Source organism: Paenibacillus tundrae, from assembly GCF_030812775.1.
Classification (GTDB): domain Bacteria; phylum Bacillota; class Bacilli; order Paenibacillales; family Paenibacillaceae; genus Paenibacillus; species Paenibacillus tundrae_A.
Map to the genome: position 1 here is coordinate 1 of NZ_JAUSTI010000004.1, position 413,612 is coordinate 413,612.

Sequence of the window (413,612 nt, forward strand, 5' to 3'; positions counted from 1 at the left end):
CATGGTGCGCTAGGTTATCTTTCCCCTGCTCGTTTTGCGAAGAAATTTACGGACAAATCCGTCGCGTAAGTGTCTACTTTCTTGACATAGGTCCAACCCTTGTCTAACGTAATCGAGTAACGATCAAACCCACTAATTAAGGTCGAGCGCAGTTCAGAGCACAGAGAACCACAGAGAACCGCTCAGATCCGTACAGAACCAATAGAAGCGTCCAGAATCATCCAGAACCGTACAGAGCCGTCCAGTACAAATGATTTCTAGTACGGCTCAGGTACTGTTACCAAGTTGAAGTGAGCTCCAGAGCGCTCAGACTCTTTCATTTGAGGTTTAAATGAGCACTAGTACGTACAAGCATCCTCACACAGTCCAAGCATGCACCAGCCCGTTTGCATCATACCCTTTGCACTTTCCTTACTCTTCGCTACCGTTCTCATCTGCCCAACGCTTCAGCAGTTGATCTGAAGGAAGCAGGAAGGTCAATATCCCGAGTAATGGCAAGAAGCTGCACACCTGCATCACAGGTGATACACCGAACACATCAATCCAGTTGCCCAGTACGAGCGCACCTAGACCACCCATACCGAAGGCAAGACCTGTGATCAGACCAGAGACGGTACCGATTTTACCCGGGATCAGCATCTGTGCGTAGACTACAGTAACCGAGAAACTCGATAACATGATGAAACCGATGATGGTTAACAATATACCCGTCCAGAACAGATTAGCGTAAGGCAGTAACAGCGTTAATGGAGCTGCACACGCCATAGATAGGAAAATAAGATTGCGTTTGCCGAATCGGTCGGCAAGTGGCCCCCCGAAGAAAGTCCCCAGCGCTCCTGCAGCTAGGAATAGGAAAATGTAAATTTGTGCATCAGGTGTAGAAAGGTTGAAGCTTTCTATGAGATTAAAGGTATAGAAGCTACCAATAGCTGCGATATATAGGGAGCGGACAAAAACAAGCAAGATTAGAATTGTAATTGCTGCAGCGATTTTCTTACGTAATGCCGGGTTAGGTACTCGGCGTGCTGCCGCTTGTTTTCGTAGATAACTGCCTGATCTCAGCATCCGTCCATACCAACGTGCAATGTAGATCTGTACGGCAATACCTGCCGCTGCAATACCTGTAAATCCAATAGCACCGAAGAGACCAAACGGAATGAAGATCCAACGAGTGAGCAGTGGAGCCAGAGATTGTCCTGCATTGCCTCCAACTTGAAAGATCGATTGTGCGAGACCACGACGTGCGCCAGCGGCCATATGAGATACTCTAGAGCCCTCGGGATGAAAGGCAGCCGAGCCAAGCCCGACAAAAATAACGGAAATAAGAACGGCCATATAGCTGTCAGCAAAGGCTAACAGGAGCATCCCTGTAAATGTAAAGCCCATACCGATCGGTAGAATAGAAGGTGTTGGCTTCTTATCGGCAAACCATCCAATGACAGGCTGCATAATGGAAGCGGTGAAATTAATGGCGAAGGAAATCCAGCCAATCTGTGTGTAGGTGAGATGCATGGAATCCTTCAGAATCGGGAAGATCGCTGGAATAACCGACTGAATGGAATCGTTGAATAGATGCACCAGACTGATGGCGATTAATATCCGGTATACGGTGCGTTGAGCATCCAATCCGGAGGATGCCTGAGGCCCTGCTGTTGCGTCTTTGGGTAAAGAGGTCTGCATGGACATGTTCATGTTCTCCTTTGGTCGCGGTCACGAGGGATCAGCGCCCTTTGATGTGATTTAAGCATATTGTTACATAATAGGATAGATTTAATAGGTGGGCAAGAGGAACAAAGAAATCGTTTAGGCCGTTTCTACCTTTATTCTCGAAAAGGATGAAGGATTAAAATATGGGGATAGTGAGCTGCTTTATATATAGTAGAAAAGTACCCTTTTATCCTATTTACCTTCAAAAAGGGTTTGGCTTCAGGTAACGTTAAGAAGTCGAGTGTAATGCAGATCCAACGGCACTATTCCAGAAATGCTGGGAGGATGAATCGATATGAAGCAGTTAAGCCCCTATGTTCTTGCCAGGCGAAATGTAGTTATGACTATTATCTATATGGCCGTGGCCACTTTTTTGGCGATATATGTTGCACCTAAATCTTTGACTTTTGCGATCGTACTTTTTGTCACTTATCAAATGTTTAATGTCTTTATGTTACGGCACTATATTCGGAAGATGAAACAACTGAAGGAAGAATGAGCTATCCGAATGTGGAGTAACTATTTGTGCACGCAGACGTGGCGACTGAACAAGATACTGGATATGCCAAGCAGAAAAATCAAAAAAGCCGAGCTCCTCAATCATTGAGGGCTCGGCTTCCAGTGCGTTATCGATTAGCGATTATCAATTGTCTCTGGGTACATATCATGATTCATCATACGGTGGTCGGCCATTTGCTCATATTTTGTTCCCGGTTTACCGTAGTTGGTGTACGGGTCGATGGAAATACCGCCGCGCGGTGTAAATTTACCCCATACCTCAATGTAGCGCGGATCCATGAGCTTGATCAGATCGTTCATGATGATGTTCACGCAATCCTCGTGGAAATCTCCATGATTGCGGAAGCTGAACAGATACAGCTTGAGGGACTTGCTCTCTACCATTTTGATATCAGGAATGTAGCTGATATAGATTGTCGCAAAATCCGGTTGACCCGTGATAGGACACAGGCTAGTGAACTCCGGGCAGTTGAATTTAACAAAATAATCGCGGTACGGATGCTTGTTATCGAAGTTTTCCAGAATTCCTGGGTCGTATTCAAATGTATATTTTACGTTCTGGTTACCCAGTAGCGTGATATCTTGCATTTCATCAGGTTGTCTCATTAGTTTAATACGCTCCTTATTTCCGTCAAAGCACGTAGCCTTGCGGTATATCTAAACAGATAAATCTCGCTGTACAACTCAATTTATATAGGATGATTAAGACGGAGTCCATGATTACATCATGCCGCCCATTTTACCCATACTGCCCATGCTACGCACGCTATCAATTCATAGCACACAGTATACTTCCTAGACGCCGCGTTTGTTCCCCCATACCAATGTATGAAGCTGCGGAAGCACACGAACGTTATTCAGATCATCGGAGGCACTGACTTGGTCAATCAGCCACTCATAACGAGTGAGCAGGGAGGCTGCAAGGTCAGGCGTATCCATCGATGTCACATTCGGATTACCTGTCTGCAAAAATAAATCGGTTCCCGGATAACGTGCATGCACACGCCGGGCATAGTTTAGGTCTGTCTCGTCGAAAATGACGATCTTCAGACTATGACTTCGGTCTGGGGAACCTGCGGCAAGCCTCGCGATCACATCATCCAGCACGTTCCAATCTGTATCCATACCAGAGCTTGGTGGCTTAGGCGAGACGGTGACTTCGTCGATGTCTGCCAGCCATGGCTGCCAGCGGGATCCTTGCGTCTCTACGGCTGTGCGGATGTCATGCTCACGCAATAGCTCAACTAAGCCATCCAGCGAAGCGAGCAGAGCCGGATTACCACCAGAGATGGTGACATGGGAGAAGCGTGATCCGCCAACGAGGCGCAATTCCTCCCACACTTGCTCAGGTGTCATTTTCTGAATCTGATCTTTGCCGGTGCCATCCCAGGTGAAAGCAGAGTCACACCAGGAGCAACGGTAATCACAGCCAGCGGTGCGGACAAACATCGTTTTCTGCCCGATAACCATACCCTCCCCCTGAACGGTAGGGCCGAAAATTTCCATGACAGGAATGCGCGTAGCTTGACTAGGGATGCTACTCATCAATCATCCACTCCCGTCTTGCTTCGGCATAACTGGTTGGTGTCTCATAGAGTCTTACAAACTCCGTACGTCCGCCTTCAGTGAGAGCCGCATATGGCTCTGTCTGAAGCGCGTGTTCCATCTGTTCGAACAGCCATACGACCATATTTTCCGCCGTTGTGTTCATCAGAGGCAGTGTTTCGTTGAGGTACTGATGATCCAGATAACCTTCGATTTGTGTTTTCCATATATCCTTAATATGTCCAAAATCAACCGTCAGCCCGGTTTCACCCGGATAACCGCTGATGCCGAAAATAACTTTATACGTATGACCGTGCAGATTCTTGCACTTGCCTTCATAACAGTGCAGATGATGTGCCGCGTCAAAAGTAAACTCCTTGCTGACCAGTACACGTTTGCGATGATATCTTAACTGTGTAGGCAGAATATCCTCGTCAATCCGTTGCAAACGTTCAACAATACGGAATGTTCCAGGCTCTCTCATCACACATCCACTCCCGTGTGACCAGTTGCTGTACGTTGCTCCAAATACTGATCCAATCCGGCTTTGCGCAATTTACATGCAGGGCATTCTCCGCAGCCATCCCCAATCACACCGTTATAACAAGTGAGTGTTCGCTCGCGTACATATTCAAAGGCACCGAGATCATCTGCCATTTTCCAAGTCTGGGCTTTGTCCAGCCACATCAAAGGCGTGTGAATTACGAACGGATAATCCATCGATAGGTTAAGCGTGACATTCATTGATTTAACAAATGAGTCGCGGCAATCCGGATATCCACTAAAATCGGTTTCACATACACCTGTGACGAGATGACGTGCGCCTTTTTGTTTGGCAAGAATTGCGGCGAAGCTAAGGAACAGCAGGTTACGTCCATCCACAAAAGTGCTGGGCAGTTCGCCTTCATTATGTGTAATTTCTACATCATTACGAGTTAATGCGTTAGGGGCAAGCTGGTTGAGCAGGCTCATATCTAGCACAGTCTGCTGCACACCGAGATCCTTAGCAATAGCAGAGGCGCATTCAATCTCCAGCTTATGGCGCTGTCCGTAATCAAACGTAACCACCTCAACCTCAGCAAATTGCTGTTTGGCCCAGAACAAACAAGTTGTACTGTCCTGACCGCCGCTGAAAACAACGACTGCTTTTTCTTCGTTCAACATAAAAAAACCTCTCCATCTTCTTAAGATCACGCCATGCACTTAGGCATAGGGTGTCGGAAGAACAGAGAAGTCCATGAACTAACATCCATCAAAAAACACACCTTCTTGCAAATCGCTTCAAAAAAAGCGAATTTCCAATCCAGTGTCCTTAGTTTTTTACGTACATGCTGTTTGTGTCATAAACACAAACGTATTGAACTGCTGTACAACAGGTGCATAACACGGTGTCTACATGTTCAATTCAATGTACGCAAGACTGTGCTGACCCAATAGGTCTAAGTCTTGTAGAGGGAGTTCGCGAACCTCTCCCATGCCAGGCGGCATGGATTTTCTTCTTCAAATGTCTGATCCATTATAACACGAAACCGCCTGGTGGCTACCTCACTTCAATAAAGTGGCATAAGTCTCCAGACGGTATGGTCATGAAATGCATTATTTAATTAAAACGTTTCCGAAGGGGATCACTTCTTTCAGAATTCGCTTGAACAGACCTTCATCGTTCACATCCCGTTCCAGTCTGCTATTCTCACGCCCTGCTTGAAATAGAACCGAGCCGTGTCCAGTCATTTTCCAATGATAGTTCATATGCTGGCTCGCCAGATGGTTCCCATATACGGTGAGTTCCAAGTGTGCATTCTCAGGGTAAGCGATAATGCTGCCCGCGTCGACATAGAGCGGAGCGGTGGGGTGCAGCTCCTGTTGGCACACTTGGCCTTGAGTTAACAGTCCGATCTTGCCTTTTCCCGAAAACTTCATTTTGACCGCATCTTGGGTGATGAGCATATTTTTGATTTTCTGAATTTTGGTATGCATGGTGACGCCATCGGAGTAAAAAAAGAGATGTCGGAAGTCGTATAATAGATCACTCTCTTCATCCAGCTCGACCTCTTTCATCGTAAAACCGGGAGGGAGTGCAGCTACAAACTGGCATGGACCAGAGATTTCCGATTTAATCAGTTTCTTTTTGCGGACAATGCCTGAAATGTTCATAAACTTATCATTACGGCTGTTACTAGAGCCGCGAAATGCAACAATCTGCTGTGGATGCAAAATATGAAGCCGGTCGTCCTGAACAAGCGAGAATGTAACGACTTGTCCAGCGCCACCAGCTTCAACGGTATTGAGGTGTATGTGCATGCGGCTGCTCCTATTCTCGTTTTAGATTCGGCCTGAGCGGCGACGCATTCCCAAACGCATAAGGCGAATCAAAATAAAGTAACCCAATATAAGAGCAACGATTGTAATAATCATCGTCTGAATTCGTTTGGCAGTCGTATTTTTGGCATTTTGATCGTCTTGCAATTGGCTGACCATTTCAGTCAGTTTTTGGTTTTGTGCGATTAACTGATCATTCTGGGCTTTGAAGGCTTCGACGTTCGCTTGGGCTTGTCCCAACTGGGCGGAAGTTTCATTGAGCTTGTTTAACGTCTCTTGATAGCTTTGCTGTAGGGCATTCACTTCTCCTGGAAGTTCAGCTACCCGTTCCCATCCGCTATATATATCTGAAAATATATTGGCATTTGCTGCATGTACTGTAGAAGCTAACGAGGCAGTAAACAAAATGCATGTGGTGAATAACACCCGAATTAGAGCATGATGAATCGATTTTGGCATTCATGACACCTTCTTTCGATGTGGTAGATTCGTCAGACGATTTATGTCTTTATTTGTTTCATTTAATGAAAACATGGCTCTTACATTATACGTCAAAAGTAGCGCAATGGGTTCAGGCTATCCACATTTTTTGCAAGTAATATTTAGTTTCGTTCACAAAGTGTCAGGGTAATAGAACGATAAGGAAGCACACGAACAGGACTGACTTATAAATATTACCCCAGTTCCGAGAGCTTACTCTTCACAAAGACGAAAAATATAATGAAATAATATAACCGATTTTGGAAGAAGATCGTATACAAAAGGAGTAGAAAACTATGCATACTACAGAACGTGGAACACCAACCAAAACAATTATGATTACAGTCAATGGCGAGCCTATTGGACGAAAACTAATTATTGATAGTGTGACGTACGCGCCCGTTGCCGAAACAGAATGGAATGAATCAATACCTCGAATTTTAAATAATTCATCGGCAATGTGAGTTAGGTCTTGCCAAGAATAACCCCTTAAAAAGCATGGTGATTTGCCAGGCTTTTTTGTCGTTTAATGTCGTAATTAGACGGATTTAGAAGGGATAAACCATCTATAATTATTTTTGTGTAAATTTTATATGCGAACATATGTTCCGTGACAATATAGTGTCCATTCACCCTGATAACTTAGAAGATAATACATAAAAATCGGGGGGGAGACGACGTAGTGAACTCAGTCTTTGAAGTATGTTATTCGTGGAACAAAGAGGCCATACCGACGGGAGGAGCCGACCCCGTGTATATGATGATTGAATGGCGCAACGGTTCCCCTGCCAAAAGACTCAGGAAGTTAGCACCTAAAATTGTGTCTAGAGACTTGGAATTATTGCTCAAACCGGAATATGGAATTGAGCTTAAGGGTATCTACGGATGCCGCTCCAAAGAGACAGATATCGGTTGGGTGCTACGACTTGGAGATGTCTATAAAGGCGAGAGTAAACAGATCTTACTCGAATTTGCGATGGGACCCCGATTATCAGGCAAAGCTTCTGTATGTTCAGCCTATTGGAGTACACGCAAACTGAAACAGAGCCAGCGAGTTTTGCTCCGAAGAGAACAGTTGTACATTCAATATACGAGTCATTTGGGTATGTTGAGGCAGCCGGAGGATCCGAAGGTCGAAAAGACCATTAAGCTTAGTGAGACAGTACCGTTGATTAAACAAGCTCTACGAGCTTATGAAAGAGGGCGTGTACAAGAAGGAAGTAATCTACTGCGACGACATGCGGATGCCCTGCTGATTGAAGCAGCCCGCAAACAAGATTTGGATTATTATGAAGAGGCCGAAATGGTGGAGAAACTGCGCTATCACTATGGAATTACGTATGCTAATCCTTACCCAGTTCGTGGAAAAGCGATGTTAGTCGAGTAGGGAGAAAGAACCATTCATAACGTAATACCAATAACTGTTTCTACATAGATTTTAAAGGTGAAGTTAAGAAATAAGTCGAATTTACTATGAATGTGATAATGGATATTGCAAAAAAACAGAAATGGTAAATAAGTTCAATCAAGCAATGTCCATCATCATAAAAATGGATGGAGTTGTCACAAATTTATTGAAACAACATCGTGGAGGATCCGGCAAAATGACAGACCGACTGATCCGATTAATGCGCATTATCACGCTTGTGCAGGCCAAACCTGGAATTCTGGCTCGTGAACTAGCTGAGCGGTGTGAGACAACGGAAAGAACGATATACCGTGATATGGAGGCTCTCAGTGCAATGCATATTCCGATTGCGAATATGGGACATGGCCGAGGGTATATGTTTATCAGCCAATTTGCGATGTATCCCCTGAACTGGTCAGATGATGAGGCGGCAGCTTTTATGCATTTGGCTGAGGTTATGGAACATATTCGCCCGTTGTTGAAGCCAGCTTTTGAGAGTGCATATGAGAAGGTCATCGCTTCAAGTCAGAAAAATAAGACGGAGCGGGTGGAATGGTCGGAGCACATTAGTGGGTTGTTTAAAGTTGGGCTACCCGTCTGGCAAAATGAAAATTCCGATATGATGAATAGTACACTGGTCACCCTTCTTGAAGCTAGTATTTCTCAGAACACGATTGAAGCAGAGTACCTCACCGAGGGGAACAAGATCGTCATTCAAATTGATCCGTATAGTCTAGTTCCTCGAGAGTACAGATTTGATCTGCTCGCTTATTGCCATCAATCGGAGAAGCTGAGGAGATTTCAAGTGGGTCGTATACAGAACATACGGATTTTGCCTCGCACATTCCGCAAAGATGACTTCCTATTACAGAACTATTTCCGAACCCCAAGGGATGGTAAAGCGACCGAGTGGATTGCGTTTAAAATCCGATTTTTTCCAAATGCCGTAGAGCATGTGATGCAGCAACAATATTTAGTACGTCCTCTGCTGACGAGCGAGCCTGGGGGCACGCTATTATTCGAAGTCATTTTGAGTGATGACCAAGAGTTATTAACATGGTTAACCCAATATGGTCCCAATGCAGAAATTCTTGAACCCAAAGAATATCGAAACCGAATGAAGGAATGCCTAGATCGCTGGCAGCAAGTTTACAAACAAGCCCCTACCTAGGGTGTGTCTCAAAACTCGTTGAGGTACATCTTTCCCTGCCTTTTCGGCTCTTGCTGCGTCAGTTTCGTTTGTTGTGCCCCGGCACGCCTGCGGAAAACGGTCTGGCTTGGAACGGGAATTCGACAAAATCTGCTTCCTTCGGAGTTTTAAGATTTGCCCTAATAAGCATCCCTTGCGTCGGTCATGCAAGTGTAAATTATTCTTTGCTCTTAAAGAGATGAGCCAAGTTTCCAAAAGGTGACTCGTGATCATCATCCATACTACTGGAATAGACCACCTTGGAAGTGATTCCTTCATCATCTGCGGCGCAATTCGTCTCAAGATTAAAACTCTCGAATTGATGAATGAATACTTTGGCTGTGTTGATCGCATCATCAAGTGCCCTGTGCTGCGTACCATCGAATTCAATTCCGCATAGTTCAAGTGCCTGAGCAAGTCCGAGCTGACGGAACTTACCTTCTTTGCGTACAGTGCGTGACCATTGCTGCTGTAAATCGTTATGATTCGTGATCCATGCTACATCGAGCTGGTGTGTCCGGCAATGAGAAATTAGCTTACTGCGATCATCTGGTCCCCATGAGCACATGTAGTATGGGTCGTTACCCATCCATGCAATGAAGTTTCGTATCGCTTCCGGAAAAAGCGGGGCTGCATCAATGTCTTTCTGAGTAATGCCTGTGAATTGAATGGTATCGGTAGAGAGTACCGATTTGTTAGAAGGACGAACATAGGTATGGAACGTGTCGGAAACGACCAGACCGTTTTCACCTTCTGTGACTTTTACTGCACCGATATCAATAATTTCGGAAGAGTATCGTGCATTGCGACTTACGGTAAATTCCAGATCATAAATGATATATGGCATGGGATGAACTCCTTTGTGAAATGTACATGTTATAACATAGCGGATTAACGAACGGATTGTTATTTCTCTATTTTACAGGTAAGAATCCAACATGTCAGCCACCAGGACACATTTCATAGCTGAGAGAAGATGGGTTTGGAGTGCAGAATACGAAGGCAGATACTCTGTCGTTTTGAGAGCGCATGACCCTTTACATTGGAAAAAGCGAACTTTATAATGGGTAAAGTTAGGGGAAAGTTCCAAGTTTTTGTTATAAGCATGTTCAAGTGGAGAGACCGTTTGAGCATACAAGATCGATGTATAATTAACATTTCCTGACATGGCCCACGCCATTGGGAAATGTTTTTTTTATGACATCAGATTATATATGGGGGTTAGGTTAGGTGGGGAAAAGTAAAAAGGGAAGAGTAGCGCTTATTGTCGCGGCTGTATTTATCGTTGCATGCAGTGCTGCTTATGGGGCGTTCTATATCTGGAATAAGAACTATAAGTTTAACAATAATTATGTCTGGCAGCCATTAGAGGCTGTGCAATCGACGACAGAGCTTGCTGGTTCTTACGATGTTATTGTCGCCGGAACCGATCCGGAAGGCATCACTGCAGCATTATCAGCGGCACGAAACGGAATGACCGTGTTGCTCACGGAAGCGCGTGATCGGAAGATGCTTGGGGGATTAATGACAGAGGGTGGACTGAATACGCTGGATCTGAATTACTCTCCTGATCAGCCACAATGGTTAAGCAGCTTGCGACAAGCTGACTTTTTGAACAAAGGTATTTTTCAGGAATGGTTTGATCAGGTCGAGGGAAGTTCATTTGATACAAATACGGCTGCGAACGTTTTCTATCAAATGATTCGTTCTGAGCCCAACATTGATCTGTTGATGCATGTGAAGCATATGGAACCTGTGACTGAGTCTGCTTCGGATGAGCAGAAGACCATCACGGGAATGAGCATCACGACGGAGGAAGGGACGACTATACGCATTGCTACGCGTGCAATCATTGATGCGACCCAAGATGCAGATATCGCCGCCGCTGCTGGAGCGCCTTACTCCATAGGCCGGCAGGACATTGGGGACGGCAAGTCTAAGATGGTATCCACCCTCGTCTTCAAGCTAAGTGGTGTTACAGATGAGGTTTGGCAGAAGTTCAGGGATAGAGAAGGAACAGGTGTGGATAAAATGAGTGCCTGGGGTTACGGAGATGCGCGTAACTATGAATCTACCGATCCAGAGCGCGTGAAGATTCGTAGCCTGAACATTGGTAGACAGAATGATGATACGATTCTAATCAACACGATGCAGATTTTTGGGGTCGATCCGTTAGATTCAGCCTCCGTGCAGGAGGGATTACGAGTGGGTAGGGAAGAGGCTCCACGAATTGTAGACTATCTGAAAAAAAGTTACCCTGAGTTCGCCAGTCTTCAGTATGAGGGAACTGCGGATGAACTTTATGTCCGGGAATCACGCCATATCTATGGCGAATATCGGTTGACGCTCGCGGATCTTATGGAAAATCGGGATCATTGGGATGCTATCGCCTACGGTTCCTACGATATTGATATCCAGAGCACAAGTGCAGGACTTCCGGGTACCATTATGATGAGTCCGATTCAATATGGCGTGCCCTTCCGAGCATTAGTTCCGTTGAACGTAGATGGTCTGTTGGTTGTTGGCCGATCTGCGAGCTATGATACCATTCCTCACGGAAGCGCGAGAGTTGTGCCATTAGGAATGGCAACAGGGGAAGCTGCTGGAGCAGCGGTCAAGCTGGCCGATCTGCATCAAGAAACGTTCCGCGAGCTGTCTGCTTCACAAGAACGTGCAACCGAACTACGTACCATGCTGGAGAAGCAAGGAATGGATTTATCGATGCAACCATTCGACCAACCCGACTATATGAAGCATAAGGATTACCGAGGCTTATTAGCTGCCGCAAGTATGTACATGACCTCTGGTAACTATAATAATGATGGATGGGACTTGGATGTTGCTATGAATCCCGAGCGCTTCTTGAGCAAATTAAAGCGGATGCAGGCGATGTTCCCGAGCAGTTACCCGGGACAAGCTACTGAAGCTATCGCCAATATAACTAACCCGGCTTCAACGCCGCTATCACTCAATCAGGCTGCATACATGATATGGCTAATGATCGAGCCTGCCTTAGCATCCATATCGCCTGAGCAAGCTATAGCTGAATTGCAGCGGGAGAATCTGATCAGTGATGCTACGCTAGATGGTATTACAGACCAAAACCAGCTCACGAATGGAGATGCATTCATGCTTCTCCGTGATGTGGTCGAATATCATTCAGGTAAGGTATTTGAATGAGATATCAGAACGCCCTGGTTGACAATTTTGGAGTAATGAACTAATGTGATCGAAAATGGTAACAGCGATCAACAAGGACATGATTACGACGGTTGGCTTCAACAGAGAGAGAACCAATGGTGTGAGGTTTTCGTTGCTGCTTCGTAATTCCCGCCTTGCTAGCTGCGGAGGAGAAGGTCGATGACTGCAACTTCCGCCGGATGAGCCCGTTATGCTCTGAAGGATTGCATGACTGCTACTCGTCCTTAGATGCGAGCAGCGTTGGCTTATTCAGTATGCTCAAGTTCAAGAGAACGCTGGCAAGGTAATCAAGCTGAATTCATGCAGTTAAATAAGGGTGGTACCACGACACATTCGTCCCTTGATGGATGTGTCTTTTTGCTGTTTATCCAATGATTATAGTGTACGTCAAATGACAAAAAGAAGAGGTGTATCCACATGCGACAAAGTGAAATTCTAATCCCTACATTACGGGAAGCGCCAGCCGAGGCAGACGCAGCAGGACATCGCTGGTTGCTGCGCTCCGGCATGATTCGCCAATTAGCATCGGGGATCTATAGCTATCTGCCAATGGGGCGACGTGTTCTGTTAAACGTTGAGCGCATCGTTCGCGAAGAGATGGATCGTGCGGGATGTCAGGAAGTATTGTTGCCGATTATGCAGCCTGCCGAGCTCTGGGAAGAGTCCGGAAGATACGACCAGTATGGGCCGGAGCTTATGCGCTTGAAGGATCGTCATGCGCGAGAGTTTGCTCTTGGGCCAACTCATGAAGAAGTGGTGACTGCACTGGTACGTGATGAGGTCAACTCTTACCGGAAGTTGCCATTCACGTTATACCAGATCGGAACGAAATTCAGAGATGAACGCAGACCGAGGTTTGGTTTGTTGCGTGGTCGGGAGTTTGTGATGAAGGACGCATACTCCTTCGCTTCCAATTGGGAAGAGCTAGACCAGACGTACCAGGCGATGAATACGGCGTATGCACGCATTCTGGAGCGCTGTGGCTTGAACTATATGCGCGTTGAAGCGGATGCAGGAACGATTGGGGGACAAGGGGCAACGCATGAGTTTATGGCACTTGCTGATGTGGGTGAGGATACCATTGTCTCCTGTGAGAAGTGTGGCTATGCAGCCAATCTGGAGAAAGCAGAGTACCAAGCTTCCAGTATGAATTCTTCAGGTGAAAAAGGCACAACGAGTCTGGCTAGCTCCGAATTAAATCACGATCTTCAGCCAGATTCTAATTCAGGTGCAACGTGGACTCGAATAGAAACACCGGGCATTCGTACGATAGACGAATTAAGCTCCTTCTTGAACATTGGGTCAGAAGCGATCATCAAAACATTGGTGTATCAGGCGGATGATAAGTTGGTTGCGGTACTTGTTCGTGGGGATCATGAAGTCAACGATATTGCATTGAAGCAGCTATTAGGTGTGGAAGAACTGGATTTAGCTGATGAGGCTGCGCTCGCAGGCCATCCTGAATTGGCAGTAGGTTTCCTCGGTCCCATTGGATTGAACATACCTCTAGTTGTGGATCGGGATGTGGCTGGAATGGAGGCAGCGATTACAGGAAGCAACGAGGTAGATATACATCTCTCAGGAGTGCGTCCAGGTAGAGGCTTCCCTGTGAGCCGTGTCGAATCCGTTCGTTTTGCAACAGAAGGTGATGGGTGCCCTTCATGCGGAGAACTGCTTTCGTTTACGAGGGGAATCGAGGTAGGGCATATTTTCAAATTAGGAACGAAGTATAGTGATGCTATGGGCGCGTCGTTCTTAGATCGTAACGGTCGTCAATGCGCACCTGTCATGGGATGTTATGGTATCGGTGTATCGCGCTTAATGGCGGCGGTAGCTGAACAACATGCAGGTGACGACGGTATACAGTGGCCTGCGTCTATTGCTCCTTACGATGTACATCTCATCACGCTGAGTTGGAAGGATGAACAGCAGCAGAAGCTGACGCTTGAGTTGGAACAACAGCTTATGGACGCCGGATACAGCGTATTATTGGATGATCGAGATGAACGACCTGGCGTCAAATTCAAGGATGCAGAGCTGATTGGATTACCTGTGCAGATCGTCATTGGAAGAGGAGCAGCTGAGGGACAGGTCGAACTGGGATCACATGTGCTTACGATATCTGGGGATTCCAAACGGATCAGTATGGCCGCGCAAGAGGCTGTAGAACTTGTGAAGGAACAGTTATAATCTTGTAGCCACCGTGTGCGTAGATATAGGTCCAGTTATTATGCGGTAAGTTGAAATTCAGTTGTGATGGCACCCATAAGCCGGAAAAAGAGGGCTAGAGTCATAGAAAAGAATTTAAAATTTTGCATATTGTCATCCGTAAACACTATATTTTTGGTTGTTGTATTCTGTATACAACAAATTTGTGTTAAAGGAAGCAACTAGCGAAGTTTTTCTAGGAGTGACTGTGCAAATACGCAACATCTAAATGCAAGAATGAACAATCGAAAATACATGGAAGCCTATGATTATGGTAAATTTGGGGATGTTTACTATAGTTCGCTGTAGTAAATGAAGAAGGAGCTTTTTGCCCAGTGCAACGCTGAAGATGTGTTTTTCGCACGGAGTTTGGAAAATGAAGCAGGTAATTCTTGAGTCTGTCAAAATAAAATACAAGAAAGGGTGTTCCTCAAGCCGGTAGTGGCTAGAGGAACACCCTTTCTTTGTTAAACTATTATTCAATTTACTAGCTTAGGTTACACTCACATGCAACGCTAATCCTGTCTGCACGCTCTTGCTCTGGAATGCAGCTTAAGAAGCGGCTGGCAGTTTCAGTGATTGACCTGGATAAATCCAGTGTGGATTTTTAATTTTGTTGAGCTTTTGCAAAGCTTGCCATGTTGTGCCGTATTGTTTGGAGATGGAGTACAAGGTATCTCCCGATTTAACAACATGCACTTTAGCTGGTGCTGGCTTGCTTGGTGTAGGTTTAGACGGAGCTTCTGGTTTTGGTGTTTCTGGCTTCGGTGTAACCGGAGCGGGTGTTTCTGTTACTGGCGCTTCTGGTTCAGCTGCAGGCAATGCAGCTTCTTTGATCCGACCGTCTGTTTTGATATTCACAGCACCGAGTTGTTGCATGTATTCAATCAATGCTTCATCCAATGCACCGTACATGCCAGTTGTTGGGTATTTCGCGAACATCGTGTATTCGTCACCACCAACAGCTGTAAAGTCATTCGTAGCCAGTGTATACGTAGCTTCTGGGTTCAGCGCTTGATCTCCAACCATCACGGAATGCACGCGGCTTCCTTTGTCTTGGGAAGGATCAATGCTGAATGTGATACCAGATACTTGTGGGAACCCACCACTCGGTTCAGGGTAGGAGCCTACGCCGTTTTCAAGAGCAGCCACAACATCGGAGCCCTTCACATCAATCGTTACAACCTGGTTACCAAAAGGAAGAACGGTAATAACGTCACCTTTGGTTACAACGCCTGCTTCAATGGAAGCACGAATGCCGCCACCATTTGTCAGCGCAATATCTGCACCACTTACGTCACGAATAGCGTCTGCAAGCAAGTCACCAAGGTTTGTTTCCCCTGCACGAACTTGTTCACGCTTACCATCCAGCAGAACGGCTGTGTTAGCTACTTCTTCTTTCAGGATGGGTTCTTGTTCTTTCTGAATGGAGTTCACCAAAGTGGCTACTTTCTCATTGGGTTTAATATCTTTTGCTGCTGTTTCATCAATTAATGTAGCTTGTTTTTTCGTTACTTTACCAGCATCTACCCACAGGTCAATAACCCCTACGTAGTTCGTATATTCCCCTGCACTAGCGATCAGTGTTCCGTGATCGGAAACCAGACCATCTTGCAGTACAGTGTGGCTATGACCATCAATGAATACATCAATGCCGGGCACTTCTTTCACGACTTTGAGACTAGTATCTGTACTGGATGCATCTTGTCCAAGGTGTCCCAATACAACGACAACATCTACTTTGCTGCGAATTTCATTCACAAGCACTTTAGCTTCCGCAGTTGGATCTGTGATATCGAGGCCTTCTACATTTTTTGGATTCGTTTTGTACATCGTTTCCGGAGTTGACAGAGCAATAATACCGACTTTAACGCCATCTACTTCTTGGATGAGGTACGGTTCGAATAGACGAGTGCCGTCTTTCTTCTTCACGTTAGCGCTAATCATAGGGAAGTTCATCATGTCCTCAAGCTCAAGCAGTCGCTTAGAACCGTAATTGAACTCATGGTTACCAGGTACGATTGCTTGGTAGCCCATTTCGTTCATGACTTTGACGATGCTCTCACCGTTAACCAGTGTGGCAAACGTTGTGCCGTGTACAGCATCTCCAGCATCAAGCAGGAGGGTATTCGGGTTTTCGCTACGGTATTTGTCCGCAATTCCAGCTACTTTAGCAAAACCCATCGCAGGTGAGGATTCAACTGCGCGTGCATGTGTATCATTCGTATGTAGAATGGTAATGTGCTTGCCTGTGCCCGGAGTGGTATCCGCAGCCGCAGCCATGCCTACACTGCCAAACAGCAAACAGACCGTTAGCAGAAGTGAAACGTAATTCTTCCAGATTTTCATATGAATCCGAAACCTCCCAAAATAGTAATCTACTTGAGCGTGTATAGCTCATTTGCTATTTTAGCAGACTATGATTCGGAAATCTCGCGATTTACGTAAAAATAGGTAACCTACAAGTGACATCATATTGTATAGATGCAAAAAGAAAATAAATTTTAACAACGAAGGAACGTATGTTCTTAGTTAGAGTAAAAAAAATGCTGCACTTCACGAGGCAGTCCTGTGCGTAAGCAATATTTTTCAAGTGATTCATCGGGTTCTGGAGTTACCCCTGAGGTTAAGAGCTGAATGGCAAAAAGATTCGCCTGTCTTTCCAGCTTGCCAGGTGCAAAATAGGAGTGCTCCTCTAAAAAGAAACGGTTGATGCCTTTATGCAATCGGTCATGCCCCAGTTCGTGAGCGCACACAAAACGTTGCCATTCTGGAGCCAGGTCATTGTGAATCACAATAAATCTGCGTCGCAGCTTACGAAAATACAACCCTTTGGTGGACTTTCCGAGATTGGTGAAACGAATATGTATCCCAAGGGCTCTCGCAATGCTGAAAGGGCAGTTTGTCCGGTGTTTTCGAATCAGCTTTGTTACAATGTCATCCATATCATCTCACCCGCTGCTTCAATTTGGTTCACCCTGTAATAGTTCATTTATTCTCACCTGGATCGGTTGTTTTCTTACGTTTGTTCATCTGTTTAGCTTCCCAGAATAGCCCTGTAAGAACGTCTTTAATGCGCTTCTTGTCCTCGTCATCCAGTGGGATGCCATCAAACATGAGATCATCCTCATCCTCCAGCATTTTCTTAAAGTCTCGACGATCCTTATAGGTTGCCCATTCAGGTGTGACTAGTGCATCCCTTGTGGTATTCATTTCTTCCATATATCCAGCTTGCTTCATCATCTCTGCGTAAGGAACGGAGAGGGCGTCTGCCAATTTTCGAATCGTTGCTGGTTTGGGAACACCGCGCAGCCCATTCTCAATGCGTGAAATCTGCGAGTTACTAATTCCTGCGGAATCTGCTAGCTGATTGATACTATAGCCTTGCAACTCTCGCAGTTGTTTGAGGTAAGATCCAAAAGCATGCTCCACAATTCATGCCACTCCTTCAATTAGTCTATCGTAGTCTACACCTTAATTCGTAGAAGACGACTTGGATGGAACTCGTTCGTTATCTGTACTATATCGTATATATACCATTAGGTAAAGATATTTGAAACAATTATGCCAAAAGGTAAAGAGAATGAGAGAGTGAGTTTTATTATTCGCCCAAAACGACCCAAAATGAGGGTTTACTCCAATCTCCAGAAAGTGGTATCCTCGAATAGAAATACGAACACTATACGAACAAATTGTAAATTAATGATAACTGATGCCTATTAAAATACGATCGTTTTGGTCTATTCACGCTCGAACGAATTCCAAAAGGCAACAAAGGAACATGAGCTATATGCCGCTCTAGTGCAGAAAACAAAATGTTTAGTATATAAGGAGGAGAATAATGATGGAATTATTGTTACCCGAATTGGATCGCCGAAAAACACAGACTGCGGTTGAAGCTGCGCTGGAGAAGTATCGCATATACAAAACCATTGCGTTTGAAGAACGAGAAGTGATGGTGACTGCGAGCTATGCAGAACGCTTCCATGGTGCAACGAATGTAACCGGGGATTCGACGGCTCGGACAGCAATTTATAATGTGGATGTCCAGCGAGCACGCCAAGCCTATTGTGATACCATTGATTTTATTGTCTCTCGCCTAAGTGAGAAAGAGCGTCTGCTTGTGTGCGAACGCTATTTGAAAGATGAAGATGTGTTCGATTATAAAGTGTATAATCACGTGTTCGACCCTCCTGTAAGTAAGGATACGTATACGAAGATTCGAACCCGTGCCTTCTACAAGCTGGCACTTGCTCTATCTGATCGAGGAATAATTAATGTAGAGCCGTTATCGGCAACACGTAAGGAGCGTAAGAAGCTGGGGTAAGGGCAGCGAACTTCATCCTTTAATATCCATGCTTGATTGGATACAATAATGAACAATACAAGGTTTAGTTAAAGTGTGTGTTTAAAAAGGACGGTTGGACTTTTTGAACAACCTTTTAAAGGAGAGAATCTGCATGTCTGAAGAAGGTAGAATGCAGGCAATGTACACCCTGAAGACGATTGCGGAGACGCTGAATACCTCGAACGACCTGAGTATGATGCTGGATACCGTTATAGGTAAGTTATTGGGTCTTACAGGACTGACAACCGGATGGTTATTTCTGATTGGTGAACGCGGAGAATATTCGTTCATAGCAGACTATGATTTGCCACCTGCACTTCAGCGTCAAGAGAAGCAACCGATGCGATGTGGCACGTGTTGGTGTTTGAATCGCTTCTGGGATGGACGACTGGACAATGCTGTTAATGTTCTTAACTGCAAACGACTTGAGGATGCGCGAGAATACCAATGGGGAGATACCTATGATATCACCCATCATGCAACGGTACCTCTGCGATCTGGTGAGAAGATGTTAGGGCTACTCAATGTAGCTGCCCCGAACAAAGAGCACTTTAGTGAAAGTGAACTGGCACTATTACAGGCAGTAGCTTACCAGATCGGCAGTGCGATTGAGCGGATGCGGTTATATCGTGCAGAGCAGAGGCGAGCAGATCTATTTGCCAAGCTAGGCGGATTCAGCAGTGCGTTAGGACTCGCGGTGAATGAATGTAAGCATTTGGATTCACTGGCCGAGACAACGGTTAGCCTGCTAGGGCAACATTATGATTGGCCATTTGCGGCATTGCTAAAACTCAGAGAGGATCGTTTGGTTGTACAGGCTGCACATGTTGTAGGAGCCTTGCAACGTCGATCATTATATGAAGATTTTCCTTCGGATGGGCTGAACGTTGTACAGCGTGCTATTGAACTTCATCGCGTTACGAAATTATCCGCATCAGAGGTTCAAGAGATAGCTACAAGCAGTGCACGGTCGTTACCTGTACCTGTTCTATCTTCAGGTCTTGCCGTGCCCATTCTGAGTATTATTCCGGGAGAAGCAGGCGTATTGGTCGTTGGTTATGCTCAGTCGAGTGTTCTTCCTCAAGCGGATCATGAGGTACTTGAGGCGATTGCGGAACACATTACTGCGTCGTGGGAAAGCTTGAAGCTTGCTGAGCAACGACGTGAGTTGGCTCGATTGGAAGAACGGAATCGCTTGGCACGCGATCTGCATGATTCGGTCAACCAGATTCTATTTTCTTTGTCCCTGACGGCGAAGGGAGCTGAGAGCATGATGTTGGGCTCTGCAGAGCTTGAGCCTATTAGAGAGGCAATGAAGGACGTTCGTTCTCTTTCTCAGGAAGCGCTCAAGGAAATGCGAGCACTGATTATGCAACTACGACCGGCCGGCTTAGAGAAGGGGCTAATGAGTGCATTGCAGGAATATGGTGCAGGACAGGGACTGCAGGTGGTTGTCCATCGTTCTGGTATGGGAAGTCTGCCCCGAAGTGTTGAAGACGGGCTATGGCGAATCGGACAGGAAGCTCTTAATAATATACGTAAGCATGCTGGTGTGAACGCGGCAGAGATCATCCTACATTTGAGTGATCGTGAGGTAACATTAAGCGTAAGCGATCGTGGGAAAGGTGGAGCCAAACGGCGTGGAGCTTTGCCCACTTCTTCTCTCGGATTATCGATTATGAAGGAACGTGCTCAAGCGTTGGGAGGTCGATTGGAAATTGTGAGCTCCGCTCGCAAAGGAACAACGGTAACGGTGATCGTCCCGCTTACGTCTGAAACGGTAGAGAATTAAGGAGGAGAAGAGATGCCGATTAGGATTTTACTTGCGGATGACCATGCGATGGTCAGACGTGGGCTTCATGTTTTTCTATCCACACAGTCCGATATGCTTGTTGTTGGCGAGGCATCTGATGGACAGGAAGCGTTGCAACAAGCGGCAGAGCTGAAGCCGGACATGGTGTTAATGGATCTGCATATGCCTGTACTTGATGGAATAGAAACAGCTAGACAACTTCGAGTGCTTACGCCTAGTATTCGGATCATTGTACTCACATCGTTCTCAGACCAGGATCATGTTGTACCTGCTGTACGTGCTGGGGTCAAAGGATATTTGTTAAAAGATATCGAACCAGAGGATCTGGCGTTGGCGATCCGCAATGTACATGCAGGTCAGGTGGAGCTTCATCCGGCGGCGGCCGGTCAACTCATGCATGTCATGGCTTCTGCTGAACTATCTATGAATGAACAGCAGTTATCGTTGAAGCAGACAGAGCCACAGCCTGTACAAGAGCAACGTCAGGATAAGGGTAAGGAAGCACAAGCATCAGCACCTGAACTTGATACCTTAACCCGTCGTGAACATGAGGTGTTGGGTCTCATCGCACAAGGGTTGAGTAATAAAGAAATTGCAGCTAGGCTGGTCATTACCGAGAAAACAGTAAAAACGCATGTTAGTCATCTATTGGATAAATTAGGGCTATCTGATCGTACCCAAGCCGCGATCTATGCGGTTCGCAAAGGATGGGTGGTCTGAGCATCATCGTAACCATGCCTCAGTCCAAAGTCGTAGAAACTCAGCCGAAAGGTTGAGTTTTTTGGTGCTGGAAGTTAAGCCTTTCTGCTGACGCATCTAAGGGTGAAGAAAGTTATGCTAGTAATACATAAGACGGGAACATGAAATGAAATCAAATGAAATGAAAAAGGAGTGTGACCCAATGAAGTTTATTGTTGTGGCAGGAAGTAATCGTAAAAATGCGACCAGTACACGTCTGGGAGAATATGTGATTCAAGCTATTCATGGTCAAGGACATGAAGCGAGCCTGTTCGATTTATATCAAACACCGGTTCCTTTCTACGCAGCGGACGAGAAACTCGACGATGATCTACATTTGTCTGATCTGAAGTCTCGAGTGCTCGCGGCAGACGCCATTATTTTAGCTACGCCAGAGTACCATGGAAGCATAAGCGGTGTGCTCAAAAATGCACTGGATCATCTAGGTCAATCCTATTTCAGCGGGAAACCAGTGTTGTCCATTAGTTCATCGGGAGGTGCTGTAGGCGTAAGTGCGCTACTACAGTTGCAAGCGATTGTGCGGAATATGCATGGGATTAATGCATCAGAATGGATTTCCATCGGCGGAGCGCAGCGTAGACGATTCGAGGCAACATACGATGGATACGAGGAATATGAGGGCAGTCAGGATATTGAAGAACGGATTCAACGTGTGCTTGGTTCGTTTTTGCATCTAGCAGAAGCCATCACGTCTGCGCGTAAATAACACTTGATAGAGAGGGGGATATCGTATGATTAAAGGAATATTTGAGACCCATCTGAATGTAACAGATTTGGAGAAATCTCATCATTTTTACGAACAGGTCATAGGTCTGGAACATGCATATGGACAGCCCGAGCGAGGAAACTCCTTTTATTGGGTCGGTGGTAGAGGAAACGCAATGCTGGGTCTTTGGCAAAAGGAACCTGCTAATGTTCAGCGGCAACATTTTGCTTTTCATGTGTCCTTAGAGGATATGAAACAAGCTGTCCCTTATCTGGAGGCTAAAGGTATTACGACGCGTAATTTCTTAGATGATGACATTGGTGAATTGTATGTGTTCGGCTGGATGCCCGCCGTGTCGGTGTATTTCACCGATCCAGATGGGCACTCGCTTGAGTTCATATCCATGCTGTCAGACGAAGCAAAGCCTGAGCTGGGCTTGGTACCGTGGAGTACGTGGGAACGCATGCATGGACGCGTGTAGGTACATGCACTCGAGGTCGTCGTCCAAGACGTCGGAAATCTTCAAATGTAGTAAAACGCAAGCCAGTGAAGTAAAAATGGAGCGGGTCAGCAAGGGTGTGCATATCTTCACGATTTGGCTCATTTAATAGAAGTATCCGCAATGTAAGCGGTATATATGGGGAAACACTTATTCGATGAAGGAGGGATGCATTATGGATCGACGTTTGTTAGAAGAGGGTCTAATGATCATCGTTTCGAGTCGGGAGCACACAGGGGATCTGTGGCATGCCCATTATGGGGCAGCAGCGATTGCGGCTTACTTCTGGGTGAGGGAGAACCGCTTAACCTCCCTGGCTGCTGGAAGTGTTACCGCTGAAGCCAAGGCAATGCTCCGCAAACATGGCGTACACTCGGGAGAACCTTCTTTGCGAGGTGAAGTGTTGCCGGTGGAAGAAGCGGAAGCACTTATCACCCAGGCGCTGGATCGTACCATTGGTGAGCTGCACTGGATTGGGCATCAAGCGATCTATGGAGCGCTAAGCTTGAAAGCCATTCGCGAGCTGGAGGGCTGGGGGACTGCCCGTGATGTGCAACAGCTAGTTGAGCTGATGGATTCATTTGAGCGGACTGTGCCCGGACGATCGTGGATCAATACGACAGTCAAAGAAATACGCACGCTACGTGTAGATGAATCTGACGGTTTTCCCCTGATTGAACGTCCGGAGGATCTGTCGCGTCTCATTCTGGATGAGCTTGGGGCATTGGATACCATCTATCAAGCAGAGGCTCATCATGATCTCATCGGACATATGTTAACGTATGGACATGCACTTAATATTTTGCATGAATTAGGCTATCCAAGCTTGTTCCATCAAGGGCTGCCGCCGTTCTTAACGATGGTAAAAGCGTTGCGACTCAGCCGTAACGTTGATCATGAACTAGATAGGCTGACATTACAGTCTCCAGTCGATCGACTGCCCCTGGTACGTGCTGAACGCTCGATTGCATTGCCACATGAACTTGAATACTGGCTAACAGACCGCCGGTCACAAGATTGGAACAGCGGACATGTATTCAAATTTCCATTCAGTTTCTATCATCATGCAAGAAACAGCAATTCGGTTCCAGAGAGCTGGGAAAACTTCCGATATATTATTGCTTAACGAGGCTACGAAAGAAACATTCATTCCATAGTGTGGATTGAGTGATTAGATATAGAATCAATGGACATATGTAAGGAACGAGGAAATAGAATGAGAAGAGCACAGCCTGTGAAGTATAGGGGCATGTGCTCTTTTTTGGTATGTGAATTTAAGCTAATCCTTAGATCTAACGGACTCCTATCCAAATGATGAAAAGAATGATTGTGACTCGCGATAACAACAAGAAGAGGGGCTTCGTCGATGGATTGCGTACTACCCATACTCCCCAAGAACAGGTCAGGGCTGTGCTCATCCAAAAAACAAGGAAAGGCAAGCCTTCGGCTGTAAAAGGGAATGATATTGGCGGTAGAGTGGAAAGACCTGTACCAAGGAATAACCAAGCTGTCATATAGACAGTAAGGAAGGATGCTAATACAAACATAATCGTTTGAGACCAGAAGCGATATAAACCGACTAGACGGAGGGTAATTACAGAAAGCAGATACAGCAGCATCACACTCGTTAAATACATCACCACAGTCCATCCAATAAACGAGTCAGTTACTACGCCAGCCTCCCTATATAGAAGGAACAGGGTCAATATATGCATCACGTAACCTGTCATATAACCACTTATGATCACCCAGAGGTAGAACCAATCTGATCTTTGCATGCATGTCACTCCTTCTGATCCTATACATCTTTCATTTGTAGTATAAACGTTTGCGGGATTATAAAAGTTGAGTCAAATCAACTAATATTAAGCCTTCGCAAGAAACCGACGCTGAGCCGACGTATTCGCTTCCACAATCGGTCTTAATTCAGGCGGTTAACCGTCAGCGTAGACGTTTAAAAGAGGTAAGATGGTATTATCGGATCAGAAGGAAAGCAATCATATCGATATGATCTATGAATCTACTGGCTAAAGGCCAGTTTTTTTAATAGGGGCTAAGCGTTCTGATCAGATGCTGAAGGAAAATCTCATTCTTGGAGCAGGAGGTAGCATGATATGAAAAAAGTATTGTATGTCCCACTCGATGATCGTCCAGCCAACCTGGATGACGTCGTTGTACAAGGTAAAGCAGCCGGTCTCCATATCGTTACACCGAACCGGAAGGACATCCGAAACCGTTTGGATTCGGAGAAAACGGTAGATGGCACCACATTACTTGGTACATCTACACCTCAGTATGGCAAGCCGTCCAATATTCACGATTTTATTCTGGAGCATGCTGCTGAAGTTGAAGGCTTCATTATTTCAAGCGATATGCTGGCTTACGGTGGTCTGATTGGTAGCCGCGAGCTTCGTGAGAACGGAGGCGGTGACTATCCGAACTATGATCAGGAGACAACGCGGTTGTTGGATGTAATTCGCGTTATTAAAGAGAAATACCCATGTAAACCCGTTTACGTAATGGATACAATCATGCGACTTGCGACCACTTCATTTGCAGATGGGCTTGCACTTGATGCCTATAATGAATCGCGAGCATTGATGCAGCAACCTCGTCAGACGTTTACGACCTTTGAGGATATCATTCAGGGGTATAACGTATCTCCTGAATCTACAGAGTATGGTGAAACGACCTATTTTGATAAAGAACAATACTATAATACGAGACAGCATAAATTCAAAACGAATCTGTATATCCTCGATCAACTGGCACGTAAGGGATATATTGATTTTCTCGCGGTTGGTGTGGACGATGCCAATACGCAAGGGGTACAGATTAATGAAATCCGCTATGTGGAGAATCGAATTAATGAATGGCTTGGCGGGGTAGCTGGGCAGAATCCAGACCGTGCGATTATTCTTCCGGATGCGGATGGTTTGGGACACTCGCTATTAGCTCGGATGGCGAATCAATTGATTCGTGATGGTGCAAAAACACGTTATGCGGTTACCTACTTCGGACCACATGGTAATACCATCGTGAACACCTATGAATATATGAATGTACATGAAAATGTAGCCCGCCATATTGATATCGTAGGTGGTGTGCTTGTTGCTGATTCTGCATATCCAGTTCCAGAGGAAGAGACGGATGCTGATCTTGTCCCAGGCGAGAACGTAAGGCAGGATGATGCTGCGCTTCAAGCTGCAACGTTCGATGTTACCTCAGAACTTGATCGGATGACCAGCCATTCTCATAAGAACAAACCAGAGCCTAACTTAGAAATTGTGGCGATTACGTCACTGGAACAGGTAGAGGCTGCTGTTGAACGAATTAACGCCAATAGTGAGCAAGGTGTGCCAACGGTTGTGATTGATTTTGTAGGTAAAGGCCCGGCGAATGTAGATGTAGCTGAAGCGCTATTGAGTAGCTCGCACACTGGTCGCGCTCTAGGGTATAGTGCGTGGAATACACCCGGCAATAAGATCGGAATTGCGGTTGGTATGGGACAATCTCGCTACGCCTTCATTACGAAGGAAACGAATGCTTCTGCTCTACAGGAAGCAATGAACGCTCAAGGTTCACTATTGTTTAAACGTTTCCTGAAGGATTATTACTACAAAGCGGTTGCGATTGCAGATATTCGCACGTATTCCCGAGCTCATGCCCTGTATACCAACGTGGCTACGCTTGCGGATCAGAATATGCTTTTGTTCAATTCCAGTGAGGATTACGAACACCTACAATCGTTGCTGCGAGATTTAATGCAGACATACACAACGACACTTGCCGCTAAACCTGCATTTGCCCAAGGTAATGATGCGGTGGTTCAATTGGAAGATGGAGAAAGCTCCTATGCTGCGTATGAAAATGCAGAGCTGGAGTATACAAATCCCGACTTTATCTGGGGACGTGCGTTTGAAATTACGCTGAACCCCCAAGTTACATTGGTGTCTGTTTAACTTCATATAGTGTCGTCTTTTTTCCACCCAAGATACTCTCTTAATCGCACCGAAGTCATGCCAATCACCATCCGCGTTTGGGATCAACAGGTGTAAGATTATATTATCGGATCAATCGCACAGGGACACACCGAAAGCACATACGCTAGGGCGTGATTGAAAACTCCGAAGGACGCAGATTTTGCCGAATTTTCGTTCCAAGCCAGGAAGTTTTCCGCAGGCGTGCCGGGGCACGTCAAGGGAAAGTGACGCAGCAGGGAGCGAAAAGGGGGTGAAAGATGCACTTCAGCGAGTTTTCAAACACGTCCTAATGTACAGCAGACCGGCCATTGAGCCGGTCTTTCTTATGCGGTGATGTTGTCTAGTTTGGTTCGATCATAGATTGTATTGCAGACGGAATGTTAAAGGGGGAGTTTCATGACTGCTGCATTGTCGCTGCACAGCGGGAGCAGATCATACATTTGCAGCTGAAGGGGGCGAAATAAATGTGTCTATAACAACTGAGGTAAATTCCACAGCAAGTATGGGCAGGATGAGCACGCTCATGAAGCAGACATTAAAGCAGAAACTTGCTGAACTTGTTCCAGCGTGGCAGGGTCAGGTGCGTGATGCACTTGCACCGGGCGAGTTGGTAAATGAACCTTGTGCGGTCATTGCTTTTGCGGAAGAAGTGCCTAAGTCGAGCTGGGCAGGATATCGCCGAATCATCCGTATTGCTCCATATGCGAGACTCACTGAGGGTGGAGCAGAGCAGTTGGAGGTCTGGTCTAGCAGGTTGATGGAAGGATTACATCAGGTTCGATTACAGGATACGGAGGGCAATGCTTTCACCTGTATCTACCTCGGATCTTCCGATTGTGATCGAATCGACTCCGGTGCAGGCTTCATTACACGTAGCCTGCGATTCGGCGTATATGTACCTGAGGTCATTGAACAAGATCTGGTGATCGAAACGCAGGACTATTCGCTGCTTGCACTCCAGAATTGGACACAAGCAGAGCTTGGTTCAAGTTGGTCTGTCTATCGTGATACATGGCCTGGGGGGTACGAATCTCCTTCTGTCTTGTGGCGACTCGCGAGTTACGATATCGCCGAGGCAGGTGCTTCTACACTGGAGATTCGCAAGCAGTTCGTGGGACATGTCATGACTGGAAATTCAGTAACGACACGTAACACTGTAATTCGGCTTGTGGAGCAGCTAGGGATACAAGCAAGAATCGCCATTACTAGTGTAGGAAGCGAAGGCACTACTGAGAGCAGGAGATATGTCACGGTCGATGACGTCTCTGCTGATTTACAGGCAGATGCCTACTTGAATGGACAGATCCGTCTGACCTTACAGGAGCGTATTCGTCGCCCAGGAACAGACGTACCTTTCATTCGTCAGGTGCATCATAGCAGAGGAATAGAATAAGCATGAGTCACAATAAATGTATTAATAATGCGTGTTGAACTTATAACCAAATGAGGTGAGATGGCGTTGACAGGTTCAATAGAACATACCCAACAAGGCGGTGCGAAGTACACGCGAGCCGAGCTAATCAATCATGCAGAAGCCCTCTTTGCCGTTAAGGCTGAGGTGCTGTACGGGGCGCTGAGTGAAGCAGCGGCGCAGACGTTTTCCATTGCGGAAGCACAAGAACGAATTAACCAATTTATGAAAGCGAAGGTGAAGGGCTAATGGCAGGCGGAACATGGGAGAAGATGAATCGTCCGGTACTTCCGGGCTTATATATGAATTTTCAGGCGGCAGCAGCATCGTCCATTCAGGCAGGAAATCGTGGAACTGTTGTGGTGCCGGTGAAGGCAAACTGGGGGCCAGCGGGGACTTTTGTCGAAGTGGGCAGTGAGTCGGCGATTGAACGGATTTTCTCAGCGGGTGCATTGGACAATGGGACAGCTTATACATCCCTGAAACTTGCGCTGCTCGGCGGGCCGAAGAAGCTGCTAGCATATCGGGTCGTGGGGGAAACGGCGAAGGCGGGAAGTCTTACGCTCAAGGATCGTAACGATGAAGATGTACTGCAACTGGATGCGAAGTATGTAGGGGATCGGAGTAACGATTTCTACGTCACGATTCAACCTGGCATTATCGATAATACGAAGCATGAAGTGCGTCTCTTCGAAGGCAATCGCATGTTGTACGCGTTGGTGACGGCAGATATTACAGGTGCCGCTCTCGCAGAACTGATCAATGCGGATGAGAACAACGTATGGGTAACAGCGGGTGCCATTGGAGAAGGTACGGGCGAGGTTGCAACTGTTGCTGGTGCATCATTCAGAGGTGGTGTGAGTGGTAACGACAGTCTGACCAATGCGGATTACATTGCCGTACAAGAGGCGCTCGAAGGTGAACAATTCGATGTATTGGCTCTGGATCAAGCGGCGGATGTTCCTCTACTTGCAAGCTTTGGCGCTTGGGTCAAGCGTGTACGCAATGAGGGTAAACCGGTTATCGCCGTATTTGGCGGTTCCGCAGCAGATGATACATCAGCGAATGCTGCTCAGAAGGCATCGGCTCGTTCGGCTCAGTTGAACCATGAGGGTGTGGTTAACGTGGGTACGGGTGTAAGTTTGGGAGACACCTTCTACAGTTCGGCAGAGACCTCTGCGTATGTTGCAGGTCTGATCGCGGGTCAGCGTTTGAACGAATCCACCACATATGCTCCTACCCCGTTTGATGATGTGACACGTCGCTGGACACGAGCTGAACAGGAGCAGGCTGTGCAGAATGGAGTATTTATTTTCTTCCACGATGGTCGTCAGGTGAAAGCACTGCGTGGTGTGAATACGCTGGTTGCACCCGTGGCCGGGCAGAATAATGCATGGAAAAAAATCCGTTCCATTCGGGTGATGGATGCCATTAACGTAGACCTCCAGCGTTCTGCCGAAGACACGTACATCGGTAAAGTGAATAACACGGAGGAAGGTCGCCAGGCATTGATTGGGGCAATGAAAGCCTATCTGGCACTGCTCGCGCAGAGCAATGTGATTGAGGCGTCAGGATACGATGTGCTTCTCGATCCTGCATATTATGGAACAGCTCCGATTCTGAAGCCGGAAGCAGATCAGGTGTATTTGCAGTGGAATGTGAAGCTGACGGATGTAATGGAGCAATTATTCGGCACTTTTTATGTGCAGTAAGTTTTGTTAAGAGGGCGATTTCTAGTTCGTGTATAGAGTGTGCTGTTTCAAGATAAACGAGTTTAGCCGGCTTTGGAAGTAAGCGAATGAGGCAAAGTTTAATCATATCCATAAATAAAAATATGTGAACGAATGGTTTACGCGAATCGATACGTTCAATGATCCCAAGGAGGAATATTCATGTTAGATGCATCACGAGTTATTCTCGGTACCCATGGTCAGCTGCATATTGATGGTACGTGGCAGACCAATATTAACAAGCTGGAAGCGAGTGTAGAGATTGAGAAGCGTGAGCTGAATCTGGTCGGTAACGACTGGAAGGTGCACAAGAATGGAGCGAAAAAAGGAACAGGTACGATGACAGGGTACAAAGTCACTTCAGATATGATTACACGTGGCTTCACGAAGTTCCAGATTATCTCCAAGCTAGATGATCCAGAGTCCTATGGACATGAGAGTGTGCTGTTGAAAGGCTGCATGGTAGACAAAATCCAACTAGCCAACTGGACAGCCGGCGAAGAAGTGCCGGAGGAAACAGGCTTTACCTTTGAGGGATTTGAGTTGCTTAATCCAATTGTAGCGAACTAAGAAGCGTAGTTAGGAAGATGTAGTAAGACCAAGGAAGACCTAGGAAGACGAAGGCGTAGGCAAGGCGAAAGCAAGGTTATGGAAAGCTAACCCGAAGATAAAGTAATTATAAGAACAAGCAGGCTGAGGGCAACTCGGTCTGCTTCTTATGTTTCAGCGGATTTTTGTAACGCGAGTACATTTTAGGAAGACAAAAGGAGACATGCCTCGATGAGTATGAATGAAAAGCTGTCGGAAGAACAGATTTTGGATCAGCTATTTGAAGCCGCAGAGCGATTGCCAGAGGAAAATGTGCGCATTCAGCGGTTGGATCTGCTACTTACGTTGCGTGGACTGACATCCTCCAAAGTCGATCAGATCCGCGAGCGTTGTACAGTTCGCAAAACGGTCAAGGGTCGCACCGAAGAAAAGGTCGACACGGAGACGTTCAATGCACTGCTTATTTCCGAAGCGACGGTGAAACTGCAAGTGCGCAGCCTGGAATTATCCGGCTGGGGCGATAACCGCATTACCGGACGCATGAAGCTGTCTGGTGGGGAACAAGCGGTTCGCCGCATGCTGCTTGCTGGTGAGCTGGATGCGGTGGGTGACAAGGTACTGGAGCTATCCGGGTTCGGCGTGGAGATTGAAGACCTAAAAAACTAATTCACTCCGGCGGGATGACAACGTTCCTCTATCACATGTGGGTGCGTCATCATCTAAGACCCGGAGAGTTCTGGTCTCTATCCCGAGGCGAACGCTCGTTGTTGCTTGCTTTCTCGGAAGAGGAAATGGATGCAATCACGAAGCAAAACAATCGGTAAGGTAGAGGAATCCATATTGAATGACAGGAGGTGAATTAGATGGCAGAAATGATTGTTGGTCTAAGTAAGTCCAATGCGCAGATGCGGACAACCCTGCGTTATTTGGATCAGATTGAGCGTTCAACCGAACGGCTGGGCAGGGTACGATATCAGAGTCTAATCAAGACAAACAACGAGCTGCGAACGACCGGACGAAGGCTGGAGCATGTGTACAGTACCGCAATTCGATTGAGCAGATTGCGTATCACACCAACGATTGGGCTGAACGATAAGCTAAGTCCTGCCTTGGATCGGGTATTGGCGAAGCTGAACCGAGTTCAGGGACAGATGGTCAAAGCATCGGGAACGGTATCTGTCGAGGTGCGCCAGAAGGTTGAAGTGGCGATGGGTAAGATGAATCCGGCGAGTAATCCTTCACTGTCGCTTAGTATTGGCAGCAATAACAATACAGTTAAGAATGTAGCGAAGGAAGAAGAAAAAGGACTGTTGGAAGGAATCAAAAGTTGGATTGATTTAGGTAATAGTTTGGCTGATTTTGCAGAGGCTCCGAAAAAAGTAGTCGATGCTTTTAAGGAGTATAAAGGTTACTTCACAGGAAAAAAATCTAAAACAGACGCTACTTCAAGCCCCGCCGCTAAATGTGGTTGCTGCTCTGGCGGTAGTCTTGGAAAGACTCGCAAAGGCGGTTCGAAGGGTGGTTCAAAGAGCGGTTCAAGAGGTGGGAACCGATCCAGAACCAATTCTCGAACTGGAAATGTTGGTGGTGGTCAAGCCGAGAAAACCCCACGTAGAGTTTCTGGGGGAGGTTACAGAGGCCGATCTCCGAGAACTACTCCAGCACCCGCTCGAACCCAATCCAAAATTCATCAAGACTTATCAGAAAAGTCCTTCCGCGAATCCTTATCCATGGAGAAGAATAGACGGATGCGAGGTGGAGGGAAATCCGGTTTCAACTCAGGCATCCTGTCAGGTTCACCGATGGGCATGTCCAACCTGTTATCGGGTAACGGCATGTTTAGCAAGATAAGTGGAGGTCTAGCCAAGGGAGCAGGGAAATTGCTGGGACCGATCAGCATGCTGGCAGATGTGGCAAATGTGGCTTCTGCTCCAGCTGGAGAGCGTGGCCGAGCCGTAGGCTCCATGATAGGTGGAACTGCGGGTACCGCTATTGGTAGCGCCATTGGAAGTGTGATTTTACCTGGGATTGGCACGTATGTGGGCGGCGCAATTGGCGGTTGGGCTGGAAGTGCTGCAGGCGAATGGATTGGCGGTAAAGCGAAGGATATTGGCAATTTCATGTCGAGCGCAACCGAGAGCGTGGGCAATGCTGTATCTGGTGCGGTAGATTATGTCGCCGAAAAAACGAAAAGTATTACGAGTGGCATCTCCAATTTCTTCGGGTTTGGCTCGAAGGAAGAAGAGAAGGTTCCTCCTGCCCCTGTGCCTCCGCCCCCTTCAGTACAACCTGCAATAGCTCCGCCTTATATTCCTTCGGCGCTCTTGACCACAGGCCCGTTGGCGTATATGACATCGATGGGGGTTCAACCCACTTCGGTGGCATTTCAAGGTTCGAGCATGATGCAAATGCAGGCAATGAATGCGGGAAATGGATCACAGTCCACAGCGGGAACTAATGGCAAATCATCCCCGATGACCGTGCAGATTTCGGAAGACCAGATGAGTAGTCTATCAAGTTACCTCAAGGATTTCAAAACCGAGACCACGAACCAGATTGCTGTGAATGTTCCTGTAGGTGCGGTGCAAGTTACCGTTCGCGAGAATGCGATTGACTATGATGGACTTGCCCGACAGGTCGGACAGCGTGTGGTGAGTGAGGTAAGACGCGCGATGGAGAACCGTAAAACGATCATGGCCTAGGATGAAAGGAGGTCAGGTATGAGTGTAATTGAAGATCAAGTGAAAGGGATAGAGATGGAGTTTACGTTAAAAGACGGGACGACATCCTTCCAATTTCCCGTGAATCCAGAAGAGTTGAATATCTCTCGTTCCAAAGGGTATGAGACGATTAATATGCTGGAGCATGGCGAGTTTGATTTTGCGCAGGGAGAGAGGGTGAAGGAGATCACCTTCTCTTCTTTTTTTCCCAAAGAATACGATGCATCCTACTGCACATATGCGGATATTCCCGATCCACGTGTAGCGATGAACATACTGAATACATTTCTAGTATCAAAGAAGCCGCTGCGCTTCATTATTACGAATACAGGTGTGAATGTGCCTGTGTATCTTGTGTCTCACAATACGACCTTCCGGGGTGGGGAGAGTGGGGATATTTATTTTGACCTCACCATGCGTACATGGCGGGACTCGAAGGTAGAGAAGACGAGTGCGAAGACAGCAGGCAAGACGAATACTCGCACCGATCTGAAAAAAACAAACAAGACGTACAGCGTTAAATCTGGGGATTCTCTGTCCAAAATAGCCAAGCTGGAGCTTGGGAGCAGTTCCAAATGGAACGAGATCTACAAGCTCAATGCCAAGACCATCGGCAGTGATCCGAACCGGATCAAGCCTGGGCAGAAGCTGGTGATGCCGTGACATACCAAGTCATCATTGATGATCAATACGACGTGACCAAACTGGTGGAGACGATTACGCTGAAGGATTCGCTCGAACAGATTGCTTATCAGGCCAACATCCGTCTGGCGGTGTCTGCATCCTCGGGTCTACCTTCGATATCACCGGGGATGCCGGTGCGGATCAGTGGGGTTCCTTTTGGAGAAAAGGCGAAGGTTCCGTTATTGCATCCTGCTGTCATCTGGGAGGTTGAAAGCTCCAATAGTGGCACGAAGCGATTGTCTCTCACGGTGTACGACCGCATGATCTATTTGGAGAAGTCGGAGGATGAGTTCCTGTTACCGAAGGACCAGACCGCGACGCAGCGGCTCAAAACGTACGCTAAGGAATGGAAAATCCCCTGTGCCACGTTGCCAGATACCAAAACTAAGCTCGGGAAGGCGGTGTATCGGGCGCAGACGATTTTCTCGATGATGTTTGCCGATCTGAAGGAAACTGCCAAGTCAGGAGGAGACATGTATCATCCTCGAATGATGTCTAGCGGGTTGCAACTTTATAAGATTGGCAGTAACACAAAGGTGCATGAGCTGGATCGGCTCATTGATCTGACACAGATGCGGACGCTGGAAGGCGCTGTTACAAAGGTAAAAGTCATGGCGGCTTCAGAGTCAGGGAGTGGCAAAGAGGTTCCCTCCAAAGTGCTCGCAATTGAGCAGGAGGGTGTAGCTGAACTCGGTACGTTGCAAAAGTTGGTCGAGGACGATCAGGTGAAAACAGCGGCTGCCGCCAAGAAACTGGCGAAGAGTCGTCTGGCTGGGATTCAGGAGACGTTTACCGTGACTGCCCCAGATATCAATACCATTCGTGCCGGGGATGCCGTGTTATTGAAAGGACTAAAGCTGATCGTCATGTCGGTGAGCCGCGATCTGGCTGGAGCTGGAACGATGACGTTGGAACTAGCTACGGCGGAGATGGTGAGAAGGAGGGTTTACCTTGAATAACGATGATCCGTATGGACAGTTTGCCGATGTGATGCGTGGTGCGATGAGTAACCATTCTCGCCAAGCCGTCAGTGGAATGGGCGCGGTGCTGGGTACAGTGACGTCATCGGGTGTGAAGCTGGATGATTTCAAGCATGAAGTGCAGGATTATCTTGTTGCCGAGTTTCCCGGAACATTGACGTTGCCAGAGCGTGAGGTTGTTGGCGCAATCTCAGGGATCGGTGATGTGGCGAATGGCGGGACGACAAGCGTAGGACGGTTTCTTTTGCAGGAGAGTGAAGTAGATGAAGCCCATTGGTCGCTGGGAAAAGGCTTGAAACCTGGGGATCGTGTGCTCGCCATGCGTGTGAATAGTGGAAACGACATTGTAGTGCTGTGTAAGGTGGTGAGTGCCAATGCCTAGTTTGTTTCCTGATCGAGGTGTGGTCTGGGGAGATGAGGAGGATCTGTCGGGTGCGGCTTCGGAAGAGGTGACCTTTGGACGGAGCTGGCGATTCGATTATGATGCGGGGGATTTTGTACTGACTCCGAGTGGGAAGTTCGCTGTGACAGATGCTCATGAGGCCTGGGTGCAGTGGTGCATCAAAGCGGTCAAAACACCGCGGTACCGGCATATGATCTATTCTCGGAACTATGGCTCCGAGCTTGAGGAACTGATCGGGCAGGGGGATCGCCGGGGTGTGATGGAAAGTGAGATCGCTCGTATGGTGAGTGAGACGTTGCTGGCAGATCCGCGCACTGAATCGGTAGATCAGTTCACATTCAACTGGAACATGGAGCAATGTGTGTTTTCTTGTCGGGTGGGGAGTGTGCAGGAAGAGATGTTTATTTTGGAAAGTGAGGTGATCTGACGGGATGGCTGAGATGCCGCGTTATTTGGAAGATCAGACGGAGGAACAGATTATGCAGCGTATGCTGGATCGTTTGCCCGCGGATCTGGACAAGTCAGAAGGTTCTTTCTTGTGGGATGCAGAGGCTCCGGTAGCGTTCATGTTATCTGAGGCCGCGCTCTGGGCGCAGGAATTATTACGGCGTGGATTCGCAAGTACCGCTGCGAGCAGTGATCCGAATTTCCGTTCGGAGGAGTTGGATTTACGTGCTGGGGAGCATGGCATTATTCGGCGGGCAGCGGTGGTGGCACAAGGCGTGGTGAGATTCGTGGGTACGCCGGGGAAAGTGGTGCCAGCAGGCACCGTAGTGGCAACACTCGCGGATGAAGTATCGGGCGAAGCCTCGTTAGAATATGAAACGGTTGGGCGCGTGGAGTTAGGTGAGGATGGTTCTGGCATGGTCGGTGTACGAGCGCTCGTTGCGGGAAAAGAAAGCAATGTGCCAGCAGGCACAGTAACCGTGCTGTCTACACCGATGAGCGGCGTGACTTCGGTCACGAACGTAGATGTAATCAAGGGCGGAGCGGATATTGAAGCAGATACCGCTTTGCTAGAACGCTTCTATGCCAAAGTCCGCAATCAGGGAACCAGTGGAAACAAAGCTCAATATGTACAGTGGGCAAGCGAAGTTCCGGGAGTTGGAGCGACGCGAGTTATTCCGCTCTGGCAGGGGCCAGGCAGTGTGGGGCTGTATTTGCTGGATACAGACAAGCGAGCTGCGGGCAGTGATCTAGTGGCGGCCGTGCAGAAGTACGTAGACCCAACACAGGATGGACAAGGTGAAGGTGTTGCACCCGCGGGGCCTGTAGTAACCGTCATGCCGGCAGAGGAAGTGCCGATGAATATTCAGGTGAAGCTGACACTGGCGAGTGATGCCACGCTAGCCGATGTGCGGGAGTTGATCGAACGCGGGGTGACCGCGTATCTGAAGCAGCTTGCTTTTGCCGACCCGCTCGTTCGCTACACACGTATTGCTGCCATCCTGCTCGACATTCCGCCGATCATCGACTATTCGGAGCTTACCGTGAATGGTGTGAGTGATCAGAATATTGAGATGACAGCAAGTCAGGTGGCGGTTCTGGGAACGGTGGACGTGTATGAATAATGTGGGTGTAGAGGTAAGGAGGGCTGGAGAAAGGCTCAATGAGGATAAATTCGCTGGGGCTCTCAGGTTAGAACAGCCGAGTAAGAAGCTATCCTTATATGTGAAAAGAAAGGAGGACGCAGAACATGAGTGTACCTTCTGCTGTAAATGCTGGACTGACGAGTGAAAAGGGGAGAGAGATGTTCTCCTTCTTGCCTCAGTATTATGAGACTTCACGGGTGATGCAAGCCGATATGCAGTCCAAAGGTACCGAGATGGATCTCTTAGTTCAGGCACTAGATGAGACATTGGATCAATTTTTTGTCCGTACTGCAACATGGGGATTAGGCTACTGGGAGCAGGAGCTGGGCATTGAGATAGATCGTCTCAAACCTGTGGAACAACGGCGTGCTGTAGTGGAGTCCAAGCTACGTGGTGCCGGAAAGTTCTCGGGCAGGCTTGTTTCCAACGTGGCTGAGGCGTATGCCGGGGGCAAGGTAGATGTTTCTTTTCAGCCGGAAGCATGGAGCTTTACCGTCAGCTTTGTGGATACGATGGGCATTCCGCCTAATATTGATGATCTCAAACGGGCAATTGATGATTTGAAACCAGCACATATGGCTGTGGAGTACGAGTATCGCTATCTAATCTGGGACGATCTGGACAACAAACAGATCACCTGGGATGAACTAGACGCCGCGTCCCTGACGTGGACTGAACTGGAGGTGTGGGCATAATGCCAAAAGAAACCGATCGACTGAAGTTACCTTTGCCCCTGGGAAATGAGAGTGTAACCCGGGAGAGTATTAATGGAATTTTTGAAAAGATTGATGCAGGTGTGGCGACACGCGAATCTATCCTTATACCTGGGGAATCTGATCTTAATAGCTATACTACAGAAGGAGAATATTATTGCCCAACAAATGCCACAGTAGCAACTTTAGCTAATTCCCCAGTAGGAGTAGCCTTTCATTTGACGATAGAAAAACATGCTGGTGTGGTTCAAACTCTAACAACCTTTGAACCGAGTAACCTACAAGTCTTTCAAAGAAACTACTATGTCGGATGGGGTCCGTGGAGAAAAGTACCTACAAGGGATGATATTGAAGAGCTGAAGGTATACACCGATCAGAAAGTCGGGGAAATCGTTATTGATGATGCATCCTTAACAGATAAGGGTATCGTCCAACTATCCAACGCAGTTGATGGCACTCGTGAAGATTTGGCTGCGACGGAGAAGGCGGTAGGAGATGTTTTTGATAAATTAACTGAACATGATTACGACACTTTGAAGCACATTTCAAGTGCCGAAAGAGCTCTATGGAATAATGCTGTAGGTTATGGAACAACAACTGGTTCAGCAAATTCTTATATTATTAATCTTTCGCCTGCTCCATCAGCTATCGTTGCTGGAATGAGAATAACGTTGAAAGTACATGTAAGCAATAATGGGGTATCGACTTTAAATGTGAATGGAACTGGGCCAAAACTTATAAAAAAATCAAACGGATCTGATTTAACGAGTGGATTTTTTAGAGATGGTGGAGTATACACAATTGTTTATGATGGAATGGCTTTTATCTTGCAGGGTGAAGGGGGGGAGTACGGAACTGCAATTGAAGGTGATGTTCGCGCTGGAAAGACAATTAGTACGGAGAATGGACTAGTAAGTGGTACTCTTCCTAACAGAGGGACAGCATCATTCAGGTCTGATATAAATAACACCGTATCAATTCCAGCGGGTATTTATAATCAGAGTAGTATTGCACCATTTGAAGCAACTCCAGGTAATACTCGTATTTATGGACCCAATAGCTCAGACTCGGTATCAGGTAATGTAACAACGCCAACCCCAACTAGTTTATCGGTAACTATAAAAAGAGCAGGTGTTTATCGAACTGAGCTTCAATTTGGAAGCATATGGTCTACTACAGGACTTACTGTATATGTACAAATCTATTCTAGTAGTGGTTCTACCGGAACTTTGCGTTCAATGGAAGTAAGAGGAACTACTAGTCCTATGTACGTGGAAGATATATATTTTAATGCTGGTTCAAAAGTTGGTGTACGTTTGTGGTTTAGTTCATCAAGTAGTGTATCAATGTCAGTATCATATTTTTCTTTATTAGTACAATCACCTATATTCATTTAACTGAAATTAATATATCGGAAATTTGGTACAACAAGCGATTAAATGCGGGAGTTACCTTATTTCTTCTGAAGCATCTTGTATTTCGAATCAAAGGAGGCGAAACCATGGAACGATGGGATACCCTGTGGAAATGGGGGATAGCACTGATAAGTAGTGCAGGGACGTATTTCTTTGGAGGATGGTCGGGTGTGCTCGGGGTACTGCTCGTATTCGTCATTCTAGACTACCTATCAGGGATCGCGGCGGCGGGGGCGACAGGCAAGTTAGAAAGCAATATTGGGATGTTCGGCATTGCCCGAAAGGTATTCATTTTCGCAATGGTATCGGTGGCTCATCTGGTGGACGGTGTTCTGGGAGACGGACATTTGTTCAGGGATGCGGTCGCCTTTTTTTATATCGCGAATGAGCTGTTGTCTATTATTGAAAATGGTGGCAAGCTGGGCGCGCCCATTCCGCCTGCGATTCGGCAGGCAATTGAAGTGCTCAAGGGTAAGGGAGGAGCCGGGGATCACCCCGGTAACCTCCCTTTTAAGTCTAATGAATCTTTTGCTCAAACGGATGATGATAGTGACACACACAAGAAAAAAGATAAAAAGTAGTTGCATCTTTACAGTATTCATCTATCGCACAAAAATACAAATCTAATAGCAATTCAAATAGTGTGTTGAATGCAAACCTATAGCAAACCGAATAGGACTAGCCTCGAAGCATATTTTAGATTCATTTAGCTAATAAACTAGGAATAGAGTAGTTCCAACAGTTTTATCTATCACTAAAATGATCAACCTTATTCACAAGAAATCCAAAAGTGCGCTGATACACCAAACGAAGAGAGCTCTGTCATTTTAGTGATTAGTACCTAACCGCTAAACGTGTTTTGTTTTATAACACACCACACCAACCCTAACTATTCCAGCAACCACCGAATCTAATCCCAACAACATTCCCTCTAAACTCCTCAAAACTCCAAAACATCAGGACATGCACACAGGCAAACTACCTTGTCCTGACATCTACTATATACAAACGGCAAACTTGCCGCGTAAAGGGTGTGAGAACCATGCAAACGAGAACGCCAGGCAACACGCAGGGCATTGACGTCTCCCGATATCAGGGCACGATTGATTGGGCCAAAGTTAAGGCAAGTGGCATGACATTTGTGTTCATCAAGGCAACGGAGGGACGAACGTATACCGATCCAAATTTTCAGCAAAATGTGGCTGGCGCACTTGCGGCTGGCATGCTGGTGGGAACGTATCATTTTTTCCGCGGAACCTCTACAGAGATCGCCAAAGCCGAAGCAGCGCATTATGCGAACACGTTGCAGAAGGTCGGGGGTGCGAAGGCATTACAATTACCTCCTGTCATGGACTATGAGAATAACCCCGGTAATTTGAGCAGAGCGCAGATGAACACTGTAGCCAAAGCTTTTTTAACCGAATTACAACGTCTTACTGGCGTAAAACCAATTATATATACGGGCAATTCATTTGCTGTTAATTTTGATGCCTCGCTCGGTACGTATGATCTATGGATCGCGCGTTACAGCAACACACGGGTGCCGGATGATCAGCCTGCTTGGAAGCGTTGGACATTCTGGCAGTATACGGATTCGGGTAAGGTGAACGGCATTGCGGGCAACGTCGACATGAACGAGTTTGAAGGGACGGCAGCGCAGCTACGAGCCAGATATGCACCTGCAACGACACCTCCAAATCCACCTAAACCGACAGAACCCACAAATCCGCCGAACCCAACCGAACCACCAAAAGGGGGCGAACCGATGACAACCGAGGAGAAAGCAGCGTTTGATGCGTTGAAGGCACAGGTGGAGAGACTACAGGCACGCCAGCAAATGGAGGTTCCGGTATGGGCCAAAGCGGCTGTAGATGCTGCACTAGCCTATGATCCGAAGAACCCGTTGTTTAGCATCGACAACGGAGCGAGTTACGACTTTTATCGCTTTATCACGGTCATGCACCGTAGAGGTTTGTTTAAAAAATAATACTGACCCCAAATAAATGTACACATTCTACTTGTAAATGTAGCTTTACCAAAGCCAAAGACGCCAATCTCTAATGAGATGGCGTCTTTCTTTGCGGTTACTAACAAATCATTTTACACGGGAACGGAGAGGTTACAAAAACGGAAGAAGCAAAGCGTTAGCCCCAAAGCTGACTGAAAAGAAATCTGGGGGGGCGACCTTCAAGGTTTTCTATATCAGAGTCGCATGCGCAACCAATCTTTAGTTCTGTTTCTCCAACAAAGGCACAAAATACGAATCATAGTACCGCTGAAATGCTTCTTTGGTGCGATCATCTGTCAACGCGCTTTTAGATATAATCATCCCTTGCACATCAGAAACGTATAGATAGTAGTGCTTCTCATCTTCTCGTACAACGACAAACTGATCCCATGCCAAGAAATTTTGATTGTTTTTTGTCTTCCGTGTTATGCCTTGCTCATCTAATAGCATTGTAGTTGGGCCGAGAACGGCACTTAAATTTTGTTTCTTCATAATCCGAACGGTGGAAGAGAGTGTTAATTTTTTATAGATAGTAGGGAAAACGATTACCCATAATAGAATCATACCAATAGTTAAAAGTGAAACAGGGGTTTGAAAAATGAGATTTAAAAATAATAATGAAATCGGAAATCCAGAGAGTAAAATATATTTTACCTTACGATGATGCTTCGATTTTGAGATCACATTTTTCTGTAAGTCGATGAGATCCTCGAAGGATAGGTTGAACTGTAGCTTCACAATGAATCGCCTCCATTCGTATCTTCTAAATTGTAACGTATTTCAGTAAAAATGGAAAAATGAAGCTTTTATCTTGGGATACATAACTCGCATCAATCTAGTAATTCGAACGAAATGATAAGCCGCCATAAAGGATGCTTAGACATTTTTTGTCGATCTATGTTTTTTTTTTGTGCTTTATGTAACTTAAAATAACATAGATCATAAAGTTGATGATCGTTGTATGTAAATCTCTTGTCTAAATGATTAATGTGATGTAAAGTAAGTTACACAAAATGGTTTTTTGCCACAGTTTATGAGCATAATCCTCCCACCATGACAAGACTATAACACTCAAAGTTATTGTAATGTCTCCCTGTTGTATATTCCAACACCCTTGAAAAACACTCCTATGTTAGTTTCTATCTAAATGATCCCTATGCTAATGAGTATACGTGTATACCCAAAACAAGTGACCAACCTTTCACTCTTTTCAATTGACCTTTGTTTAATTGTTCCATTTCTTTCTCTCTCAAAATATCTACTATTCCCCATCATGATTTTCTTAATTTTATTAAAGGTATCATGGGTATGTTAAGACCTTAATAGATACAGATAGTATGTGATACACGCCTCAACGATTTCTTGGATCAGCATTTTGCATGTTGTACGTAACAATCTTGGAAGCATGTTGACTGATCGTGTATCCACTATCCATCCATCGGGATCATTGTTTTGGCACGCCAGCATCACACACATTTTGAGACAGGGAAGGGTGTTGTACGTATGCGAATGAGAAAAAAATGGTTGTCCGGTTTGATGGTTATGGCAATGAGTACGGTTTTGGTTTTATCGGGTTGCTCTACCAAAGAGGGGACGAACACGCCTGCTCCAGCGGAAGGTAACGATCCACCAACGGAGGAAGTAGCAACGCAGGATACGATGATTATGGGACGGGGTGGAGACTCCGTTGCCCTAGATCCAGCCATTGTAACTGATGGTGAATCCCTCAAGATTGGACATCAGGTGTTCGATTCATTGCTTGATTACAAGGAAGGTGGAACAGAGGTCATCCCTGGACTTGCGGAGAGCTGGGAGATTTCGGCGGACGGACTTAAGTACGAGTTCAAGCTGAAGACGGGTGTGAAATTCCATGACGGAACTGACTTTAACGCCGAGGCTGTTGTATTCAACTTCAATCGTTGGAGTGATCCTGCGAGTGAGTATAAATTCGAAGGGGATTCCTTCGATTATTACGATTCCATGTTTGGGCCAGAGGACGGACGCGTGATCAAGGAAGTGAAGGCGATTGACGAGACAACGGTGGAGTTCACATTGAACCAACCACAAGCGCCTTTCCTGCAAAATATCGCGATGACGCCATTCGGCATTGCCAGTCCAACCGCCATTCAGGAGAAAAAGGAAAACTTCAAAACCGATCCTGTAGGCACCGGTCCTTTTGTATTCAAAGAGTGGAAGCGCAACGACTCTATTACACTGGAGAAAAATCCAACCTACTGGAAAGAAGGACTGCCGAAGCTGAACAAAGTTATTGTTCGCTCGATTCCAGATAATACAGCTCGTTTCAATGCCTTGCAGAATGGCGAAATTGACGTGATGGAAGATCTGAATCCGGATGATCTGTCGATCCTGGAGTCGAATGCTGACCTGCAGAAGATTGAACGTCCACCATTCAACGTGGCGTATATTGGCTTTAACTTTAAGAAAAAACCTTTTGACGATGTAAAAGTGAGACAGGCGCTGAACCATGCGGTGAACAAACAAGGCATTATTGATGCGTTCTTTGCTGGACAAGCTCAGCCTGCGGTGAACCCGATGCCACCAACATTATGGGGGTACAACGATAGTATTGAGGATTACCCGTATGACTTGGAGAAGGCAAAAGCATTGCTTGCCGAAGCAGGCTTCCCTGACGGATTGCCAGATCCGGTAACCTTCTATGCGATGCCGGTATCCCGTCCATACATGCCAGATGGTAGAAAAGTTGCCGAGGCGATCCAAGCGGATTTTGAGAAAATTGGCGTGAAGACAAACATTGAATCTCCTGAGTGGGCCACGTATCTAGATGATGCCAAAGCCGGGGAGAAGGACGATATCTATATGCTCGGTTGGACGGGTGATAATGGTGACCCCGATAACTTCTTGTACACGTTGCTCGATAAAGATGCAATCCCAGGTAACAACCGTAGCTTCTATGTCAACGAGGAGCTGCATGTGTTGCTGACGGATGCACAGAAGGAGACCGACCAGGATAAACGGGCAGAGTTGTATGAGCAGGCACAGGTCATTATTAAGGAAGACGCACCATGGATTCCGCTTGTGCATACCACGCCAATTCTGGCGGGTAGTGCGAAGTTGAAAGGTTTTGTTCCTTCGCCACTGGGCAGTGAATCCTATGCAGGAGCCTATTTCGAGGAATAGGTAGAGGTTGTTCAAAAAGTCCGCTCTGAACACGCACTTATATTGAGTAACCTGTAAAAATGGTGATCCGTGTCTGAAATATAGAACGCTGGCGTACACGCAATGCTTAGCAGAACCATCATCCGGACGTAATCATCTCGAAGCATACGTGTCCGCTGGCGTTTTTTTTCTACCTAATTGGCTGTTCAAAAGGCGGGTGAATGAGGATTGAATAGTTACATCGTCAAACGAGTATTAGTACTGCTGCCTGTTCTGTTAGGCATGACGTTAATCGTTTTTTCCATCATCCATGCCATTCCCGGTGACCCGGCGGAAACGATTCTGGGGCAAAAGGCAACAGAGCAATCCAAACAGGCTCTCCGAGACCAACTTGGTTTGGATAAACCGTGGTTTCAGCAATACTTTGCATATCTCGGTGATCTGGTCAAAGGCGACCTAGGAACTTCTATCCGAACCAAGGTTCCGATTGCCCAGGAAATAGGGCCGTATCTAACTGCGACGTTTGAATTAACGATGGCAAGCATGCTGTTTGCCATTATCGTTGGTGTCAATGCGGGGATTGTCAGTGCATGGAAGCATAACTCCTGGTTTGATTACTGCTGCATGGTTATTGCACTGGTTGGGGTTTCGATGCCAATCTTCTGGCTTGGCTTGATGGAGCAATGGCTGTTTGCCAACAAACTTCAGTGGTTGCCATCCATCGGCAGGATGAATCCGCGTGATCCGATTGAGGCGGTAACCGGTCTGTATGTGTTGGATACGATGATTGCTGGGCGCTGGGATCAGCTATGGACGGTGACAAAACACTTACTGTTGCCGAGTATTGCGCTAGGTACGATTCCAATGGCAGTCATTGCACGGATGACCCGTTCCAGTATGCTGGAGGTGATGAGTTCGGATTATATCCGTACTGCAAAAGCCAAAGGTCTGGGTCCATTTTTTGTCGTGTATGGACATGCGCTGAAAAATGCATTCATTCCCGTACTTACCGTAATTGGCATTCAGACGGGATCGCTGCTCGGAGGAGCGGTGCTGACCGAAACCATCTTTGCTTGGCCGGGCGTGGGACGCTATATATATGAAGCAATTAGTTCAAGAGATTATCCGGTGATCCAGAGCGGAATCCTGATCGTTGCTTTTTTCTTCGTGGTGATCAACCTAATTGTGGACTTACTCTACGCCGTATTTGATCCAAGAATCAGTTACAAATAGGAATCCATCATTTGGTTTGATGGATGATTCTTAGATATAAAATATACGAGTTATCTAAATTTCTACATGCAAACGGAGAGGACAGGGAAAACCTGGAGAAGTGGAGCTGCAAGCTTTCTGCAAGAAAGCTACATCGGAAGCATAAACATCGCCTTTATAACCGGATTCCTTCCTTTAGAAAAAAGGATAAAGGGAATCAGGGGATAACAGCGATCGGAAGGTTGCTCTGTCAGCGGAGTGACGTGTAGTAAATGTTTTACATTGAACTCGTATATTTTATATTTCATTCATATCCAAGAAGGGGATGCCGCATGGCCAAATTATCGACGAATACGGGCGCTTCCGTGGATGTTGCAACCAAATCGACTTCAGGCCCATGGCGGGAGGCTTGGAGAACGTTTCGTAAAAATCGGCTAGCGCTTGCCGGGCTGGTTATCATCGTATTTTTCATCCTCATCGCCTTCATAGCACCTTATATTGCACCCTATGATTACAAAGAGCAGGTTCTCGCGGATCGACTGCAAGCTCCATCGGCAGAGCATTGGTTTGGTACGGATGATCTCGGACGGGATGTGTTCTCCCGCGTGTTGCATGGGGCAAGAATATCGTTATGGGTCGGCTTCTTCTCCGTCATCGGTTCGATTATTGCTGGTGCGTTGTTGGGGCTGATTGCAGGGTTTTATGGCAAATGGGTGGATATGCTGATCTCACGTTTGTTTGATATCTTGCTTGCTTTTCCAGGTATTCTACTTGCGATTGCGATTGTCGCTATTCTGGGGCCGTCTTTACAAAATGCCTTGCTCGCCATTGCGATCGTCAATATTCCGACCTATGGTAGACTGGTGCGGTCAAGGGTACTTAGCTTGAGGCAGGAGGAGTTTGTCACGTCAGCACGTACGCTTGGGGCAGGCAATGCACGAATCCTGTTCAGGCATATCTTGCCCAATAGTCTTACACCTCTGATTGTACAAGGCACGCTGGGCATTGGTACGGCGATTATTGAAGCAGCAGCGCTGGGATTCTTAGGTATGGGTGCACAGCCACCTGATCCAGAATGGGGCAAAATGCTGTCGGATTCCCGCCAGTTCATCCAAAAGGCACCTTGGACTCTCATTTTTCCGGGTCTTTCCATTATGCTTACTGTGCTCGGTTTTAACTTGCTTGGGGATGGCTTACGAGACACGCTTGATCCAAAGATGGCGAAAAAGTAGACGTTATATATCAAGTGATCTCTGTCTATTGCCTTATGCAGGGGACGTAATTGCTCGCAGAAAGGGTTCGAATGTTATGTTTTATGTTTTCATCGATGGCAATAGAAATATAGGTTTGTTGTTCCGTAACCATTAGAACGCGGATTAATATTTGATTAGACAGCCGACTACATGGTCGGCTGTCTGTCCGTTAAACTAACGGGCAGCGTATTCTTAATATATGGTGTATTGTAGAGTGTTTTATTGTTAGTTAGGGAGGAAAACCAAAACTTAATAGCCTTATGGAAAAAGGGGTTAGATTTTGTTTTACATAGCGTTATCACTGCATTTCACAGCATTCAGTTCTTCCCATTTTGTATTTTTTTGAACCACATGTCACATGAAAGGCCACTACCTCGTTCTATATGCAAACGACAGAAGAGGTGGATATTATGAAAACATTAACGTGCGTTGTCATTGGCGCTGGGTATGCGGGCATTCATGCAGTAAAAGAAATCCGTAAACGGTTTAAGGATCAGGTAAATAAGCATCCGCTGCGACTGGTTCTGATTGACAAGAACGCTTTCCATCTGCGTAAAGTGTTAATGTTTAGACCTGCCGTTACAAATGAAGACATACGGATTCCGCTAACCAAGTTGTTTCCGGACGAGGTTGAACTCGTGCAGGCCATGATCCTCAATATCAATGCGGTAGAGAAAAAGCTGGTTTATGTGAATGATGTGGGAGCAGAACATGAGATGAATTACGATATGCTCGTTGTAACCGTGGGCAGTGTGATTCGGCAGCCCGATCCCGATCAGGGTGGAATTGCACTCACCTCACTGGAAAGTGCGCAAAAAATTCGGAGCGTATGGCTTTCTAATCTTCAACAAGCCGCTTCTGAATCTAATGCAAGAGAACGTGAGCGATTAATGCACATTGCAATTGTGGGAGCTGGCATAAGTGGAGTAGAGACTGCTGCAGAGCTAGCTTATTATGCCCGTCGGGATGGGGAGCGGCTAGGACTTGACCCGCAAGCCATCCGAATTGAGCTATACAATGCACATGATCGCCTTTTTCTAGACGGCCCTGCCAAAGTAGGCATGAAACTAGAACGACTTCTCCAAGACATTGGTATAAACACGCTGCATAATAAACGGATCATCAAGGAAGAAGGTGGGGTAATATGGTTGTCAGACGGTGAAAAGCGGAGTGTAGGGCTGTGTGTCTGGACGCTTGGACTACTGCCTAATCCGATGATTCACACGATCGGCTTGCCAGTAATATCTGATGGGCATGTGCGTGTTGATGTCAGCTACAGAGTGGCGGATATGCCTGGAGTCTATAGTATTGGTGACTGCGCCAGAATTGTAGACCCGCTTAATGGGCATGTCGATGGCAAGACGTGCAAGGAAGCGATCCCCCAGGCTGCTCGCCTTGCCAAGATTATGCTGGCAGACCTCGAAGGTCGCCAAGCACCGGTTCATGAGAGCTATATGAATTTGTATAGTATCGGACTAGGTCCGGGCAAAGGGTTAACCTGGGTAAACAAATGGGGGATTGATTTTGTCATCACAGGTAAACTAGGTTGGAGAATTAAGGAGTACACATGGGATGCAGCAAGTATGTTGACGACATGATCGGATGAATCGGGGTGGCTGAGATGGAGGAACTATACGGTCGGTATAAAAAGTTATTGCTTACACTGGCTTACCAGATGACGGGTACGTGGACCGATGCGGAAGATGTCGTGCAGGATGTATTTCTTAAAGTATGCGATGTAAATCCGGCTGGTCTAACTGAGGAACCGAAGGCGTATTTGTGTAAAATGGTCGTTAATCGATGCCGCGATCTGTATAAATCGGCTCGCAGGAGACGTGAACGTTATGTAGGAGAGTGGCTCCCTGAACCCATTCCGACTTCAATGGTAGATCCGCTTGATTTTATAATCCGTGATGAATTGCTGTCCTATGCCGTTCTGGTCATGCTAGAGAAGTTGTCTCCGGCAGAACGCGCGGTGTATGTATTGCGTGAGGCTCTTGGTATTGAGTATGGCGGTATAGCCGAGATCATTGGTAGAAGCGAGATCAATTGCCGAAAGATTTTCAGCCGTGCAAAGGGGAAGATGGGGCTGAGTGAAGGGGAACCAGATATTATCAAGACGGATAGAGAAGCGTGGATTCGCCAATTTATAGCCGCGTTTGAGCAGGACGATGCAGAGCGAGTTATTTCCATGTTAGCGAGCGATGTCGTTCTCATATCCGATGGGGGAGGGAAAGCGCTCGCTGCCGTTCGGCCGATTGCAGAACGCGATTCTGTTTTCAAATTTCTGTATGGTATTTTCCATAAATCATTTCAACATGAAGATGGACTACAGATAGAGGTGAGAGAGATCAACGGCCAGACTGGAGTTGTTATCCGTTTGGGAGAGCGTGTCGATACCGTTGCGCTGATTCATATCATAGGACATTCTATTCGCAACATTTATCTTATTCGAAATCCAGATAAACTTCGATTTTTTCATCATATCTGAGGTTCAACTCATACTTCATGCCGTTTCGAAGCATCGTTCGAGGCGGCTTTTGTATTGCCTAACCTATTACGTTAAAATAAGAAGATGCGCTCGATTTCAATCATTTTGTTAAAATAACCGCCATCATGTTGACACCCAATTTTCCCATATGTTATATAAAAGGTAGGGTTTAGCACTCTAACGATCTGAGTGCTAATACAGGATGCTTTTTTTATACACGACTACATATGGAATGATTTTGTTTTGAATATAGATCTTTGAATTTGAGTACGACACAAGAAGCGATGGGAAACAATAACGACCTCAGAAAGCGGAATTTGCTTTAGCAGCAGACTCATTTGATAGCGGATTATAAGAAAATAGTTCCTGATAAGGTGCGACTGTAGTGAAGGGGACGAAATCGATTCGTAGGACACGAAGTGTTCGCCTTTATCCCCGAATTTCACCTATTAATAAGGGAGTCAAAGAAATTTGGGGATAACAGCGATCCGAAGAACGATTCGTAACCGGAACGTCTACATTGCTGAAAGTGGGTCATCTATTTTGTTAACTGCTACTAAATGTGGTTGAAAGATCTGTTGTGAAGAGCGACCGAAGGTTTTGTTGAGCCACATTGCTTGTCATGTACATGCTCAGGTTCTACTATATTGAACTCAATCATTCGATATCCAATTTGAGAGGAGACACCCATTCATGGCTAAGAAAGAATTCCAAGCAGAATCCAAGCGTTTGCTAGATATGATGATCAACTCCATTTATACGCAAAGAGAAATCTTTTTGAGAGAGTTGATCTCCAACTCCAGTGATGCGATTGACAAAATATATTACAAAGCCCTCACCGATGACTCACTTGTATTCAACAAAGAGGACTACTACATTAAACTGACCATCGACAAAGAAAATCGCACGCTTACCCTGACCGATACTGGTATTGGTATGACTCAAGAAGAGCTGGAGAACAACCTCGGAGTTATTGCTAAGAGTGGTTCCCTTGCGTTCAAGAAGGAAAATGAAGCCAAAGATGGACATAACATCATCGGACAATTCGGGGTTGGTTTCTACTCCGCATTTATGGTGGCAGACAAGCTGACTGTGACGAGTAAAACGCTGGGCAGTGATGAAGCATGGAGATGGGAATCCGAAGGTGCGGATGGATATACGATTACACCAGCAGAGAAGGATTCTGTAGGAACCGAGATCGTCCTGACGATCAAGCAAAATACTGAAGAAGATTCATATGACGAGTTCCTGGAAGAGTATCGCCTGAGATCCATCATCAAGAAATACTCTGATTTCATTCGTTACCCAATCAAGATGGATGTGACAGGACAACGTCCGAAGGAAGGTACAGAGAACGAATTCGAGGAATACCAAGAAGAACAAACCGTTAACAGCATGGTGCCAATCTGGCGTAAAAATAAAAGTGAGCTGACCGAAGAAGATTACACGAACTTCTATATGGAGAAGCGCTATGGTTTTGACAAACCGCTGAAGCACCTGCACATTAGCGCGGATGGCGCAGTGGTGTACAATGCAATCTTGTTTATCCCAGAGAATACACCGTTTGATTATTACACCAAAGAGTATGAAAAAGGTCTTGAGCTCTACTCCAACGGGGTATTGATCATGGACAAGTGTGGCGACTTGCTGCCAGATTACTTCGGTTTTGTTAAAGGTATGGTGGATTCCGAGGATCTGTCTCTGAATATCTCTCGTGAGATGCTGCAGCATGACCGTCAGCTCAGCCTAATTGCAAAGAACATTAAGAACAAGATCAAGAGCCAACTGCAAAGCTTGCTCAAGGACGAGCGTGAAAATTACGAGAAGTTCTACCAAGCATTTGGACGTCAGTTGAAATATGGCGTATATAGCGACTATGGTGTGAACAAAGATACGTTGCAGGATCTATTGTTGTTCTCTTCTTCCAAAGAGAAGAAGCTGGTTAGCTTGGATGAGTACGTCTCCAGAATGCCGGAAGATCAGAAGTATATCTACTATGCATCTGGTGAATCAATCGAACGGATCGAGAAGCTGCCACAGATCGAGGGTGTACTCGACAAAGGCTATGAAGTGCTCTACTTCACGGACGATATTGATGAATTCGCAATCAAGATGATTACGAACTATAAGGAAAAAGAATTCAAATCCATCTCCAGCGGTGACCTTGGCATCGAAGACAGTGCGGACAAAGAAGAAACAGAAGCACAGGACAACGATAACAAAGAGTTGTTTGAAGCGATGCAAGCACAGCTCGCAGGCAAAGTAAAAGCGGTTAAAGCTTCGAAACGTCTGAGAAGCCACCCGGTATGTCTGTCCACTGAGGGCGAGCTTACCATTGAGATGGAGAAAATTTTGAAAGCTATGCCTAATAGTGAAAATGTACAAGCGGATAAAGTGCTGGAGATCAACGTGAACCACGATGTCTTCCAATCGTTGAAAGATGCATTTGCACAAGATAAAGAAAAATTGAGCTTGTATACAAGCCTGTTGTATCACCAAGCCTTGCTGATTGAAGGTTTGCCGATTCAAGATCCGGTTGAATTCACAAACGATATCTGCAAAGTGATGGTGTAACACTACATTTTAACGTGTTTAAAGCGAAAGACAGGACATACAATGTCCTGTCTTTTTACTATACCGACAAAACATACGTCATGGGGAAGAGCTTGCCAACCAAACGATGTCCAAAGAACTCCGTGACTCCATTAATCAAGCAGTCTCATACCAATTTCGATGAAAAGTGGAAAATTGCCTATTCTCTTTTTTAAAAACACACTTGACAGGTAGGGATAAGGGGGTTATATTGATTTCAATAATACTTTACTACTAATTAAATGAACAGTGAAATAATTTCTGAGCTCATTGGATCACCAAAGGCTCCAGTACATCATCCCCGTGGGGAAGGTGTGCCGGAGCCTTTTTTTATTGCCTCCACACGAGGAATGAGGCCGAGTTCACAGAAGGGAAGGCTGCTAATGGATAAAGAAACATGGGAGCAACTAACGATCGTAGATGACCTATACCGCAAAATGGTACGTAGATTTGTGAAAGAGCGGGATCGCGTTAGCGTAGAGGGTGTGACGTTACCTGCCATGCTCATTCTACAAAAGATCATTCGCGATGGTGAGCAGCGACTTGGCGATCTGGCAGAACAGATGGATTTTACCTCAGGTGCAATCACTGCACTGAGTGACAAGTTGGAAAGCGCCGGGTATACGGTACGCCGCCGTAAGGAGGATGACCGCCGCACGGTATTGTTGGATATTACCGCCAAAGGGCGGGAGATGGTAGCACGCAACAACAACATTGGGGATCGATGTATTACGCTTCTGTTTCAAGGGTTCACGGTAGAGGAGCTGGAACAGCAGAGCCGTTTCTATGAACGGATATTTGCCAATCTTGAGGGATTCTCCGAAACATTGCTGGGGCTGGCAGAACAGAATGTGGAGGCTCCATTACCTGTGGATCAGGAACAGAAGCCAGTACGAAGCAGCGAAAAAAAATACTTGAGTTATTGAATGAATTGCATAATTCATTAACTTGAATTTTTGTAACTGGAGATAGATTCTTTATTCTACTTAGTACACAAAAGGAGCGAATTACGATGGGACACTCAACAATTTACCCGACAGGGGCAACGGTATTTCAACCAGACAAAGCATGGAGTGGGTATACAATCTTTCAGGCAGGGGATGAAGGTGTTGTTCTGATCGACATGAACGGCAGAGAAGTGCGTCTGTGGCAAGGATTGATCGGTTTTCCGGCCAAATTATTCCCCGGTGGCTACGTGCTTGGAAGCACTGGACGCAGAGATCCCAAGTTTGGTATTCAGGATAATCTCGATCTGGTTCAGGTGGATTGGGACGGTAATATCGTCTGGAGATACGACGGATATGAACATATTGAAGACCCTGGTTATGAGCCGCTCTGGTATGCAAGACAGCATCATGACTATCAGCGAGAAGGTAATCCAGTGGGGTATTATGCACCAGGGTTGGTACCGAAGATCGGTAGTGGTACCACACTCATTCTGTCTCACAAAAACGTCAATAATCCGAACATATCGGATAAGCCGTTGCTAGATGATACGATCCTCGAAGTGGATTGGCAGGGCAATATCATATGGGAATGGGCGGCAAACGAGCATTTCGAGGAACTAGGCTTCGACGAAGCGGCACGCAATGTGTTATTCCGTGATCCCAACTCTCGGTCCTTTGGTCATCTGGGAGGGGGCGTGGGAGACTGGCTGCATATCAACTCTGCTTCGTATGTCGGGCCAAACCGCTTCTATGATGCCGGGGACGAACGTTTCCATCCGGATAATATTATCTGGGATGCACGCGAAGCCAATATTATTGCAATTACAGACAAACGAACAGGTAACATCGTCTGGCAGCTCGGGCCAGATTACTCCCGACCAGAAGTGAAGCATATTGGATGGATTATCGGTCAGCACCATGCCCATATTATCCCGAAAGGGCTGCCTGGTGAAGGTAACCTGCTGGTGTTCGACAACGGCGGATGGGCTGGATATGGTCTGCCGAATCCTGCTTCTCCGATTGGGCTGAAATCAGCGGTGCGTGATCATTCCCGGGTATTGGAGATTGATCCTGTCACGTTGGAGATCATCTGGCAGTATACACCAGCAGAAGCAGGCTTTTCGGTACCAACGGATTCATACAAATTCTATAGTCCATATATCAGCTCGGCTCAGCGGCTTGCGAACGGTAATACACTTATCACGGAAGGGTCGAACGGACGTCTGTTCGAGGTCACGCGTGAGCATGAACTCGTTTGGGAATACATCTCGCCGTATTGGAATGGTCGTAATACCAACATGGTGTATCGTTCTTACCGTGTTCCTTATAGCTGGGTGCCCCAGTTAGACAGACCGGAAGAAACGGCGATTGAGCCGATCAGTGTCGAGAACTATCGTGTCCCAGGAGCTGCTTCAAAAGGGGCTGAATCAGTCGTGAGTGTTACAGCAACACTACCATTCGTCGAAGAAGCCGCCTGCGTAACAACCTCACATGATTTGAAATCCAATAAGGGCGACCATACGAATGGGATAAACATTAATTATACGCAGGGGTGATTACCGTGAAAAGATCATTGATCCATTCATCCATAATACTTTTGGTTACGACTATGCTTATACTTTCCGGTTGTGTATCGGGAGAAGAGGGCGGGGCGCAGACCGGAAATGCCAGTGCCGAAGGGAAAAAAGTAAAAATTAGGATTGCGGATACGGCAAGCAATCCGACGTTTCGTGTTGGTATTGAGAAAGGATTCTTTGCGGAACAGGGCATTGACGCTGAGAGTATGATTTTCGGTACGCCTGCCGAAGGTGTGAACGCCTTGTTCATCAATCAGATCGATATCGCCTATGGTGCGGACTTCCCTGTATTAAACGCTCTTTCCAAAGGTGACTATTCCGTCATCGCTTCGGCTGGGCAAGCAACAGATTATGCCGCTGCGTCTTGGAAATTGTACGTAAGTAACGACATTCAAGCCGCTGCCGATCTAAAAGGGAAGAAAGTGAGTTTTTTGAGAGGCACCTTCATTCCCTATTTATGGGATGAGTATCTGAAGGAGAACGGAGTGGCACTGCAGGATGTAACGCAGGTGGGTCAGGGTTCTTTTGACGAGACATATATCGCACTGAAGCAAGGTGACCTAGACGCTGCCTGGGTTGTTGGCTCAGCATTGACTGACAAATTCGATGCGCTGGACAACGTGCATCAGCTATCGGATATGTCGAAAACCTCAGTGCGACTTGGCATGGGACTTGTTGCGAGCGATGCGTTCATATCGGAGAATCCTGAAATCATTGGCGGGTTCCTGAAGGCACTCAATCAAGCATCAGAGTATGCGCAGGCTCATCCAGAAGAAGTGGCTGACTTGCAGTACAAGTTAACGAAGCAGCCCAAAGAAGCGACGTTGAAGGATATCCCGATCAACCCTTGGGTTGTTGGTTTCACTCAAGCGGCCTTTGATAGCCTTGCCAAGCAAAAGCAATATATGGTCGATAATGGAATCATTCAGCAGGATTTTGATCTTGCAGGTAAATTGAAGTTGGAGCCGTTAAGTGAGGTGCTACCGGATCAGGTCACTTTTGGGAAGTAGATACATTAGTACAGAGGAGGGTCTTGCATGTCAACACCTGCGACGATATCGGCCATTGAGATCGAACAGCTTCGTAAAAGCTATAACGATGTGACGGCTGGAGATGTTCATTACATTATCAAAGATGTGAATTTGGTCATTAGGGGAGGAGAATTCTTTGTCTTGCTGGGGCCAAGTGGATGCGGCAAATCAACGTTGCTTAACATGATAGCAGGTTTTATTTCCAAATCAAGCGGACAATTGAAAGTCAATGCGAGTGAAATTGTGAAACCGGGTAAAGACCGCGCGATGGTGTTTCAACAGGCGGATTCTTCACTGTTTCCATGGTTAACTGTGAGGCAGAATGTGGAGTTTGGTCTGCGTATGGCGCATGTACCTAAGGCTGATCGGAAGGTGATCTCAGATCGGTTTATCGCGATGGTTGGTTTGAATGGTCACGAATCCAAATTCCCAAAGGAACTTTCGGGCGGCATGAAGCAACGTGTTCAGCTTGCGCGGGTGCTTGCCAACGATCCGGCCATCCTGTTAATGGATGAACCATTTGGAGCGCTCGACGCGATGACACGCAGGACGATGCAAAAGGAATTAGTCAATATCTGGCGTGAGACGAACAAAACGGTTATTTTCGTGACCCATGACATTCAGGAAGCGTTGCTGCTTGGTGAGCGAATTGGCATTATGTCAGTGGGGCCGTCCTCCAACATTACGGACATTTATGACGTAAATTTGCCTTACCCGCGCAATATTGCCTCCGAGGAACTAGGAGCCCTGTACGAGCAGATTGGCAGCCATTTTGAGAAATAGGGAGTGGACGTTATGAAATGGTTGGAACGCAAATGGATCACAGTTCCAATATTATGGTTAGTGGTTATCGGTATTTGGCAGATAGGTGCGTTAATCTACGGATCGGATGTTGTTCCAGGGCCATGGGCAACCTTGCTGGGAGCCAAGGAGTTGATTGCTGATGGCACATTGGTGCAGTATATTGGTATCAGCTTTCAGCGCGTGCTCATTGGATGGGTACTTGGCAGCCTGATTGCTATTCCGATTGGTCTGTTGATCGGTCAGGTACATATCATCCGTGTGTTTGCAGAACCGTTCCTGAATTTTATCCGCTTCATTCCACCAATCGCGTTCATTACGTTGTTTCTGGTCTGGTTCGGAATCGGAGAACAGTCGAAGATTGCCCTGATTATGTACGCGACCTTTTTTATTGTAATTCTTAATACATTAACTGGTGTGCTTGCAGTGGAGGAAGATAAAATACGTTCAGCCCGTAGTATGGGAGCAAGCGAGTGGCAGATATTGCTGTACGTAGTTGTGCCAGCAACGACGCCGTACATTTTTACCGGAGTAAGGCTGGCTATGGGGACATCTTACATGGCAATCATCGGAGCGGAAATGATAGCTTCCAATGAAGGTGTCGGTTACTTGATCTGGAATTCCCGCTTATTCTTCCGCACAGACTGGATATTTGTCGGCTTAATCTGCCTGGGGTTCATGGGATTTACTACCGACAGAGTGTTCAACTGGTTTGGGCGCAAGGTGTTAGGTAGGTACGGTATATCCAATGCACCCGCGTGGAAAAGGTAAACTGGGAAAATTGGTATGAAGGAACGCATGAGCGATTCGCAAACGTAACATTTTGCGAGGTCGCTTTTTTCATTTATATGGACTCTTGTATGGACTCTATTTTGAGTGAAATGCCCCAATGTAGATGTTGAGAGGTTGCACGAACGATCATTGGTCAGGGTATAATGAGATAAAGAGGACTGACCATAACAAGTTGATGTGAGAAGATATAACAATGACAGATAGGTTTTGCTTTTCGAAACCGCTGATTATGTGTATAATCACTCAAAATAGAGACAGTCGGCTAGGAGTGATCAAGATGCAATGGAACGATCTGAGAGAACATAGACAATATCCTGAATTGACGAAGCTGGATGGGGCTCGCGCAGCCTATGAACGGGATTATTCGAGACTAATCCACTCACCAACTTTCCGTCGGTTACAAGGCAAATCCCAGGTGTTTGGGGCAGGGACAGGCGACTATTATCGTACACGTTTAACGCATTCACTAGAGGTAGCACAGATTGCAAGAGAGGCAGCGAGAAGTCTGCTTCGCCGTTTTCCCGAGGTGGATTGGGATCAAGCAGATAACGCTGGGCTTATTATCGATTCAGAAGTGGTGGAATGTGCAGCGATTGCACATGATTTTGGCCATCCACCGTTTGGACATAAAGGGGAAGAGGTGTTAGACGGTATTCTGGATGATCTCATCAACACCGAGTTGAAGAAGATCATGAAGAAGAGTCGCAGCGCGAAGACACCTAGACCGGAAGCGGAAGTTCGTGCCGAACTGAAGCGTAAATATGAACATTTTGAGGGCAATGCGCATAACTTCCGTCTCATCATGTATTTGGAGAAACGGGAGGATATCGACGGACTTAATCTGTCTGATGCAGTACTGCTGGGGATTAATAAATACCCTTATCCGGGGACAGAGAGCAAGAAGGGCATGTACCACCACGAGTGGCAGTATATTCGCGAGATTCGTGATCGTTGGAACATCCCGTCGGGCAAGAAGACGCTTGAAGCACAGCTAATGGATCTGTGTGACGATATTGCCTACTCGGCGCATGATCTAGAGGATGGTATCAAAGCAGGCAAAATTGAAGTGCATGAGCATTTCCTGCAAGACCCTCATATCAATCGACTTATCGTCGATAAAATTACGACGCTTGAGGACCTGTTCTGGAACGGTTGGACACGCGAAGCTATTGGGCAAAAGGTAGAAGAGGTACTTGCTTCATTCCTGCGTGTATGGAATGAGAAAATGCCATTCTGTGAGCATGATTACTCACGGACTCGCCGTGAGGTCAAGGCGTACTGGGTAAGTTTGTTTGTAGGTAGTTTAGGCGTAATTGACGACGGGAACTGGAAGAAGGTTACGTTTGTTCGAGAAGGCAAGGAAGATCTCGATATGCTGCGCACGGTGAGTGTGCTGAAAAGCTTCGCTTGGGTGACCATGATTCGTGACCTGCGAGTGCAACGGCTGCAAAAGCGTAGTGAATGGATGATTAAACGCCTATGGGATGCCTTCCTAGATCCAGAGACATCCAAATCGATTATCCCGTCGGACTGGCTGCAACGGTATGAGAAGGATCAGGCGAAGTCGAATCCGATCTGGACGTGGGAGCATATGGTGATTGATTATATTGCTGGTATGACGGATGCTTTTGCTGAGAAAATCTATAACGAACTGTATGGCTTAAAGGTTGGTTCCATTTACGATCTCGACTAGAGATACAGGTTGTTTCATAAAAGTATACAAGGACAGGGAGATGAGACGCTTGGATATTCGGACAAATCCTCCAACCCATCTGGGCGTGCTTGACTTAGTTCCAAGGCTTGGCGGCGTGTCAGCAGAGCAGGCATTACAGCAAGCGGTAACGCTCGCTCAACATGCCGAAGAATGGGGATATTTACGGTACTGGACTTCAGAACATCATGATATGGAAGAACTCGCTTCGGCATCTCCAGAGGTGCTTCTTGCTCATATCGGAGCGAGAACCTCCTCGATTCGGCTAGGATCGGGTGCAGTGCTTCTGCCGCATTACAGCGCACTTAAGGTAGCTGAGTCGTTCCGATTACTTGCATCACTTTATCCTAGGCGGATTGAATTGGGTCTGGGAAGGGCGCCTGGTGGTGGGCCTCATGCCACGATGGCGCTGAGTGGTAACTATCTACAGCATGTATCCCAGCTGCCTGATAAGCTGGAAGCACTCACTGCACTCCTCGAGGATCGGTATACCTATGAGGAACATAAGGTACAAGCACGACCTATTCCAGAGCATCCATTATCAGTATGGATGCTGGGTACGAATGTAAAGAGTGCTGAGTTTGCTGCTCGTTTTGGTATGGGATATGTATTTGGCCAATTCATGAGTGAGGCGGATGGAACGGAGGCTGTGCGGCGATACCGGGAAGGTTTTGTTCCTAGTGCGCATCGAACCGAGCCAGAAGTGATGGTGGCTTTGAGTGTTCTATGTGCGGAAGATGAGGAGCGAGCGCGAAACTGGAGTCGTCAGATGGAAGAGCGGCGCAGAGCGAGCGCGGCAGGTGATCCTTCACAGAGTAACGGTGATGAGAGTACTTCTAATGCAGATGGGGAGCCATCGGATCGGCATATTGCCGGAACCCCCGAGCAGGTGTGGGAGCAGATGGACCAAGTCGGCGCACGGTTGCGTACGAATCAATTGCTAATCGTGACGGCAGGCCCTGATTATGAACGAAGACTTGAATCTTACAAACTTCTCGCCGAATATCAGAGAAGGCTCAATCTCTAAATAGATAGAAAGAGCTGCAGTTCACGAATGTTGGTGTGCTGCAGTTTTTTCTATGATTTTATAGGTAGAAAGGTTTGGGAATTAGGCTTATACTTCATGAAGATGAAAATATGTCACAGATCCTATGCGGCGTTCACAAGATTTTACAAAACAAAGTATCTTAATAACAAAAGAATGTTATAATACTTTACGTCTGTTTTGTCACAGATATAATATAGAAAAGGATATTTTGCAAGATGCCAAAAGAAGGTTGATTAGCAGACAAAAGTCCTAAAAATCCATTATTTTGAACAAGCACTAATAAGCCAAATCCGGCATGAGGGGGAAATCGTATGTTCAGCAGATTCAAGATCAAGAGTATTGGTCTGCGTATCAGCATCGCGTTCTATCTGTTAATCCTCTGTTTAATTCTTCTGAGCGTGACCATCATCACTCGAATGAATTCGATGGAAACCAACACAAACGAAATAACGGGTAACTGGATGCCCTCCATTCAGCAGATTAATCGAATCAATTATACGACAGAGCATATTTTGTCGCTGAGCTACCGTCATTTCGATGCACAAGCAGCAGACAAGGCGGGACTAGCGGAAGAGCGGACTCAGTATATTCGTGAAACGGCTCAGGCTATAAAGATATATGATCAGCAGCAAAAAGCTCCAGAGGAGAAGGAACATTGGGATGCCTTCAAATCCAAGTGGGAAGCCTATCTCAAAATCAATACTCAATCTATCAAGCTCAGCGATGAAGGGCAAGAACAGCTCGCGAAGGAAGTATCGGAGAAGGGTGCAGATTCGTTTGATGCTATGCAGGTTGATCTCGATTACTTGGTGGAATACAACCAAAATCAATCTGACATATCTGCGGCTCAAACTATTCGTTCCGTGCAGGATGGTCGTATGATTATCATTATTGGTGTTCTGATCATGATCGTGATTACAGTGATTACCATTCCGATTATCCGTTCCCAGGTCGTTAAACCGCTGCTTCGCGTGATTAGTGCCGTGAAGTTGATTGCCGAAGGGCAATTGAATGTTCAGGACATACATACGAAACATCAGGATGAAGTCGGCGTTCTGGCTAAGGCGGTCAATGACATGAAAGGTAACCTGACTTCAATGGTGCTGAATGTAAGACGTGTTGCAGAGGCAGTGAACCGTCAGAGCAGTGAACTAGCGATTTCCTCGGAAGAGGTTAAGATCGGTAGTAGTCAAATTGCACTCACCATGGAAGAGTCAGCGAAGGCGGCAGAGAGTCAAGCGGAAACGGCAGTGCAGTCTGCGCGTACGGTTGAGGAATTGAATGAGCACATTCAGCAGCATACAGAACAAGGGAAACAGCTGCGTATCATGTCGGATCTTGTATTAGAACAAGGACTGAATGGACGCAAGGCGATGGAAGAGTCAGTTCAACAAATGAAGCAAATCGCAAGTTCTGTCTCGATCTCAATGGATAAAATGGAACAGTTAGATCGCAAGAATGAGGATATTACGAAGCTCGTACAAGTGATCCATGATATCGCGCGTCAGACGAACCTGCTTGCATTGAATGCCTCGATAGAGGCAGCCCGTGCCGGAGAGAGTGGTAGAGGATTTGCGGTCGTAGCCGCTGAGGTTCGCAAATTATCGGAGGCTGTACAGACGTCGGTAGAAGAGATTACAACGATTACCCAAGATATTCAGCAGGACTCCCAAGGAGTTGTCTCTGAATTGAGGACTGGCGTTCAAGAGACTGAACGTGGACAGGAGCAAGTCCTGCAAACGGGAAGTGTGTTTAAGAATATCAATGAGTCGGTTGAGGGCATGGTTCAGGTGATTGGTACGATGACGGATGGGCTAGAAGGCATGCAGGAAGCAAGTGGACGCATGAATGACTTCAGTCAACAGATCTCGGCTGTATCGGAACAATCTGCGGCGAGTGTTGAGGAAGTATCGGCATCAGCAGAAGAGCAAGTTAGCTCGATGGAAACGATTAGTGGCAGTATTCAGAATCTGAAGGAGTTGTCCGATGATCTGCTTACTTCCATTGAGAAATTAAAAATATAGACCTTCTTCTAGGTAGGAATAAGTGGGATTGTTGAACTCGCATTTATAATAGAAGAAACATGAAGGATGGCTACTGTTTTGAACGAATCCAATTGTAAATTTTCCGCAAAAGGAAGTTATCTGTACACCTTTGCTTGCCACGAGAATGAACGTGAGTTATGTATGCTTGAACTGGAAGTTCTGCTGCGTCACGCTTCAGAAATTCATTCGATCTCTGGGGCATATGTTAGATCGGATATCGACATTCCACCTGGAAGAAGTCCATTTATTCGCGGCAGATTAGAAGTGAGTGCTGAGGCAGACTCCATTAGTGAGCTACTGCCATTTGCTTCAGAGATCCAGCTACTGCCGGAGGAGACGTTCAAGGTCGTTTGTCTGAAAGAAGGAGACGATCGGCCAGACTACGAATCTGCTCGCAAGCTGGAGAGACAAGTCGGGATGTGCATTCAGGGTAAAGCGCAGATGAAGGGACCGAAAGTGACTTTCGGCCTAATCCATGCTGGTGGAAAATGGATCTTGGGGCGGTGGACAGAAGCAGATCGTTCCTGGCAGAATCGCCGCAACAAACCGCAAAATTATTCAACTGGATTCGGTGTAACTCTGGCTAGATCACTTGTAAATATTGCGGTTCCAGAAATTCAGGGTCATCGATTGCTTGATCCATGCTGCGGAATGGGAACAGTTGTTATTGAGGCGATGTCCATGGGGATTGAGACTAGAGGCAATGATCTGAATCCTCTCGCAGTGCAAGGTGCTCGTGTTAATCTTCCGGCTTACGGATATGACGCGGCATGTATAACTTTAGGTGACATGAATGATTTGCAAGGTACTTATGATGCAGCCATTTTGGACATGCCTTATAATCTATGCTCTGTTCTTCCAGATGATGAGCAACGAGCGATGCTCACAAGTCTACGGCGATTGACTGGACGAGCGGTAGTCGTCTCTACCGAATGGGTGGAGAACCACTTATTAACTGCAGGCTGGAAGGTGACACACTACTGCAAGATAAGTAAAGGTACGTTTATACGACATATCTGGTTATGCACATAAGCTCGGGTGCTACTGGAAACTATTACAGTTGCTGATATTAAATTTCTTTAAAGATAATGTAAAATAAAGTAAAATTATAGAAAATGAAAACCTCCAATCCTGGAAAAGTATGTATTCCGGAGTGGAGGTTTTCTGTTATTTGTACAATTATGCATAGAAATGATTGGATGATTTAATACTGATGATCATAATCTACTGGATTACGAGGGAGGGATTTGCCAGCAAGGTAGGCCTCTAAATTTTCTAGGAAAATATCGAGTGCGCGATCCTTGTATGCTTCTGTGCTCCCTGCAATATGCGGTGTAATTAATACATTGTCCATTCCCCACAGAGGATGTTCTGAAGGGAGTGGTTCCTCCTCAAATACATCCAGACCGGCAAAGGCGAGGTGACCGCTATTTAGAGCATCTAGAAGCGCATCGGTTTTCACACTAGGACCTCGTCCCACATTGATGAAGCAGGCACCTGGTTTAAATTGTGCGAAGGCAGCCTCGTTATAGAGATGCTTCGTCTCATCCGTCAGTGGCAGAATGTTAATGACATAGTCACCTTGCCCTAAGGCTTCATGTAAACCGGACATGTCATACATCCGATCAACATTAGGAACATCCTTACCGGAGCGACGCACACCAATGACGTTCATGCCTAACGCTTTGAGAATTCGAGCTGTTTCACTACCGATCTCTCCTACACCAGCAATGACAGCTGTTTTTCCATGTAATTCAGGCAGAGGCTGATCAGGTGCTTTCCACTCACGTTGCTGTTGGTATAGCATCGCTTGTCTCAACCAACGACTGTGAGATAACATCATGCCCAAAATAATTTCTGTAATTGGAATGGAGTGGACTCCATTTGCACTGGTTACTTGAATTTGCTGTTGTTTCAGATCAGAGAATGGCAGGTTATCGACACCGGCAGACCAGACCTGAATCCACTTCAAGGAGCCTTGTTTCTTGAGTACATGTTCTGTAATGAGAGGAGACCAGCCAAGAATGATTTCAGCTTCTTGTAGCTCTGCCTTGTCCATGTCTTTGGCTTTGCCAACGTTCAAGGTATAACCAGGTGCAGCGTCCAAAATTCGTTGTTGCTGTTCCTCAGACAGTGCTGGAAAACATACAATTTTACCCATGATATGTAACCTCCTAAGTTTTATTCACTTGTAACATCAAGTGTAGCAGATTTGAAGTTGATGTGCAGAAAGAGCAAGTGGGTAGGTGGCTACCTCTAAGGCATTCTGGCATCGAATTCGTCAGTGCAACATTTTTTAGTTGGATATATATATTTATTTACCCAACTTGAAACAATAGGTATGACTGTGAAATAATAAAACGAACTTTAGAGGGGTGTATCCGATGAACTATCGTAACCATAATGATTCGCATGTTAATCACCATTCGCAACAAGAAAGGCTGTTTACAGCCATTCGCCTTCCTGATTCCATTCAGGAAACGCTGCAAATGGATGCAAGGCTTGCGCAAAGCAAACTCGATTTTCGCAAGTGGACTCATCACAAAGATTATCATATCACTTTGCAATTTCTGGGAGATACACTTGTAAGTAATATGGGCCATCTTCGGAAGGCGCTTCGTGAAGTCAGTGCAGAAGTTCAATCCTTTTCGTTGCAAATTACCGATTGGGGTACATTCGGACTGGAGCAGACGCCAAAAGTGTTGTGGAGAGGTGTTAGCGGAGAAATGGATCGTTTGAATCTGTTGCAGAAGCGAATTGTAGAAGCGACATCAGAGCTGGGATATAAAGCGGAGTTGAGACCCTACCGACCTCATATTACAATCGCTAGAAAGTTCCTGGGAGTTGTCCCTGGAAATGAAAATAAAGGAATTATTGAGGTGCTTCCAGAACATTCTACTGGAACACTTTCATGGAATGTGGAGGATTTTGTGCTTTATGTGACGAGGCTTGGCCGTAGCCCGATGTATGAGATTGTGGAGACGTTTTCTTTTTCCGGAAAATGATTTATATCCCATATAATCACATTGACATTACGTTGTTCCCTATGTAATATTAGCCATCGTTATTCAAATTCTTTTTTTTGGGTTACTTAGATTAGGGAATTGTTGCGACTAGGAGGAATCTTCGAATGGATATTATAAGCAAGAATCGTTGGGTAGCACCGATGTTATCTGTGCTGCTTGTGTGTATAGTGGGGGTTAATGTAGTCCAGGCGACTGGGAAGTGGAATGAGGATAGTGATAGTAAGCAGATGACTGAGCTCACAGCGTCTGTGAATAATGGGGCAGTTTCTTCAAACGAGGATAGGCGAATGCTGCAAGACGGGACAAGTCTGTCTAAGGATACGTCTGCTTCGAATGCAGACTGGATTAACACGCATCCGGCCAAAAATTGGCTTGTTTCTGCTCAGGAAGAGCAACAGCTAGCAGAGGCTAGAGCCAAAAATAAGGCAAGAGCAGCCGCGGCAGCTCAAGCTAAGAAAGAAGCAGCAGTGAAATTGGCGAAGATTGAGAAAGCCAAAGCAGCAGCTGCGCTTACAACTCCCCCCAAAAAACTTTACTTTACGCGGACCAAACTTCTGAACCAGGCGGACTCGAAGCTCGCTTCCTGGTCATACAGTGTGTCTGATAAAGATGTGCTTCTGCTGCAAAAAATCGTCATGGCAGAGGCGGAAGGTGAACCGTACGAAGGCAAAGTGGCAGTTGCCAATGTTGTCTTAAACCGGCTGCGGTCAGCCAATTTTCCCGACTCCATTTACAAAGTAATTTATCAGAAATCTCAGTTTAGTCCTGTAGCTAACGGACGTTTAAAACGCGTTGTTCCGAATGAGGACAGCATTAAGGCCGTGAATGCAGCATTGAACGGGAAGAAGGAAGTAGCCGATGATACGTATTATTTCTTATCATTGACGCTTGCGGATGATCTGACAGTGGCTCGTTCACAGAAAAAGGTAAAAACAATCGGTCATCATACATTTTACAAGTAAAACAAGCTGGATGTGTTAATTAATCAAAGGTCGGTTCAAAAAGGTGCTAATCGTGCCGATAATTCTGCAAACAGGCAGGCTAGTTAACTATGTGAGCTTCACTGGTGACCAAAAATAGCCGGATTGTCCTGGTTTATTTCGTAGTTTTGAAAGATCATTACTTTTAAATTACCCTTTTATATGGAAAATCATACGATAAAATGATCGAAATAAAAAAGGTTCCTTCCAACTTGTGGAGGGAACCTTTTTTGCATGGTGTAATTCGAGAGAAATAGGCTAGATGAAGTCAAATGAGATCATATAACTCGTCTTATCCTCAGTACGACCCTCGTAGAACGAATCTACAGGGGTATAGAGGGCTTAGAATGGGATTCTAGTACCTGACAGCGGCGTGGCAGTGATTCCTGCTGTAAAACGCTCCTTAGGAGTGTTTGTAAGTTCCGTAGTCGTTGGAAATAATAAGTCATGGACAGCCTGTGCGCAGCATGTAGGATCGTAAGTTGATTTTGACTTGGTGATTTTAGCGCTACTAGGCTGTTCCTCAGCCGATGTCTGAGCAGAATGTTGATCACATAATTCGCCAAATCGTTTCGAAATGACCTCTGCTGAATGAATGACCTGCCCATATCCGGCTTGTACGAAATATTCACAATTTTCTTCCTCTTGCCCCGGAAGGGGAGGAACAAACAGCATAGGCAATCCTTTCGCCAGTGCCTCCGTACATGTCATGCCACCAGGCTTCGTGATTAGCACATCGGATACATCCATCAGCTTGCTGACTTCACGGGTGTACCCATAGATCCGAATGTTTGGATGCTGGAAGCAGGGCATTTCTTTCATTTTGGCTATCATCTTTTCATTGCTCCCGAGACAGAAGAGAAGCTGCACACGGTCTGCCCACGAGGTTAATGCCTTCATATGTTCCTCGTCAAAAGAAAGTCCCCAGCCTCCACCCATTAGTAGAGCTGTAGGCATATCCTTAAGCCCAGACTCCTGTCTTAACGTGGCTTTATCTCCTGCCTCCCAGAAGTCGGGATGCACTGGAATGCCCGTAATTTGAATACGGGACGGTTCGACCCCTCTAATCTCTAGCAATGCTTTTACCTGTGGGGTAGAAACCAGATATTTGTTCACCTCTGGATTGATCCATGTTCCATGGACATCGTAATCGGTAACGACGGTATATAAAGGAACATCAAGTCCTTGGCGCTTAAGCCTAGAAATGACCGCATTCGGAAATGGGTGGGTACAGATGACGGCATCTGGCTTCAATTGAGCTACGACCTGCGCCGTTTGCGTATAGAAAATACGGTGTAGCGCTAATTTCGTAAAACCGTTCAGTGATTTGTTATATTGCGTGCGGTATAACAAACTGACAAGTTTGGGCTGCACAGACAATGTTTTGCGGTATGCAGAGAAAATTAACGGAGCTACCGTTGGATTCAAAAATTTACCGAGCTCAATCACTCGACTATGGATATGTGGACTTACTTTCTTAATTCCGCTTGCCAGTGCATGGGCGGCTTGGGTGTGACCGGTGCCGAAACCTTCGGATAATAAGAGCACTCTTGGTTTTCGCATGAGTTCACCTTTATTCATAAATTTAAATTCAAATCAGTGTAAGTAGATTTTGCCGGAACGTTGCGATACTACAAGAATATACAACGAGGCGGAAAATCATGTTTTTTTATTCGTTAGATAATTACACAAGATGAAGAGTTCTGAGACATATAACTTCCGTTTCATTCGCGTTGATGGAATCATCATACACTATAGACGACGTTCCTCGTAGTTTCCACTGCATTTCGGTTAAAAAATATTAACACAAATTTTTAGTTTTAGGGTTGCAATCATTTTTCAAAGGTGGTATTGTAATTTTTGACCGAATGACCGAAATGTATTTTTGGTCAATTCCTAAAGGACGATCATGGAATAAAGGAGGAGATATGATGGCTCCGATTGACCGGAGACAGCAGGTGATACAAGCGGCAGCGCAATCGTTCGCCATGTTCGGATATAAGGCGACCACGATGGATCAGGTAGCCAAAATTGCGAATGTGGGCAAAGGAACGATTTACACGTTTTTTACGAATAAGGAGCAGTTGTTTGATCAGATTTTGGTGGATGTCATCCAGGAGATGAAGAACATTGCTCATCGTGAAGTTCATCAGGAAAGTGCGTTTTTTGAGAATCTGTTCCGCGTCCTGGACTCATTGTTGGAATTCAGACGGGATCACGATCTGTTGGTGAAACTTGCTCAAGAGCTAAAGGATTTCGGTACACTTCAGGCCAAAGAAGGTCTGGATAAAGTGGAAAAGGTCATTTCGGACTTTCTCACACGTGAGTTAGAGAAGGCTAAGGCATCAGGCGAAATTCGCGACTGCGATCCACAGGTCGTGTCATTTATGATGATTCGATTATACATTGCCCTAACGTCGGATTGGAATAAGCAACATGAGCCACTTAGCAAGGAACAGATCAAAAGCTACTTTCGCCTTTTCTTAATGGAAGGAATTGCTGTTGTTACTTAAATGGTACGACGGTGAGGCTTGTCGGAAGACAGGTTGTTTTTTTTGCTCTAAATTGACCGTTTGAGGAAAATGGTCATACGTTATTTCAGAAATTTACTTTTTCACAACCAATGTTTACATTACAAGGAATTCCTGCTGATTAGCAGAGACAAGGGGAGAAATGACATGAAATCGTTATCCGTGTTTTTCAAGGATGTGGGATCGGCCGTGAGAAACCCGAAGGTATTGATCCCCGTTATCGCCATTATGTTTATTCCGATTCTGTATAGTGGTATCTACCTAGCGGCCTATTGGGATCCATATGGTCATGTGGATCAGATGCCTGTCGCAGTAGTCAACCTCGATAAAGGGGCTGAGCTGGAAGGGAAGTCCTTGCACATTGGGGAAGATCTCGTGGATGAGTTGAAGAAAAATGCAGATTTTAAATGGGAATTTGTCAATAGTGCTCAAGCCCAGCAAGGTATGAAGGACGATAAGTACTACATGCAAATTACGATTCCTGAAAATTTCTCATCAAAGGCTACCACATTGCTGGATGATCAACCTAAACCTGCAGACCTCATCTATGAACCTAATGGTAACTATAGCTTCGTAGGTGCTCAGATTGGTAAGACGGCAATTAAGGATCTGAAGGCGAAAGTATCAGCTAAAGTGACAGAGGCTTATGCGGAGACATTGCTTGATAAGTTCTCAGAGGTATCAGATGGACTTGCTGAAGCTGGAGACGGTGCTGGCGAGCTGAATACCGGTGCAGGCAAGCTGGATGATGGTGCTGTGAAGCTCAAAGATAATTTGGCTAAGCTTGCATCAGGAACGATCGAACTACAAGAAGGGCTCTCACCTTTGACAGACGGTGTCAATGCGCTTCATACCGGAGCTACGAAGTTGGAGACAGGTACTTCAAGCTTGGTTTCTGGCCTACAGCAGCTTCAAACCGCAGCCGGAACACAGCTTCAGAGCGGAGCTGATCAGTTGAAAGAGGGTAGCGACAAGCTGGCAGCTGGTCTGCAAACGTCGCTGGATGGTACAAGTAAGCTGCAAACAGGGCTGCAAGCCTCCGAACAAGGTAGCGCTAAATTGTCAGAGGGTCTGCAAAGTGCAGTTCAAGGTAGTGGTGCTTTAGCTACAGGATTGCAGTCGGCTGTCGACGGAAGTGGACAGGTTGCAGATGGGGCTAAAGGCGTTGCCGATGGATTGAAGCAGCTTGCTGCCGCAAATCCAGAGCTAGCCGAGAGTGCTGATGTGCAGAAGCTGCTCGCAGCAAGTCAGGCAGTTGCCGATGGCAGTGCGCAGCTACATGAGAGTGAGCAGAAGCTCGCACAGGGTGCAGGTCAATTGCATGAAGGTAACCAACAACTGGCTACCGGAGCAGAGCAACTGCATGAAGGTCAGCAGCAACTGCTTGCAGGTGCAGGTCAGCTTGTGGGCGGACAAGAGCAATTGCTCGCAGGTGCGAGCCAACTTTCTGATGGGGGTTCTAAGCTTTCAGATGGGTTAAAACAATTTACAGGTAAGCTCAGCGAGGCTGCAAACGGTGGTGCGCAATTGGCGAGTGGTGTCAAACAACTTGGAACAGGCACAAGCGCTTTGCAAACGGGCGTTGGTAAATTAAGCGGAGGCGTATCCTCCCTAACGGACGGTTCCAAACAACTCGGTGATGGTGCAGGCAAGCTTGCCGATGGATTGTCCGAGTTGAAGGATGGTTCGAATGAGCTGGCAACGAAATTGAATGATGCTGCTCAGAAAACGTCTGAAGTGAAGAAAACCGATGATGTTGTGAATATGTTCGCTGAACCGGTGAACTCATCGGAGAATGAAGCAGAGGTTGTGCCAAACTACGGTACAGGATTGACGCCTTTCTTCTTATCAATCGGATTGTTTGTTGGATCTCTGATCTCAACGATTGTACTGAAAATGCGTGATACATCCGTGCCAGGTGCATCTGGATGGAGTCGATTCGTCAGCCGTACACTGGTCTTTGGTTCGATGAGCGTCTCCCAGTCCGTGATTGTAGCAAGCTTCATGTTGTATGGACTTGGATTAGAGACACACAGTGTACCACTGTTCTACCTGTTCACGATCATTACGGGCCTAACCTTCATGATGATTGTGCAGGCACTTGTAACATGGCTTGATCTGCCAGGACGTTATGTAGTCATCTTGCTGTTGGTCTTCCAACTCGCGGCAAGTGCAGGAACGTTCCCAGTGGAGCTGATTCCATCATGGTTGCAAGCGTTCAGTCCTTGGCTGCCAATGACTCATAGCATTATGGGCTTCAAGGCGGTTGTATCTAGCGGTAACTTTGATGTGATGTGGCATCAAGCTGGAATTTTGGCGATCTATGCTGGAGTCTCCATCCTGCTCACGCTTGCCTTCTTCCTATGGAACGGCAGAAAGCCGAAAAAGGAAGTTGAATTGGTCGAATCGGGTCAAGTTGTGACTGCATAAAGCATAGAGAAGTGCGAATTTATAAAAAATAAAGTTTGTAGTTCAGTATCAAAATTATGCAACATAGTAGTCAAATAGTGCAAAGAGCCTGCTGCCCAAAAATGGGTGGTAGGCTCTTTCTGTATACAAATGCATGCTAGAAGGCTGAAGGAGGCTTACTAGGATTTTACATTTGACTAAATGTGGCTGAAACACACGCCCCATATGGAATGATTTTCTTTTGTCAGCAGATAAAATCAGTTGTACTCTATCATAAAATGTGTATAATTATTCGAAAAAGAGATGAATTTAAACGTCACCACACTAAAGCTGTACTGCAAAACATTTCTTATCAGAGGTATTAAAAAGTTTAAATTGCGCTGATGTTAGGTCGGTGTTAAAATAATAGAACTATATCAAAAAAACGTCGCTTCATAATGAGTGGTCGTGCCAGCGGCTACGTGTTGTTATATTAGACTGTTTACCGAATCGTTCGGTCAGTCCACTTTCAAATAGCGGCTGCCTCAGTCGCAATGCTTTAAACTATGACAGATGATGGCTGTCACCTCTATTCAGCAGGCTGCGTTAATTAGCCCGCTCCTCCCGTTTCATTGTTGCTTGTTGCCTATGTTCTTGATCTTTCCGAAATACTTCATTATAGAAAGGTTGCGTTCCATGAGACAGATCGGATTACCTCCTAAACAAGGTCTTTATGACCCACAGTTCGAAAAAGATGCATGCGGAATGGGTTTTGTTGCCAACATTAAAGGAAAAGCTTCACACGATATCGTTAGCCAGGCACTGACCATGCTCAGTAATATGGAGCACCGTGGAGGACAGGGCAGCGAGCCGAATTCCGGCGACGGAGCCGGGATTTTGATTCAGATCCCACATCGCTATTTTGCACAGGAAGCTGAACGCCTCGGATTTGCATTGCCTGAACCAGGATTCTACGGCGTGGGCATGCTGTTCCTTTCGCAAGATGCTGAAGTTCGTCACGCACATGAGGAGAGTCTCAAGAAGATTATTGAAGAAGAAGGTCAGACATTCTTAGGTTTCCGGGATGTGCCTACTTATGATGAAATGCTTGGTCGTTCTGCATTGGCGGCGAAGCCATATGTACGTCAGGTGTTCATTGGCAGATCTGCCGAAGTAAAGGATGAGCTTGGATTCGAGCGCAAACTTTACGTTATTCGTAGACGCGCTGAGCTTGCTATTCGTTATTCTGCGGATGAGAAAGAGGGCGGATCATTCTATCTGCCAAGCTTGTCTTGTCGCAAAATTGTATATAAAGGCATGCTGACAACGGAACAAGTTGGACAGTTCTATCTGGATTTACAAGAAGAGTCTGTGGAATCAGCAATTGCTCTTGTTCACTCTCGTTTTAGTACGAACACCTTCCCAAGCTGGGAACGTGCCCACCCGTATCGCTTCATGATCCACAACGGTGAGATTAATACGATGCGTGGTAACGTGAACTGGATGCATGCTCGTCAGTCTTTGTTCGAGAGCGAAACTTTTGGTAATGATATCTCCAAAGTAAAGCCGATCATTAATCCGGACGGCTCCGATACAGCGATGTTTGATAACACACTTGAATTCCTCTATCTGAGTGGACGTTCTTTGCCACACGTAGCCATGATGATGGTTCCTGAGCCATGGAGCACAGATGAGGGAATGGATCCTGCCAAAAAGGCATTCTACGAGTATCACAGCACGATGATGGAGCCTTGGGATGGACCGGCAGCAATGGCGTTCACGGACGGCTTGCAGATCGGTGCAACGCTCGACCGTAATGGACTTCGTCCTGCACGTTATTATGTAACGAAGGATGACCGAATCATCCTATCTTCCGAAGTTGGTGTATTAGACATTGAACCGGAAGAAATTCTATACAAAGACCGTTTACGTCCAGGACGTATGCTGTTAGTCGATACAGAGCAAGGACGCATTATTTCCGACGAGGAAGTTAAAGCGCAAATTGCAGCCGAGAATCCGTACCAGGAATGGCTAGATGAGCACTTGATGGATCTGAATGAATTGCCAGAAGCACCGGAGCTACCTGATCCAAAACATGATAATGTGACTCAGCTTCAGCTTGCGTACGGATATACGTTCGAAGAATTACGCAAAGTACTTGAGCCGATGGCATCAACAGGTATGGAAGCAACAGGTTCCATGGGTTATGATGCACCGCTCGCTGTATTCTCGGATCGTCCACAGCGTTTATACAATTACTTTAAACAGATGTTCGCTCAAGTAACCAATCCGCCAATCGATGCGATTCGTGAAGAGATCGTAACGTCTACAGCAACTACGATTGGACCAGAGCGTAACTTGTTGAATCCTGAACCGGAGAGCTGTCGTCAGATTCGTCTGGACACACCGGTATTGTCTAATGAAGACTTTGCCAAAATCCGTCATGTACGTCGCCCAGGCTTCCGTTCTATGACAATTCCAATCTTCTTCGCAGCCAAAGAAGGAGCAGAGGGACTTCGTAAAGCAATGGATCTGCTCTTTGAAGCAGCAGACCGTGTCATCGACAAAGGTCATAACATTCTAATTCTCTCTGACCGCGGTGTGGATGCGGAGAATGCAGCAATTCCTGCATTGCTCGCTGTAGCAGGACTGCATCACCACTTGATCCGTCAAGGTACAAGAACGAAAGTTAGTATTTTGCTTGAATCGGCTGAACCGCGTGAAGTTCATCACTATGCATTGCTGCTTGGGTATGGCGTGAGCGCCGTGAACCCTTATCTGGCATTCGAAACATTGGATGACATGATCCAGCAAGGCTTGCTGCGTGGTATCTCGCATGAGAAAGCTGTGAAGAACTACATTAAAGCTGCGACTAAAGGCGTTATTAAAATTTTGTCCAAAATGGGAATCTCAACCATTCAATCGTATCGTGGAGCGCAGATTTTCGAAGCAGTGGGTCTGCAATCCGATTTCGTTGATCGTTACTTCACATGGACACCTTCCCGTATCGGGGGAATCGGGCTTGAAGAGGTTGCGGCGGAAGCATTGACGCATCATCATCGTGCTTTCACGGAAAAAGACGGTAACGATAAGGTGCTGGATTCCGGCGGTGATTACCAATGGCGCAATGATGGAGAAGAACATTTGTTCAATCCACAGACAATCCATACCCTGCAGCATGCAGTGCGTACTGGCGATTATAAATTGTACAAAAAGTATTCCAAATTGGTTCAAGGTGAGAATGATCAATTGCTGACCATTCGCTCGATGCTGAAACTGAAACCAGTTGGTAACGCAATTCCTTTGGAAGAAGTAGAGTCCGTAGAATCCATTATGAGCCGTTTCAAAACGGGAGCGATGTCCTTCGGATCAATCAGTAAAGAAGCACACGAAGATCTTGCAATTGCTATGAACCGTGTCGGAGGTAAATCGAACACAGGGGAAGGTGGAGAAGATCCAGCTCGCTTCATTAAAGATAGCAACGGTGATTCTCGTCGTAGTGCAATCAAACAGGTGGCATCTGGACGTTTCGGTGTTACTTCGAATTACTTGGTTAATGCTGACGAGATTCAGATCAAGATGGCGCAAGGAGCAAAACCGGGTGAAGGTGGACAATTGCCAGGACGTAAAGTATACCCGTGGGTTGCTGAGGTTCGTGGATCAACACCAGGCGTAGGTTTGATCTCGCCACCACCGCATCACGATATTTATTCCATCGAGGATCTGGCTGAGCTCATCTATGACTTGAAGAATGCCAATCCACGTGCTGAGATTAACGTGAAGCTGGTATCGGAAGTTGGCGTAGGTACCATTGCAGCAGGTGTTGCTAAAGGCCGTGCTGACATTATCCTGGTTAGTGGTTATGACGGTGGTACTGGTGCATCACCACAAGGTTCGATCCGTCATGCGGGTATGCCGTGGGAGCTAGGACTTGCCGAGACACACCAAACGCTGATTCTGAACAATCTGCGTGACCGTGTCGTATTGGAGACAGACGGCAAAATGCTGAATGGTCGTGATTTGGTTGTTGCAGCATTGCTGGGCGCAGAAGAGTATGGTTTCTCTACAGCACCACTCGTTGCTCTGGGTTGTATCATGATGCGTGTCTGCCAAATGGATACTTGTCCTGTTGGTGTAGCGACACAGAATCCAGAACTGCGTAAAAACTATATGGGTGACCCAGAACACGTCGTTAACTTTATGCGTTTTGTTGCAGAAGACGTTCGTGAGATCATGGCTGACCTTGGTTTCCGTACCATTCAGGAAATGGTGGGTCGCACAGATTGCCTGGAGACTGTAGAAGCAGTAGATCATTGGAAGAAAAAAGGTGTAGACCTGTCCGTATTGCTGCATGTGCCTGAGATGCCAGAAGGCTCTGCACGTTATCGTACACAGTATCAGAATCACGGTTTGGAAGAGACGCTGGATATGCAGCAATTGCTTCCGCTCGCAGGACCAGCTATTGAATCCGGTAAACCGGTAGAGGCTGTGCTTCCGATTACGAACGTGAACCGTGCCGTGGGTACGATCCTGGGCAGTGAAGTAACACGTAAATATGGTCTCGCTGGATTGCCAGAAGATACAATTCAATTCAAATTTGTTGGATCTGCTGGACAGAGCTTTGGAGCCTTTGTTCCTAAAGGGATTACCCTTACGGTTGAAGGAGACTCCAATGACTATGTAGGTAAAGGTCTATCCGGTGGTAAAATCGTTGTAATGCCTTCGCCAAAAGCGACATTCGACGCTGAGGATAACATCATCATCGGAAACACGGCTCTATACGGGGCAACAAGTGGCGAAGCTTATATCCGCGGCATCGCGGGCGAGCGGTTTGCTGTTCGTAACTCTGGAGCAAAAGTTGTCGTTGAAGGTGTAGGCGACCATGGTTGCGAGTATATGACAGGTGGACGCGTCGTCGTTCTGGGCGATACAGGTCGTAACTTTGCGGCAGGGATGTCCGGAGGTATTGCCTATATCTATGATCCAGAAGGAACGTTCTTGCAACGTTGTAACCTGGAGATGGTACTGTTGGAGCGTATTGAGGATTCAGCAGAGAGCGCAGAGCTGCAGGGAATGATTGAACGCCATGTTGCGAATACAGGAAGTGCAGCAGGTCAGCGCATCTTGGAGAACTGGCAGCAATCGGTAGATCAGTTCGTGCGTGTCATCCCGAAAGACTTCAAACGTATGACAGAGCAGATCGAGCGTATTCAAGCGACTGGACTGACGGGTGAGGCAGCGTTATTGGCAGCATTTGAAGCTAACATGCGTGAGCTTGCACGTACAGGCGGTTAAGGGTTCGGTGGTTTTCAGTACCGAGAAGATGGGATGAAGCTAGAAATGGAGTAGCGGAGCGTAGGCAAACTACGTGAGCAACTGAATTGTTTCCTAGGGAAACAAGCTTCGTAAGCTTTCGCTTATTTCGGCTGAATTCCATATTCGACGCTGATCATGCCTTTAGGCATGCTACGTAATCAAAATAACCCTTTTTAAACAACATCTAATAGGAGCTTTATGTTTGCCTTTGTGGCATTCATAGAGCTCCTATTTTATTTTCGACAAAATTAGAACCCCGACCAAAAACGCTATCGCCATGAGACGACAACATTGAGGAGGCTTCTCAAGTATAATTAGGCTAGTTTTGGAGCACAGGGAAAGTATTAAGATAGGAGAGGTTCCGGGGAATGAATATGAAAAATCCAAACAAGGGCGATCGCAAGCCGAAAGGTGAACACGTTGAAGCAACCGAGATGGACATCAAAAAAGTTTTACTGCAATGCGGAATCGACCCAGAGCGTTGGAACGATTACATATCCTCCGTCAACAACATACGTCCTTGACTAGAACTAGATATGAATGAAATGGAGGGAACTAAAGACAAGAAAAAACCCAGAAACCGATAAATTGCTTTTTCGGTACTGGGTCTTCTTTTGCAAACTGAATGCTCTAATCCATACTACGTTCCATACGGACAAAGGCAATAAAACGACGTGCCTCTTCTTCGGTCAAGGGTTTACCGTCGATCATCAGGCCGAAGCGTTCCAACACTTCCTTATCCGATAATTCAAGAGAATCAACAAATTCCCGAACGTCCTCATCCATTACCATATCACTCTGCTTCGTACGCCCAATGAGATAATCAATGGATACGCCAAATATGTCTGCAAGCCTTGTTAATACTTCAAAATCCGGTTTGCGTCGGTTCTTCTCATAATGGGAGAGTGCAGCCCGGGTAATATGGATGGAGCTCGCAAGTTCTTCTTGAGTAAGTCCCCGCTGTTCCCTTAATTCAGCAATGCGATTCCCGTAGTTCATAAGCCATTTCCCCCTGAACGCCATGTCAAATATATATCGAAACAATCCTGAGCTATTTTTTGATCAGGGCAGCTTTCCTGCAAAAATGATACGACCGCACCAGATTAATACAACCATTGTCATGTAAAAAGACAGTGAAAATATTGCAATGTAGGTCTGTCTAAGGACATCTCATATTGTCGTAAATCAAAAGAACCATGTCCAAATACTGCTTGACATGATACAATTTGTATCGTAAATTGGACGTATGGAGTTACAAAATGTATCATTTGGAATATTTTAAGTATCTCCTCGTTGCCAGATCTGTATACCTGTGAGAAGGGAGGTCAGGCAACGAATGTGTTGCTAATCCATTCTAAAAGGAATGAAGCCATGAACTCATTGATTCAGGAATGGGCTGATTTAGAGTTAAATGTCCATATGTATATCCAGGAGTTTAAGGGTAAAGCCTTCAACCGCAAACGTCGTCCCGTTCTACTCCTTGGAATGGATACAAGGGAGATCAGCTTCCTGAGTGATTTGGTCTTACCCATATCATCCGAGATGTTGATAGGTTTAGATGTGGAAGATTACCATGTGTGTTTACGACTCCAGGCTGTACCCGAATGGAAACATCCTTTTGGAGGACTCACATTGTATCATTCCAAGTTGCATATTCAGCAAGAACAGAAACTATATATAACAGGACAGTTAAACACTATGCTTCGTGATGTTCAATTTCCGGCGGTATCTCGTGTTCTGTATGAGAAGTTATCGACCCAACCAACGGTGCAGAAAACCTATCATTACATTAATTTTACCATATAAAAAGGAAATATATTCGAAAAGATGCATGTACTTAACGCCATTTTACTATATTTCATAGCGTTATGCATTAGTTCTTTAACACCAAAAGCAATTGCGCAATGAATAAAGGGGCAAGGGGGATCATACTATTTCAGGAAGTTTGGATATGGTTGAAATGCACTGCCACATATTATCTGGTCTTGATGATGGCCCTGTCCATATGGAACAGTCCATCGCAATGGCCGAGAAAGCGGCTGCTGCTGGCATAACCTCCATCATTGCAACTCCGCATCACCTGAACGGGCGCTACAATAACGAACCGATCGTTGTCAATCAGGCAGTAGATCTGCTCCATGCAGAGCTTCGCAAACGCAACATTCGATTGGATATCCATCCCGGACAGGAGATCAGAGTGCATGACACACTGATTGGAGATCTCTATGCAGGTAGATGCTGCACACTCGCCGGGAGTCGCTACATGTTGCTGGAATTGCCTTTTGGCTCCATTCCCTCGCAGTTTCCCGGTATCCTTCATGAACTTCGGGTAGCCGGTATCACACCTATTATTGCTCATCCGGAACGTAATCTAATCTTGCTGAAAAAGCCGAAGCTGCTTGCAGATTATTTGAAGCAAGGCGTGCTGTGTCAACTCACGGCTCAATCCTTCACAGGACTTTTCGGTCGAAAAGTTCAGAAATGGTGTTTTCATTTTTGCAAAGAAAACGGGTTTCATTTCATTTCATCAGATGCTCATGATACACGTCAAAGAACGTTTGCTGTTATTGAAGGTAACAAAATGATTGAGCAATACTTTGGAATGGATGCCGTCAGGCAGATAGCGGAAAATGCTTCCCTCATTCTATATAACTCTGAACCGATTATTACTCGGTTTAATCCCCGCAAGCTCCGCATGCTCCTCTGGTAGCTCGGAGTGGGGTTGAGCCCAGAATCATGCAACATGCTTACATATAGGACACTAACGTATAGGAGGAATGTGAAGGTGGAACTGAAGGGATATTTCCGCATTTTGCAAAAAAAATGGTGGTTGATTGTTGCCATTGCACTGATTGCTGGGGTGGGTGCTGGAGTTAAGAGTATTTTCTTCACACAACCAATCTATGAGGCAAGTTCCAAGCTGATCGTGAACCAAACATCCAATGTTGAAGGTCGAGCTATGATGGATTTCAGTATGATTCAGAGCAACATTAAGCTCATTAACTCCTATAAGGAGATCATTAAATCTTCGGCCATTATGGAGAAAGTAGCAACAACGTATCCTGACTTAAAGGTAACTACCGCTGAGCTAATCAGCAGAACCTCCGTTACAACCGCAAGCGAGTCCCAAGTCATGAACATTACAGTACAAGGGACTACCTACGAAAATGCCGCAAAAACGGTGAATGCAATCTCCAAAGTATTTCAAGAACAAATTCCCCTCATTATGAAAATCGATAACGTAGCCATTCTTAGTGAAGCCAACGTCAATGGCAACGCGGCACCAATTAATATGAAAACCACACTTACAATCATCGTCAGCTTGTTTGCAGGATTGGTTCTTGCGATTGCGCTTGTCTTCCTTATGGATTATCTGGACGATACGTTCAAATTAGAGTCCGAAATTGAAAAGGAACTGGGCATTCCGGTATTAACCGTCATTTCCAAAATGAAAAAAGACGATGTGAAGGGCAGCAAAAACATTGTATCTCAGCAGAAAGTGGGGGATGGAAAATATGTCACGGTTAACCAATGAAAGTAATAATCTGGTGACTTATTTCAATTCCAAGTCTCATATCTCAGAAGGCTACCGCAAATTACGTACCAATATCCAGTTTTCTTCTATTGATAGTCATATCAAAACAATTATGGTTGCGTCGGCACAGTCTGGTGAAGGGAAAACCACCACTATTAGTAATTTAGCTGTGACCTATGCACAAGAAGGCAAGAAAGTTCTGCTCATTGATGCCGATCTGCGAAATCCATCTCTTCATCAAGTATTTTCGGTACCTAACCATATCGGACTCAGCAGTGTCTTATCGAATCAATATGACGTTGATGAGGTTCTGCGCGACAGCTATATCGAGAATCTCCAGCTGTTTACATCCGGCCCGATCCCGCCTAACCCGTCAGAGATGATCGGCTCTAATCGGATGAAGAACCTAATGAATGATTTACAGTCGAAATACGATGTCATCATGTTCGATACACCTCCGGTGCTCGCTGTAACGGACGCACTGATTGTAAGTTCCTTCTGCGACGGTGTGTTGCTGGTGGTGAACTCAGGCAAGGTCAAGAAAGAGCTGGTGAAGAAAACGAAGGCTCATCTTGAGCATGTGAATGCACGAATTCTAGGTGCCATTCTGAACAATATCAAAACGACATCGAACTCGGTCAGCTATTACGGAGAGAAGTAATACGCTTTGATTGAACAGGTAATGTCTACTGCACCTTTATCACTGTAGGCACTCGGTCATGCTGTGGGTTCGGTGAACCTTAGACGTTAATCGTCAGAGGTATGACGTGAGGTTGGGTTCGATGCCCCTTTTTTAACGATTCAACAAACTTTAAAAAAAGAGGATAGGGTGGTATTTATGAAAAAAGTGAGAAAAGCGATCATTCCCGCAGCTGGTCTGGGAACACGTTTCCTGCCTGCCACGAAAGCTATGCCTAAAGAAATGCTCCCTATTGTGGACAAACCAACTATACAGTATATCGTTGAGGAAGCCATTGCCTCTGGTATTGAAGACATCATTATCGTTACAGGTAAGGGGAAACGGGCGATTGAGGATCATTTTGACAATGCATTCGAATTGGAACACAACCTGCTCGAAAAGGGGAAATTAGGCCTGCTTGAGGAGGTACGCAAATCATCCAATGTGGATATTCATTACATAAGGCAAAAAGAGGCCAAGGGGCTTGGTCATGCGGTGTGGTGTGCAAGGAATTTTATCGGTGACGAACCTTTTGCGGTGTTACTGGGAGATGATATTGTTGTCTCGGACGTTCCATGCACCAAACAGCTCATTGATCAATATGACCAGGTTCAGCAATCCGTGGTGGGTGTTCAAACGGTTCAACCTGAACAAACCGAACGTTACGGTATTGTTGATCCATTACGATCGGACGGACGTCTGACTGAGGTACTTCAATTCGTTGAGAAGCCAGCACAAGGGACGGCACCATCCAATCTAGCGATCATGGGAAGATATGTCCTGAATCCAGAGATTTTTGACTTTTTGGAAGAACAAGAGATTGGGCAAGGGGGAGAAATTCAATTAACTGACGCGATTCAACGACTAAATGAGAAACAAGGAGTGTATGCTTACGATTTCGAGGGAATCAGATACGACGTGGGCGAGAAGTTGGGATTCATATTGACGACCATTGACTTCGCGCTCCAAAACCCAGAGCTGAAATTACCGATGTTACATGCTTTACAGTTGATTCTGGAGAAACAGTCTGTTGAGCAAGTCGTCGCTGGGAGGGAGTTTGAATGAGTCCATCTCCCCAAACAAAAGAAGCGGAGATTGTTATAGACAAAGGCCTAGGATACAGTGCAACGACGGCCGCCCATGGACTTGAAGCAGATAAAGTGTATTTGCTTATGAAAAGAATGCTCGACTTTCTCGGCTCTTTCATAGGTTTGATCCTGTTATGTCCGCTGTTTGCTGTAATAGCACTACTTATTAAAATTGAGGCCCCTAAGGGGTCTGTTTTTTTTCGCCAAGTTCGGGTAGGTCTGAACGGTAAGGAATTTCATATGTACAAATTCAGATCTATGGTCGTAAATGCTGAAGATTTGCTAGAGAATCTGATGGATCAAAATGAAGTGGGCGGCAACATGTTCAAAATGAAAAATGATCCTAGAATTACGCGCATCGGCAAATTCATTCGCAAAACCAGTCTCGATGAGCTTCCACAGTTATGGAATGTACTCAAAGGGGAAATGAGTCTGGTAGGTCCAAGACCTTCACTTCCGAGAGAAGTCGAGAATTACACTTCCTACGACCGACAACGTCTCAAAATGATTCCAGGCTGCACGGGACTATGGCAAGTGAGTGGCCGGAACAGTGTTGGTTTTAATGAAATGGTTGAGCTGGATCTGACCTATGCCCGTGAGCGCAATATTTTCGTGGACATCAAAATCATATTAAAAACATTCAGAGTGTTGCTTGGTTCTAAGGATGCATTTTGATATGAGCGTTTAGCTTCAAACGATACTAAGGTTGAAATACGATTCTGGCTCTGAGGTGGCATAGCTAACATGCAAAAAGCAGCATTCTTTGCTTCTTCTAAACTTGGTGCGTTATATCTTGTTTTTGCCTCAGTGTTTATTATTAGCCTCGCTATTTACGTACCAATTGTTGCGGTAATGGCATTGATGGCACTGATCTTGCTAGGTGTATATATGAAGCATCCTAGCTGGGTCTATTTTGTTGTGGTCGGGACGTTCTCATTATCTGTGGACAAAATTTTGAAAATGCAAGTGATGGGCTTTGATTCCTCGTCATTCTACAAGTTATTAATTCTGTTTTTTATCCTGCCTATTTTTCTAAGATACGGTTTCAGGAAGGAAATGATCTATCCTGCTCTAGCAGTTGGTTATCTCTTTGTGCAAAGTTATTTTTTATCGGATATGCCTGACAAGATGAGCCCAATTGATCCCTTTAAGTCCTTTCTGGGATTAGTTGTGCCATTTCTACTATTGATGGTTAACTTCTCCAAGGAAATTAATATGAGGATCATACGGGTTCTTGCCTGGCTCCCGGTGTTTAGCTTGGTCGCTGGCTTCATCATGCAGCAGATGGGAATGCTGTCGATTGTGAGCTTCGAGATTTCGGGTGTGAATCGTCTGCAAGGAGCCAACATAGCAGCACATCTGGGGATGTTATGTTTTATCTCCATCTGTGTATGTCTTATCGAAATTCGAAATAAACACCACATTATTTTGAATTATGCGCTGACGCTATCTCATTTTATTATATTGATTCAGACGGGAACCCGCGGTCCTCTAATCGCACTCATTCCCATTGTGTGCATGTATTTATTCGATCATGTGCGGAAGTTTGCCAAGGGTAAAGTTGGCGCCTTAATTCCAGTTGTTTTATTTATGGCAGCAGTGACCGTGATGGTCTTTGCTCAGTGGGAGAATTATCAGTTAAGGCAGGAGAGCAAGGGACTGTCTGGCAGGGATTCCGCCTGGGCTTTCTTTACGAATAGGGCGAATGAACACCCTGTCTTTGGTCAAGGACTTGGCTCGGCGCTAGTTGCGAACGATGGAAGTATCTTTTCCGGCTTTGTTGTTCCGCATAATGAGTACATTCGATTCTACTATGATGGTGGATTTGTGGGAGCGCTCCTGTTCTTTGGTGCGTTGTTCTTCGTGTATCTGAAAGTGTATCGTCGTTTAAATTCCCTGGTGAAACCGTACTTTTTGGGAATGATTTTAGGTTTCTTGGTGTATTCCTTCTTTGACAATACGTTATCTACGATGCATTTGGTTGCTCCCTTCTGTGTGTATCTGAATTCGTTATATCTGACGAGCAGCAAGCAGAGCCCTGAACCTGAAGAACTACCGAAGTTAGCCCCTCGAAAGGAGATCTTGCAATGAAAGTCTGTTTGGTTAGTTCGACAGGTGGTCATCTGAATCAATTATTGAATCTGGTTCCTGCTGTCGAGGATCATGATTACTTTTTGGTAACGGAGAAGAGCGAGGCGAGCAGCAAGCTGAGTCTCTCCCAGCGAACCTATTTCCTATCGCAACAGGAACGCAAAAATATATGGTTTATATTTATCGTTCTTCGGAACATCATGACGTCACTGTTCATTCTTCTGAAAGAACGGCCTAAAGTTCTGATTACGACAGGAGCCGGAGCGGTATATCCGTTGTGCTTGCTCGGGAAATTGATGGGAGCGAAGCTAGTCTATGTAGAGAGTTATGCCAAAATATATTCGCCAACGTTAACGGGCAGATTGATTTATAAATTTGCTGATGAATTCTATATTCAATGGGAAACGTTGCAGGAGGCTTATCCGAAGGCGAAGTATAGGGGGGCATTATTTTGATCTTTGTCGTGCTTGGGACACAGCGATTCCAATTCAACCGGCTTTTGCAAGCTGTCGACAATCTAATTCAAGAAGGGAAGCTACCTTCAGACGTGCTTGTCCAATCAGGTTACAGTGAATATAAGCCTCGCCATTATCAGCACAAGCCATTTTTTAATCAGGAAGAGATGAATGATCATATTGCCAAAAGTGAATTTGTTCTGTCCCACGCAGGGGTAGGGGTGATCACTAGCGCACTACAGATGAACAAAAAGGTCATCGTCATGCCTAGGCGCAAGGATCAAGGGGAGCATGTGGATAATCATCAGTTGGAGATCGCCAAAGTATTTCAAGACAAAGGATACATTTCGGTTGCTCAAAATGAGGATGAACTGTCCGCTTTAGTATCCAATCTCGATCAGCTCGACTTCAAGCCTTATGTGAAGAGTAACTCGCAGTTGCTATCATCCATCAAAGGCTACATCAATTCCCTATAAGAGAATCTGCTTTTGATTACGAAAGATGCCTGAGGGGCATCTCAGCATCGAACATGGAACTTTTTGATGATTCAAAAGGAGTGGAAGAATGAAACCTAAGGTGCTAGTCATCGGTTCTTCGACGAAGGACATGGGCGGGATTGTGAGTGTCATTGTGAATATTGAGAATTCGCATATCGCCGAGCAATATAATCTGCAACGGATTGAAACCTATATTACGGGTAGCGTTCTGGCACGGTTGCTCATCTTCATGAAGGGGTTCCTTCAATTCCTGGTGAAGCTCGTTACGTTCAAGCCAGATATGATCCATATTCATATGTCGTATAACGGAAGCTTCTACCGTAAAGCATTGTTCATTCTTGTGGGTCGCAAACTGTTCAGGGTGCCGGTGATCGTTCACATTCATGCATCCAGTTTTGATGTGTTCTATAATCGACATCCACTGCAACAGAAGCTATGCAAGTATGTGCTAAATCAGGTGGATAAGCTGATCGTGTTGTCCTATACCTGGCAGGAGTTTTTCTCCAAGATCGTGCCTGCTTCTAAAATTGAGGTGCTTTATAATGGCGTGTTCATTAAAGAACCTCCAATTAGGGAAGAGCGTCCAGTTCCACGTTGCTTGTTCATGGGTCGGCTGGGCAAGAGAAAAGGTGTATATGATCTTCTGTTAGCTATCCAGCAATTAAAGCAACGAGGCGTAGAAGCGGTCTTTACGCTTGCAGGAGATGGAGAAGTGAATGAGGTTAGGGCTCTTGTAGACCGGTATGACATTTCTGATTATGTCGAGGTGCCTGGATGGATCAGGGGAGAAGAGAAGGAACGTTTACTACAACATGCCGATCTATTGGTTCTGCCTTCCTATCATGAGGGGCTTCCTATGGCGGTGCTGGAGGGAATGAATAGCGGACTGCCGATTGTCTCTACCCGAGTCGGTGGAATACCGGAAGTGATTACAGATGAGTTAAACGGTTTCTTAGTGGAACCAGGGGATGTTGAGGCACTGGCTCATGCTCTGGAAAGGATCATTTTGGATAAAGAGCTGCGTTTACAAATGGGTGAAAACAACAAGCAACTGGTTACATCCAAGTTCAATATGACCGATCTCATGCATAACTTATCGTCTATCTATGACAAGGTGCACGTGAACGTGTCCTAGGGGTATGTATATGAAAATCAGCTCCTTTTGGGATATAAGATACGCCCCAGTTTCAAGGGAAAGGTGGTTCTATGAAAGCATTAGTGAGTTGTATTATAACAACGCATAATCGCGCTGAGTTGTTGAAGAAAGCCATGGCAAGTGTGATGGCACAGACCTATCCCCATCTGGAAATTATTATTGTTGATGATGGTTCTAAGGATCATACCGAAGAGGTGTGTAGAGCTTGGGCTAAGCAGGATCAGCGAATCCATTATATTCAAGTTCCATATGCTCAAGGTGCCAATCATGCCCGAAATTTAGGAATACAACGTGCCAATGGCAAATATATTGCATTCCTCGACGATGATGACCAGTGGCTCCCTGATAAGATTCAGGCTCAGACCCAGACGTTGGAGCAGAACAAAGGGCTTTTTTGCTTTTGCAGCAAAGTGCTTGTCTACGTGGATCGGGAAGATAACGTTACGAGGAGAAAGGTCTCCGTCGAATCCCGTGAGCTGGTGTTCTACGAGGACTTACTAACTTACAACTGGATTGGCGAAACGTCCAAAATTATGGTGCAAACACAGTTAGCACGCACAGTTATGTTTGATGAACAATTAACATCTGCTCAGGATTATGATTTCTATCTGCGTATTTTGCAAAGAGGACACCATGCGATCAATGTGAAGGAGCCTCTGGTGCACATTTATATTCACCCAGGTCCGCGCATCTCGACCTCAGCCAAGAAAAAGTACCAAGGGCAACGGAGAGTACTGATTAAGTATTACAAGGACATGAGCCAAGAACAGAAGAAACGCCAGCTTCATCATTATCGCATGATGGAATGGTCGAAGAATCCGAATCGCAACACCGTTTTTCTCAAAAAAACACTGACGCTATATCCCTGGTGGCGAAACTTTACGCTGCTCAAGCGTAATGTGAGAACCATCTTGCTTGGCTTTCGCTTGCGAAGACAGCTACGTAGTGAAACATTGAACAAAGAGTATAAAGGAACAGCCTAAAACAGAGGTGTTATCATGCGAGAACCGATCGTCTACATGTTGCCCAAAATGATTAAGACGAACAAATTCAATGAACTATTGTCACAGTCCATCGAGGATGAGGGATGGGATGTGAAGCACTTTTCCAAAAAAGATCTCAGAAATATACGTAAGAACGATGTATTACATTTTCACTGGCCGAGCTTTTATTACAAAGGAAACAACGCGTTCTCGACATTCATCAAGTCCATATTGTTCATTCTTATGATTGTTTACGTGCGACTAAAGGGTGCGAAGTTGTTCTGGACGGTGCATAATATATGGCCGCATAACAGCGGTAGAACTTGGCATGATTACTGGATGAGGAGGTTTCTGGTGCGGAATTGTACCAAACTCATTGTCATGGGCAAACCGCTCATTCGTAGTGTGTGCGAGACGTTTCATGTGAAAGAGAGCCTCATCGAAGTGATTCCCCATGGACATTATCAAGGAGTGTATGGACGAACAGGGCAGAACATTAGAGAGATGTTCAACATCCCGGCGAATGACTATGTCTTTGCCTTTTTTGGTCAGGTATCACCCTATAAAGGGGTGGATGATCTAATTCAGGCGTTCAAAGATCTAGACTGGCCGGATGCTCATCTGTTGATTGCCGGTAAGAAAGCAGCTGATTATGACCTGGAGGCATCGATAGGTCAATCGGATCGGATTCATACGTACTTCAACTTTATTCAGGATGGGGAATATTCGGATTATTTTGAAGCGATTGATTCGATGATTCTGCCATACAAAAATATTGCGACATCAGGCAGTGCCATACTGGCACTGTCCTATGGCAAGCCTGTCGTGGCTCCACGAATTGGTCTTATGGAAGAGTATCTGCCCGAGAACTGCGCCGTCTTGTATGATCCTGCGGATCATAACGGGCTGGAAGAGGCGATGAAGCAGATCCGGGCGAAGGACGACGAGTTCAGGGAAGGCAAAGGGTTTCAATCCATGCTTGAAAAGCTAGAATGGTCGGGAATTGCGAAGCGCACGATTTCGCTTTATGCCATCTAAATCAATGAGGATGCGGGGACGATCAAATGAAAGCCACTGTAGCCATTTGCACCTACAATAGAGCCTATGATCTAAGTGAATCCGTTCATAGTGCCATTCAGCAGCATGCTGAATTTGAGTATGAAATTATCGTGATTGATAACAATTCAACCGATGATACCGCTAAGCTTGTGCAGGAGATTCAGGCTGGCGAAGGTGGAGAGCAGGTCAAGTATGTGCTGGAGAAGACACCTGGCTTGTCGGCAGCAAGAAATCGAGCGATTCGTGAAGCGCGCGGGCAGTATATTCTCTTCTTAGATGATGATGCGATTGCCTCGCCATTATGGATTCAGCACATCGTCGGTGTATTTGACAGTGATCAAGCTATCGGAGTGGTGGGCGGCAAGATCGAGCCTCTCTGGGAGAGCCGGAAGCCAGATTGGATACCCAGTGAGAATTTATCCCTATACACGATTCTGGATTATGCGGATCATGTGGTGGAGATGCCGAGCCCATCCATTCCGTTTGGTGCCAATGTCGCCTTTCGCACACAGGTGTTTCGAGACATTGCCCCTTTTCGCGAAGACCTAGGCAGAGTAGGGAAGAACCTGTTATCTAATGAAGAGAGTGAGTTAATCGCTAGAATCAGAGTACACCACAAAGTGTTTTATACACCCTTCGGATCAGTACAACACAAGGTATCCAAAGAACGAACGACCAAGAACTGGTTTTTGCGGCGTGTGTTCTGGCAAGGGGTTAGTGATGCAGTTCGTAAAAAAGACAAGGGAGCTGTTCGGACACTGAAACACGCGATTCGCTTGGGTCAAGGTGTGATTCGAGCGCTGCTGTGCATCTATAGCCCAAAGCGTTTTACCCGGCAACTCGCCCAGATCTGTTACCGGAATGGTCTGATTATCGGCATACTCAGATATAACAGTAAGGAATGAGGAATAGTTCATGTCACAACTCGCACTCCCTAAACTCTTAAAAGGCAATGGTCTATTACAAACCATTGTGCATACCAGTGGAACGAACGTCATTATTATGGTCTTCACCACCATTACATCCATCATCACTTCACGTATGTTCGGCGTTGAAGGTAAAGGCGCCTTCTCAGCGATCCTATTCTGGCCGACATTTCTCATTGGTCTGGTCAGCTGGGGGCTGCCAACCTCCATTATCTATAACCTGAAACGTGAGGCTGCGGAGAAAAGCGCTGAGTATTTGCGGCTGAGCTTCATGGTTCAGATTCCGATTAGCTTCATTCTCGGAACGATTGCTTGGATCTTCATGCCTACATGGATGGCTGATTATCCCGCAGACGTTATTGCGATTGCTCGTTGGTTTACCGTGACCAGTATTCCCGTGCTTATTCTCATTAATCTGCTATCTGCGCTATCGCAGAGTCGTGACAGATTCCAGGTGTATAACGGTATTCGATTGTATAACCCTGTGCTGAAAGTGGTTGTCATGGTTTCGTTGTGGTTGCTGGGTGCGATGAGCATTGGCATCGCGTCTTTTGTATCCTTGGCGAGCTCCGTGGTTGTCGTTGCATGGGCAGCGTATACGCTCAGAGGCAGTTTGAAGTTTAAGTGGTTTCGCCAAGCGATCGATTGGAAGGCAGCCAAGAATCTATTTGGTTACGGGGGTCGCGTGTTTGGGGTAGAATTACTTGGCACGCTGTACACACAGTTTGACAAGATTATTATACTGGCTCTACTTACGCCGAGAGATTTTGGACTCTATTCGGTCGTTTTTGCGTTGTCTCGCATCTATAATGCAGTGCAAAATGCGATAAGCAGCGTTGTGTTCCCCAAGGTCACTGGATTACCGCAGGATCAGGTGATTCGTACGGTTGGGCGAGCGTTCCGACTTTCCTTAATTATCATGACCATCGTCGTTCTGCCAACGATGTTTATTGGCAATTGGTTGATGGGCGTTTTGTTCGGAAAAGAGTTTCTAGAGGCGAGTCAGGCGTTTTATATTTTGGCGTTTGAATGCATTATTGGCGGTGGTTCATGGATACTCGCTTCCGCATTTAATGCCTTGGGAAGACCTGGACTGGTGATGATTAGACAACTGATTGCGTTGTCCGTTACGATCGGTCTATTTTTTGTGTTTACACCTTTATGGGGGCTCAATGGCATTGCGTTTGCTCTTCTTATTGGTTCGATCGTGCGGATGCTGGTTACCGTTGCGGCGATGAAGTTTGCATTTAAAGTGAAGTTCAGCAGCATGTTTTTTGACAAAAAGGATTTGGCTTTCTTATATGAACGGTTGAACAAAAAAAGAAGAGTTACCCAAGGAGGAGATGGAGATGCTGGCTAATCCCAACATTCACCCGATGGAAGATTTGAAGAGACATTTAAGGCTGATTCTAGATGTCATCCCACCGCATACAGAGATATATTACTTGGATTATCCGGTACACAGTAATGGTGGAGATTTATTGATTATGAAAGGTACAGAAGCATTCTTTCAAGACAATCAGATTAACGTTCGTGCTAGATATAGTGTCTTAGATTGCCCTTTGTCTCTCAAGGTTCCCCAAAATATAACGATTGTGTTGCACGGTGGAGGTAATTTTGGAGATTTGTATCCGGCTCATCAAAAACTAAGAGAACGAATCATTGCCCAGCATCCGAATCATCGAATCGTGATTTTGCCACAAACGATGTTTTACAAGAGTGATATAGAACTCAAGAAGACTGCCCAGGTATTTAACCGTCATAAGGATGTGCATTTTTTTGTTCGAGATACACTATCTTATGAGATAGCTAGTAAAGAATTTCAACAAACGAACGTATATCTCTCTCCAGATATGGCTCACCAGCTGTGGCCTTTAAAGTCTAAAAGGCAGCCTAATGCAGACATATTATATTTTTTTCGCAAAGATATTGAGAAGACCCAGAATCAGGTTAAATATGAATCTGCTAGTGAAGCCAATGCTGTTTTTAAAGACTGGGAGACATTGTACAACAGAGTGGACAGAAAGATTATTCGCATGATCACATCCCGTTTGAAATCAGGCAGAGGCAGTAATTTTGCGCGTTGGTTGTGGTACAAATACTCCGATCGGATGGTACATACTGCCATAAAGGAATTTAATAAATATAAGACTATCAAAACTTCCCGTCTACATGGGCATATACTGGCATGCCTTTTAGACCAGTCTAACATTTTGCTGGATAATTCGTACGGCAAGAATTCGAATTATTATAATGCCTGGACTCAAAGTAATCCAGTGGGTAGATTGGAATCTGGTGAGACGAATACACACAACAAACAAAATGGAACTTTTAAAGGCAGTGGAACAGTTGCGCTGTCCGATGGTACGGCATTATGAGAAGTATTTTATTATCTGGTGGATCAGGCAAACGACTCTGGCCATTATCCAATGATTCCAGATCGAAGCAATTTCTGAAAGTATTACGTAATCCCGAAGGCAGCCCGGAATCCATGGTACAGCGGGTTTGGCGGCAGCTTGGTCAGTCCGGGCTTGCTTCTGAGGCGCTTGTAGCCACAAGTTTACCCCAAGTTGAGATTCTGACTGCACAGCTTGGCGATGAAGTGAAGCTGATCGTAGAGCCTGAGCGTAGAGATACGTTTCCAGCGATTGCACTTGCGGCCTCGTATCTGTATTCGGTGGAAAGTGTGAGTTTACATGAGACGATTGCTGTATTGCCCGTTGATCCTTTTGTGGAAAAAGAGTTCTTTGATGTGCTGGCCACCTTGCCAGATTTGCTCGAAAAGTCAGGTGCGGATCTTGCACTGATGGGGGTAATACCAACCTACCCTTCAGAGAAGTATGGCTATATTATTCCTGAGAATATGTCTTTTGAGAATAAGGAGTTCAACCGCAATAGCAAGTTCTATGATGATAAGCAAGATCATTACGTTAACGTAGCGAAGTTTCAAGAGAAACCCTGCGAATCCGATGCAGCCGCCATGATTGAACAGGCTGCCTTATGGAATTGCGGGGTTTTTGCGTTCAAGTTAGGTTATCTGATCAATCTGCTGATTGATATGGAGCTGCCTATTCAATACGACGAGATGCTGAAGCAGTATGGACGACTACACAAGATTAGCTTCGATTATCAGGTTGTCGAGCAGGCAAGCCACATTATTGCTGTGCCTTACGATGGCTACTGGAAAGACCTTGGAACATGGAACACACTCACGGAGGAGATGAATGCTCCAATTGTGGGCAAGGGATGGATCACAGCGGATTCAACCAATACCCATCTCATCAACGAATTGAATATTCCCGTGGCCATACTTGGTCTCTCCGACATTGTGGTTGCGGTGAGCCCAGACGGCATCCTAGTCAGCGAGAAGGATGCAAGTCCGCGAATTAAGGAAATTGTGAAGCATGAGGATCAGCGTCCCATGTATGAGGAACGAAGATGGGGCTGTTATCGAGTGCTTGATTATACACGGAATGAGGGCGGTGACGAGGTATTAACCAAACGTATCTGCATTAGCCCGGAGCGCAATCTGAGTTATCAATATCACCGACTGCGCAATGAAGTGTGGACCGTAGTATCTGGAACAGGCGAACTCATTCTGGACGGTGTGAGTCGAATGATTCGCCAGGGGGACACGGTCATTATTGATCGAGGAATGCTGCATTCCGTCAAAGCTTTCTCGGAGCTGGAGATTATCGAGGTTCAGATTGGTAGCCAATTGATCGAGGAAGACATTGTTCGGGTTGCTACACAGTGGCAGGACATCGTGAAAACGTATGTTAAGCATGCCTGAATCAATTTCATGAATCCATTATTAATGAGTTATGAAATTGGTTCATCTAGGGCGTGTCTGAAAACTCCGAAGGACGCAGATTTTGCCGAATTTTCGTTCCAAGCCAGGAAGTTTTCCGCAGGCGTGCCGGGGCACGTCAAGGGAAAGTGACGCAGCAGGGGGCGAAAAGACGGTAAAAGATGCACTTCAGCGAGTTTTCAGACACGTCCTAACAACTATTTAGGAAGATGGGGGATATGGCGATGAATATTACAGTGATTGGTACGGGGTATGTAGGTTTAGTTTCGGGTGTGTGCTTCTCCGAGATTGGAAACAATGTCATTTGTGTAGATAATAATCCAGACAAAGTGGCACTGCTTAGAGAAGGCAACGTGCCCATTTATGAGCCAGGTCTGAAAGAACTAATGAATGCCAACATGAAAGCAGGCAGATTATCATTCACCGAAGAGATCGGTGAAGCGATCAACCGTTCAGACATCATTATAATTGCTGTAGGTACACCTTCCTTGCCGAATGGTGAAGCTAACTTAAGTTATGTTGAACTCGTTGCCAAACAAATTGGTTCTCATATTGATAGTTACAAAATAATTATGACTAAAAGCACGGTTCCTGTCGGAACGAATGATCGAATCCAGGAATGGATTAGCAGTTTGACCCAGCATCCTTTTGACATGGCATCGGTACCTGAATTCTTGCGTGAGGGCACGGCCGTTAAGGATACGTTATATCCAGATCGAATTGTCATTGGAACAGCTAGTGAGCGTGCTGTTGCGACGCTGAAGGAGCTGCATCAGCCTTTGACGGATCAGATCATTACGACGGATATTCGCTCTGCCGAGATGATTAAATATGCATCCAATGCCTTTTTGGCAACCAAAATATCCTTCATAAATGAAATTTCAAATATCTGTGAGAAGGTGGGGGCAGACGTCAGTCGAGTTGCTGAAGGCATGGGTTATGACAAGCGGATCGGTTCTTCCTTCCTGAAAGCAGGCATTGGCTATGGTGGCTCATGCTTCCCTAAAGACACACAAGCGCTGATTCAAATTGCGGGCAATGTCGATTATGACTTTAAGTTGTTAAAATCAGTAGTCGAAGTGAACAAGGATCAGCGTTTCAACGTCATCCGTAAACTAGAGGAGGCATTGGATGTACTGGATGGCAAACCAATTGCGGTGTGGGGTCTCGCCTTCAAACCGGATACGGATGATGTAAGGGATGCGCCAGCGATTGAGATTATTCAGCGTCTGCTAGATCAGGGAGCAACGGTTAAAGCTTACGATCCTATAGCTACAGAGAATTTCCGGAAGGAGGTCGATTCACCAGCAATCACATGGGCTTCAAGTGCAATGGAGGCTGCTCGTGATGCTCATGCACTCTGTGTTTTGACAGAATGGAAGGAATTCATGGAGGTTGATCTGGCTGAACTCGCTGCACATATGGATCAACCCATTCTCATCGATGGAAGAAATATCTATGAAGAAGATCAGATTAAGGATACACCATTTCAATATTACTCCGTTGGACGTCCTGGTTTAACCAATATCGATGGTAGAAAACCCGCAGTTCTGTGACCGGAGGCATGAACATGAAGCTCAAACGGGGAATCCAAATTTCGTTAGCAATTCTGTTTCTCATGATAGCGATTGTGCTCGGTTATGCAGTCTATCTGTATCTTAATGTTAAATCGACTGCAAATGACATCTATGAGCCCCGGGAACCGGTCAAAGAGGTATCTATCGTAGATAACAGGGGAGGCGTCGGATTTCCCATTGATCTGGAGAATGAGGAACCATTCAATGCCCTTATTCTAGGTGTTGATACACGCGCCAATGATCGTGGACGCTCTGACACGATGATTGTGCTCAGCGTGAATCCAGCTCAAAAATCTGTACTCATGCTCAATATTCCTCGCGATACTCGCACGAGTATCGTGGGGCGTGGAACAGAGGACAAAATCAACCATGCCTATGCCTTTGGCGGCGTAAATATGTCTGTGCAGACCGTTGAGCAATTTCTCGGCGTACCGATGCATTATTATTTGAAGGTGGATATGGAAGGGTTTGCGCGGGTTATTGATTTGGTTGGTGGTGTAGATGTGGAAAATCCATTCGCTTTTGAATATGAGGGTCATCAATTCGACAAAGGTACAATTCACTTGGATGGTGCGAGCGCATTGGGTTTCTCGCGTATGCGTTATGACGATCCGAAGGGTGATCTAGGGCGTAATGATCGGCAACGGGAAATTATTAAGCAGGTATTGAAAAGCACGGTTCAAGTCTCCACAGTGTTTCAGTTGGAGTCACTGCTTGGAGAAGTGAGCGAGCATGTCAAAACAGACGTTTCATTTGATGAGATGAAGTCCATGCTCGCCAAATATCGTAACGTTCTGGAGCGTGTCGAATCGGTTGAAATTAAAGGCACTGGTAAAAAAATTGACGGAGTTTATTACTATATGGTGGAACAGTCTGAGAAGGATCGTATACATCAATTGATCAAAGAACACTCCGGGTAAATGGATATGGGGGTGAACCGCATGTTTACGTTTAGGCTACCAAAATTACTATTAATTGTCATTTTAATGTATACCCTGATGATTCCAACCACGACAAATGTAGTTCAGTCTGCGGACAACTATCAATGGAATCAAATCCCTGTCGAGGGTGGCGGATACATTACAGGGGTGGTAGTTCACCCTACCGAGCCCAACTTGGTTTATGCACGAACAGATGTTGGGGGTGTTTACCGGCTGGATTCTGACAATAATCGATGGATTCCTCTAATCGATCATATCGGATCTGATGAAAGTAATCTCTATGGTATAGATGGGATTGCACTTGATCAACAGAATCCTAACATCGTATATGTTTCTGCTGGTAAATATGCAAATAACAGCCCCAGTGACGTTCTGAAATCGACAGATCGAGGCGAAACGTGGGTTCGAACGGGGTTAAGCCTCCGTAATGCATCTAATGGAAACATTCATCGTGCAATGGGAGAGAGTATTGCGGTTAATCCTCTAAACTCGAACTACGTGCATGTCGGCACAAGATACGATGGATTATACGTTTCTGAAAATGGAGGAGAAACGTGGAGCCATGTACGGGAAGTTGCCTATGGAATTAAGGGTCAAGGGATCCGAAGTGTTGTATATGGTGTCAATCCATTAGCAAAGCATGAGCAAGTGGTCTATGCAGGTGTACGAGGTGTAGGGATCTTCTCGAAGATGAAACGAAGTAATGGTGAGATGACCTGGGAGCTCATCCGGAACAGTCCAGATAGCGTAGCACGGATGACCGTTTCCAAAAGTGGGATTTTGTATGCCACTACCGATAACAAAGGGGTCTTTAAATACAACGGCAGACAGTGGACCAATATTACTCCGAGTTCGGACTACTCTTCCTATTATGGGATCAGTATAGATCCTTCGAACGATAACCATATCTTGACTGCTGTAAGAACAGGTGGCAGTAACTTACCATTGTATCGTTCCACGGACGGGGGAAAGACCTGGGTGAGTGTGAACAAAACGTTGAACAATAGACCATCCTGGTGGACACCGAATATGTTCTTTTCCGCAACAGCCAGTATTGTATTTGATCCTCATCAACCCGGAAGAGTGTATGCTTCCGATTGGTCAGGGGTATTTAAAACAGATGATATTACTGCACAAAACACACAATGGGATGCGATTACTGATGGGCATGAAGAACTTGTCGCACTAGCTGGTACAACACCTCCTCAAGGAACTGCTTTCTTTAGCGGTGTCGCAGATCAGACAGGATTTAGACATTCGGATATATATAGTAAACCGATTCGAAAGTTACAACTTGAAGGCATGAAAGAAGTGGTCAGTATGGACTATCACGAAGCAGACCCTGATCAGATGATTTTCTTGGGCAGTAACGATTGGTATGGAACCATTACCCAACTGTTTATTTCATCAGATAATGGTCAGACTGCTACTGCTGTGAATGTACCTGATGGCTCCAAATTGGGGCGTATCGCATACTCAGCCACGAATCCGAATCTGATCATTTATTTGCCGCAAACCGGCAAAGCCGTAAGGAGCACGAATAAGGGAGCAAGCTGGCAGAGTATGACCGGGCTTCCATCCAATGAAAATGATGCAGATACGATATTCACGTATAATGAGAGGCTCGCTGGAGATCGAATCAACGGTAATAAGTTTTATATGTATTCCGCAGGTCATCTGTACCGCACGACCAATGGTGGAGCGAACTGGTACAAAGCAAACTCCAGCCAGTTGCCAAGCAGCGGGAAAATTAAGGTGGAGGCAGCTCCAGGACTCGGGAATGTAGTATGGGTTAGCCTGGGGGATGCAGGTTTGTATGCTTCGAGCAGCTCTGGCACTACATTTACCAAATTGCCTAACGTGCAGTCGTCTGAATTGTTTGCTTTTGGCAAAGGAAAACCAGGTACGCTTAATCCTTCAGTGTTTATCTATGGAACCGTCAATAATGTAAAAGGATTTTACCGTTCCGATAATATGGGACTGACCTGGCAGAACATCTCACCAGCTACCGGAATCGGTCTTGGAAATGAACCCCAAGTGCTGGAAGCGGATCGTCAGACGTATGGGAAGGTCTATGTAGGTACGAACGGTCGAGGCTTATTCACAGGCTCTATCGCCCAGTGATCTGTAGTGAGCTTGGTGAACATTAGAAAGAGAGATGAAAGCGGTGATTACAATATTAGTAGAGGAGGGTTCACGGCGTAGGCGACATCATCATAAGCGGAGAAAATGGGGATACTTGCTTACCGCGCTTATGATCGTGTCATGGATTTTGTTCATCTGGTCAATGTCGGCACAGTCGTATCAGGAGCAGACGATTCAGCCGTGGCTGCGTCAATGGTCTGGAAACATTCAATGGCTGTTAGCATTGCCTGATATCCAGTTCACCTATGGCGAGCATCATTATTCACTCAATGAACGACCTTTAGACTTTGCCGAGTTTGTATTTCGCAAAAGTGCGCATGTATTCGTGTATGCCGTACTGGGTGTACTTGTATACTGTGGAATGCGTTACCTAAGAAAAAGAACGATAGCCAGTGTTGGGATTGCGCTGGTTGTGGTTGCCATCATTGCCGCAGTGGATGAGTACATTCAGCATTTCAATCCTAGCCGAACAGCCTCTATTCGAGATGTTGGAGTAGATCTAATTGGCGGCTTTTGCGGTGTGATGTTATGGATAGCAGGCGTAGCGATCTATCGGAAATTAAGGTCAAGAGGTATCCGTAAGCGCTCTGATCGGTGATGAACGCCATTTCCCAGGAAATCAGATGTTATTGTTGCAGCTTCTACTTGTCCGTCCTCCATCATAGATATGGAAGGAGGACAGGGAGGGACATGGATGCTGCGAAGAAGGCAACGTAATGAGATATTCAAAAAGGTTGGCTTTATCATCATTGTACTATTGTTGTTATGGCTTATCGTAAGAACCATTCCACATCTGTTCCGTGCCAGTGCTCCTGATGAGGCGGCAGCAGTTGTTGCTGAATTTTATCGCTATGAGCAGACAGGTGATTTCGGTAGTTCATGGGAGCTATTTCACCCGCTTATGAAGGAGCGATTCCCCAAGAGCACATATGTGCAATCCAAAGCCCATATTTTTATGCAGCACTTTGGCGTGGAAACCTTTGGTCTGGAGATCGAGAAGCCTGAGCGTGAGTTCGACGTCAATATCATTGACGGCATGCAGGTATTCTCGGAAGCGTACAAAATGAATGTTACAATGAAATATAAGAGCACATTTGGTGTGATCGACATGGTGCAAACCTGTTATGTTGTGCAAGATGGGAAGGAATGGGTGTTGCTCTGGTATTACCCTTCAAGTGGTGGGCATCAGCAACAGGAGAGCAATGAATAAATGATGTTGTTTATTCAATTTGATATATGCCCATAGTTTGAACCAAATTGTATCATAAGTCCTTGAAGAAGCTCTATGAATGCGAGACTTTTGTCGCATTTATAGAGCTTTTTTTGTGTTTTTTCCTTTTTATAACCGATATACTCTTGACAATAGTCCCGGTGTCAAGTAAATTACGAATTAGATACAAAATGTATCAATTCTCAGCATCTAACGACAAATAACAGGGAACTCAGTGCTCCTTGTGAGGGGAATGAATTCAGTGATCGAATCGAGTCGCTTTTATTGTGTCAGTTGTGGGAGGATTGTGTCGGTTGCTACTAACTTAGACCAAGTTAAGGATGAGATTTGCGGAGTCAATCAAGTATTTCGCACGGGATTTTATCGAAGTGAGATGCCACTAGGATGCTGTGGAACATGTCAGGTTCAGACGAAGCGACAGGAGAATGCCCAGTTTACAGGACAATATACTAAAGATTATGATACACTGAATTCATATGAGAAACGGGCATGAATGGTGAGCCCGTCGATGAGGGAGGGAATGGAATGCAGAATGAACCGGTCGTCCGTCTTCAGGGCGTCAGTAAAATTATCTCTTCCCGCTCGTTGGTCAGCGACCTGACTCTGGATATTTCTCCGGGGCAGGTTTTTGGTTTTTTAGGACCAAACGGGGCAGGTAAAACAACGACGATCCGAATGATGGTTGGACTTATGTCGATTAGTAAGGGAGACATCTTGATCTCTGGACATAGTGTGAAAACGGAGTTTGAGAAGGCCATCGCAGAGGTTGGTGCGATTGTAGAGAATCCTGAAATGTACAAATTCCTCACAGGGTATCAGAATCTTGTCCATTTTGCCCGCATGTCACCCGGTATTACGAAGGAGCGCATAGCGGAGACCATTGAGCGGGTTGGCCTTACCGCAAGGATTCACGATAAGGTGAAAACGTACTCGCTTGGCATGCGTCAACGCTTGGGGGTTGCCCAAGCCATATTACATAAACCGAAGTTGCTCGTATTGGATGAACCTACGAACGGATTAGATCCACAAGGGATTCGGGAACTAAGAGATTATTTACGTCAGCTCACGCGAGAAGAAGGAATTACCGTGTTTGTGTCCAGCCACTTATTATCAGAAATGGAGCTCATGTGCGATACGGTAGCCATTATTCAGAACGGCAAGCTGATCGATGTGCGGAATCTGAGACAAGAAGCGGGAGCGGACGCTCAGATCGAAGTTGCCTTCGAGGTCAATAATGCACAGCGTGCTGCTGAGCTCATTCCAGGAGCTACTATTCAAGGCAGTAACATCGTAATTAGCGTATCTCGTGAACAGATTCCAGAATTGAACGCTAGATTAGTGCATGAAGGGCTTCAGGTTTATGGTATCCGTAACGTAACCCATACCCTAGAAGATCAATTTTTGCAAATGACTGGGGGCGGAGGTATTGGCTAGTTTCGGCAATCTATTATTGAATGAAAACATGAAAATATTCCGTCGTGTACGAACCTGGATTATGCTCTCCATTTTGGCTTTAAGTGCGCTATTGCTGCCGGTTTTGTTAAGAGAAGGCATGGGAGCAAGCGATATGCCTGCCTTGGAAGCGGCATACACAACTGTTCAGATCGTATTTTTTCTGAACACGATCTTCTGTGTCGTCATAGCAGCTGAGGCGGTAGCAGGTGAATTTACCTGGGGAACGATCAAGCTGCTGCTGATTCGTCCATGGTCGCGGAGCAAAATTCTATTGTCCAAATATATGACGGTCATCGGGTTCAGCGTTTTGAGTACGCTCGTTGTGATTCTTCTGGCTTGGGGCATATCTTCTGTTCTTTTCACGACGGATCTGGAGACCAGAAGCACAGGACAGGTATTTACATTATGGGGATATATGTACGTGGACTTGTTTATTACACTTGCGATTGCCTTCATGGTGTCCTCTGTCTTTCGTTCAGGTGCACTGGCGATTGGATTATCGCTATTTATTATGTTTACACAAAATATCTTCACATTGATCTTCAATCCAACGCGCTATGAGTGGGCGAAGTATGTTTTATTTAATAACATGGATCTTAGTAGATACATGAACTCAGGTTCGGTCTTTGACATGATCAGCGGAGGCGTTCCAGAGGGCATGACTCTTGGCTTTTCTATTGCCGTGTTGGCTGCATACTATGTTGTCTTCATGGTTATATCGTGGGTTGTATTCAGCAGAAGAGATGTAGCAGGCTAATCGCCTGCTTCTTTTTTTGCGCTCGTTTTGATGAATGTTTCTATTTAACAAGATACTCTTAACCATCAAACTCATCCAGGCTGAGGCAAGAGCTGCATTTCAGGGTACATATGTTACAACAGACATGGCTTGGAAGATGAAAATTTGTCCATGCTGTAGTCAACAGGTTGGTATTACATATTTCGCCGCAGTCGCATTTGGCAGAGCAGCGCATGGAGGGATCACGTTTCTTGGTAAACAATAAGTTTTATCGCATATGCACAGCCATCATCTTGCTGCTGCTCATCGTGTATTTGGGAGATAAAGTAAACTTTATTTTCCGGCCGTTAACCTCATTGATTCACATCATCATTATTCCATTACTGATTGCAGGGTTTTTCTATTATTTGCTGCGTCCACTTGTCGATTATATGGAGCGCCACAAATTGAAGCGAGCCTTGTCAGTTATCATTATTTATGTTGTGATTGCACTGATTCTTGCGGGCTTTAGCGTCTTAGTATGGCCATCTCTGCGAGAGCAACTGTGGAATTTCATTGAGAACACACCGACTTTGATTAATTCACTCACCAGTCAGCTTACAGAATTAGAACAGAACGGTTTCCTTTCCAGGTATCTGCCCGAAGATTCCGATCTGGTCTCACGTTTGTCGGATTTCTTAAGTCAGGGGATAACTCAAGTCAGTGATTATGTCGCTGGATTATTCTCGGTAGTATCGAACCTCGTCATTATTCTCGCGACGTTTCCGATCATGCTGTATTACATGCTCAAAGAAGGAAGTAAGTTTGGCACGAATCTGACGTTGTTACTGCCAAGGCATTACCGCAAGGATGGCGAAGAGACGGTTCATGAGATTGATGATGCACTGAGTAATTATATTGTGGGGCGTGTCATTGTGAATGTGGCACTTGGTATTCTGATGTATATTGGGTTCCTTATTCTAGGCCTGCCTTACGCACTGTTACTGACCATGGTATCCATCATTTTGAACTTTATCCCGTATGTTGGTGCGATTCTGGCCGCTATTCCGGTTGTCATCGTTGGTTTTATTGAATCACCATCCATGGCGATCTGGTCTTTGGTTATTATCGTGATCGCACAGCAAATTCAGGATAATCTTGTTTCCCCATATGTATATGGGAAGAAATTAGATATTCATCCGCTAACGACGGTTATACTGTTGCTTGTAGGTGCGGACTTGGGAAATATTCTGGGAATGATTATCGTGATTCCGTTATACATGATCCTTAAGATTATTGTTCGGAGAATTCATCATCGAATTGTGGAAGAAAAGTCCGAGTCTGTAGAGTGAGAGAGGATTTCATCTAAATAAGCCGTATTTTAGTTGTGAGGGGTTACGAAGCTGCCCTTTACGATTGAGATACGGCTTTTTTGGCTATGTCTCAAAATGAACAAAACTGCTAATTATGCAGGGTGAGTAATGATGTGCAGGTGTCTATGAAGCAGCTCGAGGGCTGGAAATCAGCGCTTCAAGGTCATTCCAATGTTTCTCCAGCAATCATTAATGATAATGTGAAGTGGATTAAAGGATTAAACTAATGTCTGTATTGGTGAAATAGCGAAAAATGGACGGTAGTCGCTTGACAATAGAGTAGCAGCGTACCGAATGTAACATTACCAAAAGAGCACTTGCCAGCAAAGGCAAGTGCTCTTCTTCAAATTATATCAAGTTGCTTCATTCAGCCACTAGGATTCCTTCTCGTTTTCATCAGTATAGTCTGACATAACGAGGGGTTCCTTCGGAACGACAGCAACTTTGTAAAAGCGGTTTTTATCTTTTTCCAAAAGAACAAACGTGAGATTCTCGTATTCGTATTCTTCCTGTTCGTTCATCTCTGGACGATGGCTGTATAACCAACCACCAATGGTATCCCATTCATCCGCATCGAGGTTGGATAAGAACATATCATTCACTTTGGACAAGGATACTTTACCATCCATGATAACATATTGTTCATTGATGATCTGAATGTCTTCAACTTCGTCAGCATCGAATTCATCGCGAATCTCGCCGACGATCTGCTCAAGTACATCCTCAATGGTAACAATCCCCGAAGTCCCACCATACTCATCGACCAATACGGCGATATGTACGCCATCCTTTTGCATTTTCTTCAGCAGGTCTTTGACAGGTGTTGTCTCATGGACAGCCGATACGGGCTGGATGAGGGAGGACAAGTCAACAGGTTCATCATTACCATACAACTCTAGGAAAAATTGCTTGGTGTTAATGATTCCGATGATATCGTCTTTACTCTCATTCACAACAGGAAAACGAGTATATTGTTCTTCGCGAATAATATCTAGATTTTCTTGATTCGATTTATTTAGATAAAGGCAGACCATATCGGTCCGAGGTACCATAATTTCTTTAGCTAACATTTCATCAAAAGCAAAGATCCGGCTTACATATCCGAATTCCGCTTGATTGATCTTACCACTCTCGAAACTTTCGTTGATGATAATCTGTAGCTCTTCCTCCGAGTGTGCGTCTTCATGCTCGGAAGCGGGCTTAATACCGAATAATTTGACGAGCTGATTGGCAGAGCCGTTCAACAACCAGATAAATGGATACATAATACGGTTAAACCAGATGATCGGTGTTGACGTTAGTAGCGCAACCGTTTCGGCTTTGCGAATCGCAATCGTTTTGGGTGCAAGCTCGCCGACTACAACGTGCAAGTATGTAATGGCAATAAAAGCGATAATAAACGATAAGAAAGATGATAGCGACTCAGGCAATTGCAGGCTTTCGAATAAAGGATGTAGCAGCTTCTCTACGGTTGGTTCACCGAGCCAGCCGAGTCCCAGAGATGTAATCGTAATACCGAGCTGACAGGCGGACAAGTATCCATCCAGATTAGCCACTGCTTGTTTCACCGCTAAGGCACGTTTGTTCCCTTCGGCAATCATTTGATCAATCCGGCTAGGACGTACCCGCACCAAGGCGAATTCCACCGCCACAAAGAACGCTGATAATCCTATCAAAAACGCAATCAAAAATAATTTTAACGCATACCCGTCACTGTCCATTACACTATTCTTCTCCTTTGAGTAATAAGTTTTTAACGATTATTATATCTAATTTTACGTAAGAAGACCACCTTTAGCTTATACGTAGAGGAAGCATTTGGAACTGAAAACGCTATGAATGGCGCTGCACCGCCACTTTCACAGATCTTGGATGGATATGTTTAACCTATCACTGTCATAATATACACGTTATTTTCCGTTTCAATTCTAGTGTTAGTGTGCGTATGTAAAGTTTTATCTATGCAAACCGTTACGAATGGGGTCAACATTGGGTATCTATGATTAGTCACTCACTTAAACGTCAATGATGATGGAGTGAATGTGTAACAGGATGATGTTTTTTGTCACTGAGGGGGAAGCTGAATGTTCTGGCTGCTTATCATATTGCTTATTTTTATTTTTCAGGCTGGTACCATTCTATTGCTGGAATTTCGTAATCCGGCGAAGGCTGTAGCCTGGTTATTTATTTTGTTTTGCGTTCCCCTGATCGGTTTTGTTGTCTATTATTTCGTCGCTCAGGATTACAATAAACGTAAAAAGCTCCGTAAAGGAGGCTCACGCATTTTCCGTGAGATTAAGAAAACGATATGGCAGCAAGCTCATATCATTGAGGATGCGCAGCAGATGACAGATCACCGTTTCCGGCATCAACATCGGTTGTTCAATCTGTTGTCTCATTTGTCTGAAAGTCCGATAACAGGCTGTAATCGAAGTCGGGTGCTTACGAATGGAGAAGAAGCATTTGAGGCCATGCTGCAGGCGATGGAAACGGCTAAGCATCATTTACATGTGGAGTTCTATATTTTCCGCGATGATGAGATCAGTACCAAGTTTCAAGATGTGATGATTCGTAAAGCCCAAGAAGGCGTGCAGGTTCGCTTTATCTGCGACGGGCTCGGGAGTCACAAGATGAGCGGGAATTTTATTCGCAAGCTTAAGGAAGCCGGCGTGGAGTTTCACTATTTCCTCCCACCACTCATTGCTACGATTGATCGCCGAGTCAACTACCGTAACCACCGCAAAATTGTAGTGGTGGATGGGCATATTGGTTTTGTTGGCGGTATCAATGTTGGCGATGATTACTTAGGCAAGTACCCAGAAATCGGATTTTGGCGTGATACCCATGTGCAGATTGAAGGGGATGCCGTCTATTTTCTGCAAAATACGTTTCTCAACGACTGGAAGCTTGCTTCCGGTGAGCAGATTACAGAGCCGCAATTAACGGAACTATTCCCCCCTCATATCTGCAGTGGGGATGAGCGCATCCAGATTCTAAGTAGTGGTCCAGATCAAGATTGGGATGCAATTCAGGAGATGTGTTTTGGTGCAATTTCTGTAGCGTGTGACCGCATTTATATTACGACTCCTTACTTTATTCCTGACCCTGCCTTATATGAAGCGCTCAAAACCGCAGCTGTCAGTGGAGTAGATGTAAAGATTATCATTCCATATCAATCGGATTCTCGGCTGGTGCATCTAGCTTCTCTGTCATATGTGGAGGAACTGCTTCGTGCAGGTGTGAAGTTTTATCAATATCGGAAGGGATTTGTACATGCAAAAGTCATGATCGTGGATGATCTGCTTGCAACTGTAGGGACGGCCAACATGGATATGCGTAGCTTCTTTTGTAATTTTGAGTTGACTGCGGTGTTGTTTGAGTCATCGGCTATGGATCATTTGCTTCATGATTTTAAACGTGACTTAGAAAATTGTAGCTCCATTGATGTGAAGGTTTTTCAGCAGCGATCACGGTGGCAAAAAGGGGCAGAAATGCTTTCTCGGATGCTTTCACCGCTTCTTTAGCCGTTTTTAGCCCGATTTCTGAAGATAAATTCACTTTTTGTGAATTTATCTTCTTTTTGCTAACTGTTTTGCTCAAATTTGATCTTTTATGATATAATAGATATATAAATCATGTCTTGGCGAAGGAGGGGAGTCTGCGGGAAAACAGGCTCCCTTTTGCTCTCTTTTGGAAGTGTGAACCGGAATGCAGACCATCTTGAATCCATTTTATATCGCCTTTAGGTGCTTGTGCTCGTATTAGCCAGTGGATGTGTAGAGCTAGCTACATTTCTTGCTCTGCTATATGTAGATCCACTGTGAAGTATTTAAATGATTTATAAAATGGATTCACATACTGATTTAACGGGGGGGATACTATGTCTAATGTAACAGTGAAAGAATTAACATCTAAGGCAGCTGACCGCGGCGTCAAAAGCTCGGTGTTTACATTGAAGCTTCTGCAACGCATTGTAATGATACTTGTCGGTGCTGCACTCATGGCTGTATCACTTGAAGTATTTCTCGTGCCAAATGGCGTTATCGATGGCGGGATTACGGGGATCTCGATTATGGTGTCAGAGCTCACGCATCTGCCACTCGGGATATTCCTGACCTTGCTCAACCTGCCTTTTCTAATTCTAGGTTACAAACAAATTGGTAAAACATTTGCCTTATCTACGCTGCTTGGGATCGTAGTGATGTCCATCGGGACATCGTTATTGCATAAAGTGCCTGCATTAACGCCAGGCGAACCGCTGCTTGGAGCAGTGTTTGGTGGATTGATCCTAGGGGTGGGTGTTGGTCTAGTTATCCGTTCCGGTGGATCTCTTGACGGAACCGAGATCGTTGCTATTTTGCTGAGTGAGAAGTCACCCTTATCCGTAGGACAGATCGTATTGTTCATTAACGTATTTATTTTTGCAGGTGCAGGATTTGTATTTGGATGGCCAAATGCGCTGTACAGCATGATTGCTTATTATATTGCGATGAAGATGATCGACATTGTCAACGAAGGACTGGATCAATCCAAATCGGTCTGGATTATCAGTGAGAAATATCGGGATATCGGATCAGCGCTCACAGACCGTCTTGGTCGTGGTGTAACTTTCCTTGATGGAGAGGGTGGATTCAGTGGGGATGAGAAGAAAATTATTTTTGTGGTCATCACTCGCCTGGAAGAAGCCAAGTTGAAATCAATTGTAGAAGATTGGGATCCACAAGCCTTTGTAGCTATTGGTAATATCCATGATGTGAAGGGCGGACGTTTCAAGAAAAAAGGTATTCATTAGCGAGCTTAGTCGCTTAATCGCTGAATAATTGAATGACAATTTGTGCATGTGCTCGGACGAAATGCACATGTAGGTAGAACAATAGTCGACACCCTTGGTTTGAGGGTGTCGGCTATTTCTTTTTGAGATGCTGGATGATCAGCTCCACTGGCTGAGGCTCGACAGCAGCAATGAGGTCTCCCATGTGTGCAAGCCGTTCTACAATGTTCATGAGATGATAATCTTTGACCGACACGTCGTTACGAACTTCATCCCAGGTGAGAGGTGTCGAGACGGTGCCTCCTGGTTTAGCTCGCGGTGTATAAGGAGCTGCCAGTGTTTTGCCGCCATAATGCTGAAGATAGTCAAAATAAATACGATCCCCGCGGTCTTTTTTGAGTCGTTCTAACGTGAACAGGTTGGGGTGTTTCTGGGTAACATATTTGCCTACAAAATGGCCGATGTCCCTCAGTTCATCAAAGGTGACACCCTGACGGATCGGCACAATAATCTGAACACCAGTGGCGCCAGAGGTTTTGGGTACAGATCGAAGACCAAGGGACGTGAGCGTTTCTCCTACGATCTGGGCAGCCTGCATGATTCGTGGCTCGTCCTCTTGAGAAGGATCAAGATCGATCATCCATTCACAAGGTAAATGACTCCCGACCGCATGTAGGGAAGGATGGAATTCAAGTGATGCCAGATTCCCAAGCCAGAGCAGTTCCGGTAGTTTGTTCATGACTACGTAGTTAATGCCTTCATGATTCGAGGTGTGTACGAATGCTGGAAGCGGCTCGGGGGCATTCTTTTGATAAAAAAATTCACCGTCCACGCCATGAGGATACCGAATGGTAGTAAGGAGTCGATTGCTGGTATAGGTGAGCAGATAAGGAGCAAGTGCTGCTAACTTTTGCAAATAAATGGCTTTTGTCACCCCAGCTTCCGGCCATAAAGGTTTGTTTGGGTTCGTCACCGTGATCTCCATGCCGTCAATCATGATGGTTCCTTTGATCGTGTGTGCCATGGCATATGCCTCCTATCCTTCAAATGTATCGTATTGGCAAATTATGCTGCCATCTTATCTGTGTGAACGTTTAGTTGAATCGATATACATGGAGCTACTACATTCTAATGCTCATCTTCTTGGATAAGCTGACTTGCAGGGCAATCCTCCTGTGTAACTTCGGCAAACGTCTGAATACTTGGATGGCGCAACGTCCGGTGATGAGTAAGTTCCATGTATTGCACTTTGACTCCAATCTGTGGCTCGATCCAGGTCGTCTCTGCACTGCGCTCAGGGATGTTATGAAACGGATTCGTTTGCCGAATTAGAGGCTGTATATCCGCAGTAAGCTTGCGCCAGGTATCCGAGTTTAGCTTACCCGTGCCCACATGACCGATATAAATAAAGTGTGGTCCATCGTATACCCCTACTGCTATGGCATTCACAATACCACTACGAAAAGTAACGCCGCCAATCATTGCATAGAGATCATGCATGATTTTTACTTTCTGCCAGCGTGAATCCTTCGCCCGGATTCCATACGTGCTGGCAAGATCCTTAATCACGATGCCTTCCATCTGATGCTGTCTCATAACGGTCAACAGAGCGGCTGGATCGGACATATTGATGACCTCCTGCACATGAGGGGATGGAGTAAGCACCTGGTGCAGCAATTGCTGGCGCTGGGCAAGAGGCTGGTCTGTGACCCAATTTCCGTCATAGTACAAGATATCAAACACCATGTAAGTGATCGGTATATGCTGAACCGCTTGAGCAATTGCGTCTGGTTTGCTCATACGATCACGGCGCAAAACATGATAAAAAGAAGGTTTGCCGGTATCGGGATCTAGCGCGATAATCTCACCATCCACAATGTAAGACGAGCCAGAGCAAATATTGCGGCTTAAAGCAAGCTCAGGGTATTGTGCCGTTCGTTCATGCTGTCTACGGTTGATCAGTCTGAGCTCTTGTCCGTCCTCATAAGCAAGCATACGAACACCATCCCATTTAATTTGGGCAATCCAATTAGAGCCTGTAGGAAGAGTAAGGCTTGAGATGGGTTCAAAGGGGGTGATCGGAGTGAACATGTGTATAGGCTCCTTTCCAAATAAAAGAGGTTAAACATACACTTAAAGTAATCATGTTTATACTTTTGACGAACGGGCTCGGAGTTTATGTACAAGAATAAGCAGCAGTGGAAGAGCAATTCCACACGTAAGATCCCAGTCGATCCAGTAAGGAATCACGACTTTGAGATAGTAAGTTTCGTTTGGCGCTATCAGGATAGACATACTAAAAATGATCAAAGCGCTCGGTAAGATGAGTGAGCGATAACTGGACAATCGGTATAGGTGGGCAATCCCTAAGATAAATCCGTAAAAAAACAAAATGGCTTTGAAAAAAACAGCGATAATCCATACACATGCGATAAAAGCTTCCATTCGCTGTAGAAAGTTACCTATATTAATTTTCTGTGCAAGCACAAACGAGGCAAACCAATAATGTTGTGTTAGAAAAGAACCCATGACCAACAAACTGATCGTCAACGTTAGTGTCAGCATTAATCCACCAATCATGCCTGTTAGTAGAATATCCTTTTTCATATGAGGCTTTTGATTGGTGTAGGGGAGCAGCATCATAAAAATACATAGTTCGCAATATGGATATGTCAGTACAGCGACAAAGCCTTTCAACGGAGCGAGTATGCCACTGGAGAGAAAAGGTTTGATGTTGCTCAGTTGCATTTGAGGGAGCAGTAAGACAAGCAGAATAATGAGAAATAATACAACAAGAGGAAGGAACACCTCCGCAGTTCTACCTATGCAGGCTATCCCCTGTATCAGTCCCCATGCAAGTGCACCAACAAAGAGCAGATCAATCGCCCATATTGGCGATGAAGGTAAGATCTGAGTGGTCATGAAATCGCCAAGTTCACGGATAAAGGTAGATGCACTGATAAGAAAATAAAATAAATAAAAACAACTGAACAGTGCACCGATCCAAGAACCAAACGTTTGAAGTGCATTTTCAATTAGGTTTCTCCGCGGATTAAGATTATAGGCTGCCAGAAAAATGATTAGTACTCCCATCCCACCCCCAACGCCAAGTAACGCTGATAACCATGCGTCTTCCTGTGCGTAGGAAGTAATCATGGAGGGGAATACGAGAATCTGTTCGCCAATCGTACATAGGAACAATAGAATGGCAAGTTGCCTGACGTTCAACCTTCCCTTCTCAATCATATGTTATCTCCTTCGAGTATCTTCGTTGTCTTGAGCATGTGGATAGGATGCACGAAAAGAACCATATTTATAAGGCAGGCTTGACGTATAACATCATCATGAATAGAAAATCCCGAACATCATGGAAGCCCTCCGAGTAAAGGAATGCATCGTATGTTCGGGATTATAGGTTGTATAGGAGAAATAGATCAAAATGCGAAACTTAATTCTCTACGGTCAGACGAATGTGAATCTGCTGTGGATCGACTGTAAAGTAGACATCGTTTTGTTGGGTTAATGTAGCTCCGGCTTCACGTAACTGTTCTACAGCTTGATTACGTTCCTCTTGGCTGGAATACACAATCGTAAAGTATTGAATACCTGTAGCATGGCTAGGATTAACAGGTGCTCCTGAGCCTGCCCAAATATTAAGCCCGATATGATGATGATATCCGCCTGCAGAGATGAACAGTGCTGACATGTTGACAAAATTACCTACGATATCGAAACCAAGTACACCATGATAGAAGCGGCGAGATTCTTCCAAACTACGTACGTGGAAATGCACATGACCAATGACAGTACCTACCGGAAGACCTTCCCAAGTTTCATTCGCAGATAAGTCAAACAGACCTTGAACATCAACGGGATTGGTTCCCATGATGTAGTTGTTATCTGCGTCACGTTGCCATGTATCGCGAGGGCGATCGGCATAGATTTCAATACCATTAAGATCCGGATCAGAGATATACAGTGCTTCACTAACAAGGTGATCCCCTTGTCCAATCTCAATACCAGATGCAGCTAGGTTGCGCAGAGCTAACCCGAGAGACTTGCGATCAGGCAATAGGATAGCAAAATGATACAAACCAGCGGATGAACGTTCAGGCATCGTCACTGCGTTAGGAATTTCCTCAAGACGCAAGAGTGAGTGTTGTCCATCTACGGTAAACGTTGCGACAGAATCCTTCTGTTCCAGCAGTTTCAAACCTACCACTTGCGTATAAAATTGAATGGAGCGTTCCAGATTGCTGATTCTCAGACTAACTTCGCCTAGATGGGTAGTAGCAGGAATTTGATAAGGTTGAGTCATGTCGTTACCTCCTGAAATGAAATATGATTTTTTGTGTTTAGCCATTAAGAGTTGAAAGAATTCATAGTTATTATGGGTTCATAATGAGGATTGAATGGATTATAAGATTGCAATGGATGTTTGAACGTATATGCAATGAAAGATCAAGCTGACTTTAAAATCGCAAATAAGTTACTTTTCATAAGTTAATATAAAATATAAATCGACTTTCGTCAAATGATAAATATCGATTAATCCGTGTGATTTCATCTCCTACAAAACATAAATCCGGCTGTAGCGCCGGATTTAATGAGTTCTGATTGAGAAGACATGAGTTATGTCTTCGGAGTCGTTTTTCTCTTTTTCGCAGGCGCCGCAGGGGTGTCGTTTTCTCCTCCAGCGGCAGCTTGAATGGCCGTTTTTTTCGGTGCGCGTTTCTTCGGCTTGGCGGTAGATTTACCAGGATCAGTAGGGATCGGTTTAACAGCCTCGATACTTGCCTGCAAGGCAGCCATTAGATCCATCACATTAGCCTCCGGTTTGGCAGGAGCAATCTTGATCTCTTCACCAGCAACCTTGTGATTGATCAGATCGAGCAATTTACCTCGGTAATCATCGGTATATTTACCAGGCTCAAACGGGGTAGACAGTTGGTCAATCAGAAGCTTCGCCATGGTCAGCTCCTTCTCATTGACTTGCTGTACCTCGGGCAGATTAGGAACTTGTGAGACGGGACGGATCTCATCAGGATAGAATATCGTCTCCATGGAGAGACAGTCCTCAAGCACACGAATAGCGGCTAAGCTGCTTTTGGATCGAATCGAAATTTTGGCTATGCCGATTTTGCCTGTATCACGCATGGCGTTCATTAATAGCTGATATGCGTTCCCTCCCGCCTGATCGGGGGATAGATAATATGTCTTTTGAAAATAGATCGGGTCAATTTCGGTTAGATCTACGAAATCGAGGATCGTAATGGTTTTGCTGGTGGAATCGTTGAGAGCTTCCAATTCCTCTTTTTCAAAAAGGACGAACTTGCCCTTCTCATATTCGTACCCCTTGGTAATCTCTTCCCACTGCACTTCAACTTCGCAAGAAGGACATTTGCGAACATAAGCAAGCGGGCTACCACAGACTTTGTGGATGTAACGCATGGAGATGTCTTTGTCTTCGGTAGCCGAGAACATTTTGACAGGCACATGTACAAGTCCAAAACTAATAGCGCCTTTCCAGACGGTATGCATGGATATCGGCTCCTTTCCGTTAATCAATTATAGTGCGTGTTCAAAAAGGTCAGTTTTCAGTACCAAGAAGATGGGATGAAGCTAGAAATGGAGTAGCGGAGCGTAGGCAAACCTAGGTGAGCAACTACATTGTTTCCTACGGAAACAAGCTTCGTAAGCCTCCACTTATTTCGGCTGAATCCCATCTTCGATGCTGAGATGCCGTTAGGCACTTTCGTAATCAAAAGTGAACTTTTTGAACAACCTCTTATAAGGAATAGTATGGGCATTTCTGTGAACGGCTAACCGCTTCATTCCATGGATCATGTGCTGAGTATGCTTCAGCCAGAGTGGGGGATGATAACAGAAACATCCTTGAGATCAATCTATAGCGCAAGCAAGCTGGAGAGTGGTCTTCGTCATAGGATGAACAATTGTAATGATCTAACCTAGGAGGTGTCTCATGAAGAACGGACGTGATGAAGGAGAGGCTCATGCTCACACATTTTCACCTTATCCTCTTGCAGCGTCGGAAGGCTCCGAGGATTTTCACACGCCTGCGACATCTGTCAATTGGGAGGCCGTGACTTCAGAGGAATTACCGCTTGACCGAGAATCGTTCATGCTCGATATTGATCGCATGGTCAATGAGGGGCTGGGTGGAGGTCAGGTAACCGATGACAATGGTTATATTGGAGACAGCACAACCGATACGATGGTTCGTGAATCACACGATGATCCGGAAGGGGAGTATGAATAAGATGATGGATGTTAAGCGTGCCAAAGCGATATATGATTCGGAGGATACAATTGCCGTTACGCTTGAAGGGGATCCTGTTTGGATTGAAAGTGTGGACGAAGCCAATGGAATGGCTACAGTTCAAGTAGGAAGTCGCCCTGGTAATACGCAAACAGTTCGTGTGGATCGACTGGAGGAGTAGCAACTAAGGTCGTAAACGTTCAGTGCATGAAGGATGCCGTAGAAGCGGTTTCGATTGGCAGGTATAGGTCATGATCGTGGAGAAGACAAGCTGATGTTGGTTCATGCCTCCTCCGATCATATTCATGCCTTGATTATTTTGAGCGTGCTGTACGACAAGGTTGGTCACCCGCAGATCCGCATATATAGTTCGAGATGAGACCGGTGCCATGAGGTGCCGGTTTTTCGTTATTATAGTGGGGATATCAAGCGTCATTCCTTTCGCAAGTGTTGCGGGGGAAGAAGGTGACCGATATAATAGTCTTCAAAGTGAACTCAGGCGGCAGGGCCGTCAAAGGTGGGGCGTAAATTGAATCAAGAGCATGAGCAGTGGGTGTATGATTCCCATGGCATTTCAGATACAGAAGCGCTCGCGTCTGCACTTGCTGGACAGGCAATGGCTGGTATGGTGATTGCATTGGATGGTGATCTTGGCGCGGGCAAAACAGCATTTTCACAAAAGTTCGCCTGGCATTTAGGTGTGCAGGGTGTAGTTAACAGCCCTACGTTTACATTGATTAAGGAATATGAGGGGCGATTGCCTTTATATCATATGGATGTATACCGTATTTCATTGGAAGAAGCGGATGAGCTTGGGCTAGATGAATACTTCTATGGAACCGGAGTGAGTCTGGTGGAGTGGTCAAGCATTATCCCAGAGCTACTCCCCGAAGAGCATCTGCATATACAGATTGAAACGACCGGTCCGGAGGATCGCAAGATTACGCTGGATGGATACGGTGAGAAGTATGCCGCCATATGCCGGCAGTTCAGACAGAATGGAGTTTAATAAGATGATGGAAGATTTACAAAAAAAGCCGCGTCAGCGGTTTTTGGCGTTGGATACGTCTACAGCGGTGATGGCTGCCTCAGTGATGGAGGATCACACGCTGCTCGAGGAACGAAATGAACGAGCAGAGCGTAATCACTCGGTGCATGTTGTACCCGTAATGGAGCAGCTCTTGGCTGCGAGTGGAACACAGCCCGGGCAATTAGACGGCATTGCCGTTGGCATTGGGCCTGGATCTTACACAGGCATCCGCATTGCGGTGACGGCGGCCAAAACCCTTGCCTGGGCATGGGACATCCCCGTTGCCGGGGTGTCCAGCCTTCAGGCAATGGCCTGGGGCGGCTGGCATCATGGCCTCGCCGCCAAGGCCGAAGCTGCGGCAGAGGAACCTGCCGCAGCAGGGGCTGGCGGAACGCCATCCGCGGACGAGGGCAGCCAGTCGGCTGCCCCGATCCACTGGATCGTTCCGCTCGTGGATGCGCGGCGCGGTCAAGCGTATACCGCGCTGTTCGCCTCCGCCGGGAGCGATGCGCCCCGGCGGCTTGAGCCTGATGCCATCCGCAAGATGGACGGATGGCTGGAAGCCCTCGCCGCCCGCATCGCGGAGGCGGCGCCGGAAGAGCGGCCCGCTGCCGTCTGGCTCGTCGGCGATGCGGGGCCAGTTGAGGCTGCGGCTGCGCTGCGCTGCCCAGCAGATACGGCGCTCCAGCTCATTCCATATGAGCTGGAAGGCCGTTGGGTCGGGCGGCTTGGCGCCGCCGCGCTGCTTGCAGGTCAGCGCGATGACGTTCATGCGCTGGTGCCAAACTACACCCAGCTGGCTGAGGCGGAAGCCAATTTACTGCGAAAAGGGTGAAGGGGGTACGGCGAGCGGATGGATCATTTGAAAGAAAACGACCAGGATGCAACGCTCCAGTTCAGACTCATGACACTTTCGGATATTCCCGATGTCATGGTGATTGAGCATGAAGCTTTTACGCTGCCCTGGACGGAAGAGGCATTCCGAAATGAATTAACGCACAATCATTTTGCTAAATATATGGTTATGGAAATAGACGGTACGGCGATTGGCTACGCCGGGATGTGGACCATTATGGATGAGGCGCATATCACAAACATTGCAGTAAGACAGGCTTATCGCGGACGCAAGCTTGGCGAGAGATTGTTGGATGAACTGATGAGAACGGCAGCCTATCTGGGCATGGAACGGATGACGCTGGAGGTAAGGGTTTCGAACTTAGTTGCTCAGCGTTTGTATGAGAAAAAAGGGTTTGAATCGGCAGGTATTCGCAAAGGGTATTACTCCGATAACATGGAGGATGCGATGATTATGTGGGCGAATTTGCCCTCCACAGGCCGAGACGGCACAGAGGAAGGAAGCGTAACGGATTCATGAAGGAACTGAGTGAGAATCAACAAACACAAACGACTCCATGCTACATTTTGGCGGTGGAAACGAGCTGTGATGAAACGTCTGTGGCAGTGGTCAAAGATGGACGGGAAGTGCTGTCCAACTTGATCTCCAGTCAGATTGAGACACATAAGGCATTTGGTGGCGTTGTACCTGAGGTGGCTTCACGCAAACATGTAGAAGTAATCACACTAATGCTTGAACAGGCCATTGAGGAATCAGGCATTCGTCCTAGAGATTTAAGTGCCATCGCCGTAACGCAAGGTCCTGGACTCGTGGGTGCTCTGCTTGTTGGTATCGTTGCCGCCAAGACGCTGGCAATGGCGCTGGGTAAACCGCTAATTGGGACTCATCATATTGCAGGACATATCTATGCGAATCGTCTGACACATGAACTGAAATATCCTGCGATGGCGCTTGTGGTATCGGGTGGACATACCGAGCTTGTGCATATGGAATCCGAAGGTAAGTTCAAACTGATTGGTCGCACACGGGATGATGCTGTAGGTGAGGCATATGATAAAGTGGCGCGGGCACTGGGTTGTCCTTATCCTGGGGGTCCACATGTGGACCGGATGGCATCAGAAGCTGAGCAGGTTGTACCCTTGCCAAGAGTGTGGCTGGAAGCTGATTCATATGACTTCAGTCTCAGCGGATTGAAATCAGCTGTACTCAATGTGCTGAATCAGGCCAAAATGCGCGGAGAGACCCTGGAAGCTTCTGCTGTGGCGAGAGGGTTCCAAGAGGCAGTCGTTGAAGTGCTGGTTGAAAAAGCCGTCCGTGCCGTTCGGCAATATGGTTCACAACAACTGTTGTTGTGCGGTGGTGTTGCGGCAAACCGCGGACTGCGCACGGCATTGCAGGAGCGTTGTGAACGGGAAGGGCTTGAATTGTTAATCCCACCGATGGTGTATTGTACAGACAATGCTGCCATGATTGGAGCTGCAGCATACCTGAAATGGCAACGTGGAGAAATTTCCGAATTCGATGCCAAAGCTGATCCAGGGTTATCGCTGGAGGAATGGTCTGTGCAATCCGTATAGAGGTTGTTCAAAAAGTCCGCTTTTGATTATGAAGGATGCCCTGAGGCATCTCAGCGTCCAATATGGGATTCAGCCGAAATAAGTGGAGGCTTACGAAGCTTGTTTCCGTAGGAAACAATGTAGTTGCTCACGTAGTTTCGCCTACGCTCCGCTACTCCATTTCTATCTTCACCCCATCTTCTTGATACTGAAAACCGTCCTTTTTGAACGCACACATATAGGGGAATAGCCTAAGTATGAAGCCAAGATGTCAAATGTAACAGTTGACATTCGGATGTGAAGAATGTATATTAGTTACAAATTTAAACAATGTTTTTTTCTGAACGATAATAGAAAACGCGATGAACAGGAACAGTAAGGAATTTCCCGGTTGTAGAGAGCTGCGGGGTGGTGCAACGCAGTCGACGGAAAACCTGAAACTCACCTGGAAGCGGAACGATGGAACACGGTTACTCTCTTAGAGAAGCCGAAGACCGATTAAGGTCGAAAGTACATGGTTACGGGTTGCCTCCGTGAATGGGCCGTTGTCTTGAATCGCCGGATCGAATGCCGGTAGATGATTGGCAATAACTGAGGGGGCTTCTGACGGCTTCGGGTAATCTATTGTGTGCTTAGGCATACAAGAGTTACGCGAATGAATAGGAGAAGTCAACAAGAGTGGTACCGCGAAGGTGAACAGCCTGTCGTCTCTTGCATATATGCATGAGGTGGCAGGCTTTTTTGATTTCATTTTATCCAATATCAGATAAATGTAATGAACGGGAGCAGTACAAGGATGAGGCGCACAGAGAGCTGCGGGTTGGTGAGACGCAGTGGCTAATTCCTTAGAATCTCGCCCGGGAACAGAGCTATGGAGGCATGGGAAAACGATCTGAGCATCACGATACTTCCTTGACGGTAGTAGATGATCTAAATCCATGTTACACAGCAACGGCTAACCTCCGTTATGGGGTGTTTCTCCGTTTGGTCATGTTGCGGTTGGTTTACTGTCCGCAATATCATAAACGGAGACGACGAGGTGGATGGTGATTCGGTTTAGACCGTAACCATCAAGCAAGAGTGGTACCGCGGAGGGGAGAATAACCCGCCGTCTCTTAATGGAGATGGCGGGTTATTTGTATTTGCTGCCGGCAGCAGGGTGGGCATGGAGATCGGAAGCGCTTATGAGAATTACTACATCTGGTGTGTAAGTCGACGTACACGCTAGAGCCAATGGCATGACATAACCTATTGATGGAGGCTGATGATATATGACAATGAATGATAAACGGCACATTGAGATTTTTGATACAACACTGCGTGATGGTGAACAAGCCCCGGGAGCGAGCTTACAGCCCGAACAAAAAATTGAGCTGGCACATCAACTAGCTTCTCTTGGTATTGACGTCATTGAGCCTGGATTCCCGATCTCCAGCCCAGGGGAGTTCGCGGCGGTTCAGGCGATATCTAGACAATTGCAGAACGTAGAGATCTGTGGATTTGCCCGTGCTGTAAAAGGTGATATTGATGCAGCAGTGCGTGCAACGGCTGATGCTGCACGGCGCAGAATTCACCTGTTTATTTCTTCGTCAGATATTCATATCGAGCATCAACTGCGTCGTCCGCGCAGCGAAGTTGTAGCTACTGCTCGTGAGATGGTGTCATACGCAAGGCAGTTCAGCGATATCGTAGAATTTACAGCGATGGATGCGGCTCGCACCAAAATGGATGACCTGATTGAAATGATTGAAGTGGTCATTGAGGCTGGGGCTTCGATCATTAATCTGCCAGATACGGTTGGTTATGCATTGCCACATGAATACGGTGAAATGTTCCGTCGTGTACGCGAGGGCGCCAGAGGTGGCGATCAAGTTCGTTACAGTGCCCATTGTCATAATGATCTGGGGCTGGCGGTGGCGAATAGCTTGGCTGCTATTGCGAACGGGGCTTCTCAGATTGAAGTGACCATTAACGGTGTAGGTGAGCGGACAGGTAATGCAGCATTGGAAGAGTTGGTTATGGCACTGGAAACGCGGGGTGATGTGCTTGGAGCAACAACGAATATCAAATTGGAGCAATTGTACGAGACATCCCGTCAGATTAGCCGAGCGATGCACTTCCCGATCGCCTATAACAAGCCAGTCGTAGGACGTAATGCATTCCAGCACGAATCCGGTATCCATCAGGATGGCCTGTTGAAGAATCGGAACACATACGAGATTATGGACCCGGAAGCACTCGGTATTCCGCGTAGCATGATTATTCTGGGTAAACACTCCGGACGCCACGCCTTGAAGGATCGGGTTCGTAAATACGGATTTGAGCCGGATGAACAGCAAATGGAACAACTCTACACCGTATTCAAGGAAACGGCCGATCAGCAAAAAGTGGTTAGTGATGACCAGCTACTACAGATGGTCAGCCAGACGATGAATATTCCTGCCCAGGATTATGAGTTGGTCGAATTGCAAGTTACGGCAGGCAGCATGACTGATCGTATGGCTGCTGTACGTATGCGTGCAGGTGGAGTGGAGCAATCTTATTCCGCAGTAGGAAGTGGCCCTGTAGAAGCGGCCATTCATGCGATCGGTCAGAGCATATCTGACGATATCACATTTGTGGATATGGAGATCCATGCCTTGAGCGGAGGAGAAGAAGCGAATGCTGAGGCGGCAGTTACGGTTGAGCGTGCGGGTCGGGAATTCAGAGGAACGGCTATACACAGTGATATCGTGATGGCTGCTGGACTTGCGTATGTAGCTGCATGTAATGCTGCCGGACTAAAAGCAGAATCATCCGAAAGTGGAGAGGTCGCTCACGTATAAATAAGGGGCTCTGATTCAACGGGAACGGTGTGTTGATTAGTTTGTCGAATTGAAGGTGCGAAATAAGAACTCACCACTTCAATTTGTCAAGATGTGATTATAGTTATCCACATATTCAGGATAAATTGTGGGTAACTAAGCTAGAGCCAAACCAGACCCGTTTTCGAAACGATAAGGTTTTAGGGGATAGAATCCAAGGTGTATATCCACAAAGTTGTGGATAATGTGTATAAGTCGGTGGATAAATATGGATTTTTATTGAAAATGCGATTCTACCGCCGTTTAATTAAGCTTGATGGGCTGCTTGGTGTCTTGCTTAATTGTGGATAAATACGTAGGTTATCCAATAAAAAAATATTTTTCAAAATTCGAGTGGATTTGACAAATGGGAAATGATCAGATCACGCTACCCACTCGATCATAATCAACAAAAATGGGGCTGCCTCAAGAAATCTCTCTTCGCTCCAAGCGCTAACGAACCTACCGCATCTTTTAATAAGCGGATTATCTTATTATGCAAGATGTAACGAACCTCAGTACCGCTATTCTTTCATAAAACGGTCTCACAACCTAAATAATGGATTGAATCGATGAAATAACGCCTCTATGATTCGTTAGATATCAGATTCAGGAAATAGAAGAGGATAGCGTGTATCAGGTTCATTAGATCAACATAACGCTAAAAAGGGATGTCCCTCGTCATCATCGTGACTGTGGGAGATCCCCTTTTAATATGTGGTGTGAATATGCATAAATCGTAGGTGATATATCAACGCAATACTACATTATAATGCTTCATTGGAAGCGTGCATCTCTATTCCAAAGCGAGAGCTTCCCATTCTTCATAAGCTGTCGCAACTTGCTGCTTAAGCTCCTCTGATTTGGCTTGCAGCTCCTGTAGCTTCATGTAATCCTGATAAACTTCAGGCAGAGCCATCTGTGCCTCCAGCCCTGTAATCTCATCCTCCAGCTCCGCAATTTTCAACTCTAGCGTTTCTTGTCTGCGTTGTCGATTGCGTTCTTCGCGCTTCGCTTGTTTATCCGCTTCAAAGGATGCTGCGCCTGATTTTTCTGTTGATGAGGGAGCATTGCTCGCTTTAGGCGAGAGTTTGGCAGAAGCTGTCTTGGCTTCAGCCGCTTCACGCGCGATATCTTCCAGCTCCTGTTTTTTCTCTACATAATCATCGTAATTGCCGAGATAATGCTCCGTCCCACCTGGATGCAATTCAACAATTCGCTCCGCCATTTTATTGAGGAAATAACGGTCATGGGAGATGAAGAGCAATGTGCCTTCGTAGTCCATGAGAGCCGCTTCAAGTACCTCTTTGGCGAATAAATCCAGATGGTTTGTCGGCTCATCCAGAATCAGCATATTGGCTTCCTTAAGCATGAGCTTAGAAAGGGAAACACGCGCCTTTTCCCCGCCACTGAGCGAGGAGATTTTTTTGAGCACATCGTCACCACTGAACAAGAAATTTCCCAGAACTGTACGAATACGAGCTTCTTCCATACCAGGATAAGCACTCCACAGTTCTTCCAGCACGGTGTTGGTAGGAGTTAAGCCTGTTTGCTCCTGATCATAATAACCAATCTGCACCTTGGCTCCCCATTGAATATCCCCTGCTGCTGGGCGCAAGCTTCCTGTAAGACATTTGAGCATGGTAGATTTACCAATCCCGTTAGGCCCGATGAGGGCAACGGTCTCCCCGCGTCGCAGGTCGAAGGATACATTGCGAAATAGAGGCGAACCCTCTTCATATGCAACGGACAATTGATCCACTCGAAGAACTTCCTTACCCGACATGACGGCTATTTCAAAAGAAAAGTGAGCTTTCTTCAGATCGCCCATCGGTTTGTCGAGACGTTCCATTTTGTCGAGCGCTTTGCGCCGACTCTGTGCGCGCTTGGTTGTTGAAGCGCGAACGATGTTTTTCTGCACGAATTCTTCCATCTTAGATATTTCATCTTGTTGTTTCTCATATTGCTTCATCTGCGTTTCATACTCAGCAGCTTTGAGTTCCATATATCGACTGTAGTTACCTGTATATTTCCTAGAACGGTGCCGTTCGATTTCGACGATGGTTGTAACAAGTCGGTCAAGGAAGTAACGGTCATGTGATACGACCAGCAACGCGCCTGAATACCCTCGCAGGTAATCCTCCAGCCACGTTAAGGTAGGGATATCGAGATAGTTCGTCGGCTCATCCAGCATGAGAAGGTCAGGTGCTTGTAACAGAATGCGAGCAAGAGCAAGTCGTGTTTTTTGCCCACCGCTCAGCGTAGCAATCGGCGTGTCTGCGGCGAATTCACCAAACCCCATTCCGTGCAGTACGCTTCGAATGCGAGTCTCCATCTCATAGCCGCCATGATCCTTGAACCAATCGGACCGCTTCGCATAACGCTCCAGCAGCTCCGCATATTTTTTCTCGTCCTCCATGAAGGCAGGGTCAGCGATATCCTGTTCCATCTGTCTTAATTCAGCCTCTGCTTGGGTAAGATGGGCGAAGACGTTCATCATCTCTTCCCAGATGGTGCGATCGGACTGCAGTCCACTATTCTGAGCTAGATAACCCAGCGTTGTCTCTTTTGATTTGAAAATTTGCCCGCCATCATAGGACATCTCACCGGCAATAATTTTGAGCAACGTTGATTTGCCTGCGCCGTTTACACCGACGAGGCCAATTCGTTCACGTTCTAATATTTGTAAGTTTACGCCGTCCAAAATTGGATCGACACCATAACGTTTAATAATTCCGGATACTTGTAATAACATAAAATGAAGTTCCTCCATCGGTCCAGTACGTGATTTGATAACAATAAGTGCCTGTTCAAAAAGTACGGTTGTCAGTACCGAGAAGATGGGATGAACTTTTTGAACAACCTCTATAGTCCAGTTTACATGAAATACAGATCAAATGCACCGCTTGAGAGTGGGGGGGCCGTGTAGTCTTTTTGGGCAATCAATGATAAACTGAAAGAAGGCATGTTAATTCATGAGTATTTTGCAGAAAATGATTCATGATAACCATTTCAACGAGATGACATCACGTCATAACATATAAATATTATTTTTAATGCGTGCTTTTTTCACCTTTCACATCAACAGGAGGGTATTCAAAATCATGCAAGATCGGATGGAACACAAGAGCGAGCTTCGTTCTCGGCTGAAGCAAAGTCGGGATCTGCTGGATGAATCACTTCGCCTTCATGCGATGGGGGACATAAGCCTTGTAGTGAAGCAGGAGCTACAGCGATTGAGGCTGGACAAGCCACAGTTAACGATCTTTAGCTATTTGTCCTATCGTAGCGAAGCAACGACTGCGTTTTTGTTTGAAGATGGCTGGACGCATGGGGATGTGATGCTTGCCCCGAAAGTGCTGGCGAATCCCCCTCGGATGGAACTGAGGAGGGTGGCTGGAGAACAGGATATTGAATCAGGTGTATGGGGCATACCCGAACCTAAAGATTCCTGTGAAGTATTTCAGCCGGAGGATTGGCCGTATATCGATCTAGTCATTGTTCCTGGTCTGGGGTTTGATCGTCAGGGCGGCCGGATTGGTTATGGTGGCGGTTATTATGACCGTTTTGCCGAGACACTGGCAGTCCAATGTTCCCAAGCAGGTCAAAGACCACAGTTGGCAGCACTTGTGTTACCAGGGCAATTGCAGGACGAGATTCCGATGGAACAGCTCGATTTGCGACTGGATCTGTTGATGACGACCAAAGGTGTACTACATATCAATAAAGGGTTGTGATGGTATTGAGTTCAGATGTACACAACGGACAGACTTCCGGAGGGGAGTTTACTCATTTTAATGAACAGGGACGGGCTCGAATGGTTGATATTTCGGGCAAGGAGGCTACCGTTCGTAAAGCAGTGGCGGTGTCCAAAGTAACGATGGCTCCAGCTACGCTCGAAGCGATCCGAGAAGGGCGCATCGGCAAAGGCGACGTGTTGGCTGTTGCTCAGATCGCCGGTATTCAAGGGGCTAAGAAAACATCGGACTGGATTCCAATGTGTCATCCTCTTGCACTGACAGGTGTGGACATCCGTTTTCACGACAACGGTGTGGATGAGATACAGATTGAAGCAACGGTAAAGACGGAAGGTAAGACTGGCGTCGAGATGGAGGCACTAACAGCAGCCTCGGCTGCGGCGCTTACGATCTATGACATGTGTAAAGCTTTGCAAAAAGATATGATTATCGGTCCGACGATGCTGCAATCCAAAAGTGGTGGCAAAAACGGGGATTTCAATCGATAAGTGCGTGTTCAAAAGCGGACTTTTTGAACTACCTCTTTAACGGACATTTATTTTCATAAAGGAGAAGGGTGATCTTTATGGTGTGGAGAACAGCAATCCTGACAGCCAGCGACAAAGGGGCCCGCGGGGAACGTGAGGATACGAGTGCACAAGTCATCCGGGAGCTTGTAGAAGAAGAACTGGGTGGGGAGATCGTAGAGTACCGCATCGTTCCTGATGAACCCGATGAGATTATCGCGGCACTAATTGAGATGACAGATTATTTTCATGCAGACCTTGTACTGACCACAGGAGGTACGGAACTTGCGATTCGCGATATTACACCTGAGGCGACAAGACGGGTAATTGAGAGAGAAGTTCCAGGTATGGCTGAGGCCATGCGTTATAGTGTCATGAGCAAAAATCGTTCTGCCATGCTGTTCCGCGGCTTGTGTGGTATTCGTGGACGTACACTGATCGTCAATTTGCCTGGTACGCCTAAAGGGGTACACGAGCATTTGGCAGCCATTATGGATCAGCTCCCGGAGGCACTACTGATGGTTACAGGACAGTTTAAGCAATAGATTGAATGTGATCTCCATAGGTAATCCATTCATAAATATTGAATAATTTATGAATATTATGGGTTATGTAAGTGGTTACATCTGTGGTATGATTGGCGTAAATCGAAAAAATCAGTCGTGGCGTCACTCAAGTTTTTGTGCAAAGGTTCGCAACTGCTGAGGTTGGGATAGGGGGAGTACTGATGTTAGGTCAAATTGGTCCAACAGGTTTTATTTTATTAATTGTTGTGGCGCTGTTGTTGTTTGGTCCAAACAAGCTTCCGGAACTGGGACGTGCAGTTGGCCGTACTTTTCGTGAATTCAAGGACGGTGCACGCGAGATTATCTCGGATGATGACGCGTCCAAGCGCAAGGAGCAGGAGAAGGCCAAACCGCTGGCATCGGAGAGTGCACCTGTAGATAAGCCTGAAGACAAACGCTTGCCGGAGTAATGACGGCCATGAATGAGAATTCCCTTCCTGCCGGAAGGGTTTTGTATTTTAAGCTGGCAATAATGGGGGGCAAGCATGGCGCAGCAGACAGAAGAAATGACAATTGTGGAACATTTGAGCGAGCTGCGCAAGCGGCTGATTTATGTGCTGAGCGTTTTTGTTTTAGGTCTAATTGTAGGCTTTTTTGTAGCAGATCCCGTGTATGAGTACTTAACGAAAGCAGAGTCGGTTAAAGGTTTTGTGCTGCATGCCTTCTCTTTCTGGGATGGTATTGGCATCTACATGAAGATTGCGGGATTGTTTTCACTGGTTGTGACATTGCCATTTACGGTGTTTCAGATCTGGAAATTTGTAAGTCCGGGACTACGACCGATCGAGCGGAAGGCTGCATTGAAATATGTACCGTATGTGTTTCTTTTGTTCCTGATCGGTCTGTCGTTTGCCTATTATGTCGTCTTCCCGATGGCGCTTGCGTTTACAACTTCGATTACGGAGAAAATGGGACTTGTCGAGACATATGGCATGAAGCAATATTTCAGTTTTCTGTTTGGTATTGTGCTGCCTGTTTCTTTGTTGTTCGAGCTTCCACTGCTCATCATGTTCCTGACAGCAATACGGATACTGAATCCTACCCGTCTTCGCAAAATGAGAAGAGTGGCTTATTTCATTTTGATCTTCATCGCCGTAGTGGTTACACCGCCTGACTTTATATCGGATCTTCTGGTGATGATTCCTTTGCTTTTATTGTATGAGTTCAGTGTTTTTCTATCGGCCTTTGTATATCGCAAGCAGCTAGCTGCTGATGAGGCAGAAGCGTCTCGCTATACCCGGGTGAGTGACGATAATAGCATGAACAGTTAGATTTCGAGAGCAACGAGGACTCGATAGTGTTATTAGGGTTATCATACATGAAGTATTCAATGTTCTATTGAGCTTTGCGAGGACAGAAGACCAGAAGAAGGTGCGACTAGAACTTTTCGTTGAACACAAAAGTTTGAGTGTAGCCGTTGGAGGGTAACTCTGTCCTGAAGTGCTCTAATATTCCTATTTATCTGTGTCGTTCACTGATCTAAAGGACAAGCAGGCATATTTTGCCGAGCAATGGATACAATGGAAGAGGGCTGAACACCCCACGGGGATAAGGCTTGTTATTGTCTTGCGTTTGAATTGCGCGGCATGGAGCAGCAGGGATTTTAGTGTATTTCTGAGGGCTCGTTGTAAAGAGAACGTAAATTATCACATGAATTCGTGAAAAGGACTTGAAATCATGCTTCAAGTTGAGTATCATAAAGTTGGTTGTTAGCACTGGGCACGGTCGAGTGCTAATACATAGCTACAACCTACAATGTAACGTTATATAATTTCAAAAGGAGGCTATTTTTCATGATCAGACCTTTAGGTGAACGCGTATTGGTAGAACCATTGGAGCAAGAGCAAACGACTTCTTTCGGGATCGTACTTCCGGACTCTGCTAAAGAGAAACCGCAAGAGGGTAAAGTAATTGCTGTTGGCGCTGGAGTGCTGAAAGACGGCGTACGTGTAGCTCTGGAAGTGAAAGAAGGAGACCGCGTAATCTTCTCCAAATATGCCGGTACAGAAATCAAATTCGAAGGTAAAGAATATTTGATTATGAAAGAGAGCGACATTCACGCGATTCTCGACTAATTCAAATTTTATCGGTTAACCGAACCATATAGCAGTACCATTTTAAACAATATACTAGGGAGGTTTTCTTAACATGGCTAAAGACATTAAATTCAGTGAAGACGCTCGTCGCTCTATGCTTCGTGGTGTAGATGCATTGGCTAATGCAGTAAAAGTAACACTCGGTCCTAAAGGCCGTAACGTGGTACTTGAGAAAAAATTCGGAAGCCCGCTCATCACGAATGACGGTGTAACCATCGCTAAAGAAATCGAACTGGAAGATGCATTTGAGAACATGGGTGCACAACTGGTTAAAGAAGTAGCAACCAAAACAAACGATGTTGCCGGTGACGGTACAACTACAGCAACTGTATTGGCTCAAGCGCTGATCACAGAAGGTCTGAAAAACGTAACTGCAGGCGCTAGCCCAATCGGTATCCGTAAAGGGATCGACAAAGCGGTTAAAGCTGCGGTTGCTGAATTGCAATCCATCTCCAAACCGATCGAAACAAAACAATCCATCGCACAAGTTGCAGCAATCTCTGCTGCTGACGAAGAAGTAGGCGAATTGATCGCTGAAGCTATGGAAAAAGTAGGTAAAGACGGCGTTATCACTGTAGAAGAATCCAAAGGATTCGCTACTGAGCTTGAAGTGGTTGAAGGTATGCAATTCGACCGTGGATACATCTCTCCTTACATGATCACAGATACGGACAAAATGGAAGCTGTTTTGGACAATCCGTACATCTTGATTACAGACAAAAAAATCTCCAGCACGCAAGACATCTTGCCATTGCTTGAGAAAATCGTTCAACAAGGTAAACCACTCGTATTGATCGCTGAAGATATCGAAGGCGAAGCATTGGCGATGTTGGTTGTGAATAAATTGCGTGGTACATTCAATGCTGTAGCGGTTAAAGCTCCAGGATTCGGTGACCGTCGTAAAGCGATGCTGCAAGATATCGCTGCCCTGACTGGTGGCCAATTGATCACGGAAGAACTGGGTCTGGATCTGAAATCCGCTGTTGTGGAACAACTGGGTACAGCTCGTCAAATCCGTGTAACAAAAGAAAACACAATCATCGTTGACGGTGCTGGTAACAAATCCGATATCGATGCACGTGTAAGCCAAATCCGTACGCAATTGGAAGAAACAACTTCCGAGTTCGACAAAGAGAAACTGCAAGAGCGTCTGGCTAAATTGTCTGGCGGCGTAGCAGTAATCAAAGTTGGTGCGGCTACTGAAACTGAATTGAAAGAACGCAAACTGCGTATCGAAGATGCCCTGAACGCAACTCGCGCTGCGGTTGAAGAAGGTATCGTATCCGGTGGTGGTACTGCGCTTCTGAACGTATATCAAGCTGTTGCTGCTGTAGCATTGTCCGGCGATGAGCAAACAGGTGTGAACATCGTCCTGAAAGCTCTGGAAGCACCAATCCGTACAATCGCTGCTAACGCTGGTGAAGAAGGTTCCGTAATCGTGGAACGTCTGAAAAAAGAACAAACAGGCGTAGGCTTCAACGCTGCGACTGGCGAATGGGTTAACATGATCGAAGCAGGTATCGTTGACCCTGCGAAAGTAACGCGTTATGCATTGCAAAACGCTGCTTCCGTAGCAGCAATGTTCCTGACGACTGAAGCGGTTATCGCTGACAAACCAGAACCTGCAAGTGCTGGTGCTGGAATGCCTGACATGGGCGGCATGGGTGGAATGGGCGGCATGATGTAATAAAGGTGTAAAAACCTTATCATGCGCTAACGAACGGAGGCTCCCGAGAGGGAGCCTTTTTTCATTTAAATAAGGTTATAGGAAGTTAGATTTTGTATCATTTATAAGAGATTGAAACCTAATAGACTATTCTTCGTATGTACAATGATACATAAATGAGAATTATAGGAATTAAGGAGGAGCTTATTTGCGGAAAAGTACGAAATGGGTATTGTGGATATTAGGTTTAATGCTCGCTGCGATTTTTATTAATTTTTATATGAATCTATATAGCTTTGGATTTGCTCTAATTGGGGTGCTGTTTATGGCATTCACGGGATGGGGATTTCTAGCTAAGCTAAAGAACGACGTTCGTCAGCACGAGGATCATCATAGAAGAATGCATGAATCTGTGAACGATGATATTGAGAGATACACCAGGTAAACAATGATCCAATATACCTGAAATAGGGTTAAGAGATGCTAAGTAGCACTTACACTGGATAAGTAACAATTATAGACTCCTGCAAGGGAGTTTTTTTAATATAAGATGTAACAAAGGATATAACGTGCTGCCTAGGCTGGGTTAAATACGATGCTCAGAGCATCGTGAGTGATGTCCTTCAGAGGTGAAACGAACGAATATGACATCTCATATTTTGGGTATATACTTAAAAGGAGGGATCATATGAAACGAATCAAAATGGCGTGCGTTGTTTTTATCATATTGCTATTATCTGTGTTATCAGCCTGTGGTGACGATAATATTTTACACGGGAAGAGTGATCACTGGGATGTAGCCCTGCAAAGATCGACAGGGATTTATAGTATTACTTATATCGGTGATGAAACGTATATAAGAGATTTTGTATTTGACCTTACCGGCACGAATATAAATCAACAGGGCAGTTCACTCTCAGAACAAAAGAAACCATTTAAGATGTCGGGAACGATTACGATTACGGAAGACACGAAAGATCCTCTTGAATTCAAAATGAGTTGGAATAATCAAAGCGAGAGTATAACCTTTGAGTAGCTCTCGCTTTGGAAAGTGATACAGTTTGGAGTGGTCACAACTAATGATTGCGTGGGTATGCATGTAAAATAGGACGGCTTCTTGCAAGTGTCAGACTTATTCCACCGTTGTTATATCAAATACAGACGTCCCATCATTTTGAACCTGGAAGCCATATTGGAACCCATCTCGTTTTGTCATGCCATCAAACTCATTTTGATTCACATCACGATCCAACAATCCGATATCCTGAATGACGTCTTGTGCATCGTTATAGGTGTACTCGCTATGGGTGGTTAGAATGAGTGTGGCAATAGCAGTCAGCAGCACGCCGCGTGTTGGTTCATTGACATTGCCAGTACCGTATAATTTGATTTCCTGTATTTGTTCATCTGCATCTAACACACCGACCATGCGAAGCTCATCATTGAATGCATACTCAAACGTGGAAGTCGCCTGATCCGTTGATGACTCATTCATGGTCAGTCGAGTAATTGCCAGACCGTTCAATCGGTATTTGCCTACGGCAGCATTGAACTTGTTTCTAAAATCACCAGCAGTCATCTGGAATCCAGTATTATTGGTTGGGGTGGAATGACCAGTGTTTTCCCCAATAGACTCGCTTCCGGAAGCCTGCTGCTCAGTCTGATCAGAAACAGCTTGGGAAGAGTCTGAAGATAACGCCAACATGCCGTACATCCCGATGGAAGCCATCGCGAAACAGAGTGTCGTAAGGATAATATGCTTGATGGTTACCTTGTTATGTTTTCTCATGGATAAGATCATAGATACAAGAAAAACAAAGAAAGCCAGTAAGCCAGTGATCCATATTACGGTAAACAGAACTTGCAAATTCTCACCTCATAATAGATTAATGATTAATATCATGTTTGTCCCATCACTCATTATAATGTTTCTTCGAGTAACTTTAAACTGAGCACGTATGCTCGCGCATCACATCGTTCACATTACATATCTAGCATCACGCATTGTGCGGCAAAGCATCTCATTTCACATATCCAGCGTCTCGCATCATATATCAATCATCAGTTATTCAACATTACGCATTGCACAGTAAAGCATCTTGCATCACGTATCGGATATCTCTTATCAATCATCATGCGAAAAAAAGCACTACTGGCATACGTCCAGCAGTGCTATTCTTGGTGCTTTCCTCAATTACATCTTTTTGTTATACAGGTTTAACCGTAAAAGTGAAGTGATATGCACGGTTAGCAGGCAATGTATATTCCGCATGAGTTGGCGCACCCCAGCTATCATCTCCGCCTACGCCCATTTGTTTGTAATTGATGCGAGCGACGGTCTGGGTGCTTTGAGGTAATTTGTACACATGGTCATGTGTCTCAAGTTCCTCAGGAGTCCACGGCAATGCATTAATCTCGAACGGTGTTGCTGATTCGAAGCGGACACCGGTTGTGCTATTGCTTGACGTAATTTCAGCATAGCGTACATCGGTTTTGTTGCCGCATTCCTGTGGTCTCAGGTACGGAACGAATTGATCGCGAACCGCTCCGGTGTAATATCCTAATCTTGCACTGGTCAGTCGGTCTGCATAGTTATCATGCGGACCTCTACCATACCAAGCGATCGTATCCAGCTCGTTATTCAGTTGCAGCAGCATGCCGAATTCCGGTAGCTCGGGTAATCCTTCACCTGGAATAAGATGCTGCTGTATTTCCAGCGTGCCATCCGGGAACATCTTGTACGTAATGGACAATGTGCATCCTGGATGTGCTTTCCACGTATAATCGCTTGTCACGATGCAGTTTTGTTCATTCACTTGATGTTCGAAGCGAATTAATTGGCTGGTCGCGTGAGCATCTTTCCAGAAGCCGGAACGCTCTGGCAGACCGTTACCTAGATCGTTGTCTGTCACCGCACGCCAGAAATTAGGCCGGACAGGTGCAAGCAATTGCTCTTGCTTGTTGAGCTGATAGGATGTAAGCGCGCCTGTAGTTTGGTCAAAAACAAACGATACATGTTCACTACTTACGCTCAACTCGTTCTGCCCATCCTCTACGAGTAATGAATTTTTGCCTTGTTCTGCTACCTTGTTGGGTTGCAATCTTGGCGATACAACGAACTGATCCCAAGCGACTTCATGACCTTCGCTTGCCCATTTGGTTGCAACTTTGGTCACGAGAGACACGGTTAATACCGCTTCTTGGAACAGATCTGCCGATGGTGTATAAGGAATCCGAATTTCGCTCGATTCTCCAGGTGCCGCGGCAATGTCAAGGCTACCGTTCTCGACAGGTCTACCGTCGTGTAATAAAGTCCATACAAGATCGTATTCACTCAGATCAGTGAATAGGAAGAGATTACGGATACGTAAGATACCCTCCTGTATATTCACAGCTTCCATACGAACATTCTGGTAACATTTCTTCACTTCTTCAAGCTTCGGTGTAACGGAGCCATCTGCTAGGATCAGTCCGTTTCCGCAGAAATTACCATCATGTGGCGATTCTCCGAAGTCCCCACCATAAGCGAGATATTCAATTCCGTCGGCTGTAGTTGTGAGCAGCGCCTGGTCGATCCAGTCCCAGATAAAGGCTCCCTGCAAAATGTCATAACGGTCAAATACATCCCAGTATAAATGCAGTCCACCACATGAGTTACCCATAGCATGGCTGTATTCACAGATGATATACGGTTTCTTCGGCACCTTCAGCTGGGCATATTCCTCAACTTGTTGAGGTTTGATATACATGGTTGACTCGATGTCACTTGCTGAATCGGAAGGACGATAATGGAACGTTCCCTCGTAATGAACAAGTCTTGTTGGGTCAGACTGCTTCAGATAATCGTACATAGCAATGAAGTTGTCACCACCGAAGGATTCATTGCCCAGTGACCAGATGATGACGGACGGATGGTTTTTGTCCCGTTGGAACATCGAGTTACAGCGATCTAACACATTCTCTCGCCATTCTGGCTTGCTTGCAGGAATGTTGTTCTCATTCAGTTCCTTTTGTCCGTAGTACCATGATCCATGTGTCTCCAGATTCGTCTCGTCAATGACATAGAGGCCGTACTCATCACACAGCTCGTACCAGAGCGATTGGTTAGGATAATGAGAGGTACGCACGGCGTTAATATTGAAAGATTTCATCAGCTCAATGTCACGGATCATGTCCTCAGCGGTAATCGCACGTCCTGTTTTCGGAGAAAATTCATGGCGATTCACGCCTTTGAAAACAATGCGTTGACCATTGATTTTCATCAAACCGTCCTTCAATTCAAACGTACGGAATCCAACGCGGGAACGAACCGCTTCAACTGTTTCACCATGGCCTGCCTGTATGGACAGAACTAATGTATATAGATTGGGGAGTTCTGCACTCCATTTCAGTGGATTGGTTACCTCTGCAGATAAGTGAATGCTTAGTTCGTTGTTATCATTTGCAAAAGAAACAGCCGCTTGTATTGGTTGATCCAGCACCGCTTGCTGCTGTGCATCAAAGAGCTGTGCCTGTACGCTCATTCCATCTGTAACGCTGGTATTATGATTAAACAGTGTCACATCGATCTGTAGCTCAGCATCCCGAGAGGCTTCATCAAGGTTAGTTTGTACGAAGAAGTCAGCAATCTGAACCGGTGAAGGAGAATACAGATATACGTCACGGAAAATACCACTCATTCGCCAGAAATCTTGATCCTCCAGCCAGCTCGCATCACACCAGCGGTATACTTCTACGGCAAGTGTGTTCTCGCCATCATGCAGATACGCACTTATGTCAAATTCGGAAGGCGTGAAGGTATCTTCGCTATAACCGACTAATTCACCGTTAACCCACACATAGAATGCAGATTCAACCCCTGCGAAATGGAGAATAACGGGGCGATCCTTCCAATCAGCAGGCACGGAGAACGTGCGGAGGTAAGAACCAACAGGGTTATAGGTTGTTGGTGCGAATGGTGATTTTAATTCTGGCTCACGCTCTGACCATGGGTAACGGATATTCGTGTATTGTGGATAATCATAGCCTTGAAGCTGCCAGTGCGAAGGAACCGGGATCTCGTCCCACTGGCTATAATCGTAATTCGTCTCGTAAAAGGATGTGATTCGAGCATCTGGTGTTTCTGCAAAAGCAAACTTCCACATTCCATTCAGGGACTGGTACCAAGGAGAAGATGTTGCTTTATTGTTCAATGCTTCCGCAACAGACGGAAATGGCATCATTGAAGCATGTGCATTTAATCGACCGACTTGAAAGGTCTCAGGATTATTGTTCCATTCAGGATAACCATTGGCTGGAGGGGTGTAGTTCAATTTGTTTCTCATCACAGCAACTCCTTCAATAATGTTATAATATTGTCATTATAAAATTGAAAAGGCACTTATGAAATAAAGGATATTGCCCACATCTATCACAATATGAAACTAAATGACAAGGTGGTGAACTGGTGGAGACTCAATATAGGTTTGGGAAAACAGACGAGACCTCTCGTTTGCCGATTTATATGACTACAGTAGGGTATTGGGAGCATCAGAAGGAGACAGATCGTCCGCAGGGTTTTCCTGACTATCAGATCCATCAAGTCATTGAAGGGCAAGGGAAACTGATCATTCAGGATGAGGAGCATCTAGTCGGCCCAGGTGATGTGTTTTTCCTCTATCCTGGTATTCCGCATCGTTATCACCCGATAAGTGAGCACTGGGAGCTGGCGTGGATATCCTTCCAAGGGCGAGAGGCCAGTGAGTTGCTATCTTATGCGGGTATCACCCATTCGCGCGTATGCAGATTGAGATCTAACAAGCTATTACAAGGACTGCAACACATGCTTGTGAGAGAAGAGAGTGTGGAAGATACCGATTATGAGATTGAATGCTCCAAGTGGTTATACGCGCTGCTGCTTGATCTTAAACCCATGCTTATCGCTCCAGCTAATCACAATGATGAATTACAGCGGTTAAAGCCCGTGTTGCAGTATATCGCTGAGCACTTAGATCAATCGTTGTCTCTAGCTGAGCTAGCCGAAGTGGCCGTGGTGTCCCCGCAGTATTTATGTCGTTTGTTCCAGCGGGCATTATCCACCAGACCGTTATTCTATGTGAATCAACAGCGTATTAATCGCAGCAAGCAATTGATGTTTAGCGAGATGCAGCTGCGAATATACGAAATTGCCCATCGGGTGGGGTACGAGAATGCAAGTTACTTTTGCGCCATGTTCAAAAGGCATACCGGCATGAGCCCAGAAAGCTTCCGTAAGCTACATGGATTACACTGATTTCATTCACATCTTATTCATTGGTTCAACTTATATAGAGGGTGCATGTGTAACGGCGTATACTTCGCTTAAATGAAATGCCAGATAAATCTTCATCCAGCCTTCTGAATCATTCAGATCCACACCTAGAATTTCTTCTATTTTACGTAGGCGTAAATAAAGTGTATTGCTATGAATATGCAATCGTTCGGCTGTAGACTGAACGGAACGGTTCTCGGCAATATACGTTTTAAGTGTAAGTTCGAGTTCACCTGATTTCTGCTGCTGTAGCGGTGCTAGAACTTCGTGAATATAGTTTTCGATATCTGACGTCTCTTGATTGAGGAAGAGCTTGTTAATGCCAATATCCTCATAGAGCATCCTGCCTACCTTATTACGTTTCAGCAAAAATGACAGTGCGCGCGCAGCCTCGTCATTGCTCTTGGATACATACTCCAGACCACGGTACACGCCACCGATTCCCATTAAGAGTTGCGGCGTCTTAGAGGTGGCCCATTTCTGTATGGCTACTTCGAGTGTGTTTATGACATGCAGCCGGATTTTAGGATCGGAAGCGGCGGCCAGAATCGTTATTTTATTGTGCGTATTAAATAGAAGATACTCAGTTGTACCTAACTCCTTATCAATAAAGCCAATCAGCTTACGCACCCAGTTTTCCGTTGTTTTCATATCCAGGTGCTCGCTCTGAAGCTGAACTTGAATGACGAATAGGGATTGATGCGCTGGTAAATGAAAGCTGGCGAGCCTGCTCTCTAACTGCTGAGGTTCCCGATACTGAACGAGATCACCGAAATAGTCCTGGTTTTTGCGATAAGTCATCTCTGTCAGCGAGTAGGTATTCATCATATTCAATGTGACAATAGCTCCGCCTTGTTCCAGAATAACATGGTCAAGCTGGCGCAGAGGATGATGCAGCTCAATGAGGAAACAACCGAGCACAAGCGCACCATATACGATTGGATATAGATATACGTCAAGATTTCCGTCTCCAGGCAAAGTTATGGGGTCGAAGTTAGTTTCTATTAAACTATAGATATTGATCTCATGAAGCGTCGCACTCTCCGGTATCGTAGGATACCAATCACTTCTCGCCATATCAATATAATAGGTAGGCAAGTTAAGCATGGAACCTACCTTCTCTATAGTGTGACCTAAGGAACCATGTTCAATGGAAAGTTTGGTAAACTGATTATGAATTTCATTACGGCTGACGAGATAACGGTTCTTCTCCAGTAGCTCAGAGTACATGGTCGCGTTGGAGATGGCGATCGCGGCTTGATCCGCAAATCCTTGCATCACGTTCAGGTCATGCGGGGCAAAACGTCTGTATTGCGTAAATTGATAGACGAGCATAACCCCAATTTTACGTGTGTTCATCGTGACTGGAACGGCAATCATGCTTTTAGCTACACTACCGTCAGGCAATGCACGAACAATAATGCTGGCATTCTTCGGATTAACGTTAGCCATATCCTTGTATGCCTCTTCCGGAGTACTGTATATACGGCCGATGCCTTCCTTATATACCTTTCCAGTAATTCCTTCATCAACCTCCCCTTGATACTGAAACACACTATCTTGAAAACCAACCTTGGCTCTAGGAATCATTTTGCCTGATTCGGGATCAACCATCATAAATAAACCACAGGATAAAGATGGGATTACCTTAAGCGCGTTCTCCATAATTTTCAGCAAGAGATCGTTTAATTCTAGGGAACAGGTAAGCTCTCTCAACCCCGTCATCCATCGTTCATTATGTACACGCTCCTTCATGATCTGCTGTTTAAGCAGCTCTTCTCGGATTAATGATTCCAAACGTTCGCTCTGTAGGAGGGTCAACTGCTTCTGGGTATCGACAGCAACACGGATACTGCAATGGGATAGAAATTCAAACGTATATTTAAAGATTTTCCACTCTAAGCTTAGAGAACCTTCCTCGATATTGTCAGGCATCTCTCCTACAAGCAGCCAGTTAATCCACTGAACATCATACTCATCCTTAAGCCATATGCCGTACCGACAGGTGCCAAAGCTATGTGTCATAAAGGAATGAATCGTCTCATTCATCATGGGCGTTACTCCTTTCGTGTGCTAATACATCACATTAGTCATATTTATTTTGCTCGAGGTTCACCGTTGACTGTGTATATCACTATAAAAGTCTGTATAAAACTGTTGCTATCAACAATGACATTATACAATTGCAGCTTATATAATGTCAGTAACTTTAACGCAATACAATTTCAATGTGTTACAACAGTATAGCTTTAATTTGAATAGGTACATCACGTATCATTCATTACGATGATGCGTAACCAAATCTGAAAACGAGGTGGAGTATTGATGAGTTCAATGATTGCTTTTACAGGTGCATTGCTGATTGATGGACAAGGCGGAGAGCCTGTTTCCGATAGTGTGGTTCTGGTAGAGAACGGTAAGATTAAAGAAGCAGGTGCCAAGGCAACTGTTCAGATTCCAGAAGAAGCTCAGATTGTCGACGTGACCGGAAAAGTCATCATGCCAGGATTGATCGATGCACATGTTCACGTACACGGAGCGAAGAATCTGAACATGGCTGCGGTGGCGCTTGAGCCAAATGAACTTCAGATGGGGAGAGCATTACAGGATCTACCGAAGCTGATTAACGCAGGATTCACAACGGTTCGCGATGTCGGCAGTCATGTGGCTGTGTATATTCGTGACCTGATCAAGGAAGGTGTCGTTAAAGGGCCGCGGATCAAAACGTCTCGTCATATGCTTAGTCAGACGGGTGGACATGCAGATATTCATATGATTCCAACCGAAATGAACATTTTCACGACATGTGACGGTGTGCCAGAAGTTATTAAGGCCGCACGCACGCAGTTCCGTGAGGGTGCAGATTTTATTAAAGTGTGTTCGACAGGTGGGGTGTTATCGGAGAAGGATGATCCACGCTGGTCACAATTCCGACTAGATGAACTGAAGGCAATTGTCTACGAGGCTGAGGCAGTACAGTCTTATGTAGCTTCCCATGCACAAGGTACACAAGGAATTAAAAATGCATTGCTGGCGGGTGTCCGTACAATTGAACACGGAATCTACATCGATGAAGAAGGCATCGGTATGATGCTGGATCAGAAGGCCGTTCTCGTTCCAACACTAGCTATCGTGCATCGGATTATCAACGAGGGGCATAAATACGGTGTACCTGAATTTGGAATTCGCAAAGCAGAGCGTGTATACCAAGAGCATATTGAAAATATGATCATCGCACACAAAGCGGGTGTAACCATCGCAGCGGGTACGGACTTCTGTACGTGTGCACCGGTAGAGCATGGCGGTAATGCACTCGAACTGCGATTGCTTGTCGATGATGTTGGCTTTACACCAATGCAAGCGATTGTTGCTGCAACTCGAGATGCGGCTAGAGCAATGCAGATGGAGGGGGAGATCGGTACCCTTGAAGCAGGCAAGTCTGCAGACTTACTGGTACTGAATGTGAATCCGTTGACAGATATCAGTCTGCTTGAAAATACAGCCCATATTGAGCAGGTCTATTTATCAGGTGAACGCTTGAAATAACAAGCAGACAACATAGAGAATGGGGAGAGGTCACCATGTTTAGTCAACCGATTTATATCGCCACGATATTACTTGTTATTTTAGCTATTGGAGAATTAGTCTCCATCTGGTCCAAAGCACGAATTCCTTCCTTGCTCGTTGTTCTAATCGGTTATCTACTACTGAACTGGGCAGGATTCTTTCCGCAAGGCGTGGTGTCAAGCTCTGCACTGAGCGCGTTCGGGGCGCTGATGGTGGCTCCACTTATTGTGCACATGGGAACCTTGATTCCACTGAAATTGATTCGTTCGCAGTATAAAGCGATATTGATTTCACTGTTCGGATCACTTATAGCTACAGGCCTCATTTTGTTGATTGTAACACCATTTTATGGTTACCCTACAGCTGTTGCCGGGTCAAGCCCGGTGGTCGGTGGAATTATCTCTTATCTAATCACGGCTACCAAGCTACAGGAGATGAATCTCGCTCATCTGATTACGATTCCGGCTGTTATTCTTGGCATTCACTCACTCGTAGGCATGCCGCTCGCAACCAATTTACTTCGGAGGTATGCTCTGAAACTACAGAAGCAGGGCGCTTTTGAGAACAAGACTCCAACGTCAAGTAACGTGAATATTAAGGAAGCGAATGTCAAAACATTTCTTCCACAGCGTTTCCATACCGCGCCAATCTTGCTATTGTTCTTATTCATTATGGGCAGTCTGTCCATCTATCTTGGCAATGTAACCGGGCTAAGCTATAGTATCTGGGCTCTGCTTCTGGGTGTTATAGGTCACCTCGTCGGGTTATTTCCATCACGGATTCTGGATAAAGCTAGTACGTCAGGCATTGCCATGATCGGTCTGATTATTGTGGTTATGACAAGTATGGAGTCGATTACGTTAGATGCAGTGGTCAGCTCTATTATTCCCGTATTGTTCATTATCGCAGTCGGGGTGGTTGGTGTAATGATCGGGGGATTCCTTGGCTCTAAGCTATTCAAATGGGACCCGCTTAAAGGTCTGCCTGTGGCGTTAACAGCCCTATTTGGTTTTCCGGGGGACTACATCATCTGTGAAGAAGTGAGTCGTTCCGTTGGGCGTGATGAGAATGAACGTCAAGCGATTCTGGATGAGATTTTGACACCTATGCTGGTCGGTGGATTTACAACCGTCACTACAGCCTCTGTGTTAATTGCGTCAGTATTAATCAAGACACTGTAAGAGGTTGTTCAAAAAGTCCGCTTTTGATTACGAAGGATGCGCGAGCGGCATCTCAGCGCCCGATATGGGATTCATATGAACTCGCACTATAAGTACATGAGCAGAAGTGGAGTGTTTAGTTCCATTCTTTTTGTAAAATTGATCTTCTCTTCATCCTAATTTCAGATTCTATTAAGGTTCGAAGACTAAGATAAGTCTTGTAAACCCCTTCTCGTGTTAAATAGATGTGTGACTGGCTCCGCCCGGATCGTCCGGCGGGGCATTTTTTTTGTATCTTTGGCTGTGTAGGGTTACGTGATAATGATATGATAGAAGCATACATAAGGATATACAGAGTAGAGGTATGAAGAGGAGGGAAGGGTTCTCATGGATGTGACGCTCCATACGATGTTTCGACCGATCCAGATCAATGGTACGGATGAGCAATCGTATTATGTGGAGAGAATGCCTTCTGCTGATCTCATGGCGTACATTGCTTGCTATTGGGAATCAGGATTTTTCTCGAATAGAGAAGAGAGCATGTTGCCTAAACAGGTGAATGGAGTACCCACTCGGGTATTGCCGGACGGTTGTACGGATATTCTGATAACATACGATGCGGCTCAGTCGAAGCATACGTTATCGTATTGTGGGAACTACACGCAGCCCTTCATGTTTCCCCAGTCAGTGGGTGTAGTTCCATCAGGAGATTATACGTTTGGTGTGCGCTTTTTTCCGGGCGGAGCACGTTCATTTCATGGATTGCCGCTGGATACGTTCACAGATTTGAGAATCGCTCTTGAGGAGTGCTGGCCTACCCAGGTGAATGAACTTCGAGAACGCCTGGCTACAACGAACAGCTTTGATGAGCGAGTGCAAGTCATGGAGAGCACATTGAAAAAGTTGTCGGTGCGTATCTCAGCGTATGAGCAGGATCTGATGAAAAATGTTCTGCACCGCATATTCAGCGATGGCGGTAGCATGAATGTACATGAGCTCGCCATGCGTGAGGTTGTGAGTGAGCGGCAATTACATCGTAAATTTGCAGGCTGGATTGGCGTTAGCCCGAAGCGATTCAGCGAGATCGTTCGTTTTCACCGTGTGCTGGCGAGCATCCACCAGAATCCGGCGTGTGACTGGGCGGCATTGGCGGTTGAACATGGATTCTACGACCAAGCACACTTGATTCGTCACTTTCGTAAGTTCTATGGAGATACGCCGCGGACTGCTGCTAAGGAACATCATTTGATGATGTCCGATTTGTACAATAGATTGGACAAGCCCTCGGTTATACTTAAATCCTAAGATGAATAATAAAGGAGACAACTGATATGAATGGAACTATGCAAATGAGAGATCATCTGCTTCGAGAATTGGAAACAGGCGTGCGTACAGGGGCATCACTTATCCGTCTGATTCGTCCAGAGGATTGGGCATACCGTCCACAGGATAACATGCGTTCTCTAGTGGAGCTAGTGCATCATTTTATTCAAATTACGGCCTCGGATCTTGCCATCATGCAGGAGAAAAGCGAAGCAGAGGTTGGACAAGTTGAAAATAGTCTAGCAGGCATCGAGGATATTGAGAAATTAGAAGCAACGCTGTGGAGTAATCTAGAAGCGTACAAAGCCTATATTGTTTCTCTCAGTGAAGAGGATCTATTGACCCGTTCAACCAAAGCATTTTATATGGAGCACGGACACCTTCAAGCCCAGTGGCAGATTGAGACGCTAACGCATGTATTCCATCACCGTTCCCAGCTCTATAATTATCTCAAGCAGCAGGGGCATGAATTAAACTTCTTCATGTTATACGCGTAAGCTCGGAGAGTTATAATTTTCTGTCAGCAGGGTTTGCGTATGTAATTCAGTCCGTTTCTACGTTGAACATAAAGTACACATCACAGCAGCTCTACCGGATTGTTCGGTAGGGCTCTTTTTCGTTTGAATCAATCATTGAATCTCAAATCTATGAAGTCTAGCAAAAATAGACGTTATAACACTGGAAATTTACCGTTACAATGCTAGATTTCAAACATAGAATACCGTATCAAAGCAAAAAGGAGGTGATTCACATGGCTATCCTTTTACCAATTCAGTATTACAATCTTCCAGCGGGTGTAGGTAAGTCCTACTACGAAAATCTGGCTGGAGGCTCCAACGCTACTGTAACAGTCAACAACAATGGACCATTTCCCGTATCTCTTGTAATTACTCGTGTTAATGAACCAATTGTCACTTATGTTGTTCCTGTAAACAGTAGTCTTACGATTGGAGCAGGTCATGTGTTAGTTTTCGCGTTGCTAGCGAATAATGGAGGCCCGGCTTCCGGAACGATTCAATTCGCTGTAGCTGATTTCTAATGCAGACTTGACTGTAATGCATTGAACAAGCCCTTGTCTGGTAGGTTATCCTTCCGGGCATGGGCTTGGTTTTTTTGATAGACGAATACAGCATTACGACCCTTAAATACGAGGGGAATTGGAAGAATGATAAGAAAGATGGCAAGGGTCAACCAGAGATCAAGGAAATATCTAATGAAGCAACATTGCTTGTATAGAAAAAGAAGTCAAACCGCACATCGATCAATTCGAAAAGCTGGCTAAGCAACTGTAGACATAAACCTCCTGTTTGACATGGCTCCCATTCGATTAATTCATGGTATAGCATGGTACAGAAATTAGTGAATTGGTCATACCAATGGGAGGGTGTAATATCATGAAAGAGACTCATCAGATGGAGCGAAACACGTTTCTGGAAACGGATCGGCTTGAGTTTGCGACTTGGACTGAAGAAGATCGCCCCTTAGCATCCGCGCTCTGGGGTGATCCAGAGGTGACGAAGTGGATGAATAATAAAGGGTTTTTGAATGAGGATGAGGTGGAGGCACGACATACACAAGAGATGAAACGGCAGCAGGAAGAAAATGTGCAATACTGGCCGATGTTTGAGAAAGAGACAGGTGTATTGGTCGGTTGTTGTGGGCTCCAGCCACATTCATCAGATGAGAACGTGTATGCATTGGGTGTTCATCTGACACGGGATCATTGGGGTCAAGGTTATGCGACAGAGGCCGCTCAGGCGGTGATTCAATATGCTTTTGAAGAGTTGGATGCAAAATCCCTAGTGGCAGAACATCATCCAGAGAATGAAGCTTGCAGACAACTGTTGCTGAAGCTCGGCTTCTCTTATGTAAGTGATGAATTGGTTGAGCAAACGGGGAAGATACATCCGTCATATCTCTTGCAGAGGCCGTCCCGGGAACCAAAATAATAATTCGGGGGTCATTCGATAAGATGAGGTAGTGTAGCGCTCACACCATAGTCCTGTCTTGACTAATCCTAATAAGTTACGTCGAATGAAGACCAAATTCATCGTTTTTTTATTTCTTTTTCAGCTTCTATTAAGGTAGCGAAGGTAAGATATTTCTTGTAAACCCCTTCTCGTGTTAGATAGATGTGTGACTGACCCCGCCGGACGCCGGTGGGGTATTTTTTTGTTTGATTTTGAAATAAAACAGATAAACAAACATAAACAAAAATAAATAAAATAAAATTGCGATGGTATGATTGACTTATAAAGATAAACAAAGGTATAATGAATGTGAAAAAAGGAACTTACTAGTACGTGGCGAGCTAAAAAAATGAGGTAACCTAAGGAGAGAATGATCATGAACGTGACCCTTACGAATAAAACGAACGAAACGGATCGACCTGCTGGCTGGAATATCCCCTTTATCCGTGAGATGGCCGAGATTACACAGCATATGTGGAAAAATGGCTGGGATGAACGTAATGGTGGTAACGTTAGCTATTTGCTAGAGGAAGAAGAAGTTGCTCAGTATATCGATATTCATCACGTCATCCGTACAATTAAACCGGCATTTGCTGTGCATGAGTTGGCTGGGAAATATTTTATCGTGACCGCTTCGGGTAAATATTTCAAAAATGTGCTAGCTGACCCAGAGAGTAATCTCGGATTACTGCGTGTCTCGCAGGATGGACAGGAATTGGAGGTATTGTGGGGCTTGAAGTCGGGAGCCAACCCAACCAGTGAGTTGCCTACACACTTCATGAGCCATATCGAACGTCTAAAAATCGACCCCAATCACCGGGTTGTGATGCACAACCATGCGACCAATGTACTGGCGATGACCTTCATACATGAACTGGACGAAGCGAAGTTCACGAAGACATTATGGCAGATGTGTACGGAATGTGTGGTTGTATTCCCGGACGGTGTAGGTATCATTCCATGGATGATCCCGGGATCGAATGAGATTGGACGTGAGACGGCTGAGAAAATGAAAGAGTATCACGCAGTGATCTGGCCACAGCACGGTATTTTTGGTACAGGGACGACGATTGATGAAGCGTTCGGACTTATTGAGACAATTGAGAAGGCTGCTCAAGTGTATATGCTGGTTGCTGGTCATGAGATTAGACAACGAATTACGGATGAGCAGCTTACAACACTCGCTGAAGCCTTTGGCGTGACTCCACGACCTGGCATCATCGGCACTTAATATATGTATTGCTGGTAGAGAAATATATAGATGGATTGGAAGTGACATTTACACAAGAACGGAGAGGACAGAAATAACGTGAAGAAGCGAAGCGTTCGGCTGAAAGCTTTCTGGAAGAAAGCTACATCGGAAGCATACGCTATCCCCGGATTTACCTCTTTAGAAAAGGGAATCAAAAAAGTTACGAGTGGGAAAGGAAATGGTCTTTGGTTTACGAACCGAAGTCCGTTTCTTTTTTTTGGCATTTAAACGTCAATTAAGCTCAAAAAAGTTCAAATTAATCACAAAGAATGGCTTTGTTATTCATTATTGAATTGTAGAATGCATTATCTCACGCTGACGAATTTCGGGTGAAATGACGTATTGTTATTGTGCTCGCGATTTTGCATAATAACAATGCTTCACACATGAAAGACGGAAGGAAGTCATGATCATGATTGGCAAAATGAAGAGGGTCTTAATAGGCAAGCCGATGAAATCGGCGCAACTGGATGGAGAGAAACTGGGGAAATGGAAGGCTCTTGCGATTTTATCTTCGGATGCATTATCGTCTGTGGCCTACGGTACGGAACAGATTTTACTGGTGCTCGTTGCGGCCGGCGTTGCTGCTCTATGGTATTCCGTTCCGATCTCTATCGCTGTGCTTGGGTTACTTGTCATTTTAATATTCTCTTATCGCCAGACGATATTTGCCTATCCTACAGGGGGCGGCGCGTACATTGTAGCGAAGGATAATTTGGGTACAACGCCCAGCTTGATCGCCGGTGGCTCATTGCTGGTCGATTATATCCTCACGGTTGCCGTAAGCTCATCTGCCGGCACAGATGCGATTACGTCGGCGTTTCCTGCTCTACATGATCACAGCATAGCGATTGCACTGTTGATGATTGTTTTTCTGACGATTATGAACCTGAGAGGGGTCACAGAGTCGGCTTCCGTGCTGGCTCTCCCGATATATTTGTTTATTTTCTCTATCGCGATTCTCATCATCTCTGGGGGAATCAAGTTCTTCGCTGGAGGTATGCATGCCGCAGCACCTGAGTTTGGAACGAGTCTATCACATGTAAGTATATTTCTCTTGCTCAAAGCATTCAGCTCAGGCTGTTCCGCACTAACTGGGGTGGAAGCAGTAAGTAACGCGATTCCGAATTTCAAGCAGCCTGCAGAGAAAAATGCGGCTGGAACCTTATTGCTGATGGGGTGTATACTTGGCGCAATGTTCATCGGCATTACCTTGCTCGCCTTTGGTTATGGTGTGAAGCCTGATCCTCAGGCAACGGTCATTTCACAGATTGCTGAAGCGACGTTTGGCAGAGGCACGATGTATTTTATCATTCAAGGTGTGACAGCACTCATTCTATTCCTGGCTGCGAATACAGCATATTCGGCTTTCCCGTTGTTGTCGTTCATGATGGCCAAAGACAAATATATGCCGCACATGTTCATGGTGAGGGGAGATCGATTAGGTTTCTCTAACGGTATTATTTTTCTAAGTGTAATGTCTGCATTGCTCGTTGTAGGCTTCAAAGGGAACACGGAAAGTCTCATTCCTCTCTACGCGGTGGGTGTGTTCATTCCCTTTACGTTATCACAACTCGGCATGATGATTCGCTGGATCAAAGTCAAACCATCGGGTTGGAGAACGAAGTTACTCGTTAATACGGTGGGGATGCTGACGACTTTGTCGATCACCTTAATTTTTATTTTCACCAAGTTCACGCAGACATGGGTTATCTTTATTTTCTTACCACTCGTCGTTTATGGATTCATGCGCATTCATCGTCACTACTGTAACATCGCTGATGAGCTGCGTATTGACATCCAATCGGAGAAGCCGGCTCGAAAAGGGAATACGATCGTCATTCCAGTGGCAGGCATTACACGGGTCGTGATGAATACGATCAGTTATGCCCAGACGATGTCAGATAACGTTGTAGCACTATACATCGGTTTCGATGATGAGGCGATTCATAAGATGGAGAAAAAGTGGGCAGAGTGGAACCCAGGCGTGCGCCTCGTGGTGGTGAAGTCTAGATACCGTAGCATTATGGGGCCTTTGAAAAAATTCATCGATACCGTGGAGTGGAAAACATCAGAGACGGATCATATTACCATTCTCATCCCACAATTCATCACCAAGCATTGGTGGCAAAATGTACTGCACAATCAAACCAGCTTCATGATTCGAACCTACTTGATTAATTATAAGGACGTCATAGTCACAACTGTGCCCTATCATCTTAATCGATAGACGTAACGACAAGAAGTTCATGAGCTTTATGTGCAGTTGAAGTTTAAATCCGTTGTTAGAAGCGCTAAGCTTCTGACCTAACAATAACCGGAGTACCTTTGTAAATTGGGATTTTCCAGTTTTGTGTTAAATCAATGATATTTCAGGAAATGAGAATTTCATTTCACATTTACAAAGGCAGCCGCATGAAACTTCCCGAATGAAGGGAGGACATGCGGTTTTTTTGTCATTTTATCCATTAATCTGGAAGCTGTTTCAATATGATTCGTTTGGTAAATGCACTTGTCCACGATTAACATTACGTTGATTCAGAATGGATTCTGCAATGATGTTGAACTTATAGACTGATTAAGGTGGTTATGACGATTGAGTCATGACCGAATGATCTAACCAAGGGGGAAGAAAATCCGATGAGTGAGCTTGATAACCGGATCGGCTTGCCTGCTGCCAGTCGGCGTATATCGAAGACAAGTGAGCGCCGTACGGCTTCGCTCCGAGTACAACGGATGCGGGAGAATATGCTGGCCTATGGTTTCCTGGCACCATCGCTGCTTTTGTTCGCAGTGTTCCTGTTCTATCCAATGTTTAAATCTGTGTATCTCAGTATGCATTCAACTGATCCTACGGGACAGATTGCTGCCTATGTAGGACTGGACAACTTTAAGGCAGTTTTCCAATCTGGGCTGTTTCTTCAAGGAATGAAAGTGACGTTACTGTTCGTTCTGTTCACGGTGCCAACGGGCATCCTGGCAGCTCTGATTCTCGCTGCGCTAACCCATAACAAATTTAAGGGAATGCGTGTGTTCCAGTTTGTCTTTTCTCTACCCGTTGTATTATCTGTAGGTTCGTCCGCGGTCATCTGGAAGTTTCTGTTCCATCCAACACTAGGTATGCTGAATTATTTGTTAGGAAAAGTCGGCATTGATCCGATTCCTTGGCTAACCAGTCCGGATTGGGCACTAATCTCCATTTCGATCATGACGATCTGGATGAATCTTGGATTCAATTACATTATTGTGTCGAGTGGATTGCAGGGCATCCCGGATGAGATTTATGAGAGTGCGAAAATTGATGGAGCAGGACCGTTGCTTACGTTTCGCAAAATCTCAATGCCGTTGCTGTCACCTACGCTGTTTTTTGTTAGCGTGGTTTCCATCATTGGTGCGTTCCAGTCGTTTGGTCAGATCAACATTCTAACCCGTGGGGGACCGATGGACAGTACAAACGTATTCGTCTACTCGATCTATCAAGAAGCCTTTGTTAATTTCCGCTTCGGAACAGGTAGTGCGCAGGCACTTATTCTGTTCGCGGTCATTATGCTTTTAACCCTAATTCAGTTCAAATGGGTAGAAAGGAAAGTACATTATCAATGAGAACCCCATGGATGAACACCTTATTGTATGTGCTTCTCACGATCTGTGCGGCACTGGTACTGTATCCGGTCATGTATACCTTCTTCATGGCTGTGATGACGCCCGAGGATGCAAGTGCCTATCCGCCGCATATCATTCCGCAGTCGATTGACCTGTCTAACTTCTCCGAAGTATTCGATATCGTGCCTATTGGTACGTTTATCTGGAATACCTTCTTGGTTGCGGGACTGACCATGCTGGGGCAATTGATTACGGCGAGCATGGCTGCATACGCTTTTGCCAAAATGCAGTTTAAAGGGAAAAACGTCATCTTCAGTATGTTTGTCGCGACGATGATGATCCCTTGGGAAGTCACGATGATTCCAAACTATCTAACGGTTCGTAGTTGGGGCTGGCTTGATACGTATCAGGGCTTAACGGTTCCGTTCCTGGCTACGGCGTTTGGTACCTTCCTGCTAAGACAGTTCTTTATGCAACTCCCCAAAGAGCTGTTTGAAGCAGCAAAAATGGATGGCTGTGGACACATTCGATATTTTGTATCGCATGTACTACCGCTGTCTCGCCCGGCGCTTGGAACACTAGCGATCTACTCATTCCTCAGTATGTACAATTCGTATCTGTGGCCGTTGCTCGTAACGAACACCCCAGAGATGAGAACAGTACAGATCGGAATTTCGATGCTGGAGTTCCAGGAATCCACTGCATGGAATCTGGTATTTGCCGGCACGGCGATGGTCATTCTACCATCTTTGTTGCTGCTGGTGTTTGGGTTGAAACAGCTTGTCCGCGGAATGGCGGCTGGCGCATTGAAAGGCTAAGGGCTAGTTATATCAAAGCTTTCATCACTGGTTGTAAAAGATCCACGCACTCCAATGCTACGAGCGAGTAAACCAGGCTCAATCTTAAAATCTTTTTAGGAGAGAATGCGAAAGTAATGGAAGGAACGAAATCGATTCTGGAGAAGCAACGCGTTTGCGTTTATCACCGGATTTTCCCATTGAGAGAATGGGAGAAAAAAATCTGGGGATAACAGCAATCGGAAGAACGATTCGTTACTGGAATGGCCACTTCGCCTAACTCTAATGAACTGATTTTTGAAATGAGCCCTAAAAAAGGAGAGAGATCATGGTAAAGGGATTTCGGTTGAAAAAAAGAGGAACGTTCGCATTAATGTTGGCAGCACTGGTGTTAGTTATCTCCGCATGTGGTACCAAAACAGACACAAGCAGCACGCCAGCGGCTGGTGGACAAGCGGATGCCGCTGCAGCAACCACTGAGCCCGTTCAATTGAATTGGTGGCACTCCATGTCCGGTGCAGGGGAAAAAGCGATCAATCAACTTGCATCAGACTTCAACGCTAGTCACCCTGACATCCAGGTCAAAGCGATCTATCAAGGTAAATACGATGAGAGCTTGAACAAACTGAAAGCCTCAATGGGATCAGATAGCGGCCCTGACATCATCCAGGTATATGAGATCGGCAGTAAATTCATGATTGACTCTGGCATGATTACGCCAGTACAGCAATTTATTGATAAAGATAACTTTGATCTCTCTCAATTGGAGCCAAACATCATTCGTTATTACACCATTGATGGTAAATTGAACGCGATGCCTTTTAATACATCGAACCCAATTCTCTACTACAACAAAGACATGTTCAAAGCAGCGGGCTTGGATCCAGAGAACCCACCGAAGACATATGAAGAGTTCGAACAAGCGGCCAAAGCACTGGGCAAAGACGGTAAACCAGGCGCTTCCATGGCGATCTATGGCTGGTTCATGGAGCAATTCTTCGCTAACCAGAATGCAGATTATGTAAACAATGGTAACGGTCGAGACAGCGCAGCTACTGAATCGCTGTTGAACTCCGAAGCTGGCGTGAAGACATTATCGTGGTGGAAAAAGATGATCGACGAGAAAACCGTATCTAACCTCGGACGTAGCACAGATGATACAACAGCAGCATTCACAGCGGAGCAGATCGGTATGACACTGGATTCTACAGCTGGATTGCGTAAAATCGTAGAAGGATCTGGCGGTAAGTTTGAACTTGGAACAGGATTCTTGCCTCGCCCAGCAGATGCAAAAGATGGCGGAGTTGTAGTTGGTGGTGCAAGCTTATACATCATGAATAACAAATCCGATGCACAACAACAAGCAGCATGGGAATTCATCAAGTATTTGGCGACACCAGAAGTACAAGCGAACTGGAGTGTTGCGACAGGATATTTCCCAATTACGACAGCAGCTTACGACCAGCAAGTATTAAAGGATAATATGGCGAAGTACCCGCAATTCCAGACAGCAGTCGACCAATTGCACGCTTCCGTTGATTCGACAGCAACTTCTGGCGCAGTTATGGGTGTATTCCCAGAAGCAAGACAAATTGTCGAAGGAGCGATCGAGACAGTTCTGAATGGACAAGGTGAACCACAGGAAGCTCTGGATGCTGCTGCGAAGCAAATTACAGATAAGATCGCACAGTATAACAGCACAGTGAAGAAATAATGTTAGATTGATCTCATAACAACAACTCAGATGCGGCGGTCAAACATGATCGTCGCGTTTCTGTGTTCGGACTGAAGGTTTGATGTACGACTTAAGTTGGATGAACTAAAGAAGAACTAATGATGATCAGTGAAAAGATGGTATCGTAACATGTCGAAAAGATAATAGTTATGTACTATATTTGTTAGTTTAGTTGACGTAAATTAGTCGTATATACACAAGTTTATCGGATGTGAAGATGGAAAAGTCACGAATTCAGATAGAAAATTGTCCAGATTGTTGTTTTACTTCAAAAAGAAGCTTATTTTTGTGAAGTATATGTTCTATTTTCTATCATTTTATAAAAATAATATTTACATGTAATTGAGGTTCAGTTATCTTATATTTGAACTAATGTACAAACTGTCTGAACAAATGATTGATAAATTTAAAACATGGGGGTAGGTAAAGGATGTATAGTAAGCAAATGAAAAGCTGGCTCAGGCTATTTCTAGCTATGGTTCTATTAATTACAGGTACTATACCAATCGGTGTATTCAACAGTAAAGTCGCCGCAGCAGATGAGCCTTTGACGATTGAACAGGCACTAGCTCTTGATCCAAATGTTACTACTGCAACAATTGAAGGTTATGTTATAGGAACCTATAGTAACGGCCCAAAAGTAAACTTGATTCCACCCTTTACAGTAGACACCAATTTTGCAATTGCTGATAGTCCGACTGAAACTGACATTAACAAGATGATGCCAGTTCAGGTACCCATTCCTGCTCCTCGCAGTACTTTTGGACTTGTAAGCAATCCTCTCTTATATCAATCCAAAGTAAGAATTAACAATGGCACTTTAACACAATATTTTTCTACTAGAGGTTTACACACCGGTACATCAACCTTCCAACTTATCGATGAAACACCTGAAACAGAAGTAGCCAATGTCACTGCTAATCCATCCTCCGGGGAAGTTCCGACAGGTACACAGATTACTTTGGCAACAACTACAGTTGGTGCTACCATTTACTATAAGCTGAATAATGAAGCTGAGTTTCTCCCCTACACAAACCCCATCATAATAAATGACACTACACACATTGAAGCTTATGCACATAAAGAAGGACTACCAGATAGCGCTATTACTCTGCTGAATTACACGATTGTTGACAACACTCCGATTCCAATCGTTGAGGCCAGAAACAAGCTTGAGAATTCTTCGGTCACTGTTCAAGGTATCGTTACGTACCGAGAAGAATCCGGGGGCATGGCAAATCTCTATATTCAGGATTCCAATGCAGGAATCGTAATACGCGGAACAGATTCTACAGTTGAACTAGGTGATCGGATTGAAGCATATGGCCCACTCACCGTATACAATGGCTTACTTCAGGTAGAAAAAGATAAAACGGGATTCCCTGGCGGTTATATTAAAATCGTGGATAAGGCTCAAGAAATACCAGAACCCATTCTACTTACATCTAAAGACTTTGCACCTACTGCTGGTGGAGGAAAAGGCGCAGGAGGCATATACGAGGGGATGCTTGTCGAAGTGAATGCGGTCACGGTGACAAGAAGCAGCAACTCCACGTTTTTTGCGACAGATGACGATGGTGGAGAGATCACGATTTATGCAAAAAATAGTCCTACTGCACTGGCAGCAGGCAAAACCTATGAAAAAGTGACAGGAGTCATGACATATCACACGAGTTATGGGCTTGAACTGATTCCACGTACCGCAGCGGATGTTGTCGAAAACCTTCTTTCTGTGACAGCGAGTGTGCCTTCAGGGGGGGTTGTCAAAGGCTCGACGGTAACATTATCTTCTCCGATGGCAGGGGCAGAAATCTATTACACAGTAGATGAGAGCGAACCTACGATGTCGTCTACATTGTACAGTGGCCCAATCACAGTGAATGCAGATACCGTTGTTAAAGCAATCGCGGTATCTGATGGAAGAAGCAGTGAAATGTTTAGCTTTACTTATAAAGTTCTTCAGCAATTGGACAACCTTAGAATCCATGATATTCAAGGGGCGTCACATGCCTCCTTATACGACGGATTGGCTGTACAGAATGTTGAAGGTATCGTAACTCATGTAGTCAATGGAAGTTCATTCTACATGCAGGAGATTCCTGATATGGAGGATGATGATGAGAACACTTCAGAGGGGATTTTGATATACAAACTAACACACGGTATGAATGTAGGCAATAAAGTTAAGGTATCTGGGCAGGTGAAAGAGTATGTAACATCATCGACAGAACTGGCAACAACTGAGATTGTAGCTACAACAATTACAGTTGAAAATACAGAACAGGAGCTACCTGAACCAGTTCTTTTGGGAAGTAAAGGACGAAACATTCCTAAGGTGATTGATTCTGATCAGTTTGGCGAGTTCAACCCTGATATAGATGCAATTGACTTTTATGAAAGTTTGGAAGGCATGAGAGTACAGCTTGATGAGGCAACCATTATTGGACCTTATTCAAGTGAACCGGGTCTTGCTGTTGTAGTAGATAATAATCCTAACAATCCGCTGCGCACACCTGCTGGTGGTGTCATCTTGACGGGAGACGGTGCAGAACCTTTTGAAAGTTCGCTTAATCCACAGCGATTATTTATTAATAAAAAACCTCCACACGCAGTTAAAACTGGAGATAAGCTCACTGATTCAGTTAGAGGGGTCATGACGTATTCCAATGGTAATTTTAAGATACTCCCTGAAGGGAACCTGCCAGCCATTACTTCAGGTGGTTTAGAACAAGCTACAACAAAGATTGAGCAGTCGAATGACAAGCTGACCATCGCAACCTTCAACGTTGAGAATTTCAGCCAGAAGGATACAGCAAGAGCTGTGAAGATCGGCGGTATCATCGTTAACAATCTGAAGAATCCAGATATTATCGGCATCATGGAGGTACAGGATAATGATGGTGCTACGGACAGTGGCACAACGGCTGCGGATGCAAGCTTCCAGACCTTAATTAACGCCATTGCCGCAAACAATGGCCCAACCTATCAATATAGTGAGATTTCTCCAGAAAATAACAAGGATGGCGGGGCACCAGGTGCGAATATTCGTGTAGGATTTCTATATAACGAATCACGTGTTTCCTTGAAGGAAGGAATTAAAGGGAGTGCGACAACAGCTATTCAGGTAGGTGCTGACGGTAGTCTCTCGGTTAACCCTGGCCGAATAGCGCCTAATGACGAAGCATTTGCTAGCTCTCGCAAACCGCTTACAGCTGAATTCGAATTTAACGGTGAGCGTGTAGTTGTGATTGCTAACCATTTCAATTCCAAAGGTGGGGACTTGAAGCCTTTTGGAAGTATACAGCCTGCGACACGAAGTAGTGAGCTTCAACGTGCAAAGCAAGCTACGCTTGTAAATGGTTTTGTGAAAGAGTTATTGAACAAAGACCCTGACGTTAATGTCGCGGTTCTCGGTGATTTCAATGACTTCCAGTTCTCCAAAACACTGAACATTCTCCAAGGTAATGAACTAGACAATCTAGTAAACAAGCTACCGGAAAATGAGCGTTACTCCTACATCTACGATGGAAACTCTCAGACACTGGATCACATTCTGGTGAGCAAAAATGTGTCTGATACGGCTGTCATCGAGGTTGTGCATGTGAATGCTGATTTCGAAACAAAAGATGGACGGGTGAGTGACCACGATCCATTGCTAGCTCAATTAAGTATCGGCAATGCGGCGGAGGAGGGCGACTTCGATCTGCGCGTATTGCACACCAATGATACACACGCGCATCTGGATAACATCCCTCGTCGCGTCACGGCTGTTAAGGAAGCACGCAACGATAATACGCTTGTGCTAGATGCAGGGGATGTATTCTCTGGTACGCTATACTTCAATCTGTTCAATGGTCTGGCGGATCTGGAGTTCATGAATATGATTGGATATGATGCGATGACCTTTGGTAACCATGAGTTTGATAAAGGTACAGGTGTGCTGAGGGATTTCATTGAACAAGCAGAGTTCCCATTCGTGAGTGCTAATATTAATTTTGGGAAAGATGCGAATCTGGGTAGTCTGTATCATGAAAGCATTGGCAAACCGGGGGAGGACGCCCAAATCTATCCGGCTATTATTACAGAGGTAAATGGTGAACAAGTCGGGATTTTTGGTCTAACTACAGCGGATACGGTATCTCTATCCTCACCGGGAGATGAGCTGAAGTTTGAGGATTACCGAGCGAGTGCCCAAGCTACGGTGGACATGCTGCAACAGGAAGGCATTAACAAAATCATCGCCCTGACACACTTGGGTTACTCCGAGGATCTGAAGCTGGCTGAAGCAGTAAAAGGCATTGACATTGTAGTAGGCGGTCATTCGCATACCATTCTGAAAGAACCGATTATTGTGGGCAGCCAGGATGAACCTACACTAGTTGTGCAGACTGGGGAGTACGACGTGTCTCTTGGAAAATTGGATGTTACGTTTAATGAAGAGGGCGTATTGAAGAAATGGAATGGTCAATTGCTGAGTCTGGATGCAAAGGACGCTGCGGGTAACTATATCTACGAGGATGACCCTGTTGCCCAAGCTAAGCTCGCTGCATATGCTCCTGAACTGGAAAAATTCAAGAAAACAGTAATCGGCAAAACGAATGTATTTCTGGATGGAGAGCGCAACAGTGTACGTAAGCAGGAAACGAACTTGGGGAATCTAATGACAGATGGCATGCTGGAGAAAGTGAAATTGATCGTGAAGGAGAATGATGTCAAAGGGTACGTAGCGATTCAAAATAGCGGCGGTATTCGGGCTTCATTTAAGGAAGGCGACATTACGTTAGGTGATCTGCTCACGGTAATGCCGTTCGGAAATAATCTGTCTGCGTTGAAAATGACAGGTAAGGAAATTACGGCTGCCTTGGAAAACGGCGTAAGTGGTGTGGAAACGGGAGAGGGACGCTTCCCGCAAGTGTCTGGAATGCGATTCTACTATGACTCCACCAAACCAAATGAGAAGATTGATTCTGTCACGAACCAAGTAACACAAGTAGGCAAACGGATCATCAAAGTGCAAATTAAGAATGCAAACGGAACGTATACAGATATTGATCCGAATGGATATTATATCGTAGCTACGAACTCCTTCATGGCCAACGGTGGTGATTTCTACCGTGCTATGAGAGTTGCCAAAGATGACAATCGATACTATGAATTGAATCTGGTCGATTATGAAATTTTCAATGAGCACCTTGACCGAGTAGGTACGGTAAACCAGGCAACGGAGGGACGGATTACCGATCTGAAAGGTGGCTCACTCCCAGGGGAAGGAAGTAATCCTGGTAACGGCGGAGGGAATTCCGGAAGTAACCCGGGTGGAGGTAATTCAGGTGGTGGAGATGGTGTAACTACACCAGCACCAACGACGCCAAGCCCGGCACCAAGCAATCCGACACCAACGCCTACACCTTCTCCAACGAACCCAACACAGCCGACAACTCCACCTGCTTCAGGTTCGAATGGTTCTACAACACCAGGTGTGGTTTTGGGTGATGTGGCGAGTCATTGGGCAAGTGCTGCTATTCAGCAGGCCATTTCCCGGGGAATTGTGTATGGATATCAGGATGGAAACTTCCGTCCGAATGCATCCGCTACACGCGCTGAATTCATTGTTATGCTGGCAAGAGCATTTGAACTCCCGGCCAGCAACAAAGCGTTGACGTTTAAAGATGCTGCTGGGATACCTGCTTGGGCACAATCCTTTATTGCTCAGGCTGTAGATCAAGGAATTATTAGTGGGTATACCGACGATACGTTCCGATCATCAGGCAAAGTGTCGCGTGTAGAGATGACGGTAATGCTAGTTAGAGCTCTTGGACTTCCGGTAGATTCCAGTTCTACACTGAGTTTTGCGGATGCAGATCAGGTGCCTGCATGGGCAGTTCCTTATATCGCTGCAGCCTATGAAGCAGGTTTGGTAAAAGGAACAGGCAAGAATAGGTTTAACCCATTGGCTGAAGCTACTCGGGCTGAAGTGGTAACATTGCTAATGTCAGCAAGTGAGGTTCGATAACGGTAGTAAGGTTTAGGATTTTTGATAGTCTCAGAGCAACAATATATGTATTAGAAAACGGCTTGCAAGTATTCATCTTGCAAGCTGTTTTTTTGTGCAAAATAAACGATAAGCTATACGTGTTAGTGAGGAGTAGGATCATTGTAAGGAAAAAGATTGACACCCTAGCAGATCCTATCATATAATCAGCACGATAAATTGATAATGATTATCATTAATGATTAGGGGAGAAAAGACAGATGAAAAAGAGAATGATCCTGCCGTTGATTGTGATCCTGCTGTTCACGATCATCGCCAGCGCCTGCGATAACGATGCTTCAAACAATGCAACCAGTAACAGCAACCAGGGGGCTGCTGCTGATACAACAAGTACAGGTGCTGCTCAGGAAGAGACAACGGATACGATTACGTATCAGTCTGAAACTGGCCCTGTAGAGATTCCGGCCAAGCCCGAGAGAATCGTTGCTCTGTCTAATGGTCCTAATATACTTTCTATGGATGTAACACCAGTGGGTGTGGATGAATGGACTGCGGCAAATCCGCTGTTCAAGGACAAATTAAAAGATGTTGCCATCGTAACAGACTCGGATCCAGAGAGCATCGCGGCATTGAATCCGGATTTAATCATCGCAGGTTCAACGGCGAAGAATCTAGAACAACTGGCTAAGATTGCACCTACCATTGTGTATACTTGGGGCAAACTGGACTACTTGGATCAACAGTTAGAGATCGGTAAAGTACTGAATAAAGAAGCTGAAGCACAAGCATGGATTGATGATTTCACGAAAAGAGCCGGGGATATCGGTAATGAGATCAAAGCGAAATATGGGGATAACGTGAAGGTATCCACCATTGAAATATTTGAAAAAGAAGTGTTTGTCATGGGAGATCACTGGGCGCGGGGAACTGAAGCGTTATATCAAGCCATGAAGCTGAATATGCCGGAACAAGTGAAGAATGATACATTACAAGAAGGGTATCACTCCTTATCGCTAGAGGTTCTTCCTGAATACATGGGTGATTTTGTTGTAGTCAGCAGAGATATGACTCGGGATAATGAAATTATGAAATCTACCATTTGGAGCAATATACCCGCTGTTCAGAATAAACACGTTATTGAGCTGGAAACGAAAGCTGTCACGTATAGTGATCCAACTACGCTTGAATATGTATTGAACATCTTCAAAGAAGCATTTCTTGGTGAATCGAAGTAAGTAGACGAGCTTATAAGTTCTTTTACACCGATTGAAAATGACAACCTACAACCACGCGCACAAGTTTGGGCGGCACGTTTTATAATTACGGAGAAATAAAACAACCTTCTCGCTCATCGAGAAGGTTGTTTTGTTATGGAAGAGCAATTTAAACTGCTCTTATTTTTTCCAAAATTCAGGTTTATTAACCTCGAATTGGTTTAATTATCTTTTAAATCTTCAATGGATTTAACATCCATATAGGCTGGGACTACAAGTCCTGTTTTGACTCCAGTCATGTTAGCACCTAAATCATCCAACTGATCTTTGTACTTATCCCAATAATCTGCATGGGTGAGGGGGAGCCATGCGGCTGGAGATGCATCCACATCACCTGATGCAACACCCGTCCACATTGGGCCGGCTTCGACTTGCAAGGCAGTTACGTTGTATCCAAGTTTTGTTTCCATCACATATTTCAGTAAATTCGTACTTGCAATTTCTGAATCCCAAGCAACATAACCGAGGCGGAAGGTATCTCCAGCTACAGGTGTCAAATCTTTCGTCCATTCGTTGATCTGATCCGTATGTTTTTCGGCATAATCCTTCGCCGCTTGTTCAGGTGACGTACCATCTTGAATGGCAATCATGATCTCGCCCATTTCGTCCGAAGTCCAATTGAAACGGGACAAAAATTCATAAGCTACGGGGTGATCATCTTTTAACCCTTTGCGGGCAATCGTATGGATTTCTTCTGCATCCCCATAGACCTTATCGGGATCTTCCAGATACTTCAGATCATATTGATTGAACATCCAGTGTGGAGTCCAGCCTGTAATAATGATCGGCTCTTCATTTTTATAGGCTTTGTCAAGAGTAGCTGTCATAGCTGCCCCTGATCCTTCAACTAAATTCCAATTTGCCAGGCCGTATGTTTCAATTGCACTGGCTGTCGATTTCATAATACCTGCACCTGGGTCAATCCCAATGATTTGGTGATTCACTTCGTCGCCCACATTTGTACTTGCTGTTGGAGCGGCAGTAGAAGTAGCAGCGCCTGTTTCCAGATCTTCAATGGAATTAACATCTGTCATATAATTAGGAACCACAAGACCTGTACGTACACCCGTCATATTGGCACCAAGATCGTCAATTTGATCTTTGTACCGATCCCAATAATCGGCATGTGTCAGTGGCAACCATGCTGCCGGAGAGGCATCTACGTCACCAGAAGCAACACCTGTCCACATTGGACCTGCTTCAACTTGAAGGGCATTAACCTTATAACCAAGTTTTGTTTCCATCACATACTTCAGAAGGTTTGTACTTGCGATTTCGGAATCCCAAGCAACATAGCTAAGTTTAAAGGTATCGCCATTTACTGGTGTCAGACCTTTCGTCCATTCGTCGATCTGATCAGCATGCTTCTCAGCATAATCTTTAGCTGCATCTTCTGGAGATGTACCATCCTGGATGGCAATCATCATTTCACCCATCTCATCCGATGTCCACTTGAAGCGGGACAAGAACTCATAAGCAACAGGGTGATCTTCTTTCAATCCTTTACGGGCAATGGTATGAATTTCTTCAGCATCCCCGAAGGATTTTTTCGGATCTTCCAAATATTTAAGATCATATTTGTTGAACATCCAGTGCGGAGTCCAACCTGTAATGATAATTGGTTCTTCATTTTTGATGGCTTTATCCAGTGTAGCAGTCATTGCTGCACCAGAGCCTTCAATGAGAGTCCAATCTGTCAGATTGTAATCCTCAATCGCTTTTGCAGTTGATTTCATAATACCAGCACCTGGATCGATACCGATAATTTGATAGTTCACTTCATCACCTACAGCATTAGCTGCTGCGTTGTTTCCACCAGCGGAAGTTGTACCGCCTACGAAATACTGGGAGAAGCCTGCGAGGAGCACGACGAGTGTCGCTACAGAAGTAATCCAAGCTTTTTGTTTCGATGTAACGCGTGACGTCTTCTTGCGACCTGGCATGAATAGATTCTGTGTGAATCGGTCAAGCACAATAGCAAGCACGACAACTGCGAGACCTGCTTCAAAACCTTTACCAATTTGCAACTGCGTAACGGCACGATATACTTCGGCACCAATACCTTGCGCACCAATCATGGACGCGATAACGACCATAGAGAGAGACAACATGATGGTCTGGTTAATACCGGACATTACTGTTGGCAAAGCCAGTGGAAGCTGTACTTTGAACAATTTCTGTGCAGAAGTTGAACCAAATGCATCGGCTGCTTCAACGAGTTCACCCGATACCTGCTTGATTCCGAGGTGAGTCAGACGAATCGTTGGCGGAATCGCAAAAATAACAGATGCGATAACACCTGGTACAACACCGAGGCTAAAGAAGGTAACCGCAGGCAGCAAGTAGACAAATGCAGGCATCGTCTGCATGAAGTCAAGTAGCGGTGTAATAATACGTGCCGCTGTTTTGCTGTATGCCAGCCAGATACCAATCGGTACACCAAGTAGGATGGAAATTAACCCGGAAGTAATAACGAGACCGAGTGTATCCATCGATTGAGACCAGTATCCGAGGTTATCTACGAGGAGGAACCCGATAACTGTAAATAGCGTCAGTGGGAGTCGTCCCACAATAAACGCAAGAACACCTAAAATCGCAATGAACAGAAGTGGGTGGGGCAGCATAAACAACCCTGAGAAATAACCGACCACTCCCTCAATAACAACAGAAATCACTTTAAACAATCCGGAGAGCGAGGAGCTCATCCAGTCAACAATGGATTCAATCCACGATGCTAGTGGTATTTTGGGAAACATTCACAAGTTCCTCCTTTACTGCAACTTCACCGCTAAGAGCACCCAGCAGGGCACCGCGGACGATAACACCTTGCAGACGGCCATTCTCACCAACAACAGCAAGTGGCACATGGGCAGAACTTACCATCTCAAACAATTCATGAATAAGGGTCTCAGGGGCTACCGTCGGTCCGTCCGTGATCAGAATGTCGTTCAATACTTTATTTTCGCGCATCGCACGGGTAGCATCTTCTGCTGTAATGACACCAAGCAATTTCTTCGAACGGTCAATGACAAACAGGTTGGAAATACCACGTTCGCGCATTAATTCGAGGGCAACACGAGGGCCACGGTCTAGCGTAATCGTTTCTGGGCGACGCATAACGTGAGAGGCGGTAAGGACTTTGGACAAGTCCACGTCTTCGACGAAGCGGGCCACATAGGAGTTGGCCGGTTGAATCATAATTTCTTCCGGTGTACCGATCTGCACGACGGCTCCATCTTTCATAAGAGCAATACGATCGCCGATGCGCAGCGCTTCGTCCAAGTCATGGGTAATGAAAATAATCGTCTTTTTCATTTTATCCTGAAGCTCAATCAGTTCATCCTGCATATCACGGCGAATCAGTGGATCGAGTGCGCTGAAGGCTTCATCCATCAACAGCACTTCTGGATCATTGGCAAGCGCTCGGGCAAGACCTACACGCTGCTGCATACCACCACTGAGCTCATCCGGCATTTTGTCTTCCCAGCCTTTTAGGCCAACCAGCTCGAGCGACGTTTTTGCTTTTTCACGTCGAACTTCTTTGTCCACTTTTTGGACTTCGAGTCCATACTCCACATTATCGAGAACGGTACGGTGCGGGAACAACGCAAATTTTTGAAAAACCATGCTGATTGTTTTCCGACGTACTTCGCGCAATTGTTCTTTGTTCATCTTGCGTAAATCTTTGCCATGAACCAGAATTTCTCCAGATGTTGGTTCGATTAATCGATTAAACATACGAACCAGTGTGGATTTACCACTACCGGATAAGCCCATGATAACGAAAATCTCGCCTTCTTTAATCTCCATGTTGACCCGATTGACACCAACCGTTATCTGTTTTTCTTTGGCCAACTTTTCTTTACCCCAACCTTGCTCTAACAATTGTAATCCTTGCTCGGTTTGGGGGCCAAACAGTTTACTTACATTTTTCACTTCAAGTATGGTCATGTTTTCACCCCTTCTGATGTGTTGTGCACTTCGAACGGCTTACAGCATCCACAAGCCCATACACTTGTGCGCCCAGCCACGAAATCCGGTAATCGTTGCTTCGCTTCCCGTCTTTCTGGGTAACGTGTTTTATTCTAACAATACTTAACCAGTATATCAACCGAATAAACAGTACATAATGTTTGTACAGTAAAAACTGTACAAAGTTTTCCTTTGATATACTCCGTCTATCTCCTTATTCTGGCTAATTAGATACCTTTACTTTTCAGAATGCTTTTTCTAAAATAGAAAATGGGTTGAATTGAAGTTGATATTTTTGGTTAAAAGAGAGTCATAGGCAAATGTATCTTGGTAAAGTTTCCATTTTAATACATTGGGTGATCGAAGCCCTCTGGCGTATAGGATGTCCGGCCGGATGCTTTCCCATGTAAGCAGGACTTTGTAAGGATGCAATTATTTTTGCCAAGACTGGTAATGTTCAGAATGGAGGTTGCAAGCATGGGCTTGGACCATTTACAAGAAGAGCAGCAGGAAACAGTTCTCAGAATCCGGAAACGCGTCATTGAAGCGATTGGACGTAATATGGATCTATACGGCGTGACGCTGTCCACGGGACACTTATACGGTTTACTTTTTTTTGCGGACAAACCTATGACCCTTGACGATATGGGACGGGAAATGGAAATGAGCAAAACAAGCATGAGTACCGGCGTACGCACCCTGCTGGATCTGAAAATGGTGAATAAAGTATGGAGTAAGGGCTCTCGTAAAGATCTATATGAAGTAGAGTATGACTGGCACCAGACGTTTACAGATTATTTCGTCATTAAATGGAGAAAAGCGGTGGAGAGCAATCTTCAGACCCTGCGCAAATCCATTGAAGAACTAAATCGTTTAATTCGTGACTCGGATGAACAAGCTGACGCGGAGCTACTTCAGATCCTCATGGAGGACAAGAAGAAGATGCTGCAAGCGGAGGCATATTACAAATGGCTTGACCGATTAATTGATACAATGGAAGATGAAGAAATATACAAGCTAGTCCCTCGGGAAGAAGTTTAAGAACAGTCCTGATCCTGAAAAAAAGATACTCAACACAAAAAGGCGTTCTCCACACTGGAGGACGCTTTTTCTGCGATTATAATGTAAAAACGTGCACTTAGGCTCTTATAGTGCGTGTTCAAAAAGGACGGTTTTCAGTACCAAGAAGATGGGATGAAGCTAGAAATGGAGTAGCGGAGCGTTGGCAAGCCTACGTGAACAACTACATTGTTTCCGAAGGAAACAAGCTTCGTAAGCATCCGCTTATTTCGGCTGAATCCCATATCGGGCGCTGAGATGCCACTCGCGCATCCATCGTAATCAAAAGCGAACTTTTTGAACAACCTCTTATAGAGTCCAAGCTGTTTGAGAGAAGGCCGCATACTGTTGGGCAATCTGCTCTAATTCATTCATGATCTGAATCTGTCCGCGTGGTGTCCAGCATATCTCAAACCAATGATGAATGTCATGGACATTACCATGAAGTACAGCAGGTGAGCGGTTCCAGCCTGCCGTCTGCTTCATTCTGCGCAGCACCTTCTCACTTGCAGCAAGGGTGGGCACACGTTGAATTAACAGATGGTCTGTATCCAGTAATGGGGTACTCTCTGCTAAGAACTCACTTTGTGGTTGATGGGGAGGAACAAGTTGTGCAGGCTGCAGCCCCAGCTCACCATATAACAATTCTGGTAGTGGATGATCAAACGTACCCTGTATGCGAACGAGTTGCGATGTGACTTGAACAAGCGTAATACGCTCATTAGCAAAGTAAGTCTGCAGACGCTTGCTCGTCTCCAAGATTCGGAAGGCTAGCTCTTTGATATGAGATAACGCTTGTTTTTCCCTTCCAACCAGTTCACCGATTCGAAGATAACTTTCGCGCCAGTCTTCCACTTTGTTCAGGACAATAGTGGGTGCAATGCTTTTGAGTGTATCCACATATGGCTCATGGTACCCATCTGCGATGATTAAATCAGGCTTGGCTCTGCGAAGTTTATCTAATTGAGTAGTGAACTGACGATGGGATTCTCTATCAACGACTTCTCTGTCATTCCATGCATTAACTGAGCCAACCGGCTCAAGATCTAGGGAAGACAGGTGTTCAGACAGGGCAAGCACCGATGCAGTGGCAACTTTTAATTGATTTTGCTTCATATATAAACTAGGGGAAATACCCACAGTTTGTTTGAATTTGCGATTGAAATAATATTCGTTGCCATATCCGACGGATTCTGCGATCTCTTTAATAGAACAATCATTTTGTTTTAATTGTGATTTGGCTTTGCAGATTCGAAGTCCGTTCAGATAATCGGTGGGGGACATGCCCTTTGCTTTTTTGAAGCTTCGAGAATAAGAGCTGGGCGTAAGGTTGGCAATTTTGGCGAGTTGGTCCATGCTAATCCCGTCTCCCATGCAGCGGTGCATATATCGGATACTACGCTCGAGTGCCGGATCAACTCGTTCTTGATTCGCTTCTAGCCGATGCTCTGAGACGTACTGGAGCAATTCATGGAGCTGGCTATGTATGCTAACAAAATGATCTTGCGTCACACCACGATATGCATCGTACAGTTGTTTAAAGCGCGCCACGAGCTGCTGTTCCTGACGGACAAGTATTCTGCCTGTATGCCAATGCAGTGGAAGTCCAGGAACAGATGTCATTTTCCATTCACCGTGGATTTGCTGCACGATGACCGTGCTCATGCTCACTAGAATAAATTCCGTTATATTGGACGAAGAGGTAGCTTCGACGTGTGTTCCTTCTTCTAAGACAAACAGTTGATTGGCTGTAGCCGAATAGAGTTCATCATTAAGGGACAGAAGCCCTTCACCTTGTAAAACAAGGCACAGCATTGGACGGGACACCGCTCTGCTATTTACACGGAAATTCTCCCCACGGCGAACCCGGCACATGGAAGAGAGCAACGGCAGAGATGAAGTTTCATTATTGAAAGAAAGCTGTTCAGTCATACCGACCATCCTTTTTGGCTCATTTTCTTAATGATAACAATTATCATTCTCATATGGAAGTTTTTTTTGAAATTGAATAACGTATAAACAAAAAAATACCCCGAACCTTAGTAGGTTCAGGGTATTTCTCAAGCACTAGAATTGAACGTTGCTTAGTTTGATGTAACCAAGCGGATATCGTCAAGGTATACGTCACTAAGCGCTTTTTTGCCTGTGCCGTTGGCATTTACGTGGTACAACCGATAGAGGTCATTTGCGTTGATGTAGAATACGCCTGGCACGTTGTTTCTGAATAGGAAGGTATCCCATTCTTCACCAGTAAGTTTGGTTACCTTGAAGGTTGTTGTAACAGAGTAGAGACCGTTGTTGCCTGAGATGTACACCGTTGTTGGTGTGCTGTTCGTGTACTGATTGGATGCATAGGTTACGTTGTTCAGGTTCAGGGTAGTTGATTTAGTCACCTTGTTGCTAGCAAACGTTTTGCCGTAAGCTTTTTTGTCTGCATCAATGATGACTACTTTATCTGTTCCTAGGGCTGTTACTTCTCGCACACTCTTGCTGTGAACCTGGAAGGTCTTGCCCGCAGAAGTCAGAGCGAAGGCTTTACCTGTTGCATAGTTATAATCTTTGTTGCTATCAAGCACGATGCCTTTGTTATAAACGTAAAGGTTATTTCCCCAGCCACCGGAGTACACAGCGTTCACATCAAGCTTAGACTTGGGATTAACAGCTGTACCCTTGCCCGTATTGTAGTTTACTTTGTACAAAACCATTGCATTGGTTGAATAGTAATCCTCGTAGGGATCTGTATTGAGCATCACTTGCAACTCATTTTTAGCTTCATTCAGTAGGTAACGACTCTCTACAGCACCAGAGGCAATCCGTTGCACAGCTCCGCTACCATTAGAAGCTTTGGAGACAAACCATGTGTTGCCATTAACGAGACCGTTGTAGTATATGCGACCTTTATTGACCGAGAACATTGGGAATTCTGTATCTGCTTTATCGGCAATCTTTGTAGCGGAAGACGCAGCGCTATTTCCATTTGCTCGATAGATCTGTCCTGTTGTATCTAGATAATAAATGAATCCGTTATCGGTGTAGTAGTCGAGTACACCTGTTGCATATGTTTCCGCAGCATCACTTGATCCATCATTCGGGACTCTAAGCAGGGTTGTAGAATTATTGGATGGCAGGTAGTAGAGATAAGAGCCTGCTTCCACCGGATCGGTACCTTCATAATCAATCAATACTTCTGTAGTTTCGCTGCCGTCCCCAGTCACCTTGTAGAGAACACCATCCGAATCATAATACACGCTAGACTGACTAAGCGTTGCAGCTTGTACCTCAGTCCCACCAATGAGTGTTGCGCCTCCCACCAGTGCGCAGATCAGCAATGCTCCCATGGAGCGCTGCATTTTGGCCAACCATTTGTTCATAATGAAATCGTCACCCTTCTTCATGTTATATATGTATAGACCTTTAAATTATATCGGTAAACAAGGGAAAAAATGTTACAGCTCCCAAACAGTCTTCCCCAGATATTACCTATAAGTGTCTATCAAGTTATAAAATGAGGAGATCGGTACTTCTACACGTGTAGCAATCTAAATCTGACTCTCTGCTAATTGCTGGCGGCTGTTCCAGAGTGTAACGAGACGAAGCAGGATGAAGCAGACTAGTAGAAGAATTGCACCAATGAGAAGTAACATGAAAGGACGAATCAGCAGCATTCCACTTGCCTGACCAGCAATGAGAGCAAGTAGTGGAATAACGACGAGACCACCAAGCTGATAGGCTTCCTGAAATCCACGTACTTTGGCTGAGATGAGCACATTGAATAGGATGACCATCAGACTACATGAAGGCACAACCCAGAGAACTAAGATGATCCAGTTGAGATTAGGAAACATCAATTGTCCGAACATCGGGTACATCAGAATATTGGCAATGATGCCATAGATGATGAATGTAACCCAAGATAGCAGCACAGAAGGGATGAAGGCGGCAAGCACTTTTCCTTTGAACAAGGTATCCATGCTGATGGGTATGAATAATAACCCCTCCAATGTCTTGCGCTCTTTCTCACCAGCGAAGCTGTTCGCCGTTAATATGCTGGATGCCATCACTGGAATGATGAGGAACAAAGGAGCGAACATGTACAAGGCAAGGTAATAGACAATTCGATGATTATCCGTAGGCATGGAAGCGAGCTGAGGGATTTGCCCTGAACGCGTGAGTGCATCTAGAGAATCAAGCATAAATTCAAGATTACCTATGGTACGTAGTTCTGTTCTTGAGGCTACCCATAGAAGGGCGGCAGGCATAATAATACCAATCAGAAGTGGAACAATGATCATAGGAAGCCAGAGCTGCACACTGGCAGTGATAGCTCGAATATCTTTGCGAACAAGTGCACGAATAGCATGACGTTTATTCATGGTGGTGTGCCTCCCTTATGGCAAAATAAATACGCTCAAGATCACTGTTAACAATGCGAGCTTGATAAACCTCCCCGTGCGCAGTCAACTGTCTTAGCAAGGTTGGAATATCCTCACGGGATTGAAGCTGGAAGACAGCTCGCTGTGCGGATATAACCTCAGGGGTATAACCTTCGACCCGATCCCATCCCTCTGGCAGAACAGCTTCTACTTCGATCCGCGGCGCCGTCTGGTAACGGCTAATAATCTCATGCTCAGTTCCTTCCTCCACTTTGCAGCCATTCTGCATAAATACATAATGGTCACACACGGCTGAGAGCTGGGATAATACGTGAGATGACACGAGAATCGTCAGGTGTTCCTCCTTGTTGAGACGACGGATCATCCGAAGAACCATCTGAATTCCATCAGGATCTAGCCCGTTAGTCGGTTCATCTAGAAACAGAACGGATGGACGGTGTAGCAATACCCGTGCTAGTCCTAATCTTTTTTTCATACCTGTACTGTAGGTGCCGACTTTACGATGTTGATAATCTTGAAGCTCCAATAAATCCACAAGTTCGTTTATTCTTGCATCACGCTGCGGAATACCAAAAGCATCTGCAAAGAAAGCCAAATTGTCACGCCCACTCATATTGTCATAGAGCCCGCTCTGTTCCGTCAGTGTACCGCACATGGCAAGAACCTTCTCTGTCTCCACGAACGGATCAAGCCCATGAATTCGAACCTGTCCGCCGGAAGCGCCAAGAACACCATTCATGATGCGAATCAGAGTGGTTTTACCTGAGCCGTTAGGGCCAATCAAACCTGTGATACTGCCTTCTGTAAGGGTAAAGCTAACATCGTTTAATGCTTGATGATCCTTGAACTGTTTAGAGATATTACGAACATTAATCATAGGTATTCACCGTCTTTCATACTGATCAGAGCTTCGTTAGCGATGATTCGTCTTGCACTTCGCTCGATCGATGTTTACTAATGATACGAGTAGCTTAGCCAGATCGTTCAATCCTTCTCGAAAATAGTTATGATGGATGTTCAAAAGTACGCCTCTGCTTGATTTAAGCAGCTAAAGGTATATGAAATTGATTCGAATTTGTATCTTTTTCTATCTTTAGTCCCAAGTGATCAATATCGTTATGAACCTAAAGTCTATTGAATTCGGGTCCCAGGTTTGTTTTCATCCGTTCTGCTACCTAGTATCCTGAATATAAGGTGACTGAAGTCGTTTCAGTGCTAATGCCACTGTGGTAATGATAGGATAGAACCCCAATGATCCATATAAAAACGAATTATTCGTCTAACGCCGGTCTTGGTGAACAAGGCCGGCTTGACGCGTGGTTTTAACCTATGTGATCTAATCTATCGTTGCTGCAACAATCTATTTATATGTATACATATTTAATTCGTCTAACAGATCAAATTCCCCATATAGGTTATGGAGTTATGATGTGGTTGGACTTTAAGGAAGGTGAACGATATGACAGCATCTAATGAGTATCGTTTTCAGGTTAACCTGAGCGGTATGATCCAGATTTTATCAAACCATTTGTACAGCAGCCCTAAAGTATTTTTACGTGAACTCATGCAAAATGCGACAGATGCGATTACAGGACGCACGGAAGTAGAACCGGGATTCATGGGGAATGTCCGAGTGGAGCTTACGGGCACCGGTGAACAGTTAACGATGATGGTAGAGGATAATGGCGTCGGATTAACTGAAGCGGATATTCATGAGTTTCTGGCGATGATTGGTCAATCATCCAAGCGGGATCCACAGTCACTTTTGCAAGGAGAGACCTCATTTATTGGCCGGTTTGGGATTGGTCTATTATCCTGCTTCATGGTGAGCAATGAAATTGTTATGCTGACACAGTCTGTGAAGGGTGGACCATCCATGGAGTGGAGAGGGAAGCCAGACGGTACATACACAATTCGGCAGCTGGATACGCAATTATCCCCGGGAACCAAAGTATATTTGCGCTCCACACCCGAAGCAGCCCACTATTTTGAAAAGGATTATGTACAACAGGCGTTGTTCTATTACGGCGCTTTGCTGCCTTATCCAGTTACGATAGACAGTGAAGGTGTGCAGAGCATTGTGAATGCTGAGTCGCCTGATTGGCTAATCGCGCCTGAACGTGCAAGAGGGCGGAAAACCGAAGTATTGGCCTTTGGCGAGCGACTGTTAGGTGAGAAATTTCAAGATTTTATCCCGCTGACAACAGCCTCAGGGCGCACAGGGGGGATTGCTTACGTGTTGCCCCATGCTGTGAATTTGAACGTCAAGCGTTCACACCGGGTATATCTGAAGCGCATGCTCGTATCGGAGAAGGCAGAGAATATTTTGCCAGAGTGGGCATTCTTCGTGAAATGTCTGATCTGGACAGATGAGCTTCAGCCAACGGCATCACGGGAGCATTTTTATGAAAATGAGAAGCTGGAAGAAGTGCGCTCTGAATTAGGAGATGCGCTTCGTCAAGGACTAGCTGATATGGCTGAGACTCAGACAGAACGATTACAGAAGATTATTCGTCTACATGCGTTGTCTATGAAGGCTCTGGCTGTGGAGGATATGGAGTTCTTCCGCATGATTCACCGCTGGTTGCCGTTTGATAGCACTCGAGGTCACCGGGAATTAGGAGAATTATTGGATGAACAGGAGACACTCTATTTCACCACGACGGTAGATGAGTATCGTCAGATTCATCACGTTGCTTCTGCCCAATCCATGCTAGTCATTAATGGCGGTTATATATATGACAGTTCACTGATGGAGAGCCTGCCTATGGTGGCAGAGAACGTGAATACCGAACGGATTGAGCCAGATGAAGTGTCGATGAGCTTTACCGATGTCCCACCAGATGAACGCAATCGTTATTATGACGCCTTGCGTCTTGCCGATTCAGCCTTACAGCGTTTTCGCTGCCGAGCAGAGGTAAAAGGGTTCAAACCGACCGATCTGCCGGTGCTTTTCACGCTCTCACAGGAATCCTCAACGCTACGTGCACTAGAAAAAGCAAGTGAAGAGACTACGGATTTATTTTCTTCTGTACTTGGCTCCCTATCTTCTGGCTTTGGATCGGCAGGATATTCGACGTTATATCTGAATGTAAGTAATCCCGTAATACAGCGGGTCTTAACATCACCAGACCTTCAGATGACACCGATTGCCATTGAAATGTTGTACGTGAATGCATTGATGATGGGTCATTACCCGATGAACCGCCAGGAGCTTGAAGTCATGAATCAAGGCATTGTTCGTTTCATTGATTGGGGGCTGCAGGCGAATACGAAACCACAGGAGGGAAACGAATGAGAACGGAGACGGATTTTGAAGACTTAATGGAAGAGGCTTATGGACTCCCGAACGGACCTGCCAAACTGGGGATGTTAGAAGAAGCGGCTAGAATAGCTGATCTGAGTGGTATGGATGAAGAGGCGTACGAAGCTCGTTCCGAAATTGTTGAGGTGGCTTCCTTCTGTGGCTATCCGATGAAAGCCTTGATTGCATTCTCCTGGCAGTTGGGGAAATTCGATCAGCAGCCGGAGTTGTATGACGAAGAAACATTGATGTGGTCATATAAATGGATTCTGGGGAAAATGACGATCTTCCCTGAAATTTCACGTGATAAAATTATGGAGCTTCTCGAGGATTTCGGACGTCGTTTCCAATCCTTTGGATACAGTGATCGTTCGTACTGGTATTATCGCTTCCGTGTCTATATGGATCTCGGTGAATTGGATGAAGCTAGCGCGAGCTATGCCAAGTTCAGAGACCTGGAACGTGACTATATGAGTGATTGTGAGGCGTGTGAGCAGGATGAGATTATGCGCTACTGGGACAGAATGGGTGATGATGAGAAGGTGCTGCAGACAGCCAAGCCTATCTTGAAGGGTCGCATGAGCTGTGCCGAGATTCCACACTTGACCTTGTCCGAGGTTCTCATGCCATTATATCGATTGGGTAAAATTGATGAGGCGCATGTTCACCAGAAAAAAGGCTATCGACTGATTAAGGGACAGAATGATTTCGTGCAAAGTTTCGGCGAACAGATGGAATTCTTGACGTTAACTGATCCTGCCAAGGGCATTGACATACTGGAGGAAACCCTTGTGCTGGCTATGGATCATGAAGATCCTTTTGCCAAAATGATCTATTATGCGCGTGCCGCTTCGCTGTTACGGCGCTGGGCTGAAGAGTCACCTGGCTATCGCCTGCGCCTACCCGCATCGTTTCCGTATGACGGAGATCCAGGGGATCTGATTAAGCTTGCAGATTACTTTGGGGATTATGCAAAATCGATGGCAGAACGATTTGATCAACGAAATGGCAATCGCCACGTTTCATCGTTGATAGAGAAGCGTTAAACATAATCATATCGTAGAACAGGTTTAATGCTCTAATCATTCCTGTTCGAAATTTCCAGGCGTGCTTGTAGCTCATGGTGGGATTTTCAATCCTGCCATGAGCTTTTTTGATTTAGCTAGGGCGTGTCTCAAAACTCGCTGAAGTGCATCTTTCACCGCCTTTTCGTCCCCTGCTGCGTCACTCTCCCTTGACGTGCCCCGGCACGCCTACGGAAAACTTCCTTGCTTGAAACGAAAATTCGTCAAAATCTGCTTCCTTCGGAGTTTCAGACACGCCCTAAATGGAAAATTAAGATTTGTTTCTACGATAGACTTCACGATAATAGATGCCGATGTGAGCAATCCAGATTACGGAAAGAACAACGATAGGAAATGGGGCAAAGGTGAAAAGGATGGAATATAGCACCATGGAGACCATTCCAGCACTAAGTAATACATTTATGTTGCGGAAGGAACGATAGGCTGCGCGATAGACGGTCCACTTCTCGCCTTCATCAAGCTTATCAAAGTGTTCCTGATGCATATTTCTTGAGTTTAAATCCAACGTACGATCTGGAAAGTAATTATTATATCGTTTAAGTGTTATGTTCTGCAGGAGCATAACCATGAATATGGCGATGACTGCAACGATTAAGTTAATCAGATTAAACGTTTCCGAAGAACCAGTAACGGAACGTGTTGCAGCAAGTAAGGACAGAGCAAGAGCTCCCCAAGTAAACGAAAGGATCACATTGAAATTGCTAATGATCATTGCTATGCCAAGTGAACGTTCCGCAGGTGAATCAAGGGAATCGCCATCACTGGGGAGGTCTTCTTCTAAATTCAAGTTACTAGGAATACGAACCAGAATGGCTGTATTGCATGCAAACAACGCCAGCACCAAAATGCCAAGAACGCCGAACAGAAGATCGTAATTGTAGTATACAGAAAATGTCCAGTCTAGGTTGGCTGGTGCTTTCAGCAAGATACTCGCGACCAAAAAACCAACGACTGCTCCACCAGCCATGTACAGTGGTAGACGTAACCAACGATACTTAGAATTAACGCTTGTGGTTGAATTAGCCATGTGAATCTCCACCCTTCAATTCAAAAATTTGTTCAACAGGTTCATTAAAAACTTTGGCTATTTTCAATGCCAGAACGACAGAAGGAGAGTAGTCTCCGCGTTCAATGAGGGCAATGGTTTGACGAGAGGCGTTGATTAATTTAGCCAGCTCTGCTTGAGACAGACGGTCTCTGGCTCGTAATTCCCGAACATGATTGTGTAATTCTTCCATTTGCTCACCTCCTGATTGAATTGTACATTATCATATACAATTTGTAAATGATTATGTACAAAATAAATATGATAATGTACAAAAAAGTGAGGATGTACGGCAAAAAAAACCTCCGAAAATTTATTCGAAGGCGAAGTGATACGTAGTATGAAATGATGCAAATTTCATTTGAATTATGCCTTGCTTTCCGGGCTTGGAGCCAACGAACTAAGAAGCATCTGCACAAGCGACAGGATCATGATGAGTCGGTGTAACTGGTGATTGTAACGTTAATGTCTGACGGAAAAAGAATAATGAAGCGATCCCGAGCAGCGCATACAGGACTGCCATCCCGTATGAAGGGAGGAAAGCACCAAGCGTGAGTCCCAAGCTTCCGAGCAGTGCAGCTACATTGTAGCTCATGCCGTCAACAGCCATATAGGCAGCTCGATTCGCATCTGGGATCATTCCTGCAAGTAGAACTTGCCGAACAGGATTATACATTAGTTCCCCAAGCGTAAGTATTATGGTGCATATGATGAGCAATAGCGTCCAGTTACTGAATCCGAGAAAGGCAAAACCAGCAGTGTACAGACACATACCAACGGTCATCACTTTTCGAGAAGGAAACCGTACCATCCATTTGGTGAAAGGGATGGCAATGAGTACAACGAGTACAGTGTTGATGGCCATAATGAGGCTGAACATTTGCAAACCTGTGATATCCCAATGGAGCAACTGAGCACTGAATTCGTTTTTTAGCCTCACTGCAATATACTTGTCTAATTGAAATTCCAGAGAGACTGCTAATACGGTAGCAGTGAGGAAGATCATAAAACGCTTGTCTTTAAGGACATCGATGTAAGTATAGAAAATGTTTTTAGGGGCGGTTCTTGTTATCCTATGAGACAGGCTAGCATGTCTTCTATCCATTGTTTCGTGAATATAAAAGATAAGGATAACTAAGGTGACTAGACTCTCTACCCATACGATACTAAATAGGATGAAGCGGAAGGATTCAAACAGTAATCCTCCCATCAAAGCACCGATCGTAATCGCGGCATTGGTTGTCCAGTATTGCAGTCCATATACATAATGGCGTTCAGATTCACTGCTTACATCAACAATCATAGCGTTGGCAATCGGAACAGTGATCCCGGAGCTTAGGCTGCTAAGGAAAAACATCCAGCAGGTTAAAGGGACTGAATTCAGCCATGGCGAGTTAGCGGCAGCTAACCAGAACAGTGCGAATACCTGCAGTATTTGAGCAATGACCATCCATTTTTTTCTTCCAATCCGATCAGACCAATACCCAGCCCATAACCCAACCAACATGGAGCCGATAATGTTTATCGTCAGTAACAAGCCTGCCCAGCCTGCACCAATCTGAAGACTTAGGTAGATCGCCATAAAAGGAATGATGGATTTCTGTGTCAGATCCGTAAAGAAATCGGTGATGATTCGAATCTGAATATTGCGATGTAAGTCGGTGTATCTCATATGGTTTCAGTCTTCCTTTCGTTGGTGAAACGGCTTTTCCTGAGTATAATGAAGAAAAACCTGAAGAAAAACTGTAGGAGTTATGAGATGGATTTCATATTTTAGTGAAGGCGATGAAAGGCTGGGACGGTTGTGGAAGTGACGGAACATTATATCCAACTTAGGTTAATCTTCTCCCATGTACACGAAGAGGAAGAAATAGAGATAACGATGGGTGTATTAGCAACTCATTTGTGCTGCACCATGCGTAATATGAATCTGATTATGAATAAGTTTTTGGATAACGGCTGGGTCCGATGGAGCCCGCAGCGGGGAAGAGGCAAGAAGTCTATACTTGTTTTTTGTTTACCGTTACACGACGTGGCTGGGGAATGGTTTGAACGTCTACTACATCACAACAAAATAGAAGAAGCATACGTACTGGCTGCATCATTGCCGTTTCACATCCGTGAAAATGTAATGCATAGACTACAGGGTCAATTCGGTCTTCGTTCGGATCATGGTGCCCGGGGGAGAGTGGACACACTCCGCATCCCTCAGGAGACATCGTTTGAGACGTTAGATCCAACCCAGGCTGTTGTGTGGGGCGATGTGGGGATCGTTGCAGAAGTGTATGATCGCTTAGTACGTTACAATGCAGAGTACCATGTCTGTGAGCCAGGGCTTGCGATGGCATGGGAGAGCAACGCAGAGGGGACGGAATGGACGTTTTATTTACATAAAGGTGTGCTCTTTCACCATGGCAGAGTTCTGGAAGCAGAGGATGTGCAATTTACATTTGAACGCATCTTATCCAGCGAGCACAACCCCTGCAAAGCCTTATTCGGCTCGATTCAGAGGGTGGAGACGTTTGACGATTTGACGGTTCGCTTTGTGCTGAATGCACCCAATTTTATGTTTCCTGATCTGATGAGCAGCATCAATGCATCTATTCTGCCAAGAGATGTGGAGATAAACCCACTTCATCCGATTGGAACGGGACCATATCGCTTGGTTCGCAACGATCCAAACATCTTAGTCTTGGAGGTATTCTCCTCCTATTTTCAAGGTCGTGCGTTTATCGATCGTGTAGAGATCTGGCAGCTTCCTCAAGCAGGGCGGGGCGAATCCGTGATTCGACAGGAGCTATTCCCAGACGGTAAGCCACATGCGGTACAGCATGAAGTACAGGGCGGGGTTTTTATGACGTTTAATATGCGCAAAAGAGGCCCTCATCTCGATATATCCTTCCGTCGTGCCATACGAGAGCTTATGCACCCACAAGTCATGGCGGATGCTTTGAATCGATCATCGATTCAGCCGACATCTAGTTTGGTTCGTAAGTATGATCGAGGAAACCAGCAGGACGAAGAGATGTATCTATTCGATGCAGAGAAGCACCTGAGAGAAGAGAAGATGGCACAACAGAAGTGGACTGAAGTAAATGAAAATGTAGGTGTAAGTGCAGATGTAGATACAGATACAGGTGTAGACGAACCTTCTCTCGTTAGCGCTTCGGCATGGTTGAAACGTAGCCATTATGCAGGAGAGATGGTGAACGTGTGGGTTGAAGAGGGCGTGAACATGGAGCATGACATGGTTTGGTTTGCTAAGCGGTGTGAACAGATTGGCCTACATGTTAACATCGTATCCGGTGATGTGGTCAAGGCCATTTATCATGATGAATTACAGGCGTATGACCTCATATACACTGGAGAAGTCTTTGACGATCATGTGATGCGAAGTCTCATTACGATGTATACGTTCCAAAATACGCTCTTTCTCAGTGTAATGGATGATCATTGGAGGCATGAGTTAGAGCGAGAGTGCGGTCAGATTGTGGCGATGCAGGAGCCAGAGGATCGAATGGAGAGTTTGTTACAACTGGAGGATCGCTTAATTCAAGAGGCGTTATTATTGCCTGTGTATAGCTTCAGGGAGGAGCATTCATATCATCCATCGCTGCGAGATTACCGCGTGATGGGATATGGGATGCCTGACCTGCGACGGTTATGGGTGAAGCGAAGTCCTAATGCGTCGGAAGAGTCCTCCAGCTATTCGGCCTATATCCCGTTGTGGTAAGAGTCCGCTACAAGGGATGGTCGAATAGCTGGGAAGAAGGACGATGAATCTATATTGTAATCCTACCTCTAAATCGTACTTTCGATGCTACTCGCGGTGTTAGGATTCAATTTGGGCATCAATATCATCAGTAACATTAGCTTTTGTTTTAGTTTTAGTAAATATCACTTCATTCGTATTGGGCTCCATCAATAGTGGAATCTTGAGAGAATGAGTATGGTTTTGATCATCTAACGTGAATGTAAACGGAAGCTTTTGTTCCTGTCCCTGTTGAACAAGCTCAACATCGAAGGTTTCGTTGCCAATGTACTGCATGCTCATGTCTAAATTGTTAAAAGTGGCTCGTAGTTCGCCTTCAGCAGTAGATTCGATGAGGAAATCACCATAGCCAAGATGAGTGTATACGCCAATATATTCGGATGCGGGACGATCGAAGGGTTGAACTTCCTTTTTCTCGAAGTCTGTTGTCTCCTGATGCTCAGATCCGACAGAGGCTGTACCTTCTGTTGCTTCGGATTCGTCCTCTGGCTGTGTACCCTCCCCATCGATTAGTTTGGTCAATCTATCGCTCCAGTCGGTAGGTTCCAGCTCCAATAATCGATCAATAATGTGATAGGAAACGGTATAAGGTACTACGCTGCCATTGCTATTACATAGCACAACGACGCCAATCTGTTCATCTGGCAGGAAGGCTACTTGGGAGGTAAAGCCGTCGATTCCTCCGCCATGATGGATCATCCGATGACCGCGATAAGATTCAATAATCCATCCCAATCCATAGGTGCTAATCGGAACTTCCTCACTACGGAATGACGAATCACAAGGCATATGTGGGCTATGCATGGTCTGCATTTCCTCCGTGGAAATGAGGGCTCTGCCATCGTGCTGTCCTTGATTCAATTGGAATTTTAACCACGTAATCATATCTATAAGATTACTGTTAATGGAGCCAGCAGGGCCAATCGTATCGACATTGCGATAAGGAATTCGAATGTGCTGCTCATCCTTCTCCATATAAGGCAGTGCATATTCAGGTTGGAGCTGCATCAGGTCGACGGATAGCACGCTTGAATTCATCCCTAGTGGACGCAGCAACGAATCTTCTAATACGCTCTCCCATGACGTTCCTTTGATTTGCCCAACTAGATAACCTGCCGTCATATACATGATGTTCTGATACTGCCACTTATTTCTGAAATCCTCATTAGGCTCCAAGTATCGTAGACAATGTACGAGCTCTTCTCTCGAACGAGGTGAGTTATACCAAGCCATCTCATGTCTTGGAAGTCCAGAACGGTGGCAGAGTATATCCCGAATCGTAAGCCGCTCCGTCGTTACCGGGTCGAACATTTTGAAATCAGGCATATACTGCACAATAGGCGTGTCCCAGTTCAATTGATTTTGATCTACAAGTATAGCGGCCGTCGCTGCTGTAAAAGCCTTGGTTGATGAACCGATTGCAAAGAGTGTGTTAGGAGTTACGCCAAGCTTGGCTTCCAGGTCGCGATAGCCATAACCTTTTTGCCAGACCACCTCATTTTTGTGCACAACCGCAACAGCTGCGCCTACGCCTTTCCAATGTTTCATTTGTTCTTCTACAAAATCATCCAATCCTCCCAGCAATGAGTGAAGATCCGTTGTTGTCATCCTTTACCCTCCAAATGTATGAATTAGGTTTCTGATACAAACAAGATGATTGTAATCCAGTAGGTGTTTCCTTATATCAACTATCCCTTTTCTGTACAAAAAAGGCATCCTTCCCTAGACCGATTTGATCCTAGACCTCGGGTATAAATTAGAACAGATGATGCTTGTCAAACTAGTCCGCATAAATCGAACAAGTCCCTCATAGACATGTACTAATCAAGTAGGGGTTCTGCTGCAAGCACAGCCCTGAAGTGAAAACAGTGCTAAAGGGGATGATGTCATGCGCCGAATATCATGGATGCTTGCCATGGTATTGGTCTTATCGGCCTTGCTTGCTGCTTGTGGGAAAAAGGATGCGGCAGCCGTGGTCAAAGATCTGAACGAAGTCGTAGGAGAGATGGAAAGTTATCAGGGAGCAGGCGTGATGACGCTGCACACTGGGGATACGCCGCAGCAGTACAAGGTCGAGGTATGGCATCAAAAGCCTTCCTATTATCGAATCGCGTTAACGAATGCGAAGAAAGATGTAACTCAGATCGTATTACGTAATGATGAGGGTGTGTTCGTACTCACACCGAGCCAGAACAAGAGCTTCCGTTTCCAAAGTAATTGGCCAGACAATCAAGGACAGGTTTATTTGTACGAAACATTGATTCGCAGCATTACGGGAGATTCGACTCGTCAGTTTGTAGATGAGAAGGATAGCTACGTGTTCGATGTTGCTGCCAATTACAATACGCATGCATTGGTTAGACAAAAAATCTGGCTGAATAAGGCCGATTACGCTCCTAAACAGGTTGAGGTATCCGATTCCAATGCCAATGTTGTGGTCGATGTAAAATTCGACAATTTCAAATTCGGTGCTGAATTCGGTAAGGATGCGTTTGATATGCAGCGTAATATGACTGCGGCTACAGAAGGAAATGGGAACATCGGAGCAGGCAGTGAAGGAACCCCTGCCACAGATCCTCAATCTTCAACGGAGCAACAACCAGCATCCGATTCGAGTGGTGAAGTAAGTGACGGTCAGACGGGTATTAGTGGAAGTAATGAGCAAGAGGGGGCACAAGACCCAGCGAGCACAGATCAAGGAGCAGAAGAGCCAACGATGACAGCGCCAGAGGAGAGCGAAGGGTTTGGCGTTGTTGAACCAACGTATGTCCCTGAAGGTGTGAAACTGAAAGACGATCAGATTGTTGAAGAATCAGGTAACTATTCTGTACTGCTGCGCTACGAAGGGACGTATAACTATACCATCTTTGAAGCTAGACCACAGGACAGAGCTGTATCGCTTGCGCCATCCCGCGTTGTGGATCTCGGATTCACGTGGGGCATGATGAGTGGAGACGCATTGCAGACTCTTACGTGGATGTACGATGGAATCGAATATCGGATTACAAGTGCTGATCTACCAGAGAACGAAATGAAACAGATTGCACTATCCATGCAGGAACAATCCGGGAAATGATAATATAGTAGACTTTTTGAACAACTCTTTAAAGGTATAGTTGTCATATCAGAAGGAATGCTAAGAAGCATCGGAGACCTATTCTCCGGTGCTTTTGTGTTGTTCACGGCTACAACCCTGGTCGCATAGAATGATGATACACATCAATGTATGAAAAGGATCGAAACATGGAAATACACAAGCTTGAATAGGCGGCAAAATCTCAATAATTCAAAAGACGCTTCTACGCACGAGGAACCGGGTAAGTAATACGGTATAGACGGACATATTCTATCGTAGGATATGAAAATGATCAGGAGATGTTCAGTCTATCTGCCGTTTTCTTCCTTAATCTCCGGCTGCATGATGACAAGGTTATTGCATTTGAATGAAGCACATATTGAACTCATTTGACAGTCACATCCTAGAGCATTACGATGGAGTCTGATGCGTGAGCCGGATTAAGACGATTAGAGAAGGTGACAGAACGTGCAAGAACAATATCGGCCGACCCAAGCGGAAATTAACTTGGATCATCTGTGTGACAACGTAGAAGCTTTCCGTGAGGCATTGCCGAAAGGGATGAAGTTCCTTGCTTGTGTTAAGGCCAACGCTTATGGACATGGAGCTGTTGAGACAGCGAGAGGACTTGAACAATATGGAGTCGATTATTTGAGTGTTGCTTTTCTAGATGAAGCGCTCGAATTGCGTCAACATGGAATCAAGCTACCGATTCTCGTGTTAGGTTACACACCTCCGGAAGGTGTTGCTGTAGCCTGGAAACATGATATTACAATTACCTTGTACAGCCGGGAAGTGCTCGATGCGATTCGAAACCTGAATGCAGGCACGTCCACCGGGAAATTGAAGGTGCATATTAAAATCGATAGTGGTATGGGGCGGCTAGGCTTGCTGCCTGGTAAGGATGCAGTAGCCTTCGTACAAGAAGTCGCTTCGCTGGATCAGGTAATGCTCGAAGGCATGTTCACTCACTTTGCGAAGGCAGATGAAGCAGACAAGACCTATACACTGGAGCAGTATCGACGGTTTCAAAGCGTTGTAGAAGCGCTGAGGGATCAGGGATGTGTCATCCCGATTATACATACGGCAAACAGTGCCGCCGCCATTGATACACCGAATCTGTCTTACGACATGGTTCGAGTGGGAATCAGTCTGTACGGATTGTATCCGTCTACTGAGGTGAATCATCAGGTGGTGAAGCTGTCCCCGGTATTGACACTGAAGACAAAGGCGGTTCTGGTCAAAACGTTGCCACCCCACTGGGGCATCAGCTACGGAACACGCTATGTTACACAGGAAAATGAACGAATTGCGACCCTGCCTATCGGTTATGCAGATGGATTCTCAAGAATGCTGACAGGCAAAGCACAAGTGCTTGTACGTGGACGCCGTGTTCCCGTTGTCGGTACGATCTGCATGGATCAGTGTATGGTGTCGCTACAATCTTTCGCTGAAGAAGCGGAAGAAATTCAAGTCGGCGAAGAGGTTGTCCTCATCGGCCACCAGTCTGGCGAATGTATAACTGTAGACGAGGTGGCTGCCCAGCTAGGTACAATTCCATATGAAGTGATCTGTATGATGGCACACCGTATTCCGCGGATCTATCTGCGGGATGGTATAGAGGTTGCCAAGGTTAATCCACTTTTGTCCTCCTAATAGGTGAACTGGACGCTATTTACAATAAACTTTTTTTTAGAACAGAAGGAAAACTGTCGGAGCATCTCGAATTATGTATGACGATAAGGATTTATATCCTGGAAAAGAGATGTTTGGTCTGTACGAATATTGTTCCCCGTGTTTATAATGGAGTACAGCATACTTGATATACGCGGGGCATATATATTCCTTTGTATAAAAGTTCTGGAAAAACGTAATACTGGTTCACAATGGCGAAAGGTTTGTGGGGGTGGAAGAAAGGTGGCCAACTTGCAGAACACCAAGCGAATCATGATCAGTCTGCCTGATCATCTTTTGCAGGAAGTGGATGGCATCGTAGCGCTGGAGAACTCCAACCGCAGCGAATTGATTAGGCAGGCCATGAAGCTGTATCTGACGGAACGGAAGAAGCGGTATATTCGTGAGTCTATGCAGCGTGGGTACATGGAGATGGCGAAGATTAACCTGACCATGGCATCCGAGGCCTTTCACGCGGAGGAAGATGCGGACAGCACTCTGGACCGCTTAGTTAGCGGGGTGTAGACATTGATCGTAAAACGCGGTGACGTTTTTTTTGCGGATCTTTCTCCCGTTGTCGGTTCCGAGCAAGGTGGAGTCAGACCGGTGCTGGTCATTCAGAATGACATCGGTAATCGATTCAGTCCAACTTGTATTGTGGCGGCGATTACCGCCCAGATCCAAAAGGCAAAGCTGCCGACGCATGTAGAGATTGATGCGGCGGCACACGGCTTTGACCGGGATTCGGTTATTTTGCTCGAACAAATACGGACGATTGACAAGCAAAGATTGACTGACAAGATTACTCATTTGGACGAGGAGACCATGAAATTGGTTAACGAGGCCTTACAGATCAGTCTGGGCTTGATCGATTTTTAAAGGTGGAGCAGTGGTTTGAAACTGCCAGCCAGCCGTTGACAGCGGGAAGTGCCTTAGGTGTCCTAGGGCATAACCAATTCAAGTGTGTGTTCAGAAGATTCCTTTTGGACAATCACATTATAGTGCATGTTCAGAAAGGTCGATCTTCAGCACCTTTTAGAGCAGTAATTCACAGGAGCGTACAGCAGCCAATTGGCAGCGGTACGCTCTTTTGAATAAAGCTAGATGAAAGCGTAGAACATTGTCTATCTTTTCGCTATAATGAAACCTGAGAAACCGTTTACCCAAAAGACAGATATACAGAGGTGGAGGAGACATATGAGCATTTATATCAATCAGGAGAAACTACAATTCCATTTACAAACTCGCAAGGCAAGTTATGTATTTCAAGTATTGCCTTCAGGATATTTGGTGCATTTGTACTACGGCAAGAAATTACGCGATACCGATCTGAGCTGGTTGCATGTGCGTACAGAACGCGCATCCTTTAGCCCTAACCCGGTGCCAGAGGATCGAACGATCTCTTTCGATACATTGCCAGTGGAACTGCCGGTGTATGGGACGAGTGATTTCCGTAACCCAGCCATCCAACTCCAACTGGAGAACGGCTCAACCATTTCGGAGTTTACCTACACAGGTCATCGCTTGGAGAAGGGGAAGCCTTCCCTTGAAGGACTACCAGCAACATATGTAGAAGCTGCGGATGAAGCAGAGACATTGGTCATTGAATTGCAAGACCGTGTTGCTGGCATCAAGATCGAGCTTTCTTATACAGCCTTTACGGCATTTAATGCGATTACTCGTTCGATGCGTGTAGTGAATGAGAGCGCTACCTCCGTTAATGTCTTGCGTGCGCTTAGTTCCTCAGTTGATTTCCCACACGCAGATTATGAATTGCTGCAATTGTCGGGTGCTTGGACACGTGAGCGCGACATCGTGCGCAGACCGCTTGCTTCTGGCTTGCAAGGCGTAGAGAGTCGCCGTGGTTCGAGTAGTCACCAGCAGAATCCGTTTATTGCCTTAATGACACCAGGTACGGACGAAGACCAAGGTGAGGTATATGGATTCAGCCTCGTTTATAGTGGAGGCTTCACAGCACAAGCGGAAGTGGATCAATTCTTCACGACACGTGTGTCGCTCGGAATTAACCCGTTTGACTTTAGCTGGAAGCTGGAGCCACAAGAAGCATTCCAGACGCCTGAGACCGTTATGGTGTACTCGGATGCAGGGCTTGATGGTATGTCACAGTCCTATCACGAGCTGTATCGTGAACGTCTTGCACGTGGTCAATTCCGGAATGCGGAGCGTCCTGTCCTCGTTAACAACTGGGAAGCAACATACTTTGGCTTCGATGCAGACAAGATCGAGCAGATCGCACGTGCGGGACAGAAGCTTGGTATTGAGCTATTTGTATTGGATGATGGCTGGTTTGGGCACCGGGATAGCGATAATTCCTCGCTTGGTGACTGGATCGTAGATAAGAATAAGTTACCACAAGGTCTGGATGACCTCGCGAATCGCGTGACGGGTCTAGATATGCAGTTCGGACTGTGGTTCGAGCCTGAGATGATCTCCCCTGATAGTGAGCTGTATCGTGCACACCCAGACTGGTGTTTGCATGTGCCTGATCGTCGCCGTACAGAAGGACGTCAGCAACTGGTGCTCGACTTCTCTCGTCAGGATGTACGGGACGAAATTGTACGCATGCTGAGTGATGTACTAGGTTCTGCACCGATCTCCTACGTGAAATGGGACATGAACCGGAATATGACAGAAGTGGGCTCCGCATTGCTGCCAGCAGACAGACAGCGTGAGACAGCACACCGTTATATGCTGGGATTGTACGAGGTGATGGAACGGATTACGAGCACGTTCCCACATATTCTGTTCGAAAGCTGTTCAGGTGGCGGCGGACGCTTCGATCCAGGTATGCTCTATTACATGCCGCAAACTTGGACAAGTGACAATACCGATGCGGTATCCCGTCTGCGTATTCAATATGGTACGAGTCTCGTGTATCCAGTAAGTTCGATGGGTTCCCACATCTCTGCTGTACCGAATCACCAGGTGAACCGGATTACATCATTGGAGACGCGTGGACATGTAGCGATGTCAGGGAACTTTGGTTATGAGCTGGACTTGACTCGGTTCACTGAGGAAGAGAACGAAATTGTAAAAGCACAGGTTGAACTGTACAAAGAAATTCGGGGTACGATTCAATACGGAACATTCCGTCGCTTGCTCAGTCCGTTTGAAGGAAATGAGACGGCATGGATGTTCATCGCACCGGATGGCAGCGAAGCTGTCGTGTTCTATTTCCGTGTGTTGTCTGAGCCGAATGCACCGTTGCAGCGCCTGAAGCTCAAAGGATTAGACCCTGACGCGGATTACCGTCTGAAGGGCAGTGAAGAGACGTTTACTGGTGATGCCTTGATGTATGGCGGTATCGCAGTTGGTGCAGCGTCTGGAGACTACCTGAGCGAGATGTTCCGTTTCGAGCGAGTATAATTTAGAAGCTATATAAAAGATGCTAATTACATTACACGAGAACGGAGAGGACAGAAATAACGTGAAGAAGCGAAGCGTTCGCCTTTATCACCGGATTTTTCCCTTAGGAGAAGGGAAATCAAAAAAATCTGGGGATAACAGCGATCGGAAGGTTATTCTGTCATCGGAGTGGTAAGTGTAATACGCTTTAGTTTGTTTGTTTGATATAGCAAATCCAAAGTAACACTTCGCTTTTATAATTAGTATGAAGAAGACCGGGATGCGTCGAAACGACGTTTTCCGGTCTTTTTTTGACAGGACATTGCATGATAGCTACCGATGAAACGGGGGTATCGGGATTGGATGAACTTGTAAGCTCGCCTCATGCTGGAAATTTGAACGGGATTTTGTGATAATATAGGGAAGAAGAATCTGCACACGTGTGGATTCCATACTGTGATTATTGCAGCGAAGCTGCCCTGGACGTGCTTCTAATGATCGATTCAGGAAGGAAAGAGGGATTTATTTGTCTGAACAGGAAACGGTTCTGGAACCTAATGAAGAAACGATAAAGGCTGAACGCCACGAGCGAATCATCAAGCAGGTAGCCAAGGAATTATCGCTACCCCTGAAGCAGATCCGGACGACGTCCGAGCTTCTGGATGAAGGAAACACAATTCCGTTTATCGCTCGTTACCGTAAAGAAATGACTGGAGAGCTGGATGAGAACCAGCTACGAAATATTGAAGAGCGTATCGTATACTTGCGTAACCTCGAAGACCGTAAAGTAGAAGTTATTCGTATTATAGACGAACAAGGCAAGCTGACGAAGGAGCTGAAGCAGTCCATCACTCAAGCTGTGAAGCTGCAAGAAGTCGAGGATCTGTACCGTCCGTATCGTCAAAAGCGTAAAACGCGTGCCAGCGTAGCCAAAGAGAAGGGTTTAGAGCCGCTTGCTACTTGGATCTGGAGCCAGCCTAAACAGGGAGATGCCCTGGAAGAGGCGGCGCGTTATATCAGTGCTAAGCTTGGCGTGGATGACGCAGAGGCTGCGTTGCAGGGAGCTAAGGACATATTAGCCGAGAACATTGCGGATGATGCTGCCATTCGTGCGTGGATTCGCCGCTATACGTTGGATCATGGAATGCTGACTTCCGAAGCGAAAGATGCTGAGCAAGAGTCCGTATATGAGAATTATTATGATTATCGTGAATTAGCGAAAAAGATGCCGCCGCACCGTATCTTGGCGATTAACCGCGGTGAGCGTGAAAATATTTTGAAAGTCGGTTTGGACGTGGCAGCAGATCCGGCTCACCGTCACATGGAAGGACAGATTATTAAGGGTTCTTCTGCTGTACAGGACATTTTGCGTGCAGTAATTGAAGATGCTTATAAACGTCTAATCGCACCTTCCATTGAGCGTGAAGTTCGCGCAGAATTAACGGAAAAAGGGGAGACCCAGGCAATCTCCGTATTCTCAGCTAATCTTCGGAACCTGCTGCTCCAACCGCCGATCCATGGCAAACGTGTGCTTGGTGTCGATCCTGCCTACCGTACAGGCTGTAAGCTGGCAGTCGTTGATGATACGGGTAAGCTGCTTGAGGTGGCTGTAACTTATCCAACCCCACCACATAATAAGAAACGTGAAGCAGCAGAAGTGTTCCACCGGATGATCAAACAGTATGATATCGGTCTGATTGTGATCGGGAATGGTACAGGATCTCGTGAAACCGAGCAGTTTGTTGCCGAGATCATTCAGGAGAATGGCGATGAGAGCCTTGTCTATCTGATCGTTAATGAAGCTGGCGCAAGTGTGTATTCTGCATCTAAGCTGGCTCAAGATGAGTTCCCGGATCTGGACGTTGCTGAGCGTAGTGCGGCTTCCATTGCTCGCCGAGTACAAGATCCGCTGGCAGAATTGGTCAAAATTGATCCTAAAGCCATTGGTGTAGGTCAATACCAGCATGACGTTTCTCAGAAAGTTCTCGAAGAGAGCCTCAAAGCTGTTGTAGAGTCTGCCGTTAACCATGTTGGTGTTGATGTAAACACCGCATCTCCTTCACTGTTGTCCTACGTGGCTGGAGTGAATGCAACCATTGCGAAGAACATCGTGAAATACCGGGAAGAGAACGGTCGCTTCACGAATCGCCGTCAGTTGCAGAAGGTGCCTCGTCTCGGAGCCAAAACGTATGAGCAATGCGTTGGCTTTATGCGGATTGGTGAAGGGGAGAACCCACTCGATCGTACACCAATTCACCCGGAGTCCTACAAGGTTGTGGATCAGTTGTTCAAGGAGCTTCAAGTGGAGTTGGACAAGCTTGGCAGCAAAGAGCTGGCTGAACTGCTGTCTGAGCAAAAGGCTGATCAGTTGGCTGTAAAACTGGATGTCGGTGTGCCGACACTTCGTGACATTTTGGACAGCTTGCAGCGTCCGGGCCGAGATCCACGTGAGGAAATGCCATTGCCAATCTTCCGTACAGACGTATTGAAGATTGAGGATCTCGTCGAAGGTATGGAACTGCAGGGTACGGTTCGTAATGTTATTGATTTTGGTGCCTTTGTAGATATCGGTATTAAGAGTGATGGACTTGTCCACATCTCACAGCTCAGCAATGGTTATGTTAAACACCCGATGGATGTGGTTTCCGTCGGAGATAATGTAACGGTATGGGTTATGAATGTAGATACCAAAAAAGGCCGTGTAGGTCTAACGATGAAGAAACCAGCTTCAGCCAAGTAGTTTCTTTAAAGTGCATGTGGAAACGATAGAACAGCCTTCCCTAGTGAGAATGTCATTAAGTTTATTTGGTTCTTAATGATAGTGCTCTTAGGGAAGGTTGTTTTTTTGATCTGGTTGGATTCTCCTGTGGACTGATTATCATTCGAATGATAGATCACTGATAATATCAATGATAAGCTATATAGAGGAAGAGTATTTGATCGGACGGAGAAGGTTAAGCATAACAACGTCGTTCTTAGAGTTCACTGTCCGCGCTGCGTACCGTACCACTTTTCGGTTTGTTACGATAAAAGAACCAACATTCGTTAAGTAGCTTAATCTGGCGGCTGTCTTTTTTGTGGAATGCACGCATGAGTTGATTGCAGAGCCATTGAGGCAAGGGTATCTCCTCCTCTTGCATAATTCATCTGTATGTTAGCATATGTGATAACAGCCTGGCCTGTGCAAATGAACCATTGACATTAGGAAATTCAGGTAGGGTTGGGTTGATTACAGTTAGCGTGCAGTTGTGGACTAGAGGTATATAGCAAACAAAACGCACACCCATAGATGGGGATGCGTTTTGTTTAGGCCGTGCTAACTTTTCCAAGATGAATTCAGTTGAATTATAGCATTTCCATCTCTTCTTCATACCATTGTTCTAATTGAGCTTGGAGTGCTCGAATTTCAGTGAGTAAGGAAATTAACGGATAATGGCTCTCATGTAATTCGGCAAAACTATGCTCAAGCGCGTTGATATAGTCTAGACCTCCAACAATCGAAAGTTGTTCATCCAGAAGATCCAGTTGGTCACATTCGGCAATTGCTCGGGGCAGAACGGGTACGTTAGGTGCGGTGAGTTTATCGATCTCTTTGTGTAGGCGCAGATTAAGGGCGCTGAGCTGATAAGCATAATCGGCAGGCATTTCTACAAATTGTAATTGTTGTTCCAGTTGCAGGATGACGTAGCGCATTGTAGGCATAACAAGTATTAATCTCCCCTCATACATTCTACTTGACAGTGTAGCCTAGGAAACGGTTAGAATTCAAGTATTATGCGGGAAAACGAATCGTTTAATCGGTGTGAAAGGAGAGGGATCGATGGAGAATGAGGAATTACAACAATGGATTGAACAGGTATCCTTGGATCACTTCGGGGTTCCGTTCACTCATGAGGCGTTGTTTAATCGGCGGTTAACGACTACGGGTGGACGATATATGCTTAAGAGTCATCGGATTGAGATCAATCCGCACCAGCTTGAAGTGTATGGGAGAGAAGAAGTCGAGAAGATTATTAAACATGAGCTCTGTCATTATCATCTGCATATTCGTGGACGTGGTTATCAGCACCGTGATCCTGAATTCAAGGCTTTATTGCAAAAGGTTGGCGGTTCTCGCTTCTGCCAGTCTCTTCCCGGCAGTAAGGGTCGAAAGCCGCTGCCTTATCGCTATAAATTGGTATGTAAGAGCTGTGGTACCGAATATCTGCGCAAACGAAAAGTAGATCCCAAGCGTTACCGTTGCGGACGATGTGCGGGTAAACTAAAGATGGTAGACCTGTAAGATAAACTCTTTATTAGAATGAAAATGAGTCCTGTTGACTTGGCCCTTTAATCATGATAAATTAAATTTATTCAAGATTAATATTCCCTGATAGCTCAGTTGGTAGAGCACTCGACTGTTAATCGAGTTGTCACAGGTTCGAGCCCTGTTCGGGGAGCCATTCTTGGAGAGATACCCAAGTGGCTATAAGGGGACCCTCTGCTAAGGGGTTAGACTGCGTAAGCGGTGCGAGGGTTCGAATCCCTCTCTCTCCGTTCTGAATAAACTTCCCTGCAAAGGGATGAGAACCCTGGAGGTTCGTCGAAGCATAAGCTTCGTTAGCGATACTTCGCAGTCTCGAATGAAGTGAGAGTATCCCTCTCTCTCCGTTCTGAATAAAAAAATGTAACATGTAAATCCCCACCGGATTGAGCTATTATCGCTCCAGCCGGTGGGGATTTTTTATTGTTTCGATATGCTTCGATTACCATAATCTTGAATGATCCTGCTTATAAGGAAATGTTGAGTGCTTCGTATAGCCCTTTCTTACCTGTCTCTGTTAATTCAACGGAGCGGCTTCCCTTCATTTGTCGTATCCAGTCTAGTTGAGATAATCGACGGTTCAATTGCTCTCCGAGCAAGCCGGAAAGGTGGTGTCGTCGTTCGCTCCAATCCAGACATTTACGAGCCAGCGCACGGCGTGATCCGGGTTTGACCTGAAGCTCGATTCCAAACGAGGCAAACCAGTCGTATCCTTTCGTTGTAATCGTATAGTCTTTGTTTTCCTCGTCTTGCGGCTCAATTAGATACCCCTCACGCAGCAAGGCCTCGCACAAGGCGATTCCCAGCTTTCCAGCCAAATGACCATAACACGTTCTAGCGAAGCTCAGATGCCGCAGTTGATCAGATTGTTTGAGTGAGCGCACTTGTACAGGAGGGGCAATGTTGGCCATGGACTCGATCAAAAAAGCAATCTCTTGATTAGCCAAACGGTAATAGCGATGTCTGCCTTGTTTCTCAACGACCAATAACCCGCCCTCGACCAATTTGGCCAGATGGTTACTTGCTGTCTGAGGAGTAACTTTAGCCATATAAGCGAGTTCACCTGCAGGCAAAGCTCGTCCATCCAGCAATGCTTCTAAGAAGATGGCACGACTTGGATCAGCAATTAATGACGCAATAATCGTTATATTCGGATATGTGCTCATACTTCGATGATACTTGAACTATAAGTGTATTACAATCGATCTGAGACGAATGCTCAGGACTACGTAAAGAGGAACTAGGTAAATGAATGGGAATAGGAGAGGGAGAATGGATGAAGCAGGAACAACCACAACTACAGCAACAATCGGAGGAACTGCAACCAGAATATGAGTGTCCTGAACTATCAGATGGAGAACAAGAACGAAGCTCCAACAACGACTCATATTCACAACATATAGGAGATACGTATGATACGGAAACGATACAACCGAGTATTTTATACTATGGTACCCCAGTGATGATGCTTAGCACGCTTAATGAGGACGGTTCGACTAATTTATCCCCGTTATCTTCCTCTTGGGCATTAGGGGATTGTCTCGTACTTGGTATCGGGATTCAAGGGAAGGCGTACGAGAACTTGATGCGACACCCAGAGTGTGTCGTTAACCTACCGGAAGCTTCGATGTGGAAACAAGTTGAGGTGTTGGGGAAATTCACAGGTGTAACTCCAGTACCTGAGGCCAAGCAACAGATGGGCTATACATTTTGTCAGGATAAATTTAACGCTACAGAACTTACACCTCAGAATTCAGTCGAGGTTATGCCACAGCGAATTGCAGAATGCCCGATCCAGATTGAAGCTTCTGTCCAGCACATTCGTATTCCGGAGCATACACCTTATATGGCTATTGTGGAAGTGAAGGCGATGAAAGTGCATGCTCATTCCAAAATCATCTCAGGCACAAACAAAATTAATCCCGAGGCATGGCGACCGCTTATCTATAACTTCCGGCATTATTATGGGCTTGGAGCGAAGTGTGGAGAGAACTTCCGGGCGGACAAGGTGTAAGAGGGAAGGGGATAATATCATAACCTCATATGTTGGACAAAAGTAAACAAGCACAGCCTCTTAGAAAGAGACTGTGCTTGGATTTTATGTTTTGATATGCGCACACAACGAGTGGCCTGTTACAGATTACCTTCGCTAACACCTGCTGGTGGGTTGATCGGCTTACCTTCAAGTACGGAATAGATCGCATGAGCTACGCCGTGCTCTACATTGGTCAATGTGATAGCTTTAGCTAGTGCTTTAATTTCCGGTTCTGCGTTGCCCATCGCGATTCCGAGCCCTGCCATTTGCAACATGGATACGTCATTGAAGTTGTCCCCGATCGAGACCGTATCTTCCATAGCAATGTTCAGATGAGCTGCAAGCTTAGACAAGGCATTACCTTTGGATACATCAGGATGCTGCATCTCGAAGTTGTGTTCAGAAGATACGACCATCGCGACATCTGAACGTGCTGCAAAGTATTGTCTACCTTCACGTAATTGATCCGGATTCATGGAGAAGGCCATAATATTGTAAATGTGTGCTTCTGCAGGGATTTCCTGATGTGAGTTCACACGGTGGTAATCCTTTTTGTCGTAATGCTTCTTAACAGCTCGGATGAGGCGTGCAACGTCCTCGCTAGGGCTTGCGCCTAGAATACGATCCATCTCGGCAAGCATCGCATTATGACTGTTAATTGGAGCATAGATCCCCTGCTGCGTGGAGGCTTCATAATAACAATCGTGATCCTCCAGCCATTGCATAACAGAGGCAGCTGTTTCGCGTTCCAATGGGAGGTGGAAAAGACGTTGTCCGTTCTCATCATGGATGGTTGCGCCATTTGAACCGATAACCGGTGTTTTAATTCCTCCTTCTAGAGAAATATTAACAACATCGGAATACACGCGACCTGTTGCAATTGTCACCCGTAGACCTTCTTGTTGTGCACGGTGAATTGCGGCTGCGTTCTCAGGGCTAATCTGGCTGTCTCTGTTCAATAACGTTCCATCTAAATCTGTAGCAAACAATTTCATATACTTACAACTCCTTATCTTCTGTAGGTTCAGGAATGAGAATCTCGACTTGTTGTTCGGCTAGAAAAGTACGCCATTCCGGCGATGGCCATTGGTTCGTAATTAATATGTCTACTAGAGACCAATCGGCAAAGCGATAACCATAACGTTTGTTAAACTTAGAATGGTCTGCGAGTACAATAACTTGTTTGGCTGCTTGCATCATACGGTATTTAATCTTGCCTTCTTCTTCGGAGGCGCTGAAGCCATCCATAGTTAGACCACCAATGCCGATAAAAGATTTGTCTACATAATAGTGAGAGAGGGTTTCGATCACAGGAGCGCCATAAACATAGCGTTGCTCTTTATCAACTTTACCACCAAGCAAACGGATTTCGACGGAGGCATGATTGGAGAGAAGGTCAGCTGAATGCATGGAGTTCGTAATAACAGTGCAGGATTTACCGTTGAGGTTCTCGGCACAGGCTTGCACTGTGGTTGAGGCATCCAGAATGATATTCTCACCTTGACGAACGATAGCTGCAGCAAGTTTGCCAATGGCTCTTTTTTCCTCTGAGACATAGAGTAGACGGTCTTTGTAGGATCTGAATTCTTGCGGAGGAGAGGGGAGAATCGCGCCGCCACGCGTCCGGATAATGCTATCCTGCTCTTCAAGCTTAATGAGATCTCTACGAGCGGTGTCCCGGGATACGTCAAAGAGTGAACCGATCTCCTCGACAGAGATGCGATTATGTTTACGTAAGTGTTCAATAATAAGCTGCATTCGTTCTTCTTGGAACAAACGTGCCGCCTCCTTATACAGGGATGACCGTGTTATATATCTATATAGTTAATTATAAGTAGTTATAATGTTATTTGCAATATTATAAGTGAATATCAGTTTTTGTAAGTAATTTGACGTATCTTTTACATATACAGACGATTCTAATGACATATCTCTGAAAGGCTCTTTGTTGGTATTCTTTGTTGCTGAAAAATTCTTTCAAAAAAAGTGTTGCACTGTTTCGAATAATCGTGGTATACTCATTCTTGTCGCCAAGAAAGACAACTTGTTATTAAGGCCCGTTGGTCAAGGGGTTAAGACACCTCCCTTTCACGGAGGTAACAGGGGTTCGAATCCCCTACGGGTCATATCTTCACCACCTTTTTAACGAAGGAAACCTCGCAAGTCATTGTTCTACGTAAGAGATGATCATGGCACATCAGGGTGAAGTTACAGCAAGAGCCATTAGCTCAGTTGGTAGAGCACCTGACTTTTAATCAGGGTGTCGAAGGTTCGAGCCCTTCATGGCTCACCATTTTTACAATTGAATATGCGGTCGTGGTGGAATGGCAGACACGCTATCTTGAGGGGGTAGTGGGCGTACGCCCGTGGAGGTTCGAGTCCTCTCGACCGCATCACAGTATTAGGAAGTAGACTCTCATGGTTATCCATGGGGGTCTATTTTTGTCTAAAAGCCAGTGAACGGATTTATCGTAGGATTAGTGGCTGAGGATTCATGGAGGTTGTGGTATAATTATGTATATTGTGTTGTCCGTGATTCATTAGGATAAGAAGATTATTATCGTTGGAAGGCGGTCCTGTATGCAGTCAATATATGAGCGAATTGAACACCTGATTGCTGAACGAGGAATGACGAAGAAGGCTTTCTGTCAACAACTGAAGATTAGTACGGGTAATTTGGGTGATTGGAAACGTGGGAAATCCACGCCGAGTACGAATAAACTGATTGAGATCGCTGCGTTTTTTGATGTGAGCCTGGACTGGCTCATGATTGGTCGTCCGTCGAAGGAAGCGATGGTACGGGAAAAACGAGAGGATTATTTTTTTGACGTGTTGCGGCAATTGAATTGCCAAGAGAGTGAATTAACGACTGAAGAGCAGTCTTTTATTAGTGAATACATTGAGTTTACCCGCTACCGTAAATCGAAGGAGAGCCGAAATACTCAGGATTTCCGTTATGAGAAAGAACGCAAGACGGAAGAGGATGAATCGCTCTAGCTTGAGCGCTGATTTAGTCTGTGGTTCGTGATATAGTTTCTACCTATGAGAAACTCTTGAATACCCGTTGTTATGCGGGTACTCAAGGTTTTTTTTGTTGTTTCTCATAAGAAGTTGTAGATCGTATATTCATTTACGGAAGGTTAAAGCTCCGCTACCCAGTAGTTGGGGGCGGATTGTATTCCAGATGTGCAGGCATTGTTCTTGGAGCTCCCAAGCTGCGGTGCCGAGGATACGGACGCCAATCCCACCAGCGGCGAGTAGACTGGCTCCAGCCAGCATGCGTCCATCTGGGGGGAGGGCTGAACGTATGAGCTCTAACTGTGTTGCCCCGAGATTGGGGGCGATGATCCACAATGCTGCGGTATGAGTGTAGTGAAGTAAGGCGGCGGATTGTCTAGGGTTGTTGAATGTTGGTTCTAATCCGAATCGATCCCAGACTGCAAGTTGTTGTCCTTGCCAAATTTCCGTTAAACTGCTATACCTATTGAATTGAAAAGCCTCTCCCCGGTGAATGCGTCCTGCTGACCATACATCTGCATAGGCGAGTATGCAATTTCCCTCTAGTTCAAAGGTGGCGTGAAGTGAGGAAGAACTGCCTTTGAACGGGATAACGCATTCGGGAAAATACTCCAGCACCGCTCCATGCTCCAACCGGAAGTGATGGTGGATTGAAGAGGGGAGAGACGGTGTTGGGTGAAGGCGAGTGGCTGACGTGCTACTCAGCATCACATGAGTATCTTGGCCTAAATGCCAGTTGGAATGATAGTGATCTCCATTCAGGACGCCTGGCGAAACATCGGAGGTATAAATGCAAAGTCCATCTCTGTCGCCGGGTGAACGGAAGGAACGGCTGAATCGAAGAGGGGCGCTGTAATATCGATCTGTCATGACGGTGCGCCCCCCTTGAAGGGCGAAAGTTGCCTGTAGCTCGCTGCGGCGCATCACGGCTCCTTCAACATGAATGTCCGATTCGATTGTACCTTCGGATCGTGAGGAGTTAGGCTTAATGGGTATGGGCGGAACCGTGGCCATGTGTATGTGGATGCGCAGCGGCATCGTCATCCATATATTGATGTTCAAGCCAATGAACGATCTCGGAGACACCTTCGCCACTCATTAGATTGGACATGACATAAGGGCGTCCTTCACGTACTCGCTCAGTATCTTCCTGCATGACCTGTAAGCTTGCGCCGACATAAGGGGCGAGATCGGTCTTGTTGATGAGCAGTAGATCGGAACGTGTAATTCCGGGTCCTCCTTTACGAGGTAATTTCTCCCCTTGAGCAACGTCGATAATGTAGATGAAAACATCTGCTAGTTCAGGGCTGAATGCCGCGGATAGATTATCCCCGCCACTTTCGATAAAGATGAGTTGCAGGTCAGGGAAACGTTCAATTAATTCGTCAACAGCTTCGAAATTCATAGAAGCATCCTCGCGGATGGCGGTGTGAGGGCAGCCACCTGTTTCGACACCGATAATACGTTCGGGTGCGAGTGCGTTTTGGCGTAGTAGGATCTCAGCATCCTCTTTGGTGTAAATATCATTCGTGATTACTGCGAGACTATAACGGGTACGCAGTGCCTTGGATAACTTCTCTACTAATGCGGTTTTGCCTGAACCTACGGGGCCTCCGATTCCAATCCTCATCGGACGACTTCGGTCGAACGTTTTGCGTTCCCATTCTGGGTGATGTGTATGATCTGCTCCTCCACACATAACAATTCCTCCTTTGTTTTTTCTTCAAGATTGAGCGTGTATGAATGCCCTTATAATCAGGACATAAACAGACGGGCGGGTAAACTTTCATGCCGCATGGCGTAGATTTCTTGCGCGATACCAAAACTATGCATGTCATCTGGATCGCCGCCGCGCACTTGGTTCCATTCAAGTTCAATGACGTTTAATAGTGTATGAATGAGCATTTGAGCTTCGGTCTGCCCGATGGGCAGAAGGCGTAGTGCGCTGTTCACATAGGCATTGACGGAAGCGTAGAGATGTCCGATAACGGCTTCGTCCAATCCGATATCCAACCTGTGATTAATATAACCGTGAACGGTTGTGATCCCGCAAAAGGCACCATGCTCATGGATGGCGATGTCGATAAGGGAAAAATCCATCTGTGGATAGAGTGAGCGTGCTAATTTCAGTAGTCGCTTACCCATTTTATGTCCGCTTTCCCTGAGTTCGCGTGGTGTGCGTTGGGCATGAACCTGCTTGTCATACAGGGCGAGAAGGGATGCATCCTCCTGATCTATTGCCTCGTAAACACCCTTGATCGCAAGCCCGTCGAGGCGAACGAGGCTAGCATGGAGTTGGCTGCGGATGAATGTTTCGAGTTCGCTCGTTGTCCGTACGGTACCATCATGAGTGTATGCCTCCAAGCCGAATGAATGTGAGAATCCGCCGATAGGCAGAGCGGAGTCCAAGAGTTGGACGTAACGAAGTAGCTTCGTGCCACTATGCATCATGAGAAACCCCACCCCTTTGTCAAAACATGAAATAACGCTGAGCCATAGGTAATTCATCTGAGGGTTCACACGTAAGGAGTATACCGTCGGCGCGCACCTCATACGTTTCGGGATCTACCTCAATGGTGGGGGTCACGTCGTTGTGAACCATGTCTTTCTTACTTACTGTGCGGCAGCCCTTCACAGGCTCGACACGCTTGTGTAGCCCGAGTTTTTCTTTGATGCCGGCATCTACCGCAGCTTGGGAAACGAAAGTAATGGAGCCTTTGGGTAATGAGCTGCCATAGGCGCCGAACATGGGTCTACCAAACACGGGTTGAGGTGTTGGGATTGAAGCGTTGGGATCACCCATCTGAGCAAAAGTAATCATACCTCCCTTGATTACCATCTCGGGTTTGACGCCGAAATAGGCAGGATTCCAGAGTGTGAGATCAGCGAGTTTGCCAACTTCAACGGAGCCGACGAGATGGCTGATTCCGTGAGCGATAGCTGGGTTAATCGTGTACTTGGCGATATACCGCTTGATGCGATCGTTATCAGCTGGTGAATCTGGATTGATGTCCAGCTTGCCGCGTTGCTTTTTCATTTTGTCTGCCGTCTGCCATGTTCGTATGATGACTTCTCCAACACGTCCCATAGCCTGGGAGTCGGAACTGATGATGCTGAATACACCAAGATCATGCAAAATATCCTCAGCGGCGATCGTCTCGGGTCGGATCCGAGAATCTGCAAAAGCAACATCCTCAGGGATAGACGGGTCTAAATGGTGGCAGACCATCAGCATATCCAAATGCTCTTCTACTGTATTTCGTGTGTAAGGTCTGGTGGGGTTCGTGGAAGAAGGGATAACATAGGATTCACCGGCTGCTCGAATAATGTCGGGTGCGTGACCGCCGCCTGCGCCTTCTGTGTGGTAGGTGTGTATGGTGCGACCGTTAATGGCTGCGAGTGTGTTCTCCAAGAACCCGGTTTCGTTCAAGGTATCCGTATGGATGGCTACCTGTACATCGTGCTCGTCAGCGGCGGTCAGACAGGCATCGATTGCACTTGGGGTTGTACCCCAATCTTCATGGAGCTTGAGTCCAATGACCCCTGCTTGAATCTGCTCAACCAAAGGGGCTGTAGTAGAACTATTTCCTTTACCGAGAAAGCCAATATTCATGGGAAAGGCTTCTGCTGATTCCAGCATGCGATGGATGTGCCAAGCTCCTGGTGTGCAAGTTGTTGCTTTTGTTCCTGTGGCAGGACCTGTACCGCCGCCGATCATGGTGGTCACTCCAGAAGATAATGCCGTCTGAATCTGTTGTGGACAGATAAAATGAATATGGGTATCGACCCCGCCTGCAGTTACGATCATTCCTTCGCCAGCAATGATTTCCGTGGAAGCGCCTATAATGAGTGAGGGATCGACGCCGTCCATCGTATCGGGGTTGCCGGATTTTCCTATGGCGCAGATGAGTCCATCGCGGATACCGATATCGGCTTTGACGATTCCCCAATGATCAATGATGATTGCGTTGGTGATTACAGTATCAGGTGTGCCATCACTACGAAGGGCAGATGCGGATTGACCCATGCCATCGCGGATGACTTTGCCGCCGCCGAACTTGCTCTCGTCTCCGTAGATGGCATAATCGTGTTCGATCTCGGCCCAAAGTTCTGTATCTGCTAGTCGGACGGCATCGCCGGTTGTCGGCCCGAACATGGAAGCATATTGCTCGCGGCTCATTGATCTCATGGAGAATCACTCCCATCCTGCTTCAGTGGGGCAAAAGTGTTCAAGAACGTGTCTAGCTTCTGAGAATCGGGAGGGTGGTCTATGGATCCTTCGGTTAAACCGTTAAAACCATAGATTTGTCGTTTGCCACCAAATGTCGTAAGTTCGATAGGTTTCTCCTCACCAGGCTCAAAGCGAATAGCAGTACCTGCCGGGATATGCAGGCGATGTCCATAAGCTGTTATGCGATCGAATTCTAAAGCGGCATTAACCTCGTAGAAATGCACGTGGGAACCGACTTGTACGGGACGATCCCCGCGGTTCAAGACAAGTAATCGCACTGTTGGGCGATTGGGGTGACAGATGATTTCGTCCTGCTTCAAACGATATTCACCAGGAATCATTACGTTCTCCTGCCTTTCTTAGCGTATGGGCTCGTGTACGGTAACGAGCTTGGTGCCATCGGGAAAAGTGGCTTCTACCTGTACCTCGGGAATCATATCGGGTACACCTTCCATGCAGTCCTCACATTTCAGAATGGTACCCCCGTATCGCATCAATTCTGCAACACTCATTCCGTCACGCGCGCGCTCCATGAGTTCAGAGGTCAGTAGGGCGATCGCTTCGGGAACATTTAACTTAAGTCCTCGGCCTTTGCGTTCTCGGGCGAGGTTAGCGGCTACAGTAACCAGGAGTTTTTCTTTTTCCTGCTCAGTCCAGTGCAATGTAATCCGACCTTTCCCGTATGAAGTCAGTCCTAATCTCTTTTGAAGACGAACGAAACAATGTTCATCTGATATAGAATATCATGTTAAATATACTCACACAGGGTAGGTTCATTGTCAATAAAATTTGAATAATATTGGAATTTTGTATCCGTTATAATCGATCAATGTGTTATGTATATTGACATTTGAGTTTGATGCTTCTTTGGATACTGTATTACCAGGGGCTGGGATAGTTGGGTTGGTTGATGTGTGACAATATGGCGTGAAAAAAAAGGTGGGGGTTGGGGATGAGGATCAGGGAGGAGTGAGTGTTTGAGGGGGTGAAGTGTACTTCTCGGGATGAATCGTCCGAAGGCATACAGCCTTCGGCACTAACAGGGTTAGAGTTCATCTAACACTACCCGAGAATACCGGAATATTGTGGGTACAGTCTGCGGATGCAATCTGGACAAATGTCATGGGTGAACTCGGCGTGGGTGTGCTTTCGGAGATAACTCTCGACGGAGTTCCATGTGTCCTGTTCATCCTTGATTTGTTTACATACGGCACATATAGGGAGAAGTCCGCGTAGTGTACGTACCTCCGATAATGCTTGTTGAAGTTGCTGCTCGGCCTGTTTCTGTTCTGTGACATCAGTGTGGGCGATTAAGGCGAGTTCAGAGCTGCATGGTGATTCTGTTGTTGGTAAGGGGGTGAGTTCTAAGCGGAACCACCTCTGTTTCGAATTGGGAAGGCGTATCGCAATGTCGTATGTATGGTTGCTGTCAAATGGTGTTCGGATGTTTTTAAGTCGCTGGATCGTCTTATTGCTCTGATGATCTCGTTCAGGTGACGTCCATACCTCTAGTAGATTGAGATAAGGCAGTGTGCCGGATTCGGAATAAAAGAACGCAGGTAAGTGTGTAAAGTTGCACGTTTGACCAAGTCCTTGTCGCCAAGCGTTGTTGCAGCTACGAATGATCCAGTTGTTATCTACGATAATGAGCTGGTGGCGCATAAATTGATAAGATAGTTTCTCTAGATCAGTTGTTAAGTAACTCATTGCATGAAACCCTCCTTGTGGTCAGTTGGCGAATAAGACATGGTGCTCTGCTAACGGAGATCGTCTGGAATTTGTAAAATATCTGCGACCTGATTCCGGAATCGGGTAGCCTTGCGTGTGCCGTGAATTAGGTTGGATAGACGGTATGGTGGGATGTCGTGTAGTTCGCAAAAGGTCTTCTGATCCATCTGGAGTTCGGTTAAACGGCGTTTGATGGCCCATCCGAATGGGGTCACGGGTTTCTTTTTGTTCAAAAGGGTTCACCCCTAGGTTAAAAGTAGTATTCAGTCGCTCCTACTTCGGGTAGAATGTAGGGAGATGCGCGCTGTATATTTCATTATATACGTTATTACGTCATGTAACAATTAAAAAAGACGGAAATAAGTGTATTTTTTGATTTAAAATGACGTAAATTCGCAAATTCATCCATATATGAATAACAACAAAAACACGCCAGCAAAGGAATTGCGGCGTGTTTTTGTTCAATTGGAGAGGTGTGTGTTGCGGGAGGGTTCGTGGTACGTAGCTATGCTTTGAATGCGTGTAACCCTGCACCAAGCATGTGGAAGCTTGGGAATAGTGACTTCATAGACGTCGCTGTTGCTTGTGCTGCTTCATCCGCAACGGAGGCGCTGACGGTATTCCATTCGTGCTCCAGGTCTGTGGTTAGGTGAACCAGCAGTTCCTGTATGTTTTGACGATCAAGGGGGATGGCTTTCGAGGCTTCCGTTATGCATGCGTTTGAGGCTGAGTGGAGATAACCGAGAACCGCCTCCTCGACGGGGATGTCGAGGTAGTGGTTAATCCAGGCGTGAACAGTGGATAGGCATCCAACTGAATTATAGGTGGACAGGGTGTGCTCGAGTTTTCTAAAGTCGATCCAGGGATGGAGGGCTTGCGCGAGCTTGATTAACCGTTTGCCCATAGCGGGGGAGTGTTCCCTGAGATCTGGAGGGGTTCGCTGGACGTGGACTAGTTTGTCAATAAGCGCTGTTCGCCATGTGTCCTTCTGATCCGCTGCACTGTAGACTCCCTTAATCGCCATTCCTTCCAGGCGCACAATGCTCGGATGTAATTGACAACGCATGAATGATTCCAGGTCTGCTACATTGCGGATTGAACCTTCTGCTATGAGTGCATCCATGCCGAATGAATGAGTGAACCCTCCGACTTGAATAGAGGGATCAAGCAGTTTGACATAATCGAGCAGCTTATTCCCACGGTTCACGATCTTTCGCCTCCTATGTTCGTTAAATGTTATTATATATAACATTTTATTTCGTTTTGGAGCTGTTTATGAGTTTGTATCCGAATTATATGATATATATATTCACATAATTATCCGCTTTTTGTCAATTAAATCTTGTTAATTTTGCGTTAATTTCTTTATGTGTTAGTTATAATTACGTTATTTGTTATGTATTGGGGTGTATGTGATAATCTTATCATTGGAAGAGAAGTAGTAAAAGTAATGTTAGTGGTTATTCCATTGGCTTGCTCATTGAAGCTTATCAAGGGTAAATGAACTATAAAAATAGGTCGAACTTAAGGGTATGCAACTGCTGTGGAAGTATGACGATTCATGCAGTTAGAGGGGGAATTATCGTGTGAAAAAGCTGATTTTAAAAAGTGCTTTACTTTTATAATGAAACCCAGTATAATCATTTTTGTTGCCGATAATTTACGACATGCGGTCGTGGTGGAATGGCAGACACGCTATCTTGAGGGGGTAGTGGGCGTATGCCCGTGGAGGTTCGAGTCCTCTCGACCGCATCATAATGCAAGACAGAAGAAGCTTCCGAACTCGGAAGCTTTTTTTTGTTTCTACTGTTTTTATTTTATTCTAACTTATTAAGACTGATCGATTTGAAGCGAACGTACGATTTCGCCATCGATAACCTCTCTATTTACTTGCATGAATCCTAACGATTCATATAACGTCCCGGCGATCTGATTGTCTGGCCGATATCCAATCATAATCCTTGTACCATTAGAATAGTCACAGGTTGTAAATCGATGCTCACCCTTAATTCTTTCCGAATTTCGAATTCGCAGAGGATCTCGTCCTCTACGACGATCTTGAACCCTTTCTCCGAACCATTGCAGTAAGTGCTTTTTTCATACCGCATCACTCCTCTCAACAGAACACTCTAATGTATATCTTAAGCTCTTATGCCAAAATAAGCTCTTGAGTGCAAAAAAAGCCACCGACTAGAGAGTTCCTGCTTAATGCTGGGGTCTCCAGTGAGATGGCTGTTGGTTGTTCAATTATTTTTTTAATAATTTCTCGATGTCAGCTTCAATCTGATCAGGAGTTGTTTTGGGTGCGTAACGCTTTACGACACGTCCGTCCTGATCCACGAGGAATTTAGTGAAATTCCATTTGATTGCTTTGGAGCCGAGTAGACCTGGAGCCTCTTTGGTGAGATGCTGGAACAGGGGATGAGCGTTCGATCCGTTGACATCGATTTTCTCAAACATAGGGAAGCTTACACCATAGTTCATTTGGCAGAACTCAGCAATATCATCGGATGAGCCTTTTTCCTGTGCAAACTGATTGCTCGGGAATCCGAGAACTTCAAAATTACGATCTTTGAATTTATTGTACAGCTCTTGCAGCCCTTCGAATTGTGGTGTCAATCCACACTTACTAGCTGTATTCACAATAAGCAGTACTTTGTTCCGGTATTGAGACATTTCTTGTTCTTGGCCTCGAAGGGTATTAACTTTGTATTCATATACGGTCATGAAAATCGCCTCCTATATCGAATGAATGATTCCTTTTTCGTATATATTTATTATATTGGTTGCAATTAAATAATGCAAAACTTAATATGGAGTAATTATAGTTTTCGCGTTTTTTGACCTTGAATCGGTCACTGGATGGACAAATAGATAGATGATTTCTGTGATCAAGAGAATTAGAGAGCTTCGTGGAGTTGGATGAAGCAAAAATATGTTGTAAGCGATATCATTGGGTTGAAACGGCATAAATCCGTCGATTCGGTGATCTATGTAGACTTTACATCAACATGACCTCAGTGTATGATTCATATCGTAATTTCTAATTTAATTTCTATTGTACATGAAAAAACGAAACAAACGATAATATCGATCTAATCAGTCATGATGTAAGAACGATGTTTTAATCGCTGAGTTTCCATTCATTCATGGGTGGAAAACGGGGGAACCAACAGGATGCGCTGTTCTAGGACGGTATGGATCCATGGGGTGAATTTTCCGGTAACAGCCGGAAATAGGGCGACTCTCGCGCCCGAATCCGTCAGCTAACCTCGTAAGCGTTAAAGGGAGAGGCAACAAGCCGTACGCTGGTTCATGGTGTTTTTGCCATGGATTCTTTAAGAAGCGTCCGGGAGGCCTTGGTCCCCCACGCTTCTTTTTTGTTGTCTTTTCACGCCAAGGGAGGAACGAATGATGGATAATGAGATGATTTTAGTAACTGCTCCGAACGAAGCGGGGCGCAAATTTATCAAACTATTGATGTACAAAAAAATGCCGTTTGCCGTTCTGACCAACAGTGCAGGGGAAGAGCGGAAACTCCGGAAGTTCGGGGTAGAGCATGTCATTCGCATGAACACGGCTGCAGCTGAAAAATGGTTCTTGCCTCAGAGTAGTGTAGGCAATGTTTTTATTTTTGAGAATAGTCTGAACTTGACCTGCCGTTATTTGCAGATCTGTCGTTCATGGACATCCAAGTCACTGTGTGTAATTACAGAACAGAGCCATCCAAAAGGAATTTATCGTGGCATGGGAGCCGATCGGATTGTCTATTCATTAAACGGAGAAGTGGGCTTCCTGCTTAACGGTTGATGTCGCAACCGATGATTGCTCCCTTGTCAGGTGCCTGATATAATTGAACCAATAGATCATTATACTTATGGACAAATGGTAAACGGAATTTTGAGGAGACTCATGCATGAAGTGGGTCTTCTTTTTTATTGTTTAGGGGATGCAGCAAGATAAGGAGGAATAGTTGTGCCGGATGTACGTGGGTTAAAATGGTTGTTCTTCGATGTAGGAGATACGCTAGTGGACGAATGGGAGCCTGTAGACGATATTATCGGTCAGTTCGTGAGAGAAGCCTGTGCGCTTGGATATCCGGTGCAGATCGAGACTGTACGGGAGATATTTGTCACCTGTTACCGAAACTACGAGGCGTGGCCAATGAAAGTGGCGATACGTACGTTGATTAGCGATGAACAGCATCGAGAGCAGATCCAGGCTAAATTGAAGTTTCGCAAAGAGCTTGAGCAACCCTATGCGTGTGCTGGTTCAGTGCTGAAATCACTGTCACAATATTATCGAATTGGCATCATTGCTAATCAGAGTCCGGGTACGGAGGAACGGCTAGAGCGTTACGGTTTGCGTAAGTATGTGAATGTACTTGCTTGTTCTGCTGAAGAAGGAGTGTCCAAGCCTGATCGTGAACTGTATGCAGTGGCATTGAAGCAGGCGGGATGCAAGGCGGAGGAGGCGGTGATGATCGGAGATCGCATCGATAATGACATCGTTCCGGCGAAGAAGCTTGGCATGCGAACGATACGCATTTTACAGGGGTATGGACGGTTCCAGCCTGAGCTTGAAGATCAGGATCACCCGGATTGGACAATTGATAATCTAGAACAGCTTCTTCCTTTGCTGTTACCAGATCAAGAATAGGAGATATATACTCCAAAATAAGATTTATAGCTGATGCCCCTATACTAGAGCATATCCTTCTAGAAAAGGATTAAAAAAGAGCCGACCCATTTCAAGTGAACATTTCACTTGGATGAGTCGGCTCTTTTAATTGAATTAAAACAGCGCGATGGTCTGAATAATGAGGTACACATTCAGGACAACGATGACTGCGGCAATGATCCAGGACGTAATTTTCAACCATAGTTTGTTAGCGAATGCACCCATACTCTTCTTATCACTTGTAAACATGACCAACGGAATAACCGCAAAAGGAAGTTGTAAGGAAAGTACAACTTGGCTTAGGATCAGAAGTTCTTCTGTTCCATGCTCTCCTGCAATAGCCGTCACAATGACGGCAGGAATGATTGCAATCAGGCGAGTGACTAGACGTCGCAGCCATGCAGGAATACGAATGTTAAGGAACCCTTCCATAACAATCTGTCCCGCCAGAGTACCAGTAAGTGTCGAGTTCTGACCTGATGCCAATAAAGCAACGCCGAACAGAACACTTGCAACAGTGGTACCGAGCAGAGGTGTGAGCAGATGGTAAGCATCTGCAATCTCGGCAACCTGTGTCATACCAGCACTATGGAATACTGCCGCAGATACGATCAAGATCGCTGCGTTGATGAACAGCGCGAGTGTAAGTGCAATCGTAGAATCCATCGTTGTATAACGAATGGCTTCTTTTTTACCCTGCGGTGTCTGTTCGATCTGACGTGTCTGCACAATGGAGGAATGCAGATACAAATTATGCGGCATAACGGTAGCTCCAATAATACCAATCGCGATGTAGAGCATAGCCGGGTTCTGTAGAATTTCAGTGCTAGGTACAAAACCGTGAAGCACTCCGCCCATATCGGGTTTTGCCAAAAATAAATCAATACCGAAACAAAGGGCGATAGTCGCCATAAGCACAATGACAAGGGTTTCGAGCGCCCGGAAGCCTTTATTCTGTAACACTAAGATCAATAGTACGTCTACAGCTGTAATAATAACGCCGTATAACATCGGAATGTTGAACAGCAGCTTCAAGGCAATAGCGGAACCAATAACTTCCGCGAGATCGGTGGCTGCAATGGCAAGTTCGCAGAGTACCCAGAGCATAATAACCACCGGCATACTGAAGCGTTCACGACAGGCTTGAGCCAGATCGCGTCCTGTGACGATCCCGAGCTTACCCGCGAGTGATTGCAGCACAACAGCCATCAGATTCGAGATTAGAATAACAGACAGTAGTGTATAACCAAACTGTGAACCACCTGCGATATCTGTTGCCCAGTTGCCGGGATCCATATATCCGACAGCTACCAAGTATCCCGGGCCAACAAAAGCGAGGAACTTTTTCCACCAAGCTGCGTTCTGAGGAACCTTCATGGAGCTGTGAGCTTCCCCAAGGGAAGGAGCCATTCCAGCCGTGGATAGCGATTCTCTGGAAGGAGTGTTAAACGGATTTCTTTTACTCATACAATAATCACCTGACTTTGAAATAATAATGAAATAATAATGAGACAATATGCGATATGTGATATATCTAAATTTTTATGTTTATTCTTACATTGTACTCCTTCAATAATTTTTGTCTAGTGCAACTTTTATGTGCCGGCACAAAATAAGATCATATCTTCATCGTAATCCTCTGTATATTACCCATTGATCAAAAAATACAGCCTCTGAGCGTTATCTGCATGAAAATGAGAAAGATGTACAAGCTGAATATGAATCCAACAGCGTTTCAAAATGAGCCAGAAGTTTAAAATGAATTGTAGGCAACAAAAAAACAAAGTGAAGGAGAGATTCTAATGGAAGCTTTATATACAGCAACAGCAACGGTTAAAGGTGGACGTACAGGCTCGGTAACTTCTTCGGACGGCGTACTTCAGCATGATCTGAAAATGCCTAAAGAACTAGGTGGCTCCGGTGGTGAGGGAACGAACCCTGAACAACTCTTTGCAGCCGGATATGGGGCATGTTATGAGAGTGCACTAGCTAACGTAGCGCGCAAAGCAGGTGTGAAGCTGGAGAACGTAGTTGTAACGAGTAATGTATCCATTGGTAAAGACCCTGCGGATGATGGATTCCAACTGTCTGTGCGTCTCGATGTAAGTATGCCGGGAGTGGATCACAGTCAAGCAGAGGATCTCGCTCGTAAAGCTCATGATTTCTGCCCATACTCCAAAGCAACTCGTGGCAATATTGACGTTGTATTGAATGTAGTATAACCACTACTTATTAGGAAAAGAATTGACCTATAGAAACAGATAACCTTGATATCTGTTGCATAAGACAAGCCCTGCTGGTAATCGGCAGGGTTTTCGATTTCAATACCTTTCTGCATAATCTCTTTCATTAAATTAACGGATGGTGCAGGAGATTATAGGGTCAGGAGCGTACTCTTTTACATAAATTATACTCTTAATTCATGTGAGCTATCCTAAAAAAAGGGGGAACGCAAAAATGAGTATTGAAGAGATGATCGAACGTCGGTTTGTATGTACAAAATGCCGAGGAACCGATTGTGATATTAAGGAAGTGTCGATGTCGGGAGCGGGTTTAAGCAAAGTATTTGATATTCAGCATAATCATTATTTGTTCATCACGTGTACTTCCTGTGGGTATGTAGAAGTGTTTAACCCGGATGTGCTCAAGGGTAAAAAACAAGGACAGGTAGGGACGATTCTGGATATTTTGTTTGGAGGATAAGATCACAAAAGGTTGATTGTAGGGGAGTGTTCCGGAATATTCCAGTTCAGGCGTAGCTACTTGAGTTGACATGGGCCTGAAATTTCTTTAATATGACTTAGTACTGAGAAGTATCATTGCATGAACCAAATTTGAATTGACAGGTGATATCCATGTCTTATAGACCGAAAATTGCACAATTGCAAGTAGCTAGCCAAAACGAAAAAGACGGATTGTATGAGTTTACAGTAAAACTCGAAGATGGTACACAGTGTCGTGTGTTCTACTCCCGTTCCCCAGAATGGAAGTTGACTCATATCAGTCGTCTGCAAAAAACACCTTGTCCAGTATGCCGCAAAGATTTCATTTGTAAATGTATGGATCAGTGGTCAGAAGATCTGCATCACCAAATGATCGATGAGCAATGGGTGGACAAAGGACTTGCTGAAGTAACTCAAAACTAATTCCGTCTGATTTCGGGTGAATCACCCAGACAGATACGAGCGTAGGCACCGAGCCTACGCTCTTTTTCTATTGTTTTATTCCTTCATTGAAGGTGTTAGGTTTGAATTTGTACGATTTAGTGTTGCTAGATTTAGGGTACAGCCTAGTTGAACATAGTATAAAATGGGTAAATTACTCTAACATCATCAACTTGAGGAGGCCTCCATTATGACAGCTAATGACATCGATCAGCATCAAGGACACCCCATTGTGCTCGTGGATGGCGTATGCCATTTCTGCCAGGGTATTACCAAATGGATTATTAAGCGTGATCCGGAAGGCAAATATCATTTTGCATCACTGCAGTCCGATATTGCAAAGGAATTACTACGTAAGGGCAATCTTTCGCCAGATCAGATGGATACATTTGTACTTATTGAAGATGGCGTTTATTATACGCGTTCTACGGCAGCGCTTCGCTTAGCCAAAGGCCTCACTTTCCCATACCCATTGTTATATGGGTTAATCATTGTTCCCAAATTCATACGTAATGCTGTATATAATCTGGTTGCTCGCAATCGTTATAAGTGGTTTGGTAAGGATGAGGCTTGTATGTTGCCGACACCAGAGATCAAAGAACGTTTCTTATAAGGTAGTTTAAAAAGATTGCTTTTGATTACGAATGATGCCTGTTGGCATCATCAGCATCGAATATGGAATTCAGCCGAAATAAGTCGAGGCTTACGAAGTTTGTTTCCTTCGGAAACATTGTAGTTGCTCACTTAGGTTTGCCTTCGCTCCGCTACTCCATTTCTAGCTTCACCCCATCTTCTCGGTACTGAAAGCCATTTTTTTAAACGCGGATATTTATAATACATGATTAATAACGGGAAAAACTGGGTAATCAATAAGGATTATATTTATTTTGGGAGGAAATCAACTTGAAGAAGTGGACGACATTAATTATCGGGGCGTTATTATCTATCAGCTTGGCTGCATGCGGAAACGATACAGATAACAGTGCTGCAACGCCGCCAGCAAACAACGAATCAACCAATGAAGCAACGAACGAAGGTACAGCGACTGAACAGCAGGAGACGGCAGCAGTTCCTACGCTAGATGAGTTAATTAACAAAACAAATGAAGCAACCAAAGCGATGAAGAGCTTCACAACAGATGCAACGATCGACCAAAATCTGAAGCTTGAGGCTGGTGACCAGTCCCAGGATCAAGAGGTTAAAACATCGATGAAGATGGATATCATCAAAGATCCAATGATGATCTATCAAGAGATGAAGGTCGAAATGGCAGGACAGGAAGCGCAGAATGTGAAGCAATATATTACTTCGGATAATATCTACTCCCAAGTCGGCGACCAGTGGGTTACAATTCCTGAGGATCAAACCAAGGCATTGATTGAACAGATGCAAGCAAGTATGAATCCGGAAGCCGAACTGGATCAGTTCAAGAAAATCGCTGAAGATACGAAGATTACAGAAGAGGGCGACAATTATGTGATCAACGCTGACGTATCGGGTGATAACGTGAAAGAATTGGCCAAATCCGTCATGGAACAAAATGGATCAGATGCTCAGACTCAAGCAATGTTGGAGCAAATGAACATTACGAGCATGAAGATGAAGTACATGGTTAACAAAGAGACATATCTGCCAGCAGCTACCGATGTAACTATGGTAATGGAGATGGAGCAGAATGGACAAAAAGTAACTATGGATATGAAGATGAACTCAACCTTCTCCAACCATGATCAAGTAGAAGAGATCAAAGTTCCACAAGAAGCATTAGATAGCGCGAAGTAATCTTGCTGGATGCAAAGTAGTGAGTAGTCGTTATCTCTGAACTACACGGTTATAACTCAAAGGCATGTCTTAATACAGTTCTGTGTGTAAACATGATGTTTGCACACGCTGTGTAAGGCATGTTTTTTGTTTATGTCTATCTTTTCTAGTCATGGATCAGAGAAGTATAGTAGAATTTATGTAAACGTTTAACGTGAACTAGCTTGGACAGTATCTCAAGAGAGGGGATTCAGTAATGATTCAATATGCACATTTACATCATGTTAGTCTGGCTGTACGCGATCTGGAGATTGCGAAGCAATTCTACTCCGGACTACTGCAGATGCAGGAGATTGAACGTCCGCCTTTTCGTTCTACAGGCGTATGGTACGCCATTGGAAGTCAGCAGCTGCATTTGCTGCAGCATCCAGAAGGGCATACGCTGCGTGAAGCGGGGATTGATACGACGGATGGACATTTTGCCATCTGGGTTACAAGCTATCAGGAAACAATAGACTGGCTCACGAAGCAAGGCATTGAATACGAAGCGAGACCAGATAGTGTGGCTGGCTTTGCACAGATTTTTGTGCTTGATCCGGATCGTAACATTATTGAATTTGGCGCGTTGTATAATTCCTAATATGGATTATCGGATAGATGTCTGCAACGAGTGCGTGAGGTTTAGGCGAATTATGCCATAGGCACATTTGTATAAATCTCTTGCTCCCCCAGAAATTGTATGATATATTATCCATACATTCATAGCACGTGACGGAAGCACCGTCCATATGCTGCATGCTCATGCAGTTATTGGACGGTGCTTTTTTGTGCTTTTTTTTGCGGGGAGGGGCGTACATTGATTGTTCTGAAAGTAGTGCTTGCTTCAAAAGATCGAGAGTATATCAGCGCCTGGTTAGATTTTGCACAGGGGGGCTCAGTAGGCTCTGGTTTGCGATTTACGGCTTTTTCACAATGGGAGCCATTCAGGGAACATATGTATGGACAGGGGGAGCGAGAGATACCCGATCTGGTCATTGCGGAGCCGGAACTGCTGAACGCGTGGCTCAGTAATGGTGGGGACACCTCAGGCATTCCATGGTTAATGCTAAGTGAGGGGAATGATGAGGTGCATGAAGATAAACAGTTGATGAAATATCAACCTCTGCCCTTTTTGCTAGATGCGGTAATGAACGCATGCCGTCAGCCACGTCGTAAGAAAACGCATCGACCGGGACAGGACACCCTTTCCATCGGAGTCATATCTGCCTCAGGTGGAAGTGGGAAGACAGCAGTTGCTCTGCATATGGCGAAGCAGTTAGGACTGGCTGGATATGCTGTGCTTTACCTTAACCTGGAGACGTTGGACAGTACGCAACCTTTCCTTGAGAAAGGTCTAACCCGAAGCCTACAGCGTCAGCCTGATGCCGAAACGGGGCTGTCTCGACTGTTATACGATCTGAAAGTGAGCCGGAAAGAGACAGGAAAAGCGGGACAGTCGCAACCGCAGTCCAAAGGTGTAGATCATTATGTCCTCCGTCATGAGGGATTGAAGTCCGATGTATTCTGGCCTCTATCCAATCGCAAAGAGTTGTTGCAAATGTCCAAGGAGGACACAGCTAATCTCATTCAACACCTGATCCAATGTAGACAATACGACGTCATTATTCTAGATGGAGATTCAGGTTGGGATGGACGCAGTGAAGGGATCATCGAAACAGCAGATTCATTCGTATGGCTCGTAGAAGATGATATTGCTGCGATGCATCGCTGGGGGCAATGGATACAGTACGCTGAACGGGTGAAGCCGAACTGGATTGATAGTGTAATGGATCGTGCACGATTCGTCGTGAACAAGTATCGGGACAGTGTTGTGAATGCGACGCCAAGACCTGACCTGCATCTAGATGCCGTATTGCCATATATTCCATCCTGGAGGCAGATTAGTCAGGAGGAAGTATTGCTTAGCTCACCGATCTTTCAGCGAGAAGTGAAAAGGCTATGCGCGCTGCTGATCCAGAATGGGGAGGAAGAGCTAACGCAGACAGGTCGAATTCACCAGGGAGTGGGAGGACGCTAATGACAGACTCATCCCTTAATGATCTAAACCGGGAAGAATTGTTCCAGCATATGCGTCAGGAAGTAAGGGCTGGACTAGATCTCACCTCATCCGCAGGAGACGAGGAGTTATGGCAGGGAATTGAGCGGAAAGTGCTCTCTGATCCGAACCTGCATGACCTGACATCTGGAGAGCGACATACGTTGGTACAACGGTTATATGACTCCTTCCGTGGGCTAGATATATTACAGCCGCTTGTGGATCATCCCGATATTACGGAGATTATGATTAATAGCCATAGGGAGATATTTGTAGAGCAAGCAGGTGAAGTTAGCCGGATTACACTTGAATTCGAATCCAAGGAACGGCTGGAGGATATCATCCAGATGATTGTGTCCGGGGTAAACCGAATTGTTAACGAGTCTTGTCCTATCGTTGATGCCAGGCTTAAGGATGGTTCACGTGTCAATATCGTATTGCCGCCCATCGCATTGAAAGGGCCTACGATGACGATTCGTAAATTTCCAAGTGAACCGCTAACGATGTTGGATCTGATTCAGAAGGGCGCCCTACATGAAGAGGCGGCTGAATTATTACAACAGTTGGTACGTAGTAAACACAATATTTTTATCGGGGGCGGTACGGGTTCAGGGAAAACGACGTTCCTTAATGCATTATCTCAGTTCATTCCGGCTGATGAGCGGATTATTACGATTGAAGATTCGGCAGAGCTACAGATCGTGACTGTACCTAACCTTGTATCTATGGAGACACGTAATGCCAACACCGAAGGTAAGGGTGAAATATCGATTCGGGATTTAATCAAGTCTTCCTTGCGGATGAGACCCAATCGTATTGTCATAGGTGAGGTTCGGGGTGCAGAGGCGTTAGATATGTTGCAAGCCATGAATACAGGACATGATGGTAGCTTGAGCACTGGGCATGCCAACAATATTCGCGATATGATCAGCAGGCTGGAAACCATGGTTCTTAGTGGTGCAGATCTTCCGATTGCTGTTGTGCGGCAGCAGATTAGCTCGGCAATTGATATCTTTGTGCATTTGTCCAGACTTCGTGATCGATCACGTAGAGTAACGGAGATTAGTGAGGTTATGGGTATAGAGAACGGGGAAGTGTTGCTTAACCCTTTGTTTCGATTCCATGAGCAAGAAGAACGTGAAGGCAAGATCATCGGGGGACTGATACAGGTTGGCATGCTGAGTCGAATCGACAAAATTCAGATGGCTGGCTTGGGGGATTGGTTTGAAGAATACATAGAACGAACAAAGGAACATCATTCGCTGAAGAATGAATTTGCGGATAACAACGTTAATTAGATATTTTATATTGTTTGGAAGGTGATTAGTGTTGGCGGAAGCTAGACAAGCATTGACTGATTACACCGTATTCACGCTATCCCGGAGACAGCGAGTTACCTGCATGTTGATCAGTGGATTGTTATTTTTCGGCATCGGGATTCTATTCTATCATCACTGGTTGGCTGGCATCATCTTGGCTACAGGGTGTATTTGGGTGCCTAAGCATTGGACTAAGGTGTTGTTGGAACGAAGGAGAACGACGCTCAGTCTACATTTCAAACAGGCATTGTATGCATTGTCTTCTGCGCTGGCTGCCGGAAAATCGGTTGAGAATGGATTTAAGGAATCCGTTGAAGATTTACGTATGTTAAACCCTGAAGCAGATACGGATCTTATTCGGGAATTTACGATTCTGCGGACGCGGATGGAGTATGGACAGCCTATTGAAGAAGCGTTGCAGGACTTTTCTGATCGAGCACAGGTTGAAGACATTACTAATTTTGCCGACGTGTTTATTACGTGCAAACGAACAGGTGGGGATCTAGTCGAAGTTGTCCGGAGAACGTCTTCGGTCATCGGAGAAAAGCTAGATATTCAGCAGGATATTATGGTCGCTATAGCACAGAAAAAGTTTGAATCCAAGGCAATGTTTGCTGCACCATTTATATTTCTTATTTTTCTTAATTTAACTGCAAAGGACTTTATGGAACCTCTATATAGCGGCATGGGATATCTAATCTCCACAGGCGCTTTAGCACTGCTTGCCTGCTGTTATCTATGGATTACACGAATTATGGATATCAAAGTATAGGGATTGACACTTTTGATTACGAGGGCTGGCTGAATACGGACTACATGATAAGGAGTTGAAACGATGCTACTTCCCGCCATATTCGGAGGAATGCTCGGGATTGGATGGCTGATACTGGATCGTACCCAAGGACAGACCTACCGCCATTTACGCAAGCTGGAGATGGAAGGATTACGATTCAAGAAACTGCACGCTCCATTCTTGTTTCTATTGGATAAGTTTGAGGTGGGACGTCGATTGCCTGTTGTGATGTTCCGTATGCAACATGCCATTCAGAAGATGTATGGCATACAGCACAGTGGAGAGAAAACGTTGCTCTATAGTGCTGAGATGCTGACGTATACATGGCTGATGTTATTGGTGGGGTGTTTGTTGTCCCTTGTTGGGGATATAGGCATTGGTGGATTGGCAGGCGGTACAGTGCTCGGTGCTCTCCTACCATTTGCGCTATATAAGGATCTCAGCAGTAAGGTGCAACGCAGAGATCAGGATATTCTGGTGGAATTACCGGAGCTACTTAATCGAATTGTTTTATTGGTTGGTGCTGGAGAGACGGTACAACGTGCCATTATGCATTGCGTTGCCAGTCAGGGGGAACGAGATCATCCATTATACAACGAGCTGAGGAAGACAGTCCACGATTTGAATAACGGTTATTCGTTTCAACAGTCGTTCGAGCAGTTCAGCCGGCGCTGTGGAGTACAGGAAGTAACGATTTTCACAACAACCGTGCTACTTAATTTTCGGCGTGGGGGAGGTGACTTTGTATTGGCGCTACGGGATCTTTCGCATGTGTTGTGGGAGAAACGTAAGGCTGTTAGTCGGGCGAAGGGAGAGCAGGCTTCTTCCAAACTTGTGTTTCCAATGGTACTGATATTTTTTACAATCGTTGTGATGATTGGGGCACCTGCTTTTATGATGATGAATATGTAGGAGGAATTAGGATGCTGGAATTATTGAATAACAAGGTAAATGGACTTTGGAAGGAAGAGGATGGGCTGGGTACGCTAGAGCTCATCTTGATTATCGGCGTTATTATCATCATTGCTTTGATATTCAAGGATAAAATATCTGAATTGGTCAAGGACCTTCTTGGCAAGGTGGATACCAAAAGTGATGAATTCTTCCCAGGATAACCGGAGGAATAAGGAGGAGGGGAGCTTCACGATTGAAGCCTCCCTAGTCTTCCCAGTTGTGTTGTTTACGCTTGTTATCCTGCTTTTCTTCAGCATGTATATGTATCAAAAAACGTTCTTGAATCAGCATGCATATGCTGCATCCGAGCGGGCCGCTTACAGCTGGGATAACAGTCATAAGCAAGCGATGACCGGAGAGTTTGCCACGGGGGAGTACGACAACCTGTACTGGAGATTAAAGGATGACCAGTTGCTCGGAGCACTATTTGGCTGGGCAGGAGCTGATAATCAAGTTAAGGTTTCGGTGCCGGCGGGTGAAGGCGGTAGCTTATCTGAACAAAAGTTGTCTCAAGCAGTTCAAGGCATGCCTACGGCTATGACTGGAGCGATTGAATACCAGAATACCCTGATCCAGCGTAAGGTAACGACCAAGCTTGAACAGATGATATCTCTGCCGCTACCTTCCTTCTTATTTGATTCAGGTAACAGTGTGTTTACAACTGCATCATCTGCGGTTGTTGAGCCGGTAGAGTTCATTCGAACGGTGGATTTAATTCGTTATTATGGAGCCAAGTTCAAAGGCAAAGGTGGAACCGGAGATAGCAACGCTGCGGAAGCGGGTCAAGTCGTGCAATATTTCGGGAACCGTAAAAAGTGACAGAAGGAGGGGGGAGCGCTGTTTAGAAAAAAAGATGGTGAAGCGGGAGCCGTAACCCTTTTTTTAATATTAATTTTGGCAGGCGTGTATATGTTTGTTGCTGTGTTCATTGATTATGCTCGCATAGCTGCTTTCAAAGTGCAGGCTGAACGTATGACACATGCTGCTCTAAGATCTGTCATGTCGGCATATGACCCATCACTGCGCGAATATGGATTATTTGCTTATGGAGATAGTAGCAGCGAAGCCATTATGGCTAAGGTGCTGAATGACAGTGTGAAGCCATCTGCGGTAAAGGATGGTTTTACGATTCTTGATATCCAGTGGGATACAACATCTTTAAGTATGGATCGGCAATTAGGTAAATACGAGATCTTCAACCGTCAGATTCAAGAGGATATGAAATATCGGGCACCTGTCGATTTTACCCTTGAAGTGGTCAATCGTTTCAAGCCGATGTCAGAAGACTTGAAGGAAGCAGCACATACAGTGGATTTGCTCAAAAAATTGCAGAAGCTATATGACAAGCGAGAAAAATTGTTGGATGAAGCGATTGAGAATCAGACAGAAGCGGCGGAAAAGCTGATAAATCTTCCGGATCTGATCATGAAGCCGCCTTCGTCTGCCATATATGATGAGATGCTAAGAGAAGCACCAGAGACTGCTGCTGAAGCTGCAGCCCGTTACGCTGATTATCTTAATAAAAAGCAAATCGACGAGGGTCTGCCCTTCACCCAGCAAATGTACATAGTAGAACTGGGTCGTTATCGGACAGGGGTTGGCAAGGTCGCGACAGGTATAAGCATGACTATTCAGCCTGCTTATCAGACGCATCAGACCAAACTGGAGGAAGCACATGCCAAGATCGAAGAGGCTCGCCAGATTAACGAAGAGATGAAGCGAGTTATAGCTGAGGGAGAGAATCGTTCAGAGAATGCTAGCTACGATAACGTAGGTAATTCATCGCTGCCTGGCGCGAGCCCTTCATCTGCTGGGCGAGGTGATGAGGCCAGAAGTACGCGTTCCATTGCTTCTGAACTTGTGAGAGCTGATTCTTTATTCGATCAATTGAATGCGCGAGTTCGTTCACAGACGTCAGATTTCAGTCACGTTCGAGCGGATAGTATGGAACTAAATATGCAGCTTCATAGTGTCACGGCTGTAAACGGTGTGGCAATTAAACCCGCAGTTACACAAGCAAGTCGGACTACAGAGCAATATATGGATACCTATATACGTAGCGGATCTTCAAACGTCATCATGCAAAGTAAAAAGCAGCTTGAAGAGGGTCGAGGCTCGGATGCTCAGCGTAAAGCGAACGACAAAGAATCGAAAGGCAAGCTAAAGGAAGTTAAACGTATGTTGTCACAGATTGAAAAGGGCAGTTCAGGATCTAAGGAAGCATTCAAGCAATTAGAGACGTACTACAACGCAAATATTTCTTTTAACGAGACGAGTCGGGAAGAGGCTAAAAAAGCTGAAATTGATGGAGATCCTTACGATTCTGGTGGCAATGCCATGAACGGGATGGACAGTTTGTTTGGTGGGATGTCTGGACTACTGGACAGTCTCGGGGATGAGTTATTCCAGAACGAGTATGCGCTGGCCTATTTCAATTCGATGGATTTTGGACAACTGTTTAGTTGGACTGAGGGCAGTGGAGATGCAGGTGATGTCTTTAAGCTTGAGAATCAAGAGCTGGAGTATATCGTTTACGGTTTCCATAATCCTTCAGGTAACATTGCGGTTGCATATGCTGAGATCTTTGGAATGCGACTAGCAATTCGTACCGCAGAGGGGTTAGTGAAGAATAGCAAATTAGGTAACCCGCTTCTGGTACTCTCTGCAGCTATTTTATATGGAATTACACATGCGATTGCAGATATGGTCACTCTTGCGAAAGAGGGCAGCGTTGAATTGTCCGATTATATCAAAGTCAAATTGACATACCGGGATCATCTCAGGCTGTTTTTGCTAATGCATAGTAATAATGAACGGAAAATGTCGCGGATGCTTGCACTGATCAGGCTGAATACGGGTGTGAACCCAGATGAGAAGCAGACTTATGCGTCCAGCACGATACGAAGCAGCATCAAATTGTGGTTCCTGCCTGGCGTCGCCAAAAGTATAGGTGCAGTATTGGGCAGTGCAGATGAGGTTGAGAATGGGCGGCTTTTCATTGATCGGAAGGCGGATTATTCCTACTGAATAATGAGGTTCGTTCTGGTGGAGGGAATATGGATAAGCATGATCAGCAGTATCAACAGCAGGCTCATCAAGAGAGAATGAGCTTTTCTCTGAAAAAGGAACGAGGCAGCATCGTGCTGGAAGCTTCGTTAGTGTTACCTGTATTTTTGTTCTTTGTCATGTTTCTAATCTACATTGTGCAAATGACACTGGTATCTACTGGGCTACAAAGTACAGCAGGCGAAGCCGTGAAACAGCTCTCTACCAAGATCTATCCCGTATCCCTTGTATTTACCCCTTCTGATTCAGCTGGCAGCGGAAGCAGTGATTCGGGTACTGGTTGGAAAATACCTGAGTTATCCCTCACAGAGTGGGCAGAAGGGTATGCATCTTCGTTACCTGAGCCCCTTAGTGACTGGGTACGGGCAGCAGCAGCTCGAGGGGAGCAGCCTTTGCAGGAGATCAAAACATCTGTACTAGAAGCTGTGCTAGACCCAGTTGTAAAGCCGCTACTTAAACCCTTCATGAATACTTCTCTACTGGATTATGAACGAGTACATGTGAATGGGATATCTATCCCTAATCTTAAAAACAAGACCAATCCGTATTTCAGACTTGAGCTGAGTTATGATTTGCCTCTCAAGGTACCTTTTCTGGGCAAATCGCTACGAATTCAGGCTTCTGCCGCAGAACGATTATGGATTGGAGATACAGGAGAGGGCACTGACGGTAGTGGAGATGGCACAGATTCAACAGGTTCTGTTACGGTGTTGTCCAAGCCTGAGCCTGCATACATAGGCAATAATGCCATGATTAAGGTTAAGGTCGAGCCTGGAACCACGGCGAATCTAACGATCTTTTACAAGTCGGGGGAAAGTACAGCCAAGCACATTGGTTGGGCAACTGCAGATGAGAACGGCGAGATTCAGTGGGAATGGTTTGTTGGGACACGTACAACGGAAGGCACGTGGACGTTTGTTGTAGAGACAGCGGATGGTGTTGTGATGGAAACGGTGTTCGATGTTGCTTCAAGAAAGTAGTAGAAGTGAGTGTTCAAGAAATCGGTTTTCTTCAGTACCACTCTAGAAGGGAGGAGAGTCAGAAGTGACATGGTTCTCTATGATATGTGGTATCTATGTACTCGCCGCCTTTGTTACAGACGTACGTTCAATGAAAATTCCTAATCGGCTGACGTTGCCTGTAACAGCAGCAGGGCTCTTAGCGCATACGATCTGGCAGGGATGGGAAGGGTTCATATTTTCAATAACAGGATTTGCGGTTTGTTTCGCAATTATGTTTCTAATGTATGCACTTGGAGCTGTTGGTGCGGGAGATGTCAAGTTATTTGGCGGCATTGGAGCATGGACAGGGCTTATGTTTGGCATTCATGTATTGGTCTATTCCATTTTGTATGCTGGCGCAATTGGATTGATCATCCTGTTGTTCCGCAGAGATTTTGCCAAACGAATACGTGCCATGGCAAGTGGGCTTGCAGGCTTCTTCATGCTTGGTTCGCTCCAACTGGTTAGTCAAGATAAGACATTAAAGTTTCCATTTATGCTGGCTGTTTTACCTGGGTTTATCAGTGTCTATGTGTACATGAATGCGATGTAAATGGAGTGTGATTTTCTATTATGAAAATGAATCGAAGAACTGGGATGGGGTATCAGCGATCCAAAGGTTGATTTGTCATCAGGAGCGGTCCGTTTAAGTAATTATAATTCAATCTACATAGTATGGGAGAGAGAGGATCGGTATGTATGGATTAACAAGGGATTTTATTCGCAACGGTGGAGCCTTTATGGTTCTGGAGAAACCGGAAGGCTTGAAGATGGAGAACCTGAGCCGAGTTCAGACGGGCATGCTCACTGCCAATTCGATTCCACGGTTACTACCTATCCACATTCGTGAAGTGGACAGCACGGTGACGTTACAGTATGACATCTCAGGCTATAAAATGCTTTCACAGGTGTTGAAGTCGAGCAAGATTGAGATGGTTGTATTATATGGCTTATTGTATCAGCTTGCGGACACCTTTACCGAATGTCGTCAATATATGTTAGAGTCACGTAAATTGATGCTGCAAGAAGAATATATATTCGTAAATGGATCGCTTGACCAGGGTGAGCTTGGTTTAGTCTACGTACCTCTCATGGATACGCCAGAAGTGGATTCTACACCTCTACATTTTCGTGAACTGGTCATTCGACTAATGGCACATACGAAGGAATTACAAGGACAAGGCATTCAGCGTGTATTGCAGTCATGCGATACGGAACAATGGAATATTCAGAATTTACGAGAGTTATTGATGGAGCTGTATGCAGATGAACAAAAAGGTTCAAATAACGTTGAGTTTCTATCTTCAGTGTCAACTGGAGACGGCGGGTTCGCCTTTAAGGACGCACAATTAACAGGTAATCCTGCTTTAGAAGAGGTTCAAATAGGTCAGCCACAATTTAGTAGTCGGGAGTCTTACTCGCCGCAGCATGTATCTAATGAATCAGAACCTCAGCTCCATTGGCGTAAACAGTCTAAGACTCCTGAAGAAAAGGAGCTGGACATTGTGAACCGGGCAATGCCTAGCTCTTCAACTACACGTGCCCAACGAGATGTACCACCTCAGTCTCGAATCGGTAATGAACAATCATTGGGGCGTTCGAATAACGCGTCAGTACAAGGTGTTATGTATGATGAACCGTTGGACGATGAAGGCGAGAAGAAAGCAGCTTCTTCCAAAGTAACTTATATCCTGTTGGGCTGTATGGTGGGCATGGCATTGGTATGGAGATTCATCTATATGGAGCAGCCAGGTGAGACACAAATGATCCTGTCTGCTGCATTAAGTGCTGTATTGCTTGCCATTGCGGCATGGGCATGGTTGAGTAAAGGGAAATTTAATACAGCAAAAGGCAACACGAAGCGCAATAAAGCAGATCAGAAACTGAATGCATATCCCTACTCGGATTCAGATTCGAATGCCATGGAGCCTTTGACCGATAAAAAACCTATCTTTTTTGGGTTAGGCAAGAAACGCCCTAAAGAAGAGGAAGAGATGTTTCAGGAGAACTGGCGTTGGAATGCTCCTGCACGGGCAGTCGATCAAGCTTCCACTACACCTGGTTACGTAAGTCAAGGTATGAGCACTCGTTTTCAGGATTTGCATACGGAAACGCATAATAATCTGACTCCGCAGTCTACACCTATCGCTCCATCAACTTCTGAATTACCACGTTATCATATGGCAACAGAGCTAACGGTTAATTTGCAGAATGTCGGAGGTGGGGAACAAGCATTAACGGGCACAGCTACGCCTGCATATTATCTGGAACGCCGTTCAGCGACGGGTGAGCGTAATGAACGAATGGATGTAAGCGGAGCTTCGTTTGTAATCGGTAGATCAGCAGAGATGGTGCAGTGGGTCGATACAGCAACCGGTGTGTCCCGTGCTCATGTGGAATTGAGCCGGAACAAAACGGGCTATGTGATCAAGGATTTGGGGTCTGTCAATGGCACGATTCTTCAAGGCAATCCACTTGCCCCGTACAAAGAATATCCGTTGCAGGATGGAGATACATTTACGTTAGCTGATTCATCATATACCTATCGATCAGTCGGATAAGTCTCGATGCTTCAGGTCTTCTAACGCTTTAGTTAGTGTAGGAAATGTAAATTCGAACCCGTGATCTATAGCCTTTTGAGGAATCACGCGCTGTCCTTGTAGCAGCACTACCGAGAGTTCACCTACCACAGCCTTGATGAGGAAACCAGGTACGGGGAACCAATGCGGGCGATGGTACACCTTCCCGACAACGCGCCCAAACTCATCATTTGTTACAGGGTTCGGCGATGACGCATTCACCGGCCCTGAGATGTCTTTGTTCTGGATCGTAAATTCAATAAGCCGCACGATATCCATAATGTGGATCCAACTGGTCCACTGCTTGCCGCTGCCGATTCTACCTCCAACCCCTAACATGTAAGGCAATTTCATGAGGGGGAAAGCTCCTCTTTTATGACCGAGGACAAGACTTACCCGGATCTTCACCAGTCGTACATCTTGGATGGCATCGGCTGCTATTTCCCATTGTTCAGATACACGAGATGGAAAATTCATTGATTTTTGCGGGCTGCTCTCATCAAAGGTCTCGGTTGGAGACGTTCCGTAGATCGCCATCGCAGATGCTTGAACGACGACTTCCGGCTTGTTCTCCAGTGACTTTACGAGCTTAGCTACACGAGCAACGGTCGTTACTCTCGATTCCACAATTTCTAATTTTGCCTTGGTTGTCCAGCGCTGATTCAGTGTCTCTCCAGCAAGGTTCACCAAGGCATCCATTCCTTCTAACAGATGAGGCTGCTCTTCGACTTGCTCCCAAGAGATATATGTAAGGTTCTCACTAGGGTTATGAAGGTCGGGCAGTTTGCGTGTAATGATTTTCACATGGTATCCCGCCTGCAACCAATAATCGACAAGTGCACCTCCGACAAATCCCGTTCCTCCACAAATAGCAATTTTCATGCAAATTTACCCTCCTTTTATTTCATTATGCTGATAATTACCCTGACGAACGATCAACAAACAGCCCCGACTGGTAAGCCATGCCTCAAATGGGTCTTACCTGACGGAGCTTTGTGAAAATAAGAGCCTAATTAACTTAAGTGAAAATCTCAATTAAGATTAGAAGTACAACTATTTAAGTAATACTCGTTTAATTTCTTATTCAATTATTTATTTGTTTATTAAATGTTTATAAGGCAGATAATCAATTTTATTTTTCTCTAGGAATTTCACGAGGAACTTATTATCACGCTTCGGGGTGGCAATAATGTATCCTTTGATGCAATGATCTCTTGAAACTTCTGTAGCTTGATCTTCCACAGCGATTCTACCAATCTCAGCAGCGATGGAATGTTTGGCGATATCACGAAAAGGACCGGGAACAGGTTCCACAAGTTGATCCAAAAAAGCCTTGGCTTCGTCTGTCCATAAGTGACGACTTGTCTCGACCCAATGATTCTGCCAATCTAGCTTGGACTTCCCGTCTGCCTTTGGGAGAACCTTCAGGAATTTGCGCATCATAAAAAATCCGCCAATGCACATACTGCCGAGCAAAACAAATGTCCAGAATGCCATGGTATTCATAAACCAATTGCTGGGTGAACTGCTGGCCAGCGTCAAAGCATAGGAATCGAAAATCATTGCGGAGTCACCTCGGTTCATTGATTTTCACAGATAGACGAAATCCGTCTGCCCATGTTCCAGATGTTAGCTGTAAAAAATAGCCTATATCCCGAATTATAGCGCATTTCTAGATTTATTTCGATAATCGCGTTAGAATAAGGGATAATTCAGATTAAGGGGGATCAATGATGCTGAAAATCGGCTCCCACGTGTCCTTTTCGGACAAGGGATTATTGAGTGCAACGAAGGAAGCGTCCTCGTACGGTTCTAGCTCGTTTATGATATATACAGGTGCACCGCAGAATACACGTCGTAAGCCTATCGAATCCATGTATATTGAAGAAGGTAAACTTGCTATGCAAGCAGGTGGAATGGAAGATATCGTTGTCCATGCGCCCTATATTATTAACCTCGGTTCGTACAAAGAAAATACGTACGAGCTTGCAGTAAGTTTCCTTCAGGAAGAGATTCGTCGTACGCATGCCATTGGTGTCAAAAATATCGTATTGCACCCAGGTGCATTTACCGATAAAGATGCACATTATGGTATTGAGCGGATCGCCCAAGGACTGAATGAAGTGCTAGACGGTGTGAGAGAGACTGATGTAAATATCGCCTTGGAAACGATGGCGGGTAAAGGGACTGAGATGGGCCGTAGTTTCGAAGAAATTGCCCAAATCATTGAAAAAGTAACGCACAATGAACGCCTTACTGTATGCATGGATACCTGTCACATTCATGATGCTGGATACGATATCGTGAATGATATTGATGGTGTTCTGAAGCAGTTTGACGAAATCGTAGGTCTTGACCGCATTGCGGTTATGCATATTAATGATAGTAAGAACCCTGTGGGCGCACGTAAAGACCGCCATACGCCGATTGGCTCTGGCTGGATTGGTTATGAAGCGATTCATCGTATTGTTCACCATGAAGCACTACAAGGTCGCCCATTCATTCTGGAGACGCCTTGGATCGGGAAGGAAGCCAAGACACAACGTCCGATGTACGAAGCTGAGATTGCTTTGCTGCGCGGCGATATGGAAGGTCGATTTGGCGGAGAGTTCCTGACAGATGTGGAGCAATTGCATCACTTCTTCCAAGGGAAAGAGATTGAAGCTCGTTCTTATGTACTCGATGTGTGGACTTTGCTCAAGAACGATGCCAAGGCCAAAAAAGCTGATCCACGTGAACCGCTAGAGCGCCTATATGACTTGGTAGCTGAAGCTGCGCTGTTCCCACAGCTTAGTGAGGAACAACTGAATCAACGCTTGATTGCTTGGCTTGCAGGCAAGGAAGCACTGGTCACGGTTTAATTTGAAGGAGGAAGAATAACCCGATGGAGATTCATGCTAAACAAGTACGTCCTGATGCTAAAAACCGCGCCGATCGGGCGCGGATGCTCATTTCCTGCCCTGATGGGCCGGGAATTGTAGCGGCTGTTTCACATTTCTTGCACCAGCATGGTGCAAACATTGTTCAGTCCGACCAGTACACAATGGATCCGGCTGGCGGCATGTTCTTCATGCGTATTGAGTTTGACCTTCCACAGCTCGAAGCGAGTCTTCCTAAGCTGGAAGATGATTTTGCTGAAGTAGCGACTCGTTTCAACATGGAGTGGACTTTATCGGCTGTAAGCCGTAAGAAGAAGCTTGCTATTTTTGTATCCAAAGAAGATCACTGCCTCGTTGAATTGTTGTGGCAATGGCAGGCAGGCGACTTAGACGCAGACATTGCACTGGTTGTTAGTAATCATCTGGATATGAAAGATTATGTGGAGTCCTTTGGTATTCCGTATCATCATATTCCGGTTACAGCGGATACGAAGAAGGAAGCAGAACAACGCCAGCTCGACATCATTGGTGACGATATTGACGTCATTATCCTTGCGCGTTATATGCAGATCATCTCACCGATGTTCATCGAACATTATCGTAATCGCATTATTAATATCCATCACTCATTCCTTCCAGCCTTTGTTGGTGGTAAGCCTTATGCTCAGGCATATAACCGTGGTGTTAAAATCATTGGTGCTACGGCTCACTACGTTACAGAAGAACTGGATGGCGGACCGATTATTGAGCAGGACGTACAGCGTGTAAGCCACGGGGATGACGTAACTGAATTGAAACGAATCGGACGTACGATCGAACGTGTTGTTCTAGCGCGTGCTGTGAAATGGCATGTAGAAGACCGTATCTTGGTTCACGAAAATAAAACCGTTGTATTTTAAGCTTATGCTTTAATACTGTGCAAGGTTGATTCGGAGCCACATAAACTGGCAAAAGAAAAAGGCGACTCCTATCTATGTACTTCATAGGGGATCGCCTTTTTTGAGCTTAGTAAAGCCTTTTGCACACAAACCAAGAATAACTCCATAGATTAGATGGGCTGTGACCCAGTACAAAATGGCTGGCGTGTCATTCAAATCTGGAACACGGGTGGATAGTTGGGATAGCGGTATATAGAGAAGAGAGGAAGCCCCGCCAATTAGAATACCCTTGAGCATGGGATACTCAGGCCGAATCTGTACCCACCATATATAGAACGCGCCGATGCAGATGGAGACAACGAGGTGCAGGGCAAATTCCACGAATTCTGGCAAGGTGGGTGGAAGCCCGGGCACGAAATCAACGTTTAGGAGCAAGGTATAGACCCCAATGCCAGTAAATGACTGAATCGCTTTAAGCAGAAAACCAAGTACGAGACCTGAAAGGACACCTGTCCATACGCCTTTGAACCTTAGAAAAGTGTTACGGGGTAACTCGGAACGTTTAACAATAGGGTCAGAAGACACAGCGATACCTCCAATCCATAAATTTTAACTTCGCCTCCTGAAGTATACTACGTTTTGGATTCCTAATCAGGATTACATGGGCAGGGTTATACCAATAAAAACTAAAATGAAATCTACATGCCAAAAAGAGTATGGTTTTCTGGTTAAAGGTTATACTTCTTCCGATGGATGGACGAGGCTCGTCCTGACGAAAGATGGGCTACATGTTTTTTTTGACTCGATTTTTGGCGCTAGGAACCCATCTCTCGTAGCAAATCACCGAATTTTCCCGAACTTCTAAAAGAAGGTTATGGAAAAGCTTCACGCCAAGTGATACAATACAAAAGTGAATAAGTCAAAATGAAACACTCAAGCGGATTCACTTATTGTTATATACGGTTTGCTTGGTATTGATGAGAGGGATTCGCTTGCGCACCCGACTTATCTAAAGACATGAGGAGGACAAACCATGACTGACAAGAACGAAGCGATTCAAAAGGACGAGAACACTACAATCGACAATCTGTCGATTACAACCGTACGTACTTTGGCGATTGATGCAATTGAGAAGGCAAATTCCGGACACCCGGGAATGCCGATGGGCTCCGCTCCAATGGGGTACCAACTTTTTGCAAAAACGATGACTCATAACCCGAACCACCCAACTTGGGTTAACCGGGACCGTTTTGTCCTGTCCGCAGGACATGGCTCCATGTTGCTGTACAGCTTGCTGCACCTGAGCGGCTATGACTTGCCGATGGAAGAACTGAAACAGTTCCGCCAATGGGGAAGCAAAACTCCGGGTCACCCGGAATTCGGACATACAGCTGGTGTTGACGCAACTACAGGCCCACTGGGTCAAGGTATTGCAATGGCAGTGGGTATGGCGATGGCTGAAGCACAACTGGGTGCAACATATAACAAAGAACAATTTAACGTTGTGGATCACTACACATACGCAATCTGTGGTGACGGTGACTTGATGGAAGGCGTATCTCATGAATCAGCTTCCCTGGCTGGACGTTTGCACCTGGGCAAATTGATCATGTTGTTCGACTCCAACGACATCACTTTGGATGGTAAATTGGATCTGTCTTCTTCCGAAAGCATTGCGAAGCGTTTTGAAGCTTATGGCTGGCAAGTGCTGCGCGTTGAAGATGGTAACGATCTGCCTGCAATCGAAAAAGCAATTCAAGAAGGTCAAGCAGACACACTGCGTCCTACATTGATTGAAGTGAAAACTGTTATTGGTTATGGTAGCCCGAACAAACAAGGTAAAGGCGGCCACGGCGGTACTCACGGATCTCCACTGGGTGCAGAAGAAGCTAAATTGACTAAAGAATATTATAAATGGGTTTACGAAGAAAACTTCCACGTACCAGCTGAAGTTCGCGATCACTTTGCACAAGTGAAAGAGCGCGGTATCGCTGCAAACCAAGCATGGGATGAGAAGTTTGCTGAGTACAAAAAAGCATTCCCAGAGCTTGCTGCTCAATTCGAAACAGCAATCAACGGTGACCTTCCAGAAGGATGGGATCGTGATCTGCCTAAATATGCAGCAACAGACAAAGCGCTCTCTACTCGTGTAGCTTCTGGTAACGCTCTGAACGGTCTGGCGCACAACGTGCCACAACTGACAGGCGGATCTGCTGACTTGGAAAGCTCCACGATGACTCACTTGAACAACCTGACTAACTTCACTCCTGAAGATTATGCAGGTCGCAACATCTACTTCGGTATCCGTGAATTCGGTATGGCTGGTGCAATGAACGGTATGGCTCTGCACAGCGGCGTAAAAGTATTCGGTGGTACGTTCTTCGTATTTACAGATTACCTTCGTCCAGCAGTTCGTCTGGCAGCACTGATGAACTTGCCAGTAACGTATGTCCTGACTCACGACAGTATCGCTGTTGGTGAAGACGGTCCTACGCACGAACCAATCGAGCAATTGGCTTCCCTGCGTATCATTCCTAACTTGACGGTGATCCGTCCAGCTGATGGTAATGAAACGTCTGCTGCATGGGCTTATGCGCTTGAGAATAAGAGCAACCCGGTTGCCCTGGTACTCACTCGTCAAAACCTGCCAATCCTGGAAGGAACAGTTGAGGGCTCACGTGAGAACGTTAAGCGCGGTGCTTATGTTGTTTCTGATGCAAAAGATGGTAAAGCAGTAGCACAAATCATCGCTACAGGTTCTGAAGTACAACTGGCTGTTAAAGCTCAAGCTGCACTTGCAGAGCAAGGCATCCAAGTTCGTGTAATCAGCATGCCAAGCTGGGATCTGTTCGAGAAACAGGACAAAGCGTACAAAGAATCCGTCCTGCTTCCAGACGTTAAAGCTCGTCTTGCAATCGAGATGGCTCATCCAATGGGTTGGGAGAAATATGTTGGCGATCAAGGCGACATTCTCGGAATCAACACATTTGGTGCATCCGCGCCTGGCGACCGTGTTATCCAAGAGTATGGCTTCACCGTGGATAACGTTGTTAGCCGCGTAAAAGCATTGCTGTAATAGACTGACCAACGCTGTTATAGATTGAAAGCTTATTTCCGCAGAGAAGGGTGGGTAACCACCCTGAACTGTTTTGCCTTTTGTTTTCATTAACTTCAGGGGAGCGGGTACGCATGTCACAGTTTGATCAAGTGAGTGTAGTTAAAGAGGCCAACATTTATTATGAGGGTCAGGTAACCAGCAGAACGGTTATTTTGGGAGATGGCAGCAAAGTGACATTGGGCATTATGCTTCCAGGTAGTTACGAGTTCGGTACAGATTCTCGTGAGATTATGGAGATTCTGTCCGGAGATCTGAAAGTATTACTTCCCGGTGAAGAAGATTGGCAAGAGATTCAAGGTCAAGCTACGTTCCACGTGCCTGCCAATTCCAAATTTAAACTGGAGATACGCAGCGTTACCGACTACGTCTGCTCGTACCCGGCGGAATAACATAAGAAGGGTAAGCGGAACCGCGTTAGCGAGTTCGGTTTACCCTTCTTGCTATTTATAACTTAACGACAAAGTTCGCGTTGCAAGCTTGTCAGTAAGGTGGATTTGAAGTATCCTTAGGCTAAGTTGTTTGTATGGAAAACGGAAAATTACTTAACGATTATTAGGAGGTTTTTTAGATCATGGCTAAAAAAGTGACTTTTGACTATAGCACTGCACTACAATTCGTCAATCAACATGAAGTAGACTATTTCGCTGAACCTATTCGTTTGGCTCACGAGCAGCTTCATAATGGAACGGGAACCGGATCGGATTACCTCGGATGGATTGACCTTCCAACGGCATATGACAAAGAAGAATTCGCTCGTATTCAAAAAGCGGCTGCCAAAATCCAAAGCGATTCAGAAGTTCTGATCGTCATTGGTATCGGTGGTTCTTACCTGGGTGCTCGTGCAGCGATTGAAATGCTGACACACTCGTTCTACAACAACCTGTCAAAAGATAAACGCAAAACGCCAGAGATCTACTTTGCAGGAAACAACATCAGTTCCACGTATGTTACACATTTGCTGGATCTGGTCGAAGGTAAAGACTTCTCTGTAAATGTAATCTCCAAATCGGGTACAACGACAGAGCCAGCGATTGCATTCCGGATCTTCCGCGCAGCACTTGAGAAAAAATACGGTAAAGAAGAAGCTCGCAAACGCATCTACGCTACAACAGATAAAGAGCGCGGCGCTCTCAAAAAACTGGCGAACGAAGAAGGCTACGAGTCCTTCATTATTCCAGATGATGTAGGCGGACGTTACTCTGTTCTGACAGCTGTAGGCTTGCTGCCAATCGCAACTGCTGGAATTAACATTGAAGAAATGATGCAAGGTGCTGCTGACGCATCGAAGGAATATAGTAACCCTAACGTAGCTGAGAATGAAGCATATCAATATGCAGCCGTTCGTAACGCGCTATATCGCAAAGGTAAAGGTACAGAAATCCTCGTAAACTACGAGCCGTCCCTACACTTTGTATCGGAATGGTGGAAACAATTGTTCGGAGAGAGCGAAGGTAAAGATTTCAAAGGAATTTATCCAGCGTCGGTTGACTTCTCAACAGACCTGCACTCCATGGGGCAATTCATTCAAGAAGGAAGCCGTAACATCTTCGAAACGGTAATCCAAGTGACTGAAGTTTCCGAGCACATCTCCATCGAGGCTGACGCAGACGATCTGGACGGTCTGAACTTCCTCGAAGGTAAAACGATGGACTTCGTAAACAAAAAAGCATTCCAAGGAACGTTACTTGCACATACAGATGGTCAAGTACCTAACCTGATTGTGAACATTCCAGATATGACTCCATATTCTTTCGGATATCTGGTATACTTCTTTGAAAAAGCATGCGGCATTAGCGGATACTTGCTGGGCGTCAATCCATTTGACCAACCAGGGGTAGAAGCTTACAAGAAAAACATGTTTGCATTGCTGGGCAAACCAGGCTTTGAAGAAGAGAAAGCCGCGCTGGAAGCGAGACTTTCGGAATAATTCATCGCTCTGCTCATATGATGATATCATGTAAGTGTTAAGTCGATTGGGGAACCAAGGATCATCATTATGATTGATTCAGGTGTCATCCCAAATGTCTAAAACAAGGCAGTTCGTCCGCGTTCTCACGCGGGGAACTGCTTTCTTGTAAAATGGATCAAATTAGAAAGTTGGATTGGAATGATTGAACGCTATCGCACGGTTCGAGAATCGGGCAATCTCGAGATTGTCATTAAAAAGTCCCGATTTATCGGACATATTATGCCAGTAACGACAGAAGAAGAAGCCATAGCTTTTATCGATGACATTAAGAAAAAACATTGGAATGCAACGCATAACTGTTCCGCTTATATGATTGGCGAACGGGATGAAATTCAGAAACAATCCGATGATGGAGAACCGAGTGGTACTGCCGGTAAACCTATTCTGGAAGTCATCAAAAATCAACAACTGAAAAATGTAGCTATTGTAGTTACACGATATTTTGGGGGAATCATGCTTGGTGCAGGTGGGTTAATTCGCGCATACACAGATGGTGCAGTTGCGGCCATTGAAGCGGGAGAAGCCATCACCAAAGTGCTGCATCGTGAAATATTTGTGGAGCTTGACTACACTTGGCTGGGGAAAGTGGAAAATGAATTAAGGAGCCGGGAAGTCCGTACAGGTGAAACTGGATTCACCGATAAGGTTACGTTGACTTGTCTTCCGCCGGATACTGAATCTGAGGCATTTGTGGCTTGGATCACGGATTTGACGCAAGGGCAGTCCCGGATCACGGAAGGACAGCGGCTTTATTTTATTGAAGGGGAATAAAATATATGGCTAGAAGAGCAGTCGAACAGGAATTGTCGAGGGAGCGGATACTGGAGGCGGCGAGGCACCTTTTTATTACCAAAGGATACCGCGCCATATCGATGCGAAGCATCGGCCAGCATCTAGGCTATAGTCATGGGTCGCTGTATTATCATTTTAAGGAAAAGGCAGAGCTGTTTTATGCCATTGTGGTGGAAGACTTCAACCATCTGGGACATTTGCTGATGCAAGCTATGGTCAGGCCAGTACGTGATGGCGTGAGCAAAGCGGAGCATATTATGATGGAGTTTATTCGCTTTGGATTGGATAATCCGTACCAGTACGAGATCATGTTCATGCTGCGGGACGAGGAGTTGTTGTCTTATTGTCGTGCCGAACAGGGGCGTTGCTTTGATCTGTTTGCATCCATCATTAGGCAATACATGAAAGAGGAAGGCTGTTCAGAAGAGGATATTGAATGTGTACCACGTACACTATTTTTATCTATGCATGGCTTCATATCCTATTTTAATCAGGATCGTGTAACCTTTGCTGAGATTGAGCCGTCTGCGCTGTCTCATGTGAGAGTACTCTGTCGCAATCTCCACCACCAGCCTGGCGTCCAATAATGACGCTCTTGTTGCACTTATACACTTCAGGGCGGTGAATTGTCATAACATTAATTCTTTATAACGTTGTCTCGCGAAAGCTTTTATATGCAGAGCAACAAGTCAGGCGATTCGTAGCCCGGGAATGGGTGGGAATCGCCTGTTTGTGTTGCGTCTTTGTATCGTTGTTGAGAATGCAGTGAGCGTTATCCTTCCATGATTTTGACAAAGTACTGGCGCTTACGTGGGCCATCGAACTCGCAGAAGTAAATTCCCTGCCATGTCCCAAGCAGAAGTCTGCCTTCATGGATAATGACGGTTTGGGATGGGCCTGTCGTAATTGATTTGAGGTGAGAGGCGGTATTTCCTTCGGCATGTCGATATTCAGGGTGCTCCCAAGGATACACTTCGTTCAAACGCAGGAGTACATCATGCTTAACGTCAGGGTCTGCATTTTCGTTAATAGCAATGCCAGCAGTTGTATGGGGACAGTAGATTAGCACAGTGCCCTCTTGGACTCCACTATTTCGTACAATCACTTCCACGTCTCTCGTAATATCTTTCATTTCATCGCGCCGAGATGTAGATAACGTTTCGGTATGTAACATATTACATCACTCCTTTTCCTTCTAGAGCTTGTTCCAAAAGTCCAACTTGCACTGTTGGTTAGCCCTCTAAATTGTACCTTACCCAGCGCATGGCAAACAAATCATCCTCATGATTTATCACACCTCTGGCAGCTGAGTCTTTGCCATTAATACATCTCAGATCTGGCTCTAATATATTCAATAAAAGCATTGACGATTAGTACTGTAAACTGGTAAAGTATCAGATAAGCAAAAAACCAAGTAGACTAATGGGAATAATATTAAAGTAATAATATCCATATTAGGGAAAGTGTTGTGCCATAACAGGAAGACTGCCGACCGGGCTAAGAACCGGAGGCTGGGAGGGAATACGGCAATGAATACCGTTCTTCGTCACAAGGGATGGACTTGGGGATTTCGCAGTACTGTATTGTTATATTTCATCGTACTTATTGTGCTTCCAATTATCGGGGTGTACGTCAATTCGTTCTCTGAAGGCTGGAGTACCTTTGCCGAGAGTGTTATGGATCCAATCGCTTGGAAAGCCGTACTGCTTACCGTTCGGTTGGCTGTGGTAGCCACATTGATCAACGTTGTTTTAGGTACGATGATCGCTTGGGTACTCACACGTTATCGTTTTTTTGGGAGATCGTTTCTGAACAGTCTCGTAGACTTGCCTTTTGCATTACCAACCGCCGTTGGTGGACTGATGATCATGCTGCTATTGGGACCGGTTAGTGCTATCGGCAAGCTGGCAGAGTCCATGGGTTTTGAGATTGTATTTCATCAACCTGCGATTGTCATTGCGATGACCTTCGTTACGTTTCCTTTTGTTATCCGTGCTGTACAGCCGCTACTGGAAGAGATTGATCCTTCCGAAGAAGAGGCATCGTACACGATGGGTGCATCGAAGGCTCGTACTTTCAGACAGGTTATTTTGCCATCGATGGCGCCAGGTATGATCAGTGGAGGGATGCTGGCATTCTCAAGGGCACTGGCTGAATTCGGTGCGGTTGTATTGGTTGCAGGTAATATTCCGGGAAGAACGTTAACGGCGTCCGTCTTTATATACGGTGAGATTGAGAGCGATAACCCCACAGGGGCAGCCGCTGTATCTGTTCTGTTATTGACCCTTTCCTTCGTCATCCTCTGGATGATTAATCTAGTGCAGATGCGGGGGAGAAGACGATGAGACGGCTGTTAATTGGACTGACGTATGCGGTATTTGTCATTTTGCTGATTATTCCGCTTGGACGGATTGTTATTGGTGCTTTTGAAGACGGAGCAGGAGGATTCCTGGCTGGACTGATGCGTCCTGAGGCGCTACATGCTCTAATGATGACAGGACTGGTTGTTCTCGTTGTCACTCTGTTAAATACATTGTTCGGTATCATGATGGCTATTTATTTGGTTCGTGCTGGCTGGTTAAGTGAACGAATCAAAGGATTGCTTAACAGCATCGTGGATCTGCCGTATGCGGTCTCTCCCGTAATTGGTGGATTGATGATTGTGTTATTGCTCGGCCCAAGCAGCATTATGGGTGGTTTCTTTGAAGGTATTGGCTTCAATGTCGTCTATGCGTTCCCCGGCATGGTCATTGCAACATTATTTGTTACATTCCCGCTCATGGTTAGAGAAGTGATGCCTGTCGTGCAAGAGCTTGGCTCACAACAAGAAGAGGCGGCATCCACACTCGGAGCGTATGGTTGGAGAACGTTCTGGAGTGTAACGTGGCCTTCCATCCGTTGGGCTGTTGTATATGGTCTTGTGCTGACTGTGGCGCGATCATTGGGTGAGTTCGGAGCTGTACTTGTCGTATCCGGCAATATTATGAACAGAACACAGACAGCGACGACGCTTGTGTATCAGGATGTAGAGAATTTTAATGTGTCTGCTGCGAATGGTGTGGCATTGGTGCTGGTGACGTTTTCCGTATGTCTATTGCTCATGATGGAATGGGCCAAGAAGCGAAAGGAAGTGCATTAAGATGCATGTAGAAGTCCGTGATCTGAACAAACATTTTGGTCAATTTCATGCCGTAAAAGATGTTTCATTCGATATTGCCAAAGGCCATCTTATTGGTCTGCTAGGTCCTAGTGGTGGCGGGAAAACGTCAATTCTACGTATGCTGGCTGGTCTGGAAAGTCCAGGTTCAGGAGAGATTCGCTTTCATGGAAAAGTAGTAAACCATCTGCCACCGCAAGAGCGGGGCATCGGATTTGTCTTTCAGAACTATGCTTTGTTCAAACATATGACGGTCTTTGATAACATCGCTTTTGGACTTAAGGTCAAGAAGACACCAAAATCCCAGATTCGTGATCGAGTGATGGAATTGGTGGAGCTGACTGGGCTGAAAGGTTTTGAGCAGCGTTATCCACATCAATTGTCTGGTGGACAACGACAGCGTGTAGCTTTTGCAAGAGCATTGGCACCTGAGCCTCAGTTATTGTTATTGGATGAGCCGTTTGCCGCGATTGATGCGAAGATTCGTCAGGAGCTTCGTTCATGGTTAAGGGATTTGATTGAGCGTGTCGGCATTACTTCGATCTTCGTCACGCATGACCAGGATGAAGCCATTGAAGTCGCAGATGAAATTATGATTATTAGCCAGGGACGCTTGGAGCAGAAGGGTACCCCGTGGGATATTTATAAAAACCCAGAGACACCTTTTGTAGCTACCTTTATCGGTGAATCGACAGTCGTCGAGGATGCTTCCGAGCTGAAAGGCTTTGAACATGCGGTTGAAGGTGAGAATACGCGTGCTCTGATTCGTCCGGAGTATATTGAAATTGGTCTCAAAAATGAATTTAGCATGTTGTCAGCAACGGAAAAGGGGACGGTAAAGCACCTTCACTTCCGCGGAAGTGAGTGGATGGTTGAAGTCGAGGTACGAGGTCATAAGCTGATTACGTATCGTTCCTTGGAGAAAACCACACTGGAGATCGGTCAACAGATTCGCGTGCTTGTGCACCGGGCATACCTATTCAATGATTCCCATAGTTGGGTTGTCGAGAATCGACTTAAGGAAGATCCAATGCCTGTCATGATTTAACAAATCAAATCAAGTGGGAATTCATCCAGGACGTTTAGAGAGGAAGGCGTGGCTCATGCAGACGAGGAAGAAAAACACATTACCTTTCGTTGCTGTTCTCATGTTTCTGCTCGTCTGCATGACGGTTGGATGCAGTAAGCAAGAAGCTGCAAACGAACCCAGCGATGCTGGAACGGATCAATCCAACACGCTCGTTATTGGGGCTTATAGCGTTGTAAAAGATGCGATGGCAGAACTATTGCCTATTTTTAAGGTGGAATGGGAAGCCAAGACGGGACAGTCGATCAATTTTCAGGAGTCTTATGAAGCTTCGGGTACACAAGCAAGAGCCATTGCAGGGGGGTTCGAGGCGGATGTAGCTCTGCTCGCGATGGAGAATGATATTGATAAACTGGTTAAGGCAGACCTGGTTAACCCTGACTGGAAGCAGGCGCCTAATGACGGCATGATTACGAGATCTATTGTTGTGTTAGGTACGAGAGAAGGCAACCCACTGGGCATCCAAGATTTTGATGACTTAACCAAACCGGGTGTGAAGGTGCTGTATCCTAATCCGAAGACCTCAGGCGGTGCACAATGGGATATTAACGCGATCTATGGTGCTGGCCTGAAACTGTCGGAAGAGCAGGGGGAGAAAGATCCTGCGGTAGCCAAGGCTTTTCTGGAGAAGGTACATCAGAATGTTGAATCACTTGATAAGAGTGGTAGATCTTCAATGGCGGCTTTTGAATATGGCGTCGGTGATGTCATCGTAACGTATGAGAATGAGTTGCTCGCCCGGATTGCTAAAGGAGTCAAGTATGATATCGTCGTTCCGAAGAACACGATTCTGATCGAAAACCCGGCAACCGTGGTGGATAAATACGTGGATAAACACGGAAATCGTGAACTCGCGGAAGCTTTCGTGGCGTATCTAAATACACCAGAAGCTCAGCGTATTTTTGCGAAGCATGGTTTTCGTTCGGTAGATCCGGAAGTATTTGCGGAGACAGAGTCTACTTTTCCAACACCACCAGGGCTATTCGATATCAACTACTTGGGTGGCTGGGCTGAAGTTCGAACCACACTATATTCAAAACGCGGGGTATGGTACCAGGTATTAGCGGGCTTGTAGCTGTCCTGTGAGAATGAAACCTTTGGTTTGCCTTGTCCGGCAGACTGGAGGTTTTTTTGAAGTATCTGAAGTACTTTATTCTTGTGATTCGGACAGGCTATAATGAGATAGGTTGAATATGGCATGGATTTTATAGGAAGGTGTTGAATGAGATGAGTACAGAGGTTAAATTGTCCCAAAGTACAGCAATCCGGCTGGAACAGGCGCGCACAAAAGGCATGTCTGATGCAGACATACTGAAAGCCATTCAGGCGAATGATGTTGCGGCTTTTGATGCTGTGTCCGAGGAGGACTACAGATATGATGAATTTCTTTCCTATGCGGGTGATCATGGAGAGAACTTGGAAGTAGCAGTTCAAGATGGCTACCGTATCACGTTTAATACACGTGGTGGATTAGGCATATACTTGGAGAAAGCATTCGGTGTAGTAGCAGAGAAGGATTTTGCAGTTGGTGAAGGCATTATAACAGGGCTAAAGCTTAAGCCAGAACAGGCAGAAGTGTTAGCAGAGCGACTTGCATCCAACTGGGTTATTACGGAATCCAAGGATGTACCTGAGGGAAAAGAATTGACGCTGAAGCTGCGGGCATTGGTGTAACACCAAGCGAATGCTAACATCGATAGATCGACATAAGGCTGTCCTGCATTGCGTAATCAATCGCAGCGGGAGAGTCTTTTTTTGCCAAATCAGAGGTTGGAGAATACAATTTAGAGAATAGTGAGCTTGAGAGGGGATAACGATCTTGAATCAACTAACATTTCTTGGAACAGGCGATGCGATGGGTGTTCCGCGTGTATATTGTGACTGCAGCACTTGCACAGAGGCTCGGATTACCGGCATCAATCAACGTAGACGTTCGTCTGTTCTAATCCATAGTGATGGTGTGGAAGAGCCTTTTATGATTGACTGCGGCCCAGACTGGGGAACACAGATGGAAGCGCAGAATCTTAGAATGGTACAGACGATACTGATAACCCATGCACACTTTGACCACATTGGGGGATTGCCCGAGTGGGCGGATGCCTGTCGATGGTTAGGGGTGAAGGGCAATTTGTATGCACCGCGTGAAGTCATCGCCACCATTCAAGGGCAGTTTCCATGGTTAGATCGTCATATGAACTATATGGAAACGGATGATGATATTGAAGTGCATGGCTGGAATATTCACTCATGGAAAGTATGCCATGGGAAGAACGGATATTCCTACGCCTATCGTCTGGAACGAGACGGATTCCACTGGGCATACTGCTCAGACGCGATTGATCTGAAGGCAGAGGAGAAAAAGCCATTGCATGGTTTGGATCTGCTCATTTTAGGAACCAGCTTCGTGCATGAGCTAGCAGAATTCTCAACACGCTCCGTGTATGATATGCGGGAAGCCCAGGAGCTTTTGCAGGAATTACAACCGAAGCGCACGTATTACACGCACATGTCTCATGATGTGGATGTACGGCAGGATTATCATTTAGGTCAAGGCATTACGCTTGCTCTCACAGGCATGAAGGTGTCACTAGAAAAATAAATTCAGAAGAGCGTATCCTTTGCAGGAGGTTCTTCGTTTACATAGTGTAAGTTGATTACAGCAAGAGCACAGCAAGGATGTAAAAGGAAAGCAAGACCAATCAGGAATCAACAAAGGGGGGCCCCGTCATGGCCTTTGTGAAATCCGTGGATTGTCGAATCAACAGATCACACGACCATGTTAATCAACCGCATAATCCATATACACCACCACACATGAATACTGGAGATTCATTTCAAGTGGATGATCTTCATGCTGTATTTTTTGATGCACAGCGTTCGTTGTATGCGTATTGTTTGTCCATGACAGGTTCTAGAGAAGATGCTGAGGATCTGGTGCAGGAGACGTTTGCCAAAGTATTATCTTCTTTCTCGGTTCATAAGTCGGGTGCAGAGAGAGACATCAATTGGGAAGCTTATCTCATTCGTATTGCCCGTAATGCGTGGATGGACGTTCTTCGCAAACGCCAACGTTTACATTGTAAAATGGATGGTTTGAAGCCGCTTATTGAAGAAATGGCGGAAGAGGAGCCACTAGAAGAGCTTGATACCGCAGTTGAGATTTTAATTAAAGAGTTGCCGTCATGGCAAAGAGTGATATATATGTTGCGAGAGTTGTTAGGATACACGGCGGCAGAGGCTGCTGAGATGTTGGATACAACAGAAGGCGCAGTAAAGTCGGCGTTACGTCGTGCCCGGATGACCATAGCTGAAATTAGGGATCAACTAAATGATCTAGGTGCCGACGAGGCGAGAGAAGTTAGCGAGGAACGAATCCATACGGAAGAGTTACGCGATTATCTGCTGGCATTACGCCGCGGTGATACGGCTCGCCTAATTGATCTATGTCTGAATCAAACGGATGACCCGATGGCTGTGGCAAGTACGATTTTGCAGCAGGCTCTGCCGTCTTCAACGATGCAGCCTATGATGTACAGTTATGCCATCTCAGATTGTTATGGAGGGGGCTATACAGTCAGCATGGTTGCATAATCTGAGGAGGGATATGCATGAATGTAGTACCTTATGTTGTTGAACAGACGGCTCGTGGAGAACGGAGCTATGATATTTACTCTCGCTTGTTGAAAGACCGTATTATTATGGTGTCTGGTGAAATTGAGGACCAGATGGCAAATGCGATTGTGGCACAGCTATTGTTTCTAACCGCAGAAGATCCCGACAAGGATATCCAGATGTACATTAACAGTCCGGGTGGTTCAGTGACCGCGGGATTCTCGATCTATGATACGATGCAGTTTGTGAAACCGGATATTTCCACCATCTGTACAGGTATGGCGGCCAGTTTCGGTACGATTCTGCTCGTTGGCGGCACAAAGGGTAAAAGGCTGGCGCTACCCAACAGCGAAATTATGATTCATCAGCCACTCGGTGGGATGCGCGGGCAGGCATCGGATATGCTTATTCACGCCAACCGAATTATTCAGCATAGACAACGTCTGAACCAGTTGCTTGCAGACCACACCGGTCAGCCGCTGGAACGAATTGAAGAAGACACAGATCGGGATTATTTCCTTACCGCTGCTGAAGCTGTGGATTATGGCATCGTTGATAGGGTGATATCTAGTACGTAGGCAAGATAATGCAAGTACGCATTTAGGAGAGCAAAGGACACGAATAGTACATCTCCAGAGTAATCAACCTTTATAAGCTAAATAAGTCAGATGTAAACCACAGTGCTGAACGCAGGGTTGGGAGAGCTGTAAAATTACATCATGCAGAGTATTCACAAAGACAAAGCCCAGATGGTCTATGGACCTTCTGGGCTTTGTTGCGAATAAAAGCTTGTTCAACTCGATTACATTACATATGCTCAGTGGCACGTTTGGGCAGGGGGACTGCATAATGTTCTACGGAAGGCGGTTCAGTGACATGTGCTAACGTCTAGATGGTATCTGCTTGGTACATCATTACAATGAGACAGGCTTGATGATTTTGGAAATATTTAAATTTATCATTGACCTTAATCGTATATAGTGTATATATTAGATATATACACTATATACACGAAACCATGAGAACACCAATGAGGTGAGAGCATATTAAGATTTTATTGTCCAACGCATCGAGCGACCCAATCTATATCCAGATCTTAACCCAGATTAGACAGAGCATCTTGAGTGGTGAATTGGTCGAAGGAGATAGTCTGCCTTCTATCCGGCAGCTAGCCAAGGATCTACAGGTGAGCGTAATTACTACAAAACGTGTCTATGAAGAACTGGAGAAGGAGAATCTAATCGATTCCGTTGTAGGTAAAGGTAGTTTCGTCTCGGGAACCAATCCGGACTTTATTCGGGAGCAGCGAATGAGAAGACTGGAAGAGAAGATGCTTGAAATCATTCGTGAGAGCAGAGAGATCGGCATGAGTTCACAGGAGTTAATTCAACATCTCACTTTGTTGTCAGAGGAGGAACAGACAGAATGAACGCCATTGAAATTCGAAACTTATCCAAAACGTATCCTTTATTCAAAGTAGACAATGTATCTTTGGATGTGAAGCAGGGTTATATTACGGGGCTTATCGGCCCCAATGGGGCAGGGAAAAGCACATTAATTAAAATGATTACAGGCCTAATCCACCCGGATTCCGGAAGTATTCATACATTGGGCAGAAAGATGCCTGAGCAGGAAGTGCATATTAAACAGCGTCTCGGTATAGTGTCGGACGAATGCTTTTATTATGAGCATCTTACGATTTATGAGATGAGTCGGATGATTGCTCCGTTTTATAAGAAATGGAATGATCGCACGTTCAAAGGTTATCTGGATCAATTCGAGTTGTCGCCGAAGAAGAAGATCGAAGATTTATCCAAAGGCATGAAGATTAAGTTCTCCTTGGCAGTCGCTTTATCACATGAAGCGGAATTGCTGATCATGGATGAGCCAACATCTGGACTCGATCCTGTATTTAGACGGGAATTGCTAGACCTGCTTGCAGACACGATACAAGACGAGACGAGATCGATTATTTTCTCCACACATATTACGACTGATCTGGAGCGGATCGCAGACTATATTACGTTTATCCATCGCGGACAAATTGTATTTAATGAAGCCAAAGATGATGTGCTCGAACGCTACACGATTGTGAAAGGGGATATGGATCTGCTGGATGCAGACACCCGTGCTCATTTGGTGGGAATCCGTGAAACGGCTGTGGGCTTTGAAGGGTTGTCTGATAATAAGGTAGAAGCGGAGCAGCTGTTTGGCAGTTATGCGTTGTTGCACAGACCTTCCCTAGAAGATCTTATTTATTTTACAGCAAAGGGGGCACGGAAACATGGTTAACTTACTTCGCAAAGACTTCATTGTACTGAAGAGTTCCCTGTGGATCATTCCTTTTTATCTGGCCGTGTTTAGTATCGCCTTTATTCCCAAAAGTGAAATGTCCATGTATCTTGTAGGCATATACACCGCATTTGGTTCCATCATGCTTGCCACCATGATCGATGTCAAAAACCATAATCATAATTTCTTAGTCACACTCCCGATTAGTCGGAAAAATGTGGTGCAAGCGAAGTATGTATCCACCATTTTCTATACACTTTTTGGCGTTCTCGCATCGTTCGGCATTCATTCTCTCGTTAACATGAACTTCCCTGGACTCCAAAAGCCAGCTTTCTCGGTATTGGATATACTAATTTCAATCGCTATGGTACTTGGTTTAACTTCAATCTATTTGCCTCTTTTTTATGCACTTAGTAAAAAGGGCGCAGGGATCATCAATGTTGTATTCCTGGTTGCCCTTGTTGTTCTAGCCCAGCCCTTTGCATTGCTTATGAACTTGGCGAGCGAGGAAGGCATGGTTACTGCACAGATCATTGGTATGGTGGCCATCGGTATTCTACTGTTATTCGTTGGATCATATCTTGTCACTGTCCGTGTTTTCGCCAAAAAAGATCTGTGAATATTGAACACCTGCGATACATTTTGAGTGTTTGCAAAATAAAATCAATCATCAGAGCATAAACTTGCTCGCCTGATCAAGCAGAATGAGCGAGAGGATCTCACCCATTCAGAAGTCGCCTTTATGGCGACTTTTTTTATGAGATATCTTTCCTCTCTGCACACCTACCAACCGATTCTCCATATATCTGCCAATCAACTCTTGTGAGCACACTCCTTATAGATAAACGGAGTTCATTTAAACCTTTTTGTGCGCCAGCTCAATCAGTCTACTCATACCTTCGTAAATCTGCTGTTCATGTGCATACGAGTAAGATAAACGCAATTTACGACTTGCCCCAGGATCCGAAGGGTCAAACACCGTACCTGGTACAAAGGCGACGGAATGTTCCATACATCGATGCAACAGTCTGCCCGTATCCATTCCTTCCGGAAGCTCTACCCAGATGTTCAGACCACCTTGGGGTGTAGTCCAACGCCAATCTGTTTCTTTTAAGCATTTCTCCATCACTTCCATCCGTAATTGGATAGCAGTACACAGCTTGGATATATGCTGATACATACGTGGAGATTGGAAGTAGCGTAGAAACAGCTTTTGATTCAGTAGCGGAGATCCGTTATCCGCAAGAGTCTTCATTGCCTGTAATCCAGGCATGAATCGTGGGCGGCACATAATAGCAGCGATTCGAAGACCAGGAACGACATATTTGCTATAGCTGCGAATGTAGAGCGTATGTCCTGTTGTGTCATAGGTGAAAATCGGCGCCGGAGGTTTTTCTTTAAAATAAATATCATACGTACTGTCATCCTCGACAAGGAAACATCCATATTGTTCAGCCAGTTCGGGTAACTGTTTGCGCTGTTCCACTGGAATATTAATCCCCGTAGGGTTTTGGAAAGTTGGTGTCATATAGAAGAGTTTAGGCTTTTCTTGCTTCATCAGCAGCTCAATCTGATCTAGATCGTAACCCTCTGAGGTGATGTCGGTAAACACAAGCTTAGCACCCTGCTTGCGGAAAATTTCCATCGCTGGACCATAGGTAGGTCGCTCCACAAGCACACGATCCCCCGGCTTGACAAGGCTGCGTGCAATGAGGTCGATGGCTTGTTGTGCACCCGAGGTAATCAGGACTTCATCGGCTGAGATATAGAAACGTTCCCGTGAGGTCAGATGGCTAGCCAGTTCACTTCTAAGCTCCAGGTCTCCCTGATTCGTAGAATAAGTTCCGAGCAAGCGAGGGTAGTGATTGAGTAGATCACGCATTAGCTCTCCCCAAAAACGGTTGGGCAAGAGAGCAGGGTCAATCAATGATTTGGAAAACTGGAACTCCGCCTCCAATGATTGCACACGGTCAAGAGAATCCCAATGCAGCCAAGCCGAGACAGCGGGATCATCCGCCTGATCCATAATAGGGGCTGGGTCGGCAGGACTCACATAATAACCGGATTTGTCTTTGACATAGACTTTTCCATGTTCTTTTAACTCCTGATAGGCTTTGAAAACGGTCAGGCGATGTACACCGAGTAGCTCGGATAGGCTGCGTACAGAAGGCAACTTCTCATGTTCCGTCCATTCTCCTGCTTCAATACGAACAACAAGATAATGAACGACTTGCTCATATAGTTTAAGGCTGTTATCTGTCATCATGATGGTTTTGCCCACCCGGCTCACGCTCCTTTTGAACTCTATTGTAACAGCATATGGGGTTAACTGTTCTGTTTTCTCCACTCTGTTCTGTAGACAGTGCTATATGATGGAGAACAGATGAAGGAGGGGCTAGCATGATTGGAGCAGCATTTGCAATAATGTGTCTTGTATTTGGAACGACGTTTCTAGCGATTAAAATTGGAGTTGAAGCGGGTCTGCCGCCATTTCTGTCTGCGGGCTTACGCTTTATGATTGCAGGCGCGTTGATGTTTGCCTGGATGCTGATGAAAGGACGGGTCAAGATGTCCTTGTTGTGGCGCAAAGAAATGCTGCTCACCGGCGCAGGACTCACTTTTGGCACGTTTGCGGCTCTATACTGGGCTGAACAATATGTAAGTTCAGGTGTAGGTGCTATTTTATCAGCGACAGGCCCGATTATGATTATGGTAATGCAAACAGTTTTGTTAAGGCAGAAGACGTCTGCTCGCATGATTACAGGTTGTCTGATCGGTTTTGTTGGCGTTATATTTGTCGTTATGCCTGGTGTAACAATAGGAGGCAGTCCACTGTGGTTATGGGGCTGTATCGTCATTTTGATTGGGGAAGTGTGTTACTCCGCAGGAGCGTTATATTCCAAAAAGGTGATTAACCAGTTCAAGGAAAGTGACCCGGTGGCGATTAATGCTGTTCAGATGATGTATGGGGGGCTATTGCTGTTTGTATTATCAGCCTTCACAGAGTCATGGAACATGTCCGTTATGGACTGGACACCTGCCATTACCTCATTGATCTATCTGACGGTCATTGGTTCGATGGTAGGGCATAGCCTGTTCTACTGGATCATGTCACGAACCAACCCGTTGTTCCCAGCAACCTGGCTGTACATCTCACCACCGATTGCGGTTGGTCTTGGCGCGATTGTCTATAATGAGCATGTAAGCTGGATGACTTGGATCGGTGTAGTACTTATTGTGTCTGGATTATTATTCATGAATGACAAAGTCACGGGTTGGTTCAAAAGTAGAAGAAGCAGCAATACGTTAGCCGAAAATCCATAAATTGGTGTACAATGATAGGAGTGGATTTCTGGCAAACGAGGTGAGAGGATTTGAACAGGCAGGCAATAGGTGTAGCCTTGGTATTTGCAGGCATCATTTTATATGGGATCGTGCATATCTCAACGTTGATATACCTCCCATCTGTAATGACCTATTCAACGCAGTGGGGGAAGTATTTACAAGCGATGTATGATAGCGGAGGCTTGATCGCGTTTATCGTATCTATCGTATTGTTTTTGATCGGGGTATTTTTGCTCTTGCCCAAATCGATCTTCTCTGTGAAGGGTGTCATGAGTGAGATACGTGAGCGAGACCGTGAATTTAATGAGCAGTATGGTACCCGGGAAACGTAATAATCGAAAGCAAGAGTAAGTAAGAGTATGTTTCTCTTAATTACGTTGGAGTTTTCTTGGGGCAATATAGTTGCTAACTCTCATTATAGGAGGTTGTAGATTACGAACGTCTACGGCTTCCGGTGATGGGAGTTTTTTCTTCTGCATAGATGAATATGGAGAAAAGAATTTTGGATTTATTATCTAAACTACATATATTTTCCTGTTGATGGTGAAATGATGCTTGCAGACTCATTAGAGTTAGATCAACAACCCTATTCGTTCCAAACGTTTAAGGGCTAATCGGATCGAGATGCCGATACGTGAAATCGGGGTCTACGCCTTTTACAGGTGCGCTGCTATATTGATAGATTTGTCCGTTCTCCTCTTTGTAGAAGTAACGAGCAAGAGGCTCATTCTTAAAAATAACTTCTGTGCTGACGAGTGGTGCTTTACCAAAATGAGTATCGATTTGTTGGATATCTTCGTGACTATATTTTTTGGACGAGAGTAAATACGCTTCAACTTTAAGTTCCATCGTCCGTTGGTAATTCCAAAGGTACAGAGAGACAAGCGCTACTAACGTGATAAGTAGGGACAGAACGAGTTTCGGTTTGCTAATATTCATCGACTCATCTCCTTTGGATAAATAATACAATATAAATTGACTCGTGTAAAATAATAGATTAATATGGAAATAATTCATATAAAAGGAGATGCTGTCGTGTCGAGATTTAGATGTATTTTAGGAGTATTTCTTGTTACACTTCTGTTTTCATTTATTGGGTCTCATTCATCGGCAAGTGCGGAAAGTGTTGAATCATTAGAAGCCAGAACTTCATTTAACAATGTGGAAATAACTGAGATGGAGTCTGAGAACGAACAGGTTTCTCCTTTTGCAGAAATTGGGCCAACATATCCTGGGACAAGTATAAAAGTTCAAGCGGGGGATATTATTCATAGCCCTAAGTCAGTTTCTACTTTTTTTGTTGGGCATATTGGAATTGTAGGGACTGATTTGAATGTATACCATGTGCACCCATATGGGCCAGGGCGGATACAGGGTTTGTTTTCTTATATAAATAACTTTGATCCTGGCGATAAATTTACAGTTCTACGGGTTCGAAATGGGAACCCTGTAGCAGCTGCCAATTGGGCAAAAAATAATATCGGTAAAGTGCAATCTTACAGCTTTAATCCCGTTCCAAGTAACATTACGGCAAGCTATTGTTCTAAATTTGTTTGGCAAGCATATTTTTATGGTGCAGGGAAAGAATTGATTTGGGGAGGAACAAGCGTAGATCCTCTTACATACATTCGTCCATCAGAAATTTTAAATTCTAATCAAGTGATCACTACCGCAGTGTTTTACAAATAAAATAAGCTTCTCATAGAAGAAAGAGCCCAATGCGCACATTTTAGGTGCAATCTGGGCTCTTTCGTGATGTGACAATCAAATTCTAGAATAGATTTGATTGGACAGTAGCGTGTCCATTACTCCGCATTCAGTACAAATTTCTCAATAACCTGCTTCACACCATCTTCGTTATTGCTAAGTGTGATATAGTCTGCGATCTCTTTCAATGCTGGGATGGCATTACCCATCGCAACACCAAGACCAGCGGCCTCAAGCATCTCATGGTCATTCCAGGAATCACCGATGGCGATGCATTCAGACAACTCAACACCGAAATGATCAGCTAGGAAGGTAAGGGCATGTCCTTTTGTTCCTTCACGATGCATGATTTCGAGGAAGTAAGGCTTGGATTTCGTAATATGCACTTCAGGTCCAAGCAGCTCGCGCAGGTCAACAGCTACCTTATCCAGATAATCTGGCTCGTCGATGATAAGCAGTTTTGGTGTTTGCTGCTCAATCACTTTGATGAAGTCGGATTCAATATAGTACTGTGTACCGTTCAATTTCGCGTAATCACGCAATTTGTCATTCTCTTCACGGGCATACAATTTGTCGTCAATGTACGTTTGTAGATGAAGGTTGTGCTCCAAGCAGTAGTCATACAATTTGCGGGAAGCTTCCTGCGGAACATAGCGCTCGTACAGAACATTCTCGTCCAGCAAGTTTTTCACCAAAGCTCCTTGGTATGTAATGATCGGCACGTTCAGCTTCGTTTGGCGAGCAAGTGCCTGTGCGGAAGCGTAAGCACGACCAGTTGCCAGTGTAACTACAGCACCGTGTGCAACGGCTTGCTCCAGAGCAGCTTGGGTTGCAGGTGTTACTTCTTTGTTGTCGTTAATGAGTGTGTCATCAATATCGATTGCAATTAGTTTGTAAGTCATGTCGTTTCTCTCCTTTATTTATCTGTGTATGTTCAACTAAAGAATGTTTATACTAGCCACTTCGATGACAGAACAACCTTCCGATCGCTGTTATCCCCAGATTTTTTTTGAATTCCCTCTCTTAAAGGGAAAATCCGGGGATAAAGGCGAGCGCTTCGCTTCTTCACGTTATTTCTGTCCTCTCCGTTATCGTATAAAAAGTTTAGTTGAACTTATGTGTATCGTGTAGCAAGAATGAAAGTCTATTCTTCCAGGAAAATCAGGCCGATAAAGTCCTCCAGCTCCAGGTTGCCGAAGTAATGTTTCACATCCAAATCTTGCAGTGCTGTGCGCACCTCGGATTCTTCGTAACGTTTGCCACGCAGCATATCCTCGATATCGGCTACATCACCCACACCGAAGAAGTCACCGAAGATTTTCAGATCTTCAATCCGTCCATCTTTAATGTTCATCCGCAGATCGATGATGCCGACAGGGAATTTACGTGTGTGCTTCACATTGCTTTCTGGAGACAACCCATAGTTCCAATCCCAATTGCTGTAACGCTCAGCAGAGATTTCTTTGATCTTGTCCCAATCCTTCTCAGTGAGTTCGTATTGAGGCACATCTTGGGGCTCCATACGGAAGATATGACGGAGCAACTCGTCGCGGAATTGTTCAATGGTCATGTTGCTATCAATCAGTTCACGAATGTTAGCAACCCGGCTGCGCACAGACTTGGTGCTTTTGGATTTGAATTTCTCAGGGTTCACGTTCAGTGATGCTTGTACATGATCCAGGTTAAGATCAAACATCAATGTACCATGGCTGAACATGCGACCACGTGTGGAAAACTGGGCATTACCCGAAATTTTCTTTTCTCCCACTTGCAGATCGTTCCGCCCAGTCAATTCGGCATTGACTCCAAGCTCTTGCAGTGCCTCAACTACTGGTTGAGTGAACTTGCGGAAGTTGTGGAAGGACTGACCGTCATCCTTCGTAATGAAGCTGAAATTGAGGTTGCCCAGATCGTGATAGACTGCGCCACCTCCGGATAAACGGCGTACGACCTGAACTCCATTCTCCTGAACATATTCGATATTAATCTCTTCAATGGTGTTCTGATGCTTACCAATAATAATGGATGGGCGGTTGATGTAGAACAGCAGGTAGCTGTCATCCATCGGCAGATGCTTCAGAATGTATTCCTCAATGGCGAGGTTTACGGAAGGATCTGTGATACCCTGGTTATCAACAAACAACATGGTCATTCCTCCATTAATGTATGTGAGGGATAGAAATCCCTTATGTAGTGTTTGATTCGTAGAAATTAGATTCACCGAACTGACGTTCATGAAACTGAAATTCCTTCTCTATTGTAAACGAATTGCCCTAATGACACAAAGAAATTAGACAAGTCCACGAATTCAGCCAAGCATAGACAAAACAAGATTGACCCCAACCTGTGATCGACTCCATAATAAAATGGACATGCAGAAAGGATGACGGACAGAATGACCGGTATGATAGAAGTATTCGGACATGGTGGTGATGTGGAGACAGCGGCCTCCCGTTTCGGGGGCAATCCGGCTGATTTTCTCGATTTTAGCGCAAACATTAACCCGATGGGGCCACCTCAGAACGTATTACATGCATTGGAACAGGGATTACAAACCATCTTGCGCTATCCTGATCCAGGGCACAGAGCCTTCAAAGCACGACTTAGCGAGTATCTTGGTGTACAGCCTGATCAGATCTCTGTTGGAAATGGCGCAGCGGAGAGCATGGCCTTGATCCTACTGGGTCTTGCGCCACGCACTGTAGGTACGGTGGAGCCAGGCTTTTCGGAGTATAGTGCGTTAGCTAGGCAATTTGGAGCTGAGGTTCTTCATGTGTACGGACGTGAAGCAATGGACTGGCGAGCAGAGGTAGCGGATATTGAGAGGCTTATGGATCAAGTGGATCTATTGTTTCTAGGGCAGCCCAACAATCCCAACGGAGTTCAATATTCGGTAGAGGTGCTTCATCGTCTGGCTCGCTCAGCAGAAAGAACGGACACAATCCTAGTGATTGATGAAGCTTTCATGGACTTTATCCCTGAAGCTCGACGGCAGTCCCTTGCACCTCGATTAAACGAGTATCCGCAGGTTATCATCATCCGTTCGATGACGAAGTTTTACGCAATTCCGGGACTACGCCTAGGTTATGCGATGGCACGACCTGAACTAATACAAGCCATGACTGCGAAGCAAGTCACTTGGAGTGTCAATGGGTTAGCGCTGATTGCTGGGGAAGCCTGCCTCCAAGATGGGGAGAACTTCGAACAGGAAACGCTGGCTTATGTGTCTCGGGAACGGAAATTATTGACTGAGGGGCTGGAGGCTTGTGGTTGTCAGGTTACGCGCGGAGAAGCTAACTTCATATTGGCTTGTCTGCCGGAACCGTGGTCAGCGACCGTAATGCAGGCAGCACTGGGAGAGCGTGGTATTCTCATTCGCAGCTGTGCCATGTATCCTGGGCTAGGCGAACGACATGTTCGGTTTGCGGTGAAGGATGCGGATGCCAATGGGCGTTTGCTGAGCGTGATGCAAAGTGTAATTGCTCAGAGTAACCCTCAGCATATCTCTCAGAGTCATCCTCAGGACATTCCTCACGTAAAGGAAGGTGGCTTGAACGATGACCTTACCGTTTCTTGAGGAAGAGTCGAAGGGGAGACAAACCTATCGTTATCCTGGTGAATACGTTTCTTCTGTATGGCCGGGATTGACAATTAGCGCACAAGAACGATATGTAAAAGCAAGCATTCCCTCTGTAGCTACTGCGATCTCAAGTGCAGTTTATGGCGGGGGCATGGTTGAACTGGATCGGATATTTAACATTTATGTAGATAAGCATTATCGCTGTGATGATCCTCCGCGCGATATACAGTGCCTACTCCGTGAGTGGAAGGAACGAGAGGATACGTGTACCGGTCTGCTGACAGCCGTCCGTCTGGAACATACCTCGATTCAAGAGTACGCGAGCCCCGACTTTGGGCTTCTATGCTGTACAACGGCAGGCGTATCGAATGCTGCACGCGCCGGTTCACCAAGAGTGGTATTCGATGCGATGGGGAACCGAACTAATGCTGTCCAGAAGCTGGATGGAGCGTACACACCCGGTACCATTAATATGATGTTGTGGTATAACGGTCGCTTGACGAATGGAGCCATGGTGAATGCGATACAGACAGCAGTGGAAGCGAAGGCTGCTGCACTGGCTGATGTTGGCGTGAAGGATTCGGAGAATGGTCTAACCGCTACTGGAACCACCACAGATGCCATCGTGCTTGCGGTGAGTCAGGATCAGCACAAGCCGCTTCTAACCTATGCAGGAACCGCCACCGTTCTAGGTTCAGTGATTGGCAGACTTGTCTATGATACGATCACGGAAAGTTTGCAGGCCGGACGGCAATGGAGCGGGAGGAACAACAAATCATGATACTTGCAATGAATCAATGGTTTTCTTCGTCATTTTGGATCGGGCTGACAGGAGCTTGGATCATCGTCGCAGCATACATATTAGATCGTTGTATCGGAGATCCGAGATGGATACCTCATCCAGTCATCGGTATGGGGAAAGCCATTTCTGCACTGGAGCGAACCATACGATCTCGTGTCACTTCCAATCAAGGGCTCAAAAAAGCGGGAATCTGGTTTCCGCTCCTGATTGCAGGTGGTTCTTTTGCCATGACTTGGGGATTGATCTATCTCCTTGCACTTATTCATCCGATAGTTGCGGTGATCGCTGAGGTCATATTGATTGCGACAACGATTGCTTCCAAAGGATTAAAGGACGCAGGGATGGACGTATATCGTCATCTCATTCAGGGGGATCTTCCAGCGGCGAGGCGCGCTCTTGGCATGATTGTAGGACGGGATACAGCGCATCTAGATGAACCTGAGATCGTAAGGGGAACGGTGGAGACGGTAGCTGAGAATATTGTGGATGCAATCGTGTCTCCTTTGTTCTATGCCCTTATTGGCGGAGCACCACTTGCGATGGCGTATCGAGCCGTAAACACACTGGATTCTATGGTCGGTTATAAAAACGATAAATATCTGAATCTCGGTTGGGCATCCGCCCGTCTGGATGATTGGGCTAACTGGATTCCAGCTCGAATCACAGCTTTATTATTGATTAGTGGAGCATGGGTTATGAAGCTAGATGCAAGAAGCGCAGCACAGATGGTATCCCGAGATGCAAGACTGCATCCGAGCCCAAATAGCGGCTTTCCTGAGTCTGCCGTTGCAGGTGCGCTCGGGATCAGACTGGGGGGGCATAACGTGTATCATGGAGTCTCGTCTTTTCGGGCATATATGGGAGAACCGACCCGCTTAATGGGTGCAGAGGATATTGTGCGCACGACCCGCCTCATGTTCTGGTCGGCAGGTTCATTTGTAATACTATGTGTACTCGTTTCAATTGCCGTCTGGTTGGCTGGAGGTACACTATTATGGTAATTAGCAATATAGAAAATGCCCCGCTTTCGTGTGATCTCATTTTTATCCGTCATGGGACAACGTTATGGAATCAGGAAAAAAGATATCTAGGGCATACGGATATCGGCCTCCTGCCTGAAGCGAAGCAAGAGCTTGCTCTGCTTAGGGAACAGCTTCGCAACCTCAGTTGGAGCAAGCTGTACTCCAGTGATTTACTTCGCTGTCAGCAGACCCTCACAAGCGTCACTCCCTTGCAGCGTGAACAGGCACATCTAGATGCACGTCTCAGAGAGATTGATTTTGGAGAGTGGGAGGGGAAGACGTATGATCAACTCCAACACATTCAGCAATATCGAAATTGGATTGATGATCCACAGAACGTGACACCACCGAAGGGGGAGTCATGGCAGGCATTTACTGCAAGGATTGATTCTTTTCTGAATACCTGCTTGTTGCACGATGCATTGTCCGAACCAGTAACGGTTGATGTACCTCAGATGGGTATCGTGACACATGGCGGTGTGATCCGATATGCGATATCTCGCCTAATCCCTGATCTGAACTTCTGGGATACGCAGGTTATTCCAGGCCAAGCCATTAAGGTCAGACTGGATTACGGGGCGAGCGGGTGGGTAGGAAGCCAGGTTGCATTTCCTTGAATCGGCTTGTAAGGTTGTACAATATAACCTATAATCACAACAGACGTGTGACGATGCGTAGGGGTCTGATGGGTCTAATCAAGGATTAGATGCTCAACCATACGTATACAACTAATATGCTCAATTGAATGTTTAGATCATAAGCGACCAAGGGTTCCGTATGCATTGGAGTTGCATGGTTATGTGTATTCATACCATGTACGCAAACGGATGAAATAGGGAAGCTGGTGTAAATCCGGCACGGTCCCGCCACTGTGAATCAGGAATAATCCTGTAAGTCAGGTTACCTGCCCTGGACGTATAGACCGGTGTTCCTTCGAGGAAAGGACAGCGTTTCGGGCAGTGTTCTGTGTATGAACAGCGCAGGTGATTCATCATGCGTAGAGCACGCCATATGCGAGACGTTATCCCTGATCCTGTTGTAAGGATTGGGGATTTTTATTGTTCCAATATTGGTTCTTCCCTCTCCGATAACGTGTAAATGTTGAAGTTCAACCTTATACAGGAACATCAAGACTTGGGCATTTAGTTTTTGAGCACGACACAGGATTAATAGAACAGATAGAGAAGGGGAGAATGAACACAATGAGTATCAAGAATTGGAAAAGCGTAGCGTCCCTGCTTAGTGCAGCGGCACTAGCACTGGCTTTGGCTGGATGTGGCAATGCAACAACGAATGAGGGGGCAGGAGCATCACAGCAACCTGCACAGGAACAGAGTCAAGAACAGACAGCAACGGATCTCAAGACGCAATATCCAATTACGGTTACAGATGCAACGGGTGAAACGTTTACGTTTGAAAAAGCACCAGCCAAAATTGTATCTGTATCTCCAGCGGAGACAGAGTCGTTGTTCGCCCTTGGTTTGGACGAGCAGATCGTAGGTGTATCTGATTTTGATGATTACCCTGAAGCAGCTACAACGAAGCCCAAAATGGGCGGTGTATCTAAACCAAATGAAGAGTCTATCATTGCAGCGGATGCAGACATCGTATTCACAGGTATTTCTATGAACGAAGAAGCGGTGAAGAAATTCCGTGACCTGGGGATTGTTATTTTCAAGACTGATCCAAAATCAGTAGATGATGTAGCGAACAACATTGAGACATTTGGTCAAATTACAGATACACAGGAAAAAGCACAAGAGATCATCGCGAAGATGAAGCAAGATGTAACAGATGTTACTGAAGCGGTGAACGCGGTTAAACCGGAAGAGAAGAAGAACGTATATGTTGAATTTTCCCCGGGCTGGACAGTGGGTAAGGGTGAGTTCATGGATGAGCTGATCACACTTGCTGGAGGAAACAATGTTGCTTCTGATTTGCAAGGCTGGAACGAAATTAATGAAGAAAATATCATTGCTGCGAACCCAGATGTAATTCTGTATGCCAATGATGTCATTGATGAGAATTCCAAAACACTGGATCAAATTATCAAAGCTCGTAGCGGCTGGGATCAGATTACTGCGGTAAAAGACGATGCGGTTATCGGTCTAGATGCCAACCTACTTAGCCGTCCAGGACCACGGGTAACCGAAGGTCTGAAAGCCGTAGCTAAAGCGATCTACCCTGATCTGTTCCAATGAGTAAAAAGCTAGCGGTGTACGGGACGGCTGGGATAGGACTACTTGTGTTGACGGTGCTGATCTGCACGGGCATTGGTTCAGTATCCTTGCCTGTCCGTGACATTGCAGGTATTCTGTTGCATCACATTCCGTGGATTGGGGATTGGATTACTCCCGATTGGAGCACAGCAGCAGAACAGATTATATGGAAGGTGCGATTCCCGCGCGTACTGCTTGCCGTGCTCGTGGGCGCCTCTCTAGCAATAGCGGGTGCTGGCTTCCAAGGGGTGCTTCGTAACCCTCTTGCAGATCCGTTTACGTTAGGCGTATCATCTGGTGCATCGGTGGGTGCAGCGTTTCTGATTTTCTTCGGATTACAATATGCATTAATCGGAATCTGGACCTTGCCTTTGGTTGCGTTTCTAACCGGCGTGTTGACGCTATGGTTCGTATTGGCACTGGCTCGTGAGGGTCGAAAAATACCAACACATAGCCTGATTTTGGCGGGCGTGGTCATGCAAAGTTTCCTAGGAGCAGTTGTCTCCTTCCTATCGACCATGTCGAAACAGACGATTAATGAAATTATATACTGGACGATGGGAAGTCTGGCACTGCGTGGGTGGTCGTATACGGCCATCCTTTTCCCATATTTTCTGCTTGGTCTGATCTTTCTCTGGAGTCGTGCACGTTCGTTGAATGTGCTTGCTCTGGGAGAGCGGCAGGCGGCTCACATTGGAGTGCAGGTGGATGGGTTGAAGCTATCGGTGCTGGCGGTTGGCACGCTGCTCACGGCAGGAGCTGTATCAGTGTCAGGTGTCATCGGATTTGTAGGACTTGTGATTCCGCATATTCTTCGACTGATCGTAGGGCCTGATTATCGCCTGCTGGTTCCACTATCTGCAATTGGCGGAGCCATCTTCATGGTGTGGGCAGATACGATCGCTCGTACGGTATTGGCGCCAACTGAAATTCCGCTGGGCGTGGTTACCGCATTTGTTGGTGCGCCGTTCTTCGCCTATCTTTTGCACAGAAATAAGAAGCTTCGTAAAGGGATGATGCCATGAGTAAAGACATGAACCCAATGGTGCATGCCAATCGGAATGAACTTGACTATACGGGAAAACAGGCAGATCCGAGCAATGTTCAGCGCGACATCAGTAAACCTTTGATTGAGGTAGATGGGGCAGGTAAACGGTATGGTGAGCATCAGGCGTTAAATGGTGTGAGCTGGCAGATCGCAGAAGGCGATTGGTGGGGTGTTCTAGGTCCTAATGGAAGTGGCAAATCAACCTTGTTGCAACTATTGGCTGGCACGGAGTCGGTTAGTGAGGGAAGTATTCGACTGAATGGCAGGAACATCACTTCGTATAGCCGGAAGGATCTGTCTCGTATGATTGCTGTTCTGCAGCAGGATGGACTGCCTGCAATCTCATATCCCGTAAGAGATGTTGTGGAAATGGGGCGTTATCCTTACCAAAACTGGCTTGGCCGTGATTCTGGAGACGGTGAGAAGATCGTTGATCGTGTGCTAGAGGAATTAGGTCTATCCGAGCTTGCGGATCGTCCTCTGGATGCACTCAGTGGAGGACAACGTCAGCGGGTAGCCCTTGCTAAAGTGATGGCACAGGAACCGAGCATTCTTTTGTTAGACGAGCCCACAACGTTTCTGGATATCCGTTATCAATTGCAATTTATGGAGTTATTATCGACATGGCGTCAAAGAAATCGAATTACGATTGTGGCAGTGCTTCACGATCTGAACCTAGCTGCGCAATTTTGTGATCATATTCTGGCTTTGAAAGAAGGCGAAAGTGCTGGCTCTGGAACCCCTCATGCACTGATGACCGAGGAACATATTCGAGGGATTTTCCAGGTAAACCCTGCGATGGTGAAGCATCCAGACCATGGCATTCCCCAGTTGCTGCTGCGCCGGGAGCATGAAGAGCCAAAGAATTGATCGGGGTATATACCCACATATTGATGAAGGAAGTGCTAGTTGTATGCGTAATGAACAGGTGTTGGAGCAGTTAATACGTCGAATCACTGGTCCTCATGAGCAGGTCGCGGCAGAAGCTGCAGCTCATGTGGATATCCTCACGAAGCCACCAGGCAGTCTTGGCAAACTGGAGGAACTCGTTATTCGTCTAGCAGGTATTACGGGACAGAGTCGTCCTTGCTTGGAACGTCGAGCGGTGATCGTGATGGCAGCAGACCATGGTGTAGTTGCCGAAGGTGTCAGTGCATTCCCTGCTGAGGTAACACCACAGATGGTTCTTAATTTTCTAGCGGGCGGAGCGGCCGTTAACGTGCTTGCCCGGCATGCTGGGGCAGATGTGCTCTGTGTAGATATTGGAGTAAATGCTGATCTAGAACATCCCGAGCTCATCTCCCGCAAAGTCCGCAAAGGCACAGCTAACATGGCGAAAGGTCCGGCGATGACTCGGGACGAAGCGATCCAAGCAATCCTGGTTGGCGCCGAAGTGGTCACGTCAGAAGTGGACAGAGGAACGCAGATATTTGTAACTGGAGAAATGGGAATTGGTAATACAACGGCAAGTGCTGCTGTCATGTGTGCTTTAACGGGAATATCACCGGCTTCGGCTGTTGGACGCGGAACGGGGATTGATGATGTTGGGCTACAGCGCAAGGCAACGGTAGTAAGCCAAGCTCTAAGTCTAAATGCTCCCCATGCGGAGGATGCGCTGGATGTTCTCAGTAAGGTTGGTGGGTTAGAAATTGCCGGATTAACGGGTGTAATTCTTGCTGCTTCTGCGAATGGATGCCCAGTGGTGATTGATGGGTTTATCTCAACAGCGGCAGCATTGATTGCAAGACAACTTGCTCCAGCCAGCACAGCTTATATGATTGCTTCCCATACATCTGATGAAAGTGGACATGCAGCACTGCTTCGTGAGATGGATCTGAAGCCAATGCTCGATCTGAATATGCGGCTGGGTGAAGGGACAGGAGGCGTGCTCAGTCTTCATCTCATCGATGCGGCTTGCCGTATTCTTAATGAGATGGCGACCTTTGCCAGTGCAGGTGTATCCCATGGCTCGTCTCAAGGAGAGGTTTCTTCATGAGTGTGCTTGTAACCGGAGGGGCGCGAAGTGGCAAAAGCTCGTTTGCTGAGCGTCTATGCATGCAACGCTCCTCAGAGGCTTGGTATGTGGCTACAGCTCAAGCCTATGATGACGAGATGCGTGAGCGAATCCGCATGCATCAGCAGGGACGTGAAGAAGCGGGATACCTGTGGCATACGGTAGAGGAACCACTGGCATTGCCTGAATGGATCACACGTATGGGAGCCTCTCATACGGGGATGTCAGCTCCTACCGTATTGGTGGATTGCCTGACGTTATGGTTGACCAATATTTTACTTGCCCATGAACATGATCCTGCGCATGTCATACAGGGACATATGGATGCGCTCGTATCGGCTGTTAAGTCATATCCGGGACTACTTGTGCTTGTAACCAATGAAGTAGGGGATGGGATCGTTCCTGAATATGCTCTTGGACGAAGATATCGTGATCTTGCAGGCATATTGAATCAGCGGATTGCAGCGATTTGCGGGGAAGTATTTCTAGTTACGGTGGGGATTGCGATTGAATTAAAGAGCAAGGAGTACCGTTTATGAGTGACCGCACAAACGATGGGAGAAAACAGCCAGCAGCGGCAGCTTTTCAATTTTTGTCACGTTTCCCGGTTAAGATGCAGATTGATTTTGTCCCCCCATTGCTACGTGAAAGCGTGGTTTATTATCCCCTTGTCGGTGCCGCAATAGGGTTAACTGTCTGGCTTGGAGCGGCTGTTTCGGGTGTGCTTTTACCCTCGTTTCCAGCAGCGGTATTAACGCTGACCCTCTGGGTCTGGTTGACCGGAGGGTTGCATCTGGATGGCTGGATGGATACAGCGGATGGTCTGCTCAGTTATCGCTCTCGTGAGCGAATGTTAGAGATCATGAAGGATAGCCGCGTGGGTGCCATGGGAGTGATAGCCTGCGTTCTTCTGTTAATGATGAAGGCGGCTCTCATTGCAGATTTCATCGCACGTGCGAACTGGATGTATGGAGCACTACTGATCTTACCGATGATCTGGAGCCGATGGTTCATGGTCTATGCCATCTCGGCATGGCCCAATGCGCGAGGGGATGACGGACTAGCTGTTTTGTTTAAAGGATTGGGTGAGCGGCGAGAAGTTCAGCGTGCACGGAGCAATGCAATTGGACTTACTGTTCTCGTAGGTGTAATCACTCTAGCAGTCGGAATGCTTTTCCAGCCGGAGTTGCCAGTCGTAGAGGGGTTACATATCGGGAACAGTCTAATAACCCTACCGTGGTGGCTGTATCCTGTGATTGCTGTAATTGTTGTTCCACTTGCTTGTTACGTTATAGGTAAATGGATTGCTGGACGTATAAGTGAACGGCTAGGCGGATTAACAGGAGATACCTATGGCGCGATGAATGAGCTGCTGGAAGCTGTCTTGCTTACAGTTCTTAGTATCCTGCAAGGATTCTTCTGGATATAAAATATAATCGGTGACTGGGGGATGGATCGTGAACAGTGCGTCTGTACAGAAAACAGCGGCAGTTCTAATGTTGCAAGGAACCGCATCGGATGTAGGGAAAAGTGTAATAACGACGGCTCTATGCCGGATATTTAAACAGGACGGCTTCAGACCTGCACCGTTCAAATCCCAGAATATGGCGCTGAATTCCTATGTCACAGAGGACGGTAAGGAAATAGGTAGAGCGCAGGGAGCACAGGCAGAGGCTTGTGGTATTGAGGCGACGACAGACATGAATCCAATCCTCATTAAGCCTGTTCGTGATATGCACTCCCAGATTGTCGTGCACGGCGTACCCTTTGCTCAGATGAGCGCGTCAGACTATCGGCAACATTTTCTGCCAGAGGCGAAGCAGACCGTGATGGAAGCGTTGGATCGTCTGCGGTCTACTTATGATGTCGTACTAATGGAAGGTGCAGGCAGCCCTGCAGAGATTAATCTGAAGGATCGGGATATTGTTAATATGAACCTGGCCGGATGGGCAGATGCACCGGTTATTCTGATCTCTGATATTGATCGCGGCGGCGTATTTGCCTCCATTGTAGGTACGCTGGAGTTGTTGGAGCCACATGAAGTACAGCGTGTAAAAGGGTTCATTATTAACAAGTTTCGGGGCGATCTGTCCCTGTTACAGCCAGGGCTGGATTGGTTGGAGGAACGGACAGGCATTCCAGTACTCGGCGTGCTACCTTACATAAGAGATATACAGATTGAAGCTGAAGATTCAGTTGTTTTGGATTCCCTGCGTCATGGTAAGTCGGGTCAACAGGAATTAGATCTTGCTGTGATTCGGTATCCGCGGATTTCGAATTTTACAGATTTCGATGCATTGTCTCGGGAACCAGACGTCAATATCAGGTACGTTACTTCACCAGAGGAGCTTGGTTCACCAGATGCAATTCTATTACCCGGGACAAAGGACACCATAGGTGATCTGGAATTTTTGCGTGAATCAGGCTTGGAGCAAGCGATTGCCCGTCATATTGAGCGTGAACATGTGCAACTTGTAGGGATCTGCGGAGGCTATCAGATGCTTGGTCAGCATCTTCAAGATCCTTTTGCCGTTGAGGCGAATCAGGTTCAGGAGGCAAGAGGCATGGGCATGCTGCCGCTATCCACGACCTTCCTACAGAACAAACAGACCGTTAGAGCTTCGGGTTGGGTACAGGTGGAACATCCAATTCGTTTACACCAGGAAGTAGATGGAGCCCATTCGGCTGGTCAATCAGCTTCTTCGCTACCGATTGAAGGATATGAGATTCATATGGGAGTTACGGAATGCCATGAACCGGAACGTGTGTCGGCTTTATTTGAAATACGTCATCCAGGGGGGCAGTCGTTTAATGAAGGTTGGGGAACCCAGGATGGCAAGGTGTGGGGAACGTATCTACATGGATTGTTTGAAAGCGATCAGTTTCGGCGTTCCTGGCTTAACGGTTTGCGGGAAAGTAAAGGGCTTGCTCCTCTCCTTGAAACGTACAGTGTGCGTGAGCGTAAGGAAATGGAATTTGATCGCGTAGCAGAATCCTTGCGTTCTGCACTGGATCTGGAGCGAATCTATGAAATTATGGGTCTGCAAACTCTATAGTAGACTGTGAGTGACAAGAATAAGGTCACTGGATTTGTACACCCAAAAAAGTCCCCCATGCGGGCATTGATCCTTCATCAAAGGAACCTTGCCGTGTATGGGGGACTTTCCTATTTAGCTGCGAATCCGAGTTCAGCAATTTAAAGATCGTGAGCATTCCCTTTACGTTCAGTATTGATTCAAACCATAGAACGATGGGTTAATGCTACATTTGATTAGTTAATTTTGAATTTTTTCATGGCAGTCTGTAACTCTACCGCTTGTTCATGCAAATGACGAACCGTTCCAGAGTGGGAATCCATCTCGTTCAGTTGCAGATCTGCGGTGGAAGCAATCTCCTGCATGCTCTGACGGGATTTGGACGTAATCTGTGCCGTCTCTTCAACAGAGGCACTGACTTGCTCAGCACCAGCAGATACCTGCTGCGTGGAAGCTGATACCGTCTGGATCGTTAAGTTTACGTTCTGAATTAATTCATTCAATTGCTGGAAGGCAGAGCCTGCTTGTTGAACAACATGAGTACCTGAGCCAATCTCTTGCGTTACCCGGTTCATGGCATCAACAGAACGCTCGGCATCCTCGCGAATCGTATTCAGATAATCCGAGATTTCCTCGGTTGCTGTCTTGGATTGTTCCGCAAGCTTACGAACTTCTCCAGCAACGACAGCGAATCCACGACCATGTTCGCCAGCACGTGCAGCTTCAATGGAAGCATTGAGCGACAACATATTGATCTGTTTCGTAATTTCGAAGATGGAAGTGACGATGGTACCGATGGCGATGGAGCGTTCATTCATCGTTTCGACATAACGCAAGGATTCACTTGCGGTCTGACCTACACGTTCCATCTGCTCTACAGCATTCTGTGCCAGTCGATTACCGTTCACAGCTTCACTAGCCGCCTCACCAATCTGCTCTGACACTTCAGCAGAAGAAGAAGCGATATGCATGATTCCCTGGGTGATTTCCTCCATAGCTCTTGCATTCTCAGCAGCACTTGTGGCAATGCTTACACTGCCTTTCTCGGCTTCTTCGGCAGATTGGCTGGAGTTCTTAACCATACTGGACATGGATTCAACCCGATTGAGCAGATCATTGGAGCCTTCAACCACTTCGTCGGAGGTGGAGAGAACACGACTAATCATTTCTTTGAGATTATGAGTCATCGTCTGGAAGCTAGTCGCGAGTTGAGCAATTTCGTCTTGACCTTTAATCTGGAGCTGGGTCGTTAGATCGCCCTGCGAAATTTGTTTACTATGTTGAACGAGTGAAATAATCGGACGGGTAACTCGCTTAATCATACTCGTTGAGATCAGCCATCCAAGTACAAAGGTCAGTGCGGTGATACCCAGGCACAACCAGAAGATTTGCGCAATCTTGGACTGGATGAATTGTGCATCCATGCTTACCGCCATGAGCATATTGCTACCTGCTACAGGTATAAATGCAGCCTTATGTACACCAAAAGAGTCGGAATAAACTTCACTAATAGCTAATGCTTTGGTCTCGATTGCTGTATTCATTGCAGATTCAACTGCAATTTCGTCTCCAGCCTTCATACCTGAGGCGTTGTTGGCAATTACGATTTTGGCAGTTCCGTCTTGAAGAGAAACAACGTAAGCTGCATCCAGGTTATGTTCTTTCGCTTTCTCAGCTAAATAGGATTCAACCGTTAGTGCAGCACCATCGGAGCCAGCTCCACCGCTTTCGACTTGCGAAATTTTGGACGAAGAGATGTTTTTGTATATATCCTGAATCGACGTGTTTAAGACCTTATCGAATTGCGGGAGTACATAACTATTAATAATATTCATCGATACTGCATAAAAACTAATACTAAACAACAGGGATGCAACTAGCAATACGAGGAACAACATGCCTCTGATTTTGCCAGCAACCGTGCGATTACGAAACATAAAATCATCCTTTCACGTCAAGTTCATTAACATAGTCGCTTTTCCGTACTCATCAGTCCTATCTATCAACGAAGAAAGACCTATTTTTTACATTGAGAAAACTTGGGAATAAGCGGATATACCTATATTACATAATTAACCTGAGGTTGAATACAACAAATTTCATAAAACGCTCAGTTTCTTTCAGAAATGCGCAATTAGTTTACATACATATTACACATATTAAATTAATACCTACCGGAATAGTTTGTTATATGTTATAGTGATCTACACAGTATGTGTAAATATAAAGTCGGAGGATACCGGCAAGCACACTAAGAGGAGGATTTACAGTAGTGGATACATTTTTAATCATTTTGAACGTCGTGGTTATGCTCATTCTTCTGGGTGTCCTGTTCTGGATGCAGAAGAAACACATTTCATTTACGAAGCGTGTATTTACAGGTTTGGGCATCGGGGTAGTATACGGCGTTGTACTTCAACTGATCTATTCATCGGGTTCTGATATTATTACCAAGTCAGTCGATTGGTTTAACCTTGCCGGTTCAGGCTATGTTCGTTTGCTACAAATGGTCGTTATTCCTTTGATCATGGTGTCGATCATTTCGGCAATTATGAATCTGAAGGGTAAACAAAATCTAGGTAAGATGAGTTTATCCATCATTGCTATTCTTCTTATTACAACTGCAATTGCAGCAAGTGTGAGTATCGTAACAAGCTTGAGCTTTAATCTGACTTCCATTGAGATTGAGGGAGGAGATCGGGAGCTAGCACAAGGTCAACGGATGGAGGAACGTCTCGTCGATGTAAAAGATCAGACGATTCCGCAGCAGGTATTGGAATTTATTCCATCTAACCCGTTCGCAGATATGACAGGTGAACGTCGTACATCTACACTGGCGGTTGTTATTTTCTCTGCATTTATCGGTGTAGCGGTACTGGGCTTGGATCGCAAAAAACCACAGCAGGCTGAAACGTTCCGTGGAATGGTGAATGCGGTGTATGCCGTAGTTATGCGGATTGTAACGCTGGTGCTACGGTTGACGCCGTACGGTATTTTGGCATTGATCACGAAGGTCACAGCGACAACCAATCCGGATGAGATATTGAAGCTCATTAAATTTGTTGTCGCGTCCTACGTTGCGTTGTTCGTCATGTTCATTATTCATCTAATTATTATTGCTCTGTTTGGTTTCAACCCGATCACTTATGTGAAGAAGGTTCTGCCAACACTGGTATTTGCCTTTACTTCTCGTTCCAGTGCAGCGGCTATCCCGCTTAACGTAGAGACACAAACGAAGAAACTGGGCGTCTCGGATGGTATTGCGAATCTGTCGGCAAGTTTCGGAGCTACAATTGGTCAAAACGGCTGCGCCGGGATCTATCCGGCCATGCTCGCCGTTATGATTGCTCCTACGGTCGGCATCGATCCGCTTAGCTGGGACTTCATTATTACCCTGATCCTTGTGGTCATGATCAGTTCATTCGGCGTAGCCGGTGTAGGTGGCGGGGCAACCTTCGCTTCCCTGATCGTGTTGTCCACGATGAATCTGCCTGTTGCTCTCGCTGGATTGCTGATCTCCGTTGAACCACTGATCGACATGGGTCGTACAGCACTGAACGTCAATGGTTCAATGACATCAGGTCTCGTTTCCAGTAAATTGTTAAAAGAGAACGACCAGGATACCTTCAGCAACCCAACGCCTGATCTGGATGGTGCCGCTCAGGCATAATCCATATTTTCAGATTCTTATTGAATGGCTGTCATAGCTCTTCAATGAAAGTGCGTTGTAACATCTCGACTATAGATTACGATAAACCGTCCTTCGGCTCATCCGGAGGACGGTTTTTTAATTGGAAATGTTGTTAGAGGTACATCGCGCCAGAAGGTACACCATGGTTTTGATTTGAGAGCATTACAGACTTGGTGCAATTTAGTGCTGTTCAATAAGAAGGAAATATGATAGAGTAATCATGTTTTGGCTCTGTGCCAGACCGCGGTTCGTAACCATCCCGCGTAATCAAAACTAGGAAGGCAGTGTATGTATGTTTAATTTAGGGTGGGGAGCGTTATTCGTTCTCGTCACTTATGGTTTCTTTTTGTTATGTTATCGCTTGTTCGGTAAAAAAGGTCTCTATGCCTGGATTGGTGTGGCAACGGTTATTGCCAACATTCAGGTGACCAAAACGATAGATATTATGGGGATCGTGTTGACACTAGGCAACACGATGTATGTAAGTCTATACCTTACCAGTGACTTGCTTAACGAGAAGTACGGTTCAGGAGAGGCGCGCAAAGCTGTATGGTTCGGTTTCTTTACGTTAATTATGACCACAGTACTCATGCAGATGGTGTTGTACTTTGATCCAGCGTCTACAGACTTTGCCCAGAAGCCGATGGAAGCTTTATTCGGGCTATTGCCACGTCTTGCACTGGGAAGCCTGTCAGCTTACTTTATTAGTCAATTCCTGGATGTACGCTTGTACTCTTGGTTACGTAAAATCACACCTGGTCGTAATCAGCTGTGGATTCGTACGAACGGAAGCTCCATTATCAGTTCATTTGTGGATACGTTAGTGTTCACTGCGATTGCGTTTGCATTCATCTATCCATGGGATGTGTGGATTGAGATATTCCTAACGACTTATGTGATTAAATTTGTACTGACTGCAGTGGGAACGCCGTTCCTGTATGCTGCACGTAATTTTAAATTTAAGGATGAGTCTTAGATTCGAATACTATTTATTTACGTGCAGATGGTTACTAGAGGTAAGTGAAAAGTATTCATAAATGAAACTGAAAATGTCCCGCAGAGCCATGTCATCATGGACTTGCGGGACATTTTTGTATAGTTAGGTGCCGATACTGCACAGCACGAAGGTTCCTATATGATGAAGTACTGTAGCGTTTGAGATAGCGCCGCCAAGCTTCTAATAGGATGAAGAATCGTCTTGTACGATACCAATACAACAGTTTCTGAGATGAAGTGATGAATAAGGAATCTTAGTCTGTGAGAATTTGCAGTTCTTTAGGATATGAAGTCAGTACTTCTACACCCGTTTCTGTTACGAGTACATCATCCTCAATACGCACGCCGCCAGCTCCAGTTACATAAATACCCGGTTCAATAGTGAATACGGTCCCTTCTTGCAAGAGATCTGTATTCTGACCATGTAATGATGGATATTCGTGAACATCAATGCCAAGTCCATGACCAACACGGTGCATGAAGCGTTCGCCGTAGCCAGCATCTTCCGTAACTTGGCGAGCAGCGCGGTCAATCTCTGCACAGGTCACGCCAGGCTTGACTGCTCGAATGGCTGCCTCATTCGCTGCCAGTACCGTATTATAGATCGTGCGCAGCTCAGGAGAAATGTCTCCAAATGCAAACGTACGAGTAATGTCGGAAGCATACCCACCAGCATATACACCCATATCAAACATCAACAGATCACCATGTTGAAGCTTGCGTTCACCCGGCGTACCGTGGGGCAATCCTGTTTGTGGTCCAGTGAGCACCATCGTGTCGAAGGAAGGGCCGTCTGCACCCAGCTTCTTCATCTGATATTCCATCTCGGCAACGAGTTCAATCTCGGTTACACCTGTACGAACGTGGGAAAGCCCCTGGCGTAGAACTTCCTCAATTAGATGAATAGCATGACGAATGCGAGCGATCTCATCTGGTGTCTTTTTCACGCGTAGGGAACGCAGCAGAGGGCCAACATCTTCATAATGGGTACCACCCAAAGCAGCGGTTAACTGCTCATAACGTGCGACGGTAACGTATTCTTTTTCCAGACCAATTCGTCCAAGACGTCCTTGGTAACGCTCCAATAGCGCGTATGGATTGTCCGTATCGGTATGTGTTGCGATGTTGGAAACGGAGGAAGCAGCAGCTGCAGCATCTGCATCTAGCGCAGGTACAATCAGAAGAGGTTCTTCGCCGCGTGCGAGTACGAGTCCAAGGAAACGTTCATGCGGATTACTTGCGAATCCTGTTAAGTAGTAGATATGTTTAGGATCTGTGATCAGCGTGGCATCCAGTCCTTGCACAGAGAGGCTAGCTTCTAAGCGGGATAAGGGTGTTTGGTTCGTCATAGGTACGTCCACCTTTCAATTGTCTATATCATCTAATCTATTATAAATTAAATCTTCCCAATTCCATAGGCACGCGTATATGAGAACATTTATATAGAAGAAAGTAAGGAAATCGGACTATCTCTAAATAATGAGGATTAGGGCGGTTTTTTCGTTTGAGTACATAGTGGGGCGGGTAACGGGTAATACAGGGCGAAACCTTGTTATGTCTGACGTCGTAGAGTGTACGGTCATGGTTGTGTGAATATCCGTAACTCCATTAAATATGAACGCATATCCATTCATTCCAATTCGAAGGGAGAGGTATACATGAATAATCGATTAAGCGTTCCTCTATATGCTTCGCTATTAAGCGTTGCGTTATTGACTGCGTGTGCTTCGGGTGATGGCTCCGCAGGATCGCAGCCAATGTCTCAGGGCGCAGGCGGAGGTCAGGGACAGACAGCTAATGGCGGTACTACTAGCGTAGAGAACAATGAAAATGAAGCGCAGGAGAATGCAGTTATTCCTTATGAAACTTCAGTTCTAGTGGAAGGGCTTAATGCGCCATGGGAACTCGTTGAAGTATCCGATGGCCGTATGTTTGTAACTGAGCGTCCAGGTACAATTCGGGTCATTGAGGATGGCGAATTATTGTCTGAGCCATTGATTGAATTTACTGCACCGTTTAATGAGGAAGGCGAGGGTGGACTATTAGGGCTTGCTGCTGACCCGGAGTTTGAGGATAACGGTTATCTGTATGCCTATCATTCGTACATTGAAGGCGATAACATTGCCAATCGTGTATTACGCTTGAAGGTGAGTGATGGGACAGCAGTCATTGATAAGGAATTGCTTGGTGATATCCCTGGCGGTGTGAATCATAACGGTGGACGTATTAAGATTGGTTCAGACAATCTACTCTATATCACAACAGGTGATCGGTATGAGCCTGAATTGGCACAGGATGAGAGTAGCATTGGCGGTAAAATATTGCGAATTGGTCTGGATGGTTCGATCCCGGAGGATAACCCTTGGCCTAATTCTCCTGTATATAGTATGGGACATCGTAATGCACAGGGTCTTGCGTGGAATCCGACTAACGGCTATCTCTATGCGACGGAGCATGGTCAGCGGAATAATGATGAGATCAATCGAATTGAAGCGGGCGCTAATTATGGCTGGCCTGAAGTTGAGGGAGATGAACATCAGAACAGCGATTATGTTGCACCACTCGCGCACAGTGGCGATGATACTTGGGCTCCCTCGGGTATTGCTTATATTGAGGAAGGGCCTTGGGCGGGTTCCTTAATTGCGGCCAATCTGCGCGGAGAACAACTATTGAAGGTCACGCTATCCGAGGACGGAACGCAAGTCGATCAGGTTGAACCTATTTTTGAAGATGAATGGGGACGCATTCGGAATGTAACGACTGGAGCAGATGGACAAATCTATGTACTAACAAACAATCGGGATGGTCGTGGCTCCCCACGTGATGGTGATGATAAGCTCATCGTGCTTACCCCGCAGGATCAAGCGAAGTAACCCGATATTGTATTGGCTTGCTAGGTTTCAAACTTAAGTTACTACGACCCACATATTCAATAAGCAAAATTACGCAAGAAAGGGGCTAACTCATAAAGAGTTCCTCTTCGCTCCAAGCGCTAACGAACCTACCACATCTTAATAGGTGGATTATGTACGTATGTAAGATTTAACGAACCACAGTAATGCTATTTCGTTCTGAAACGGCATCAAACCCTGAAAAATCGATAGAATTGACGAAATAACGCCTCTGTAATTCATTAGGTCTCAGATCTGGGGAAGTGGGAGCGAATAGCGTGTGTCAGATTCATTACATCAAAATAAAGCTAAAGGGGCTGTCCCCCGTCATATTCATGACTTATGGGACAGCCCCTTCATTCATAATGGCATCTCTGTAGAGATGCCATTACAGGTAATAAGTCATCGTCTGTATGACGATGTACTGTCTGTATCCGTTAACTTATTCACCAAGCTCAGCGAGTTCAGCCACTCGTTCACTTGCGGCTTGGGTGTATTCACCACCGTGGTAACACAGGACGGTATCGATTTTCAAGCCGATTAATCGTTTCAGGCTGCGCAGTGCCTCGGGCATGTCCGGTGTTGCCGGAGGAGCAGGACCTACCAATTCGTCATCAACTACACGAAGCTCATCGGCTGCGAGTAGAAACTGCTTCTCACGGAAGTACAAGCAGATATGTCCAGGAGTATGACCAGGTGTATGAATGACTTGGATGCCTCCTTGTAAGGGCAACATGTCCCCATCTTCCAGAATGCGAGCGATGGGGAGCGTAGGAAGCTCGGAGAGCAGTTGCTCAGCTAGCTCCAATGTAGGTGGGGCTAGCATGGCTCTACGTTCAGGGGTAAACTTAATCAGTGGAAGCTTCCCTTGAAGATAGGGGATTTCATCGGCATGTGCCCAGATTTCGACGTCAGGTACAGCTTCGACCAGCGCACCGAGATTACCGATATGGTCAATATCCTGATGTGTGATAATAATACGTTTAAGCTCATGAAGCTTCGCACCCGCATCTTCGAGTGCAGATTGCAATTCAGCAAACTGTCCAATCATGCCTGTATCCACCAGTGTAATCCCATCTTCATCGCGCAACATGACGGGATGGATCGGACTGTTACCAGTGGGTGTAGGAATGTTGAGATGAAGAATAGTGATATTAATAGGTTGTGTATTCATATTCGTTACCGGATTCGTTCCGGAGCACCTCCCTAGTTAGTATGTTACTTATATTCAGTACCGAAAATGTACACAGTCGGAATGTCATGTTGGTAGTGAGTTTATTCCTTCGCATGACTAAGAACGGGGATTTCGTACTTTAAGTGTTTTCTGTATTGTTTAACGGTATTCAAAATCCACGCTAGCGTTTGTTCCGCATTGGTATTCTGCTCAACGATGGAGGCGAAGGAAAAGTTGGAATGAATTAGTTTGTTTCTTGCTTTGAATACCTTGGTTAGTTCGTCATCATTCTCTGTCCCTGGTTTCACAGCAATGTGTTGGCTTTTCAATTCTGCTTGAAGAATCTCGATATTAGATAAAGAGCGGTATGCAGGAGTTTTCATAAGTTGAACCGAATTGAATGATTTTTGATAGGTTTGTTCATAGAGGCGAAGTAACCATTGTTCAATGATGGAGCATAGTTCAATCGTCCACGAAGCATACTTTCGATCCTTACGATCATAAGTCAGTCGATGGATCTCTTCCTCGTCCCATAGGTCATGTTTCTTAAGCTGGCTTGAAGCATCCTTTTGCTGGAGCTGTTCATACTCCTGTTCAATCCATTTGATCTCATGCTTAGCTTCTTTTTTCAGTTTTTTGAAGTCTTGTTTGGTTAGCATAAGTCATAGCCTCCCTATAGGATCAGATGTGATACTTCTTGAGGTTGGTGTGAACCAGCCTTTGTGAACACACACTTCTATTATCTCACATTGTCTTCATTGGCTCAAAAAGTCAATCCGTACTCATTTAAGTCCATACTCATTCAAGCCGCAGTTTAAGAAGGGAAGTGTTATGATGTCCAACATAATCTCCAATACCATGTCCACACCAGAGACCGATTCAATGTCCAATACAATGCTCTATCCCAACGCCGATCATAAGAAGAATCCAATCGCGATTGTAACGGGAGCGAACTCCGGTATGGGGCTAGCGACCACAATAGAGCTTGCGCGAAAAGGTTATCATGTGATCATGGCGTGCCGCAGTGAGCAGCGTGGACAACAGGCGCTTCAGGAAGCGCTTCGTCAGTCTGGTTCCACTACGATCGAACTGATGCTGTGTGATCTCGGTTCATTGGACAGCATTCGGCGGTTTGCCCATTCGTTTAATGAACGTTTTGACACGCTGGATGTGCTAATAAATAATGCTGGCGTAGTTATGGTAAAGCGCAAGGAGACCTCAGATGGTTTTGAGCAAAGTATTGGAATTAACCATTTGGGTCATTTCCTGTTGACACTTCTGCTGATCCCACCTTTGCGGCGTGCGCAGCAGGGACGGATTATAAATGTATCATCCGGTGCCTACAAAGCAGGCAAGATTCACTTTGAAGACCCGCATTTACATAAAAGGTATAACCCGATCAAGGGCTATGCCCAGTCCAAACTTGCCAATGTGTTGTTCACTCGGATTCTGGCTCGCAAAGTAGCCGATAGCCGAATAACAGTGAACTGCCTGCACCCCGGTGCGGTTGGCACAAGTATTGGTGTGGATCGGAACACGGGTTTTGGTACCCGTATTATGGCTTTTGTGGGCAAGCTCCCGTTCTTTCTTACCCCCGAAGAGGGGGCAAAAACGGCAATCTACTTAGCAACCAGTCCCGAAGTTGCAGGAGTGACCGGAAAGTACTTCTACCAGCAGAAGGAACAGAAATTGCAAGCCCACGCCACAGACGATGCTGTAGCTGAACGATTCTGGACGTGGAGCGAGCAGCAAGTAGGACTTGGGTCGAACGAACAATTGTAATGTCCTGCCACTGGGTGACATGCTAATCTAGCATGTCGGATGTTTTATTTTTTGGCTTGCACAGCTTCATGAATTTGTTGAATCAGATCGTCTATCCGCTGAATGCTTTGATCGCCCTGACCGTACGCACGGACAGAGGCTGACGAGGCATTTTTCTCATTCTCGCCAAGGACGAGGGAGTAGGGAACCTTCTCCATCTGAGCTTCACGAATTTTGTACCCCAGTTTCTCGTTACGCAAATCAGTCTCTACGCGAATTCCTGCTGCTCGCAGCGCTTGTTGAACTTCTAGAGCATACTCAGCGTAATGGTCTGAGACTGGTAGCAGTTTCACTTGTACGGGCGCAAGCCATAGAGGGAATGCACCGGCAAAATGCTCAGTGAGAATGCCGATGAAACGGTCAATGGAACCGTAGATGGCACGGTGAATGACGACCGGACGGTGCTTCATACGATCTTCACCAATGTAAGTGAGATCGAACTTCTCTGGCATTTGGAAATCAAGCTGGATTGTTCCGCATTGCCAGCTGCGTTTCAATGCATCAAGGATATGGAAATCAATTTTGGGACCATAGAATGCACCATCCCCTTCGTTAATACGGTAGCTGACTCCGCGCCGATCCAGAACATTTTGCAGTGCACGTTCTGCCTGGTCCCATAATTCCTCTGACCCCATGGAGTCTTGCGGTCGTGTGGATAGCTCGATGCTATATTCGAAACCAAAAATATCGTACATACGTCCAATCAACGAGATTGCGCGGTTAATCTCTTCTTCGATCTGTTCAGGCATGACATACAGATGAGCATCATCCTGACAGAATGTCCGTACACGCATCATGCCGTTTAACGCACCCGAGTATTCGTGGCGATGTACCTGACCGAATTCCATCATGCGAATGGGTAATTCGCGATAGGAATGAAGCTTGTTTTTGAAGATTAGCATATGCCCTGGGCAGTTCATCGGTTTCAGTGCAAACGTAGCATTGTCCACTTCAGAGAAGTACATATTGTCTTTGTAATGCTCCCAGTGACCGGATTGCTCCCACAGCCGATTATTCATCATGAGCGGAGTGCGAACCTCCTGGTATCCTTCTTGTAGCTGTAATTCACGGGAGAAATTCTCCAGCTCAGTACGGACAGTCATGCCTTTGGGTAGATAGAACGGCATGCCGGGTGCTTCCTCCGAGAACATGAAGAGCTCCAGCTCTTTGCCTAGTTTTCGATGATCTCGTTTCTTCGCTTCTTCAAGCATGTGCATATGCTCATCCAGTTGTGCTTGGTTTGGAAAGGCAGTGCCATAAATCCGTTGAAGCATTTTATTGTCCGAGCTACCACGCCAGTATGCGCCTGCTACATGAAGCAGCTTGAAGGCTTTGATGCGACCAGTTGACGGAAGATGTGGACCTCGGCATAGATCGATAAACTCACCTTGTTCATACAAGGAAATCTCAGCGTCCGCGGGTAAATCGTGAATCAACTCTAGCTTATATGGATCCTGCATGTCGGCAAAAAGCTCAAGAGCCTGTTCGCGGTTTACGACGCGGCGATTGATCTTCCAATTTTCCCGTACAATCTTGTGCATCTCCTGTTCAATAACCGCGAGATCATGGATGGAGAGGGCGTGCTCCAGATCCACATCGTAATAGAATCCATCTGCAATGACAGGACCGATGCCAAGTTTTACGTGCTCTGCACCGTAAATTCGTTTGATTGCCTGAGCCAGAATATGTGCAGTAGTGTGACGATAACGGTGAAGACCTTCTTCGCTTTCGAGTGTAACGATAATAAGTTCGCAATCCTCTTCAAGCTGCCGATCCAGATCGACAGGTTGCCCGTTCACAATACCTCCTACAGCCTGCTTGCCCAGACTAATACGGATGGACGAAGCGACCTCTCCCACAGTAATGCCCGCATGGTAATCCCGTACGGATCCACCTTGGAGACGAACTTCGATATGCTGATTTGGCTGATTGGCTTCCTTTGCTTTTGCTTGGCTAGAAGAACTGGATTTTTCCTGATTATTCATGTGAACCACACTCCAATTTTCAAATTAGAAGCGCAAAAAACACCCGTCCCGGAAAAGGGACGAGTGCGCTTAGCTCGTGGTTCCACCCTAATTTGGTTATGAAGCTATCCTTATTCGGCCAGCCGCCGGATACAGGAAACATCATAACCCTCATTGGAATCCGTTAACGGGGATTAGGCGGTGAACTCTACTGGCCCATGTAAGCTCCAAATGCGAATAGGAACTCGTCGCTTAAAGTGCGTGTTCAAAAAGGTCGGTTTTCAGTACCAAGAAGATGGGATGAAGATAGAAATGGAGTAGCGGAGCGTAGATTAAGCTACGTGAGCAACTACATTATTTCCTACGGAAACAAGCTTCGTAAGCCTCCACTTATTTCGGCTGAATCCCATCTACGATGCTGAGATGCCGCTAGGGCATCCTTCGTAATCAAAAGCGGACTTTTTGAACAACCTCTTAAAAGGGTGGTTCGAGATCACGGCTGCAGAGGGGTAACGCCGCTTCGTTCGCTGAAGAAGGTTTCACCAATCCCTTCTCTCTCTGGGCAGCACGCAAGCGGAATCATGTCTCTGGTCATCGCCAAATATACGAAATGATAAGGCCCATCCGTCCAAAGTGGAGGACTCCATATCAATTTTTTGGGAAACAGGTGTTACTTGAGTGTCGATTATATAGATTGAAAATTCAAAGGTCAAGTGATTTTATTTGGAGAGTCGTGTGAAATCCCGTCCCAGATCAATCGAATCTGTGTGCCCTGCTCGGGTACGGAATGCACTTCAATTCGACCTTTCATCGCCTCAATCAGACCCTTGGTCACAGCCATACCCAGCCCCGATCCCACATCAGGAGTTCCCGTATCAGTTCCACGGTAATAACGTTCAAATAACTTCCATACCGTCTCCGCATCCATACCTCTCCCATTATCGGCAAACTGTATGCTGAAGTCTCCGTCTCGTTGCCCAGCATGCACGCTGACGATGAGCTCGGTCTCTGTAGGGTTATGCAGCAGGGCGTTGGCGGTCAGATTATCTACAATTCGTTCAAACGAAGGAATGTGGACTTGCCCATAGACAGGAGTCGGTGCTGGTTGAAACTGGATGCGACCTTGTCCATAGGCTGGATTGCGTTCAGCGCGTAGCACGAGATCATGAAGTAGCGTATTCACGTCAGTTCGTTCCACGTCTGGTTGATATCCACCACTGCGTAAGCGGTAAGTCATAGCAAGATCATTGACCAACCGATCCATATACATCGATTTGTCCAACATGATTGTCGCGAACTCCCGTACTTCCTCTTGAGACCAGCTATATTTATCCGCTTCAAGCATATGGGCATAACCCTGTATAGAGGATAAAGGTGTCTTTAGATCATGTGTGATGCCTGCAATCCATTCCTCGCGAAGAGACTCCGTTTGCTTGCGAAGTTCCTCGTCTTGTTTTAGCGTGCTGGATAACATTTGCATCGAGTGCAGCACTTCGGCATACACACGATATTTCCGCTTCCATTTGCCATTACGTCGTTGACTGCGAGGTATACCATTGAGTCCAGTAGGCTCTTCGTAATGACCCTTTTCCAATCGTTGTAGCCATTGAAGCATGTGCAGCATTGGGGAGCCAAAACGATTGGCGTACCATAGAGCCAACAGGATTAATAATATAATTACGGACAGAACCAACACCAGCAGCGCCGGCTCCCATATAAACGTATAGGGATTTCTCTCATCTTCTAATGCCGACAAACCGCTGGGGACACTAATCATCCAAGTCGTTCTAGTCTGTTCATCATATAAAGTGGCTGTGAATGCTCCATACCGGCTAGGGTAGCGGGCACGCAAAACGAGATCCTGAATGTTATACTCGCTCGGCACACCCATTGTAGGTTTGTTAAAGGATTCTAGCTCCTTGCCGGAGGAATCCAATAGTTGAAGATAGGCCTTGTCAGCACGAATGGACGCTTGTTGTTCTGGTGCGATGACAAGCTTGCCGTTGGTAAAGGTGCTAGTCTGATGAACCTCGTTAAGTAAGGGTTTGGCTAGACTCCGTTCTCCATATAACAATGTAAAAACAATGCCGTTTCTTTCTCGAATCATCATGACGATCTGATAAGGAAATGGCTTAATTCCTTGCCAATAAGCAATTAGCTCTCCTGGAGCATAGTGAGTCGGAATATCGGAAGGGGTATGAAAGGCATCGATAACCCTACCTTTATCATCAAGCATTTGCAGCCATCCCTGGTTTTGCTCCACCTGCTTCAGGAGATCGGGATCATAGTGAACCGTGCCATCAGATGAGATTTTTGCGGTATCAATTAGTTGATCTAGACCCGTGCTCGCAAAATCATCGACTAGGTTCACTTCATTCAACTTCTGCACTACCCAGAATGTCGCTGCTGATCCAAGTACCACAATTAGAAGAACTGCGCCAGCGAGCATACCGATAAATCGGGTCATCAATCTGCGCCGAATGCTCATGATTGAGGAACCTTTTCAGGCTTAATGAGTTTGTATCCAAGACCTCGTACGTTGACTAGGAGCTCTGGGGTGGAAGGGTCGGCCTCAATTCGTTCCCGAATGCGATGGATGTGAACCATAACGGTATTGTCGTCACTGATGGCTTCTGATCCCCAGACCCGTTCATATAATTCAGACTTCGTAAAAATACGATTGGGATGCTTACAGAAAAAGAGCAGCAATTGATATACAAGTGCCGGGCAGGTAACGGTCATTCCCTCGACTCGTAGCTCTCCGGCCTGTTCCAACACCTGAAATCGTCCAAAATCATATACGTCTTCTTTTGGATTTAGAAATGACGTATTTGCGTCATCTTTTATGATTAAGCTGTTTGAGGAGTTCGCTACTTTTGAAGGCAAGTAACGCTTGAGTAGTGACTTGATTCGGGCGACGACTTCGAGTGGATTAAAGGGTTTGACAACATAATCGTCACCGCCCACAGCGAATCCAGTTAACTTGTCATAATCCGTTGTTTTGGCGGTGAGGAACAGAATGGGTGCATCGGTTACCTCGCGCAGAAATGGGCAGATTTCGAGTCCGCTTTTCCCTGGAAGCATGACATCGAGCACGATGCAATGATAGGTTTTACTTTTGCAGGCTTCGAGTGCTGCTTCACCTGTTGTAACGGTATCGATATCAATAAACTGCTCTTTCAGCAGAACGGTGCGGAGCATATGTAGTATGGCTTGTTCATCATCTACAAGGAGTAATGAGACGTGATTCATGCTTGAAAGTGACCTCCTTAGGCTTCTGTCTGGCTCCGTTCATCATATCACTAAGATCAGTAATCTGGAGCATGCGCTATCTTAACAGAATCTTAATTATGAGTTCCGTGGAAGTCAAAGAGTTATGTTAGGTGTAAGCATATGTTAGACGCAGGATAAGATTCATTGTGTAGAGTTAATCCAAGAGATAACGATTTTAATAAGGGGTGTGGAACAATGAACAAGATACATGAAGCATTTGATCGCATCAGGCAACGGCCAGATGAAGCAACCGCAGATTCGAAATCAAGCTATGCTACACAAGTGAGATCACAGACAAAGAAGAGTTGGAAGTTATTTGCAATGTCACTGGCGGCCTGTATGATTCTCTCTGCTTGTAGCAGTTCCGTGACATCGGATCAGGCAGAGCAACAGTCCGCAGCGCAGACATCTGATTCTACGTCAACAGTTGAAAATCAAGAAAATGATAAACAAGAGGGCGCTGAACAACAATCGGGAACAGAGGTGCAAACTGTGATCACACCAGATAATTTCTTAGATACATTGTTGAATGGTTCGAAGGATGATATTTATAGTCAGATGAGCCCTGAGCTGAAAGAAGCGGTATCGCTGGAGGAGTTCAAATCATCTGCTGACAGTTTTTTGCAGGGGGTAACTACGCTTGACCAAGTGGTAGATGTGCAAATGAATAATTTAACTGAGCGTGTCTGGAAGGATGCGACTGGAACGAAAGCTATTCGCGCTTATTTTTCAGATAAACAAATTGAAGGCTTATCTATTCATGCTCTGGAACCTCATGAGGATACAGATAACAAGTATACCCAAACGGAATTCCAGTTCCCTATGAAGGGAGATTGGTTTGTATTTTGGGGAGGCAATGATGTTCTGTCCAACTACCATTATGAGCATGAGACTCAGCGCTATGCACTTGATATCGTTCGAACGAAAGACGGTTTCAGTTATCAAGATGATCCGACCAAAAATGAAAACTACTATGCTTTTGGTGAGCCACTCTACGCTGCAGCAGACGGAACTGTCGTGGAAATTAAAAATGATCTCCCGGATAACACACCGGGTGTGATGAATGCGGAAGAACCAGCCGGTAACTTCGTCGTCATTGACCATGGGAATGAGGAGTACAGCATTACAGCGCATTTGAAGGAAGGGAGTGTAGCGGTGAAGAAAGGGGATAAAGTGAAGCAAGGCGACCTCATTGGAGAGTTAGGCAACTCAGGTAACTCCAGTGAAGCACATTTGCATTTCCAAGTATCTGATGGGGCTGATCTGTTCACGTCCCGATCCATCAACATTCGCTGGGCCGATCAGAGTCAGCAGTTAACACGTGGTAACACCATTCAAGCGAGGTAATTTCTGCATCATCCCATAATGGCTTAGAGCATCTCTCAATCAAAATGCGATAGGAAGGCGGCAATCCTTAATCTATCGCCTGTTTTCTTCTATGTGCAACTATACAAATGTTATGGGTGACGATTGCGCCTGTATCCCGTTATAATATCGTCATAAAGTCGGATTGGACTGGATGATGGAGGCGTTATGATGATGTTAGATCGTGTGCAGATTGAATATGCCCGTATTGAGGATTTGCCAAGAATTGTGGAGATTTATAACTCGACGATTGAGAGTCGTATGGTAACAGCCGATTTGGAGCCGGTAACGGTTGAACAGCGTATTCCGTGGTTTGAGGAACACTCTTCCGATCGTCGTCCACTGTGGGTGATGAAGCAAGAAGGGCAGGTTGTAGCCTGGGCGAGTCTGAGCTCTTTTTATGGACGGCCTGCCTATAATGGGACTGTGGAAGTGAGTGTCTACGTAGATCAAAATTGTCGGGGAATCGGTGCAGGCAGCCGACTGCTGAATACCATCTTTGCGGCGTGTCCACAACTTGGCATAAGTACTATTTTGGGCTTTGTCTTTGGACATAACGAACCTAGCTTAGGTTTACTGCGAAAGCATGGTTTTGAGCAATGGGGCTATTACCCAGAAGTAGCTGTATTAGATGGGGTGAGCCGAGATCTAGCGATTTTAGGTAAGAAAATATAGATAGATAAGTATGTTTCATTATTTGAACACGCAATATTCCATAACAGATTGTGTGGGAAACTATATGACATGAAAACTCTGATACGCCTAAATGGTGTGTCGGAGTTTTTTTGTTAAGCAGGTTCAGGATAGAGAATAGACAATTTTTACGTAGAAGAGGGATGTCGTACATTGTTTTGAGTTAGGGTTCGACCCCGTATTTAAGCTGTTAGGGAAATATAACTTATACAAAAAAAAGCTCGCTGTCATCCAACGGGCTTCTCTCAATCATTACCATCACCAAAAAAAGAATTGACGGTTAGACTATGGCATTCTATAATCGGTAGCAAGTAACTTGATATGTAAGGAGTCCTGACATGATATGTTAGTAATTGACGAGGTGTATCACCATACAGCATTGCAAATATCATCGTCCGATTTATTGTACCTTATGGAACAGCTTAAGGTCAAAAAAGAAAACGAAATAGAGACTCTCAAACATAAAATCGAACAATTTGAGCAAAAGAAACGTGCGGAAGAAGTGGCCTATCAGTCCTTATCTCCAGTGCGCAAATGGTTCGCAGGACGTCCGGCTTCGCATCATCAGGCCGTAGAATATATGGTTCAGGTGAAGGAACGTTTTCGTAAAATGGAGCAAATTCGACGACGAATCCGAGATCTCGATCGGATAATCGAACAAATTCAACATCCTAGCAGCATTGAGCGAGATGAGATTGAGCTTTCGACCGATACTATCCGTGAGATTAGGCAGCTACGTGAAACGGAGGATGTACAAGCATGACGCTGGAGAGTTTAAGCACGGGAATTGATACGGTCTGGGTAGTACTGAGCGCGGCCATGATTTTGTTGATGGAGGGTGGCTTCGCTCTGCTAGAGGCAGGCTTTGTACGTTATAAAAATAGTGTGAACATTATTATGAAAGTATTTGCTGACATTACGATTGGTACATTATTGTTCTATGCAATCGGCTTTGGCTTGATGTACGGTTCGGATGTTGGTGGTCTGGCTGGTGTTACCGGCTTTTTCTTAAATGGAGACTTATCTCACATTGATGTACCTGTCTCATTAGAGACGTTCTGGTTGTTCCAAGCTGCGTTCACCATCGCCGTCATTTCGATCGTTTCAGGTGCGGTAGCTGAACGGATTAATTTCCGTGCTTACCTGCTATATATCATCTTAATGACTGCGATTATTTATCCGATTGGTGGACACTGGGCATGGGGCGGCGGCTGGCTCAGCAAATTGGGTATGCAGGACTTTGCTGGATCGGCAGTCATTCATGCCTTAGGTGGATTCTCTGCCTTGGCCGCTGCAATTATCATTGGCCCGCGTAAAGGGAAGTACACCCCACTTGGTGTAAGTGCAATTGCGCTTCCCAGTAACTTGCCGTTAGCCTCGGTAGGGGCCTTTCTGCTGTGGTTTGGTTGGTTCGGTTTCAATGCGGGAAGTACGCTTAGTGCAACAGATGTAAGGATCGGGCATATCGCCATTGTGACCATGCTATCGGCTGCTTCTGGCGGAGCAGCAACCTTGCTGTATACGTTATTCCGCTTTAATCGTTCAGATGCGCCTTCTGTCATTAACGGATCGCTTGCTGGACTTGTTGGAATCACGGCAGGTTGTGCCTTTGTAGGTGATCTAGCAGCCATCTTTATTGGTGCAGTATCTGGTCTGCTCATGATGGCTGCTACGAACTGGCTTGATCGTCGTCAGATTGATGATCCTGTAGGTGCTTTTCCTGTGCATGCTGTATCCGGCATGTGGGGCACGATTGCGGTAGGGCTATTTGCAACCGATGGAGGTTTGTTCACTGGTGGAGGGTGGAGACTACTTGGTGTTCAAACGCTGGGGCTGGTTGCCCTTGTTGTCTGGGGCTTTGTCATGACCTGGTTCGGACTGAAGCTGATTGGCAAGATTGTACCTGTTCGTTCGACAGAAGAAGAGGAGGATCTGGGTCTAGATATCAGTTACCACGGGGTGATGGCAGCTCATCAATCCCATGAATTTCTGGATGGAGAAGAGCACATGCGTGCTTTTCGAGAGAGTAATAGAGACTAACGGCTATGCCGCTGGTCTTTTTTTATAACTTCTATGTTTCAGTTCTATTGATTTTTACAATTAGGCAGGGAAAGATGTCTTGGCGGAAGAATATACAGGTGTGAACCTGAATATGTCTCACCATAGATGTATTGTATTGTCTGAAGGGGAGGATCTTGATGATTAAGCCTGAACAATGTGAACGCTTGACTAACAAAGCTCGTAAAACACTAGAAGAGTATGGATTAGGTGAAGTTTCCGACCTGCTCCTAGCATCTGGCCGCTGGGGTATTCGCCTCGATGTGTCCACGATTGATGAGTACCGTAGAACGGGCAATTCGCGAGTTGGTGGGAGTCCTGATCTGCCTGAAAAAATGGAATGGCCTGTAACGCAGGAAGGTGTACCGATGACCTTTTTGGCACAGTTGAATCTTGTGGATCTGTCACCTTATACACCGAATGACGGGCGTGGAAGTTTGCCAGAACGAGGGATGCTGTATTTCTTCGTTGGTGTGGATGAACCCGCTTATAATATTGAACATCGTGTAATATTTGAGCCCGACGCTCGGCATTTGGTAAAACGTGAACCAGAAGGCAGCACGGCTCTAGAACAAGCTGAATTTGTAGGTCATGCCGTAACAGTACTGCCGAATCTTGAGTTTCCTACATATGCCTATGTTGACTCTAAGGCGCTGAGTGCAGCAGCTGTTACACAACCTGATTTACAGCAAGAAGGGGGAACAGATATTGATCTGTACGACCGATATCTGGACTTCGAATCCCATTGGAATCATCCGAGTTCGAAGAACTGGGGTGGGATGTTTGGTTACCCTGATGGCCAGCACCCTGATGCTGAACATCAAGCGCTGCTTCAGATTGCGACTGGTGAAGAGTATGGTTATGACGAGAAGGTGTGTGAGGAGAAGTTAACCGCTCATTATGATGGGGATCGGAACCGAGCCTTACAAGAACTTGAGGATACATTGCTGCTGCTGAAGATTGATACACATGACGAGATTGGTTTCCAGTGGTGGGATTGTGGAGAGTTGCAGTTTTTCATTCGTAAGGCTGATCTGCTGGCAGGGCGGTTCGATCAAACGTATTGCTCCTTATATTCTAGCTGAGGCAGAATCATATTTATTCGTATAATAAGCGTGTAATCCAAAGAGGAAAGTCTCCGAAAGAAATGAATTATAATTTCGTGTTCAAAAAGGTCGGTTTTTCAGTACTGAATTAAAAAGCGGACTTTTTGAACAACCTCTATAAGCAACAAAAATGTCCCGAAACCCGTCTAATAGAGGGTAGAGGGGCTTTTTTTATTCGTAAATGTTAAGTTTCAGATAACAATGGTTTATATATGAGGAGGAATATCTTGGTTGTAAACCGATCATATGTTCTGTATAATGGAACAAAAAGGAAGTGTGGCTGTTGATTCAATCTGCATTTAAACATATCGACGTGGCAGTGACTTCACTTATTGATATATGTGACCAGCTGTCTGAGCAAGATCTAAAGTTAACTCCAATCGAAGGGAAGAGACCTGTTGGAGAATTGCTATCCCATCTATCGGTGATCTGCCGAGCGGATGTATACATATCGGAAGGCGCGTCCGAAGAGGATATGGCTGTTTTTTACGAAGAAAACAAACCTCATACTTTATGTCAGATCAAGCAGGCTCTTGTGGACAATCAGATGTATCTGTATCAGCGGTATAGGCAGTTTAATACAGAGGAATTATTACAAGTGACCGATTCGTATTGGGGTGCTTCGTATAGTCGGCTGGAATGGTTGCTAGAAATTATGGGGCATGTCTACCATCACAGAGGTCAACTGTATACAATGCTTAACATGACAGGGAAAGATCTGAAGGTGGAGTTATTTGAATAGAATAGAAGGTTTGTATGATCCAATGCACGACTAATGAAGGATACATTTTGTGAACCATCGAATACATAGAAGGTAAGTTTCTTCAGGGGAACAGATACACTCAACGGTGAGTTAACTTTCAGGTACACATGCGGACTATTTGCTGCACAGGAAGAATGTAAATGAATAGACCAACGGAGGTTTCCAAGATGGAGGAGCAGGATGCAGGTCATATCTTACAAGAGTTGATGGCGAAGATTCCCGAACTACAGGGAGCTTCGGCGATTGAACCGATTCACAAAGGATACTCGACCGACTTGAAATTCAAAATCCGACTGTCGGGAGAGAAAAGTTATTTGTTGCGGAGCTATGAATGGTCTGAGCAGCCTGTGAAGCAGAAAGAGTATCGAATCATTGCGGAATTGCATCGGAGAGGAGTACGTTGCCCCCAAGCAATTAGCTTGGGACAATTGAACGAGCAACAAGGTTATATGCTACTTAGCTTCATCGAGGGGGAAGATGCGGAAGAAGTGCTGCCTCGAATGGACGAACAGAAGCAGTGGAGCATCGGTATTGAAGCAGGAGAGCAACTGCAGCGTATGCATGAACTGCAGATCGAGGAGCCTGCTGAATCTTGGTATGTGCGTAAGAGTATGAAGCATCAGCGCTATGTAGATAAGTATCATCATTGCCCTATTCGTATGCGGAATGATCAGGCTATATTGACATTTATCGAAGAGAATATGAAGTGTATGAAGAACCGTCCTGATCGATTCCAGCATGATGATTTTCATCCAGGGAATCTGATTGTGAAGGACGATAGGTTCGCGGGAGTTATTGATTTTAATCGTTATGATCAGGGTGATCCAGTTCATGAGTTTCTTAAGCTGGGTCTATTTGCTTCGGAGACAAGTATGCCGTATTCGATTGGACAGATCCAGGGGTACTTCAACGGTGGAGATCCGGATGAGCTATTCTGGCGTAGGTACTCTCTGTATATGGCTATGGCACTTGTATCTTCTGTAGTCTGGATTCAACAAGTGAAGCCGGAGGAAACGGAGGATATGATGGCTAAGATTGAGCGGGTTCAGGAAGACCATGATGATTTTCGCAGATTGATTCCTAGATGGTATAATGTGAAGAATTACTGATTCGGGATGAATGGAAAGGAACAATGCCGTGGCACATCCAGCAACGATTCTGCTTGTGGATGATGAGCAGGAAATTATTAAACTCATGGAGATTTATTTTGGCAATGAAGGTTATCGCGTTCTTACAGCACACGATGGTATCGAAGCTCTCGCACAATTGAAGAATGAGCGGGTTGACCTCATTATCCTCGATGTCATGATGCCCAATATGGACGGCATTGAAGCGTGCATGAAGATCAGGGAAGAACAGAAGATGCCGATCATTATGTTGTCTGCCAAAAGCATGGATATGGACAAAATAACAGGGTTAAGCATTGGAGCGGACGATTATGTGACGAAGCCATTTAATCCGCTTGAACTTGTTGCTAGAGCGAAATCCCAGCTTCGGCGGTATCATACGTTTAATGAAGGTCGGGAGAAAACGGAGCATGAGTTGATCATTGATGATCTCGTTATTAATACAGATACACATGAAGTATGGGTAGACGAGCAGTCTATTCGTTTAACGCCCCGTGAGTTTGCGATTCTGGAGCTCTTGGCACGCCATCAGGGTTCCGTGCTGAGTATGGAGCAGATCTATCAACAGGTCTGGAAGGAAGAATTCATGGAGTCGAACAACACCGTAATGGTGCATATACGCAAGATTCGTGAGAAGATCGAGATGGATAGCAAACATCCCAAGTTCATACAGACCGTATGGGGTGTGGGCTATAAGATGTTCAAGCCATAACGTGCAAGGACATGAGCGGTGATATACTGCCAAAGATCTGAACAGGGAGTATCTGAGATGAATTCAACATTGATTAATACGGTTCGCTGGAAATTTATCTATGCATTTCTGCTGAGTGGCATACTGACAGCGGCTATTTTGTATGGGGGCAGCAAAGTTGTTCAATCGATCCTGGCAGCACAGCCCTATCCCAATTATTCGATCCCTGCAAGGGGAGTACGGTGGTTAATCAACAACATTGGTTCTATACCGTTAATGATGGTGATTGGTGTATTGGGGTTTGTGCTGTTCTTTTTCTTATTCACACGCAGGACGATCATGGTGTTGAATGAAATCACTGCGGGAATACAAGAAGTTGCCAAAGGGGAGCTATCGCATCGAATTGAAGTGAAGTCATCGGACGAATTTGGTGTAGTAGCGGCCAGCATTAATCAGATGGCAGAGCAATTGCAAATATCGTTGGAAGAAGAACGGAATGCGGTTGCCGCCAAAAATGATCTGATCACAGGTGTGTCTCATGATCTGAGAACGCCATTAACGTCAATTCTTGGGTTTCTGGAATACATAGAGAAGGATCGCTATCAGGATGAAATTGAAATGCGTTATTACGTTAGTATTGCTTATGAAAAGTCCCTAACGTTAAGGAAGCTCATTGATGATTTATTTGAATACACCCGTGTAAGTGGTGGGAATCTGCCTTTATCTATGACAACACTGAATCTAAATTCGTTTCTGATGCAGCTTGCCGAGGAGTTTACGCCTATGTTAGAGGAGGCAAGTATGACGTATGCGTTTGTCGGGGGACAGGAGCCATTATGGATTGAGGCTGCACCGGGAGAATTAGTACGTGCATATGAGAATCTATTTAGTAATGCTATTCGTTATGGCTCCAAAGGAAAGGTCATGGAGATTGGATTGGGGCTTGAAGGAGAAGAGGCTGTCGTGCGAATTAGCAATTACGGTGACCCGATCCCTGCACAGGATTTGCCTTATTTATTTGATCGTTTCTATCGGGTGGACAAGTCTCGTTCGCGTGAAACAGGAGGTACCGGACTTGGTCTTGCCATTGCCAAATCGATGATTGAGCTACATCACGGCACGATCGCGGCATATAGTGACAAGGGCAGAACCGATTTTGTGACTCGCTTTCCACTAACCTCGCCACTTGCAAGTGCTCGGTCAGTGGATGACCATAACACCCATTCATAGATGAGCAGTATAATTACAGGTCTGTTTTTAACCATGAGCAGATCTTATCACATAAATACAAGAGTTATTGATTCAACACATGTTAAGAAAATGATAAGAAGTTCGTTACATTTTTATTAAGAAGTACCCGGTATCCTAAACTCAATGATCGAAGTTAGATATCTACATTGAGGAGGATACCGAATATGAATTCATTACTACGTACGGTTAGATCACGATACATATACATCTGTGGAGCAAGTGCGCTGCTTAGCGTGGCGCTCCTTTTTGTCGTTAATCAAATGTTGCGATTCGTGCTTACTCATCTGTCTGCAGGGGGGACATCATCGTTACCTCAGCTCGTTCGCTGGGGAATCCATAATATTGGAACTCGGCCTATTGTTATCGTCGTCGGAGCAGCCTTATTCTTAACGTTCTTCTGGATTCGATCACAGAAAATGTCGGATGACCTTCAGCGTATATCCCAAATGACCCATGCTTTAGCGAGCGGGGAGACAGGTACACGCGTTGATGTTCTGAGCGGTGGAGAGCTGCGCCAGATTGCGGCTCAGTTGAACGAGATTGCTTTTCAGATGGAGCAGGAGCGAATGAATGGGGGAGGGAGTGAAAGCGAGGACGATTGGAATAAGAAACAGATAGCTAGCAATGAGCATAGCGCAAGTGTGCAGGATAACGCCGTAGAGGTAGACTTACCGGTGAAGCTTACCATCTATAGCATTCTCTCTTCTCTTGAAACCATCATTGAAGGACGGTACCAGGATGAGGCTGAGATCCAGCATTGGGTTCGATTGACGTATCAGAAAACATTAAGCCTTCAACAAGCCCTCGACGTCGCAGCGTTGCACCAACAGGTGAGCAAGGGGGATTAACATTGAAATTTGAAATGATACCCAAGGCTAGCCATGATCGACCTGCAGAAAAATATTCCGAAACGCAAACCCGAGAGCATGTACCGATCAAGCGAGAGAAATTATCTAGACTAGAAGACTCCACTGTTAAGGGAGAGCTCGGATTACGGCGTAGACTGAAGTTCAATTTCAAAGTAAAACGCGGAATTTATTATGCTTTTGATGCATCAGTTGTTATCGTGATGATGTTATTGATTGGATACATGTACATGGTGATCTATGGTGAACGTATGATTCGAAGTCATCCTGCCATAACCTCCAAGATATCTTCAACGACGATTCTGAACTCAGAGGGAGCAGAAATAACGCGGTTACAAGCTGGTAAAAATGGCTATGCAGCACATGCCGATCTTAACGAAATGCCGGATGTATTGAAACAGGCTTTCCTAGCTACAGAGGATCGACGCTTCTATAAGCATGATGGATTGGACTACATCGGTATTGGGAGAGCAGTGGTACAGGATGTAATTAACCTTGATCTAAGTCAGGGAGGAAGCTCTATTACGCAGCAACTAGCGAGGAATCTGTATCTCAATGGAGACAAAACTATGGTGCGTAAAGTGAATGAAATGTCCATCGCCATGGCAATCGAGAAGAAATATGCAAAGGATGACATTCTCGAATCGTATCTGAATCAGATTTACATGGGACAGGGGCAATATGGCGTAAAGGCAGCGGCTTGGCGTTATTTTGGCATTAAGGATCTGCGTCAATTAGAGCTCTGGCAGGTCGCCACGCTAGCAGGGATTCCCAAAGGACCATCCATCTATAATCCTATAGATGACGCAGGTTTATCTAAGGATCGACGTGCAGTAGTGCTCACCCTTATGCATGAACAAGGAATCATTACGAGAAAACAAATGCAGGAAGCCCGCAAAGTAGATTATGTGCCTCCGGCTACTACAGCTTCAATGAATTCGTCTGCACCCCAGCCTGCTTACGCTTCTGCTATAGATGCGGTCATACAGGAGGCCTCGCAGTTAACTGGCAAAAGTGTAGCGGATATTCAATCAGCAGGCTGGGTCATTCATACTGGATTGAACAGTCATGCCCAGTCGGCGATGGAAGAGGAGTTTCGCCAATCTGCTCACTTCACAGATGACCGCGCCGATGAACGGGTTCAGGCGAGCATGGTCATTATCGATCAACGAAATGGAGAAGTGAAAGCGATGATGGGTGGACGTAACCCTCGGAGAGGAGACATGAATCGGGCCACGAGAGATGCTCGGCAGCCTGGATCGGCATTTAAACCTATTATTGCGTACGGGCCAGCGCTGGAATCGGGGAAATTCAATGCAAATAGTATTTTACAGGACAAACGGGTGCGATATGGTAGCTATCAACCGAGTAATCTGGGAGGACGCTATCAAGGTTCAATTACCATGACTGAAGCACTCCGGAAGTCAGTGAATGCACCAGCAGTATGGTTGCTAAACGAGACTGGGATTCAGCGTGCTAGCCAGTTTGCTGCGCATTTGGGGATTGAGCTGGGTCAAGAGGATCTTCACTTGTCGAGTGCTCTAGGGGGATTGCATCAAGGAGTATCTCCTTTGAAAATGGCTCAAGCGTATACCGTATTTGCGAACCAAGGCAGATTCAATACCGCACACTTCATTCGAGAGATTACCGATGCACAGGGACGGAACATATATGTACGTAAGGCAGAGAATCAGCAGGTCATTTCTCCAAATACAGCCCGTGATATGACCACTATGCTACAGAATGTAGTAAGTCATGGAACAGGAAGCAAGGCGCAATTACATGGATATCAGGTGGCGGGCAAAACAGGTACAACCCAGGCGGCATTGCCTGGCGTGAAGAAAGAGGCCAATCGGGATCTATGGTTTGTAGGTTATACGAATAAGTGGACTGCAGCAGTGTGGATGGGGTTTGATCATACGGATGCGGAACATTATATGCTAGCAAGCAGCGGAGCAGCGGCGAATTTGTTTGCATCAGTCATGAGGCGTACGCTGCCATAGCCAAAATGCGAAAAGGTGAAGAAGTTCTCCGGAAGAAAGTGACTTCCTAAGAATTGCTTCGCCTGAAAGTATTCGAGCAGAAAGTTACATCAGGAGCATAAGCTTCGCCTGTATCCCCGAAATTCATCTGTGTAGGCTTACAAGTGCATGTTCAGAAGTGAACTTGTTGAACGGCCTTTAAATCTAAACTATAGGGAAAACAGGCGACATTTACGCGATCAATGTATACGAAATGTTGCGTAGTCATGGTCTTGGTTTTTTAGTAACTAATCTAACCTAACTACGTTGTTGCTACAACGTTGGGGCAATTAGGTTTTGGATCGGAATAAATGCGGCGTACGTCGAATCATCTGATTCAGCACCTCGGACAATACCAGTCCAACGGCGATCGCGCCGGATAACATGAGTGCTTTGGCGGCGAGCTCTACAGCGGCATTATAATCGTTTTGCACAAAACTACGCATCGCATTGTAGGCCAGTCCACCTGGAACGAGAGGAATAATACCGGCTACGCTGAAAATAATGACAGGTGAACGGAACATCCGGGAGAATAACTGGCTGATCACACCAACTGCAATCGTGGCAGCAAGCGTAGCAGGAACTGCATCGGCTGCATACTCCAACACCACATAAATGATCCAACCAATCATACCGACAAAACCGCCGTGTAACAACATCCGCCGCGGGGCGTTGAAGATAATTCCGAACGCTGCTGAAGCAACAAAGCTGGTCAGGGCTTGCTCTATAAAATGAAGCATCATCTGCACTCCTTCGTCTTACATAAAAAGTGAAAATACAACGGCTATACCTGTGCCGATGGCAAACGCAGTTAGAAATGCCTCGGCTCCCTTAGATAGCCCAGACACGAGATGACCTGCCATCAAATCCCGCACAGCATTGGTAATAAGCAGTCCAGGTACGAGCGGCATAACAGAACCGATAATGATTTTGTCCAGCTCGTGGCCTAATCCAAGATAGACCAGCAGAAATGCGAGTAGGCCGATCACAAATGAAGCTGTTAGCTCGGCAAAGAATTTGACCAGCACCAGTCGATGGAAGGCGATCACTGCTGCATAACCGGTGCCGCCACAGATTAGTGCCGGGATAAAGTCACCCCAGCCTCCACCAAACATAATCGTAAAACAGCCACTTGACAATGCAGCAGCCGTAAGCTGCACAGCAAAGGAGTAGGAGGAAGGCTGTCCTTCGATTTGTTGTAACAACCCGTAGGCATCAATGGCAGATAACTCACCTTGTCCAATTCGCCTTGATATGGCATTCACCTCGGATACCTTGTGCAGATCCGTTGTTCGCTCGGAGATGCGAATGAGTTTGGCCGGTTCGGTTGCATCCACTGAGAAAAAAATGCCTGTAGGCACAACATAGCTATGCGAATGGGGTAATCCAAGCGCTGCAGCCATACGTTTCATCGTGTCTTCTACACGGTAGGTTTCCCCGCCGCTCTGCAGCATAATTTTTCCTGCGAGCAGACATGTAGCAATCACACGCGATTGTTCTGAAGTTGTCGTACTATTTCCCGTCATTTCCGTCTCAGGCTGAGGGATGGGGGGAGGGTCATGCGGTATGTATTCCAACCGGATCATACTCCGTTTCTTATAAGATAGGGCTTAAGCCGACACCATTGTATCATATTTCACACGAGAGGACGGAAACATACTGCACGAATGGGTGAACACCTATATAAGTCACACGAATTAACACGATAAACCTAATGGAAAGGCTCCGCTTCATAACCCATAGGGTCGAAACGGAGCCATGTTAAACTTGAATATGAATTCAAACTACATCAACAACGTAATGACCAGCAACTCATACAGCACTAATGGCAAAATCGTTGGTCCAAACAAAGCCCGTGGCTCAGGATAGCCATGCATCGGCGTAACTTGAAGATATAATATCCCCCGGTCTGCGCTAATGATAACACCTTCCCATACCTGACCATCAATATTCTGAACTTGGACTTTTTTGCCGATATGTTGCCGAGCTGTATGATGAATCATATTCCGCACGCTATGTACGGATTGAAGCATAGGTGTATTCGCCTGATAGATGACGCGTGTCAACGGTGTGGATGTAGACTCAGACATGATGCACAACCCTTCCTTTAAATAAACTTCTTACTTCAAGGTATGCATCTGCCTATAAAAGGTGACTACACCAGCATGACTACACCAGCATTATTCCATAAATACGCCAACGGAGAGGTCAAGATGGGTGCTCCCATCTTCACATATCATCAATGCAATGACTTCCGATGAAGTAACTAAGTTTCTAGATTCAGTATCAATGAACCTATGGATTCACCGGAATATCAACCGAGAACGGTGATGGGCTTAGTACCGGGTAGGAGAATAACTCCATATCCAAAGCGCCTTGGGCAGAAGCACCATTTTTGATCGTGACAGACGCTTCAGCAATGGAAGGACTCCATCCCAACTGGCTGACCTCGAATGATTTTCCCTTACGATCCTTAATATTCGTAAATGACAAACCTGAGTTGGCATTCTCCGCATCTGTAATATTGAAGTGCAATATCATATCTTTACCTTTAATTTCTTTCTTAAGGAATTTCAAATTCTCTGGACCGCCCTCGATCTCACCCGATTCTGAATCAATCTGAAGATGCAGTTTATCTTTGTCCACGGCTCTAATCCCAGACGCATGTAGGGTCAGTTTTTTTGGAGTAGAGAAATACATACTCTCGAAGAAAACCGACATACCATTCTCGGGAAGCGATGCCTCATTCGTTGTCCAGATTCTACCTTGCTCATCCACGAGCTGTAGATCATCAATGCCAAAGATTTTTTGGGTATTTTTCGGATCGTAGGTCATGTCCAGTACAAGTCGAGTGGGATATAACGTCGCTTGGTTTACATAAATTTGTTGACCATCTACCACTAAGGTTTGGTTAACAGGAATGACTCTTTTCATACCTTTCGTTAAGCTCTGATCGACGGGAAATGTAATTCTCCACTCATTCGCGTCGGTTTCTTTTTGCTCTTTAAACACAACGGTTAAATCTTGTGGAGGGGATGATTCAGTAAAGGATACATTGATCATATTCTCATAGATATCCTCGTCTGATGTTGGATTAGGGTATGAATAACTAAATCCAACGGGAAGATCCTCACCATTTTTGTCTAATAATTTGATGTCGTACATCAGATTTTTGGGATTTTGGATGCCTTTCATTGTGTAGAAAATAACCATGCGTGACTCATCTGTAATTACGCCCTCGATCGTCACAGAAGTACCATCATGCTCGTCAGTTATACCCACCTTCTGTAATAAGGATTGATCGATTGCCATCATCAGCCCTTTGTCCTGACGAATAAGACTCACAATTCCATCCATACCGGGCAATTGCTCTACGAAGGAAGCAAAAGCTGGTGAGACGCGGATACATCCGGTAAAAATAAGAATGATTGCTGCCGCTGACACGGAGCTCATCATCCAGCGCAACCGGGATTTACGCTGGCTTGTAGCCTTTCGGATACCAGCCTGCACAGCCTGCTGCGTATCGGGTTCAGGTATAGTCATGGCATCGTATTCTAATCTACGACGATGAAGTCGTTGTTCGAGGCCTTCAACAGGTTTCATTTCATCAGACATGTTATGTATCTCCTTTCGTTCCTAGTTGATCACGGAGCTGCCCGAGTGCTCGATGCAGTCGTGATTTTACGGTTCCGGTCGGAATTTCGAGTATCTCAGCAACTTCTGTTAAGGAGAATCCTTCAAAATAACTCAGGATAATAATCTGTTTGCAATCTCGATCCAATGAAGATACAGCAGCAGCCAAGTCAGGGTCTTCGGGTTGATCCCAGCTACTGGATTCCTGAATATCGGTGATTTGGCTGAACCGACTTTTGCGTTTACGTTCATCGGCACAATAATTGAGGAGAATGCGAATGAACCAGGTGCCGAAGTAGGACGGTTCTTTTAACTTTTTGAGTTTGCGAAAGGCTCTATAAGTGGATTCCTGTATCGCTTCCAGTGCATCGGACTCGTTATGCAGATACGCATAGGCGATGCGATATAGTCGGTTCTGGTGCATCTCCATTAAGGCTGCAAAAGCTTCGGCATCCCCTTGTTGTGCGGCAACAGTAAGCTCAGCAGGGGTCACATGGCTCCTCCTTTCGTGGATGTGTTGCGTATTAGACGGCGTAGCTCGCCAAACGGTTCTTGAATTTTCCAAAGAAAGTTATAAAAATTTCGTTTCGTTGATACATTTGTTTATTTTCATCACTCAAAAAATAACCGCTAGACTCCATAATACAGCCTAGGAGCCTAGCGGTTAGCGGTGAAACTGGGTTTAGCTTACGGGAGAATAAGTTATGACGTTGCTCCAAGGGCATCTCTCAGACATTTAGCTGTTGAATGATTGCCTTTGTCCAGTGCAATATCCAGCGCGGTCTGTCCTTCATCGGAGAGGGCTGATGGATCAGCTCCATGCTGTAGGAGAAGCTGAATCAGTTCAGCTTGATCGGTATGGAATGCAGCAGAGTGAAGAGCACTTTGACCGTCACTATCATGTATGTTTGTTGCTGCACCGTGTTCTAATAATAAACGGACAACCTCCACCGACCGTTCCCCTGCAAGTGCGGCATGCAGGGCAGTATTGGACGGGATAAATGAGATTTTTGAATGAGAAACAGTGTTAACATCGGCTCCCTGTGCTAGAAGAATACGCACCGCTTCGGCTTGCCCATAATGCGCGGCGTACCCAAGCGGGGTGAGACCATCACTGTTTTCCTTATTGGTGAGATCAGGCCGAGAGGTAAGTAATGTCTTTATTTTGACAATATCCCCGTTCTGACTGGCTTTAAATAATTCGTTAATCTGTTCTTCATGTTTCAAGTGGCAGACCTCCATCGTTATGTTTGGTATCAGGTAACTTGAATTGTTGTATCTCAAGTGAACTGTAAGTTATTGAGATAATTCGATTATAAACAGTCTAAAATCGATTGGCTTCTTCATTATCACCTTTTTGAATGTAGCTTGGAGGGAGAGACATGGAATCTGCGAGTAAACAACGAGCTGAACGATCCAAGGCTTTCGAATCCCACTTCATAACATATATCTGTAATGGACTTATCTGTACCCAGTAGAATCTGTTTAGCTGCCTGAAGTCGAAGTTCGGTCAGATAACGATGGGGTGAGGTGTGAAATAGCTTTTTGTAATTCCGCAAAAAATGGTTAACTGACAAATGTGCAATTGCTGCAGTCTCTGCAAGTGTTATCGGTTGGTAAAAATAGGCGGACATATATTCATGTCCAAGGTACACGCGTCGGTATATTTCCTCTCTGGTTGAACGTTTTACATAACCTAGCTCGTCCATCTCTAGCTTAACGTCTCGGTGTACGCCCAGCATATGAACGGCAAGTCGATGTAATAATTCATCTTTCTCCCAGGAATCAACAGCATCTTGATTAACTAAATGGCGAAAATGATCTAAGAAGGCACCAAGCTGGTTGCCCATTGGATAAGTTCGTTCGATCCATTCAATTGCACCAAGGGGAGAAGACTTACAGGGCTCTTCTAGCAAGTAGAGATCGCTACCCTGCAGACTTCGATGAATATCCTCTACAAAACCATGTGGGAAGAAGATACAGAAGGATTCTACTGGCACAGATGAATCGATGTGCAAGCTGTATTCTTGACCCTCATTCAGAAGCAGGTAGTTGCTCTCATCAACGGCAAAATGCCCACGTCCAGCCTCGTAAAGACAGCGCCCGTTACGAAATGTTTTGAGAGACAATAATCCAGAACCCTTCCAGTCGAACTGAGGGCGTGCCTCATGCAAAATGTGGGGTGTGGTTGAAGTTGGAGATGTACGATTCTCTGGTATAATTGCAGACCTCCAATCATTCTCCGAAATACATTTTCTTCACAGCATCAAGACCAGGAACAGCGAAGCAAGCGAGTGGAGATGGTAGATCATCCAGCGGGAACCATCCGATCTCACCGATGGCTCCGCCTTCTTCAAGATTCCGAGCGATACCCCCAATAATCCGTGTGGAGTAGAGAAGAGAAATCCAATGCTCCTGCTGGTCAGGCTGAATCGTCTCTGCTGTACAGAGCAATCGGTCGATGGTGATATCTAGATTGACTTCTTCCTTGATCTCCCGAATAACTGCTGTTTCAGCAGACTCGTAAGGGTCGATTTTACCTCCGGGTATGCTCCAGGTGAATTGCTCTGGTTCACGGTTGCGCCAGACCAGTAGTACTTCTCTGCGATCGTTAACAATGACCGCGCCTACGCCAATGCGAGGTTGAACAGTGGTGTTCTCACTCGTCGTGGGCAGGGGCTCAGATGCATCACCAGAAGTAGAAGCAGAGACTGCGGCAGCGCGTTGAAATGGTTTTATGTTAACAGACGTTTCGTTTGAGACATTCGCACGAGTAGATTGAAAAGATAGAGGCAGTTCGGTCTGCTTCGACCATTCCTCCGCAAGGATACTCATAGAAATGAGGTCATAGTGCCTCCCATCTCGTAAGACGGCTGAGCGCTGACGTCCTTCTACCTGAAACCCAGCTTTTAGGTACGCCTGCATCGCAGTCTCGTTATATTCAATCACTTCCAGTGCAATTCGGTTCAAATTCAATTCATGAAATCCATAGCGCATAATCAGGGCAAGCGCATCACTACCGTAGCCTTTACCACGATCCTTTTCATCCCCAATAGCAATGGCCAGACGCGCGGAGCGGTTATTCCATTCGATCCGGTAGAGAGCGGTGAAGCCGATATATCGATTGTCCTCTAGTGTACGTAAGGAAAACTCAAATCCATTATCTCTGCGGACAGAAGACGAACCTGTTTCATCCGGCGTTAGCGGCACTGCAATGTCCGTATCTAGATTACGTAGATATCCATAATCGTCCGTAAAACGGGATAATCGCATACAATCTTCCGGGCAGGGTGCTGCAAGTCGAACCTTGGAGCCTTGAAAATGATTGAAATGAAGTGGAGCCATGTTGCACCTCTTTTATCGATATGAAATCGTTCATTAGATATCATTATACTACGAATGAGCCCAGATCCGAAAAAGGGATATCTGATTCACAGAATTCAATCTAATACTGCGTTCATGTTGCGATGATGTGCTTGTTTGCGGTTATGTATTTACAATATCAATAAAAAAAGCAGCCTACAGGCTGCAGAGTCATGCATTATTTAAGATCATTTAGAAGATTCTTTATCTTTTTGTAGTGTCCACTTACTCGATCGACCATGTAATTGTACATCAACTGATTCTCCGCAAGGTTCGACATTTCCTTGTCAATGTCAACGTTATTGCCGTTGTTGTTCATCGTTGTGTTGTTGTTCTCTACAATGCGGTAGGGCACGACTGGGCCAGGAGTACTCACTGGAAAATGTTTCGGATGAGTCCGGTGTAAATTCAAATGATCTGTGTTACCTTGCTCAACGATGCGTCTAAGCTCTTCTTGGAACTCTACGGACTTCTTCTTATAATTCGGTGTGTCCGCATTGGCAATGTTGTGAGCAGTTACATTATGCCGGGCGGTGAATACTTGTAACAGCGATTCGTTACGCTTGGAAGTGTTCGTTTCGATCACGGCTCATTCTCCTTCACTGCAAAGTAATACCGTTACTCCTATAATAAGAAAATATGTTGCATCATGTCAACAAATGACGAAAAGACAAGCGTATGCCGAAGGCTTTCACGAAGTGAAGAACCTTACTGGCATTATTGCTTGTCTGTAGATACTACTTTTAACATGGATTAACTAGTTACATAGAATGTTACCGCAACGTTGCTGGGATGTTGTATTTTCGCACCGTGTGCAGTCCCAACACGCAGGCATTGTCTCGCCTTATGACAAAGGTGTCAGTCACCTTCTAAGGTCAGTCATGGAGTAGGACGGTTAATGTTTTTGCCGTAATAGATCTCGTCCATCTCCAGCTTCAGCCACTCTGTAATTTCATGTTGTTCTGCCTTGCTTAGCTTATCCTTGGTGTACCCAAAGAGATAATTATCCAGATCGAACTCCCTCAGCTTACACTTGGTATGAAAAATATTCTCCTGATAGACGTTCACATCAATCATATCAAAGCTGCTCTTGATCTCATCCGGAATGTAGTTCTGGATAGAACCAATCTCATGGTCGATGAACAGCTTACGTCCACTTGTATCACGTGTAAATCCACGCACACGGTAATCCATCGTCATAATGTCCGTATCGAAGGAATGAATGAGGTAGTTCAGCGCTTTGAGGGGCGAGATTTCCCCGCAAGTGGACACGTCTATATCGGCACGGAACGTACTAATTCCTTCGCTTGGATGAAATTCCGGGTACGTATGCACCGTAATATGGCTTTTATCCAGCTGCATCACAACGTTATCGGGCAACGGTCCTGGGGATTCGTCGAAGGACTCCTCTGGAATTTCAACAATTGGCCCCTCGGATACGAGCATCGTTACGCTAGCGCCTTGTGGGACGTAATCCTGCTGTGCCACATTCAGGACGTGCGCACCAATAATGTCAGATACATTTCTGAGAATTTTACTTAATCGTGCCGCATTATATTGTTCATCAATATATTCAATATAAGCCTCACGTTCATCTTTGGTTTTGGTGTAACAGATATCGTACATGTTAAAGCTCAGCGATTTGGTCAGGTTGTTGAATCCGTGCAGTTGAATGCGCTGCTCGGGAGTTAATGTCATGGCTGCAGTTCCCCTTTATCCATACGACATAGTAATCGCAGTTTTAATACTACTTATACCCATATTGGTGCCAAAAAAAACATGAGTAAGTCATACGAGGCTTTTACAGCCTGGCCTGACTAAGACAGATACCTTAGTAATCCAGTTCGTTGCTTCGCATGATCTCATCCACTTTTTTTTACATTCATCCTTCTCTTTGGTAATATTAACCTTTTAATTAAACGTGACTCTTGATGGATGAGGTGAACTATGATGAAAAGGAGGGCTATGCCACATGGAATTCAGATTTGGTGACGTTTTTATTGTTCTCCCACCAATATACATTTCGATTATCTTGATCATTATTATTTTTTTGTTAGTAAGGTGGAGCAGACAATTAGAAACAAGACGTTTCACCATTTTCTTTTACTTTTTGATCAGTACGTCTACTATAATAATTTATTCTCATGCTACAACCAATGGTCTCTTTCAGTTAAAGCTACCCATTGGATTTTTATTGATTTTATTATATCTGTCTAACAAACAAAATTACCATCCATCTAAAATGAAAGCGAGTCTATTAGGGCTCTGCGTAGCGCTATATAAGCTAATTCTTGAATATTTCGGATAGATAGATGAATAAGGATATTTAGGAGTTGAAGGGAATGTCCATTTGGAAAAAGCAAATGATAATCTATATGGAATTCATAGGATTTTTGGTTATTGGCTTCATTGTTACAGAAAATGTTTTGAGATACATTTATGAGCGTTTCAATATTCCTTTTATGGGGAACGTATGGGTTAACTGGTTTGGGGTCTCCTATTTTTTATTTTTCCTTTACACACTCATTTGTGCGCTATGTATAAAAAAGAATGCTAATTTCTTCAGGAGACGCTTCAAATCTTTGATTTTCTGGGTGTTTCTAATGGGCTCTTTGTATGTTATTTTTGTTCCATTTGTTAAAGGAGAGAATCCGTTTTGAATAAAATGGTAAAAACAGGGCTATCCCCAGTCATTTTGATGACTTATGGGATAGCCCTTTTCTATATCAATACTGAAATGGTTCAGAAGGAAGTATCTTCGTAATGCTGTACATCATTCATTCGTTCATCCTCTGCGATGGATTGAATATCCTCCGACGTTACGCTGATGATGGTATAGTCTTCATTCTGCTGTTTCTTAATCGCCTTTTCCTTCACAAAACGTGGACTGCCTTCGCCGGCATCCTCATCGTACACAAGCAATAGGCCGTCGCTTTTGCGTAGCAGAAGATCGTCCCTCGCTGTGAACTGCCATGGGCCAACATACGGTTGCCGACTAATAGCAGCATAGTAATCAACCCCTTGCAGAATGGAGCGATAATACTCTTGCTTATCTTCTTTCCATTGTTCCTCTGGGTTCTGAAAGGCAGTAATGATCGACAATTTCAGATCGGGGAATGTCTCCTTCAGCTCCAGCACAACTTCACAGGCCCAGAGATCCACGCCATATTGCCCTGGAGTTAGCACCCATTCCAGTCCGTCCTCTACAAGCGGTGTGAGGCGAGAGGCGATGGCTTTTTTGATATAAGGAATACCTTCATGCTTCTGTCCAAAAATCTGCAGTTCATATGCCCGATAACCGGTAATCAGCAAGTTTTTCAGCATCGGTTGCTCCTTTCAACGCGACTCCGTACCCAAGAGCTTCAGTTACTCCGCGGTTGCGTTATCTGCACGGAAAGGATACAGGAATTGCTTCGGAATATCGGTCTCGAATGTCATTAGCTTATCGGTTGTTGGGTGGATAAACGAGAGCACACGTGCATGGAGTCCAAGGCGTCCGAGGTCTCTCGTGCGTGCACCGTACTTTTTGTCCCCTGCAATTGGATGGCCGAGGTCTTCCATGTGCACACGTATCTGATTTTTGCGTCCTGTTTCCAATCGAACCTCAAGCAGAGAAAACTCACGGTTGGATTTGAGACGTTTGTAGTGCGTTATCGCGTGCTGTCCATCATTCGCACGTGGACTTGAGTACATTTTCAGTGTTTTGGTTTCCTTCAGCCAGGAGGAGATCGTACCTTCCTCTTTGCTCACAGCACCTTCAACGAGAGCAACATAGACGCGATCCTGTACATTGTCTTTCCAGTTGTTTTGCAGCTTCTGTTGTACCTCTTCACTTTTGGCAAACATCATCACACCAGATGTATCCCGGTCCAGACGATGTACGACAAATATCCGATTGTTTGGATTCGTACGGCGTACATGCTCCATCAACTGGCGGTAGGCTGTAAGGTCGTTGCTACGGTCAGCGGCGATCGATAATAGCCCAGCTTCCTTACGAATGACAATGATGTCATTATCCTCATGCAAAATGTTTACTCCGGTCATGGAAGGGGCAGCTACGGCGCCTTCTTTGCTAATGGATACGGTCTGACCCGGCGTGAGCGCCAGGTTGAACTTCGTCACGACCTTCTCATCTACGGATACCTGACCACGACCTAGAATGGACTTCACGGCATTACGACCATCCTTCAGATGCTTCAGCAGGAACGGTAACAATTCTTCTGGCTCTGTCACTGGGTACTGGCGAGGTGGCTCTTGTTTACGATAATAGGAATTGCCAGAGCGTTTAGACGCACCTGATGATTTGGCTTTGCCAGATCTTGCTTGGTTGCCTGTTGTTGAAGACTTGGCAGCTAGTGGCTTGTTCGTGTCCGCTGTATTACGAGATGTGGATGCAGAGGATCTGGATGATTCGGCAGATGGAGCACCTGATCTCTTAGAACGTCCCGTAGAGGAGCGGTTTGATGACTTTCCTTTGGATGATGAATGGCCTGTGGAACGTTTACGTGTATTCATAAATAATAATCTCCTTCTGAACAGCCTGTACCGCTTGCGTGCATACGATCCGTTCATTTCGTTATGCAGTTCAATATACCATTAACCGGGTGTAAATAAAAATAGGTGTATAGAAACTGTTATTTATCCAATCGAACGAGAGTTGAGATTCATAGAATAGGATATCTCATTGCATTGGAGGTGTTACTCTTGGGTGTATTTCTCGATATGAGAACCTCAATGAACTCAGGAAGCGTAGGATCGCCTAACACATCTTTATCCTTATCACCAGAAGTGTTCGGGTCAATTGGGCTGCAGACCTTAGGTGTTGCGAATCCCATTATCACCCTGAATGGCACGGTTGGTGTGACAGGAGAGCAAGGAGATACCTTCGTTGTTGAGTTGGTACGTGGTACAGTATATGATCCGTTCTTTGTCATCTATCGTGCCGAAGGTACGGTGGGACAGACGGGCGGCGCTGAATTTCATTCCTTTACCGCACAGGATTTGGCTGCACCACCCGCACTGGAAAGTGTGTACACTTCATTTATATCCGGGGTGTCTACCGTGGCAAGAACAGGACCAGAGATGTTCTATGGCATTGCAGCTACTAACTAGCTTATCAGCAGTAGTAAAAGGTTAAAGTCAAAAATCCCGGCTCCAGTATCGAAGGAGTCGGGGATTTTTTTTTGACCATATTTCAACCGTATTGTTGATGTAGCAAGAGCATGAACATAGCCAGCTGTAATTCAAGAAGCAAAGAGCAAACTCAGTTAGCACGGCCTTTCAGAATGATATTGCCTGCTTTGCCAAAATCAATAGCAACTTTGCCCGCTAGGGCGGCTGTGCGCTCAGCGAGAACAACGGCATTAACGCCACAGGAGAAGAGAGCGACATCGAACGTATGCTGGTTCGTGACGATCCATTGTAGCGTTTCATCGGTCTGACCACAGTTATCAAAAGGAAGTGCTGCTGCAATCTGAAGAGAATACGGCTCTTGAAGGAGTCGGTCGCGCAGCGCATCAATCTCGCGAGTCACGAGCAGTACCCGTTTACCAGCAAGCATAGACCAGAACCGTGGCATCTGCACGAGCTCCCGATTGACGCAAGCATGGCAGGTGAGTGCCGGAGCGATACCATAGTGAGCAAATACCATATCCGTGAGCGGGCGTTTGAGATAATCCGGTGCTTTGATCGTCATATCGCCTGGGGGCAGCACACCAACAATATTAGCTCGTTGTATTGAAGCAGCCACGTGATCTCTGAGCTGAAGGTCGGGGAGACGAAGTCCCTTTTGTCCTAAATTGGCTTTGATCGCCCAGCGCTCTTGAAGCACCTGCTCCACAGTCCAAACCGTTTCCTGAGACATGACAATATTCTCGCCATCGCCTACGCGAACGAGAGAAAATGGACGCTGCTCTACAAGTGCTGCTTCGAGCTGATCAAGTACACCATCTGTCTCCAGATAAATAGCATTCATCGTAGATTTAAACCTCCTTCGTATTCTATTGACCTATTCTATGTAATGGCTGCGCTAACGTTTTGTACGTTCGACCTGTAAGAGGCTGTTGCTTAAGTCCACTTTTGATGAGGTGATTACCTTCATCCCGTCTTCTCGCTACTGAAAACCGCCCTTATTGAACACGCATTATCAGGCGAATCTGCGGTGTATATCAATCTATTTTGTGAAAAGTAGTTCAAGTGTACTGACCGATTCTACTTCTGTTTCATACGTTGTAGGGATGGCAGATAAGAGAATTACGCTATGAAAGTTGGGTGGAATGCAATAACGCATTATATGAATTTCTGCCAGGCATAGGTTGCGAAACTATGAAAATGGTTCAAAGGCAACCAGTAGAAAGACTGTTTACATGAGGAGGGATGTTATGTCTAGGAAAGTTGTTATTGAGATTAACTTCAACAATTATGGCATGGATCCGCAGCGGTTAACGAGAGAATGGCTAGAGCGACGGATGAACATCTTTCGTACCTTTACGTTGCATTGCCTCAAGGCACAGACGAATCAAGATTTTCTTACCGTTGTGAAGCTGTCGAAGGAATCCGGAGAGTTGATGCAAGAAATACTTGCGGAACAAGAGCCGTTACCTTCTAATATTCGCTTTGGAACCAATATTGAGAGTGTGCGTGCCATTCTAGCTTTTGCACAAGGGGCAGAGCACATCTATATTGCACGTCTAGATTCGGATGACCTGTACCACCGCACCTTTGTTCAACAGTTATACGATATACAACCACAGCCGGAAACGATGGCATTGATCAATCAGAACGGCTACCTGTGGGATAGTGTCAATCATGAGATGGCACCCGCATTCCATCGTTCTCCGCAGTTCTATGTCTACCTGTACCGGACGGAGGAGTACGCTTCAGGCTATCGGGTGAAGTTGCCAGGCCGCGGAACGCACGGAAATGTAATTGATCTACCGCATGAACTGCTCGTACCCCGCAATTATGTCAATATCGTGCATAGCAGCAACACATCGGTCAAAAAGGTACCACCGAAAGATCGGTTAAGCCGAGAAGAGATGGCTCAGGTATTACGTGAATTCATGATCTAATAAAGGAGGCATTCTTGCATGATAAAAGGACAAATCATTTTGATCACTGGAGGAACAGGCTCCTGGGGACAGAAGCTGACCGAGGTGCTGCTGGAACAAAATCCGGCTGAGATTCGTATCATGTCGCGTAATGAGTATGCTCAGATTGCGATGCAACGTGATTTTGGTCATGATGCAAGGCTGCGCTTTGTTATCGGAGATATTCGGGATTATGGCGCAGTGGAGGAAGCGTGCCGAAATGTGGATGTTCTCTTTCATTTGGCCGCACTGAAGCATGTACCCGTATGTGAAGACCAGCCGGATGAAGCTTTCAAAACCAATGTCATTGGCACACAAAATATCATTAAAGCAGCCATTCGCATGAAGATTCCTAAGGTGATTGATGTCTCCACGGATAAGGCGGTTGATCCAATCAACGTATATGGTATGACCAAGGCGCTCGGTGAGAAGATGATGATCCGTGCGAATGGACTAAGTGAGCATACTCGATTTGTCTGCATCCGCGGTGGCAATGTGCTAGGAACAAGCGGCAGTGTCGTTCCATTATTCCGTCGTCAGATTGATGAGGGTAAGGTGCTTACGATCACGGACAAAGGCATGACTCGCTTTTTCCTGACACGGACGGAAGCGATACATTTGCTGCTTAAGGCGGCTGAGGCGGCGGTAGGCGGCGAGACATTTGTGATGAAAATGAAAGCCTGCAAGATGACCGACCTGGCCTCGGTCATGTTAGAGAAGGCGGGTCGCCCATCCTTTGACTACCAGGTTACAGGCATTCGCCCTGGCGAGAAACTACATGAAGTGCTCATCTCACCCTTCGAATCACCGCGTACCTATAAGTATGATGAGCAATATTATGTCATATTACCGCAGGAACCGGACAAGCGCCTGCAAGATCAGTATAGTAGCCTGCCTCGTGTCACACTTTCCGAATACCGCTCAGACACTGCCATGATGAACAAACAAGCGATAGCTCAGTTTTTGCGTGCAGGCGGCTTTATCAATTAATAGAAGGGAGGCGGAGCGTTTGGAGATGGAAGGATTGCAAGACAGCATACACAACCGCTCCCTTCTTGCTGCTGTCATTGGGCTGGGTTATGTCGGGCTTCCGATGGCAGTGGAGATGGCGCAGGCTGGTTACCGAGTACATGGCATTGATATTGATACACTCAAGGTTGCGAGACTTCGAGCGGGGGATTCCTATGTCATCGGCATTGAGGATCAAGTGGTGCAGTCATTAACCGCAAAAGGATTATTCACGGCAACAACGGATTATACGGCAGTCGCTAAGGCAGATATCGTTGTGATCTGTGTACCAACACCACTAACGCCAGGTCATCAACCGGATATTTCATATATCGCCGCAGCAGTCGAAGGCATAACCCCTCACCTGAAGCAGGGAAGCCTCATCATCTTGGAGAGTACCACGTACCCGGGTACGACGGAGGAGCATGTGAAGCAACCGATTGAAGCAGCCACAGGCTGGACAGTGGGCAAACAGTTCCATGTCTGCTATTCTCCTGAGCGGGTCGATCCAGGCAGTGTGAATTATGGGGTGAAAAATACACCGAAGATCATCGGAGGTGCTACAGCCTCCTGTTTAGCCTATGGAACAGCGTTCTACGGCTCATTCTTGAATGAAATTGTGCCGGTGAGTTCTACCACCGTAGCTGAGACCGCCAAGCTGTTCGAGAATACGTTTCGCAGCGTGAACATTGCCCTTGTGAATGAGCTTACACCTGCATGTGAGCAGATGGGCGTGAACATCTGGGAGGTGTTGGACGCTGCCGCGACAAAGCCGTTTGGATATATGCCCTTTTACCCCGGGCCGGGGATTGGTGGGCACTGTATTCCGATTGATCCAATCTATCTGTCATGGGCGGCAGAGCGACAGGGGTCGGAGCTGCAATTCATCAAACTAGCTGATGCAACGAATCGGGAGATGCCGGAGCGCGTGGTGGCGCGAGCAGTGGAACTCTTGATGCAGAGTGGAATTTTCGTAAAGGATGCACGGATTGTGCTGGCGGGTATGGCGTACAAAAAAGATATCGATGACTTGCGTGAATCTCCCGCACTGGATGTCTTCAGACTGCTGAGCGCAGCGGGAGCAGAGGTCGTCTTCACCGATCCGATGGTGCCTGTCTTCCGCAAGGACGACGGCACGATTATCCAAGCTCAGCCAGCCTCACCGGAGCTATGGGCATGGGCAGATCTTGTGATCATCACAACGGATCATAGCGCATTTGATTATCAAGAGATGGCGGATCATGCGAAACGAATCTTCGACACTCGTAATGCTACCCAAAGTGTCCATGGGGGCAACATTGTGGTGCTTGGGCATCCAGCCTATGCACCGATCCCTACTGAAACAGATATAGAAATAGAGAAGATGTCTACTAGAAATTCTCCCGAACAAGTAGGAGACAGCGATGGCGAATCATGACCGGGTGAATGAACGATATTATGGCGAGATTAATTCGGAAGAATCTCATGAAGCAACGAGGACACGAATTCACTGGATGTGCCGGGAAGCGACAGGCGAGCGAATGCTGGACATCGGATGCAGTCAGGGGATTACCTCGATTCTGCTGGCGCGTGAAGGCTTTCGGATAACCGGCATTGATCTAGAGGAAGAGAGCATCCGGTTTGCGAAGGAAGAACTGGCGAAGGAATCGAAGCCTGTGCGAAGTAAAGTGGATTTCCGGCTGATGGACATTACGCAGTGGAAGGAAAGGGCTGTCTTCGACACGATATTGCTCGGTGAAGTGCTGGAACATTTTGCCCATCCTGAGAAGTTATTAATACAGATCCATCGATTATTACATGAAAAGGGGACGCTGGTTGTGACAGTTCCCTATGGATATCATCCGTTTCATGATCATAAACAGACCTTCTATGCAGGCAAGCTTGCGATGTGTCTGCTGCCGTATTTTGAAGTGGTGAAGCTGGAGGTTCATCATAAGTATCTATGCTGCGCTGCACGTAGACGCTGGGAAGTCAATCCATACATCTCCCCTACGCCAAGTGAAATGAAGACATGGATGGAACTGGACTATGCCCATTTTGCCGAAATTGAACGGAGCCACCTACGACTGATGAATCAACGGAAGAAGGCACTCGACAATGCTGTTGAACAGGTAAAGCGTCTGCGCAAACAAGAAACGGAGCGAGATCAGTGAGCTAAGACGTACACGACAAGTGCGATGCAGAATAAGATATATCAAGATTAGCTATCCAAGAGTTAATAAAGATGATGTGAATCGGAAGGTTATGTTGAAAAACAGGGCGAGTCTCCGTCTTAGCAAGTCGGAATATGAAAGTTATCATGAACGTTGAATAAGATGCTTCATCGCAATAATGTGTAGGGGCAAGGAAGGGGTTAATCCGTGATCACTATCAGTCTATGTATGATCGTGAAGAACGAAGAACGCACGTTGGCACGTTGTCTCGATTCGGTGAGTGGAATCGTGGATGAGATCATCATTGTCGATACAGGCTCATCTGACCGAACAATGGATGTGGCTGCGCAGTATACCGACCAAGTCTACACATATGAATGGCAGGATGATTTTGCTGCTGCTCGTAATTACTCATTCGAGCAGGCCACGCAGGAGTACATCCTCTGGCTAGATGCAGATGATGTGCTGTTGCCGGGCGATCAGGCAAAGCTTCGGGCGTTGAAAGAACAGCTTCCGTCAGATGGTGAGACGGAAGCTGTGGTCTTGAACTACACGCTGGCCGAGGGGGCGGAGGCAAGTCCGTTAGTGACGGACCGCCGGAACCGCCTGGTCAAGCGCAGTGCAGGGTGCCGCTGGCATGGCCGGCTGCACGAGCAGCTGAGCTTTCCGCGGAGCGGAGTTATGACGGCAGACATTGCCGTCACGCACCGCCGCGAAGCGAGCAATCATTCGGCGCGTAACGTGCGCATCCTGCGCAAATGGATCGCCGAAGAGGGCGTAGCCCAGGGTCGCCTGCTGTTCTATTATGCAGGCGAATGTTATGACCGCAAGCGCTACGGGGCAGCGGTACAAGGCTACGAGAAGCTGCTGCAGGAGCCGCAGGGTTATCGTGAGGATCGACTAATTGCCTGCGCGCGGCTCGCTGAATGTTATGAACGGCTGGGCAAGCCGAGTTATAAGCTTCGTGCCTTATTGCAGTCGTTCCAGTTTGACCTGCCTCATGCAGACTTCTGCTGCGCGATTGCTTCTTGCTTTCAAGAACGTCAAGAGCACATGACCGCAATCTATTGGTATATGCAGGCCCTTGATGTAGGCACCCGTGACCCGGGGTTCCGCCCCGTACCTGCGGCATGTCGAACCTGGCTTCCTCATGCCAGGCTCTCCTTGTCCTATGCTCAATTGGGACATTGGGAACAGGCGCTTAAGCATAATATTCAGGCGCTGGCATATGTGCCGACTGATCCCGGTTTGCTCAGCAATCGAGAGAGGCTGGAAACGATGGTGCGTCAGACGACATCTGCACGTCGCCAGGATTGACAGTGGGCAGAGGGAAGGAACGTAGAGCGAGAGTAGAGAAAGAGCAGAAAAAGAGCCGACAGTGGAGAAAGAAACAAGCACAGACCCGTGATTAATGAGTAAGCTACGTGCTGGAATGTCTGCTCTAATCATTTGATTTTGTTGTGCTGCAAAAGGAAAAAAATTATTTAAGCATCACTGCTACTACTGCTTCTCAGGAGAGAGACAACGCACGTATTCACCTTTCATACGCAGGCTCTTACATGCAAAGTTCCATCCATCATAGATGTCTTCATCAATATTCAGCGTTACGCTGTCATCATTATATTCGTTCCGGTTTTCAATCCGGAGCGTTTTTTCATTTTCCCATTCAAGGTGGTTGGCTCCGCGAAATTCAGCACGATAGATGGTTTTCACAAAACTAGCGTCAGCACCAGCAGATCCGCTTCCGGTTGATCGAACATCGACCCACATGGTTACTCCTCCTGCCCCCGCACCACCATAAGGAACACCATAGATTTCGGCTACATACTCTCCGTTCCGTGAAGGCATTGAATAGCCAAGGTGTCCTTGTTCAGAACGATCGAATGTCGAGAAGTATGGACGAAGCAGGATGTAAGCAATGAGAATCAGTAATAAGAACAGAAATGCAGTCAGAATGGGATGTCTACGTATCCAGGGTTTACGTATATTTGTCATGGGAGTGCCAGACGCATCTTGAGTCATGGGTCAAGTCTCCTTTGTAAGAGATCATATCGTTTGCAAGTTTTAGCTATGAGTTCAGTTCACACTAAAAACTTGTAATAATGATAGCATAGAGAATGATTTAATGTTTACAAATAAGTTAAAATTATCCTAATTTGAGGGTGGAACGATTCAAGTTAATAGGTATCTAAAACCTTAGATTGATCTAGTCAGAGATAGGTGGAACTGAGAAGATTCGTTTGACATGAAAACGCGGTTGCTCATTCGGGTCTGTCCCGTTAAACTAAAGGGAGCGGCGTTTTGCTTGACGGACAAGTCATGAGAACGCCATTTTGTTGTCAAGGATACGGCAATGGTGCCGTGTTCGGATGTCAGAATCGGATCGGACCAAGCTGGTGGAAGAACACCGGTGACAAGTAAGGAGTCTTTACATGAGTGTGCAAGCACCTACTTTAGAAGAAGCGCAGGGTCTCCTGCAAAAATATTATGGTTACCCCGACTTCCGCGAGGGTCAGAAAAAAATCGTATCTAGCCTGCTCGAATATGAGGATACGCTGGGCATTATGCCGACCGGGGGCGGTAAATCGATCTGTTACCAGATTCCCGCTCTGTTATATCCGGGGCTGACGCTGGTCGTTTCCCCGCTCATCTCACTGATGAAGGATCAGGTCGATGCGCTGACGACTGCCGGCATTGCCGCCGCTTATATCAACAGTACCTTAAGCGGCAAAGAAGTGAATGATCGTGTCCGCGCAGCGCAGCGCGGCGATCTGAAGTTGCTCTACGTCGCGCCGGAGCGACTGGAGCTGGATTGGTTCCGCGATGAGATGGCGCAGTTGCCCATCTCGTGCGTGGCCGTGGATGAGGCGCACTGTGTGTCACAGTGGGGTCATGATTTTCGGACAAGCTACCTGGCGGTAGCGCCGTTTGTAGACAGTTTGCCGGAGCGGCCGGTGGTTGCGGCCTTTACGGCGACGGCAACGCCCGAGGTCATGGGCGATATTCTGCGGCTGCTGCGTTTGCAGGATCCGCAGACATACGTGACCGGACTTGGGCGGGATAATCTGGCGTTCAGCGTGCTGCGCGGTGAGAGCAAGAAGGATTTTGTGCTGAACTACGCTCGGGAGCATGAGAGTGAGCCAGGTATTATATATGCCGCGACCCGTAAGGACGTGGACGATCTGCATCAACGTTTATTGCATGCAGGCTTGCCCGCAGGACGTTATCATGCAGGTATGACCGACGATGAGCGTGCTCAGAGTCAGGAGCAGTTTTTGTACGATGATATCCGCGTGATGGTAGCAACGAATGCCTTCGGGATGGGGATCGATAAGTCTAACGTACGTTACGTACTGCATTACAGCATGCCGAAAAATATGGAGGCATATGTGCAGGAAGCGGGTCGTGCCGGACGGGACGGTGAGCCGAGTCAGTGTATTTTATTATTCGGTGCGCAGGATATTATCACCCAGAAGTTCCTGATCGAACAAAATCCGATGGAGGGCGACCGGAAGCAAAACGATTATCGGAAGCTGCAACAGATGGTGGATTACTGTTATACAACACGCTGTCTGCGCAGTGCGCAGTTGGACTACTTCGGTGAGGTGCATGAGGACAAACCTTGCGGCATCTGCAGTTCCTGTACGGATGATCGCGAGTTAGTAGATATGACGATTGATGCACAGAAAATATTCAGTTGCATCCATCGGATGCGTGAACGGTACGGTGTATCTTTGGTCGCTTCGGTGCTTAAGGGATCTCGTGCCAAAAAGGTGCTGGATTACGGCTTCGATTCCCTGCCAACATATGGTGTGATGGGGAATCGCACGGAGCGTGAAATTGCAGAGATCATCAACGTGATGGTATCGGAAGGTTATCTGATGCTGTCCGAGGGGCAGTATCCGGTAGTACGTTTGCAGCCTTTGGCGGTGGAAGTGCTCAAAGGTCAACGTGAAGTCATGCAGCGGGTGGTGCGCAAGACGGCTGCAACAGCTTCGGGTACCAACTATGGTGGACGTCGTGGTCGTGATGCGATGCCGTCTGCGGTTAACGAAACGGTATTTGAGCAACTACGCTTAATCCGGCGTGACTTGGCGGCGAAGGAACATGTGCCGTCCTACATCATCTTCAATGATGCAACACTGCGCGAGATGAGTGTGGTATGTCCGAAGACAGAACGTGACATGCTGACAATTAAAGGGGTCGGTGAGGTCAAGTATCGCAAGTACGGATTACCATTCTTGGAATTTTTCCAGAAGCAGTCTGGCGAAGAGGTTGATACGGATGATGATGCCTTTTACGAGTATGAGTAAGTTGCTGGATTGGTAATGAACACTGCTTGAGTTGCTGGAGCGATAAATGAATACTCCTGGTATTGCTTCGGTGGATAAATGAGTAATCAAGAGAATGCAACAGTTCTAAGTATGAGTATGAGTATGAGTATGAGTATGAGTATGAGTATGAGTATGAGTATGAGTATGAGTATGAGTATGAGTATGAGTATGGGGATGAGGTATGACTGCATGATCTAGTGGTCTAGCGGGCATAGAAGTGAATAAGTTTGGTAGTTGAGTTTGGTAATCAGGCTCGGTGTTCAGGGTTTGTAATTAAGTTGGTTATTTGATTTCAGTCTCTGAGTGATGGACAAATGGAGAAAGATTGTCTTTCATAAGGTGGACATTGTTGATCGAGAGCGTGTACCCAAGGGTGTACAGTATGTAGTTTGATTCGTTGTTGATTGGTCTATATGTTGTAGTTGGATGAGGCTGAGAGAAGGGTGTCTTTTTAAAAAGTGTGTCCACTCTTTGAAAGACAAAATCCAGATATGTCCATGAGGTGTGGAATAGTTGCCTGTGGAAGCTGAGGTATATGTATAATTAGTCGTGCAAGTGCAACGAAGATGTAGATAGCGGTACAGGTTTATTCTATGAGAAGGCATGGGCTTGGATGGCTGTGGAGCTTTACTTTTCCCAAAAAAATATGGTCTGGGTGTCCAGGCAAAGGTTGTGAACCATGAAGGTTATTCTTTCTACATTAAATGCAAAGTATATCCATACCTCGCTGGCTTTGCGTTGTCTTAAGGCGTACAGTGAGAAGGATTTTGATATTGATATCGCGGAGTATACGATCAAAGACCCGGTCATGAATATTGTGTCTGATCTGTACCAACGCGGTGCGGACGTGATTGGGTTCTCGTGTTATATCTGGAACATTGAAGAGACGATTAAGGTCATTGATAATCTGAAAAAGGTTATGCCTGACGTGAAAATTTTGCTGGGTGGCCCGGAAGTATCCTACGATACGGAATATTGGATGAACCGGATTCCTAATGTGGATTTCATCGTCATGGGTGAAGGCGAAGAGACGCTGCATCAGCTGTTGACGGAGCTTACGGGCAGTAAGAAGTTCCACTTTGTCTATGGACTAGCTTACCGCAAAGGGGAAGAGGTCATTCTCATGCCAGGACGCCCGAAGGCTGATCTAAACGATCTGCCGTCACCGCATCGATTTGAAGAGGATATCCCGGATCTCGGGAAGCGGGTTGTTTATTTTGAAACGAGTCGTGGTTGTCCATTCAGCTGTCAGTTCTGTCTGTCCAGTATTGAGGTCGGCGTGCGGTATTACGATATCGAGCGAACGAAGTCGGACATTCTGTACCTGATTGAGAAGGGTGCGAAGCTGATCAAGTTTGTAGATCGGACGTTTAACATTAAGCGGGATTACGCGCTGGAAATGTTCAAATTCCTGATTGAGAACCATCAGGGAACGGTGTTTCAGTTTGAAATTACCGCTGACATCATGCGTCCTGAGGTACTGGATTATCTGGCAGAGAATGCGCCGCCGGGCACGTTCCGTTTTGAAATCGGGGTACAGTCGACGAATGATCCAACGAATGAACTGGTGAAACGCCGTCAGAACTTTGCCAAGCTGAGCCGTACGGTGAACAAGGTAAAAGCCAGCGGCAAAATCGACCAGCATCTAGATCTCATTGCCGGACTACCGGAGGAAGATTACAATACGTTCCGTAAGACGTTTAACGATGTATTTGCTCTGGGGCCAGAAGAGCTTCAGCTTGGATTCCTCAAAATGTTGCGCGGTACGGGTCTGCGTCTCGATGCAGAGAAGTACAACTATACGTATATGGATCACGCGCCGTATGAGATTCTGGGCAGTGACGTGTTGCCGTTCAGCGACATCGTGCGCTTGAAGCGTCTGGAGGATGTGCTGGAGAAATATTGGAACGCACACCGGATGGATCATACGCTGAAGTATCTGATGGAGCAGGAGTTCAACTCGCCGTTTGATTTCTTCCAAGCGTTCGGGGATTACTGGGAAGGACAGGGCTGGCAGAAGATTGGTCACCAGTTGGAGGATCTATTCACCCGCCTGCATAGCTTCCTAGAGTCGCGGAACACGCCGCATATGGATATTGTGCTCGGTCTGATGAAGCTGGACTATTTCCTCGGTCACAAGTACAAGCCACGCAAAATCTGGTGGGAAGATCCGCTCCAGAAAGAGCAGTGGGCGCGCTATATGAAAACGCTGGCTGAACGTCCGGAAGACGTTCGTCTGCCACGTGTTGCCGGTGCCGCAGGCTCGGCATGGCTGGAAAGCAGCGGCACGGGTGCAAGTGCCGCTATGGGAACTTCGTCTGCTGCCGGGCAAGACTCTGCCGCAGATGCGGCGGGGTTGATCGGCAGTGATGGCGGGGATGCTGCGGCGCTGGCAACGCACGACGCGGTTGAGTCCGCCGCGGATGGAGCGGCGGACGGGGTTGGCGGCAACGCTTCGCGTGCGTTGCCGATGACCTCGGCCATGACCGCACAGACGGTCATGGGTGCCCGAGATTTCGCCGACCTTCGTCTCGGCGAAAAGGAACTGCAGAAGCACGCCGTATTGGACGTGCTTCCGTTCCGGCTTGAGCGGGTGCTTGCTGGCGCTAGCCCGCTTGCCGCGAAAGGCCGGACGCTGCTGGTCGTTGTGTACCAGCAGCATGAAGGGCAGCAGGCGCAGTATTACACGCTGTCGCTGGGAGAAGAAGCCGCTGCCATGTAGGTTGCAGCGGCAGGGGGAGCACCGCAATATCATTCACGCGGTGCATCTTCTTTGAGGTGCTGCCCATTGGGCGCAGCACCTCACCCTTACGCGGTTTGCCATTACACCAGCCGAGTTCCGTTCTACCTTTTATAACAGCATATATGATCCGAAAGTATCGGAAGGTCGTCTGATTCCCTAGGGGAGGAAGAAGGGCCTTCCTTTTTGTTTTTCAGAACGTTAGCCCAACTTAATCCATCCAAACGAAGGAGGTTTCCTATGAATGAACATGCTACGACCAAAGAGACGATTACGATATCAAAAGGTTCGTAATCAGATCGAACGCTTTCTGAGTAGCTGTCAAATTGAAAGTAAAGCTGTGACTACTTCAGTAGTTCAGACGTATTGTTTAGATTTACTTGAGCGAGGGATCTCCCATTCCAGTGTGAACCAGACGATCAGCGCGATTCGCTTCTATTGCAAACATGTACTCCATCATCCTACAGAGATCCAGTATGTTCGTCCCAAGAAGCAGACCAAGTTGCCCCAAGTATTGTCTGAAAAAGAAGTGGCTCATTTACTCATATCCGTAACTAATCTCAAGCATAAAACGATTTTGTTTCTCACGTATTCGTCTGGTCTTCGTGTAGGTGAAGTCGTTCGTCTACGTTGTAGCGATCTGTATTGAGCGCCAGACCCTTATTGTAAGACAGGGAAAAGGTCAGAAGGATCGAAGAACGCTACTCTCCCATCTAGCTTGGAAAATTGTGCAGGAATACATAAGCGAGTATAAACCCCAGCGATGGCTGTTTCCGGGACAATCTTCGGATCGGCATCTGACCGAGCGAAGTGTGCAAAAGGTCTTTGAGGAAGCTAGACAACACGCAGGTATTATGAAAAAGGTTAGTATTCATGTCTTACGACACTCTTTCGCCACGCATTTACTGGAAAATGGAACAGACCTGTGCTATATCCAGGAGCTGCTTGGTCACACGAGTGCACGAACAACCCAGCGATATACGCATGTGAGTACCAAGAATATTCAGCGTATTCAGAGCCCGCTGGATCGTCTTGATCTGGGAGACTGAGTGCTGCTATAAATCTACCTTTTTCGCCAAATTCTTCTTCGCAAATACCAATGCTTGGGGTATCATATACGTAGTCAGATATCAGCCAGGACATGTGATATTTACGAAGTACATAAATTAGATGTTATCGGAAATTAGTATAAACAAAGTTTAAAAACATAATGTTAAAGGAAGTGAAGGATGTTCTCAATCTGTTTCCAATTGGCTGGTTCAATAATTCTTGTTTGGACTTTTATCACTATCTCGCCAAGAGAAATTATTGCTTCCACGCGTGTTGTCCTTCCATATGGTAACGAGGATATTACGTCGAATAAAACTAAAGAAATAAAAACCAAATTATTTGAGAAGTATTTATCTATCACAGGAATATTGTATATAGCGATAGGATATTTAATTCAATTGATACAATATGATGAAGTCATTAATAATTGGATTTACAATTACAATCCTATAAACAAGATTATAAAATTTCAACTTGTAAGCGCGGCTTTGTTGAATACCGTCGCACTAATTGTAATTGCGTTATTGAGTTCTTTAGTATTAAGAACAGTTATTTTCAATAAACAAAAAAATAAAAAGCAGCTTTCTCCTACAGGAGAGATAAGAATATTTGATGAATGATTTTATGAGAAATTTGTAATAAAGGCATATACCAACATCCGATAACATAATATTCACGCTGCGGACATTCGTCCTTGGTCTGGCATTCGCCAGACACCCGACATATGTCGAGTCGTGAATACAGGAACGTTAGAAGAAATTGGCGCAAGTGCGTAACGATAATTATTTTAAGGGGATGAGAATCATGAAACAGATTATTGCAATGGGTGGCGGAGGCTTCTCAATGGAACCTGAGAATCCACTTTTAGATCAATACCTTTTAAAACAATCAAAATCTAATCAGCCAAAAGTTTGTTTTATTTCAACAGCAAGTGGAGATTCTGAAGGATATATACAGCGATTTTACCAATCTTTTAAGGATCATCATTGTTTACCTTCTCACTTGCCTCTGTTCAAAAACACACCAAAGGATATTGAAGATTTCGTAATGGACAAAGATATTTTTTATGTAGGCGGAGGAAATACAAGGAATTTACTTGTACTATGGAAAGAATGGGGATTAGATCAATACTTAAGAAGAGCGTGGGAGAACGGTATAATATTAGCTGGATTAAGTGCTGGATCAATTTGTTGGTTTGAAGAAGGGGTTACGGACTCTATACCAGGAGAGCTAACTCGGTTAGAATGTCTTGGTTTACTCAAAGGAAGTAATTGTCCTCATTATGATGGGGAAGTGAATCGAAGAGAAAGTTATCATCAATTATTAAGGGACAATAGAATAAATAATGGGATAGCCATGGATGATGGAGTAGCGGTTCATTATAAGGAAGACCAGATTTTTAAAGTCATTAGTTCAAGGCCAAATGCTAAAGCTTATCAAGTAACAATCGAAAATTATCAGGTCAAAGAAGTAGAAATTAGACCAACATTTTTAGGGAATATAGAATTGTAAGACAGATCAGAGAAGGCGCCAACATCTTCTAACATAATATTCACGCTTCGGACATTCGTCCTTGATCCGGCATTCGCCGGATACCCGACATGCGTCGGGTCGTGAATACAGGAACGTTATGTGAAAGAAATGAAAAAGCTTATTAATTTGGGGTGATATCATGGAGAAAGAAGAAAAACTCTCATTCATTAAAAGATTTATTGAGGAAGTAACTACTCATTTTCTTAAGGAAGAAAGTCCAATTATTATTCAAGAAGGTTATGAGAATGTACGGGATATTTTATTATTATATGCTAAGCAAACAAACTTGCTTAATGGATTAATTGTTCTGTTGGAAAATAATTATACAGAAGAATCCTATATACTTCTAAGATCACAAATTAATAATTACATGTTAATTGAATACTTATGTAATGATGATGCTTCTAAATCAAGATATAAAGAGTTTATAATGCAACCGCTTAAATCAGACTATAAGTTTCTGAGAGATCTGAAAAAAGCCATTGATAATGGATGGTATAGCGAAAGTGAATTTCCAGATAGGATTAATAAATTAAATAATGTAAGAAGTGAATTAAGAAGGAATGGATACGATTTAAATAATATAAGAAGTTTATCGCCTATTACTGTAGCAAACTTAGCAAGAGAAGATAAATTACAGTTTGGTATTTATATATCTTTATATAGAAAAGCTAGCAAACATGAGCATTCAGATCCGACTTCATTGGAAGTGTACCAATCACAAGTTTTAGAAGATTACTCTTCAAAGGTTTTGTTTAAGATGGATTTATCAAAATCAAATCCTGAAGATGAATTAGAAATTTTAACTATTGCAAGTGACGTGTACTTTTTAACTCTAGCACATTTAATAAAATATTTAACTCGAAGTCATTCCCAGTTGCTTGATAATTATGACAAAGCAAAATTGATAGAAATTGCAGCAAATGCCTCCATGCGTTATTCGTCAGTGAATAAAGAAGAGTTTATAAGAGATTTAATGAATAGGAAGGAATAGTTGCAAGTATATCAAGGGGTCATTTCCTTCACATAACATAATATTCACGCTGCGGACATTCGTCCTTGGCCCAGCATTCGCTGGACACTCCACATACGTCGAGTCGTGAATACAGGAACGTTAGATGAAATAAATTTGAAAGGGACGGATAAAATGACCAATAATGGCTTTAGCTTTCCGATAATAATGGGAATTACACTTGATCAAATAGAGTTTCAACTGCCCAAAGATATTTATATTCGATATATTAATGTCCACATGAGTGATAATGATAAGAATGTCTTGATAAAGTGGCAAGAAAGGGAAAGTATAACTGATCAAGAGTATGTTAGCTTAATCACAGATTCTTTTTATACTCCAAATCCTGAAAATATGAACAATGATAGTGTAGTTTCAGAAGGATTAGAAGGTTTATTACAAACATTTGGAGGAGATATAATTCAAACCGAAGAAGGGAATAAATTAGCTCTAATCGAAGATAAGATTCCGAAAATAAAGGCAACTGTATATGAAAATATTCTATTGAATATCTTAAAATCAGAGTATTCCATAATATTAGATGAATTATTCCCAGAATATAATGTGGATCTTAGTGAATGGAAAAGTACGTATGAAGATGATCTACAATCTCTAAATACAGCATTACGTACAGCATACCAATTTACATTAATAGGATATATTTATGGAGAAGTAGCTGATATATATGAATCATTTATAGATTATTTTCATTGTGAATTTAGAAAACGTTCAAAATTAGTGTCGAACATATGGAATACAAGAAAAGATAATACATCTATTTCGTATTTACCAATATTCGATAACTTCAGAAATTATAATATTTCGGATTCTCATTTTATTATTCAAGTTATCAATAGTATTTTTTCTTCCGAGGATATCGTTTTAAATGATAAGGAAGAAATAGAGAACAATCTGATTAAGCAAGCTGAAGAAGCGATCACTTATATTGATAACGATTCACAAGACTTGAGTAAAGATATCTTACAGCCTGTAATTACTAAAATTGTTAATCTACATAAGGCTGAGGCATTTTTAAATACAGCTAAAGTAAACTGTGAAAATGGGCAATATGATTCTTCAATCAATAGATGTTATTATTCTATGATGAGAGCTCTTAGAAGTCTTTTAGCACAGTATGGATTATTAAGCAATTGGAAAATAAATAGTATGAAGCCAGATGAAACTCATCAAAAATTAGAACAAACACTTAAGCATGAAATCATAAGAAAAAGAAAGCTATTGAAGAATCAATTTTATATTGATTTTAGAGACGTAAAGGAAAAAAGGTTATTAGCTGATTACAGTGACAAATATTTAGATACAATTATATGTATTGAATGCATATCAAAAGCTGAAAAGTTTTTTTATGAAATAAAGAAATTAATTAAGTAGTCGCAAGAAGAATTTACTTCATCTAACATAATATTCACGCTGTGTCTCCTCTCGGAGCCTTGGTCTGCAGATGGATTTCGGGTAGGGATTACAGCAGACAACCCCTGTGGGGTTCATGAATACAGGAACGTTAGGCGAAATACTTGAAAACTAAGGAGAATCCTAAAATGTATATTGAAATAGAAACAATTGAGAAGAAAGTTACTAAAATTGAATTTTCACCTCAAGTTGTATTGAATACATGTGGAAGAATGTTTGATTTTCCAGAAATGAGTTTCGACGAATGTACACCGATTTCCCACTCAGTTAGGCTTGTATATCCTCTTGATTTAATTGATATCGAACTTAATGGTCCTTTAACAGAGGATATTGAGAATCAAATCAAAGCTAAATACTATGTTGAAGATAATCAAATAATAATTGCGAGTCTTGATATTACAGAGTTTCCAGATGAATGGAGGTTGGAAATGGGGATGTCATGGTTTTATTGGCTAGATGCGTTGGATGGAGATCACGCAATAGTCGGTGAAAGAGCAAATCAAATAGTGGAAGAGGATATTTATGAAGATCACTTTGACTATGGAAGTTTGTACTACATACAGAGAGTAGATGTTCACCCGAATTTCAGGGGAGAGAAAATCGGAATAAAGTTGATTAACCATGCTTTCAAGTATTTATTAAGAAATGCCAATGGCATTGTCTTTTTGTTTGCAAAACCAATGCAGTCAACACTATCAAAAGCTCAAAGTAAATTTAATAGTTCCAGTAGGTTATCAAACTATTACAAGCATTGTGGATTTAAAAGAGCATCAAAAGAAAGAAGTAAAGCTATATTAATGGAAGTCCCAGTACATGAAATTAATTATGAGAGGTAACATGACCTTGTCTAACATAAATTCGCCTTTGGGTTCGGCAGTAGCTAAGAAGAAAGAAAGCGGAGTCGGCTGGGCATATCCGACTCTATTGAATAAGGTTGACTAATTTTCAGAAGAAATACTTGTAAAATCAGGACATCCAATATCATCGCATTTTTTTAATGATCTCTAAATGTACTTTTCTTAGACCGCCGTTTCTTTTATGTTTTTCTTCCAGATCTTTTTGTGAATGTGCTGGTCTTAGAAGAATAGCTCTACGTGCTACATAGCCATTACTGATGTAATAGTTAAATGTGACTAACGGTGCATTTGATCTTAAGATTATCTCAATAATTTTATATAATTTGTCGGGGTTTCTAGTAATCATTTTAAATGAATCTGAAAAGAAGAAGGGTTGTTTTCCTTCTTCAATACGCTCAAGTATTTCATTTAAAGTATGATTAATAGTGGGATCAATGCCACTTTGAACTTCAACGAATTGCTCCGGTTTACAAGTTGATTTTGAAAGTGAAATGTTAGATTTATCAACACAATGGGCTCCAAATTTAGCGAAATTGATACATTGACTAAGTTTTTGCATTGCATTCCAAGTAATTGGATACATCGTTTGAAGATTTTCAAAAGTATCACTTAATGGCTTTTTAATATTTTGGGATGATAAATTGTGATTTGAAAAGAAAGTGATGGCATCCGAAGTAATTATTTTGATCTGTTCATCAGTTATAAGAGGTTTTGTAGCACCAAGACTTTTTGCAGCAGCAATAGTACTTGAAAGATCCTCAAGAAGACTATTTCTAATACAAACAACAACAAGTGCTTTGGTATTAATATTAGCAGTAGGATTGTAGAAGGAAGCCTCCTCGATTCCATGGAGAAGTACCGTTGAACGGAAAATTTCATCGTTCCAACGGTGAAGTATTGAACATAATCTAGAATCGATATCTACCGAAATTTTTGAGATTGTATTTGAGTTTACACCTAATTTTATGAGAATAGGAATCAAATTATGAGTTATATAATGTTCCACTAAATTACCCAAGGTAACACCTCCATATAATTATGTCTACAATAAATATATCAGAGATTTCTAGGAAGCCAAGTACTTCGCCTAACATAATATTCACGCATCGGGCCATTCGGCCCTCGGACCGGCAGACGCTATTAGCAGAGAAGCAGAATCAGCCGGACACATCCATCTCCCTAAGATAAGAGCTATCTAAGGGAGATGGATGTCCTGAATACCTAAACGTTATAGGAAATCAGCGTTAGAGCATAAAGACGAAAATTCTTTAGTAAGCAGGTGAAGACTTTGAACATCGATTTTATTATTCTCCACGGTTCGCCTGGGAATGGAAAGACAACATTGTCCCAGAGATTACATGAACACTTTAGGACTCCATATTTTGAATTTGGTTGGATTCCAGAATTTCGCGCTCTAGCACCTTCAGTTCAGATCACTCAAAAAGAAGAAGAACAATTAGCATTTGAGAATTTGATGTTGGTCGTAAAAAACTATAATCGTCATGGGTTTAAGCATATTATTATTACAGATCTTAATGATATTAGAATGTTGGATATTCCTAAAGAATTTGAAGGGTATAACTATACTATTTTGACACTTTGTAGTGATCAAGATGAAGTGATTAAATATAGAATTCTAAATAGAGATAACGGGAATAGTTACACTGATTGGGAAACTTCTATAAAAATGAACTCCCTCATTAGGGGAAGGAACAAACTCCCGAATGAATATCGAATAGTAAATTCAAGTAGTGATGTAGAAACTACATTTCAAGAAATATTGAAAGTGTTGGAAAAGCATGTGCCATCAAGAACTAATAAAATTGATGTGAGAGAAGATGATTTTTATAGTTATATTACCACTTGAATGAATCTGTGGGTGAATCAATCAATTATAGATACGTCACAAAGACATATAAATTATTCAACACTAGGTAGAGGAAATCTTTCAGGTCTTCAAAGCATAATAAATGAAATGAAATCTTAGAGTATGTAGCAGTTACAAAGAAGTCGTTGACATCCTATAACATAATATTCACGCTGCGGCTCTGATGGAGCCTTGGTATGCGGAGGGATTTCGGAGATGCATTTCAGCAGACAACCCTTCGGGATTCATGAATACAGGAACGTTATAGGAAATCAACTTCAAAAAACTGTAAGGCAAAATAATATTGAGGTGCATATTTGTATGAATAAAAAGTTGATTATTTTAGGTTTGATTTTTTTAACGGTATTTCCTTTTGTAATTAATGTAGCTTTGATGGGATGGAATACCTCATTGACACATGGCACTACCGAATCATGGATAGGTTTTTTTGCCAGTTACGCTGGAGGGGTTTTTGGTGGTGTTATTGGTGGTCTATTTACTTACTTAGGTGTTAAACAAACAATTAGTACACAGGTGCGGCAAAAATATATTGATGAATTTCCAGAGAAGACCAATTTGCTTATGGGAACTGTATTTGAACTTAAAAAACAACATGATTTTTTCAGCCATAATGAACATTTTATTAAAGGATATGGGTCGTTTGAAAATCCATCAAGGTATTTTGACTCAATTTCACTTTTAATTAATGAATCAGCAGAAAAGGGTATTAAAATAGATGCCACCCTTTATGAGAATATGAAAGAAATCAGGAATAGGAAAGATAAGCTTCTTCTTAAGTCAGTTAACAATCCATTGATTTCACTTAAAATTGCTGACGATGAATTTGGAACAAATGAGCGAACTCCTTTAGAAACCATCAAATTAAGGGAAGAAATACAAGCTGAAATGAATATTATATTAATGGATTTAATAAACATTTTGGAAAAGCAACTAAGTAAGATGGAAAAAGTACTCAAAAGATATGTGGGTAATTAATTTGAGTGTATTTCTAAGAAGAAGTTGACATCCTATAACATAATATTCACGCTGCGGGCATATGCCCTTGATCCGGCATTCGCCAGATACTCGACATACGTCGAGTCGTGAATACAGGAACGTTATGTGAAATAACGGGAATAGTACTGGACTTAAAATTTATTTGTCGTAGAAATTTAGTGTTCGAGGAGAAGGCGAGTATGAATAGAATATCCAACTTATCTAGTGGATTGATTGGTGCAGTAGTAGGGGCAGTCATAGGAATTGCTGGAACATTACTTGTGTTTTATATAACTCTATATTTTAATTTTGCAGTTGATAGCGAAGCAGCAAAGATGGAATTAGAAAATGCTGTTCAACTAATTAACACTTATAAAAGTGACTCAATAGGTCCAAGATATAAACTATTAAATACTGAAATTGCATGGAAGACAGTGTTGCTTAACGTTAATAGTAAGGATTTTAATGAAATGTACTATGAATTAATAAAAATAGATTTATTAAGGGATATGATTATTAATGCTAGTAATGAAAATGAGAAGAATAAGTTAATTGAAGAATATAGTAGTGCTATAAATCTTATTAAGAAACAAACAAATTTTGAAGAGCAATTAGGACATTTAGAACAAATAAATAATAATAGGTTTGAATGATTATGATTCTAAGTCGTTACCTCACATAACAACATGTTCACGCATCGTCGCTATTGCTCCTCGGGTCCGGCAGAAGTGGAGGAGCAAGGAAGCGGATTCGGCCGGACAACCCTGCAAGCCTAAGTCTGACGACCTGTTCCCGTTGGTCACTTAAGGCTTTCGGGCTCGTGAACAAAAAACGTTAGACGAAATCTTACCAAAGTGAGAGAAGTCATAAAGAAAAGGTTATGAAGCTCTTTATTCTTACTTCTCAAGCAAAGGCAGGTAGGAAAAACAATGGAAGATATTATTTATGATTATTACGAGTTGTTATACAGTCAGAGATTAGAAGAGTCTCAAGAGCTTTTGGATTGGAATAACAAGGAAGCAAGTATTATTGAATACTTCTCTACGATGAATAAGATAGCAACGAATCATAAGATAAAGCGAATTAAAGATCTAGTTATAACTACGATCAACGAGACTGATCATAGAGGGGAAGCCGTTGTAAACATTATTTATGAAGACGAAGATCAAAAAGAAATTATAGAAGTGAATTGGATAAAGGGCATTCAAAGCGTACAAGGAGAATGGAAAATCACATCGATAAGAAGAGAGTAAGTATAAGAAGAAGTAAGCCTATCGAAAAGAGTAAGACTCCGTCTAACATAATATTCACGCTGCGGGCATACGCCCTTGGCCCGGCATTCGCCGGCCACCCAGCATACGCTGGGTCGTGAATACAGGAACGTTGTGCGAAACCTTTTAAAATCTAAAATCAACAAGAGTGTGAAAAAAGATTTTTGAAAGTGTTTAGAATTTTAATTTGTTAAAGTTAGTTAAATGATTTTTAGGATTCGTTAAACAAATATTGGAGGTAATCAATTTGAATTTTCAATTATATGATGAGTTGTTTAACAGAGACAATTACCCTGCATTTTCACCAAAAGACTACTTGCCTATGGATAATAAAATGTGTGTTTGTCTAAGTGGAGATTTGTATGAAAATTGCTGTAAAAAAGAAGTTGAAGACGCGAAAATTAATAGGAAAATAGATCCTTATGCAAATGAGATACTGGAAAAGACATATTCTAAAAAAGATAAAAAATTATTAAGTTATATTACAGAAGATAAATCTCTTAATAAAAAGAATATTAGCTACTGCGCTGCTAATAAGGTATTTGGCGATTGTGATAATAAGAATCACATGAGACGATCTCATACTCTCGCTAGAGGGATTGTTTTAAAAAACCTAAGTGGTGGTGAAAAAGTAATTCGATTCAATGACCATAAAATTAATTCAGAACAAGACAAAGAAGCTTTTTTTAATACGATAGGGAAAAGTGGTTACTCTGAGGTTGATATTGAAGACGCAAGCGTTACAGTTTCTTTTTGTAAAAAGCACGATATAGAACTTTTCTCTTCGATCGAAACAGACGGAAATGGGAACTATTCAGGGAATAATATTCAAAACTTAGAGTATGCTTTGAAATCGATTAGTTTTGACATATATTACAACATAATGAATATTAAATTTCTTTCGGAATTAATTAAAGAAACTAAATATGTTGCTTTTAATCCGGACGGATCCAATTCTTCTTTTTTTCAGGATTACAACTTACGAGTGAATTCATTATTTGACTTGTATCCTCTTATGTTGAAGGTACTGGAGGAACTTAAACTACTTCTAGCTGATAATAAAGAACCTAGTTTAGAAACAGTATCTTTTGAGTTGCCATTAAGTAAAGTGAATTTTTCTCTTTCAGAAATTATGATTATTGATGATACAATTTGCTTTGCAAATTGTATCAATGCTGGAAAACCATATATTATTATTTCTTATTATAAAAACAATGAAAGGATCGCTAGTCTTGATAAATGGAAGGAACAATACAATTTGAATCAGTCTAACAAAATAGGGGAACTTAAAAGCTTATGGCCTCTAATTAAAGGAAAATTTCTAATCAATGCTCAAAACATATATTTTAACAAGGAAGCATTTGATAAATTATCTGATCTTACAAAAGGATACCTGTACGTAATCCATAGAGAAGGCACTAAAGATATACCAGATAAAGTACAAGTTGAATGTGATGAAGAATTAATGAGAATCTTGTATGGTTTGTAGTGCAAGTAAAACTACTGATGGAACAAGGACTGAAAGCTAAGGCATCGCATAACATAATATTCACGCTGCGGGCATACGCCCTTGATCCGGCATTTGCCGGACACTCGACATGCGTCGAGTCGTGAATACAGGAACGTTATATGAAAGATGGAAATTGCGTAAGAAACCGAAAAGGAGCTATATATGATGAAACTAAAAGGAACAGCGACAGAAGAAGCTTATCGCGCTGAACTTCAACGTACATATGACTATATTTTTAATACGGAAGACGGAAGGATTCTTCATCAAACAATAATGGAAAAGGTAGAAGATTTTCAAACGGCTTATATAATAGATTGGATTCCAGATCAAGGAGGAGATTTTTTTAAGTTAATCGTTAATGGAGAGATGCTTGTATTGATAGAAATTGAAGAAGAAATAGATTTTTTGACAAAAGATATAATTAAAAAAGTTATTAGTTACGAGAGCCAATCAATTAAGACCTATAAAAAAGAGCTAAGTAAGACAAACCAAATTAAACTTGAAGTAGCAATTGATTTATGTCAAACAGATATGAATAAGAGTTAATAGGTGAATGTAATTCAGGAAGACCATCCATCACATAACATAATATTCACGCTGCAGGCATACGCCCTTGGCTCGGCATACGCCGGACACTCGACATACGTCGAGTCGTGAATACAGGAACGTTAGATGAGATAGCCGCAAAACCAAACAACATTGGAAACGGATGTTAAGTCCACTCAAACTTTAGTGTATAATAAAAACAAAGAAGTGTAGGAGGTATGCAGAATGAGTATTGAAGAGAAACTTATTCAAGACTTTTTGACATTGCCTGATGACAAGAAAATTGAAGTGATTGATTTTGTTGAATTTCTAAAGAATCGTAATAATAAGCAAATGGATTCGCTCATGGACGATATTATAACCGAAAATATTGAGGCACTTAGGGAATTATCGAAATGAAGTATCTTAGTCTGGAACAAATTCTTCAATTCCATACTAAGATTATTAAGGCAACAGGCGGCTCCGATGGAGTTAGAGATCTTGGGCTAATTGAAAGTGCTCTTAAGAAAGCAGAAGCAACTTTTGATGGACAGGAACTTTACGAAGGAAATAAAAAGAAAATATCTGTTACTACATTTGCTCTAATAAAGAATCATGGATTTATTGACGGGAATAAACGTATAGGGGTAGCAACTATGCTGCTTTTATTACGTCTAAATGATATTTCTCTAAAGTATGAGCAAGAAGAATTAGTTGAATTGGGATTGAATACCGCAGAAGGTGAATTCACAGAAGAGAACATACAAAAGTGGATAGAAGTGCATCAAGTGTAAAATTGGCTTGATGTTCTTTTTTTTGTAAGAACAACTGAAGGTATTTCAAAGTAGGCGTCTACACCATGTAACATTATATTCAAGCTTCGACTCCTTCGGAGTCTTGGTCTGCGGGAAGGGATTCGTAGAAGCATTTCAGCAGACAACCCCTTCAGGGTTCATGAATACAGGAACGTTAGGTGAAATTGCTAAGCAAAATTTTAAGGAGGAAATAAATTGTTAAAGCATAAAGTTAATCTTCTTGGAGTAGAAGCAGTAAAAAATATTAAGGAATTAACTATATTTGCAGAAGCATCTAAATTCATCTATAAGGAATTTATGAATTCCGCTAATAACATAAATGAAGATGATTTTAGTCTACAGATAAATTTTGATGTCACAATTAAAGACATTGTTAAACAAATCGAAGACGATACATTAACTACAAAGTTATATGAGAGTGTGATTATAAGAGCTTATGGAATACTTGAGATATACATTTAAGGGATCACTAACCTTTTGGTAAATAAGTACCCTTTGAAATATGTGAAAAACACACCAGGGATAAAACTGCATGATATATTCAATGCTAATATTCAAGAAATGAAGCAAAAACATATAGATAATACAGTGAATAAATTAATTAGAAATAAAAATATGTATGAAGTCTATAACATTCTTGCTTCACCTCATAATTTAGACAATAGTGAAACTACTTCTTTCAAAATGGCGGTTAACGATATATATGCATTAAGAAATTTAATAGCGCATAAAAATGGTATAATTGATTCTAAGTTTCTTGATTTGTACAGTGAGAATAAAGAATTAATTGTAGGAGAAAAATTAAAAATAGAGTATAAACACATGACTACTACTGTTAATAAACTGTATAGGTTTATGGAATCAATACATAATGCAATGCTAAAAAAAGAATGGTTGTAGTTATTCAAAGGAGTCAGTAACATCACCTAACATAATATTCAAGCCGCGGCTCCTTTGAAGCCTTGGTCTGCGAGGATGAATTTCGAAGAGGGATTTCAGCAGACAACCCCTTCGGGGTTCGTGAATACAGAAACGTTAGGCGAAAGGCTTTAAACAAGGAGAATTTCAATGAAGATAGAACTTAATAAAGAATTTGCTTGTAAGCTGAGTATCATACTTGAGAGTCAATTGATTTGGTATAAGCATTTCCAACTCTTTTGTGATGATATCATTCTTGAATATACAAAGCCACCTTATTGGATCATTGAATTAGCAACGGCGCGCTTTCAACCAAGCGCTATTGAAATCGTTCATAAATACATTAATTCTGAACCATTTATTGATGTGTATAAGAGCAAATTATTTGATCAGTATATTGCTTGTTTGTACTTAAGGTACGATAGAAGAGAAATATCTTGGGCTAATTTTTTGTTTTCATCTGGACAGTATGCTGATGGATGTCAGGCTGTAAAAGAAGATTGTGAATATTTTTATGAACTATTGAATGAGTATGAAAATTCTGAATTTGATATAAACATCGAGTACAAGCAAAAAGAAGAAATAGAGAGTAAATTCAATGAAGAAATTAAAGAGATAGAAGTTATTTATGAGATATTCAAAGATTATTTTAAACAGTTCGTCATTAAAGAGAAAAGTACATCGTCGTAGATTATACAAAGAAGTAAGCCCATCGCCTAACATAATATTCAAGCTAGGTCTCCTTCCAAGACTTGGTCTGCTGGATGCATTTCGAGGAGGGAATCGGCAGACAACCCCGTTGGGGTTCATGAATACAGGAACGTTATAAGAAATCCCACAAACCAAACAATTAAACCAAGTAGGAAGGAAGAGCAAAATAGAGACTGCCCTTAGATGGTTTTGTACGAAAAGGAATTGAATATAAGGGTGAACTCATTGGCTATACGGACCTGGCTTACATAAAAGATCAGAGAGCAGAATTGGTAATTGCAATAGGTGTAAGCCAATACAGGGGGAAAGGCATAGGGTTTGAAGCGAGCAGAAAAATGATGGAATATGGATTGAAGGAATTTGGAATCAATTTATTTCATGCAGAAACAAATGAGTATAATATGGCCTCTAGAAGACTGCTCGAAAAGCTAGGTTATAAAGAAATAGGAAGAGAAGGGCAGCTGATCCAGTATGAATATAAAGTAGAAAACTATAAAAAGGTATAGACATTCAAAGAAAGAGGGACATCTTATAACATCATATTCACGCTGCGGACATTCGTCCTTGGCTCGGCATGCGCCAGACACTCGACATACGTCGAGTCGCGAATACAGGAACGTTATACGTAATTACTAAGAGCTGATTAAAATCGTTTGAATGACGAGCCATTCTTAAATAACGAGCCCTTCGATCGGCTCGAAGAAGACGAATTGAATAAGTAAAATAGGGAATCAAAAAACAGATAAGAAACAGATAAAGGTAGAAATGTTAAAGACGGTGTTGGCTTTAAAGCAGGACGCCATTTCTGCGGCAGCGAATTGAAGCGTGGAAACGGTTTATCTTAAATAGGTAAAGACTAGGCCATTAAAAAGGGTAAGGTTAGAAATGACGCTCGGATTTTTAAAGAAGCACTTTATTATTTGAAACTTGGGAGGACCTCGAATGAGTTATCAAAATTGGGCCGGCAACTTTACTTACGGCGCGACCGAAATGATCTGTCCCGAAAGCGTGGAGCACCTGCAGCAGTTGGTCAAAGAGCATCGGAAAATCAAGGTTTCGGGCAGCGGCCATACGTTTAATGCGATCACGGATACGAACGGGATCTTCGTTTCGCTGAGGCATTGGAACCGCATGTTGGCCTTAAACGAAGAACGCGGCACGGTAACGGTCGAAGGAGGGATCACGTACGGGGAACTATGCGCGGAGCTCGCTCTGACCGATTATGCGCTTCATAATCTGGCATCGCTTCCTCATATCAAGGTTGCCGGCGCCGCCGCTACGGCCACCCATGGTTCAGGCAGCCGTAACGGAAGCTTGGCGGCAGCGGTGGAAGGTATCGAACTGGTCGACGGGAACGGAGAGCTGCATACATTCAGCCGCGGCGATGCGGAATTCGCTGGCGTCGTCGTGAACCTCGGCGCGCTCGGCATCGTGACGAAGCTGACGCTGAACGTCGTGCCGGCTTATTCCATCAGACAGTTCGTTTATGAGAATCTGCCGCTTTCGCAGCTTGAAGAAAACGCGGAGGGCATCTTTACGGGCGCTTACAGCGTAAGTTTGTTCACGGATTGGCAGCAGCCGAGATTTCATCAGGTATGGACAAAATGCCGGGAAGAAGATGGCGCAAGCTATGCCGGACATGCGGACTATTACGGAGCGCTGCCTGCGACGGCCCCTGTGCATCCGCTACCGAACATGCATGCGGAAAACTGCACGGAGCAGCTCGGTAAGCCGGGGATGTGGCATGAGCGACTCGCGCATTTCCGTATGGAATTTACGCCGAGTGCCGGCAAAGAGCTGCAGAGCGAATACTTGATGCCGCGGGAGCATGTATATGAAGCGGCGCTTGCCGTTCACCGGCTGCGGGAGCATCTTGCGCCGATTTTGTTCGTTAGCGAATTGCGCACGATCGCTGCGGACGATTTATGGCTGAGCCCTTTTTGCGATCAATCTTCGGTGGCGTTTCACTTCACTTGGCGGGACGACTGGCAGGAGGTCGAGCGCGTGCTTCCGCTGCTGGAAGCAGCGCTGGCGCCGTTTCACGCACGTCCGCATTGGGGCAAACTGTTTACGGTACCGGCCGATGTCCTGCAGGGACAATTCGACAAGCTGCCGCCGTTTCGGAAGTTGATCGACAAGTATGACCCTAACGGAAAATTCAGCAATGCGTTTCTGGATACTTATGTTCGTCCAGCCCGGACGTCACGTTGAGGCTGGACGAGGCTTTCGGGAGATGAATAGGCTGCCGAAAGCCTCGTCCCGCGTGAGACGAGGCAGCAGCCTTTTTTTCGTCATATCGCAGAGTGGATTCCGGCAGTCCGAAATGCGCCGCCGCTTCCCCGATAGATCGATCTGCTGGATGCATAATGGAGGCCTCCAAAATTGAGCATTTTATGTCGACTTCCTCATCTTCGGACTTAAAACATAGTTGAAGTCAAGCCGCGATTTCATCAGAATTTTTGTGAAGGACGGAAGGGAGCGAACATTCGGATTCCCTAGCCATTTCTACAATTAGAGTATCTCAAGGAGGAAATGTAATATGGGAAAGGCATTTAAAAACAAGAGGGTCATTTTAGAGATTACTGAATAAAACCATATTATAAAAATTAAAGGCAGGGACATCTTATAACATAATATTCACGCTGCGGCCATTCGTCCTTGGTCCAGCATTCGCTGGACACTCGACATACGTCGAGTCGTGAATACAGGAACGTTAGATGAAATAGCCGCAAAACCAAATAAACATTAGAAACGGATGTTAAGTCCACTCAAACTTTAGTGTATAATAAAAAACAAAGAAGTGTAGGAGGTATGCAGAGTGAGTATTGAAGAGAAACTTATTCAAGACTTTTTGACATTGCCTGATGACAAGAAAATTGAAGTGATTGATTTTGTTGAATTCCTAAAGAATCGTAGTAATAAGCAAATGGATTCGCTCATGGACGATATTATAAATGATAATATTGAGGCACTTAGGGAATTATCGAAATGAAGTGCCTTAGTCTTGAACAAATTCTTCTATTACATACTAAGATTATTAAGTCAACGGGTGGTTCCGATGGGGTTAGAGATCTTGGGCTAATTGAAAGTGCTCTTAAGAAAGCAGAAGCAACTTTTGATGGACAGGAACTTTACGAAGGAAATATAAAGAAAATATCTGTTACTACATTTGCTCTAATAAAGAATGATGGATTTATTGACGGGAATAAACGTATAGGGGTTGCAATTATGCTACTTTTATTACGTTTAAATGAGATTTCTGTAAAGTATGAGCAAGCAGAATTAGTTGAACTGGGATTGAAGACCGCAGCAGGTGAATTCACAGAAGAGAACATACAACAGTGGATAGAAGAGCATCAAGTGTAACATTGGCTTGATGTTCTTTTTTGTAAGAACAACTGAAGGTATTTCAAAGTAGGCAGCTACACCATCTAACATTATATTCAAGCAGTGGCTCCTAACGGAGCCTTGGTCTGCTGGATGGATTTCAGAGGAGCATTTCAGCAGACACACCGTTGGAGTTCGTGAATACAGGAACGTTAGATGAAATAGACTGTGAAAGGAAATATATATGATAACAATCTCATGTACCAAGAAGCTATTTGATTCTAGCTCTTTTATCGAAGAACAAGACAATGAATTAGAGAATGAACTCTACAAATGGCATGCCAATGTATTTCGAATGGCTAAAAAGAATAACTTAATTATTATGAATAATAAGACGAGGTATTGCTTCATTTTGTTTGGAATAAAGAAGGAACATTATAAGAACTTTAAAGAGATATTTCTCAATTCACTTATAGAAAACTTAAAGGCGGAAGGAATCTCTGAAAACTTAATTAACAACTACATTAGTAATGCGAACAGTATGAAGTTCATCAAAACGTATGATAGAAGTGTCCTTGGATCAATGACAGATATGGTTAAAATGACTGAATTCATGATTGAGGATTATTTACCAATACAAGAAATGAATATCATCGAATTAAATAAAATAAACAACGGCACTCCATTAGTAAAGCTAAAAAAATTTCCAAATCAATTTATGAAGGAGGCTCTTAGTATTTGAGCCTAAAGTTACGTCGTTTAAACTCAAATTCACGTTGCGGGCAATCGTCCTTGATCTGGCGTATGCTGGCCACCTGACATATATCGGGTCTGAACGAACAAACGTTATGGGGAATCCATGTAAAGTCCATTCAGGAGGGATTAAAGAAGATGAATAAGAAACTATTAGACCAGTTTGAAGATTTCAATGAATTTGTAAAATTAATTGATGATATAACTTGGGAAAAGCCGATCTCTCCTGGAAAGTGGACGGTGAAGGAAGTTGTGGCACATCTGTGGAACTGGGATACCTATACTTTAAATACGATGCTTCCAAACATAAAAGATCAAGTGAAACTACCAGGGTTCGTCGATCATGATACTCATAATTTAAAAGCGATAGAGAAGGCTAAGGAATTTTAAAGACAGAGAAAGTATGATTAAAACGTTTATTGAAACTCGAACTCATTTAGTAAACCATTTTCATAAGGTAGATCATTCAGAAATTCGATTTTTTATAGGTAATGATAAACGACCTTATACATATGAAAGATATTTAAAAATATTCTTACATCATGATGAACATCATAAGAAACAAATAGAAAACCTATTAGGATGATTCATAGAAGTCATGGACATCTAGCATTTGCTGGATTGTGAATACGGAAATGTTAGGTGAAATACAAGTAATTAAAGGAGTAACATATTCATGAAGAAAGTCTTAGTAGCAATATTATTAATATGTATTACTTTTTCATTAATTAGTTGTAAAGTAAGTAGTGGTAAATCTGAAATCATGGACGATGGTATTGTGATTAATCAAACATCTACCTCCTTAGGTGGGGAAAGCCCAGATATAACTGAAGTATCTTATAGCGTCAACTTGCAAAATAAATTAGGAAAACCAATCTTAATAATATCGATCCAGCCAGTAATATCTAAAGATTTACAAGATAGATTAATTGACGATTCTATACGACTAGAAGTAAATAAAAAAATTGAAAGTAATGAATCAGAAGAGGTATCCGGGTACTTGAAGATCGATACAGAAGGACTTAGTAAAGAAGAAATAATGAAATTTGAATTAGTAATTAGGGAATATAAAATACAAACTGAACAATTTGTCAGAACTAATTAACGAGATTTATTAAGTATTCAGAGATGGCTTAGCTTATACATCACCTAACACATTGTTCACGTTGTGGACTTTCGTCCCTTGGTTGTGAGGTGTATAATACTGGAAGATGATCAGACAACAAACGCCCCAGCCCAAGATAAGAGCTATCTAAGGCTGGGGATTTCGATGAGTAGCTTGTTACTAACTTCGTGTGGTTTTAATACTGAAGATATTAAGAATCAATTTCTGAGTTTGATTGAAAGAGATATTTCTCAATTAAAGGTCTCTATTATTACAACAGCATCCCCTATGAAAGAAAATAATAGATATGCACAAAGGGCGGTGCAGGACTTCAAAGATATGGGGTTTCAGCATATTGATTTTGTAGATATAGAATTTGATGATCCGCAACTTCTCATACATAGCGATGTTATATATATCAATGGTGGAAATCCATTTACATTATTGTTTTACGCTAAGGAAAGTGGTGCTGATGAAATTATTAAAACATTGGCCACACAGAATGTAATTATAGTTGGAGTGAGTGCTGGAACGTTATTACTGGGGCCGAATATTAACATTGTCGATTTTTTTACTCCACAGATGAATACAATGGATTTAACAGATTTTAAAGCATTAGGTATAACAGACAAGCTTATTTTTCCTCACTATGATCGAGAGGACAAATTTAAAGATAGTACGAATAAAACAATTGAAGAGAGAATAGTAGCATTTGAATCCAATGAGAACTGTAAAGGTGACAAGGCTTAAAGATGAAGAATATATCTCAATCTTAATGAATCAAGCATTTTAGGAGGGTCTACATGATATTAGAAAAAGTAATAAATAGAGTTGAAATACAAAGTGAATATATGGATTTGGTTGATAAGTATATAGATCATGTACGTACCGAATTCAAAGGTAAAATTCATAGTATTTATATGTGCGGTTCGATTCCCAAAGGAACTGCTACACCTTTTAAGTCAGATGCAGACTTTACGATTGTATGTGAAAATCCCAAAGATATCGATTACGAAAGATTGTCGAATATCAAAGACAGGCTTTTGGAAGAATATCCATTCGTAACTAAGATTGATACGATAATTTGCTCCATAGACGATGTATTAAATAAACCGAATGAGTGGGGTTTCTGGGTTAAGATCATTTGTGTTTGCATACATGGGGATGACATTGGTGAAAAAGTGCTCCCGATCATTATTTCTCCAGAATTCATTTTAGACTTAAATACAGAGACCAAGGAGGAAGTAGATCGTATACACCGTTCACTTTCTAATACTAGTGATAACGCATTAAAAACTAGATATATTAAAGGTTACTCTAAGAGATTGATTCGTGCATTATACTCTTTGGTTTTAGTAGATACAGGTGTATGGCAAGATGACATGCTTAAGATGAAGAATGCCATCGTAGACTATTGTGACATTGACTCCGCTCTAGTTGATTATCTGTATGCTTGTTACTTGGATTGTCATAGTGTACTTGTTGAAGAGTTTCTGGAAATTGCAGATGAAGTATATAGCTATTTTGAGAACGCCTTAAAGGCAATGGCTGATTCCAGAAAACCCTAGAGTAAAACATATTCACGCTCCTTGTTACTCGGAGAAGCAAATGATAAAAATTTTCCTGAGTTGTTGAGATGTGAATGCATAGGTCTTGTGCAAGCCTCACAACTTTAATCAGGCACGCTAAGGAGCCAAGTCGTCGTTAATACAGCTTGGAAACCTGTAGCTGAGAATCATCCGGATCAGAGGACTTGCATCTCCGCTCCCATTGGTCGTTTAATTGGGTAGGGTATGGTAAATGCAGAACACTGTGCGGGAGTACTAAGAGCTTTTAAAACATAATAACACTTTAGGGGGCTAATGATGGGAGCATGGGGAACTGGAATTTTTGAAAACGATGATGTGTTAGATTGGAAGGCAGATTTACTTGATTCTGATGACATTGAATTAATTGAAGAAACGATTGAAGAGGTCTTAGAAGAAGAATATATTGAGTCAGATTTAGCTTCAAATGCTCTAGGCGCAATCGAAATCCTTGCAGCTTTACAAGGCAAACCTGGCCAAGAGACATTAAATAGTCAAAGTAATACTGAAGATTTATATGAATGGATCGATGCACATAAAGGTAAAGGGAAAAATCTCATTTCCAAAGCTAAACGAGCAATTATAAAAATTAAGAAAGACTCAGAACTACAAGAGTTATGGGAAGAATCAGGGGAATATTCGAACTGGTTGAATACACTAAATGACCTCGAAAGTCGATTGTAAAGTAAATAATAGCTCTCCGCGAAGGAGGGGATTACATAAATAAGATACTCATGCTACGAGCTTCCTCCTAGATTCGGCGTTCACCGAACATCCATGACACGTTAGGTGGTGAATAAAGGAACGTTATAAAAAGGAGAGGTCTAAATGAAGATTGCTATCCTAACTGATATTCATGGTAATTATCCTGCATTAAGTGCCGTATTCTCTGATATTGATTCTCGTGGGGACATCGAACATATATATTGTCTGGGTGATATGATTGGCATTGGCCCTAACTCTAACGAAGTGCTTGAAGAGATAATGTATCGAAAGGATGTAACGGTGGTTTCAGGTAATCATGAAGAGGCAGTTGTGAAACTACTGCAAGGCGAGGATACCTTACCGGGTCATGAAATGATCGCTGAACATCATAAGTGGATCGGTAAACAGCTAAAAAAAGAAAATATCAAGTTTATAGAAAATCTCCCTCAGACATTAGAAGTTGAAATAGAAGGGCAAAAAATATTTATAACGCATTACCATATGAAGAAAGGAGAAAGAGAAATAATAGATGAAGCCCCTTTGGGATTGAAATTAGACGCAAGATATGAAGGCTCACCTTATAGTCTCGTTTGTTTTGGTCATCATCATCCAGTCCATTACTTCAAGACAAATCAAAGGGTTTATTTGAATCCTGGAGCATTAGGTTGTAATGAACATGCGATTGCAAGATACGCGGTAGTAGAACTCCAAAAAGGAACAATAAGTGTTCAACTTATAGGGACCACATATGATAATAAAGCATTTTTGGAATCTTTTGAGCAGTTAAACGTTCCAGACAGAGAGTTTATATTAAAAGCTTTTCATGGAAACCAACTAGAGAGAGATTTCAAAGATGGTAATAACATCTGATAACATAATCTTCAAGCTGCTCCTTCGGAGCCTGGGTCAGTCTGCGGATGGATCTCAGGGAGGAATTCGGCTCTACAATTCAATGGGGTTATTTATTATAACAAGAAAAGATAACTTTTGGAGAAACTTATATTCATAATTATGATACTGATACAGGAACTAAAGATTTAATCATAGCCTCACTCAAAATATATTTAAGATAGGTTGACGCCAATTGATGTTAGCTTCAACTACTTATTCAAAAGGAGATATGATGTATAGAAAAATATTAATTATTGCTTGTCTGATAGAAGTGTCGTTTTTGATTTTTTTACAATATCGTTACAATCATATTTTGGATGTGTTTTCTTTTATTGGAGCGTTAGTTTTTTTCATGGTATTGAGTTATTTCTTGAAATTTCAACTAAGCAAAAAACGTAAAGAAGTAATACTTTTTTTACAAGCACTCTTTTTAATATTTGTTCCAATTTATGTGATTTCAACACTCCCTCAATACACTTATGAAAGTGCGGTAGATAAGTTCACTCAGAAATTAGAAGAACCTTATGTGGTTAATAAGCAGAAGAATACATTAATACAAAATGAATTGAATGAAATAAAAAAAGGTTATATGTTTACTGTGGAACAAAATTCCAAAGTGAATTCATACGCTTTTGATCCGTGGACTGGTAATTATTATGAAGTACAAGATTAAGGTAAGACTTGGCTACTCAGTTTAATTGATGTAGACATTATAAAGATGTAGACGAAACGAATGATAAAGGTGGAAATTAACTAGATGTCTATTCAACAATTTATAAATGAACATCTCTCTAATATAATCTTTGAACCACCATTCTATTATAATAATGATTTTAGTATCCGGTTTGAACTGGGACCACCAAACAGCAATATTGATAATGACACATACTATAGTGTAGTTCAGGAGAGAATTCTTGCCTTATTTCTAGCGATATTTAAAGAGAAGCATCCGGTTTATATTGTTGGGGTATCATATGAACCTATTGGAGATTTAGATGCTTATATTGAAGAGGAAATTGACCTTCTTCAATATTTTGCAGACCACACAATGAATAATTTTCTTTACAAAGAAGATTATGACGATGAAACACTAGAGTTGACTGGACATTATAAATTTTACTCTCTTGAATGCAAACTGTCCGAGATAGACTATATTGATTTGTTAGGACTTATTGGAGGATTTACTCAGAAGAATAATTACCTTAATTCAAGAATTTACTTCATAGATCCTCAATCCCAATTGGTTTTTCACATTTATGATGATCGTGGTTTAGACATCGTCTCACCGACTAAGGAAGCCTTGCTTTACTTGTACAAGGAATTTAACGATTGGATTCTTGATTACGATCGAAAAGAGATAGATAAGATATTTAAGAGTATTTCATAGAAATCAATTGTCCCGAACGTAGACAAAAACACGGGGATTTTGTGGAGAGGAGGCGAAAATGTGATTGGTCCGATAATCTTAAGAGGTGATTTAATTCATCAGTTTAAAGAGCACCTCACCAACACTGAATACCATCGTGTAATACATAACGGTGTAGCCGATACCAATAGTACAACTGAAAGATTCGAATTGGAAAAACTAAATGATACATTCGATACATTTATTAACTCAGACTATCCTATCATTTGTAAGTCAGGCAGCAAGAGTACAATTCCATTCTGGGATTACCACATTGCAGTCAACCGTTCCAGATACGACAAAGAAGTTATTGTAACTGAACTTTTGGTTCGAGAACCTAATGATCAGAACGTAACAAATGCAGTTTTAATGGCGTTCTATATGTTAATTAATGAGAAGTACAAGTATGAAAGATTAGTAGTGCCAATAAGAATGAATGACATCGTTGGATATGAAGAAATAGGGATACAATCTCACAAAGATGGAAAGGTTCTATTTAGAAAATATGCGTGAGTCACTGCTATTCCGTTATTCTATGAAATTCCGAGTTATAATTTTGATCATTATAACTGATTGGGACAAAGAAGCATTGCAATTTTATTTGAATAATCGAGCATGGTATTCCGAAGAAAAACGTTGTTGGGGGTTGAATCCATTGAAGTATTCAACTGTAGTTCTTGACTTGGACGGAACATTATTGAATTCAAAAAAAGAAGTATCCAAGAGAAATTTAGATGCTGTCTTATCTTGTTATCTGAAAGGAATGAGAATAATATTCGCAACAGCTCGACCGCCCAGAGCTGTTAATTGGTTCCTTCCTCAAGAACTATTGGATATCGGGGCTTTTGTATATTACAACGGAGCTCAAGTGATCTGTAAGGAAACCAAGATAGAAATTAATGAATCAATCCCTGCTAATGTAACCACAGAAATTCTCGATTACTGTTTGAAGTGTAACCCCGAGATTGAGCTGACGATGGAAGTAAGAGATGAGTGGTTTAGTTTAAGAGAGCTTGATTATATTACCTCAATGAACACACGATCTAACCCCATAGTAAAACCCTTAAAAGAATTAAAGCAATATGATGCTACGAAGATACTCCTTTCCGGTAATAATGACAGTTCTGGATTATTAAAAAAATTCGAAGGTAAAGTGAATATACTAATTACGGATAATCATCAATTAATACAAATCATGCCTCTTCTGGCATCTAAGGAACTGGCGATTACTAAACTCTGTGAATTGTATAATGTAGAATTGGATTCCGTTATTGTATTCGGTGATGACCATAATGACTTAGGTCTCTTTAAGAAGGCTGGATACGCTATTGCTATGGGGAATGCAATAAAGGAATTGAAGGAAATTGCTGATGAAATAACCGCTAATAATGATGAGAACGGTGTAGCTGTAAGTTTAGAAAGATTTTGTGGGTCACGTAGGCTGTTTGAACGTCAGGATGGCGCGAAGGGTTTTGGATAATCTTCATAAACACTTATTTTTTTGGGCGAATCTCAAGCATGAGTAAAAAAACAATAATTATTGAAGATTACAACAATGCATGGCCTGAAATGTTTTCTAATCTGAAATCCATCATAGAACATAGACTCGGGGATCTCGTACTTCGAATCGAGCACGTTGGTAGTACCGCAGTACCAGGATTAGCGGCAAAACCTATTATAGATATTGATGTAGTAATTGATTCAATGGACGTACTCCCGGACGTCATTCAAGGATTAGAAAGTTTAGGCTACCATCAGACATATATCCTTCAGAGATGCATTAATTAACAATCCTGAATTTGTAGTCGAATATGCAACTCTAAAGAAAGAACTAGTTTTTAAACATAGTGAAAATCGGCAGGCTTACACAGATGGGAAGATCGAATTTGTAAATAAAGTACTGATGTGAAATCACAGTAAATCTATTTATCAGAGCGTCTCAAGGAGGTCTAAATGAAAACTACAGTCTACATGGTTAGGCATGCGGAATCACCATATGATGAAGGAAATGAAAGAACTAGAGGTCTTACTGCAAAAGGGAAGGCGGATGTTGAAAAAGTAACGAAGTTACTTAGTGATGAAGGAATAGATATCATACTTTCAAGTCCATATCGCCGAGCGGTATTGAGTGTTGAGGGATTAGCGCAGCACTTAAACCTAGAGATAGAAACATTTGAAGATCTAAGGGAACGTCACTTCTCATCAGATGATGTTATTGATTTAATGTCTAATATTAGAAACAACTTCTACAACGCTGAATATGTCTTTCCAGGTGGCGAATCTAACGCGGATTGCCAGAATAGGTCAATTACAGTGCTCAAAACCATATTAAAAGAACACAAGGGAAAGAAAATTGCGATTGGAACACACGGTCTTGTAATGACTTTGATGATGAATCATTTTGATTCAAATTATGGCTTAGCTTTCTTAGATCAATTAAAGAAGCCGGATATCTATAAAATGCAATTTGAAGACCTGGAATTGAAAGAAGTAACGAGACTGTGGAATGAATAGATATAATTAAGCTTAGCTCTACAGAAGTTTATGAAAGGAGAAAATTAATGGATTATATCAAGTGGATTAGAAGTAAGGTAGGCACTGAAATGATCATTCTTAACTTTGCAGGAGCCATCGTTTTAAACGAAGAAGGACAAATATTGCTTCAACGCAGAAGAGATAAAAATGCTTGGGGATTCCCAGGAGGAGCTATGGAGTAGGCGAATCTGCTGAAGAGACAGCTATTCGTGAAGTGAAAGAAGAAACAGGAGTAACAATCTTAGTTGAGAAATTAATAGGCGTGTATACCAAGTATTTTGACAGGTATGCAAATGGGGATCAGGCACAAACGATTTCATTTTTTTATCAGGGACGCATTTCCGATGGAGAACTGATTAGTAGTAATGAAGAAAGTATAGAAGTTCAATTCTTTGATCCAGATGAAGTGCCTGAGTTATTTAATCAGCAGCATACTGATGCCTTTAATGATTTTAGGGCTCAAAGAGTAGGAGTATCTAGATAAAGGGAGACCTATAATTAAAGGCGATTCAAAGATGACTGATTCATCACATAACATAATATTCACGTATTGGGCATCCGCACGGGGTCTGGTATCCTCCCGACACTTCAGCATACGATGGGTTCTGAATATATGAACGTTATGTGTAAGACTCTAAATTAATGAAGAGAAGAGGATTATATGATGAGCTATAAATCCATTTTGATTGATCAATTAACGGCATGTTATAACGATAAGAGTTGGTTTGTTCCTCTTGCGGAGATCCTGGAGGATTTAACAGCGGAAGAAGCAGTCATTAAGAATGACAATGGACAAAGCATATGGTCGATCGTGAATCATCTTATTTTTTGGAATGAAAAATGGCTTGAGCGATTCAAGGCTGGAGAATTTAGATTAGATCATAATATTGATAATGATGAGACATTTGCTGTGGCACAAGATCAATTGAATGAGATTGGCTGGAAAGAAACTTTAAATAAACTTGAGAATGTGTTTGTTAGTTGGAGAGTTGTTCTAGAAGAAACAGAAGAATCAAAGCTCACCAAACAACTTCCAGAATATTTCGATGCTCCTTGGTGGGGAGTTGTCTCTAATTTGAGTATTCATAATGCGTATCATGTGGGACAGATCATGTTATTAAAGAAGCAAATTCGAGTTGAAAAATGAGTGTAGAGGATGAACTAACAAAGGAGAAATGCAATGACTAATGATGTGTTAACTATTTTCAAAGAAATAAATAATAAAGATAACTTGCCAGCTGTGTGGCTCAGGAGAAATTCAACTCACTACCATCTGGTTTCATACATAAATCACATTATTGGATTGTATCTCAGTGGAACATTTGAATTCATTCCAGTATTCATTAACAGGGCTGATAAAGAGCTGAATTCTTTAACTGACAGAATCGGTCACCACCGGTATTTTGAGAAATGTCGGATCTTATTACTTCAGGTTTCGGATGAAATTACAACTAATCTGCATAACTCTTCACATAAAGAAATTTTGCCGTTAATTTACCAAGAAGATAAAGAGAGATTTAGTACATGCCCAGAGAAATTTTGCTTCCACTGGGTTGAAGAAGGGACGATTAAGCTTCCTTTTCAATTTGCAGAATTAGAAGAAGCATTCAAATTATCAAGTAATGCAACACCTTCAAAAACATCATATTGTGGTTGCGTATTTGGAACGTGTAAAAGGCAGGTAGTGGAAGATGGAAATAAGGATTGGTATGAACCCAATGAACCCTTATTAAGTGCATATAAAGTATCAGATAATCATTTTAGGAATGATTGCTGAAATGACCAAACATATAAAGGAAGGTATAGATTGCATCAGTTCAGTCAACCAAGAGAGGGGAAGGTATTCATGGATCAGCAGGAATATGGTCGTTATTTGTTAGCAATGGGCGGAGAAGAATTCGAGATACAAGAAGATGAGCAGGTAGAAGCAGACCATCTGTACGGGTTTTTTCAGTGGTTTATGCCAACGGGCTCGGGGGTTGAACGTGTATTTGAACCGATTCCTGGCGGGCAGCGTTTTCTGGACAGACTACGTCCAATTTATGAGATGTTGAATCCGGAAGATTTCACCGGCGAATATGTACCCGGTTATTTCAATGGTGGACATGAAGGTGCATCCGAGGAAGCATTACGAGGACTTGGCCAAGAGTTAATCAAAGGGTTGGAGAGTCTGTTCTCCATCGTGCCAGAAGATGACGAAGCAGCGGACATTGCTAAGGAAGCATTACACGATTTGGCTTGTGTGAAGGAAGTCGTAGTTTTAAAGCAGGGTGAAATTGGAAAGTTAGAGCAAGAAGCGCTTCATGGCACGGATGAAGAACACAGCGAAGCAGTATACGAAGCACTTGGAGAACTTCTCAGCTCACGCAGCGACTACAATGAGGCGATTGAAATATTGAACGAAGCCTACTACTCTATCGCTTGTGATTATTGGGTAGCTTACTACTTGCAATGGCCTCGTTATCAAGGTTTGCAGGACATGGAAGCCTGCTTATATCCGTACTTTGAGCTATACCGTTATGGATTCAATCTTCATTGGACTCAGAACGTGTTATTCATTGGAAAACGTTAAGCCAATTCATAAGATAAGGGTGATTAATGTGGAACGAGGACTCATTATATTTTTGAACGGAACGTCAAGTTCGGGGAAGACCAGCATTGCGATGGAAATGAAAAATCAGGCTGACATTCCCTTTCATCATCTGTCTGTAGATCAATTTTTCCAAAATTATGATCAATTCATCGATACTACATATCCAGATATCAAACCCACAAGAGAATTAGAAGCAGGTGTGATGTCAGACATTCTTTTTGACCCGATTGGCTCATTGTATTATGCAACTATCAAGTTATTTTCGGAGCTGGGTTTGCATGTGATTGTGGATACAGTCATCAGTAATGACAAGTGGTTTAATGATTTTTATGATTTGCTTTCGGATTATCCGATCATGTTTGTAGGTGTACATTGCTCCAAACAAGAACTCACCAGAAGAGAACAGAGCAGGGGAGATCGCGAGATTGGACTCGCCCATTCCCAGTTCGATTATATATACTCTTATGATGAATATGATTTGGAAGTGAATACGGAAGAACTCAGTTCAGCAGCATGTGCGGAGAAAATATTAAGTTATATGAAATCCGGTCAGGAATACACAGCCTTCAAAAAGTTAAGTAGAAGATGATGAAGTAAGCTGCAGAAGAAACTTGTTAATGGTTCACCTCACATAGTTAGATCATTTAAATCGATGTCTCAATACACTTTGGGGCATCGATTCATTGTATTTTGTCAGAACAGAAGGAGATCATCTCATGGAAACTAACGCTTTAAATCCAGAAGATCATATTCAGCAAAGGTTACAGGCAATCATTGAAGAAACACATTCCATTATTAACGATAAGCATAAACAATCCTTTGGCTCTCTGGAATATTTCTTGGAGCACATTCTAGAGTATCGGAAAGAGAAGCAATACATGACAGATGAGTGGCACATCCGTACCCCACGCTGGCTTGGAGAGTATGGCAATACACCGGAGGAAGAGAAGCTTCTCTCAGACATATATCAACTTCAAGCGTATATTGCTGAAAAGTTAAAGGGCGGATAAGCAGCCTACCGTTTTAAAAAACTGCAAGTATGATGATAGATTAAATGATTTTAATTAAAGTAACTATAACCTTTAACAGGAAAGGTGGATTACAATGTTTTATGTTAATACAAGAGCAATTATTGAAAGACATATTGATGATTATATCGAAATTGTGATTCAGAATAGAGTGAAACCGAATGAGCCATTAACGATTGAACTTCCTGGAGGGCGCATTGAACCTTTTGAATCATTAACACAAGCATTGAGGAGAGAAGTTAAAGAAGAAACGGGGCTAGATTTATCTGAAATTGAAGGAGAGGAATTAAGAATCGTTACAGAAGGAAATCACTTTGAAGTAGAATGTGTTAAACCATTTGTAGCGTACCAAACTATAAAGGGGCCAGTGGATTCGCTAGGTTATTATTTTAGATGTAAAGCAAACGGAGAGTTGCTTGAAACGGGAGATGAAACATCAGGGATTCGATGGATCAAGCTAAGAGATCTAAAAGAACTATTGGAAGAAAATCCTCTTCATTTTTCAGATATAGATCGAGCTGGAATACAATATTATATAAACGTAACACTCGTATAGAATTTTGGGCGGTGTATATCTATGGGGAAAATAGTTGCAATCGGTGGTGGCGAGATGCGGTTTCATGAGACTCTGCCTATAGATAGGTACATCGTTGAGTTTGCAAATATTGAAAATCCGAAGCTACTATTTATTCCAACAGCAAGTAATGATGCTAAAGGCTACATTGATACTGTTAAGGCTGTATATGGAGAGCAATTGGGTTGTGAAGTTGATACGCTATGTCTTGTCGATCAAGATATATCTGATGAAACCATTAAGAATAAGATCTTATCCTCCAATATCATTTATGTAGGTGGCGGAGACACTGTTAAAATGATGGAAATATGGAGAACTAAAAAAGTAGACCAATACCTTAAAGAAGCATTTACACAGAATATAGTATTATCGGGTTTAAGTGCAGGTTCGATTTGTTGGTTTTTGGAAGGCCATAGCAACAGTAGTATAGAAACCAATCGTGATGGATGGTGGGATAGAGAGAAAGTAATAGGACTCGGGCTCATTTCCGCTAATCACTGTCCACATTATAATGAAAATGGACATGAAACATTTGATGACAATATGTTATATGAAGAAGTTCCTGGGATTGCGCTTTAAAACACTGTCGCTATTGTAATAGAGGAAGATATGTACAAGATAGTAAAGAGTAATACAGAAAGTAAAGCGTATCTATTTAAAAAAAGTAACGGTAAAATGAATAAGATTCAGTTGAATAAACGTGATTTCAGAGATTTATAACTTTTCATTGAGGAATTGTCGAAAGTCGAAGAACCGCTTTTTGTATATCGAAAAAGTGGCTGACATCTGATAATATCGCAACGTTTTGTTGCTAGGAGAGGAAGTAATCAAAGTGCTAATTTTAAATGAAGTGAGAAGTAGCCGTAAAGGATAGAGAATCCCTACTCGAAGAAGGTTTATCTGGGGAAGTAGCTGCTGTATAGATAAAAGCTTTGTGACTAATGAAGATAAGAGGGGGGATTGTCATGGGAGTAGCAGGTAAATTGAGTTGCAAACAATGCTCTTACAGCCAAAATGTTTTTTTCGGAATAGGTTTTAAATATATTGATTTGAATAGGATTTTGGAATGGTATGAGCAGGAAGAGGGGCGGCAACAAATCAAAGAGTTTATAAACAAAGAAAATACAGAATTTGAATGCTATGATGGACTTTACGTTTGTGAACAATGTAAATACATATTAAATAGCGTATTTCTACACATAAATTCAAAAGATTCTTCTTATACAAATAGTTATGATTGTCCCCGTTGTAACATGGCAATGCCTAAGAAGCCAGTTCTGGATGATGTAAACAGTGGTTTGCTAGATTGTCCAGACTGTAAGGAAGAGAAATTAGAAATGCACTTAAATATGGATTGGGATTAGAATTTTGATTGCGAATCGACGATAACTATAACAATGTATGTCTACTTAAAGAATCTCCATCCTTCATCTAATATAATATTCACGCATCTGATACCAGCATTCTCTAGGGTCGTGATTGCAGTAACGGTAGGTGGAAGTAACAAATGAAAAGGGAGAAAATCTATGAAAAAGCTTATGAAGGTTATTACAATAGTTCTCATGATACCAATGTTACTTACAGGATGCATTTATTCAAATACTGAAGTGATTATTAATGAAAATGGTTCTGGCAGCGTAAAAGCTGTAAATGGTTTTGATAAAAATATATTGAACAAGCTCGGAAAAACCTATCAGGACTTTACGAGCAGAAGCAATGAATCCTATGACATTACATCTAGTGGTAAAAAGTATACTGTTGGTACATATGAAGACAAGTTCACAAATGATATTAATGATTCGGGTGTAGCAACCATTTCAAATGAAATGGGACTTGTATCTCTCAACAAAATTCATGGAGGATTCGAGTTGAAACTAGAACTTCATGACTTCATTAGCAAGGAGATGAGTTATGACACCAGATTTCCAGAACTTAAGGACATTTCGGATAAAACACTTAGAGGCATGAAGCTTAAGGATCTCATTGCTCAGGATGTTGATGGACTTGTACTTAAGGTCAAATTCAACATGCCATATGAAGTGAAGCAAGTTTCTGGTGGAACTAGTGGAGTGTATGTAAAAGGAAAAACCATTCAATTGGACTATCTGAAGATGATTAAATCTGGCAGCCGCGAATGGAAATTTGAATCTATAAAGAACCCTGGAAAAGTTGATCCCAATAGTACGTTGTTCATGGACGTTAAAAGCAGTGCATGGTATGCCAAGGCAGTGCTGGAAGTTAACAGCAAGGGAATAATGAAGGGGTTTGGTGACGGAACATTTAAACCTAACGGCACGCTCACCATGGCAGAGCTTGCCAAGATTGCTTCAGAAGTGGCAGGACAAAGCATTCCGAACAATCCAGAGTACTGGGCAATGGGTCATATTTTGTTTGCACAAGACACGGGGTTATTTTTTGAGAAAAAAACTGCCACGGCAAAAAATTGGAACGTACCTGCCACACGTGAACAGACAGTATATGCTATTTCAATGGCAGCAGGGCAGCAAGATGTCAAAGAAGTGTCATCAGACTCAATCAGTGACTGGAATCAAATTGACGACAGAATGAAGAATATGATCCTCTATGCATACCAAGCAGGAATTGTTGGTGGAAACTCTAACGGGAAGTTTGAACCAAAGAGCAAGGTAACACGCGCAGAAGTAGCACAAATTCTGAGTAATATTAAGAGATCTAAGAAATAAAAGCGATCCGTTTGATCTAAAAAAATGGGAGATGATTATGTTGCAGATCAGAGAAGCTACGATTCATGATGCTGAAGGAATTGCCAAAGTTCATGTGGATAGTTGGAGAACGACATACAAGGGGATTATTCCAGAGGAATTTTTAAACAATCTAACGTATGAACAAAGAACGGAATTATGGATTAAAAATATCAAGAAGACAGACGAATTTGTAATACTGGCAGAGAATACAAAAGGGGAAATCATTGGATTTGCAGATTGTTGGAAGAGAGAGACAAATACGGTGCCCAACTCAGGCGATTTAACTTCAATTTACATACTTGAGGAGTATCAAGGGATAGGGTTAGGGAAGGAATTACTTAAAAGTATATTTTTTCGATTCAATTCATTAGGTTACCAGAAAATATTCGTTGATGTTCTAGAGGATAACAAGACACGCTATTTTTATGAGTATTATGGAGCTCACTTATCTAAATCAGTTCAAATAAAAATTGGAGGAAAAATCCTTAATGAATTAATCTATGAATGGGATAACGTTGACGAAGTGTTAGCAAGATTAACTAAAACGGATTAGGGGGAATTTATGAAATATCAAATCATTGACTTGAGAGATTATCCTGACCTTTTAAAGGAATCTATTGAGTATGTTGCCGAAAGATGGGGATTAAATAGAAGAATATTTGAGGATTGTATAATTTCCAGCATGACAACGAAAAATCCATTACCTCGATGGTATTTTATGATGAAGCAAGATGAAATCATTGGTAGTTACTCATTAATGAATAATGATTTTGTAAGTCGACAAGATCTGTGGCCATACTTATCAAATTTATATATTGAACAAGAGCAGCGAGGAAAGGGTCTTGGGTCAGTCTTAATGACGCACGCGAGACAAGAAGCTTACAAACTCGGTTTCAGTAAATTGTATTTATGTACAGATCATATTGATTATTATGAGAAGTACGGCTGGGTACATTTATGCAATGGGTATCATACGTGGAACAGGGAGTCCCAAATTTATGTGATTGATACACATAAGGAGGAGAAATGAACAAGGTAAATCATTTTGAAACGAAGCTTTCGCCTCGTTAGAGAAGATACATAAAGTTATAGAAATCGGCAGATGAAGTAGAAGGTGAGAAAATTTGAATTTAATGCAACTTAAGATTCCAGCAGGTTATGCAGTAACGTATAACAAATTCTACGATGTAGACCCTGTTCTTAGTGCAGATAGTGATTACTTTATTGAGAATTGGGGATTCTTCACAGAAGATTTATTACAGATCGTTAAAATGAAAATCAAGAATGGGAAATGGGATATTCCTGAAAGAGAAGACACGATACTATTTGATCTAGGATGGTATCCAGATTCAGATATTAAAGGCCATTACCGTCTGGAACTTGTTGATGGGGAGTGGAATGAGATCAAAAGCATTTCTTCTAAAGATCGATTAGTAATTAAAGAGACACTTGAAGAATGGTTGGAAGAACAACTAAGAGTGTAACAGAAACAACCGCGATATGAAGACTATTTTAATAAATACGCTCAGAAGGCATACAGGGAGGTTACTTCAATAATAACTCCAGGAGGATTCTACTAATGAGGAAGAGATATTCTATTGAAAAAGCAGAGTGGTCAGAAACAAGAGAAAAGGAGTATGAGCAAGAATGTAGAGATATTGTGTTTAAGTTCAATGATACGCTTGTTCAGCGGGAAGGCGTCATTTACTTAAATAAAAAAGATGGTCAAACTGTAGTGATAGAGCCTTTGAATCAAAAAACATTCTGGTATGAAACATGGTTAACGATCAAAGACATCTACAGTACATAGTGATGGGAAGATTTAATAAACGCTTAAAAGCAGGATAAATTTGTTGAAGACCCTATGAGAGTAACATCAGGTAAGTAATGACTACCTATTAGATTGAAAGGTGTAGAGAGCCGATGCCGATGTCAACGTCACCGTCCAACATTAACAACTTGCCTGATCCACTCAGGCTCACTGGCTGCTGCCCGCACTAAACAGTCGGCGCAGTCTGCAAAGGGAAGTGCTCCGAGAGGATTTATGCGAGCTAATGGACCTGCTGTATATTTTAAAGTACCCTCCGCGTATTGAAGCACGGATGCCCGTACAATGACCCATTCTAGCTCACTTTGTATTAACGCATGCTCAGCAATTGATTTATCCTCAATGGCTTTCCAAAATATACGGCGCATCATGCGAACTGCCAAGCGATGGACGGGAGACAGCTCTCTTCCGTTGCTCAAATTAATGCCGCTCTGCATGATTAGGCGCTTCACACCCGCACGTTGACTGGCTGCTATCATATTGGGCATACCTTCGGACATGACAGTACCGGGTGAGAAGTTAGCCGCCATAACATTCATGCCAGCTCTTAGATTCAGAAATTTCTTGGCAGCAACCGGCGAAGCGTTACTGGGCGGGCCGATGCAACTGATGACGACTTCTGCACCAGCAATGGCTCTGACCAAACTGGACTCGTCAAATACATCTCCCTGTCTGATGGTGAGTCTCTTCAAGGGGGATATCATTTCTGGCCGACGAGCTATAGCTACAACTTCATGGCCAAGTTCAAGTGCACGCTCCATCACTTTCCTTCCGGTTCCTCCTGTAGCTCCAATAACTGCAATTTTCATAATAGTGAACTCCAATCCCATTCATGCATAAATGCACAATAGTGTATTAATAGTCTATTACGTATAATGATAGACAGAAATGAAAACGCTACAAGTCTTAAAATGAGTGATTTTGTGCATTAGTTCACAGTTCCTCTGAACATGTGTAGTATTTATTTAGGAAGCTGGTGGTTCTGAAGTGGTAAAGGTAGATCGCAGAATACGCAAATCCCAAGAGGCCATAAAAATGGCTGTTATTCATTTGATGATGGAAAAAGAATTTGATCAAATTACGATTCAAGATATCTCTGATAGAGCGGATCTTAGTCGAAGAACCATCTATCTTCACTACATGGACAAATTCGATCTTCTGGATCAGCTTATTAAAGAACATATTGATGACTTAAGAAGGATCTGCAATTCTACAGACGATGACGCGAATTATAAGGATATGGGATTGGTGTGGTTCCAGTATTTCGAGAATCATTCGATGTTCTTTTCTGCATTACTAGCGAGTAAAGGTAGCCCTTTTTTCCGCGATCAGTTCCTTACGTTTTTCATCGAAGAACTGGAGAAAGGAAACGGTATGTTCGAAGGGGGTAACCCTGAATTAACGGAGGGAATGAATGTGGATATTCAGTTTCTGGGGTCAGCGATCGTTGGCGTCGTGGAGTGGTGGTTTAAACAAGGGGAGCCTCCTAATCCTTCCTTTATGGCGCAGCGAATAGGCGGATTACTTGAAAGAAATCTGGAGGTATAAATGTTGATGTAAAGAAGAATGTTAGATGAAATTCGAGTAGAATAATTTTAAGAGGGTGGCTTATACATGAAAACAAGTGAAATGCAGAAAAACCAATCTCACAAAGGAGAGGTAATATGTATATAGACCTTTTCAATAGACTCAGTATCACATTACCTATTATACTCATTGAGGAGTTAGAAACTCACCATGAAAAACAGAAGGATCAAAATTACTTGTTAAGATCAATGGAAATTGAAGAAGTGATTGAAATGGCCGATTTCATGTCTGAAATGGAGGTATATCAAGGCATTATTCCTTTATGGACAGATGATCATTCGAACTACATAGGTTTACAGGTTCAAGGTGCTTGCCAATACAGAATCAGTTACATCAATCATGAAGAAACTGATGTATCCCCAGGTTTTAGAAGTGTACAGTCATTTATATCGAAACTCGAACAACATCCTAGTTATGATTGGGATGAATTGAACAAAGACTATCCGTCAGATATAGAAATTAGTCATGCTGAGATGGATGAAGACCTACGTTGTATCGATGAGTTAAACAAGTTTATAAGTTCTAACCAACAAATAGATGACGATATTCGTTGTCAGTATATTTTTTCAATCATGGCGTTAACACCGAAAAGAAATCTGGATTCATTAATAAAATATTTGGATGATGAAGATATGTATGTTCAAGAGAGGGCGTGTGAGATTCTTGGTTTTCATAGATACATTCCAGCTAGAGATAAGTTAGTAGAGGTTTCTACAAACGGAATGCATAATGGGAAACTCGCAGCGAAAAGAGCGTTAGCAAGAATAAGAGAAGAGGCCCGAGGAGCATTTTAATGGAGCAAAAATATAAAGAAATAAGAGAATATAACGGACTAATACTAAATGATAAAGGAATTCATCGATGAAATTGTACTTATTTATTATTCAAAGTTTCTATGTGTTGACCTTAATGCCTTGGTTCATCATTTGGGGATTATCTTTCATGGCATTTGACAGTGGAGTTTCAATGTGGGGAGTAGCACTTGTAACGATCGTTACGTTGTATCCTTTGGCTGTTGTCGTTTGTTCGATTCTATCTTGGTTACTGAAGAAAAAGGTGAAGACTTTAGGCCTTATTCTAATCAGTTCGTTTCCACTTCTGTGGGTGATTTCATTTGCAGTTTTGATATTAGGAAATTGAATGAAGAAAAAAACTAGGAGTAGAGAGCTCCAATCAAAGAGACAAGGAGATTAGAAATGGAGTCTTTATTCGTTCGATTGGAGATTGAAGAACTTATTAAAAAGTGTTCAATCAACAGGCAAGAACTGTTTGAAGTCCGAAAAGATCAGTGGAAATCCATTTTAGATCATATCGAAAAGCACTTTCTAAAGAAGACTCATTACACGCAAGACCTGCATTGGGGATGGAACAGACTGAGAGAACCCCACTATGCATTGAGGTTTAACGAACAACCGTACCGATCTATCAAAGAGATTATTGCAGATGAATGGATCTGGTTTATAGCAGAAGATTACAACGATAAAATGTGGATTTATGAAGGGGATAAGAATATCATTTTCGATAAAATTATCCCTGAGCTTTATCATTTGGACGAATACTTTCTGGTATCGAAGAAGTATGAATGGCTTGTATGTGAAGATCATCATGAGATTGTACATTTTTCAGGTGAAGGCATTATTCATCAAGCGAAGAAGTTTGAATTAGAGAACGAGAGTAAGATATTTAAGTGAATGCTCAGTCAGAAAGGAAAGTTAAGGGCTTCATATTACATATTTTTCACGCTGTGACTCCTCAAGGCTTATTGAAAGGGTGGATGGAAGTTGATTCAAGGAGAATTAATTTATAAAACAATAGACTCTCTTAAGAAAAGATTGGAAAATAACAACCTGCTAGAATTACAGCTTCAGGAAGGTTATTTAACTCAAGCTACCTGTACGTTTAATGATCCGGCAGATGAAAGTGATTTAATGGAATTCCAAAGAACATTAGGGTATGAACTTCCGAATGATTATATTCACTTTTTGAAGATAAGCAATGGTTGCTCGTTATTTGACCATCCGCAATACGGAGGAGAGGCGTACTTATATAAGTGGCAGGATATCCAAGAAGCAACGTATGAGGATGCAAACGAGGGGTACCTGAAGATCGCCTATATCTATCAAGATAATATCGTAATTGATCTGAAAAAATACAGCGAAGGCTCAAATAATTATTTAATGGTTAAGGGGCACATAGACAATTTTGACGAGTCGAGACCCTTCAATATGAACTTCGAGTTGTGGTTTGACCGATTTATTATCAGTCAGGGAGATAAATTTTGGGACTGGTCCATATATACGGCAGAAAATTACTATAAATTAAAAAGATAAAGTACGCCGAGGCGATTTACTTTGTATGAGAGGAATTCAGAATGAATTATAAATTTATGTTGAAGGGTTACCCATTATATTATCTATTTATATTTTTGCCGATTGGTGTGTTGCCTGTTCTGAATATATTAGGTGATACCATCAGTGATGGTCTTCGAGTAATACTACTGATAACAACTGGGTTGGTTGTGATCGCTCTAGTTATTAAAAACTGGATAGATTCACAAAAGGAATATGCGGTAGTGCTATTGCCCGAGGGAATAACAGTAAATAAGACGAACTATTCAATTAAACAAATTAGTGAAATGCGAATAGGTACTAATCTTCTTCAAATTCATCTTTTCGATCAAAATAAAAAGCTATCTTTCTCGTTAAAGAATCAGGATAAAGATAGCGTAATCATGACACTCAAAAAGTATTGTGAAAGCTCGGGGATAGAAGTAAAGGATCATCGAAGAGGTTAGAGGTTGCTTAGATAAGCATAAGTAACCTGAATACCACCAACGACATTAGTCGTAGCAGGTGCAATAGTACATACTGCCGCTAGAATAAGAAGCTGCTGCGATGTAGGTAAAGTAGCAACTTAAAATCGTGCTGCATGACCAATTAGGTCATACAGCAGGAAGAAGCGCCACGACCATACGAGCGTGGCGCTTTTTGCTATGCATCACGATGATGAACTCGTGATGTTACTTCAATGATAAGCACTGCGTTGAATAACACGCGGTGCAACTCTGAGAGGTGCTACCTCTTTTGGACACAGTACCTTACCCATACGTAGCTTGCCAAAGTGCAAGCCGTAATCCAAGGAAATGCTGTGGAATGAAACAACGGAGACTAGGGCGTGTCTCAAAACTCGCTGAAGTGCATCTTTCACCGCCTTTTCGCCCCCTGCTGCGTCACTTTCCCTTGACGTGCCCCGGCACGCCTGCGGAAAACTTCCTGACTTGGAACGAAAATTCGGCAAAATCTGCTGCCTTCGGAGTTTTCAGACACGCCCTAAAATATTTTAAAAAATATCAGAATGTGTACTGACTTAAGGATTTTAATAATACTATAAATGAAATGGGTTTCATGAAATCCTTTTCAAGTATACTCAACAACTTGGCTAATGCTCTTTACAGCGAAGTGTGAATCTAGGTTTTCAAATCCCATTAAGGCGGCCTTGTAAGGATCCAAATTGTCCAGGGCAGTCATCAAAAAGCATGTTGTAAGCTTGATTCAATGTTATCAACTTTGAGGGGGAGTGTGTGTAGGATGAAGTTTGAGCACAAAGAAAAGATCACTTTACGAGGAATCGATATGGATGGCTGGGGTGGTGAAGGTACATAATCCAACACCGAGAAGTGTACTTTGTTTGATATTTGTAAGCGCTTAATCCACTGCATAATTCAGTCATTTCAAGAAAGGAGCGAACATCCTGAACGGCAATTGAGAAGCGTATTGGAACAGATTAAGATCATTTATTTGAGGGAGGCCGCCCATGTTGAAAAAAATGATGTCTAACCCAATGATGATGTTCGTTTTATTTGCCATGTTAATCATGCTTTTGTCTGCATGCAGTGGTACAAATAACAAACCAGCCGATCCAGTTGCTCAACCAGCTGAAGTCGAGACGAACACAACGCCAGTGCAGGAAGAGGAAGAGAACAAGGAAGAAGCTGTGCCGGTGCCAGATTTAGACGGTCGGGTTATTCGAATTTCTCACTGGTGGGATGCTACACCAAAAGGGGATTCAGAATCGGATGAGCTTGCCCGCGAGCGTATTCAAATGGTGGAAGAAAAGTATAACGTAAAGATCAAATATTTGAATACTGAATATTGGTCTACCTCTGAAAAGCTGTCTTCCTCTGTGCTCGCGAACGAGCCATTTGCTGAAATCGTCCGGGTTCCGGATGGATTTATCTGGGGGCTTATGCAGGGTGGTTTCCTGACACCGCTGGATGACTACCTTCAAGATACTCGTGTGGAACAGGATGTGGTTAATGCTATGCGCTTTGGAGGCGACAAGGTGTACGGACTCGAAAGCTGGTATACACCTAATGATAGTGGCATGTTCTATAACAAGCGTATATTCAAGGAGGCTGGTCTGAAAGACCCGCAGCAATTGATGGATGAAGATAACTGGAGCTGGGATACGATGCTGGATGCGGCCAAACAGCTCACGGTTGATCGTAACGGTGACGGTAAAATGGATCAATACGGACTGGCTGGAGCGCATTACGTACTTTCTGAGATGCTGGTCGCGAGCAACGGAGGCAAATTATATGATGAGCAAACAGGCACAGTGACGTTTAATTCACCCGAATCTATGGAAGCGCTTAATTTTCTGCATGGTCTGTACAATGAGCATAAAGTGGTGAAGGCCAATGGAGGTAACGACTGGGAAGATCCAGCCAAGTTCTTCGGAGAAGGCACCATTGCCATGTATCCGGGTGGACTCTGGGAGATCGAAGGTCGGATTCTAGATAAGATGAAGGATGAGTGGGGTTATGTATACATGCCGAAGGGGCCTCAAGCAGAGTCGTATTACGAACCATTCGGTCAGGCTACAGCTTACGTTGTTCCAAAGGGAGTGAAGGACGCAGATGTGATCGTGAAGATTTGGGAAGAGTTACAAGACTTCGATAACTGGCAAGATAACCGTAGGCTCTCGCTCGAAAATATTTTGCCAGACGAAGCATCCATTGCCAACGCGATGAATGATAATGGCCAGGTGCAGCGTCTGTTTGGTGGTCGCTTCGGTGGTCTGGGCATTAAGGATCAACTGGACAAAGTAACGGAGAAATTCATCAAAGGCGAGATTACACCTTCAACAGGTGTTGCCCAGGTTATCGGACCTGCACAGGCTGCGGTGAAAAAAGTGTTAAGCGGGGAACAGTCTAAGAAAGAATAGTTCGATCGATCAACGTTAACAAACAGGACGGCCTCATTGCTGATTTCATCCCAAAATCGATATGCGGGCCGTCTATCTAATTCACTACAGTCTGCTAAAGGGGGGCATCGGGTGAAGTTACCATTATCCCGAGTGACGCTTATCGTCGTTATGCTAATCCTCGTCATGGTGTACACGATATCCAGTTCCGGTGCAAGCGGCAATGCAAAGTCCGGGAATCGAACATCAGATCCGAGCCGTGTGATGCCAATCTCTGAATCTGCTTCTGAGGGTAGTTACGATTATTATTTGCAGAAATTCCAGGACGAGAAGCAGCCTTCTAGGGAAATTGTTATTCGCGGAGCTGACTACACAGCTGCGGAAGGAATGGAACCGAAGATGGTCACGGAGCTTGGTGGTGAGACTGGCAAGTTCATCAGAACAGAGGAGAGCGGTTCCGTGCAATGGGAAGTGGATGTTCCTGAATCGGGCATGTATCACATGACATTGCGTTATTACCCGATCCAGGGTAAAAGTTCCGCAATAGAACGTGAACTATGGATCGATGGCAAATTGCCTTTCAATAATGCACGTAATCTGAGTTTTCATCGTGTATGGGTCAACGAGAAATCCGAGATCGAACAAGATAACCGAGGCAACGACCTGCGCCCACGTCAGACGGAGGCACCGATGTGGCAAGAATCGCTTCTGAGAGACAAGGAGGGCTATTATGAGGAGCCTTACCAGTTTTATTTTTCTGCAGGCAAACATTCATTGACGCTTGTGTCCACCCGGGAGCCTATGGTTATTGATTCGATCAGGCTACACCAGTATGAACAACCGATATCCTACGCAGAAGTGAAGCAGGAGTATGAGAGACAGGGATATATGGAAACCAGTGGACACTTGATCAAAGTTCAAGGTGAGCATGCCAAGTACAAGTCATCACCAACGTTGTATCCAATCACTGATCGATCAAGCACATCCACGGAACCGTACGATGTATCCAAAATCAGAATGAACACCATCGGCGGAAACAACTGGCGTGTGCCAGGACAATGGATTGCATGGGAAATGGATGTGCCGGAGGATGGACTATACAAGATTGCAATCAAAGGTAGACAGGAACTGCTGAGGGGGATTTATTCCACCCGTTCGCTGCAGATCGACAATAAGGTTCCCTTCCGTGAAATGATGCAAATTCCGTTCTTCTATGACTCGAATTGGCAGATGAATGTGCTTGGTAGTGAGGACGAACCCTACTTATTTCATTTGACTCAAGGCAAACATGAATTGCAGCTTGAGGTCAGTCTGGGAGCAATTGCGCCTCTGATCCGTCAGGTGGAAGCCAGTGTGCTCGAAATCAATGCGATGTATCGCAAAATTCTGATGATCACAGGTAACGTACCTGACCCCTATCGGGATTATCAATTAGAGAAACAGATTCCGGATATGGTGAAGGTATTTCGCGAACAAAGTGACATCCTAAATGCCGTATCTGAAGAGTTAATTCGTTTAACGAGGGAAAAAAGTGATAAGACCGCGATACTGACGAAAACAGCCTATCAGCTGGCCGATCTGGCTGACAAGCCGGAAACCGTGCAGAAGCGGCTGGGTCAATTCAAAATCAATGTAGGAAGCGTCGGCTCTTGGCTGCTGGAGGTACGCGAACAGCCGCTGGAAGTTGATTATCTGCTGCTTGCTTCACCTGATGTGAAGCTGCCGAAAGCGAATGATTCGTCCTTCCGAAAAGTTGGACACGAAATTTCGTCTTTTTTCCATTCATTTTTCGAGGATTATGACACCATTGGCAGCACATCTGATGAAGACAAGTCTGTTACGGTATGGATTGGTACAGGCCGGGATCAGGCTCAGGTGTTGAAGGCCATGATTGACGATACGTTTACCCCGCTGACAGGCATTGGTGTGAACCTCAAGCTGGTGAATGCGGATGTTTTGCTGCGTGCTTCCCTGGCAGGAGAGGGGCCGGATGTAGCCATGCAGGTCGGAAATGATGTGCCGGTCAACTTCGGAATGCGGAACGCGGCAGAAGATCTGTCCAAGTATCCCGGCTATGACGAGTTAATTAGGCAATTCAGGGATAGTGCAATGGTTCCCTATAACTATGAGGATCAAGTATTTGCACTGCCGGAGCAACAAATTTTCAATATGTTATTTTACCGGAAAGATATTTTGGAACAGCTTGATCTGGAGCCGCCGCAGACATGGGAGGACGTCTACGCAATGATCCCGGTGCTGCAGAAGCATAATATGGAAATGGCTTTGCCGCTTGCCCAAACGACAGGTGTACCCGTATTGGAAGTGAACCGGGCATATGCCATGCTGCTGTACCAGATGGGCGGTTCGTTTTATTTGGACAATGGCTCCAGAAGCGGTATGGATACGGAAACGGGGCTGGAGGCGTTCAAGGAGTGGACGAATTTCTATACCAGCTACAAGCTACCCCTCACTTTCGATTTTCCAATGCGCTTTAGAACCGGGGAAATGCCTATAGGGATTATGGATTATACCTTTTATAACTATCTGTCCGTATCTGCGCCTGAGATCAAGGGGTTATGGGAGTTCATTCCGGTTCCCGGCCTCAAGCAACCAGACGGAAGTATCAAACGAGATGTCGCGAGTGGAGGCACGGCGACCGTTATGCTCAAGCAATCGAAGCATAAGGATGCGGCCTGGGAATTTATGAAATGGTGGGTCAGCAAGGATGCACAGGTTCGATTCGGACGCGAAATGGAAGGTCTGATGGGAGCGGCAGCGCGGTATCCAACAGCCAATATTGAAGCGTTGCAGGAGTTACCTTGGCCTGTCCGCGATTATCGAAGTCTGGAAGAACAATGGGAATGGGTTCAGGGGGTTCCGGAGGTTCCCGGAGGCTACTTTACGGGCCGGCATCTAGACAATGCACTGCGTGAGGTCGTCAATAACGGGACGAATTCCACCGATGCCTTATACGATTATGTGCAGGAAATTAACTACGAAATTCAGGAGAAACGAAAAGAGTTTAAATTGGACGGAATGCACTAGGGAGGGACTCTTTTGCAGAAGGCTAATATGGTGACCAAAACTGGTTCTCAGCCCAAACGTACGCCTGCCGGCTTACCCGGGAAGTGGGAACTCTTTGTGAGAGATATGAAGCGGGATAAGCATCTCTATATCCTTCTTTCACCCTACATGTTGTTATTCTTCTTGTTTACCGTGTTTCCAGTCATGATCTCCATCTTCTTCAGCTTCACCAATTTCAACATGCTGGAGTTTCCAGAGTGGGTTGGTTGGGAGAACTACTCCAAGTTGCTCTGGAATGATGATGTGTTTTTGATCGGTCTTAAAAATACGATTGTTTTCTCGGTAATCACCGGTCCAATTAGCTACATTGCCTGCTTTGTGTTCGCCTGGCTTATTAATGAGCTGAATCCTAAGGTGAGAGCCTTCATGACACTGATCTTTTTTGCACCGTCCATCTCAGGCAATGTGTTTTTTATTTGGCAAATTATTTTCTCTGGAGATTCCTATGGCATTATGAACGGATTTCTGATGAAAATAGGCATCACCTATGAGCCAATCCTGTGGCTGCAAGATCCCAAATACATGCTTGCAATCATTATGCTTGTACAGCTATGGCTCAGCCTTGGAACCAGTTTTCTTGCGTTCATTGCCGGTCTGCAAACCGTGGATCGCACCTTGTATGAAGCAGGAGCCATCGACGGGGTTCAAAATCGCTGGCAGGAGCTGTGGTATATTACGTTGCCTTCGATGCGTCCTCAGCTCATGTTCGGAGCTGTTATCCAGATTACCGCGTCCCTGGCCGTTGCCGAAGTGGCTACTGCGCTGGCAGGTTTCCCGAGCGTACAGTACGGAGCGCATACGATTGTTACTCACTTGATGGATTACGGAACAATCCGCTTCGAGATGGGCTATGCTTCTGCCATTGCAACGGTGTTATTCAGTCTGATGCTAGGTTCCAACCTGCTTGTTCAAAAGCTGTTAAAGAGAGTGGGGGAATAGCAGATGAAGATGGCCTTGCGTATGAAAAGGAAAATCAACAGATCCTGGCAGGTCGATATCTTGCTTTTCCTTTTGCTGGGCGGATTTGGTGCTTTTATGGTCATCCCGCTTATCTATGTGATCAATAATGCGTTTAAGCCCTTGGATGAACTTTTTATTTTCCCACCCACGCTGTTTGTACGGAATCCAACGTTTGAGAATTTTTCAGACCTATTTCAAGTGATGAAAAACTCATGGGTGCCCTTCTCAAGATATATTTTCAACACGGTGTTTATCACTGCGGCAGGCACGTTCGGACATATTATGCTAGCCTCTGCGGCGGCTTATCCACTGGCTAAATACAAGTTTCGTGGGCACAAAATCCTATTCACGATCATCGTATTATCTCTGATGTTCTCGCCGCATGTTACGGCTATTCCCAATTACATGATCATGTCTACGCTAGGCTGGCTCGATTCCTATCAGGCCATGATTATTCCTGCCTTCGCTTATCCGTTAGGTCTGTACCTGATGAAGCAGTTTATGGAGCAGATACCGGATGCGCTTCTGGAGGCGGCAAAAATGGATGGAGCCAGCGAATATCGGATTTTCTTTCAGGTAGTCATGCCACTTGTCAAACCTGCATGGTTAACGCTGCTCATTTTAATGATGCAGATGTTGTGGGGAACGGATGGCGGTAGCTTTATCTACAGTGAGCAGCTCAAAACGATGCATTACGCCATGGGACAGATTGTCCAGGGGGGAATAGCTCGTGCAGGTGTGGGCGCTGCGGTTGCTGTCATCATGATGACGGTGCCGATCGTGACGTTTATATTGTCTCAGAGCCAAGTCATTCAAACGATGGCCTCATCCGGGATGAAGGACTAAGTGAGGGGGGTGTTAGAGATGAAAGTAAGATCATGGCTAATCGTTCTGGCAGCTTCCCTGCTGATCTCCGGATTCGGACATAACGTGGCTCATGGGGCACCGTATGAGGGATATACCTACAATTACTGGGGTAATTCGGTCAAGTCTCCGATTGCTTTTCTCCCCTTCAGAGTGATCACGGGTACCGACGCCGGAACGGGAGCATGGCAGTCTCCAATGGATTTGTATGCTGCACATAATGGCTTGCTCTACGTCCTGGATTCTGGCAATGGACGAATTATTGTATTGAACGATAAATGGGAAACGATGCGAGTCATCCAACATTTTGAGCATGAAGGCAAACAGGACAGTTTTCTGAATCCGGAAGGGTTGTTCGTTACGGAGTCAGGTCAGATTTACGTTGCCGACACCGAGAACAGACGAGTCGTGGAGCTGAATCCGGACGGGACGTTTGTTCGTGCAATTGGGGCACCAGAGTCGGATGTCATTAGTGATACATTTGAGTATTTTCCTAGGAAAGTGATCGTAGACAAGGCTGGACGCATCTATGTTGTCGGTCGGGGTGTCTATGAAGGATTGATCGAGTTTGATAGTGACGGTCGGTTTACGGGGTTTATGGGCACGAATCGTGTGCAGTTTGATCCGGTTGATCTATTCTGGAAAAGCGTATCCACCAAGGAACAGCGGGAAAAGATGATTCGTTTTATTCCACTAGAGTTCAATAACGCAGATATTGATGAAGGCGGTTTCATCTATACAACGACGGCGGACAAAAACACAGCTTCGGCGGTAAAAAAATTGAATCCCTCCGGCATTGATGTACTTCGGGTCAACGGGGAATTCGCCCCGGTGGGGGACTTGAGTATTAATCGCTCCTCCTTCATTGATATTCAGGTATCCAGCAACGGGGTCTACCGTGCTCTCGATTCTACGAGAGGGCGTGTGTTCACGTACAACGAGGATGGCAACTTACTGTATGTGATTGGTCAGCTCGGTAATCAGAAAGGCACATTCAAAAATCCGGTAGCCATTGAAAGCTATGGCGATGCCATCTATGTGCTGGATCGTGATCTCGGCCAGATCACCGAATTTAAGCCGACGACATTTGGAGGTCTGGTAAACGAGGCCAATCGTTTGTACAGCTCAGGCAAGCATTCGGAAGCTGCAACGTTGTGGCAAGAGGTGCTGCGACTTGACGCCAACTATGAAATGGCCTATGTAGGCATCGGCAAATCCATGCTGAGAGAAGGGGAGTACAAGGAAGCGATGACCCACCTGAAGCTTGGCAATGATCGGGAATATTACTCCAGAGCTCTGGCGAAATATCGAAGGGAATACATGCGAGAATATTTCGGGATGTATATGACGGTGGCGATCGGAGTGCTTGTTAGCCTAATCCTCTGGCGCCGAATCGCTAGATCGAGGAATGAGAGGGGAGCCGGAGATGTCGCTAATTAAGGAAATCAAATACTCTCTACATGTCGCTGTGCGTCCATTCGACGGATACTGGGATCTCAAGTATGAAAATAAAGGCAGGCTGCGTGTGGCGTTACTGGTGCTGCTCGGTGTTACCGTAACGATGATTCTGAAACGTCAGTACGCCGGATATATCGTCAATGACAACGATCCACTCTCGTTGAACAGTATCAATGAATTCAAATATATCATTCTCCCCTTCCTGCTCTGGTGTATCTCCAATTGGTCACTGACCACGCTGATGGACGGAGAAGGCAAGTTCAGGGATATTCTGATCGCGACGGGATATGCCATGCTTCCGCTAATTCTGATTAACATTCCAAATATATTGCTGAGTAATGTGATTACACTGCGTGAATCTTCTTTCTATTATCTGTTTGACTCCATAGGGGTCATCTGGTTTGTCTGGCTGTTGTTTGTGGGAACCAAAACGGTACATCAGTATTCGGTGATCAAAACGATCAGCACGATGCTGCTTACCCTGGTTGTTATGGGGATCGTTATCTTTCTGGGTCTGCTTTTCTTTAGCTTGATTCAACAGATTATCAGTTTTGTGTACACCCTCTATCAAGAGATCACGCTGCGCAAATAGGAGAAGGAAGGAGGTGTCGGAGGTGAACAAAAGTCGTACTACTTTTGCCATTACAATCATCATCGGCAGTTTGTTGATGACGCAAAATGTTAACTACGCCGAGTCGGTCTATGAACGAGCGGTGACCACAACAGTTGAGTCTGAACAACCTCATCGTGGCACTGTGGCCGAAACAGAAGAAACAGAAGCATCATCAGAGCAAAAGACGACAGAGTCTATTCAGGCTGACGCAGACCCATCCATAACCAAAGAGCGGGCAAATAAAGCTGCAAGCCACAACGTAATCACTGTTCCTGAGGGTATGGAGGCTATCGCCGAAAATGAAGAGCTGATTCTGTATCTTCAGCCGGAAACAACAGAGATTGCAACGCTCGATAAGCAGCATGGTGAGATGTGGTTTTCCAATCCGCAGGATCGGGAACAGGATGCCATCGCAACCGGATATAACAAGTCCCAGCTGAATGTACAGCTCGAATTGACGTACTACGATAACGCCGGCAACGCGCTCAAATACGACAATTATACACATAGTGTTCAGAGTGGTCAGTTTGAGATCGAAAAGGTCGAAGACGGCGTTAATATCGTGTATACACTGGGTGAAGTCAAGAGCGATATTGAAGCCATTCCAAAATTTATTAGCGAGGAACGCTTTAGAACTTTAATCCTCGAGAAACTGGAGGAAAAGGATCAAAAAGAATTAGAGAAGCGCTTTCGTTATGATGAGCAGAACAAGCGTTACGAAAGACGGGATTCATCTCTGAAAGGTGTTGGTTTGTCCAAAGTAACCCGAATTCTGGAATCCATTGACTATGATGAGGTACAGATCGCGATTGACAAGGAAGCCTACGGTGAGGAAGGAAGCGGGCTTGAGAATGTCGTCGTGCCCGTGCACTATCGACTCGAAGATGCACGTCTGAGGGTATCGATCCCTGAGGGCGGTATCCAGTATCCGGATTCCATGAAGATTCAATCCTTGTCACTGCTACCTTTTTTCGGTGCCAGCGGGCCTTCAGAAGAAGGGTACAGTCTGGTGCCGGACGGATCAGGATCACTGATTTATTTTAATAACCAAAAGACGTATGCATCACCGTATAGCACCACCCTGTATGGCGGTGATCATGCGGTTAATCAGCTCACCCAGATTCAGAAAGAACAGAAGGCAAGGATTCCTGTGTACGGCATGAGTTACGGAGACAAAGGGTATTTGGCCATCATTGACAAAGGCGATGCAGTCGCATCCGTTGAGGCGGATATCAGTGGCAGACTGAATCAATACAATACCGTGCATTCCAGCTTCATGCTAAGCAGTATGGAGGAAGTTACCCTCACCAATGGATGGCGTTCCAGCACAGTCAAACGGTTTCAAGCACAGCCTTTCCATAACGAGATGGCAGTCGTCTTTGAATTTCTGGGTACGGACAATGCCAGTTATTCAGGTATGGCCTCGACATATCGGGATTATCTGATTGAGAACAACCAGCTTACGCGTTTGGCTGATGACACAGCACTGCCATTTTACGTAGAACTTATTGGCGGTATTCCAAAGAAAAAGTTCTTTTTGGGCATCCCCTATAACGCCTATGAGTCGTTGACAACCTTTGAGGAAGCACAGGAAATCTTGAAAGAGATGCAGAGCTATGGTGTGAGCGACATTCAGCTTCGCTACTCGGGGTGGTTTAACGGAGGAATCCAGCACGACATGCCTCAGTCAATTGCTGTTGACAAGAAGCTTGGTGGTGCTAAAGGTTTGCAAAGTCTGCAGGCTTACACGGAGCAGAATGGGTTCGGATTTTACCCGGATGTGTCTTTTCTGGAGGTGTTTCCAGAAGCTAAAGCGTTCAAGAAATCCTATGCTTCACGTCAAGTTACAGGTAAGCTCGCTCAGATGTTCCCATACCGGATCTCTACATTTACGCGGGATGAAGAGGCACCACCAGGATATGTGGTCAGCCCGCAAGCCGTACCTGGCATTGTGCATGGATTTTTGCAAGACCATACACGACTAGGACTTTCGGGGGTGTCCCTTCGAGATTTAGGCGATCAGTTGAACTCCGATTTCAATCGTGCTAACGTGGTCAATCGCGAGCAGGCGAAGACGGTTGTAGTCGAACAACTTGAGCAGCTGCATCGTTCCGATACGTCACTTCTTGTGGAAGGTGGCAATGTGTATGCAAGTGCCTACACCCGGCATATTGTGGATTCACCTATGAGCAACAGCGGCTTTAACATAACCGATGAAGCAGTTCCTTTTTTCCAACTGGTATATCACGGCTACATCCAATATGCGGGAACAGCATGGAATATGGCTGACGATCAGGATTCTCTTGTACAGATGCTGCGAGCGATTGAAACCGGATCAGCGCCTTACTACACATGGTTCTATGCGGATCCATCTGCCATCAAGATGACTGGATTCGACGAGTTGTATTCAGCAGATTATCGGCGCTGGATTCAGGAATCAGCCGAGCGGTACCAGCAGATTAGCGATGTCCTGAACGATGTGCAGAATCAAGCCATTGTGAACCATGAGAAGCTGAGCGATGGTGTCTATCAGACGACGTTTGAAAAAGGAAAAACGGTCATTGTCAATTACAACGATGTTGCTGTGAATATTGACGGCGTAAGTGTGGCAGCGAAGAGCTACCAGGTAGGAGGAGGTGACATGCCGGAATGAAGCTCAAAAAGTTATCTCTTGAACAAAAAAACAGATATTACGGTTTGTATTTCATTCTACCTTGGTTCATTGGGTTCCTATTTCTGTTCATGGTGCCGTTAATCTCATCGTTCCGATACAGTCTGAGTAATCTTCAGGTGTCTAATGAAGGGTTCACCTTAGAGTTTATCGGTTTGGCCAATTTCCGTGAGGCTCTGTTATCCCATGAATCCTATGTACGAATGTTGACGGAATCGGTTCTGAATATCGTGGTCAATACACCATTGATTATTATTTTCAGCCTGTTTTTTGCCGTCATTCTGAATCAGAAGTTTCGCGGACGGGTATTATCGAGGGCGATCTTTTTCCTGCCAGTTATTCTGGCCTCAGGCATCATTGCCAGTATTGAAAACGGGGATTTGATGCAATCCGTTGTACGCAATGCCAATGATATGACCGGTGGGGGACTGTCTGTCCTCAAAAATCTGGATCTGACCATTATGCTGCTTGAATCGGGCATGAGTCCGATTCTGGTTGAATATTTGACAGGTGCGGTTAGTCGGATTTATGAGATTGTCAGTCAGTCCGGAGTACAAATTCTGATTTTCCTTGCAGGCTTGCAGTCGATCTCACCATCCCTGTATGAAGCCGCCAAGATTGAGGGGGCGACGGGATATGAAGCCTTTTGGAAGATTACATTCCCTATGCTGAGTCCATTGATTCTGACCAATCTGGTCTATACGATCGTGGACAGCTTCATTAGTGACCAGACCAGTCGGCTTGTGGTGGATACGGCCTTTAAGAGCTTTAATTTTGGGCTCAGTGCGGCGATGTCCTGGATATATTTTGCCGTTATTGCATTGATCTTGTGGGTAACAACTGCTCTTGTGTCTCGCAAGGTCTTTTATCAAAATTAGCATTCCCGAAGGAGGCCTGACATGAAGACAGGAACCGCATCAGGGCAGCGGACGGCAAAAAAAGAAGGGCTAGAGCGCCTAACTTCTACTGCCTACTGGTTTGAATTCATTAAAAAGTGGCTTTGGATTTTGGTACGTTTCGTCCTGATATTTGGCATTTCATTCGTTATTCTGTATCCCATTTTATTGAAGATATCGATTTCATTTAAAAGTATGTCCGATCTGTATGACCCGACAGTAATCTGGATCCCCCGCGAATTCACGCTGGATAACTTCAAACTGGTATTCACAGCAATGAACTATCCGAGTGTGCTAACGAATACCTTATGGTTGTCGTCTGCTGTTATGCTGCTTCAGACGATAACGTGTGTACTGGCAGGCTACGGATTCGCAAGGATCAGATTTAGAGGAAGTGGTTTGTTGTTTGCGACGGTGATCTTTACCATCTTGGTTCCTTCACAGACGATCATGATTCCGCTCTATCTGAATTATAAAAATTTTGATGTGCTTGGTTTGATTGAACTGTTTCGAGGCAGTCCTGCGAATCTGATTAATACGTATTGGCCGTTCCTGATCTCTGCATTATTGGGCATGGGCGTGAAAACAGGTCTGTACGTATACATTTTCCGCCAATTCTTCAGGGGCATTCCTCGTGAGATTGAAGAAGCAGCATACGTTGATGGTGCAGGCTATTTCAAGACGTTTGGACGCATTATTTTACCAAATGCAATACCATCTATGGTCACTGTCATGCTGTTTTCGTTTGTATGGCAATGGAATGACTCGTTCTTCACCAATATGTACCTGAACGAGCCCAAGGTCATGTCGTCGATGATGTCTTCCTCCGGATACACGATTGCAACGTACCTAACCGGCGGAGGTCAAGCCGCTGAATCGTACACGCAGGATCCATTTTTTATGTCCATGATGATGAATACAAGTGTGCTGATGGCTATTCTACCACTTCTTATTATCTATCTGTTCGTTCAACGTCATTTCGTAGAGAGTGTGGAGCGTTCCGGGCTTGTGGGCTAGACATGAACATAGAGAATGGCTGAAAGAGAAAAGGCTGGCTGGAATGCTAGGACAGTAAGCTTGCAAATGCATGGGGTCACTGTACAGGTGGCTCCATTCTTGCAAGTAAGTATAGCTGCTTCGGCTGGAAAAGAGGAGGATTATATAGATGGGGAAAACGCTATCGAAGTTAGAAGGGTCACCGGATGCTGTGGTAACGGTTAGTGGGGAGCTTCGCTACCAGATGATTGATAACTTTGGCGCATCGGATGCATGGTCCATGGAACCTTTAGGTAAACATTGGACGGAGGAGAACAAAAACCGGTTGGCGGATCTGTTATTTTCGAGAGAGAAGGGCATCGGATTATCGGCATGGCGTTTCAATATTGGTGCCGGTTCTACAGTAACTGATCAAGACCGAATTCCCGACCCGTGGAGGCGTGCAGAGGCTTTCAAAATGTCGGAGGATGGAGAATATGAATGGAGCAAACAGTCCGGACAACAGTGGTTCCTGCAGGCTGCGCGTGATCGGGGGGTGGAGACACTCATTGCATTTGTGAATAGTCCACCGGTATGGATGACTAAAAACGGTCATGCCCAGCCAGATTCCGAAGTGGGTTCAACCAATCTGAAGCAGGGGTACGAGGGGGCGTTTGCAGCTTTTCTCGTGCATATACTGATGCATTTTCAGGAGATCGGACTGTCCTTTGATTATATCAGCCCGATTAATGAGCCTACCTGGGACTGGAACCAGGCTTGGCAGGAGGGCAATCGCTATAACAACAAGGATATGAGACGTGTTATTCTGGAGCTGCATCGGCAATTGCAGTTAACCAACTTGGGAGCACGGATCAGTGCACCTGACGGAGTAGAAATTACTTCACTATTGGACGACGCATATTATCGCCAGTTTGCAGGCAGTGGTACGTACTCAAGCGGTGCCAACAAGCTGGGTACAGGCCAATACCGGGAATATATCAAGGCACTGATTGGCGACCCCGAGATGAAGGAAGCGGTGGGCAACAAAATCGCTTCACACTCCTACTGGTCGGATTATAGCCATCCGGGTGATGATCGGCTAGTTCGACTCAGACGATTATTGAGTGACAATATGAACCATTATGATGCGAGCTCCAAATATTGGGTGACGGAATATTGCATTCTGGGCGAGTACGGCCCTGGTCGGGATCTGGGCATGGAGCCTGCACTGCATGTGGCGCGAACTATTCATTTCGACCTGGTGGAAGCCAACGCGGCTGCGTGGCAGTGGTGGACGGCGGTATCCAAAGTGGACTATAAGGACGGACTGATCTACACCGATTTTCAGGAGGAGGGCGATGAACAGAACATTTTAACGTCCAAAATGTTGTGGGTGCTGGGTAACTACAGCAAGTTCATTCGTCCGGGCGCACAACGAATCGACCTGAACGGTCTTGGTGAAGAAGCAGACAGCGGATTGCTGGGCTCTGCCTATGTGCATGACGGAGAGCAGACGGTGACCGTGGTTTTGGTGAACCATGGAGGACGGGACAAATGCATTCAGCTGAACCTTCACAATCTCGGGGTGAACGGAGTCGTCTCCGTACTGGAATGTTACGTGACCAATGCCGGGCTGGATTTGACTGGTATGGGATGCGTTAAGGCAGGCGATGAACAGTCCTTTCTCGTTACGATTCCAGAGCAATCGGTAGTGACCTTGACGGGTAAAGTGAAGCTGAACTAGGTGTGATATCGTTATGGATGTAGCCCATGGTCAGATCGTGGATGGGGATATTCCTCTTTTGCTTCTGCCATGGGCTCTATTTGAGAACGTAAACCATTCTTCGACGACGATTACGAAACATCGAAGAGTGAATAAAACGCTTCATGATGTCGCTTTAGTCCGGTTCAAATGTCGCAAAAGTACATGGTAACGCGATGTGGACATCGTATATACTCGCCTTATAAGACGATAATGAAAATCATTATCATACATAAGGGGGATTCATCTTGAATAAAGGAACAAAGGGTAAAGCGGCAATAGGCAAGGTATACGCCGTCCAAAAATCACGATTTTTAATGGGTCTGATGCTGGCACTTGTGCTTGTATTAACGGCTTGTGGTGCCGGAGCAGGTACAAATGCAAATGGGGGCAATGAGTCTGCTGCAACGCCTGCGGAGACACCTTCGAATACAGAAACTCAAACTACTGGAGCTTTTCCTGTAACGCTCAAACACATGAAGGGCGAGCTGACGCTAAACGAGAAACCACAGCGGATTGCTGTGCTTGATGTAAAGTTTCTGGATCAAATGTTAGCTGTTGGCGAGAAGCCGGCAGGCAGTGTTATCGCTGGGGGCAACACCGATTTTCCTGAATACTTAGGTGATGAGCCGAAAGACGTACAGGTTCTGGGTACACGGGACGAGCCTAATCTGGAAGCCATTGTAGCTTTGGACCCGGATCTGATCATCATGACCGACTTCCAAGAGAAACAGTATGAGAGTGTGAGCAAAATCGCACCTACCCTCGTACTCGACTTCTACGAAGACTGGCGTGATACGTTAGCTACGATTGCTCAGATTACAGACAAGCAGGATGAGGCAGAGAAAGTGCGAACAGCGTATGAAGAGAAAGCGGCTGGAGTGAAGGCGCAGCTGGCAGAGAAAATGGGAGATGAGACGATAGCTCTTATTCGTCCGAGAAAAGAAGGCATTCGTGTTCATGGTATCGAGCATCGCACAGGCGAAATTCTGTATAAGGACTTGGGCTTGAAAATGCCTGCACTCGTTGAGGAGATCAAAGGGGATACTTCTGTTGAAATCTCGATGGAGAAAGTTCCTGAGATCGGCGCAGATCGTTATTTCGTACTGTCAGATGAGCTGTTTGCAGCAGAGGCAGAGGATATGGTTAGCAATCCAGTATGGCAATCTCTAGATGCAGTGAAAAACAACCTTACCTATGATGTAAACTCAACTCTATGGATCGCATACTACGGTCCTATCGCGATTAACCTTATTGTAGATCAAGCATCAGAAGCGCTGCTGGGATCGAATTAATATGAATCAGTATCTCTCGAGTGACTTATGGAAAGAAACCGTGGAGGATCATTCGATTCTGCTAGGTAAGCCGCCTGAGAATAGTGTCCGTACCATTGCTTTGAGTGAGTTGCATGATGAAGCGGCATGCCGAGAGTATATCGGCTGGTTTCAGGCGTACATTGATGCGCCTGACATGAAGGTTGCCGCTTCCATGTTAGCTAAGCGAATTGGTTATCTGTGGACAGCTCCACTCGTGACGGCCATGACGTTTCATCATCAGCATGTGTCGTTTCAGCTGGAGAACAGTTTCCTTTATCATCCGACGCTCTCACCTAATGAGGGCGGTACACGTTTTCCTTTTCTAGCGGTGAATGGGCTTCAAGCAGAAGAACTAACGGGAGAAAGGAACGTGTGGCGGGAAAAGGTAGTAGAGGAGATGTTTGCACAGCAACTTACACCGTTGTTACAGACGCTTGCTGTGGTTGCACCTCTATCCATGAGCATTCTCTGGGAGAATATCATGGTACGTATTGGGCCGCTGTATACGCCTGATGCAGACGAGGTAGAGCAGGGAAATGAGCATATCCAGGCTGATTTTGCATATCTGACGCAGGTGGCATCGGGGCAAGTGTTTGGTGTGAGAAAGAATCCGCTAACCCGCTTCACGTACATGAAAGACAATATTCCAGTTGCGAAAAGCGAACGGATCACCTGTTGTTTCTATTACCAGATGTCAGGGGAATATTGCAGGAAATGTCCGAAAATTGACAATGAGAATGAATCTCAATTAAAATGACAATAGCAACAAATTTACCTTTGCTAAGGGATTTGCTTGGAGGCTGTAGATGTACACCTAGTCGAGCGAATCTCTCTAGCAAAGGATGCTATTGTCAGGAGATGAGAGAAATGCCGCTGCAAGAACAGACAAGTCTATGGAGTAATACAACGGTCAAGATACTAGACGTGCATAGCGGTATTTTGCAAGTAGGCCGTGTTCTTAGTGAAACTGAACTAAAGTCGGATGTGTTGCTGCTGATGGGCAGTGGCGAAGGGGAGCTTTCAATGAATGGTGAGGTTTGCCACATTGGGGCTTCTTTTGCTGCTCATATAGTTAACGGAACATCCTATACCCTTACAGCTAGATCAGAGGACTTACAATATATCGTGATCATGTACCAGGTTACTTCTATGGAAGGAGCCTCTCTTGTTATGCCCTCGTATCGTAAACACCCGTTGAACACTTCATTTATACAGGATTCTGTCACTCAAACGGAATGGGTTCAGGTCGCGGAGAAAATTGTAGCAAAATGGAGTCGTGGTGAAGGGCTGGAACGATTTCACGCCAATGCATTGATGCAGGGCATGATCTACGAACTCATTATGGAGTATGAGAGCAGTCAGGGCGGAGCAAAGTCAGACATGGTGGATGCTGTCGCTACATATATATCGGGTCACTATCGGCAGAATCTGGAGCTGAAGGAGTTAGCGGCACTTGCTGGATGCAGTGTAAGACAGCTACAGCGACGCTTCAAACAAGAGAAAGAACTCGGTCCGATGGAGTACGTCATTCAGTTACGGATGGAGAGTGCATCACGGATGCTGCGTCATACAGATGCTCCCATCGGCGAGATTGCAGACAGAATGGGTTATCGCGATATGTATTATTTCAGTCGAGCTTTTAAAAAATACTTTGGGGTTCCGCCGCAGCGGTATAGGCTTACATCTGCTTCAAGAGCGGATACTTACATGGCTGATTCCTTACTCAGGAATAACCTGGCTTCTTCATATGAGTCATCCGAAGGCACAGTTATATGCCATATGCGAGGGGAATATTGTGTTACTGAGCCACCACGGCGTATCGCAGTACTCGATGTTCAATATGCGGATCATTTGCTTGCGCTGGAGTTGTCACCAGCAGGTAGTGTAGGAACAGGAAGTTCGACGGTTAATTTTCCTCAATATATTAGAGCAGGACTGCAAAATACGGAGTTGCTCGGAACCTATGAGTACCCCGATCTGCCTGCTGTGGAACAATTGTCGCCTGATCTTATCATATGTACCGAGGTGCATGATCAACACTATGAGCGGTTAAGTCGTGTTGCTCCTGTGCTTATGTTCAAACGCAACGAAAGCTGGCAGACGATTCTAGGTCTGTTCGGGGAACTGACAGGTAAGCGAGCAGAGGCCAAACGTATTATTGCGGATTATCATCGACGAACGGCTTTGCTGTCAGAAGAGCTTGCGCCAGTATTGGCAGGCAAAAGTGTGGCACTCATTCGTCCGCTGGAATCTCTCGTTCGTGTACATTCTCCGTCTCATCGTACGGGTGCTGTACTGTATCGTGATCTAGGCCTGCCTGCTCCGCTATTTGTCGCAGATACCTCCGACACGGCGTATCATATTTCGGTAGATCGACTACCCGTTGTACATGCCAGTCATTATTTCTTGCTGAGTAATGAACTCATGCAGAATGGCATATCCGCGACAGAGCAGCGTGTCTGGGGTATGCTGGATGAGGGTGAGCGACAACACATACACTCGGTCGATGCCGCAACCTGGATCGGCTGTTATGGACCGACAGGGATTAATGGGATCGTAGATCAGATTGCGCAGGCTTTTTTGGCTTAAAATAAAGTAAAACAAAAAAACCGTCTTTTAGTAATGGAAGTGCGAGCAACCATATACCAAAGAGACGGTTTCTTTTTACTTTTCTATACTTAAGTGGGGAATATGTTAAAATGATAGAAAGTTGAACTAATACAAATAACAGGAGGTATAACTCATGAAATGGAAAGAAGTTAGAGAACTGTTCCCTGACCAATTTGTTCTGGTAAATATCATTCATTATCATGAGGAAGATAATAAAAAAATTGTTGATGAAGTTGCACCGATTCGTACGGTATCAGAACAAGATGTAAATAAGGAATTTTTTCAAGTAGAGCCTGGTCACTTTGTATATCATACTTCAAATCAAGACTTTGTGATTCATCTGCGTAAGGATCCATTAATGAGAGTGAGACGTAATACGGATGAAAATTAACTATGATGGGCAGCTAATTACAATACCACTCACTGTTACATTTAGAGGAAGAACACTGAAAATAGATGATGTCATCATAGACACGGGGTCTTCACATACGATCATTAGTCCTGATGTTTTAAGGAAATTGGTGTGACTTACGAAACAGGGGATTCAATTTTTGAAGCATACGGAATTGGAGGGAGCATTCCTTTCTATACCAAAATCATGGATAGGATTATCATAGGTTCGAACAGCATTGAGAGTATAGAGATAGATGTAGGCGTATTGCCTAAAGAACATAAAGGGCTTCTTGGATTGGATGTTTTGAAACAACAGAACTTTATTATTGATTTGAAGAGGTTAGAGTTACATAAGTGAATAGTCAAAGGATTGGGAAGAGGTGATACCAAATTTTAATTAAAGATATTCATATCTTACACATGATTCAGTCAAATGAACTGATTAAAATAACCGAGATTAAAATATACAAAAAACGATTGCGAACAAAGTGATGGCTGTAATTCCAGAGTACCATAGCCCTATTCGACATATGCTTAATGAAGTAAATGGACTACCGAACAGTCAATTTATAGACAGTTTTAAGAAAGCTCTGGATACTCCAGATGCATATGTAATTATGGAAGGTGATGATGGAGGACAAATCTATTTGTCTTGCCCTATGAAACTAGTAAAATGCAGTGAAGAGACATTACATATTCTATTAAAAGATTTAGATACCATTGCATGGGACTGTAATGAGGGAGAAGGCCAAGGACTATTTTACGAAAAACTCTTTCCTGGTGATGGGATCAGTGGAGGTATGGGGGAGGAGATGTTGAGGAAGGACTATGGATTAATGAAGAATTTATAGATTTACAATTATATGATGAAATTCATGAAGTCATATTAGGCAATAAAGAAAGAATAACCAAGCAATAAAATGAATAAATCATAAGGCCCATCAACATCGGATAATAAAGTGTTCATGTGGATGGGCAAACTGTTGAAGTACTGCATACAGAGAAAAAGGAATATGTGAGGTGAGCTATGGGCGTAAGAAAAAAATATAAACGTAAAATCGTTCGCTTCAATCGATTATTTTACTGGTATGTTGAACCGGATATTGACGATGAAGGAATAATCAAATTAAATATCGTTTCTGAGGATAAGAAGTTAATCGTCACTTATGAAGTGGGACAACACAATATTAAGAACAAGCCCCCATATATAGTCATCATCGGAGAAGAACTCGAAGGCTGGACAACAGAATATATAGGATATAGAAGAGTACTAACACCGCAATGGAGCGATCAGATCATCACGCCAAAGTTGATAGGAGAAATTATTGATTGGTGCCTCTTGAAAGATAAAGAAATAAACATCGTTAATTGGAAAGATGAACTACTCCGTCCTCTCTCTTGAATGGAATACTGGGTGCGTACACTGATGCATGAGGGGAATCTGAAAGCATTCTCCAGGAAAGTTGTCTTTAATCCCGAATCTAAATTTGGGATGGTCGTCATGACAAACCAGTCTTTTGAGGAAATTTATTATTATGGACTTATAAAAGAAATTTTCGGTGATAACGTCAATTCTAATAGAGTTACTTCGGAGGAGGGAGGATTTTTTCAATCCGCACGACGGGCAGCATCTAGATTTACTAATTTATTTACGGCCCGTGATATCAGGAAATTCACAAAAGCTGAGTTAAGTAGTTCTTATAACGTTGTCGAGCATGATGGTGTTGTTGAGAAAATTTCTTTTACTCCTTACATTGATTACTTGCCTGTATCGAATTTAAAGGTGAACTTACTTAAGATATCTCTTATTCCGGTTGCGCTAGCATAAGGTAGTGTTGAATGAAACTAATCATGTTAGACTGCATTGGAAAGGATCGGAAACTTGGAAATTTCATTCTACTGTTGATATTGTAACAAAATCTTAGTGAGTTTACTGATTTAAGAAAAAAGGATTTGTTAATCTTACAAAATAACTTAGTAAGTGCATTAGAAAACACGATTGAATGTTTTAATGAGAAAAGTCTAATAAAATTAAATAGTAAAGATGCTCTTAGAGGTGTTGTAGGCTCCCTGCAATTTTACATGACATTAAACAGCTAGAATTACCAAATAAGAAATAAATCAGTAACACAAGTATAGACCCTGCATAATTCTGATTCATTACGATGAAAAATCGCTTATCGTCCATTTTGTTTGGGATTTGTGAATGGGAAAAACGGTATCAGAAAACTTCGAAATACACATTCATTAGCAGCAAAGGGGAAGACACTTATGAAAGATATTATTGATCTGTTTAAAGAGACAAATAAGAAAGTATACGTCATTATTATTCTTATCTTTGCAGTTGTAAACGTCGAATTTTTAAGAAATATAAAAGAAAACAAAAAGGCGATATTTGAGTCTCTCCAGATAATTATGCAAAACCTAATAAATATTTTGCCGGTATTTATCCTTGTTTTTTCTTGGTTATTTCTTTTAAGAGTGAGTAATAAAAAATCAAATGAAATAATAGCAGAGCGTTTTAATCAAGCTGAAGAGTATCAGATAAGAAATAAACGATTATTAGTAGAAATAAAAGATAATATTGTTCCAAACTTAAATTCACCTCTTAATATTATGGAAATTATTGTTAAAAATAATCAAAATGAAAATATCAATTCTATCAAAGGAATAATATCATTTTACTATCAACAAGTTCGTATTAAGAAAATAGAAATAAATATACATAATCTTAAAAGCGGATATGGAGAAAGAGTATATTTTGATAAATTTGAAAGTCGTTGGAACCAATGTGATTTGTATATTGATGAAATTGTTTGTAATGAAACTATAGATAAACATGTATTGTTGAGTGGTGAATATAGAATATATACAAATTATGTTATTTTAAATCTGGAGAAGTTTTATGACTATACTCTTATGGGCTTTAAATTTAAGAGTAATTTAGTATGGTTGAAAGAAAAAATTAATCTCGTTTTTGAGAGTGTTTCTTATATATATAGAAAAAGATATTTCGATATAAAACATTCTATTACGAGAAGTATTTTGTCTCTTTTAATTCGTTCTGTCCTCTTTGTGTTAATTTATGTTCTATTATTAGCTTTTATTATATTGATTGTTGCTGCGGTTGCAAATTCAATATATTGTTTTATGGATTTGTTGAAAATATGGGGGAACGTACTAATTAATAATTTGAATCAAAAACCATAATATGTAATGTTATTCATGCTTCTGGAAACATTCGATAACATCATAGTTACGCTTTGGGGTTGGAAGTCGTGGGTATAGTAACCTATGCTAAATTCTTTAATATGAGAGGAAATAAACCAAGTGATAGAAAAATGGATTCACATCGAATGTATATTTATTAATAAATGGGGTTCTAAAATAATTAATGAGATCCACAAAGCTGTTAAAGAGGGTCGTATGGAACGACCTGATGACTTATTCTATGGCTATTCAATGTCAATTGCCATACGACTAGACTTGATAGGTCGTCTAGTGCAAAGATTAACAAAGCATTTTGTTGAAATTGAGAATTACTTAATAGATGTTAAAGAAGAGTATATATTCACGCAGAAAAATGATGGGTTTGCATTAAGAATTAATGATGACTTGAAGCTGGATTTGCTAATAGATATTGACGCTTTTTTATTTGAGGTTAACTCTTGCTGCGAATTGTTAGGGCAATACATGTATGAACTATACACAGCATTAGGCATCCCCCTCAGCAGAGATAAAATTGGAAAAACTCAAGCTGAAATTCTTAGGGGAAAAGGAATTGACACATCATGGTTTAGGAAACTTGACGATAGTAGGAATTTTTTTATACATCATGCCGCACCGTATATAGCGATAGACGTGACAGATTATGAAAGCAAGAATTTAATAATTATGAAAGATAATTTAAAAACATTCACCGATCCCAAAAAGTACATGACGTTAGCAACACTAGTTGAGATAAGAGAAGGATTTAGAAAATCGTTGTCGATCTTCCAAGAACACTTAATAAACTGTGTTAGTAGTGCTTCAAGCTAACACATTGTACAACATATATCCATACATCAACTTCTTTTAAACCGTGAGGGGATATAGGAAAGTATTGCAACAGCCCACGGGGCCATAAATACATAAACCTCATGTGGTATTTAAATAATAAAGGAGAAGTTGAGATGCATAATTATAAAGAAAAAATGAAAATGATTAATGATGAGGAAAATATAGAAATAGAATTCAAGGAATCAAGTTCAGGTTTTAAATAGAAGATATTGTTACATTTGCTAATGTCAAAAGAGGTGGAGTAATTTTATTTTGTACAAGATGAACAGAGCCGTGGGAAAACAAGTTGGGACTTTAGTTGTTTTAAGATAAATGACTCGTCAAACTTGCAATTCTAGACTAAGCATAAAAGTGTCGACCAGCTGTAAATCTAAATATTAGTGCCTATAACATTTGTGATTTCAAGTTGAGAATACAAACCTTATACCATCTATAAACATCAAGCCAATATATGGAGGTTGTAAAAATATGACAAATAATAATAGTATTTTAAATTACATTTTTAAATACAAGGAGATTTATTTTCTTGTACCAGCAATAATTTATGTTATTGGTTTTCTTTGTCTTCAAGGGAGTTTTAGTGCATTAAATGGAAACACATTAATGTCTGATATTGCGTTCCCTTTATATCCCTTTAATTTTGAGGTATACCTTTATAAAGGTTTATTTATTTCAATGGGATTAATACTGCCGTTTATTTTTTTTGCATTTCTACTGCTACGCTCGTTTATCTCCAAATTTAAATACCAATTAAAAACAGGGTTATCAATTATACCAGCTTCAATGTTGTTTCATTCAATTACACTGAATTTTTATCAGATGACTAAAAACTACTTAAGTAACCATTTAAACCATATACATATATTGGGTTATTTTTTCATCTATTTTTTAATATTTATATATATTTTCCTTTGCGCTCAATCAAGTACAAGTAGCTATCGAAGATTTACCCTTTTAACTTCATCTATTTTTTTAGTCATTTCATTATGTACTCACGTTTATTGGGTTGGGCAAATTACACAAGCTAAAAAGGTATCAGACTTTTTAGATGGGAAAGAAGTAAGAATAATGCATATCGAAACTGATAAAGAGACCTATGATCTATTAGTTTATGATATTAATAAAGAGTTAGCTACTGGTATTGATAAAGATAAAAATATTATTACTATACCAATGGACAAAATAATTTCATTCGCAATTAAAAATTGATGATGAGTTCTATTTGAAATCTGTAATTACACTGAAGATCATACTCAAAAGAATAAGGTAGGGAAAGGAATAATGGCAGCCCTTTATTAAGTGTCGTCTCCACGACTCGTTTATTGAACTAACTTGAGGCTTTAACTACTAGAATTTGGCTTACAATTGGACCTAGGCAAGACATTTTCAGAAAAGACATTAAACTAAGTTAAGCGTCTTCTTTATTTTTGAAGTGGTAGTGATAAAAAAGGTAGAGAAGCTACAACCTATACTTTTATCAAATCATCGTTTACAAGATCGTAGTAATAAACTACTAATTGTTGCCTTTGGGTTTCCTATAACTTCTCACTGATTTAAATGTAGTGTTACTAGTCGGGGACTGATGAAAATTTACGCGCTCAATTTTAATGTAAGTTCTTCAATCTTTAACTTCCCCAAGCAAATAGCCAACTGAAACCTCCAAAGCCTTCGCAATTTCAACTACTTCATAATCTTGAACAAGACGATATTGACCCTCAAGACGGGAAAGACTAGTCTGACTGATATCCAAACCCAATGTTTGCAGTCTGGCGAGGAATTCACGTTGTTTAATGCCCTTACTTTTACGGATAGCTACGACTCGGGAGCCGATTATGTTTTTGTCGCCAGGTGGTTCTTGTCTATGCTTCATTATGTACACCCCTCATTTCAACCAAATTGTATGAGAAATAATGGTTGTTTTAATGCGAATATCGAATTAAAATAAAATAAACCGATAATCGCATTAAAAATGACTGTTCATGTCTAGCATTAACAAGACATGGCTCAGTTTAGACCCATCAGAGAGGTGGATGTATGAGCCGGTTGCTTGACTTATTGGAAGAGGAACGGCGCAAGCTTAATCAGCTTGGAGAGACATCTTTGAAGCAAGCGATTCCGTTGTGGGACAATCCTGAGGTTCAGGAACAGAGCCGGAGGGTGGATGAATTGGTGGCACGAGTGAGCAAAACGAAGAATAAGCATAGCCGAGTGGTACGATGATGAGTACGGTACATAATGCATAGGGGAGGATATGCTATGGATTTTCCACCATGGATGCAGCGAGCAATTCGGGCGAGGCTAGATGAGGTGAGTGCCCAGATTGAGCACGAACCTGAACTGAGTCGAGTACGTGGGGAAACCGACAAAGCCTTCGAAGCTTTGTTTCAAGACAAGGATGTCGAGCAGACACCTGAATATGCCGAATGGGAAAATCGTTACATTGTCAGCAAAGGCATAGAAAATGAACGGTTGTACATGCAAGGGTTGCGAGATGGGATTCAGCTAACGGCCTCCTTGTTAGGTGAGTCAATGCTGGTGGAGAAAGGTCGTGAATCTGACTAACGCTAGGTGCTGGTTGAGATTAGCAGTGTGAGTATGCTTGGCAGGTGAGTGAACGACTAAGCAAGAGAATGAATGATGAAATGCATACTAAGAGCTTCATGCGGGATGAAAAGCAACATTCTGTCCATATAAATGATTCATAATTTAAGTAAAGACTTTTTAAAGTCTGAAAGGCCTTTGTATATTTACAAAGCTTCATAAGTATACAGAGGCTTGATCTACTTACGCGAACCCATAAGTCATGGGGAAGCGACCCCGAGCTTAACTTAAAAACGCGAGTCGAAGCGTGTATAGCCGCTTCGGCTCGCGTTTTAATGCTCTACTTTTCCAACATCACCAATCCTTACTCCCCACTTACCGACTTAAACCAATCATTCACTTCTTGCGTGATCTGATTTCCGCCGTTAGATTTCCAGTTGGCGACGAATTGGTCGAAGGCATCGACTGGCAGTTTGCCGTAGATGATCTTATTGAACGTTTCCATCTCGGACTGACGGAGCAGGTTCCATTTGGAGACCATGGTTGGTGTGGCTGCGCCAGTGAAGTAGTTTTGTTTGCGAATGTCGATCTGAGACATGACGACTTTGGCAGCGGCCCAGTTTTCAGGTTTGCGGAATTCAGCCATTTGTTTCTCGTAAGGCGTTTCGGGCTTCTCGCCGTCAGCTAGCTTCACGAGGGTTTTCATGTACAGGTCTGGAATACGTGCTGGACCAGTCAGGAACGGGAATTCGTTGGAGAAATCTTTGATCTTCTCCTTGTCACTGGTTGGTTGACCGTCGATGATATCCCAGTCGTATCCTTTGGCAAAGCCATATTCATAATCACTTCCTGCAGCTGGGTTAGCCAGGTTATCGAGCAAGTAGTTATAGTACAGGAAAATGGCTTCTGGATGCTTGGCATCCTTGTTGATCATGATACTGGCGTTCACACCAGAGTTCTGCCATTTCGTACCGATCTTACCCTCTGGGCCAGCCGGAATAGGATAGGCTTTGTATTTGGCACCAGGTACGTTCTTCAGTAGATCAGGTGCAGGCCAGTCGGGTACCCAGTTTGCTCCAGGCAGAATGCCAGCAGTACCAGCAGTCCAGCTTTCAGCGGATTTACCTTCGTCCCATAGCGCGGAGTCTGCGTGGATGTACCCTTTGTTCATCCATTCATTGAGTTTGGCAAGGGCTTGCTTGGCGCCTGGATTAATGGAGCCGTATTCGAGATTACCATCGGCGTCTTTGTTCCATTGTTCCTGGATCGTGCCGTATGCACCGAATAACCAGTCGAGCGAGCCCATCCAGGTATTCGTATTATTTTTCAGCGAGATCGCCAGTGGGAACACTTTATCCGGAGATAGCCCGTCTGGGTTCTCATTCTTGAATTTGTCCATGATGTTCTCAAGGTCTGCGATGGTCTTCGGAGCTTCCAGATTCAGCTTCTCCATCCAGTCCTCTCTGAGCCAGAACAGGGTATCATCGTTATCCGTGTACTCCATGATCGGCATGTTGTATTTTTTGCCGTCCTTGGTAAACGGATACCACAGCTCAGGATGCGCTGCTGCGTGATCTTTCAGTGTTTGGTTCGCATACTTGTCGAACAGTTCATCGATGGCAATGAATTGACCGGAGTCGATCAACTGATTCGTCAGTACAGCGTTGGTTGGCACGGTTACGAAATCAGGCAGTTTCTCGCCAGACGCAATCGCGAGCTGCAGCTTCTGTCTGTATTGATCGTCATTGGCCGGATACCAGGTATCCTTATGCTTCATGCCCAGCGTTTCCAGCATCCAACGATCGTGTACATTGTTTTCTTTTGTATCGCCTTGCACGTATTTCTTCGGCATCAGTACCGAACTGAATTCAATAGGTGGGTCGTATTTTCCATTAGCAAAAGCAGCTTCTGCTTCAGCCGAACCGACGGTTGCCGGCGTATTATCGTCAGTACCATTTTCACTCGCAGTCTCACCACTGCCGCACGCAGTGATCGTGATGAGTGCGATAACCATGAGCAGTGACCACCATGTTTTGAATTTGATCATTGTTCAATCCCCCTACGATGTATGATCTTTACTAATGTAACTGTACCAATTGGGGTGGGAGGGCATCTATATGAGTTTGTTAGTTTTGATAGGACTCTATTATGTTATTAATGCTGGTCTCTATACTCCTGCGGCGTAACGCCGAACTGACGTTTGAATACTTTGATAAAATAAGCCGGATCCATATAGCCAATCTCCATGCTGATTTCATATACTTTTTTGCTGGTCGTCACCAGCTTGTGACACGCTCGATCCATACGCAGGCGCGAGATATACTCACTAATGCCTTCGCCTGTTTCAATCTTATATATCTTGGACAGATGAGTCGGATGCAGATTGACATGATCGGCCAAGGCGCGCAAAGACACATCCAAATGCAGGTTCTTATCAGTATAATCCTGAATTTTCTTCACGTACTCGGAGCGAATATCCTTGATCTCGTTGGACGTGCCTTCCTTGAGTTTACCAAGCACGCTAAGTGACCATTTCCGCAGCTTGCCAATCGTGGAGAAGGCTTCTCCGCTCTGGAGAAACTCGATATCGCTACCCATTAGATTGGCCAGTGTGAGCTTATTACGGTGTGCGAGATTAGTGAATGAAGCTGTAATGAGAAAACCAGCCTCCATGCAGTGCTCCCACGATTCCGACCATTTCTCGTCCAGTTCCGCGCAGACAGCGAGAATTTTCTCTTCCGCAGCATCCCATTGCCCACTATCTAGCAGCTGTACTAACGTAGGCGGGGTATATAGCTCATCCAACGGACCTTGCGCTGCATGTGATTCCACGTCGCTGACCCGCATCACGAATTCGCGCTCGTCTCCAACGATCTGCCAGAAATAGGCTGAGGCCTGACGAAAACGGGGATAGAGCTGCTCCGGGAAAGCAAACCACTCGGTAATGACAATAGAGAGGGAGCCCTTGAGGAACTGCTTGACCTTAGATTGCAGCTGAATGGACAGCTTCTCCAGAATGGTTTCTTTGCCAATATCGCCTTTGCGCTCCTTCAATTGCAGTAAGAACACGAGATAGCCATGCTCTTCCTTGACACCCCATACCTCCATAAACTCGCCCATAATCTCCTCCGCCATATTGATGATGGCATATTCGATCAGCGTCTGATCATGGCTGTCATATTGACCGAATTCCTCTTCCAAACGCACCAGCATGAGTGCCGCATCCCCCGTGTGGAAGGGCAGACCATAGTTAGCGAGTTTCCGATCCCATTCGCTGGTTGAGTAGCGATGTCCCTGCAAAGCCTCCAACAGGAGTCGTCCCCGCAAATGGGGCAGATTCTCCCGCAAAGTAAACTGAGTTCGCGTAAGTGAACTTACGAGCTCCCATTCGTTATTCAGTTGGTCGATTGCTTTCTTAACAGCACCCTTTAATTCATCATCTGTAGGCGGCTTGAGTAAATAATCTACGGCCGCATACTGAATGGCTTTTTTGGCATATTCAAATTCGGAGTACCCGGATAAAAGAATACATTTTATTTTTTTGTCCCGGACTCGAATCCGTTCAATCAGTTCAATTCCCGTCATTTCAGGCATTTGAATGTCTGATATCACGATATCAATCGGGTGTGTATCAATTAATTGCAAAGCTTCATGCGCCGAATAGGCTTTATGCACTTGTTCGATTCCCAGCGTATGCCAGGGCTTGGTCATGGATAAATTGTCTACCCAGTGTGCTTCGTCGTCTACGATGATCATCTGCATGATGTTAGTCTCCTTGGGTGGTATATAAGTCTTGAGATTAAAATTAAGGAATAGATGAAGTGAACAAGGGCGCTACGGATTTGAAGGGTTCTTACGATCGCTGTTATCCCCAGATTTCATTGAATCTTTTCTAAAGGTGAAATCCGGGGATAAAGGCGAAAGCGAATGCTTCCGATGAAGCTTTCTTGCAGAAAGCTTTTAGCTTCGCTTCTACAGAATCCCCTCAATCCTTCGATTTGGTTCACATAAAGCTAACCCATTATTTTAAAGAAAGGCTTATATAAAGGTGAATTTGTGATAAGGAAGGGCGGAGCGTCTTGCTTCGCTGCAGCCCTCTATTAAAAAAAATTTCTAACGTACACTTCTGATGTTTACACTTCTTCAGGCTTTTACTGTGCTTCAGGTTTTCTCGCTTCTGTCATATTTCATCAGATACTTATTTCCCCTGAATCCTGTATCCGATACGATATGCCTCTAGGCATCCTTTGTCATCCCAATCTGACTTTTTAAACAACCTCTCATATTAGTTTCGGTTTCCTCGCTCGGGATCTCTATCTTCCTTTGGAATCTCCCAGACGATCTCGGTTCGGAATCCGCCAAGTGGGGAGGGGCAGAATCGGAGGTAGGATTGGGTACCAAATAGGTGCATGATGCGCTGGTTGGTATTCCAAAGACCACAGCCCATTTCCTCCTGCAATGGTTCCTTCATTTTCATGTTCAGTGCTTCGTACTGATCTGCACTTACGCCAGGGCCGTCGTCATCGATATATATTTTGCCTATTCCGTCCTCGCTCTCGCCAGTTATTCGAATCTCCCCGGAAGAATAGGACTTCGCTACGCCGTGAATGACGGAATTCTCGACCATCGGTTGCAGCATTAATCGCGGTACAGACTGCTGGAGCATGTCCTCCGGAATATCAATGTGATATTCAATGCGGCCGTTGCGAAGTTTCTGAATATCCAGATAGTTGATGAGCAGCTTAATCTCTTCCTGAAGGGAAGATGTCTCTCGTTCCATGCGCGTCGTATAGCGGTAATACGCACTCAGGTTATGCGCCATGGACACGACAGCTTGTTCGTCCTTCATCTGAGCCATATTGATGATATAACCAAGACAGTTATAGAGAAAATGTGGATTAATCTGAGCTTGCAACTGCTTCAGCGTTGCTTCTCTAGCTCTAATTTTCTCATGAAATACATTCTCGATCAGGTCTTGAATCTGGTGAGACATGTCGTTGAACCGATGGAACAGGAACGAGAACTCGTTCTGCTTGTTGCTATGCAGGCGCACGGAATAGTCGCCCTGCTCTACACGGCGTAAGCCTTTGATCAGTTTTTTGATTGGATATTGCACATTCCGGTAGAGCAGGATCGATGCCGAGATGCCCACCACCAGTAACAAAATCATACAAGCATAGAATAGATTCCGGCTAAGTGAGATCGGCTGAAGAATCTGATAGAGCGGGATGACATCAACCAGATGCCAGTCCAGATACGTGGATTTCACGGAGCTAACCAAGTACTTTTTCCCACCTAGCTCGACGACATCCTGTGTTGTATCTTCCGAGGCGTGTGTATCCAGATAACGAATGAGTTCTTGGGATAACTGCTTGTCTGCACTACGATTCAGAATGGGGGCGTCACCCTTGTGATAAAAGAACGGATCGCCTTGTCCGCCAGCTTTATACGTATCCAGCATATTTTGAATATTCTCATAACTGAAACTGGCCTCAATAACGAGGTTGCTTCCAGTGAGCGTCCCGGGTTGAGCCAAGGAATCGGTAAAGAACCAATAGAAGGATTGCAGTCCATCTTGAGGTGCTGTGCCTTGATCCCCGTAAGTCCATTGTCCGCTCATATTTTTCTTCAAATATTCCTCATCATACCCGGATGAACGGTTGTAGTTAGCAATAACATCCTGATTCTGTTGGGAATATACGGCATAGCGAGTAGGCCAGATATCGGTAACGCCAGATTGCAGCGTCATCTTCTCCTGTATGACATAACGGGTCTGCATCTGATCATACCGATCATCCCACATGTTCAGTCCATTGAAAGCTCGTACATTCGGATCGCGAGAGAGAATCAGGCTGAAATCCATCATCTGATTAATGCGCGAATCGATCTGGCTGGATAGGAACGTCAGCTGCTTCGTGTTCGAAATCTGCAACTCGTTACTGACCACGTCATAGGTGACGCTATTCGAGTAGGTGTACATGATGAGAATGGGGATGAATAACACCACAATTAACAAATTTATTTTGGCAAACAGGCTAAATCGGGAGCTCGCCTTCGCTGGAAATAATATTAAGCGCTTCCATGTATGCATGAAAATTCTCCTTTACCTTCACTTTCAGACTACATAGGCTGAACTAAACATTCACACGGAAACGGAGAGGACAGAAAGAACCTGGAGAAGCGGAGCGGTCGCTTGAAAGCTTTCTGAAGGAAAGCTGCATCGGAAGCATAGGCTATCCTTGGATTTCCCCATTAAAAATGGGAATAAAAAAAAATCTGGGGGTAACAGCGATTGGAAGGTTGTTCTGTCATCGGAGTGATCGTGTGATATATGTTTAGATCAAACTAACAAAACCCTATCGAGCCTAACAATGTTATATAGTCAGACCTCAGAATGGCTTGATACTATTTATATCAGAGCACCCCATCACACACAAAAACTTTTTTTGGGAACAGGAGAAGCGCTATGGAGGCTAAGTTGGAGGGTAAACGAGTCCCGCAGGCCAGTCTTGGAAACAAGCTGGAGCATAAGAAGAAAAAACGTTACAAACAGCCGTGGATTCTACACTTCATGGTGTTGCCTGCGGCCATTATGGTCTTTATTTTTTCATATATTCCGATGTCGGGAATTCTGATGGCATTTCAAAATTACAAACCTGCACTAGGTTTTTTCGATTCAGAATGGGTAGGACTGAAGCATTTCAGGTACATGTGGGAAAATGATTACTTCCTGCAAATTACGTGGAACACACTGTTTTTTGCCTGCTCCAAAATTGTCATGAATCTGATCATTCCATTTGTCTTCGCCTTATTGCTCAATGAGGTACGGAAGATGGCGCTCAAAAGAACCATCCAGACACTCGTGTATCTGCCACACTTCTTGTCTTGGGTAACGCTGTCCGGTATTTTGATCGACATTCTGGCGCAAACGGGTATCGTCAATCAGTTCCTGGTCTCGGTATTTGGTATCAAGCCAATCTTTTTCCTCGGAGACGGTAACTGGTTCCGGTTCACGGTCATTGCAAGTGATGTCTGGAAAGAGTTCGGCTTCAACACAATCATCTTCCTTGCAGCTTTGTCTGGCATCAATCCATCACTCTATGAAGCAGCAGAAGTGGATGGAGCAGGGCGCTGGAAGCAAACGATCTATATTACCATCCCAGCACTCATCCCAATTGGGATTGTAATCGCAACGCTGGCACTAGGTAATGTGCTCAACGCGAATTTTGACCAGATCTTTAACTTATATAGTCCATTAATCTATCAGCAAGCGGATATTATTGATACGTTTGTGTATCGAGAAGGTCTACTAAGTGGGCAGTTCAGCTTCGCTACAGCGGTGAATCTGTTCAAATCGGTTATTAGTCTGATCCTGATCGTGATCTCCTATCGACTGGCTTACCGATTCGCCGGATATCGAATTTTCTAGAAAGGATGACGAGCCATGTATCATAAAACGCTGCCCTATCGCATATTCAGCATCTTCAACAATGTGTTTCTGACCATCCTTTCGCTGCTCTGTCTGCTGCCGCTCTATCACTTGCTGATGGTATCGCTTAGCGCGTCTGCACCTGCTAATGCCGGGTTGGTCACGTTCTGGCCGATTGGATTCACGCTCGAAGCGTATGCCAAGACATTTGATAATTCCAATTTCCTGTCCTCCCTGTGGGTATCCGTAGAACGGACGGTACTGGGTACTGGGCTTGCGCTCATCGTCAATACGCTTGCGGCGTATGCGCTGTCCAAGGAGACACGGGTGTTCCGTGCGCGTAACATCTATCTATGGTACTTTGTTGTGACAATGCTATTTAGCGGAGGACTCATTCCGGGGTACATTCTTATTCTGAAGCTGGGACTGATGAACACGCTGTGGGCGCTGATTCTGCCAGGTCTTGTGGCGGTGTTCAACATCATTCTGCTACTGAATTTCTTCCGCACGGTGCCGAAGGATCTGGAAGAGGCGGCATTTATCGATGGCGCAGGATATTTCCAGTCATTTATCAAAATCTATCTGCCCGTCTCCGTGCCTGTTATCGCCACTGTCTCTCTGTTCATGATGGTTGGGCATTGGAATGCCTATTTCGACGGGATCATCTATATCCGTGATTCGGAAAAGCTGCCACTCGCGACGTTTATGCAGACGATCATCGTGCAGGCCGACATGACCAAGCTTGATCCCGAAGCGATTGCGAATTTGTCGCAGCGGACAATCCGGGCATCTCAGATTTTCATTAGTGCATTGCCGATTCTACTGGTGTACCCCTTCCTGCAACGGTATTTTGTGACTGGGATTGTGGTTGGAGCGGTGAAGGAGTAGATGTACGGTTGTATGTAGTAAGGCAACAAGAGGATTGTAAAAGGGAGCTACTGAACTGGGGAAGGCCAGGGAGGTGGCTTCTTTTTTGCCGAATTATTTCGTTTGAATTATGAATAATTGAATCCTTATACTTTGCCATTTCAATAGTATAATAATGGGAATATACGTTGGATCATCATTCGTAGATAAGGAGAACAAATACAATGGTCATAATGGTTGAGCCATCCGCTGAGCGGATTGGGCGTTGGATCGACGCCTATGTTCCTAATAAAGATCTATTTTTTCTCAGGGAGGAGCATCTCATTAAACTAGAAATGCACCTTAACGATGTGTTGATTTTTCCGAGCAAAGAATTCTTTCGTCATTCCTCATATAATCAGATACAGTTTGTTAATAGCTTTGAATATTGGAAGATAGACAAAGAAATACAATATGTACTTGTCGCTAACCCGAATTGGTTGTGTTCTCTCTCAAGTGAGATGCAGAAATGGATCAATCATATTCAGCGTACAGTACATCGTGGTTTGATCTTACCGACCTCGTTGCTCCCTACTCCGTATACATTTCCTGAGGAACATTTGGTGAAGGATCAGGGAGAAGAATATGTCGTTCTACACAGTAAACTATGGAGTAAGCTTCCGTATAAAGTGAAGTTGGATCTACTCAAAGGTCATGCTAAGAAGTGGGATGACTGGAACGGTTATGCGCTGGACGATTCTATTCCTTCTCATTTGCAGAGATATGCTAATACGTTCCCAGCTGAAGGAGGAGGGAATTGTTTAGCTGCAACATTGTTCGCTGTATCTCAGCAAGAATGGATTCTGAATGAATGGGTTCATCCAGAGACATTTGTAGAAGGCCTCAAGAGAGCCCATTATGTTATGAGAGATACAGAGGAGCTTCGTACGGGTGATGTTGTTGTATGGATGGATGCTAACGATATCGTTCAACATGCCTCGTATCATATGGGTCAAGATCTGTTCTTTAATAAGGATGGTCAGACTTTTTTTAATCCTTGGAAAGTGATTGATTGGAAGACACTCAAGCTGGAATGGGCGAGATACACCTATAAGGTGTATCGGAAAGAAATTTTAACATAAAGGAACACAGTCCATTGCCCCCACATTCCTAATCCTGCTATAATTCCGGTATATCTACTGCATTGGGGGTTATACCGTGGCAATATTGGCTGTGCCGGATTGCTCGTTCGCTAGAAAGGCCTTACGCAAAGCCTGAAGAGGGGCGGACTTTGTGTAGGGCGCGACGAGTATGCAATCGATCGCCCTGTAAGTGCGTAAGTACGTAAGTACGAATCACATGATGTTTCATCCCGCTGGCTTTGCACCTTATTGGATTGATCAATAACTATAAGGGGCTGAACGCCATGCAAACACCATTTATTCATAATCATCAATTTAATTATATTCATAAGCAAGCCAATTTTCTGGTCAAAACGCTACGCTCGGTCGTGGATCCTAAAGTATTGGAGACCGTGCGTTATACGGTCGGCACGAATGTCATTGAAGTCTTTGATGAGCTGACATCGGAACAGAAGCATCTACTGGAGCCGTTATCCACGTATGATACGCCGCATGACGTGCAATTGTATCTGAACGAGCTGGAAGCATATCTGATTCCGTTTCCGCACATATCGGCAAAGCAGATTCAGAAGTTGTTTCCTAAGGCAAAAAAACTCAAATTGCCTGATTTCGAATCCATCAATTATGCACACACGACGTATCTGAGATGGATCGACATTGCGACGAGCCGTTTGTTCATCGTTTACCCTCACGAAGGCAAATTCTTCGGTATTGAGGGACGGATCACGGCTACGAACAAGAAGGGATACTGTATGTTCTGCCATCGCCATCAGGAACTTGGGTTCTTCAACGTGAAGACCAAGAGCCATTCGCCAGATCACTTTAGTGCCATCGGTCAGTATGTATGCATGGATAACGATGCTTGTAACCATAGCATTAGTGATATAACGATGCTGGAGAAGTTTCTCTTCTCGGCAGTAAAATAAGGTAGTTACACAGCAAAAAGGTCGCTCTTCGGAGTGACCTTTTTCGCTTCATCAATGCGCTATAATCCTTATTGCACCGGAATATCCTTGTCATAATCCAGCCCTAACTGATAAGCATGGTTAAACAACTGCTCATAATGCTCTGGTGCAGCATCCAATGTTTCATACAGAAATTCAACTCTCGAACGAGACACGCCGCAGTAATCGGCAATACCCACGTTGAGCAGATTCTGAATGGATTCATCATAGTTGCGCTTTTGCATCTGTTGTTCTGTCACACCTGAAAGGGCAATCCATAGTATTTGCTGATGATGAAGCTTATTTGCGCCGTAGGCAAATCCGTTATTAAATACACGATCAATATAACCCTTCAGCATAGCTGGCAGATGCCACCACCAGAGGGGGAACACAAAAGCTACAGCATCATGCTTCTTCAATCGCGCCATCTCCGTTTCGATCTCAGGAGAGAATTCTTGAACTTCTTGAGTAAGGCTTGGTTCATCTCCTTCGAGAAGGAGAGGGTCGAAGCCAATGCCGTGTAAATCCAATATCTCCGCACTGTGACCAGCCTCAGTTAGCCCTTGCACAAAACGATCAGTAACCTGAAAAGTCAGGGAATTTTTCCTCGAATGCGACACAACAACTAATACGTTCATACGTATCGTTCACTACCTTTCTCGATCATGATTAATAGCCATGCCCTGTAGCCAATGCTATTATAGACGAGGAATGAAATCGTTGGGAAGAACGCACTTTGATGTTCTATAGGAAGAAATAAGTTCTATAGGAACATGAAAGTACCCTTGTTAAATAGGAATTAATGAACAATAAACAGGAAGCAACAAGAAACTAGAGGGAATCTAACGGTATAACGACTGCTAGTTTATAAGGGGGAAGAACGTTGACGGAGAATGGGGAAGGTAGTGCTCCTAAGAAGTACAAAGTAGGCGTCGAAGCAGCCTTGGAAGTGATGGGAGGGAAGTGGAAGCCACTGATTATCTATCATCTGACGACAGGATGCAAACGTTCATCAGAGCTTCGCAGGCTAATACCAGAAATCACGCAGAAAATGTTAACTACACAGCTTAGAGGATTGGAAAAGGATGAGATTGTACAGCGAAAGGTGTATTCAGAGGTTCCGCCTAAAGTGGAATATGAGTTAACGGACTATGGCTGGGGACTTAAGCCTGCCCTAGATCTACTATGTTACTGGGGTGAGGAGCATCTGGATAAGGTGTATGGAGATCGATTCAAGGTGCTTGAGGAGTTTGATGCTTCTGAGAAACGTTGAAGACGTGAGCGAGGGAACAGAAGCATGACTATGTGCCTATAAATCAGTTTGTTTTATTTATTATTGAAAATATGGAAAATGCGTACAAAACCATAGTGTAGCTAGAATAGTTGATTCTTTCCCTCTCAATGGATGCTGAACTTGTTTTGAGAAAATTTCAGTTGACACCGTTTTCATGAAATGATACATTTAGCCTATAATTGAAATGGGTGTTACTGATTCGATCAGGCATAACCATGTTAAAAATACGTGATGTATTTTTAAGATGGATTTTTGTGCTTTTTTAAGAGGTGGGGTAAGTAAAGTGAGGTATGTTAAAGCCTTCAACAATAACGTGGCTTTAGTTAAAGATCTCTCTGGACTTGAATGGGTAGTGATGGGCACTGGAGTAGGCTTCCAAAAGAAAAAAGGGGATTTGATCGAAGAAACGAGTATCCGCCGGAAGTTTGCAGCAGAGGATTCAGCAGCGAAGAAACCTCTCGTGCAAGTATTGGATCATATGGACCCGGATGTTCTCGATGTAGCGGTAGAAGTGGTTAAAAATGCTGAGGTCTCACTGGGTACAACGTTTGAGAACAACATTTATCTAACTATCGCCGATCATTTGAACTTTGCGATTATTCGAGCAAATGAGCAAATTGAGTACGTCGAAACGAACCGTTGGGAAGTTAAGAATCTATATCCGAAGGAATATCTCGCAGCTCAAGAAGCTATCCGGCTTGTATTCGATCGCCTTGATGTTCTTTTGCCCAAAAGTGAGGAAACCTTCCTTACCTACCATTTCGTAAATGGACAGCAGACCAAAAAGACACGGATTGAAGAAACGTTGAAAATGACGGAAGTTATTAATCGAATTATCGAAATTATCCAATATCATTTTCAAGTAAAATTGGATGAAGAATCGCTGAGCTACACTCGATTTATCACCCATCTGCGTCACTTTTTTATTCGTCAATTCAAGCAAAATCACATCGAGGATCAAGAGGTTGATCTAACGATCGTCGAAGTGGTCAAGAGCAAGTACCCTCGTTCCTATCAGGCAGTTGAGAAAATTGCACATCTGCTCGAACGGAAATATGGTTGGGCGCTTTCGCCAAATGAAAGACTGTACCTTGCCCTTCATATCTGGCGTCTAACCAGCCAACTTGAAACTAAATAGGTCAACCGTGGAATTGTTACTGAATCATGGATTCAGGCGTTACCCAAGCATAGGAGAGCCAACAAGGCTCTACGTTGTTTGGGTATTTTTTTTGGAGATTATGGAGAGGGGATTCGCGATGAAAGCATATCAGGAGTTAGCTAAACAGATTGTAGAGAAAGTCGGAGGGAGGGAGAATGTAGAGCAGTCCTGGCATTGTGTGACCCGCTTGCGTTTCTTGGTGAGTGACAAGGAGAAGATTAAGCTAGAAGAGATCAAACAATTAAAAGGAGTCATCGGTGCACAATTCTCCGGTGATCAATTTCAAGTTATCATTGGTAATCAGGTGGCTGATGTATTCGCAGAAGTTGAGCCGCTAGTCGGAACTGGAGGAGCTAAGGCAGAGAGCGGAGAGAAAAAAGGAATCATCTCCTCCGTCTTTGACTTCATCTCAGGTGTATTCACCCCGCTCATTCCAGCACTAGCCGGAGCAGGTTTGCTCAAAGGCTTCCTGGCGATGTTTGTGACATTCGGGTGGTTGAGTAATCAGAGCGAGACGTATCTAGTGTTGAACATGATCGGGGACGGACTCTTTTACTTCTTGCCTCTGTTCCTGGCTGTGACCGCTGCGCGCAAAATTAAGACGAATGAGTATGTTGCACTCGCGCTAGCCGCACCGATGCTATACCCGACGATGGTCAATGCGGTTAATTCAGGTGGAGAGATCACCAGCTTTACCATTTTCGGCGGGATAACCATCCCGGTCATCAACTATTCATCATCTGTTATTCCGATCATACTCGGGGTCATTCTGCTGAAATATGTAAGTGCTTTTGTGAAGTCATGGATGCCAAACGTTCTGACAATGATGTTCACACCGTTGCTGTCCCTCATCATCGTGGCTCCAATTACGCTGTGGCTCATCGGACCAATGGGTACATATGCAGGTAATTGGGTGGCAAGTGGACTCGTATGGTTGTTCGATGTGGCTGGTCCACTAGCCGGCTTCTTGGTAGCTGGTTTCATGCCACTGCTCATTATGACAGGTATGCACTATGCACTTGTTCCTATTATTTTTCAAAATTTCGCGAGCTACGGGTTCGACCCGATTGTCTCTCCGATGATGCTGCTTAGCAATGTTGCCCAAGCCGGAGCTGCATTTGCAGTCGCAGTGAGAAGTAGGAACTCTCAATTTAAACAATTGGGTGCATCTACAGGCTTCTCAGCACTTCTGGGTATCACGGAGCCTGCGATGTACGGGGTTAACATGAAATTGAAAAAACCACTGTATCTTGCAATGGTCTCTGCTGGGGTCATGGGCGGAATTGCAGCATGGATTGGAATTAAGAAACAAGTACTAGGCGGACTGCCAGGTCTCTTCGTTTTACCAGCGTATGCTGATCCGGCGGGTAACTCGTATAACCTGGTTATGACCTCGATTCTTTTTGCTGGAGCCCTGCTTGGCGCATTTATCCTTGTTATGATCTTCGGCTTCAAAGACATTCCGGTTGAAGGCCAACCGGCGGAGAAGAACGAAAAACCTGTTCAAACCAAGCCGAAAGCAACGGGTGCGGTATCAACTGACGTTGCTACCAAAGGACCAATCAACATCCATTCGCCATTGAAAGGACAGATTGTGAATCTTCATGAGGTTTCCGACCCAACATTCTCAGAAGAAGCGATGGGCAAAGGTATTGCGATTGAGCCAGAAGAAGACCGCATCGTGTCACCGGTTAATGGTGAGGTTAGCATTTTGCCGAAGTCTGGTCATGCTATTGGGATCAAAGGAGATGATGGTGAGGAATTGCTCATCCACATCGGCATTGAGACCGTCTCGCTAAAAGGTAAGCATTTTACAAGTCTGGTGAAGCCAGGGGATCGACTCGAAATAGGACAGCCTTTAATTGAATTCGACCGTGCCGCCATTCGCGAAGCGGGTCTTGAGACGGTAACGATGATGATTGTCACCAATACCGCCGACTATCTAGACGTACTGACGATTAACGAAACAGGTCCTATTTTCGAAGGAGAACGAGCATTAACCATTATGAAATAAAACTAAACTAAGGAGTGATTCATATGACAACAGTTCAAACAGGTTTTCCAAAGAACTTCCTCTGGGGTGGCGCAACTGCCGCCAATCAGGTTGAAGGGGCGTATAACGTAGGTGGTAAAGGACTCACAACAGCTGACATGGTTCCTTTTGTACCCAAAGAAAAGCGTGGGTTAAACTTCGCCATCGATGTAACCTCTGATTATATCGAGAAGGCTCTCAACGGGGAAGTAGACGATCGCTATCCAAAACGTGACGGCGTCGATTTCTACCACCGCTACGAAGAAGATATTGCGCTGTTTGCGGAGATGGGTTTCAAAGCCTTTCGTCTGTCGATTAACTGGGCGAGAATTTTCCCGAATGGCGATGATGCAGCTCCAAGTCTCGAAGGACTGGAATTTTATGATCGAGTATTCAATGAGCTAGAGAAGTACGGCATCGAACCAATCGTTACGCTGTCTCATTATGAGACTCCGCTGGCGCTGACTCGCAAATATAACGGTTGGTACAGCCGTGAATTAATTCCGCTCTTCGTGAAATATGCGGAAACGCTCTTCAATCGCTACCGCGATCAAGTGACATACTGGATTACATTTAACGAGATTAACATGATGGGACATAGTCCATATACGGGTGGGGGCGTACTGGTCGATAAGCTTCCGAACCAAACCAAGGAACAAATCGCTTATCAAGCGTTGCACCATCAATTCGTAGCGAGTGCATTGGTGACGAAGCTAGCACACGAGATCAATCCAGATGCTAAAGTAGGCTGTATGCTGGCTAGGGGACAGACCTATCCGGTAACCAACAATCCGGAAGATGTGTTACTCGCACAACATTATAACGACCTGAACCTGTTCCACACGGATGTACATGTTCACGGCGAATACCCATCCTTTATGAACCGTTACTTTGCCGAGAACAATATTGTGATCCAGAAGGAAATTGGCGATGATGAAATATTGAAGCAGTATCCTGTGGATTACGTATCGCTGAGTTATTACATGTCCAAGTCGGTTGCATCCAACTCCGAAGATTATGAACAGGTATCTGGTAATCTCACGACGTATGCAGTGAAAAATAAATACCTGGATACGTCCGACTGGGGATGGCAGATTGATCCGAAAGGGCTTCGTATCACGTTGCGTGATATGTATAACCGCTATAGAAAACCTCTTTTCGTTGTGGAAAATGGTCTGGGTGCTTATGATACGGTCGAAGAAGATGGCTCGATTCATGATACGTACCGAATTGATTATCTCAAGAAGCATATAGAGCAAATGAAAGAAGCGGTTAAAGAGGGTGTGGACTTGATTGGGTATACGGCTTGGGGGCCGATTGATCTAATCTCCATGTCCACCTCCGAAATGTCCAAACGATACGGATTCATCTATGTGGATCAAGACGACGAGGGTAACGGTACATTGAACCGATTCAAGAAGGATTCGTTCGAGTGGTACAAGCAGGTTATTGCGACCAATGGAGAAGAGTTGTAAGTTTGAATTGATTTAATCGAACATGAGATTTCTATAAAAGAAAAGTGTCGGCTCGTGCACTCGTGCATGAGCCGACACTTTTTTGCTCTTTATTAAGGAGTTTGATTAGAATGTAGCTATCTTAGAAATCACCTTCTATATTACATATCCATTATGGACACGGAAATGATCGCATAAATTATGAGCGTAAAAAGGTTATTCAGTTATTACAAGATATGCCACACGGCTAGCACAAACTTGTACAAAAAGTAGACCGCGAACCCCAGTAAAAGTACACCCGCCAGAGCCGAGACAACTTGTATCATTTTGGAACTCATCATTTTGCGTGTGATGGACACGATGGAGACTAGACCCACATCATGTAGAAGAATTCCACAGAGCACACCGAGTCCAGCGAAGATAAAGCTCAATTTGCCAGCAGCTTGGTAGGAATCAGATAATACGGTACCAAACACGGATATCCAGAAAATAAGATTACCTGGCGAGACAGCAACCAGTAATCCATTGCGATATGTTTTCCAAAATGATTTGTTTGTTTTTGCGTTCTTTCCCTCGCTAGAGACCAGATTAAGATCCGAGTTTCGGATAGAATCGTACCCTAGAAAGGCTAAGAAGCCTGCACCAGCGAGCCATAACGGAATCTGAACATACGGAAGTGACAATAGAGAGGCGAAGCCAAAATACATGGCAAGGATTAATCCAGCATCGACAGTCATTCCACCAAGGCCTACTGCCCAGCCATGCATGAATCCATTCCGTAATCCCTGCTTGGTCATCTCTACGGTAATCGCTCCAACAGGCATGGCAATAGCGAGTCCAATGAGTACGAATTTAATATAGATTTCCATAATCATTTCCTTTCTATACATGGATGATTACATGAGGGCTTGTCCGCTGGTGGTTCACGAAGTATGCCTGTGGTGCATTCCGCTCTCCTCGGGGAACCGCTGGTACTCAGCTTATTCGGAGGAGAGCTTTTTTAGAATCGGGATGCCGTTATGACTTGCCTTTTTCCTGCAGGGATCGAAGAAATGGACATTTGGAAGGAGCGGTATCATCATCACGAAGAAAATACTGTTTGTACTCCAAGTTACCTTCGCTTCCATATTGCTTCAATTCAGGATGAGCTGGAATGGTATCATACGCAGCCAGGCGTGCACGAATTCTAGGAGCGATGGCTGCAGCTCGTTGAGGTTGTTCATTCCAGAGATTCAGCACCCAGCGGGGTGTTAGAGCCAGCATGAGATAGGGAAAGTTTCTACTTTGACGAGACGTATGTGCAGGTGTACCACAGTACACGAAGTATCGCTCATCCCCGAAACAAAATTCCCAAAGTGGATTTTCCGGATCTTCGGGAATATCACCTGGCCAAGGCTCACTATCCAAATCCCGAATTTCACTTAATAAGTTCCAGAAGGTTTTTTCGTAGTCAAGAACACTCCGGATTTCACTTTCTTGCTCAAAGAACACAACGAGAGAAGAATAGTCACCGAAAGAACGGGACGACTTCCCATATTCCTCAACAATTCTTGATAATTGCTTTGCGGGGAGATCGTGCTCAGAACAGGAGATGAATCCATATCGGAGGTGACCCAGCGCATGAGCCTGTGTAGCCGGAATACAGGGGAAGCGCGCCTCCCGGTCGCTCATTTTGGCAGAAAATAGACGATGCGCATCCCTCATCCAGGGATCAAGCGTCAGTTCATGATTTTCAATCTCGACAGAAGAAAACAACAGCGGCATGAACAGTCCTCCTTTTTACTACTACTAGGATATAACCTAGCGTCAAAATGGTGACTGTCCACACCTCACCTTACATATGTAAAAAGATGTCTCACAAATTATTTCTTTGACACAGTCCTGACATGTTTCCGTGTGAATGGGGCAGGCTACTTGAAGCAGCTTGGAAATGATGTAGAAAGGACTGACAACATGAGTAAGGCATCCAATTCGTCAAAAGAAGAAAAGAAATTGAAATGGTGGCAGTTAAGTCTGCTCGGTGTGGCAGGAACGATTGGAACAGGATACTTTTTAGGCTCAAGTCTTGCGATATCCATTGGTGGCCCTGCGGTATTAATCGCGTATGCCTTAGCTGCTCTGGGTACATATGTTGTTTTTGATGCTTTGGCACGAATGACTTCAGATCATCCAGAAGAGGGTTCATTCCGTTCCTATGCAAAGAAGGCTTTTGGGAACTGGGCTGGTTTTGCCAGCGGGTGGGTATATTGGTTCTCTGAGTTGCTTATTATGGGGAGTCAGTTGACGGCTCTGTCGATATTTTCTCGATTCTGGTTTCCCCATGTTCCGCTGTGGGTCTTTGCCGCAGGATTCGGCGTAATCGGCCTATGTATCGTATTTTTTGGCAACAAAGGATTCGACCGGGTTGAGAATGTGCTCGCCATCATTAAGATCGCAGCCATTATTATGTTCTTGATCCTAGCTATTGCGCTCCTCGCCGGTTGGATTGGAGGAACGAAGTACGATCATAAAGTACCAATGGATCTGGCGGCGATTTTTCCCAAGGGTGGAGTAGGCTTGTGGGCTGCATTTCTGTTTGCGTTCTATGCCTACGGAGGGATTGAGGTGCTGGGAATTATGTCTTATCGGTTGGAAAAGCCCGAGGACGCACCCAAGGCAGGCAAGGTGATGCTCATCTCCCTATCGACTGTATATGTCGTTTCCATTGGTCTTGCGTTAATCATGGTACCACTAAGTGCGTTTAATCCCAAAGAAAGTCCGTTTGTCCTGGCACTGAGCAGCGATCATCTAGCCTTTGTTCCGCACCTGTTCAATGGCGTGCTGATTGTGGCAGGTTTCTCGACCATGACGGCATCGCTCTATGCAGTGACCTCAATGATTATTACACTGGCGAAGGAGGGAGATGCGCCGACGTTATTCTCGCGTAAGTGGAAGAAGAAATATCCCTTATTCGCACTCTCCCTCATCGGGTGTGGGCTTATTGGAACGATTGTTATGTCTCTGCTACTGCCGGGTAAAGTGTATGAATATATTACGACTGCAGCTGGATTAATGCTGTTATATAACTGGTCGTTTATCTTGTTGTCCTCTGGTAGACTATTGAAATCAGGAAAGTTCGATGTCGTCAAACGTTGGATTGGACTGGTGCTCATTACGTTAGCCGTGACCGGTACGCTCTTCCACGCACTCAGTAGACCCGGCTTATTCATAAGTCTCCTGCTGGTGTTGCTTATTGGAATCAGTGATGTCATTGTACAGCGCAAACGCAAGAAAAAGTCCTCGACTCAATCGGCAAGCGCTGGGAAGGAAGACGAGGAAGCGGATGAACCAAGTACTGAGGAAGAAGCCGGTTATCACATCACTGGCATACGTCTTCGCAGAAGTAAGGTGAAATGACGGGCAAATACGATTATAGAACCAACAGAACTTGAACGGCTTTGACACCAAAATAAATACCAAAACCAATCAGGGACACTCCGGAGATCAGTCCGATGGCTCGAAGTACCACAGACGTGAGATATTTGCGGAAAAAGCTGACCGCTGTTGCCATGCACAAGTCCCACAGTAGAACACCGAAGATAATAGCACCACTGTAGATCAACATCTGATCTAGTGGAGAGTCATTGACCGCTTTAGCCAGAACAGATCCGTATATGCCAAGCCAGAACATGATGGATAGAGGGTTGAATAGAGACATTAGGAACCCTTGAACAAATGACTTTGATAGTTCGGAATGGCCTCCTCTCGTCTCATTGAGAGCGAGGCTTCCTGCATTTTTCATACTTTCTACGCCAGTGTAAACGAGTACAAAACAACCAAAGAGCCACAAGAATACCCTTACAAAAGGCAGTTCCAGTAAGTGCACAACGCCAAAGTATACAAGCAACATGTACAGGATATCTGCTGCGATTGCTCCCAGTCCAACAAACCATGCTGGCATGAAACCTCCACGGACACCCTTGTCCAATTGTGCTGCATTAATGGGTCCCATAGGCGCCGACAGGGTTAGCCCAAGAAAAACATAGCCTAATAAGATCGAGATAGAAGTCTCCTCCTTTCGCATACTTTACTAGCTTATTCTGCGAATGGCTCTTATAGGACAGGTTTATCTCCTATTCATGTGAGGATCGAGCGGAGTATCGAAGATTTCATTTGAATATTAAAAAGTAGATAAGGTACTATGTAAAAGAAGGAAATATTTGAAAAGTGCTAGAGCGGGAGAGGGGTGGCTGACAGATAGGTCAATGGCATATAAATAATCATCTTAACGAGTGGAGGAGAGAAATAATTCGTGAGCTATTTGACAATCTATCCTAGAGCCAGGTTGAATTTAATTATGATGCTCCTCCTTGGAGTTATGCTATTTACAATTTTGCACATTAACCAAGAAGGTTTTTCTAAGTATTTCATTCTATTTCTAATGGCACTTACGTTCACTAATATCATCATCACGATCAGACGTTTATTATCTGCTAAACCAAGCATTACTCTAGGTGCCGATTATGTGATATCTACAAAAAACAAGGGATATGATGCCTCCCAAATCGAGTGTGTCTATATGAACTACAAGCGAATTGGTATTAAGCTTCGTGGTCGCAGACTCGTTCCTTCCGATCTGTGTTTTTATTTCGACTCTAGCCAAGAGAGAGAAGGATTAGAAGATTTATATGAATGGGCAGCACGGAACCAAAAAGACGTGAAAAACAAGTTTTTTCAAACCTTAACGTAGACCTGTGCGTCTAATTATAGGGACAGCTAATTATAAACGGACACGAATTCCAGGTGCAGCACAATTTTCGTCACAGATGAAGAAGGTGTATGCATCCATTAGCCCAATAGATCATTGAAGGACATCCAAATGGAGATATAGCCACACAGTGGGCTATGAGAGAGATTTATAACATCAGTGGGAGAGATCATCTATGAAATATTTAACGAACGAATGGTATGAACTGTGTCAACGGACTGGACTTCATTTTGGCATGAAAGTACATAGCGGAGCTAATGAGTTGGACGAAGCCCTTTTTCAACGACTGTATGAGAGAAAAGAACAAGCACATGTAAAGCAAGAGCGCGAAATTTACAATACCGACCCTCGGTTCATGTTAAAGCATGATGGTGAGGTCTTAACACGGGCTGACCAGTTTTTCAGCGGAGAAGAGGTAACAGAAGAGCATCAGATCGTGTATTCCATGCCACCGGAAGAAAGAGCGCATATCGAGAAGCTCATTGCAGCGTATGATGCCCGCCCTCCGTTTGACGAGAAGAAATGCCAAGAAGAGTACAAAGAAATGATGGAGTGGAATTATAAACAACAGGCTGAGCGATTACCCCAAGAAATCTATGACCGAATTGCGGATATTCGTTTATTTACTTTAGGCTATTGCACGAGAGGCATAATGCGTCAATTGAAGAAACAGAGCAAACGAAATGAAGAACAAATCCAGCTTGTGCTGAAGGAGTACAGAGAAGTGAACGTAGCGCAAGACATTCCAGTCGAGGTGCGTCGACGATTGCATTTCCACGATTGTACGGTGACGGAACTCGTAACAGGTGATGAACTTGTCATTCGATTCGATACTCGCGGAGGCTTTACGAATATAAACAAGCTCACACTGATTGCACCCGAAATCATCAAGCAAGTAGGAGACATTGTCCAACGATACTGGCTATATGAAGAACTTTATCGGATCGATGATGGATATGAGCTTCACATTCTGTTTGAAGGTACAGGTATGCCTGAACTGATTGTTCGCTGTAAGGATTTTCTCGTAGAGATCGAGTAGGGGCATATTGAATGCGATCTGTTTAGAAAAATTGAAATAAGCACTCATGTGCAATCACAGATTTAAAGTTTTAGTTGAATCAATTTCATAAGTCATTAAAACGAATTTTTTGTAACTAGATATAGACAAATTAAACCGTTTTGATCTATATCTCGCCTTGATTTAAGCAGCTAACGGTATTATGAAATTGATTCAGTTAGTAAGGAGTTGTACGTTATGGGATTGTTCGGCGTTTTATTGATAATATTCGTGAGCATCTTTGCTTTTCTCATCATTGCCTTTGTTATACGTTATGCGATAGATTCATCCCAAACATCGAGAAGACTTGACGTTCTAATTCAAGAAGTCAGGTACTTAAGAGCTGAAGTGAAAAGACAGAATCAAGGTGATTCAGATGACAACAACCATATTTTTGATAAAAAAGTGTAGAAATTTGTTCAGATCAGTCAGTAGCTATGTAGTAAGTAGATGTACTTATGTTATACCATAGCATCTAAAGTGGACGACTCTAGCTACGTAGAGTCGCCCACTTTTATTATGTTAAATATCCTTCGAGATATAGTACATATTATATTTATATTTCATGTAGATTCGGTCATTGTCTACGTAAGTTAACACAGCTTCACGGCTGCTGCGTGGCCCTTTGGAGATTTTTTGCTCAAGCTTGATTTTTTCTTGAATCTCGCCGGATTCGGGGTCAACTTTGATAATATACGTCATCGGATCATCACTTTCTTCTTCTAGATCATCTGCCAGTGCGAAGAGTGTACCTCCCATCAAGTACATCCCAAAAACATGATAACCAGAAGTGTCTAGTCTCCAGCGTTCTTGACCTGTTTCGGTATCATAGCTCAAAAGGTAGAAGGCTTCCTCTTCTGAAAGGATATAAGCCCTGTTATCCGTAACAATGGGATTGGCAATGTTCACACCGATGGTACTTCCTTCTGTTTCAAGTTCCAGCTGCTGCTCGCCTGTTGTTGCATCAAAGCTGTAGATCGTATGATCATAGTCAAATACATATACATGATCCTCACGCACGAGTGGATGCACTAATCGAAGTTGAGGCACCTGTTGCGTCCACACTTGCTCGCCACTTGCAAGATCAATTGCAGTGAGAATATTGTCATTATCGACATAATAGAGGAGATCCCCATGCGAAGCAAATTGATAGAGGACTACAGTCGTATTCAGGCTCAGTTCCTGTTCGTGAGCAAGCTTGTTGGTTTGGCGATCATAAGCATAGAGCTTATAGTCTTTGGCGTCAGCACCCTTGGGTTGTTGAGCGATCACGTAATAATTATTCGTGAGATGTAGGTCTGACATGAGCTCGTATTCGGGAATGTCAATGGAAAACATCTGTTTACCATCCGATTTCTGCAAGCCTGTAATTTCTCTTGTGGTCAGGTATATTAATTGATCATCCACATTAAAGTTAGGGTTAACGATTGTACCTGGTCTAAAATCATGCTCCCAAGTATATTCACCTGTAGTGGAATCAAAGGCAGTATTAACTCGTGTCAAAGGCTTCATATAGAAGAGGCCATTCTCTTCGTAGACTCTACCGTTCATCTCATCCTGATGTTCCGTTAGTGAACCCCACAAGCTGGTATTATACTCTTGGATCGGGATGTCCTCAGCCTCGGATAATGTAGCAGAAATGACAGGTTCAGTCGATGCGTCAGAGTTCTCATTGTCTACTTGTTCAGTATTCGTTGCTGTGCTATTCGTTTGTTCACTGGACGTTTCCTCGTTCATAGCGGTGTTCTCGTCAGTGGTACTTGTACCACAAGCAGATAATAGGGTCAGAATCAGCGCTGCAGTCAATAATCTTTTCTTCAATAGTGACCTCCTAAAAATATAAATTTAGTACTATTTTCCTCTAATTCCTTAAACGATCCTAATACTTCATGAAACAAGCAAAGTGAATTGAAGAGGGAATTGATTAATATGTAATGTTGAAAGAAATGTTCGCCATAGATGGAATAAAAGTGAAACTTAGTTGAAGGTGAATACGTTCTTTCTAATAAGTTAAGTTCAACGGTTGAATTCTAGTCGAATTATCTAGAGGAGGAATTTGAGAATATGGGCATGTCGGATTATTATCAAAATCTAAGAGAAAAGATTGGAAACGAACTTGTTTTTATGCCAGGTGTCGCTGGAATTATCCGTAATGAGCAAGGGGAGATATTATTTGGTCGTAAGCATAAGGAGTCCACTTGGGGACTGATTGCTGGAAGAGCGGGCACATTTTGTTAAATAAGAATCGTATAAACCTATACGCAAATAAAATGAAAATGATTGATATGGAATGGGACAGCAGTACATTTGGTTATATCTCCATTCCGGTGTTCTTCATGGGTGTGGTCTTTTGCTTTTTTCCAGATATTCTATATAAGTGGTTTGTTTTCTGGAGATACAGAACGATCAAACCCAATTGGGAATTCGAGGATAACCCACCGAGTGGTGATATTCCAATATGGGTAGAAGTGATGTTAAAAATATGCGGTAGCGTTATGATGATCCTGGGGATTGTATGGTTTTGGTTTGCGGAGGAATTCTATGAATTTTGGTTTTAGAAAATGGGTCACAACAATCAGAGAGGAGGATTAATTCTGAGAAGTTCCAAATACACACCATATTATAGTTACATTGGTATTGGATTCTTTATCTTAACCTTCATCGTCAATTTGAGTTTTAAATATAGTACAACCTCGGATGTGGGCGTACTCTTGTTACTGTCTGTTTCAAATGCTGGATTAATGATGTTTACGTTGCTCTGGGGAGTATTCGGAATTATTGAGCTAAATTTAATCTCGAAAACAAAGAAGACACTTCAATCCCGACTACATCATCGTAGGATCAATGCAGAGGAGTACAGGATTGGCCAGAAAAGTATTAGGTTTAGCCTCGTTATAGCGATAGGTTATCTCGTTCTGATTTTAATTCAAGTTGGCTACGTCATTCTGAACTGGGATGAGATTAATATTTAGGAGGTTGCCTGCCTATGGAAAAGATAATGAACAGTAGCATAATGGGTTCGTTTAAGTATGATGAGCGATTCAATACATACGAGCATACAGAAGGGAAAGTGTACTATTCCTTAAGAATTGAGCAAAATTACACGAAGGTACACGAGTTAATGCGTAGAGCAGAGAAGATATTCTGCGAGTTTGCGGAATTTGAAAATAAAGCTAAGACTCAAGTAGCACATCACTTAATTGATTATAAAAATGATTTTTGGCCCGAATATGATGAGGATGATGAAACCTTAAATTGGGATGATGTTGAGGCTGGAAAATATGACGTATCTATTGAAGACTTTGTAAAAGCCATTACGTTGCTCGATATTGAAATTCGAGAGAATCAGATCTACTGTGAGTTCTCGGACGGAGACCTATTTGGTGGACATCGTATCCATGCAGATTTGGATGATGAGTATGGTTTGATCCAAGCAGATGTTTAGCCATGTCTTAATGTTGTTGTTTTTTAACTAAAAAATTTTAAAAAGTAGGGGTGACCTATGGGATACGATTTTAGTGGGATAGTCACATCATTTGAAGTTATGAAACGATTAAAGGGTCAGTATGCGAGCGCCAAGATCATTCCGTTGTACAAAGAATTAATGGTTATACCCCTAACAGATGAGCTATATGACGAGATAAATATGAATAAAGGGACAACAATATGTAATTATGATTATTTGACGGATACCATTAGTTCCTATTGTAGAGAAATCTCTAAGTTCGGCTTGGTTGCTTATATTGAAGCAGAATATTTCGGAGGAACAGGCTCACAGAATGCAGTGGTATGGGACTCTGGTCAGGTTATTTTCGAAAAGACGTTAAGTCAGTCCGCAATCAATCGATCACTTGAAATTTTAGGAGTACACAAAGTACAGGGCAAGGACGAGTTCGATACTGTAGGTTTGGGTAGGCATCGGGAGATAGAAGATTGGGAATAGAAAGAATGGTGAATGATGAACATCTATGGTCATATCAAAAAAAGCGAGCTCGTAAGAGAAGGAATTATCTAGGTTACATGAAATGAGGTGATAAGTTTACATGAAGATTTCATACCGAACGATAGATGTGTTGAAACGGAAATACACAGGTACGAGCCAGTTTTACTTTTCCATGTTCAGATACACGGAGTCCATGGATTTTGCATTACATACTGAGAAAACGGACTTGTTGAAATGCCTTCTTTCTAGTGAAGAATTCAATGAAGAGTATGCTGATTTTTTGCCAGTCCATGTTGATGAACTAGATCAAGCAACGTTGCTGAATCGCTATGAGTTTGAAGGTTCGCTCATAGGGATGTTCCTCCAAGGCACGTGTACAGAGCCTGTTGTAGCTGATGAGATTGAGGCAAGGGAATTAGCGCAGGCATTGCTCTCAGATCTGAGAGTTGAATTGGATCAATGGGTTGTCTTCAAGTTAGGAAATCCAGGTTGGTCGAAAGCTTCAATGGAGGCAACATTATCCTGCTTCTATATTGTGTTTTACGCAACACGCAGATGTTGGTTCATATTGGGGTTCGAAGATGTTTATTAAATATATGGCATTACCAGATAGATAAAAAAAGTTTGCTAGAACGTAACAAAAAAAAGCCCACGGCGGACATCTTGTGAATTAGAAATTTCATCACTCTATCCACAAGTTATCATCCACCGTGAGTTACTCACATCTGTGTTGATTGAATTACTTCGTAAAGAACGGCAAAGCCTCTTCCATAACCTCTGCTCCGGACAACGGCCCTTTACCTAATGCCCATACTTCATCATTTACAACCAGCACATGGTTGTTTTTCACTGCATTGATCGTTTGGAAAGTGCTGTTACCCATCCATTTATCAAGATCGGCCTGAGCGCCATAGATCACCAGATAATCTGGATTTTCCTGTACTAACGTCTCCAGATCAACGTCGGCAACATCGATTTTACCTGGTGTTTGCTGTTGACTGGATTTGGTTTCATCGAAGCTGTATTCTGCCCCGATTTTCTCTAGCAGTGTGGCGATATAGGATGTTTTCATCCAGATATAAAAGTTCTTCTCCAGCACTTTCACAACCATAACTTTAGGAGTTCCGGTAATTTTTGAATGTGTTTGTTCTATGTTCGAATTGAACTCACTCATCACCTGCTCGTACTCTTTGTCTTTATCAAGCAAAGTTCCAAGCACAGCGAAGTTCTGCTCCATGTCACCATAACCGTTGGTGTATAGGGCAATCGTTGGTGCGATCTTCTCCAGATCATCACGAATCGCTCCATGGACATCGGCATTTGCAATAATGAGATCAGGCTTAAGGGAAGAGATGACTTCCAGATTAGGCTGCTGATGATTACCTACGAAGGTATAGTCCTTCACTTTGTCCTTCAAGTATCCGAGTACCTCTGCATTGTAAGAGCCAGCGATGCCAACGGGTGTAATCCCCAGTGAGACTACTTCATCTGTAAAGGAGAAGTGCAGCGTTACAATTTTTTGGGGTGAACGAGGCAATGTAGTTTCTCCCCATGCACTTTTTACAACATAAGAACCATCGGAATTCGAAGTAATGGACGGCGTAGTAGTCGCATTGTCTTCACTTGAGCTTTGATCAGTTGTTGTGTCAGAAGCAGAGTTCGTTTGACTATTGTCTGAATCAGCCGTATTTGTAGTTTTCCCCTGATCTGCTGTAACCCCAGCGGTGTTTCCTACTGTCTGTCCCCCACAGCCGGCGAGCACCAGCATCATGATTAAGATGAAGCTCCAGAGTAGTGATTTACGGTTCATTAGGTATGTTTCCTCCATATGCGTTATTTTTTGTGTCCTTGCTTGATAATGAGGTATACAAAATAAGGTGCACCAATAAGTGACGTAATGATGCCGACAGGAATCTCCATCGGTGGTACAATGACGCGGCCCAGAAGATCGCCGAGCATCACGAGTAACGCACCCAATGCTGCGGTAAATGGTAGGGAACGAATGAAGTTTTCCCCGGTCAGTTTATGGGACAGATGCGGAATGATCAGTCCAACAAAACTGAGATTGCCTGAGATGCTGGCAGCACTTGCGGATAAAGCCAATGCCACGAGTAGCAGTAATGTTCGAACGGTACGAACTCGGGTGCCTAAGGACACAAGCACAGACTCATCCAGCTTCAACACATTCAGGTACCGAACAAGCAACATGGCGGCGATTAATCCAGCTACCGTCCATGGCCATAACAACTCGGCATGTTGCAAATTGCGTGCGTAAAGACTACCTTTGAGCCAGATGAGTGCCTGACTGGAGCTCATGGCGTATTTGACAATTAACATCTTGATGATGGCTTGTAGAGCTGCACTGACAGCGATCCCCACGAGTGCCAGCCGAATCATGGAGTTCCCCTGACGCCGATAAGCCAAAAGAAAAATAAGTATACTTGCTACTGCGGAGCCTGCCATCGAGTACACAGGTAGCCAGATCGCTGGCGTTAACGGCGCAAGCAGAATAATAAGCACAGTTACAAGCCCACCACCCGCGGTAGCACCAATCACATCAGGTGAGGCGAGTGGATTGCGAAGCACCGTTTGCAGAATTGCTCCTGCCACAGAGGCAGAAACACCTACAAGCAGGGCACAGAGTACACGGGGTAACCGAAGCTCATAGATCGTGCCGGCTTGTGCACGAAACTGGTTAACAATTTCACTAAAGGTAACTGGTGTAGCCCCGAAACGAAGTGACAGGATAAAGACAACTACGATCATTACCAGTACGGTAGCCATTAGAAGAGAGTAACTACCTTTGCTGCGTAGGGATAAACTTTTCATATGTCTCATCCCTTCTTCCTCCCACGCATACGCATCAGGACAATGAAAAAGGGTGCTCCAATGAATGCAGTAATCAGTCCAACAGGCGATTCAATCGGGTAGAACAACATTCGTCCCAATAGATCAGCGTATACCAGCAGAACGCTGCCCATAAGTGCTGCGAGCGGCAGAATGATACGATAATCTATACCTACCAGTGTACGAATGATATGTACGGACATGAGACCGATAAATCCAATTGGGCCACATATGGCTGTTGCTGCGCCTACCAGTACGATAATCGCTATCATAATTCCGCTACGAACAACCGTTAGTCGTTGTCCGACAGAGATGGCTGTGTCCTCACCCATGGAAAGCACGTTTAACTGCGCGGCAAATAAACAGCAAACGATACTCATGGGGACAAGCGTGAACAAAGAGAAGATAACATCATCCCATGACATACCTGATAGATCGCCCGCCATCCAGCGAAGAAGCTGGTACAGATCCGTATCATGAAAGATGATGAGCGTGGTAGTCATTGAGCTGAAGAACAGACTATTCACAAGTCCTGTCAACACCACACTACTGGAATTGAAACGGCTGCGCACACTGAGCAAATAGATGATGATACCGCTCAGTGCTGTTCCAAGCATGGAGGCTGTGACCGTAAAAAAACGAAATGTCTGAAATTGCAGCAAGACTAGCAGTACCGCAATCGCCATATTGGCTCCCTGATTAATGCCCATGACTTCAGGGTCAGCTAGATCATTAGACGTTAACGACTGTAGCAAGCAACCAGCAATGCCAAGTGCCGCTCCGACTATAGTCGCTGCGATGATCCTTGGCAGACGAATCGTAGTGACTGAGCGAATCAGTGATTCGTTATCATACCAGCCAAACCAGTTGAACAAGATCGGTTCTTTGCGACTGGGCTGCAAATGAAATATCATGGCTAAGTAACAACCACACAAAAGTAGCACAATCAATGATAGGTAGATCCCTACCCGTTTCGAGAGACCCCAGCGCTTCCGAGCAGGAGAGGAATGAGATGTGCTATGAAGTGAGAGAGACATGCTGGAATACGTTCATCTCCTTTTCAACATTCAATTTTAATGAAAATGATTATCATTGTTGCTATAATACATTACAGTTGTGTGATTCATGTGTTGTTGGAGGTCGTTCAGAATGTCCAGTTGAAAAGTGAACTTCTGAACATGCACTTATAGGAGGAAAATTGTGAGACGTTCTGTTTTATTAATAGAAGATGAGGAATCTATTCGTGAATTGGTCAGCGATTATTTCACGCAATCCTCTTGGCAAGTGATCGAAGCGGCCAACGGGGAAGAGGCACTGGAGTTATTTAAGACTCGTCCCGTCGATCTCGTCATTGTGGATCTGATGATTCCGAAAGTAAGTGGCTGGAATGTGTGTAAGCAGGTACGCTCACAGTCCACGGTGCCAATCATTATCCTGACTGCCAAATCCGAGGAAGAGAACAAGCTGCTTGGTTTCGAACTGGGAGCGGACGATTATGTAACCAAACCCTTCAGTCCAAGAGTGCTGGTTGCCCGCGCAGAGACGCTGATGAAACGTGTAGAACACACCGTGGGTCAGGAGGAACCGCTGATTTCGTTTGGAAATACGGTCATTTACGAGCGAAAACGACTTGTGAAGATCAACGGTCAGCCTATCGAGCTGTCTTATAAAGAGTATGATGTGCTGCTGCATCTGCTAAAACATAAGAACTTTCCGTTAACACGTGAACATCTGTTAAATCAGGTATGGGGCGTAGACTATTTCGGTGACCCTCGTGTCGTGGATACACATATCAAAAATCTGCGCAAGAAGCTGGAGGCAGACGCTCGTTACATTCGCACGGTGTTCCGCATCGGTTATAAATTTGAGGTTGAGTCATGAAGCCAAGAGGCATTGTGTTTAAGCTGTTTGTTGCGAACTTAATATTCTATATTGTCTTCTTCGCGGCAGTCGTGGCGGGACATTTCTGGTTCTTTGAACGTTTCTACCAGCATGAGCGGACGACTGAACTCGGGAAAAAGTTAGCATCCTTCGCTTCGGATTACACCCAGCAGAAATGGCCTGCTGAGAAGACACCCACCGTTATGGGTAGTTTCATTACGCAAAATCATGTGCAAATGGCGATTCTGGATACAGATGGAGAGGTACGATACGATAATCCGTTTCGAATTCAACTGAGTACAGACGCAGGGCAGTCGTTATCCATTGCAGTATCCTTTTTTTCCGACATGTCCGCATTGACTGCATATGGCTTGCAACCCGGTGATCGTATAACGGTACAGGGAGAGTATTATGTGGAGCAAGGGCATTCGTTATTCTCACCGTATGTCATCCGTAAGAATGGTTCGCCTGCGGTAGGATCATTGCCGTATAATGCGAATCGCGAAGGCGTTATCGAGGTGAGCGGAACCATTGATTCTGTATTGTTGCCAGCTCCGGGGCAGTGGAATAACAGAGAAGGTATTATGGCTGCTGCACTCAAGGTGTGGTTCCCTCTACCAGCAGAGTATAACGAGCAAGTGAACCGGGGAGAAGCCATTCATACCGAGTGGAAGGAACCCATTAGCGGAGTACATAATCTCGTGTTTGTCCAGCCGATCCTGCGTAATGGTAAGGTCACCGAGTATTTATTTGCATTAACACCATTAACCCAGCTTGGCGAGGCATTTGGCGCACTTGAGGTGTATTATGCCTTTTTCAGTATTACCGGGGGATTGTTGCTCATTGTGGTCCTTTCGTTCTTGTTCTCTAAAATGGTCTCACGTCCGCTATTACAGTTGAATCGAAATGCGGCACGTATGGCGAAGCTTGATTTCACTGCGATCTCTTCTATTGAAAGTAAAGACGAACTGGGCAGTCTGTCAGAGAGCTTGGTCAGCCTTTCTTCGAATCTGGATCGCACATTGAAGGAGCTTCAACTAACGAATGAGAAATTAGTGCTGGAGATGGAATACAAAAGCAAGATGGAAGAACTGCAAAAGCGCTTTGTTTCGGATGCTTCTCATGAGCTTAAGACACCGATTAGTGTCGTGAAGGGGTATGCTGAAGGGCTTCTAGATCAGATCGCCGAAAATAAACGAGAGCGATACATCCGTACCATTTTACGAGAAGCGGATCGGATGGAAAAATTAGTACTAGATATGTTAGAGCTCACTCGGCTGGAAGCTGGAGCAGTGAAGCTGCGTGGTGATGTATTCTCAGTAGATCAACTCGCATTGGAGTCCATGGAGAAGATGGGACAGCTTGCGAAAGCGAAGCACATGGAAATTCAAATTCAGGGAGATCGGAATGTGCACGCTTGGGCGGATCCCGAGAAAATCGAACAGGTACTCCTGAACTATCTCAGTAATGCCATTCGTAACGGTACCGATGGAAGCCCAATTCAGATTCTCATCCAGCATGATGTACAGAAGCAGAATGTCTGTGTTTCGGTAGAAAATGAGGGGCCGAGCATTGCAGAGCATGAATTGTCCCTGATCTGGGATCGTTTCTATCGAGAAGAGGACGCTCGCAGTCGCCAAGCAGGGGGAACTGGTCTGGGATTATCTATCGTGAAGGAGATTATACAATTGCACCAGCAATCGTACGGGGTTGTGAATACGCCGAATGGAGTCAGATTTTATTTTACATTAGATGTTCCATTGGAGAGGTGAGTTTATCAAAGCACAGAACTGTAGAATCGTGATGTTCGACCAACCTATATACAGAGAATGGGATTGCTTATATATTGATGGGAGTGCGTTGTATTACAATGTGGGAGAAGGTATGGTTGCGAGTATTGCAACGAGTTAGTGCCATGAGTGGTTTGTGATCAAGTTATAAGGAGGACTGTTCGTGGAATTAAGACCAATCACATCGATAACGATGGATGAATTTGCTCAGCTCGGTCATTTTGGATATGTATCCACGCGTAAATTGGAATGTTCAAGAGAAGAGACGGAGATACCTTACTCTTACAACGTACGAATCCATCTCATTGATGTAGATCCGCCGTATGTGAAGGAAGAAATGAATGATGAAGAGGATCTGAAGCGATACAACCAGCTTGTTACCTTAGGTTATTCGTACGGGGTGTATGTCGATCAGCAGTTCGTAGCACTTGCGATTGCTGAGCCTCAATACTGGAATAATACGTTGTTAATCTGGCATCTGCAGGTTCATGAGCGTCATCAGCGGAAAGGGTACGGCAAGATTCTTATCGATAAGATGACCAACTTGGCTAGAGACAACGGACTACGAGCGGTGACGGTCGAGACGCAAAATACCAATGTAGCCGCAGTACAGTTCTATATGCAATGCGGATTTCAGATCGAAGGAATTGATCTCTCGCTATACTCCAACAACGATACAGGAAATGAAGAGATCGCTTTGTATATGCGTAGGAAAATTCCACAACATGAATAACTAGAAGGAGTTGCAACATTGAAGAGGTACGATAAGGGAAAAGTAAGACTGAAATGGTACGAATACATCATTATTCATTCATTTAGTGCGATATTACTACTGCTATTCTTAATCTTGATTGATGCGAAGCCAAAAGACCTCAAAGCTTTTATTGAGTTGTTCGTTCAGGTCAACATCACCGGCGCATTAGCCGTTGCGGCACTAGTGGCCAGTATAGGTACTTTTAGATGGGATCATTATATCAAAGGGTTAAAAGGGGAGGGCATGTTATCCAGTAACTATAGAAAAGCTTACATAAATAAGAATGCCAAGAAGCCATTTTATCTCATTTTATTTATGATCAGTGCCTTTATTCTTCTTAGTATTGTGACGTTAATTGCTAGTGTGTTCCTTGATGCAAGTAAAGTATCCATATTCACAGTAGATATTAATATTGAACTTGGGGTCAGATGGGCTTGTCTTAGCTTGGTTGCGGTCAACTTAGTCTTAAGTATTATTATGATTCAGTATTCACTGAAATATATGAAAGAGCTTCTCTATAGATAGAGGATAGCGTTGAATTAGGAGCGAAGAAATATGGAACAGAAGCAGTTCTGGTTTTATATCCAACGAGAGATGACCGATTTTATCCAAGACGTCAACCTGTTCAGTGGTTTGGATGATTCTCATCGAGATTATGAAGATACATGGGAATGGTACGAATATGGCTCAAGCGACCTAAGTAATACAGAGGTGTATATCAATATTTCAAGAGAGCACAACGGGGAACAAGCTAGTTACGAATGTCCGGTCAGGTTAAAGTATCATAACTCAGAGGTAGAGGTTCATACGGTTGGATTAGGGATTTCAATAGAATTAGGTGTGAAAGTATATTATGGTTCAGTCGCCTATGAAGGCGGGAATCAGTATACATATCAAGAGGAGCTTAGTTGGGGAGCATAAACAAGAAGCGGAGGTAGTGAAGATGAGCAGTGTTACGCTAAAACAACTCTCGACCCAAGATCAAGCAGCCATGTTGGATCGTGAATTCGTTAATCATTTTCCGTGGTATCGTTCGGGCAATTACTTTGCGAAATGTTTGGAGGAGAATGTACAAGGAAAGCGAGTAACCCTGTTGGCATTCTGCAACGAGGTACTTGCAGGTGCTTGCCACCTGTTACATCACTCCGAGTATCCGTTTTTCAGTCATGAAAATATTCCAGAAATTAATGATCTCAACGTATTTCCTGAATTCAGAAGAAAGAAAATTGCCAGCGCATTACTCAATGAGATGGAGAAAATTGCAGCCCGTGATTACACACGTATTGGACTCGGTGTAGGGCTGTATCAAGATTATGGGAATGCCCAAAGGATGTATACCAAGCGTGGTTATGTCATGGATGGGAAAGGGATCATGTATAACAATGTTCAAGTGGTACCTGGACAACCTGTGATGGTAGATGATGAATTATTGCTGTATTTAGTGAAGGACTTGGGCATATAGTGTTGTAAAAGGTTGGTTTCTAGCGCCAACTTATTGTCTCTATTTATTGGGGAGAGTGGTCGCGATGATTGTGTTGTCAGAGATCATATTCACTATGTTGATTGCTGTGGTCATTCTCTTCCAAGCTGCGCTAGCTGCTGGTGTACCATGGGGCGAATACGCGATGGGTGGAAAATTCCCCGGTCAATACCCCCTGTTTATGCGTTTCATTTGTTTGTTTCAGATCGCCATTCTGGCGCTGATCGGTATCATTGTTCTAAGTAAATCTGGGTTGCTACTGCCTGCCTGGTCTGCGTTTGCAAATACAGCCATTTGGTTTATTGTTGCTTATCTGGTGCTGGGTACAATAATGAATTTTATGACGCCAAGTGTGTGGGAACGAAGAATCTGGGCACCTGTATCGTTGTTACTTCTTATAACGAGTGTAGTCATCGCATGGTCTTAGTGCATAGATAGAAGTGACATACACAACGATAGAGCTCTGGCATGTACGCCAAAGGGCTCTTTTACTCGTTAACGCTTGTCATTTATACTGATAGGAGGTTACTAATTATACATAGAAGAGAACACTGGAAGGAGTGACTGCATTGTGGTGTGGATCTATTACATTGGAGCCGCTATATTCATTATTATTGGAGTTTTAGTGGGACGTAAGTTGAAAGAGAATCGTTCCACAGGAGGCCGGAGAAGACGTCAGAAGGACATGTACATAAGCACCAATTTACCTCCAAATCTCGGACTACGTGATGAGATTGCATACAAACAGACGATTCAGAGATTGGAAGCTAGCTTTCAAACACATTTCCATATACATGCTGAAGACAAACTTGAATTACGCATGCAGCAGGAACATCCTCACATGAGCAAGCTAGAGTATCAGTGGAAGTTGCTCGAGCTCAAGCGATATTTCATCATGGCCTCACTGCTGAAGCAGGTGCCTATGTTCAGTGAACAGGTGGATCAGTTATGGCATGAAATGCTGATGTTTACAAGATCGTACGCCGATTTTTGTACAGAATTCATGGGTGCCATGGTACACCATGAGCCAGCAGTTACTCGCAGTGATACGCCAGGTGCGCGTGCTTGGTTTGACTGGGTGTATTGTCAGCTCTTTGAGTTCACTCCATATAGTTCCGCGATCTGGGGTGATTTCTTCAGGTATCCGTTATCTGGCGACGTACAGAAGCTGATCGTACAGGGGGAACGATCTGAATTGGTGAACCAGCTTTTCCATGCTAGGCGTACGCAGGAGGAACCTGAGACAGCGCAAGTGGTTACTTACCTAATCGAGCAGTTACAGCGATCAGCCAACCTGAACGAGAAAGAGTTATCTCTTGAAAAGACAGGTTCAGGTACGAGTAATGTGGCTCTTCTCATGGCAAGTGCAATGGTGTATTACTCCATACAAGATGAGTCAACGTATGAAATGCACATGGAGAGTCTGGAACAAGACGTTTTTCCGAGGGAGAAGGGTTCTTCGTCAAGTAGTAGCTGTTCGAGTAGTTCGAGTTGTTATGCAGATCATTCCAGCGATCATCACAGTCATTCTTCTGGAGATTCCGATTCCTCATCAGGTTCATCTTCTTCAGATTCGTCTTGTAGTTCGTCCAGTTGCTCATCTTGTGGCGGTGGTGGAGATTAAGTCAGGGATTAATAAGTAGAGTAGAGTATTCCGATCAGCATAAAACAACCTGAAAAAGGAAAAGGGCTTTCCCCTTGTAAACTGTACCCTATGTAAAGGACATTTCTAAAAAAGACCTACATGGCTTGAAGAAGGTGATCTCTGTATTCTACAGGGGTCATCCTTTTTAAG

Annotated in this window: 390 protein-coding genes, 6 tRNA genes, 3 pseudogenes, 2 riboswitches and 1 other annotated feature; of the genes and pseudogenes, 302 read left to right on the forward strand and 97 right to left on the reverse strand. The window is 44.6% G+C overall.

Annotation, left to right across the window (positions count from 1 at the left end; translation table 11 throughout):
- Positions 1-411: 411 nt before the first annotated feature.
- The 7 genes from J2T19_RS08245 to J2T19_RS08275 all read right to left on the reverse strand — a co-directional run bounded on the left by J2T19_RS08245 (position 412) and on the right by J2T19_RS08275 (position 6,549).
- Positions 412-1,680 carry an MFS transporter gene (locus J2T19_RS08245; protein ID WP_307215304.1) on the reverse strand — a complete coding sequence of 423 codons (1,269 nt, stop codon included), beginning with the start codon at positions 1,678-1,680 and terminating at the stop codon, positions 412-414.
- 660 nt (positions 1,681-2,340) lie between these two features.
- The gene (gene queF, locus J2T19_RS08250; RefSeq protein ID WP_128100638.1) at positions 2,341-2,832 is read right to left on the reverse strand and encodes a preQ(1) synthase; all 492 of its coding nucleotides are present in this window, start codon (positions 2,830-2,832) and stop codon (positions 2,341-2,343) included.
- Between the two features lie 189 nt (positions 2,833-3,021).
- Positions 3,022-3,771: a 7-carboxy-7-deazaguanine synthase QueE gene (gene queE / locus J2T19_RS08255; RefSeq protein ID WP_307214616.1), complete on the reverse strand. Its 750-nt coding sequence runs from the start codon at positions 3,769-3,771 to the stop codon at positions 3,022-3,024.
- Positions 3,764-4,255 carry a 6-carboxytetrahydropterin synthase QueD gene (gene queD, locus J2T19_RS08260; RefSeq protein ID WP_128100640.1) on the reverse strand — a complete coding sequence of 164 codons (492 nt, stop codon included), beginning with the start codon at positions 4,253-4,255 and terminating at the stop codon, positions 3,764-3,766. Before queD ends, queE begins: the two co-directional genes overlap by 8 nt.
- A complete protein-coding gene (gene queC, locus J2T19_RS08265) occupies positions 4,255-4,932 on the reverse strand; it encodes a 7-cyano-7-deazaguanine synthase QueC (RefSeq protein WP_307215306.1) in 678 nt (225 codons plus the stop codon). Before queC ends, queD begins: the two co-directional genes overlap by 1 nt.
- A 435-nt stretch (positions 4,933-5,367) precedes the next feature.
- Positions 5,368-6,072 (reverse strand): AIM24 family protein, encoded by a 705-nt coding sequence (locus tag J2T19_RS08270; RefSeq protein WP_307214619.1) that lies wholly within the window; start codon positions 6,070-6,072, stop codon positions 5,368-5,370.
- A 21-nt stretch (positions 6,073-6,093) separates the two neighbouring features.
- A complete protein-coding gene (locus J2T19_RS08275; protein WP_307214621.1) occupies positions 6,094-6,549 on the reverse strand; it encodes a hypothetical protein in 456 nt (151 codons plus the stop codon).
- A gap of 317 nt (positions 6,550-6,866) precedes the next feature.
- On the opposite strand from J2T19_RS08275, the gene J2T19_RS08280 reads away from it, so the two are divergent.
- The 3 genes from J2T19_RS08280 to J2T19_RS08290 all read left to right on the forward strand — a co-directional run bounded on the left by J2T19_RS08280 (position 6,867) and on the right by J2T19_RS08290 (position 9,149).
- Positions 6,867-7,034 carry a hypothetical protein gene (locus J2T19_RS08280; protein WP_307214623.1) on the forward strand — a complete coding sequence of 56 codons (168 nt, stop codon included), beginning with the start codon at positions 6,867-6,869 and terminating at the stop codon, positions 7,032-7,034.
- A 218-nt stretch (positions 7,035-7,252) separates the two neighbouring features.
- Positions 7,253-7,957, forward strand: a complete 705-nt coding sequence (locus J2T19_RS08285) for a hypothetical protein (protein ID WP_307214626.1) — start codon at positions 7,253-7,255, stop codon at positions 7,955-7,957.
- 217 nt (positions 7,958-8,174) lie between these two features.
- Positions 8,175-9,149 carry a helix-turn-helix transcriptional regulator gene (locus J2T19_RS08290; protein ID WP_307214627.1) on the forward strand — a complete coding sequence of 325 codons (975 nt, stop codon included), beginning with the start codon at positions 8,175-8,177 and terminating at the stop codon, positions 9,147-9,149.
- Positions 9,150-9,345: 196 nt separating this feature from the next.
- On the opposite strand, the gene J2T19_RS08295 is transcribed toward J2T19_RS08290, so the two are convergent.
- On the reverse strand, positions 9,346-10,014 hold the full coding sequence (locus J2T19_RS08295; protein ID WP_056694128.1) for a 3'-5' exonuclease: 669 nt from the start codon (positions 10,012-10,014) through the stop codon (positions 9,346-9,348).
- 383 nt (positions 10,015-10,397) lie between these two features.
- Between J2T19_RS08295 and J2T19_RS08300 the strand changes: the two genes are divergently transcribed.
- The 3 genes from J2T19_RS08300 (at position 10,398) to J2T19_RS08310 (ending at position 14,558) form a co-directional block, all read left to right on the forward strand.
- Positions 10,398-12,347 (forward strand): FAD-dependent oxidoreductase, encoded by a 1,950-nt coding sequence (locus tag J2T19_RS08300; protein ID WP_307214630.1) that lies wholly within the window; start codon positions 10,398-10,400, stop codon positions 12,345-12,347.
- A 249-nt stretch (positions 12,348-12,596) separates the two neighbouring features.
- Positions 12,597-12,743 carry a hypothetical protein gene (locus tag J2T19_RS08305; RefSeq protein WP_307214632.1) on the forward strand — a complete coding sequence of 49 codons (147 nt, stop codon included), beginning with the start codon at positions 12,597-12,599 and terminating at the stop codon, positions 12,741-12,743.
- Between the two features lie 42 nt (positions 12,744-12,785).
- Entirely contained in the window at positions 12,786-14,558 is a 1,773-nt protein-coding gene (locus J2T19_RS08310; RefSeq protein WP_307214634.1) for a proline--tRNA ligase, read from the forward strand.
- 570 nt (positions 14,559-15,128) lie between these two features.
- Here the strand turns inward: J2T19_RS08310 and J2T19_RS08315 are convergent.
- The 3 genes from J2T19_RS08315 to J2T19_RS08325 all read right to left on the reverse strand — a co-directional run bounded on the left by J2T19_RS08315 (position 15,129) and on the right by J2T19_RS08325 (position 18,011).
- Entirely contained in the window at positions 15,129-16,925 is a 1,797-nt protein-coding gene (locus tag J2T19_RS08315) for a 5'-nucleotidase C-terminal domain-containing protein (protein WP_307214636.1), read from the reverse strand.
- 179 nt (positions 16,926-17,104) lie between these two features.
- Positions 17,105-17,521, reverse strand: a complete 417-nt coding sequence (locus J2T19_RS08320) for an ImmA/IrrE family metallo-endopeptidase (protein ID WP_145051096.1) — start codon at positions 17,519-17,521, stop codon at positions 17,105-17,107.
- 43 nt (positions 17,522-17,564) lie between these two features.
- Entirely contained in the window at positions 17,565-18,011 is a 447-nt protein-coding gene (locus tag J2T19_RS08325) for a helix-turn-helix domain-containing protein (protein WP_307215308.1), read from the reverse strand.
- Between the two features lie 409 nt (positions 18,012-18,420).
- Between J2T19_RS08325 and J2T19_RS08330 the strand changes: the two genes are divergently transcribed.
- The 6 genes from J2T19_RS08330 (at position 18,421) to J2T19_RS08355 (ending at position 23,827) form a co-directional block, all read left to right on the forward strand.
- Positions 18,421-18,903: an ArpU family phage packaging/lysis transcriptional regulator gene (locus J2T19_RS08330; RefSeq protein WP_307214639.1), complete on the forward strand. Its 483-nt coding sequence runs from the start codon at positions 18,421-18,423 to the stop codon at positions 18,901-18,903.
- Positions 18,904-19,036: 133 nt separating this feature from the next.
- On the forward strand, positions 19,037-20,716 hold the full coding sequence (locus tag J2T19_RS08335) for a sensor histidine kinase (RefSeq protein WP_307214641.1): 1,680 nt from the start codon (positions 19,037-19,039) through the stop codon (positions 20,714-20,716).
- A 12-nt stretch (positions 20,717-20,728) separates the two neighbouring features.
- Positions 20,729-21,457: a response regulator gene (locus tag J2T19_RS08340; RefSeq protein ID WP_307214643.1), complete on the forward strand. Its 729-nt coding sequence runs from the start codon at positions 20,729-20,731 to the stop codon at positions 21,455-21,457.
- Between the two features lie 181 nt (positions 21,458-21,638).
- Complete coding sequence (locus J2T19_RS08345) at positions 21,639-22,202, forward strand: NADPH-dependent FMN reductase (protein ID WP_307214645.1); 564 nt, start codon at positions 21,639-21,641, stop codon at positions 22,200-22,202.
- A gap of 25 nt (positions 22,203-22,227) precedes the next feature.
- Positions 22,228-22,683, forward strand: coding sequence for a VOC family protein (locus J2T19_RS08350; protein ID WP_307214647.1), 456 nt, complete (start codon positions 22,228-22,230; stop codon positions 22,681-22,683).
- A 193-nt stretch (positions 22,684-22,876) separates the two neighbouring features.
- Positions 22,877-23,827 carry a hypothetical protein gene (locus tag J2T19_RS08355; protein WP_307214649.1) on the forward strand — a complete coding sequence of 317 codons (951 nt, stop codon included), beginning with the start codon at positions 22,877-22,879 and terminating at the stop codon, positions 23,825-23,827.
- 166 nt (positions 23,828-23,993) lie between these two features.
- Here the strand turns inward: J2T19_RS08355 and J2T19_RS08360 are convergent, their stop codons facing one another.
- Positions 23,994-24,479, reverse strand: a complete 486-nt coding sequence (locus tag J2T19_RS08360) for a hypothetical protein (protein WP_307214650.1) — start codon at positions 24,477-24,479, stop codon at positions 23,994-23,996.
- A 336-nt stretch (positions 24,480-24,815) separates the two neighbouring features.
- On the opposite strand from J2T19_RS08360, the gene J2T19_RS08365 reads away from it, so the two are divergent.
- The 17 genes from J2T19_RS08365 (at position 24,816) to J2T19_RS08445 (ending at position 40,868) form a co-directional block, all read left to right on the forward strand.
- Positions 24,816-26,663 (forward strand): DUF4127 family protein, encoded by a 1,848-nt coding sequence (locus tag J2T19_RS08365; RefSeq protein ID WP_307214652.1) that lies wholly within the window; start codon positions 24,816-24,818, stop codon positions 26,661-26,663.
- A 544-nt stretch (positions 26,664-27,207) separates the two neighbouring features.
- Positions 27,208-28,077 carry a hypothetical protein gene (locus J2T19_RS08370; RefSeq protein WP_307214654.1) on the forward strand — a complete coding sequence of 290 codons (870 nt, stop codon included), beginning with the start codon at positions 27,208-27,210 and terminating at the stop codon, positions 28,075-28,077.
- A 66-nt stretch (positions 28,078-28,143) separates the two neighbouring features.
- Positions 28,144-28,344 carry a YqzN/YkzM domain-containing protein gene (locus J2T19_RS08375; RefSeq protein WP_370874840.1) on the forward strand — a complete coding sequence of 67 codons (201 nt, stop codon included), beginning with the start codon at positions 28,144-28,146 and terminating at the stop codon, positions 28,342-28,344.
- Positions 28,344-29,807: a phage tail sheath family protein gene (locus tag J2T19_RS08380; RefSeq protein WP_307214658.1), complete on the forward strand. Its 1,464-nt coding sequence runs from the start codon at positions 28,344-28,346 to the stop codon at positions 29,805-29,807. The genes J2T19_RS08375 and J2T19_RS08380 overlap by 1 nt, the downstream gene beginning before the upstream one ends.
- Before the next feature lie 180 nt (positions 29,808-29,987).
- The gene (locus J2T19_RS08385) at positions 29,988-30,395 is read left to right on the forward strand and encodes a phage tail tube protein (RefSeq protein WP_056694176.1); all 408 of its coding nucleotides are present in this window, start codon (positions 29,988-29,990) and stop codon (positions 30,393-30,395) included.
- Between the two features lie 210 nt (positions 30,396-30,605).
- Complete coding sequence (locus J2T19_RS08390; RefSeq protein ID WP_128100657.1) at positions 30,606-31,040, forward strand: phage tail assembly chaperone; 435 nt, start codon at positions 30,606-30,608, stop codon at positions 31,038-31,040.
- A 14-nt stretch (positions 31,041-31,054) separates the two neighbouring features.
- Positions 31,055-31,198 carry a hypothetical protein gene (locus J2T19_RS08395; RefSeq protein ID WP_307214661.1) on the forward strand — a complete coding sequence of 48 codons (144 nt, stop codon included), beginning with the start codon at positions 31,055-31,057 and terminating at the stop codon, positions 31,196-31,198.
- 39 nt (positions 31,199-31,237) lie between these two features.
- A complete protein-coding gene (locus J2T19_RS08400) occupies positions 31,238-33,076 on the forward strand; it encodes a tape measure protein (protein ID WP_307214675.1) in 1,839 nt (612 codons plus the stop codon).
- Positions 33,077-33,130: 54 nt separating this feature from the next.
- A complete protein-coding gene (locus J2T19_RS08405; RefSeq protein WP_307215310.1) occupies positions 33,131-33,757 on the forward strand; it encodes a LysM peptidoglycan-binding domain-containing protein in 627 nt (208 codons plus the stop codon).
- A complete protein-coding gene (locus J2T19_RS08410; RefSeq protein ID WP_307214677.1) occupies positions 33,754-34,737 on the forward strand; it encodes an XkdQ/YqbQ family protein in 984 nt (327 codons plus the stop codon). Before J2T19_RS08405 ends, J2T19_RS08410 begins: the two co-directional genes overlap by 4 nt.
- 31 nt (positions 34,738-34,768) lie before the next feature.
- On the forward strand, positions 34,769-35,140 hold the full coding sequence (locus J2T19_RS08415) for a hypothetical protein (RefSeq protein ID WP_307215312.1): 372 nt from the start codon (positions 34,769-34,771) through the stop codon (positions 35,138-35,140).
- Positions 35,133-35,588, forward strand: coding sequence for a DUF2634 domain-containing protein (locus J2T19_RS08420; protein ID WP_307214679.1), 456 nt, complete (start codon positions 35,133-35,135; stop codon positions 35,586-35,588). The genes J2T19_RS08415 and J2T19_RS08420 overlap by 8 nt, the downstream gene beginning before the upstream one ends.
- A gap of 4 nt (positions 35,589-35,592) precedes the next feature.
- The gene (locus J2T19_RS08425; RefSeq protein ID WP_307214681.1) at positions 35,593-36,732 is read left to right on the forward strand and encodes a baseplate J/gp47 family protein; all 1,140 of its coding nucleotides are present in this window, start codon (positions 35,593-35,595) and stop codon (positions 36,730-36,732) included.
- A gap of 125 nt (positions 36,733-36,857) precedes the next feature.
- Complete coding sequence (locus tag J2T19_RS08430; RefSeq protein ID WP_307214683.1) at positions 36,858-37,448, forward strand: YmfQ family protein; 591 nt, start codon at positions 36,858-36,860, stop codon at positions 37,446-37,448.
- Positions 37,448-38,863, forward strand: a complete 1,416-nt coding sequence (locus J2T19_RS08435; RefSeq protein WP_307214685.1) for a tail fiber protein — start codon at positions 37,448-37,450, stop codon at positions 38,861-38,863. Before J2T19_RS08430 ends, J2T19_RS08435 begins: the two co-directional genes overlap by 1 nt.
- A 104-nt stretch (positions 38,864-38,967) precedes the next feature.
- Positions 38,968-39,462 carry a phage holin family protein gene (locus J2T19_RS08440; protein ID WP_307214687.1) on the forward strand — a complete coding sequence of 165 codons (495 nt, stop codon included), beginning with the start codon at positions 38,968-38,970 and terminating at the stop codon, positions 39,460-39,462.
- A 461-nt stretch (positions 39,463-39,923) separates the two neighbouring features.
- Complete coding sequence (locus tag J2T19_RS08445) at positions 39,924-40,868, forward strand: glycoside hydrolase family 25 protein (protein WP_307214689.1); 945 nt, start codon at positions 39,924-39,926, stop codon at positions 40,866-40,868.
- Between the two features lie 240 nt (positions 40,869-41,108).
- On the opposite strand, the gene J2T19_RS08450 is transcribed toward J2T19_RS08445, so the two are convergent.
- Positions 41,109-41,627: a YcxB family protein gene (locus J2T19_RS08450; RefSeq protein ID WP_307214691.1), complete on the reverse strand. Its 519-nt coding sequence runs from the start codon at positions 41,625-41,627 to the stop codon at positions 41,109-41,111.
- A gap of 771 nt (positions 41,628-42,398) precedes the next feature.
- On the opposite strand from J2T19_RS08450, the gene J2T19_RS08455 reads away from it, so the two are divergent.
- The 15 genes from J2T19_RS08455 to J2T19_RS08525 all read left to right on the forward strand — a co-directional run bounded on the left by J2T19_RS08455 (position 42,399) and on the right by J2T19_RS08525 (position 62,559).
- A complete protein-coding gene (locus tag J2T19_RS08455) occupies positions 42,399-44,048 on the forward strand; it encodes an ABC transporter substrate-binding protein (protein ID WP_307214692.1) in 1,650 nt (549 codons plus the stop codon).
- 207 nt (positions 44,049-44,255) lie between these two features.
- On the forward strand, positions 44,256-45,260 hold the full coding sequence (locus tag J2T19_RS08460; protein WP_145051028.1) for an ABC transporter permease: 1,005 nt from the start codon (positions 44,256-44,258) through the stop codon (positions 45,258-45,260).
- A 311-nt stretch (positions 45,261-45,571) separates the two neighbouring features.
- Entirely contained in the window at positions 45,572-46,471 is a 900-nt protein-coding gene (nikC, locus tag J2T19_RS08465; RefSeq protein WP_307214695.1) for a nickel transporter permease, read from the forward strand.
- Positions 46,472-46,902: 431 nt separating this feature from the next.
- The gene (locus tag J2T19_RS08470; RefSeq protein ID WP_307214697.1) at positions 46,903-48,090 is read left to right on the forward strand and encodes an NAD(P)/FAD-dependent oxidoreductase; all 1,188 of its coding nucleotides are present in this window, start codon (positions 46,903-46,905) and stop codon (positions 48,088-48,090) included.
- 23 nt (positions 48,091-48,113) lie between these two features.
- Complete coding sequence (gene sigJ, locus J2T19_RS08475; protein WP_307215314.1) at positions 48,114-48,983, forward strand: RNA polymerase sigma factor SigJ; 870 nt, start codon at positions 48,114-48,116, stop codon at positions 48,981-48,983.
- 693 nt (positions 48,984-49,676) lie between these two features.
- Positions 49,677-51,557, forward strand: coding sequence for a molecular chaperone HtpG (gene htpG / locus J2T19_RS08480; protein WP_145051017.1), 1,881 nt, complete (start codon positions 49,677-49,679; stop codon positions 51,555-51,557).
- Positions 51,558-51,958: 401 nt separating this feature from the next.
- Complete coding sequence (locus J2T19_RS08485; protein ID WP_307214701.1) at positions 51,959-52,501, forward strand: MarR family winged helix-turn-helix transcriptional regulator; 543 nt, start codon at positions 51,959-51,961, stop codon at positions 52,499-52,501.
- An 86-nt stretch (positions 52,502-52,587) separates the two neighbouring features.
- Positions 52,588-54,078, forward strand: coding sequence for an aryl-sulfate sulfotransferase (locus J2T19_RS08490; RefSeq protein ID WP_307214703.1), 1,491 nt, complete (start codon positions 52,588-52,590; stop codon positions 54,076-54,078).
- A 53-nt stretch (positions 54,079-54,131) separates the two neighbouring features.
- A complete protein-coding gene (locus J2T19_RS08495) occupies positions 54,132-55,109 on the forward strand; it encodes an ABC transporter substrate-binding protein (RefSeq protein ID WP_307214705.1) in 978 nt (325 codons plus the stop codon).
- A gap of 27 nt (positions 55,110-55,136) precedes the next feature.
- Positions 55,137-55,913 carry an ABC transporter ATP-binding protein gene (locus J2T19_RS08500; RefSeq protein ID WP_307214707.1) on the forward strand — a complete coding sequence of 259 codons (777 nt, stop codon included), beginning with the start codon at positions 55,137-55,139 and terminating at the stop codon, positions 55,911-55,913.
- A 12-nt stretch (positions 55,914-55,925) separates the two neighbouring features.
- Positions 55,926-56,702: an ABC transporter permease gene (locus J2T19_RS08505; RefSeq protein ID WP_239290234.1), complete on the forward strand. Its 777-nt coding sequence runs from the start codon at positions 55,926-55,928 to the stop codon at positions 56,700-56,702.
- 298 nt (positions 56,703-57,000) lie between these two features.
- Positions 57,001-58,416, forward strand: a complete 1,416-nt coding sequence (locus tag J2T19_RS08510; protein WP_307214710.1) for a deoxyguanosinetriphosphate triphosphohydrolase family protein — start codon at positions 57,001-57,003, stop codon at positions 58,414-58,416.
- Between the two features lie 40 nt (positions 58,417-58,456).
- Positions 58,457-59,461, forward strand: coding sequence for an MsnO8 family LLM class oxidoreductase (locus J2T19_RS08515; RefSeq protein WP_307214712.1), 1,005 nt, complete (start codon positions 58,457-58,459; stop codon positions 59,459-59,461).
- Positions 59,462-59,793: 332 nt separating this feature from the next.
- The gene (locus tag J2T19_RS08520) at positions 59,794-61,506 is read left to right on the forward strand and encodes a methyl-accepting chemotaxis protein (protein ID WP_307214714.1); all 1,713 of its coding nucleotides are present in this window, start codon (positions 59,794-59,796) and stop codon (positions 61,504-61,506) included.
- A 66-nt stretch (positions 61,507-61,572) separates the two neighbouring features.
- On the forward strand, positions 61,573-62,559 hold the full coding sequence (locus tag J2T19_RS08525; protein WP_307214716.1) for a TRM11 family SAM-dependent methyltransferase: 987 nt from the start codon (positions 61,573-61,575) through the stop codon (positions 62,557-62,559).
- Positions 62,560-62,731: 172 nt separating this feature from the next.
- Here J2T19_RS08525 and J2T19_RS08530 read toward each other — a convergent pair whose 3' ends face one another.
- The gene (locus J2T19_RS08530; protein WP_307214718.1) at positions 62,732-63,688 is read right to left on the reverse strand and encodes a D-2-hydroxyacid dehydrogenase; all 957 of its coding nucleotides are present in this window, start codon (positions 63,686-63,688) and stop codon (positions 62,732-62,734) included.
- 223 nt (positions 63,689-63,911) lie between these two features.
- Here J2T19_RS08530 and thpR point away from each other — a divergent pair, with 223 nt between their 5' ends.
- Both thpR and J2T19_RS08540 read left to right on the forward strand, forming a co-directional pair.
- A complete protein-coding gene (gene thpR / locus J2T19_RS08535; RefSeq protein ID WP_307214720.1) occupies positions 63,912-64,532 on the forward strand; it encodes an RNA 2',3'-cyclic phosphodiesterase in 621 nt (206 codons plus the stop codon).
- 125 nt (positions 64,533-64,657) lie between these two features.
- A complete protein-coding gene (locus J2T19_RS08540; protein WP_307214722.1) occupies positions 64,658-65,515 on the forward strand; it encodes a cell wall hydrolase in 858 nt (285 codons plus the stop codon).
- A 360-nt stretch (positions 65,516-65,875) separates the two neighbouring features.
- On the opposite strand, the gene J2T19_RS08545 is transcribed toward J2T19_RS08540, so the two are convergent.
- On the reverse strand, positions 65,876-67,096 hold the full coding sequence (locus tag J2T19_RS08545) for an MGDG synthase family glycosyltransferase (RefSeq protein WP_307214724.1): 1,221 nt from the start codon (positions 67,094-67,096) through the stop codon (positions 65,876-65,878).
- A 368-nt stretch (positions 67,097-67,464) separates the two neighbouring features.
- Here J2T19_RS08545 and J2T19_RS08550 point away from each other — a divergent pair, with 368 nt between their 5' ends.
- From J2T19_RS08550 to J2T19_RS08565, 4 genes are all read left to right on the forward strand, one after another.
- Complete coding sequence (locus tag J2T19_RS08550) at positions 67,465-68,046, forward strand: TetR/AcrR family transcriptional regulator (RefSeq protein WP_145051265.1); 582 nt, start codon at positions 67,465-67,467, stop codon at positions 68,044-68,046.
- Between the two features lie 165 nt (positions 68,047-68,211).
- A complete protein-coding gene (locus J2T19_RS08555; protein ID WP_307214727.1) occupies positions 68,212-70,494 on the forward strand; it encodes a YhgE/Pip family protein in 2,283 nt (760 codons plus the stop codon).
- A gap of 654 nt (positions 70,495-71,148) precedes the next feature.
- Positions 71,149-75,747, forward strand: coding sequence for a glutamate synthase large subunit (gene gltB / locus J2T19_RS08560; protein WP_307214729.1), 4,599 nt, complete (start codon positions 71,149-71,151; stop codon positions 75,745-75,747).
- A 395-nt stretch (positions 75,748-76,142) separates the two neighbouring features.
- On the forward strand, positions 76,143-76,292 hold the full coding sequence (locus tag J2T19_RS08565; protein ID WP_307214731.1) for a hypothetical protein: 150 nt from the start codon (positions 76,143-76,145) through the stop codon (positions 76,290-76,292).
- A gap of 106 nt (positions 76,293-76,398) precedes the next feature.
- Here J2T19_RS08565 and J2T19_RS08570 read toward each other — a convergent pair whose 3' ends face one another.
- The gene (locus J2T19_RS08570) at positions 76,399-76,767 is read right to left on the reverse strand and encodes a helix-turn-helix domain-containing protein (RefSeq protein WP_056694267.1); all 369 of its coding nucleotides are present in this window, start codon (positions 76,765-76,767) and stop codon (positions 76,399-76,401) included.
- A gap of 372 nt (positions 76,768-77,139) precedes the next feature.
- Between J2T19_RS08570 and J2T19_RS08575 the strand changes: the two genes are divergently transcribed.
- The 25 genes from J2T19_RS08575 to J2T19_RS08695 all read left to right on the forward strand — a co-directional run bounded on the left by J2T19_RS08575 (position 77,140) and on the right by J2T19_RS08695 (position 101,464).
- Positions 77,140-77,574: a hypothetical protein gene (locus tag J2T19_RS08575; RefSeq protein WP_307214734.1), complete on the forward strand. Its 435-nt coding sequence runs from the start codon at positions 77,140-77,142 to the stop codon at positions 77,572-77,574.
- A 145-nt stretch (positions 77,575-77,719) separates the two neighbouring features.
- Positions 77,720-78,478 carry a tyrosine-protein phosphatase gene (locus J2T19_RS08580; RefSeq protein ID WP_307214736.1) on the forward strand — a complete coding sequence of 253 codons (759 nt, stop codon included), beginning with the start codon at positions 77,720-77,722 and terminating at the stop codon, positions 78,476-78,478.
- Positions 78,479-78,553: 75 nt separating this feature from the next.
- Positions 78,554-79,303 (forward strand): YveK family protein, encoded by a 750-nt coding sequence (locus tag J2T19_RS08585; RefSeq protein ID WP_145050962.1) that lies wholly within the window; start codon positions 78,554-78,556, stop codon positions 79,301-79,303.
- Positions 79,284-79,964, forward strand: coding sequence for a CpsD/CapB family tyrosine-protein kinase (locus tag J2T19_RS08590; RefSeq protein WP_307214739.1), 681 nt, complete (start codon positions 79,284-79,286; stop codon positions 79,962-79,964). Before J2T19_RS08585 ends, J2T19_RS08590 begins: the two co-directional genes overlap by 20 nt.
- Positions 79,965-80,141: 177 nt before the next feature.
- On the forward strand, positions 80,142-81,047 hold the full coding sequence (galU, locus tag J2T19_RS08595) for a UTP--glucose-1-phosphate uridylyltransferase GalU (RefSeq protein WP_307214741.1): 906 nt from the start codon (positions 80,142-80,144) through the stop codon (positions 81,045-81,047).
- Positions 81,044-81,745: a sugar transferase gene (locus tag J2T19_RS08600; protein WP_307214745.1), complete on the forward strand. Its 702-nt coding sequence runs from the start codon at positions 81,044-81,046 to the stop codon at positions 81,743-81,745. Before galU ends, J2T19_RS08600 begins: the two co-directional genes overlap by 4 nt.
- 69 nt (positions 81,746-81,814) lie before the next feature.
- Positions 81,815-83,161: an O-antigen ligase family protein gene (locus tag J2T19_RS08605; RefSeq protein ID WP_307214747.1), complete on the forward strand. Its 1,347-nt coding sequence runs from the start codon at positions 81,815-81,817 to the stop codon at positions 83,159-83,161.
- Positions 83,158-83,616 (forward strand): PssD/Cps14F family polysaccharide biosynthesis glycosyltransferase, encoded by a 459-nt coding sequence (gene pssD / locus J2T19_RS08610; RefSeq protein ID WP_307214749.1) that lies wholly within the window; start codon positions 83,158-83,160, stop codon positions 83,614-83,616. The genes J2T19_RS08605 and pssD overlap by 4 nt, the downstream gene beginning before the upstream one ends.
- A complete protein-coding gene (pssE, locus tag J2T19_RS08615) occupies positions 83,613-84,092 on the forward strand; it encodes a PssE/Cps14G family polysaccharide biosynthesis glycosyltransferase (RefSeq protein ID WP_307214751.1) in 480 nt (159 codons plus the stop codon). The genes pssD and pssE overlap by 4 nt, the downstream gene beginning before the upstream one ends.
- A gap of 88 nt (positions 84,093-84,180) precedes the next feature.
- On the forward strand, positions 84,181-85,248 hold the full coding sequence (locus J2T19_RS08620; protein ID WP_307214753.1) for a glycosyltransferase family 4 protein: 1,068 nt from the start codon (positions 84,181-84,183) through the stop codon (positions 85,246-85,248).
- Positions 85,249-85,319: 71 nt separating this feature from the next.
- Positions 85,320-86,252 carry a glycosyltransferase family 2 protein gene (locus J2T19_RS08625; RefSeq protein WP_307214755.1) on the forward strand — a complete coding sequence of 311 codons (933 nt, stop codon included), beginning with the start codon at positions 85,320-85,322 and terminating at the stop codon, positions 86,250-86,252.
- Between the two features lie 15 nt (positions 86,253-86,267).
- Positions 86,268-87,290, forward strand: coding sequence for a glycosyltransferase (locus J2T19_RS08630; RefSeq protein ID WP_307214757.1), 1,023 nt, complete (start codon positions 86,268-86,270; stop codon positions 87,288-87,290).
- A 26-nt stretch (positions 87,291-87,316) separates the two neighbouring features.
- Entirely contained in the window at positions 87,317-88,216 is a 900-nt protein-coding gene (locus J2T19_RS08635) for a glycosyltransferase (RefSeq protein WP_307214759.1), read from the forward strand.
- Between the two features lie 10 nt (positions 88,217-88,226).
- Positions 88,227-89,597, forward strand: a complete 1,371-nt coding sequence (locus J2T19_RS08640; protein WP_307214761.1) for a lipopolysaccharide biosynthesis protein — start codon at positions 88,227-88,229, stop codon at positions 89,595-89,597.
- Positions 89,587-90,615 (forward strand): polysaccharide pyruvyl transferase family protein, encoded by a 1,029-nt coding sequence (locus J2T19_RS08645; RefSeq protein ID WP_307214763.1) that lies wholly within the window; start codon positions 89,587-89,589, stop codon positions 90,613-90,615. The genes J2T19_RS08640 and J2T19_RS08645 overlap by 11 nt, the downstream gene beginning before the upstream one ends.
- Positions 90,612-92,030, forward strand: a complete 1,419-nt coding sequence (locus tag J2T19_RS08650) for a sugar phosphate nucleotidyltransferase (RefSeq protein ID WP_307214765.1) — start codon at positions 90,612-90,614, stop codon at positions 92,028-92,030. Before J2T19_RS08645 ends, J2T19_RS08650 begins: the two co-directional genes overlap by 4 nt.
- 242 nt (positions 92,031-92,272) lie before the next feature.
- Positions 92,273-93,604, forward strand: a complete 1,332-nt coding sequence (locus tag J2T19_RS08655) for a UDP-glucose dehydrogenase family protein (protein WP_307214766.1) — start codon at positions 92,273-92,275, stop codon at positions 93,602-93,604.
- A 14-nt stretch (positions 93,605-93,618) separates the two neighbouring features.
- Positions 93,619-94,545, forward strand: coding sequence for an LCP family glycopolymer transferase (locus J2T19_RS08660; protein WP_307214768.1), 927 nt, complete (start codon positions 93,619-93,621; stop codon positions 94,543-94,545).
- 21 nt (positions 94,546-94,566) lie between these two features.
- Positions 94,567-96,690 (forward strand): YCF48-related protein, encoded by a 2,124-nt coding sequence (locus J2T19_RS08665; RefSeq protein WP_307214770.1) that lies wholly within the window; start codon positions 94,567-94,569, stop codon positions 96,688-96,690.
- Positions 96,691-96,733: 43 nt separating this feature from the next.
- Positions 96,734-97,309: a VanZ family protein gene (locus J2T19_RS08670; RefSeq protein ID WP_307214773.1), complete on the forward strand. Its 576-nt coding sequence runs from the start codon at positions 96,734-96,736 to the stop codon at positions 97,307-97,309.
- Between the two features lie 96 nt (positions 97,310-97,405).
- On the forward strand, positions 97,406-97,921 hold the full coding sequence (locus J2T19_RS08675) for a hypothetical protein (RefSeq protein ID WP_307214775.1): 516 nt from the start codon (positions 97,406-97,408) through the stop codon (positions 97,919-97,921).
- A 253-nt stretch (positions 97,922-98,174) separates the two neighbouring features.
- Positions 98,175-98,435, forward strand: coding sequence for a hypothetical protein (locus J2T19_RS08680; RefSeq protein WP_307214777.1), 261 nt, complete (start codon positions 98,175-98,177; stop codon positions 98,433-98,435).
- 32 nt (positions 98,436-98,467) lie between these two features.
- Positions 98,468-99,376, forward strand: coding sequence for an ABC transporter ATP-binding protein (locus J2T19_RS08685; protein ID WP_307214779.1), 909 nt, complete (start codon positions 98,468-98,470; stop codon positions 99,374-99,376).
- Positions 99,369-100,154, forward strand: a complete 786-nt coding sequence (locus J2T19_RS08690; RefSeq protein WP_307214781.1) for a DUF2705 family protein — start codon at positions 99,369-99,371, stop codon at positions 100,152-100,154. Before J2T19_RS08685 ends, J2T19_RS08690 begins: the two co-directional genes overlap by 8 nt.
- A gap of 230 nt (positions 100,155-100,384) precedes the next feature.
- Entirely contained in the window at positions 100,385-101,464 is a 1,080-nt protein-coding gene (locus J2T19_RS08695; RefSeq protein ID WP_307214783.1) for an AI-2E family transporter, read from the forward strand.
- 395 nt (positions 101,465-101,859) lie between these two features.
- Here J2T19_RS08695 and J2T19_RS08700 read toward each other — a convergent pair whose 3' ends face one another.
- Complete coding sequence (locus J2T19_RS08700) at positions 101,860-103,206, reverse strand: hemolysin family protein (protein ID WP_307214785.1); 1,347 nt, start codon at positions 103,204-103,206, stop codon at positions 101,860-101,862.
- A gap of 363 nt (positions 103,207-103,569) precedes the next feature.
- Here J2T19_RS08700 and cls point away from each other — a divergent pair, with 363 nt between their 5' ends.
- Positions 103,570-105,009, forward strand: a complete 1,440-nt coding sequence (gene cls / locus J2T19_RS08705; RefSeq protein ID WP_307214788.1) for a cardiolipin synthase — start codon at positions 103,570-103,572, stop codon at positions 105,007-105,009.
- A gap of 356 nt (positions 105,010-105,365) precedes the next feature.
- Positions 105,366-106,277 carry a YitT family protein gene (locus J2T19_RS08710; protein ID WP_056694330.1) on the forward strand — a complete coding sequence of 304 codons (912 nt, stop codon included), beginning with the start codon at positions 105,366-105,368 and terminating at the stop codon, positions 106,275-106,277.
- 112 nt (positions 106,278-106,389) lie between these two features.
- Here J2T19_RS08710 and ligD read toward each other — a convergent pair whose 3' ends face one another.
- The 5 genes from ligD to ku form a co-directional block, all read right to left on the reverse strand.
- On the reverse strand, positions 106,390-107,280 hold the full coding sequence (gene ligD, locus J2T19_RS08715) for a non-homologous end-joining DNA ligase (RefSeq protein ID WP_239290190.1): 891 nt from the start codon (positions 107,278-107,280) through the stop codon (positions 106,390-106,392).
- Positions 107,281-107,384: 104 nt separating this feature from the next.
- A complete protein-coding gene (locus J2T19_RS08720; RefSeq protein ID WP_307214792.1) occupies positions 107,385-108,347 on the reverse strand; it encodes an ATP-dependent DNA ligase in 963 nt (320 codons plus the stop codon).
- A gap of 57 nt (positions 108,348-108,404) precedes the next feature.
- On the reverse strand, positions 108,405-109,502 hold the full coding sequence (locus J2T19_RS08725; protein WP_307214794.1) for a GerAB/ArcD/ProY family transporter: 1,098 nt from the start codon (positions 109,500-109,502) through the stop codon (positions 108,405-108,407).
- 202 nt (positions 109,503-109,704) lie between these two features.
- Complete coding sequence (locus J2T19_RS08730) at positions 109,705-110,574, reverse strand: VOC family protein (protein ID WP_307214797.1); 870 nt, start codon at positions 110,572-110,574, stop codon at positions 109,705-109,707.
- A gap of 314 nt (positions 110,575-110,888) precedes the next feature.
- The gene (ku, locus tag J2T19_RS08735) at positions 110,889-111,797 is read right to left on the reverse strand and encodes a non-homologous end joining protein Ku (RefSeq protein WP_239290182.1); all 909 of its coding nucleotides are present in this window, start codon (positions 111,795-111,797) and stop codon (positions 110,889-110,891) included.
- Between the two features lie 442 nt (positions 111,798-112,239).
- Between ku and J2T19_RS08740 the strand changes: the two genes are divergently transcribed.
- The 8 genes from J2T19_RS08740 (at position 112,240) to J2T19_RS08775 (ending at position 119,133) form a co-directional block, all read left to right on the forward strand.
- Entirely contained in the window at positions 112,240-112,536 is a 297-nt protein-coding gene (locus J2T19_RS08740) for a hypothetical protein (protein WP_056694347.1), read from the forward strand.
- A gap of 4 nt (positions 112,537-112,540) precedes the next feature.
- A complete protein-coding gene (locus tag J2T19_RS08745; RefSeq protein WP_056694429.1) occupies positions 112,541-112,717 on the forward strand; it encodes an H-type small acid-soluble spore protein in 177 nt (58 codons plus the stop codon).
- A gap of 348 nt (positions 112,718-113,065) precedes the next feature.
- Entirely contained in the window at positions 113,066-113,545 is a 480-nt protein-coding gene (gene tsaE, locus J2T19_RS08750) for a tRNA (adenosine(37)-N6)-threonylcarbamoyltransferase complex ATPase subunit type 1 TsaE (RefSeq protein ID WP_307214800.1), read from the forward strand.
- A 7-nt stretch (positions 113,546-113,552) separates the two neighbouring features.
- Entirely contained in the window at positions 113,553-114,401 is an 849-nt protein-coding gene (gene tsaB / locus J2T19_RS08755; protein ID WP_307215317.1) for a tRNA (adenosine(37)-N6)-threonylcarbamoyltransferase complex dimerization subunit type 1 TsaB, read from the forward strand.
- 18 nt (positions 114,402-114,419) lie between these two features.
- A complete protein-coding gene (gene rimI, locus J2T19_RS08760) occupies positions 114,420-114,941 on the forward strand; it encodes a ribosomal protein S18-alanine N-acetyltransferase (protein WP_307214802.1) in 522 nt (173 codons plus the stop codon).
- Complete coding sequence (tsaD, locus tag J2T19_RS08765) at positions 114,938-115,999, forward strand: tRNA (adenosine(37)-N6)-threonylcarbamoyltransferase complex transferase subunit TsaD (RefSeq protein WP_307214803.1); 1,062 nt, start codon at positions 114,938-114,940, stop codon at positions 115,997-115,999. Before rimI ends, tsaD begins: the two co-directional genes overlap by 4 nt.
- Before the next feature lie 745 nt (positions 116,000-116,744).
- Positions 116,745-117,097: a binding site (T-box leader), on the forward strand.
- A gap of 152 nt (positions 117,098-117,249) precedes the next feature.
- Positions 117,250-118,803 carry a 2-isopropylmalate synthase gene (locus J2T19_RS08770; RefSeq protein WP_307214805.1) on the forward strand — a complete coding sequence of 518 codons (1,554 nt, stop codon included), beginning with the start codon at positions 117,250-117,252 and terminating at the stop codon, positions 118,801-118,803.
- 198 nt (positions 118,804-119,001) lie between these two features.
- Positions 119,002-119,133: a hypothetical protein gene (locus tag J2T19_RS08775; RefSeq protein WP_307214807.1), complete on the forward strand. Its 132-nt coding sequence runs from the start codon at positions 119,002-119,004 to the stop codon at positions 119,131-119,133.
- A 484-nt stretch (positions 119,134-119,617) separates the two neighbouring features.
- Here J2T19_RS08775 and J2T19_RS08780 read toward each other — a convergent pair whose 3' ends face one another.
- Positions 119,618-121,576 carry an ABC-F family ATP-binding cassette domain-containing protein gene (locus J2T19_RS08780; protein WP_307214809.1) on the reverse strand — a complete coding sequence of 653 codons (1,959 nt, stop codon included), beginning with the start codon at positions 121,574-121,576 and terminating at the stop codon, positions 119,618-119,620.
- A gap of 349 nt (positions 121,577-121,925) precedes the next feature.
- Here J2T19_RS08780 and J2T19_RS08785 point away from each other — a divergent pair, with 349 nt between their 5' ends.
- The 9 genes from J2T19_RS08785 to J2T19_RS08825 all read left to right on the forward strand — a co-directional run bounded on the left by J2T19_RS08785 (position 121,926) and on the right by J2T19_RS08825 (position 128,449).
- Positions 121,926-122,558 (forward strand): 5-formyltetrahydrofolate cyclo-ligase, encoded by a 633-nt coding sequence (locus tag J2T19_RS08785; RefSeq protein WP_307214811.1) that lies wholly within the window; start codon positions 121,926-121,928, stop codon positions 122,556-122,558.
- Entirely contained in the window at positions 122,558-123,067 is a 510-nt protein-coding gene (moaC, locus tag J2T19_RS08790) for a cyclic pyranopterin monophosphate synthase MoaC (protein WP_307214813.1), read from the forward strand. Before J2T19_RS08785 ends, moaC begins: the two co-directional genes overlap by 1 nt.
- Before the next feature lie 77 nt (positions 123,068-123,144).
- Positions 123,145-123,630 (forward strand): MogA/MoaB family molybdenum cofactor biosynthesis protein, encoded by a 486-nt coding sequence (locus J2T19_RS08795; RefSeq protein ID WP_056694365.1) that lies wholly within the window; start codon positions 123,145-123,147, stop codon positions 123,628-123,630.
- Between the two features lie 182 nt (positions 123,631-123,812).
- A complete protein-coding gene (locus J2T19_RS08800) occupies positions 123,813-124,061 on the forward strand; it encodes a twin-arginine translocase TatA/TatE family subunit (protein ID WP_307214815.1) in 249 nt (82 codons plus the stop codon).
- Positions 124,062-124,136: 75 nt separating this feature from the next.
- Entirely contained in the window at positions 124,137-124,922 is a 786-nt protein-coding gene (gene tatC / locus J2T19_RS08805; RefSeq protein WP_307214817.1) for a twin-arginine translocase subunit TatC, read from the forward strand.
- Between the two features lie 522 nt (positions 124,923-125,444).
- Positions 125,445-125,726 (forward strand): co-chaperone GroES, encoded by a 282-nt coding sequence (groES, locus tag J2T19_RS08810; protein WP_056694371.1) that lies wholly within the window; start codon positions 125,445-125,447, stop codon positions 125,724-125,726.
- A 73-nt stretch (positions 125,727-125,799) separates the two neighbouring features.
- Positions 125,800-127,434: a chaperonin GroEL gene (groL, locus tag J2T19_RS08815; protein WP_145050416.1), complete on the forward strand. Its 1,635-nt coding sequence runs from the start codon at positions 125,800-125,802 to the stop codon at positions 127,432-127,434.
- Positions 127,435-127,621: 187 nt separating this feature from the next.
- Positions 127,622-127,858 (forward strand): DUF2306 domain-containing protein, encoded by a 237-nt coding sequence (locus J2T19_RS08820; RefSeq protein ID WP_056694375.1) that lies wholly within the window; start codon positions 127,622-127,624, stop codon positions 127,856-127,858.
- A 243-nt stretch (positions 127,859-128,101) separates the two neighbouring features.
- Positions 128,102-128,449: a hypothetical protein gene (locus J2T19_RS08825; RefSeq protein WP_307214823.1), complete on the forward strand. Its 348-nt coding sequence runs from the start codon at positions 128,102-128,104 to the stop codon at positions 128,447-128,449.
- Between the two features lie 96 nt (positions 128,450-128,545).
- Here J2T19_RS08825 and J2T19_RS08830 read toward each other — a convergent pair whose 3' ends face one another.
- Both J2T19_RS08830 and lacZ read right to left on the reverse strand, forming a co-directional pair.
- Positions 128,546-129,142: a hypothetical protein gene (locus J2T19_RS08830; RefSeq protein ID WP_307214825.1), complete on the reverse strand. Its 597-nt coding sequence runs from the start codon at positions 129,140-129,142 to the stop codon at positions 128,546-128,548.
- Positions 129,143-129,620: 478 nt separating this feature from the next.
- A complete protein-coding gene (gene lacZ / locus J2T19_RS08835; RefSeq protein WP_307214828.1) occupies positions 129,621-132,737 on the reverse strand; it encodes a beta-galactosidase, LacZ type in 3,117 nt (1,038 codons plus the stop codon).
- 122 nt (positions 132,738-132,859) lie between these two features.
- Here lacZ and J2T19_RS08840 point away from each other — a divergent pair, with 122 nt between their 5' ends.
- A complete protein-coding gene (locus J2T19_RS08840) occupies positions 132,860-133,684 on the forward strand; it encodes an AraC family ligand binding domain-containing protein (protein WP_239290158.1) in 825 nt (274 codons plus the stop codon).
- A gap of 30 nt (positions 133,685-133,714) precedes the next feature.
- Here J2T19_RS08840 and J2T19_RS08845 read toward each other — a convergent pair whose 3' ends face one another.
- Positions 133,715-135,754, reverse strand: a complete 2,040-nt coding sequence (locus tag J2T19_RS08845; RefSeq protein WP_307214830.1) for a helix-turn-helix domain-containing protein — start codon at positions 135,752-135,754, stop codon at positions 133,715-133,717.
- Between the two features lie 273 nt (positions 135,755-136,027).
- Between J2T19_RS08845 and J2T19_RS08850 the strand changes: the two genes are divergently transcribed.
- The 13 genes from J2T19_RS08850 (at position 136,028) to J2T19_RS08910 (ending at position 156,336) form a co-directional block, all read left to right on the forward strand.
- The gene (locus tag J2T19_RS08850; RefSeq protein WP_307214832.1) at positions 136,028-137,248 is read left to right on the forward strand and encodes a metal-dependent hydrolase family protein; all 1,221 of its coding nucleotides are present in this window, start codon (positions 136,028-136,030) and stop codon (positions 137,246-137,248) included.
- Between the two features lie 35 nt (positions 137,249-137,283).
- Positions 137,284-138,450, forward strand: coding sequence for a hypothetical protein (locus J2T19_RS08855; RefSeq protein WP_307214834.1), 1,167 nt, complete (start codon positions 137,284-137,286; stop codon positions 138,448-138,450).
- A gap of 366 nt (positions 138,451-138,816) precedes the next feature.
- Positions 138,817-139,734, forward strand: coding sequence for an AraC family transcriptional regulator (locus J2T19_RS08860; RefSeq protein ID WP_307214837.1), 918 nt, complete (start codon positions 138,817-138,819; stop codon positions 139,732-139,734).
- Positions 139,735-139,760: 26 nt separating this feature from the next.
- The gene (locus J2T19_RS08865; protein ID WP_307214839.1) at positions 139,761-140,249 is read left to right on the forward strand and encodes a DinB family protein; all 489 of its coding nucleotides are present in this window, start codon (positions 139,761-139,763) and stop codon (positions 140,247-140,249) included.
- A gap of 254 nt (positions 140,250-140,503) precedes the next feature.
- Complete coding sequence (locus J2T19_RS08870; RefSeq protein ID WP_307214841.1) at positions 140,504-140,791, forward strand: hypothetical protein; 288 nt, start codon at positions 140,504-140,506, stop codon at positions 140,789-140,791.
- A gap of 355 nt (positions 140,792-141,146) precedes the next feature.
- Positions 141,147-141,701: a GNAT family N-acetyltransferase gene (locus J2T19_RS08875; RefSeq protein WP_307214843.1), complete on the forward strand. Its 555-nt coding sequence runs from the start codon at positions 141,147-141,149 to the stop codon at positions 141,699-141,701.
- 397 nt (positions 141,702-142,098) lie between these two features.
- Positions 142,099-142,953: a rhamnulose-1-phosphate aldolase gene (rhaD, locus tag J2T19_RS08880; RefSeq protein ID WP_307214845.1), complete on the forward strand. Its 855-nt coding sequence runs from the start codon at positions 142,099-142,101 to the stop codon at positions 142,951-142,953.
- 433 nt (positions 142,954-143,386) lie between these two features.
- Complete coding sequence (gene kimA, locus J2T19_RS08885) at positions 143,387-145,204, forward strand: potassium transporter KimA (RefSeq protein WP_307214847.1); 1,818 nt, start codon at positions 143,387-143,389, stop codon at positions 145,202-145,204.
- Between the two features lie 410 nt (positions 145,205-145,614).
- On the forward strand, positions 145,615-146,577 hold the full coding sequence (locus J2T19_RS08890) for a carbohydrate ABC transporter permease (RefSeq protein WP_307214849.1): 963 nt from the start codon (positions 145,615-145,617) through the stop codon (positions 146,575-146,577).
- Complete coding sequence (locus tag J2T19_RS08895) at positions 146,574-147,395, forward strand: carbohydrate ABC transporter permease (protein ID WP_370874842.1); 822 nt, start codon at positions 146,574-146,576, stop codon at positions 147,393-147,395. Before J2T19_RS08890 ends, J2T19_RS08895 begins: the two co-directional genes overlap by 4 nt.
- Before the next feature lie 307 nt (positions 147,396-147,702).
- Positions 147,703-149,088: an ABC transporter substrate-binding protein gene (locus tag J2T19_RS08900; RefSeq protein WP_307214853.1), complete on the forward strand. Its 1,386-nt coding sequence runs from the start codon at positions 147,703-147,705 to the stop codon at positions 149,086-149,088.
- Positions 149,089-149,539: 451 nt separating this feature from the next.
- Entirely contained in the window at positions 149,540-155,122 is a 5,583-nt protein-coding gene (locus tag J2T19_RS08905) for a 5'-nucleotidase C-terminal domain-containing protein (protein WP_307214855.1), read from the forward strand.
- A gap of 239 nt (positions 155,123-155,361) precedes the next feature.
- On the forward strand, positions 155,362-156,336 hold the full coding sequence (locus tag J2T19_RS08910) for an ABC transporter substrate-binding protein (RefSeq protein ID WP_307214857.1): 975 nt from the start codon (positions 155,362-155,364) through the stop codon (positions 156,334-156,336).
- A 200-nt stretch (positions 156,337-156,536) separates the two neighbouring features.
- Here J2T19_RS08910 and J2T19_RS08915 read toward each other — a convergent pair whose 3' ends face one another.
- Both J2T19_RS08915 and J2T19_RS08920 read right to left on the reverse strand, forming a co-directional pair.
- Positions 156,537-159,131 carry a glycine betaine ABC transporter substrate-binding protein gene (locus J2T19_RS08915; RefSeq protein ID WP_307214859.1) on the reverse strand — a complete coding sequence of 865 codons (2,595 nt, stop codon included), beginning with the start codon at positions 159,129-159,131 and terminating at the stop codon, positions 156,537-156,539.
- Complete coding sequence (locus J2T19_RS08920; RefSeq protein WP_307214861.1) at positions 159,097-160,326, reverse strand: quaternary amine ABC transporter ATP-binding protein; 1,230 nt, start codon at positions 160,324-160,326, stop codon at positions 159,097-159,099. Before J2T19_RS08920 ends, J2T19_RS08915 begins: the two co-directional genes overlap by 35 nt.
- Before the next feature lie 498 nt (positions 160,327-160,824).
- Between J2T19_RS08920 and J2T19_RS08925 the strand changes: the two genes are divergently transcribed.
- Complete coding sequence (locus J2T19_RS08925; RefSeq protein ID WP_307214863.1) at positions 160,825-161,388, forward strand: GbsR/MarR family transcriptional regulator; 564 nt, start codon at positions 160,825-160,827, stop codon at positions 161,386-161,388.
- Between the two features lie 327 nt (positions 161,389-161,715).
- Here J2T19_RS08925 and J2T19_RS08930 read toward each other — a convergent pair whose 3' ends face one another.
- From J2T19_RS08930 to J2T19_RS08945, 4 genes are all read right to left on the reverse strand, one after another.
- On the reverse strand, positions 161,716-163,338 hold the full coding sequence (locus tag J2T19_RS08930; protein WP_307214864.1) for an AraC family transcriptional regulator: 1,623 nt from the start codon (positions 163,336-163,338) through the stop codon (positions 161,716-161,718).
- Between the two features lie 152 nt (positions 163,339-163,490).
- A complete protein-coding gene (locus J2T19_RS08935) occupies positions 163,491-164,777 on the reverse strand; it encodes a DUF5050 domain-containing protein (protein WP_307214865.1) in 1,287 nt (428 codons plus the stop codon).
- 168 nt (positions 164,778-164,945) lie between these two features.
- A complete protein-coding gene (locus J2T19_RS08940) occupies positions 164,946-165,779 on the reverse strand; it encodes an ABC transporter permease subunit (RefSeq protein WP_307214866.1) in 834 nt (277 codons plus the stop codon).
- Positions 165,772-166,677, reverse strand: coding sequence for an ABC transporter ATP-binding protein (locus J2T19_RS08945; RefSeq protein ID WP_307214869.1), 906 nt, complete (start codon positions 166,675-166,677; stop codon positions 165,772-165,774). Before J2T19_RS08945 ends, J2T19_RS08940 begins: the two co-directional genes overlap by 8 nt.
- A 582-nt stretch (positions 166,678-167,259) precedes the next feature.
- Between J2T19_RS08945 and J2T19_RS08950 the strand changes: the two genes are divergently transcribed.
- On the forward strand, positions 167,260-169,098 hold the full coding sequence (locus J2T19_RS08950) for an HSP90 family protein (RefSeq protein WP_307214871.1): 1,839 nt from the start codon (positions 167,260-167,262) through the stop codon (positions 169,096-169,098).
- Positions 169,095-170,150, forward strand: a complete 1,056-nt coding sequence (locus tag J2T19_RS08955; protein ID WP_307214873.1) for a hypothetical protein — start codon at positions 169,095-169,097, stop codon at positions 170,148-170,150. The genes J2T19_RS08950 and J2T19_RS08955 overlap by 4 nt, the downstream gene beginning before the upstream one ends.
- Before the next feature lie 289 nt (positions 170,151-170,439).
- On the opposite strand, the gene J2T19_RS08960 is transcribed toward J2T19_RS08955, so the two are convergent.
- The 3 genes from J2T19_RS08960 to J2T19_RS08970 all read right to left on the reverse strand — a co-directional run bounded on the left by J2T19_RS08960 (position 170,440) and on the right by J2T19_RS08970 (position 172,906).
- Positions 170,440-171,216, reverse strand: coding sequence for a DUF3169 family protein (locus J2T19_RS08960; RefSeq protein WP_307214875.1), 777 nt, complete (start codon positions 171,214-171,216; stop codon positions 170,440-170,442).
- Complete coding sequence (locus tag J2T19_RS08965) at positions 171,209-171,427, reverse strand: helix-turn-helix transcriptional regulator (RefSeq protein ID WP_307214877.1); 219 nt, start codon at positions 171,425-171,427, stop codon at positions 171,209-171,211. The genes J2T19_RS08960 and J2T19_RS08965 overlap by 8 nt, the downstream gene beginning before the upstream one ends.
- A 207-nt stretch (positions 171,428-171,634) precedes the next feature.
- Positions 171,635-172,906, reverse strand: coding sequence for an MFS transporter (locus tag J2T19_RS08970; RefSeq protein ID WP_307214879.1), 1,272 nt, complete (start codon positions 172,904-172,906; stop codon positions 171,635-171,637).
- A gap of 138 nt (positions 172,907-173,044) precedes the next feature.
- Here J2T19_RS08970 and J2T19_RS08975 point away from each other — a divergent pair, with 138 nt between their 5' ends.
- The gene (locus J2T19_RS08975; protein WP_307214881.1) at positions 173,045-174,967 is read left to right on the forward strand and encodes an ABC transporter substrate-binding protein; all 1,923 of its coding nucleotides are present in this window, start codon (positions 173,045-173,047) and stop codon (positions 174,965-174,967) included.
- Positions 174,968-175,066: 99 nt separating this feature from the next.
- On the opposite strand, the gene J2T19_RS08980 is transcribed toward J2T19_RS08975, so the two are convergent.
- Positions 175,067-176,614, reverse strand: coding sequence for a serine hydrolase (locus J2T19_RS08980; RefSeq protein WP_307214883.1), 1,548 nt, complete (start codon positions 176,612-176,614; stop codon positions 175,067-175,069).
- 280 nt (positions 176,615-176,894) lie between these two features.
- Between J2T19_RS08980 and J2T19_RS08985 the strand changes: the two genes are divergently transcribed.
- The 6 genes from J2T19_RS08985 to J2T19_RS09010 all read left to right on the forward strand — a co-directional run bounded on the left by J2T19_RS08985 (position 176,895) and on the right by J2T19_RS09010 (position 185,862).
- Positions 176,895-178,082 (forward strand): DUF4367 domain-containing protein, encoded by a 1,188-nt coding sequence (locus J2T19_RS08985; RefSeq protein WP_307214885.1) that lies wholly within the window; start codon positions 176,895-176,897, stop codon positions 178,080-178,082.
- A gap of 468 nt (positions 178,083-178,550) precedes the next feature.
- A complete protein-coding gene (gene alr, locus J2T19_RS08990) occupies positions 178,551-179,738 on the forward strand; it encodes an alanine racemase (RefSeq protein ID WP_307214887.1) in 1,188 nt (395 codons plus the stop codon).
- 261 nt (positions 179,739-179,999) lie between these two features.
- Complete coding sequence (locus tag J2T19_RS08995; RefSeq protein ID WP_056699650.1) at positions 180,000-180,281, forward strand: CopG family ribbon-helix-helix protein; 282 nt, start codon at positions 180,000-180,002, stop codon at positions 180,279-180,281.
- 3 nt (positions 180,282-180,284) lie between these two features.
- On the forward strand, positions 180,285-180,635 hold the full coding sequence (locus J2T19_RS09000) for a type II toxin-antitoxin system PemK/MazF family toxin (RefSeq protein WP_024630714.1): 351 nt from the start codon (positions 180,285-180,287) through the stop codon (positions 180,633-180,635).
- A gap of 318 nt (positions 180,636-180,953) precedes the next feature.
- Complete coding sequence (locus tag J2T19_RS09005; RefSeq protein ID WP_307214891.1) at positions 180,954-183,143, forward strand: alpha-galactosidase; 2,190 nt, start codon at positions 180,954-180,956, stop codon at positions 183,141-183,143.
- Positions 183,144-183,648: 505 nt separating this feature from the next.
- Positions 183,649-185,862: a Tex family protein gene (locus tag J2T19_RS09010; RefSeq protein ID WP_145050485.1), complete on the forward strand. Its 2,214-nt coding sequence runs from the start codon at positions 183,649-183,651 to the stop codon at positions 185,860-185,862.
- A gap of 235 nt (positions 185,863-186,097) precedes the next feature.
- On the opposite strand, the gene cmpA is transcribed toward J2T19_RS09010, so the two are convergent.
- The gene (cmpA, locus tag J2T19_RS09015; protein ID WP_128100760.1) at positions 186,098-186,241 is read right to left on the reverse strand and encodes a cortex morphogenetic protein CmpA; all 144 of its coding nucleotides are present in this window, start codon (positions 186,239-186,241) and stop codon (positions 186,098-186,100) included.
- 226 nt (positions 186,242-186,467) lie between these two features.
- Positions 186,468-186,824 (reverse strand): hydrolase/acyltransferase, encoded by a 357-nt coding sequence (locus J2T19_RS09020; RefSeq protein ID WP_307214894.1) that lies wholly within the window; start codon positions 186,822-186,824, stop codon positions 186,468-186,470.
- A gap of 118 nt (positions 186,825-186,942) precedes the next feature.
- On the opposite strand from J2T19_RS09020, the gene J2T19_RS09025 reads away from it, so the two are divergent.
- From J2T19_RS09025 to J2T19_RS09035, 3 genes are all read left to right on the forward strand, one after another.
- Positions 186,943-187,404: a SprT family protein gene (locus J2T19_RS09025; protein ID WP_239290122.1), complete on the forward strand. Its 462-nt coding sequence runs from the start codon at positions 186,943-186,945 to the stop codon at positions 187,402-187,404.
- A gap of 84 nt (positions 187,405-187,488) precedes the next feature.
- Positions 187,489-187,564 (forward strand) — tRNA-Asn (locus J2T19_RS09030).
- 5 nt (positions 187,565-187,569) lie between these two features.
- A tRNA-Ser gene (locus tag J2T19_RS09035) sits at positions 187,570-187,658 on the forward strand.
- A gap of 234 nt (positions 187,659-187,892) precedes the next feature.
- Here the strand turns inward: J2T19_RS09035 and J2T19_RS09040 are convergent.
- On the reverse strand, positions 187,893-188,591 hold the full coding sequence (locus tag J2T19_RS09040) for an ArsR/SmtB family transcription factor (RefSeq protein WP_307214896.1): 699 nt from the start codon (positions 188,589-188,591) through the stop codon (positions 187,893-187,895).
- A gap of 110 nt (positions 188,592-188,701) precedes the next feature.
- Between J2T19_RS09040 and J2T19_RS09045 the strand changes: the two genes are divergently transcribed.
- Positions 188,702-189,439 (forward strand): flavin reductase family protein, encoded by a 738-nt coding sequence (locus J2T19_RS09045; protein WP_307214898.1) that lies wholly within the window; start codon positions 188,702-188,704, stop codon positions 189,437-189,439.
- A 119-nt stretch (positions 189,440-189,558) separates the two neighbouring features.
- Here J2T19_RS09045 and J2T19_RS09050 read toward each other — a convergent pair whose 3' ends face one another.
- Together J2T19_RS09050 and J2T19_RS09055 are read right to left on the reverse strand one after the other, a co-directional pair.
- Positions 189,559-190,455 (reverse strand): Cof-type HAD-IIB family hydrolase, encoded by an 897-nt coding sequence (locus J2T19_RS09050; protein ID WP_307214901.1) that lies wholly within the window; start codon positions 190,453-190,455, stop codon positions 189,559-189,561.
- Between the two features lie 4 nt (positions 190,456-190,459).
- Complete coding sequence (locus J2T19_RS09055; RefSeq protein ID WP_145050496.1) at positions 190,460-191,236, reverse strand: DeoR/GlpR family DNA-binding transcription regulator; 777 nt, start codon at positions 191,234-191,236, stop codon at positions 190,460-190,462.
- Between the two features lie 278 nt (positions 191,237-191,514).
- On the opposite strand from J2T19_RS09055, the gene J2T19_RS09060 reads away from it, so the two are divergent.
- The 4 genes from J2T19_RS09060 (at position 191,515) to J2T19_RS09075 (ending at position 192,457) form a co-directional block, all read left to right on the forward strand.
- A tRNA-Glu gene (locus J2T19_RS09060) sits at positions 191,515-191,586 on the forward strand.
- A 91-nt stretch (positions 191,587-191,677) separates the two neighbouring features.
- Positions 191,678-191,753, forward strand: a tRNA-Lys gene (locus J2T19_RS09065).
- A gap of 17 nt (positions 191,754-191,770) precedes the next feature.
- Positions 191,771-191,853, forward strand: a tRNA-Leu gene (locus J2T19_RS09070).
- Positions 191,854-192,040: 187 nt separating this feature from the next.
- On the forward strand, positions 192,041-192,457 hold the full coding sequence (locus J2T19_RS09075) for a helix-turn-helix domain-containing protein (RefSeq protein ID WP_307214903.1): 417 nt from the start codon (positions 192,041-192,043) through the stop codon (positions 192,455-192,457).
- A 129-nt stretch (positions 192,458-192,586) separates the two neighbouring features.
- On the opposite strand, the gene J2T19_RS09080 is transcribed toward J2T19_RS09075, so the two are convergent.
- The 9 genes from J2T19_RS09080 to J2T19_RS09120 all read right to left on the reverse strand — a co-directional run bounded on the left by J2T19_RS09080 (position 192,587) and on the right by J2T19_RS09120 (position 199,644).
- Positions 192,587-193,492 (reverse strand): urease accessory protein UreD, encoded by a 906-nt coding sequence (locus tag J2T19_RS09080; protein ID WP_307214905.1) that lies wholly within the window; start codon positions 193,490-193,492, stop codon positions 192,587-192,589.
- Positions 193,464-194,177, reverse strand: a complete 714-nt coding sequence (gene ureG / locus J2T19_RS09085; RefSeq protein WP_056699622.1) for an urease accessory protein UreG — start codon at positions 194,175-194,177, stop codon at positions 193,464-193,466. Before ureG ends, J2T19_RS09080 begins: the two co-directional genes overlap by 29 nt.
- 56 nt (positions 194,178-194,233) lie before the next feature.
- Positions 194,234-194,929, reverse strand: coding sequence for an urease accessory protein UreF (locus J2T19_RS09090; RefSeq protein WP_307214908.1), 696 nt, complete (start codon positions 194,927-194,929; stop codon positions 194,234-194,236).
- A 19-nt stretch (positions 194,930-194,948) separates the two neighbouring features.
- Positions 194,949-196,667 carry an urease subunit alpha gene (ureC, locus tag J2T19_RS09095; RefSeq protein WP_307214910.1) on the reverse strand — a complete coding sequence of 573 codons (1,719 nt, stop codon included), beginning with the start codon at positions 196,665-196,667 and terminating at the stop codon, positions 194,949-194,951.
- The gene (locus J2T19_RS09100; RefSeq protein ID WP_307214912.1) at positions 196,664-197,050 is read right to left on the reverse strand and encodes an urease subunit beta; all 387 of its coding nucleotides are present in this window, start codon (positions 197,048-197,050) and stop codon (positions 196,664-196,666) included. Before J2T19_RS09100 ends, ureC begins: the two co-directional genes overlap by 4 nt.
- Before the next feature lie 18 nt (positions 197,051-197,068).
- Positions 197,069-197,371 (reverse strand): urease subunit gamma, encoded by a 303-nt coding sequence (locus J2T19_RS09105; protein ID WP_307214915.1) that lies wholly within the window; start codon positions 197,369-197,371, stop codon positions 197,069-197,071.
- Between the two features lie 400 nt (positions 197,372-197,771).
- Entirely contained in the window at positions 197,772-198,416 is a 645-nt protein-coding gene (locus tag J2T19_RS09110) for a hypothetical protein (protein ID WP_307214917.1), read from the reverse strand.
- A 50-nt stretch (positions 198,417-198,466) separates the two neighbouring features.
- Positions 198,467-198,670 (reverse strand): XRE family transcriptional regulator, encoded by a 204-nt coding sequence (locus J2T19_RS09115; protein WP_307214920.1) that lies wholly within the window; start codon positions 198,668-198,670, stop codon positions 198,467-198,469.
- A gap of 272 nt (positions 198,671-198,942) precedes the next feature.
- Positions 198,943-199,644, reverse strand: a complete 702-nt coding sequence (locus J2T19_RS09120; RefSeq protein ID WP_307214922.1) for an urease accessory protein UreF — start codon at positions 199,642-199,644, stop codon at positions 198,943-198,945.
- Positions 199,645-200,106: 462 nt separating this feature from the next.
- Here J2T19_RS09120 and J2T19_RS09125 point away from each other — a divergent pair.
- Positions 200,107-200,189, forward strand: a tRNA-Leu gene (locus J2T19_RS09125).
- 495 nt (positions 200,190-200,684) lie between these two features.
- Here J2T19_RS09125 and J2T19_RS09130 read toward each other — a convergent pair.
- On the reverse strand, positions 200,685-201,164 hold the full coding sequence (locus tag J2T19_RS09130) for a glutathione peroxidase (protein ID WP_145050530.1): 480 nt from the start codon (positions 201,162-201,164) through the stop codon (positions 200,685-200,687).
- 392 nt (positions 201,165-201,556) lie between these two features.
- Positions 201,557-201,733, forward strand: a riboswitch (cyclic di-AMP (ydaO/yuaA leader).
- Between the two features lie 118 nt (positions 201,734-201,851).
- Here J2T19_RS09130 and J2T19_RS09135 point away from each other — a divergent pair.
- Positions 201,852-202,247 (forward strand): hypothetical protein, encoded by a 396-nt coding sequence (locus J2T19_RS09135; protein ID WP_056699596.1) that lies wholly within the window; start codon positions 201,852-201,854, stop codon positions 202,245-202,247.
- Positions 202,248-202,412: 165 nt separating this feature from the next.
- Positions 202,413-203,096 (forward strand): HAD family hydrolase, encoded by a 684-nt coding sequence (locus J2T19_RS09140; protein WP_307214925.1) that lies wholly within the window; start codon positions 202,413-202,415, stop codon positions 203,094-203,096.
- A 135-nt stretch (positions 203,097-203,231) separates the two neighbouring features.
- On the opposite strand, the gene J2T19_RS09145 is transcribed toward J2T19_RS09140, so the two are convergent.
- Positions 203,232-204,527 carry an Nramp family divalent metal transporter gene (locus tag J2T19_RS09145; RefSeq protein ID WP_239290803.1) on the reverse strand — a complete coding sequence of 432 codons (1,296 nt, stop codon included), beginning with the start codon at positions 204,525-204,527 and terminating at the stop codon, positions 203,232-203,234.
- A gap of 392 nt (positions 204,528-204,919) precedes the next feature.
- Here J2T19_RS09145 and J2T19_RS09150 point away from each other — a divergent pair, with 392 nt between their 5' ends.
- From J2T19_RS09150 to J2T19_RS09225, 16 genes are all read left to right on the forward strand, one after another.
- The gene (locus J2T19_RS09150) at positions 204,920-205,339 is read left to right on the forward strand and encodes an organic hydroperoxide resistance protein (RefSeq protein WP_056699592.1); all 420 of its coding nucleotides are present in this window, start codon (positions 204,920-204,922) and stop codon (positions 205,337-205,339) included.
- A gap of 235 nt (positions 205,340-205,574) precedes the next feature.
- Entirely contained in the window at positions 205,575-205,820 is a 246-nt protein-coding gene (locus J2T19_RS09155) for a zinc ribbon domain-containing protein (RefSeq protein ID WP_145050536.1), read from the forward strand.
- A 152-nt stretch (positions 205,821-205,972) separates the two neighbouring features.
- A complete protein-coding gene (locus J2T19_RS09160; RefSeq protein WP_307214929.1) occupies positions 205,973-206,263 on the forward strand; it encodes a hypothetical protein in 291 nt (96 codons plus the stop codon).
- A 208-nt stretch (positions 206,264-206,471) separates the two neighbouring features.
- Positions 206,472-206,894 (forward strand): thiol-disulfide oxidoreductase DCC family protein, encoded by a 423-nt coding sequence (locus J2T19_RS09165; protein WP_307214932.1) that lies wholly within the window; start codon positions 206,472-206,474, stop codon positions 206,892-206,894.
- 290 nt (positions 206,895-207,184) lie between these two features.
- Entirely contained in the window at positions 207,185-208,063 is an 879-nt protein-coding gene (locus J2T19_RS09170) for a DUF6612 family protein (RefSeq protein WP_307214934.1), read from the forward strand.
- Positions 208,064-208,298: 235 nt separating this feature from the next.
- Positions 208,299-208,682, forward strand: coding sequence for a VOC family protein (locus J2T19_RS09175; protein ID WP_307214936.1), 384 nt, complete (start codon positions 208,299-208,301; stop codon positions 208,680-208,682).
- Between the two features lie 216 nt (positions 208,683-208,898).
- On the forward strand, positions 208,899-210,119 hold the full coding sequence (locus tag J2T19_RS09180) for a P-loop NTPase family protein (protein ID WP_307214938.1): 1,221 nt from the start codon (positions 208,899-208,901) through the stop codon (positions 210,117-210,119).
- Positions 210,119-211,435 carry a TadA family conjugal transfer-associated ATPase gene (locus tag J2T19_RS09185; RefSeq protein ID WP_307214940.1) on the forward strand — a complete coding sequence of 439 codons (1,317 nt, stop codon included), beginning with the start codon at positions 210,119-210,121 and terminating at the stop codon, positions 211,433-211,435. Before J2T19_RS09180 ends, J2T19_RS09185 begins: the two co-directional genes overlap by 1 nt.
- A gap of 31 nt (positions 211,436-211,466) precedes the next feature.
- Complete coding sequence (locus tag J2T19_RS09190; protein WP_307214942.1) at positions 211,467-212,228, forward strand: type II secretion system F family protein; 762 nt, start codon at positions 211,467-211,469, stop codon at positions 212,226-212,228.
- A 63-nt stretch (positions 212,229-212,291) separates the two neighbouring features.
- Positions 212,292-213,161: a type II secretion system F family protein gene (locus tag J2T19_RS09195; protein WP_307214944.1), complete on the forward strand. Its 870-nt coding sequence runs from the start codon at positions 212,292-212,294 to the stop codon at positions 213,159-213,161.
- 11 nt (positions 213,162-213,172) lie between these two features.
- Positions 213,173-213,364, forward strand: a complete 192-nt coding sequence (locus tag J2T19_RS09200) for a Flp1 family type IVb pilin (protein ID WP_307214946.1) — start codon at positions 213,173-213,175, stop codon at positions 213,362-213,364.
- A complete protein-coding gene (locus tag J2T19_RS09205) occupies positions 213,345-214,022 on the forward strand; it encodes a TadE family protein (protein ID WP_307215322.1) in 678 nt (225 codons plus the stop codon). Before J2T19_RS09200 ends, J2T19_RS09205 begins: the two co-directional genes overlap by 20 nt.
- Positions 214,023-214,112: 90 nt before the next feature.
- Positions 214,113-216,230: a hypothetical protein gene (locus J2T19_RS09210; RefSeq protein WP_307214948.1), complete on the forward strand. Its 2,118-nt coding sequence runs from the start codon at positions 214,113-214,115 to the stop codon at positions 216,228-216,230.
- Positions 216,231-216,259: 29 nt separating this feature from the next.
- Positions 216,260-217,249 carry a TadE/TadG family type IV pilus assembly protein gene (locus tag J2T19_RS09215; RefSeq protein ID WP_307214950.1) on the forward strand — a complete coding sequence of 330 codons (990 nt, stop codon included), beginning with the start codon at positions 216,260-216,262 and terminating at the stop codon, positions 217,247-217,249.
- A 64-nt stretch (positions 217,250-217,313) separates the two neighbouring features.
- Positions 217,314-217,823 (forward strand): A24 family peptidase, encoded by a 510-nt coding sequence (locus J2T19_RS09220; protein ID WP_307214952.1) that lies wholly within the window; start codon positions 217,314-217,316, stop codon positions 217,821-217,823.
- Between the two features lie 142 nt (positions 217,824-217,965).
- On the forward strand, positions 217,966-219,831 hold the full coding sequence (locus tag J2T19_RS09225; RefSeq protein ID WP_307214954.1) for a DUF6382 domain-containing protein: 1,866 nt from the start codon (positions 217,966-217,968) through the stop codon (positions 219,829-219,831).
- Here the strand turns inward: J2T19_RS09225 and J2T19_RS09230 are convergent.
- Positions 219,820-220,731 (reverse strand): TIGR01777 family oxidoreductase, encoded by a 912-nt coding sequence (locus J2T19_RS09230; RefSeq protein ID WP_307214956.1) that lies wholly within the window; start codon positions 220,729-220,731, stop codon positions 219,820-219,822. The two genes, J2T19_RS09225 and J2T19_RS09230, sit on opposite strands and share 12 nt — an antisense overlap.
- Positions 220,732-220,941: 210 nt before the next feature.
- Positions 220,942-221,412 carry a DUF2621 domain-containing protein gene (locus tag J2T19_RS09235; RefSeq protein WP_307214958.1) on the reverse strand — a complete coding sequence of 157 codons (471 nt, stop codon included), beginning with the start codon at positions 221,410-221,412 and terminating at the stop codon, positions 220,942-220,944.
- Positions 221,413-221,582: 170 nt separating this feature from the next.
- Between J2T19_RS09235 and J2T19_RS09240 the strand changes: the two genes are divergently transcribed.
- On the forward strand, positions 221,583-222,710 hold the full coding sequence (locus J2T19_RS09240; protein ID WP_307214960.1) for a deoxyribonuclease IV: 1,128 nt from the start codon (positions 221,583-221,585) through the stop codon (positions 222,708-222,710).
- 23 nt (positions 222,711-222,733) lie between these two features.
- The gene (gene purU / locus J2T19_RS09245; protein ID WP_056699513.1) at positions 222,734-223,627 is read left to right on the forward strand and encodes a formyltetrahydrofolate deformylase; all 894 of its coding nucleotides are present in this window, start codon (positions 222,734-222,736) and stop codon (positions 223,625-223,627) included.
- Positions 223,628-223,708: 81 nt separating this feature from the next.
- On the opposite strand, the gene J2T19_RS09250 is transcribed toward purU, so the two are convergent.
- Positions 223,709-224,191 (reverse strand): hypothetical protein, encoded by a 483-nt coding sequence (locus J2T19_RS09250; protein WP_307214963.1) that lies wholly within the window; start codon positions 224,189-224,191, stop codon positions 223,709-223,711.
- 448 nt (positions 224,192-224,639) lie between these two features.
- Here J2T19_RS09250 and tkt point away from each other — a divergent pair, with 448 nt between their 5' ends.
- From tkt to J2T19_RS09275, 5 genes are all read left to right on the forward strand, one after another.
- Complete coding sequence (gene tkt, locus J2T19_RS09255; RefSeq protein WP_307214965.1) at positions 224,640-226,682, forward strand: transketolase; 2,043 nt, start codon at positions 224,640-224,642, stop codon at positions 226,680-226,682.
- 113 nt (positions 226,683-226,795) lie between these two features.
- Complete coding sequence (gene ppnP, locus J2T19_RS09260) at positions 226,796-227,113, forward strand: pyrimidine/purine nucleoside phosphorylase (protein WP_056699507.1); 318 nt, start codon at positions 226,796-226,798, stop codon at positions 227,111-227,113.
- A 182-nt stretch (positions 227,114-227,295) separates the two neighbouring features.
- Positions 227,296-228,651, forward strand: a complete 1,356-nt coding sequence (locus J2T19_RS09265; RefSeq protein ID WP_307214967.1) for a glucose-6-phosphate isomerase — start codon at positions 227,296-227,298, stop codon at positions 228,649-228,651.
- Between the two features lie 180 nt (positions 228,652-228,831).
- Complete coding sequence (locus tag J2T19_RS09270; RefSeq protein WP_307214969.1) at positions 228,832-229,464, forward strand: YigZ family protein; 633 nt, start codon at positions 228,832-228,834, stop codon at positions 229,462-229,464.
- Between the two features lie 5 nt (positions 229,465-229,469).
- A complete protein-coding gene (locus J2T19_RS09275) occupies positions 229,470-230,072 on the forward strand; it encodes a TetR/AcrR family transcriptional regulator (RefSeq protein WP_307214971.1) in 603 nt (200 codons plus the stop codon).
- Positions 230,073-230,257: 185 nt separating this feature from the next.
- Here the strand turns inward: J2T19_RS09275 and J2T19_RS09280 are convergent, their stop codons facing one another.
- Entirely contained in the window at positions 230,258-230,659 is a 402-nt protein-coding gene (locus tag J2T19_RS09280; protein ID WP_307214973.1) for a secondary thiamine-phosphate synthase enzyme YjbQ, read from the reverse strand.
- 355 nt (positions 230,660-231,014) lie between these two features.
- Here J2T19_RS09280 and cysT point away from each other — a divergent pair, with 355 nt between their 5' ends.
- The 11 genes from cysT (at position 231,015) to J2T19_RS09335 (ending at position 240,252) form a co-directional block, all read left to right on the forward strand.
- A complete protein-coding gene (cysT, locus tag J2T19_RS09285) occupies positions 231,015-231,830 on the forward strand; it encodes a sulfate ABC transporter permease subunit CysT (protein WP_307214975.1) in 816 nt (271 codons plus the stop codon).
- Positions 231,827-232,624, forward strand: coding sequence for a sulfate ABC transporter permease subunit (locus J2T19_RS09290; RefSeq protein WP_307214977.1), 798 nt, complete (start codon positions 231,827-231,829; stop codon positions 232,622-232,624). Before cysT ends, J2T19_RS09290 begins: the two co-directional genes overlap by 4 nt.
- Before the next feature lies 1 nt (position 232,625).
- Positions 232,626-233,690: a sulfate/molybdate ABC transporter ATP-binding protein gene (locus J2T19_RS09295; protein WP_307214978.1), complete on the forward strand. Its 1,065-nt coding sequence runs from the start codon at positions 232,626-232,628 to the stop codon at positions 233,688-233,690.
- A 55-nt stretch (positions 233,691-233,745) separates the two neighbouring features.
- Positions 233,746-234,804, forward strand: coding sequence for a sulfate ABC transporter substrate-binding protein (locus tag J2T19_RS09300; RefSeq protein ID WP_307214981.1), 1,059 nt, complete (start codon positions 233,746-233,748; stop codon positions 234,802-234,804).
- Between the two features lie 152 nt (positions 234,805-234,956).
- Entirely contained in the window at positions 234,957-235,403 is a 447-nt protein-coding gene (locus tag J2T19_RS09305) for a hypothetical protein (protein WP_307214983.1), read from the forward strand.
- A gap of 145 nt (positions 235,404-235,548) precedes the next feature.
- The gene (locus tag J2T19_RS09310; RefSeq protein WP_307214985.1) at positions 235,549-236,328 is read left to right on the forward strand and encodes an MBL fold metallo-hydrolase; all 780 of its coding nucleotides are present in this window, start codon (positions 235,549-235,551) and stop codon (positions 236,326-236,328) included.
- A 128-nt stretch (positions 236,329-236,456) separates the two neighbouring features.
- Positions 236,457-237,320: an RNA polymerase sigma factor gene (locus tag J2T19_RS09315; RefSeq protein ID WP_307214987.1), complete on the forward strand. Its 864-nt coding sequence runs from the start codon at positions 236,457-236,459 to the stop codon at positions 237,318-237,320.
- A 17-nt stretch (positions 237,321-237,337) separates the two neighbouring features.
- Positions 237,338-237,919, forward strand: a complete 582-nt coding sequence (gene clpP, locus J2T19_RS09320; protein ID WP_307214989.1) for an ATP-dependent Clp endopeptidase proteolytic subunit ClpP — start codon at positions 237,338-237,340, stop codon at positions 237,917-237,919.
- Between the two features lie 467 nt (positions 237,920-238,386).
- Entirely contained in the window at positions 238,387-238,770 is a 384-nt protein-coding gene (locus J2T19_RS09325) for a GntR family transcriptional regulator (RefSeq protein WP_307215323.1), read from the forward strand.
- The gene (locus J2T19_RS09330) at positions 238,767-239,633 is read left to right on the forward strand and encodes an ABC transporter ATP-binding protein (RefSeq protein ID WP_307214991.1); all 867 of its coding nucleotides are present in this window, start codon (positions 238,767-238,769) and stop codon (positions 239,631-239,633) included. The genes J2T19_RS09325 and J2T19_RS09330 overlap by 4 nt, the downstream gene beginning before the upstream one ends.
- Positions 239,626-240,252, forward strand: a complete 627-nt coding sequence (locus J2T19_RS09335; RefSeq protein WP_307214992.1) for an ABC-2 transporter permease — start codon at positions 239,626-239,628, stop codon at positions 240,250-240,252. Before J2T19_RS09330 ends, J2T19_RS09335 begins: the two co-directional genes overlap by 8 nt.
- A gap of 237 nt (positions 240,253-240,489) precedes the next feature.
- Here the strand turns inward: J2T19_RS09335 and J2T19_RS09340 are convergent, their stop codons facing one another.
- Complete coding sequence (locus J2T19_RS09340; RefSeq protein WP_307214994.1) at positions 240,490-241,914, reverse strand: aminotransferase-like domain-containing protein; 1,425 nt, start codon at positions 241,912-241,914, stop codon at positions 240,490-240,492.
- Between the two features lie 119 nt (positions 241,915-242,033).
- On the opposite strand from J2T19_RS09340, the gene J2T19_RS09345 reads away from it, so the two are divergent.
- Both J2T19_RS09345 and J2T19_RS09350 read left to right on the forward strand, forming a co-directional pair.
- Positions 242,034-242,957: a DMT family transporter gene (locus J2T19_RS09345; RefSeq protein WP_307214996.1), complete on the forward strand. Its 924-nt coding sequence runs from the start codon at positions 242,034-242,036 to the stop codon at positions 242,955-242,957.
- Between the two features lie 50 nt (positions 242,958-243,007).
- Positions 243,008-243,310: a hypothetical protein gene (locus J2T19_RS09350; protein WP_307214998.1), complete on the forward strand. Its 303-nt coding sequence runs from the start codon at positions 243,008-243,010 to the stop codon at positions 243,308-243,310.
- A gap of 271 nt (positions 243,311-243,581) precedes the next feature.
- Here J2T19_RS09350 and J2T19_RS09355 read toward each other — a convergent pair whose 3' ends face one another.
- Entirely contained in the window at positions 243,582-243,917 is a 336-nt protein-coding gene (locus tag J2T19_RS09355) for a DUF3139 domain-containing protein (RefSeq protein ID WP_307215000.1), read from the reverse strand.
- 96 nt (positions 243,918-244,013) lie between these two features.
- Between J2T19_RS09355 and J2T19_RS09360 the strand changes: the two genes are divergently transcribed.
- Entirely contained in the window at positions 244,014-244,667 is a 654-nt protein-coding gene (locus J2T19_RS09360; protein ID WP_307215002.1) for a C40 family peptidase, read from the forward strand.
- Positions 244,668-244,783: 116 nt separating this feature from the next.
- Here J2T19_RS09360 and J2T19_RS09365 read toward each other — a convergent pair whose 3' ends face one another.
- Both J2T19_RS09365 and lplA read right to left on the reverse strand, forming a co-directional pair.
- Positions 244,784-245,587, reverse strand: a complete 804-nt coding sequence (locus J2T19_RS09365; RefSeq protein WP_128100809.1) for a Cof-type HAD-IIB family hydrolase — start codon at positions 245,585-245,587, stop codon at positions 244,784-244,786.
- Positions 245,588-245,829: 242 nt separating this feature from the next.
- On the reverse strand, positions 245,830-246,831 hold the full coding sequence (gene lplA / locus J2T19_RS09370) for a lipoate--protein ligase (RefSeq protein ID WP_239289977.1): 1,002 nt from the start codon (positions 246,829-246,831) through the stop codon (positions 245,830-245,832).
- A gap of 258 nt (positions 246,832-247,089) precedes the next feature.
- On the opposite strand from lplA, the gene cobD reads away from it, so the two are divergent.
- From cobD to J2T19_RS09425, 11 genes are all read left to right on the forward strand, one after another.
- A complete protein-coding gene (cobD, locus tag J2T19_RS09375; protein ID WP_307215325.1) occupies positions 247,090-248,262 on the forward strand; it encodes a threonine-phosphate decarboxylase CobD in 1,173 nt (390 codons plus the stop codon).
- The gene (locus J2T19_RS09380; protein ID WP_307215005.1) at positions 248,243-249,046 is read left to right on the forward strand and encodes an adenosylcobinamide amidohydrolase; all 804 of its coding nucleotides are present in this window, start codon (positions 248,243-248,245) and stop codon (positions 249,044-249,046) included. The genes cobD and J2T19_RS09380 overlap by 20 nt, the downstream gene beginning before the upstream one ends.
- 8 nt (positions 249,047-249,054) lie before the next feature.
- A complete protein-coding gene (cbiB, locus tag J2T19_RS09385; protein ID WP_370874844.1) occupies positions 249,055-250,068 on the forward strand; it encodes an adenosylcobinamide-phosphate synthase CbiB in 1,014 nt (337 codons plus the stop codon).
- Positions 250,062-250,706, forward strand: coding sequence for a histidine phosphatase family protein (locus tag J2T19_RS09390; RefSeq protein WP_307215007.1), 645 nt, complete (start codon positions 250,062-250,064; stop codon positions 250,704-250,706). Before cbiB ends, J2T19_RS09390 begins: the two co-directional genes overlap by 7 nt.
- 159 nt (positions 250,707-250,865) lie before the next feature.
- Positions 250,866-251,015, forward strand: a riboswitch (cobalamin riboswitch).
- 276 nt (positions 251,016-251,291) lie between these two features.
- The gene (locus J2T19_RS09395) at positions 251,292-252,290 is read left to right on the forward strand and encodes an ABC transporter substrate-binding protein (RefSeq protein WP_307215009.1); all 999 of its coding nucleotides are present in this window, start codon (positions 251,292-251,294) and stop codon (positions 252,288-252,290) included.
- On the forward strand, positions 252,287-253,333 hold the full coding sequence (locus J2T19_RS09400; protein ID WP_056699428.1) for a FecCD family ABC transporter permease: 1,047 nt from the start codon (positions 252,287-252,289) through the stop codon (positions 253,331-253,333). The genes J2T19_RS09395 and J2T19_RS09400 overlap by 4 nt, the downstream gene beginning before the upstream one ends.
- Positions 253,330-254,226: an ABC transporter ATP-binding protein gene (locus J2T19_RS09405; protein WP_307215012.1), complete on the forward strand. Its 897-nt coding sequence runs from the start codon at positions 253,330-253,332 to the stop codon at positions 254,224-254,226. Before J2T19_RS09400 ends, J2T19_RS09405 begins: the two co-directional genes overlap by 4 nt.
- Positions 254,227-254,269: 43 nt before the next feature.
- Positions 254,270-255,352, forward strand: a complete 1,083-nt coding sequence (cobT, locus tag J2T19_RS09410) for a nicotinate-nucleotide--dimethylbenzimidazole phosphoribosyltransferase (protein WP_307215329.1) — start codon at positions 254,270-254,272, stop codon at positions 255,350-255,352.
- Positions 255,349-255,909: a bifunctional adenosylcobinamide kinase/adenosylcobinamide-phosphate guanylyltransferase gene (gene cobU, locus J2T19_RS09415; RefSeq protein ID WP_307215014.1), complete on the forward strand. Its 561-nt coding sequence runs from the start codon at positions 255,349-255,351 to the stop codon at positions 255,907-255,909. The genes cobT and cobU overlap by 4 nt, the downstream gene beginning before the upstream one ends.
- The gene (cobS, locus tag J2T19_RS09420; protein ID WP_307215016.1) at positions 255,906-256,799 is read left to right on the forward strand and encodes an adenosylcobinamide-GDP ribazoletransferase; all 894 of its coding nucleotides are present in this window, start codon (positions 255,906-255,908) and stop codon (positions 256,797-256,799) included. Before cobU ends, cobS begins: the two co-directional genes overlap by 4 nt.
- A gap of 67 nt (positions 256,800-256,866) precedes the next feature.
- Entirely contained in the window at positions 256,867-258,426 is a 1,560-nt protein-coding gene (locus J2T19_RS09425; RefSeq protein WP_307215331.1) for a cobyric acid synthase, read from the forward strand.
- A gap of 215 nt (positions 258,427-258,641) precedes the next feature.
- Here J2T19_RS09425 and J2T19_RS09430 read toward each other — a convergent pair whose 3' ends face one another.
- Positions 258,642-260,342 (reverse strand): methyl-accepting chemotaxis protein, encoded by a 1,701-nt coding sequence (locus J2T19_RS09430; protein WP_307215018.1) that lies wholly within the window; start codon positions 260,340-260,342, stop codon positions 258,642-258,644.
- A gap of 335 nt (positions 260,343-260,677) precedes the next feature.
- On the opposite strand from J2T19_RS09430, the gene J2T19_RS09435 reads away from it, so the two are divergent.
- Positions 260,678-262,075, forward strand: a complete 1,398-nt coding sequence (locus J2T19_RS09435) for an L-cystine transporter (RefSeq protein ID WP_307215020.1) — start codon at positions 260,678-260,680, stop codon at positions 262,073-262,075.
- 313 nt (positions 262,076-262,388) lie between these two features.
- The gene (locus tag J2T19_RS09440) at positions 262,389-263,072 is read left to right on the forward strand and encodes a queuosine precursor transporter (protein WP_128100820.1); all 684 of its coding nucleotides are present in this window, start codon (positions 262,389-262,391) and stop codon (positions 263,070-263,072) included.
- A gap of 274 nt (positions 263,073-263,346) precedes the next feature.
- On the opposite strand, the gene J2T19_RS09445 is transcribed toward J2T19_RS09440, so the two are convergent.
- Positions 263,347-264,441 carry a M24 family metallopeptidase gene (locus tag J2T19_RS09445; RefSeq protein ID WP_307215023.1) on the reverse strand — a complete coding sequence of 365 codons (1,095 nt, stop codon included), beginning with the start codon at positions 264,439-264,441 and terminating at the stop codon, positions 263,347-263,349.
- A gap of 309 nt (positions 264,442-264,750) precedes the next feature.
- Here J2T19_RS09445 and J2T19_RS09450 point away from each other — a divergent pair, with 309 nt between their 5' ends.
- Positions 264,751-265,965, forward strand: a complete 1,215-nt coding sequence (locus J2T19_RS09450; protein ID WP_307215025.1) for a PQQ-dependent sugar dehydrogenase — start codon at positions 264,751-264,753, stop codon at positions 265,963-265,965.
- 460 nt (positions 265,966-266,425) lie between these two features.
- Here the strand turns inward: J2T19_RS09450 and J2T19_RS09455 are convergent, their stop codons facing one another.
- Together J2T19_RS09455 and J2T19_RS09460 are read right to left on the reverse strand one after the other, a co-directional pair.
- Positions 266,426-267,157 (reverse strand): MBL fold metallo-hydrolase, encoded by a 732-nt coding sequence (locus tag J2T19_RS09455; protein WP_307215027.1) that lies wholly within the window; start codon positions 267,155-267,157, stop codon positions 266,426-266,428.
- A 101-nt stretch (positions 267,158-267,258) separates the two neighbouring features.
- Positions 267,259-267,816, reverse strand: a complete 558-nt coding sequence (locus J2T19_RS09460) for a hypothetical protein (RefSeq protein ID WP_307215029.1) — start codon at positions 267,814-267,816, stop codon at positions 267,259-267,261.
- Between the two features lie 235 nt (positions 267,817-268,051).
- Here J2T19_RS09460 and J2T19_RS09465 point away from each other — a divergent pair, with 235 nt between their 5' ends.
- Positions 268,052-268,939 (forward strand): SDR family oxidoreductase, encoded by an 888-nt coding sequence (locus tag J2T19_RS09465; RefSeq protein ID WP_307215333.1) that lies wholly within the window; start codon positions 268,052-268,054, stop codon positions 268,937-268,939.
- A gap of 44 nt (positions 268,940-268,983) precedes the next feature.
- On the opposite strand, the gene thrS is transcribed toward J2T19_RS09465, so the two are convergent.
- The 3 genes from thrS to J2T19_RS09480 all read right to left on the reverse strand — a co-directional run bounded on the left by thrS (position 268,984) and on the right by J2T19_RS09480 (position 274,194).
- Positions 268,984-270,963 (reverse strand): threonine--tRNA ligase, encoded by a 1,980-nt coding sequence (gene thrS / locus J2T19_RS09470; RefSeq protein WP_307215031.1) that lies wholly within the window; start codon positions 270,961-270,963, stop codon positions 268,984-268,986.
- A 688-nt stretch (positions 270,964-271,651) separates the two neighbouring features.
- The gene (locus tag J2T19_RS09475; RefSeq protein ID WP_307215033.1) at positions 271,652-273,430 is read right to left on the reverse strand and encodes a sensor histidine kinase; all 1,779 of its coding nucleotides are present in this window, start codon (positions 273,428-273,430) and stop codon (positions 271,652-271,654) included.
- Positions 273,427-274,194 (reverse strand): response regulator transcription factor, encoded by a 768-nt coding sequence (locus J2T19_RS09480; RefSeq protein ID WP_307215035.1) that lies wholly within the window; start codon positions 274,192-274,194, stop codon positions 273,427-273,429. Before J2T19_RS09480 ends, J2T19_RS09475 begins: the two co-directional genes overlap by 4 nt.
- Positions 274,195-274,410: 216 nt before the next feature.
- On the opposite strand from J2T19_RS09480, the gene J2T19_RS09485 reads away from it, so the two are divergent.
- The 11 genes from J2T19_RS09485 to J2T19_RS09535 all read left to right on the forward strand — a co-directional run bounded on the left by J2T19_RS09485 (position 274,411) and on the right by J2T19_RS09535 (position 286,138).
- On the forward strand, positions 274,411-275,562 hold the full coding sequence (locus tag J2T19_RS09485) for a M23 family metallopeptidase (protein ID WP_307215037.1): 1,152 nt from the start codon (positions 274,411-274,413) through the stop codon (positions 275,560-275,562).
- 189 nt (positions 275,563-275,751) lie between these two features.
- The gene (locus J2T19_RS09490) at positions 275,752-276,255 is read left to right on the forward strand and encodes a GNAT family N-acetyltransferase (protein WP_307215039.1); all 504 of its coding nucleotides are present in this window, start codon (positions 275,752-275,754) and stop codon (positions 276,253-276,255) included.
- A gap of 361 nt (positions 276,256-276,616) precedes the next feature.
- The gene (locus J2T19_RS09495; protein WP_307215041.1) at positions 276,617-277,036 is read left to right on the forward strand and encodes a hypothetical protein; all 420 of its coding nucleotides are present in this window, start codon (positions 276,617-276,619) and stop codon (positions 277,034-277,036) included.
- Positions 277,033-278,313 carry an ammonium transporter gene (locus tag J2T19_RS09500; RefSeq protein ID WP_145050685.1) on the forward strand — a complete coding sequence of 427 codons (1,281 nt, stop codon included), beginning with the start codon at positions 277,033-277,035 and terminating at the stop codon, positions 278,311-278,313. The genes J2T19_RS09495 and J2T19_RS09500 overlap by 4 nt, the downstream gene beginning before the upstream one ends.
- Before the next feature lie 158 nt (positions 278,314-278,471).
- Positions 278,472-279,416 (forward strand): YwqG family protein, encoded by a 945-nt coding sequence (locus tag J2T19_RS09505; protein ID WP_307215044.1) that lies wholly within the window; start codon positions 278,472-278,474, stop codon positions 279,414-279,416.
- 295 nt (positions 279,417-279,711) lie between these two features.
- Entirely contained in the window at positions 279,712-280,179 is a 468-nt protein-coding gene (locus J2T19_RS09510; RefSeq protein WP_307215046.1) for a DinB family protein, read from the forward strand.
- 161 nt (positions 280,180-280,340) lie between these two features.
- The gene (locus J2T19_RS09515; RefSeq protein WP_307215048.1) at positions 280,341-281,309 is read left to right on the forward strand and encodes a phosphotransferase family protein; all 969 of its coding nucleotides are present in this window, start codon (positions 280,341-280,343) and stop codon (positions 281,307-281,309) included.
- Between the two features lie 10 nt (positions 281,310-281,319).
- Positions 281,320-282,039 (forward strand): response regulator transcription factor, encoded by a 720-nt coding sequence (locus J2T19_RS09520; RefSeq protein ID WP_186381017.1) that lies wholly within the window; start codon positions 281,320-281,322, stop codon positions 282,037-282,039.
- Positions 282,040-282,096: 57 nt separating this feature from the next.
- A complete protein-coding gene (locus J2T19_RS09525) occupies positions 282,097-283,248 on the forward strand; it encodes a sensor histidine kinase (protein ID WP_307215051.1) in 1,152 nt (383 codons plus the stop codon).
- 185 nt (positions 283,249-283,433) lie between these two features.
- Positions 283,434-284,117 carry a HAMP domain-containing protein gene (locus tag J2T19_RS09530; RefSeq protein ID WP_307215053.1) on the forward strand — a complete coding sequence of 228 codons (684 nt, stop codon included), beginning with the start codon at positions 283,434-283,436 and terminating at the stop codon, positions 284,115-284,117.
- Positions 284,118-284,119: 2 nt separating this feature from the next.
- Positions 284,120-286,138: a transglycosylase domain-containing protein gene (locus tag J2T19_RS09535; protein ID WP_307215055.1), complete on the forward strand. Its 2,019-nt coding sequence runs from the start codon at positions 284,120-284,122 to the stop codon at positions 286,136-286,138.
- 308 nt (positions 286,139-286,446) lie between these two features.
- On the opposite strand, the gene J2T19_RS09540 is transcribed toward J2T19_RS09535, so the two are convergent.
- From J2T19_RS09540 to J2T19_RS09600, 13 genes and pseudogenes are all read right to left on the reverse strand, one after another.
- On the reverse strand, positions 286,447-286,896 hold the full coding sequence (locus J2T19_RS09540) for a threonine/serine exporter family protein (protein WP_056699357.1): 450 nt from the start codon (positions 286,894-286,896) through the stop codon (positions 286,447-286,449).
- Between the two features lie 18 nt (positions 286,897-286,914).
- Entirely contained in the window at positions 286,915-287,682 is a 768-nt protein-coding gene (locus J2T19_RS09545) for a threonine/serine exporter family protein (RefSeq protein WP_307215335.1), read from the reverse strand.
- A 258-nt stretch (positions 287,683-287,940) separates the two neighbouring features.
- Positions 287,941-288,246 (reverse strand): hypothetical protein, encoded by a 306-nt coding sequence (locus J2T19_RS09550; protein WP_307215058.1) that lies wholly within the window; start codon positions 288,244-288,246, stop codon positions 287,941-287,943.
- A gap of 205 nt (positions 288,247-288,451) precedes the next feature.
- Positions 288,452-289,771 carry a DUF4179 domain-containing protein gene (locus J2T19_RS09555; protein ID WP_307215059.1) on the reverse strand — a complete coding sequence of 440 codons (1,320 nt, stop codon included), beginning with the start codon at positions 289,769-289,771 and terminating at the stop codon, positions 288,452-288,454.
- Between the two features lies 1 nt (position 289,772).
- On the reverse strand, positions 289,773-290,282 hold the full coding sequence (locus tag J2T19_RS09560) for an RNA polymerase sigma factor (RefSeq protein ID WP_307215061.1): 510 nt from the start codon (positions 290,280-290,282) through the stop codon (positions 289,773-289,775).
- A gap of 209 nt (positions 290,283-290,491) precedes the next feature.
- Positions 290,492-291,016 carry an ankyrin repeat domain-containing protein gene (locus J2T19_RS09565; protein WP_307215064.1) on the reverse strand — a complete coding sequence of 175 codons (525 nt, stop codon included), beginning with the start codon at positions 291,014-291,016 and terminating at the stop codon, positions 290,492-290,494.
- A gap of 122 nt (positions 291,017-291,138) precedes the next feature.
- Positions 291,139-291,963, reverse strand: coding sequence for an AraC family transcriptional regulator (locus tag J2T19_RS09570; protein WP_307215066.1), 825 nt, complete (start codon positions 291,961-291,963; stop codon positions 291,139-291,141).
- Positions 291,964-292,024: 61 nt separating this feature from the next.
- Positions 292,025-292,426, reverse strand: a complete 402-nt coding sequence (locus J2T19_RS09575) for an NUDIX domain-containing protein (RefSeq protein WP_370874851.1) — start codon at positions 292,424-292,426, stop codon at positions 292,025-292,027.
- 216 nt (positions 292,427-292,642) lie between these two features.
- Positions 292,643-293,134, reverse strand: a pseudogene (locus J2T19_RS09580) (GNAT family N-acetyltransferase); the annotation flags it as partial.
- Between the two features lie 196 nt (positions 293,135-293,330).
- Positions 293,331-293,738: a flagellar basal body rod protein FlgB gene (flgB, locus tag J2T19_RS09585; RefSeq protein ID WP_307215068.1), complete on the reverse strand. Its 408-nt coding sequence runs from the start codon at positions 293,736-293,738 to the stop codon at positions 293,331-293,333.
- A 293-nt stretch (positions 293,739-294,031) separates the two neighbouring features.
- On the reverse strand, positions 294,032-294,850 hold the full coding sequence (gene speD, locus J2T19_RS09590) for an adenosylmethionine decarboxylase (protein WP_128100841.1): 819 nt from the start codon (positions 294,848-294,850) through the stop codon (positions 294,032-294,034).
- Positions 294,851-295,894: 1,044 nt separating this feature from the next.
- A complete protein-coding gene (locus J2T19_RS09595) occupies positions 295,895-296,476 on the reverse strand; it encodes an SLOG family protein (protein ID WP_307215070.1) in 582 nt (193 codons plus the stop codon).
- Between the two features lie 42 nt (positions 296,477-296,518).
- Positions 296,519-297,667 carry an RluA family pseudouridine synthase gene (locus J2T19_RS09600; RefSeq protein WP_307215072.1) on the reverse strand — a complete coding sequence of 383 codons (1,149 nt, stop codon included), beginning with the start codon at positions 297,665-297,667 and terminating at the stop codon, positions 296,519-296,521.
- A 207-nt stretch (positions 297,668-297,874) separates the two neighbouring features.
- Here J2T19_RS09600 and J2T19_RS09605 point away from each other — a divergent pair, with 207 nt between their 5' ends.
- Positions 297,875-298,264, forward strand: coding sequence for a hypothetical protein (locus J2T19_RS09605; protein WP_307215074.1), 390 nt, complete (start codon positions 297,875-297,877; stop codon positions 298,262-298,264).
- Positions 298,265-298,415: 151 nt separating this feature from the next.
- Here J2T19_RS09605 and J2T19_RS09610 read toward each other — a convergent pair whose 3' ends face one another.
- Positions 298,416-299,126: a GT-D fold domain-containing glycosyltransferase gene (locus J2T19_RS09610; RefSeq protein WP_307215076.1), complete on the reverse strand. Its 711-nt coding sequence runs from the start codon at positions 299,124-299,126 to the stop codon at positions 298,416-298,418.
- Positions 299,127-299,532: 406 nt separating this feature from the next.
- Here J2T19_RS09610 and J2T19_RS09615 point away from each other — a divergent pair, with 406 nt between their 5' ends.
- From J2T19_RS09615 to J2T19_RS09635, 5 genes are all read left to right on the forward strand, one after another.
- Entirely contained in the window at positions 299,533-300,222 is a 690-nt protein-coding gene (locus tag J2T19_RS09615; protein ID WP_307215078.1) for a glycosyltransferase, read from the forward strand.
- 18 nt (positions 300,223-300,240) lie between these two features.
- Positions 300,241-301,230: a polysaccharide biosynthesis protein gene (locus tag J2T19_RS09620; RefSeq protein WP_307215080.1), complete on the forward strand. Its 990-nt coding sequence runs from the start codon at positions 300,241-300,243 to the stop codon at positions 301,228-301,230.
- Positions 301,231-301,255: 25 nt separating this feature from the next.
- Positions 301,256-302,665, forward strand: coding sequence for a nucleotide sugar dehydrogenase (locus tag J2T19_RS09625; RefSeq protein ID WP_307215339.1), 1,410 nt, complete (start codon positions 301,256-301,258; stop codon positions 302,663-302,665).
- A complete protein-coding gene (locus J2T19_RS09630) occupies positions 302,652-303,401 on the forward strand; it encodes a class I SAM-dependent methyltransferase (protein ID WP_307215082.1) in 750 nt (249 codons plus the stop codon). Before J2T19_RS09625 ends, J2T19_RS09630 begins: the two co-directional genes overlap by 14 nt.
- A gap of 228 nt (positions 303,402-303,629) precedes the next feature.
- Positions 303,630-304,718, forward strand: coding sequence for a glycosyltransferase family 2 protein (locus tag J2T19_RS09635; RefSeq protein ID WP_307215084.1), 1,089 nt, complete (start codon positions 303,630-303,632; stop codon positions 304,716-304,718).
- A 183-nt stretch (positions 304,719-304,901) separates the two neighbouring features.
- Here J2T19_RS09635 and J2T19_RS09640 read toward each other — a convergent pair whose 3' ends face one another.
- Entirely contained in the window at positions 304,902-305,423 is a 522-nt protein-coding gene (locus J2T19_RS09640) for a hypothetical protein (protein WP_307215087.1), read from the reverse strand.
- A gap of 410 nt (positions 305,424-305,833) precedes the next feature.
- On the opposite strand from J2T19_RS09640, the gene recQ reads away from it, so the two are divergent.
- The 9 genes from recQ (at position 305,834) to J2T19_RS09685 (ending at position 316,337) form a co-directional block, all read left to right on the forward strand.
- A complete protein-coding gene (gene recQ / locus J2T19_RS09645) occupies positions 305,834-307,714 on the forward strand; it encodes a DNA helicase RecQ (protein WP_307215088.1) in 1,881 nt (626 codons plus the stop codon).
- A gap of 700 nt (positions 307,715-308,414) precedes the next feature.
- A complete protein-coding gene (locus J2T19_RS09650) occupies positions 308,415-310,457 on the forward strand; it encodes a B12-binding domain-containing radical SAM protein (protein ID WP_307215090.1) in 2,043 nt (680 codons plus the stop codon).
- Positions 310,458-310,719: 262 nt separating this feature from the next.
- Positions 310,720-311,124, forward strand: a complete 405-nt coding sequence (locus tag J2T19_RS09655) for a tyrosine-type recombinase/integrase (protein ID WP_307215092.1) — start codon at positions 310,720-310,722, stop codon at positions 311,122-311,124.
- Complete coding sequence (locus J2T19_RS09660) at positions 311,087-311,524, forward strand: tyrosine-type recombinase/integrase (RefSeq protein WP_307215094.1); 438 nt, start codon at positions 311,087-311,089, stop codon at positions 311,522-311,524. The genes J2T19_RS09655 and J2T19_RS09660 overlap by 38 nt, the downstream gene beginning before the upstream one ends.
- 201 nt (positions 311,525-311,725) lie before the next feature.
- On the forward strand, positions 311,726-312,145 hold the full coding sequence (locus J2T19_RS09665) for a hypothetical protein (RefSeq protein ID WP_307215096.1): 420 nt from the start codon (positions 311,726-311,728) through the stop codon (positions 312,143-312,145).
- 184 nt (positions 312,146-312,329) lie between these two features.
- On the forward strand, positions 312,330-313,037 hold the full coding sequence (locus J2T19_RS09670) for a Type 1 glutamine amidotransferase-like domain-containing protein (protein ID WP_307215098.1): 708 nt from the start codon (positions 312,330-312,332) through the stop codon (positions 313,035-313,037).
- A gap of 160 nt (positions 313,038-313,197) precedes the next feature.
- A complete protein-coding gene (locus J2T19_RS09675) occupies positions 313,198-314,052 on the forward strand; it encodes a DUF5677 domain-containing protein (RefSeq protein WP_307215099.1) in 855 nt (284 codons plus the stop codon).
- 105 nt (positions 314,053-314,157) lie between these two features.
- Positions 314,158-315,462, forward strand: a complete 1,305-nt coding sequence (locus tag J2T19_RS09680) for a HEPN domain-containing protein (protein ID WP_307215101.1) — start codon at positions 314,158-314,160, stop codon at positions 315,460-315,462.
- 167 nt (positions 315,463-315,629) lie between these two features.
- Positions 315,630-316,337: a GNAT family N-acetyltransferase gene (locus tag J2T19_RS09685; protein WP_307215103.1), complete on the forward strand. Its 708-nt coding sequence runs from the start codon at positions 315,630-315,632 to the stop codon at positions 316,335-316,337.
- Between the two features lie 145 nt (positions 316,338-316,482).
- Here J2T19_RS09685 and J2T19_RS09690 read toward each other — a convergent pair whose 3' ends face one another.
- Positions 316,483-317,376, reverse strand: coding sequence for a hypothetical protein (locus J2T19_RS09690; protein ID WP_307215104.1), 894 nt, complete (start codon positions 317,374-317,376; stop codon positions 316,483-316,485).
- Between the two features lie 270 nt (positions 317,377-317,646).
- On the opposite strand from J2T19_RS09690, the gene J2T19_RS09695 reads away from it, so the two are divergent.
- The 42 genes and pseudogenes from J2T19_RS09695 to J2T19_RS09900 all read left to right on the forward strand — a co-directional run bounded on the left by J2T19_RS09695 (position 317,647) and on the right by J2T19_RS09900 (position 346,006).
- Positions 317,647-318,225 carry a DEAD/DEAH box helicase family protein gene (locus J2T19_RS09695; protein WP_239294143.1) on the forward strand — a complete coding sequence of 193 codons (579 nt, stop codon included), beginning with the start codon at positions 317,647-317,649 and terminating at the stop codon, positions 318,223-318,225.
- 321 nt (positions 318,226-318,546) lie between these two features.
- Complete coding sequence (locus J2T19_RS09700) at positions 318,547-319,221, forward strand: hypothetical protein (protein WP_307215108.1); 675 nt, start codon at positions 318,547-318,549, stop codon at positions 319,219-319,221.
- Between the two features lie 200 nt (positions 319,222-319,421).
- Positions 319,422-319,874 carry a hypothetical protein gene (locus J2T19_RS09705; protein WP_307215110.1) on the forward strand — a complete coding sequence of 151 codons (453 nt, stop codon included), beginning with the start codon at positions 319,422-319,424 and terminating at the stop codon, positions 319,872-319,874.
- 276 nt (positions 319,875-320,150) lie between these two features.
- Complete coding sequence (locus tag J2T19_RS09710; RefSeq protein WP_307215111.1) at positions 320,151-320,474, forward strand: hypothetical protein; 324 nt, start codon at positions 320,151-320,153, stop codon at positions 320,472-320,474.
- Between the two features lie 265 nt (positions 320,475-320,739).
- Positions 320,740-321,981: a hypothetical protein gene (locus tag J2T19_RS09715; RefSeq protein ID WP_307215113.1), complete on the forward strand. Its 1,242-nt coding sequence runs from the start codon at positions 320,740-320,742 to the stop codon at positions 321,979-321,981.
- Positions 321,982-322,167: 186 nt separating this feature from the next.
- Positions 322,168-322,548 (forward strand): hypothetical protein, encoded by a 381-nt coding sequence (locus J2T19_RS09720; protein ID WP_307215115.1) that lies wholly within the window; start codon positions 322,168-322,170, stop codon positions 322,546-322,548.
- 225 nt (positions 322,549-322,773) lie between these two features.
- On the forward strand, positions 322,774-322,947 hold the full coding sequence (locus J2T19_RS09725) for a DUF2281 domain-containing protein (RefSeq protein ID WP_307215117.1): 174 nt from the start codon (positions 322,774-322,776) through the stop codon (positions 322,945-322,947).
- On the forward strand, positions 322,944-323,321 hold the full coding sequence (locus J2T19_RS09730) for a type II toxin-antitoxin system death-on-curing family toxin (protein WP_307215119.1): 378 nt from the start codon (positions 322,944-322,946) through the stop codon (positions 323,319-323,321). The genes J2T19_RS09725 and J2T19_RS09730 overlap by 4 nt, the downstream gene beginning before the upstream one ends.
- Before the next feature lie 216 nt (positions 323,322-323,537).
- A complete protein-coding gene (locus tag J2T19_RS09735; protein ID WP_307215121.1) occupies positions 323,538-323,804 on the forward strand; it encodes a hypothetical protein in 267 nt (88 codons plus the stop codon).
- 33 nt (positions 323,805-323,837) lie between these two features.
- A complete protein-coding gene (locus J2T19_RS09740) occupies positions 323,838-324,242 on the forward strand; it encodes a hypothetical protein (RefSeq protein WP_307215123.1) in 405 nt (134 codons plus the stop codon).
- A 168-nt stretch (positions 324,243-324,410) separates the two neighbouring features.
- The gene (locus tag J2T19_RS09745; protein WP_307215125.1) at positions 324,411-324,950 is read left to right on the forward strand and encodes a hypothetical protein; all 540 of its coding nucleotides are present in this window, start codon (positions 324,411-324,413) and stop codon (positions 324,948-324,950) included.
- Between the two features lie 224 nt (positions 324,951-325,174).
- A complete protein-coding gene (locus J2T19_RS09750; protein ID WP_307215341.1) occupies positions 325,175-325,477 on the forward strand; it encodes a GNAT family N-acetyltransferase in 303 nt (100 codons plus the stop codon).
- A gap of 436 nt (positions 325,478-325,913) precedes the next feature.
- A complete protein-coding gene (locus J2T19_RS09755) occupies positions 325,914-327,182 on the forward strand; it encodes an FAD-binding protein (RefSeq protein ID WP_307215127.1) in 1,269 nt (422 codons plus the stop codon).
- Between the two features lie 607 nt (positions 327,183-327,789).
- The gene (locus tag J2T19_RS09760; protein ID WP_307215129.1) at positions 327,790-327,963 is read left to right on the forward strand and encodes a DUF2281 domain-containing protein; all 174 of its coding nucleotides are present in this window, start codon (positions 327,790-327,792) and stop codon (positions 327,961-327,963) included.
- Complete coding sequence (locus tag J2T19_RS09765; RefSeq protein WP_307215130.1) at positions 327,960-328,337, forward strand: type II toxin-antitoxin system death-on-curing family toxin; 378 nt, start codon at positions 327,960-327,962, stop codon at positions 328,335-328,337. The genes J2T19_RS09760 and J2T19_RS09765 overlap by 4 nt, the downstream gene beginning before the upstream one ends.
- Positions 328,338-328,542: 205 nt before the next feature.
- Positions 328,543-329,040 carry a DUF6933 domain-containing protein gene (locus tag J2T19_RS09770; protein WP_370874845.1) on the forward strand — a complete coding sequence of 166 codons (498 nt, stop codon included), beginning with the start codon at positions 328,543-328,545 and terminating at the stop codon, positions 329,038-329,040.
- A gap of 149 nt (positions 329,041-329,189) precedes the next feature.
- Positions 329,190-329,441 carry a DinB family protein gene (locus J2T19_RS09775; RefSeq protein ID WP_307215134.1) on the forward strand — a complete coding sequence of 84 codons (252 nt, stop codon included), beginning with the start codon at positions 329,190-329,192 and terminating at the stop codon, positions 329,439-329,441.
- Positions 329,442-329,727: 286 nt separating this feature from the next.
- Positions 329,728-330,156, forward strand: a complete 429-nt coding sequence (locus J2T19_RS09780; protein ID WP_307215136.1) for a hypothetical protein — start codon at positions 329,728-329,730, stop codon at positions 330,154-330,156.
- Between the two features lie 165 nt (positions 330,157-330,321).
- Positions 330,322-330,906 (forward strand): Type 1 glutamine amidotransferase-like domain-containing protein, encoded by a 585-nt coding sequence (locus J2T19_RS09785; protein WP_307215137.1) that lies wholly within the window; start codon positions 330,322-330,324, stop codon positions 330,904-330,906.
- 53 nt (positions 330,907-330,959) lie between these two features.
- Entirely contained in the window at positions 330,960-331,724 is a 765-nt protein-coding gene (locus tag J2T19_RS09790; protein ID WP_307215139.1) for a nucleotidyltransferase domain-containing protein, read from the forward strand.
- Positions 331,725-332,021: 297 nt separating this feature from the next.
- The gene (locus J2T19_RS09795) at positions 332,022-332,426 is read left to right on the forward strand and encodes a DUF4259 domain-containing protein (protein WP_307215141.1); all 405 of its coding nucleotides are present in this window, start codon (positions 332,022-332,024) and stop codon (positions 332,424-332,426) included.
- 144 nt (positions 332,427-332,570) lie between these two features.
- On the forward strand, positions 332,571-333,317 hold the full coding sequence (locus J2T19_RS09800) for a metallophosphoesterase family protein (RefSeq protein ID WP_307215143.1): 747 nt from the start codon (positions 332,571-332,573) through the stop codon (positions 333,315-333,317).
- Between the two features lie 217 nt (positions 333,318-333,534).
- Positions 333,535-334,011 (forward strand): hypothetical protein, encoded by a 477-nt coding sequence (locus tag J2T19_RS09805; protein ID WP_307215145.1) that lies wholly within the window; start codon positions 333,535-333,537, stop codon positions 334,009-334,011.
- Positions 334,012-334,095: 84 nt separating this feature from the next.
- Positions 334,096-334,725, forward strand: coding sequence for a DUF3885 domain-containing protein (locus J2T19_RS09810; protein WP_307215147.1), 630 nt, complete (start codon positions 334,096-334,098; stop codon positions 334,723-334,725).
- Positions 334,726-334,785: 60 nt separating this feature from the next.
- On the forward strand, positions 334,786-335,256 hold the full coding sequence (locus tag J2T19_RS09815) for a hypothetical protein (RefSeq protein WP_307215149.1): 471 nt from the start codon (positions 334,786-334,788) through the stop codon (positions 335,254-335,256).
- The gene (locus J2T19_RS09820; RefSeq protein WP_307215151.1) at positions 335,249-336,223 is read left to right on the forward strand and encodes a Cof-type HAD-IIB family hydrolase; all 975 of its coding nucleotides are present in this window, start codon (positions 335,249-335,251) and stop codon (positions 336,221-336,223) included. Before J2T19_RS09815 ends, J2T19_RS09820 begins: the two co-directional genes overlap by 8 nt.
- 89 nt (positions 336,224-336,312) lie before the next feature.
- Positions 336,313-336,652, forward strand: a pseudogene (locus J2T19_RS09825) (GrpB family protein).
- A gap of 44 nt (positions 336,653-336,696) precedes the next feature.
- Positions 336,697-337,257: a histidine phosphatase family protein gene (locus J2T19_RS09830; protein ID WP_307215153.1), complete on the forward strand. Its 561-nt coding sequence runs from the start codon at positions 336,697-336,699 to the stop codon at positions 337,255-337,257.
- Positions 337,258-337,304: 47 nt separating this feature from the next.
- Positions 337,305-337,762: pseudogene (locus J2T19_RS09835) on the forward strand (NUDIX hydrolase).
- 180 nt (positions 337,763-337,942) lie between these two features.
- The gene (locus tag J2T19_RS09840) at positions 337,943-338,425 is read left to right on the forward strand and encodes a DinB family protein (protein ID WP_307215155.1); all 483 of its coding nucleotides are present in this window, start codon (positions 337,943-337,945) and stop codon (positions 338,423-338,425) included.
- A gap of 33 nt (positions 338,426-338,458) precedes the next feature.
- Positions 338,459-339,055, forward strand: a complete 597-nt coding sequence (locus J2T19_RS09845; protein WP_307215157.1) for a hypothetical protein — start codon at positions 338,459-338,461, stop codon at positions 339,053-339,055.
- A 69-nt stretch (positions 339,056-339,124) separates the two neighbouring features.
- Positions 339,125-339,850, forward strand: a complete 726-nt coding sequence (locus tag J2T19_RS09850; protein ID WP_307215159.1) for a hypothetical protein — start codon at positions 339,125-339,127, stop codon at positions 339,848-339,850.
- 28 nt (positions 339,851-339,878) lie between these two features.
- On the forward strand, positions 339,879-340,460 hold the full coding sequence (locus tag J2T19_RS09855; protein ID WP_307215161.1) for a chloramphenicol phosphotransferase CPT family protein: 582 nt from the start codon (positions 339,879-339,881) through the stop codon (positions 340,458-340,460).
- A 127-nt stretch (positions 340,461-340,587) separates the two neighbouring features.
- Positions 340,588-340,881, forward strand: coding sequence for a hypothetical protein (locus J2T19_RS09860; RefSeq protein ID WP_307215163.1), 294 nt, complete (start codon positions 340,588-340,590; stop codon positions 340,879-340,881).
- Between the two features lie 94 nt (positions 340,882-340,975).
- A complete protein-coding gene (locus J2T19_RS09865; protein WP_307215165.1) occupies positions 340,976-341,455 on the forward strand; it encodes an NUDIX hydrolase in 480 nt (159 codons plus the stop codon).
- A 21-nt stretch (positions 341,456-341,476) separates the two neighbouring features.
- Positions 341,477-342,052 carry a Type 1 glutamine amidotransferase-like domain-containing protein gene (locus tag J2T19_RS09870; protein WP_307215167.1) on the forward strand — a complete coding sequence of 192 codons (576 nt, stop codon included), beginning with the start codon at positions 341,477-341,479 and terminating at the stop codon, positions 342,050-342,052.
- A 386-nt stretch (positions 342,053-342,438) separates the two neighbouring features.
- Positions 342,439-342,837 (forward strand): hypothetical protein, encoded by a 399-nt coding sequence (locus J2T19_RS09875; RefSeq protein WP_307215169.1) that lies wholly within the window; start codon positions 342,439-342,441, stop codon positions 342,835-342,837.
- Between the two features lie 162 nt (positions 342,838-342,999).
- Positions 343,000-344,175, forward strand: a complete 1,176-nt coding sequence (locus J2T19_RS09880) for an S-layer homology domain-containing protein (protein WP_307215171.1) — start codon at positions 343,000-343,002, stop codon at positions 344,173-344,175.
- Between the two features lie 40 nt (positions 344,176-344,215).
- Positions 344,216-344,749, forward strand: coding sequence for a GNAT family N-acetyltransferase (locus J2T19_RS09885; RefSeq protein ID WP_307215173.1), 534 nt, complete (start codon positions 344,216-344,218; stop codon positions 344,747-344,749).
- A gap of 9 nt (positions 344,750-344,758) precedes the next feature.
- Positions 344,759-345,226: a GNAT family N-acetyltransferase gene (locus tag J2T19_RS09890; protein WP_307215175.1), complete on the forward strand. Its 468-nt coding sequence runs from the start codon at positions 344,759-344,761 to the stop codon at positions 345,224-345,226.
- A 103-nt stretch (positions 345,227-345,329) separates the two neighbouring features.
- On the forward strand, positions 345,330-345,680 hold the full coding sequence (locus tag J2T19_RS09895; RefSeq protein WP_307215177.1) for a hypothetical protein: 351 nt from the start codon (positions 345,330-345,332) through the stop codon (positions 345,678-345,680).
- A 95-nt stretch (positions 345,681-345,775) separates the two neighbouring features.
- A complete protein-coding gene (locus tag J2T19_RS09900; protein WP_307215179.1) occupies positions 345,776-346,006 on the forward strand; it encodes a hypothetical protein in 231 nt (76 codons plus the stop codon).
- A gap of 128 nt (positions 346,007-346,134) precedes the next feature.
- Here the strand turns inward: J2T19_RS09900 and J2T19_RS09905 are convergent, their stop codons facing one another.
- Complete coding sequence (locus J2T19_RS09905) at positions 346,135-346,833, reverse strand: NAD(P)-dependent oxidoreductase (RefSeq protein WP_307215181.1); 699 nt, start codon at positions 346,831-346,833, stop codon at positions 346,135-346,137.
- Between the two features lie 226 nt (positions 346,834-347,059).
- Here J2T19_RS09905 and J2T19_RS09910 point away from each other — a divergent pair, with 226 nt between their 5' ends.
- The 5 genes from J2T19_RS09910 to J2T19_RS09930 all read left to right on the forward strand — a co-directional run bounded on the left by J2T19_RS09910 (position 347,060) and on the right by J2T19_RS09930 (position 350,405).
- Positions 347,060-347,572, forward strand: a complete 513-nt coding sequence (locus tag J2T19_RS09910) for a TetR/AcrR family transcriptional regulator (RefSeq protein WP_307215183.1) — start codon at positions 347,060-347,062, stop codon at positions 347,570-347,572.
- A 227-nt stretch (positions 347,573-347,799) separates the two neighbouring features.
- Positions 347,800-348,405, forward strand: coding sequence for a HEAT repeat domain-containing protein (locus J2T19_RS09915; RefSeq protein ID WP_307215185.1), 606 nt, complete (start codon positions 347,800-347,802; stop codon positions 348,403-348,405).
- 402 nt (positions 348,406-348,807) lie between these two features.
- Positions 348,808-349,302 carry a DUF6756 family protein gene (locus tag J2T19_RS09920; RefSeq protein ID WP_307215187.1) on the forward strand — a complete coding sequence of 165 codons (495 nt, stop codon included), beginning with the start codon at positions 348,808-348,810 and terminating at the stop codon, positions 349,300-349,302.
- Positions 349,303-349,392: 90 nt separating this feature from the next.
- Entirely contained in the window at positions 349,393-349,941 is a 549-nt protein-coding gene (locus J2T19_RS09925; RefSeq protein ID WP_307215188.1) for an SMI1/KNR4 family protein, read from the forward strand.
- Positions 349,942-349,982: 41 nt separating this feature from the next.
- Positions 349,983-350,405: a hypothetical protein gene (locus J2T19_RS09930; protein ID WP_307215190.1), complete on the forward strand. Its 423-nt coding sequence runs from the start codon at positions 349,983-349,985 to the stop codon at positions 350,403-350,405.
- 230 nt (positions 350,406-350,635) lie between these two features.
- Here the strand turns inward: J2T19_RS09930 and J2T19_RS09935 are convergent, their stop codons facing one another.
- The gene (locus tag J2T19_RS09935) at positions 350,636-350,908 is read right to left on the reverse strand and encodes a hypothetical protein (RefSeq protein ID WP_307215192.1); all 273 of its coding nucleotides are present in this window, start codon (positions 350,906-350,908) and stop codon (positions 350,636-350,638) included.
- A gap of 516 nt (positions 350,909-351,424) precedes the next feature.
- Between J2T19_RS09935 and J2T19_RS09940 the strand changes: the two genes are divergently transcribed.
- From J2T19_RS09940 to J2T19_RS10045, 22 genes are all read left to right on the forward strand, one after another.
- Positions 351,425-352,837 (forward strand): ABC transporter substrate-binding protein, encoded by a 1,413-nt coding sequence (locus tag J2T19_RS09940; protein ID WP_307215194.1) that lies wholly within the window; start codon positions 351,425-351,427, stop codon positions 352,835-352,837.
- 150 nt (positions 352,838-352,987) lie between these two features.
- Positions 352,988-355,861: an extracellular solute-binding protein gene (locus J2T19_RS09945; protein WP_370874852.1), complete on the forward strand. Its 2,874-nt coding sequence runs from the start codon at positions 352,988-352,990 to the stop codon at positions 355,859-355,861.
- Between the two features lie 105 nt (positions 355,862-355,966).
- Positions 355,967-356,839, forward strand: coding sequence for a carbohydrate ABC transporter permease (locus J2T19_RS09950; RefSeq protein WP_307215343.1), 873 nt, complete (start codon positions 355,967-355,969; stop codon positions 356,837-356,839).
- A gap of 21 nt (positions 356,840-356,860) precedes the next feature.
- Positions 356,861-357,706, forward strand: coding sequence for a carbohydrate ABC transporter permease (locus J2T19_RS09955; RefSeq protein WP_307215198.1), 846 nt, complete (start codon positions 356,861-356,863; stop codon positions 357,704-357,706).
- Positions 357,707-357,724: 18 nt separating this feature from the next.
- Positions 357,725-359,164: a gluconolactonase gene (locus tag J2T19_RS09960; protein WP_307215200.1), complete on the forward strand. Its 1,440-nt coding sequence runs from the start codon at positions 357,725-357,727 to the stop codon at positions 359,162-359,164.
- Positions 359,151-359,774, forward strand: coding sequence for a Yip1 family protein (locus J2T19_RS09965; RefSeq protein ID WP_307215202.1), 624 nt, complete (start codon positions 359,151-359,153; stop codon positions 359,772-359,774). Before J2T19_RS09960 ends, J2T19_RS09965 begins: the two co-directional genes overlap by 14 nt.
- Before the next feature lie 22 nt (positions 359,775-359,796).
- The gene (locus J2T19_RS09970) at positions 359,797-362,448 is read left to right on the forward strand and encodes a DUF5696 domain-containing protein (RefSeq protein WP_307215204.1); all 2,652 of its coding nucleotides are present in this window, start codon (positions 359,797-359,799) and stop codon (positions 362,446-362,448) included.
- Positions 362,445-363,344 carry a carbohydrate ABC transporter permease gene (locus J2T19_RS09975; RefSeq protein ID WP_307215206.1) on the forward strand — a complete coding sequence of 300 codons (900 nt, stop codon included), beginning with the start codon at positions 362,445-362,447 and terminating at the stop codon, positions 363,342-363,344. Before J2T19_RS09970 ends, J2T19_RS09975 begins: the two co-directional genes overlap by 4 nt.
- A gap of 21 nt (positions 363,345-363,365) precedes the next feature.
- Positions 363,366-364,379, forward strand: coding sequence for a carbohydrate ABC transporter permease (locus J2T19_RS09980; protein ID WP_307215208.1), 1,014 nt, complete (start codon positions 363,366-363,368; stop codon positions 364,377-364,379).
- A 148-nt stretch (positions 364,380-364,527) separates the two neighbouring features.
- Complete coding sequence (locus J2T19_RS09985) at positions 364,528-366,081, forward strand: glycoside hydrolase (protein WP_307215210.1); 1,554 nt, start codon at positions 364,528-364,530, stop codon at positions 366,079-366,081.
- Between the two features lie 13 nt (positions 366,082-366,094).
- Positions 366,095-366,271, forward strand: coding sequence for a hypothetical protein (locus J2T19_RS09990; RefSeq protein WP_307215212.1), 177 nt, complete (start codon positions 366,095-366,097; stop codon positions 366,269-366,271).
- Between the two features lie 76 nt (positions 366,272-366,347).
- On the forward strand, positions 366,348-367,394 hold the full coding sequence (locus tag J2T19_RS09995) for an ABC transporter substrate-binding protein (RefSeq protein WP_307215214.1): 1,047 nt from the start codon (positions 366,348-366,350) through the stop codon (positions 367,392-367,394).
- A 1-nt stretch (position 367,395) separates the two neighbouring features.
- A complete protein-coding gene (locus J2T19_RS10000; RefSeq protein ID WP_307215216.1) occupies positions 367,396-368,172 on the forward strand; it encodes a (2Fe-2S)-binding protein in 777 nt (258 codons plus the stop codon).
- A gap of 110 nt (positions 368,173-368,282) precedes the next feature.
- Positions 368,283-370,004 carry a helix-turn-helix domain-containing protein gene (locus J2T19_RS10005; RefSeq protein ID WP_307215218.1) on the forward strand — a complete coding sequence of 574 codons (1,722 nt, stop codon included), beginning with the start codon at positions 368,283-368,285 and terminating at the stop codon, positions 370,002-370,004.
- A 154-nt stretch (positions 370,005-370,158) separates the two neighbouring features.
- Entirely contained in the window at positions 370,159-370,416 is a 258-nt protein-coding gene (locus J2T19_RS10010; protein ID WP_307215220.1) for a hypothetical protein, read from the forward strand.
- A 132-nt stretch (positions 370,417-370,548) separates the two neighbouring features.
- Complete coding sequence (locus tag J2T19_RS10015; RefSeq protein ID WP_307215222.1) at positions 370,549-370,776, forward strand: hypothetical protein; 228 nt, start codon at positions 370,549-370,551, stop codon at positions 370,774-370,776.
- Positions 370,777-370,948: 172 nt separating this feature from the next.
- Positions 370,949-371,269: a hypothetical protein gene (locus J2T19_RS10020; RefSeq protein WP_307215224.1), complete on the forward strand. Its 321-nt coding sequence runs from the start codon at positions 370,949-370,951 to the stop codon at positions 371,267-371,269.
- Positions 371,270-371,445: 176 nt separating this feature from the next.
- Positions 371,446-371,820 carry a hypothetical protein gene (locus J2T19_RS10025; RefSeq protein WP_307215226.1) on the forward strand — a complete coding sequence of 125 codons (375 nt, stop codon included), beginning with the start codon at positions 371,446-371,448 and terminating at the stop codon, positions 371,818-371,820.
- Complete coding sequence (locus tag J2T19_RS10030; protein ID WP_307215228.1) at positions 371,821-372,246, forward strand: hypothetical protein; 426 nt, start codon at positions 371,821-371,823, stop codon at positions 372,244-372,246.
- 443 nt (positions 372,247-372,689) lie between these two features.
- Entirely contained in the window at positions 372,690-373,628 is a 939-nt protein-coding gene (locus J2T19_RS10035; RefSeq protein WP_307215231.1) for a hypothetical protein, read from the forward strand.
- A gap of 120 nt (positions 373,629-373,748) precedes the next feature.
- Positions 373,749-374,456, forward strand: coding sequence for a hypothetical protein (locus tag J2T19_RS10040; RefSeq protein WP_307215233.1), 708 nt, complete (start codon positions 373,749-373,751; stop codon positions 374,454-374,456).
- Between the two features lie 489 nt (positions 374,457-374,945).
- A complete protein-coding gene (locus J2T19_RS10045) occupies positions 374,946-375,686 on the forward strand; it encodes a DUF2254 domain-containing protein (RefSeq protein ID WP_307215235.1) in 741 nt (246 codons plus the stop codon).
- Positions 375,687-376,095: 409 nt separating this feature from the next.
- Here J2T19_RS10045 and J2T19_RS10050 read toward each other — a convergent pair whose 3' ends face one another.
- A complete protein-coding gene (locus J2T19_RS10050) occupies positions 376,096-376,347 on the reverse strand; it encodes a helix-turn-helix domain-containing protein (RefSeq protein WP_307215237.1) in 252 nt (83 codons plus the stop codon).
- A gap of 164 nt (positions 376,348-376,511) precedes the next feature.
- Between J2T19_RS10050 and J2T19_RS10055 the strand changes: the two genes are divergently transcribed.
- Both J2T19_RS10055 and J2T19_RS10060 read left to right on the forward strand, forming a co-directional pair.
- A complete protein-coding gene (locus J2T19_RS10055) occupies positions 376,512-376,697 on the forward strand; it encodes an aspartyl-phosphate phosphatase Spo0E family protein (protein WP_239292821.1) in 186 nt (61 codons plus the stop codon).
- A gap of 36 nt (positions 376,698-376,733) precedes the next feature.
- On the forward strand, positions 376,734-377,039 hold the full coding sequence (locus tag J2T19_RS10060; protein ID WP_239292819.1) for a hypothetical protein: 306 nt from the start codon (positions 376,734-376,736) through the stop codon (positions 377,037-377,039).
- A gap of 343 nt (positions 377,040-377,382) precedes the next feature.
- On the opposite strand, the gene J2T19_RS10065 is transcribed toward J2T19_RS10060, so the two are convergent.
- The 3 genes from J2T19_RS10065 to J2T19_RS10075 form a co-directional block, all read right to left on the reverse strand.
- Positions 377,383-379,065 (reverse strand): type 2 periplasmic-binding domain-containing protein, encoded by a 1,683-nt coding sequence (locus J2T19_RS10065; RefSeq protein WP_307215240.1) that lies wholly within the window; start codon positions 379,063-379,065, stop codon positions 377,383-377,385.
- A 107-nt stretch (positions 379,066-379,172) separates the two neighbouring features.
- On the reverse strand, positions 379,173-380,780 hold the full coding sequence (locus J2T19_RS10070; RefSeq protein WP_307215242.1) for a response regulator transcription factor: 1,608 nt from the start codon (positions 380,778-380,780) through the stop codon (positions 379,173-379,175).
- A gap of 523 nt (positions 380,781-381,303) precedes the next feature.
- Positions 381,304-383,109: a cache domain-containing sensor histidine kinase gene (locus tag J2T19_RS10075; protein WP_307215244.1), complete on the reverse strand. Its 1,806-nt coding sequence runs from the start codon at positions 383,107-383,109 to the stop codon at positions 381,304-381,306.
- 480 nt (positions 383,110-383,589) lie between these two features.
- On the opposite strand from J2T19_RS10075, the gene J2T19_RS10080 reads away from it, so the two are divergent.
- The 4 genes from J2T19_RS10080 (at position 383,590) to J2T19_RS10095 (ending at position 387,361) form a co-directional block, all read left to right on the forward strand.
- Positions 383,590-384,447 carry an ABC transporter permease gene (locus J2T19_RS10080; RefSeq protein ID WP_307215345.1) on the forward strand — a complete coding sequence of 286 codons (858 nt, stop codon included), beginning with the start codon at positions 383,590-383,592 and terminating at the stop codon, positions 384,445-384,447.
- A gap of 15 nt (positions 384,448-384,462) precedes the next feature.
- Positions 384,463-385,335 (forward strand): carbohydrate ABC transporter permease, encoded by an 873-nt coding sequence (locus J2T19_RS10085; protein WP_056699059.1) that lies wholly within the window; start codon positions 384,463-384,465, stop codon positions 385,333-385,335.
- 203 nt (positions 385,336-385,538) lie between these two features.
- Positions 385,539-386,435 carry a hypothetical protein gene (locus tag J2T19_RS10090; RefSeq protein WP_307215247.1) on the forward strand — a complete coding sequence of 299 codons (897 nt, stop codon included), beginning with the start codon at positions 385,539-385,541 and terminating at the stop codon, positions 386,433-386,435.
- A gap of 284 nt (positions 386,436-386,719) precedes the next feature.
- The gene (locus J2T19_RS10095; protein WP_307215249.1) at positions 386,720-387,361 is read left to right on the forward strand and encodes a FusB/FusC family EF-G-binding protein; all 642 of its coding nucleotides are present in this window, start codon (positions 386,720-386,722) and stop codon (positions 387,359-387,361) included.
- 68 nt (positions 387,362-387,429) lie between these two features.
- Here the strand turns inward: J2T19_RS10095 and J2T19_RS10100 are convergent, their stop codons facing one another.
- Positions 387,430-388,017, reverse strand: coding sequence for an NAD(P)H oxidoreductase (locus J2T19_RS10100; protein ID WP_307215251.1), 588 nt, complete (start codon positions 388,015-388,017; stop codon positions 387,430-387,432).
- Positions 388,018-388,331: 314 nt separating this feature from the next.
- Here J2T19_RS10100 and J2T19_RS10105 point away from each other — a divergent pair, with 314 nt between their 5' ends.
- The 4 genes from J2T19_RS10105 to J2T19_RS10120 all read left to right on the forward strand — a co-directional run bounded on the left by J2T19_RS10105 (position 388,332) and on the right by J2T19_RS10120 (position 393,339).
- Positions 388,332-388,652: a winged helix-turn-helix transcriptional regulator gene (locus tag J2T19_RS10105; protein WP_307215347.1), complete on the forward strand. Its 321-nt coding sequence runs from the start codon at positions 388,332-388,334 to the stop codon at positions 388,650-388,652.
- A 265-nt stretch (positions 388,653-388,917) separates the two neighbouring features.
- Complete coding sequence (locus J2T19_RS10110; RefSeq protein ID WP_307215253.1) at positions 388,918-389,811, forward strand: PRD domain-containing protein; 894 nt, start codon at positions 388,918-388,920, stop codon at positions 389,809-389,811.
- A gap of 118 nt (positions 389,812-389,929) precedes the next feature.
- Positions 389,930-391,846: a beta-glucoside-specific PTS transporter subunit IIABC gene (locus J2T19_RS10115; RefSeq protein WP_307215255.1), complete on the forward strand. Its 1,917-nt coding sequence runs from the start codon at positions 389,930-389,932 to the stop codon at positions 391,844-391,846.
- Between the two features lie 23 nt (positions 391,847-391,869).
- Positions 391,870-393,339 carry a glycoside hydrolase family 1 protein gene (locus J2T19_RS10120; RefSeq protein ID WP_307215257.1) on the forward strand — a complete coding sequence of 490 codons (1,470 nt, stop codon included), beginning with the start codon at positions 391,870-391,872 and terminating at the stop codon, positions 393,337-393,339.
- A 206-nt stretch (positions 393,340-393,545) separates the two neighbouring features.
- Here the strand turns inward: J2T19_RS10120 and J2T19_RS10125 are convergent, their stop codons facing one another.
- Together J2T19_RS10125 and J2T19_RS10130 are read right to left on the reverse strand one after the other, a co-directional pair.
- Positions 393,546-394,187 carry a LysE family translocator gene (locus J2T19_RS10125; RefSeq protein WP_307215259.1) on the reverse strand — a complete coding sequence of 214 codons (642 nt, stop codon included), beginning with the start codon at positions 394,185-394,187 and terminating at the stop codon, positions 393,546-393,548.
- A gap of 148 nt (positions 394,188-394,335) precedes the next feature.
- Entirely contained in the window at positions 394,336-395,082 is a 747-nt protein-coding gene (locus J2T19_RS10130; protein WP_307215261.1) for a YqcI/YcgG family protein, read from the reverse strand.
- 189 nt (positions 395,083-395,271) lie between these two features.
- On the opposite strand from J2T19_RS10130, the gene J2T19_RS10135 reads away from it, so the two are divergent.
- Positions 395,272-396,714 carry an amino acid permease gene (locus tag J2T19_RS10135; RefSeq protein WP_307215263.1) on the forward strand — a complete coding sequence of 481 codons (1,443 nt, stop codon included), beginning with the start codon at positions 395,272-395,274 and terminating at the stop codon, positions 396,712-396,714.
- A 13-nt stretch (positions 396,715-396,727) separates the two neighbouring features.
- Here the strand turns inward: J2T19_RS10135 and J2T19_RS10140 are convergent, their stop codons facing one another.
- Positions 396,728-397,381: a LysE family transporter gene (locus J2T19_RS10140; RefSeq protein ID WP_307215265.1), complete on the reverse strand. Its 654-nt coding sequence runs from the start codon at positions 397,379-397,381 to the stop codon at positions 396,728-396,730.
- 357 nt (positions 397,382-397,738) lie between these two features.
- On the opposite strand from J2T19_RS10140, the gene J2T19_RS10145 reads away from it, so the two are divergent.
- Positions 397,739-398,047: a hypothetical protein gene (locus J2T19_RS10145; protein WP_307215267.1), complete on the forward strand. Its 309-nt coding sequence runs from the start codon at positions 397,739-397,741 to the stop codon at positions 398,045-398,047.
- Positions 398,048-398,240: 193 nt separating this feature from the next.
- Complete coding sequence (locus J2T19_RS10150) at positions 398,241-399,104, forward strand: DUF4085 family protein (protein WP_307215269.1); 864 nt, start codon at positions 398,241-398,243, stop codon at positions 399,102-399,104.
- A 540-nt stretch (positions 399,105-399,644) separates the two neighbouring features.
- On the opposite strand, the gene J2T19_RS10155 is transcribed toward J2T19_RS10150, so the two are convergent.
- Positions 399,645-400,943 (reverse strand): PQQ-binding-like beta-propeller repeat protein, encoded by a 1,299-nt coding sequence (locus tag J2T19_RS10155; protein WP_307215271.1) that lies wholly within the window; start codon positions 400,941-400,943, stop codon positions 399,645-399,647.
- Between the two features lie 243 nt (positions 400,944-401,186).
- On the opposite strand from J2T19_RS10155, the gene J2T19_RS28140 reads away from it, so the two are divergent.
- The 5 genes from J2T19_RS28140 (at position 401,187) to J2T19_RS10180 (ending at position 403,657) form a co-directional block, all read left to right on the forward strand.
- Entirely contained in the window at positions 401,187-401,360 is a 174-nt protein-coding gene (locus tag J2T19_RS28140) for an NUDIX hydrolase (protein ID WP_370874849.1), read from the forward strand.
- Between the two features lie 32 nt (positions 401,361-401,392).
- A complete protein-coding gene (locus J2T19_RS10165; protein WP_307215273.1) occupies positions 401,393-401,680 on the forward strand; it encodes a hypothetical protein in 288 nt (95 codons plus the stop codon).
- Between the two features lie 428 nt (positions 401,681-402,108).
- Positions 402,109-402,567, forward strand: coding sequence for a DUF2262 domain-containing protein (locus J2T19_RS10170; RefSeq protein WP_307215275.1), 459 nt, complete (start codon positions 402,109-402,111; stop codon positions 402,565-402,567).
- A gap of 57 nt (positions 402,568-402,624) precedes the next feature.
- Positions 402,625-403,065: a hypothetical protein gene (locus J2T19_RS10175; RefSeq protein ID WP_307215278.1), complete on the forward strand. Its 441-nt coding sequence runs from the start codon at positions 402,625-402,627 to the stop codon at positions 403,063-403,065.
- Between the two features lie 100 nt (positions 403,066-403,165).
- The gene (locus J2T19_RS10180) at positions 403,166-403,657 is read left to right on the forward strand and encodes a hypothetical protein (protein WP_307215280.1); all 492 of its coding nucleotides are present in this window, start codon (positions 403,166-403,168) and stop codon (positions 403,655-403,657) included.
- Between the two features lie 147 nt (positions 403,658-403,804).
- On the opposite strand, the gene J2T19_RS10185 is transcribed toward J2T19_RS10180, so the two are convergent.
- Genes J2T19_RS10185 through J2T19_RS10195 form a run of 3 tightly spaced genes read right to left on the reverse strand, consistent with a single transcriptional unit; the run spans position 403,805 to position 406,826 of the window.
- Complete coding sequence (locus J2T19_RS10185) at positions 403,805-404,875, reverse strand: ABC transporter substrate-binding protein (RefSeq protein WP_307215282.1); 1,071 nt, start codon at positions 404,873-404,875, stop codon at positions 403,805-403,807.
- Between the two features lie 23 nt (positions 404,876-404,898).
- Positions 404,899-405,903: a FecCD family ABC transporter permease gene (locus tag J2T19_RS10190; protein WP_307215284.1), complete on the reverse strand. Its 1,005-nt coding sequence runs from the start codon at positions 405,901-405,903 to the stop codon at positions 404,899-404,901.
- Entirely contained in the window at positions 405,900-406,826 is a 927-nt protein-coding gene (locus tag J2T19_RS10195; RefSeq protein ID WP_307215286.1) for a FecCD family ABC transporter permease, read from the reverse strand. Before J2T19_RS10195 ends, J2T19_RS10190 begins: the two co-directional genes overlap by 4 nt.
- Before the next feature lie 286 nt (positions 406,827-407,112).
- On the opposite strand from J2T19_RS10195, the gene J2T19_RS10200 reads away from it, so the two are divergent.
- From J2T19_RS10200 to J2T19_RS10235, 8 genes are all read left to right on the forward strand, one after another.
- Positions 407,113-407,793, forward strand: coding sequence for a response regulator transcription factor (locus J2T19_RS10200; RefSeq protein WP_307215288.1), 681 nt, complete (start codon positions 407,113-407,115; stop codon positions 407,791-407,793).
- A complete protein-coding gene (locus J2T19_RS10205) occupies positions 407,790-409,565 on the forward strand; it encodes a sensor histidine kinase (protein ID WP_307215290.1) in 1,776 nt (591 codons plus the stop codon). Before J2T19_RS10200 ends, J2T19_RS10205 begins: the two co-directional genes overlap by 4 nt.
- 181 nt (positions 409,566-409,746) lie before the next feature.
- Positions 409,747-410,316, forward strand: coding sequence for a GNAT family N-acetyltransferase (locus J2T19_RS10210; RefSeq protein ID WP_307215292.1), 570 nt, complete (start codon positions 409,747-409,749; stop codon positions 410,314-410,316).
- Between the two features lie 18 nt (positions 410,317-410,334).
- The gene (locus tag J2T19_RS10215) at positions 410,335-410,862 is read left to right on the forward strand and encodes a hypothetical protein (RefSeq protein WP_307215294.1); all 528 of its coding nucleotides are present in this window, start codon (positions 410,335-410,337) and stop codon (positions 410,860-410,862) included.
- A 30-nt stretch (positions 410,863-410,892) separates the two neighbouring features.
- Positions 410,893-411,258 carry a hypothetical protein gene (locus tag J2T19_RS10220; RefSeq protein WP_307215296.1) on the forward strand — a complete coding sequence of 122 codons (366 nt, stop codon included), beginning with the start codon at positions 410,893-410,895 and terminating at the stop codon, positions 411,256-411,258.
- A gap of 22 nt (positions 411,259-411,280) precedes the next feature.
- Positions 411,281-411,799, forward strand: coding sequence for a GNAT family N-acetyltransferase (locus tag J2T19_RS10225; RefSeq protein WP_307215298.1), 519 nt, complete (start codon positions 411,281-411,283; stop codon positions 411,797-411,799).
- 64 nt (positions 411,800-411,863) lie between these two features.
- Positions 411,864-412,244 (forward strand): hypothetical protein, encoded by a 381-nt coding sequence (locus J2T19_RS10230; protein WP_307215300.1) that lies wholly within the window; start codon positions 411,864-411,866, stop codon positions 412,242-412,244.
- A 144-nt stretch (positions 412,245-412,388) separates the two neighbouring features.
- Entirely contained in the window at positions 412,389-413,441 is a 1,053-nt protein-coding gene (locus tag J2T19_RS10235) for a UCP032817 domain-containing protein (protein ID WP_307215302.1), read from the forward strand.
- Positions 413,442-413,612 lie beyond the last annotated feature (171 nt).

Excerpts from the sequence above, each read along its gene's own strand:
- J2T19_RS08245 (WP_307215304.1), bottom strand. The coding sequence starts at position 1,680 with ATGCAGACCTCTTTACCCAAAGACGCAACAGCAGGGCCTCAGGCATCC.
- queF (WP_128100638.1), bottom strand. The coding sequence starts at position 2,832 with ATGAGACAACCTGATGAAATGCAAGATATCACGCTACTGGGTAACCAG.
- queE (WP_307214616.1), bottom strand. The coding sequence starts at position 3,771 with ATGAGTAGCATCCCTAGTCAAGCTACGCGCATTCCTGTCATGGAAATT.
- queD (WP_128100640.1), bottom strand. The coding sequence starts at position 4,255 with ATGAGAGAGCCTGGAACATTCCGTATTGTTGAACGTTTGCAACGGATT.
- J2T19_RS08270 (WP_307214619.1), bottom strand. The coding sequence starts at position 6,072 with ATGCACATACACCTCAATACCGTTGAAGCTGGTGGCGCTGGACAAGTC.
- J2T19_RS08275 (WP_307214621.1), bottom strand. The coding sequence starts at position 6,549 with ATGCCAAAATCGATTCATCATGCTCTAATTCGGGTGTTATTCACCACA.
- J2T19_RS08280 (WP_307214623.1), top strand. The coding sequence starts at position 6,867 with ATGCATACTACAGAACGTGGAACACCAACCAAAACAATTATGATTACA.
- J2T19_RS08290 (WP_307214627.1), top strand. The coding sequence starts at position 8,175 with ATGACAGACCGACTGATCCGATTAATGCGCATTATCACGCTTGTGCAG.
- J2T19_RS08295 (WP_056694128.1), bottom strand. The coding sequence starts at position 10,014 with ATGCCATATATCATTTATGATCTGGAATTTACCGTAAGTCGCAATGCA.
- J2T19_RS08305 (WP_307214632.1), top strand. The coding sequence starts at position 12,597 with ATGCGAGCAGCGTTGGCTTATTCAGTATGCTCAAGTTCAAGAGAACGC.
- J2T19_RS08310 (WP_307214634.1), top strand. The coding sequence starts at position 12,786 with ATGCGACAAAGTGAAATTCTAATCCCTACATTACGGGAAGCGCCAGCC.
- J2T19_RS08315 (WP_307214636.1), bottom strand. The coding sequence starts at position 16,925 with ATGAAAATCTGGAAGAATTACGTTTCACTTCTGCTAACGGTCTGTTTG.
- J2T19_RS08320 (WP_145051096.1), bottom strand. The coding sequence starts at position 17,521 with ATGGATGACATTGTAACAAAGCTGATTCGAAAACACCGGACAAACTGC.
- J2T19_RS08330 (WP_307214639.1), top strand. The coding sequence starts at position 18,421 with ATGGAATTATTGTTACCCGAATTGGATCGCCGAAAAACACAGACTGCG.
- J2T19_RS08335 (WP_307214641.1), top strand. The coding sequence starts at position 19,037 with ATGTCTGAAGAAGGTAGAATGCAGGCAATGTACACCCTGAAGACGATT.
- J2T19_RS08340 (WP_307214643.1), top strand. The coding sequence starts at position 20,729 with ATGCCGATTAGGATTTTACTTGCGGATGACCATGCGATGGTCAGACGT.
- J2T19_RS08345 (WP_307214645.1), top strand. The coding sequence starts at position 21,639 with ATGAAGTTTATTGTTGTGGCAGGAAGTAATCGTAAAAATGCGACCAGT.
- J2T19_RS08350 (WP_307214647.1), top strand. The coding sequence starts at position 22,228 with ATGATTAAAGGAATATTTGAGACCCATCTGAATGTAACAGATTTGGAG.
- J2T19_RS08355 (WP_307214649.1), top strand. The coding sequence starts at position 22,877 with ATGGATCGACGTTTGTTAGAAGAGGGTCTAATGATCATCGTTTCGAGT.
- J2T19_RS08360 (WP_307214650.1), bottom strand. The coding sequence starts at position 24,479 with ATGCAAAGATCAGATTGGTTCTACCTCTGGGTGATCATAAGTGGTTAT.
- J2T19_RS08365 (WP_307214652.1), top strand. The coding sequence starts at position 24,816 with ATGAAAAAAGTATTGTATGTCCCACTCGATGATCGTCCAGCCAACCTG.
- J2T19_RS08370 (WP_307214654.1), top strand. The coding sequence starts at position 27,208 with ATGAAGCAGACATTAAAGCAGAAACTTGCTGAACTTGTTCCAGCGTGG.
- J2T19_RS08380 (WP_307214658.1), top strand. The coding sequence starts at position 28,344 with ATGGCAGGCGGAACATGGGAGAAGATGAATCGTCCGGTACTTCCGGGC.
- J2T19_RS08385 (WP_056694176.1), top strand. The coding sequence starts at position 29,988 with ATGTTAGATGCATCACGAGTTATTCTCGGTACCCATGGTCAGCTGCAT.
- J2T19_RS08390 (WP_128100657.1), top strand. The coding sequence starts at position 30,606 with ATGAGTATGAATGAAAAGCTGTCGGAAGAACAGATTTTGGATCAGCTA.
- J2T19_RS08395 (WP_307214661.1), top strand. The coding sequence starts at position 31,055 with ATGACAACGTTCCTCTATCACATGTGGGTGCGTCATCATCTAAGACCC.
- J2T19_RS08400 (WP_307214675.1), top strand. The coding sequence starts at position 31,238 with ATGGCAGAAATGATTGTTGGTCTAAGTAAGTCCAATGCGCAGATGCGG.
- J2T19_RS08405 (WP_307215310.1), top strand. The coding sequence starts at position 33,131 with ATGGAGTTTACGTTAAAAGACGGGACGACATCCTTCCAATTTCCCGTG.
- J2T19_RS08415 (WP_307215312.1), top strand. The coding sequence starts at position 34,769 with ATGCGTGGTGCGATGAGTAACCATTCTCGCCAAGCCGTCAGTGGAATG.
- J2T19_RS08420 (WP_307214679.1), top strand. The coding sequence starts at position 35,133 with ATGCCTAGTTTGTTTCCTGATCGAGGTGTGGTCTGGGGAGATGAGGAG.
- J2T19_RS08425 (WP_307214681.1), top strand. The coding sequence starts at position 35,593 with ATGGCTGAGATGCCGCGTTATTTGGAAGATCAGACGGAGGAACAGATT.
- J2T19_RS08430 (WP_307214683.1), top strand. The coding sequence starts at position 36,858 with ATGAGTGTACCTTCTGCTGTAAATGCTGGACTGACGAGTGAAAAGGGG.
- J2T19_RS08435 (WP_307214685.1), top strand. The coding sequence starts at position 37,448 with ATGCCAAAAGAAACCGATCGACTGAAGTTACCTTTGCCCCTGGGAAAT.
- J2T19_RS08440 (WP_307214687.1), top strand. The coding sequence starts at position 38,968 with ATGGAACGATGGGATACCCTGTGGAAATGGGGGATAGCACTGATAAGT.
- J2T19_RS08445 (WP_307214689.1), top strand. The coding sequence starts at position 39,924 with ATGCAAACGAGAACGCCAGGCAACACGCAGGGCATTGACGTCTCCCGA.
- J2T19_RS08455 (WP_307214692.1), top strand. The coding sequence starts at position 42,399 with ATGAGAAAAAAATGGTTGTCCGGTTTGATGGTTATGGCAATGAGTACG.
- nikC (WP_307214695.1), top strand. The coding sequence starts at position 45,572 with ATGGCCAAATTATCGACGAATACGGGCGCTTCCGTGGATGTTGCAACC.
- J2T19_RS08470 (WP_307214697.1), top strand. The coding sequence starts at position 46,903 with ATGAAAACATTAACGTGCGTTGTCATTGGCGCTGGGTATGCGGGCATT.
- sigJ (WP_307215314.1), top strand. The coding sequence starts at position 48,114 with ATGGAGGAACTATACGGTCGGTATAAAAAGTTATTGCTTACACTGGCT.
- htpG (WP_145051017.1), top strand. The coding sequence starts at position 49,677 with ATGGCTAAGAAAGAATTCCAAGCAGAATCCAAGCGTTTGCTAGATATG.
- J2T19_RS08485 (WP_307214701.1), top strand. The coding sequence starts at position 51,959 with ATGGATAAAGAAACATGGGAGCAACTAACGATCGTAGATGACCTATAC.
- J2T19_RS08490 (WP_307214703.1), top strand. The coding sequence starts at position 52,588 with ATGGGACACTCAACAATTTACCCGACAGGGGCAACGGTATTTCAACCA.
- J2T19_RS08495 (WP_307214705.1), top strand. The coding sequence starts at position 54,132 with ATGCTTATACTTTCCGGTTGTGTATCGGGAGAAGAGGGCGGGGCGCAG.
- J2T19_RS08500 (WP_307214707.1), top strand. The coding sequence starts at position 55,137 with ATGTCAACACCTGCGACGATATCGGCCATTGAGATCGAACAGCTTCGT.
- J2T19_RS08505 (WP_239290234.1), top strand. The coding sequence starts at position 55,926 with ATGAAATGGTTGGAACGCAAATGGATCACAGTTCCAATATTATGGTTA.
- J2T19_RS08510 (WP_307214710.1), top strand. The coding sequence starts at position 57,001 with ATGCAATGGAACGATCTGAGAGAACATAGACAATATCCTGAATTGACG.
- J2T19_RS08515 (WP_307214712.1), top strand. The coding sequence starts at position 58,457 with ATGAGACGCTTGGATATTCGGACAAATCCTCCAACCCATCTGGGCGTG.
- J2T19_RS08520 (WP_307214714.1), top strand. The coding sequence starts at position 59,794 with ATGTTCAGCAGATTCAAGATCAAGAGTATTGGTCTGCGTATCAGCATC.
- J2T19_RS08525 (WP_307214716.1), top strand. The coding sequence starts at position 61,573 with ATGGCTACTGTTTTGAACGAATCCAATTGTAAATTTTCCGCAAAAGGA.
- J2T19_RS08530 (WP_307214718.1), bottom strand. The coding sequence starts at position 63,688 with ATGGGTAAAATTGTATGTTTTCCAGCACTGTCTGAGGAACAGCAACAA.
- thpR (WP_307214720.1), top strand. The coding sequence starts at position 63,912 with ATGAACTATCGTAACCATAATGATTCGCATGTTAATCACCATTCGCAA.
- J2T19_RS08540 (WP_307214722.1), top strand. The coding sequence starts at position 64,658 with ATGGATATTATAAGCAAGAATCGTTGGGTAGCACCGATGTTATCTGTG.
- J2T19_RS08545 (WP_307214724.1), bottom strand. The coding sequence starts at position 67,096 with ATGCGAAAACCAAGAGTGCTCTTATTATCCGAAGGTTTCGGCACCGGT.
- J2T19_RS08550 (WP_145051265.1), top strand. The coding sequence starts at position 67,465 with ATGGCTCCGATTGACCGGAGACAGCAGGTGATACAAGCGGCAGCGCAA.
- J2T19_RS08555 (WP_307214727.1), top strand. The coding sequence starts at position 68,212 with ATGAAATCGTTATCCGTGTTTTTCAAGGATGTGGGATCGGCCGTGAGA.
- gltB (WP_307214729.1), top strand. The coding sequence starts at position 71,149 with ATGAGACAGATCGGATTACCTCCTAAACAAGGTCTTTATGACCCACAG.
- J2T19_RS08565 (WP_307214731.1), top strand. The coding sequence starts at position 76,143 with ATGAAAAATCCAAACAAGGGCGATCGCAAGCCGAAAGGTGAACACGTT.
- J2T19_RS08570 (WP_056694267.1), bottom strand. The coding sequence starts at position 76,767 with ATGAACTACGGGAATCGCATTGCTGAATTAAGGGAACAGCGGGGACTT.
- J2T19_RS08575 (WP_307214734.1), top strand. The coding sequence starts at position 77,140 with ATGAACTCATTGATTCAGGAATGGGCTGATTTAGAGTTAAATGTCCAT.
- J2T19_RS08580 (WP_307214736.1), top strand. The coding sequence starts at position 77,720 with ATGGTTGAAATGCACTGCCACATATTATCTGGTCTTGATGATGGCCCT.
- J2T19_RS08590 (WP_307214739.1), top strand. The coding sequence starts at position 79,284 with ATGTCACGGTTAACCAATGAAAGTAATAATCTGGTGACTTATTTCAAT.
- galU (WP_307214741.1), top strand. The coding sequence starts at position 80,142 with ATGAAAAAAGTGAGAAAAGCGATCATTCCCGCAGCTGGTCTGGGAACA.
- J2T19_RS08600 (WP_307214745.1), top strand. The coding sequence starts at position 81,044 with ATGAGTCCATCTCCCCAAACAAAAGAAGCGGAGATTGTTATAGACAAA.
- J2T19_RS08605 (WP_307214747.1), top strand. The coding sequence starts at position 81,815 with ATGCAAAAAGCAGCATTCTTTGCTTCTTCTAAACTTGGTGCGTTATAT.
- pssD (WP_307214749.1), top strand. The coding sequence starts at position 83,158 with ATGAAAGTCTGTTTGGTTAGTTCGACAGGTGGTCATCTGAATCAATTA.
- J2T19_RS08620 (WP_307214753.1), top strand. The coding sequence starts at position 84,181 with ATGAAACCTAAGGTGCTAGTCATCGGTTCTTCGACGAAGGACATGGGC.
- J2T19_RS08625 (WP_307214755.1), top strand. The coding sequence starts at position 85,320 with ATGAAAGCATTAGTGAGTTGTATTATAACAACGCATAATCGCGCTGAG.
- J2T19_RS08630 (WP_307214757.1), top strand. The coding sequence starts at position 86,268 with ATGCGAGAACCGATCGTCTACATGTTGCCCAAAATGATTAAGACGAAC.
- J2T19_RS08635 (WP_307214759.1), top strand. The coding sequence starts at position 87,317 with ATGAAAGCCACTGTAGCCATTTGCACCTACAATAGAGCCTATGATCTA.
- J2T19_RS08640 (WP_307214761.1), top strand. The coding sequence starts at position 88,227 with ATGTCACAACTCGCACTCCCTAAACTCTTAAAAGGCAATGGTCTATTA.
- J2T19_RS08645 (WP_307214763.1), top strand. The coding sequence starts at position 89,587 with ATGCTGGCTAATCCCAACATTCACCCGATGGAAGATTTGAAGAGACAT.
- J2T19_RS08650 (WP_307214765.1), top strand. The coding sequence starts at position 90,612 with ATGAGAAGTATTTTATTATCTGGTGGATCAGGCAAACGACTCTGGCCA.
- J2T19_RS08655 (WP_307214766.1), top strand. The coding sequence starts at position 92,273 with ATGAATATTACAGTGATTGGTACGGGGTATGTAGGTTTAGTTTCGGGT.
- J2T19_RS08660 (WP_307214768.1), top strand. The coding sequence starts at position 93,619 with ATGAAGCTCAAACGGGGAATCCAAATTTCGTTAGCAATTCTGTTTCTC.
- J2T19_RS08665 (WP_307214770.1), top strand. The coding sequence starts at position 94,567 with ATGTTTACGTTTAGGCTACCAAAATTACTATTAATTGTCATTTTAATG.
- J2T19_RS08675 (WP_307214775.1), top strand. The coding sequence starts at position 97,406 with ATGCTGCGAAGAAGGCAACGTAATGAGATATTCAAAAAGGTTGGCTTT.
- J2T19_RS08680 (WP_307214777.1), top strand. The coding sequence starts at position 98,175 with ATGAATTCAGTGATCGAATCGAGTCGCTTTTATTGTGTCAGTTGTGGG.
- J2T19_RS08685 (WP_307214779.1), top strand. The coding sequence starts at position 98,468 with ATGCAGAATGAACCGGTCGTCCGTCTTCAGGGCGTCAGTAAAATTATC.
- J2T19_RS08700 (WP_307214785.1), bottom strand. The coding sequence starts at position 103,206 with ATGGACAGTGACGGGTATGCGTTAAAATTATTTTTGATTGCGTTTTTG.
- cls (WP_307214788.1), top strand. The coding sequence starts at position 103,570 with ATGTTCTGGCTGCTTATCATATTGCTTATTTTTATTTTTCAGGCTGGT.
- J2T19_RS08710 (WP_056694330.1), top strand. The coding sequence starts at position 105,366 with ATGTCTAATGTAACAGTGAAAGAATTAACATCTAAGGCAGCTGACCGC.
- ligD (WP_239290190.1), bottom strand. The coding sequence starts at position 107,280 with ATGGCACACACGATCAAAGGAACCATCATGATTGACGGCATGGAGATC.
- J2T19_RS08720 (WP_307214792.1), bottom strand. The coding sequence starts at position 108,347 with ATGTTCACTCCGATCACCCCCTTTGAACCCATCTCAAGCCTTACTCTT.
- J2T19_RS08725 (WP_307214794.1), bottom strand. The coding sequence starts at position 109,502 with ATGATTGAGAAGGGAAGGTTGAACGTCAGGCAACTTGCCATTCTATTG.
- J2T19_RS08730 (WP_307214797.1), bottom strand. The coding sequence starts at position 110,574 with ATGACTCAACCTTATCAAATTCCTGCTACTACCCATCTAGGCGAAGTT.
- ku (WP_239290182.1), bottom strand. The coding sequence starts at position 111,797 with ATGCATACCGTCTGGAAAGGCGCTATTAGTTTTGGACTTGTACATGTG.
- J2T19_RS08740 (WP_056694347.1), top strand. The coding sequence starts at position 112,240 with ATGAAGAACGGACGTGATGAAGGAGAGGCTCATGCTCACACATTTTCA.
- J2T19_RS08745 (WP_056694429.1), top strand. The coding sequence starts at position 112,541 with ATGGATGTTAAGCGTGCCAAAGCGATATATGATTCGGAGGATACAATT.
- tsaB (WP_307215317.1), top strand. The coding sequence starts at position 113,553 with ATGGAAGATTTACAAAAAAAGCCGCGTCAGCGGTTTTTGGCGTTGGAT.
- rimI (WP_307214802.1), top strand. The coding sequence starts at position 114,420 with ATGGATCATTTGAAAGAAAACGACCAGGATGCAACGCTCCAGTTCAGA.
- tsaD (WP_307214803.1), top strand. The coding sequence starts at position 114,938 with ATGAAGGAACTGAGTGAGAATCAACAAACACAAACGACTCCATGCTAC.
- J2T19_RS08770 (WP_307214805.1), top strand. The coding sequence starts at position 117,250 with ATGACAATGAATGATAAACGGCACATTGAGATTTTTGATACAACACTG.
- J2T19_RS08780 (WP_307214809.1), bottom strand. The coding sequence starts at position 121,576 with ATGTTATTACAAGTATCCGGAATTATTAAACGTTATGGTGTCGATCCA.
- J2T19_RS08785 (WP_307214811.1), top strand. The coding sequence starts at position 121,926 with ATGCAAGATCGGATGGAACACAAGAGCGAGCTTCGTTCTCGGCTGAAG.
- moaC (WP_307214813.1), top strand. The coding sequence starts at position 122,558 with ATGGTATTGAGTTCAGATGTACACAACGGACAGACTTCCGGAGGGGAG.
- J2T19_RS08795 (WP_056694365.1), top strand. The coding sequence starts at position 123,145 with ATGGTGTGGAGAACAGCAATCCTGACAGCCAGCGACAAAGGGGCCCGC.
- J2T19_RS08800 (WP_307214815.1), top strand. The coding sequence starts at position 123,813 with ATGTTAGGTCAAATTGGTCCAACAGGTTTTATTTTATTAATTGTTGTG.
- tatC (WP_307214817.1), top strand. The coding sequence starts at position 124,137 with ATGGCGCAGCAGACAGAAGAAATGACAATTGTGGAACATTTGAGCGAG.
- groES (WP_056694371.1), top strand. The coding sequence starts at position 125,445 with ATGATCAGACCTTTAGGTGAACGCGTATTGGTAGAACCATTGGAGCAA.
- groL (WP_145050416.1), top strand. The coding sequence starts at position 125,800 with ATGGCTAAAGACATTAAATTCAGTGAAGACGCTCGTCGCTCTATGCTT.
- J2T19_RS08825 (WP_307214823.1), top strand. The coding sequence starts at position 128,102 with ATGAAACGAATCAAAATGGCGTGCGTTGTTTTTATCATATTGCTATTA.
- J2T19_RS08830 (WP_307214825.1), bottom strand. The coding sequence starts at position 129,142 with ATGGCTTCCATCGGGATGTACGGCATGTTGGCGTTATCTTCAGACTCT.
- lacZ (WP_307214828.1), bottom strand. The coding sequence starts at position 132,737 with ATGAGAAACAAATTGAACTACACCCCTCCAGCCAATGGTTATCCTGAA.
- J2T19_RS08845 (WP_307214830.1), bottom strand. The coding sequence starts at position 135,754 with ATGATGAATGAGACGATTCATTCCTTTATGACACATAGCTTTGGCACC.
- J2T19_RS08850 (WP_307214832.1), top strand. The coding sequence starts at position 136,028 with ATGAGTTCAATGATTGCTTTTACAGGTGCATTGCTGATTGATGGACAA.
- J2T19_RS08855 (WP_307214834.1), top strand. The coding sequence starts at position 137,284 with ATGTTTAGTCAACCGATTTATATCGCCACGATATTACTTGTTATTTTA.
- J2T19_RS08860 (WP_307214837.1), top strand. The coding sequence starts at position 138,817 with ATGGATGTGACGCTCCATACGATGTTTCGACCGATCCAGATCAATGGT.
- J2T19_RS08865 (WP_307214839.1), top strand. The coding sequence starts at position 139,761 with ATGAATGGAACTATGCAAATGAGAGATCATCTGCTTCGAGAATTGGAA.
- J2T19_RS08870 (WP_307214841.1), top strand. The coding sequence starts at position 140,504 with ATGGCTATCCTTTTACCAATTCAGTATTACAATCTTCCAGCGGGTGTA.
- J2T19_RS08875 (WP_307214843.1), top strand. The coding sequence starts at position 141,147 with ATGAAAGAGACTCATCAGATGGAGCGAAACACGTTTCTGGAAACGGAT.
- rhaD (WP_307214845.1), top strand. The coding sequence starts at position 142,099 with ATGAACGTGACCCTTACGAATAAAACGAACGAAACGGATCGACCTGCT.
- kimA (WP_307214847.1), top strand. The coding sequence starts at position 143,387 with ATGATTGGCAAAATGAAGAGGGTCTTAATAGGCAAGCCGATGAAATCG.
- J2T19_RS08890 (WP_307214849.1), top strand. The coding sequence starts at position 145,615 with ATGAGTGAGCTTGATAACCGGATCGGCTTGCCTGCTGCCAGTCGGCGT.
- J2T19_RS08895 (WP_370874842.1), top strand. The coding sequence starts at position 146,574 with ATGAGAACCCCATGGATGAACACCTTATTGTATGTGCTTCTCACGATC.
- J2T19_RS08900 (WP_307214853.1), top strand. The coding sequence starts at position 147,703 with ATGGTAAAGGGATTTCGGTTGAAAAAAAGAGGAACGTTCGCATTAATG.
- J2T19_RS08905 (WP_307214855.1), top strand. The coding sequence starts at position 149,540 with ATGTATAGTAAGCAAATGAAAAGCTGGCTCAGGCTATTTCTAGCTATG.
- J2T19_RS08910 (WP_307214857.1), top strand. The coding sequence starts at position 155,362 with ATGAAAAAGAGAATGATCCTGCCGTTGATTGTGATCCTGCTGTTCACG.
- J2T19_RS08915 (WP_307214859.1), bottom strand. The coding sequence starts at position 159,131 with ATGTTTCCCAAAATACCACTAGCATCGTGGATTGAATCCATTGTTGAC.
- J2T19_RS08920 (WP_307214861.1), bottom strand. The coding sequence starts at position 160,326 with ATGACCATACTTGAAGTGAAAAATGTAAGTAAACTGTTTGGCCCCCAA.
- J2T19_RS08925 (WP_307214863.1), top strand. The coding sequence starts at position 160,825 with ATGGGCTTGGACCATTTACAAGAAGAGCAGCAGGAAACAGTTCTCAGA.
- J2T19_RS08930 (WP_307214864.1), bottom strand. The coding sequence starts at position 163,338 with ATGACTGAACAGCTTTCTTTCAATAATGAAACTTCATCTCTGCCGTTG.
- J2T19_RS08935 (WP_307214865.1), bottom strand. The coding sequence starts at position 164,777 with ATGAACAAATGGTTGGCCAAAATGCAGCGCTCCATGGGAGCATTGCTG.
- J2T19_RS08940 (WP_307214866.1), bottom strand. The coding sequence starts at position 165,779 with ATGAATAAACGTCATGCTATTCGTGCACTTGTTCGCAAAGATATTCGA.
- J2T19_RS08945 (WP_307214869.1), bottom strand. The coding sequence starts at position 166,677 with ATGATTAATGTTCGTAATATCTCTAAACAGTTCAAGGATCATCAAGCA.
- J2T19_RS08950 (WP_307214871.1), top strand. The coding sequence starts at position 167,260 with ATGACAGCATCTAATGAGTATCGTTTTCAGGTTAACCTGAGCGGTATG.
- J2T19_RS08955 (WP_307214873.1), top strand. The coding sequence starts at position 169,095 with ATGAGAACGGAGACGGATTTTGAAGACTTAATGGAAGAGGCTTATGGA.
- J2T19_RS08960 (WP_307214875.1), bottom strand. The coding sequence starts at position 171,216 with ATGGCTAATTCAACCACAAGCGTTAATTCTAAGTATCGTTGGTTACGT.
- J2T19_RS08965 (WP_307214877.1), bottom strand. The coding sequence starts at position 171,427 with ATGGAAGAATTACACAATCATGTTCGGGAATTACGAGCCAGAGACCGT.
- J2T19_RS08970 (WP_307214879.1), bottom strand. The coding sequence starts at position 172,906 with ATGAGATACACCGACTTACATCGCAATATTCAGATTCGAATCATCACC.
- J2T19_RS08980 (WP_307214883.1), bottom strand. The coding sequence starts at position 176,614 with ATGACAACAACGGATCTTCACTCATTGCTGGGAGGATTGGATGATTTT.
- J2T19_RS08985 (WP_307214885.1), top strand. The coding sequence starts at position 176,895 with ATGCGCCGAATATCATGGATGCTTGCCATGGTATTGGTCTTATCGGCC.
- J2T19_RS09005 (WP_307214891.1), top strand. The coding sequence starts at position 180,954 with ATGAGCATTTATATCAATCAGGAGAAACTACAATTCCATTTACAAACT.
- J2T19_RS09020 (WP_307214894.1), bottom strand. The coding sequence starts at position 186,824 with ATGCCTACAATGCGCTACGTCATCCTGCAACTGGAACAACAATTACAA.
- J2T19_RS09025 (WP_239290122.1), top strand. The coding sequence starts at position 186,943 with ATGGAGAATGAGGAATTACAACAATGGATTGAACAGGTATCCTTGGAT.
- J2T19_RS09040 (WP_307214896.1), bottom strand. The coding sequence starts at position 188,591 with ATGAGCACATATCCGAATATAACGATTATTGCGTCATTAATTGCTGAT.
- J2T19_RS09045 (WP_307214898.1), top strand. The coding sequence starts at position 188,702 with ATGAAGCAGGAACAACCACAACTACAGCAACAATCGGAGGAACTGCAA.
- J2T19_RS09050 (WP_307214901.1), bottom strand. The coding sequence starts at position 190,455 with ATGAAATTGTTTGCTACAGATTTAGATGGAACGTTATTGAACAGAGAC.
- J2T19_RS09075 (WP_307214903.1), top strand. The coding sequence starts at position 192,041 with ATGCAGTCAATATATGAGCGAATTGAACACCTGATTGCTGAACGAGGA.
- J2T19_RS09080 (WP_307214905.1), bottom strand. The coding sequence starts at position 193,492 with ATGGCCACGGTTCCGCCCATACCCATTAAGCCTAACTCCTCACGATCC.
- ureG (WP_056699622.1), bottom strand. The coding sequence starts at position 194,177 with ATGTGTGGAGGAGCAGATCATACACATCACCCAGAATGGGAACGCAAA.
- J2T19_RS09090 (WP_307214908.1), bottom strand. The coding sequence starts at position 194,929 with ATGATGCATAGTGGCACGAAGCTACTTCGTTACGTCCAACTCTTGGAC.
- ureC (WP_307214910.1), bottom strand. The coding sequence starts at position 196,667 with ATGAGATCAATGAGCCGCGAGCAATATGCTTCCATGTTCGGGCCGACA.
- J2T19_RS09100 (WP_307214912.1), bottom strand. The coding sequence starts at position 197,050 with ATGATTCCTGGTGAATATCGTTTGAAGCAGGACGAAATCATCTGTCAC.
- J2T19_RS09110 (WP_307214917.1), bottom strand. The coding sequence starts at position 198,416 with ATGAGTTACTTAACAACTGATCTAGAGAAACTATCTTATCAATTTATG.
- J2T19_RS09130 (WP_145050530.1), bottom strand. The coding sequence starts at position 201,164 with ATGACCGTATATGAATACAAAGTTAATACCCTTCGAGGCCAAGAACAA.
- J2T19_RS09135 (WP_056699596.1), top strand. The coding sequence starts at position 201,852 with ATGGATAATGAGATGATTTTAGTAACTGCTCCGAACGAAGCGGGGCGC.
- J2T19_RS09145 (WP_239290803.1), bottom strand. The coding sequence starts at position 204,527 with ATGGCTCCTTCCCTTGGGGAAGCTCACAGCTCCATGAAGGTTCCTCAG.
- J2T19_RS09150 (WP_056699592.1), top strand. The coding sequence starts at position 204,920 with ATGGAAGCTTTATATACAGCAACAGCAACGGTTAAAGGTGGACGTACA.
- J2T19_RS09155 (WP_145050536.1), top strand. The coding sequence starts at position 205,575 with ATGAGTATTGAAGAGATGATCGAACGTCGGTTTGTATGTACAAAATGC.
- J2T19_RS09160 (WP_307214929.1), top strand. The coding sequence starts at position 205,973 with ATGTCTTATAGACCGAAAATTGCACAATTGCAAGTAGCTAGCCAAAAC.
- J2T19_RS09165 (WP_307214932.1), top strand. The coding sequence starts at position 206,472 with ATGACAGCTAATGACATCGATCAGCATCAAGGACACCCCATTGTGCTC.
- J2T19_RS09175 (WP_307214936.1), top strand. The coding sequence starts at position 208,299 with ATGATTCAATATGCACATTTACATCATGTTAGTCTGGCTGTACGCGAT.
- J2T19_RS09185 (WP_307214940.1), top strand. The coding sequence starts at position 210,119 with ATGACAGACTCATCCCTTAATGATCTAAACCGGGAAGAATTGTTCCAG.
- J2T19_RS09195 (WP_307214944.1), top strand. The coding sequence starts at position 212,292 with ATGCTACTTCCCGCCATATTCGGAGGAATGCTCGGGATTGGATGGCTG.
- J2T19_RS09200 (WP_307214946.1), top strand. The coding sequence starts at position 213,173 with ATGCTGGAATTATTGAATAACAAGGTAAATGGACTTTGGAAGGAAGAG.
- J2T19_RS09205 (WP_307215322.1), top strand. The coding sequence starts at position 213,345 with ATGAATTCTTCCCAGGATAACCGGAGGAATAAGGAGGAGGGGAGCTTC.
- J2T19_RS09210 (WP_307214948.1), top strand. The coding sequence starts at position 214,113 with ATGTTTGTTGCTGTGTTCATTGATTATGCTCGCATAGCTGCTTTCAAA.
- J2T19_RS09215 (WP_307214950.1), top strand. The coding sequence starts at position 216,260 with ATGGATAAGCATGATCAGCAGTATCAACAGCAGGCTCATCAAGAGAGA.
- J2T19_RS09225 (WP_307214954.1), top strand. The coding sequence starts at position 217,966 with ATGTATGGATTAACAAGGGATTTTATTCGCAACGGTGGAGCCTTTATG.
- J2T19_RS09230 (WP_307214956.1), bottom strand. The coding sequence starts at position 220,731 with ATGAAAATTGCTATTTGTGGAGGAACGGGATTTGTCGGAGGTGCACTT.
- J2T19_RS09235 (WP_307214958.1), bottom strand. The coding sequence starts at position 221,412 with ATGATTTTCGATTCCTATGCTTTGACGCTGGCCAGCAGTTCACCCAGC.
- J2T19_RS09240 (WP_307214960.1), top strand. The coding sequence starts at position 221,583 with ATGCTGAAAATCGGCTCCCACGTGTCCTTTTCGGACAAGGGATTATTG.
- purU (WP_056699513.1), top strand. The coding sequence starts at position 222,734 with ATGGAGATTCATGCTAAACAAGTACGTCCTGATGCTAAAAACCGCGCC.
- tkt (WP_307214965.1), top strand. The coding sequence starts at position 224,640 with ATGACTGACAAGAACGAAGCGATTCAAAAGGACGAGAACACTACAATC.
- ppnP (WP_056699507.1), top strand. The coding sequence starts at position 226,796 with ATGTCACAGTTTGATCAAGTGAGTGTAGTTAAAGAGGCCAACATTTAT.
- J2T19_RS09265 (WP_307214967.1), top strand. The coding sequence starts at position 227,296 with ATGGCTAAAAAAGTGACTTTTGACTATAGCACTGCACTACAATTCGTC.
- J2T19_RS09270 (WP_307214969.1), top strand. The coding sequence starts at position 228,832 with ATGATTGAACGCTATCGCACGGTTCGAGAATCGGGCAATCTCGAGATT.
- J2T19_RS09275 (WP_307214971.1), top strand. The coding sequence starts at position 229,470 with ATGGCTAGAAGAGCAGTCGAACAGGAATTGTCGAGGGAGCGGATACTG.
- J2T19_RS09280 (WP_307214973.1), bottom strand. The coding sequence starts at position 230,659 with ATGTTACATACCGAAACGTTATCTACATCTCGGCGCGATGAAATGAAA.
- cysT (WP_307214975.1), top strand. The coding sequence starts at position 231,015 with ATGAATACCGTTCTTCGTCACAAGGGATGGACTTGGGGATTTCGCAGT.
- J2T19_RS09290 (WP_307214977.1), top strand. The coding sequence starts at position 231,827 with ATGAGACGGCTGTTAATTGGACTGACGTATGCGGTATTTGTCATTTTG.
- J2T19_RS09295 (WP_307214978.1), top strand. The coding sequence starts at position 232,626 with ATGCATGTAGAAGTCCGTGATCTGAACAAACATTTTGGTCAATTTCAT.
- J2T19_RS09300 (WP_307214981.1), top strand. The coding sequence starts at position 233,746 with ATGCAGACGAGGAAGAAAAACACATTACCTTTCGTTGCTGTTCTCATG.
- J2T19_RS09305 (WP_307214983.1), top strand. The coding sequence starts at position 234,957 with ATGAGTACAGAGGTTAAATTGTCCCAAAGTACAGCAATCCGGCTGGAA.
- J2T19_RS09315 (WP_307214987.1), top strand. The coding sequence starts at position 236,457 with ATGGCCTTTGTGAAATCCGTGGATTGTCGAATCAACAGATCACACGAC.
- clpP (WP_307214989.1), top strand. The coding sequence starts at position 237,338 with ATGAATGTAGTACCTTATGTTGTTGAACAGACGGCTCGTGGAGAACGG.
- J2T19_RS09330 (WP_307214991.1), top strand. The coding sequence starts at position 238,767 with ATGAACGCCATTGAAATTCGAAACTTATCCAAAACGTATCCTTTATTC.
- J2T19_RS09335 (WP_307214992.1), top strand. The coding sequence starts at position 239,626 with ATGGTTAACTTACTTCGCAAAGACTTCATTGTACTGAAGAGTTCCCTG.
- J2T19_RS09345 (WP_307214996.1), top strand. The coding sequence starts at position 242,034 with ATGATTGGAGCAGCATTTGCAATAATGTGTCTTGTATTTGGAACGACG.
- J2T19_RS09355 (WP_307215000.1), bottom strand. The coding sequence starts at position 243,917 with ATGAATATTAGCAAACCGAAACTCGTTCTGTCCCTACTTATCACGTTA.
- J2T19_RS09365 (WP_128100809.1), bottom strand. The coding sequence starts at position 245,587 with ATGACTTACAAACTAATTGCAATCGATATTGATGACACACTCATTAAC.
- lplA (WP_239289977.1), bottom strand. The coding sequence starts at position 246,831 with ATGTTGTTTGTTGATAACCAGGGTATCACAGATCCTTCCGTAAACCTC.
- cobD (WP_307215325.1), top strand. The coding sequence starts at position 247,090 with ATGATAGAAGTATTCGGACATGGTGGTGATGTGGAGACAGCGGCCTCC.
- J2T19_RS09380 (WP_307215005.1), top strand. The coding sequence starts at position 248,243 with ATGACCTTACCGTTTCTTGAGGAAGAGTCGAAGGGGAGACAAACCTAT.
- cbiB (WP_370874844.1), top strand. The coding sequence starts at position 249,055 with ATGAATCAATGGTTTTCTTCGTCATTTTGGATCGGGCTGACAGGAGCT.
- J2T19_RS09390 (WP_307215007.1), top strand. The coding sequence starts at position 250,062 with ATGGTAATTAGCAATATAGAAAATGCCCCGCTTTCGTGTGATCTCATT.
- J2T19_RS09395 (WP_307215009.1), top strand. The coding sequence starts at position 251,292 with ATGAGTATCAAGAATTGGAAAAGCGTAGCGTCCCTGCTTAGTGCAGCG.
- J2T19_RS09400 (WP_056699428.1), top strand. The coding sequence starts at position 252,287 with ATGAGTAAAAAGCTAGCGGTGTACGGGACGGCTGGGATAGGACTACTT.
- J2T19_RS09405 (WP_307215012.1), top strand. The coding sequence starts at position 253,330 with ATGAGTAAAGACATGAACCCAATGGTGCATGCCAATCGGAATGAACTT.
- cobT (WP_307215329.1), top strand. The coding sequence starts at position 254,270 with ATGCGTAATGAACAGGTGTTGGAGCAGTTAATACGTCGAATCACTGGT.
- cobU (WP_307215014.1), top strand. The coding sequence starts at position 255,349 with ATGAGTGTGCTTGTAACCGGAGGGGCGCGAAGTGGCAAAAGCTCGTTT.
- cobS (WP_307215016.1), top strand. The coding sequence starts at position 255,906 with ATGAGTGACCGCACAAACGATGGGAGAAAACAGCCAGCAGCGGCAGCT.
- J2T19_RS09425 (WP_307215331.1), top strand. The coding sequence starts at position 256,867 with ATGTTGCAAGGAACCGCATCGGATGTAGGGAAAAGTGTAATAACGACG.
- J2T19_RS09430 (WP_307215018.1), bottom strand. The coding sequence starts at position 260,342 with ATGTTTCGTAATCGCACGGTTGCTGGCAAAATCAGAGGCATGTTGTTC.
- J2T19_RS09440 (WP_128100820.1), top strand. The coding sequence starts at position 262,389 with ATGTTTAATTTAGGGTGGGGAGCGTTATTCGTTCTCGTCACTTATGGT.
- J2T19_RS09445 (WP_307215023.1), bottom strand. The coding sequence starts at position 264,441 with ATGACGAACCAAACACCCTTATCCCGCTTAGAAGCTAGCCTCTCTGTG.
- J2T19_RS09450 (WP_307215025.1), top strand. The coding sequence starts at position 264,751 with ATGAATAATCGATTAAGCGTTCCTCTATATGCTTCGCTATTAAGCGTT.
- J2T19_RS09455 (WP_307215027.1), bottom strand. The coding sequence starts at position 267,157 with ATGAATACACAACCTATTAATATCACTATTCTTCATCTCAACATTCCT.
- J2T19_RS09460 (WP_307215029.1), bottom strand. The coding sequence starts at position 267,816 with ATGCTAACCAAACAAGACTTCAAAAAACTGAAAAAAGAAGCTAAGCAT.
- J2T19_RS09465 (WP_307215333.1), top strand. The coding sequence starts at position 268,052 with ATGCTCTATCCCAACGCCGATCATAAGAAGAATCCAATCGCGATTGTA.
- thrS (WP_307215031.1), bottom strand. The coding sequence starts at position 270,963 with ATGAATAATCAGGAAAAATCCAGTTCTTCTAGCCAAGCAAAAGCAAAG.
- J2T19_RS09475 (WP_307215033.1), bottom strand. The coding sequence starts at position 273,430 with ATGAGCATTCGGCGCAGATTGATGACCCGATTTATCGGTATGCTCGCT.
- J2T19_RS09480 (WP_307215035.1), bottom strand. The coding sequence starts at position 274,194 with ATGAATCACGTCTCATTACTCCTTGTAGATGATGAACAAGCCATACTA.
- J2T19_RS09485 (WP_307215037.1), top strand. The coding sequence starts at position 274,411 with ATGAACAAGATACATGAAGCATTTGATCGCATCAGGCAACGGCCAGAT.
- J2T19_RS09490 (WP_307215039.1), top strand. The coding sequence starts at position 275,752 with ATGATGTTAGATCGTGTGCAGATTGAATATGCCCGTATTGAGGATTTG.
- J2T19_RS09495 (WP_307215041.1), top strand. The coding sequence starts at position 276,617 with ATGTTAGTAATTGACGAGGTGTATCACCATACAGCATTGCAAATATCA.
- J2T19_RS09500 (WP_145050685.1), top strand. The coding sequence starts at position 277,033 with ATGACGCTGGAGAGTTTAAGCACGGGAATTGATACGGTCTGGGTAGTA.
- J2T19_RS09505 (WP_307215044.1), top strand. The coding sequence starts at position 278,472 with ATGATTAAGCCTGAACAATGTGAACGCTTGACTAACAAAGCTCGTAAA.
- J2T19_RS09515 (WP_307215048.1), top strand. The coding sequence starts at position 280,341 with ATGAATAGACCAACGGAGGTTTCCAAGATGGAGGAGCAGGATGCAGGT.
- J2T19_RS09520 (WP_186381017.1), top strand. The coding sequence starts at position 281,320 with ATGGAAAGGAACAATGCCGTGGCACATCCAGCAACGATTCTGCTTGTG.
- J2T19_RS09525 (WP_307215051.1), top strand. The coding sequence starts at position 282,097 with ATGAATTCAACATTGATTAATACGGTTCGCTGGAAATTTATCTATGCA.
- J2T19_RS09530 (WP_307215053.1), top strand. The coding sequence starts at position 283,434 with ATGAATTCATTACTACGTACGGTTAGATCACGATACATATACATCTGT.
- J2T19_RS09540 (WP_056699357.1), bottom strand. The coding sequence starts at position 286,896 with ATGCTTCATTTTATAGAGCAAGCCCTGACCAGCTTTGTTGCTTCAGCA.
- J2T19_RS09545 (WP_307215335.1), bottom strand. The coding sequence starts at position 287,682 with ATGACGGGAAATAGTACGACAACTTCAGAACAATCGCGTGTGATTGCT.
- J2T19_RS09550 (WP_307215058.1), bottom strand. The coding sequence starts at position 288,246 with ATGTCTGAGTCTACATCCACACCGTTGACACGCGTCATCTATCAGGCG.
- J2T19_RS09555 (WP_307215059.1), bottom strand. The coding sequence starts at position 289,771 with ATGTCTGATGAAATGAAACCTGTTGAAGGCCTCGAACAACGACTTCAT.
- speD (WP_128100841.1), bottom strand. The coding sequence starts at position 294,850 with ATGACATTAACTCCCGAGCAGCGCATTCAACTGCACGGATTCAACAAC.
- J2T19_RS09595 (WP_307215070.1), bottom strand. The coding sequence starts at position 296,476 with ATGCTGAAAAACTTGCTGATTACCGGTTATCGGGCATATGAACTGCAG.
- J2T19_RS09600 (WP_307215072.1), bottom strand. The coding sequence starts at position 297,667 with ATGAATACACGTAAACGTTCCACAGGCCATTCATCATCCAAAGGAAAG.
- J2T19_RS09605 (WP_307215074.1), top strand. The coding sequence starts at position 297,875 with ATGAGAACCTCAATGAACTCAGGAAGCGTAGGATCGCCTAACACATCT.
- J2T19_RS09610 (WP_307215076.1), bottom strand. The coding sequence starts at position 299,126 with ATGAATGCTATTTATCTGGAGACAGATGGTGTACTTGATCAGCTCGAA.
- J2T19_RS09615 (WP_307215078.1), top strand. The coding sequence starts at position 299,533 with ATGTCTAGGAAAGTTGTTATTGAGATTAACTTCAACAATTATGGCATG.
- J2T19_RS09620 (WP_307215080.1), top strand. The coding sequence starts at position 300,241 with ATGATAAAAGGACAAATCATTTTGATCACTGGAGGAACAGGCTCCTGG.
- J2T19_RS09625 (WP_307215339.1), top strand. The coding sequence starts at position 301,256 with ATGGAAGGATTGCAAGACAGCATACACAACCGCTCCCTTCTTGCTGCT.
- J2T19_RS09630 (WP_307215082.1), top strand. The coding sequence starts at position 302,652 with ATGGCGAATCATGACCGGGTGAATGAACGATATTATGGCGAGATTAAT.
- J2T19_RS09635 (WP_307215084.1), top strand. The coding sequence starts at position 303,630 with ATGATCGTGAAGAACGAAGAACGCACGTTGGCACGTTGTCTCGATTCG.
- J2T19_RS09640 (WP_307215087.1), bottom strand. The coding sequence starts at position 305,423 with ATGACTCAAGATGCGTCTGGCACTCCCATGACAAATATACGTAAACCC.
- recQ (WP_307215088.1), top strand. The coding sequence starts at position 305,834 with ATGAGTGTGCAAGCACCTACTTTAGAAGAAGCGCAGGGTCTCCTGCAA.
- J2T19_RS09650 (WP_307215090.1), top strand. The coding sequence starts at position 308,415 with ATGAAGGTTATTCTTTCTACATTAAATGCAAAGTATATCCATACCTCG.
- J2T19_RS09655 (WP_307215092.1), top strand. The coding sequence starts at position 310,720 with ATGAACATGCTACGACCAAAGAGACGATTACGATATCAAAAGGTTCGT.
- J2T19_RS09670 (WP_307215098.1), top strand. The coding sequence starts at position 312,330 with ATGAAACAGATTATTGCAATGGGTGGCGGAGGCTTCTCAATGGAACCT.
- J2T19_RS09675 (WP_307215099.1), top strand. The coding sequence starts at position 313,198 with ATGGAGAAAGAAGAAAAACTCTCATTCATTAAAAGATTTATTGAGGAA.
- J2T19_RS09685 (WP_307215103.1), top strand. The coding sequence starts at position 315,630 with ATGTATATTGAAATAGAAACAATTGAGAAGAAAGTTACTAAAATTGAA.
- J2T19_RS09700 (WP_307215108.1), top strand. The coding sequence starts at position 318,547 with ATGAATAAAAAGTTGATTATTTTAGGTTTGATTTTTTTAACGGTATTT.
- J2T19_RS09705 (WP_307215110.1), top strand. The coding sequence starts at position 319,422 with ATGAATAGAATATCCAACTTATCTAGTGGATTGATTGGTGCAGTAGTA.
- J2T19_RS09710 (WP_307215111.1), top strand. The coding sequence starts at position 320,151 with ATGGAAGATATTATTTATGATTATTACGAGTTGTTATACAGTCAGAGA.
- J2T19_RS09720 (WP_307215115.1), top strand. The coding sequence starts at position 322,168 with ATGAAACTAAAAGGAACAGCGACAGAAGAAGCTTATCGCGCTGAACTT.
- J2T19_RS09725 (WP_307215117.1), top strand. The coding sequence starts at position 322,774 with ATGAGTATTGAAGAGAAACTTATTCAAGACTTTTTGACATTGCCTGAT.
- J2T19_RS09730 (WP_307215119.1), top strand. The coding sequence starts at position 322,944 with ATGAAGTATCTTAGTCTGGAACAAATTCTTCAATTCCATACTAAGATT.
- J2T19_RS09745 (WP_307215125.1), top strand. The coding sequence starts at position 324,411 with ATGAAGATAGAACTTAATAAAGAATTTGCTTGTAAGCTGAGTATCATA.
- J2T19_RS09755 (WP_307215127.1), top strand. The coding sequence starts at position 325,914 with ATGAGTTATCAAAATTGGGCCGGCAACTTTACTTACGGCGCGACCGAA.
- J2T19_RS09765 (WP_307215130.1), top strand. The coding sequence starts at position 327,960 with ATGAAGTGCCTTAGTCTTGAACAAATTCTTCTATTACATACTAAGATT.
- J2T19_RS09770 (WP_370874845.1), top strand. The coding sequence starts at position 328,543 with ATGATAACAATCTCATGTACCAAGAAGCTATTTGATTCTAGCTCTTTT.
- J2T19_RS09775 (WP_307215134.1), top strand. The coding sequence starts at position 329,190 with ATGAATAAGAAACTATTAGACCAGTTTGAAGATTTCAATGAATTTGTA.
- J2T19_RS09780 (WP_307215136.1), top strand. The coding sequence starts at position 329,728 with ATGAAGAAAGTCTTAGTAGCAATATTATTAATATGTATTACTTTTTCA.
- J2T19_RS09785 (WP_307215137.1), top strand. The coding sequence starts at position 330,322 with ATGAGTAGCTTGTTACTAACTTCGTGTGGTTTTAATACTGAAGATATT.
- J2T19_RS09790 (WP_307215139.1), top strand. The coding sequence starts at position 330,960 with ATGATATTAGAAAAAGTAATAAATAGAGTTGAAATACAAAGTGAATAT.
- J2T19_RS09795 (WP_307215141.1), top strand. The coding sequence starts at position 332,022 with ATGGGAGCATGGGGAACTGGAATTTTTGAAAACGATGATGTGTTAGAT.
- J2T19_RS09800 (WP_307215143.1), top strand. The coding sequence starts at position 332,571 with ATGAAGATTGCTATCCTAACTGATATTCATGGTAATTATCCTGCATTA.
- J2T19_RS09805 (WP_307215145.1), top strand. The coding sequence starts at position 333,535 with ATGTTAGCTTCAACTACTTATTCAAAAGGAGATATGATGTATAGAAAA.
- J2T19_RS09810 (WP_307215147.1), top strand. The coding sequence starts at position 334,096 with ATGTCTATTCAACAATTTATAAATGAACATCTCTCTAATATAATCTTT.
- J2T19_RS09820 (WP_307215151.1), top strand. The coding sequence starts at position 335,249 with ATGCGTGAGTCACTGCTATTCCGTTATTCTATGAAATTCCGAGTTATA.
- J2T19_RS09830 (WP_307215153.1), top strand. The coding sequence starts at position 336,697 with ATGAAAACTACAGTCTACATGGTTAGGCATGCGGAATCACCATATGAT.
- J2T19_RS09840 (WP_307215155.1), top strand. The coding sequence starts at position 337,943 with ATGAGCTATAAATCCATTTTGATTGATCAATTAACGGCATGTTATAAC.
- J2T19_RS09845 (WP_307215157.1), top strand. The coding sequence starts at position 338,459 with ATGACTAATGATGTGTTAACTATTTTCAAAGAAATAAATAATAAAGAT.
- J2T19_RS09850 (WP_307215159.1), top strand. The coding sequence starts at position 339,125 with ATGGATCAGCAGGAATATGGTCGTTATTTGTTAGCAATGGGCGGAGAA.
- J2T19_RS09860 (WP_307215163.1), top strand. The coding sequence starts at position 340,588 with ATGGAAACTAACGCTTTAAATCCAGAAGATCATATTCAGCAAAGGTTA.
- J2T19_RS09865 (WP_307215165.1), top strand. The coding sequence starts at position 340,976 with ATGTTTTATGTTAATACAAGAGCAATTATTGAAAGACATATTGATGAT.
- J2T19_RS09870 (WP_307215167.1), top strand. The coding sequence starts at position 341,477 with ATGGGGAAAATAGTTGCAATCGGTGGTGGCGAGATGCGGTTTCATGAG.
- J2T19_RS09875 (WP_307215169.1), top strand. The coding sequence starts at position 342,439 with ATGGGAGTAGCAGGTAAATTGAGTTGCAAACAATGCTCTTACAGCCAA.
- J2T19_RS09880 (WP_307215171.1), top strand. The coding sequence starts at position 343,000 with ATGAAAAAGCTTATGAAGGTTATTACAATAGTTCTCATGATACCAATG.
- J2T19_RS09890 (WP_307215175.1), top strand. The coding sequence starts at position 344,759 with ATGAAATATCAAATCATTGACTTGAGAGATTATCCTGACCTTTTAAAG.
- J2T19_RS09895 (WP_307215177.1), top strand. The coding sequence starts at position 345,330 with ATGCAACTTAAGATTCCAGCAGGTTATGCAGTAACGTATAACAAATTC.
- J2T19_RS09900 (WP_307215179.1), top strand. The coding sequence starts at position 345,776 with ATGAGGAAGAGATATTCTATTGAAAAAGCAGAGTGGTCAGAAACAAGA.
- J2T19_RS09905 (WP_307215181.1), bottom strand. The coding sequence starts at position 346,833 with ATGAAAATTGCAGTTATTGGAGCTACAGGAGGAACCGGAAGGAAAGTG.
- J2T19_RS09910 (WP_307215183.1), top strand. The coding sequence starts at position 347,060 with ATGGCTGTTATTCATTTGATGATGGAAAAAGAATTTGATCAAATTACG.
- J2T19_RS09915 (WP_307215185.1), top strand. The coding sequence starts at position 347,800 with ATGGAAATTGAAGAAGTGATTGAAATGGCCGATTTCATGTCTGAAATG.
- J2T19_RS09920 (WP_307215187.1), top strand. The coding sequence starts at position 348,808 with ATGGAGTCTTTATTCGTTCGATTGGAGATTGAAGAACTTATTAAAAAG.
- J2T19_RS09930 (WP_307215190.1), top strand. The coding sequence starts at position 349,983 with ATGAATTATAAATTTATGTTGAAGGGTTACCCATTATATTATCTATTT.
- J2T19_RS09940 (WP_307215194.1), top strand. The coding sequence starts at position 351,425 with ATGTTGAAAAAAATGATGTCTAACCCAATGATGATGTTCGTTTTATTT.
- J2T19_RS09945 (WP_370874852.1), top strand. The coding sequence starts at position 352,988 with ATGCTAATCCTCGTCATGGTGTACACGATATCCAGTTCCGGTGCAAGC.
- J2T19_RS09950 (WP_307215343.1), top strand. The coding sequence starts at position 355,967 with ATGAAGCGGGATAAGCATCTCTATATCCTTCTTTCACCCTACATGTTG.
- J2T19_RS09955 (WP_307215198.1), top strand. The coding sequence starts at position 356,861 with ATGAAAAGGAAAATCAACAGATCCTGGCAGGTCGATATCTTGCTTTTC.
- J2T19_RS09960 (WP_307215200.1), top strand. The coding sequence starts at position 357,725 with ATGAAAGTAAGATCATGGCTAATCGTTCTGGCAGCTTCCCTGCTGATC.
- J2T19_RS09965 (WP_307215202.1), top strand. The coding sequence starts at position 359,151 with ATGTCGCTAATTAAGGAAATCAAATACTCTCTACATGTCGCTGTGCGT.
- J2T19_RS09975 (WP_307215206.1), top strand. The coding sequence starts at position 362,445 with ATGAAGCTCAAAAAGTTATCTCTTGAACAAAAAAACAGATATTACGGT.
- J2T19_RS09980 (WP_307215208.1), top strand. The coding sequence starts at position 363,366 with ATGAAGACAGGAACCGCATCAGGGCAGCGGACGGCAAAAAAAGAAGGG.
- J2T19_RS09985 (WP_307215210.1), top strand. The coding sequence starts at position 364,528 with ATGGGGAAAACGCTATCGAAGTTAGAAGGGTCACCGGATGCTGTGGTA.
- J2T19_RS09990 (WP_307215212.1), top strand. The coding sequence starts at position 366,095 with ATGGATGTAGCCCATGGTCAGATCGTGGATGGGGATATTCCTCTTTTG.
- J2T19_RS10000 (WP_307215216.1), top strand. The coding sequence starts at position 367,396 with ATGAATCAGTATCTCTCGAGTGACTTATGGAAAGAAACCGTGGAGGAT.
- J2T19_RS10005 (WP_307215218.1), top strand. The coding sequence starts at position 368,283 with ATGCCGCTGCAAGAACAGACAAGTCTATGGAGTAATACAACGGTCAAG.
- J2T19_RS10010 (WP_307215220.1), top strand. The coding sequence starts at position 370,159 with ATGAAATGGAAAGAAGTTAGAGAACTGTTCCCTGACCAATTTGTTCTG.
- J2T19_RS10020 (WP_307215224.1), top strand. The coding sequence starts at position 370,949 with ATGCTTAATGAAGTAAATGGACTACCGAACAGTCAATTTATAGACAGT.
- J2T19_RS10025 (WP_307215226.1), top strand. The coding sequence starts at position 371,446 with ATGGGCGTAAGAAAAAAATATAAACGTAAAATCGTTCGCTTCAATCGA.
- J2T19_RS10030 (WP_307215228.1), top strand. The coding sequence starts at position 371,821 with ATGGAATACTGGGTGCGTACACTGATGCATGAGGGGAATCTGAAAGCA.
- J2T19_RS10035 (WP_307215231.1), top strand. The coding sequence starts at position 372,690 with ATGAAAGATATTATTGATCTGTTTAAAGAGACAAATAAGAAAGTATAC.
- J2T19_RS10045 (WP_307215235.1), top strand. The coding sequence starts at position 374,946 with ATGACAAATAATAATAGTATTTTAAATTACATTTTTAAATACAAGGAG.
- J2T19_RS10050 (WP_307215237.1), bottom strand. The coding sequence starts at position 376,347 with ATGAAGCATAGACAAGAACCACCTGGCGACAAAAACATAATCGGCTCC.
- J2T19_RS10055 (WP_239292821.1), top strand. The coding sequence starts at position 376,512 with ATGAGCCGGTTGCTTGACTTATTGGAAGAGGAACGGCGCAAGCTTAAT.
- J2T19_RS10060 (WP_239292819.1), top strand. The coding sequence starts at position 376,734 with ATGGATTTTCCACCATGGATGCAGCGAGCAATTCGGGCGAGGCTAGAT.
- J2T19_RS10065 (WP_307215240.1), bottom strand. The coding sequence starts at position 379,065 with ATGATCAAATTCAAAACATGGTGGTCACTGCTCATGGTTATCGCACTC.
- J2T19_RS10070 (WP_307215242.1), bottom strand. The coding sequence starts at position 380,780 with ATGCAGATGATCATCGTAGACGACGAAGCACACTGGGTAGACAATTTA.
- J2T19_RS10075 (WP_307215244.1), bottom strand. The coding sequence starts at position 383,109 with ATGCATACATGGAAGCGCTTAATATTATTTCCAGCGAAGGCGAGCTCC.
- J2T19_RS10080 (WP_307215345.1), top strand. The coding sequence starts at position 383,590 with ATGGTGTTGCCTGCGGCCATTATGGTCTTTATTTTTTCATATATTCCG.
- J2T19_RS10085 (WP_056699059.1), top strand. The coding sequence starts at position 384,463 with ATGTATCATAAAACGCTGCCCTATCGCATATTCAGCATCTTCAACAAT.
- J2T19_RS10090 (WP_307215247.1), top strand. The coding sequence starts at position 385,539 with ATGGTCATAATGGTTGAGCCATCCGCTGAGCGGATTGGGCGTTGGATC.
- J2T19_RS10095 (WP_307215249.1), top strand. The coding sequence starts at position 386,720 with ATGCAAACACCATTTATTCATAATCATCAATTTAATTATATTCATAAG.
- J2T19_RS10100 (WP_307215251.1), bottom strand. The coding sequence starts at position 388,017 with ATGAACGTATTAGTTGTTGTGTCGCATTCGAGGAAAAATTCCCTGACT.
- J2T19_RS10105 (WP_307215347.1), top strand. The coding sequence starts at position 388,332 with ATGGGAGGGAAGTGGAAGCCACTGATTATCTATCATCTGACGACAGGA.
- J2T19_RS10110 (WP_307215253.1), top strand. The coding sequence starts at position 388,918 with ATGGATTTTTGTGCTTTTTTAAGAGGTGGGGTAAGTAAAGTGAGGTAT.
- J2T19_RS10115 (WP_307215255.1), top strand. The coding sequence starts at position 389,930 with ATGAAAGCATATCAGGAGTTAGCTAAACAGATTGTAGAGAAAGTCGGA.
- J2T19_RS10120 (WP_307215257.1), top strand. The coding sequence starts at position 391,870 with ATGACAACAGTTCAAACAGGTTTTCCAAAGAACTTCCTCTGGGGTGGC.
- J2T19_RS10125 (WP_307215259.1), bottom strand. The coding sequence starts at position 394,187 with ATGGAAATCTATATTAAATTCGTACTCATTGGACTCGCTATTGCCATG.
- J2T19_RS10130 (WP_307215261.1), bottom strand. The coding sequence starts at position 395,082 with ATGCCGCTGTTGTTTTCTTCTGTCGAGATTGAAAATCATGAACTGACG.
- J2T19_RS10135 (WP_307215263.1), top strand. The coding sequence starts at position 395,272 with ATGAGTAAGGCATCCAATTCGTCAAAAGAAGAAAAGAAATTGAAATGG.
- J2T19_RS10140 (WP_307215265.1), bottom strand. The coding sequence starts at position 397,381 with ATGCGAAAGGAGGAGACTTCTATCTCGATCTTATTAGGCTATGTTTTT.
- J2T19_RS10145 (WP_307215267.1), top strand. The coding sequence starts at position 397,739 with ATGGCACTTACGTTCACTAATATCATCATCACGATCAGACGTTTATTA.
- J2T19_RS10150 (WP_307215269.1), top strand. The coding sequence starts at position 398,241 with ATGAAATATTTAACGAACGAATGGTATGAACTGTGTCAACGGACTGGA.
- J2T19_RS28140 (WP_370874849.1), top strand. The coding sequence starts at position 401,187 with ATGGGCATGTCGGATTATTATCAAAATCTAAGAGAAAAGATTGGAAAC.
- J2T19_RS10165 (WP_307215273.1), top strand. The coding sequence starts at position 401,393 with ATGAAAATGATTGATATGGAATGGGACAGCAGTACATTTGGTTATATC.
- J2T19_RS10170 (WP_307215275.1), top strand. The coding sequence starts at position 402,109 with ATGGAAAAGATAATGAACAGTAGCATAATGGGTTCGTTTAAGTATGAT.
- J2T19_RS10175 (WP_307215278.1), top strand. The coding sequence starts at position 402,625 with ATGGGATACGATTTTAGTGGGATAGTCACATCATTTGAAGTTATGAAA.
- J2T19_RS10180 (WP_307215280.1), top strand. The coding sequence starts at position 403,166 with ATGAAGATTTCATACCGAACGATAGATGTGTTGAAACGGAAATACACA.
- J2T19_RS10185 (WP_307215282.1), bottom strand. The coding sequence starts at position 404,875 with ATGAACCGTAAATCACTACTCTGGAGCTTCATCTTAATCATGATGCTG.
- J2T19_RS10190 (WP_307215284.1), bottom strand. The coding sequence starts at position 405,903 with ATGAGACATATGAAAAGTTTATCCCTACGCAGCAAAGGTAGTTACTCT.
- J2T19_RS10195 (WP_307215286.1), bottom strand. The coding sequence starts at position 406,826 with ATGATATTTCATTTGCAGCCCAGTCGCAAAGAACCGATCTTGTTCAAC.
- J2T19_RS10205 (WP_307215290.1), top strand. The coding sequence starts at position 407,790 with ATGAAGCCAAGAGGCATTGTGTTTAAGCTGTTTGTTGCGAACTTAATA.
- J2T19_RS10220 (WP_307215296.1), top strand. The coding sequence starts at position 410,893 with ATGGAACAGAAGCAGTTCTGGTTTTATATCCAACGAGAGATGACCGAT.
- J2T19_RS10225 (WP_307215298.1), top strand. The coding sequence starts at position 411,281 with ATGAGCAGTGTTACGCTAAAACAACTCTCGACCCAAGATCAAGCAGCC.
- J2T19_RS10230 (WP_307215300.1), top strand. The coding sequence starts at position 411,864 with ATGATTGTGTTGTCAGAGATCATATTCACTATGTTGATTGCTGTGGTC.